367 protein-coding genes, 5 pseudogenes and 1 riboswitch (1 of these 373 cut by a window edge) are annotated in these 461,373 nt (G+C 72.7%); of the genes and pseudogenes, 190 read left to right on the top strand and 182 right to left on the bottom strand.

From position 1 onward, the window contains the following. From AB6L24_RS03410 to AB6L24_RS03380, 7 genes are all read left to right on the top strand, one after another. On the top strand, window positions 1-279 hold the end of the coding sequence (locus AB6L24_RS03410) for a prenyltransferase/squalene oxidase repeat-containing protein (protein WP_405657020.1). 2,421 nt of this gene lie to the left of the window's left edge; the window shows 279 of its 2,700 coding nt (coding positions 2,422-2,700); the start codon falls outside the window, past its left edge; its stop codon occupies window positions 277-279. Beyond that, window positions 276-1,232 carry a hypothetical protein gene (locus tag AB6L24_RS03405; protein ID WP_405651928.1) on the top strand — a complete coding sequence of 319 codons (957 nt, stop codon included), beginning with the start codon at window positions 276-278 and terminating at the stop codon, window positions 1,230-1,232. The genes AB6L24_RS03410 and AB6L24_RS03405 overlap by 4 nt, the downstream gene beginning before the upstream one ends. A 2-nt stretch (window positions 1,233-1,234) precedes the next feature. Continuing rightward, a complete protein-coding gene (locus tag AB6L24_RS03400; RefSeq protein WP_405651926.1) occupies window positions 1,235-2,434 on the top strand; it encodes an energy-coupling factor transporter transmembrane component T in 1,200 nt (399 codons plus the stop codon). Next, complete coding sequence (locus AB6L24_RS03395) at window positions 2,431-4,278, top strand: ABC transporter ATP-binding protein (RefSeq protein ID WP_405651924.1); 1,848 nt, start codon at window positions 2,431-2,433, stop codon at window positions 4,276-4,278. The genes AB6L24_RS03400 and AB6L24_RS03395 overlap by 4 nt, the downstream gene beginning before the upstream one ends. A 65-nt stretch (window positions 4,279-4,343) precedes the next feature. Then, window positions 4,344-5,129: an ECF transporter S component gene (locus tag AB6L24_RS03390; protein WP_405657018.1), complete on the top strand. Its 786-nt coding sequence runs from the start codon at window positions 4,344-4,346 to the stop codon at window positions 5,127-5,129. A gap of 15 nt (window positions 5,130-5,144) precedes the next feature. Beyond that, window positions 5,145-6,080: a cobalamin-binding protein gene (locus tag AB6L24_RS03385; protein WP_405651923.1), complete on the top strand. Its 936-nt coding sequence runs from the start codon at window positions 5,145-5,147 to the stop codon at window positions 6,078-6,080. A 190-nt stretch (window positions 6,081-6,270) separates the two neighbouring features. Beyond that, window positions 6,271-7,776, top strand: coding sequence for an FG-GAP-like repeat-containing protein (locus AB6L24_RS03380; protein ID WP_405651921.1), 1,506 nt, complete (start codon window positions 6,271-6,273; stop codon window positions 7,774-7,776). Window positions 7,777-7,862: 86 nt separating this feature from the next. On the opposite strand, the gene sph is transcribed toward AB6L24_RS03380, so the two are convergent. After that, window positions 7,863-8,840 (bottom strand): sphingomyelin phosphodiesterase, encoded by a 978-nt coding sequence (gene sph, locus AB6L24_RS03375; protein ID WP_405651919.1) that lies wholly within the window; start codon window positions 8,838-8,840, stop codon window positions 7,863-7,865. A gap of 172 nt (window positions 8,841-9,012) precedes the next feature. Then, complete coding sequence (locus AB6L24_RS03370; RefSeq protein ID WP_405651917.1) at window positions 9,013-9,639, bottom strand: sigma-70 family RNA polymerase sigma factor; 627 nt, start codon at window positions 9,637-9,639, stop codon at window positions 9,013-9,015. 78 nt (window positions 9,640-9,717) lie between these two features. Between AB6L24_RS03370 and AB6L24_RS03365 the strand changes: the two genes are divergently transcribed. Next, window positions 9,718-10,545 carry an alpha/beta fold hydrolase gene (locus AB6L24_RS03365; RefSeq protein WP_405657016.1) on the top strand — a complete coding sequence of 276 codons (828 nt, stop codon included), beginning with the start codon at window positions 9,718-9,720 and terminating at the stop codon, window positions 10,543-10,545. Window positions 10,546-10,566: 21 nt separating this feature from the next. Here AB6L24_RS03365 and AB6L24_RS03360 read toward each other — a convergent pair whose 3' ends face one another. Then, window positions 10,567-10,917 carry a hypothetical protein gene (locus AB6L24_RS03360; RefSeq protein WP_405651915.1) on the bottom strand — a complete coding sequence of 117 codons (351 nt, stop codon included), beginning with the start codon at window positions 10,915-10,917 and terminating at the stop codon, window positions 10,567-10,569. 349 nt (window positions 10,918-11,266) lie between these two features. On the opposite strand from AB6L24_RS03360, the gene AB6L24_RS03355 reads away from it, so the two are divergent. Beyond that, a complete protein-coding gene (locus AB6L24_RS03355; RefSeq protein WP_405651913.1) occupies window positions 11,267-12,163 on the top strand; it encodes an RNA polymerase sigma-70 factor in 897 nt (298 codons plus the stop codon). Next, on the top strand, window positions 12,151-12,615 hold the full coding sequence (locus AB6L24_RS03350) for an SRPBCC family protein (RefSeq protein ID WP_405651911.1): 465 nt from the start codon (window positions 12,151-12,153) through the stop codon (window positions 12,613-12,615). The genes AB6L24_RS03355 and AB6L24_RS03350 overlap by 13 nt, the downstream gene beginning before the upstream one ends. 86 nt (window positions 12,616-12,701) lie before the next feature. Here AB6L24_RS03350 and AB6L24_RS03345 read toward each other — a convergent pair whose 3' ends face one another. After that, on the bottom strand, window positions 12,702-13,541 hold the full coding sequence (locus AB6L24_RS03345) for an SDR family oxidoreductase (protein WP_405651909.1): 840 nt from the start codon (window positions 13,539-13,541) through the stop codon (window positions 12,702-12,704). 109 nt (window positions 13,542-13,650) lie between these two features. On the opposite strand from AB6L24_RS03345, the gene AB6L24_RS03340 reads away from it, so the two are divergent. Further along, window positions 13,651-14,037, top strand: coding sequence for a winged helix-turn-helix transcriptional regulator (locus AB6L24_RS03340; RefSeq protein ID WP_405651907.1), 387 nt, complete (start codon window positions 13,651-13,653; stop codon window positions 14,035-14,037). 51 nt (window positions 14,038-14,088) lie between these two features. Beyond that, window positions 14,089-14,565, top strand: coding sequence for a hypothetical protein (locus AB6L24_RS03335; RefSeq protein ID WP_405651905.1), 477 nt, complete (start codon window positions 14,089-14,091; stop codon window positions 14,563-14,565). Window positions 14,566-14,648: 83 nt separating this feature from the next. On the opposite strand, the gene AB6L24_RS03330 is transcribed toward AB6L24_RS03335, so the two are convergent. The 5 genes from AB6L24_RS03330 to AB6L24_RS03310 all read right to left on the bottom strand — a co-directional run bounded on the left by AB6L24_RS03330 (window position 14,649) and on the right by AB6L24_RS03310 (window position 20,907). Further along, a complete protein-coding gene (locus AB6L24_RS03330; protein ID WP_405651902.1) occupies window positions 14,649-14,972 on the bottom strand; it encodes a hypothetical protein in 324 nt (107 codons plus the stop codon). A 62-nt stretch (window positions 14,973-15,034) separates the two neighbouring features. After that, window positions 15,035-16,735 (bottom strand): thiol reductant ABC exporter subunit CydC, encoded by a 1,701-nt coding sequence (gene cydC, locus AB6L24_RS03325; RefSeq protein ID WP_405651900.1) that lies wholly within the window; start codon window positions 16,733-16,735, stop codon window positions 15,035-15,037. Further along, window positions 16,732-18,510 carry a thiol reductant ABC exporter subunit CydD gene (cydD, locus tag AB6L24_RS03320; RefSeq protein ID WP_405651898.1) on the bottom strand — a complete coding sequence of 593 codons (1,779 nt, stop codon included), beginning with the start codon at window positions 18,508-18,510 and terminating at the stop codon, window positions 16,732-16,734. Before cydD ends, cydC begins: the two co-directional genes overlap by 4 nt. Window positions 18,511-18,562: 52 nt before the next feature. Next, window positions 18,563-19,582 carry a cytochrome d ubiquinol oxidase subunit II gene (gene cydB / locus AB6L24_RS03315; RefSeq protein ID WP_405651896.1) on the bottom strand — a complete coding sequence of 340 codons (1,020 nt, stop codon included), beginning with the start codon at window positions 19,580-19,582 and terminating at the stop codon, window positions 18,563-18,565. Window positions 19,583-19,632: 50 nt separating this feature from the next. After that, window positions 19,633-20,907 (bottom strand): cytochrome ubiquinol oxidase subunit I, encoded by a 1,275-nt coding sequence (locus AB6L24_RS03310; RefSeq protein ID WP_405651893.1) that lies wholly within the window; start codon window positions 20,905-20,907, stop codon window positions 19,633-19,635. Between the two features lie 275 nt (window positions 20,908-21,182). Here AB6L24_RS03310 and AB6L24_RS03305 point away from each other — a divergent pair, with 275 nt between their 5' ends. From AB6L24_RS03305 to AB6L24_RS03295, 3 genes are all read left to right on the top strand, one after another. Continuing rightward, window positions 21,183-22,124: a LysR family transcriptional regulator gene (locus AB6L24_RS03305; protein WP_405651891.1), complete on the top strand. Its 942-nt coding sequence runs from the start codon at window positions 21,183-21,185 to the stop codon at window positions 22,122-22,124. Between the two features lie 343 nt (window positions 22,125-22,467). Then, the gene (locus AB6L24_RS03300) at window positions 22,468-22,791 is read left to right on the top strand and encodes a 2Fe-2S iron-sulfur cluster-binding protein (RefSeq protein ID WP_405651889.1); all 324 of its coding nucleotides are present in this window, start codon (window positions 22,468-22,470) and stop codon (window positions 22,789-22,791) included. Continuing rightward, complete coding sequence (locus tag AB6L24_RS03295) at window positions 22,791-24,074, top strand: NAD(P)/FAD-dependent oxidoreductase (RefSeq protein ID WP_405651887.1); 1,284 nt, start codon at window positions 22,791-22,793, stop codon at window positions 24,072-24,074. The genes AB6L24_RS03300 and AB6L24_RS03295 overlap by 1 nt, the downstream gene beginning before the upstream one ends. Window positions 24,075-24,124: 50 nt before the next feature. Here AB6L24_RS03295 and AB6L24_RS03290 read toward each other — a convergent pair whose 3' ends face one another. Then, window positions 24,125-24,994: a 3-hydroxybutyryl-CoA dehydrogenase gene (locus tag AB6L24_RS03290; RefSeq protein WP_405651885.1), complete on the bottom strand. Its 870-nt coding sequence runs from the start codon at window positions 24,992-24,994 to the stop codon at window positions 24,125-24,127. Further along, on the bottom strand, window positions 24,991-26,610 hold the full coding sequence (gene aceB / locus AB6L24_RS03285) for a malate synthase A (RefSeq protein ID WP_405651882.1): 1,620 nt from the start codon (window positions 26,608-26,610) through the stop codon (window positions 24,991-24,993). The genes AB6L24_RS03290 and aceB overlap by 4 nt, the downstream gene beginning before the upstream one ends. A 567-nt stretch (window positions 26,611-27,177) precedes the next feature. Here aceB and AB6L24_RS03280 point away from each other — a divergent pair. From AB6L24_RS03280 to AB6L24_RS03270, 3 genes and pseudogenes are all read left to right on the top strand, one after another. Further along, window positions 27,178-27,480 carry a CU044_2847 family protein gene (locus AB6L24_RS03280; RefSeq protein ID WP_405651880.1) on the top strand — a complete coding sequence of 101 codons (303 nt, stop codon included), beginning with the start codon at window positions 27,178-27,180 and terminating at the stop codon, window positions 27,478-27,480. Between the two features lie 4 nt (window positions 27,481-27,484). Beyond that, a pseudogene (locus tag AB6L24_RS03275) lies at window positions 27,485-28,024 on the top strand (trypsin-like peptidase domain-containing protein); the annotation flags it as partial. A 36-nt stretch (window positions 28,025-28,060) separates the two neighbouring features. Next, window positions 28,061-30,898: an ATP-binding protein gene (locus AB6L24_RS03270; protein ID WP_405657015.1), complete on the top strand. Its 2,838-nt coding sequence runs from the start codon at window positions 28,061-28,063 to the stop codon at window positions 30,896-30,898. 71 nt (window positions 30,899-30,969) lie between these two features. Here AB6L24_RS03270 and AB6L24_RS03265 read toward each other — a convergent pair whose 3' ends face one another. Beyond that, the gene (locus AB6L24_RS03265; RefSeq protein ID WP_405651877.1) at window positions 30,970-31,917 is read right to left on the bottom strand and encodes a methionyl-tRNA formyltransferase; all 948 of its coding nucleotides are present in this window, start codon (window positions 31,915-31,917) and stop codon (window positions 30,970-30,972) included. A gap of 239 nt (window positions 31,918-32,156) precedes the next feature. On the opposite strand from AB6L24_RS03265, the gene AB6L24_RS03260 reads away from it, so the two are divergent. From AB6L24_RS03260 to AB6L24_RS03230, 7 genes are all read left to right on the top strand, one after another. Further along, the gene (locus AB6L24_RS03260; protein WP_405651875.1) at window positions 32,157-33,212 is read left to right on the top strand and encodes a FecCD family ABC transporter permease; all 1,056 of its coding nucleotides are present in this window, start codon (window positions 32,157-32,159) and stop codon (window positions 33,210-33,212) included. A 34-nt stretch (window positions 33,213-33,246) separates the two neighbouring features. Then, entirely contained in the window at window positions 33,247-34,341 is a 1,095-nt protein-coding gene (locus AB6L24_RS03255) for a FecCD family ABC transporter permease (RefSeq protein WP_405651873.1), read from the top strand. Between the two features lie 43 nt (window positions 34,342-34,384). Then, a complete protein-coding gene (locus AB6L24_RS03250) occupies window positions 34,385-35,224 on the top strand; it encodes an ABC transporter ATP-binding protein (RefSeq protein ID WP_405651871.1) in 840 nt (279 codons plus the stop codon). Between the two features lie 113 nt (window positions 35,225-35,337). After that, window positions 35,338-36,399, top strand: coding sequence for an iron-siderophore ABC transporter substrate-binding protein (locus AB6L24_RS03245; protein ID WP_405651869.1), 1,062 nt, complete (start codon window positions 35,338-35,340; stop codon window positions 36,397-36,399). A gap of 2 nt (window positions 36,400-36,401) precedes the next feature. After that, on the top strand, window positions 36,402-38,189 hold the full coding sequence (locus AB6L24_RS03240) for an ABC transporter ATP-binding protein (RefSeq protein WP_405651867.1): 1,788 nt from the start codon (window positions 36,402-36,404) through the stop codon (window positions 38,187-38,189). An 80-nt stretch (window positions 38,190-38,269) separates the two neighbouring features. Beyond that, window positions 38,270-49,366: an amino acid adenylation domain-containing protein gene (locus tag AB6L24_RS03235; protein WP_405651864.1), complete on the top strand. Its 11,097-nt coding sequence runs from the start codon at window positions 38,270-38,272 to the stop codon at window positions 49,364-49,366. Further along, window positions 49,353-51,056: an ABC transporter ATP-binding protein gene (locus AB6L24_RS03230; protein WP_405651862.1), complete on the top strand. Its 1,704-nt coding sequence runs from the start codon at window positions 49,353-49,355 to the stop codon at window positions 51,054-51,056. The genes AB6L24_RS03235 and AB6L24_RS03230 overlap by 14 nt, the downstream gene beginning before the upstream one ends. 10 nt (window positions 51,057-51,066) lie before the next feature. Here AB6L24_RS03230 and AB6L24_RS03225 read toward each other — a convergent pair whose 3' ends face one another. The 3 genes from AB6L24_RS03225 to AB6L24_RS03215 form a co-directional block, all read right to left on the bottom strand. Then, complete coding sequence (locus AB6L24_RS03225; protein ID WP_405651860.1) at window positions 51,067-51,477, bottom strand: hypothetical protein; 411 nt, start codon at window positions 51,475-51,477, stop codon at window positions 51,067-51,069. 59 nt (window positions 51,478-51,536) lie between these two features. Next, entirely contained in the window at window positions 51,537-51,965 is a 429-nt protein-coding gene (locus tag AB6L24_RS03220) for a hypothetical protein (protein WP_405651857.1), read from the bottom strand. Window positions 51,966-52,450: 485 nt separating this feature from the next. Continuing rightward, complete coding sequence (locus AB6L24_RS03215) at window positions 52,451-53,542, bottom strand: alpha/beta hydrolase-fold protein (protein WP_405651855.1); 1,092 nt, start codon at window positions 53,540-53,542, stop codon at window positions 52,451-52,453. Between the two features lie 262 nt (window positions 53,543-53,804). Here AB6L24_RS03215 and AB6L24_RS03210 point away from each other — a divergent pair, with 262 nt between their 5' ends. The 3 genes from AB6L24_RS03210 to AB6L24_RS03200 are packed head-to-tail and all read left to right on the top strand — an operon-like array spanning window position 53,805 to window position 57,713. After that, complete coding sequence (locus AB6L24_RS03210; RefSeq protein WP_125262457.1) at window positions 53,805-54,665, top strand: ABC transporter ATP-binding protein; 861 nt, start codon at window positions 53,805-53,807, stop codon at window positions 54,663-54,665. Then, a complete protein-coding gene (locus tag AB6L24_RS03205; protein WP_405651852.1) occupies window positions 54,662-55,642 on the top strand; it encodes an iron-siderophore ABC transporter substrate-binding protein in 981 nt (326 codons plus the stop codon). Before AB6L24_RS03210 ends, AB6L24_RS03205 begins: the two co-directional genes overlap by 4 nt. Before the next feature lie 4 nt (window positions 55,643-55,646). Next, window positions 55,647-57,713 carry an iron ABC transporter permease gene (locus AB6L24_RS03200; protein ID WP_405651850.1) on the top strand — a complete coding sequence of 689 codons (2,067 nt, stop codon included), beginning with the start codon at window positions 55,647-55,649 and terminating at the stop codon, window positions 57,711-57,713. A gap of 22 nt (window positions 57,714-57,735) precedes the next feature. On the opposite strand, the gene AB6L24_RS03195 is transcribed toward AB6L24_RS03200, so the two are convergent. Next, window positions 57,736-58,425 carry a flavin reductase family protein gene (locus tag AB6L24_RS03195; protein WP_405651848.1) on the bottom strand — a complete coding sequence of 230 codons (690 nt, stop codon included), beginning with the start codon at window positions 58,423-58,425 and terminating at the stop codon, window positions 57,736-57,738. A gap of 66 nt (window positions 58,426-58,491) precedes the next feature. Here AB6L24_RS03195 and AB6L24_RS03190 point away from each other — a divergent pair, with 66 nt between their 5' ends. Beyond that, window positions 58,492-59,229, top strand: coding sequence for an ArsR/SmtB family transcription factor (locus tag AB6L24_RS03190; RefSeq protein WP_405651846.1), 738 nt, complete (start codon window positions 58,492-58,494; stop codon window positions 59,227-59,229). Window positions 59,230-59,681: 452 nt separating this feature from the next. On the opposite strand, the gene AB6L24_RS03185 is transcribed toward AB6L24_RS03190, so the two are convergent. Then, the gene (locus tag AB6L24_RS03185; protein WP_405657014.1) at window positions 59,682-61,649 is read right to left on the bottom strand and encodes an ATP-binding cassette domain-containing protein; all 1,968 of its coding nucleotides are present in this window, start codon (window positions 61,647-61,649) and stop codon (window positions 59,682-59,684) included. Between the two features lie 734 nt (window positions 61,650-62,383). Here AB6L24_RS03185 and AB6L24_RS03180 point away from each other — a divergent pair. Both AB6L24_RS03180 and AB6L24_RS03175 read left to right on the top strand, forming a co-directional pair. Next, entirely contained in the window at window positions 62,384-63,199 is an 816-nt protein-coding gene (locus AB6L24_RS03180; protein ID WP_405651843.1) for an alpha/beta fold hydrolase, read from the top strand. A 68-nt stretch (window positions 63,200-63,267) separates the two neighbouring features. Continuing rightward, on the top strand, window positions 63,268-63,906 hold the full coding sequence (locus tag AB6L24_RS03175; RefSeq protein WP_405651841.1) for a TOPRIM nucleotidyl transferase/hydrolase domain-containing protein: 639 nt from the start codon (window positions 63,268-63,270) through the stop codon (window positions 63,904-63,906). On the opposite strand, the gene AB6L24_RS03170 is transcribed toward AB6L24_RS03175, so the two are convergent. Further along, the gene (locus tag AB6L24_RS03170) at window positions 63,881-64,933 is read right to left on the bottom strand and encodes a LuxR C-terminal-related transcriptional regulator (RefSeq protein WP_405651839.1); all 1,053 of its coding nucleotides are present in this window, start codon (window positions 64,931-64,933) and stop codon (window positions 63,881-63,883) included. The two genes, AB6L24_RS03175 and AB6L24_RS03170, sit on opposite strands and share 26 nt — an antisense overlap. A gap of 179 nt (window positions 64,934-65,112) precedes the next feature. Here AB6L24_RS03170 and AB6L24_RS03165 point away from each other — a divergent pair, with 179 nt between their 5' ends. From AB6L24_RS03165 to AB6L24_RS03155, 3 genes are all read left to right on the top strand, one after another. After that, entirely contained in the window at window positions 65,113-65,634 is a 522-nt protein-coding gene (locus AB6L24_RS03165) for a cupin domain-containing protein (protein ID WP_405651837.1), read from the top strand. Continuing rightward, window positions 65,631-65,999 carry a nuclear transport factor 2 family protein gene (locus tag AB6L24_RS03160; RefSeq protein WP_405651835.1) on the top strand — a complete coding sequence of 123 codons (369 nt, stop codon included), beginning with the start codon at window positions 65,631-65,633 and terminating at the stop codon, window positions 65,997-65,999. The genes AB6L24_RS03165 and AB6L24_RS03160 overlap by 4 nt, the downstream gene beginning before the upstream one ends. 196 nt (window positions 66,000-66,195) lie before the next feature. Beyond that, window positions 66,196-66,381 (top strand): hypothetical protein, encoded by a 186-nt coding sequence (locus AB6L24_RS03155; RefSeq protein WP_405651833.1) that lies wholly within the window; start codon window positions 66,196-66,198, stop codon window positions 66,379-66,381. Between the two features lie 95 nt (window positions 66,382-66,476). Here AB6L24_RS03155 and AB6L24_RS03150 read toward each other — a convergent pair whose 3' ends face one another. Next, window positions 66,477-67,370, bottom strand: a complete 894-nt coding sequence (locus AB6L24_RS03150; protein ID WP_405651830.1) for a LysR family transcriptional regulator — start codon at window positions 67,368-67,370, stop codon at window positions 66,477-66,479. Window positions 67,371-67,522: 152 nt separating this feature from the next. On the opposite strand from AB6L24_RS03150, the gene AB6L24_RS03145 reads away from it, so the two are divergent. The 4 genes from AB6L24_RS03145 to AB6L24_RS03130 all read left to right on the top strand — a co-directional run bounded on the left by AB6L24_RS03145 (window position 67,523) and on the right by AB6L24_RS03130 (window position 70,254). Beyond that, window positions 67,523-67,900 (top strand): hypothetical protein, encoded by a 378-nt coding sequence (locus AB6L24_RS03145; RefSeq protein ID WP_405651827.1) that lies wholly within the window; start codon window positions 67,523-67,525, stop codon window positions 67,898-67,900. A gap of 116 nt (window positions 67,901-68,016) precedes the next feature. After that, window positions 68,017-68,901: an NAD(P)H-binding protein gene (locus AB6L24_RS03140; RefSeq protein ID WP_405651824.1), complete on the top strand. Its 885-nt coding sequence runs from the start codon at window positions 68,017-68,019 to the stop codon at window positions 68,899-68,901. A gap of 93 nt (window positions 68,902-68,994) precedes the next feature. After that, a complete protein-coding gene (locus AB6L24_RS03135; RefSeq protein WP_405651822.1) occupies window positions 68,995-69,429 on the top strand; it encodes a VOC family protein in 435 nt (144 codons plus the stop codon). 135 nt (window positions 69,430-69,564) lie between these two features. Then, a complete protein-coding gene (locus AB6L24_RS03130) occupies window positions 69,565-70,254 on the top strand; it encodes a phosphatase PAP2 family protein (RefSeq protein ID WP_405651819.1) in 690 nt (229 codons plus the stop codon). Between the two features lie 7 nt (window positions 70,255-70,261). Here the strand turns inward: AB6L24_RS03130 and AB6L24_RS03125 are convergent, their stop codons facing one another. From AB6L24_RS03125 to AB6L24_RS03020, 22 genes are all read right to left on the bottom strand, one after another. Continuing rightward, window positions 70,262-71,587: a glutamate-1-semialdehyde 2,1-aminomutase gene (locus tag AB6L24_RS03125; RefSeq protein ID WP_405651817.1), complete on the bottom strand. Its 1,326-nt coding sequence runs from the start codon at window positions 71,585-71,587 to the stop codon at window positions 70,262-70,264. 7 nt (window positions 71,588-71,594) lie between these two features. Then, complete coding sequence (locus tag AB6L24_RS03120) at window positions 71,595-72,146, bottom strand: dTDP-4-dehydrorhamnose 3,5-epimerase family protein (RefSeq protein WP_405651815.1); 552 nt, start codon at window positions 72,144-72,146, stop codon at window positions 71,595-71,597. Further along, on the bottom strand, window positions 72,143-73,381 hold the full coding sequence (locus AB6L24_RS03115; RefSeq protein ID WP_405651813.1) for a polysaccharide pyruvyl transferase family protein: 1,239 nt from the start codon (window positions 73,379-73,381) through the stop codon (window positions 72,143-72,145). Before AB6L24_RS03115 ends, AB6L24_RS03120 begins: the two co-directional genes overlap by 4 nt. Further along, window positions 73,378-74,325 carry a glycosyltransferase family 2 protein gene (locus AB6L24_RS03110; protein WP_380844225.1) on the bottom strand — a complete coding sequence of 316 codons (948 nt, stop codon included), beginning with the start codon at window positions 74,323-74,325 and terminating at the stop codon, window positions 73,378-73,380. Before AB6L24_RS03110 ends, AB6L24_RS03115 begins: the two co-directional genes overlap by 4 nt. Next, a complete protein-coding gene (locus tag AB6L24_RS03105) occupies window positions 74,322-75,605 on the bottom strand; it encodes a hypothetical protein (protein ID WP_405651810.1) in 1,284 nt (427 codons plus the stop codon). The genes AB6L24_RS03110 and AB6L24_RS03105 overlap by 4 nt, the downstream gene beginning before the upstream one ends. After that, window positions 75,602-76,876 carry a DUF4910 domain-containing protein gene (locus tag AB6L24_RS03100; RefSeq protein WP_405651807.1) on the bottom strand — a complete coding sequence of 425 codons (1,275 nt, stop codon included), beginning with the start codon at window positions 76,874-76,876 and terminating at the stop codon, window positions 75,602-75,604. The genes AB6L24_RS03105 and AB6L24_RS03100 overlap by 4 nt, the downstream gene beginning before the upstream one ends. Continuing rightward, window positions 76,873-77,898 carry an NAD-dependent epimerase/dehydratase family protein gene (locus AB6L24_RS03095; RefSeq protein WP_405651804.1) on the bottom strand — a complete coding sequence of 342 codons (1,026 nt, stop codon included), beginning with the start codon at window positions 77,896-77,898 and terminating at the stop codon, window positions 76,873-76,875. The genes AB6L24_RS03100 and AB6L24_RS03095 overlap by 4 nt, the downstream gene beginning before the upstream one ends. A gap of 3 nt (window positions 77,899-77,901) precedes the next feature. Next, window positions 77,902-78,552, bottom strand: a complete 651-nt coding sequence (locus AB6L24_RS03090; RefSeq protein WP_405651802.1) for a PIG-L deacetylase family protein — start codon at window positions 78,550-78,552, stop codon at window positions 77,902-77,904. After that, window positions 78,549-79,343, bottom strand: a complete 795-nt coding sequence (locus tag AB6L24_RS03085) for a glucose-1-phosphate cytidylyltransferase (protein WP_405651800.1) — start codon at window positions 79,341-79,343, stop codon at window positions 78,549-78,551. Before AB6L24_RS03085 ends, AB6L24_RS03090 begins: the two co-directional genes overlap by 4 nt. Further along, window positions 79,340-80,590, bottom strand: a complete 1,251-nt coding sequence (locus AB6L24_RS03080; RefSeq protein WP_405651798.1) for a methyltransferase domain-containing protein — start codon at window positions 80,588-80,590, stop codon at window positions 79,340-79,342. Before AB6L24_RS03080 ends, AB6L24_RS03085 begins: the two co-directional genes overlap by 4 nt. Next, on the bottom strand, window positions 80,591-81,868 hold the full coding sequence (locus tag AB6L24_RS03075; RefSeq protein WP_405651795.1) for a glycosyltransferase: 1,278 nt from the start codon (window positions 81,866-81,868) through the stop codon (window positions 80,591-80,593). Between the two features lie 17 nt (window positions 81,869-81,885). Continuing rightward, complete coding sequence (locus AB6L24_RS03070; protein ID WP_405657012.1) at window positions 81,886-83,181, bottom strand: O-antigen ligase domain-containing protein; 1,296 nt, start codon at window positions 83,179-83,181, stop codon at window positions 81,886-81,888. A gap of 1 nt (window position 83,182) precedes the next feature. Continuing rightward, a complete protein-coding gene (locus AB6L24_RS03065) occupies window positions 83,183-84,721 on the bottom strand; it encodes a right-handed parallel beta-helix repeat-containing protein (protein ID WP_405651793.1) in 1,539 nt (512 codons plus the stop codon). 7 nt (window positions 84,722-84,728) lie between these two features. Next, the gene (locus AB6L24_RS03060) at window positions 84,729-86,714 is read right to left on the bottom strand and encodes an alginate lyase family protein (RefSeq protein WP_405651791.1); all 1,986 of its coding nucleotides are present in this window, start codon (window positions 86,712-86,714) and stop codon (window positions 84,729-84,731) included. Beyond that, window positions 86,711-88,921 carry a bi-domain-containing oxidoreductase gene (locus tag AB6L24_RS03055; protein ID WP_405651788.1) on the bottom strand — a complete coding sequence of 737 codons (2,211 nt, stop codon included), beginning with the start codon at window positions 88,919-88,921 and terminating at the stop codon, window positions 86,711-86,713. The genes AB6L24_RS03060 and AB6L24_RS03055 overlap by 4 nt, the downstream gene beginning before the upstream one ends. A 27-nt stretch (window positions 88,922-88,948) precedes the next feature. Further along, window positions 88,949-90,877: an asparagine synthase (glutamine-hydrolyzing) gene (gene asnB, locus AB6L24_RS03050; protein WP_405651786.1), complete on the bottom strand. Its 1,929-nt coding sequence runs from the start codon at window positions 90,875-90,877 to the stop codon at window positions 88,949-88,951. A gap of 3 nt (window positions 90,878-90,880) precedes the next feature. Further along, on the bottom strand, window positions 90,881-92,443 hold the full coding sequence (locus tag AB6L24_RS03045) for a Wzz/FepE/Etk N-terminal domain-containing protein (RefSeq protein ID WP_405651784.1): 1,563 nt from the start codon (window positions 92,441-92,443) through the stop codon (window positions 90,881-90,883). Then, complete coding sequence (locus tag AB6L24_RS03040) at window positions 92,440-93,807, bottom strand: Wzz/FepE/Etk N-terminal domain-containing protein (RefSeq protein ID WP_405651782.1); 1,368 nt, start codon at window positions 93,805-93,807, stop codon at window positions 92,440-92,442. Before AB6L24_RS03040 ends, AB6L24_RS03045 begins: the two co-directional genes overlap by 4 nt. After that, window positions 93,804-95,069: a glycosyltransferase family 4 protein gene (locus tag AB6L24_RS03035; RefSeq protein WP_405651780.1), complete on the bottom strand. Its 1,266-nt coding sequence runs from the start codon at window positions 95,067-95,069 to the stop codon at window positions 93,804-93,806. Before AB6L24_RS03035 ends, AB6L24_RS03040 begins: the two co-directional genes overlap by 4 nt. Continuing rightward, window positions 95,059-96,375: a nucleotide sugar dehydrogenase gene (locus AB6L24_RS03030; RefSeq protein ID WP_405651778.1), complete on the bottom strand. Its 1,317-nt coding sequence runs from the start codon at window positions 96,373-96,375 to the stop codon at window positions 95,059-95,061. The genes AB6L24_RS03035 and AB6L24_RS03030 overlap by 11 nt, the downstream gene beginning before the upstream one ends. Window positions 96,376-96,448: 73 nt before the next feature. Continuing rightward, a complete protein-coding gene (locus AB6L24_RS03025; protein WP_405651776.1) occupies window positions 96,449-97,927 on the bottom strand; it encodes a sugar transferase in 1,479 nt (492 codons plus the stop codon). Between the two features lie 629 nt (window positions 97,928-98,556). Beyond that, complete coding sequence (locus tag AB6L24_RS03020; RefSeq protein ID WP_405651774.1) at window positions 98,557-100,035, bottom strand: FG-GAP-like repeat-containing protein; 1,479 nt, start codon at window positions 100,033-100,035, stop codon at window positions 98,557-98,559. Window positions 100,036-100,315: 280 nt separating this feature from the next. Between AB6L24_RS03020 and AB6L24_RS03015 the strand changes: the two genes are divergently transcribed. From AB6L24_RS03015 to AB6L24_RS02960, 12 genes are all read left to right on the top strand, one after another. After that, window positions 100,316-101,239 (top strand): endo-beta-N-acetylglucosaminidase H, encoded by a 924-nt coding sequence (locus AB6L24_RS03015; protein ID WP_405651772.1) that lies wholly within the window; start codon window positions 100,316-100,318, stop codon window positions 101,237-101,239. Window positions 101,240-101,520: 281 nt separating this feature from the next. Further along, window positions 101,521-101,937: a hypothetical protein gene (locus AB6L24_RS03010; RefSeq protein WP_405651770.1), complete on the top strand. Its 417-nt coding sequence runs from the start codon at window positions 101,521-101,523 to the stop codon at window positions 101,935-101,937. Beyond that, entirely contained in the window at window positions 101,873-103,180 is a 1,308-nt protein-coding gene (locus AB6L24_RS03005; RefSeq protein WP_405651768.1) for a DUF11 domain-containing protein, read from the top strand. The genes AB6L24_RS03010 and AB6L24_RS03005 overlap by 65 nt, the downstream gene beginning before the upstream one ends. Continuing rightward, the gene (locus AB6L24_RS03000; protein ID WP_405651766.1) at window positions 103,177-105,252 is read left to right on the top strand and encodes a hypothetical protein; all 2,076 of its coding nucleotides are present in this window, start codon (window positions 103,177-103,179) and stop codon (window positions 105,250-105,252) included. The genes AB6L24_RS03005 and AB6L24_RS03000 overlap by 4 nt, the downstream gene beginning before the upstream one ends. A gap of 87 nt (window positions 105,253-105,339) precedes the next feature. After that, window positions 105,340-107,460: an isopeptide-forming domain-containing fimbrial protein gene (locus AB6L24_RS02995; protein ID WP_405651764.1), complete on the top strand. Its 2,121-nt coding sequence runs from the start codon at window positions 105,340-105,342 to the stop codon at window positions 107,458-107,460. 201 nt (window positions 107,461-107,661) lie between these two features. Then, window positions 107,662-109,044 carry a tetratricopeptide repeat protein gene (locus AB6L24_RS02990; protein ID WP_405651762.1) on the top strand — a complete coding sequence of 461 codons (1,383 nt, stop codon included), beginning with the start codon at window positions 107,662-107,664 and terminating at the stop codon, window positions 109,042-109,044. A gap of 74 nt (window positions 109,045-109,118) precedes the next feature. Next, on the top strand, window positions 109,119-109,448 hold the full coding sequence (locus AB6L24_RS02985; protein ID WP_405651760.1) for a hypothetical protein: 330 nt from the start codon (window positions 109,119-109,121) through the stop codon (window positions 109,446-109,448). Between the two features lie 35 nt (window positions 109,449-109,483). Continuing rightward, window positions 109,484-109,948: an SRPBCC family protein gene (locus tag AB6L24_RS02980; protein WP_380844275.1), complete on the top strand. Its 465-nt coding sequence runs from the start codon at window positions 109,484-109,486 to the stop codon at window positions 109,946-109,948. A 155-nt stretch (window positions 109,949-110,103) separates the two neighbouring features. Continuing rightward, window positions 110,104-110,529, top strand: a complete 426-nt coding sequence (locus tag AB6L24_RS02975; protein WP_405651757.1) for a hypothetical protein — start codon at window positions 110,104-110,106, stop codon at window positions 110,527-110,529. A gap of 108 nt (window positions 110,530-110,637) precedes the next feature. Beyond that, window positions 110,638-111,366 (top strand): DUF3105 domain-containing protein, encoded by a 729-nt coding sequence (locus AB6L24_RS02970; RefSeq protein WP_405651754.1) that lies wholly within the window; start codon window positions 110,638-110,640, stop codon window positions 111,364-111,366. Between the two features lie 290 nt (window positions 111,367-111,656). Next, on the top strand, window positions 111,657-112,724 hold the full coding sequence (locus AB6L24_RS02965) for an alpha/beta hydrolase (RefSeq protein WP_405651752.1): 1,068 nt from the start codon (window positions 111,657-111,659) through the stop codon (window positions 112,722-112,724). A gap of 196 nt (window positions 112,725-112,920) precedes the next feature. Continuing rightward, window positions 112,921-114,174 carry an alpha/beta hydrolase family protein gene (locus AB6L24_RS02960; protein ID WP_405651749.1) on the top strand — a complete coding sequence of 418 codons (1,254 nt, stop codon included), beginning with the start codon at window positions 112,921-112,923 and terminating at the stop codon, window positions 114,172-114,174. Between the two features lie 23 nt (window positions 114,175-114,197). On the opposite strand, the gene AB6L24_RS02955 is transcribed toward AB6L24_RS02960, so the two are convergent. Both AB6L24_RS02955 and AB6L24_RS02950 read right to left on the bottom strand, forming a co-directional pair. After that, entirely contained in the window at window positions 114,198-115,418 is a 1,221-nt protein-coding gene (locus tag AB6L24_RS02955; RefSeq protein ID WP_405651746.1) for a metallophosphoesterase, read from the bottom strand. Between the two features lie 224 nt (window positions 115,419-115,642). Further along, window positions 115,643-116,542 (bottom strand): GNAT family N-acetyltransferase, encoded by a 900-nt coding sequence (locus AB6L24_RS02950; protein WP_405651744.1) that lies wholly within the window; start codon window positions 116,540-116,542, stop codon window positions 115,643-115,645. A gap of 286 nt (window positions 116,543-116,828) precedes the next feature. Between AB6L24_RS02950 and AB6L24_RS02945 the strand changes: the two genes are divergently transcribed. Continuing rightward, window positions 116,829-117,083, top strand: a complete 255-nt coding sequence (locus AB6L24_RS02945; protein WP_405651741.1) for a hypothetical protein — start codon at window positions 116,829-116,831, stop codon at window positions 117,081-117,083. A 49-nt stretch (window positions 117,084-117,132) separates the two neighbouring features. On the opposite strand, the gene AB6L24_RS02940 is transcribed toward AB6L24_RS02945, so the two are convergent. After that, complete coding sequence (locus tag AB6L24_RS02940) at window positions 117,133-118,062, bottom strand: NADP-dependent oxidoreductase (RefSeq protein WP_405651739.1); 930 nt, start codon at window positions 118,060-118,062, stop codon at window positions 117,133-117,135. 183 nt (window positions 118,063-118,245) lie between these two features. Here AB6L24_RS02940 and AB6L24_RS02935 point away from each other — a divergent pair, with 183 nt between their 5' ends. Together AB6L24_RS02935 and AB6L24_RS02930 are read left to right on the top strand one after the other, a co-directional pair. Continuing rightward, entirely contained in the window at window positions 118,246-118,698 is a 453-nt protein-coding gene (locus AB6L24_RS02935) for a winged helix-turn-helix transcriptional regulator (protein ID WP_405651737.1), read from the top strand. Window positions 118,699-118,852: 154 nt separating this feature from the next. After that, entirely contained in the window at window positions 118,853-119,926 is a 1,074-nt protein-coding gene (locus tag AB6L24_RS02930) for a hypothetical protein (RefSeq protein ID WP_405651734.1), read from the top strand. A 45-nt stretch (window positions 119,927-119,971) separates the two neighbouring features. Here the strand turns inward: AB6L24_RS02930 and AB6L24_RS02925 are convergent, their stop codons facing one another. From AB6L24_RS02925 to xylB, 7 genes and pseudogenes are all read right to left on the bottom strand, one after another. Further along, window positions 119,972-120,781: a class I SAM-dependent methyltransferase gene (locus AB6L24_RS02925; RefSeq protein ID WP_405651732.1), complete on the bottom strand. Its 810-nt coding sequence runs from the start codon at window positions 120,779-120,781 to the stop codon at window positions 119,972-119,974. Window positions 120,782-121,067: 286 nt separating this feature from the next. Further along, window positions 121,068-121,160, bottom strand: a pseudogene (locus AB6L24_RS02920) (aminoglycoside 6'-N-acetyltransferase); the annotation flags it as partial. A gap of 128 nt (window positions 121,161-121,288) precedes the next feature. Then, window positions 121,289-122,812, bottom strand: a complete 1,524-nt coding sequence (locus AB6L24_RS02915; RefSeq protein WP_405651730.1) for an aldehyde dehydrogenase family protein — start codon at window positions 122,810-122,812, stop codon at window positions 121,289-121,291. Between the two features lie 261 nt (window positions 122,813-123,073). Continuing rightward, window positions 123,074-124,354 (bottom strand): GAF domain-containing protein, encoded by a 1,281-nt coding sequence (locus AB6L24_RS02910; RefSeq protein WP_405651728.1) that lies wholly within the window; start codon window positions 124,352-124,354, stop codon window positions 123,074-123,076. Between the two features lie 222 nt (window positions 124,355-124,576). After that, window positions 124,577-125,221, bottom strand: a complete 645-nt coding sequence (locus AB6L24_RS02905; RefSeq protein ID WP_405651725.1) for an N-acetylmuramoyl-L-alanine amidase — start codon at window positions 125,219-125,221, stop codon at window positions 124,577-124,579. A gap of 814 nt (window positions 125,222-126,035) precedes the next feature. Beyond that, window positions 126,036-127,166, bottom strand: a complete 1,131-nt coding sequence (locus AB6L24_RS02900; RefSeq protein ID WP_405657010.1) for an ROK family protein — start codon at window positions 127,164-127,166, stop codon at window positions 126,036-126,038. Window positions 127,167-127,296: 130 nt separating this feature from the next. Next, window positions 127,297-128,742 carry a xylulokinase gene (gene xylB, locus AB6L24_RS02895; protein WP_405651722.1) on the bottom strand — a complete coding sequence of 482 codons (1,446 nt, stop codon included), beginning with the start codon at window positions 128,740-128,742 and terminating at the stop codon, window positions 127,297-127,299. Window positions 128,743-128,878: 136 nt separating this feature from the next. On the opposite strand from xylB, the gene xylA reads away from it, so the two are divergent. Beyond that, window positions 128,879-130,045, top strand: coding sequence for a xylose isomerase (xylA, locus tag AB6L24_RS02890; protein ID WP_405651719.1), 1,167 nt, complete (start codon window positions 128,879-128,881; stop codon window positions 130,043-130,045). Window positions 130,046-130,387: 342 nt separating this feature from the next. Then, window positions 130,388-130,648 (top strand): hypothetical protein, encoded by a 261-nt coding sequence (locus tag AB6L24_RS02885; RefSeq protein WP_405651717.1) that lies wholly within the window; start codon window positions 130,388-130,390, stop codon window positions 130,646-130,648. A 50-nt stretch (window positions 130,649-130,698) separates the two neighbouring features. Here AB6L24_RS02885 and AB6L24_RS02880 read toward each other — a convergent pair. From AB6L24_RS02880 to AB6L24_RS02870, 3 genes and pseudogenes are all read right to left on the bottom strand, one after another. Further along, window positions 130,699-132,062 (bottom strand): annotated as a pseudogene (locus tag AB6L24_RS02880) (esterase-like activity of phytase family protein). A gap of 354 nt (window positions 132,063-132,416) precedes the next feature. Next, on the bottom strand, window positions 132,417-133,781 hold the full coding sequence (locus tag AB6L24_RS02875) for an SWF or SNF family helicase (RefSeq protein WP_405651715.1): 1,365 nt from the start codon (window positions 133,779-133,781) through the stop codon (window positions 132,417-132,419). Next, a complete protein-coding gene (locus tag AB6L24_RS02870) occupies window positions 133,778-136,597 on the bottom strand; it encodes an SNF2-related protein (protein ID WP_405651712.1) in 2,820 nt (939 codons plus the stop codon). The genes AB6L24_RS02875 and AB6L24_RS02870 overlap by 4 nt, the downstream gene beginning before the upstream one ends. Before the next feature lie 308 nt (window positions 136,598-136,905). Between AB6L24_RS02870 and AB6L24_RS02865 the strand changes: the two genes are divergently transcribed. Together AB6L24_RS02865 and AB6L24_RS02860 are read left to right on the top strand one after the other, a co-directional pair. Then, window positions 136,906-137,970 (top strand): fatty acid desaturase family protein, encoded by a 1,065-nt coding sequence (locus AB6L24_RS02865; protein ID WP_405651709.1) that lies wholly within the window; start codon window positions 136,906-136,908, stop codon window positions 137,968-137,970. A 106-nt stretch (window positions 137,971-138,076) separates the two neighbouring features. Then, window positions 138,077-138,259: a hypothetical protein gene (locus AB6L24_RS02860; protein ID WP_030359293.1), complete on the top strand. Its 183-nt coding sequence runs from the start codon at window positions 138,077-138,079 to the stop codon at window positions 138,257-138,259. Window positions 138,260-138,326: 67 nt separating this feature from the next. On the opposite strand, the gene AB6L24_RS02855 is transcribed toward AB6L24_RS02860, so the two are convergent. Both AB6L24_RS02855 and AB6L24_RS02850 read right to left on the bottom strand, forming a co-directional pair. Beyond that, window positions 138,327-139,262: a hypothetical protein gene (locus AB6L24_RS02855; RefSeq protein ID WP_405651707.1), complete on the bottom strand. Its 936-nt coding sequence runs from the start codon at window positions 139,260-139,262 to the stop codon at window positions 138,327-138,329. Between the two features lie 477 nt (window positions 139,263-139,739). After that, complete coding sequence (locus tag AB6L24_RS02850; protein WP_405651705.1) at window positions 139,740-140,039, bottom strand: hypothetical protein; 300 nt, start codon at window positions 140,037-140,039, stop codon at window positions 139,740-139,742. 100 nt (window positions 140,040-140,139) lie between these two features. On the opposite strand from AB6L24_RS02850, the gene AB6L24_RS02845 reads away from it, so the two are divergent. Continuing rightward, entirely contained in the window at window positions 140,140-141,045 is a 906-nt protein-coding gene (locus AB6L24_RS02845) for an oxygenase MpaB family protein (RefSeq protein WP_405651703.1), read from the top strand. Between the two features lie 28 nt (window positions 141,046-141,073). On the opposite strand, the gene AB6L24_RS02840 is transcribed toward AB6L24_RS02845, so the two are convergent. Further along, complete coding sequence (locus AB6L24_RS02840; RefSeq protein ID WP_405651701.1) at window positions 141,074-141,595, bottom strand: PadR family transcriptional regulator; 522 nt, start codon at window positions 141,593-141,595, stop codon at window positions 141,074-141,076. Between the two features lie 123 nt (window positions 141,596-141,718). On the opposite strand from AB6L24_RS02840, the gene AB6L24_RS02835 reads away from it, so the two are divergent. Then, on the top strand, window positions 141,719-142,474 hold the full coding sequence (locus AB6L24_RS02835) for an alpha/beta fold hydrolase (RefSeq protein ID WP_405651699.1): 756 nt from the start codon (window positions 141,719-141,721) through the stop codon (window positions 142,472-142,474). Window positions 142,475-142,533: 59 nt separating this feature from the next. Here AB6L24_RS02835 and AB6L24_RS02830 read toward each other — a convergent pair whose 3' ends face one another. Next, window positions 142,534-143,133 carry a class I SAM-dependent methyltransferase gene (locus AB6L24_RS02830; protein WP_405651697.1) on the bottom strand — a complete coding sequence of 200 codons (600 nt, stop codon included), beginning with the start codon at window positions 143,131-143,133 and terminating at the stop codon, window positions 142,534-142,536. Window positions 143,134-143,286: 153 nt separating this feature from the next. Between AB6L24_RS02830 and AB6L24_RS02825 the strand changes: the two genes are divergently transcribed. From AB6L24_RS02825 to AB6L24_RS02805, 5 genes are all read left to right on the top strand, one after another. Further along, window positions 143,287-144,060: an MHYT domain-containing protein gene (locus AB6L24_RS02825; protein ID WP_405651694.1), complete on the top strand. Its 774-nt coding sequence runs from the start codon at window positions 143,287-143,289 to the stop codon at window positions 144,058-144,060. A 61-nt stretch (window positions 144,061-144,121) separates the two neighbouring features. Continuing rightward, a complete protein-coding gene (locus AB6L24_RS02820; protein WP_405651692.1) occupies window positions 144,122-146,701 on the top strand; it encodes a nitrate- and nitrite sensing domain-containing protein in 2,580 nt (859 codons plus the stop codon). Beyond that, window positions 146,698-147,132: a roadblock/LC7 domain-containing protein gene (locus AB6L24_RS02815; protein WP_405651690.1), complete on the top strand. Its 435-nt coding sequence runs from the start codon at window positions 146,698-146,700 to the stop codon at window positions 147,130-147,132. The genes AB6L24_RS02820 and AB6L24_RS02815 overlap by 4 nt, the downstream gene beginning before the upstream one ends. Window positions 147,133-147,150: 18 nt before the next feature. Continuing rightward, the gene (locus AB6L24_RS02810; protein WP_341948552.1) at window positions 147,151-147,573 is read left to right on the top strand and encodes a DUF742 domain-containing protein; all 423 of its coding nucleotides are present in this window, start codon (window positions 147,151-147,153) and stop codon (window positions 147,571-147,573) included. After that, window positions 147,554-148,204 (top strand): ATP/GTP-binding protein, encoded by a 651-nt coding sequence (locus tag AB6L24_RS02805; RefSeq protein WP_078619132.1) that lies wholly within the window; start codon window positions 147,554-147,556, stop codon window positions 148,202-148,204. Before AB6L24_RS02810 ends, AB6L24_RS02805 begins: the two co-directional genes overlap by 20 nt. A gap of 34 nt (window positions 148,205-148,238) precedes the next feature. Here AB6L24_RS02805 and AB6L24_RS02800 read toward each other — a convergent pair whose 3' ends face one another. Next, a complete protein-coding gene (locus AB6L24_RS02800; RefSeq protein WP_030359305.1) occupies window positions 148,239-148,667 on the bottom strand; it encodes a PPOX class F420-dependent oxidoreductase in 429 nt (142 codons plus the stop codon). A gap of 93 nt (window positions 148,668-148,760) precedes the next feature. On the opposite strand from AB6L24_RS02800, the gene AB6L24_RS02795 reads away from it, so the two are divergent. The 4 genes from AB6L24_RS02795 to AB6L24_RS02780 all read left to right on the top strand — a co-directional run bounded on the left by AB6L24_RS02795 (window position 148,761) and on the right by AB6L24_RS02780 (window position 153,163). After that, window positions 148,761-149,174, top strand: a complete 414-nt coding sequence (locus AB6L24_RS02795) for a roadblock/LC7 domain-containing protein (RefSeq protein ID WP_030359306.1) — start codon at window positions 148,761-148,763, stop codon at window positions 149,172-149,174. A gap of 346 nt (window positions 149,175-149,520) precedes the next feature. Then, on the top strand, window positions 149,521-150,405 hold the full coding sequence (locus tag AB6L24_RS02790) for a DUF6397 family protein (RefSeq protein ID WP_405651685.1): 885 nt from the start codon (window positions 149,521-149,523) through the stop codon (window positions 150,403-150,405). Between the two features lie 223 nt (window positions 150,406-150,628). Then, window positions 150,629-152,713 (top strand): hypothetical protein, encoded by a 2,085-nt coding sequence (locus AB6L24_RS02785; RefSeq protein WP_405651683.1) that lies wholly within the window; start codon window positions 150,629-150,631, stop codon window positions 152,711-152,713. A gap of 30 nt (window positions 152,714-152,743) precedes the next feature. Then, window positions 152,744-153,163, top strand: a complete 420-nt coding sequence (locus AB6L24_RS02780) for a hypothetical protein (RefSeq protein WP_405651681.1) — start codon at window positions 152,744-152,746, stop codon at window positions 153,161-153,163. Window positions 153,164-153,237: 74 nt separating this feature from the next. Here the strand turns inward: AB6L24_RS02780 and AB6L24_RS02775 are convergent, their stop codons facing one another. The 3 genes from AB6L24_RS02775 to AB6L24_RS02765 form a co-directional block, all read right to left on the bottom strand. Further along, a complete protein-coding gene (locus AB6L24_RS02775; protein ID WP_405651678.1) occupies window positions 153,238-153,771 on the bottom strand; it encodes a tetratricopeptide repeat protein in 534 nt (177 codons plus the stop codon). A gap of 131 nt (window positions 153,772-153,902) precedes the next feature. Then, window positions 153,903-154,805 carry an acyl-CoA thioesterase gene (locus tag AB6L24_RS02770; protein ID WP_405651676.1) on the bottom strand — a complete coding sequence of 301 codons (903 nt, stop codon included), beginning with the start codon at window positions 154,803-154,805 and terminating at the stop codon, window positions 153,903-153,905. A gap of 37 nt (window positions 154,806-154,842) precedes the next feature. Then, window positions 154,843-157,416, bottom strand: coding sequence for a DEAD/DEAH box helicase (locus AB6L24_RS02765; RefSeq protein ID WP_405651674.1), 2,574 nt, complete (start codon window positions 157,414-157,416; stop codon window positions 154,843-154,845). Between the two features lie 61 nt (window positions 157,417-157,477). Between AB6L24_RS02765 and AB6L24_RS02760 the strand changes: the two genes are divergently transcribed. Next, complete coding sequence (locus AB6L24_RS02760) at window positions 157,478-158,272, top strand: metal-dependent hydrolase (protein WP_405651672.1); 795 nt, start codon at window positions 157,478-157,480, stop codon at window positions 158,270-158,272. A gap of 23 nt (window positions 158,273-158,295) precedes the next feature. On the opposite strand, the gene AB6L24_RS02755 is transcribed toward AB6L24_RS02760, so the two are convergent. The 7 genes from AB6L24_RS02755 to AB6L24_RS02725 all read right to left on the bottom strand — a co-directional run bounded on the left by AB6L24_RS02755 (window position 158,296) and on the right by AB6L24_RS02725 (window position 167,463). Then, window positions 158,296-158,913 carry an FMN-binding negative transcriptional regulator gene (locus AB6L24_RS02755; protein WP_405651670.1) on the bottom strand — a complete coding sequence of 206 codons (618 nt, stop codon included), beginning with the start codon at window positions 158,911-158,913 and terminating at the stop codon, window positions 158,296-158,298. A gap of 3 nt (window positions 158,914-158,916) precedes the next feature. Further along, complete coding sequence (locus tag AB6L24_RS02750; RefSeq protein ID WP_405651668.1) at window positions 158,917-160,191, bottom strand: MFS transporter; 1,275 nt, start codon at window positions 160,189-160,191, stop codon at window positions 158,917-158,919. Window positions 160,192-160,242: 51 nt separating this feature from the next. Next, window positions 160,243-161,640 (bottom strand): C4-dicarboxylate transporter DctA, encoded by a 1,398-nt coding sequence (gene dctA / locus AB6L24_RS02745; RefSeq protein WP_405651666.1) that lies wholly within the window; start codon window positions 161,638-161,640, stop codon window positions 160,243-160,245. 57 nt (window positions 161,641-161,697) lie between these two features. Next, on the bottom strand, window positions 161,698-162,765 hold the full coding sequence (locus tag AB6L24_RS02740) for a tartrate dehydrogenase (RefSeq protein ID WP_405651664.1): 1,068 nt from the start codon (window positions 162,763-162,765) through the stop codon (window positions 161,698-161,700). A 72-nt stretch (window positions 162,766-162,837) separates the two neighbouring features. Continuing rightward, window positions 162,838-163,746 carry a LysR family transcriptional regulator gene (locus AB6L24_RS02735; protein WP_405651662.1) on the bottom strand — a complete coding sequence of 303 codons (909 nt, stop codon included), beginning with the start codon at window positions 163,744-163,746 and terminating at the stop codon, window positions 162,838-162,840. Window positions 163,747-163,801: 55 nt separating this feature from the next. Then, window positions 163,802-165,583: an ABC transporter ATP-binding protein gene (locus AB6L24_RS02730; RefSeq protein WP_405651660.1), complete on the bottom strand. Its 1,782-nt coding sequence runs from the start codon at window positions 165,581-165,583 to the stop codon at window positions 163,802-163,804. After that, window positions 165,580-167,463, bottom strand: coding sequence for an ABC transporter transmembrane domain-containing protein (locus tag AB6L24_RS02725; protein ID WP_405651658.1), 1,884 nt, complete (start codon window positions 167,461-167,463; stop codon window positions 165,580-165,582). Before AB6L24_RS02725 ends, AB6L24_RS02730 begins: the two co-directional genes overlap by 4 nt. Window positions 167,464-167,623: 160 nt before the next feature. Between AB6L24_RS02725 and AB6L24_RS02720 the strand changes: the two genes are divergently transcribed. Continuing rightward, window positions 167,624-168,358 (top strand): L,D-transpeptidase family protein, encoded by a 735-nt coding sequence (locus AB6L24_RS02720; RefSeq protein WP_405651656.1) that lies wholly within the window; start codon window positions 167,624-167,626, stop codon window positions 168,356-168,358. 34 nt (window positions 168,359-168,392) lie between these two features. Here the strand turns inward: AB6L24_RS02720 and AB6L24_RS02715 are convergent, their stop codons facing one another. The 4 genes from AB6L24_RS02715 to AB6L24_RS02700 form a co-directional block, all read right to left on the bottom strand. Beyond that, window positions 168,393-169,865 (bottom strand): Gfo/Idh/MocA family protein, encoded by a 1,473-nt coding sequence (locus AB6L24_RS02715; RefSeq protein ID WP_405651654.1) that lies wholly within the window; start codon window positions 169,863-169,865, stop codon window positions 168,393-168,395. 118 nt (window positions 169,866-169,983) lie between these two features. Continuing rightward, a complete protein-coding gene (locus AB6L24_RS02710; protein WP_405651652.1) occupies window positions 169,984-170,277 on the bottom strand; it encodes a hypothetical protein in 294 nt (97 codons plus the stop codon). Window positions 170,278-170,593: 316 nt separating this feature from the next. Continuing rightward, a complete protein-coding gene (locus AB6L24_RS02705; protein WP_405651650.1) occupies window positions 170,594-173,548 on the bottom strand; it encodes an FAD-binding and (Fe-S)-binding domain-containing protein in 2,955 nt (984 codons plus the stop codon). A gap of 82 nt (window positions 173,549-173,630) precedes the next feature. Continuing rightward, window positions 173,631-174,074: a MarR family winged helix-turn-helix transcriptional regulator gene (locus AB6L24_RS02700; RefSeq protein WP_030359323.1), complete on the bottom strand. Its 444-nt coding sequence runs from the start codon at window positions 174,072-174,074 to the stop codon at window positions 173,631-173,633. Window positions 174,075-174,245: 171 nt separating this feature from the next. On the opposite strand from AB6L24_RS02700, the gene AB6L24_RS02695 reads away from it, so the two are divergent. The 10 genes from AB6L24_RS02695 to AB6L24_RS02650 all read left to right on the top strand — a co-directional run bounded on the left by AB6L24_RS02695 (window position 174,246) and on the right by AB6L24_RS02650 (window position 185,662). Next, on the top strand, window positions 174,246-176,054 hold the full coding sequence (locus AB6L24_RS02695; RefSeq protein ID WP_405651648.1) for an ABC transporter ATP-binding protein: 1,809 nt from the start codon (window positions 174,246-174,248) through the stop codon (window positions 176,052-176,054). Between the two features lie 65 nt (window positions 176,055-176,119). After that, a complete protein-coding gene (gene mltG / locus AB6L24_RS02690) occupies window positions 176,120-176,956 on the top strand; it encodes an endolytic transglycosylase MltG (protein ID WP_380844363.1) in 837 nt (278 codons plus the stop codon). 195 nt (window positions 176,957-177,151) lie between these two features. Continuing rightward, a complete protein-coding gene (locus AB6L24_RS02685) occupies window positions 177,152-178,501 on the top strand; it encodes a S8 family peptidase (RefSeq protein ID WP_405651645.1) in 1,350 nt (449 codons plus the stop codon). Window positions 178,502-178,923: 422 nt separating this feature from the next. Then, window positions 178,924-179,829 carry a helix-turn-helix domain-containing protein gene (locus AB6L24_RS02680; protein WP_405651643.1) on the top strand — a complete coding sequence of 302 codons (906 nt, stop codon included), beginning with the start codon at window positions 178,924-178,926 and terminating at the stop codon, window positions 179,827-179,829. Then, window positions 179,813-180,673, top strand: coding sequence for a hypothetical protein (locus AB6L24_RS02675; RefSeq protein ID WP_405651640.1), 861 nt, complete (start codon window positions 179,813-179,815; stop codon window positions 180,671-180,673). Before AB6L24_RS02680 ends, AB6L24_RS02675 begins: the two co-directional genes overlap by 17 nt. Window positions 180,674-180,815: 142 nt before the next feature. After that, on the top strand, window positions 180,816-182,345 hold the full coding sequence (locus AB6L24_RS02670; protein WP_405651638.1) for an MFS transporter: 1,530 nt from the start codon (window positions 180,816-180,818) through the stop codon (window positions 182,343-182,345). 206 nt (window positions 182,346-182,551) lie between these two features. Next, entirely contained in the window at window positions 182,552-182,695 is a 144-nt protein-coding gene (locus tag AB6L24_RS02665; RefSeq protein WP_405651635.1) for a lasso RiPP family leader peptide-containing protein, read from the top strand. Window positions 182,696-182,825: 130 nt separating this feature from the next. Then, window positions 182,826-184,763 carry an asparagine synthase-related protein gene (locus AB6L24_RS02660; protein WP_405651632.1) on the top strand — a complete coding sequence of 646 codons (1,938 nt, stop codon included), beginning with the start codon at window positions 182,826-182,828 and terminating at the stop codon, window positions 184,761-184,763. A 201-nt stretch (window positions 184,764-184,964) separates the two neighbouring features. Then, entirely contained in the window at window positions 184,965-185,228 is a 264-nt protein-coding gene (locus tag AB6L24_RS02655; RefSeq protein WP_405651630.1) for a lasso peptide biosynthesis PqqD family chaperone, read from the top strand. Then, window positions 185,225-185,662 (top strand): lasso peptide biosynthesis B2 protein, encoded by a 438-nt coding sequence (locus AB6L24_RS02650; RefSeq protein WP_405651628.1) that lies wholly within the window; start codon window positions 185,225-185,227, stop codon window positions 185,660-185,662. The genes AB6L24_RS02655 and AB6L24_RS02650 overlap by 4 nt, the downstream gene beginning before the upstream one ends. A gap of 94 nt (window positions 185,663-185,756) precedes the next feature. On the opposite strand, the gene AB6L24_RS02645 is transcribed toward AB6L24_RS02650, so the two are convergent. The 6 genes from AB6L24_RS02645 to AB6L24_RS02620 all read right to left on the bottom strand — a co-directional run bounded on the left by AB6L24_RS02645 (window position 185,757) and on the right by AB6L24_RS02620 (window position 191,341). Next, window positions 185,757-186,854: an NAD(P)-binding domain-containing protein gene (locus AB6L24_RS02645; RefSeq protein WP_405651626.1), complete on the bottom strand. Its 1,098-nt coding sequence runs from the start codon at window positions 186,852-186,854 to the stop codon at window positions 185,757-185,759. Between the two features lie 53 nt (window positions 186,855-186,907). After that, window positions 186,908-188,116 carry an LLM class flavin-dependent oxidoreductase gene (locus AB6L24_RS02640; RefSeq protein ID WP_405651623.1) on the bottom strand — a complete coding sequence of 403 codons (1,209 nt, stop codon included), beginning with the start codon at window positions 188,114-188,116 and terminating at the stop codon, window positions 186,908-186,910. Between the two features lie 2 nt (window positions 188,117-188,118). Then, window positions 188,119-189,192 carry an ABC transporter substrate-binding protein gene (locus AB6L24_RS02635; protein ID WP_405651621.1) on the bottom strand — a complete coding sequence of 358 codons (1,074 nt, stop codon included), beginning with the start codon at window positions 189,190-189,192 and terminating at the stop codon, window positions 188,119-188,121. A gap of 103 nt (window positions 189,193-189,295) precedes the next feature. Beyond that, entirely contained in the window at window positions 189,296-190,201 is a 906-nt protein-coding gene (locus AB6L24_RS02630) for an ABC transporter ATP-binding protein (protein ID WP_405651618.1), read from the bottom strand. Next, window positions 190,174-191,076 (bottom strand): ABC transporter permease, encoded by a 903-nt coding sequence (locus AB6L24_RS02625; protein WP_405651616.1) that lies wholly within the window; start codon window positions 191,074-191,076, stop codon window positions 190,174-190,176. Before AB6L24_RS02625 ends, AB6L24_RS02630 begins: the two co-directional genes overlap by 28 nt. Window positions 191,077-191,257: 181 nt before the next feature. Continuing rightward, window positions 191,258-191,341: a putative leader peptide gene (locus tag AB6L24_RS02620; protein ID WP_319683543.1), complete on the bottom strand. Its 84-nt coding sequence runs from the start codon at window positions 191,339-191,341 to the stop codon at window positions 191,258-191,260. Window positions 191,342-191,473: 132 nt separating this feature from the next. On the opposite strand from AB6L24_RS02620, the gene AB6L24_RS02615 reads away from it, so the two are divergent. After that, window positions 191,474-191,896 carry a secondary thiamine-phosphate synthase enzyme YjbQ gene (locus AB6L24_RS02615; RefSeq protein ID WP_380844386.1) on the top strand — a complete coding sequence of 141 codons (423 nt, stop codon included), beginning with the start codon at window positions 191,474-191,476 and terminating at the stop codon, window positions 191,894-191,896. A 5-nt stretch (window positions 191,897-191,901) separates the two neighbouring features. Here AB6L24_RS02615 and AB6L24_RS02610 read toward each other — a convergent pair. Continuing rightward, a pseudogene (locus AB6L24_RS02610) lies at window positions 191,902-192,189 on the bottom strand (monooxygenase family protein); the annotation flags it as partial. A gap of 10 nt (window positions 192,190-192,199) precedes the next feature. Next, complete coding sequence (locus AB6L24_RS02605; RefSeq protein ID WP_405651613.1) at window positions 192,200-194,020, bottom strand: FAD/NAD(P)-binding protein; 1,821 nt, start codon at window positions 194,018-194,020, stop codon at window positions 192,200-192,202. Between the two features lie 201 nt (window positions 194,021-194,221). On the opposite strand from AB6L24_RS02605, the gene AB6L24_RS02600 reads away from it, so the two are divergent. Both AB6L24_RS02600 and AB6L24_RS02595 read left to right on the top strand, forming a co-directional pair. Next, on the top strand, window positions 194,222-194,887 hold the full coding sequence (locus AB6L24_RS02600; RefSeq protein ID WP_405651611.1) for an LmbU family transcriptional regulator: 666 nt from the start codon (window positions 194,222-194,224) through the stop codon (window positions 194,885-194,887). A 92-nt stretch (window positions 194,888-194,979) separates the two neighbouring features. Continuing rightward, window positions 194,980-196,206 (top strand): methyltransferase domain-containing protein, encoded by a 1,227-nt coding sequence (locus AB6L24_RS02595; protein WP_405651608.1) that lies wholly within the window; start codon window positions 194,980-194,982, stop codon window positions 196,204-196,206. A 57-nt stretch (window positions 196,207-196,263) separates the two neighbouring features. Here AB6L24_RS02595 and AB6L24_RS02590 read toward each other — a convergent pair whose 3' ends face one another. The 5 genes from AB6L24_RS02590 to rfbA form a co-directional block, all read right to left on the bottom strand. Next, a complete protein-coding gene (locus AB6L24_RS02590) occupies window positions 196,264-197,592 on the bottom strand; it encodes a beta-ketoacyl-[acyl-carrier-protein] synthase family protein (RefSeq protein ID WP_405651606.1) in 1,329 nt (442 codons plus the stop codon). Beyond that, on the bottom strand, window positions 197,589-198,935 hold the full coding sequence (locus AB6L24_RS02585; protein WP_405651603.1) for an activator-dependent family glycosyltransferase: 1,347 nt from the start codon (window positions 198,933-198,935) through the stop codon (window positions 197,589-197,591). The genes AB6L24_RS02590 and AB6L24_RS02585 overlap by 4 nt, the downstream gene beginning before the upstream one ends. After that, window positions 198,932-199,180, bottom strand: coding sequence for a hypothetical protein (locus tag AB6L24_RS02580; RefSeq protein WP_405651600.1), 249 nt, complete (start codon window positions 199,178-199,180; stop codon window positions 198,932-198,934). The genes AB6L24_RS02585 and AB6L24_RS02580 overlap by 4 nt, the downstream gene beginning before the upstream one ends. A gap of 70 nt (window positions 199,181-199,250) precedes the next feature. After that, window positions 199,251-200,261, bottom strand: coding sequence for a dTDP-glucose 4,6-dehydratase (gene rfbB, locus AB6L24_RS02575; RefSeq protein ID WP_405651598.1), 1,011 nt, complete (start codon window positions 200,259-200,261; stop codon window positions 199,251-199,253). A 31-nt stretch (window positions 200,262-200,292) separates the two neighbouring features. Next, window positions 200,293-201,165, bottom strand: a complete 873-nt coding sequence (rfbA, locus tag AB6L24_RS02570; protein ID WP_405651595.1) for a glucose-1-phosphate thymidylyltransferase RfbA — start codon at window positions 201,163-201,165, stop codon at window positions 200,293-200,295. An 86-nt stretch (window positions 201,166-201,251) separates the two neighbouring features. Here rfbA and AB6L24_RS02565 point away from each other — a divergent pair, with 86 nt between their 5' ends. Continuing rightward, window positions 201,252-202,538 (top strand): activator-dependent family glycosyltransferase, encoded by a 1,287-nt coding sequence (locus AB6L24_RS02565; RefSeq protein WP_405651593.1) that lies wholly within the window; start codon window positions 201,252-201,254, stop codon window positions 202,536-202,538. 490 nt (window positions 202,539-203,028) lie between these two features. Here the strand turns inward: AB6L24_RS02565 and AB6L24_RS02560 are convergent, their stop codons facing one another. Together AB6L24_RS02560 and AB6L24_RS02555 are read right to left on the bottom strand one after the other, a co-directional pair. Next, entirely contained in the window at window positions 203,029-205,893 is a 2,865-nt protein-coding gene (locus AB6L24_RS02560; protein WP_405651590.1) for a hypothetical protein, read from the bottom strand. A 221-nt stretch (window positions 205,894-206,114) separates the two neighbouring features. Continuing rightward, window positions 206,115-206,810: a GNAT family N-acetyltransferase gene (locus AB6L24_RS02555; protein ID WP_405651587.1), complete on the bottom strand. Its 696-nt coding sequence runs from the start codon at window positions 206,808-206,810 to the stop codon at window positions 206,115-206,117. 228 nt (window positions 206,811-207,038) lie between these two features. On the opposite strand from AB6L24_RS02555, the gene AB6L24_RS02550 reads away from it, so the two are divergent. Beyond that, window positions 207,039-207,818 carry a TylF/MycF family methyltransferase gene (locus AB6L24_RS02550; protein WP_240044781.1) on the top strand — a complete coding sequence of 260 codons (780 nt, stop codon included), beginning with the start codon at window positions 207,039-207,041 and terminating at the stop codon, window positions 207,816-207,818. 16 nt (window positions 207,819-207,834) lie between these two features. Here AB6L24_RS02550 and AB6L24_RS02545 read toward each other — a convergent pair whose 3' ends face one another. Genes AB6L24_RS02545 through AB6L24_RS02525 form a run of 5 tightly spaced genes read right to left on the bottom strand, consistent with a single transcriptional unit; the run spans window position 207,835 to window position 214,426 of the window. Then, on the bottom strand, window positions 207,835-209,589 hold the full coding sequence (locus AB6L24_RS02545) for a fatty acyl-AMP ligase (RefSeq protein ID WP_405651583.1): 1,755 nt from the start codon (window positions 209,587-209,589) through the stop codon (window positions 207,835-207,837). Then, window positions 209,586-211,472: an ABC transporter ATP-binding protein gene (locus AB6L24_RS02540; RefSeq protein WP_405651581.1), complete on the bottom strand. Its 1,887-nt coding sequence runs from the start codon at window positions 211,470-211,472 to the stop codon at window positions 209,586-209,588. Before AB6L24_RS02540 ends, AB6L24_RS02545 begins: the two co-directional genes overlap by 4 nt. After that, window positions 211,453-212,988 carry an aromatic amino acid lyase gene (locus tag AB6L24_RS02535; protein ID WP_405651578.1) on the bottom strand — a complete coding sequence of 512 codons (1,536 nt, stop codon included), beginning with the start codon at window positions 212,986-212,988 and terminating at the stop codon, window positions 211,453-211,455. Before AB6L24_RS02535 ends, AB6L24_RS02540 begins: the two co-directional genes overlap by 20 nt. After that, window positions 212,985-214,145 carry a hypothetical protein gene (locus AB6L24_RS02530; RefSeq protein ID WP_405651576.1) on the bottom strand — a complete coding sequence of 387 codons (1,161 nt, stop codon included), beginning with the start codon at window positions 214,143-214,145 and terminating at the stop codon, window positions 212,985-212,987. The genes AB6L24_RS02535 and AB6L24_RS02530 overlap by 4 nt, the downstream gene beginning before the upstream one ends. A 17-nt stretch (window positions 214,146-214,162) precedes the next feature. Then, window positions 214,163-214,426, bottom strand: a complete 264-nt coding sequence (locus AB6L24_RS02525; RefSeq protein ID WP_078618763.1) for an acyl carrier protein — start codon at window positions 214,424-214,426, stop codon at window positions 214,163-214,165. A 751-nt stretch (window positions 214,427-215,177) separates the two neighbouring features. Between AB6L24_RS02525 and AB6L24_RS02520 the strand changes: the two genes are divergently transcribed. From AB6L24_RS02520 to AB6L24_RS02500, 5 genes are all read left to right on the top strand, one after another. After that, a complete protein-coding gene (locus AB6L24_RS02520) occupies window positions 215,178-215,915 on the top strand; it encodes an LmbU family transcriptional regulator (protein WP_405651573.1) in 738 nt (245 codons plus the stop codon). Between the two features lie 40 nt (window positions 215,916-215,955). Further along, a complete protein-coding gene (locus tag AB6L24_RS02515; protein WP_405651570.1) occupies window positions 215,956-217,065 on the top strand; it encodes a DegT/DnrJ/EryC1/StrS family aminotransferase in 1,110 nt (369 codons plus the stop codon). 132 nt (window positions 217,066-217,197) lie between these two features. Next, a complete protein-coding gene (locus AB6L24_RS02510; RefSeq protein WP_405651567.1) occupies window positions 217,198-218,541 on the top strand; it encodes an NDP-hexose 2,3-dehydratase family protein in 1,344 nt (447 codons plus the stop codon). A gap of 53 nt (window positions 218,542-218,594) precedes the next feature. Beyond that, on the top strand, window positions 218,595-219,242 hold the full coding sequence (locus tag AB6L24_RS02505) for a dTDP-4-dehydrorhamnose 3,5-epimerase family protein (RefSeq protein WP_125262555.1): 648 nt from the start codon (window positions 218,595-218,597) through the stop codon (window positions 219,240-219,242). Beyond that, complete coding sequence (locus AB6L24_RS02500; RefSeq protein WP_405651564.1) at window positions 219,235-220,788, top strand: NAD-dependent epimerase/dehydratase family protein; 1,554 nt, start codon at window positions 219,235-219,237, stop codon at window positions 220,786-220,788. Before AB6L24_RS02505 ends, AB6L24_RS02500 begins: the two co-directional genes overlap by 8 nt. 129 nt (window positions 220,789-220,917) lie before the next feature. Here AB6L24_RS02500 and fabG read toward each other — a convergent pair whose 3' ends face one another. Then, window positions 220,918-221,622 carry a 3-oxoacyl-ACP reductase FabG gene (fabG, locus tag AB6L24_RS02495; protein WP_405651562.1) on the bottom strand — a complete coding sequence of 235 codons (705 nt, stop codon included), beginning with the start codon at window positions 221,620-221,622 and terminating at the stop codon, window positions 220,918-220,920. A gap of 50 nt (window positions 221,623-221,672) precedes the next feature. After that, on the bottom strand, window positions 221,673-222,470 hold the full coding sequence (locus AB6L24_RS02490) for a TetR/AcrR family transcriptional regulator (protein ID WP_405651559.1): 798 nt from the start codon (window positions 222,468-222,470) through the stop codon (window positions 221,673-221,675). A gap of 147 nt (window positions 222,471-222,617) precedes the next feature. On the opposite strand from AB6L24_RS02490, the gene AB6L24_RS02485 reads away from it, so the two are divergent. After that, window positions 222,618-224,312: an MFS transporter gene (locus AB6L24_RS02485; RefSeq protein ID WP_405651556.1), complete on the top strand. Its 1,695-nt coding sequence runs from the start codon at window positions 222,618-222,620 to the stop codon at window positions 224,310-224,312. Window positions 224,313-224,551: 239 nt separating this feature from the next. Beyond that, window positions 224,552-224,923 carry an STAS domain-containing protein gene (locus AB6L24_RS02480; RefSeq protein WP_405651553.1) on the top strand — a complete coding sequence of 124 codons (372 nt, stop codon included), beginning with the start codon at window positions 224,552-224,554 and terminating at the stop codon, window positions 224,921-224,923. Between the two features lie 65 nt (window positions 224,924-224,988). Here the strand turns inward: AB6L24_RS02480 and AB6L24_RS02475 are convergent, their stop codons facing one another. Continuing rightward, on the bottom strand, window positions 224,989-225,384 hold the full coding sequence (locus tag AB6L24_RS02475) for a DUF5997 family protein (protein WP_405651550.1): 396 nt from the start codon (window positions 225,382-225,384) through the stop codon (window positions 224,989-224,991). A 58-nt stretch (window positions 225,385-225,442) separates the two neighbouring features. Between AB6L24_RS02475 and AB6L24_RS02470 the strand changes: the two genes are divergently transcribed. Together AB6L24_RS02470 and AB6L24_RS02465 are read left to right on the top strand one after the other, a co-directional pair. Then, window positions 225,443-226,294, top strand: a complete 852-nt coding sequence (locus tag AB6L24_RS02470; protein WP_405651548.1) for a LysR substrate-binding domain-containing protein — start codon at window positions 225,443-225,445, stop codon at window positions 226,292-226,294. Window positions 226,295-226,465: 171 nt separating this feature from the next. After that, complete coding sequence (locus AB6L24_RS02465; RefSeq protein WP_405651545.1) at window positions 226,466-227,875, top strand: M20/M25/M40 family metallo-hydrolase; 1,410 nt, start codon at window positions 226,466-226,468, stop codon at window positions 227,873-227,875. Here the strand turns inward: AB6L24_RS02465 and AB6L24_RS02460 are convergent. After that, on the bottom strand, window positions 227,773-228,717 hold the full coding sequence (locus AB6L24_RS02460) for a helix-turn-helix transcriptional regulator (protein WP_405651542.1): 945 nt from the start codon (window positions 228,715-228,717) through the stop codon (window positions 227,773-227,775). The genes AB6L24_RS02465 and AB6L24_RS02460 overlap by 103 nt on opposite strands. Window positions 228,718-229,087: 370 nt before the next feature. Here AB6L24_RS02460 and AB6L24_RS02455 point away from each other — a divergent pair, with 370 nt between their 5' ends. Next, complete coding sequence (locus AB6L24_RS02455) at window positions 229,088-229,876, top strand: SDR family oxidoreductase (protein WP_405651540.1); 789 nt, start codon at window positions 229,088-229,090, stop codon at window positions 229,874-229,876. 59 nt (window positions 229,877-229,935) lie between these two features. Here the strand turns inward: AB6L24_RS02455 and AB6L24_RS02450 are convergent, their stop codons facing one another. Beyond that, window positions 229,936-231,192: an MFS transporter gene (locus tag AB6L24_RS02450; protein ID WP_405651538.1), complete on the bottom strand. Its 1,257-nt coding sequence runs from the start codon at window positions 231,190-231,192 to the stop codon at window positions 229,936-229,938. A 455-nt stretch (window positions 231,193-231,647) separates the two neighbouring features. On the opposite strand from AB6L24_RS02450, the gene AB6L24_RS02445 reads away from it, so the two are divergent. The 11 genes from AB6L24_RS02445 to AB6L24_RS02395 all read left to right on the top strand — a co-directional run bounded on the left by AB6L24_RS02445 (window position 231,648) and on the right by AB6L24_RS02395 (window position 248,972). Then, window positions 231,648-232,979, top strand: coding sequence for a condensation domain-containing protein (locus AB6L24_RS02445; RefSeq protein WP_405651536.1), 1,332 nt, complete (start codon window positions 231,648-231,650; stop codon window positions 232,977-232,979). Between the two features lie 262 nt (window positions 232,980-233,241). Continuing rightward, a complete protein-coding gene (locus AB6L24_RS02440) occupies window positions 233,242-234,195 on the top strand; it encodes a fatty acid desaturase family protein (RefSeq protein ID WP_405651534.1) in 954 nt (317 codons plus the stop codon). Between the two features lie 43 nt (window positions 234,196-234,238). Continuing rightward, entirely contained in the window at window positions 234,239-234,895 is a 657-nt protein-coding gene (locus AB6L24_RS02435; protein ID WP_405651531.1) for a GNAT family N-acetyltransferase, read from the top strand. Continuing rightward, window positions 234,867-236,621 carry an aspartate aminotransferase family protein gene (locus AB6L24_RS02430; RefSeq protein WP_405651528.1) on the top strand — a complete coding sequence of 585 codons (1,755 nt, stop codon included), beginning with the start codon at window positions 234,867-234,869 and terminating at the stop codon, window positions 236,619-236,621. The genes AB6L24_RS02435 and AB6L24_RS02430 overlap by 29 nt, the downstream gene beginning before the upstream one ends. Before the next feature lie 2 nt (window positions 236,622-236,623). After that, window positions 236,624-238,120 carry an AMP-binding protein gene (locus AB6L24_RS02425; RefSeq protein ID WP_405657009.1) on the top strand — a complete coding sequence of 499 codons (1,497 nt, stop codon included), beginning with the start codon at window positions 236,624-236,626 and terminating at the stop codon, window positions 238,118-238,120. Further along, window positions 238,120-239,169 (top strand): amidohydrolase family protein, encoded by a 1,050-nt coding sequence (locus AB6L24_RS02420; RefSeq protein WP_405651525.1) that lies wholly within the window; start codon window positions 238,120-238,122, stop codon window positions 239,167-239,169. Before AB6L24_RS02425 ends, AB6L24_RS02420 begins: the two co-directional genes overlap by 1 nt. Beyond that, window positions 239,166-239,414: a hypothetical protein gene (locus AB6L24_RS02415; RefSeq protein ID WP_405651523.1), complete on the top strand. Its 249-nt coding sequence runs from the start codon at window positions 239,166-239,168 to the stop codon at window positions 239,412-239,414. Before AB6L24_RS02420 ends, AB6L24_RS02415 begins: the two co-directional genes overlap by 4 nt. Then, window positions 239,411-240,349, top strand: coding sequence for an amidohydrolase family protein (locus tag AB6L24_RS02410; RefSeq protein WP_405651521.1), 939 nt, complete (start codon window positions 239,411-239,413; stop codon window positions 240,347-240,349). Before AB6L24_RS02415 ends, AB6L24_RS02410 begins: the two co-directional genes overlap by 4 nt. 175 nt (window positions 240,350-240,524) lie before the next feature. Next, a complete protein-coding gene (locus AB6L24_RS02405; RefSeq protein WP_405651518.1) occupies window positions 240,525-246,989 on the top strand; it encodes an amino acid adenylation domain-containing protein in 6,465 nt (2,154 codons plus the stop codon). Window positions 246,990-246,997: 8 nt separating this feature from the next. Further along, window positions 246,998-248,005, top strand: a complete 1,008-nt coding sequence (locus AB6L24_RS02400) for a thiamine pyrophosphate-dependent dehydrogenase E1 component subunit alpha (RefSeq protein ID WP_405651515.1) — start codon at window positions 246,998-247,000, stop codon at window positions 248,003-248,005. Next, window positions 247,998-248,972 (top strand): alpha-ketoacid dehydrogenase subunit beta, encoded by a 975-nt coding sequence (locus AB6L24_RS02395; protein ID WP_405651512.1) that lies wholly within the window; start codon window positions 247,998-248,000, stop codon window positions 248,970-248,972. The genes AB6L24_RS02400 and AB6L24_RS02395 overlap by 8 nt, the downstream gene beginning before the upstream one ends. Window positions 248,973-249,034: 62 nt before the next feature. Here the strand turns inward: AB6L24_RS02395 and AB6L24_RS02390 are convergent, their stop codons facing one another. Next, entirely contained in the window at window positions 249,035-249,619 is a 585-nt protein-coding gene (locus tag AB6L24_RS02390; RefSeq protein WP_087887035.1) for a TetR/AcrR family transcriptional regulator, read from the bottom strand. A gap of 392 nt (window positions 249,620-250,011) precedes the next feature. On the opposite strand from AB6L24_RS02390, the gene AB6L24_RS02385 reads away from it, so the two are divergent. From AB6L24_RS02385 to AB6L24_RS02370, 4 genes are read left to right on the top strand one after another with little or no spacing between them, the layout of a single operon-like run. After that, window positions 250,012-250,605, top strand: a complete 594-nt coding sequence (locus tag AB6L24_RS02385) for a (2Fe-2S)-binding protein (protein WP_405651510.1) — start codon at window positions 250,012-250,014, stop codon at window positions 250,603-250,605. Further along, window positions 250,602-251,603, top strand: coding sequence for an FAD binding domain-containing protein (locus tag AB6L24_RS02380; protein ID WP_405651508.1), 1,002 nt, complete (start codon window positions 250,602-250,604; stop codon window positions 251,601-251,603). The genes AB6L24_RS02385 and AB6L24_RS02380 overlap by 4 nt, the downstream gene beginning before the upstream one ends. Beyond that, window positions 251,600-253,747, top strand: coding sequence for a xanthine dehydrogenase family protein molybdopterin-binding subunit (locus AB6L24_RS02375; RefSeq protein ID WP_405651506.1), 2,148 nt, complete (start codon window positions 251,600-251,602; stop codon window positions 253,745-253,747). Before AB6L24_RS02380 ends, AB6L24_RS02375 begins: the two co-directional genes overlap by 4 nt. Next, window positions 253,740-254,864, top strand: a complete 1,125-nt coding sequence (locus tag AB6L24_RS02370) for an XdhC family protein (protein ID WP_405651503.1) — start codon at window positions 253,740-253,742, stop codon at window positions 254,862-254,864. The genes AB6L24_RS02375 and AB6L24_RS02370 overlap by 8 nt, the downstream gene beginning before the upstream one ends. 62 nt (window positions 254,865-254,926) lie before the next feature. Here the strand turns inward: AB6L24_RS02370 and AB6L24_RS02365 are convergent, their stop codons facing one another. Beyond that, window positions 254,927-257,464, bottom strand: a complete 2,538-nt coding sequence (locus AB6L24_RS02365; protein ID WP_405651500.1) for a polysaccharide lyase family 8 super-sandwich domain-containing protein — start codon at window positions 257,462-257,464, stop codon at window positions 254,927-254,929. Between the two features lie 197 nt (window positions 257,465-257,661). On the opposite strand from AB6L24_RS02365, the gene AB6L24_RS02360 reads away from it, so the two are divergent. After that, window positions 257,662-260,739, top strand: a complete 3,078-nt coding sequence (locus AB6L24_RS02360; protein ID WP_405651498.1) for a hypothetical protein — start codon at window positions 257,662-257,664, stop codon at window positions 260,737-260,739. Here the strand turns inward: AB6L24_RS02360 and AB6L24_RS02355 are convergent. From AB6L24_RS02355 to AB6L24_RS02290, 14 genes are all read right to left on the bottom strand, one after another. After that, on the bottom strand, window positions 260,734-261,732 hold the full coding sequence (locus AB6L24_RS02355; protein WP_405651495.1) for an ABC transporter substrate-binding protein: 999 nt from the start codon (window positions 261,730-261,732) through the stop codon (window positions 260,734-260,736). The genes AB6L24_RS02360 and AB6L24_RS02355 overlap by 6 nt on opposite strands. A gap of 42 nt (window positions 261,733-261,774) precedes the next feature. Continuing rightward, complete coding sequence (locus AB6L24_RS02350) at window positions 261,775-262,545, bottom strand: amino acid ABC transporter ATP-binding protein (protein ID WP_405651493.1); 771 nt, start codon at window positions 262,543-262,545, stop codon at window positions 261,775-261,777. After that, window positions 262,542-263,555 carry an amino acid ABC transporter permease gene (locus tag AB6L24_RS02345; RefSeq protein ID WP_405651491.1) on the bottom strand — a complete coding sequence of 338 codons (1,014 nt, stop codon included), beginning with the start codon at window positions 263,553-263,555 and terminating at the stop codon, window positions 262,542-262,544. Before AB6L24_RS02345 ends, AB6L24_RS02350 begins: the two co-directional genes overlap by 4 nt. After that, window positions 263,552-264,067 (bottom strand): GNAT family N-acetyltransferase, encoded by a 516-nt coding sequence (locus AB6L24_RS02340; RefSeq protein ID WP_405651489.1) that lies wholly within the window; start codon window positions 264,065-264,067, stop codon window positions 263,552-263,554. The genes AB6L24_RS02345 and AB6L24_RS02340 overlap by 4 nt, the downstream gene beginning before the upstream one ends. Further along, complete coding sequence (locus tag AB6L24_RS02335; protein ID WP_405651486.1) at window positions 264,064-265,215, bottom strand: LLM class flavin-dependent oxidoreductase; 1,152 nt, start codon at window positions 265,213-265,215, stop codon at window positions 264,064-264,066. The genes AB6L24_RS02340 and AB6L24_RS02335 overlap by 4 nt, the downstream gene beginning before the upstream one ends. 397 nt (window positions 265,216-265,612) lie before the next feature. Continuing rightward, complete coding sequence (gene kdpA / locus AB6L24_RS02330) at window positions 265,613-267,262, bottom strand: potassium-transporting ATPase subunit KdpA (RefSeq protein WP_405651483.1); 1,650 nt, start codon at window positions 267,260-267,262, stop codon at window positions 265,613-265,615. Window positions 267,263-267,264: 2 nt separating this feature from the next. Then, entirely contained in the window at window positions 267,265-268,158 is an 894-nt protein-coding gene (locus AB6L24_RS02325) for a potassium-transporting ATPase subunit C (protein ID WP_405651480.1), read from the bottom strand. A gap of 2 nt (window positions 268,159-268,160) precedes the next feature. Then, on the bottom strand, window positions 268,161-270,335 hold the full coding sequence (kdpB, locus tag AB6L24_RS02320; RefSeq protein WP_405651477.1) for a potassium-transporting ATPase subunit KdpB: 2,175 nt from the start codon (window positions 270,333-270,335) through the stop codon (window positions 268,161-268,163). Next, window positions 270,335-270,424 (bottom strand): K(+)-transporting ATPase subunit F, encoded by a 90-nt coding sequence (gene kdpF / locus AB6L24_RS02315; RefSeq protein WP_405651475.1) that lies wholly within the window; start codon window positions 270,422-270,424, stop codon window positions 270,335-270,337. Before kdpF ends, kdpB begins: the two co-directional genes overlap by 1 nt. A 94-nt stretch (window positions 270,425-270,518) precedes the next feature. After that, window positions 270,519-271,886 (bottom strand): diaminopimelate decarboxylase, encoded by a 1,368-nt coding sequence (lysA, locus tag AB6L24_RS02310; RefSeq protein WP_405651471.1) that lies wholly within the window; start codon window positions 271,884-271,886, stop codon window positions 270,519-270,521. A gap of 9 nt (window positions 271,887-271,895) precedes the next feature. After that, window positions 271,896-272,360, bottom strand: coding sequence for an SAV_915 family protein (locus AB6L24_RS02305; RefSeq protein WP_405651468.1), 465 nt, complete (start codon window positions 272,358-272,360; stop codon window positions 271,896-271,898). A gap of 444 nt (window positions 272,361-272,804) precedes the next feature. Next, window positions 272,805-273,368, bottom strand: coding sequence for a universal stress protein (locus AB6L24_RS02300; protein WP_405651465.1), 564 nt, complete (start codon window positions 273,366-273,368; stop codon window positions 272,805-272,807). A gap of 339 nt (window positions 273,369-273,707) precedes the next feature. After that, window positions 273,708-274,787 carry a chitinase gene (locus tag AB6L24_RS02295; protein WP_405651462.1) on the bottom strand — a complete coding sequence of 360 codons (1,080 nt, stop codon included), beginning with the start codon at window positions 274,785-274,787 and terminating at the stop codon, window positions 273,708-273,710. 75 nt (window positions 274,788-274,862) lie between these two features. Continuing rightward, on the bottom strand, window positions 274,863-275,795 hold the full coding sequence (locus AB6L24_RS02290) for an MBL fold metallo-hydrolase (RefSeq protein ID WP_405651459.1): 933 nt from the start codon (window positions 275,793-275,795) through the stop codon (window positions 274,863-274,865). Window positions 275,796-275,949: 154 nt separating this feature from the next. On the opposite strand from AB6L24_RS02290, the gene AB6L24_RS02285 reads away from it, so the two are divergent. The 11 genes from AB6L24_RS02285 to AB6L24_RS02235 all read left to right on the top strand — a co-directional run bounded on the left by AB6L24_RS02285 (window position 275,950) and on the right by AB6L24_RS02235 (window position 288,799). Next, window positions 275,950-276,213, top strand: a complete 264-nt coding sequence (locus tag AB6L24_RS02285) for a hypothetical protein (RefSeq protein ID WP_405651456.1) — start codon at window positions 275,950-275,952, stop codon at window positions 276,211-276,213. Beyond that, a complete protein-coding gene (locus tag AB6L24_RS02280) occupies window positions 276,200-277,702 on the top strand; it encodes an amidase (protein ID WP_405651453.1) in 1,503 nt (500 codons plus the stop codon). The genes AB6L24_RS02285 and AB6L24_RS02280 overlap by 14 nt, the downstream gene beginning before the upstream one ends. Window positions 277,703-277,717: 15 nt before the next feature. Next, window positions 277,718-278,290 (top strand): TetR/AcrR family transcriptional regulator, encoded by a 573-nt coding sequence (locus AB6L24_RS02275; protein WP_405651450.1) that lies wholly within the window; start codon window positions 277,718-277,720, stop codon window positions 278,288-278,290. A gap of 200 nt (window positions 278,291-278,490) precedes the next feature. Continuing rightward, window positions 278,491-279,555, top strand: coding sequence for a tRNA (adenosine(37)-N6)-threonylcarbamoyltransferase complex transferase subunit TsaD (gene tsaD, locus AB6L24_RS02270; RefSeq protein WP_405651447.1), 1,065 nt, complete (start codon window positions 278,491-278,493; stop codon window positions 279,553-279,555). Then, window positions 279,555-280,127 (top strand): GNAT family N-acetyltransferase, encoded by a 573-nt coding sequence (locus AB6L24_RS02265; protein WP_405651444.1) that lies wholly within the window; start codon window positions 279,555-279,557, stop codon window positions 280,125-280,127. Before tsaD ends, AB6L24_RS02265 begins: the two co-directional genes overlap by 1 nt. A gap of 35 nt (window positions 280,128-280,162) precedes the next feature. Continuing rightward, window positions 280,163-282,832 (top strand): alanine--tRNA ligase, encoded by a 2,670-nt coding sequence (gene alaS / locus AB6L24_RS02260; protein WP_405651441.1) that lies wholly within the window; start codon window positions 280,163-280,165, stop codon window positions 282,830-282,832. A 65-nt stretch (window positions 282,833-282,897) separates the two neighbouring features. Next, window positions 282,898-283,095, top strand: a riboswitch (cobalamin riboswitch). A gap of 212 nt (window positions 283,096-283,307) precedes the next feature. Continuing rightward, window positions 283,308-284,807: a CoA-acylating methylmalonate-semialdehyde dehydrogenase gene (locus AB6L24_RS02255; protein WP_405651438.1), complete on the top strand. Its 1,500-nt coding sequence runs from the start codon at window positions 283,308-283,310 to the stop codon at window positions 284,805-284,807. 5 nt (window positions 284,808-284,812) lie between these two features. Continuing rightward, window positions 284,813-285,961, top strand: a complete 1,149-nt coding sequence (locus AB6L24_RS02250; RefSeq protein WP_405651435.1) for an acyl-CoA dehydrogenase family protein — start codon at window positions 284,813-284,815, stop codon at window positions 285,959-285,961. After that, window positions 285,958-287,061, top strand: a complete 1,104-nt coding sequence (locus tag AB6L24_RS02245) for an enoyl-CoA hydratase/isomerase family protein (protein ID WP_405651432.1) — start codon at window positions 285,958-285,960, stop codon at window positions 287,059-287,061. Before AB6L24_RS02250 ends, AB6L24_RS02245 begins: the two co-directional genes overlap by 4 nt. After that, the gene (gene mmsB, locus AB6L24_RS02240) at window positions 287,058-287,987 is read left to right on the top strand and encodes a 3-hydroxyisobutyrate dehydrogenase (RefSeq protein WP_405651429.1); all 930 of its coding nucleotides are present in this window, start codon (window positions 287,058-287,060) and stop codon (window positions 287,985-287,987) included. Before AB6L24_RS02245 ends, mmsB (AB6L24_RS02240) begins: the two co-directional genes overlap by 4 nt. Beyond that, window positions 287,984-288,799 (top strand): enoyl-CoA hydratase, encoded by an 816-nt coding sequence (locus tag AB6L24_RS02235; protein WP_405651426.1) that lies wholly within the window; start codon window positions 287,984-287,986, stop codon window positions 288,797-288,799. Before mmsB (AB6L24_RS02240) ends, AB6L24_RS02235 begins: the two co-directional genes overlap by 4 nt. Window positions 288,800-288,863: 64 nt before the next feature. Here AB6L24_RS02235 and AB6L24_RS02230 read toward each other — a convergent pair whose 3' ends face one another. Then, a complete protein-coding gene (locus tag AB6L24_RS02230) occupies window positions 288,864-291,923 on the bottom strand; it encodes a protein kinase domain-containing protein (RefSeq protein WP_405651423.1) in 3,060 nt (1,019 codons plus the stop codon). 260 nt (window positions 291,924-292,183) lie between these two features. Here AB6L24_RS02230 and AB6L24_RS02225 point away from each other — a divergent pair, with 260 nt between their 5' ends. Both AB6L24_RS02225 and AB6L24_RS02220 read left to right on the top strand, forming a co-directional pair. Then, window positions 292,184-294,961 (top strand): discoidin domain-containing protein, encoded by a 2,778-nt coding sequence (locus AB6L24_RS02225; RefSeq protein WP_405651420.1) that lies wholly within the window; start codon window positions 292,184-292,186, stop codon window positions 294,959-294,961. A gap of 205 nt (window positions 294,962-295,166) precedes the next feature. Then, window positions 295,167-295,376: a hypothetical protein gene (locus AB6L24_RS02220; protein WP_405651417.1), complete on the top strand. Its 210-nt coding sequence runs from the start codon at window positions 295,167-295,169 to the stop codon at window positions 295,374-295,376. A gap of 33 nt (window positions 295,377-295,409) precedes the next feature. Here AB6L24_RS02220 and AB6L24_RS02215 read toward each other — a convergent pair whose 3' ends face one another. From AB6L24_RS02215 to AB6L24_RS02200, 4 genes are all read right to left on the bottom strand, one after another. Next, window positions 295,410-295,802 (bottom strand): hypothetical protein, encoded by a 393-nt coding sequence (locus tag AB6L24_RS02215; protein WP_405651415.1) that lies wholly within the window; start codon window positions 295,800-295,802, stop codon window positions 295,410-295,412. 89 nt (window positions 295,803-295,891) lie between these two features. Beyond that, window positions 295,892-296,140: a hypothetical protein gene (locus tag AB6L24_RS02210; RefSeq protein ID WP_405651412.1), complete on the bottom strand. Its 249-nt coding sequence runs from the start codon at window positions 296,138-296,140 to the stop codon at window positions 295,892-295,894. A 145-nt stretch (window positions 296,141-296,285) separates the two neighbouring features. Continuing rightward, entirely contained in the window at window positions 296,286-296,990 is a 705-nt protein-coding gene (locus AB6L24_RS02205; protein ID WP_405651409.1) for an HAD family hydrolase, read from the bottom strand. A gap of 39 nt (window positions 296,991-297,029) precedes the next feature. Beyond that, a complete protein-coding gene (locus tag AB6L24_RS02200; RefSeq protein WP_405657007.1) occupies window positions 297,030-297,509 on the bottom strand; it encodes an Lrp/AsnC family transcriptional regulator in 480 nt (159 codons plus the stop codon). Window positions 297,510-297,745: 236 nt separating this feature from the next. Between AB6L24_RS02200 and AB6L24_RS02195 the strand changes: the two genes are divergently transcribed. The 3 genes from AB6L24_RS02195 (at window position 297,746) to AB6L24_RS02185 (ending at window position 301,451) form a co-directional block, all read left to right on the top strand. Next, window positions 297,746-298,441 (top strand): L,D-transpeptidase family protein, encoded by a 696-nt coding sequence (locus tag AB6L24_RS02195; RefSeq protein WP_405651406.1) that lies wholly within the window; start codon window positions 297,746-297,748, stop codon window positions 298,439-298,441. Window positions 298,442-298,733: 292 nt separating this feature from the next. Further along, window positions 298,734-300,242 (top strand): FUSC family protein, encoded by a 1,509-nt coding sequence (locus AB6L24_RS02190; protein ID WP_405657006.1) that lies wholly within the window; start codon window positions 298,734-298,736, stop codon window positions 300,240-300,242. Between the two features lie 117 nt (window positions 300,243-300,359). Then, window positions 300,360-301,451: a lactonase family protein gene (locus AB6L24_RS02185; RefSeq protein ID WP_405651403.1), complete on the top strand. Its 1,092-nt coding sequence runs from the start codon at window positions 300,360-300,362 to the stop codon at window positions 301,449-301,451. A gap of 153 nt (window positions 301,452-301,604) precedes the next feature. Here AB6L24_RS02185 and AB6L24_RS02180 read toward each other — a convergent pair whose 3' ends face one another. The 9 genes from AB6L24_RS02180 to AB6L24_RS02140 all read right to left on the bottom strand — a co-directional run bounded on the left by AB6L24_RS02180 (window position 301,605) and on the right by AB6L24_RS02140 (window position 312,758). Next, entirely contained in the window at window positions 301,605-302,549 is a 945-nt protein-coding gene (locus AB6L24_RS02180; RefSeq protein WP_405651400.1) for a sirohydrochlorin chelatase, read from the bottom strand. A 301-nt stretch (window positions 302,550-302,850) separates the two neighbouring features. Continuing rightward, window positions 302,851-303,825 (bottom strand): N-acetylglucosamine kinase, encoded by a 975-nt coding sequence (locus tag AB6L24_RS02175; protein ID WP_405651397.1) that lies wholly within the window; start codon window positions 303,823-303,825, stop codon window positions 302,851-302,853. Continuing rightward, the gene (locus tag AB6L24_RS02170) at window positions 303,822-304,499 is read right to left on the bottom strand and encodes a uracil-DNA glycosylase (RefSeq protein WP_405651395.1); all 678 of its coding nucleotides are present in this window, start codon (window positions 304,497-304,499) and stop codon (window positions 303,822-303,824) included. The genes AB6L24_RS02175 and AB6L24_RS02170 overlap by 4 nt, the downstream gene beginning before the upstream one ends. A gap of 149 nt (window positions 304,500-304,648) precedes the next feature. Further along, entirely contained in the window at window positions 304,649-305,734 is a 1,086-nt protein-coding gene (locus tag AB6L24_RS02165) for a WD40/YVTN/BNR-like repeat-containing protein (RefSeq protein WP_405651392.1), read from the bottom strand. Between the two features lie 188 nt (window positions 305,735-305,922). After that, window positions 305,923-306,864 carry a homocysteine S-methyltransferase gene (gene mmuM, locus AB6L24_RS02160; RefSeq protein ID WP_405651389.1) on the bottom strand — a complete coding sequence of 314 codons (942 nt, stop codon included), beginning with the start codon at window positions 306,862-306,864 and terminating at the stop codon, window positions 305,923-305,925. Then, entirely contained in the window at window positions 306,861-309,020 is a 2,160-nt protein-coding gene (locus tag AB6L24_RS02155) for a dipeptide ABC transporter ATP-binding protein (RefSeq protein WP_405651386.1), read from the bottom strand. Before AB6L24_RS02155 ends, mmuM begins: the two co-directional genes overlap by 4 nt. A 14-nt stretch (window positions 309,021-309,034) precedes the next feature. After that, window positions 309,035-309,940, bottom strand: a complete 906-nt coding sequence (locus tag AB6L24_RS02150; RefSeq protein ID WP_405651382.1) for an ABC transporter permease — start codon at window positions 309,938-309,940, stop codon at window positions 309,035-309,037. Next, complete coding sequence (locus AB6L24_RS02145; protein ID WP_405651379.1) at window positions 309,937-310,887, bottom strand: ABC transporter permease; 951 nt, start codon at window positions 310,885-310,887, stop codon at window positions 309,937-309,939. The genes AB6L24_RS02150 and AB6L24_RS02145 overlap by 4 nt, the downstream gene beginning before the upstream one ends. Next, on the bottom strand, window positions 310,884-312,758 hold the full coding sequence (locus tag AB6L24_RS02140) for a peptide ABC transporter substrate-binding protein (protein WP_405651376.1): 1,875 nt from the start codon (window positions 312,756-312,758) through the stop codon (window positions 310,884-310,886). Before AB6L24_RS02140 ends, AB6L24_RS02145 begins: the two co-directional genes overlap by 4 nt. 225 nt (window positions 312,759-312,983) lie before the next feature. Here AB6L24_RS02140 and AB6L24_RS02135 point away from each other — a divergent pair, with 225 nt between their 5' ends. The 8 genes from AB6L24_RS02135 (at window position 312,984) to AB6L24_RS02100 (ending at window position 322,710) form a co-directional block, all read left to right on the top strand. Further along, window positions 312,984-314,240 carry an ROK family protein gene (locus AB6L24_RS02135; protein WP_405651374.1) on the top strand — a complete coding sequence of 419 codons (1,257 nt, stop codon included), beginning with the start codon at window positions 312,984-312,986 and terminating at the stop codon, window positions 314,238-314,240. Further along, window positions 314,237-315,847, top strand: a complete 1,611-nt coding sequence (locus AB6L24_RS02130) for a M81 family metallopeptidase (RefSeq protein WP_405651371.1) — start codon at window positions 314,237-314,239, stop codon at window positions 315,845-315,847. Before AB6L24_RS02135 ends, AB6L24_RS02130 begins: the two co-directional genes overlap by 4 nt. A 21-nt stretch (window positions 315,848-315,868) precedes the next feature. After that, on the top strand, window positions 315,869-316,687 hold the full coding sequence (locus tag AB6L24_RS02125; protein ID WP_405651368.1) for a transporter substrate-binding domain-containing protein: 819 nt from the start codon (window positions 315,869-315,871) through the stop codon (window positions 316,685-316,687). A gap of 61 nt (window positions 316,688-316,748) precedes the next feature. Further along, window positions 316,749-317,327: a hypothetical protein gene (locus tag AB6L24_RS02120; protein ID WP_405651365.1), complete on the top strand. Its 579-nt coding sequence runs from the start codon at window positions 316,749-316,751 to the stop codon at window positions 317,325-317,327. A gap of 124 nt (window positions 317,328-317,451) precedes the next feature. Continuing rightward, on the top strand, window positions 317,452-318,615 hold the full coding sequence (locus tag AB6L24_RS02115) for a serine hydrolase domain-containing protein (protein ID WP_405651362.1): 1,164 nt from the start codon (window positions 317,452-317,454) through the stop codon (window positions 318,613-318,615). A gap of 130 nt (window positions 318,616-318,745) precedes the next feature. After that, window positions 318,746-320,248 (top strand): hypothetical protein, encoded by a 1,503-nt coding sequence (locus AB6L24_RS02110; protein ID WP_405651359.1) that lies wholly within the window; start codon window positions 318,746-318,748, stop codon window positions 320,246-320,248. 55 nt (window positions 320,249-320,303) lie between these two features. After that, window positions 320,304-321,362, top strand: a complete 1,059-nt coding sequence (locus tag AB6L24_RS02105; protein ID WP_405651356.1) for a caspase family protein — start codon at window positions 320,304-320,306, stop codon at window positions 321,360-321,362. Then, a complete protein-coding gene (locus tag AB6L24_RS02100; RefSeq protein ID WP_405651353.1) occupies window positions 321,349-322,710 on the top strand; it encodes a hypothetical protein in 1,362 nt (453 codons plus the stop codon). The genes AB6L24_RS02105 and AB6L24_RS02100 overlap by 14 nt, the downstream gene beginning before the upstream one ends. Window positions 322,711-323,315: 605 nt before the next feature. On the opposite strand, the gene AB6L24_RS02095 is transcribed toward AB6L24_RS02100, so the two are convergent. The 4 genes from AB6L24_RS02095 to AB6L24_RS02080 form a co-directional block, all read right to left on the bottom strand. Beyond that, on the bottom strand, window positions 323,316-324,140 hold the full coding sequence (locus tag AB6L24_RS02095; protein ID WP_405651350.1) for a BTAD domain-containing putative transcriptional regulator: 825 nt from the start codon (window positions 324,138-324,140) through the stop codon (window positions 323,316-323,318). Between the two features lie 166 nt (window positions 324,141-324,306). Beyond that, window positions 324,307-327,150, bottom strand: a complete 2,844-nt coding sequence (locus tag AB6L24_RS02090; protein ID WP_405651347.1) for an AAA family ATPase — start codon at window positions 327,148-327,150, stop codon at window positions 324,307-324,309. Between the two features lie 180 nt (window positions 327,151-327,330). Then, on the bottom strand, window positions 327,331-327,561 hold the full coding sequence (locus AB6L24_RS02085; RefSeq protein WP_405651344.1) for a hypothetical protein: 231 nt from the start codon (window positions 327,559-327,561) through the stop codon (window positions 327,331-327,333). Window positions 327,562-327,889: 328 nt separating this feature from the next. Beyond that, entirely contained in the window at window positions 327,890-328,783 is an 894-nt protein-coding gene (locus AB6L24_RS02080; protein WP_405651341.1) for an aminoglycoside phosphotransferase family protein, read from the bottom strand. Window positions 328,784-329,066: 283 nt separating this feature from the next. Here AB6L24_RS02080 and AB6L24_RS02075 point away from each other — a divergent pair, with 283 nt between their 5' ends. Beyond that, complete coding sequence (locus tag AB6L24_RS02075; RefSeq protein ID WP_405651338.1) at window positions 329,067-332,285, top strand: amidohydrolase family protein; 3,219 nt, start codon at window positions 329,067-329,069, stop codon at window positions 332,283-332,285. A gap of 124 nt (window positions 332,286-332,409) precedes the next feature. On the opposite strand, the gene AB6L24_RS02070 is transcribed toward AB6L24_RS02075, so the two are convergent. Beyond that, window positions 332,410-333,492, bottom strand: coding sequence for an NADH:flavin oxidoreductase/NADH oxidase (locus AB6L24_RS02070; RefSeq protein ID WP_405651335.1), 1,083 nt, complete (start codon window positions 333,490-333,492; stop codon window positions 332,410-332,412). Window positions 333,493-333,692: 200 nt separating this feature from the next. Between AB6L24_RS02070 and AB6L24_RS02065 the strand changes: the two genes are divergently transcribed. Continuing rightward, entirely contained in the window at window positions 333,693-334,046 is a 354-nt protein-coding gene (locus AB6L24_RS02065; protein ID WP_405651332.1) for an ArsR/SmtB family transcription factor, read from the top strand. Between the two features lie 53 nt (window positions 334,047-334,099). Here the strand turns inward: AB6L24_RS02065 and AB6L24_RS02060 are convergent, their stop codons facing one another. After that, window positions 334,100-335,479 (bottom strand): FAD-dependent oxidoreductase, encoded by a 1,380-nt coding sequence (locus tag AB6L24_RS02060; protein ID WP_405651329.1) that lies wholly within the window; start codon window positions 335,477-335,479, stop codon window positions 334,100-334,102. A 657-nt stretch (window positions 335,480-336,136) separates the two neighbouring features. Here AB6L24_RS02060 and AB6L24_RS02055 point away from each other — a divergent pair. Then, the gene (locus tag AB6L24_RS02055; RefSeq protein WP_405651326.1) at window positions 336,137-336,796 is read left to right on the top strand and encodes a DUF6214 family protein; all 660 of its coding nucleotides are present in this window, start codon (window positions 336,137-336,139) and stop codon (window positions 336,794-336,796) included. Between the two features lie 58 nt (window positions 336,797-336,854). Here AB6L24_RS02055 and AB6L24_RS02050 read toward each other — a convergent pair whose 3' ends face one another. Beyond that, the gene (locus tag AB6L24_RS02050) at window positions 336,855-337,610 is read right to left on the bottom strand and encodes a DUF305 domain-containing protein (protein ID WP_405651323.1); all 756 of its coding nucleotides are present in this window, start codon (window positions 337,608-337,610) and stop codon (window positions 336,855-336,857) included. A gap of 157 nt (window positions 337,611-337,767) precedes the next feature. Between AB6L24_RS02050 and AB6L24_RS02045 the strand changes: the two genes are divergently transcribed. Then, window positions 337,768-339,279 carry an LVIVD repeat-containing protein gene (locus AB6L24_RS02045; protein WP_405651321.1) on the top strand — a complete coding sequence of 504 codons (1,512 nt, stop codon included), beginning with the start codon at window positions 337,768-337,770 and terminating at the stop codon, window positions 339,277-339,279. Window positions 339,280-339,616: 337 nt separating this feature from the next. Next, window positions 339,617-339,763, top strand: a complete 147-nt coding sequence (locus AB6L24_RS02040; protein WP_405651318.1) for a hypothetical protein — start codon at window positions 339,617-339,619, stop codon at window positions 339,761-339,763. 91 nt (window positions 339,764-339,854) lie between these two features. Here AB6L24_RS02040 and AB6L24_RS02035 read toward each other — a convergent pair whose 3' ends face one another. After that, a complete protein-coding gene (locus AB6L24_RS02035) occupies window positions 339,855-342,644 on the bottom strand; it encodes a hypothetical protein (protein WP_405651316.1) in 2,790 nt (929 codons plus the stop codon). 121 nt (window positions 342,645-342,765) lie between these two features. On the opposite strand from AB6L24_RS02035, the gene AB6L24_RS02030 reads away from it, so the two are divergent. From AB6L24_RS02030 to AB6L24_RS02020, 3 genes are read left to right on the top strand one after another with little or no spacing between them, the layout of a single operon-like run. Then, entirely contained in the window at window positions 342,766-344,955 is a 2,190-nt protein-coding gene (locus tag AB6L24_RS02030; RefSeq protein WP_405651314.1) for a sensor histidine kinase, read from the top strand. After that, on the top strand, window positions 344,952-345,629 hold the full coding sequence (locus AB6L24_RS02025; protein ID WP_405651312.1) for a response regulator: 678 nt from the start codon (window positions 344,952-344,954) through the stop codon (window positions 345,627-345,629). Before AB6L24_RS02030 ends, AB6L24_RS02025 begins: the two co-directional genes overlap by 4 nt. 57 nt (window positions 345,630-345,686) lie before the next feature. Next, on the top strand, window positions 345,687-346,337 hold the full coding sequence (locus AB6L24_RS02020; RefSeq protein ID WP_405651309.1) for a hypothetical protein: 651 nt from the start codon (window positions 345,687-345,689) through the stop codon (window positions 346,335-346,337). 10 nt (window positions 346,338-346,347) lie between these two features. Here AB6L24_RS02020 and AB6L24_RS02015 read toward each other — a convergent pair whose 3' ends face one another. Further along, window positions 346,348-347,913: an alkaline phosphatase D family protein gene (locus AB6L24_RS02015; protein WP_405651306.1), complete on the bottom strand. Its 1,566-nt coding sequence runs from the start codon at window positions 347,911-347,913 to the stop codon at window positions 346,348-346,350. Then, the gene (locus tag AB6L24_RS02010; protein WP_405651303.1) at window positions 347,910-348,488 is read right to left on the bottom strand and encodes a phosphoesterase; all 579 of its coding nucleotides are present in this window, start codon (window positions 348,486-348,488) and stop codon (window positions 347,910-347,912) included. The genes AB6L24_RS02015 and AB6L24_RS02010 overlap by 4 nt, the downstream gene beginning before the upstream one ends. Before the next feature lie 202 nt (window positions 348,489-348,690). Between AB6L24_RS02010 and AB6L24_RS02005 the strand changes: the two genes are divergently transcribed. The 4 genes from AB6L24_RS02005 (at window position 348,691) to AB6L24_RS01990 (ending at window position 353,104) form a co-directional block, all read left to right on the top strand. Next, the gene (locus AB6L24_RS02005; protein ID WP_405651300.1) at window positions 348,691-349,485 is read left to right on the top strand and encodes an SAM-dependent methyltransferase; all 795 of its coding nucleotides are present in this window, start codon (window positions 348,691-348,693) and stop codon (window positions 349,483-349,485) included. Between the two features lie 229 nt (window positions 349,486-349,714). Beyond that, complete coding sequence (locus AB6L24_RS02000; protein ID WP_405657004.1) at window positions 349,715-351,616, top strand: protein-arginine deiminase domain-containing protein; 1,902 nt, start codon at window positions 349,715-349,717, stop codon at window positions 351,614-351,616. A gap of 190 nt (window positions 351,617-351,806) precedes the next feature. Then, complete coding sequence (locus AB6L24_RS01995; protein ID WP_405651297.1) at window positions 351,807-352,454, top strand: ATP-dependent Clp protease proteolytic subunit; 648 nt, start codon at window positions 351,807-351,809, stop codon at window positions 352,452-352,454. A gap of 44 nt (window positions 352,455-352,498) precedes the next feature. Continuing rightward, entirely contained in the window at window positions 352,499-353,104 is a 606-nt protein-coding gene (locus AB6L24_RS01990; protein WP_030356926.1) for a ClpP family protease, read from the top strand. Here the strand turns inward: AB6L24_RS01990 and AB6L24_RS01985 are convergent. Together AB6L24_RS01985 and AB6L24_RS01980 are read right to left on the bottom strand one after the other, a co-directional pair. Next, window positions 353,076-353,798, bottom strand: a complete 723-nt coding sequence (locus AB6L24_RS01985; protein WP_405651294.1) for an NUDIX hydrolase — start codon at window positions 353,796-353,798, stop codon at window positions 353,076-353,078. The genes AB6L24_RS01990 and AB6L24_RS01985 overlap by 29 nt on opposite strands. An 82-nt stretch (window positions 353,799-353,880) precedes the next feature. After that, on the bottom strand, window positions 353,881-354,405 hold the full coding sequence (locus tag AB6L24_RS01980) for a helix-turn-helix domain-containing protein (protein WP_405657003.1): 525 nt from the start codon (window positions 354,403-354,405) through the stop codon (window positions 353,881-353,883). Between the two features lie 446 nt (window positions 354,406-354,851). On the opposite strand from AB6L24_RS01980, the gene AB6L24_RS01975 reads away from it, so the two are divergent. Both AB6L24_RS01975 and secD read left to right on the top strand, forming a co-directional pair. Next, window positions 354,852-355,283, top strand: coding sequence for a hypothetical protein (locus AB6L24_RS01975; protein WP_405651291.1), 432 nt, complete (start codon window positions 354,852-354,854; stop codon window positions 355,281-355,283). A gap of 252 nt (window positions 355,284-355,535) precedes the next feature. After that, window positions 355,536-357,899, top strand: coding sequence for a protein translocase subunit SecD (gene secD / locus AB6L24_RS01970; protein WP_405651288.1), 2,364 nt, complete (start codon window positions 355,536-355,538; stop codon window positions 357,897-357,899). Between the two features lie 148 nt (window positions 357,900-358,047). Here secD and AB6L24_RS01965 read toward each other — a convergent pair whose 3' ends face one another. Beyond that, window positions 358,048-358,935 carry an endonuclease/exonuclease/phosphatase family protein gene (locus AB6L24_RS01965; protein WP_405651285.1) on the bottom strand — a complete coding sequence of 296 codons (888 nt, stop codon included), beginning with the start codon at window positions 358,933-358,935 and terminating at the stop codon, window positions 358,048-358,050. Between the two features lie 229 nt (window positions 358,936-359,164). Here AB6L24_RS01965 and AB6L24_RS01960 point away from each other — a divergent pair, with 229 nt between their 5' ends. Continuing rightward, a complete protein-coding gene (locus AB6L24_RS01960; protein ID WP_405651282.1) occupies window positions 359,165-359,995 on the top strand; it encodes an ArsR/SmtB family transcription factor in 831 nt (276 codons plus the stop codon). Here AB6L24_RS01960 and AB6L24_RS01955 read toward each other — a convergent pair. Next, on the bottom strand, window positions 359,961-361,292 hold the full coding sequence (locus AB6L24_RS01955; RefSeq protein WP_405651279.1) for a M64 family metallopeptidase: 1,332 nt from the start codon (window positions 361,290-361,292) through the stop codon (window positions 359,961-359,963). The two genes, AB6L24_RS01960 and AB6L24_RS01955, sit on opposite strands and share 35 nt — an antisense overlap. Before the next feature lie 258 nt (window positions 361,293-361,550). On the opposite strand from AB6L24_RS01955, the gene AB6L24_RS01950 reads away from it, so the two are divergent. Further along, window positions 361,551-362,984: a tetratricopeptide repeat protein gene (locus AB6L24_RS01950; RefSeq protein WP_405651277.1), complete on the top strand. Its 1,434-nt coding sequence runs from the start codon at window positions 361,551-361,553 to the stop codon at window positions 362,982-362,984. A gap of 12 nt (window positions 362,985-362,996) precedes the next feature. Here AB6L24_RS01950 and AB6L24_RS01945 read toward each other — a convergent pair whose 3' ends face one another. The 3 genes from AB6L24_RS01945 to AB6L24_RS01935 all read right to left on the bottom strand — a co-directional run bounded on the left by AB6L24_RS01945 (window position 362,997) and on the right by AB6L24_RS01935 (window position 365,145). Continuing rightward, window positions 362,997-363,299, bottom strand: coding sequence for a hypothetical protein (locus AB6L24_RS01945; RefSeq protein WP_405651274.1), 303 nt, complete (start codon window positions 363,297-363,299; stop codon window positions 362,997-362,999). A 53-nt stretch (window positions 363,300-363,352) separates the two neighbouring features. Next, complete coding sequence (locus tag AB6L24_RS01940; protein WP_405651271.1) at window positions 363,353-364,153, bottom strand: SAM-dependent methyltransferase; 801 nt, start codon at window positions 364,151-364,153, stop codon at window positions 363,353-363,355. 143 nt (window positions 364,154-364,296) lie between these two features. After that, window positions 364,297-365,145, bottom strand: a complete 849-nt coding sequence (locus tag AB6L24_RS01935; RefSeq protein ID WP_405657002.1) for a GntR family transcriptional regulator — start codon at window positions 365,143-365,145, stop codon at window positions 364,297-364,299. A gap of 422 nt (window positions 365,146-365,567) precedes the next feature. On the opposite strand from AB6L24_RS01935, the pseudogene AB6L24_RS01930 reads away from it, so the two are divergent. Together AB6L24_RS01930 and AB6L24_RS01925 are read left to right on the top strand one after the other, a co-directional pair. Continuing rightward, window positions 365,568-366,368, top strand: a pseudogene (locus AB6L24_RS01930) (glycoside hydrolase family 16 protein); the annotation flags it as partial. 436 nt (window positions 366,369-366,804) lie between these two features. Further along, window positions 366,805-367,938, top strand: a complete 1,134-nt coding sequence (locus AB6L24_RS01925) for a cation diffusion facilitator family transporter (protein WP_405651268.1) — start codon at window positions 366,805-366,807, stop codon at window positions 367,936-367,938. On the opposite strand, the gene AB6L24_RS01920 is transcribed toward AB6L24_RS01925, so the two are convergent. Then, complete coding sequence (locus AB6L24_RS01920; RefSeq protein WP_405651265.1) at window positions 367,869-368,492, bottom strand: histidine phosphatase family protein; 624 nt, start codon at window positions 368,490-368,492, stop codon at window positions 367,869-367,871. The genes AB6L24_RS01925 and AB6L24_RS01920 overlap by 70 nt on opposite strands. A 43-nt stretch (window positions 368,493-368,535) precedes the next feature. Continuing rightward, window positions 368,536-369,192: a LysE family transporter gene (locus AB6L24_RS01915; protein WP_405651262.1), complete on the bottom strand. Its 657-nt coding sequence runs from the start codon at window positions 369,190-369,192 to the stop codon at window positions 368,536-368,538. 416 nt (window positions 369,193-369,608) lie between these two features. On the opposite strand from AB6L24_RS01915, the gene AB6L24_RS01910 reads away from it, so the two are divergent. The 7 genes from AB6L24_RS01910 to AB6L24_RS01880 all read left to right on the top strand — a co-directional run bounded on the left by AB6L24_RS01910 (window position 369,609) and on the right by AB6L24_RS01880 (window position 379,793). Beyond that, the gene (locus AB6L24_RS01910; RefSeq protein ID WP_405651259.1) at window positions 369,609-370,961 is read left to right on the top strand and encodes an ABC transporter substrate-binding protein; all 1,353 of its coding nucleotides are present in this window, start codon (window positions 369,609-369,611) and stop codon (window positions 370,959-370,961) included. Next, on the top strand, window positions 370,958-371,938 hold the full coding sequence (locus tag AB6L24_RS01905; protein ID WP_405651256.1) for a carbohydrate ABC transporter permease: 981 nt from the start codon (window positions 370,958-370,960) through the stop codon (window positions 371,936-371,938). The genes AB6L24_RS01910 and AB6L24_RS01905 overlap by 4 nt, the downstream gene beginning before the upstream one ends. Window positions 371,939-371,951: 13 nt before the next feature. Then, window positions 371,952-372,764: a carbohydrate ABC transporter permease gene (locus AB6L24_RS01900; RefSeq protein WP_405651253.1), complete on the top strand. Its 813-nt coding sequence runs from the start codon at window positions 371,952-371,954 to the stop codon at window positions 372,762-372,764. Window positions 372,765-372,813: 49 nt separating this feature from the next. Next, complete coding sequence (locus tag AB6L24_RS01895; protein ID WP_405651251.1) at window positions 372,814-375,996, top strand: alpha-mannosidase; 3,183 nt, start codon at window positions 372,814-372,816, stop codon at window positions 375,994-375,996. An 84-nt stretch (window positions 375,997-376,080) separates the two neighbouring features. Continuing rightward, the gene (locus tag AB6L24_RS01890; RefSeq protein WP_405651248.1) at window positions 376,081-377,823 is read left to right on the top strand and encodes a class I mannose-6-phosphate isomerase; all 1,743 of its coding nucleotides are present in this window, start codon (window positions 376,081-376,083) and stop codon (window positions 377,821-377,823) included. Beyond that, window positions 377,823-378,674, top strand: coding sequence for an ROK family protein (locus tag AB6L24_RS01885; RefSeq protein ID WP_405651246.1), 852 nt, complete (start codon window positions 377,823-377,825; stop codon window positions 378,672-378,674). The genes AB6L24_RS01890 and AB6L24_RS01885 overlap by 1 nt, the downstream gene beginning before the upstream one ends. Before the next feature lie 96 nt (window positions 378,675-378,770). Continuing rightward, window positions 378,771-379,793 carry a LacI family DNA-binding transcriptional regulator gene (locus AB6L24_RS01880; RefSeq protein ID WP_405651243.1) on the top strand — a complete coding sequence of 341 codons (1,023 nt, stop codon included), beginning with the start codon at window positions 378,771-378,773 and terminating at the stop codon, window positions 379,791-379,793. A gap of 19 nt (window positions 379,794-379,812) precedes the next feature. On the opposite strand, the gene AB6L24_RS01875 is transcribed toward AB6L24_RS01880, so the two are convergent. Both AB6L24_RS01875 and AB6L24_RS01870 read right to left on the bottom strand, forming a co-directional pair. Continuing rightward, window positions 379,813-380,505, bottom strand: coding sequence for a B3/4 domain-containing protein (locus AB6L24_RS01875; RefSeq protein ID WP_405651241.1), 693 nt, complete (start codon window positions 380,503-380,505; stop codon window positions 379,813-379,815). 85 nt (window positions 380,506-380,590) lie between these two features. Then, window positions 380,591-381,190 (bottom strand): LysE family translocator, encoded by a 600-nt coding sequence (locus AB6L24_RS01870; RefSeq protein ID WP_405651239.1) that lies wholly within the window; start codon window positions 381,188-381,190, stop codon window positions 380,591-380,593. A gap of 28 nt (window positions 381,191-381,218) precedes the next feature. Here AB6L24_RS01870 and AB6L24_RS01865 point away from each other — a divergent pair, with 28 nt between their 5' ends. Both AB6L24_RS01865 and AB6L24_RS01860 read left to right on the top strand, forming a co-directional pair. Further along, window positions 381,219-382,853, top strand: coding sequence for a PLP-dependent aminotransferase family protein (locus tag AB6L24_RS01865; RefSeq protein ID WP_405651236.1), 1,635 nt, complete (start codon window positions 381,219-381,221; stop codon window positions 382,851-382,853). A 141-nt stretch (window positions 382,854-382,994) separates the two neighbouring features. After that, entirely contained in the window at window positions 382,995-383,675 is a 681-nt protein-coding gene (locus tag AB6L24_RS01860; RefSeq protein WP_405651234.1) for a GntR family transcriptional regulator, read from the top strand. 2 nt (window positions 383,676-383,677) lie between these two features. Here the strand turns inward: AB6L24_RS01860 and AB6L24_RS01855 are convergent, their stop codons facing one another. Next, window positions 383,678-384,139 (bottom strand): MarR family winged helix-turn-helix transcriptional regulator, encoded by a 462-nt coding sequence (locus tag AB6L24_RS01855; protein ID WP_405651232.1) that lies wholly within the window; start codon window positions 384,137-384,139, stop codon window positions 383,678-383,680. Window positions 384,140-384,311: 172 nt separating this feature from the next. Between AB6L24_RS01855 and AB6L24_RS01850 the strand changes: the two genes are divergently transcribed. Then, window positions 384,312-385,058 (top strand): dienelactone hydrolase family protein, encoded by a 747-nt coding sequence (locus AB6L24_RS01850; RefSeq protein ID WP_405657000.1) that lies wholly within the window; start codon window positions 384,312-384,314, stop codon window positions 385,056-385,058. A gap of 38 nt (window positions 385,059-385,096) precedes the next feature. Here AB6L24_RS01850 and mmsB (AB6L24_RS01845) read toward each other — a convergent pair whose 3' ends face one another. The 6 genes from mmsB (AB6L24_RS01845) to AB6L24_RS01820 all read right to left on the bottom strand — a co-directional run bounded on the left by mmsB (AB6L24_RS01845) (window position 385,097) and on the right by AB6L24_RS01820 (window position 392,400). Next, window positions 385,097-386,326 (bottom strand): multiple monosaccharide ABC transporter permease, encoded by a 1,230-nt coding sequence (mmsB, locus tag AB6L24_RS01845; protein ID WP_405651229.1) that lies wholly within the window; start codon window positions 386,324-386,326, stop codon window positions 385,097-385,099. Window positions 386,327-386,334: 8 nt separating this feature from the next. Next, on the bottom strand, window positions 386,335-387,882 hold the full coding sequence (mmsA, locus tag AB6L24_RS01840) for a multiple monosaccharide ABC transporter ATP-binding protein (protein WP_405651227.1): 1,548 nt from the start codon (window positions 387,880-387,882) through the stop codon (window positions 386,335-386,337). A 53-nt stretch (window positions 387,883-387,935) separates the two neighbouring features. After that, on the bottom strand, window positions 387,936-389,039 hold the full coding sequence (gene chvE / locus AB6L24_RS01835; protein ID WP_405651224.1) for a multiple monosaccharide ABC transporter substrate-binding protein: 1,104 nt from the start codon (window positions 389,037-389,039) through the stop codon (window positions 387,936-387,938). 3 nt (window positions 389,040-389,042) lie between these two features. Beyond that, window positions 389,043-390,011, bottom strand: coding sequence for a hypothetical protein (locus AB6L24_RS01830; RefSeq protein ID WP_405651222.1), 969 nt, complete (start codon window positions 390,009-390,011; stop codon window positions 389,043-389,045). A gap of 152 nt (window positions 390,012-390,163) precedes the next feature. After that, window positions 390,164-391,156 (bottom strand): zinc-binding dehydrogenase, encoded by a 993-nt coding sequence (locus AB6L24_RS01825; RefSeq protein WP_405656998.1) that lies wholly within the window; start codon window positions 391,154-391,156, stop codon window positions 390,164-390,166. A gap of 89 nt (window positions 391,157-391,245) precedes the next feature. After that, window positions 391,246-392,400, bottom strand: coding sequence for a mandelate racemase/muconate lactonizing enzyme family protein (locus AB6L24_RS01820; protein WP_405651219.1), 1,155 nt, complete (start codon window positions 392,398-392,400; stop codon window positions 391,246-391,248). A 217-nt stretch (window positions 392,401-392,617) separates the two neighbouring features. Here AB6L24_RS01820 and AB6L24_RS01815 point away from each other — a divergent pair, with 217 nt between their 5' ends. Next, complete coding sequence (locus AB6L24_RS01815; RefSeq protein ID WP_405651216.1) at window positions 392,618-393,394, top strand: IclR family transcriptional regulator; 777 nt, start codon at window positions 392,618-392,620, stop codon at window positions 393,392-393,394. A 3-nt stretch (window positions 393,395-393,397) separates the two neighbouring features. Here the strand turns inward: AB6L24_RS01815 and AB6L24_RS01810 are convergent, their stop codons facing one another. Further along, on the bottom strand, window positions 393,398-393,829 hold the full coding sequence (locus tag AB6L24_RS01810) for a MarR family winged helix-turn-helix transcriptional regulator (protein ID WP_405651213.1): 432 nt from the start codon (window positions 393,827-393,829) through the stop codon (window positions 393,398-393,400). Window positions 393,830-393,943: 114 nt separating this feature from the next. Between AB6L24_RS01810 and AB6L24_RS01805 the strand changes: the two genes are divergently transcribed. Next, complete coding sequence (locus AB6L24_RS01805; RefSeq protein ID WP_405651210.1) at window positions 393,944-395,431, top strand: MFS transporter; 1,488 nt, start codon at window positions 393,944-393,946, stop codon at window positions 395,429-395,431. Between the two features lie 55 nt (window positions 395,432-395,486). Here AB6L24_RS01805 and AB6L24_RS01800 read toward each other — a convergent pair whose 3' ends face one another. Beyond that, window positions 395,487-396,374, bottom strand: coding sequence for an NAD(P)-dependent oxidoreductase (locus AB6L24_RS01800; RefSeq protein WP_405651208.1), 888 nt, complete (start codon window positions 396,372-396,374; stop codon window positions 395,487-395,489). 208 nt (window positions 396,375-396,582) lie between these two features. Here AB6L24_RS01800 and AB6L24_RS01795 point away from each other — a divergent pair, with 208 nt between their 5' ends. Beyond that, entirely contained in the window at window positions 396,583-397,143 is a 561-nt protein-coding gene (locus AB6L24_RS01795; RefSeq protein ID WP_405656997.1) for a TetR/AcrR family transcriptional regulator, read from the top strand. Between the two features lie 50 nt (window positions 397,144-397,193). On the opposite strand, the gene AB6L24_RS01790 is transcribed toward AB6L24_RS01795, so the two are convergent. Next, a complete protein-coding gene (locus AB6L24_RS01790; protein ID WP_405651206.1) occupies window positions 397,194-398,414 on the bottom strand; it encodes an MAB_1171c family putative transporter in 1,221 nt (406 codons plus the stop codon). Beyond that, the gene (locus tag AB6L24_RS01785; protein WP_405651204.1) at window positions 398,414-399,046 is read right to left on the bottom strand and encodes a hypothetical protein; all 633 of its coding nucleotides are present in this window, start codon (window positions 399,044-399,046) and stop codon (window positions 398,414-398,416) included. The genes AB6L24_RS01790 and AB6L24_RS01785 overlap by 1 nt, the downstream gene beginning before the upstream one ends. Window positions 399,047-399,496: 450 nt before the next feature. On the opposite strand from AB6L24_RS01785, the gene AB6L24_RS01780 reads away from it, so the two are divergent. The 4 genes from AB6L24_RS01780 to AB6L24_RS01765 all read left to right on the top strand — a co-directional run bounded on the left by AB6L24_RS01780 (window position 399,497) and on the right by AB6L24_RS01765 (window position 403,629). Next, window positions 399,497-400,180 (top strand): hypothetical protein, encoded by a 684-nt coding sequence (locus AB6L24_RS01780; RefSeq protein WP_405651202.1) that lies wholly within the window; start codon window positions 399,497-399,499, stop codon window positions 400,178-400,180. A gap of 683 nt (window positions 400,181-400,863) precedes the next feature. Further along, window positions 400,864-401,316, top strand: a complete 453-nt coding sequence (locus AB6L24_RS01775; protein ID WP_380849991.1) for an NUDIX domain-containing protein — start codon at window positions 400,864-400,866, stop codon at window positions 401,314-401,316. Between the two features lie 421 nt (window positions 401,317-401,737). Continuing rightward, the gene (locus AB6L24_RS01770; protein WP_405651200.1) at window positions 401,738-402,709 is read left to right on the top strand and encodes an AraC family transcriptional regulator; all 972 of its coding nucleotides are present in this window, start codon (window positions 401,738-401,740) and stop codon (window positions 402,707-402,709) included. Between the two features lie 38 nt (window positions 402,710-402,747). After that, window positions 402,748-403,629, top strand: coding sequence for a carbohydrate-binding protein (locus AB6L24_RS01765; protein ID WP_405651197.1), 882 nt, complete (start codon window positions 402,748-402,750; stop codon window positions 403,627-403,629). Between the two features lie 109 nt (window positions 403,630-403,738). Here AB6L24_RS01765 and AB6L24_RS01760 read toward each other — a convergent pair whose 3' ends face one another. After that, the gene (locus AB6L24_RS01760) at window positions 403,739-404,713 is read right to left on the bottom strand and encodes an MsnO8 family LLM class oxidoreductase (RefSeq protein ID WP_405651195.1); all 975 of its coding nucleotides are present in this window, start codon (window positions 404,711-404,713) and stop codon (window positions 403,739-403,741) included. A gap of 223 nt (window positions 404,714-404,936) precedes the next feature. On the opposite strand from AB6L24_RS01760, the gene AB6L24_RS01755 reads away from it, so the two are divergent. Further along, window positions 404,937-405,842: a glycoside hydrolase family 16 protein gene (locus AB6L24_RS01755; RefSeq protein ID WP_405651193.1), complete on the top strand. Its 906-nt coding sequence runs from the start codon at window positions 404,937-404,939 to the stop codon at window positions 405,840-405,842. A 67-nt stretch (window positions 405,843-405,909) separates the two neighbouring features. Here AB6L24_RS01755 and AB6L24_RS01750 read toward each other — a convergent pair whose 3' ends face one another. Beyond that, window positions 405,910-406,137, bottom strand: coding sequence for a hypothetical protein (locus AB6L24_RS01750; protein ID WP_405651191.1), 228 nt, complete (start codon window positions 406,135-406,137; stop codon window positions 405,910-405,912). 552 nt (window positions 406,138-406,689) lie between these two features. Further along, window positions 406,690-407,193: a luciferase family protein gene (locus AB6L24_RS01745; RefSeq protein WP_405656995.1), complete on the bottom strand. Its 504-nt coding sequence runs from the start codon at window positions 407,191-407,193 to the stop codon at window positions 406,690-406,692. Between the two features lie 320 nt (window positions 407,194-407,513). Between AB6L24_RS01745 and AB6L24_RS01740 the strand changes: the two genes are divergently transcribed. Beyond that, a complete protein-coding gene (locus AB6L24_RS01740; RefSeq protein WP_405651189.1) occupies window positions 407,514-408,977 on the top strand; it encodes a PepSY-associated TM helix domain-containing protein in 1,464 nt (487 codons plus the stop codon). 95 nt (window positions 408,978-409,072) lie between these two features. Here AB6L24_RS01740 and AB6L24_RS01735 read toward each other — a convergent pair whose 3' ends face one another. Both AB6L24_RS01735 and AB6L24_RS01730 read right to left on the bottom strand, forming a co-directional pair. Beyond that, window positions 409,073-409,819 (bottom strand): chitinase, encoded by a 747-nt coding sequence (locus AB6L24_RS01735; RefSeq protein WP_405651187.1) that lies wholly within the window; start codon window positions 409,817-409,819, stop codon window positions 409,073-409,075. Between the two features lie 266 nt (window positions 409,820-410,085). Continuing rightward, complete coding sequence (locus AB6L24_RS01730; RefSeq protein ID WP_405651185.1) at window positions 410,086-411,489, bottom strand: reprolysin-like metallopeptidase; 1,404 nt, start codon at window positions 411,487-411,489, stop codon at window positions 410,086-410,088. A gap of 393 nt (window positions 411,490-411,882) precedes the next feature. On the opposite strand from AB6L24_RS01730, the gene AB6L24_RS01725 reads away from it, so the two are divergent. Next, the gene (locus AB6L24_RS01725) at window positions 411,883-414,009 is read left to right on the top strand and encodes a hypothetical protein (protein WP_405651183.1); all 2,127 of its coding nucleotides are present in this window, start codon (window positions 411,883-411,885) and stop codon (window positions 414,007-414,009) included. Between the two features lie 120 nt (window positions 414,010-414,129). Here AB6L24_RS01725 and AB6L24_RS01720 read toward each other — a convergent pair whose 3' ends face one another. Next, window positions 414,130-414,891, bottom strand: coding sequence for a calcium-binding protein (locus AB6L24_RS01720; protein WP_405651181.1), 762 nt, complete (start codon window positions 414,889-414,891; stop codon window positions 414,130-414,132). Window positions 414,892-415,275: 384 nt separating this feature from the next. Between AB6L24_RS01720 and AB6L24_RS01715 the strand changes: the two genes are divergently transcribed. From AB6L24_RS01715 to AB6L24_RS01685, 7 genes are all read left to right on the top strand, one after another. Then, window positions 415,276-416,910 carry a PP2C family protein-serine/threonine phosphatase gene (locus AB6L24_RS01715; protein ID WP_405651179.1) on the top strand — a complete coding sequence of 545 codons (1,635 nt, stop codon included), beginning with the start codon at window positions 415,276-415,278 and terminating at the stop codon, window positions 416,908-416,910. Window positions 416,911-417,113: 203 nt separating this feature from the next. Next, the gene (locus tag AB6L24_RS01710; RefSeq protein ID WP_405651177.1) at window positions 417,114-417,584 is read left to right on the top strand and encodes a hypothetical protein; all 471 of its coding nucleotides are present in this window, start codon (window positions 417,114-417,116) and stop codon (window positions 417,582-417,584) included. 132 nt (window positions 417,585-417,716) lie between these two features. Continuing rightward, entirely contained in the window at window positions 417,717-418,067 is a 351-nt protein-coding gene (locus AB6L24_RS01705) for an STAS domain-containing protein (RefSeq protein ID WP_405651175.1), read from the top strand. Then, on the top strand, window positions 418,064-418,555 hold the full coding sequence (locus AB6L24_RS01700; protein ID WP_087888055.1) for an ATP-binding protein: 492 nt from the start codon (window positions 418,064-418,066) through the stop codon (window positions 418,553-418,555). The genes AB6L24_RS01705 and AB6L24_RS01700 overlap by 4 nt, the downstream gene beginning before the upstream one ends. A 109-nt stretch (window positions 418,556-418,664) precedes the next feature. After that, complete coding sequence (locus AB6L24_RS01695; RefSeq protein WP_405651173.1) at window positions 418,665-419,915, top strand: B12-binding domain-containing protein; 1,251 nt, start codon at window positions 418,665-418,667, stop codon at window positions 419,913-419,915. A gap of 247 nt (window positions 419,916-420,162) precedes the next feature. Then, a complete protein-coding gene (locus AB6L24_RS01690) occupies window positions 420,163-421,614 on the top strand; it encodes a hypothetical protein (protein WP_405651171.1) in 1,452 nt (483 codons plus the stop codon). Between the two features lie 133 nt (window positions 421,615-421,747). Then, a complete protein-coding gene (locus AB6L24_RS01685) occupies window positions 421,748-422,626 on the top strand; it encodes an RNA polymerase sigma factor SigF (RefSeq protein ID WP_405651169.1) in 879 nt (292 codons plus the stop codon). A gap of 191 nt (window positions 422,627-422,817) precedes the next feature. On the opposite strand, the gene AB6L24_RS01680 is transcribed toward AB6L24_RS01685, so the two are convergent. The 6 genes from AB6L24_RS01680 to AB6L24_RS01655 all read right to left on the bottom strand — a co-directional run bounded on the left by AB6L24_RS01680 (window position 422,818) and on the right by AB6L24_RS01655 (window position 433,781). Continuing rightward, the gene (locus tag AB6L24_RS01680; protein ID WP_405651166.1) at window positions 422,818-423,273 is read right to left on the bottom strand and encodes a VOC family protein; all 456 of its coding nucleotides are present in this window, start codon (window positions 423,271-423,273) and stop codon (window positions 422,818-422,820) included. Window positions 423,274-423,304: 31 nt separating this feature from the next. Next, window positions 423,305-423,718, bottom strand: a complete 414-nt coding sequence (locus AB6L24_RS01675; RefSeq protein WP_405651164.1) for an ATP-binding protein — start codon at window positions 423,716-423,718, stop codon at window positions 423,305-423,307. A 100-nt stretch (window positions 423,719-423,818) separates the two neighbouring features. Beyond that, on the bottom strand, window positions 423,819-424,664 hold the full coding sequence (locus AB6L24_RS01670) for a hypothetical protein (RefSeq protein WP_405651161.1): 846 nt from the start codon (window positions 424,662-424,664) through the stop codon (window positions 423,819-423,821). 10 nt (window positions 424,665-424,674) lie between these two features. Continuing rightward, complete coding sequence (locus AB6L24_RS01665) at window positions 424,675-428,808, bottom strand: hypothetical protein (protein WP_405651159.1); 4,134 nt, start codon at window positions 428,806-428,808, stop codon at window positions 424,675-424,677. Between the two features lie 2 nt (window positions 428,809-428,810). After that, window positions 428,811-432,566: a hypothetical protein gene (locus tag AB6L24_RS01660; RefSeq protein ID WP_405651156.1), complete on the bottom strand. Its 3,756-nt coding sequence runs from the start codon at window positions 432,564-432,566 to the stop codon at window positions 428,811-428,813. Between the two features lie 723 nt (window positions 432,567-433,289). Further along, window positions 433,290-433,781: a MarR family winged helix-turn-helix transcriptional regulator gene (locus AB6L24_RS01655; protein ID WP_405651154.1), complete on the bottom strand. Its 492-nt coding sequence runs from the start codon at window positions 433,779-433,781 to the stop codon at window positions 433,290-433,292. Between the two features lie 124 nt (window positions 433,782-433,905). Between AB6L24_RS01655 and gap the strand changes: the two genes are divergently transcribed. Further along, entirely contained in the window at window positions 433,906-434,910 is a 1,005-nt protein-coding gene (gene gap, locus AB6L24_RS01650) for a type I glyceraldehyde-3-phosphate dehydrogenase (protein ID WP_405651152.1), read from the top strand. A gap of 93 nt (window positions 434,911-435,003) precedes the next feature. On the opposite strand, the gene AB6L24_RS01645 is transcribed toward gap, so the two are convergent. Both AB6L24_RS01645 and AB6L24_RS01640 read right to left on the bottom strand, forming a co-directional pair. Continuing rightward, on the bottom strand, window positions 435,004-435,531 hold the full coding sequence (locus tag AB6L24_RS01645; RefSeq protein WP_405651149.1) for a hypothetical protein: 528 nt from the start codon (window positions 435,529-435,531) through the stop codon (window positions 435,004-435,006). A gap of 213 nt (window positions 435,532-435,744) precedes the next feature. After that, window positions 435,745-436,743 (bottom strand): CAP domain-containing protein, encoded by a 999-nt coding sequence (locus AB6L24_RS01640; RefSeq protein ID WP_405651147.1) that lies wholly within the window; start codon window positions 436,741-436,743, stop codon window positions 435,745-435,747. Between the two features lie 478 nt (window positions 436,744-437,221). Between AB6L24_RS01640 and AB6L24_RS01635 the strand changes: the two genes are divergently transcribed. Genes AB6L24_RS01635 through AB6L24_RS01625 form a run of 3 tightly spaced genes read left to right on the top strand, consistent with a single transcriptional unit; the run spans window position 437,222 to window position 439,978 of the window. Beyond that, window positions 437,222-438,631 carry a S41 family peptidase gene (locus AB6L24_RS01635; protein WP_405651145.1) on the top strand — a complete coding sequence of 470 codons (1,410 nt, stop codon included), beginning with the start codon at window positions 437,222-437,224 and terminating at the stop codon, window positions 438,629-438,631. 9 nt (window positions 438,632-438,640) lie between these two features. After that, on the top strand, window positions 438,641-439,417 hold the full coding sequence (locus tag AB6L24_RS01630; RefSeq protein ID WP_405651142.1) for a GNAT family N-acetyltransferase: 777 nt from the start codon (window positions 438,641-438,643) through the stop codon (window positions 439,415-439,417). A gap of 42 nt (window positions 439,418-439,459) precedes the next feature. Beyond that, a complete protein-coding gene (locus AB6L24_RS01625) occupies window positions 439,460-439,978 on the top strand; it encodes a GNAT family N-acetyltransferase (protein ID WP_405651140.1) in 519 nt (172 codons plus the stop codon). An 82-nt stretch (window positions 439,979-440,060) separates the two neighbouring features. On the opposite strand, the gene AB6L24_RS01620 is transcribed toward AB6L24_RS01625, so the two are convergent. Then, on the bottom strand, window positions 440,061-441,605 hold the full coding sequence (locus tag AB6L24_RS01620) for an MFS transporter (RefSeq protein WP_405651138.1): 1,545 nt from the start codon (window positions 441,603-441,605) through the stop codon (window positions 440,061-440,063). Here AB6L24_RS01620 and AB6L24_RS01615 point away from each other — a divergent pair. From AB6L24_RS01615 to AB6L24_RS01605, 3 genes are all read left to right on the top strand, one after another. Then, window positions 441,598-441,843: a hypothetical protein gene (locus AB6L24_RS01615; RefSeq protein WP_405651136.1), complete on the top strand. Its 246-nt coding sequence runs from the start codon at window positions 441,598-441,600 to the stop codon at window positions 441,841-441,843. The genes AB6L24_RS01620 and AB6L24_RS01615 overlap by 8 nt on opposite strands. A gap of 114 nt (window positions 441,844-441,957) precedes the next feature. After that, complete coding sequence (locus tag AB6L24_RS01610; protein ID WP_405651134.1) at window positions 441,958-445,353, top strand: AfsR/SARP family transcriptional regulator; 3,396 nt, start codon at window positions 441,958-441,960, stop codon at window positions 445,351-445,353. 106 nt (window positions 445,354-445,459) lie between these two features. Continuing rightward, window positions 445,460-445,999, top strand: a complete 540-nt coding sequence (locus tag AB6L24_RS01605) for a hypothetical protein (protein WP_405651132.1) — start codon at window positions 445,460-445,462, stop codon at window positions 445,997-445,999. A 54-nt stretch (window positions 446,000-446,053) separates the two neighbouring features. On the opposite strand, the gene AB6L24_RS01600 is transcribed toward AB6L24_RS01605, so the two are convergent. The 6 genes from AB6L24_RS01600 to AB6L24_RS01575 all read right to left on the bottom strand — a co-directional run bounded on the left by AB6L24_RS01600 (window position 446,054) and on the right by AB6L24_RS01575 (window position 453,944). Then, on the bottom strand, window positions 446,054-447,292 hold the full coding sequence (locus AB6L24_RS01600; RefSeq protein ID WP_405651129.1) for an MFS transporter: 1,239 nt from the start codon (window positions 447,290-447,292) through the stop codon (window positions 446,054-446,056). A gap of 8 nt (window positions 447,293-447,300) precedes the next feature. After that, window positions 447,301-447,864, bottom strand: a complete 564-nt coding sequence (locus AB6L24_RS01595; RefSeq protein ID WP_405651127.1) for a GNAT family N-acetyltransferase — start codon at window positions 447,862-447,864, stop codon at window positions 447,301-447,303. Continuing rightward, entirely contained in the window at window positions 447,861-449,075 is a 1,215-nt protein-coding gene (locus AB6L24_RS01590; protein WP_405651125.1) for a type III PLP-dependent enzyme, read from the bottom strand. The genes AB6L24_RS01595 and AB6L24_RS01590 overlap by 4 nt, the downstream gene beginning before the upstream one ends. A gap of 18 nt (window positions 449,076-449,093) precedes the next feature. Continuing rightward, the gene (locus AB6L24_RS01585; RefSeq protein ID WP_405651122.1) at window positions 449,094-450,404 is read right to left on the bottom strand and encodes a DUF6271 family protein; all 1,311 of its coding nucleotides are present in this window, start codon (window positions 450,402-450,404) and stop codon (window positions 449,094-449,096) included. A 20-nt stretch (window positions 450,405-450,424) separates the two neighbouring features. Beyond that, entirely contained in the window at window positions 450,425-451,450 is a 1,026-nt protein-coding gene (locus tag AB6L24_RS01580; RefSeq protein WP_405651120.1) for a phytanoyl-CoA dioxygenase family protein, read from the bottom strand. A gap of 982 nt (window positions 451,451-452,432) precedes the next feature. Further along, window positions 452,433-453,944 carry a glycoside hydrolase family 3 protein gene (locus AB6L24_RS01575; RefSeq protein WP_405651118.1) on the bottom strand — a complete coding sequence of 504 codons (1,512 nt, stop codon included), beginning with the start codon at window positions 453,942-453,944 and terminating at the stop codon, window positions 452,433-452,435. A 403-nt stretch (window positions 453,945-454,347) separates the two neighbouring features. Between AB6L24_RS01575 and AB6L24_RS01570 the strand changes: the two genes are divergently transcribed. The 3 genes from AB6L24_RS01570 to AB6L24_RS01560 all read left to right on the top strand — a co-directional run bounded on the left by AB6L24_RS01570 (window position 454,348) and on the right by AB6L24_RS01560 (window position 460,639). Continuing rightward, a complete protein-coding gene (locus AB6L24_RS01570; protein ID WP_405651116.1) occupies window positions 454,348-455,676 on the top strand; it encodes an aromatic ring-hydroxylating dioxygenase subunit alpha in 1,329 nt (442 codons plus the stop codon). A gap of 183 nt (window positions 455,677-455,859) precedes the next feature. Then, on the top strand, window positions 455,860-457,317 hold the full coding sequence (locus tag AB6L24_RS01565; RefSeq protein WP_405651113.1) for a hypothetical protein: 1,458 nt from the start codon (window positions 455,860-455,862) through the stop codon (window positions 457,315-457,317). A gap of 268 nt (window positions 457,318-457,585) precedes the next feature. Then, window positions 457,586-460,639 (top strand): family 16 glycoside hydrolase, encoded by a 3,054-nt coding sequence (locus tag AB6L24_RS01560; protein WP_405651111.1) that lies wholly within the window; start codon window positions 457,586-457,588, stop codon window positions 460,637-460,639. A gap of 126 nt (window positions 460,640-460,765) precedes the next feature. Here AB6L24_RS01560 and thpR read toward each other — a convergent pair whose 3' ends face one another. After that, the gene (thpR, locus tag AB6L24_RS01555; RefSeq protein WP_405651109.1) at window positions 460,766-461,362 is read right to left on the bottom strand and encodes an RNA 2',3'-cyclic phosphodiesterase; all 597 of its coding nucleotides are present in this window, start codon (window positions 461,360-461,362) and stop codon (window positions 460,766-460,768) included. Window positions 461,363-461,373 lie beyond the last annotated feature (11 nt).

Genomic DNA, 461,373 nt, shown 5'->3' with positions numbered 1-461,373 from the left:
GTACGCGACCTGGACGGGACCCGGCCGCAGCCGCCGGGCGCGTCGTCGGACGAACCCTCGGGGGCTCCCGGCGACGGCGGCACCGACGTCGACATCGTCACCCCCGGAGGCGGCCCAGGAGACGGCTCCGCCGCGGGGGACACCCCGACCGGACCGCTCGCCTCGACCGGCGCGCAGGTGACGGGCCTCGCCCTCGCCGCCGTCGTCCTGTGCCTCGCGGGCTGGCGCACCCTCGTCGTCGCCCGCCGCCGCGGCGGCCTCGCGGGAGGCAGCCGGTGATCCGCCGCTTCCTGCGCTCCGCCCTGAGCGCGGCGGGCGCCCTCGCCCTGGCCGCGGGCGTGCTCGCCGCCGGTACGGGCCAGGCCGCCGCCGCGCCCCGGCCCATCGGGCAGTGCACCACCCGGTCGGGTGCGGTGCTCGCCGTCGACTTCAGCGACTGGGGCGGGCCGATCCTGCGCTCCTGCGGCACCACGCCCACCACCGGCTACGAACTGCTCAACCAGGGCGGCTGGCGCACCACCGGCACCGGCCACGACGGCCCCGCGTTCATCTGCCGGATCGGCTACAGCGGTTACAAGGGCGGCAAGCAGTTCCCGACGCCCGCGCAGGACGACTGCGTCCTCACGCCGCCCGCCACCGCCTACTGGTCGTACTGGCACGCCGACCCCGGCGCGAACACCTGGGAGTACAGCCAGCTCGGCGCCATGCTCTACAAGCCCAAGCCGGGCAGCGTCGACCTGTGGATCTTCGGCGGCACCAACATCGAGGGCACCAAGGGCCGTCCGACGGTCAGCCCGAATCAGCTGCGTGCCCGCAACACCCGCCCCGTCGGCGGCAAGGCCCCCGCCCCGCACCAGACGAAGACCGCGAAGCCCCTGCCGCCCGGCGTCGACACCGGCCCCGCCCCCGAGCGACCCGTCACGGAGAAGCCCGCACCCGAGCCGAAGAAGGACGAGACGGGCAAGAAGGACGAGACGGACAAGAAGAAGGCGAAGCCGAAGCGCAAGGAGTCGCCGTCGCCCTCCGCCACCGAGAAGCCCTCGCCGTCGGCGGGTTCCCGCGGCGCGAAGGCCGCGCCCAGCCCCTCCGCCAAGGTCGTCGACGCCGCCCCGGCCGCCGACGCCGACCACGACGCGGGCTCGTACGTACCGGCCGCCCTCACCGGCGCCCTGGTCCTCCTTGTCGGCGGCGCGGGCGCGTACGCGGCCAAGCGCCGCCGCCGTACGGAGTAGGGGTGCGCCGCCGTCACCCCACCGCACGTCCGCCCGCGCTCGGTGTCCTGCCGGGCGCGGACGAGCGCCGGCTGCCGCGCACCCTGCACCCGCTGGCCTGGTGGGTGTGGGCGCTCGCGCTCGCCACCGCCGTGAGCCGCACCAACAACCCGCTGCTGCTGTTCCTCGTCCTCGCCGTGCTCGGCTACGTGATCGGCATGCGCCGCACCGAGGCGCCGTGGGCGCGCGGCTTCACGTACTACCTGTACCTGGCGCTCACCGTCGTCGCGATCCGCGTCCTGTTCCGTGCGGTCTTCGCCACCGGCATCACGCCCCACGACCACTTCCTGTTCTCCCTGCCGCACATCCCCACCCCCGACTGGTACGCGGGCATCCAACTCGGCGGCCCCGTCTCCCTCGAAGCCGTGCTTTCGGCCGCCATCGACGGGCTGCGGCTCGCCTGCATGCTGTGCTGCATCGGGGCCGCGAACACCCTCGCCAACCCCAAGCGGGCGCTGCGCGTCCTGCCCGGCGCGCTGTACGAACTCGGCGTCGCCGTCACCGTGTCGATCAGCGTCGCCCCGCAACTCGTGCAGAGCGTGCAGCGCGTGCACCGCGCCCGGCGCCTGCGCGCGGGCCGCACCAAGGGGCTGCGGGCCCTGCGGGGCGTCGTCGTGCCCGTCCTGGAGGACGCCCTGGAGCGTTCGCTGCGCCTGGCCGCGGCCATGGACTCGCGCGGCTACGGCAGGGCGGGCAGCGCCACGAAGGCGTCCCGGCGGCTGACCGGGGCGCTGATGCTGCTCGGCATGTGCGGCCTGTGCGCCGGTGCGTACGGACTGCTCGACGCCTCCACGCCCGCGTTCCTCGGGCTGCCCGCGCTCGCGGCCGGGGCGGTCCTGTGCGTGGCGGGGCTGCGGCTCGGCGGGCGGCGCGTCACCCGGACCGCGTACCGGCCCGACCCGTGGCGGTTCGAGGAGTGGGCCGTCGCCGCCTGCGGTGTCCTCTCCGCCGTGCTCCTGTTCGCGGGCGCGGGCTTCGACGCGGCCGAACTCAACCCGTCCCTCTACCCGTTGAGCTGGCCCACGCTGCCCCTGGTCCCGACGGTCGCGATCCTGCTCGCGGGCGCCGCCGGATTCCTCGCGCCCCCGCCGCTGCCCACCACCGCCCCGCAGGCCGCCCCGCGCGTCCCCGCCCGGCGACCCGAGAAAGCCACCGCCAAGTGATCAACTTCGACCACGTCGGCGTCCAGTACGACGACACCGTCGCACCCGTGCTGACCGACGTCGACCTCACCGTCGAGGAGGGCGAACTCTGCCTCGTCGTCGGCCACACCGGCGTCGGCAAGTCCACCCTCCTCGGCGCGGTCAACGGACTTGTCCCGCACTTCACCGGCGGCACCCTGTACGGGACGGTGACCGTGGACGGCCGCGACACCGCGGGACACCCGCCGCGGGAGCTCGCCGACGTCGTGGGCGTGGTGGGCCAGGACCCCCTCGACGGCTTCGTCACCGACACCGTGGAGGAGGAACTCGCCTACGCCATGGAGCAGTTGGCGGTCCCGCCCACCACCATGCGCAAGCGCGTCGAGGAGACCCTCGACCTGCTCGGCCTCGCCGACCTGCGCCACCGCGCGCTGCACGAACTGTCCGGCGGCCAGCAGCAGCGCGTCGCGATCGGCTCCGTCCTGACCGCCCACCCGCGCGTCCTGGTCCTCGACGAGCCCACCTCCGCCCTCGACCCGACCGCCGCCGAGGAGGTCCTCGCGGCGATCACCCGGCTCGTGCACGACCTCGGCGTCACCGTCCTGCTCGCCGAACACCGCCTGGAGCGGGTCGTGCAGTACGCCGACCGCGTCCTGCACCTGCCGGGCGACGGCCGGGTGGTCTCCGGGCCGCCCGCCGAGATCTTCCGTACGACCACGATCGCCCCGCCGGTGGTGGAGCTCGGCCGTCGCGCCGACTGGACGCCGCTGCCCCTGTCGGTCCGCGACGCGCGCCGCGCCGCCGCCCCGCTGCGCACCCGCCTCGCCGGGGCGCCCGTCCCCGCCGTCCGGCCCCCGGCGCCGGCGGCCGGATGGCCCCGGCTCCTCGACGCGCGGGGCGTCAGCGTCCGCTACCGGGGCCAGGCGCTGCCCGCCGTCCGTGAGGCCGACGTGGAGCTGCGCGGCGGCGAGACCACCGCCCTGATGGGCCGCAACGGCTCCGGCAAGTCGTCGTTGCTGTGGGCGCTCCAGGGGTCGGGGACGCGGACGGGCGGGACGGTGCGGGTGGTGCCGTTCGGGGCGGACCCCGGCAGGGAGAGGGGTTCCCGCGTCCCGGGCCCCGGCAGGGAGAGCGGCTCCCGCGACCCCGGACCCGGCAAGGAGGACGGCTCCCGTGACTCGGGCGCCGTCGCCGCCACCGAGGCCCGGCGCCTCGTCGGCCTCGTCCCGCAGACCCCGACGGACCTGCTCTACCTGGAGAGCGTGCGGCAGGAACTCGACCAGGCGGACGCCGAGTCGGCGGTCGCGGACGGCCCCGGCGCCCGCGCGATCCTGGACCGCCTCGCCCCCGGCATCGACGGCGCCACCCATCCCCGCGACCTGTCCGAGGGCCAGAAACTCGCCCTGGTCCTCGCGATCCAGCTGTCCGCCGCGCCCGGCGTGGTCCTCCTGGACGAGCCGACGCGCGGCCTCGACTACCGCGCCAAGGCGCAACTCACTGCGATCCTGGACGAGTTGGCGGCAGAAGGGCGGGCGGTCGTGGTGTCCACGCACGACGTGGAGTTCGTCGCGAGGACCGCCGACCGGGTCGTCGTGATGGCCGAGGGCGAGATCGTCGCCGACGGCCCGGCCGCCGAAGTCGTCGTGGCCTCACCGGTGTTCGCGCCGCAGGTGGCCAAGGTGCTCGCGCCGCTGCCGTATCTGACGGTGGAACAGGTGTCGGCGGCGCTGACGGTGGCCGAGGCAGCGGTGGACGGGGCGACGACGGACGAGGTGGCGACGGACGAGACGGCTACGGCCTCCGCGTCGCAGCACGCCCCGAAGGCCACCGCCCGCACGAAGGCCGAAGCGGGTGGCGACCGGTGAAGGGGCGCGCTCAGCCCCGCACCACCGCGATCCGGATCACCCCCCGCGCCGGAGTGGTCATCGCGATGGCCGCGTTCCTCGGCGTGGTCGCCTTCTTCTGGCCGTTCGTGGTCGCCCCCGGCACCTTCGGCTCGACGTACGCGCCCCTGCTCATCTTCGGCGTGCTGCTCGTCCTCGTCCTGTGCGTGGTGATCTCGGAGATCGCCGAGGGCGGCATCAACTCCAAGGCGCTCGCGATGCTCGGCGTGCTCTCCGCCGTGAACGCGGCGATCCGGCCCCTCGGCGCGGGCACGGCCGGGATCGAGACGGTCTTCTTCATCCTCGTGCTCGCCGGGCGCGTGTACGGTCCCGGCTTCGGCTTCACCCTCGGCTGCACCTCGCTGTTCGCCTCGGCGCTCATCACGGGCGGGGTCGGGCCGTGGATGCCGTACCAGATGTTCGGCTGCGCCTTCGTGGGCATGCTCGCGGGGCTGCTCCCACGGGCCGCCGGGCGTCTTGAGGTGCTGATGCTCGCGGTGTACGGATCGCTGTCCGGGTATCTCTTCGGGTTCCTCCTGAACCTGTCCTTCTGGCCCTTCTCCCTCGACCCGAACAGCTCCATCGCCTATCTCCCCGGGCTGCCCTTCACCGAGCAGTGGCAGCGCTACATCGCCTTCGACCTGGCGACGTCCCTGGGCTGGGACACCGGGCGGGCGGTGACGAACTTCGTGTGCGTGCTGCTCGCGGGACCCGCCGTGCTCACCGTCTTCCGGCGCGCCGCCCGCAAGGCCCGCTTCCAGGCGCCGGTGCGCTTCGCCCCGGCCCCGCGCCCGGCGGCGGACGGGGCGGACGGGACGCCCGGCGGCCCCTGAACGTACGGTCGGGGCATGCGCATCGTCTCCCTGCTCCCCGCGGCCACCGACATCGTCGCCGAACTCGGCCTGCTCGACGATCTCGTGGGCCGCACGCACGAGTGCGACTGGCCGCCCGCCCGGGTGGCCGCCGTGCCCGTGGTCACCGCGGCCGGGTTCTCCTCGGACGCGCTCGCCAGCCGGGAGATCTCCGCGGCCGTCGGCGGCGGCCCGCACAACGGCTCCTCGCTCTACACCCTCGACGTCGCGGCCCTGTCCCGGCTCGCCCCCGACGTGGTGCTCACCCAGGACCTGTGCGACGTGTGCGCGGTGTCGTACGAGAGCGTGCGCGACGCCGTCCGTGTCCTCGGCGGCCCCGACGTCTCCGCCGGCGAAGGGCCCCGGGTGCTCAGTCTGGAGCCGCGGCTCCTGGACGACGTCCTGGACTGCGTCGTGCGCGTGGGGGAGCTCCTGGGCGTCGGCGCGGTCGCGCGTGAACGCCGCGAGGAGCTGCGGCGGCGGCTCGCGGCGGTGCGGGCGCTGACACGCGGGCGCCCCCGGCCGCGTACCGTCGCCATCGAGTGGCTCGACCCGCTGTGGCCCGCGGGGCACTGGGTTCCCGAACAGATCGACTGCGCCGGAGGGGAACCGCTCCTCGCGGCTCCGGGCGAGCACACCCGGCCCATGGACTGGGCGGCCGTGCGCGCCGCCCGGCCGGACGTCGTGCTCGTCCTTCCCTGCGGGTTCAGCCCGGAGCGCACCCTGCGGGAACGCGCGCTCCTGGAGGCGCTGCCGGGCTGGGCGGAGCTGCCCGCCGTACGGGAGGGGCGCGTCTGGGTCCTGGACGGCCCGGCGTACTTCAACCGCCCTGGGCCGCGCGTCGTGCGGGGCGCGGAGGTGCTCGCCCACGTGCTGCACGGTGTGACGGCGGGGGAGCCGGTCACCGAGGAGGAAGCCCGGTTGCTGCGCTGAAGGCCGCCTTCCGGAGCGCGTGCGGGACGGCTGGGTCCTCAGGATCGGCGCACAACCATTGGCCACGGTTGCGGGTCAAGTGACATGAAGCAGCGGTGAATTCCGCCGGACATCCGCCCGAAGGGCAGTCGTCCGTCCGCCCGGACCTTCACCCAGCCGACCTCCGAGCGAAGGAACCACAGGAAGCCCTATGTCGCGAGCAAGCCGTCGTGTACGACTCACCGCACCTCTGATCGCCACGTTCCTGCTGACGGGCGGGTTCACCGCCTGGTCCCTCGGGCAGGGCCAGGCCGAGGCCGCCGCCCCCACCGCCAAGAAGGCCGCCGCCAAGGCCTCCGACGACTTCAACGGCGACGGATACGCCGATCTGGTGGTCGGCGCCCCCGGCGCCACCGTCTCCGGCAAGAAGAAGGCCGGGTACGTCGCGGTGACGTACGGCACCAAGAACGGCCTCGACCCGGCCCAGAAGAAGATCATCAGCCGCTCGACCAGCGGTGTCCCCGGCGCCGCCGCCACCAAGCAGGAGTTCGGCCGGTCCTTCACCAAGGGCGACCTCGACGGCGACGGCTTCAGCGACCTGGTCATCGGCTCCGGCGGCCAGGCCGGCAGCGCGGGCGCGGTGGTCCTGTGGGGCTCCAAGTCCGGCCTGACCGGCGGCACGAAGATCGCCACGTACGGGTTCCGCCCGCAGGCGGGTGACTTCGACGGCGACGGCAAGACCGACCTGGCCCTGTTCGCCGGAGTCGCCTACCACGGCGACGACCCGGTCGGCCAGAAGGCGAACCTGTGGAAGGGCCCGCTCACCCGCACCGGCACGCCCGCGGGCACCCTCGACTTCATGGAGAAGTCGCAGTGGTGGAGCTACGACGACGACGAGCGCCCGAGCCCCGCCTGCATCCAGAACCCCGACGTCTGCGTGGACGGCCCCCGCTCCGTCAAGGGCCCGGTCGTCCCCCAGGCCGTCGGCGACATCAACGGCGACGGCCGCGCCGACATCGCCGTGAACGACTACTACGGCGACGGCTCGTGGGGCAACCGCGTCCTCTACGGCAGCCCGAAGGGCTTCACCCGGGGCGACGCCGCCGGCTCGCGCGGCGCCCTCGCGGTCGGCGACATCAACGGCGACAAGTACGACGACGTGGTGTCCTCCGAGCTGTACGACGAGGAGAACAAGGTCACGGTCGCCTACGGCTCCGCGAACGGCCTGAAGGGCACCGTCCAGACGTTCGACCAGAACCTGCCCGGCGTGCCCGGCGCCGAGGAGGAGGGCGACCAGTTCGGCGACTCCCTCGCCGTGGGCGATGTCACCGGCGACGGCTACGCCGACGTCGCGGTCGGCGCCCCCGGCGAGGACGTGGGCAGCGTCACCGACGCGGGCTCGGTCGTCCTCGTGCGCGGCAGCGCCGCCGGTGTGACCGGCACCGGCGCGCAGGCCTTCCACCAGAACACGGCGGGCGTCCCCGGGGTCGCCGAGAAGAACGACCAGTTCGGCGCGGCCACCGCCCTCCTCGACGTCAACGGCGACGGCCGCAGCGACCTGGCCGCCTCCTCCGTCCACGAGAACGCCGACGCGGGTGCCCTGTGGTCCCTGCGCGGCACCTCCACGGGCCTGACCGTCACGAACGCCGTGGCCTTCGGCCCCAAGGACCTCGCGGCCCCGTCGGTCGCGGCGCTCTTCGGCAGCGACCTGCGCTGACCCGGCACCCCAGCGGCGGGGGGGGTTCCCCCCCCCCCCGCTGTGCGAACCCTCCCCGCCCCGCCGTCGTTCCTGTCCCGCTCCGCCTAGCGGCCGATCACCGGATAGTGGTCGGACAGGTTGTCGTACGTGTACTCCTTGCCCCAGCTCGACACCGTCCAGGGCGTGGTGGTCTCCTTCACCACGTCGTTGCTCCAGCCCGCGGGGCGGGCGTGGCCCTCGCGGTGCAGGACGTGGTCGAGGTCCTCGCGCGGGTCGTCCGGGTAGCGCTCGGAGGCGATCGAGTTGTCCTTCGTGTCGAAGGAGTACGGGTGGCCGGTGCGGGAGTCCGCGGGGGCGAGCCCGGCGTCGCCGAGCATCGAGGCGTACTCGTCGCTGTGCCGGTCCACGTTGAAGTCGCCCGCCACCAGGACCTGCTCGCCCGCCGGGATCTTCTTGGCGTCGAGGAAGGCGTCGAGCTCCTTGAACTGCGCGGCGCGGGTCTTGGCCGCCTGGCCCGCGGCGCACCCGGGGTCGGTGGACTGGGCGTGGGTGCCGACGACGTGGACCTTGGTGCCGTTCACGTCCAGGACGGTGTAGACGAAGCCCTTGTTGGAGAACCAGTCACCGCCGCACGCGTCCTTGTAGACGTACTGCTCCTTGCGCTGAATCGGCCACTTGCTGAGGACGGTCACCCCGCCGTCCTCGGGGGTCGTCGCGGAGTAGGAGCCGCCGGTGGCGTCCCAGCCGCTCTTGGACCGGCCCATCACCGGGGTCTGGTGCGGGTACTCGGCCTTGGCGTTCGCCTGGAGCGCGTCGGACGCGGAGTTGTCGAAGGCCTCCTGGAGGACGACGACGTCGTTGCCCCGGAAGAACCCGGCGGCCGGGATCGCCTTGGCGCGGTGGTCCTGGCCCCAGTTCGGGTACAGCGTCTTGCTGAACAGGAAGGCGTTGTACGTCAGCACCTTCAGCTGCGGGGTGTCCGCCGCCGACGCGGTGGGGGCGGTGGCCACCAGCGTCGCCGTCGCGGCCAGTGCCACGGCGGTGGCGCCGACCGTGTACGTACGCGGCGTGGAGTGGGGCATGAGGGTTCTCCCTGTGGGGGTGGGGGACCGGGCCGCGAGGGCGACACCGGCGCCGTCATCCAAGGCAGCGCCGGTTACGCCCAGGTGGCCTGCGTGTGTTGATCACTTGACGTGTCATCACAACTTGCACACCTGAGGTGTCCGGCCGCTCCGCAGGGGTCCTGCCCGTGCGTCAGGATTCGTGGCGCAGCACGTCGCGCTGGATCTGGCAGGCCAGGGCGCGGCGCACCGAGGCCGGCGTGGTGGTGGCGGCCGTGCGCACGGGGACGTCGAGGCCGCGGCTGATCCTGTCGTAGGCGTCCCGGAAGCCGCGGGGCAGCCCGGGGTCGCGCCGCCGCAGGTCCTCCTCGACGAGGCGGCGCAACTCGTCGACGTGCTGCGGCGTGAAGCGCTTCTTGCCCCGGGCGACGGCGTGGACGTGACGGGCGCAGTGGGCGGCACCCTCTGACGCCTCGACCGCCTCGACGATCTCCTCCGCGAGACCCCACAGGCGTCCTTCGAGCCAGGGAGCGTCGTGCTGGTCGAGGGAGAGGTCCGGCGGGGGCGGCGGCTCGTCCTGCTTGTACTTGGCCACCTGCTTGGACACCGCGGGCTGACTCATCTCGGTGAGCCGGGCGATCCTGTCCTGGGTCCAGCCCAGACGGACGAACACCTTGATCATCTCGGCGCGCAGCGCGCGCATCTCCTCGCCCGCGCGGATGACCTCGTTCACGGAGGCGAGCATCCGCTCGGCCTGCTCCTCGGTCAGGGCCCCGGCCGGTGCCCCGGGGATGTGCCGCTCACTCTCTTCGCCTGCCACAACCCGGTTATACACCCGCCGGGAAGGTGCGTCATAACCGGGTTGTACAACCTGGTTATGGCTGGCAGGATCCGGGCCATGCCCACCTTCTGCGCACCCGACGGAACCCGGCTCTCCTACCGCGAGACCGGCCACGGCACCCCACTCGTCTGCGTCCCCGGCGGCCCGGCCGACTCCGCCTACCTCGGTGACCTCGGCGGCCTGTCCGCGCACCGCAGGCTGATCGTCCTCGACCTGCGCGGCACCGGACGCTCCGAGCCGCCCGAGGACCCCGCCACCTACCGCTGCGACCGCCTCGTGGACGACGTCGAGGCCCTGCGCGCCCACCTCGCCCTGCCCGGCGTCGACCTCCTCGGCCACTCCGCCGGGGCGAACATCGTCACGCAGTACGCGGCCCGCCACCCCGCCCGCGTCCGCAGACTCGCCCTCGTCGCCCCCGGCTCCCGGGCCGTCGGCATTGCCGCCACCGGTAAGGAGCGCCGAGCGCTGGCGCACAGCCGGAAGGACGAGCCGTGGTTCCCGGCCGCGTACGCCGCCCTGGCAGCCATCACCCAGGGCGAGGGCGGCGACTGGGACGCCGTCGCGCCCTTCTTCTACGGCCACTGGGACGAGGCGACCGCCCGGCACCACGCGGACAGCCGGCCGGTCAACGACGAGGCGGCCGCCCGCTTCGGGGCCGACGGCGCCTTCACCCCGGAAGCCACCCGCGCGGCGCTCGCCACGCTCCCCGCACCCGTCCTGCTGCTCGCCGGTGCATTCGACCTGAACAGCCCGCCCGCGCCGACGGCGGAGTTCGCCGCGCTGTTCCCCGACGCCACCCTCGTCGTGCAGCCCGGGGCGGCGCACTTCCCCTGGCTGGACGACGCCGACCGGTTCGTGGCGGCCGTGGAGCGGTTCCTGGGCTGAGGGCCGGACGCCGTGGGCCGCTCAGGTCGCGGGTGCCGTCCCGCGGCAGTGCGCGGGGTCGTGCTCGCCGCCCCGCGACAGCCACGCGTGCAGGCAGCAGGCCGCGTTCAGCTCGGTCCAGCCGCGGCTGACCTCCTGGAACAGGGACGGCGCGAACGGCGGCTCCGGGCTGGGGCGCGCGGCGAGTCGGGCGCGCTGGGCGAGGGCGCGGGCGCAGCGCTGGGCGGCACGCTCGCGCCGGGCCCGCGCGGCCAGGAGTCCGGCCCCGTGCACGAGGCCGACGGCGGGGAGCCAGGCGTGGGACTGTGCGGCGTACACGGCGCTCACGGTGAACAGAGCGGCGCCCGCAGCCAAGGCGCGGTGGTCGGTCATCGGCGTCTCCTGTGCGGTGTGCGGTGTGCGGTGTGCGGTGTGCGGTGTGCGGGGTGGGGGGTGGGTGCGGGGTGTGGGGCGCCCGGGGCGTGCCCGGCTCCGCTGTCGCGGCCGGAGGACGAATATGCCGCGCCGCAATCCTTATGCCCCGGTCTGTCGTGTTGACGCGGTAACTCGTTGACATCGCACCTTGTCCCGGACGATTTCTCGTCACGGTCGTGCGCTGTGAAGCGAATCACATCGCCGACCTGTCACGGTTTTCCGGCGCGGGGTGTCTCGATGGGCGTCCGACGAGAGGAGCAGGGTGTGATGCGCAGGTGCCGACGCGTACGAGCGGTGGGGGTGGACCGTGGATGAGGACGCCTTCACCGAGCACCGGCCGCTGCTCTTCACCATCGCCTACGAGATGCTGGGCAGCGCCACCGACGCCGAGGACGTGCTGCAGGAGAGCTATCTGCGGTGGCGCGGGGTCGACCCGGCCGAGGTCGAGCACCCGCGCGCCTACCTGGTCCGCATCGTGACCCGGCAGTCCCTCAACCACCTGCGCGCGGCCAAGGCGCGGCGCGAGGAGTACGTCGGCTCCTGGCTGCCCGAGCCGATCAGGACCGCGCCCGGCGTGAGCGACGACGCGATCCTCGCCGAGTCGGTGTCGATGGCCATGATGCTCGTCCTGGAGACCCTGAACCCGACCGAGCGCGCCGTGTTCGTCCTGCACGACGTGTTCGGCTACACCCACGGCGAGGTCGCCGCCTCGATCGGCAAGACCGAGGTCACCGTCCGGCAGATCGCCCACCGCGCCCGCCGTCACGTGCACGCCCGGCGCCGCCGTTTCGAGCCCGACTCCGACGCGGGCCGGGAGATCGTCCAGCGGTTCCTGTTCGCGGCGTCGACCGGCGAAGTACAGGCTCTGATGGACCTGTTGGCGCCCGACGTCGTGCAGATCTCCGACGGCGGCGGGAAGGTCGTCGCCGCCCGCCACCCGATCGTCGGCAGCGCCGATGTCGCCCGGTTCGTCCTCGGCGTCATCCGCACCACCACCGAGGCGACCCAGGTCGAGTACGCCACGTACAACGGCATGCCCGCGGCGCGGTTCGTCACCGACGGGGAACTCGACTGGCTGGTCGCCTTCGAGATCCACGACGGCCGGATCGCCGGCCTGTACGGCATGCGCAACCCGGACAAGCTGCACCGTGCGGAGGCGGTGCTCCCGCTCGACAGAGGAGGCAACCAACCGTGGAAACCATGATCGTTGAACGCGTCGTCGCCGCACCGATCGAGGACGTCTTCGCCTGGCTCACCACCACGACCAACTACACGCGCTCCCCTCTGGTGGTGCGCTGCCGCCTGGCCAAGGCCGGCGAGTCCGCGCCGTACGGCGTCGGCGCGGTGCGCGACCACCTGTGGCTGATCGGCTGGTTCCGGGAGCGCATCACCCACTACGACCCGCCGTACGCCACCGAGTACGTCGTCGACCGCAGCCTGCCGCCGGCCCGGCACGAACTCGGCCGGATGACGTTCGAGGAGGTCGAGGGCGGCACCCTGGTGCGCTGGACCACCCGCGCGGAGATTCCCGTCCCGCTGATCGGCGGCTTCCTCACGCGCCGCGTCGCGCGCCCCGTCATCAGCCGCACGTTCGGCAACATCCTGGACACCGCCCACAGCGCGCTGGCCCGCCCGCGGGCCTCGGCTGCCGGGTGAGGGCCGGTCCGCGCGGAGCTCTGCCCCCGCGGGGCCGTCGGCACGGGTGGGGCGGCCGTCGGGAACCCCACCCGCACCGACCGGTGTCAGCGGAACGCGGCGACGTGACGGGCGACCCAGTCGGCGAACGGGCGCGGGTCGCGACCGAGTACCTGGCGCACGTCCGGGCTGACGCGCACCTCGGCCGGGCTCGGGGAGCCGAGGATGTCCAGGGTGTCGTCGGCGAGTTCGACCGGCATGCTGTGGGCCATGGCCGCCCTGGCCTCGTCGCGGGTGAGGTCGTGGAACCGCACGGGCGTGCCGAGGGCGGCGGCGATGGCCTCCGCCTGCCCGCGCGGCGTGATCGTCTCCGGGCCGGTCAGTTCGTACACGCCGCCGTGGTGCCGGTCGCCCAGCAGGCAGGCCGCGGCGACCTCGGCGATGTCCGCCGGGTCGATGACCGGTACCCCGACGTCGCCGAAGGGGGCAGCGACGACCTGCCGTTCGCGCACGGAGTCGGCCCACCACAGGGCGTTGGAGGCGAAGCCCCCCGGCCGCAGGATCGCCCACTCCGGGCCGGACTCCCGCAGGGTGTCCTCCACCCCGCGCAGCGCGATCCGCGTCGACCCGAACGGCCGGGTCGCCACGCCCAACGAGGACAGCAGGACGACCCGCCGGACCCCGCAGGACACGGCCTGGCCGATGACGTCGGCCGGGCTTGCCCCCGCCGCGTGCAAGTCGCCCGACAGCAGCAGGAACAGCGCCTTCGCCCCGGCGAGCGCGGGCTCCAGGCTCGAAGGATCGGCCAGGTCGGCCGTCACATGGCGGACGCCGTCCGGCACGGCCGCCGCGGTCCGCGACACGGCCGTCACCTGCTGCCCCGCCTCGGCCAGCGCCCGCGTCAACGGCCGGCCCACGTTTCCGGTGGCCCCGGTCACCACGATCATGAACAACTCCTCGCTCGAATCGATGCGTTCATCGATGTGTTCGGTGATCGCGACGCTAGGAGCCCGGACTAACTTCTGGTAAGGACATACCTCGGAGTAAGCTCCTCCCATGGCGGAAGGCGCGCAGCTCACCCAGACCGGTGCGGATCAGCGGTATGACGTGTTTCACACCGACTGCCCCGCACGCGACGTGGTCGACCACGTCACCAGCAGGTGGGGCGTGTGGGTCCTGATCGCCCTGCGGAACACCGATCTCCGGTTCTACGAGCTGCGCGAGAGCATCCGCGGCATCAGCGAGAAGATGCTCGCCCAGACCCTGCGCGCGCTCGTCCAGGACGGCCTGGTCTGGCGCGAGGTCGAGCCGACGACACCGCCTCAGGTCACGTACGGGCTCACGGAGTTCGGCCGGGAGGTCGGGGAGCCGCTGACGGAGCTGTTCGACCGGATCACACTGCGGATGGCGCCGCGCGGCGAGGAGCAGCGCCCCGCGCGGTGATCGGCCCGCCGAACTGACGTGGACTCAGCCGAAGATCGTCGCTATGGAACGATGACGGTCATGGCAGGTCAGGTCTGGGTGTCCCTCATATCGTTGGGTGGTGTCGTCCTCGGCGGCGTGTTGTCCTACCTCGTCCAGCACAGGACGCAGCAATCGGCGGACCGCGCCGAACAGCAACGGCAACGGCTCTCCCTCTCCGAGACCCGGCGTGCGGAACGGCTGGCGCTCCTGGAGCGGTTCGTCGAGGTCTCCGCAGAGGCGGAACGCTGCGCCTACACCCGGCCGGCCGAGTGGGAGGACACCGACGACTGGTACCTCACGACCCGCGACGTCATGTACAGACTGTGGGTCGCGGACCGCCTCCTCCGCATCCAGTTCCCCCAGCCCGTGCACGACACCGCACACGCACACTTCCTCGACCTCAACAGGACTGTGTGGCACGGCCTTCCCGACGGCGGGAGCGTGCGGGATTTCCTGGAGGGCAACCGGTCGGCGTTCCTGGACGCGGCCCGCGAGGTCATGGGGTAGCTCGCCCCAAGGCCTCTGACGGGACAACCCGTGCTCCTAGCAATGCTCCGCCACGAACCTTCCATGAACCCCGACCCGCCGAGTCAGGCTGAGCCGCCGAGAGCCTGTCGTGCTTCCGCCCACAGCCGCTCGAACTCCTCCGCGGAGATCTCGGCCGCCCGGGGTTGGTCCTGCCAGCCGTCCAGGGGGCCTTCGGCGAGAATGCCGTACTGCCGTTCGTAGTGGCCCATCGCCGCGGGTCCGGCGTGATCACGCAAGTGCAGCACCTCTGCCCGAGAGGCTGCTGCCACGGGTCGCGAGTCCTGCCCCCGGACCTCGACCTGACGCGTTGCCCAGCCCTCGTCATCGGCCTCGAAATGCAGCCACAGATCTTCGTCCTCGTAGTAGGTGCGGAACCAGGTCGTCATGCCGCCATCGTGACCCACGCCCTCGACCGAACGTACGGAGACCTCGGCTCCGACCCCGGCCCTCAGCCGGGCAGGACCCGGCCCCCGGCGAGGCTCACGATCTCGTCGGCCGACGTGAGGCACGAGCGGTCGTGGGTGACCAGGAGCGTGGTGCGGCCCCGGGTGGCGTCGAGGATGTCGGTGAGGACGGCGGTCGCTGTGTCCGGGTCGAGGCCCTCGGTGGGTTCGTCGAGGACGATGACGGGTGGGTCGGCGAGCAGGGCACGGGCCAGGAGCAGGCGGGTGCGCTGGCCGCCGGACATCGTGGCGCCGTCGCCGCCGACGAGCGTGTCCCAGCGGTCGGGCAGTGAGTCGATCCAGTCCAGGATGCGGGCCCTGCGCGCCGCGTCGAGGAGGTCGTCGTCCGTGGCGTCGGGGCGGGCCAATGTCAGGTTGGCGCGGATCGTGGTGTGGAAGACGTGGGCGTCCTGGGTCATGCCGGTGATCGCGGCGCGGACGTCGGCGCCCGCGCAGTCCCGCAGTTCGCGCCCGCCGACGCGGATGGACCCGGCTTCGTACGGGACGAACCGCATGAGCGCCGCGATCAGCGTCGACTTCCCCGACCCGCTGGCGCCGAGGAGCACGACACGGCGGCCGGGCGGCAGGCGCAGGCTCACCCCGTCCAGAGCGAGGGGACCGCCGGGGCGGTGGCGCACCCGCAGGCCGGTGATGTCCACGCCCAGCGGCTCGGCGGTGGGGAGCGGGGCCGGGGCCGGCGGGTCGACGACGGGCGGCGGTGTGTCGAGGAGGTCGGCGAGGCGGCGGGCGCAGGCCCGCACCCCGGCCAGGTGCCGGGCGGCCGTGGGCAGCGGCGTCAGGGCGTCGAAGGAGACCAGCGCCAGGACCGCGAGGACGGTGAGGTGCGTGGCGGGCAGCGCCCCGTCCGCGTGCGCGCGCACCGCGAGCCAGGTGACGCCGACCGTCGCCCCGCCCTGGAGCAGCAGCACCACGGCCGAGGCGAGCGACGCCGTGAGTGCCTGGCGGCGTTCCAGCGCCGCGATCCGCGCGGCGGCGCGCCGGGCCCGCCCGTCCGCACGGCCCCGCGCTCCGTACGCGGCGAGGTCCGCCGCGCCCTGCGTCAAGTCGAGTGCGAGCGCCGCGAGTTCGGCCCGCGCCTGCTTCTCCGCGCGGCCCGCGCGGCGGGACAGCGCGAGCACCAGCACGGGTACGACGACCCCCGCCACGGCGAGGAGCAGCCCCAGCAGGACACCCGTCTGCGGCAGCAGCGCCGTGGCGAGACCGGTGGCGGCCACCGCGACCGCTCCCGCGGCCACCGCCGGGAACAGCACCCGCAGCAGCAGGTCCTGGACGGCACCGACGTCGTCGACGAGCCGCGTCAGCAGGTCGCCGCCCCGAAAGGCCGGGGTGCCCGCGGGGGCGAGCGGCACCAGCGCCTCGTACACCCGGGTCCGGAAGCCCGCCACGGCCCGCAGCGCACCGTCGTGACCGAGCAGCCGGTCGGCGTAGCGCAGCGCACCGCGCCCCAGGGCGAGCGCCCGCACGGCGACGATCGCGAGGGTCACCGAGGCGAGCGGCGGCTGTTCGGCGGCCCGCGTGATGAGCCAGGCGGCGGTGGCCATCAGCGCGGCGGCGGCGAGCTCGCTCCCGGCGGCGGCGAGCGCGGCGGGGAGCAGTCTGCGCCAGTGCGGGCGGAGGTGGTGCAGGAGGCGGAGGGTGGGGTGGTGTTCGCGGGGTGGGGCGGCGGCCTCGGTGGGGGTGGTCATGAGGCCACCGGGCTTTCTGTGCACGGGAGTTGGGGGAGGGGTGCGGGTTCGGCGGTGCTGCCTGGTTCGGGTGCGGGTCGGGTGACGTGCGCGGGTGTGGGCATGGGCAGCGGCGCGGTCGTCGGGCCGAGCGTGCCCGCCCGCACCGTGACGATCCGGTCCGCGTGGGGCAGCAGGCTCGTGCGGTGGGCGACCACGAGCGCGGTGCGGCCGCGCATCAGGTCCACCGTGGCGCGCGTGACGGCGGCCTCGCTCTCCGGGTCCAGGTGGGCCGTCGGCTCGTCGAGGAGCAGGACGGGGGCGTCCTTGAGGAACGCGCGGGCCAGGGCGACGCGTTGGCGCTGTCCCGCGGAGAGCCCGGCGCCGTGCTCGCCGAGCACCGTGTCGTAGGAATCCGCCAGCTCCTCGATGAACACGTCGGCCAAGGCGGCGCGGGCCGCGGCGCGCACCTCCGCGTCGCTCGCGTCGGGCCGCCCGAGGCGGATGTTGTCCGCGACGGACGCCGCGAACAGGTGCGGGCGCTGCGGCACCCACGCCACCTGCGCGCGCCACGCGTCCCCGTCGAGGCCCTCGAGGTCGCGGCCGCCGACCTCGACCCGCCCCGCCGCGGGCGCCACGAAGCCGAGGAACAGCGCGAGCAGCGTGGACTTGCCCGCGCCGCTCGGGCCGACGAGCGCCACGTGCTCGCCGGGGCGGACGGAGAGACAGGCGTGCCGCAGGGCGGGCGCGGTGCGGCCCGGGTGGTGGACGGCGACGTCGTCGAGACGCAGGTGGGCCGTGCGGGCGTCGGGCGCGGGAGCCTGGTCGGTGCGGCCCGAGGGTACGTCGGCCTCGTCGTCGAGGACGGCGAAGACCCGTTCGGCGACCGCGATGCCCTCCGCGCTGTCGTGGAACGCCGCACCCAGGGCGCGCAGCGGCAGATACGCCTCGGGGGCGAGGAACAGGACGACCAGCGCCGTACGCAGGTCCAGTTCGCCGTGCAGCAGCCGCAGCCCGACCGGGACGGCGACCAGCGCCACGGAGAGGGTGGCGACCGTCTCCAGGACGAACGACGACAGGAACGCCACGCGCAGCGTCCTCAGCGTGGCCCGCCGGTGGGCGTCCGCCATCTCGCCCACCACCCGCGCCTGGTGCCGCTCCCGGCCGAACGCACGCAGCGTCGGAAGCCCGGCCACCACGTCCAGGAAGTGCCCGCCGAGCCGAGCGAGCAGCCGCCACTGCCGTGCGGTGCGCCGCGCGGTGTGCACGCCGACCAGGGCGCCGAACACGGGGATCAGCGGCAGTGTCACGACGACGATCAGCGCCGACGTCCAGTCGGTCCAGGCCAGCCAGCCGACCACCACGAGGGGCACCACGGCGGTGGCGGCCATCGTGGGCAGGTAGCCGACGACATACGGGTCCAGGGCGTCGAGTCCGCGGGTGAGCAGCGTGGCGGTCTCGCCGTGGCGCCCGGCCGCGAGCCGCAGGGGGCCGGTGTGCCGTAGTCGGCCGGTGATCCGGTCCCGCAGCGTGCGCTTCACGTCGGCGGCGGCACGCTGGGCGAGCAGCCCGCGGGCCCAGGCCAGGAGCGCGCGCAGGGTCATGACGGCGGCGAGCGCGACCAGCGGGCCGGTGCGGAACGCGCGGTCGGCGAACCCGTCGGCGAGGACCGTGGCGAGGAGGGCCGCCTGTGCGACGGCGAGCCCGGCGCCGAGGAGGGCCGTCGTCGTCCCGTACGTCATGTGGCGGCGCAGCAACGGGAGTTCGCGCAGCAGACGGCGCTCGACGGGTTTCATGCCGGGGCCCTCTCGTCCTTCATGCCGGGTTCCTCTCCTCGTGCTACGGGGCTCAGAAGTAGCTGGGGTGGCGATGACCGGTCCGGCCCCGGAAGGCCCACCAGCTCCAGGACTGGTACGCGAGGATCACCGGGACGATCAGGACGCCGAACGCGCTCAGGATCCTCAGCGTGGCGCCGTCGGTGACAGCCTGATCGACGGTCAGCCCCGCGCCCGCCGAACTGATCAGGACGTACGGATGGTGCCCGGCCCCCACGAGCAGCACGGGCAGCGCCGTCGCGCAGCACGTGGCCGCGAACGCCCGGACGTGATGACCGCCGGAGAGGGACCACCAGGCCCCCGCGAGCGCCGCCGCGAAGAGGGCGACGATGACGGCCGATGTCGCCTTGTTCGTCATCGAGGCACCGGCGCCGAAGAGCGTGAGCAGCAGGGGCAGCGCACCCACAAGACCGACGGCACGCAGGAGCGCGATTCCCAAGTGCCGAGCACGTGCCGCGAGTTCGGGCGCGGAGCGGAGTGCGACGAAGGCCGCCCCGTGCGCCGCGAAGAGCAGTGCCGTCGTCACGCCGCAGGCCAGCACGAACGGCGAGAACACGGCGCCGAACCCGATGTGGAAGCTCCCGTCGGCCCGCCGGGGCACCCCGTGCAGCAGCAGCCCCACGACGAGCCCCCAGCACACGGCGGGAACCGCGCCCCCGAACACGATCAGGGCGTCCCACCGGCGCCGCCCCCGGGCGCTGCGGGAGCGACGGCGCAGCTGGATGGCGGCGTTGCCGAGGACCAGGCCGACGAGGATCGCCACGATCAGCGGGTAGAGGCCGGGCAGAAGGGTGCCCTCCAGGTGCGGGAAGGCGCCGAACAGGACCCCGGCGAAGGCGACGAGCCAGACCTCGTTGCCGAGGAAGAACGGCGCGATGGCATCGAGGGCGGCGCTCCGGCCGACCTCTCGGCTCTCCTTCCTCCCGTCGAGGCCGGGACTCAGCATCTGTACGCCGTAGTCGTATCCGCCGAGGACGAAGTACCCGGCGAGCAGCAGGCCGAGGAGGGCCAGCCAGGCCGTCTCCAGACTCATCTCGCTCAACTTTCTCTGGAACAGGGGGAGGTATGGGACGTGAAGAGGGGTCAGATCACGGCTGCGCCCACGGGCTCGGCCTCGGTGGGGAGCGGTTCCGTGGCGCCGAGCTGCGTGGCGTCCGGGCCGCGAAGGGCGAAGCGCGTGATGAGGGTCCAGTTCGTCACGGCCAGCGCGACGAAGACCGCGATGAAGACGGAGCAGGACACGGCCAGCGAGACCGTGCTGACGTGGGAGAGCGCGTCCTCGACCGTCAACTCGCCGTACACCAGCCACGGTTGGCGGCCGACCTCGCGGACGACCCAGCCGCCGGCGGAGGCGATGAAGGGGAAAGGGACCGAGGCGACGAGCACCCACAGGCAGGGGCGCCAGTGCAGCAGCCGGTCCTTCCAGAGCAGGATGACGGCGAGGAAGGTGATCGTCGACACGGTGTTGCCGATGAGGGTCATGACGTCCATCGAGATCCGGACGGTGTCCTGCCAGGGCACGTAGTCGCCGGGCCCGTGCTCCTGGACGAGCCGCGCCTGCACCTCGGCGACACCGCTGTTCCTGAGGACCGCGTCCTTCATGGGTTGCGTCCGCTCGATGACGGGTCGCTGGAGTTCGCCGACGATGACGACGAAGAAGGAGGCGACCATGGCCACCCACAGGCCGAGCCGCAGGGAGCCGCGGAACAGCTCGGTCTCCTCGGTGCGCCGCAGGAAGTGCCAGGCGCTGACCCCGGCGACGAAGACACCGCCCGTCGTCAGCGCGCCGAGCGCGATGTGGCCGAGCGCGACCAGGGCGCTCGAGTTGGTGAGCAGCGCCCCGAAGTCGGTCAAGTAGGCGACGCCGTCGCGTACTTCGTAGCCGACGGGATGCTGCATGAAGCCGTTGGCGATCAGGATCCAGTACCCGGAGGCGTACGCCGTGAGGGCCACCAGCCAGATCAGAGTGACGTGCGTGCCCCGGCGCAGCCGCCCCCAGCCGAAGATCCACATGCCGAGGAAGGTGGACTCGGCGAAGAAGGCGATGAGGGTCTCCAGGGCCAGCGGGGCGCCGAAGACATTGCCTGCGAACTTGCTGAGGCCGCTCCAGCTGAGCCCGAACTGGAACTCCATGACGAGGCCGGTGACGATGCCGACCGCGTAGTTGATGACGTAGAGCTGACCCCAGAAGCGTGTCATGCGCTCCCGGACGGCTCTCTGGGCGGGATCACGGGTGAACGCGGCCCGGGTGTGCATGATCGCGACGAGGGGGACGAGCCCCATCGTGAGGATCACGAACAGCCAGTGGATGCCGGTCGTGGCCGCGAACTGGAGTCGGGCCAGCTCCGCAGCGCTCATGGTGCGACCTTCCTGGGGGACGGGTGGCCGGTGGGACGGCAGTGATGGGTGAGTTGCCTGACATCGGTGGGGTGGCTGACGTCGATGTAATGGCTGACATCGGTGGGATGGCGGACATCGGTGGGGCCGCCGCTTCGCGTGTGCGGATGCCGGGCGCCGTTGCCCGTCACCCGTGCGGTGACCCCCACGACCGACCGTAGGGAGAATCGCTTATGCGTTCCAAGACCGGTTTCGCCATGTGAAGATGACCTCAGAGGCATAAGTGAAGGTGGACCGTGGATCTTCTGCAGTTGCGCTACTTCCAGACCGTCGCCCGGTACGAGCACATCAGCCGCGCCGCCGACGAGCTGCACGTCGCCCAGCCCTCGCTGAGCCGCACCATCGCGCGCCTCGAAGCCGAACTGGGCTGCCCCCTCTTCGACCGGCAGGGCCGCCGCATCCGGCTCAACCAGTACGGCGCGATGTTCCTGCGCCACGTCGACCGCGCCCTCAGCGAGCTGGATGACGGCCGCAGGGCCCTGCGCGACGCCCGGGACACGGGGCTCGGCAGGGTCGGCGTCGCCTCCGAGACCCTGCTGACGATCACCCACGTCCTCGGCAGCTTCCGGGCCGCGCACCCCCGCGCCGACGTCCGGCTCTTCCAGGCGACCGCCCAGGAGATGGAACGCCGACTGCGCGCCGGAGAAGTCGACTTCTGCGTGGCCTCACAGCCGCTGACCGGCACGAACCTGGAGTCGGTCGAACTCGCCCGCGAGGAGGTGCTGCTCGCCGTCCCGCGCGGGCACTGGCTCGACGGACGGGAGAGCGTGACGATCCCCGAGATCGCCGACGAACCCTTCGTCACCACCCGCGTCGGCCACTGGCAACGCGCCCTCCTCGACCGCCTCTTCGGCTCCGAAGGGCTCGTGCCGACGCTGTCCTGCGAGGGCGACGAACCGGGCGCGAGCCAGGACATGATCAGCGCGGGCCTCGGCATCGGCCTCATCCCGGCGATCTCCCGCCAGGCAGGCACGGACTCGCACGTCCCGGTCGCCTGGGTGCACCTGGACGCGGCCGACTGCCACCGGGTACTGACCCTGGTCCGGAACCGCGACACCTACCTGTCCGAAGCCGCCCTGAAATTCCGTGAGTTCATCACCAGCAGGCCGTTCATGACCCACCGCCTGCCCGACCCGCGCCGCGGCCGCACGACGGGTCCGGTCCCGCGGCAGCCCTGAGGGCGGCGGCGCCGACGCGGCCCGCCCCTGTCGCCGGCACGGACAGGGTCCCGTCTTGGCCCGCCGCGCACTCCTCTGATACTGTCCAGCCCGCTGCCACAGCCCTGGCCCAGGACGTCGCGTGTCCCCACGGCCGGCGGGCGTCGGCGAGCCGACAGGGGTGACGCGTCCCCCACCGGCCACCGGCAGCACCATCCACCACCTCTCTCTTGTTGCCCCGCGCGCAACCCGCGTTCCTGCTCCGCGCACAGCCCTCTGCGCGCGCATCCCACTCACCCGTGACCCGGCACCCGTGCCGCCGCGTGCCCTCGCGCGCCGCCGGACGCCACCGAGGAGTTCCGCCATGCCAGAAATCACCTACGTCGCCGTCGACGGCACCGCGCGTTCCATCGACGTCCCCGTCGGCACGACCGTCATGCGCGGCGCCGTCTTCAACGACATCGACGGCATCGTCGCCCAGTGCGCGGGCAACGCGCAGTGCGCCACCTGCCACGTCTACGTGGACGACACCACCATCGACCGCCTCGACCCCGCCCGGCCCGACGAGGACGACCTGCTCGACTTCACCGCCAGCCCGCGCCGACCGAGCAGCCGCCTGAGCTGCCGGCTCACCGTGACCGCCGCCCTGGACGGCCTGATCGTCCACCTCCCCGAACGGCAGAAGTGATGGCGACCGACACCCGGCCCGCGTCCGTCGTCATCGTCGGCGCCGGACAAGGGGGCCACCAGACGGCCGCTTCCCTGCGCGAACACGGCTACCAGGGACGCGTCACCCTCATCAGCGCCGAGGACGTCCTCCCGTACGAGCGCCCACCCCTGTCCAAGGCCTACCTCAAGGCCGGACACGCCCAGGGCGACGAACAGCTGTGGCTGCGGCCCGCCACGTACTACGTACGCCAGTCGATCGACCTCGTCGGCGGCACCGTGACGGCCATCGACACGGGTGCCCGCACGGTCCGCCTCGCCGACGGATCGACGTACGACTACGGGCATCTCGTCCTGGCCACCGGGGCCCGCCCGCGCACCCTCGACGTGCCGGGCGCCGAACTGCGTGGCGTCCACACCCTGCGTACCGCGAAGGACGCCGCCGCGCTGCGGGCCTCTCTGGCCGCGGCCCAGTACGCGGTGGTGGTCGGAGCCGGGTTCCTGGGGCTCGAATGCGCCGCCGCCGCACGGGAGTCGGGCTGCGAGGTGACGGTCGTCGAAGCGCTCGACCGGCCGCTCGCCCGGGCCGTCTCGGCGCGGACCGCGGAGCACTTCACGCGCCTGCACCGCGGGGCGGGCACCCAACTCCTGTTCGGGCGGCGGGTCGTGGCGCTGCGCGGGGACCGGCACGGGAGCGTCGCGAGCGTCGAGCTCGCCGACGGCCGCCGTCTGCCGGCCGACCTGGTCCTGGTCGCCGCCGGTGTCACGCCGTGCGTGGAACTGGCCGCCGCGGCCCGGCTTCCGGTCGGCGACGGCATCACCGTCGACGCCCGCCTCCTCACCGCCGATCCGCACATCTCGGCCATCGGGGACTGCGCGGCGTTCCCGCAGGTGCGCTCCGGCAAGAGGCTGCGGCTCGAATCCGTGCAGAACGCCGTCGGGCACGCCCGGCTCGTCGCCGAGCGGCTGACCGGGGTGCCCCGCGCCCACTACGAGGAACTGCCCTGGTTCTGGAGCGACCAGTTCGACACGACCGTGCAGATCGCGGGACACGACGACGGACACGACACCGAGACGGTGCTCGGCGACGGCCCCGACACGTTCTCCGTGCTCCTCTTCCGCGCCGGGGACCTCCGGGCGGTCGAGTCCGTGAACCGCCCCGCCGACCACATGGCCGCGCGCCGACTCCTCGACCACGGCACCCAGTTGAGCCCGGGGGACGCGGCAGAGCCGGGGTTCACCCTCAAGGGTCACCTCGCCCGCCTTCGGGGAAGATCCGCGGCGGCGGACCGGGCGGTCCCGTAGTTGTCGGGCGGTCCGGGCCCCTCAGCCCGGACGGCCCGAACCCGGGCCCCTCAGCCCTGGTCGTAGGTGTGGAAGCCGCGGCCCGCCTTGCGGCCGAGCAGTCCGGCTTCCACCATGCGCTGGAGCAGCGGGGGAGGGGCGTACAAGGGCTCCTTGAACTCGTCGTACAGGGACTCCGCGATCGAGGCGACGGTGTCGAGGCCGATCAGGTCCGCTAGCTTGAGCGGGCCCATCGGGTGCGCGCACCCCAGCTCCATGCCCGCGTCCACGTCCGCGGGGGAGGCGAAGCCGGACTCCGCCATCCGGATCGCCGACAACAGGTAGGGGATCAGCAGGGCGTTGACGACGAAACCGGCCCGGTCCTGGGAGCGGATGGCCGTCTTGCCGAGCGTCCCGGTCGCGAACTCCTCGACCGCGCGCACCGTCTGCGCCGACGTGTGCAGGGACGTCACGACCTCCACCAGCGGAAGCACCGGGACGGGGTTGAAGAAGTGCAGGCCCACGACCCGGTCCGCGCGGCCGGTCGCCATGCCGAGGCGCATCACGGGGAGGGAGGAGGTGTTGCTGGCGAGGATCGCCCCGGGATCCTCGACGACCTTGTCCAGGACGGCGAACACCTCGGTCTTCGCGTCCGGGTTCTCCACGACGGCCTCGACGACCAACTGCCGGTCGGCCAGGTCCTCCAGGCTGCCGGTGAACACCATCCGGGCGAGCGCGTCCGCCGCGTCGGCCCGCTCCAGCTTGCCGCGGCGCACCGCCCGGTCGAACGACGACGTCACCCGGTCCCGCGCCGCCCGTGCCGCCGCCGCGTCGACCTCGCACACCACCGTGTCGAGCCCGGCCCGCGCGCACACCTCGGCGATGCCCGCCCCCATCTGCCCGCCGCCGACCACGCCGACGCGCCGGATCGGCCCGGTCATGACCGCGCTCCGGCGTCCTGGAGCGGCGCCCCGGCATGCCGGACGAGATGCCGTGAGTACGCCTCCGGCGTGAAGAACTGCGGCAACTCGGCCGACAGCGTGGTCCGTTCGAAGAGCGCGCGCACCGCGTCGAGGTCCGCCCACGGGTAGGCGGCGCCGAGCGCGTCGATCTCGTCGTCGAGCAGCCGCAGCACCGTCTCGCGGTCGAGCACCCGGTGCCGCAGCCACTGCCAGATCTGCACCCGCGCGATCTCCGCGGTCGCCGCGTCCTCCACCAGACCGTCCAGGACGACCGCCCCCTGCCCCCGCAGCCAGGCCGCGAAGTACCGCACGGCCACCGCGATGTTCGTGCGCACCCCGTCGGGCGTGGGCGGGCCGCCGACGCGGCGCGTGGACAGCAGGTCGGCCGCGGTCACCTCCACGTCGTCCCGGGTCCGGTCGAGCTGGTGCGGCCGGTCGCCGAGCACGCCGTCGAACGCCTCCCCGCACACCGTCACGAGAGCCGGGTGGGCGACCCAGGAGCCGTCGAAGCCGTCCTCCGCCTCCCGCTCCTTGTCCAGGCGGACGGTGGCGAGCGCGGCCTCGTCGGCGGCCCGGCCCCTGCCGGGCACCTGCGCGGACATGGCGCCGATCGCGTGGGCGCCGCGCCGGTGGCAGGTGCGCACGAGGAGGTCGGTGTACGCCCGCATGAAGGGCGCCGTCATCGTGACCTGCACGCGGTCGGGCAGCAGGAAGTCCGTGCGGTGCCCGAAGGTCTTGATCAGGCTGAACAGATAGTCCCAGCGCCCGGCGTTGAGGCCGGAGCTGTGCTCGCGCAGCTCATGGAGGATCTCCTCCATCTCCACGGCCGCGGTGACCGTCTCGATGAGCGCGGTGGCGCGCACGGTGCCCCGGGGGATGCCGAGCAGGCCCTGGGCGACGACGAAGATGTCGTTCCACAGCCGCGCCTCGTACCGGTTCTCCAGCTTGGGCAGGTAGAAGTACGGGCCGCGCCCGGCCTCGATCTGGCGCCGCGCGCAGTGGAAGAAGTACAGGCCGAAGTCCACGAGCGAGGCGGGCACCGGCTCGCCGTCGAACTCCAGGTGCTCCTCGACCAGATGCCAGCCGCGCGGACGGACCACGATCGTGGCGAGCCGGTCGTGCTCGCCGAGCCGGTGCTCCGTGCCGTCGGCGCTGGTGACGTCGATGCGGCGCTCGCTCGCGTCGAGCAGGGTGAGCTGGCCGCCGATGACGTTCTGCCAGGTGGGCGAGGTGGCGTCCTCGAAGTCGGCCATCCAGACCCGGGCCCCGGAGGTGAGCGCCTCGACCGCCGTGCGCCGGTCGGGCGGCCCTGTGATCTCCACCCGACGGTCGGTCAGGCCGGGGGCGGGCGGGGCCACACGCCAGGTCGGGTCGGCCCGCACGGGCGACGTGGCCACGGGGAAGCCGAGCGGGGAGCCCGACGCGAACCGCAGCGCCTGGCGCCTGCGCTCCTTGAGGAGTTCCTTGCGGCGGCCGCCGAACTCCGCGGCGAGACGGCCGACGAAGTCCAGGGCGGCGGGCGTGAGGATCTCGTCGTGCCGGTGCCCGGGCGGGGCGAGGACGTGGACGCGGTGTGTCAGGGCGCTGGTGGACATCGGGTCCTCCTGAGGGGAGAGGGGGAGGGGCGCGTGGAGGGAGCCCCGGCAGGGGCGCGGGGCCGTCTCGATGTGCCGCTCCGCCGAGGGGCGCGACCGGCCTCGCCGACCCGCCGGTCGACGACGCTCCCTCCGGCGGAACGTCGAGTCGTTCGTCTTCGCTGCGAATGCCCGGTGCCCTCGCGGAACGAGGTGGCATCGCGTGTCTTCCTACTGCGGCCCATGGACTGCCGTGCGGCGGAGATGACCACCACTGCCGAGGTCCGGCGGGCCGTATGGAGACTCTGGCACTGGCACTGAGTGCCATCAATGCTGGACGGCTGCCAATTGCTGCGAATCTTCGGCCGGTCGATTGCCAACCTTGCGAAGGCCGCGGCGCACGCCGGTTCCCGGACGGTGACCGGAGCGCGGACGTCCGCACGGGCCGGGCACGCGGAGGATGTTTGCCGGATCCCCCGAATATGCCTGCGGGGCCGCGCGTGGTCACCCAGGATGGAGGGCGTCGGCGGTCGTCGGTCGCGTGCGAAGTCCTGGGTGGAGGGATGTGCTGTGCCACAGCAGTTGACCATGAGGCTCGACGACGGCGGCGAGGGCGCCGCCGTGTTCGAGGTCGACGTCGACGCGGACGCCACGGACCTCGAACTCGCCGCGGGGGGCGGGGTGGTGGCCCGGGCCCGGGTCTCGCTCGAAGAGGCGCTCGACCAGGTCAAGCCGACGCTCGCGCGCGTCGCCGACACCCTGCGCGAACTCGGCCCGGACGCCGCGGAGCTGGAGTTCGGCCTGAAGATGGGCGGCGAGACCGGCGTGATCATCGCCAAGGGCACCGCCGAGGTGAACTTCACCGTCCGGCTGACGTGGAACCGCCCCTGACTTCATGGGAGCGCAACGCGAGGGATTCGTCGTCAAGATCCGTGCCGCGGCGACGGGGGCGCCCATCGGCGTCGGGTTCGTCGTCGGCGACAAGGAGATGGTGACGTGCGCCCATGTGGTCAATGTGGCGCTCGGGCGGGACAAGGCGTGCGCGGAGCGGCCCCCGGGCGACGCCCGGGTCCAGGTCGAGTTCGTGCTGCTCGGCGACGCGGAGGGCGGGCCCCTGCGGCACTGCCGGATCAGCTCCTGGGACCCGCCGCCGGGCGCGGGCCGCCCTGGCCGGGACGTCGCCGGACTCGCGCTGGTCGGCGGCGACACCCTGCCCGTGAGCGCGGGCGCGGCCCGGCTCATCGACGCCCGCACGGGCCTGCTCGGCGACGCCCGGGTGAAGGCCTTCGGCTACCCCGGGAACCCGCCCCGCAAGGCGAACGGCGCCTGGAGCACCTGCGTGCTGCGGGGCGCGGTCGGCGGCGGGCTCATCCAGCTCGACACGGCCAGCGAGTCCGCGCTGCGGACCCAGCCCGGGTACAGCGGCTCGCCCGTCATCGTCTCCGACCGGTGGGGCGACGCCGTCGTCGGCATGCTCGCGGTGGCGAGCCGCGACGGCGCGGCGCCCGACGCCTACGCCGTGCCCCTGGCGGAGGTCTCCGCCGCCTGGCCCGACGCCCTCGGCCGCAGTGTGCTGCCCCCGTGTCCCTACCGAGGGCTGCAGGCGTTCAGCGCCGAGGACGCGCTGGCCGGCGTGTTCGTCGGCCGGGAACGCGAGGTCGAACGGCTCCGGCTCATGGTGAAGGCTCAGCCCCTGGTGATGGTCACGGGGCCGTCGGGCGTGGGCAAGTCGTCCCTGGTGGCGGCGGGCCTCCAACCCGAACTGGCCTCGGCGGGCTGGGCGATCGCCTCGTTCCGCCCGGGCATGTCCCCCTTCGACGCCGTGGCCCGCGCCCTGCTCGAGCTGGAGCACCCGCAGCGCGCCCACAGCCTCGAAGAGCTGGAACACCGCACCCGCGCCCTGCGGGAGGAGGGCTTCTGGGCGGTCGCCGCGCGGTTACGGGTGCTCACCGGCCGCCGTCTCGCGCTGATCGCCGACCAGTTCGAGGAGGTCCTGAGCGGCAGCGCCGACCGCGCCGAACAACTGGAGTTCCTCCAGCGGCTGCTGCCTCCCGCCGACGTCGCCCAGGACCCCGACGTCCGGCTCGTCGCGACCCTGCGCGCGGACTTCCTGCCCGACCTGCTCGAACTCCCGGACATCGGACCCCGCCTCCAGGACCGGCAGCTGAACGTGTCCCCGCTGGACGAGGCTGCCCTCATCCGCGTCATCGTCGAACCGGCCGAGGTCGCGGGCGTCACCTTCACCCCCGGCCTCGCCGAGGCCATCGCCGCCGAGGCGAGCAGGGCCGCGGGCAGTCTGCCGCTCCTGGAGTTCACGCTGACCGAGCTGTGGTCGCTCCAGCACGACCGGCGGCTCAGCTTCGACAGCTATCAGGGACTCGGCGGGGTCTCCGGAGCCCTCAACCAGCACGCGGAGAAGGTCTACCGCCTCCTCGCCCAGGAACTGGGCGAGCCCCGCATCCGCCGCGTCCTGCTGTCCATGGTCCGCGCCCGCGGCGGAGCCACCAGCGCCGTCCGCGTCACCGCCCACCGCACCCACCTCGCCAAGGACTGGTACATCGCGCAGCTCCTCGCCGACCCCGAGCAGCGCCTCGTGGTCCTCGGCACCGGCGGCCCCGACACCGCGGAGATCGCGCACGAGGCCCTGATCCGGGAGTGGGCGAGGCTCGCCACCTGGGTGGAGGAGGACGCCGACTTCCAGCAGTGGCTCGCCGTGGTCGAGGAGCGCGCCATGGAAGCCGACCTGCTGTCCGCGGCCCGCCTCTCGGAGGCGGACCGGTGGCTGGGGGAACGCGCCGCGGACATTCCCGAGGCGGTCGTCGGCCTCATCGAGCGCAGCCGCGAGGAGATCACGGCGCAGCAGCGCACGGAGCAGATGCTGAGCGCCTCGCAGGAGCTGACCGCGCAACTCCAGCAGCGCTCCGCCGAGTTGGAGGCCTCACAGGCCGCGCTCCGGGCCTCCAACACCGAACTGGAGCACAAGGCGGCGCTGCTCGCGCAGCAGAACCGCGCAATCGAGTTGCAGAACAGGGAGATCGAGGACGCCCGGCAGGTCCTGGAGGAGCGCGCCGAGCAGCTCGCCCTCTCCATGCGCTACAAGTCCGAGTTCCTGGGCAACATGTCGTACGAGCTGCGTACGCCGCTCAACTCCCTGCTGATGCTAGCCAAGTTGCTCGCGGACAACGCGGAGCGCAATCTCACGCCACAGCAGGTGCAGTTCGCCGAGACCATTCACGGTGCGGGCTCGGACCTGCTCCAGCTCATCACCGACATCCTCGACCTGTCGAAGGTCGAGGCGGGCAGGATGGAGGTCAGCCCGGCACGCCTCGCCCTCGTCCAGCTCGCGGACTACGTGGAGGCTGTCTTCAGGCCCCTGACCGCGGAGCAAGGACTCGACTTCTCCGTACGGATCTCGCCGGAGCTGCCCGCGACGCTGCACACGGACGAACAGCGCCTCCTCCAGGTGCTGCGCAACCTGCTCTCCAACGCCGTGAAGTTCACCGACTCCGGAGCAGTCGAACTGGCCATTCGGCTCGGCGACGACGTGCCCTTCGCCATCCGGGAGCTCCTGCTCGAAGCCGGGTCGCTGCGGGACGCCGACGCCGACGTGATCGCGTTCTCCGTGACCGACACCGGCATCGGCATCGCTCCCGAGAACATGCAGGTGATCTTCGAGGCCTTCAAGCAGGCCGACGGCACGACCAGCCGCAAATACGGCGGCACGGGCCTCGGCCTGTCGATCAGCCGGGAGATCGCACTGCTGCTCGGCGGCGAGATCCACGCAGTGAGCGAACCGGGGCGCGGCTCCACCTTCACGCTCTATCTTCCGTTGCACCCCAGCGATCTGCCGCCGCACGGTCACACTCGGCTCCCGCTGGCGCCCAAGGCTCCCGCTGCCACGGTGCCCGAGTTCCACGGCGAGAAGGTGCTGATCGTCGACGACGACATCCGGAACGTCTTCGCGCTCACGGTGAGCCTGGAACAGCACGGCCTCTCGGTGTTCTACGCCGAGGACGGCAAGGACTGCGTCGACGTCCTCAGGAGGCACCCCGATGTCTCGCTCATCCTCATGGAGATCATGATCCCGGTCATGGACGGCTACGCGACCATGGCCGTGATCCGCGACATGCCGCAGCACGCGCGGCTGCCCATCATCGCGCTCACCGCCAAGGCGATGAAGGGCGACCGGGCGAAGGCCATCGCGGCGGGCGCGTCGGACTACGTGACCAAGCCGGTCGACGTCGAGCACCTGTTGACCCTGATGGGGCGCTGGGTGAGCCGAAGGGGCCGCGGCGGCCAAGGGAGCTGACCGCCGGCGGGCCGTCGTGGCCGGTGGGCATCGTGCGACTGCCGCACCCACCGGCCACGACGGCCGACACCTCACGGACGCGTGGTCAGATACCCGCCCATCGACGTGAAGTAGTCCGTCGCCGCCAGCTCGCGGCCGTCCTCGGTGCGCACGCGCGTGATGGCCAGGCCGTGGTTGCGGCCGGTGCGGGCGTCGGCTCCGGCGACGATCGCCACGCCCTCGCCCTCGCGGTAGAAGATGCGGCCGGGCGTGCCGCCGTACTTGCCCTCGGAGACGACCGCCGCGAGGATCTCCAGGCGCTTGCCCTTGTGGAAGGTGTACGCGCTCGGGTACGGCTCGGACTGGGCGCGGACCAGACGCTCGAGGTCCGCCGCGGGCCAGGTCCAGTCGATCCGGCTGTCCTCGAGGGAGCGCTTGTGGAAGAAGCTCGCCCGGGAGCGGTCCTGCGGGGTGAACTCCGTCTGTCCGGAGGCGATCAGGTCCAGGGCGCCGACGGTGACCGGGGCGATGAGGTCGACCGTCTTGTGGAAGAGGTCGGTGGCGGTGTCCGTCGGGCCGACCGGGACGGCCTCCTGGCGGACGACGTCACCGGCGTCGAGCTCGTCGTTCATCATGTGCGCGGTGACGCCCACCTCGGACTCGCCGTTGATGAGCGCCCAGATCAGCGGGGAGAACCCGGCGTACTTCGGCAGCAGCGAGTCGTGGATGTTCAGCGTGCCGTGGCGGGGCAGGCCGAAGATGCGCGGCGGGATCCAGGTGCGCCAGTTGTTGGCGACGATGATGTCCGGGGCGGCCTCCTCCAGGCGCGCGAACAGCTCCTCGTCGTCGGGGCGGTTGCGCAGGAGGACGGGGATGCCGTGCGCCTCGGCGAGGTCGGCGACCGAGTCGCTCCAGATCTTCTCGTACGCGTGCTCGCTCTTGGGATGCGTCACCACGAGGACCACGTCGTGCTCGGAATCGAGAAGGGCCTGGAGCGTACGGTGCCCCCAGGTCTGATAGCCGAACATGACGACCCGCATGGGGTTCCTCCTCAGGACAGGGATTGACCTGCGCCAGTAAAGCAAGGCTTACCTTAGTTTTCAATGTGCGCTCGCATAACCCCCGTTGACGGGATGCCCGTACCGAGAGATCCGATTTGTCCTGTCGACACATGCGTGCGTTCAGCTTAGGCTCACCTAAACTCCATGACGCGCCGTTCGTCCGCGTGCCCGCAGGGTGCCTGCGTCCCTGGATGATCAGAGGGATAACGTACTTCGACATGAGCACGACTGCAGTTGAGCGCCCCGCGGCCGGGGTGGTGGACGCCCGTCGACGGCGGGCCGTGGGTCTGGGCATCCTGGCGCTGCTCCTCGTGGTCATGGCGGCCGTGTCCCTGGCCGTCGGCGCACGCGCGTTGACGCCCGCCGAGGTGTGGCACGGACTGTTCGCGGGACCGGAGTCCGACCGGCGGCTCAACGAGATCCGCCTCATCGTGGAGACCGTGCGGGTGCCCCGGACGACCCTCGCGATCGTCGCGGGCATCGCCCTCGGTGTCGGCGGTGCGCTCATCCAGGGATACACACGCAACCCCATCGCCGACACCGGCCTGTTGGGCGTGAACGCCGGTGCCTCGTTCGCCGTGGTCACGGTGATCGCCGTGTTCGGGCTCTCCAGCCCGTACCAGTACGTCTGGTTCGGCTTCCTCGGCGCGGCCGTCGCCGGTGTCGTCGTCTTCGGTCTCTCCAGCATCGGCCGGGGAGCGGGCAACCCCTTGACGCTCGCCCTCGCCGGGCAGGGCATCACGGTGTTCCTCGCGGCCATGACCACGGCGGTCGCCCTGTCGGACCGCGAGTCCCTGAACGCCCTGCGGTTCTGGAACGCGGGCTCCGTGGCCGGAGTCGACTTCGACGTGATCTGGCCGATCACCGTGTTCGTCGGCGCCGGCCTGGTCCTCGCGCTGATGACGCTGCCCGCCCTCAACCTGCTCAACCTCGGCGACGACGTGGCGCGCGGCCTCGGCGTGAACATCGCCCTGAGCCGCACCGTCGGCATCACCGCCATCACGCTGCTGGCGGGCGCGGCGACGACGGCGTGCGGCCCCATCGCGTTCCTCGGCCTGATGGTGGCCCACCTGGCCCGGTATCTGACCGGGCCCGACTACCGCTGGCTGGTGCCCTACGCCGGTCTGCTCGGCGCCGTCGTCCTGCTGTTCTGCGACATCGTGGGGCGTCTGGTGGTGCGGCCTGGCGAGCTGGAGGCGGGGGTCGTGGTCGCGCTGCTCGGTGCCCCCTTCTTCGCCGTCCTGGTGTGGCGCGGAAAGTTCAAGAGCGCATGAACCGGACAAGGGCACGCGGAGAGTTCGTAAGCGGATGAACGGGACGGGGCGCAGCGCGCACATGCGGGGGAGCGGGACGGAAGTGAAGGCAACGGTGACACCGGGCGTGCGGCTCGGCGGTGTGTCGTTCGTGTGGCGGCCGTGGGTCGCCCTCGTCACGCTGGTCCTGGCGGCGGGGACCTTCCTGCTGTTCTGCCTCTCCATCGGCATCGGGGACTTCCCCATCGGCCTGTCCCAGGTCATCGCCACCCTCTTCGGCCGGGGCGAGCAGGTCGACGAGTTCGTGATCATGGACCTGCGGATGCCGCGCGCCCTCGCCGGGCTCGTCGTCGGCATCGCGCTCGGCGTGTCCGGCGCGCTCACCCAGTCCATCGCCCGCAACCCGCTGGCCAGCCCCGACATCCTGGGGATCACCCAGGGCGCCAGCGCCGTCGCGGTGTTCCTGATCACGGTCTCGGGCGGCGCGGCCGCGGCGGTCGTCAGCTCCGTGGGCCTGTCCGCCGCGGCGCTCGCGGGCGGACTCGGCACCGGACTGCTCGTGTACTTCCTGGCGTGGCGCCGGGGCATCGACGGCTTCCGGCTCATCCTCATCGGCATCTCGGCGAGCGCCATGATGGAGGCGATCACCACCTGGCTGCTCGTCAAGGCCGACATCAAGGACGTGGCCCGCGCCCAGGTGTGGCTGGTCGGTTCGCTGGACAACCGGTCGTGGGACGAGGTCTGGATCGCCCTCTGGGGCACGCTCGCCCTCCTGGTCGTCGTGTCGTGCGTCGCCTTCCAGTTCAAGCCCCTGCACTTCGGCGACGACGTGGCCGCCGGCCTCGGCGTGCGCTTCGGGGTGGTGCGCGCGGTCCTGCTCCTGTGTGCGGTGCTCCTTGCCGCCGTGGCGGTGAGCGCCGCGGGGCCCGTGCCGTTCGTCGCGCTGGTCGCGCCGCAGGTGGCGATGCGTCTGGCGCGCTGCCCCACGCCGCCGTTGGTGGCCTCCGGGATGGTGGGGGCGCTGCTCCTCATCGGCTCGGACCTGGTGGCGCGCACCGCCCTGCCGATCACGGTCCCCGTGGGTGTGGTCACCGCTGTGATCGGGGGCCCTTTCCTCGTCTATCTGCTGGTGCGGGCGAACCTGAAATAACTGGTACAAAGGTGAGGCAAACCTAAATAAATGAGGGGGGCTTGTGGTCGCTCAGTACATCACCGAGATCGAGTCAGGGGTCGATGACGCCTCGCGGCTCGCGGCGAAAGGCGTCAGTGTCGGATACGGCGCGCGGACCGTCATCGACGATCTCGACGTGGCGATACCGCCAGGAGTGATCACCACCATCATCGGCCCCAACGGCTGCGGGAAGTCGACCCTCCTGCGCACGCTGTCGCGCCTGTTGAAGCCGACCAAGGGGTCGGTCGTGCTCGACGGCGACGACATCGCCAAGCTCAGGACCAAGGACGTGGCGAAGAAGCTCGGGCTGCTGCCGCAGGCGCCGGTCGCGCCGGAGGGCCTCACGGTGTCCGACCTGGTCGCCAGGGGTCGCCATCCGCACCAGAGCTGGCTGCGCCAGTGGTCCTCGGACGACGCCGCCGTGGTGGAGCGCGCCCTCGCCATGACCGGCGTCGCCGACCTGGCCGACCGGCCCGTCGACTCCCTCTCCGGCGGCCAGCGCCAGCGCGTCTGGATCTCCATGACCCTGGCCCAGGGCACCGACCTGCTGCTCCTCGACGAGCCGACGACGTATCTGGACCTGGCGCACGCCGTCGACGTCCTCGACCTCGTGGACGATCTGCACGAGTCGGGCTGCGCGGTGGTGATGGTGCTGCACGACCTGAATCTGGCGACGCGCTACAGCGACAACCTCATCGTGATGCGCGAGGGGGCGATTCTGGCGCAGGGGCATCCGCGTGACGTGATAACCGCGGAATTGCTGGAGGAGGCATTCGGGCTGCGCGCCAAGGTGATTGACGACCCGGTGGGGGATCGGCCGCTGATCGTGCCCATCGGTCGTACGCATGTATCACTGGACTGAAGTCTTAACGTGGCAAGTTGAAGGTTAGGCTAGGCTAACCTCACTTTGGCAGGATAAAGTTTGGCTGCCCTAAGGCAGGGGCGCACGGTCAGCGCGAAAGCAAGGGATCTCGGATGCATCTCCATGGAACGACGCTCAAGAGGCGGTCCTGGCGGCGAGTGGCGGCGATGGTGTCCGCCGCGACGCTCGGTGTCGGCCTCCTCGCGGGATGCGGTTCGGACAAGAAGGACGACGGGGACAGCAGCGGCGACAAGAACGCCCCGGCCGCCGCCGGCAAGTTCCCCGTCACCGTGGAGCACGCGTTCGGGTCCACCGAGGTGAAGAAGGCCCCCAAGCGGGTCGTCACCGTCGGATACACCGACGACCAGGCCGTCCTCGCGTTCGGCGTCAAGCCGGTCGGCATGACCGACCAGTACCCGAACCCGGCGGGCAAGTCCCCCGACATCAACACCCAGTGGCCGTGGGTGAAGGACGAGTGGGGCGACACCAAGCCCGAGGTCATCATGAAGAACGGCGACTCGGGGCCGAACTACGAGAAGATCGCCGCGCTCCGCCCGGACCTGATCATCGCGGTGTACTCCGAGGTCGACAAGGCCGCCTACGACAAGCTCTCCAAGATCGCCCCGACGGTGGGCCGCACCAAGGGCGAGAAGGAACTCTTCAGCGCCCCGTGGCAGGACAACGCGGTGCACATCGGCAAGGCCCTCGGCCAGGAGGCCAAGGGCAAGAAGCTGGTCGAGGGCATCCAGGCCAAGCTCGACAAGGCCAAGAAGGACCACCCGAAGCTGGCGAGCAAGACCGCCGTCGTGCTGTCCTGGTACAAGAAGTCCCTCGCGCCGTTCACCTCCACCGACGTCCGCGGCCGTCTGGTGACGGGCATCGGCTACAAGTACCAGACCGAGATCGACAAGGTCGCCGACGGCAACTTCTCCACCCAGCTCTCCCCGGAGCGCACCGACCTGGTCGACGTCGACCACATCTTCGTCATCAACGACAAGGCCGACACCGCCGCGCTGAAGAAGTTCAAGCTCTTCGCCAACCTGAACGCGGTGAAGAAGGGCAACGTGTCCTACCTGCTCGACAGCGAGGGCCCGGCCGTCGGCGCGGCCATGTCCCAGGGCACCCTGCTGTCCCTGCCCTACGCCATCGACGAACTCGTCGAGTCGGTCGACTAGGTGTGAGCACCACCGACACGAGGGTCGCCCCGGCGACCCTGCGCACGGCGAGCGGACGCGAGGCCACCCGATGGGTCACGGCACACTGCCGTGAGGTGCCCTGGCTGACGGCCGCCACCGTGCTCACCACAGTGGCCGGGGCGGCGCTCCAGGTGCTGCCCGTGCTCCTCCTCGGCCGCGTGGTCGACGGGGTGGTCGAGGGCGAGTCGCGCTCGATGCTCCTCAGGATCGGGGTGCTGATGGTGGCTGCCGCGCTGCTCGGCGCGGTGGCCACCGCGGTCTCGACCTATCTCATCGGACGCCTCGGCGCGGATCTGCTCGCGCGGCTCCGCGAAGGCGCCGTCCGCGCGGTCCTCGGGATGCCGAGCGCACGGATCGAGCAGGTCGGCCGCGGGGACGTGCTGTCCCGGGTCGGCGACGACGTGGCCGTCCTGTCCAAGGGCATCCGCATGGCCATCCCCACGGTCTTCTCCGCGGGCGTCCTCGTCTTCATCGCCACGGTCGGCATGTTCGGGCTCGACTGGCGGCTCGGCCTCGCGGGCGCCGGTGCGCTGCCCGCGTACGCCCTGGCCCTGCGCTGGTACCTGCCCCGGTCCGCCCCGCTCTACCGCAAGCAGCGGGTGGCCCAGGCCGACCGCGCGCAGGCGCTGATCAGCGGTCTCAACGGCATCGACACCGTCCGGGCGTACCGCCTGGAGGACACCTTCCGCGAGAAGGTCACCAGCGAGTCGTGGCGCGTGCGCGAGTACGGCATCGAGGTGTTCCGGTTCTTCGGCCGCTTCGTCGGCCGCGAGAACCGCGCCGAGTTCATCGGTCTCGTCCTCATCATCGTGGTGGGGTACGCCCTGCTGGAGGCCGACGCCGCGAGCCTCGGCCAGGTGTCGGCGGCCCCGCTGATGTTCCACCGGCTCTTCACCCCGCTGGGCGCCATCATGTTCACCTTCGACGAGGCACAGAAGTCGGGCGCGAGCCTGACCCGCCTCGTCGGGGTCCTCGGGGAGGAGGCGGAGGAGCGGCTCGTGGGCGACACGGCCGTCCCCTCGGCAGAGGCCCTGTCGTACCCGGTGACCGTGGCCGGTCTCACCTTCACCTATCCCGACACCGAGGAACCGGTCCTCAGGGACGTCGACCTGTCGATCCCGGCAGGCGGTTCGCTGGCCCTGGTGGGCGCGACGGGCGCGGGCAAGTCGACGCTCGCCGCGCTGATCGCGGGCATCGGGACCCCGCAGTCCGGCTCGGTGCGGATCGGGTCGACCGACCTGGCCGGTCTGGACGAGGCCGGGGCGCGGGCCCTGGTGAGCATCCTGACGCAGGAGACGCATGTGTTCTCCGGCCCGCTCGCCGACGACCTGCGCCTGGCCGCACCGGAGGCGACCGACACCGAGCTGATGGACGCGCTGCGCACGGTCGGCGCCGACCACTGGGTCGAGGGGCTGCCCGAAGGCCTGGACACCATGGTCGGCGAGGGCGGCGAGCGCCTGGACGTCACCAAGGTCGCCCATATCGCCCTGGCCCGGCTCGTCCTCGGCCGCACGCCCGTCGTGGTGCTCGACGAGTCGACCGCGGAGGCCGGCAGCGAGGGCGCCGCCGACCTCGAGCGGGCCGTGCTCGCCGCGTGCGCGGGCCGGACCACGTTGTTCGTGGCGCACCGGCTGACCCAGGCGATGGCGGCCGACCGCATCGCCGTGCTCGACGCCGGGCGCGTCGTGGAGCAGGGCACGCACGACGAGTTGGTGGCGCTCGGCGGCCGGTACGCACGACTCTGGCGGGCCTGGCGCGAAGGCAGTTAGGTAAACCTTGGTAAGGCCGGGCTCGCTTTCGGCCCTTGGAAAGAAATGCTGAGTCTCCGATGAACGCTGGGTCTTCGACGATGGAATCGCGCGCGCGTCTCGTACGCCTCTCCTCCGCCCGCCTGGCCGACGCGCGCCGGCGCACGGGCGACTACTCCGACAGGACCATCGCCGAAGCCTGCGCCCTCGCCCTGTCGTACTGGGCGACGGGCCGGAGCCCCGACGGCATCGACCTCGCCCCCGGCACCCTCTTCGCCGACGTCCTCGGCTGGATCGACAACGGCGGGGTGGGGCCGGGCGGCTGGCGGGTCGCCGAAGACAGCGTGGACGGCACGGATGGCGCGGACGGCACGGACGGCACGGACGGCACGGATGGCGCGGGCGGCATGGACGGCACGGATGGCGCGGGTGGTGCGGATCGCTGGACCATCGCCGTCCCGGAAGGCGTCGACCTGGCCGACGCGCAGCTCGCGCTCGACGACCTGGCCGACTTCCCCGACCGGCCCCTCGGCACCGTCGGCCCCTCCGGCGTCGCCGCCCGGCTCGCGACCCTGGCCGAGTGGAACGACACCCACGCCGACCGGGTCCGCCCCTCCATCGTGGAGATGTTCCGCGAGCAGGCCCTGACCCGGCCCGACGCCGTCGCCGTCGTCGACGAGCACCGCTCCCTGACGTACCGTCAAGCAGCCGAACTCTCCAGCCAGTTGGCCCACCACCTCATCGAGCGCGGCCTCACCGCCGAACAGGTCGTCGGCATCTCCCTCGGCCGTTCCGCCGAGATGGTCATCGGGCTCCTCGGCGTCCTCCAGGCGGGCTGCGCGTTCGTCCCGCTCGACCCGCAGTGGCCCGCCGCGCGCCGGGCCGTCGTCATCGACGACGCCCGCGTCGTCCTCCAGCTGAACGGCTCCGGCGAGCACGACGCGAGCGAACCGGACGCCGCGGCCGTCGACCTCGACCACTGGCGGTACGACGCCCACCCCACCGACGGCACCGGCATCACCGTCCACGGCGACGCCCTCGCGTATGTGATCTTCACGTCCGGCTCGACCGGACGGCCCAAGGGCGCGATGATCCGCCACGAGGCCATCAGCGAGCGCCTGCTGTGGCAGGTCGGCGAGATCCTCGGCTTCGGCCACGACGACGCGTCGCTGTTCAAGGCGCCGCTGTCCTTCGACATCTCCATCAACGAGATCTTCCTGCCGCTGGTGTGCGGCGGCCGCCTCGTGGTCCTGCGGCCCGGTGGCGAACGCGACCCGCACCATCTCCTGGGCGTGATCGCCGAGCAGCGCGTCACCTTCACCTATCTGGTGTCGTCCATGCTGGACGTCCTCCTCGAGATGGCGGGGGACTCCGGCCGCCTCGACAGCCTGCGCCACGTCTGGTGCGGCGGCGAGGTGCTCACCCCGGAGCTGTACGAACGCTTCCGCACCCGCCTCGACATCCCCATGTACCACGGCTACGGCCCCGCCGAGACGACCATCGGCGTCTCCCACGTCATCTACCGGGGCGAGGCCGAGCGCCTGTCGACCTCCATCGGCAAGGCCAACCCCAACACCCAGCTGTACGTCCTCGACGACGAGCTGCGCCCGGTCCCGGTCGGGGTCGGCGGCGAACTGTACGTCGGCGGCTTCCTGCTGGGCCGCGGGTATGTGAACGCGCCGGGCCTGACGGCGTCCCGGTTCGTGGCGAATCCTTTCGCCGGGGACGGCTCCCGCCTCTACCGCACCGGTGACCTCGCCCGCTTCGCCCCCGACGGGTCCCTGGACTTCCTCGGCCGCGCCGACAACCAGATCAAGATCCGCGGCATGCGCCTGGAGATCGAGGACGTCGAGGCCGGCCTCGCCGAGCACCCCGCCGTGCGGCACAGCTGCGTCGTCGCGAAGAAGAACACGGCGGGCGGCACCTACCTCGTCGGCTACGTCATCCCGGCCGCCGGCAGCGAGGACCTGCGGGCCGACGACGTCAAGGTGTGGGCCGCCGAGCACATGGTCGAGTACATGGTGCCCGCCCACCTCGTCGTGATGACCGAGTTCCCCCTCACCGCGAACGGCAAGCTCGACCGGAACGCGCTGCCGGAGCCCACCGTCAACGCGGGCACGGTCGTCGCGCCCACCACCGACAACGAACGCGCGGTGTGCACGGCCGTCGCGACCCTCCTCCAGCTCGACGAGGTCGGCGTCGACCAGGACTTCTTCCAGCTCGGCGGCGACAGCATCCTCGCGATCTCGCTCCTGAGCGCGCTGCGCGACGCGGGCCTGTACGTCACGGCGCGGCAGATCTTCACGCACAGCGTCGTGGGCGCCCTCGCCGCGGTGGCGAGCCGCGAGGACGTCACGGCCGTGGACCACGGCGACACGGCGACCGGCACCGTCGTGGGCTCGCCCATCGTGCAGTGGCTCGGCGAGACCACGGACGCGATCGACGGTTTCGTGCAGTCCGTCGTCCTGAACACTCCCGCGGAGCTGACCGCCGACGCGCTCGACGCGGCCCTCACGGCCCTGGTCCGCCACCACCCCATGCTGCGCGCCGAGTTGATACGCGGTGACCGCTGGAGCTTCGACATCCCGGACGCCGATCAGGCGTCCGTCACCTGGCAGGAGAGCGACCTGCCGCTGGACGAGTGCGTCGCGCTCGCCACCGCCGGGCTCGACCCCGACCGCGGTGTGATGCTGCGTGCCGTGTGGCGCCGCGCCGAGCGGCAGCTCGTCGTGGTCGTCCACCACGTCGTGATCGACGGTGTGTCCTGGCGGGTCCTGATGGAGGACCTGGCCACGGCGTGGCGTCAGATCGGCGCGGGCGATCCGGTCGAACTGCCGCCGGTGGGCACGTCGTTCCGGCGCTGGACGCAGCTCCTCGCGGGCGCCGACTTCGACGCGGCCCTGGCGTACTTCCAGCGGCCGCTGCCGGGACCGGACCAGCCGGTGGCCAGGCGCGCGCTGTCCGAGGCCGACACCGTCGAACGGGAGCGGATCCGCACCGTCACCGTCGGCCCCGAGGTCACGGCCGCGCTCCTCGGCGAGATACCCGCGAAGTTCCACGCGGGCGTCAACGACGTCCTCCTCACCGGGCTCGCCGTCGCCCTCGCCCGCTGGCGCCGCGACCTCGGGCAGGACCAGAGCCACGCCCACATCGAGCTGGAGGGCCACGGCCGCGAGGGCCGGTTCGTGGCGGGCGCCGCGGGCTTCGAGCCCGACCTTTCGCGCACGGTCGGCTGGTTCACCACCCTGTTCCCCGTGACCGTCGACCCCGGCACGGCGCCGGACCTGACCGCACCGGCGTACCTGGCCGCCGCCCTCAAGGCCGTCAAGGACGACCTGGCCCGGGTGCCGGGCAACGGCGTCCCCTACGGCGCCCTGCGGTACCTCACCGGCACCGCCTTCGACGCCCCCGCGCCGCAGGTGCTCTTCAACTACCTCGGCCGCTTCGACGCCGGCGCGTCCGGGGACTGGCAACTGGCGGGCACCACCGGACAGTTGGGCGAGAAGCGCGACCCGAGGATGCGGCTGCCGCGCGCCCTGGAGTTCAACGCCATCGCCGAACCCGCGGCGAACGGCGCGTACGAACTGGTCACCACCGTCTCCTGGCCCGAAGGCCTGTTCACCGACGACGACATCACGACCATCGGGGACTACTTCCGGGTGGCCCTCGCCGGCCTCGCCGCGCTCGACGAGGGCGGCCACTCGCCCAGCGACTTCCCCCTGGTGCCGCTCACGCAGGCCGACGTCGACGCCCTCGAAGGACCCGCGCTGCGGGACATCCTGCCGCTGACGCCGCTGCAGGAGGGGCTGTACTTCCACTCCGTCTTCGACGACGACTCCGCGGGCGCCTACGTCGAGCAGCAACTCCTCACCCTGGAGGGCGAGGTGGACGAGGCCCGGCTCGCGGCGGCGGCCACCCGGCTGCTCACGCTCTACCCGAACCTGGCCGCGCGCTTCGTGGCCCTCGCCGACGGCCGCGTGGTCTCCGTCCTCGACGGCGGGGCCGAGGCGCCCTTCACCACCCTCGACCGCCCCGGCATCACCGACGACGAGCTGCGCGACCTCGCCGAGCGGGACCGCCGCGCGGGGTTCGACCTGGCCACCGGCCCCCTGATGCGCTACACGCTCGTCCGCGCGGGCGCGGGCCGCACCGTTCTGGTGCAGACCGTGCACCACATCATCGCCGACGGCTGGTCCGTGCCGCCGATGCTGCGCTCCCTGCTCGCCGAGTACCACGCCCCGGGCACCGTGTACCCGCGCGGCGGCTTCCCCGACTACGTCAGCTGGCTCGCCGGGCGCGACGACGACGAGAGCGACCGGGTCTGGCGCGGCGAGCTGGCCGAGCTGCCCGGCGCGTCGCTGGTCGCCGAGGGGCACACCCCGTCCGACCGGTTCGCCGACACCGCCGTGGCGCCGGAGGGCGACCTCGACGCCGCCGTCCGCTCCGCCGGGGTGCCGCTGAGCGTCGCCGTGCACAGCGCCTGGGCGCTGACCCTCGGCGGCATCCTGCACACCGAGGACGTCGTGTTCGGCTCCACCGTGTCCGGACGCGACGCCGACGTGCCCGGCATCGAGGACATGGTCGGCCTGTTCATCAACACCATCCCTGTGCGCGCCCGTTGGGCAGCCACGACCACGTCCCGCGACCTGCTCGCCTCGGTGCGGGAACACCAGAGCGCGGTCCTGCCGCACCAGCACGTCTCGCTGGCGCGGATCGGCCGCCAGGTGGGCTCGGGATCCCTCTTCGACACCCTGGTGGTGTTCGACGTCGCGACCGACGTGGCCGCGCTGCGCGGCCCCGACGACACTCTCGTCATCGCCGACATCGTCAACGAGGGCGCCCCGCACTACCCGCTGACGCTGGTCGTGGAGCGCGCCCTCGACGGCCGCCCCCGCTTCAACCTGATCTACGACGGCGAGCTGCTGCGCGAGTCCAGCGCCCAGGACGTCCTGCGCACCTTCACCCGCACCCTCACCGGCCTGCTCACCCGGCCCGACGCCCCGGTCGACGACCTCGCCCCCGAGGCCGACCGGCGGCCCGCGCCCCTCACCCCGACGACCCTCGCCGGGCTCTTCGACGCCGCAGCGCGCCGTGCCCCGGCCGCCACCGCCGTCACCCAGTGCGGCCTCGACGGCGACACCCGGTCCCTGACGTACGGTGAACTGGCCGACGCGAAGGACACGTTGGCCGCGACCCTGCGCGCGGCCGGTGTCGGACCGGGGCAGCGCGTCGCCGTCGCCGTCCCGCGCTCCGCCGAGCAGGTCGTGGCCCTGGTCGCGGTCGTCACCGCGGGCGGCGCCTACGTACCGCTGGACCTGGCCTACCCCGACGACCGCCTCGCGTACATCCTCACCGACGCGGCCCCGCAGGTCGTCCTCGTGGACCGGGAGCAGCGGGACCGCTTCACCGGGCTGCTGGAGCGGGCAGGCGTGCCGGCCCGGGTGCTCGTGCAGGGAGACGCGCCGGTGCCGGAGGGCGGCCTGCCGCAGGACACGACCGGACCCGCGGCCGCGGTCGACTGGCACGACCCGGCGTACGTGATCTACACCTCCGGGTCGACCGGCAGGCCCAAGGGTGTCGTCGTCCCGCACTCCAGCGTGGTGACGCTGCTCGCGAACACCCGGCCCGCCATGGGCTTCGGGCCCGACGACGTCTGGGTCCAGTTCCACTCCTTCTCCTTCGACTTCGCGGTCTGGGAGCTGTGGGGCGCCCTCGCGCACGGCAGTGAACTGCTGCTTCCCGACTACGCGTTGACCCGTTCCCCGGTCGACTTCCACCGGCTGGTCCGGGAGCGCGGCGTGACCGTCCTGAACCAGACCCCGTCGGCCTTCTACCAGTTCATCGAGGCCGACCGGCACGCCGGGGAGCCCGTCACGGCGCTGCGCCGGATCATCTTCGGCGGCGAGGCCCTCGACCTCGGGCGGCTGCGCGGCTGGGTCGAGCGGCACGGCACCGGCGCCCCCGAGCTGGTCAACATGTACGGCATCACCGAGACGACCGTCCACGTCACCCACCGGGTCCTGGCCGACGACGACTTCGGCCCCGGCGACGACGTCTCCCCGATCGGCGGCCCCATCCCGGGCCTGGTCACCTATCTGCTCGACGACCGGCTCCGCCCGGTGCCGCCGGGCCGCGAGGGCGCCATCTACGTCGCCGGGGACCAGGTGTCCCTCGGCTACCTGGGCCGCCCCGCCCTCACCGCGGGCCGCTTCGTCGCCGACCCGTTCGCGGGCGACGGCTCCCGCATGTACCACACCGGCGACCTCGCCCGCCGCACCCTGGACGGCGAGCTCCAGTTCACCGGGCGCGCCGACGACCAGGTCCAACTCAAGGGATTCCGCATCGAGTTGGGCGAGGTGGAGGGGGCCGTCCGGCAGTTGGACGGGGTGGTGGACGTGGCCGTCACGGTGGCGGACAGCGGGGACCACCTGGTGGCGCACGTGGTGGGCCGGGTGCCGGACGACTTCGCCGCCCGCCTGTCCACCAAGCTCCCGGTCCACATGGTCCCGAGCCGAGTCCTGACGACCGAGGCCCTGCCCTTGACGGTCAACGGCAAGCTGGACCGCAGAGCACTGGCCGAGCGTGCCGGTGAGCCCAGTAGGGGCGCGGGGAACTGCGCGACCAGCCGCGACGCACTCGCAGCCGCGAACGCAGCCGCCGTGGCACGTCCTGCGGCACCCGCGGGCGACGCGGTGCTCACCGCGTTGGTCGACGTCTTCGCCGACGCGCTGCCCGGCGCCGACGTCGACGCCGACACGGACTTCTTCCGCGCCGGAGGCGACAGCATCGTCGCCATCACGGTGATCAACCGTGCCAGGGCCCGGGGTCTGTCCATCGCCCCGAAGGACATGTTCCTCTTCAAGACTCCGCGCGGACTCGCGGAGCACCTGGCCACGCTCACCCCGCGGGCCGCGCAGGCCACCGTACCGGCCGCCCGCCGCGAGGACGGCCCCCTCACACCCACCCCGATCATCCTGCGCCAGCGCGAACTGGGCGGCTCGCTCGCCCGGTTCGCGCAGGCCAGGACGCTGACGGCGCCCGAAGGCACCGGCTTCGCCGACGCCGAGCGCGCCGCGCGGGCGGTCGTCGCCGCGCACCCGGCGCTCCGCCTGGCGCTGCGCGTGGAGCACGGCGTGTGGGCCCTGCGCACCGAACCCGGCCGCGAGGTCACCGTCGTACGGGCGCGGGGCACGGATCCGACGGCCGTGGCGAACGAGGCCGCCGGACGGCTCGACCCCGAGTCCGGGAACGTCGTCGCGTTCGCGTGGCTGGAGGCGAGCCGCACCCTGGTCGTCACCGTGCACCACCTCGCCGTCGACGCCGTGTCCTGGCTCGTCCTCCTCGACGACCTGACCACGGCCATGGGCGGCGCGGACCTGGCGCCGCCGACCACGTCGTACGCCGAGTACGCCGAGGCGCTGGCGCTCCGCTCGGGGCGGACGACCGACGGCCTCGGGCACTGGGCCAGCACCCTGGAGGCCCCCGCGCTGCTCCCCGCCGTCACGGGCCCGCGCGAGACCACCGTCGTGCTCCCGGCCCACCTCACCGACCGCGTCACCCGCACCGCCCCCGCCGCACTCGGCATCGGCCTCACGGAACTGCTGTGCGGCGCCCTGCGCACCGCCCTGACGCACATCCAGGAGACGCCGACCGACCTCGCGGTCGAGCTGGAGCGGCACGGCCGGGTCCCGGTCGAGGAGCACCACGACTACACGCGCACGGTCGGCTGGTTCACCGCCATCGCGCCCGTGCGGCTTAGCGCGCACACCGATCCCGTCGCGGCGGCCCGCGAGGTCGCCGAGCGCCAGCCGGACGAGCACGCCCACGTCGCGTACGGGCAGCTCGCGTACCTCAACCCGCAGACGGCCCCGCTGCTCACCGCCCGCCCACAGGTGCTCTTCAACTACCTCGGCCGGGGCAGCGAGTCCCAGGCGCTGCACCTCACCGGCGGCGACCACGGCAGCCCGTACGCCGTCGAGGTCAACGCGTGGATCGACGCGGACACGGGCAGGCTGCACACGGCGTTCACGCTCGCCGACGGCATCCCCGACGCGATCACCGAGCACTGGCACAGCGCGCTCGAGCACCTCGCGGACGCCGCCGGGACGGCCGAGCGCACCGCGCCGGTCACGCCGCTCCAGCGGGGCCTGTTCTTCCAGGCCCAGATGGCGGGCCAGGCCGGGCACTACGTGGCGCAGAGCTGGTTCACGTTCGACCGGCGCCTGGACGTCGACGCGCTCGCCGGAGCGATGTCGTACGTGATGTGGCGGCACCCCGTCGTCGGCGCGGGCTTCGCCACCGACGACGACGGCAATCCGGTCCAGGTCCTCAAGGCGGCGGGCCGCCGCGTCGACGTGCGCACGGTCGAACTGACCACGGACGCCGAGGTCGAGGAGCTGCGCACCCGGGACCGCGACACGGGCTTCGACCCCGGCGAGCCACCGCTGATCCGCCTCACCGTGGTGCGCCTGCCCGACGGCCGCGACGGACTGCTCTTCAGCTACCACCTGCTCCTGTGGGACGGCTGGTCCCGCGAGATCGTGCTGCGCGACCTGTTCGACGCGTACGAGGCCAACCTCGCGGGCGAACCGCACGACCCGGTCCCGGCCACCCCGAGCTTCGAGGACTACGCCCGCGCGCTCGCCGCCAAGGATCCGGCCGTGTCGGAGCGCTTCTGGGCCGACCACCTGGCGGCGCTCCCCGGCCCGACGCTGCTCGCGGGACCGAAGCCCACCGTGTCGGACGAGCTGCCGACCGCGCTCGTCCACACGCTGTCCGCCGAACAGTCGGACCTGCTCCGGGACGCGGCCAAGGCGCACGGCGTCACCCTGAACTCGGTGCTCACCGGCGCGTTCGGCCTGCTGCTCGGCGCGCACACCGGCCGCGGCGACGCCGTGTTCGGCGTGACCGTCTCCGGCCGCGACGGCGACGGCCTCGCCGACATCGTCGGCGTGCTCCTGAACACCGTGCCGATGTGGACGCGGGCCCGGCCCGAGGCCACGGCCCGCGCGTACCTGGAGTCCGTGCAGACGGCCCGCGTCGAGGCCATGGAGCACGAGCACCTCGGGCTCGGCGAGATCCAGCGGGCCAGCGGCCACGACACCCTCTTCGACAACCTGTTCGTGCTCCAGAACTTCCTGGACATGGACGCCTTCGCCGAGATGAACGCCCGGCACGGCATCACGTCCGTGCAGGCCGACGACTCCACCCACTACCCCTTCACCTGGGTCGTCACCCCCGGCGACCGGCTCACGGTCAAGCTGGAGCACCGCGACGGCGACACCGAGAACGCCCGCCGTCTCCTCGACGACTACGTCCGCGTCCTGGAGGACCTGGCCCGGTCCACCGGCCCGGTCGGCGCGCTGCCCGGCCTCGGCAGGCAGCCCGAGCCGGACGCGCGCACGGACGTCGGCACCGACACCGTCGTCGACCGCTTCGACCGGGCGGCCGACCGCGACCCGCAGCGGGTGGCGCTCGTCGCCCACGGCGCGACCATGACCTTCGCCGAACTGCGGGACCGCAGCCGCGCCGTGGCGGGTGTGCTCGCCGGGCGGGGCATCGGCCCGGAGCGGAACGTCGGCCTCGCGATCCCGCGGTCCCTCGACTCGATCGTGGCGCTCTTCGCCGTCCTGCGCGTCGGCGCCGCCTACGTACCCCTGGAGCTCGACCACCCGGACGAGCGGATCGCCGCGATCGTCGAGGACGCGCGCCCGGACGTCGTCCTCACCGTCAGCGCGGTGTCGCCCCGCCTCACCGGGGACGTGCTCGGCCCCGACGACCTGATCGAGCTGGACCTGCCGCTGCCCGCGGCCGAGCCGTTCGTGACGTTCACGCCGGACGACCCGGACCGCCTGCGCCACCCCGCGTACACGATCTACACCTCCGGGTCGACCGGGAAGCCCAAGGGCGTGGTCACCGAGTACGCCGGGCTCACCAACATGCTGATCAACCACCAGCGCCGGATCTTCGAACCGGTGCTCGCGGAGCACGACCACCGGGTCTTCCGGATCGCGCACACCGTGTCGTTCGCCTTCGACATGTCGTGGGAGGAGCTCTTGTGGCTCGCCGACGGCCACGAGGTGCACATCTGCGACGAGGAGCTGCGCCGTGACGCGCCCGGCCTGGTCGCGTACTGCCTGGAGCACGGCATCGACGTCATCAACGTGACGCCGACGTACGCCCAGCAGCTCGCGGCCGAGGGCCTCCTCGACCACCCGGACCGGCGCCCGGCGCTCGTGCTCCTCGGCGGTGAGGCCGTCACGCCGACCCTGTGGCAGCGGCTCGCCGACACCGAGGGCACGGTCGGCTACAACCTGTACGGACCCACCGAGTACACGATCAACACCCTCGGCGTCGGCACCTTCGAGTGCCAGGACCCGGTGGTGGGCGTCGCCATCGACAACACCGACGTGTACGTCCTCGACCCGTGGCTGCGGCCGCTGCCGGACGGCGTCCCCGGCGAGCTGTACGTGGCGGGCATCGGCATCGCCCGCGGCTACCTCGGACAGTCCGCCCAGACCGCCCACCGGTTCGTGGCGTGCCCGTTCGGCGAGCCCGGCGCGCGCATGTACCGCACCGGGGACCTCGTGGTCCGGCGGCCCGACGGGAACCTGATGTACCTGGGCCGCACCGACCAGCAGGTCAAGATCCGCGGACACCGGGTCGAACTGGGCGAGGTCGAGGCCGCGTTCGCCGCCCACGCGGCGGTGCGGTTCGTCGCCGCCGTCGCCCAGCCCGACCCGCAGGTCGACGGGGCGTACCGGCTCGCCGCCTACCTCGTCCTCGACGGCGCCGACCTGGCCGCGGTCGCCGCCGACGTGGGCACGGCCCTGCCGGACTTCCTGCGCCCCACGCACTACGCCCAGGTCGACAGCATCCCGCTGACGGTCAACGGGAAGGCTGACACCAAGGCGCTGCCGGAGGCGAAGCCCCTCGGCGCGCTGACCACGGCGGGGGAGCGCGGTCCGCAGACGGAGACCGAGACCGTGGTGTGCGAGTTCTTCGCCGAGGCCCTGGACCTGGATGATGACGAGGTGAGCGCCGTGAGCGACTTCGTGTCCCTCGGAGGGCACTCCATGCTGGCGGTACGCCTGATCGGGCTGCTCCGCCGCGAGTACGGTCCAGTGGTCACCATCCGTGACCTGTTCACCCTGCGAACCCCGGAAGCGATTGCCCGCCACCTCGATGACAACTCCTGACACGCAGCGGCCCCGACCGGGGTCCGACATCCTGCGCACCGCACTGCGGCGCAACCTCGGTGCCATGGCCGGGGGCACCCTCCTCATGGGCCTCTACCAGGCGGGGGAGACGGCCTTCCCCATCGCCCTCGGCCTGATCGTCGAGCACACCCTGCGGGAGGACCGGAGCCTCGGCTCCCTCGCCGTCTCCATCGGCGCCCTCGCCGTGATCATCACGACGGTGTCCCTTTCGTGGCGGTTCGGGATGCGCATCCTGCAGAAGGCCAACACGACCGAGGCGCACCGCTGGCGGGTGCGGGTCGCCGCCTGCGGCCTCCAGCCGGTGGCCAGGGACGTCGACCTGAAGTCCGGCGAGGTCCTGACCATCGCCACCGAGGACGCCGACCAGACCGCCGACATCGTCGAAGTCGTGCCGATGCTGATCAGCTCGCTGGTCGCCATCGTCGTCGCGGCCGTCGCCCTCGGCCTCGCCGACTTCCGGCTCGGCCTGCTCGTGATCGTCGGCACCGTCGGGATCCTGTCGGTCCTGAGCGTGATGTCCAGGCGGATCGGGTCGAGCACCCGCGAGCAGCAGGCGCGGGTGGCACGGGCGGGCGCGAAGGTCGCCGACCTCATCACCGGTCTGCGCCCGCTGCACGGCTTCGGCGGCAACCACGCGGCGTTCGGCTCCTACCGCAAGGTCAGCACGGAGGCCAAGCACCAGGCGATCACCGTCGCCAAGGTCAACGGCGTCTACGCGGGCACGGCCCTCGCCCTCAACGCGGTCCTCGCCGCCGCCGTGACCCTCACGGCCGGCTGGCTGGCGTTCACCGGGCAGATCAACATCGGCGAACTCGTCATGGCCGTGGGCCTCGCGCAGTTCATCATGGAGCCGCTGAAGCTGTTCTCGGAGATGCCCAAGTACGTGATGATCGCGCGGGCGTCGGCCGAGCGGATGGCGCTGGTCCTCAACGCGCCGCCGGTGACGACCCCGGGCCCGGGCCAGCCGGCCGCGGGCGGCGACCTGGAGGTGGACTGCGTCCGGCACGGGCCGCTGCGCAAGCTCAAGTTCCAGGTGCCCGCCGGTGAGTTCGTGGCGATCACCGCCTACCAGCCGCGCGCGGCGGCCGACCTCGCGTCGATCCTCGCCGTGAACGTCCCGCCGCACGCGTACGAGGGCGTGGTCCGGGTCAGCGGGCAGGAGCTCGCCGACCTGTCGGTCGAGTCGGTCCGCTCCCACATGCTGGTGAACCCCTACGACGGGGAGATCTTCGCGGGCACCCTGCGCTCGAACATCGACCCGTCGGGCACCAGCCGCACGGTCCCCGAGGCCGTCGAGGCGTCCATGCTGACCGACGTCGTCGCCCTGCACCGCGACGGCCTCGACTACGCCGTCCGCGACCGCGGCGCGAACCTCTCGGGCGGCCAGCGCCAACGCCTGTCCCTGGCCCGCGCCCTCGCCGCCGACACCGACGTCCTCGTCCTGCACGACCCGACGACGGCCGTCGACGCGGTCACCGAACAGCTCATCGCCCGCAACGTCGCGAAGCTGCGCCGGGGCCGCACCACGCTCGTGATCACCAGCAGCCCGGCCCTCCTGGACGCGGCCGACCGCGTCCTGGTCCTGGACGACGGCGTCATCACAGCGGAGGACACGCACCGGAATCTGCTGGCGAACGACGAGGCGTACTGCGCGGCCGTGGCGCGGTGAACCGCCGGCCTCAGTGCCAGTCGCCGACCACCCTGGTGTTGTCGACGCCCGACAGGAAGTAGAAGTAGTACTCCCCACCGCTCAGGTGGTAGGTGGCGGTCGCCTTGCCGCCGCAGGGGATGCGGACGACGTTCCCGACGGGCCGGTCACGGCCCCATGTGACGTGGTAGAGCTGCCCGGCGGTGATGTCGCTCGCGCAGTAGGCGGACAGCGTGACCTTCTGCCCGTCGCCCTGGGGGCGATGCGTCTTCGGTGAGTGGCCGTAGGAGTTGAACCGGACCTCGAAGTCGACGGAGGCGGCGGCGGGGTGCGGAGCGGCGGCGGGCACGGGCACGTGCTGCCGGGCCGCACCCGCCTGGGCCGGGGCTCCGGTGAGGCCCACGGCGAGGAGCGCCGCGGCGGTGGCGAGGAGCGTGCGCATGGGGAGGTCTCCGATTTCTCTCGGGGGAGTACGGGGAGCGCGAAGGCTCGGGGGCGGGGTCAGGCGCCGTCGGCGACGATGTGCGTGTTGTCGACGCCGGAGATGAAGTGGAAGTAGTAGAAGCCGCCCCGCAACTGGTAGTTGAGGGTCTTGGGGGCCCGGTTGCAGGGAACGGAGAAGGCGCGGCCGACCGCGGGGTCGACGCCGGTCGCCGAGTGGTAGAGCTGCCCGACCAGGGCGTCGCTGTCGCAGTCCGCCTTGAGGGTGTAGCGGTGGACTCCGAACTGGATGCTCAGGGTCGGTGAGTCGGCCCGCCCGTTGAACCACATGTCGAAGAGGACGCTCTTGGCCTGGTGGCGCGGTGCCCGGTCCGACAGGGGAGGCGTCGAGGCCGACGGGGAGGTGAGGGCGGAGGCGGCGGCCGACGGGGCGGCGGGGCCGGTCACCAGCGCGGCCAGCGCGGCGACGACTGCGGCGCATCGATGCATGTGCGTGATGCCTTCCTGATGGGGGCGACGGGGCCCGACGAGAGTCCACGGGAGCCGTATCGGCGCCCCGCTCGCATCTCGTACGTGAGTTCGCCCAGGCGATCCTGCGGCTCTCGGGCGGAACAGCCGGGCAGGCGAAGCGGTCGTGCGGGGAAGGCAGGCGCAGGTTCACTCCAACGGCTCTTCGTCGGTTCCCCCGCATCGGCGAAGACGTCTGCGCCTGCCTCCGGTTCACCCCGTCCGGCCGTGCTGCCGACGAGGTGTGACCAGAGTCTGCGGCGGCCGCCCGACGCTCACAACCGCATCCCGGACGCTTCCCAGAAGTCGGGATCCCAAGGGCCCTGACCTGCAGGGACGCAGATGTCCCGGGACGACGGCGCCGCCGTGGGCACCGGAGTACGCCCTGACCCGCTGCCCGGCCGACCTCCCGAGCGCATGCCGAAGGAGCCCCTGGGCGCGCGCCCAGGGGCTCCTTCGGCCAGGCTCTAGGCCAGCGCCCAGGCCACGTCCCTGAGCAGCGCCTGCCGCCAGCCCGCGCGGTCGTGGTCCGACGCCGAGCGCGAGACCCGTACGGTCGCACCGGCCTGCTCGGTCAGGGTCTCGACCAGTGCGCAGTGGGGCAGCATCCGCGCCTCGTGTTCGCCCACGTCGAAGGCGACCCGCAGCCCGGACAGGTCGGGGCCCTCCGCGAGCCGCGCGGCGATGGCGCCCCCGAGCGGTCCGCCCAGGGGGTCCGCCTGGCCCATCGCCTCGGGCGTCCACCAGAACGACGACGACTGGACGGCGATCCGGGACACCAGGTCCGGGAATGCGAGGGCCGCGTACATCGCGCTCAGCCCGCCGAGGCTCTGCCCGGCGACCACGAGCCGGTCCGGGTCGGCCGGTACGCCGGACTCCGCGACCAGCGGCAGGAGTTCGTGCCGGACCGCCTCCCACAGCTCGGGGCGGCACGTGAACTCGGCCTCCCTGTCCTTGGCCGGGAGGAAGACCAGGGAGACGGGCGGCAGCTCGCCGGCGGCGACGGCGGCGTCGAACGCGGTCATCGCCGGGTGCAGATACAGCCAGTCGTCCCCGTCGAGCAGCAGGACCACGGGACCGCCGCCGCCCGCGGCGTGCACGCGGACGGTGCGCCGCCCGCCGAGGCGTTCGCTCGCCCAGCGGATCCGGGTGCGCGGGACGGGCAGGACGTCGTCGGCGCCGACGGCGGGCCAGTGCGGCTGGTCCGGGGCGTCCGGGGTGGCCGCGATGGACCGGTCGCCGCCCGCGCCGACCGGGTTGAAGGGGTCGGCGTACGCGTCGTCGCCCGCGCGGAACCGGTAGGTCACCCGCAGCCGCGCGGGCATCCGCACCCGGGCGTACCAGCAGTCCGTGTCGTCCCAGCGGCGCAGCGGAACGGGCTCGGACCAGCTCTCGAAGTCGATGCTCGCCGCGGATCCGCGCCACAGGAACAGGGTGTCCCAGCCGCCGTCGTCGGCGGGTATCGAGGCGGGTGCCCCGGCCGCCGCCCAGAACGCGTCGGTGCCGGGTGCACCGGAAAGGCCGAACTCGGCGAAGGCCGGGGACACTTCGGCACGCATGCAGGTCTCCTTGCGAGAGGGAAGCGGGAGCTGGACTCGCTCCGATTAGGTGAGCCTAACTTCATGGTGACCGTCGCCTCCAGCCCCGATCCGGCTGCCGGAACCGGCCCTCAGGGGTGGCTGGTGGCGCCCGGGCCCGGGGTGCGGCACTTGAGAGAGGGGGAGGGATCCGGCGCCTCGCGAGAGTCTGGCCGGAATTCACCTTGCGGCCGGAACGGGACCCTCGCTTCACCCATCGATAAGGTTAGGCTAACCTTCGGGCGTGCATGTTGGTGAAGAGACCGCAGAGGCCACGCGCCCCCAGGGTCATGAACTGCTCGCCACGGGCGTCACCGTGGCGTACGAGGGCGTCGATGTCGTACACGACGCCTCGATGACGCTGCGCCCGGGCGAAGTGACCGTCCTGGTGGGCCCGAACGGCAGCGGGAAGTCGACGCTGCTGCGGACGCTCGCCCGGCTGCAGCGCGCCCGGACCGCCCGCATCGTCATCGACGGCGACACCGACGGCCTAGCCCTCGGCCCCCGTGACTTCTCGCGCCACGTCGCCCTGCTCACCCAGGGGCGCCCCACACCCAGCGGGCTGACCGTCCGGGACGTCGTCGAGTTCGGCCGCTACCCGTACCGGGGCCGCTGGGGCAAGGCCGACCCGGGCGGCCGGGCCGCCGTGGACCGCGCGCTCGCCCTGACCGGCGTCGCGGACCTCGCCGAACGCGGCGCCGAGCACCTGTCCGGAGGGCAGCTCCAGCGCGTCTGGCTCGCGGGCTGCCTCGCCCAGGAGACCGGCGTCCTGCTGCTCGACGAGCCCACCAACCACCTCGACCTCCGCTACCAGGTCGAACTCCTCGACCTCATGCGGGACCTGGCGGACGACCACGGCATCGCCGTCGGCGCCGTCCTGCACGACCTCGACCAGGCCGCCGCCGTCGCCGACCGCGTCGTCCTGCTCGACGCGGGGCGGGTCATCGCCGACGGCGACCCCGAAGACGTACTGACGCCGCAGCGGCTGACCGACACCTACGGCATCCGTATCGACGTCGAGACCGACCCGCTCACCGGTCGCCTGCGCACCCGCGCCATCGGCCGCCACCACTCGCGAAGCGAAAGGCTCAGCACCACCTCATGAAGCGCCTCCTGATCACCGCGGCGGCCGCCACCGCCGCGGCCCTCACCCTGTCCGCCTGCGGCACCACCGAGTCCGCCGACGACGAAGCGAAGAAGGGCGCCGAGTCCTTCACGCTCACCGACGACACCGGCGCGAAGGTGAAGCTGAACGGCCCCGCCAAGAAGGTCGTCGGCACCGAGTGGAACGTCGTCGAGAGCCTGATATCCCTCGGCGTCGAGCCGACCGGCGTGTCCGACGTCAAGGGCTACAAGACCTGGGACAGCGCCGTTCCGCTGAAGAACGACCCCAAGGACATCGGCACCCGCGGCGAGCCCAGCATGGACACCATCGCGTCCCTGAAGCCCGACCTCATCCTCGCCACCACCGACCTGCCGGCCGCCGCGGTGAAGCAGATGCGCAAGGTCGCCCCGGTCCTGACGGTCAAGGCCAGCGACGCCGCCGACCCGATCGGCCAGATGAACAAGAACCTCGACCTCATCGCCAAGGCCACCGGCACCACCGAGCAGGCCACGAAGCTGAAGAAGGACTTCGAGGCGAAGCTCGCCGCGGGCAAGAAGAAGCTCGCCGCCGCCGGTCACGGCGGTGCGAAGTACGCCTTCGCCGACGGCTACGTCACCGGCAACCAGACCTCGATCCGGCCGTACACCGGCGGCTCGCTCATCGGCGCCGTCAACGAGAAGCTCGGCCTGAAGAACGACTGGAAGGTCAAGGGCGACAAGGTCTACGGCCTCGGCACCACCGACGTCGAGGGCCTCACCAAGCTCGACGAGGACGTGCGGTTCGCCTACATCGGCAACGACGGCGACAAGGGCAGCAACCCGTTCGCCGGCGCCCTGAAGAAGGACAAGGTCTGGACGTCGCTGCCGTTCGTCAAGAAGGGCAACGTGCACCGTCTGCCCGACGGCATCTGGATGTTCGGCGGCCCCGGGTCGATGAACAAGTACGTCGACTCCGTCGTCGACACCCTGAAGAAGTAACGCCATGGCCGTCACCGCGACCACCCCCGCCACCCGTCCGTCGACAGTCGCGTCACGTACGGGCGCGGCCGCGGTGACGGCCGCACTGGTCCTCCTCGTCGCCGCGCTCGCGGTCGTGGACATCACGCAGGGCACCGCCTCGGTCGGCGCCCCCGAGATCTGGAAGGCCCTCACCGGCCGGGCCGAGGCGGGCGACTCGTCCGTCGTCATCGCCTCCCGGCTGCCGCGCATGACCGCGGGCCTCCTCGTCGGCACCGTCCTCGGCATGGCGGGCGCCGCCCTGCAGGCGGTCAGCCGCAACGTCCTCGCCTCGCCCGACACCCTCGCCGTCAACGCGGGCTCCTACCTCGCCCTCGGCCTCGCCGCCGCCACCGGCGTCTCGCTGCCGCTGCTCGCCTCCTCCGGCGTCGCGTTCGTCGGCGGCCTCGTGGCGGCCGCCGTCGTCCTCAGCCTCTCCGGCCTCGGCGCGGGCACCGTCCGCCTCGTCCTCGCCGGCAGCGCCCTCACCTTCGGCCTCACCGCCGTCGCCGAGGGCCTCCTGCTGCTGCGCCCCCGGCAGACCGAGGGCCTCTACAAGTGGAACCAGGGGAGCATCGCGCAGAACGGCTTCGACGGCGTGCTCCAGATGGCACCCATCGCCGCCGTCGGCCTCGTCGGCCTCGTGCTGCTCGCCCGCCGGGTCGACGCCCTCGCCCTCGGCGACGACGCCGCGCGCGGCGTCGGCGTCCCCGTCCGCTCCACCCGCGTCACCGCCGTCGTGCTCGCCGCGCTCCTGTCCACGGCCGCCGTCACCCTCGCCGGACCGATCGGCTTCGTCGGCCTGTGCGCCCCCGCCCTGGTCCGCCCGCTGGCCCGCAGGTTCCGCGCCTTCACCAAGGCGCGGGCGCGGCTGCCGTTCGCGGGCCTCACCGGCGCGGCCCTGGTGCTCGGCTCCGACGTGCTGCTGCGGGCCGTCGTGCCCTCCGACACCGCGGTCGCCGTACCGACCGGCGTCGTCACCAGCCTCGTCGGCGCCGTGTTCCTGGTCGTCATGGCCGCGCGGACCCGGGACACCGCCGGAGCCCTGCCGACCGAGCGGCTGCGCATCCGGAGCCGGGCCACCTTCGTCGTCACCACCGCCGTCCTCGTGCTCGCCCTCGTCGGCGTGACGATCGCCGGCGTGCTCATCGGCGACAGCAAGCTGCTCCTGGGCGACGTGCTCAACTGGACCCAGGGCCGCTCGGGCCAGGCCATCACCTTCGTCCTCGACACCCGCGTCCCCCGCGTCACCGCCGCCCTCCTCGCGGGCGCGGCCCTCGCCCTCGCCGGGACCCTGATCCAGGCCGTGACCCGCAACCCCCTCGCCGAGCCGAGCGTCCTCGGCGTCACGAACGGCGCCGCCGTCGGCGCCGTCCTGCTCGTGACGACGGTCCCCGTGGTCGGGTCGTGGGGCATCGCCGCCGGCGCCTTCGCGGGCGCCGCGGTCAGCGCGGTCCTCGTCTTCGGCCTCGCGGCGCGCGGCGGGTTCCAGCAGAACCGGCTCGTCCTCGTCGGATTCGGCGTCGCCACCGGGTCGACGGCCATCATCAACCTGCTCATCATCCTCACCGACCCGTTCAACGCCACGAAGGCCCTCACCTGGCTCTCCGGCTCGACCTACGGGCGGACGTTCCCCGACGTCGTGCCGCTCGCGATCGTCCTCGCCGTGGGCCTCGTCATCGCGGTCGCGCGCCGCACCGAACTCGACCTCGTCTCCCTCGACGAGGACACCCCGCGGCTGCTCGGCCTCAACCTGAGCCGGGGCCGTCTCGGCTTCCTCGTCCTCAGCGTCCTGCTCAGCGCCACCGCCGTGGCCGCCGCGGGCACGATCGGCTTCGTCGGCCTCGTCGCCCCGCACGCCGCCCGCGCCCTCGTCGGCCGCCAGCACGTGCGGGTGATCCCGGTCTCGGTGCTCCTCGGCGCCGTCCTCGTCTGCACGGCCGACCTGGTGGGCCGCACGGTGATCGCACCGGCACAGCTCGGTGCCGGGCTCATGACCGCGATGCTCGGTACGCCGTACTTCCTCTACCTGCTGGTACGCACCCGCAAGTAGGGCCGTGCGGTCCGCGGGGGCTTCAGACGGAGTGCCCGGCGCGATCGCGGGGGGTGCGGGTGCGGTAGGAGTGGCCGAGTTCCGGGCCGAGACCGAAGTAGTGGCGGAAGTTGTAGATCAGCGGGGTCCAGGCGGCGGGGTCGACGTGGTCGGTGCCGGGGACGACGACGCGGGCGTCCGCGTGCACCCTGCGCACGGCGGCCTCGACGATGACGAACTCTCCGGTCGCGTCCGGCCGCACCCGTGCGGCGCGTGCCTCCAGCTGAAGGGGGCACTCGGCGACGCGCGGCGGTCGTACCAGCTGGGAGGGCTCACCGGTCAGCCCGGCCGCGCCGAACTTGTCGGGCTCGAAACGGCAGCCCTCGGCCTTGGTCGGAGGCACCGGATCACGGCCGGTCAGGGGCGCGAGCCGCTCCACCGCGGGCCACTGGTCGGCCGTCGGCAGATTGATGACCATGTCGGGCCGGCTCGCGAGGTTGTGCGCGGTCTGCCCGTCGCGGCCGAGGCCGAGGACCACCGTCTGCCCGAGCGCCCACGCGGAGGAGAGGGGCGCGAGGTTGAACGAGCCGTCCCCGTTCTCCGTCGACAGGAGCACGACCGGCGTCCCGAAGTACAGGATGGTCGGCTCGATCGTGAGGTGGGGGACGGCCGCGGCGGGCGTGGGGCCCAGGGGAGCCGTGGTGGGCGTGGTGCTCAGAGGTGCTGTGTCCATGCACGGCACGCTAGGAGCCGGACGCTTCGGCGGCGGCCGAAGTGTCGCGGGGTGAGAATCACCGGTATGGACACACGGCGCACCCGCGGCAGCGGTCCCGACCTGGCCGCCGTCGCGACACTCCTCGCCGACGGCACCCGGGCGGCCTTCTGCCTGGCCCTGCTCGACGGACGGGCCTGGACGGCGACGGAACTCGCCCGGCACGCGGGCGTGGCCCCCTCGACCGCGACCGAGCACCTGCACGCCCTCGTCCGCGGCAACCTCCTGGCCGAGGAGCGCCAGGGCCGCCACCGCTATGTACGCCTGGCCGGTCCCCAGGTCGCCGAGCTGATCGAGGGCCTCGGCGCGCTGGCCCCCGGCGGCGGACCGGCGCCGCGCACCCTGTCGGCGGCCGGTCGCCGCCAGGCGCTCGCCCACGCCCGCACCTGCTACGACCACCTCGCGGGGACCGTCGGCGTCGCGATCACCGACGCGATGACCGAGCGCCGCCTCCTGGACCTGGACCACGGGCTCGCGCTCACGCCCGCGGGCGCCGACTGGCTCGCGGACCTCGGCATCACCGTCCCGTCCGGCACGCGTCGGCCGTCGGTGCGGTCCTGCCTCGACTGGACGGAACGCCGACCGCACCTGGCCGGGGCGGTCGGGGCGGCGCTGTGCCGGCATGCGCTGGACACGGGCTGGGTGACTCGGGTCGGCACCACCCGTGCCCTGGTGGTCACGGGATCCGGACGGGAGTCGCTTCAGCGACATCTCGGCTTGGCCGACGAGACGCTCGTGGGCTCGGGAGGGGCTGCGGCGGCCTGAGGGGGGTGATGGGCTGCCTGGGCGGTGGGTGGGGATGGGGCGGCCGTGACCCGGTGTGCGGTGAGGGGCGTGGCCGGGCGGGTGGGGTGACCGTGACCGGGAGGGGCCGGTGTGCTGGCCTGGCGTGTGGCGGTGGTCGTGGCCGGGCGGGTGGGGTGACCGTGGCCGGGAGGGGCCGGTGTGCTGGCCTGGCGTGTGGCGGTGGTTGTGACCGGGCGGACGAGGTGCCCCTGACCGGGAGGGGCCGGTGCCCGTGACCCGGCGTCCGGCGGTGGCCGCGACCGGGAGGGCGGGATGACCGTGACCGGGAGTGCGACCGTCCCCCCGACCGGGCCCGCCACGATGACCGCGACCGCGCCCCGGTCCGCCTGGCCGGACCACGCCCGGCCGGACCACGCCCGGCCGGGGCACCCCCTCGGGCACCCCGGCCGAGCCCGGCGTCGGGCGGCAGGTCAGGAGTTCTCCGTGACCGGCGGCGTGCCCGGTCGCGGGACCCCCGAGCGCGGCTGCGGAGCGTACTGGGCCGCCTGGGTCCGGAACATGGCCGCGTAGCGTCCGTCCGCCGCCATCAGTTCGGTGTGGCTGCCGGACTCCGCGAGGCGGCCTCGGTGCAGGACGTGGATGGTGTCGGCGTGCCGGACGCCGGACATGCGGTGGGTGACGAGGACGACGGCGCGCCGGGGTCCGGCGAGGCGGCGGATGCGGTCGAAGGCCTCGATCTCCGCCTCCGGGTCGAGCGCGGAGGTCGGCTCGTCGACGATGAGGAGGCCGTCGGCCGGGGAGGTCGCGGTGCGCCAGTGGGCGCGGGCCAGGCCCACCTTCTGCCACTCGCCGCCGCTGATCTCGGAGGCCCCGCGGAACATCCGGGCGAGCAGGGTCCGGGTGCCGTGCGGGAGCCCCGCGACGACCGGTGCCGCCGCCGCGTAGTCGAGCGACGCGCCCAACTGCTCGGTGGAGGGGGCCCGGTGGGGGCGGCCGAGGCGGACGTTCATCGCGGCGGTGACCGGCCACCGCTGGAAGTCCTGGGTGAGCAGCGTGACGCGCTCGAACACGTCGAAGCGGTCCAGCTCGCCGAGCGGCAGGCCGCCCCACCGCACGCAGCCGTGCTGCGGCAGCAACAGACCCGCGAGGACCTTCATCAGGGTGGACTTGCCGGACCCGTTCTCGCCGACCACCGCGACCACCGAACCCATCGGCACGCGCAGCGTCACCCCGTCGAGCGCGGGCTCGTCCCGGTCGGGATAGCGGTAGCCGACGTCCTCCATGGTCACCGCCTCGACGGACGCGGGCACGCACCGGCCGCCCCCGGGGATGGCGTGCCGGGCGGCCTCCTCCAGGAACCGTTCGTGGTCGCGCACGTACAGGCTCTCCTCGTGCAGCTGGTTCACGTTCATCACGAGCGAGCCGAGGCTCGCCGAGCCCGAGCGCACCGCGATCACCGCCGTTCCGGCCACCGCGAGCTCCATGTGCCCGGCCACGATCAGCCAGAGCATCACCGCGTACGTACTGGCCATGGCCAGACCCGAAAGGGCGGCCGCCACCAGCTCCGTGAGCGCCTTGCCGTCGGCGAGTCGGCGCTGCTCGGTCTCGGCGCTCTCGGCCATGCCCCGGTAGCGGTCGAGCAGGAAGGGTCCGACGCGGTGCAGACGCACCTCCTGCGCGGCCGTGCGCTCGGTGAGGAGATTGCCCAACAGCCTGCTGGCGCGCAGGTGTTCCACCCACGTCATCACCGACGCGTACCGCTCCTGCGCCACCCGCATCGCGCCCCACCCGCGCGGAGCCGCGATCAGCAACAGCAGCGGAAGCAGCGCCGGGTGGAGCACCGCGAGCACACCGGCCGTCGCGATCAGGCTGATCGTGCCGTTCAGCGCGGCGACGCAGGCGCCGATCATGCGCCGGGCCGACGAAGCCCCCTGCTGGGCCACGTCGATGAGCCGCCGGAACTCCGGGTCCTCGATCGCCTCCAACTCCACCTGCGTGGCGGCCTCCAGGTACTCCGTGGTCGCCACCCGCTCCACCAGCGGCTCCAGGCGCCCGGCCCGCGACGTCGACCAGCCCGCGAAGACGGCCCTCGCCACCGCGACCGCGGCGACCACGGCGAGGGCGGGCAGCGCGGCGCGCAGCCGGTCCACCGGATCGCCCGCCCCGAGCAGCGCGTGCATCACGGCGTTCACGGCGAGCAGGCTGCCCGCGGCGGCGACGCCCTGCCCGAACTCGCTGATCCCCACGCCGAGGAGCGAGGACCTGTCGGCCCGCCACGCCCGCCGCAGCGTGGCCCGCACCAGGCGGGGCAGCGCGCGGATCGCGGTGACCATCGTCAGGTCGAACCGCGCCCGCTCGTGCTCGGACCAGCCCATGTCGTACCGCAGCGGCCCGCCGAACAACTCCTCCTCGGCCCGGGACACCACCGGATCGGCCATGCGTACGCGTCCGAAGAACCGCTTCACGCCGCACCACCCCGCTCGGGCGCCGGGGCGGTGAACTCCTCGTCGAGGGCCGTGTTCATGCCCACCACCTCGGTTGCGGTCGTGCCGCGCGGACGGCGCCGCGGGAGCCGTCAACCTGATGCGCGGGGCGCGTCTCGTGGGGCCGGGGATTGTCGAACACGCAAGGGCAGGCGGCAGGTGTGGGAAGGGTATGCACGAGCTCTCCTCGGGAGCGGGGGCTTGGAAGTGTCCGGAGAACGTGCCTGATCAGCCGTGCGTCACGCCGGTGGACGGACGAATCGTCGCCAGAATGTTCGAGGGGGCGGCGATGGGCGTGCGCCGCCTCGGGGAGCGCGGAATCGAACCACTCGTGCGTGGCCGTTCACTCGTCAGGGGTATTGCCCGCCCTGCCGGGGTGTCGAGCGCGCGGGCACGCGCAGCTGTGCCCCCGGGGGTGCACCAAGAGGCACGTCTCGCGCGCCGGACCCGTGATAGTTGTTGTGCTCTCCGGCGGGGCGGATCGAGGGCAAGTCGACGTCTCCCGGGGCGAATTCGGACGGCATCGCATGAGGGCCGTTCCGCCTCGACACCCCGCCTGACCGGGAATCATCTCGTAGGAGGACATGGTGAGCCGCCGGAAGACAGGGGCAGCTCTCGCGCTGGGGCTCTGCTGCGCCGTGGCCAGTGCGGGGTTGGTCGGCTGCGGCGATTCGAAGGGGGACGCGAAGGTGACGGCGTCGGCCTCGGGACCCACGTCGCATTCCGGGAAGGACCGGCTCACCGGAATCAAGAAGATCACCGCCGACGGCCATCTGGTGAATGTCTCCTGCTCCGGAAGCCCGGTGGAGAACCGGCCCGTCGTCGTCCTGCTGCACGGCGGGGGCGACGACCTCACGAAAATGTCCGACCTGCAGCGAAGGATCGCCGAGAAGGGCCGGGTCTGTGCCTACGACCGGCTCGGCGCGGGCGACAGCGAGCGCCCCGACGGCCGCCAGGACTTCGACGGCGTCGGCAGGACGCTGACCGCCGTCCTCGACGAGGTCGCCGGGGACGAGCCCGTCGTCCTGGCCGGGCATTCCATGGGCGGGCTGCTCGCGGCCCGGTACGCCCCCGACCACCCGGACCGGGTCCGGGGCCTGGTCCTGCTCGACGCCACCTCACCCACCGCCGTCGCCGACCTCAAGAAGCGGATCCCCGCCTCCGCCACCGGCCCCGCGGCCGACGTGCGCGCCCAGACCCTCGCGATCTACGCGGGGAAGAACCCCGAACAGCTCGTCTTCACCGATCAGGACGTCCGCTCCGCCGGTGCCATCCCCGTACGGCTGCTCCAGCACGGCAAGCGCTACCTCACGAGCGTGCCCACGTACGGGCCGGGCCTCGAGGAGGACTGGACGAAGGGGCAGAAGGAGTGGCAGGCGGTGTCCAGGAACAGCGAACGGAGCACCGCGCGGGGCAGCGGGCACTACATCTACGTCGACGAGCCGCAGGTCGCCGTCGAGGCGATCGAGCGCGTCGCCGCGCGGGCCGCGGAGCAGGACGACTGACGTGCCGGTGCCGCGGCGTGCGCGGAAAATCCTTACCCTCGTGGCCGGAAACAGCGCAGACTCCTCCCATGGCTGACATGGGGTCCTTCCAGGAAGCGGTCACCGCGTGGGCGGCCGGTGGTCCCGGCGACCCCGCGCGGGAGCTGGCCGAGCGCCTCGCCGTCCGGACGGTCGTCCTGCTCGAAGGGCCGAGCGACGCCGAAGCGGTCGGCGCGCTGGCCTCGCGGCGCGGCCGGGACCTGGCGGCCGAGGGGGTCTGCGTCCTGTCGATGGGCGGTGCGATGAGCATCGGGCGCTTCGCCGGTCTGCTCGGGCCACCCGGCCTGGGCCTGCGCCTCACCGGGCTGTGCGACGAGGCCGAGCGCGGTTACTACGTACGTGGCCTGGAGCGGGCCGACGCGGCGCAGGAAGAGATCTTCGTCTGCGCGGCGGACCTGGAGGACGAGCTGATCCGCGCCCTCGGCGTGCCGCGGGTCGAGGAGCTGGTCGAGGCGGAGGGCGACCTGCGCGCCCTGCAGACCTTCCAGCGCCAGCCCGCACAGCAGGGACGCACCCCGCACCAGCAGGTGCGGCGCTTCCTCGGCACGAAGAAGGGCCGCAAGATCCGCTACGGCCGCGTCCTCGTCGAGGCCCTCGAACCGGACCGCGTCCCCGCCCCGCTGGACGCTCTCCTCGCCGGCCTCAGGCCTCCGGGCGCCCCGGTGTGAACACCCGCGTGACCAGCTCCCGACGGCTGCGCACCCCGGTCTTGGCGAAGATCGACTTCAGATGACCCTGGACGGTGTGCGGCGAGATGAACAGGCGCGTGGCGATCTCGCCCGTCCCGCAGCCCTGCAGGACCAGGCCGATCAGCTCGCGCTCGCGCGGGGTGAGGCCGTACGCGGCGGACAGCAGCGACGTGACGGACGGGGCCGTGGCGGACTGCAGGATGACGGCGATCCTGCCCGGTCCGCCGCCGGACGCCGGTGAGGCGTGCAGCTCGACCCAGCCGCCCGACTCGCCCCGGACCCGGACACTCGCGTCGGCGGCGGCACCGCGGGCGTGCTCGGCGACCATCAGGAGCGCGTACGGCAGCGGTTCGTCGCCGGGCGAGCCGCGAAAGCCCAGCTCGCCGAGCCAGTGCCGGGCCGGTCCTGTCGCCGACTCGACCCGCCGGTCCGCGTCGAACAGGAGGAGCCCGGGCCACAGCCCCGCCCCGGCGCCGCAGCTCCTGCCCCGCACCACCGCGCCCCGGAAGCCGCCGCCGAGCACCGCGGCCAGGTCGTGGGCGAAGTCCTGCTCGTCCTCGGTGAAGTCGGCCGGAGTCTCGCGGAAGAACGCGAAGTTGCCCCAGCAGGTGCCGTCCACGACGCAGGACGCGCGCAGTTCGCCGCTGACGCTGTGGGGGCGCAGGAGTTCGCGGTAGCGCAGGCTCCGCTCCGGGTGGCCGCCGGTGGCCGTGCTGAGGACGCCGCTGTGGCGGTCGGCCCGCGCGAGCGCGACGAACGAGTTGAAGTCGTCGGGCAGATACGCGAGGGCCGCGACCTCGGCGTCCGGGGCCTTCGGCATGTTCTCCAGATGGAAACCCGTCTCGATGAGGGTCGCCGGATCCATGGTGTGCCAGCAGGCCGCGTCGTGCGGCAGCGCCGTCGCGAGCAGCGCGGACGCCTCGTCGAGGAACGCCGGCAGATCGAGGTGCGCGCCGGTGAGCCGTGCCACCCGCTCGTAGGCACGCGCCCGGGTGCTGTGGTTCACATCACTCATCGTGGCACAGACGGGCCCTAGGCAGAACACCAGAAAAGTGGCATAGGCAGCGGACCCCCACGCCTCTAGCGTCGTGAGCAGGAAGTTCTCGGGGGAGAGCAGTTCTCGGGGATTCGGGGATACGGAGAGCAGTTCTCGGGGGAGACGGGGGCACGCAATGAGGAGGCGCGATGACCGCGATCAGTGAAGTGGCGACGGGGGTCCGCCACGTCCGCTCCGGAGAAGGCCGGTCGCTGTGGGTGGTGGGGGACACCTACACCATCAAGGCGGGCGGCGACTCGACGAACGGCGCGTTCGCGCTGCTCGAGGCGTCGGTCCCGCCCGGCGGCGGGCCGCCCCCGCATGTGCACGGCCGGGAGGACGAGGCCTTCTACCTGCTCGACGGCGAGCTGGAGGTCCTCGCCGGGCGGACGACGACGCGGGCGCGCGTGGGCGACTTCCTCTATCTGCCCCGGGGCATCGTGCACGGCTTCACCAACCCGGGCGTGACCCCGGCGCGCATGCTCATCCTCACCGCGCCCGCCGGGTTCGAGCGCTTCTTCGCCGAGGCGGGCGTACCCGCGCGGCCCGGCGAGCAGGCGCCCCCGCTCGACCCGTCCGACTTCGGCCGCCTCGCCGAGCTCACCCGGGCCTACGGCGCGCACATCGAGGGCCCCGCCGACGGTCCTCCCACCGCACAGGAGACGACATGACCACCACCGCCCCCACACCCGAAGCCCTCTTCGCGAAGATCGACGGGAAGGATCTGCACGGCGTCACCGCCCTGCTCGCCGAGGACGCCACGATGTCCTTCGGCAACGGCGAACCCCTCGTCGGACGTGCGGCCATCCTCGCCGCCAACACCGCGTTCATGGAGACCATCGCCGCACTGCGACACCGCATCGTCGACTCCTGGGTCATCGACGACACGACCATAGCCGTCACCGAAGTGACGTACACCCGCCTGGACACGAGGGAAGTGACGCTGCCCGCGGTGACGATCTGGCGCGTCCGCGAGGACGGGCTGATCGTGGAGTTCCGCGTGGTGCTGGACCTGGCGCCGGTGTACGCGCCCTGAGGGCGGCGGCCGGGCGGTCCTGTCGTAAAGGATTCTCGACGAGCTGGTCAACTCCCCCGTGAACGGCCGCGATCCGGGCAACCTCTTGCGGTGCGACTACGTGGGGGTGGGCGGCATGCGACAGGACGACGTGGAGCGGGGCGCGCGATGCGGGGCGGCCGACGCGAAGGACTTGACTCCGTGTGAAGGGTCTCTCGTGGCGGTGACCGTGCTCACCGCCGACGGCAGGGAGATGACCGGCTGTGTGGCGCACAGCGCGCGGCAGCTCGCCAGCCTGCCCCAGGCCAGGCTGCATCCGCTGTGCTGCCTGTCGCCGTGGGCCGTGGGGGTCTACGCGGCGGCGGCGACGCTGCCGCCGTTCGCGTGGGAGGTCGGGCGCTGAGGGTGGCGCGGCAGGGCATCATCGCGGGGCGCTGACGGCGGTGGCCCGGTAGGGCGTCACCCGGGGGAGGGGGCTGACGGCGGCCTGGCCGGAGTTCACCCGGACGCTCCCCGCACCGCCGCCGCCACGTGCTCGCGGAACCAACGGTGCCCCGGATCCGCCGAGTTGCGGGGGTGCCAGGCCATCCCGAGGTCAACGGGGTCCAGGTCGAGAGGGATGGGGAAGGTCCGCAGCCCGAGGGCGGAGGTCGGGTCGGGGAGCCAGCCGTCCAGGGTGAGAGTGACGAGGTCGGTGGCCCGGGCGAGGAGCATGGCGCTCGTGTGGCTGGGGACGACGACCGCGATGCGGCGGCGCAGGCCGCGTTCCGCCAGGGCGTGGTCGATGGGGCCGAGGCGCTTGCCGTGCCGGGAGATGCCGATGTGGTCGGCGGCGGCGAAACGACGGGCGTCGATCCGCTTCCGGAACAGGGGATGGCCGCTGCGGGCGACCCCCACCAGCGGCCGCCGGACGAGGCTCTGGGTGCGGATCTCCGGGTCCAGGTGCCCGAGGACGCCGAGCTCGACGTCCAGCGTGCCCTCCCGCAGCGCGGGGTCGCCCTCCAGCGCCTCGGGCAGGAAGACCACGTCCACGTCCGGCGCCCGGTCGCGGACCCGCTCGGTCAGGGGGCCGGCGAGTTGCGCCAGGAGCAGGTCGGTGGCCTGCACGGTGAAGGTGCGCTGCAGATGGACGGCCTCGAACCCGGCCCCCGGCCGCAGCACGTTGTCGCAGCCCCGCAGCAACGCGCCGACCTCGTCGCGGAGTTCGACGGCCCGGGGCGTGGGGACCAGGCCCTGCCCCGCCCGGACCAGGAGCGGATCGCCGACGGCGCGACGGAGCCGGGCCAGGGCGCGGCTGGTGGCAGCGGGGGAGGTGCCGAGCCGCTCGGCGGCGCGCGTCACGCTGTTCTCCTGGAGCAGGGCGTCCAGGACGCGCAGCAGATTGAGATCCATGGATCGCTCCTGAGCTGCATCTTTGCGTACGAGTCAATAATTGAATGCTGATTCTTGCATTGCAGGGCAGCCCGTGCCCTCGGGAGGGTGGACGCAGGCCCACGAGAGCGCGGGCCGCCCCCCTCGCAAGCGCGTTGTGCAAGGAGTCAGTCATGCAGGTGTCCTCACGGGCCGGTCGCGAGGGCGACGTCCTGGCCGTGGTCTGCCAGAGCGGGCCGTCGGTGTCGTTCTTCGACGCCGCGTCCGACCGGTGCCTCGGCTCGGTCGAAACCCTCGCCCAGTCGCACGAGTTGTGCTTCGACCCGCAGCGGCGACTGCTGTGGTGCACGATGACGTACCGCTCGGGCTTCTACTACGCGAACACCGGCCGTCGCACAGAGCTGACCGTCATCGACCCCGACACCCGCCGTGTCGTCGAGGTCGTCGAGATCGTCGACCTGGAGACCCTGCGGCCCCTGACGCGGCTGCGGCACCGGGCGTTCGGCGACGCGGGGGCGCACGGTCTGGCGTACATCCCGCGTCGGGCGTGAGGCACAGCCCGCGCCCGTCCGCGCCCCACCTGGCGCACCCGCCCCACCCTGGACGGCGTCCGGAGCCGTGCCCCGCACCCACACACCGTCACCCAAGAACCCGGAAAGGCCCCACCATGATCGTCATCACCGCCCCCACCAGCACCATCGGCCGTCAGCTCGTCGACGACCTGCTCGACCGCGGGGCGCCGCTGCGCCTCGTCGCCCGCGACCCCTCGCGGCTCGCCCCCGAGGTGCGTGCACGCGTCGAGGTGATCGAGGGCTCGCACGGCGACGCCGACGTCGTCGACCGGGCGTGCGCGGGCGCCGACGCGGTCTTCTGGCTCGCTCCGGACGACGGGGGCGCGCCCAGCGCCGAGACCGTCTACGTCGACTTCACCCGCCCCGCCGCCGAGGCGTTCGCCCGCCACGGCGTGCGGCGGGTGGTGGCGATCACCGCGCTCGGCCGCGGCACGCCGCAGGTCGACCACGCGGGCCTGGTCACGTCGTCGCTCGCGATGTGCGACCTGATCGCCGCATCGGGCGTCGCCCTCCGGGCCGTGGCCTGCCCGTCGTTCATGCACAACCTGCTGCACCACGTCGGCTCGATCAACGAGCAGGACGCGTTCTTCATGATGATCGACCCGGATCTGAAGGCTCCCACCGTCGCCACTGGCGACATCGCCGCGACCGCCGCGAAGCTGCTGCTCGACGACACCTGGCGCGGCTCCGGCCAGGTCGCCGTCCTCGGCCCCGAGGACCTGTCGCCCACCGACATGGCGCGGATCGTCTCCGAGGTGATCGGCAGGGAGATCCACTACCGGCAGGTCCCCGGCCCGGCCTTCAAGGCGCGCATGACCGGCTTCGGCATGACCGACGCGATGGCGCAGGGCATGGTGGACATGTTCGAGGCCAAGAACCGCGGCCTCGACAACGCCGAGCCGCGCACCACGGAATCCACCACCCCGACCACGTTCCGGCAGTGGTGCGAGGAGGTGCTCAAGCCCGCCCTGTCCAACTGAACGACCGCGCCCGGGCATTGGCGTACCAGGACGTCGCCGGTCGCGACGGACACCGGCAGCGGGTCACCGTGGCCCCCTTGCTATGGTGCGCCGATGTCAACGATCAGGAAGCTCCAAGTGACCTTCGACTGCGCCGAACCCGAGCGCGTCGCCCGCTTCTGGTGCGAGGTGCTCGGGTACGTCGCGCCGCCGCCTCCAGAGGGGTTCGCCACGTGGGACGCGTACAACCAGTCCCTGCCTGCTGAGAAGCGGGACTCCTGGTTCACCTGCAGCGATCCCTCGGGCGTCGGCCCGCGCCTGTACTTCCAGCGCGTCCCCGAGGGCAAGGTCGCCAAGAACCGGGTGCACGTCGATGTGCGGGCGGGCATCGGGCTCGTGGGGGAGGAGCGCCTGGCCACCCTGGAGGCGGAGTGCGCGCGCCTGGTCGCGCTCGGGGCGGTGCGCGTGCGTCTGCTGGCCGCCGATGAGGAGAACGAGTCGTGCATCGTGATGCAGGATGTCGAGGGCAACGAGTTCTGCCTCGACTGAACGCCCTTCGAACGTAAGATTGTTCGGACGGGCCGGGCAGTCTCCAAGAGCGCCTGAAGCAGAGGGACGCAGACGGACTCAGAGGGACGCCGAGGGACGCCGAGGGACGCCGAGGGAAGAGGAAGGCGCTGATCGATGACTGCCCACCGGTCGGGACCCGCGGTGCTGCCCCCGTCTCTGCGTCCGTGGCTCGGTCCGGTCGCGGTCCTGGCCGCGCTGGTGGTCGTCACGATCGGCGTCCTGTACGCCGGGCACGGCGCGTCCGGCGCGGTCGACAGATGGATCATCGATCCCACGGCGGACAGCGTCCGGTCGCCGTGGCGGAACGTCGGCCTGGCCATCGACTTCTGGGGGGAGCCCGCCGGGGCGGCGCTCCTCGTCGTGGCCGCCGTGACGGGCGGTCTGCTCCTTCGCCACCCGCGCGCGGCGGTGCTCGTCGTGGTCGGCCCCGGCCTGACCGTGGCGACCACGACGCTGCTCAAGCACCTGGTGGGACGCACCATCCACGGCGCCGACAACCTGTCCTACCCGAGCGGGCACACCGGCTTCCTCACCGCGCTCGCCCTCGCTCTCGCGCTGCTCGCGACCGGCCTGCGGGGCCTCGGCGGGACGACCGGCACGCTCCTCGTGCTGGGCGCGGCGCTGGGCGCGGGCGCCGCCATGGGCTGGGCGCAGGTCGCCCTGGTGGCGCACTACCCGACCGACGTCCTCGGCGGGTGGTGCACCGCGCTGGTGGTGGTACCCGCGACCGCGTGGCTGGTCGACCGGACGGCCGACCGACTGGAGGGCCGGCCGGCCGACGCGGATCAGCGGGCGCGCAGCTGACGCCCCCTCACGCCAGGCGGCGGAACACCGGCTTCACCGGCCGTCCGCCCACCCAGGGGGTGGGGTCCCCGGCGTCGAGCGCCTTGCGGTACACCGCACACGCCTGGGCCACCACGTCGACGGTGTGGTCGATGTCGGCGTCGTCGAGCGCGCTGCTCACCACGAACGACGGGGCGAGGACCCCGCCCGCGAGGAGCCGGCGCAGGAACAGCGTGCGGTACTCCTGCGACGGCCGCCGTTGCGCGTCGAGGGTGGCGAAGACCAGGTTGCTGGCCCGGCCCCGGACGACGACGTGGTCGGCGACGCCCATGGCGGCCGCGGCGTCACGGACACCGGCGGCCAGCCGCTCGCCGAGGGCGTGCAGGCGCGCGGTGACGCCCTCCTCGACGTAGACGGTCTGCACGGCCATCGCCGCGGCAAGGGAGTGCGTCTCCGCGCCGTGCGTGGTGGACAGCAGGAACACCCGCTCGTCGGCGTGACGCAGGCCGCCCCGCTCCATCAGCTCGCGGCGCCCGGCGAGCGCGGAGACGGCGAACCCGTTGCCCAGCGCCTTGCCGAACGTGGAGAGGTCGGGCACGACGCCGTACAGGCCCTGCGCGCCCGCCTCGGACCAGCGGAAGCCGGTGATCATCTCGTCGAAGACCAGGACGCAGCCGTGCCGGTCGGCCAACTCGCGCAGTCCGGCGAGATATCCGGGCGGAGGCTCCGTGTGCGAGGCCGGTTCGAGGATGAGGCAGGCCACCTCGCCCTCGTACCGGGTCAGGAGCTCCTCCGTGGCGGCCAGGTCCCCGTACGGGAACGTCACGGTCAGCTCGTTGGTCTGTGCCGGAATGCCCGCGGACATCGGCGTCGTACCGATGAACCAGTCGTCGACGGAGAAGAACGGCTGGTCGCCGCAGAGGGCGACCCGCGGGCGCCCGGTGACGGCGCGCGCGAGGCGCACCGCCGCGGTGGTGGCGTCGGAGCCGTTCTTCGCGAACTTCACCATCTCGGCGGTCGGCACGGTGGCCAGGAAGCGCTCCGCGGCCTCGACCTCCACGAGGGAGGGCCGCACGAAGTTGCTGCCGCGGTCGAGCTCGCGCCGCACCGCTTCGAGCACACGGGGGTGGGCGTGGCCGAGGCTGACGGACCGCAGTCCCGAGCCGTACTCGATGTAGCGGTTGCCGTCGACGTCCCACACGTGGGCGCCCTGACCGTGGCTGATGACCGGGGCCAGGCCCTCGGGGTACTGGTCGTCGCCCTTGGCGTACGTGTGCGCGCCTCCGGGAACCAGGGCGTGCAGCCGCTCGTTCGCCTGCCGCGACCGGGGCAGTCGGAACTCTTCGGTGTCCAAGCGGACTTCACCCTTCCATTCGCTTCAGGACCTCGGCGAGGCTCGGTGCCTCGCGGTCCCGCTGGGATGTCGATGTGACCGGCAGCGGCCAGGGGACGGCCAGCTCCGGGTCGTCGAACGCGATCGTCACGTCCTCCGTGGGATCGTGCGGCCGGTCGATCCGGTACGACGTGTCGGCGGTCTCGGTCAGCGCCTGGAAGCCGTGCGCGCACCCCGCAGGGATGTACAGGGACACCTGGGTGTCGCCGGACAGCTCGAAGGTGGCCACGTTGCGGTACGTCGGTGAGTCCGGCCGCAGGTCCACGACGACGTCGAAGACCTTCCCGTACGAGCACCGCACGAGCTTGGCCTCGCCCTCGCCGGAGCGCAGGTGCAGGCCGCGCAGCACGCCCCGGACCGAGCGGGACAGGCTGTCCTGGAGGAAGGCGTCGGGGTCCAGGCCCACGGAGCGCACGACGTCGGCGTCGAAGGTGCGGCAGAAGAAGCCGCGCTCGTCGGCGTACGGCGTCGGCTCGAAGAGGTACGCGCCGGTGATCGACGGGACTTCGGTCGCTTTCATGGTGTCTCCCGCAGTGCGTGGGCGTGGGCGGCCGCCGGGAACAGGGCCGCGGCCAGGGCGGTGAACTGGTGCTCCAGGCGCTCGGCGGCGGCCTCGTTGCGCTCGGCGAGGGTCCGCCGCAGCTCCGCCGATCGCCGCTCCAGGTCCCGGAACTGCTCCAGGAGCCGGTCGGCGTCGACCTCGCGGGCCGGGTGGCAGTACGCGCCGAGCCCCCGCTCCGCCATGAGCGTGTCGCTCTTGGCCGCGTAGCTGAGCGCGAGCGTCGGCACGCCGACCTTCAGCGCGCAGATCAGGTTGTGGTAGCGGGTCGCCACCACGGCGTCGGCGGCCGCCATCTCCTTCATGAGGTCGGCGAGCGAGGCCGCCTTGGCCGCGGTGACCAGCGGCGAGTCCACCGCGTCGAGGATCGCGGCGACCACCGCTCCGTCGCACTCGTCGCCGGTGACGAGACGGACCGGCCTGCCGTCCTCGACCAGCGCACGGACGAAGCGCGTCTTCCCGTCGAGGTAGCGCCGGTGGATCTCCTCGGCCCGGGCGCGGTCGTCGTTGCCGCCGTGGAAGTCCATGACGCCGACGCACACCGGGCCGCCGCCGGACGCACCCGAAGGCGCGCTCACCGATGGTGTCGGCAGGGCGAACGCGAGGTCCGGGTAGACCTCGTCGCGCGCGGTGTCCACGCCCATCTCCCGCATCGCGTCGCGGGACGGGGCGTCCCGGTACGACCGGTACGCGGCGAGCCGTGCCGACCAGCGCACCAGGGCCCGGGTCGGCCGGTCGCCGATCGCGGCGGCGCCGACACCGACCAGCGCGACCCGCGTGCGGAGCAGCCGCCCGGACGCGCAGAGCAGGAACAGCGCGTACGGGAAGCCCCAGGGCCGCAGCGGCAGCGTGGCCTCCAGGACGCCCATGCCCGGCACGATCACCACGTCGTGCCGGCGCACCCAGGCGGCGGTGCGGAAGACGTCGACGAGCTTGCCGATGCCCTTCCCCGCGATCGACCCGGCCCGGGAGGCGGTCCGGTACTCCCCGCGGTACCAGTGCAGCCGCGTCGCGGGGATCCCGTACCGGGCCGCGACGACCTCGGGCCCGCCGCACAGCGCGTCCACGACGGCCTCCGGGTGGTCGGCGCGGAGGTGGCCGAGGACGGCTTCGAGCGACCCGTCGTTGCCGAGGTTGCCGGAGCCGAGCAGGCCGAACACCCCGACGCGCACGGGGGTTCCGGGAACCTGTCTCACGCCTTCCGCCCCTCGCGTCCCGCGACGACGGCGTCGACGGAGACCGTGAGCCGGGCCGGGTCGACCGGCGCCCGGTCCTCGACCCGCTCGCCCGCGCCCGGCCTTGCCCTGCTGGTCGCCCACGCGGCCAGATGGCGGTAGCAGGCGCGCCGGTCGGCCGAGGACAGCGGCGCCCGCCTGATCGCCGAGACGAAGCCCCACACGTACTCGGCGAGCAGCCGGGGCGTCGGGTGCAGCGGGCCTGCCCTGCGCGGGTCCAGGTTGACGCACCGGGAGCGCTTGGAGGGGTTCGCCCGCTCGGCGCGGGTGGGGTGGTCGCGGCGGAAGTACATCAGCTCCGGCACCTGGTGGAACGCTCCGTGCAGGCCGATCTCGGCGACGAACGTGCGGTCCGCGTGGTGGTAGCTGTCGTGCGGCTTCACCCGGCGCAGGACGTCGGCCCGCATCACGCCGTAGAAGTCGTCGCCGCCGGGCTCGAACAGCATGCTGCGGAAGCGCACCGGCGCGCGCGGCGAGTCGGTGGCGAGCGTGTACGCGTAGGGGACCTTCACCCGCCCCTCCTCGTCGATGACCGCCTGGTCGGCGTGCGCGAGGATCACGTCGGGACGCTCGTCGAGCGCCTGCACACAGCGGCGCAGCAGGTCCCGGGCGTACAGGTCGTCGTGCGACGCCCACTTGAACAGCTCGCCGCGGCACTGCGTGAACACGTAGTTGTGGTTGGGCGCGGCGCCGATGTTCCGGGTCAGGCGCAGATAGCGGATGCGCGCGTCCTTCTCGGCGTACCGGCGGCAGATGTCCTGGGTCCCGTCGGTCGAGGCGTTGTCGGAGATGACCAGCTCGAAGTCCTCGTAGGTCTGGCCGAGCAGGGCGTCGAGCGCCTCGGCGAGGTACTCCTCGCCGTTGTACACGGGCAGGCCGATGCTCAGCCGGGGTTGGGCGGTCATGAAGTCCTCACTTCGGGGATGGGATTGCGGTGGTGCTCGCGCAGGGCGGAGCGCAGCTGCAGCCACCAGACGGCGGAGCTGCAGAGGGTCGCCGCGGCGACGCCCCAGGCCGAGCCGACCGCGCCGCCCGCGGCCGCCCCGCCGAGCCCGCCGCCGACGTAGGCGGCGGAGGCGAACAGTTGGGCGCGCAGACTGCGCCGGGCGGCGGCGAGCGCGCGCAGGCCTGCGGCGGCGCCGATGCCGAGGCCGGAGCCCGCGACCCCGAGCACGGCGGGCACGATGAGGTCGGACGCGGAGCCCCAGACGTCGCCGAGCGCGAGTTCCCCCGCCCGGTCCGGCACCAGGAGCAGCGCCACGCCCCAGAGCAGCGCGGCGGCGGCGAGGCCGCCGGACAGCAGGAGGCAGAACCTGGCCAGGCGGTGCGGGGCCTGCCGCAGCACCCGTGCCGCTTCGGGGACCGTGACGAGCGAGAGCCCCATCAGCAGGGCCAGGAACGGCCCGAGCAGCAGCTCGGCGCCCCTGACCACGCCCACCGCGCCGACCCCGACGATCGCGCCGAGCCCGTACGCCCGCAGCTGGGACGCACCGCTGACGCCGACGTTCTCGACCAGGTAGCGGGAGCCGAGGTCGCGCTGCTCGCGCAGCCACGCGCGCGCCCTGTCCGGCCGCGGCCGGATGCCGGACTGGAAGCAGCCGTACCCGGCGGCCACCGCGGCCGCCGCGCCCCAGGCGAGGACGAAGGCCTGCACGCTGCCGACGCGCGCGGCAAGGAGCAGGGCCGGGACCAGCGCGAGGGCACCCAGGAGGTCGTTGACGCAGGCCTTCTTCCCGGTGCCCGCGGCGAAGAACGAGTACCGCCAGGCGTCCTGCAGGAGCAGCCCCGGCAGCACCACGCCGAGGGCGGCGAACGCGGGCCCCACCCGGCCGCCGATGCCGAGGCCGACCACCAGGCACACCAGGCCGATGCCGCCGCCGACGCAGAGCGCGGTACCGGACGACCGGGCCGCCGCCGCCCGCCAGGACGCGTCCGGCACGCCGCTGAAGCGCACCACCAGCGGGTCGGTGGCGAGCCCTCGGGAGACGCTGAGCACCACGCCGTAGGTGACCCAGGCCAGGCTGAACACACCGAACGCGGTCAGCCCGAGCGAGCGGGCCACATAGATCCCCACCGCGAAGTTGGTCATGCTGCAGACCGCCTGGTCGGCCAGGCCCCAGGAGAGGCGGCCCGCCATGGCCCGCCCCGCGGTCCGCTTCTCCTTCTCGGTGGTCATCGGTGTCATGCCTTGATCAGTCCGGCGGTGCCGAGGGCGTCGGCCGCGACGACGACGGTGTCGAACGGCAGGCCCGCCCGCTCCGCGACGTCGAGCAGACTGTGCTCGCCGTCGGAGAGGCTGAGCACCCACAGCATGGCCATCTGCGCCTGCTGCGCGTCGCTGCGCCCGCCGAGGGACTCGTACAACCCCCGCCGCCCCAGCTGCGGTTCGCCGTAGGGGCTGAGGTTGACGTACCGCCGGTTGCGGTCCAGGACGGCGAACGCCTCGCGGCAGACGGCGAGGGTGTCCGCCATCGCCTCCGGGGAGACGAAGTCCGGGTTGTCCCCCGAGGTGTGGTACTCGGGGTAGCCCGCGTACGGGGTCCTGCTGAGCGAGCCCACGCCGAGGTTGAACCCGGGGGAGCAGTACTGCCGCTCGTCGTAGCCGTACGGAGTGAACTCCGTGACCCGGTGCGGGCGTTCGGAGGCGGTGAGGACATGCCTGAGGACCCGGTCGATCTCTGCGTCGCCGCGCCTGCTCCGCTTGTACGTCAGCTGCCCCGAGTCGCCCGCGCAGGCCAGCACGAGCCCGTGCTTGACCTGGTCGATCCGCTCCTGGTTGCGGGCCAGCCAGGTGATCGCCCCGATGGTGCCGGGAGCGTAGACGAACCGGTAGGTGTAGTACGGCGTCTCCTCCGCGAGTGCCCGGGCCAGGAACGTCGCCACCGCGATGCCGGCCAGGTTGTCGTTGGCCAGCGACGGGTGGCAGACGTGGCAGGAGACGATCACCTCGTCCGGGACCTGCCCGGGGACCACGTGCTCGGCGTAGGTGAGGTGGCCGTCCGCGAGCGTGGAGTCGACGCAGACCTCGTAGTCGCCGTCGGGCAGCGCGTCCAGGGTGTCCTGGGCCAGGCAGAAGCCCCACTGGGGCTTGTAGTAGCTGGTGCGGTACGGCACCAGGGCCGGCTGGTCCGGCAGGGTGTGCAGGTGTGCGCGCAGCTCGGACAGCGGCATCGTGCGCGCCACCGGCACGCTGTAGCCGAGCACGTGCAGGCTGGACGCCTGGAAGTCGACGACCCGGTTGCCGTCGCCGTCGGCGATGTACGCGTCGCGGATGTTCCACTCCTGCGGCACGGTCCAGTCGAGGACCTGCGTCCCGGTCGGCACCTCGTGCACCTGGAGCGGCACGTACTCGCCGACGATGTCCAGGGTGGCGCGCACACCGTCGCCGGTGATGCTCCGGCACAGCGGATAGAGCCGCTCCACCAGAGCGTGCATCTGCGCGCCCGCCGACGTCATCGGCTCCACCGCAGGGTGTCGTCGACGGCGCCCGCCTCCGATGCCGCGCGCAGCACGGCGAGACGCGTGAAGCGCTGCTCGAAGTCCTCCCGGGTCAGCCCGAACTTCTGGTAGGCCTCGGCGAGTTCGAGCGCGCCCCGCTTCACCGTCCACTCGCAGTCGAAGCCGGGGATCGCGTCCCGGAACCGGGAGAAGTCCACGCGGTAGGACCGCGGGTCGGCGCCGGTCTCCCCGGTGATCACCACCTTCGAGCCGGACACCGCCTCGGCGACCTGCTCGGCGATCTCGGCGACCGTGACGTTGTTGACCTCGCTGCCGATGTTGAACGCCCGGTCGTGCACCGCCTCGCGGGGCGCGCCGAGCGCCGCCGTGAAGGCCCGGGCGATGTCGACGGCGTGCACGAGCGGGCGCCACGGGGTGCCGTCGGACATCACCAGGACCTCGCCGGAAAGGAGCGCGTGGCCCACCAGGTTGTTCAGGACGATGTCGGCGCGCAGCCGGGGCGAGTAGCCGAAGGCGGTGGCGTTGCGCATGTACACCGGGCTGAAGTCGCCGTCGGCCAGCGCGTGCAGGTCGTCCTCGACGCGCACCTTGGACTCCGCGTACGGCGTCACCGGGCGCAGCGGCGCGTCCTCGGCGACCAGCTCGTCGCCGCCCGCGGCGCCGTAGACCGAGCAGGTGGACGCGTACAGGAAGCGCCGCACCCCGGCCTCGCGGGCGAGGCGGGCGAGGCGGACGGACGCGTGGTGGTTGATGTCGTAGGTGAGCTCCGGGGCGAGGGAGCCCAGCGGGTCGTTGGACAGCGCGGCCAGGTGGATCACGGCGTCCACCCCGGCCACGTGCTCGGCCGTGACGTCGCGCAGGTCCACCCCGGGGCCCGGCGGGTCCGCGGGGGCCGGGCCGAGGACGCAGTCGGCGAACAGGCCGGAGTCGAGGCCGACGACCTCGTGTCCGGCGGCCTTCAGGACCGGGGCCATGACGGTGCCCAGGTAGCCCTGGTGTCCGGTGAGCAGTACGCGCAAGTCTCAGTCCCCCAGATCGAGCGTGAGTTTGGTGACGGCGAACGCCTCGGCGTAGCGCGCGTGGCATTCGATGCCGCGGATCCGGGCGAGGCCGAGGAAGGCCTCCCGGTCGTACCAGGGCCGGTGCCGCTGCGAGGGGTAGTGCTCCTGCAGCAGCCGGACCTTCTGTTCGGCGACCTCCGGCGACAGCGGCTGGTACGCCGAGGGGCGGCCGAGGTCGCCGTCCCACTTGACGATCTCGTAGCCGAGGACCAGGTGGTCGCGGAACGCGGTGGTCATCAGCTTCGCCAGGCCGCGGTGGTCCTGGTGGGCGTCGTCGGTGCGCGGCGCGAGCACCAGGTCGGGCTCGGTCCGCGTGCGCAGTTCCTCGACCGCGGACTTGGCCTCCTCCCAGTGCGCGGGCATCCGGCCGTCCGGCAACTTCAGGACGGTCAGGTGCAGTTCGGCGTCCGGGCAGAAGGCGGCGAGCGCGGCCCGCTCCTCCTGCTCCCGCTCGCTGCCGCCGCCGGAGAGCACCAGCGCGTCGACGCGCAGACCGGGGCGCGCCAGGCACATCGCGAGGAGCGTGCCGCCCGCGCCGATGGCGATGTCGTCGCAGTGCGCGCCCACGGCAACGATCCGGTCCAGGCGGCGCCCGGCCCCGAGCCTGATCACGCGCTCACCCCCACGCCGTCCCGCTCCCACACGGCCCACGGGCGGTCGCCCCGGGCGTAGGCGCCGTCGAGCGCGGCGCGCTCCTTCACGGTGTCGGTCGGCTTCCAGAAGCCGCGGTGCTGGTGCGCCACCAGGCGGCCCTGCTTGGCCAGTCGGGCGCAGCCGTCGGCGACCAGGTCCCCGTTCTCCGGGATGTGGTCGAAGACCTCCTGGCGGAGCACGAAGTAGCCGCCGTTCTCCCACAGCGGCATGTCGCTCACCGCCGTGATGCCCCCCACCAGGCCGTCCTCGCCCAGCTCCACGCAGTGGAACGACGACTGCGGCGGCACCACCATCATCGACGCCCCCGCGTCACGCCGGGAGAACCGGTCGATCATCTCCGGCAGCGGGGCGTCGGTCAGCACGTCGGCGTAGTTGGCGAGGAACATCTCGTCGCCGTCCAGGTGGTGCCGCACCCGGCGCAGACGTTCCCCGATGGGCGACTCGATGCCGGTCTGCGCGAACGTGATCGTCCAGTCGGCTATGTCGGTGGAGAGCAGCTCGGTTCTGCCGCCGCGCAGCACGAAGTCGTTGGACGTCGTCTCCTCGTAGTGCAGGAAGAAGTCCTTGATGTGGTGCGCCCCGTACCCGAGGCACAGGATGAACTCCTTGTGCCCGAAGTGCGCGTAGTAGCGCATGACGTGCCAGATCAGCGGCCGCGGGCCGACCATCGCCATCGGCTTGGGCACGTCGTCCGCGGCACCGCTGCGCATCCGCATCCCGTAACCGCCGCAGAACAGGACGACCTTCATGCTGTTACCTCTTTCGCGGGCACCTCGACGATGCTCAGTTCCGGGATGGGGAAGACGAGGCGGCCGCCCCAGTCGTGCACGAAGGACAGCTGCTCGACGAGTTCGTCCCGCAGGTTCCACGGCAGGACGAGGACGTAGTCGGGCTTGTCGGCGGCGATCTGCTCGGGCGGCAGGATCGGGACGCGGGTGCCGGGGGTGAACCTGCCGTGCTTGTAGGGGTTGCGGTCGACCGTGTACGCGAGCAGGTCGGGCCGGACGCCGCAGTGGTTGAGCAGGGTGTTGCCCTTGCCGGGGGCGCCGTAGCCGACGACCGTCTCGCCGCGCTCGGCCGCCTCGATGAGGAACTTCAGGAGGTCCCTGCGCACCTTGGCGACGCGCGCGGAGAACTCCGTGTACCCGGACAACTCCTGGAGCCCGGCGGCCTTCTCCCGCGCGAGGACGTCCGCCACCCGCGGGGACGGCTCACCGGCCGCCTCGGCGGGCCGGGCCCACAGCCGGATGGAGCCGCCGTGCGTCGGCAGCAACTCGACGTCCACGAGGGTCAGTCCACCGCTCGCGAGGGCCCGGATCGCGGACGCGACCGTGTAGTACTGGAAGTGCTCGTGGTAGATCGTGTCGTACTGGTTCTCCTCGATCAGGGTCAGCAGGTGCTGCACCTCGATGGAGACCCAGCCGTCGTCGGCGACCAGGGCGCGCAGGCCCTGCGTGAACCCGACCACGTCGGGGATGTGCGCGTACACGTTGTTGGCCACGACCAGGTCCGCCGGGCCGTGCTCGGCGCGGACGGCCTTGCCGGTGTCCGGGCTCAGGAACTCCGTGAGCGTGGGCACGCCCTTCTCCCGCGCCGAGGCACCGACGTTCACCGACGGCTCGATGCCGAGGCAGCGGATGTCCCGGTCCACCACGTGCTTCAGGAGATACCCGTCGTTGCTCGCCACCTCGACCACGAAGGAGTCGGGCCCGAGCCCCACCCGCGCCGCCGCGTCGGTGACGTACCTGCGCGCGTGCTCCACCCAGGACGTCGAGAAGGACGAGAAGTACGCGTACTCCTTGAACGTCTCCTCCGGAGTGATCAGCGGCGGGATCTGCGCGAGCCAGCACTCGGTGCAGACCCGCAGGTGCAGCGGGTACGCCGGTTCGGGCCTGTCCAGCTGGTCCGCGGCGAGAAAGCTCTCGCACGGCGGCGTCGCCCCCAGGTCGACGACGCTCGCCAGCGCCTGTGAGCCGCAGAGTCGGCATCCTGTCATCTACTTCCCCCCACTTTCTCTGCCCGCGCGGGTGCCCCGCGGCGAGTCAGCGTTTCCGTTCCTTGCCGGCGGCGTGCCGTGCCCGCCGCCGTACCGCCCCGCGATCGCGGTGCGGTACCCCTCCTCCAGGCGCTCCAGACCGACGGCCGGGCTGAAGTTCCGTTCGTAACGGCGCCGGGCCGCCCGCCCCATCTCCCGGTTGAGGTCCCGCCCCGCCGTGATCCGGCGGATGTGGGACGCGAGCGAGGAGGCGTCGCCGGGCTCGTGGAGCAGCCCGGTCACCCCGTCCTCGACGAGCTCGACGAAGGCACCGTGACCGGCGGCGACGGCCGGGACCCCCGCCGCCATCGCCTCCGCCACGACCAGGCCGAACGTCTCCATCGCCATCGAAGGCGCCACCACGGCGACCGACCGCGCGACGGTCTCCCGGCACTCCTCGGGAGAGCGCAGGCCGAGATAGCGCACGTCGTCGCGCCCCTTCGCCCAGTCGGCCACCTGCCGCTCCAGCGGCCCCGCACCGGCGAGCACGAGCGGCACGCCCACTCCGCCGGACGCGGCGATCTCGTCCCACGCGGTCATGAGCAGCCCCACGCCCTTGGCCTCCGCGAGGCGGCCGAGGAAGAGCACATGCTCTCCGGGGCCTTCCCGGCGCGCGCCCGGGTCGGGCACGAAGTTGTGCTTCACCGCGAGCCGTTCGGCCGGCATGCCGGACCGCACCAGGACGTCGCGCTGAGCCGCGGAGATGCAGAAGAACCGCTCCACTCCCGACCACCACCGCCGCCGGTTCACCGCGAGGCTCACCGCGAGCGGCACCGTCGCGAGCCGCGAGTCGCGGTAGCAGCCGTGCCGGACGGCGGGCAGCGACACCTTCGAGCCGACGCACTCGGTGCACGCCCTGCCGTCCCGGTGCAGGGTGCCGGGCGGGCAGACCTGCGTGTAGTTGTGCAGGGTCGCGACGACGGGCACACCGGCGTCGGCGCAGGCCGCGATGACCGCGGGGGACAGGAGCGGGAAGACGTTGTGGACGTGCACCACGTCCGGCCGGTCGGCGCGCAGCCTGGCGGCGAGCTGCGAGCGCACCGCCGGGTTCCACGGCACGAGGAGCGGCACCGCGACCTTGCCGAGCAGGGACCGGGCGGCGATGTCGTCGCTGCGCCGCTCGAACACGTCGACCCGGTGGCCGGCCGCGCGCAGCAGTCCCGCCTCCTCGTCGACGACCCTGTTCTCCCCGCTCGGCTGCGCCGAGGAGTATCGGTTGTGCACTACCAGTACGCGCATGTCAGGCATGCTCAAGGTCACCTCCTGGCCCATCGCGGGACACGTCGTCGGGGGACTGCGGTCGTGGAGAGCGGCGTGGCCGCGGTTGCGGGCATGGCGAGCAGCGAGGCGGCCAGGCCCAGGTGCAGCAAGTAGGGCGAGGCGTCGCCGAGTCCCGCTTCGGTGTACGAGGAGATGGCGCAGTAGCTGATCAGGAAGATCGCGCAGGCCCTCGGCACCGACGGCGGCCGCAGCAGCGCGACGCCGCCGAGGACGGCGATGAGCGTCGCCACGATGGCGATGCCGATCAGGCCCTGCTCGTGGTAGACGGCCAGCCAGCTGTTGTCGATGGGAAGCCCGCCGAACGACTTGTCGCTCAGGCCCACGCCGAACACCTTCTCCCCGGTCGTCCGGGGCTCCGCGAGGAGGGCGTCCCAGACCTTGGCGCGGCCGGTGAGGTTGGACAGGTTCTCCTGGCTCTGGCCGCGCAGGTACCAGGACTGCAGCGCGGAGCTGAACGCCACCGCCGCCACCGTGGCGATCAGCACCGTCCAGGCGAAGAAGCGGCGGGCGGCGGAGCTGGTCAGGACGAGCGAACTGATCGCGAGGACAAGGCCGATGAGCAGACCGAGCGTGGCTGTGCGGGTATGGGTCAGGGCGAGCAGCACGACGGACGGGACGATGATCACCACCGCGCTCGCCCTGTCGGCCGCGCGGCCGAGCAGGAGCAGCACGGTGAGCCCGATGATCACCGCCGCGTACTGTCCGATCTGCGGCGGCGTGAGCGGCCACAGCGCGCCGACAAGACGCCCCCCGTAGTACTCGGGCATCGCCGTGCCCGGCGCGACGACCAGGCCCGCGGCCACCGTCACGAGCACCGCGAAGTACATCCGGATGTGGTACCGGACGAACGTCAGGTCACCGTTCCACCAGCGGCTGAGCAGCCACAGCGTGCCGACGAAGAGCGCGAACCTGGCGCAGCGGAACAGCGCCCCGTATCCGACCTCCAGGTTCGCGCTGGAGATCACGCTCGGCACGAGCAGCAGGGTGAGCAGGAACACGAAGGCGCTCGGCCGCACGCGCAGCCGCAGGTTGAGCGCGAGCGCCAGCGTGAACGCGGCGACCAGCGCCCCCATCGTGGCCATCTGGATGAGGGATCGGGGCAGCGTGACGACGGTCTTCGCCCCGGCGGAGCCGAGCGTGTTGAGGGCGAGGAGCGCCCAGACGATCCCGACGGCCTTCGGCGTGCCCGCGGGGCGCGCCTCGACGCCGGGCTGAGTGCCCGTCATGTCCGGTGCTCCGGACGGTCCTTGGCGCAGCAGGTTGCCGTCCATCTCAACCACCGGCCCGGGGGTCGAAGGTGCTGCCCTCGTCCTGGCGGTACGGCCTGGCCTGCCACTGCCCGGAGTCGAGCGTCCCGTCCGTGTTGGCCGCGACAAAGCTCCACGGCCCGCGGTAGACGTTGTCGTGCCAGCGGTTGCGCTGCTTGTGGGTGATCGCATCCGCCACCCGCTTGCCCTTGTACGGCGACCACTCGGGGTAGGTGCCGTAGTTCGCGAGGACCGCCATGCGACCGCACTCCGCCGCGCACTTGACGACGGACTTCTTCAGGACGAAGCGGTTGTCGTGGATGTCCACGCGCTGCGTCTTCCAGCGGCAGTCGGAGTACAGCGGCGCTCTGCCGATCGCGGGCTGCTCACAGCGGTCGAGGTCCTTCACCAGCAGCGTGCAGTAGCCGGTCGAGGTGTTGGCCGGGCTGTTGCAGAACCGGTCGGAGTTCTCCCAGAGGGTGATCCCGGACCAGTTGTTCTCCAGGAGGTTCCGGTAGATCTCGATCTTGTTCGTGCGGGCCCGGATCCGCGGCTCGCCGCCGGACTCGGAGACATAGATGGTCGCGTACGGGAAGTTGTCGCCGCGGTCGGCGTACTTGCGGCCCTCGACCCAGTTGTTGCGCCGGATCGTGTTGTTCCGGATGACCGCGTTGTAGCTGGTCTCGTACATCAGCGCGGCGCCGTCGTTGGCTTCGAGGACGTTGTTCTCGATGCGGAAGTCATTGTTGTTGTTGTCCGCCCACAACCCCGCTCCGCGGTTGTCGTGCACCCAGTTGCCGCGGATGTCGGCGCCGTCGACGGCCCAGAACTTGATGCCTCCGGTGCAGCCGCAACCCGGCTTCCGCTTCTCCCAGTTGTCGGTGTTGTTGCCCACGACCTCGTTGCGCTCGACCACCAGGCCCTTGATGGAGTCGCCGGTCTTGTACGCGTTCATTCCGTACTGCCCGTTGGCGCGCAGACAGCTGTCCCTGACCTTCTGGCGGGCGCCGGCCATCAGGCCGGCGCCGGAGTTGTACTGGATCTTCGCGTGCTCGATCACCCAGCCGTCGGCCATGTCGTGGTTGACCACGCCCTCGTTGTTCGGCGCGACGAAACGCTGCACGGTCAGATGGCGGATGGTGACGTCGCGAGCGCTGCCGCTGAACGCGTACTGGTTGATCTTCCGGCCGTCGAGCACCGCGCCCGGCGCGCCGAGGTAGCGGTTCCCCTTCTTGGTGACGACCTGGGCGTAGCGGTCGGGGTCGAGCCGGTGCTTGCCGGGGCGCAGCCAGAACGTGGTGTTCGGGGGGTTGCTCCTGGTCTTGGCGGCCAGGTCGCCGACCACCGCCGGGTCGACCGTCACCGCGCCCGCGGGAGCCTTCTCGGGCCCGGCCGCGGGCTCGGTGCACACCCGGGCCACGGCCGTCGGGTGCGCCCCGGACGTGGAGGGCCTGCCGGTCGGCTTCTCCGGGGCGTCCGGCGAACTCGTACAGCCGGTCGCCGCGAACAGGACAAGGGCCAGGGGTGCCGCACCCGCCGCCCAGTGCCGCCACTTCGTCACCACGCGCCCCCTAGCCGCAGAACCTGAGCACGGTGGCGAACTCCGCCGACGACGCCGTGCCGTCGGTGAAGCCGGTGCCGACCAGCGTCGTGGCGGGTTCCTTGCGGCCGAAACCGGGGGAGTACCAGCCGAGCGGCGGATCGCTCTCGCCGCGGTGCGCCCGCCAGTTCAGCTGCCCCGGCAGGTCGAGCACCGCGGAGCGCACCTCGCCGTCCCTGGTCCAGGTGAGCACCGCCCAGTTCCCCACCAGGTCCACGGCGATCGCCGGACCGAGGTGGAACGCCAGGCGCACGTCCCGGCGCGGACCGAGCGCGCCGAGGACCTCGTCGACCACCCGCAGCTCCTTGGCCGCGGCGACCAGCTCCACCCGGCGGCGGTGCACGGAGCGCTGGTAGCCGTCGTGCTCGGCGGACCACAGGGCCGTGCCGCCCGCGGAGACGTCGGCCGTGTCCGCGACCAGGACACGGCTGCGGGCGTGCCGGGTCCACAGGAACGGGCCGCCGGAGACGGACTGGTCACTCCCGTCCAGCTCCAGGGTGTTGTGCCCGAGAGTCGAGCGGAAGTACCGCCGCCACGCGGGCTGTCCGTGGTAGCAGTACGTCCCCGGGTCGGCGAGCACGTCGACCCCGTCGTGGCGGACCTCCAGGGACAGCGCGTCCGCGTGGCCGTGCGCGGCGATGGAAAGGAACCCGTGCGGGCCGCCGTCGCAGCGGCACCAGATGTCCTCGGGACCGCGCAGGATGGTCAGCCCCGCGTCGGCGAAGTGGCCCGGCCGGCGGTCCGGGCGGGTCACGGTCGGCGTGGTGCCTTTCTTCCCGTACGGCCGGAGGAGCGCGGCGAGCAGCGGGGTGCGCACATCGGTGCCGGTGACCGCGGGCCACCAGTCGAGCCGCCCGAACACGGCCTCGCCGGTCGCGAGGAGCGAGCCCCAGCGGTCGGTGCCCCCGCCGTCCACGACCAGGCCGTGCCCGTCGTCGGCGTCGCCCTGGCGCGGCGGCTGCAGCCGGTTGTCCACGACGGCCGCGAGCGCGTCGGTCATCCGCAGCAGCACGAGCCGGACGGACGAGGGCACCGGCACACCGGCGGCGTCCGCCTCGGCCACCGCGGCCAGGCCGAGTTCGAGGACGAGCCCGTGGTACTCGGTGGCCAGCTCCCGGTTGAGGCCGGAGGGGAAGGTGTTGCCGCGCAGATGCCGTTCGAGCGACCGCAGCGCGTCGTCCCGCCAGCGCTCCGAGGTGGGGAACCACCCGAACGCGCAGGCCGCGGCGAACTGCCCGGCGGCCTCGGCGACGACGTGGTTGTTCGCCGAGGATCCCCGGCTGGGGAACGCGGCGAGCCAGCGCTGGTGGTGCCAGATCTGGTGGTGCGCCACCGGGTTGCCCTCGAACAGGTCGGCCGCGCCCGGCCAGCCGTCGAGCAGCCGGCGGACCCACACCCACGAGAGCAGCCGGATGCCCAGCTCGATGCCGCTGATCCAGTGCACGCCCCGCAGCGGCGGGTTGGCCGCCCACCACGAGCGCAGGTGCTCGGCCACGCGCTCGGCGTACCGCTCGTCCCCGGTGACCGCGTAGGCGGCCGCGAGCACGGTGAGGTACTGATGCCGGGACAGCTCCCAGATCTGCTTGATGTCCCCGACCGCGTCCTCGTTGCGGTACGGCACGTCGAAGGCGTAGCCCCACGGCGCCCTGCGCCCGGTCTTCGGGTCGCTCCACCAGTCCGGGGAGACCAGGTCGTCGCGGACCACGCCGAAGTACTCGACGTGCCCGGCGAGCAGCCGGTCGGCCTCGGCGACGAGGCGCTTCGCGGCGTCCGGGGGCACCGCGGCGATCGTCCCCGCGGGCAGCACCGCGGTGAACCGGGCGCCGGTCACGCTCGGGCAGAGGGGCCGCGCGGTGCGCCACCGCCGCCTGCGCACCACGTCGCTCACCCGGCCGCCGATCTCCTGCGGCCCCATCCTGGATAAGCGCCGCAGGTACCAGCCCGCACTCATGCTCATCGCGGCCCCGCCAACGTCACCGGCGCACCGCCGGCCAGGCCCGTCTGGACGGCGAGGGTGGCCGCCGTGGTGGCGACGAGGGACTCCAGCGGCACCGGCATCGGCCCGCCGGTGCGCACGGCCTTGACGAACGCGGCCAGTTCGGCGTTCTGGCCCTTGTCCCTGGCCTTGGGAAGGCGCGAGCTGACCCACTTCTTCGGGCCGTGGACGGAGGCGCGGACGAAGTCGTCCAGCTTCAGGACCTTGCCGTCCGCGACGAGGTCGAGGGTCTCCTTGGGGAAGCTGGGCGCGCCGGTGGTGACGTAGCTGATGGTGGCGGTGGACCCGTCCGGGTACCGCAGCACGATCTGCAGGTCCTCGTTGCCGGACGGGGCGACCGCGTACACCGAGACCGGGTCGGCCCCGAGCAGCCAGCTCGCCGTGTCGATGAAGTGCCCGCCCTCGCCCGCGAACCGCGAGCCCTCGCTGCCCTGCTGGAGGTACCAGCTGCCGTGCTGGAGACGGCCCGCGTTCACGAGGTAGCGCAGGCTCGCCGGACCGGTGCGGGCCCCGAACCGCGCCTTGGCCTCGCGCAGCAGCGGCGAGAACCGCCGGTTGAAGCCCACTTGGAGGCGGTCGTTGCCGCACTCCTCCACCGTCGCGAGCACACCGGCAAGCTCGTCCTCGGTGAGGGCCAGGGGCTTCTCCACGAACACGGCCTTGCCCGCGAGGAGCGCCTTGCGGGTCAGGTCGGCGTGCGAGCTGTGCCGGGTGACCACGAACACCGCGTCGATGGACTTGTCGCCGAGCACGGCGTCGAGATCGGTGGTCGCCTCGGCGAAGCCGAACTTCCGCTTGGCGTTGGCCGCGGACAGCGCCGTCGTGGTGACGACGGTCGACAGCGTGACGCCGTCGCGCTCCGCGAGGTGCGGAAGGAGCATGGACGTCGCGTAGTTCCCGGCGCCGACGAACGCGAGGCGCACCGGACCCGCGGCGGACCGGGCGGGCAGGGTGACCCCGCCGTTGCTCCGCACGTGCACCGCGGGCACCGTGACCGTGGGCGCGGCCGCCTCCGGGGTCTGGCCCGCCGCGGCCCGGTCGGTGCCGCCGGGGTAGCGGAACAGCACGGCCACGGCCTTGAGTTCGCCGTCCTTCAGGCGCTGGTACGTCTCGACGGCGTCGTCGAAGTCGGCGATGTGCGAGACCAGCGGCTCCACGTCGACCCGGTCGCGGGCGACGAGGTCGAGGAAGCACGCCAGATTGCGGCGCTCGGTCCAGCGCACATAGCCGATCGGGTAGTCGCGGCCCTCCAGCTCGTACTCCGGGTCGTAGCGCCCGGGGCCGTAGCTGCGCGAGAACCGGACGTCGAGTTCCTTCTCGTAGTACGCGTTCCACGGCAGGTCGAGGCGGCACTTGCCGATGTCGACGACCCGGCCGCGGTCGCGGCACAGCTTGGCGGCCAGCTCGACGGGCTCGTTGCTGCCGCCGCCCGCGGCCAGGTACACCTGGTCCACGCCGTGACCGCCGGTGAGTTCGGCGACGGACGCCTCCACGGCCGCGGACGCGGGGTCGCCGCAGGCCGCGGCGCCCAGGCGCTCGGCGAGTGCGCAGCGCGCCGGGTCGGGGTCGACGCCGACGACCCGGACGCCCGAGGCGGTGAGGAGCTGCACGACCAGCTGGCCGATCAGGCCGAGCCCGATGACGAGGGCCACGTCGCCGAGTTGGGGCTCGCCGCGGCGGACGCCCTGCATCGCGATCGAGCCGACCGTGCCGAAGGCCGCGTGCTGGGGCGCGAGGCCGTCCGGCACCGGGGCGTAGAGGTTCTTCGGCACCCAGTTCAGCTCGGCGTGCAGCGCGTGCTCGTTGCCCGCGCAGGCCACCAGGTCACCGACGGCGACATCGTCGACGCCGTCGCCGACCTGCTCGACCACCCCGCACAGCGAGTAGCCGAGCGGCGTGTAGGAGTCCAGCTTGCCCATCACCTTGCGGTACGTGGCGGGCAGCCCGTTGGTGGCCACGCTCTGCATGACCTTGGCGACCTGGTCGGGCCGGGAGCGGGCCTTGCCCAGCATCGACATGCCGGCCTCGGACACCTTCATGAGCTCGGTCCCGGTGGATATCAGCGAGTAGGCGCTGCGCACCAGCACACCGCCCGGCTTGCACCCCGGCACCGGCACGTCGAGCACCGCGAGCTCGCCGCTCTTGTAGTTCTGCACAACCTGTTTCACCGGAGCTCCTATTTTTCTTCCACGTCGTCAGGCCGCTTGGCTCTGGCCGGAGCCAGAGACAGCGCCGCGGTACCAGTACTCGAGGGTCAGCACGTGCCACAGATGTTTGGAGAAGTCCCGCTGCCCGGCGGCGTCCTCGGCGACCATGCGCGCCAGGGCGTCGCGGCGCAGGAGGCCGGAGCTGACGAGCACGCCGTCATGGATCACCTCGCGCACCAGCGGCGCGAGATCCCGGCTCATCCAGGCCCGCAGCGGGGCGCTGAACAGGCCCTTGGGCCGGTACACGATCTCCCGGGGCAGGATCGAGGTGGCCGCCTCCTTGAGGACGGCCTTGCCCTGCCGCCCGACGATCTTCTGGTCGCCGGGCACCGCGAACGCCGCCTTGACCACCTCGACGTCCACGTACGGCACCCGCACCTCGGTGGAGGCGGCCATGCTGGAGCGGTCCGTGTAGGTGAGGTTCAGGCCCGGCAGGAACATCCGGGCGTCGCCCAGACACATGCGGTTCACGAAGTCGTCGAGGTTGTTGTCCTCATAGACGTCCGCATGCTCGGTCAGCACGTCCTGGACCGTGCCCGCCAGGTCGGGATCGACCAGGGCGAGCAGCTCCTCCTGGTCGTACATGGTGTAGCTGCGCCGGAACGCGGTCTCCTCCGGCAGGTCGGCGAAGGACAGGAACCGCTTCGCGAACCGCACCGACCGGTACCCCCGGCGGGCCGAGGCGACCGGAAGCCGGTCCACGACCCCGGACACCCCGCGCCGCAGCGGCCGCGGCACCCGCTGGTAGCGCAGCGCGAGCACGTTCGCCAGGTGCTTGCGGTACCCGGCGAACAGCTCGTCCGCGCCCATCCCCGAGAGCATCACCTTGACCCCGGCCTCCCGGGCGGCCGAGCAGATCAGGAACGTGTTGATCGCCGCGGGGTCGCCGATGGGCTCGTCCAGGTGGTACGTCATCTGCGGCAGCAGGTCGAGCACGTTCGGGGCGATCTCGATCTCGTGCAGGTCGACGCCGAACTGCTCGGCCACCTTCCGGGCGTAGCGCAGGTCGTCCGGCATCGCCTCGAACTTGGCGTCCTCGGCGCGGAACCCGATGGTGTACGCGGAGATCCCGGGCTGGTGGCGGGCCGCCAGGGCGGTCAGATAGCTGGAGTCCAGGCCGCCGGAGAGGAACGTCGCCACGGGCACGTCGGACAGCAGGTGCTGCCGCGTCGACTCCTCGACGATGGCCGCCAGGTCCGGCTTCTCACCGCTGCGCGCCCGCTCCCTGCCCTCGGCGGCGACATCCTTGAGGTGCCAGTACCGGCCGCGCTCCACCTGACCGTCCGCCCGGCACCTCAGCCAGCTCCCCGGCGGCAGCTTCTCCGCCTCACGGAACGCACACCGGGAGTCCGGCACCCAGTAGTAGAGGAGCGAGGCCACCAGCGCCCCGTGGTCCACCTCCAGGGACCCGCCGGTCACCGCGGCGAGCGCCTTCAGCTCGGAGGCGAACACCAGACCCCCGCCCCGCCGGAGCAGGAACAGCGGCTTGATGCCGAGCTGGTCGCGGGCGAGCACCAGCTCCCCGGTGCGCTCGTCGAAGATCCCGAACGCGAACATCCCGCGCAGCCGGGGCAGACAGTCCGTGCCCCAGCGCCGCCACGCCTCCAGGACCACCTCGGTGTCGGAGGTCCCCCGGAAGCGCACCCCGGCCGCCGCCAACTCGGCCCGCAGCTCGGGTGCGTTGTACAGCTCGCCGTTGTACGTCAGGGCGAGGCCGCCCGAGACCATCGGCTGGGCGCCGGTCTCGGACAGGTCGATGATGGCGAGGCGGCGGTGCCCGAGGTGCACCTCGCCGTCACCGGCGCGGTGGCTGTACCGGCCCGCGCCGTCCGGACCGCGGTGGGCGAGGGTCTCGGTCAGCCGGTCGGCCACGGCCTTGCCGTCCGGCCATCGGTAAGTGCCTGCGATGCCACACATGTGCTACCGCGCCTCCTGGTCGCTGTTCGCTGTTCGCGCGGCCGGTACCGGCGGTCGCTCCGTCCGTAGCGGACCGTCCCCCACGGCCTGAACGGCGTGGGCGCCACCCCCGCCGTTCGGCCGGGTCATCCGCTTGAAAGGGCCGCGCAGCGCGGTGTGCAGCCCGTCCCACAGGGTGCCGTCGGTCCGGTCCCGCGGATCGGGGTCGATCAGCACCACACCGATCACCGGGATGTCCAGGTCGGCGAGTTGCCGCGCCACGGTGTGCAGCCACGCGGCGCTGCCGTGCCCGGCCCGCACGACGAGCACGGCCTTGCCGCCCAGGAACCGGAGGTCGGTCCAGGCCGTGCCGGGTGCGACCGAGCCGACGCCGAGCCGCCGCGTCTGCTGCGGCACGGACGCGGCGTCCTCGCCGGCGACGACGTCCGGGTCTCCCGGCTCCTGACGGCGGCCCGCGAGCTGTGCCCCGGGCAGACCGTCGACGATGACGACCGGCCCCTCGGCCGCCAGCGCCCTGGCGACATCCAGGGCGATGACGCTCGTGGTGCGCGCACAGCCGAGCTCCAGGAGCGACACCGGCTCCGCGGAGCCGCGCACGGTGCGGGCCAGGGACGTGGTGAGTCTCGACCGCGCGGCCCGGGTCCGGCGCAGCTGCCACAGCCGGGCCGAACGGCGCGGCAGCCGGGGCAGTTCCGCGATGACCGAGGCACCCAGGTTCGCCGCGATCTGACGGCGCAGCACGGGACGGTCCGCGACCACCGTGCCGACCGCGGCCACCGCGAGGCCGAGGACGAGCCCGAGGACGAGCCCGATCCCGGCACTGGTGACGGCGGCCTTGGGCAGGGAGTGCGGCACCGCGCGCGGCGCGTCCACGATCTGCGTCCCCGCGACGAGCCGGGGCGTGCCGACGCGGGCCTCCTCGGCGCGCTGGGCGAAGTCGGCGATCCGCGAGTTCAGTTCGGCCCTGCGGGCGAAGAGCGACTCGATGCTGGCCGACTCCTTCGAGTCGCTCTCCGGGTCCCGGTCCCCGATCGCCTCGTTGACCTCGGTCAGCTCGTCCCGCATCCGCTCACGTTGGTCGAGCAGCGCCTTGGCCTCGGCCTTCGCGGTCTCCCGCATCCGCCGCACATGGTCGGCGACGAACGCGTCGGCCAGCGCCTTGGCCCGGGCCACCGCCTTCTCCTCGGTGTCGGCCGTCACGTCGATCCGCATCAGGTTGTTGGTGATGCCGGTGCCCCGGTAGTCCTGCAGGAAGTCCTCGGGCTTCTCCGGGGAGTTGAGGGCCTGGAGGGCCTTGCTCGCGATCCGGGTGGTCTTGAGCAGCTCCACGTCGGTGCGGATCAGGGTGCCGGTGTCGTTCGGCTGGTCCTCCTGATGCGCGACGAGGACCTTGGTCGCCGCGGTCGGCGGCGGCGGTCGCAGGACGGCGAACGCCGCGCCGAGCACGAACCCGAGCAGCGCGAGGGAGCACCAGAGGCGACGGCGCCTGCGCACCGCCACCACCAGCGCCTGCAGGTCGAGGAGCGGAGTGGAGGCCGACGACTCCGACGTGGTGGTCGTGGTCATCCGGAGCCTCCCGTCGCCTGACCGCGCGCCGCGAGCGCCGGGGCGGCGCTCGGTGCGGGACGGCCCGCGGAGCGCGCCGGACGGTCCTGGACCGCACCGGCGACGACGACGCCGACGACCTCGTGCCTGCCGTCCGCACACGCCTCGGCGATGCCGCCGAGTTCGCCCGCGGTCCAGCTGCCCGCGCTGAGCACGACCAGGGCACCGGACTCGGTGTCGCGGTCCGGCACCGTCGGCCGCTCCACGGAGACGTCCACCACGCGCAGCATCGGGTCGCCCTTGGCCTCGGCGACGAGCTGATCGGCGGCCCGGCGGGCGATCGCGTCGCCGTCAGGCACGACCACGAGCAGCCGCCGGGGTGCCAGGACCTTCTCGCGGAGGCGGGCGCACACCCGCCGGTATCTGATCCGTCTGCCGGCCTCGTCGCCGGACCGTCGGGGCGCCGGCAGGTCCCACTGCGTGTCGAGGCCGAGCACCTGGCGGATCCGGCCCCGGGGGCCACCGCTCCCGGGCCGCCGCGCGGTCCGGTCTCCCGGCACGTCGACGGCACCGAGGACGGTGGATCTCAGCGCCGACGCGATCTCCGTCTCACCGCGCAGCCGACGGTTGCCCCGCGCGGCGGCGAGATGGCCGATGACCGCGACCAGGAAGAACAGCAGGGCCCCCGCGACGACGAACTGCGTTCTCGTCGGCGGCGCCTCGCTGGTCGGCCGGGCCGCCGGGCCCATGACGACCATGCCGGCCTTGTCGGTCGCCCGGTCGGACTCGTCCAGTTTCTTCATGGCTTCCTGCAGCGCGGTGCGCAGCTTCTCCAGTTCGGTGCGGGCCTGCACGCTCTCCACGGTCTGCCCCGGATCGGCAGCGTCGGCCAGGTCGCTGATGCGGCGGTTGGTCTCGGTCACCTTCTGCCGCAGGGCCTCGGGCCCCGTGGCCGTGCCGGATTCGTCGTCGTCGCCCGCGATCCGCGCGGCGAAGCCCACGAACTGCTCCGCCATCTCGTCGGAGAGCTGTTGCGCGCGCTGCGGGCTCTCGGCCGTACCCGAGATCTTGATGATGTTGCCGTCGGAGGCCTTGGCGCTCACCTGCCCCCGCAGCTCGCCGCCGCTGACGCCCTGCCAGCGGAGCGTGGCGGCCGCGCGGTCGACCACGGCCGAACTCGTCGCGATCTCCGCCTGGGTCAGCAGCTCGCGCTCCTCCCACTGCCCGGGCAGCAGGACCGACGCCGAAGCGGTGTACTTCGGCGGGAACAGCAGCGAGACGCCGAAGCCGAAGAGCGCGCCTGTCACGGCGACGATGACGAGGAGCCGCCACCGCCGACGGAAGATCCGCCCGATCGTCACCAGGCGTATTGCTTCGTCACTCAACTGCGCTGCCTCTTCCCTGTGCTGATCGGGGAGCGGGCCGACACCGCGGCGCGGTCACGGCAGGCAGCGGCGTAGGCGGCGAGCAGCGACACTTGCGAGTTGCGCCAGGACAGCTCCCCGTTGATCCGTTCCTGGCCGATCTTGCCCATATGGGCGCGCCGCTCCGGATCGTCGAGGAGCCGCGCGACGAGCTCGGCGAACCGGGCCTCGTCGTTGGCGGGCGCGTACACGGCGGCCTCCCCGGCGGAGACGCGCGCCTCCCGGAGGTCGAACGAGACGATCGGGCGGCCCATCGCCATGTACTCGAGGACCTTGTTCATCGTCGACACGTCGTTGAGCGGATTGTGCGGGTCGGGGGAGAGGCACACGTCCGCCGTGGACAGATAGCGCACCAGATCGGCGTCCGGGATGCGCCCGGTGAACTGCACCTGGTCGTCGAGCCCGAGCTGCCGCGACAGCTCCACCATCGAGTCGAAGGCGTCGCCGGAACCGACGAACACCGCGTGCCAGTCGGTCCGCCCGACCTCGTCGCGCAGCTTCGCGAGGGCCCGCAGGGCGTAGTCGACGCCGTCCTGCGGTCCCATCACGCCCAGATAGCACAGCAGATGGGGCTTGCCGCGCTTCAACTCCGGCTCGGGCGGCACCGGTTGGAACCGCTCGACGGCGGGAGCGCTGCGCACCACGAACACGTCCTCGGGTCTCTTGCCGCCCCGGCTCACCGCGACGTCCCGGTAGCTCTCGTTCGTGGCGATCACGATGTCCGCGGCCCGGTAGGTCAGCCGCTCCAGGGCGCACACCGCGCGGTAGAGCAGGTCCTTGCCGCGGTCGAACCGGGACAGGTACAGCTCGGGCACCAGGTCGTGCTGGTCGAAGACGAACCGCGCGCCGCGCCGCGTCAGCCACCGCGCGGGCAGGAACAACAGGTCCGGCGGATTGCAGGCGTGCACCACGTGCACCGGACCGACTTTGCGGGCCAGCCGGTACGTGTGCCACAGCGCCGAGCCGTACTCCCGGAGATACCCGGCCGGGCCCCCCGTGGCCGCGCGCAACGGGTAGCGGTGGATCCGCACCCCGTCGATCACCGCCTCCGGCTCCGTGTCCCGCTTCTCGCCCCGCGGGCAGATGACGTGCACCGTCCAGCCCGCGTCGCGCAGTGTCGTGCACTCCTGCCACACCCGCCGGTCGAAGGGCACCGACAGGTTCTCCACCAAGATCAGCGCGCGCCGGCTTCGCCGGTCGCGGCGTGTTGCGTCACCAAGCAAGGCCCACGTACCCAGGTTCGGCCCGGCGCGCGTCGGCGTCGGGAAGGTGGATGAGGTCGACGATCACCGGCTCCGCGCCGTGCGGCAGCGCCGCGAGGACGGCCGGATCCCTGGTCCCGACGAGGCACACGTCGGCGTGTGCGAGGACCTCGTCGACGGAGTCCGCGAGCAGCTGCCCGAGGTGCGGGAGCCGGGTCTCGATGTACTCGCGGTTCGCGCCGAGGAGCCGCGAGAGGCTCACGTTGGCGTCGTAGATCCGCAGGTCGTACCCCTTGCCGAAGAGACGTTCCGCCAGCTCGACGAGCGGGCTCTCGCGGAGGTCGTCGGTGCCGGGCTTGAACGAGAGACCGAACAGGCCGACCCGGCGCTTGCCGGTGCGCTCGACGAGGTCCACCGCGCGCTGCAGATGGTCGGCGTTGGACGGCAGCACATGGGCGAGGATGGGCACCGAGACGTCGGCCCGCTGCGCCGCGTGCACCAGGCTGCGCAGGTCCTTGGGCAGGCAGGAGCCGCCGAAGGCGAAGCCGGGCCGCAGATAGGCGGGGCTGATGTTCAGCTTGCGGTCGGCCAGGAAGACGTCCATCACCTGGTGCGAGTCCACGCCGAGCGCCTGGCACACCGCGCCCAGCTCGTTCGCGAAGCCGATCTTGAGGCCGTGGAACGCGTTGTCCGCGTACTTGATCGCCTCCGCCGCCGGGACCGGCACCCGGAACACCTCGCCGGGCAGCCCCTCGTACAGCTTCGCCACCACATCGCCGCTGGCCGCGTCGAGTTCGCCGATGACGGTCTTCGGCGGGTCGAAGAAGTCCCGCACGCTCGTGCCCTCGCGCAGGAACTCCGGGTTCACCGCGACCCCGATGTCCACCCCCGCCGTGCCGCCGAGGAACTTCTCCAGGATCGGCACGAGCAGGTTCAGGCAGGTGCCCGGGAGCATGGTGGAGCGGAACACGACGGTGTGCCGCCCGCCCCGCTCGGCCACCGCGGCACCGATCTGCTCGGTGACCCGCTCCAAGTAGGTGGTGCACAGGCTGCCGTTGGGCTCCGACGGCGTGCCCACACAGACGAGGGAAACGTCACTGCCCATGACCGCCTCGCGGACGTCGGTGGTGGCGCGCAGCTTCCCGGCCCCCACGACCTCGGCGACGAGCTCGCCGATCCGCTCCTCGACGACGGGCGCCTTGCCGTCGTTCACCATGTCGACCTTCACCGGGTTCACATCGACGCCGATGACGTCGTGACCCAGACTGGCCAGGCACGCGGCCGACACACAGCCCACGTAGCCGAGCCCTAAGACACTGACTCTCATAACCCGTTCCTCCCCCCAGGCACGCCCTTCCGGCCTGCCTTCCGTTCGCCGGTCGGACGACGCCCCCCGGGTATCAATAGGCCCCCTGCCCCTGGAGCACCGCACGCAGCGTCTTCCACAAGATCACTGTGTCCAGGGCGAGCGACCAGTCCTCCACGTACCGCAGATCGAGCCGCACGGCCTCCTCCCACGGCAGGTCGCTGCGTCCGCTGATCTGCCACAGGCCGGTGAGGCCGGGCTTGACCAGCAGGCGCCGCCGGATGTCCGGGCCGTACGCCGCGGACTCCTCCGGCAGCGGGGGCCGCGGACCGACGAGCGACATCGATCCGGTGAGTACGTTGAAAAGCTGCGGGAGTTCGTCGATCGAGTACCGCCGGAGCACCGCTCCCACCCGGGTCACCCGCGGATCCCGGCGGAGCTTGAACAACAGGCCCGCGCCCTCGTTGAGTTCGGCGAGCGCGGCCCGCGCCCCGTCGGCCCCGGTGACCATCGTGCGGAACTTGTAGATGGTGAACTCGCGGCCGTCCTTGCCGACCCGGCGCTGGCGGTAGAACGCCCCGCCCCGGCTGTCCGCGAGGACGAGCAGTCCGACGAACATCATCAGCGGCGCGAACAGGACCAGCAGGATCACCGCGCTCATCCGGTCGACGACCGCCTTGACCGCCCGCCTGCCCCCGGTGAAGGTCGGCATGCTGACCCGCAGGAGCGGGATGCCGAGCACCGCGTCGACGTGCAGCCGGGGTCCGGCCACCTCCATCAGGACGGGGGCCACGACCATGTCGGCGTCGCTGCCCTCCAGGTTCCAGGCGAGGCGCTGCAGCCGGTCCGGTGACCAGTGCGGGTCCGGGGTGACCGCGACGACGCGGTAGCCGTCGCGGCGGACATGGCCCGCGACGTCCGACAGTTCGCCGACGACCGGCACCCCGTCCAGATGGTCACCGTCGAGCCCGTGACCGTCGGTCGTGCACACCGCCTCCACACGCCAGCCGAGGTGCGGGAACTTGCGGGCCCGGGTGATCAGATCGCGCACGGTGGCCGGGCTCCCGGCGGCGAGCACCGGTCTCAGGCACCGCCCCTCCTTGCGCTGTTTGTGCAGCCACAGGCGCAGCACATAGCGCGCGGTCATGGTGACGAGCGCGATCGCGGGGATCGCGACGAAGATCCAGAGTTTGATGTTGCGCGAGGTGAGGGCGATCCCGCCGAGGGCCAGTACGACGGCCGCCGTGAACAGGGACCGTCCGAGCCGGCGGAACTCCTCGGCTCCCTGGCCGAGTACGGCCGGGGCCCACGAGCGGCTCACACCGAGCGACCCGAGGATCAGCAACTCGGTGCCGAAGGCGAGAAACGCCCAGTTCTCATGCCAGTTGGCCGCGTCCCGGACCCCGAAGAAGCCCCCGATCGCCGCCACCACGAAGGCGGTGGCCACCGTGTCGCTGGTGATCACGGCACGGCGGTACCGCTGCTCCCAATCACTCGCGGGCTGGCTGCTTGCCCCGTTCGTCAGACGCCCGCGCGTCGACGGAAACGGGTTGACTAATTCCCCCTGCTGCACAGAACCCCCCCAGGTTGCGCCAGTGGCTCGACGTGTTGCCTGCTCCCCTGTTCATCCCCCCGGGAGGTCTCGCCCCCGGCGCCGCGCTGTTCCTCGCCGCAAGAGGCCCCCGCCTCCTGCGCATGACAAATCCGGCTGCCTCAGCGCTACGTGAACAACTCACCCCGGCGGCAGGGGAGTTGGGGCCCCTGCCGCACTTCCGAGACGTGCCGGGCCCGTCGAAACCCCGGGTGCTCCCCGCACCCGGGCCCCCCTGTCGGGCCCCGATGTCTGACCGCCCCCGGCCTGGCACCGGGGACGCTACTGCTGGCTGTGCATGGCGCCGGATCCATAGATCATTAACGGTCGCTTCGTCTCCGAACAGCTGAAGCACGGTCAATTTAGACCATGGGGGTCAGGTTGTAGAGGGGGTGTGTGCAATTCGTGCCCAAGCTTTGAGAAGGGATTCACCAATCGGTGGCCCCGCAGGGGTGCCCGCACGACAAGGCCATGCCGCTTGACCTGCGACGATGGACTTCGATCTACGTCCGGGCACCGACCACTTCAAGCCGTTCCGATGCACGCAACTTGACCGATCTCAGGGCCTCTTGAGGCCCATTTCGAGTGGTTCCGACCTCCGTGGGGACGGTTCAGCGGCTGTGCAGCGGCTTGCCGTACTTCTGGGCCGTGGCGAGGTGGGGGAGGCCGAGCGTCCGGGGGGAGAAGGCCAGGGAGCCGCCGGCCGAGCCCTTGGGCAGGAGCCACGCGGCGCCCAGGGAGGCGTTCTCGCCGGGGGATCCGACCGTGACGTCCGGTGTGCGGTCGGCGTCGTGGTCGCCCGTGGCGACCGCCGCGCCGAAGGCGTCGCCCGCCTCGGCGACACCCGGGACACCCGCCGTGTCCTGGTTCCAGGCGACGGACGCGGCAGTGCCCCTGGCGTCGAGCAGACCCCGGGCGCCGCCCCGGAGCAGCCAGGCCGCGCCCGCCCTCGCCTTGCTTCCGACGGCCTCGCCGGGAGCACCCGCGATCAGGTCGTCGCGGCCGTCGCGGTTCACGTCGCCGACGGCGAGGGCGGCGCCGAAGCGGTCGCCGTTCTCGGCCAATCCCGGGACGCCCGCGGTGTCCTGATTGAGCGTCTGGGCGCGGGTGCCGAACGATCCGCTCGCGGGGCTTCCGTAGTGGACGTGGACGCCGCCGCCCTTGGCGAGCCGCTCGGGGCCGCACGGGTCGTCGATGTTCTCGTCGGCGATCTCACGGCACTCGCCGAGCGCCAGGTCGTCGTGGCCGTCGCCGTCGAAGTCGCCTGCGGCCAGGGCGGTCACACCGGCGTTGTCCGTGTTCCAGAAGTTGGCCATCTCGGTCCGGTCGGCGTCCCACTTCCACAGGCGCACGTGGGACTGCGTGCTGGGGACGCCCGCCGTCCAGTACGCCACGGCCAGGTCCGCGGTGCCGTCGCTGTCGAAGTCGCCGGTGGCGAGGACGGGGGCGCGACCGCCCATGGGGGCGGCGACGACGGTGGTGACCATGCTGTCCTCGCCCACGATGACCCGGGCGACGACCTTGTCCGTGCCGCCGACCACGATCGTCTTGTTGCCGCCGCCGGTCAGGTCGGCCGCCACGACCGACGTGCCGTACGCGGCCGACGGCGCGGGCCCGGTCAGGACCGTCGACCCCGGTCCGGGCCCGCTCGTCGAGCCGCCCACGACGGTGACCATGCCCGCGTCCGTACCGCGGTCGGTGACGTCCTCGCCGGGGGCGCCCGCGAGCAGTTCGGCGATGCCGTCGCCGTTGAGGTCCGTCAGGGTCACGGACGCGCCGAAGCGGTCGCCCGCCTCCGGCGTGCCGGGAACCTCGGGCGTCGCCTGCGTGACCCGGATACTTCCGTGGGCACCGACGCCCCTCGGGCCGCCCCAGACGACGTTCACGTACCCGGCCTTCGCCCGGTCGCCGACGGTCCCGTCCGGGACGCCGACGGCGAGGTCCGCGAAGCCGTCGCCGTTGAAGTCGCTCGTGGTGGCGCGGGGTGCGGCAGCGGCTGTGCCGGAGGGGAGCACGACCCCGGCGGTGGCTGCGGCGGCTGCGATGGCGAACGTCAGGATGCGGCGGCTGTGCGGCACGGAGGCCCCCACTCGGTCGACGGGATGCGGCTGTGCCTGGTCTGACCGTCGTGGGGCGGAGCTGGTTGTACGGAGTTCACCGGAGGTTGGTGCCGGGTTCGCGCAAGGGGATGGGCGGCAGCCGGAACTCCCTTGCGTGGGCGCGGCTGGTGCGACACGACGTGCGTGGGAGTCGTGAAGAGATTGCGTTCGATTCTTGGGATTCGGTCACAGGAGCGGAAAACTCGGAGCGCTCACTCGGCGCTTTCGAACAGGTCGGGCGCCGACCCATGCGATGGGAGACCGATCAACGATGTTCACACTGGTACGGAGCAGGGCGCGGACGGCCGCGCTCGCGCTCTCGGCAGTCGCGGCCCTCGCCTTCGGCGCGACCACCTCGACCGGCGCGGCGGCGGCCCCCGCTCCGGCTCCCGCGAAACAGGGGCCGACCTCGGTGGCGTACGTCGAGGTGAACGACAACAGCATGCTGAACGTCGGCAAGTACACCCTCGCCAAGGGCGGCGGCAACGTCTTCGACGTGGCCGTGATCTTCGCGGCGAACATCAACTACGACACGACCAAGAAGTCGGCCTACCTGCACTTCAACGAGAACGTCCAGCGCGTCCTCGACAACGCCGCGACGCAGATACGGCCGTTGCAGCAGAAGGGCATCAAGGTCGTCCTGTCGGTGCTCGGCAACCACCAGGGCGCGGGCTTCGCCAACTTCCCGAACCAGCAAGCGGCTTCGGCGTTCGCGAAGCAGCTGTCGGACACCGTGACCAAGTACGGCCTCGACGGCATCGACTTCGACGACGAGTACGCCGAGTACGGCAACAACGGCACGGGGCAGCCCAACGCCAGCTCGTTCGTGCACCTGGTGACGGCGCTGCGCGCGAACATGCCGAACAAGATCATCAGCCTCTACAACATCGGCCCGGCCGCCTCGCGTCTCTCCTATGGCGGCGTCAACATCTCGTCCAAGTTCGACTACGCCTGGAACCCGTACTACGGCACCTGGCAGGTCCCCGGCATCGCCCTGCCCAAGTCGAAGCTCTCGCCGGCGGCCGTGGAGATCGGCCGGACCTCGCAGAGCACGGCCGCGAACCTCGCCCGCCGCACCGTCAGCGAGGGGTACGGCGTCTATCTGACGTACAACCTCAACGGCGCCGACCGCAGCGCCGACGTCTCCGCGTTCACCAGGGAGCTGTACGGCAGTGACGCCGTCTACACGCCGTAGGGCGACCGCACGCTCCGGCGTGCGCCGCGCCCTGCGGGTACACCGCGTCCCTTAGGGGAACGACCGCGCAAGCCGCGCCCTCGACAACGATGTCGGGGGCGCGGTGCGGTCCGGATCCCGACGGGCGGAACGCCGCGGTGGCGCTCGCGCTGGGCTGTTCGGTGCCCCCTTCTCACTCGTTCGCGCCTCATGATCATCTCAAATCGGCAGAAGTCGGATAAACAGATCATGAGTTTTGGCCGGACCGGATTCGGACCGGCCCGGAACGGTGCCGCTTCGGCGTGCCCGATGCGAAGGGGTCCCTCGATGCGACACAAGCTCAGGCGGCGTGCGGCCGCACGCCGTTGGCCGCGCGGCGCGGTGGCCCTCGCAGCCGGTGCCGCGGCTCTGGTCGCGCCGCCCGCGGCGGCGGTCACGGCGGCTGCCCTCGCAGCCCGGCCGGCCCCGGCTCCGTCGCCGTCGTCATCGCCGTCATCGCCGTCGGCGCCGTCGTCAACGAGCCCGGCACCCGCCCCGGCCGCGGGGCCGGTGTCCGGCTCGGCCGTCGCCGAGGTGTCGCCGTCGCCCTCGGGGCCGGCGTCCGGCTCCCCGGCGCCGACGGCATCGGCCTCGGGAACGCCCTCGGGCACGCCGGTGCCCTCGGCCTCGGCGCCCCGCGCGGGCACGCCGCAGCGGGGGCCGCAGAGGCTGCCCCGTGATGCCGCGTCGGCCCGGCCGACGGCGGTCCCGACGGGGACCTCTTCAGCCCGGGAGGTCGCGGACCCTTCGGCCACCCCGCCGAGCCGACGGCTCACGGCCCCGACGACCACCCCGTCACCCCGGCCGACCACACCTCCCTCGGCCACCCCGCCCGCCACCCCCGCCCAGCCGAGCCCACCCCCGCCCGCCCCGCGCGACAAGGCGGAGCCCAGGCGCACCGCCCCACCGGCGTCCGCCTCGTCGTCGCCGTCCCCGGAGGCCCGGGGGCACCGCGGCCGTCCGACGGCCGCCGCCAGGGCCGACCTGGAGGTCCGGACGCGCCCCGGGGCGGGACCGGCACGGCGCGCCGCGGTCCCGGCGAGGGCGCCGGACGGCGCGTACGACTACCGCATCACCGCCGTCAACCACGGCCCCTCGCAGGCCGTCGGCGTCACGGTCAAGGACCGGTTGCCGGACTCCCTCGTCTTCGTGTCGTCCGCGGACGGCTGCACCGCGAGCGGACGGACCGTCACCTGCGGCCCGCTGCCCCGGCTCGCCGTCGGCGCGTCCCACACCTGGGTCGTGACCGTACGCCTCGCCGACGACTACGAGGGCGACGGCCGCGACATCGTGAACCTCGCCTCGGTGTCCTCGCAGACCCGCGACCCCGACGCGAGCAACAACACGGCGTCCGTGACCGGCCTGCCCGTCCCGCCGGACTGGGGCCGCGCCGACCTCGCGCTGAGCAAGACCGCCGAACTGCCCGGCGGCCGCTCCTGGGTCAGGCCCGGCGAGACCTTCACGTACCGGATCACCGTGCGCAACCACGGTCCCGGCACGGCGCGCGGACTGCGGGTGACCGACCCGCTGCCCGCGGGCCTGCGCTTCGTCGGCTCCCCGGACGGCTGCGCCCCGGACGACGGCGGACGCCTCGTCGTCTGCGCGGGGCCCGACCGGCTCGCGCCGGGCGCTTCGGTCTCGTACGCGCTCACCGTCCGGGTGGCGACCGCGCAGACCCGTCACCTCGGCAGGATCGAGAACGTCGCCACGGTGACCTCCACGACGAAGGACCCGGACCCGAGCGACAACCAGAACCCGCCGCACACGGTGTACGTCAGGACCGGCGACCACGGCGAACTGCCGGACACCGGCGGTGACGTGCCCGCCTGGCTGGGCTGGGTCGCGGGCGCCGCGGTGACCTGCGGCGGCCTCCTGGTGATCGCGGCCAGGCGCCGCGGGGCGGGAGAGGGGCCGCGGCGATGACGGCATCCCGGCACCCGGCCGGCCCACGGCGGCTCGCCGCCCTGCTGCTCGCGCTCGGCGCCCTGCTCTGCGGACTCCTCGCACCGGCGGCCTCGGCCGCGGAGGTGTCCTTCCCGGTCCACGAGAGCTTCGACAACGGCAACGACCTGGGCACCGCCACGGGCAGCGCCAGCTACCAGGACGGCTGGCTGCGCCTGACGCCGGCCACGGCGACCAGGGCCGGTTCGTGGCAGATGAAGGACTCGTTCTCCACCAGCCTCGGCATCGTCGCGGAGTTCACGTACGCCACCTACGGCGGCAGTACCTTCGACGGCAAGCGGGGCGACGGACTGGCGTTCTTCCTCGCCGACGGCTCGGCGTCGATCGGGACCGGCGCGACCGGCGGCGCCCTCGGGTACGCCTGCGCAGGTATCGCGACGCGCTGCACCAGCAGCGGCGTGCCCGGCGCGTTCCTCGGCGTCGGCATCGACGAGTTCGGCAACTTCTCGGCCAACTCGACCGGCGCGAGCGGACCCGGCACCCAGGCCAACAGGATCGTGCTGCGCGGCGGGGGCAACGGCACCACCGGCTACCGCTTCGGCACCTCCGCCGGGGGCCCCGGCGGCACCGTCGAGACGGGCAGCCGCACCAACTTCCGCACCGTGCGTGTCACCGTGCAGCCCAGCGGCGGCAAGCTCCTCGTGTCGGTCTGGTCCGACTCCGGACCCGGCACCACCTCCACCAAGGTCATCAGCGACTTCGACGTGTCGACGGTGAGCGGCCAGCCGTCGCTGCCGTCCACCCTGCGCGTCGGCTTCGCCGCGGGCACCGGCGGCGCCACGAACAACCACGAGATCGGCGACCTCAAGATCAACGTCCCGGCGGACCTGTCGGTCACCAAGTCCGGCAAGCCCGCCACCGTGGCGGCCGGGACCGGACCGGTCACGTACACGGTCACCGTCGCGAACAGCAACGCCAACGCCGTGTCCGGAGCCGCCGTGAAGGACGCGGCGCCCGGACTCACCGGCGTCACCTGGACCTGCTCGGCGAGCTCGGGCAGCGCGTGCGGCAGGGCGTCCGGGACCGGGCCCCTCGACACCACCGCCGACCTCGCGCGCGACGGCACCGTGACCTACACCGTCACCGGCACCGCCCCGCCCCAGCCGACGACCCTCACCAACACGGCGACGGTCATCGAGCCCGGCAACCGCACCGACACCGACCCCGCCGACAACTCCGCCACGGCCTCCACCACCGTGACCGCGCGGGCCGACGCCTCCGTGACCAAGGCCGGGGTCGGGCAGGGCCCGGTGCGGCCGGGCGAGGAGTTCGACTACCGGATCACGGTGCGCGACAACGGGCCGTCCGACACCGCCAACGTGCGCGTCACCGACACCCTGCCGACCGGCCTGACGTTCGTGTCCTCCGGCGACGGCTGTACGGCCTCCGGGCAGGCCGTCACCTGCCCCGCCGCGGGCAGGCTGGCCGCGAGCGCCTCGGTGTCCTGGACGTTCCGCGTCAAACTGCACCCTGCGTACCAGGGCGACGGCTCCGACCTCGGCAACGTCGCGAAGGTGACGCACGACGTCACCGACCCCGACCTCGCCAACAACACCAGCACCGCCGCCCAGCCCCCGGGCGGGGTGCGGGCGCCCGCGGCCGACCTGGTGACCGTCAAGCGCACGACGACCAACGGGCAGGTGGCGCCCGGCGAGGAGTTCTTCTACCGGGTGACGGTCACCAACAGGGGCCCGTCCGTCGCGCGCGCCGTACGGGTCACGGACCCCCTGCCGACCTCGCTCACCTATGTGTCGTCCGCCGACGCCTGCACCCTGTCGGGCCGCACGGTCACCTGCGGACCGGTCGCGACCATGACGCCGGGGTCCACCACGTCGTGGACGTTCCGGGTGCGGCTGGACGCGGACTACAGCGGCGACGGCACGGACGTCCTCAACGTCGCGACGGCCGACGCCGACACCGCCGACCCCGACACCGGCAACAACAGCGGCAGCGCCACCGTGCCGGGCGGCCGGGTCAAGCCGCCGACGGCCGACCTCGAGTTCGGCAAGAAGGCCGAGAACACCCCCTCCTGACGGGTCCCGCCGCGCCGGCGGGACACCTTCCTTCGCACGTCCGTACAGCGGTGTACGCGACCGGAGCACGAACGGAACCGATGTGAGATGAGTACGACACGACATCGCCGACGCGTCCTGGTGGGCGCCGCGGTCGCCGTGCTGGTCTGCGCGCTGCCGCAGTGGTCGGGCCAGGACCAGGCCCGGGCGGCGGCCCTCTCCGGCTCCGCGCCGCGGGTGAGCACGCAGCTGAGCCGCGCCCTGCCCGCGGCGGACCGGGCGGACACACCGCCCGGCGGACTGATCACGTACACCCTGACAGCGAAGAACAACGGGCCTTCCGTGGCCCGGAACGTGACGGCGTCGGACACGCTCCCCGAGGGCATGTCGTTCGTGTCGTCCGCCGACGGCTGCTCGGCGAGCGGCCGCACGGTGACCTGCGGTCCCGAGCCGCAGCTCGGCGTGGGCCAGACCAAGAAGTGGACGTTCCTCGCCCGGCTGAGCCCCTCCTACCAGGGCAACGGCTCGGACCTCGGCAACAGCGCGGAGGGCACGTCGGACGCCACCGACCCCGACCCGGACAACAACAAGCCGGACCCGGTCACGCCGCCCGGACCCTTCACGCCCGAGTCGGACATCTCGACCGTGAAGACGGCACTCGGCACCGGGCCGATCGTGCCCGGCGAGGAGTACGAGTACGAGATCGAGGCCTTCAACGCCGGTCTCTCGGACGCCCGCAACGTGAGCGCCGTCGACACGCTGCCCGACGGCATCTCGTTCGTGTCGTCGGCCGACCCCTGCACGGCGTCCGGGCAGCGGGTCGCGTGCGGCCCGCACGCGAAGCTCACCCCCGGCGCCTCCGTGAAGTGGACGTTCAAGGTCAAGCTGAGCGCCGCCTACCGGAGTGACGGCTCCGACCTGCGCAACACCGCGACGTCGACGTCCGACTCCAAGGACCCCGACCCCACCAACAACACCAGCACGGCGGTGCTCCCGCCGGGCGGCGTCACCGAGCCCCGGGCCGACCTCTGGGCGGGCAAGGAGCCCACGACCACCACGCCCATCGCGCCGGGCGAGACCTTCGAGTACGCCGTGACCGTCACCAACGACGGGCCGTCGCGGGCGCTGAACGCGAAGGCGACCGACACCCTGCCCGCGCGCCTCGCCTTCGTGGGCTCGGCGGACGGCTGCACCGCCTCCGGCCAGGACGTCACCTGCGGGCCGCAGGCCGTCCTCGAACCGGGCGCGTCGAAGACGTGGAAGTTCACCGTCCGGCTCGACTCGGAGTACACCGGCGACGGCAGCGACATCCGCAACACCGCGACCGTCTCCTCGGACACGACGGACCCCGTCCCCGCCAACAACACCAGCGCGGCGGCCGGCCTCCCGGGCAGCAAGGTCAACAAGCCCACGGCCGACCTGGCCGTGACCAAGACCGCCGTCGGCGACCGGGCGCCGCGCCCCGGCGAGACCTTCGACTACAGGATCACCATCACCAACAAGGGCCCGTCGGCCGACGCCTACAACGTCAAGCTCACCGACGACCTGCCCGTGGGCCTGTCGTACGTCTCCTCGTCGCCCGCGGGCTGCACGGTCTCCGGACAGGCCGTGAACTGCCGGCGCACCACCCCGCTCAAGGTCGGCGAGACGGCCGAGTACACCCTGACGGTGAAGGTCGACCCCGCCTACCAGGGCGACGGCAGCGACATCAAGAACACCGCCCATGTCACCGCCGACAACATCGACCCGAGCAGCGACAACGACACCGACACCGCGGGACCGCCCGACGGCACGATCGCGGCGCCCGCCGCCGACCTCGCGATCGTGAAGAAGCCCACCACGGACAAGCCCGTCGCCCCCGGCCAGACCTTCGACTACACGGTCACGGTCACCAACAAGGGCCCCTCCCAGGCCGAACAGGTCCAGGTGTCCGACGTCCTGCCCACGGCGCTGAGCTTCGTCTCCTCCGACGACCCGTGCACCGCGGGCCGCACGGTCACCTGCGGGCCGCTCGCGACCCTGGCGCCCGGCGCCTCGGTCAGCTGGGTGTTCAAGGTGAAGCTCGCCGCCACCTACACCGGTGACGGGGACGACCTCGACAACACGGCCACGGTGTCGTCGGCGACCAAGGACCCGGTCACCGGCAACAACTCCAGCACCACGGGCCCGCCCGGAGGCAAGGTCACCAAGCCGGAGGCCGACCTGGAGGTGAGCAAGCAGATTCCCTGACGTCCTTTGGACGCCATCGAGCGAACGGCGCCTGACCGGTGAAATCCCCGGTCAGGCGCCTTCTTCATGGGCCTCTGGAAGAAGCCGGGGTTGTCCTGGTCCCGCCGTGGTGTCCGTCCTGCCGCGGACGGGCAGAGATCACTGCGGCACGAGGCGACCCGTCGGGAGGACACAGTGGTCACGGACCGGCACGCACACACGATGACCCACACCGACACCGACGCCGCGCGGCACTACGAGGCGGCGCTCGACCACCTGCTCCACTTCCGCGAGGAGGTCGTGCCGGAGGCCGGCGCGGTACTCGACGCATCGCCCCGCTCCGCCATGGGGCACGTCCTCGGCGCGTACCTCGGTCTCCTCGGCACGGAGGAGCAGGACGCGGCACAGGCGGCCACGGCCTTCGAGGCGTACCGCGCGGACGTGCACGCGGCCGAGCTCACCCCGCGCGAGCGCATGCACGTCGAGGCCGCGTCGCTCTGGCTCGACGGCGACCTGCACGCGGCGGGCCGCGTCCTCGCCGAACTCGTCGTCGCGCACCCGAAGGACGCCCTCGCCCTCGCCGTCGGCCACCAGATCGACTTCTTCACCGGCAACGCCGTGCTGCTGCGCGACCGCGTCGGCGGCGCGCTGTCCGCCTGGGACACCGACGACCCGCACTACGGCCTGCTCCAGGGCATGTACGCGTTCGGCCTCGAGGAGGCCGGGCACTACACGCAGGCCGAGGGCGTGGGCCTGGAGGCCGTCGAACGCGATCCACGCGACGTCTGGGGCATCCACGCCGTCGTGCACGCCTACGAGATGCAGGGGCGGTACGAGGACGGCATCCGCTACCTCGACGCCCGCTCCGCCGACTGGTCGACCGGCAACTACCTCAACGTGCACAACTGGTGGCACTACGCCCTGTACGTCATGGAGACGGGTGACACCGACAAGGTCCTCGAGGTGTACGACGCCGCCGTGCACCACGAGGGTTCGGGCGGGGCCGCGATGGAGCTCCTGGACGCCGCGTCCCTGCTCTGGCGGCTCCATCTCGCGGGCACCGACACCGGCGACCGCTGGCCCGCGCTCGCCGACGCCTGGGCGCGGCGCGGCGACGGCGCGTACTACGCCTTCAACGACGTCCACGCCGTCATGGCCCACGTCGGTGCGGGCCGCATCGCGGATGCCGAACAGCTCATCCGGGACCGGGAGGGCTGGCTGCGGGACGCGGGCTCCGGCCGCCCGGGGCTCTCGAACGCTGCGATGACCGCCGAGATCGGGCTTCCGGTGTGCCGGGCCCTCGTGGCCTACGGACAGGGGCGCCACGCCGACGCGGTCGACCTCCTGCTGCCGCTGCGGCACCGCCTCCACACCTTCGGCGGCAGCCACGCGCAGCGGGACGCCGTGCAGAAGACCCTGGTCGAGTCGGCCCTGCACGCCGGACGCCACGACCTCGCCCGCACGCTCCTCAGCGCGCGCGTCAACCTGCGCCCCCGGTGCCCCTACGACCAGGACGCGTGGGCCCGCCTCGCCAAGGCCGCCAAAGCCGTCAAGGCCCCTCGCGCCACGGCTTGGCACGGCCGGGATCCGCGGCCGCCTGTGTGAGATCGCCGCTCGGGGGCACCCGGAGTGACGGAGATCGAAAGACGGCGTGGCCGAGACCGAAGGAGTACGGATCCATGACCCGGCGGACGCACCACTTGAAGAGCCCGGCCGCCCCCGAACGGCTGCGCAAGCACGCCGAGGAGACCAAGCAGGGGCTCGGCAGGACGGTCGACGCGCTGGCGGCCGCGACGACCGACGTGAAGGCCAAGGCCGCCCACACCACGGACCAGGCCAAGGCGATGGCCAGTCAGGCCGGAGACAAGCTCCAGGAGCAGACGCCCGAACTCCTGCGGCAGAAGGCGGGCCAGGGAGCCGAGGCGGCGCGCAACAACCGCGGGCTGCTGCTGGCCACCGCGGTCGGAGTCACCGCCCTGTGGCTGGTGTTCCGGCGCAAGGAGAAGTGAGAGGCCCGCACCCGCGGGCCGGAGGAGGCACGCTGATGAGCACGGTCACGGAGACGGTGGACGTCGAGGTTCCCGCGTCCACCGCCTACAACCAGTGGACGCAGTTCGAGGAGTTCCCCCACTTCATGGAGGGCGTGGAGGAAGTCGTCCAGCTCGACGACCGGCGCAACCACTGGACCACCAAGGTCGCCGGTGCGCGCAGGGAGTTCGACACCGAGATCATCGACCAGCTCCCGGACGAACGCATCGCCTGGCGGACGACCAGCGGCGACATCAAGCAGATGGGCATGGTCCGGTTCCAGGCCCTGGACGCGTCCCGCACCCGCGTGGAACTCGTGATGGAGGTCGAGAACGAGGGCCTCGCGGAGAAGGCCGCCGAGGTCACCGGCGTCATCGACCGGCGGATCAAGGGCGACATGCAGCGGTTCAAGCACTACATCGAACACCGCGCGCAGGAATCGGGGGCATGGCGCGGCCGGATCAGGCCCGAGGACGTCTGACATCTGAAAGCCGTCATCAGGCACCGACACCCCGAGGGCCGCGCGGAGACACCCTCCGCGCGGCCCTCCGCCGTGGCCCGCGGACCGGCGCGTGACGGCCCCGGCGGCCGAGCCGACGTACCGGCGACGACGAAGGGGACGTACTATCTGCGGCCATGACCCTGGGCGCACGGAACGCACGGCACGGCACGGCGCGGGCCGTCCGCCGCGGTGCCGTGCTCGCCTGCGCCCTGGCCTCGGTCCTGGCCGTCCTCTGTGTGTGCTTCGGGTCCCTGACGCACCATGAGGACGGCGGCGGCCGCGCCGCCCCGGCGGCGCCCGTCCCCGGCGTCGCGAGCCCCGCCGTCGTACCCGAACGAGAGACGGGACCGGCCCTCGGCCACGACTGCCCGCCCAGCGAGCGCTGCGCAGCCGTCACCCACCACGCCGCGCTCACGCTGCCCGCGCCCGAGCCCCCGGCCCCCGTCACCGACGAGCACGCCGGGCAGCCCCGGCACGCCCCGACCGCACGGCCCGCGCCGCGCGGACCCACACGTCGGCAGGCCCCCGACCTCCACGTCCTTCAGGTGCAGCGGACCTGAGGGCGGCCCACGCGCGCCCCGCCACGGGCGCGCGCGTACCGCTGCCTTCCCTCCCTCACCCGCGACCACCGCTGTGCCCGGCACAGCGGGGACAAGGACCCGCACGCCATGAGCACTTCGAAGTCCCCCAGATCCACCGCCAAGTCCTCGGCGTCCACGCGCCCATCGGCGAAGTCGCCCTCCAAGAGGGGCAAGAGCGCCGCGACCGCCGCCGAGCGCAAGGCCCGCATCCAGGAGCTGCGCCGCGCCGAGCGGGCCCGCGAGCGACGCAACCGCATCCTCACCGTCGCGGCGAGCGTCGCCGTGGTCGTGGGGCTCGTGGGCTTCGGCACGTACGCACTGGTGTCGTACGACGACCAGCAGGAGAAGCAGGACGCCGCGGCGGCGGCCCCGGTCAAGGGCGAGAAGACCTGGGACGCCGAGAAGCTCGGCCGCAACCATGTGGACAAGGAGGTCGACTACCCGATGACTCCCGCGGTCGGCGGCGATCACGCGCAGGCCTGGGTCAACTGCCAGGGCAACGTGTACGACAAGCCGGTCGGCAAGGAGAACGCCGTGCACTCCCTCGAACACGGCGCCGTCTGGATCACGTACAACGACAAGGCCGCCGCCGGTGACATCGAGCGGCTCGGCGACAAGGTCAGCGGGACGCCCTACACGCTGATGAGCCCCGTCGCGGAACAGCGCGGCGCCATCACGCTCACCGCGTGGGGACGCCAACTGTCCGTCACCGAGGCGTCCGACCCGCGGGTGGACCAGTTCCTGGACAAGTACGTCCAGGGTCCGCAGACACCCGAGCCCGGGGCGGCGTGCACCGGGGGAGTCGGGGCGGCCTGAGCGGACGCTTGGGTGGTGCGACGAGCCGGTGACCGGCGCTTCGCACCACCCGGGCCCGCCGGGTTCAGACCGCCGCCCGCGCCGCGGTCTGCTCCTCCGTCAGCAGCAGTCCCGCGAAGACCGCGAAGGCCGCGAAGACCGCGGCTGCCGACTGCTCCCACGGGAGTAGCGCCCGACTCCCGGCGACGGATGTCACCCCGCGCTGCCGTGCCCGGCGTCGAGGGCATGGACGGGGTGCCCGGCCTTCCCGCCCCGTCTCACCCACCCGCCCCCACCGACTGGTCACGATCATGCGCAAGAAGCCTCATCTCAGGTCCCTCCTGTCCCTGTTGCCCCTCGTCGTCCTTCTCCTGCCCGGCCCGGCCGGTGCCGCAGCCCCGGCCGCCGGGGAGCACGCGCCCACGAGCGCGCGGACGGCCGCACCCGACGGTGCCCGCGTGATCGCGGACCGGCGCCTCGGCCTGCGCCTGCGCGATCTCACCGTCTCCTCGCCCGCGCTGGGACGCGACGCGAAGGTCCGGCTGCTCACCCCGGACGGCTGGGAACAGCGCCGGCCCCAGGACCGCTGGCCCGTGCTGTACCTCCTGGTCGGCGGCGACGGCAACCACAAGGCGTGGACGGAGGACTACGCCTCCCGCGTCCAGGAGCTGCCCGCGCTGCGCGATGTCCTGGTCGTGATGCCGGAGATGCCGCCCTTCGGCTTCGACACCGATTGGTTCCACCGCGGCGAGGGCGGCCCGCCCGCCGTCGAGACCTTCCGCCTGGACGCGGTGCGCCCCCTTCTGGAGCGGGGCCACGGCGCCGGAACGCGTCGTGTGGCCGCGGGCGAGTCGCAGGGCGGATTCGGCGCCCTGTCGTACGCGGCGCGTCACCCCGGACTGTTCCGCGCGGTCGCGAGCTACAGCGGCTTCGTGCAACCCTCGCGGGATCCGCACGCGATCAGGGCCGCGATGACGTACCTGGGGCTCGACTGGCGCGCCCTGTGGGGCGATCCGGTCATCGACCGCGCCAACTGGCGGGCGCACGACCCCTACGACCTCGCCGAACGCCTCCGAGGAGTCCCCGTCCACCTCTCCGCCGGCGACGGCACCGCGGGCCCCCTCGACCCGCCCGGTGGGGAGCCCGACCCGGTGATCCCCGGCCTGGAGGACCCCGCGGACCCGTTCCCCGAGGACGCCGTCTCCCCGACCGAGTCACTCATGGCCCGTCAGTCCCGCGCGCTCGCCGACCGCCTGCACACCGTCGGCGTCCCGGTGACCACCCACTTCTACACGGGCACACACTCCCCGCCTTACTGGGCAAGGGAGTTCCACAGGTCCCTGCCGACGCTGCTGCGCGCGCTGGCACCGGCGTCCTGACCCCCGGACGTCGGCACCGGGCGGCAGGAGCCGGTGTCACCCCTGGCTGTCGCCGTACAGGTGCATCACAGGTCGCCAGTTGTCACCCCTGGGCCGACGCCGCGCGCGGTGTCGGCCTCGTAGCGTGCAAGGCCTGTGAACGTCACGGCGCGCCGTTCCGCGTGCCGGACCGAACCACCGACAGAAAGCGACCCACATGAAGGCAAGGCATGGTGTGCCCCTGGCCGGTGCGGCAACCGTCGTGGCCCTGCTCGTCTCCGCCGGGGGTGTCTCCGCCGGGAGTTCCGCCGGGGGTGCCCCCGCGCGTGGCAGCACCACCGTCGCATACGCGGACACCGCCACGCCCACGCCCACGCCACCGGACCGGCCCGCACCGGCCCTGCCCGAGCCTTCGGGCGACAGGCCGGTGGGCCGGACGACCCTGCACCTGAAGGATGAGGACCGGGCCGACCCCTGGGTGCCCGAGGTGCGCCGCGAGCTGATGGTGTCCGTCTGGTACCCGGCGAGGAAGCCCTCGGGCACGCCCGCGCCGTACATGACCGCGGAGGAGTCCCAGCAGTACGTCACAGCCAACCGGATACCGGTCCCGCCGACCGCGTTGAGCGAGGTGGGCACGCACGCGACGGTCGGCGCCGAGCCGGTCCCCGCGCCCGGCGGGCTCCCGCTGGTCGTGCTCTCTCCCGGCTTCGGCATGCCGCGCGCCACGCTGACCGGGCTCGCCGAGGAACTCGCCGCGCGCGGCTACGTCGTCGCCGCCGTCGGGCACAACTACGAAGCCGAGGGCATCTCCTTCCCCGACGGACGCACCACGTCCTGTGTGGCGTGCGCGGACAGGAACTTCCCCAAGGTCGGCGCCGTCCGCGCGGAAGACGTCACCTTCGTCCTCGACAAGCTGACAGGCAGGGCCGCGCCGAACGCCACCGGCCGAAACCCGTCCGAGCCCCGGCCCTGGGCCCTGCCCTGGAAGGGCGGCCCCCGGATCGACACCCGCCGCGTCGCCATGGTCGGCCACTCCGCCGGAGGCTTCAGCACGATCCCCGCGATCCTGCGCGACACCCGGATCAGGGCCGCCGTCAACATGGACGGCAACTACCACTTCCCCAACGACACCCCCGTCGACCGCCCGCTGCTGATGCTGGGCAGGCCCAGTCACGTACCCGGCGGGAAGGACGGCACCTGGGACGAGACCTGGACCGAACTGACCGGGTGGAAGCGCTGGCTGACGGTCGACGGCATCGAGCACAACTCCTTGACCGACCTGGCACCCCTGGCCGAGCAGTACGACATCCCCCTGCAGAACCTCGACGGCGACCGCGCCGACGCGATCGTGCGCGCCTACGTCACCGCGTTCCTCGACACGCACCTGCGGGGGCGGGAGAGGCCGCTCCTCGACGGTCCTTCGGCGCGGTACCCCGAGGTGCGCTTCCACGCCCCTCGGGGCCTCCGCTGACGGAACCGGCGGCCCGGCCCGCGCTACGGCGAGGTGGGACCTTGGGGGGAGCGGAGTACGAGCAGGGTGATCTCGCTGGGCGCGAAGACGCGGAAGGGCGGGCCCCAGAAGCCGGTGCCGCGGCTGGTGTACAGGAGGGTGCGGGTGCCGTGGCGGCTGAGGCCCGCCAGTGCGGGCTGGTCGATGCGGACCAGGTGGTGGAAGGGCCAGATCTGGCCGCCGTGGGTGTGGCCGGAGAGCTGGAGGTCGACGCCGCCGGCCGCCGCCCGGTCGATGAACTTGGGCTGGTGGGCCAGGAGCAGGACGGGGTGGTCGGGGTCGGCGCCGTGCAGGGCTCCTGCGAGGTGGGCGCGGTGGCCGGGCAGGCCGGAGGACTCGGCCGTGACGTCGTCCACGCCGGCGACCACGAGGGTGTCGCCGTCGCGTTCGAGCAGCAGGTGGCGGTTGCGCAGCGGCTCCCAGCCCAGCTCGTCCATCAGGTCGACCCAGCCCTGGGCCTGGCTGTAGTACTCGTGGTTGCCGGTGACGTAGACCCGGGCCCGGGTGGCCCGCACGGTGCCGAGCGGCGCGGCCTGGGCGCGGCGGCGTGCGGCCGTGCCGTCCGCGATGTCCCCGGTGTGGCAGACCAGGTCGGCCTCCAGGGTGTTGACCGTCTCGCAGACCCGCGCCGACCAGCGGGCACGGTCGAGCGGGCCGTAGTGGGTGTCGGTGATGAGGACGACGCGCGTACCGTCCAACCCGGCTCCCAGCCGCGGAAGCTCTACGTCGAGGCGGCGCACCCGCGGCACCCGGCGAGCCTCGGCGTACCCCCAGGCGAGCAGCACGGCGGCGGTGCCGAGGGCCGCCCAGGTGACGGCCCTGGCACGGTCCTGGCCGTCGCCGACACCGGTCACGGCCAGGGTGAGCCGCAGCAGGGCGCCGAGGAGAACGGACCAGGTGAACAGGGTCCAGATGGCGCCGAGCAGGGTGTCCCCGATGATCGCCGCCCAGTCCTGCTGGCGGCGGCCGTGGCCGCGCACCATCGCGAGCGGCATGCCGATCAGGCCGAGGGCGAACAGCGCGGTGCCGGCCAGCGTGACGGGGAGCGGCCAGTGCTGGCCGGTGTGCAACAGCATCCAGCAGGGCACGGTCCACAGCAGGACGGGAGCGATCAGGGGGAGGTGGCGCATCAGGCGGTGCAGTCGGCTCGGCCGGGTCTCGTGCTCCGCACTGTCGGCGGTTCGGGTCTCGCTGGTGCCGGTCACGCTTCCCCTCCTTGTCGAGCAGCCAGGCTGCCGTCGACCGCACTGTATCCGGCCGCCTTCCCTCCGGTCGGTCGAGGTGGCAGGTGAGGACGACGGCGTGATCATGCCGGTCTCGCGGCGACGGGCCGCTGTGAACGGCGGTGCGGCGTCCTCGCCGACGAGGGGTCCGGCCCTGCTCTCGGACCGGACCCCTCACCGCGCGCTATTCCTCGCTGGGCCGCTTGCTAGGCCGCTCGACCCGTCGGGTGGAAGTTGATGCGTTCCCTGACGACAGGGAAGCCGGCCTTGGCGAAGTGCGCGGCCATGGGGAAGTTGCCCCGGTCCGTCGCCCCGCTGATGAACTCCGCGCCGTGCTCGACGAGGAGGTGCGCGCACTCCACCAGGAGGTCGTAGGCGTAGCCGTGACCGCGCTGTTCCGGTACGACTCCGATGAAGCCGACGGTCGGTCCTGAGGGGTTGTGGGCCGGGATGTGGATGCCGGCCAGGTCGCCCTCGGGCGTGTACGCGGTCTGCCACCACTCCCGTGGGGAGGGGCACCAGTGGAAGAAGTCGAGTTCCTGCTGGGCGGCCTGGTCGGGGCCACCCTCCTCGATGGCTTTGAGCGCGTGGGCGTCCAGGGTGACGGAGTGGATGCGGCGCAACGCGTCGAAGAACACGGTGTCGTCGGGTTCGGCGCTGAAGCGCAGGCGTCCGGGCCGCTGGGGCAGACCTCGCTCCGGGGTCCAGCGGTACAGGAAGCGTTCCACCAGAAGTTCGTACCCCGCGGCTCGTGCTGCGGCGAAGCGCGCCCCGGCGGCGGCGCGCAGGTCGGGCTTGTCCCGCCAGTCGCCGGGCAGGTTGATCTCGAGTTCGACCTGCCAGGGAGCGGAGCGCAGGAGTTCGGCCCCTGCCTCCTCCTCGCCCTCGGCCACGTCGAACCAGTTGACGTTGACGGGCTCCGAGTCGTCGGGGCCGCCCCACCACGCGCCGCGTGCGACGACTTCGCCGTCGCGCAGGGCGACGCGCTTCCAGTCGGGGCGGAATTGGGTACGCCGATGGGCTTCTCGGGCGTCCAGGGGGTCGGGGAGCGCGTCGAAGAGATGAGCGTCGCGCGAGGAGAGCGCGTGGATGACCGGATCGGTCATGGATTCCTCCGGGATGCGTGCTGCTGGGAGCGCTCCCGGTCAGGACTCACGAACCACGCCGGGACAGCGGAAAGAGGGAGCGCTGGAAAGGTGTGAACCGCACGGCACTCGCCTCCTTCCATCCATCTCAGGGCGTGGAGCCACACAGTAAGTGATCTGCCGGGGGCGCGTCCACGGCTTTTCCTCGGCGCGGGCGGGCACGGTTGCCTCCCGGTTCCTCTCTCACCTCAAAGTGCCTTCTTGTGAGGTGGGCAAGGGGCACTTTACGGACGGCGAGGTGCAATTGGTGGGCATCGGTGACTTCCTCCTGTTCGCGGGCCCTCCGGAGGAGCGCGCGAAGAACATGCACGGCTCCGCGACGGTCGTCGTAGCCGATCTGGATGATCTGACAGCGACCCTGCTTGCGGCCGGAGCCGTGATCACCGAGGCTGCCACGTTCGCACCCACAGGCCACTATCTGTACGCACGTCATGTCGGAGGGCCGGAAGTGGAATACGTGGAATGGAAGCCGGACCTGGTCCGACGCGTTGTTCCCCAGTGACCGGGTGTGCCTGGCGGGCACTTACGCCCCGGTGGCGGTACGCCCGGGATCAGAGGGTGAGGACGAGCTTGCCCCGGAGGTGACCGCCGTCGAGCAACCGGTGCGCGTCGGCGACGCGTTCGAACGGGAACGTCTCCTGTACGTGGACCCGGAGCCTGCCCTGCTCGACGAGGTCGACGAGACCCCGCAGGGCGACCGGATCGGGGTCGACCGCGATCCCGCTGAAACGCATGCCGGCCGCCTCGTACTTGGCGATGAGCCGCGCGTCCTCATCGGCGACCGCCGTCACCAGGTGACCGCCCGGGCGGAGCACTTCGAGGGACTGCTCGACGGTGTCACCGCCGATCGTGTCGAGCACGACGTCGACGTCCCGGACCGCCCTGGTGAAGTCGACCGCGGTGTAGTCGATGACCTCGTCGGCGCCGAAGCTTTCGACGAACGCCCGCTTGCTCCTACTGGCAGTCGTGATCACGTACGCGCCGAGGGCTTTCGCGATCTGGATCGCGACGTGGCCGACGCCGCCACCACCGGCATGGACCAGGACCCTGTCACCCTGGCTCACGCCTCCGAGGTCGACGAGGCCCTGCCATGCCGTCAGCCCCACGATCGGCAGCGCCGCCGCCTCGACGTGCGACAGCGACGCGGGCTTGCGCGCCAGGTGCAACGCCGGCGCGGACACGGTCTCGGCGTACGCGCGCGCCGCCCGCGGGAACAACGGCATCCCGAACACCTCGTCTCCGGGCCTGAACCGCCACGTCAGCGCCCCCTCCTCGACCACACCGCTGATGTCCCAGCCGAGGACGAACGGCGGCCGCCCGAGCAGCGGGAACTCACCGGCGCGCAGGCGCGCCTCCAGCGGGTTGAGCCCGATCGCCTTGACGCGGACGAGCACCTCCGTCGGGAGGGGCCGGGGATCGGGCGCGTCCACGATGGTGAGCACTTCGGGACCGCCGAGGGACTGCTGCGTGATGACTCGCATGACTCTCCTGGTTCGGAAAGAGGTCGGGAAGAAGTCAGGAAGAAGGGGGAGAAGAGGAGGGAAGAAGGGGGCGGAAAGAGGGGGGAGGAAGGGGGCGGAAGGAGGGGGGGAAGAAGGGGGGGGAAGAAGGGGGGAAATCCAGGCTAGGTTTCCGACAGGAACCGGCAGGTACCTTAGGAACCCATGAGCCGTACTGGTCCCGATGACCTCTTTCTCGCTGACTGTCCGGCGCGTCTGGCGGTCGAGCTGATCGCCGACAAGTGGACGGTGGTCGTGCTGGCAGGCCTCAGCGAAGGCCCCGTCCGCCACGGCAAGCTGATCGAACTGATCGGCGGCATCTCCCGCAAGGTGCTCACCCAGACGCTCCGACGGCTCGAGGCACACGGACTGATCCGCCGCCATGCCTACGCCGAGGTGCCACCCCGCGTCGAGTACGAACTCACCCCGCTCGGCACGACGTTGATCGAGCCCATCCGCGTCCTGGCCGAATGGGCGAGGGTGAACGGCGACGCAGTGCTCGACGCACTCGACACATTCGACGTGCTCGACACCGGCCCAGAGCCGGTCGAGCGTGGCGCCGCGGCCGGGCCGATCCCGAGGAGTCGCGGGTGGCGTTCGGGTCCCGATCCCCTATGACCGAAACGACACCTCTCACATGTCATGTGCCTCATTGACCCCTCAGCGCCGTCGCGGTTGCATGCTGGGGGACCTCCGGTAGGGGACCGGGGGCACGACCTTTCCGAGTGGGGGAAAAATGAGGGGAAACACCGACCGGAGAACCACCAGACGCGTGTGGGGTGCGTCAGGCGCGGCGGTCGTGGTGTGCGCGGTCACCGCGGTGCTGCCCGGAGCCGCCGCCTCGGCCGAGCCCGCGGGTGACGCGCGAGACAGCGGAGCCGGTGTGGAGAGGATCAGTGTCGCGGCCGACGGCACGCAGTCCGACGGCGATTCCACCGGTGGCGCGATCACGACCGACGGACGCCGCATCGCCTTCACGTCGTCGGCGAAGAACTTCACGCCCGGCAACGCCGCGGGAAGCGACCGGGTGTATCTGCGTGACGAGCCGTCGGGGCAGCTCAAGCAGGTGGGCAGCTACCCGATCGGCTCCCCGGTGATCAGCGGTGACGGGGAGTACTCCGCGTACTGGGTGCTGCTGTTCAGGGACACCAAGGTCAAGCTGGCCCAATGGACCGCGGGCAGTTCGATCGGCCTCAACTGCGATGCTCTCAACTGCAGTCAGCCGTCGCTGAGTGGGGACGGCCGCTATGTCGCCAATGTGGCCACCATCGGTCGGCCGTCGTCCAGTCAGCGCATCGACGTATGGGACTGGCAGGCCAACACCAAGCAGGAACTGGCCTGGTTCGACCACACCGCGCCGTCCCGCCCGTCCATCAGCGGTGACGGCCGCTTCGTCGCCTACCAGGACGGCAAGGCCAAGGACGTCTTCGTGTGGGACCGGGACCACGGCTCCACCTCCGACCCGATCGAGGGCCCGGCCAAGGAAGCGACGATCGTGCAGATCAGCGAGGACGGCAGCAAGGTCGTCTACCTCTCCGGCTCCGACACCTACGTCCACGACGTGAGCTCGGGCACCGCCCAACGAGTCCCGGACGTCAAGGGCCTGGCCATCGACCCCACCGGCAACCATCTGCTGTACGCCCCGAACGACACGACCGGACCGTCGCTCGTCCTGCGCGACCTGGGCGCGGGCACCGACGAGGTCGTCTCGAACCAGCCCGCCTCGGCCGGGGTCGACGCGGTCAGCACGGGTGGACACGACGTGGTCTTCGCGTCCAAGGCCGACGACATCGTGCCCGGTGACACCAACGGCAAGTCGGACGTGTTCGTCCGCCGCTTCGCCTGATCGCTCCTGCTGCCGCGCGCTGCGGATGCCGCACCGCTCCCGTACTCATGCGGGAGCGGTGCGGAAGACGTACGCCGTCATCGGGGCGGTGACCGGCCCCGGGCCCAGTCGGGACGTCATCTCGTCGATGACGGTGGCCAGGACAGCCGGTCCGCCGCCGCGTTCCTCCACGGCCGCGCGCACCGGCGTCCCGGTGAGGTATCCGGTGGCGAGGTCGGCGGTCGAGGCGGCCCGGCCCTGAAGCGTCAGCTCCTGCTCCTCCTCGACGGCGAACCCGGCGGCCGTCAGATCAGCGGTCACGACAGCGGGGTCGGCGTAGCCGTGCGGAACCGTCGGGAAGAACCGGGGCGGGTCGGCCGGAAAGGCCCGCTCCAGACTCGCCTGCAACGCGACTTCGGAACCGTGCGTACTGAGTGGGCCCCAGGTGTTGAACAAGAACTGGCCGCCCGGGCCCAGCACCCGCTGGACCTCGCTGAAGGCCGCGACCCGGTCGGGAAAGAACATCACGCCGAACTGGCAGACCACCAGGTCGAAGCCTCCGCCCGGGAAGGGCAGCCGCTGCGCGGGGGCCGTCCGCCACACCGCGCCCGGGACCCGGGACGCCCCGAAGGCGACCATGGCCTCGTTGAGGTCGGTGGCCGTGACTTTGGCCGACGGTGCCGCCGCGAGCAGACGTGACGTCAACACACCCGTACCCGCGGCCAGTTCAAGAATCCGCCGAGGTCGCAGTACCGCCGCTCTCGCGGCCAGGTCCTCGGCGAAGGGCCGGAAGACCACCGGCACCAGATACTGCTCGTAGGCAGCCGACATGGACTCGGACCACCGCTGATCGGCATTGATTCCCGTCACCCTCATGACGGTAGCGCCGCACCCGGAAACCGCTGCCCCGCCGCGCGCCCCGAAGCGGACCTGGGGCCCAGAGCGCCGACGAGAGGCACGCGACGAACCGGAGCCGGGCGTCGGGTGGAGACGCCCGACTGCCCGGGCCCTCCTGACAGCTCCCGGCAGGCCGCACACGAACGATGGGCGGACCACGTCCACGGATGGGCCCAGGCGGGCCGCCGCCGCACCGGCCCCCGCACGGGTCCGGCCGACTACGCCGCGACGAACCTGGACACCTGGTTCGCCGGGATCAACACACCGCGACTTCCGGCTCCCGGACGATCGCGTCGAGCACCCCACCGTCGTCGTGTGTCGCAGACCGCAGTACGACCTTGTCCCCACGCAGTTCCATGCCCTTCATGATCCCTGTGGGCGGCGGCCTCTCGGAAACGGGGCGGGAACAGGGGCGGGAACAGGGGTGGGCCGAGCGAAAGGCGCCTGACGGGCAAGAGCCCAGGTCAGGCGCCTTCTCTCATGCCTCTAGAAGAAGCCGAGCTTCTTCGGCGAGTACGACACCAGAAGGTTCTTCGTCTGCTGGTAGTGCTCCAGCATCATCTTGTGCGTCTCACGGCCGATCCCGGACTGCTTGTAGCCGCCGAACGCCGCGTGCGCCGGGTACGCGTGGTAGCAGTTCGTCCACACGCGGCCCGCTTGGATCGAACGGCCCGCGCGGTACGCGGTGTTCATGTCCCGCGTCCACACCCCGGCACCCAGGCCGTACAGCGTGTCGTTGGCGATCTTGATGGCGTCGTCGAAGTCGTTGAACGACGCGACCGACACGACGGGGCCGAAGATCTCCTCTTGGAAGACCCGCATCCGGTTGTCGCCCTCGAAGATCGTGGGCTGCACGTACCAGCCACCCGCCAACTCGCCGTCGTACTCGACGCGCTGACCACCCGCCAGGACTTTCGCACCCTCCTGCTGGCCGATGTCCAGATACGAGAGGATCTTCTCCAGCTGGTCGTTGGAGGCCTGTGCGCCGATCATCGTGTCCGTGTCCAGCGGGTGCCCCGGCTTGATCGCCTCGGTCCGGGCGATCGCCGCCTCCAGGAACTCGCTGTAGTGGCCGCGCTGGATCAGCGCCCGCGACGGACACGTACAGACCTCGCCCTGGTTGAGCGCGAACATGGTGAAGCCTTCGAGCGCCTTGTCGCGGAAGTCGTCGTCGGCGGCCCACACGTCGTCGAAGAAGATGTTCGGGCTCTTGCCGCCGAGCTCCAGCGTCACCGGCTTGATGTTCTCCGAGGCGTACTGCATGATCAGCCGCCCCGTCGTCGTCTCCCCGGTGAACGCGACCTTCGCGACGCGCGGACTCGACGCGAGCGGCTTGCCCGCCTCCACGCCGAAGCCGTTGACGACGTTGACCACCCCGGGCGGCAGCAGATCGCTGACCAGGCTCAGCCAGACATGGATCGACGCCGGTGTCTGCTCGGCGGGCTTCAGGACGACCGTGTTGCCCGCGGCGAGCGCGGGCGCCAGCTTCCACGTCGCCATCAGGATCGGGAAGTTCCACGGGATGATCTGCGCGACCACACCCAGCGGCTCGTGGAAGTGGTACGCGATGGTGTCGTCGTCGAGCTCGCTGAGCGAACCCTCCTGCGCGCGGATCACCCCCGCGAAGTAGCGGAAGTGGTCGATGGCCAGGGGAATGTCGGCGGCCAGCGTCTCCCGCACCGGCTTGCCGTTCTCCCAGCTCTCCGCCACCGCGAGCGTTTCGAGCCCGGCCTCCATGCGGTCGGCGATCTGCCTGAGGACGGCCGCCCGCTCACCCACCGACGTACGCCCCCACGCCGGCGCCGCCGCGTGCGCCGCGTCCAGGGCGCGCTCCACGTCCTCGGCCGTGCCCCGCGCGATCTCGGTGAACGGCTGCCCGTTCACCGGGCTCGGGTTCTCGAAGTACTGCCCCCGCGCCGGCGCCACATACTCCCCGCCGATGAAGTGGTCGTACCGGGCCTCATAGGCGACGACTGCGCCCTCCGTACCGGGCGCTGCGTAACGGGCCATCTTGACTGCCTCCCCGGACACGCCGCCCGCCATTGGGCAGCTCTCCGCCGGAGGTTAGGGAGGCGGAGGTTGCAAGTAGGTTGCGCGCCGCGGCCACGGCCACGGCGACGGCCATGGCTATGGACAGGTCCACGGCTACAGCCACGGCTACGGTTTCGGACAGGTCCACGGATACGGCCACGATGGGACCGGGGCCGATGCCTCGCCTCGGTGGGGCCCGAAGGAGGCGCCGTTGCCCGTGAGCCCCGCGCGACGGCGCTACTACGGGCGTCGGCCGGTGCTGTCCACCGCATCGGCCGTCAACTCACCCTCGAGGGACCGCAACCGCGCCACCACCGGCGCCGTCGGCCGTACCGCCGCCAAGGCCCGCCACATCTCCGCGTCGTCCTCGCCCCACGGCGCGTGCACCCAGTCCGACAGCAGGTCCGGGTCACCCCGCGCGATCAGCGCCGCCCGCACCTGGTCGGCCAGCCGCCGCCGCAACCGCGCCACGGCCGGCGCCTGCGACCCCGGCAGGAGTGGCCCCGCGTACCCCGACACCGCCGCCGTCACCGCCCCGCACCCGAGGCGTCGCTCCACGACATCCACATCCGACGTGACCCGCACCGCCAGGCGGTACGGCCGCGACCGCAGCATCTCGGGCCCGACCACCTGCCGCAGCCGCGCCAACTCCGCCCTCAACGTCACCGGCGTCACCGACTCGTCCTCGTACAACGCGCACAGCAACTCATCTCCCGTCAGCCCTTCCGGGTGCCGGGCGAGCAGCACCACGATCTCGCTGTGCCGCCGGCTCAACCGCACCTTGCGACCGTTCGCGACGAGCAGCGCCTCGTCGCGCCCGAGCGCCGTCAGCTCCCACGCGCCGTCCGCCTCCACCGGCGGTGACAGGAGGGCCAGTTGGGACTCCGCCGCTCGCGCCACCGCCTGCACGAAGGCGAGGCTGTGCGGATGCGCGAGCCCGTCGCCGCCGGTGATGTCGACGGCCCCGAGCAGTCGGCCGGAACGTGGGTCGTGCACGGGGGCGGCCGCGCATGTCCAGGGCTGCACCCTGCGCACGAAGTGCTCCGTCGCGAACACCTGCACCGGCCTGTCCACGGCAACCGCCGTTCCCGGCGCGTTCGTGCCCATCGCCGACTCCGCCCACCGCGCACCCGGGACGAAGTTCATCCGCCTGGCCCGCGTCCGGGTGGCGGGGTGCCCCTCGACCCACAGCAGCCTGCCGTGCGCGTCACACACCGCCAGCAGATGCTCCCCGTCCTTGGCGAAGCCGCCCATCAACTCGCGGAACACCGGCATCACCCGCGACAGCGGATGCTCCGCCCGATACGCCCCCAGGTCCCCGGCCGTCAGCTCGACCGACGCCCCGGTGTCCTCCGGGCTGACCCGCGCCCGCACCGAGCGGCGCCACGACTCGGCCACCACGGCCCGCACGGGTCGGGTGACGGTGCCCGCCGCCGTGAACCGCTCATGCGCGCTCCGCATCGTCCGGACCCGCTCGGCGGGGTCGGTGCCGAACTCCAGAGCTACCCATGGATCGGTCAACTCGGTCCTCCCGGGGCGGCGATGCGGTGCTGTCATCGTCACCCCGGGAACTCGAGCCGACAAGCATCCGCGCACTCACGTCGGCTGGTCCTCGACCTTCTGCGGTCCGCCCTCGACTGGTCCTCGGGTGGCCCTGGGCGGCTCCGGGCCGGCTCTTGGGGGCACTGGGTCGGCCCGAGCTGCCGGTGACTGCTTCGCCGTCGGGGGCTGCCGATGCTGAGGTCAGGCGAAGTTCACCATGCGGATGTAGCGCGACCAGTCCCAGTGGCGGCCGGGGTCGGTGTGATCCGCCCCCGGCACCTCGACATGGCCGATGATGTGCTCTCGGTCCTTGGGGATGCCGTACTTCTTGCAGATCGCCGCGGTCAGGGCCGCGGACTGCTCGTACATCTCGTCGGTGAAGTACTGCGGTTTGTCCACCCACCCTTCGTGCTCGATGCCGATGCTGCGTGTGTTGTAGCTCCAGTTGCCCGCGTGCCAGCCGACGTTGCGCTCGCGGACGCACTGGGCGATGTGCCCGTCCGCCGAGCGGACGACGTAGTGCGCGGAGACCTTCTTCGCCGGGTTCTTGAAGATGGCGAGTGTGTCGGCGTAGGTCTCCTGGGTGACGTGAATGATCACGTACTCGACCGGATAGGTGGTGGGACGGTTGGCGGCGGTGTAGTTGGAGGTGCTGGCCGGCACCGACTCGGCCAGGGGGTAGTCGACCGCCCGCGCCTGCGCGTCGGCCGGACGTGCCGTCAGGAGCGCTGTGGGGAGGGCGGCGAGAGCGGCTCCTTGGAGGATCCGGCGCCTGCCGGGGCGCGGTATGGGCGCGGTTGTTTCGGTCTGTGGTGTGTCCTTCGCTTGGTGTTCTGCTCGATCCATGGCTGTTCTGCCTCTCGGTGGGGGGAGCAGCTGGACGGCACGGTTCCTCGGTGAGGGGACGGATCGGGGCTGTCATGGCGAGGGCGGTGCAGGGCGGCAAAGGGCTGTGCGGAGCTGTGGTGGGGGCACCGGGGGAGGGTGCAGGAGAGAGGGCGGGTGCCCGACGCCTGCACAGTGTGGGTGGCTAATTCGTGGGAGTCCAGGGAGCGGTAGGCGCAATTCTCGCAGTCGCCTCGGCTCCCCGCGGTGAGTTGCGTGTAGGTCCTGAGTTGTTCCTCCGCATCCTTTCCTCAGTCGTTGACGTGAGCCGTCCGCGAGGCGTTCACGTGTGCTGTCTGCGCTCGTTCGCGCGAGCTGTCTACCTGAAATCATTTGCGCTCTGGCGGGTTTGTCCGTGCCCGTGCAGCCACGCTCCCGTCCCGTCGTCGGTGCGGTGGCGACCTCACGCGAAATACGTTACGGGCCAGGTCTGTTGAGGTGGAAGGGCCTGAGCGGCATCTGTGCACGGGGCGGCGAGTGTGGATAACTCGACCACTCGTGTGGGGGACAAGGGCGGAAACTTTGGGGCGCAGGGGCGGAATCACTCATTCATTCGCCCTGTCCGCAGTGGGCCGGACGGTCATCGATCAGGCAGGCTGAAGTCGCTGACCCGGTCCCGTCATTGGGCTAAACCGGTGACATTCCCGCAAACCCGAAAGGGAATTCCTGGCTACGGACGGCTGGGCCGTGCGCAAAGAATGCTGGGCGAGCCGTCCGTATGTCCAAGACGGTCGGGTGAGCCTCCCGCACGCCTCAAACAGCCGGGCGAGCCGCCCTAGGCCACCCCCACCGGATCATCGAGCACAGCCCGTACCACCGCATGAGCCGCCCCCAGCAGCGGCCCGTCCGACCCGACGCCGGAGACCACGACCTCGCAGCCGGGACCCGCGATGCGGCGCCCCAACTCGCCCTCCAAGGAAGGGAGAAGCCACGGTGCCAGCCGGGACAGCGCGCCGCCGAGCACCACCGCCCGTGGGTCGAGGAGATTCACCGCACCGGTGAGTGCGACCCCCAGCGCGGTTCCGGCATCCCGAAGCGCCGCCCTGGCTTGCGCGTCACCCGCGAGGGCCCGCTCGGCCAGCAGCCCCACCCGGTCGGCCCTCGGCGCAAGACCCGCCGCCCGCAGCACCGCCTCCTCGCCCGCGTACTGCTCCAGACAGCCACGGCCACCGCACGCGCACTGCGGCCCCTCCGGCCAGACGGGAACATGCCCCAGCTCGCCCGCGAAGCCCCGGCTTCCCCGCAGCAACCGTCCGTCGACCACCAGCGCCGCGCCGATGCCGATCTCGGCCGACACATGCAGAAAGTCCGCCGGCGCCGCACCGCCGAGCCACAGTTCCGCCAGGGCGCCGAAGTTCGCCTCGTTGTCCACGGTCAGGGGCAGTTCCAAGGGGAGCAGGGCGCCGAGGTCGGCGTCGTGCCAGTCGAGGTTGGGGGCGCGGACGACGGTGTGCGTGTCGCGCGCGACCAGACCGGGGACGGCGACCGCGACGCCTGCCGGACGCAGCCCTTCCAGTTCGGCCTCACCGGCCACGTCCCGGATGAGGGCGGCGAGGTCGGCGAGCACGGGCCGGGGTGCGCGACCCCGGTTGCCGACGCGCCGCACGGCACGCGCGCGTACCTCACCGCGCAGGTCGACCGCGCACACCGCAAGGTGGTCGACACCGATCTCCGTCCCGATGCCGGCCGGTCCCCGTGCACTGACCGCGAGCGCGGAGCCGGGTCGGCCCACCCGGCCCGGACGCTCGGGGCCCAGTTCCTCCAGGAGCCCCGCACGGATCAACTCGTCCACCAACGTGGACACGGCGGCGCGGGTCAGGCCGATCCGGGACGCCACAGCGGCGCGCGACAGTGTGCCCTGTGCGGCGACCGCGTGCATCACCCGGGAGAGGTTGCGGCGACGCATGCCCTGCTGAGTGTCGGCGAGGCGCTCACGGGTGCCGCGAGCGGGCCGTTCCTGCCGTGCGGTGAGTGTCCGCTCCCGCGTCGCACCCGCCTCCGCCTCACCTCGGCCGTCCTCCACCCGCTCCGTACCGTCACGCCCCATGATCCCCATCCAGCAAGGGTGCCGCATCGGAGAGGAAGGACGAGATCCTGGAGAGCGTCGACTCGTCCCGTTCGACAGCCTCCAGGACAGGCCCCCGGGCGGTGCCCCAGCGCCGTGCGACCGCGGCCGGGTCTTCCCCGGAGAGGAGCCCGGCGGCCTGTGCGGCGGCACCCAGGGCGACGAGTTCGCGGGCTCCGGGGATCTGGACGGGCCTTCCGGAGAGGCGTCGCACGGTCTCCTGCCAGGCAGTGCCGCGCGCGCCGCCGCCGATCAGCAACAGCGGCTCGGAGCGGTCGGCCTCCGCGTCCAGTACGGCGTCCAGCGCTCCCAGGAGAGCGTGGACCGCGCCGTCGTACGCCGCCTGGAGCACCTGCCCCGGCGTCGTGTCGTGGCGCAGGCCGTGCAGCATCCCTGAGGCGCGCGGCAGGTCGGGCGTGCGCTCGCCGTCCAGGTAGGGGAGGACGGTCACGGCTCCGCCGGGCTGTACGGCTTCCCGGTCGAGGCTGAGGAGTGCGGCCACCTGGTCGATGGCCAGGGTGCAGTTGAGCGTGCAGGCCAGCGGCAGCCACGCACCGCGCGCGTCGGCGAAACCGGCGACCGTTCCGGTCGGATCCGTGGGGCGGCGTTCGGAGACGGCGTACACCGTTCCGGACGTGCCGAGGCTCAGGACCGGGGTGCCCGGCCGCAATCCCAGGCCGAGCGCGGCGGCCGCGTTGTCGCCGGTGCCGGGAGCCACCAGTGTGCCCTTGGAGAATGGCAGTTCATCGCTGTCGCGCACCGTCCCGGCGACCTCTCCGGAGTGCACGACACGCGGCAGGAGCGCCGGATCGAGGTCCACCAGGCGCAGGATCTCCTCGTCGTACGACTCGGTCGCCGACGCCCACCATCCCGTACCGGAGACATCGCCGCGGTCGGTCGTCCCGGATCCCGTCAGGCGCTGCGTCAGGTAGTCGTGGGGGAGGCGCACCGCGGCCGTGGCGCGGACCGAAGCGGGCTCGTGCTCGGCGAGCCAGGCCCACTTGGTCACCGTGAACGAGGGTCCGGGGACGCTTCCGACGCGGTCCGCCCACGCCTTTGCGCCGCCGAACCGCTCCACCAGCGCTCGGGCCTGCGGCGCGGACCGCACGTCGTTCCACAGCAGCGCCGGCCGCACGGGCCTGCCCCGGGCGTCGAGTGTGACGAGCCCGTGCTGTTGGCCGCCGACCGACACCGCGGCGGCCTCACGCGCGGCGGCGCCGCACTGGCGCAGGGCCTCGCAGAGGGCGTCCCACCACTGCTCGGGATCGCTCTCCCGGAGAGCCCCGGAACTGACTGTGTGGGGAGCCTGGCCGCTCGCCACGACCTCCCCGGTTCCCGCGTCGACGACGAGGGCCTTCGTGGACTGCGTGGAGCTGTCCACACCGACGACGAGGGGGCCTGATGGCGCTGATGACATCGGCGACTCCGTTCTGGCGGCTCTCCCGGGCGTGCGCACGGGAACGTGCTTCCTTCGACCTTCCCAGCGGTGCGTGAGGATACTAATTTGTAAATCGCCATGACGAAATGGTCGAGGAGCCCGCGAGGAGTCGCACATGAGCTATCAGCCCACCCCTGAGGACAAGTTCAGCTTCGGCCTGTGGACCGTCGGCTGGCAGGGCCGTGACCCCTTCGGGGACGCCACCCGCGCGCCACTTGATCCCGCCGACTCCGTACGGCATCTGGCCGAACTGGGTGCCTACGGAGTCACCTTCCACGACGACGACCTCATCCCGTTCGGGTCGACGGATGCCGAGCGCGCCGGGCACGTCAAGCGCTTCAGGGAGGCCCTGGACGCGACCGGCCTGGTCGTGCCGATGGCGACCACCAACCTGTTCACGCACCCGGTGTTCAAGGACGGCGCGTTCACCGCCAACGACCGCGACGTACGCCGCTACGCGCTGCGCAAGACGATCCGCAACATCGATCTGGCGGCCGAGCTCGGCGCCCGCACCTACGTCGCCTGGGGCGGCAGGGAAGGCGCGGAGTCCGGCGCCGCCAAGGACGTGCGCGACGCCCTCGACCGCATGAAGGAGGCCTTCGACCTGCTGGGCGCCTATGTGACCGAGCAGGAGTACGACCTGCGCTTCGCCATCGAACCCAAGCCGAACGAGCCGCGCGGCGACATCCTGCTCCCCACCGTCGGACACGCCCTCGCCTTCATCGAGCGCCTGGAGCGGCCCGAACTGTACGGCGTGAACCCCGAAGTGGGCCACGAGCAGATGGCGGGCCTGAACTTCCCGCACGGCATCGCCCAGGCCCTGTGGGCGGGCAAGCTCTTCCACATCGACCTGAACGGCCAGAACGGCATCAAGTACGACCAGGACCTGCGGTTCGGAGCGGGGGATCTGCGCAGCGCCTTCTGGCTGGTCGACCTCCTGGAAAGGGGCGGTTACGAGGGGCCGCGCCACTTCGACTTCAAGCCGCCGCGTACGGAGGACGCCGCCGGAGTGTGGTCATCGGCTGCCGGGTGCATGCGGAACTACCTGATCCTGCGCGACCGTACGGCGGCCTTCCGGGCCGACCCCGAGGTGACCGAGGCGCTGAGCCAGGCGCGCCTGCCCGAGCTGGCGCGCCCCACCGCGGAGGACGGGCTCGCGGGCCTGCTCGCTGACCGCGGTGCGTACGAGGCCTTCGACGTGGAGGCGGCCGCCGCGCGCGGGATGGCCTTCGAACGGCTCGACCAGCTGGCCATGGACCACCTGCTGGGCGTACGAAGCTGATTCCGGTTCGGCCCGGGCGGTGTCGCCCGAAGCCCAGCGGGATCTGTGCCGGAATCATCCGGTCCGTGGGGCGGGCGTGTAGCAACCTCCACGCGGGGGTCGCTTCTTGACCGGTTCAGGACGACTCTTGGTGGTATGAGCATGCCGCCGGTACCGCCGCAGCCTCCTCCGCCGCCGGGTGACGTACCCCCTCCGGGGAGTGGCGACTTCGGGCCGCCTCCCGGAGGGTACGGCCCTCCACCGGGCGGATACGGTCCGCCTCCCGGAGACGACGGTCTGCCGTCACAGCCACCGCCGGGCAGGCCGCCCGGGCGGCGCAACGGGCTGTTCGTCCTGCTCGCCGTGATCGTCGCCGTGGCAGTCGTCGTCGTGGTGGTGCTCCTGGCCACCGGAGGCGACGACTCCTCGGACAAGAAGAGCCCTTCCGAGGAGACCAAGAGCCGCGAGCCCAGGCCCACGCCGTCGCTGAGCATCCCCTCGGAGGTCCCCTCAGAACTCCCGAGCGAACTGCCCAGCGACATCAGGACCCGACTGCCCAGCGACCTCCCCACGCTGCCCACGGGGCTGCCGAGCGACCTCGAATCGCTGATCCCGACGGGCTGAGGCGGCCTGTGCCCCGTGCGGGTCACAGGCCCCTCTGCGTCCTGTGCGGGTCACAGCCCCCTGGGGAGCCGCACGTACGTCACGCTGGTCTCGATGCCGCTGTCCACCAGCCGGCCGTGCTTGTCGAAAGCCTCCGGCCCGTCGGTCATCCCGAAGTCGTTGTCGTTGATCAGTGCCAGCGTGCGGTTGCCCACACGGGCCACGCCCTCGATCTTCCCGGGTACGCCGTCGACGGTTCCCAGGTCGACCACCAGGCGCTTGCGCAGGACCGGCACGCCCGCGGCGGCCGGGTCCTCCAACTGCTCCAAGGACGGGCGGGTCGCCGCGTCGTCCCAGCGTGCGCCGAGAATGTCGGCGCGCCGGTCAAGGCGTACGACCTGAAGCCGGGCCGCCTTGTCGGTGCGCTCCTCGACGAGCAGCCGGTCACGGCCGACGGCGACCACGGAGGAGATCTTGAGCTCGGAGGTGTCGTCCTCGCCCGGGTCCACGACACCGACCGGGTCGAACCGGTACGCGTACTCGGCGGTGACCGACTGCTTCCGCGGCGAGAACCGCAGCAGCCGTGCCGTCCGCGAGCCGTCACCCGCTTCCCCGTCCGGAAGGGACAACGGGCTCTGCACCGCGAGCACCAGCTCACCGTTCGGCAGGAGAGCGAGCCCTTCGAAGCCGCGGTTGATCTTCCGGTGCAGCAGCACGGCGGGCAGCGACTCCGACACCGGATAGCCCGCGCCGCGCAGCTTCAGCCCCTTAGGGACGTGCCGCTTGATGACCTTCCCGCGCGCGGAGACGTGGACCAGCGACGGACCGTACTCGTCGACCAGCCAGAAGGAACCGTCCTCGGCCCGGACGATGCCCTCGGTGTCCAGCCCGTTCGGGTCGTACGAGAGCGGCTTCTGGGCGTTGTACGTGTAGGGGGCCTCGTCGCGGCCCTCCTGGTTGGGCAGACCGGTGACGGGCTTCCCGGAGGGGGTGGTGATCGGCAGCGCGTCGATCACCTTCACGGAGCGCCCGGACACCCGGACCTTCACGATCGCCGGGTTGAAACCGGGCACGGGGAACGTGCGGCGCTTCTTGCCGTCGACCTTGATCTGGCCGTTGGGGCCACGGTCGGTGACTGTCCAGAACTCGCCCTTGCGGCCCGCCGGGTAGATGTCGCTTCCGATGCCTCCGAGGTCCACATCCCGGTCGTCGCGCACGGTGCCGGGGAGCAGGCGGTTGCTGAAGGGGCCCAGAGGGATGTCGCCGAGTGTCGCGGTGGCGGTGACGTGAGCTCCCTTGTCCTTGCTTCGGCCGTCGTGCCCGTCGGCGCGCCCACCGCTGTTCCGGTGACCACCACGGCGGTGAGCAGGGCGAGCGGCACGCCGAAGACTACGGAGCGGTGGACACGACGCTGGTCGGCGGCGCGCGAGGGCATCAGGCCTCCTGGGGCACGATTTCGGTGACGGCGCCACCCTTCGCCGCCGTCACGAACGCCAGGGGGCACGCGGGTGAACGGCGCATGGCGACGCGCCGACGGCGCCTCCCGCGAGGGGCAGGAGGCGCCGTCATCACCGGGGCGATCAGCAGTGGCGGGGGCACAACGCCCTGTCATCTCCCCTTCGGCTTGGCCCGCACGACTGAACCGGCGTGATCCACGGTCCTGGATGTCATGACCGCACTCAATCGCTGACCAGGGTGAGTGCGTGCGCCGGTGTTCCCGGCGCACGTGTCACCACCGCCGTCACGCCGGTGGCCGCTGACTGTGTTTCAGCCACAGCCGCCGCGCCGGTCACTCACTCGCGGTGACGGCGGCCAGCGCGGTAGCCGGGTCGTGCGCCGCCGGACCCGCGGGCACCCAACGGCCGCGCTCCTTGCGGTAGGGCCACCAGCGGCCGTCGCGCCCGTGGCGCAGTTGCGCGTCGGCACCGGTCACCGTCCAGCGGTTGCGGGCCGCGCGCAGGGTGGGACGCTCGCCCTCGTCCCAGGCCGCGTCCAGGGAGGCACGCGCGCGTGCCAACGCGTCCGCCTCCAACGCCCACTCGTCCTCAAGGACGACCAGCGCGGCACGCCCGCCGTACTCCCAGGCGCGTACCGCTCGGGCCAGACCGTCCCGGTCGCGGCCCGAGGCCGCGGCGAGCCGGTCCACGATCGCGGGCTCGGGAGAGGCGGCGGCGAGCCGGACGGCGTCCTCCTCGAGCGTCAGACCCGGCTCGGCGGGCTGCTCCTCGTGCCCAGGGGCGAGTGCCTCGGCCAGCAGTCGGTGCGCCTCGGCCGCCGCGCGGGTCGCCAGGAACTCCAACGCGGGCACGTCCACGCCGGGCGCGGGCTCCACCTCCGTGTCCAACGAAGGCGGCAGGCCGGGTTCTGCGGGCAGCACGGGCGGTTCGGGCAGCGGAGGCAGCACCGCGCCGTCCGCGTACGCCTCAGCGGCGTCCACGCCCTCCTGAGCGGCCTCCGGGGCCTCCTCCTGCGGGGAGTCCGGCACGGACTGCTGCGCGACGCTGCGGACCTGCAGTTCGTCGAGGAGCTCCCGTTCCCCGCGCCCCCGCATCAGGAGCAGCACGAACGGATCCTGGTCGAGCAGGCGGGCCACCTGGTAGCACAGCGCTGCCGTGTGCCCGCAGTGGTCCCACGCGTCGCAGTCGCACTCCGGCTCCAGATCGCCGATGCCGGGGAGCAGTTCGACGCCGGCGGCCGCGGCGTCCTCGACCAGGTGCGGCGGCATCTCCCGGTCCAGGAGCGCGGCGATGTGCCCGGCCCGCTCGACGGCCATGCCGAGGAAGCGGTCCCACTCGTCGTCGCTCAGCTCCTGGAGCAGCACATCGGAGCGGTGCGGCGTGCGGTCCTTGTCCTGCACGACCGCGGTGATGCGGCCGGGGCGCACGGAGACCGCGCCCACATGACCGGCGCGCGCGAGCCGGCGCCCCGCCTTGAGCTGCTGGAGGTCCAGCGCCGTGTCCTCCAACGCCTTCAGCCACGCCTGGCCCCACCAGGTCTCCGCGAAGCCCCGCCCGTGAGCCGGAGGCAGCGCCGCGAAGGTCCGCTCGTTGTGCTGCCCGGCTGTTTCGCCGTGTCCGGTCAATGCGTCGCCCCCGTCGTCGATCCTGCTGTCCTCGTGTGCCTCGTCATACGTCTCGTCGTACGCGTCACTCATCGCGTCGTCCCCCCGCGCAGCGCGACCAGGTCGGCCAGCTCGGCGTCGCTCAGCTCGGTGAGCGACGCCTCTCCGGAGCCGAGGACGGCGTCGGCGAGTTCGCGCTTGCGCAACAGCATCTCGGCGATGCGGTCCTCGATGGTGCCCTCCGCGATCAGCCGGTGCACCTGCACGGGCTGCGTCTGGCCGATGCGGTACGCGCGGTCGGTCGCCTGGGCCTCGACCGCGGGGTTCCACCACCGGTCGTAGTGCACGACGTGCTCGGCCCGCGTGAGGTTCAGGCCGGTACCCGCCGCCTTCAAGGAGAGCAGGAAGACCGGGACTTCACCGTCCTGGAAGCGCCGGACCATCGCCTCGCGCTCGGCCACCGGAGTGCCGCCGTGCAGGAACTGCGAGGGAATGCCGCGGGACGACAGGTGCTGCTCGATGAGGCGCGCCATCTGCACGTACTGCGTGAAGACGAGCACGCTCGCGTCCTCGGAGAGGATGGTGTCGAGAAGTTCGTCCAGGAGCTCCAGCTTTCCGGAGCGTCCGGTGATGCGCGGCTTGTTCTCCTTGAGGTACTGCGCGGGGTGGTTGCAGATCTGCTTCAGTCCCGTCAGGAGCTTGACGATGAGGCCGCGCCGGGCGAAGCCGTCGGCTCCGGAGATCTCGGCCAGCGTCTCGCGGACCACTGCTTCGTAGAGGCCCGTCTGTTCGGCGCTCAGGGAGACCGCGCGGTCGGTCTCCGTCTTCGGGGGCAGCTCGGGGGCGATGCCCGGATCCGACTTGCGGCGCCGCAGCAGGAAGGGGCGCACCAGCTGGGAGAGCCGTTCGGCCGCGGCCGGGTCGGAACCGCTCTCGACGGCCTGCGCGTAGCGGGTGCGGAAGGTGCCGAGCTTGCCGAGCAGCCCCGGAGTCGTCCAGTCGAGGATCGCCCACAGCTCGGAGAGGTTGTTCTCCACAGGTGTGCCGGTGAGCGCCACGCGCGCGCGGGCGCTGATGGCGCGCAGCTGCTTGGCTGTCGCCGAGTACGGGTTCTTGACGTGCTGCGCCTCGTCGGCGACGACCATGCCCCAGCCGACCGCGTCGAGGCGGTTCGCGTCGAGCCGCATCGTTCCGTAGGTGGTCAGGACGAACTCGCCGTCCGTCAGGTCGTCGAGTCCGCGCTGCGCTCCGTGGAAGCGGCGTACGGCCGTGCCGGGCGCGAACTTCTCGATCTCCCGCTGCCAGTTGCCCATGAGGGAGGTGGGGCACACGACCAGCGTGGGTCCCGCGGTCGCCTCGTCGGTCTGCCGGTGCAGGTGCAGCGAGATCAGGGTGATGGTCTTGCCGAGGCCCATGTCGTCGGCGAGGCACCCGCCGAGCCCCAAGGACGTCATCCTGGCCAGCCAGTTGAGTCCCCGGAGCTGATAGTCGCGCAGGTCCGCGGCGAGCGCCGCGGGCTGTCCGACGGGCTCCATGCCCTCCGGGTCCGAGAGCCGCTCACGCAGGGTCGCGAGCCAGCCCGTGGGCTCGACGTCGACGCGGCGGCCGTCCACCTCGGTGGTGCCCGTCAGGGCGGCGCTCAGGGCGTCGATGGGGGTGACCTTGCGGTCCTGCTGCGCGCGGGCGCGCTGAGCCTCGTGGGGGTCGATGAGCACCCACTGGTCCCGCAGGCGCACCACCGGGCGGTTGGCCTCCGCGAGCCGGTCGAGCTCCGCGCGGCTCAGCTCCTGGTCGCCCAGCGCGAAACGCCAGTTGAAGGCGAGGAGGGCATCGGCCGAGAGGTACGACGGGGTGTCCGACCCGAGCTTGTCGGGCCCCTTCCCGCCCTCGTGCTCGGCGTCCTCGGGGCCGATGTACGCGCGGGCGGTGAGGCTGCGCGCCAGTTCCCTCGGCCAGTGCACGTCCACTCCGGCCGCCGCGAGCATGCGGGCTCCCGGGCCAAGGAGTTCGGTGACGTCCTCGTCCGCGAGCTCGACCGCGTCCGGCACGGGTGCCGAGAGCAGCGGTCCGAGCGGTGCCCACGCGCGCGTGGCGCGGCGCAGGGCCAGCAGGGCGTCCATCCGGGCGCGCGGCCCGAACGCGCCCGCCGTGGCGCCGGAACCGGCCCACACCTCGGCGGCGTCCGCGACGAGCGAGGGGTCGCTGACGCTGTGGATCTGCAGGACGGCCCGGAACGGCAGCCGGGTCTCGACGGAGGTGTCGGACAGCAGACCGGGCACCTCGACGCGCAGCGAGATCCGCACACCGGCGTCGTGGCCTGCCGCGACGTCCAAGGCCCAGGCGCGCTGCGCGGGCAGGCGCTGGGGTTCCGGTGCGGCGAACGCGGGTCGGCCGGCCGCCGCGGCGGCCGCGGGGGAGCGCGGCAGCGTATCGGTCACGGCGTCCAGGAACTGGCGCAGCAGCCGCTCCGGTGCGGGCAGGCGCGGCGGCACTGCGGCGTCGAGGGGGACGGCGTGGGCGGCCGGTGGCATCGACGCCGCGAGGTCACGCAGCCGCCGCAGGTCGTCCGCGGTGAGCGGGCCCGTACGCCAGGCGTCGTGATCACTGTCGGTGAGGCCGGGCAACAGTAGGCCGCGGGCGGCCAGTTGCAGCGCGAGGACGGCCGCGGTGCCCCAGAAGGCGGCGGTGGGATGCGTGCCGGACGCGGCCCGTGCGCGGGTGAGGACGGGCAGGGCGGCGTCGACCGGCAACAGTGCCGCGGGTACGACGTCGAGGTGGATGCCGTCGTCGCCGGGTACGGCGACCGTCAGCTCGCCGACTTCACCGACCGCCGGGGCGGGCGGGGTGCGGCCGTCGGCGTGCCAGAACGCGACCTGGCCGGTGCGCCCGGGGTCAGCGGGAACGAACACGACAGAGCAGCGGGACAGTTCTGCGATCTCGGAGAGGGGGACAGCGGAGTGCTTGTGCACAGCTATGGCGCATTCCTCAAACTTGACTAATGTGACGGGAGCGGCCGATGGTACCTCGCAAACCGCATCCTGGGGCACTTCTTGTGCTGTGATGCATGCCACTTCTTCCGGAGGGGTGTATCCAGCACCCCTTTGCGGGGGCGCTTGCCCCCGGTAGAACACGGGGGGTGGCGTCATGGTCGCCGAAGGTCACTGATCCGTACGTTTCCTGAGGTCAGAGCATCCTCACGGAGACCGGAGACCTCGTCATGGCCCAGGCTGCCGCAGCCGTCGCGGAACGCCCCGGTGAGATCAGCGCACGGCAACGTTCCGGGAGCGACTTCGCCCCACTCCTGCGGGCCGTCAAAACACAAGGGCTCCTCGACCGGCGCACCGGTTGGTATGCGCGCGGCATAGCCGCGAACGCAGTGGCCTTGGCGGCCGTCGGCGCGGGACTGTTCGCCATCGGCCACACCTGGTGGGTGCTGCTCCTCGCCCCGGTGCTCTCCGTCCTGTGCACGCGCACCGCCTTCATCGGGCACGACGCCGGGCACTCCCAGATCACCGACAACCGCGCGGTGGCGCGCCTGATCGGCCTGATCCACGGCAACCTGCTCCTCGGGATGAGCGTGAGCTGGTGGAACGACAAGCACAACCGTCACCATGCCAACCCCAACCACACCGAGAAGGACCCGGACGTCGCCGCCGACATCCTGGTGTTCACGGCATGGCAGGCCAGGCCCCGGGCCGGATTCCGGCGCTGGCTCACGCGCCATCAGGCCTGGCTGTTCTTCCCCCTGACGCTCCTCCAGGGCATCGCCATGAAGGTCTACGGATTCCGTGACCTGCGCCGCCAGAGCCGCCGTGAGCGAGCCGTCGAAGGCCCCCTTCTGGTCGTCCATCTCGTGGGATACGTGACGCTCCTGCTGACGGCCATGCCCCTGGGGCACGCGCTCGCCTTCGCCGCCCTTCACCAGGCTCTCTTCGGCCTGCACCTGGGGATGGCCTTCGCCCCGAACCACAAGGGCATGGAAATGCCCGACCCGGACGGCGAGCGGTGGGGCCACCTCAAGCGCCAGGTCCTCACCTCACGGAACATCCGCGGCGGCGCGCTCACCGACTGGTTCCTCGGCGGGCTGAACTACCAGATCGAGCACCACCTCTTCCCGAGCATGCCCCGGCCGCATCTGCGCCTCGCCCAGCCCCTTGTCCGTGCGCACTGTCATGCTGTGGGTATGTCTTACGCGGAGACCGGGCTCGTCGACTCCTACCGGCAGGTGCTTCGCCACATGCACGAGGTGGGCGAGCCGCTGAGGGCACTCAGGGTCGAGTAGGGGACGCACGTCAGGGATCGGTCAGGGTCGCGACCTGGAACTGGGTGCGGTCCGATCCCGTTTCTCAAGACAGAGAGCGGCACCTGCCGCGAAGGAGGCGACGGACATGTCGAAGAAGGCGAAGATCGCCGCAGGAGGCGTGGCGGCCGGGCTGATCCTGCTCATCTGGCTGCCCTGGTGGCTCGCGTTCCTGATCGTGGTCGGCGTCCCGGCCGCGGCCTATCTGACCCTGGATTCCGGGCAGCGGCGCAGGCTGCGCCGCGTCACCCGCAAGGAGCTCGGCCGCTGAGCCGCCACGGCACAGCAGCGCGTCCCGTGCGGCCGGCCACGGCATGAGGCGGTGCCGAACGCCTGAGTCAGGAGGGGCGCACCGCCATCTTGTCGAGCGCTTCGAGCAGCCCCGGAAGCTCCGGCCCGCGCCCGACCGGCAGCACCTCGCCCGGCTCCTCGTCGAGCAGTACGAAAGCGATGTCGTCGGTCCTCGCGACCATGGACCAGCCGGGACCGTCGGCGCGCAGCGTGCGTGCCTCACCGGAGGCGAAGGACGACCGCACCCGCCCCAGTGGCGGCGGCGTCTCCACGTACGCACGCGCCTCGGCGAGGACCCGTCGCACACCGGTCAAGGGCGCTGAGGCCGAGCCCTCGGGGCTGCCCCCTCCGGCGGGGTGCGCCCCATTCGCGTTCCCGCCCGGGTCTCCGTCCACGGAGGGCTCGGCCTTCGCAGCGCTTCCGCCCGCCCCGGTGTCGTCCCCAGCGCCGCCGCCCTCAGCGCTGCCGTCCGTGGCGAAGTTCGCGTCATCGATCTGCTCGCGCCACGCGGCCCACTGGAGGGCTATCTCGTCGGCGCCCAGACGGCGCTGGGCCGGCCCCCAGGCGTCCGACTGCGGCGGGGCGAGCGGCAGCTGGTCGGGCTGTTCGGGGTCCGGCTCGGGGTCGTGCGGCGCGGGCACGCCGGGGGCCGCGACGGCCACCGCGAGCGGCCAGCCGGGCAGCGCCGCGACCACGGTGCGTTCGCCGGGCGACAGGTCGTACTCCATGCCGCAGTCCCAGGAAGCGATCGCGACGGCGACGAGCGACACGTCGTCGGTGACGACGGTCCAACGCGCACCGGCGCTGTCCTGCCCGAGCACCAGGCCGTACCCGGCAGCCAACGGCGGCAGCCCGAGCGCGGCACAGGCTTCGGGATAGTCGTCACCGAGCACGCTCGGGAACTTCGCGGGCGTCAGCAAGACCGCCGTCAGTACGTACAGCGCGTCGTCATCGGCGGCGACAGCGTCGTCCGTGGCGGCCATGCTGCCTCCCCATCACTGGCCTCTGCTTGCTCCGTCGGCGCACCTTAACCATTGGCTCAACACGTCGTCGAGGGTCGATGACCAGGAAATTCGCTCGTACGGCGACGGAGTGGCCACCTAGGCTGCCTGTCATGCCCAGCGCCAGATCGCACTTCGTCTGTCTGCCGTGCCGCGCGTCCTTCAAGAAGCCGTCGGACTTCGCACGGGTGCGCCACGACGTCTGCCCGCAGTGCGGTCGCCAACTGCTCGACGCGGGCACCGCCCTCGCGGTGCCCAAGCGCAGGGACACCGCCGCGTGGCGCGCCCTCGCCGCCCTCCTGGCCGCCGGTGTGCGCTTCCGGCCGGACTGCTGCGGCTGTGGGCCCGGCCATCGGCCCCGTACGCCCAGAGAAGTCCGTGAACGCCTGCTGCACGCCGCAGACTCGGGAGTTCCCATCAGCGCGGCGCTCGTGTGCCCGGACCCGACGCACACCGACGTCAGGCGGCAGGCAGGCCGAGGAGCGTACGCGCCACGGCGCGCGGCGACTCGTCGCGCTCCCGCGCGAGGGCGATGACGGCGCGGCAGGCGAGTTCGTTCACCCCGAAGGACAGGGCCTCCGGAGACACCCATCCCGCGGCCTCGTCGACGCCCTCCTGGTCGTCCTCGGCGCACGCCGCCACATAGACGGCGGCCGCCTCGAAGAGGTTGTGCGGGCGCTGCTTCTCGGCGACCGCGGCGGGCGCAGCCGGTTCCGTCGCCCCGCCCCGCTGCCAGCGCTTGCGGATCTTGTCGAACATTCCGACCGCCTTCCCCCAAGTGGATCACACCGTGGAGCACGTGAACTACAGATCCCCAACGTAGAGTTGGAGTCCCGGCTGTAGATAGGGGGACCGTGCGGTGAAGCGCTACGAACGGCTCCGGCACATCCGGCGCCTGGACCCGGAGAAGGACTTCCTGACGATCTACCGGCTCTCCGCGACGTACGAGTTCCCCTGGGACTTCACCCGCGCCCTCGAGCTCGCGCTCTACCGCACCTACGCCGTCCCGAGCATCGGCCGCCTCCTCGCACGGACCGCGGAGCTGACGGACCGTACGCAGAAGCGGTACGACGACACGGCGCTGCTGCTCGACGCGGTCGTCGAGCACGGCTTCGACAGCGACGTCGGCCGCACGGCCATGCGGCGCATCAACCAGATGCACGGCAGCTACGACATCGCCAACGACGACATGCGGTACGTGCTCTGCACCTTCGTGGTGACGCCCAAGAGGTGGATCGACACCTACGGATGGCGCAGGTTCTCCCAGCACGAGGCCGCCGCGTCCGCCGTGTACTACCGCACGCTCGGGCGGCATCTGGGCATCCAGGACGTCCCCGGCTCCTACGAGGAGTTCGCCGCGTGCCTCGACGCCTACGAAGAGGCCCATTTCGCCTGGGACGAGGACGCGCGAACGGTCTCCGACGCGACCATCGACCTGATGGCCTCCTGGTACCCCCGCCCCCTCGCTCCCCTCCTGCGCGCGGCCACCGTCGCCCTGCTCGACGACACCCTGGTGAGTGCCTTCCGCTACGACCGGCCCCATCCCGTCACCAGGACGCTCGTCCGCGGCGCGGTCCGGCTGCGCGGTCGCGCGGTACGCCTGCTCCCGCCGCGCACGGCCCCGCACTACGCCCGGCAGAACCGCGAGATCAAGGGATACCCGTACGGCTACCGGGTGGACGAGCTCGGTACGCGTCCCGTGCCCGGGGTGCGCGGCTGCCCGGTGCACCACGCGGATCCGTCGGCGCCGCCGCGTCCCGAGTGACCACGGCCCGGCCTCCCGCCCGCCGGTCTCAGCCGAGTGACACCAAGGTCTTGCGGAGCCAGGCGAGTTCCGCGCGGCTCGTGGCCCGGGCGATGGTGAGGATGCCCTGCCGGAACGGATCGTCGAGCTCTTCGGCGCGCAGCGGGCGGTCGCCTTCGTAGAAGAAACTTGCCGGCTCCTGCAGGAAATCCAGACGGCGCCGCAGCACTCCGGCCTGGGCGTCGGCGTCGTCGAGGTGGCGCAGGAACGCCAGCAGCGTGAACCAGCGGTTCTCGTCCGTGATGTCCGCCCGCGCGGGCTCCGTGAGGCGGCGGCGCAGCTCGCGCCTGCCGGCGTCGGTGAGGCTCAGGACGTGGCGCGGCGCGGCGACGGCGCCGGGCTGGGTCTCACGGGCCAGCAGGCCTGTCTTCTCCAGGCGCTTGATGGCCGGGTAGAGCGTGCTCTCCGCGACCGGACGCACGTGCCCGGTGAGGGCCGTGATGCGCTTGCGCAGCTCGTAGCCGTGCAGCGAGTGGTCGTAGAGGAATCCGAGGATGGCGAGCTCCAGCATGCCCGCATTCTGCCGCACTCACGGTGTACATCGATCCCATAATACATCGGTGCCGATGTATAGTCTCCGGAGAGTCGAGGCAATGGGATGTCAAGGCGGCGAGGCAGGGGGATGGACGTGGCCATGCGTGACGCGCGGTTCGACGTGCGGGGAAGCCGGATCCGGTGGACGGAGTCCGAAGGCGTCGGACCGGCGCGTGTGTACGTCCACGGCCTCGGCGCGGCCTCGGCCGCCTACCACGCGCACATCGCCGCACGCCCCGAACTGGCCGGGCGCAGATCGCTGTTCCTGGACCTGCCGGGCCACGGCCTCAGCGACCGCCCCGCCGACTTCGGCTACAGCCTGGAGGACCACGCGGATGCGGTGGCGGCCGCACTGGACGGGGCCGGGGCGCCCGGGGCGGAGCTCGTCGCGCACAGCATGGGCGGCTCCGTCGCCATCGTGCTCGCGCATCGGCGGCCGGACCTCGTGTCACGCCTGGTCCTCACAGAGGCGAACCTCGATCCGGCTCCTGCGGAGACGGCGGGCAGCAGCCGAATCGCTGCCTACGAAGAGGAGCAGTTCGTGAGGGAGGGGCATGCCCGTGTGCTCGAGCAGGCGGGGCCCGTGTGGGCTGCGACCATGCGGCTAGCCGACCCGCGGGCACTGCACCGCAGCGCGACCGGGCTCGTCCGGGGCACCGACCCCACCATGCGCGTGATGCTGATGGGCCTCTCCGTAGAGCGCGTGTTTCTGCAAGGCGCGCTCAGCGGTGAACTCGTGGGTCATGACGAACTGGTGGCGTCCGGGGTGCGGGTCGTCACGGTTCCGGGCGCCGGGCACAACGTCATGCTGGACAACGCGACGGCTTTCGCCGCGGCGGTCGCCGGCCGGGTCTGACCTGCTGACGCTGCGGGATCGGGTGGCGCCTGACGCTGCGCCAGACGTCACCGGCGTCGTCAGCTCTCCCGCACGGCCAAGGCGAGGAACCGGGTGTCCTCGTCGACGTACGACTGCATGCGCCAGCCCGAACCGGACAGGAGCGGCCGGAGGTTGGGCTCCGCGCGGAGGTCGTCCGGAGTGATCTGCCGTCCCTGGCGGGCGGCGAGCGCGGCCCGGCCGATGGGGTGGAACAGGGCGAGCAGCCCGCCGGGGCGCACCACACGAGCCAGCTCCCGCAGGTTCACGGCCGGCTCGGGCAGATGAGAGATCAGACCCGCGCCGAACACGGCGTCCAGGGAATGCGTGCGCACCGGCAGTCGCGCCACGTCGGCGAGGAGCAGCAGCCCGTGGGTGTCCCTGCCCGCCCGCACGGCGGCTTCGAGCATCGCCGGGGTGAGATCCGCCCCGAGGACGGCGCCCGCGGGCCCCACGGCGTCCCTGAGGGCGGGCAGGGCGCGCCCGGTGCCGCAGCCCGCGTCCAGGACGCGGTCGCCCGGCCGCAGCCCGAGCTCGGCCACCGCCGCGCGGTACGCCGGACCGTCGTCCGGGAAGCGGCTGTCCCAGTCGGCGGCGCGTGCGGTGAAGAACTCCTGGACGTGCGTGTGGTCGTCGGTCATGTGGCTCATGATCCCGCACGCGCAGGTGTTCGTGGGTGGCGCGATCGTTCAGGGACAGCAGGTGTCGCATCACGCCAGCATTCGAAACTTCGGGGGCAGCTTTCGAACTGCGCCCCCGTCGTGCGCCCCTGACGGGTCTAGCGTCCATGGGCCATGGGACACTTGGACCACGCCACGTTCGGTTGGCTGACCCCCGTACTGTCGTACGCGATGGCCTGCGTCGGTGCGGCGCTCGGACTGCAGTGCACCGTGCGAGCCCTGGGCGCCACGGGGCGTTCGCGCCGCAACTGGCTCATCACCGCCGCCTCCGCGATCGGCACCGGCATCTGGACGATGCACTTCGTCGCGATGCTCGGATTCGGTGTCAGCGGCACAGAGATCCGCTACGACGTGCCGCTCACGCTGCTGAGCCTGCTCGTCGCGATGGTCGTCGTCGGAGCGGGCGTCTTCGCCGTCGGCTACGGCCGCGACCGCGGACGCGCCCTCGCGCTGGGAGGGCTCACCACCGGCCTGGGGGTCGCGAGCATGCACTACCTGGGCATGGCCGCGCTGCGGCTGCACGGTGACGTGCGGTACGACCCGATGCTGGTCACGCTGTCCGTCGTGATCGCCGTGGTCGCGGCGACGGCCGCGCTGTGGGCCGCCGTCAACATCACGTCACCCCTCGCGGTGGCCGGAGCGTCGCTCGTCATGGGCGGGGCGGTGAGCAGCATGCACTACACCGGAATGCTGGCCGTTGGTGTCCGGGTCACGCCCTCGGGCGCGGAGCTGCCCGGGGCGACGACGATGCAGTTCATCTTTCCGCTCGCCGTCGGACTCGGCTCCTACCTGTTCCTGACCTCGGCGTTCGTCGCATTGTCCCCGAGCGCCGGGGAGCGGGCGGCCACTGTGTCGGCCCAGCGACCCGTCGAGAGCGCCACTCCGTAGCGCACGCGGACCGGCCACGGCCGGGAGGCACACGTCGCGCACCCTGCCGAGCGAGGAGGCCATGGAGACACCCCGGACCACCCCCGAAACCGGCTCGCCGCCCCCGAGTGCGGCACAGGCCCGAGGCCGCCGTGCCCACGCGGGCCCGCCCGCGGACGAGAACCGTGCCCCGGCGGAACCCCGTCCGGACGGGGCTCCGATCACCTCGCCGCCTGCGGCACGGTGGCGACTGCGCCCGCGTACCGTCCGGGCCAAAGTCGTATGCCTCCTCATGGTGCCGGTCGTCTCCCTCCTCGCCCTGTGGGCCTTCGCGACGGTCAGCACCGCCCAGGACGTCGCGGGCCTGCGGCGGACACAGCAGGTGGACTCCGCCGTACGAGCGCCCGTCGTCGCGGCCGTCACCGCGCTCCAAGCCGAACGCGCCGACGCCGTGCGGTACGCGACCAAACCCGCCGCCGACCGGGCCGCGGCCCTCGAGCGGCAAGCCGCGCGCACCGACCGGGCCGTGGCGGCGTTGCGCCTGGGCAAGGGCAACACCGTGGCTGACGGAGCGGGCCTTCCCGCGCCGGTGACGGACCGGCTCGCGGCGTTCGTCACGGGTGCCGAGGGGCTGCGTACAGTGCGCACGTCCGTACTCGACCGTCGCACCGGATGGGACGACGCCTACGGGCAGTACACCAAGGCCCTCACCTCCGCCTTCAGGGTCAACGGCGCGCTCTCCGCCGTCCAGAGCGGCGAATCGGGCTCCCACGCGCGCGTACTGCTCGAATTCTCACGGGCGGGCGAGATGCTGGCCCGTGAGGACGTGCTGCTGGCGAGCGCCCGGCTCGCGGGCACCTTCGACGGCGAGCGACTGCGCAGGTTCACCGGCGCCGCCGACACCCGGCAGACACTCGTCGAGACGGCAGCGAGCGATCTGCGTGGCCCCGAACGCGCCGCGTGGCAGCGTCTCTCGGCAGGAGCCGCGTACGCCGACGTGACAGCCGTCGAGGACAAGGTGCTCCTCGCCGAGCCCGGCGAGCAGGCCCTCGCGGCGGCCCCGGCCGGCACCTGGGACACCGCCCACGCGACCGTGCTGGACGAGCAGCGCGCCATCGCCGACCGCGCGGCACGGGACGCCGCCGACCGCGCCGACCCCCTGGCCCGAGGCGTGTTCACCGCGGCCGGGGCCGCGGTGTTCCTCGGACTCGTCGCCGTTGTGGCCTCCCTGGTCATCTCCGTACGCATCGGCCGCGGCCTCGTCGTCGAACTCGTCGGGCTCCGCAACCGCGCCCTGGAGATCGCCCGCCGCCAACTGCCGCACGCCATACGCAAGCTCAGGGCGGGCGACGACATCGACATCCACGTAGAGGCGCCGCAAGGGCCCCCGGCCGAGGACGAGACGGGCCAAGTCGCCGAAGCGCTCGGCACGGTGCACCGCGCCGCCCTGCGCGCCGCCGTCGAGCGTGCCGAACTCGCGAGCGGCATCTCCGGAGTCTTCGTCAACCTCGCCCGCCGCAGCCAGGTCCTCGTCCACCGGCAGCTCAGCCTGCTCGACACCATGGAACGCCGGGCGGACGACCCGAACGAACTGAGCGACCTGTTCCGCCTCGATCACCTGACCACCCGCATGCGACGGCACGCGGAGAGCCTGATCATCCTCTCCGGAGCCGCGCCCGGCCGAGCCTGGCGCATGCCGGTGCCGCTCACGAACGTCGTCCGCGCCGCTCTCTCCGAAGTCGAGGACTACGCGCGCGTGGAGGTACGCCAGCTGCCCGCCGCCGACGTCGTGGGCGCTGCCGTCGCCGACCTCACCCACCTCCTCGCCGAACTCGTCGAGAACGCGGCCCAGTTCTCACCGCCTCACACCAAAGTGCGGGTCAGCGGCGAACCCGTGGGCAACGGATACGCCCTGGAGATCGAGGACCGGGGCCTTGGCATGGGCACGGAGGTCCTGGTCGAGGCCAACCGCCGCGTCACGCAGTCCGAGGCGCTGGACCTGTTCGACAGCGACCAACTGGGCCTCTTCGTAGTGAGCAGGCTCGCCGCGCGGCACGGCGTCAAAGTGCATCTGCGGGCCTCGCCGTACGGCGGCACCACAGCCGTGGTCCTGCTGCCCACCGCACTCCTGCACAGCGGAACCGCCGAGCCTCCCGCAGGGCGTACGACGGACCGCCACGAGCGTGAAGAGCCGCGTGGGGCCGAGGCCGCCGAGTACGCGCGCGTGGGCGGCGTGGCGTCCCACAGCGCCCATCTGGCCGCTGCGGCCGGACGTCCCGCCCTCGGCCCGCCGTCGGAACCCGTTCGGCCCGCGCCGCCGCCCCCTGGCGTCACCGCACTCCATCTGCGCAAGCAACCGGAAGGCGCGTCGTCGGGGACGCCGAACACCGCTGCCGCGGACGCCTCGGACGAACTCCCGCGCCGGGTGCGCCAGGCGAGCCTCGCCCCGCAACTGCGCCACGGACCGCCTACCGCCGCCCCCGGGGCCGCCGACGCCCGGCCCGACCACCCGCGTAGTCCCGAGCATGTACGGGACCGCATCGCCGCCTACCGGGACGGCTGGGCCCGCGGCGGGGGACGGCTGCCCGGCGTCATCGGAGCCGTGCCGGACCCGGATGTGGCCCACAGAAGCACTGACCGCAGCGAAGGAGAGCCCTCATGATCCGGGATTCGAGCCTCACCGCCGGACGGTCCGGTGAACTGGACTGGCTCCTCGACGACCTGGTGCTGCGCGTCGGCGAGGTGCGACACGCCGTGGTCCTGTCCAACGACGGGCTCGCGGTCGGCGCCTCCACGGCGCTCACGCGTGAGGACGCCGAGCATCTGGCCGCTGTCGCCTCCGGGTTCCACAGCCTCGCCAAGGGCGCGGGCCGGCACTTCGGAGCCGGGGGCGTGCGCCAGACGATGGTCGAGATGGATGACGCGTTCCTGTTCGTGGCCGCCGCGGGAGACGGGTCGTGCCTCGCCGTGCTCAGCACGATCACGGCGGACATCGGCCTGGTCGCGTACGAGATGGCCCGCATGGTCAAGCGCGTCGGGGAGCACCTGGACACCCCGGCGCGCTTCTCCGGCCGCGAGCCGGGCTCCGGGTGACCGAGGCGGGCGGCAGTCATGACCGACGACAGGAGCGGTGCCGAGCACCGGCACGGGAGCCAGTGGTTCGACGTCGAGGCCGGGCCCCTGGTCCGTCCGTACGCCATGACCGGGGGACGCACCCGGCCGGGTCCCAGCGGTGTGCGCTTCGACCTGATCGCGCTCGTCACCCTCACCGAATCCGGAACGACCGCGACCGGGCCGGGCGGCGACGCGGCACTGGGCCCGGAGCACCGGGCGCTCATCGGACTGTGCCGCGCCGAGACCCAGTCCGTCGCGGAGCTCGCCGCCGGTGCCGACCTGCCCGTGGGCGTGGTCAGGGTCCTGCTCGGCGACCTCGTGGAGGGCGGCCACGTCGTCGTGCACCGGCCCGTGGCGCCCGCCCAGCTACCTGACGAGAAGATCCTGCGAGAGGTGATCGATGGGCTCCGAGCGCTCTGACGCCATGAGCGGCGACACCACGGTGACCGGTGAGACCGCCGGTCCCGAAGGAACCGCCGAGAGCACCGCCATGGCGTTGAAGATCCTGGTCGCCGGAGGCTTCGGCGTGGGCAAGACCACCTTGGTCGGCGCAGTCAGCGAGATCCGGCCCCTGCGTACCGAGGAACTCCTCAGCGAGGCGGGCCAGTCGGTCGACGACACCGAGGGCGTCGACCGCAAGGTCACGACGACCGTCGCGATGGACTTCGGCCGTATCACCATCAGAGCCGGCCTTTCGCTGTATCTCTTCGGGACTCCGGGGCAGGACCGTTTCTGGTTCCTGTGGGACGAGCTGTCACAGGGAGCCCTCGGGGCCGTCGTCCTCGCGGACACCCGCCGCCTCGAGGACTGCTTCCCTGCCGTGGACTACTTCGAGCACCGCCAGATTCCGTTCGTCGTGGCGGTCAACTGCTTCTCGGACGCCCGGACGTACGGCGCACACGACGTCTCACGAGCCCTGGACCTCGACCGTGGGACTCCAGTGGTGCTGTGCGACGCACGTGACCGCGATTCAGGAAAGGAGGTGTTGATTCGACTGGTCGAGTACGCCGGGCGGAGGCATACCGCCCGGCTGCTCGACTCCATCGGATGAGATGTCGGCCGGGTGAGATGCCGGCGGAGCGCGGTCAGTCGGCGACCGCGTCCTGCGCCAGCACCTTGTCGATCCTGACCCGGACGAGCAGTTCGCCGGGAACGCCGTTGCGCCTGCCGAACTCCTCGGCCCGGTCCTCGCCCATGTACCGGCCGCCGAGACGGGTCGCCCAGTGCCGTACCTGCTCGATGTCCTCGATCAGCTCGGCGTGGCCCTGCAGGACGACGAAGCCGAACGGAGGCCGGTCGTCGTCCACGCACAGTGCCACGCGCCCGTCGCGCGCCAGATTGCGCCCCTTGACGGTGTCCTTTCCGGTGTTGAACACCAGGTCGTCCCCGTCGAGGAGGAACCAGATCGGCGCGATGTGCGGGCTGCCGTTCGCGCGAACGGTCGACAGCTTGGCGGTGCGGGTGCCGTGCGAGACGAAGGCCCGCCATTGTTCATCGGTCATCTTCTGTGCCATGTCCCCATCATGCTTGCCGGGACGCCGGAGGTGGGGAAGGCTGGCAGGTCAGATCCTCCAGCCAGGGGGAGCGACGCAGGGGGAGAAGGGATCATGGCGCAGAACACGGGGCTCGGCTGGCTGCTCGACGACTTGACCAAACGTGTGGAGCACGTACGGCACGCACTGGTGCTGTCCAACGACGGCCTGGTGACCGGGGCGAGCTCGGATCTCGAGCGTGAGGACGCCGAGCATCTGGCGGCGGTGTCGTCCGGTCTGCACAGCTTGGCGAAGGGATCCGGCCGTCATTTCCACGCGGGCAACGTACGTCAGACAATGATCGAGTTCGACGACGCCGTCCTGTTCGTGACGGCGGCGGGCGACGGCAGTTGCCTGTGCGTGCTCAGCTCCGCGCAGGCCGACATCGGCCAAGTGGCGTACGAGATGACACTGCTGGTGAACCGCGTCGGCGAACACCTCGGCGTGGGCGCCCGGCATCCGGACAGGACTCCCGTCGTAGACCTCTGACCTGCGGGAACGGTCACGCAGGCAGAGTTATCCACAGGCCGAGCGGGAAAGGGGCCGGTCGGGCTACGGTTTTTCCACGAGCAATGACCACGCACGGGGGAGAACCGCCATGAATGGCGACACGCAGACTATGGCCCAGCTTGTGGCCGCAGTTGGACCGGGGCCCGCATTCAGGCCTGTCGGCGCGGCCGGTCGCATCACACCGGCCACGGCGCCGGCCAGGCCCAGCCCTTCCGGTCCCTCAAGTCACCCGCCGACCTCACGGGCCGGGACAGCGCCCACGGTCGCGCGCAGCAGCGCCGCACGAGAACTGGGTCTGAAACGCGGCGAGTTCGACCTGGCGGTGATGCTGGGCCGCATCCGCACCGTCGCGGATCCGGCCGGAGGACGCCGCCGGGTGCGGCGGGAGGAGATCGACCGCGTCCGCGCGACGCCGGGATTCCCGGAGTCCCTGCGGGACCGTGTCAAAACCGTGGGAACGGCGGACGGCGCGGCCCTCATGGACATCACACCGGCGCGGTTCACACGCCTCGCCCGCGCGGGGGTACTGACGCCGGTGAAGTGGTACGTGAATCGCTACCGCGCGGTCGTCTGGCTCTATCTCGAGGAAGAGCTACGCCAGTTCACCGCTTCCGCGGACAGCACGGCGCTGCTCACCGGGCGCGCGCCGGAAGGCCTGCGCACCAGATTGGAAGAAGGCACCGACCTGCGGGCGCGCAACTGGCGGAGCAGGCACGCCGGGTTCCTGCTCCGCCAGTCGGAGGACCCGTGGGAGCGCGCCGCCGCCGGTGCCTCCCTGCTCGACCCGGCGCACCTCGCGGAGGTCGTCAGGGACCCCTACGAACGCGCCTACCTCAACCGGCTCAAGCCCGAACCACTGACGCAAGCGGCCCCCGAATCACCCACGTCACGCATCGTCGAGCGCATCGTGACCGCCGACGACCCGAACGAGATCAGCTGGCTCCGGGCCAACGTGATCCTCACCCTCGAGGAGGCCAGGCGCCTGCGCCCCGCACCCCGGCCGGGCCGCCCACCCGTCTCCGCCTCACCCCGCCCCCACCCCGCGCTCGACCCGGTGCCGTGGCCGACCGCACACGTCGCCGGGGCGGCTCCCGGCCAGTGGGCGCACAAGACACTGCCGCCCGAGGGCCGCATGCCGGAGCCGGAGGGGGACGGGCGACGCGAGGAGCCGAGAGGACTCTTCAAGTGGCTGCGGCGCAGGCGGACCTAGCGGCCTTGTCTGTCCGTGCAAAGTGGTCGACTTCCTACGGAAAGAGCAAGAAAGCGATCGCTAACCCACTAAGTCGTGTCATAGGGTTTACTGGAATAACGGCCTGTTGTACTGCTGTCCCAGGGGTTGATACGGGGGGACGGGGCGGCAGTTGGGTGCGAGCGTCCAAGCAAGGGACATCAGCGGGCAGTTAGTTGTCGGTGACAACAACAACGTCAACGTCGTGAACCACATCGTGGTGCACGACAACGGATCATCTGTGGCACCGAGCGCCGAGGGTCCGCCACGTGTCCAGCGCCGCCCGTGGCCGGCGGACTGGGTTCGGCCTCCGAAGGCGCCCGTGCTGCTCGGGCGTGACGAGGAACTCGCCCGCATCAACGACCGGCTCGCCGAGGGATACGCAGTCCGGGTGTACGGCCCGCCGGGCAGTGGCAGGACGGCCTTGCTGAGCCGCGTCGCCGCGGACCGAGGACCGGACGGCTTGGTGATCTTCATCCAGGCCGCCGACTCGGACGCCGAGGACATTCTCCAGCAGATCTTCCAGTCCTGTTACGACACGGAGGACTACAAACCGGGCTCGGCACGGCTGAAGCGGCTCATGGCGCCCATAGAGGCACTGGTTGTCGTCGATGACTTCACGGACCCTGATCCCGACGGGCTGGCCGCACTGCGGGACGCACTCCCGGGCTGTGACGTGCTGGTCTCCTCCACTGAGCACGGCCCGCCGGAAACGGGATCGGATACCCGCAGCTGCCAGCTCGGCGGACTGTCGCCGAGCGCGTCGCTCGCCCTGCTCGAACGGGAACTGGGCAGGCCCCTCAGCGACGCGGAGGCACGCGAGGCAGCCCGCTTCGCCGCCGAGGTGCACGGACATCCGAGGGCCCTGATCGCCTCGGCAGCTCTGTTGGAAACGGGAGGCAGCACCGATGTGGCCTTCATCGCGGACGAGGCCGTGGTGGCCTCGGGGCTCGCCGGAAGGATCGGCCAGGGAGCGGCGCAGCTGCTCGGTGCCCTGTGTGCCTTCCAGCCCCTCCCCGTGCCCGCGGCCCTTCTCGGAGCGGTTGGCGCGGGCGCCCCTGCGCCGGGGGCCTTGGCGGAACTTCAGCAGGTGCGCCTCGTCACCCGCGAGGGCGGTGGCTACCGAGCCCGGGGGCGACTCGCCGTCCTGACCGCCGAAAGGTCCAGCACCCTGCGGGACGCGGCTGCCGCCACCACCGCACTCGCCACCTGGATCGGTCAACGTCCTGGCCGGCGCGAGGTCGCTGCCGGATCGGGGTTGCTCCGGCGCGCTCTCGCCGAGGCCGCACGACAGGGAGATGACACGGCCGTACGGGACTTGGCGAAGGCTGCCGCGCCCGTACTGGCCCGCAGCCTGTGCTGGGGTGCTTGGAAAGATGTGCTGGCGCTCGGCGGAGCAGCCGCTGCCAGGCTCGATGCCACCGAGGACGTCGAGTACTTCGCACGGGAGGAGGATGTACGGCGCAAGGCGCTTGGCCTGGTGGGTGTGGCCGCATCGCTGGCATCGGCGGCCGGCGGCGTGGCTGCAGGTCAGGGCATCAGTGGTACGGACCGGCCGTCGGCGGAGGGCGTGCAGGACGGCGGGGCCGGCCAGTCGGCAGGTGCCGGTGGAGGGCTGAGCGGTCCGCTGGCGGCTGGGCTCGGGGTACTGGTTCTGGGAGCCGGGGGTCTGCTGGCGGGACTGCTCGCGTCGGGTGGTGACAGCGCACCTGCTGCGGGCCCCTCGGCCGATCCCCGTTCCGCTTCCGGCGTCACCACCACACCCAAGCGCTCCGGTACGTTCAAGCCTTCGCGCCCGGAAGCGGGCAGGTCCTCGGAGAAGCCGCGACAGCGGAAAAGCACGTGGCGCGACAGTTCCCGACCGTCCGACAAGGATCGGCCGGACAAGTCGTCCCGCCCCGTCTCCTCGACATCCGAGAGTGAACGACCGTCCAGTTGCCGCCTGATGGGAGTCAGCTCGACGCATTTCCAGCCCATGCCGGTGGGGAGCGAGGACAGCCGCACACTCTTGTACGACGGCTACGACTGTGACAGCGACGAAAGCGTCACGTTCTCCGTCACACCGGAAACTCAGCCGCCCTCCTTCACCCTGGAGCATCGAGGGTGTTCACCCACCGGTGACCGAGAGTTCCGCTGCACCATGATCGTTACCTTTCGCCCCCAGTCCCCGGGCTCCTACACGGCACGACTGGACGTGGCCCACGACGGCGACTCGATCGGCATGAACATTCCCGGCACCGCCTTCACGCAAGAGTCGCCGTCGGACGCAACAGTGAATCCCACTGGCTGACCGGCTTCCGTACGACACCAAGGAGACATCATGACCGACAAGCCGACCGAGGCCCGTTTCCTTCGAGCCCGTGACATCTCAGGTCAAGCAGTGATCGGGGACGGCAACCATGTCGTCGCCGGAAACGGCGACGCCAAGCCCACGGCCACCGTGACCGAGGCCCAACTGGCCACTCTGCGCGACGCCTTCGCCTCCGTGCGGGCGGAGATTCCCACCGAGGGCCCGGCCACCGACCGCGCGGCGGAGCTTCTGGACGAGCTCGAGGAGGCCGTTACCACTCCCCAGACGAACCTGACGACGATGGCGTACGTCCGGCGTTGGTTCGCCACCAACCTGCCCGCTCTGGCGGGCAGCGTGGCCGCACTGCTGGCCCACCCGGTCGTGGCGCAGTTGGCCGAGGCGGCGGGTGGCGGACTGGCGGCCGGATACCACGACCTGGTCAACGGCTGAGGGCAGAACACGGTCGAGCACGGCTCCAACCGCCTCCAGCAGCGGCGCGGCACGGCCACCCGCGACGAGACCGGCTAGACCGTAGCGTCGAGATCCTTGGCGTAGTGCTCGATGGCGGGGCCGTACACGGCGATGTCCTGGTCCCGGCTCGTCGACGCGAGCAGCTGCAGCAGGATGCCCATCGCGTCGTGGGCCTTGCCCGTGTTGTACAGCGCCATGGCCAGGAAGGTCTTGAGGGCTCCGTCGTCGGGGAACTCCTCGGACGCGTGGCTGAGGGCGGCGACGGCCTCCTCGTACCGACCGAGGACCCGGTAGGTACTGCCGAGGCCCAGGAGCGCGCCGCGGCGGTCGCTCTCCGACAGGCCGGGGCGCTGGATCGCGCGCAGGTAGTACGGCAGGGCCTCGGCTTCGAGGCCGAGGGTGTCGTGCACCCAGGCGGTCTGGTACGCCACTTCGGAGTCGTCCGGGAAGCGCTCGCTGAGGGGGACCAGGAGAGCGCGCGCTTCCTCCCGGTGGCCGGACTCGCGGAGCCGTACGGCCTCGGCGAGTACCTCGTTGCGGCCGGTGTCGGCTTCCGGACCGGCGTTCGTGCTCCTGCGGGTGCTCATCGTCTCGCTCTCGTCCGTTGTGTGGCGGTCGGTCGTGTCGGTCGGCTCGGGCGCCGGTTGGCTGTGCTGGGTGCTGGGTGCTGGGTGCTGGGTGCTGGGTGCTGGGTGCTGGGTGCGCGGGCTGCTGTGGCTCAGGTGTTCGGAGTGGGCGTGCCCATGGGGCGGGGAGTGTGCGGACGGAAGAGGCCCTCCTGGACGACCGAGACGAGGAGCCGGCCCTCGATGTCGTAGATACGGCCCCGGGCGAGGCCGCGGCCGCCCGTGGCGATCGGGGACTCCTGGTCGTACAGGAACCACTCGTCGGCGCGGAAGGGCCGGTGGAACCACATGGCGTGGTCGAGCGAGGCCATGTCGAAGCCGCGCGGGCCCCACAGCGGCTCCACCGGGATGCGGACGGCGTCGAGCAGGGTCATGTCGCTGGCGTACGTGAGCGCGCAGGTGTGCACCAGCGGGTCGTCGCCGAGCGGGCCGACGGCGCGCATCCACACCGCGCTGCGCGGTTCGGCGTCCTTGATCTCCTCGGCGGTCCAGCGCAGCCGGTCCACGTAGCGGATGTCGAAGGGCTGCCGCCGGGCCATCCGCTCCAACTGTTCGGGGAGCGCGCCCAGATGTTCCTTGATCTCCTCGACGACCGTCGGCAGTGACTCCGGGGCCGGCGCCTCGATGCGGGGCGGCAGTTGGTGTTCGAAGGCGCCCTGTTCGGGCTGATGGAAGGAGGCGGTGAGATTGAAGATCGTACGACCCTGCTGGATGGCGGTGACGCGGCGCGTGGTGAACGAGCGACCGTCGCGCACCCGCTCCACCTGGTACACGATGGGCACGCCCGGGCGGCCGGGACGCAGGAAGTACGCGTGCAGCGAGTGCACCGGCCGGTCGCCCTCTGTGGTGCGGCCGGCCGCGACCAGCGCTTGCCCGGCGACCTGCCCGCCGAAGACGCGCTGGAGGGACTCCTGCGGGCTGCGACCGCGGAAGATGTTGACCTCGATCTGTTCCAGGTCGAGCAGATCGACCAGGCGGTCGGCGGGATTGTTCATGACGGCTCTTCGACTCCTGTCCGGGGGCTGGGGGCGCTCAGAGCTGGCCGACGTCCGTGACGCGGACGACGGCGCGGCCCTCCTCGTCGGAGGCCGCGAGGTCGACCTCCGCGCTGATGCCCCAGTCATGGTCGCCGTTCGGGTCGGCGAACGTCTGGCGGACGCGCCACAGACCGTGCTCCGGATCCTCCTCGATGCGCAGCAGCTTGGGGCCGCGCGCGTCGGGGCCGGTGCCGAGGTCCTCGTACTCGTCCCAGTACTTGTCCATGGCGGCGCCCCAGGCGTCCGCGTCCCAGCCGGACTCGGCGTCCAGCTCGCCCAGCTCCTCCACGTGGTCGAGGGCGGCGAGTTCGACGCGGCGGAACAGCGCGTTGCGGACCAGGACGCGGAAGGCGCGGGCGTTGGCCGTGACCGGCTTGACCTGGTCGGCCTTCTCCTGGGCCTCCTCGGCCGTCATCACCTCGGGGTTGGCGAGCTGCTCCCACTCGTCCAGGAGGCTGGAGTCGACCTGGCGGACCATCTCGCCGAGCCAGGCGATCAGATCCTCCAGGTCCTCGGACTTCAGATCGTCCGGGATGGTGTGCTCAAGGGCCTTGTACGCGCTGGCCAGGTAGCGCAGGACGATGCCCTCGGTGCGGGCGAGTTCGTAGAACGAGGTGAACTCGGTGAAGGACAGCGCCCGCTCGTACATGTCCCGGATCACGGACTTCGGCGACAGCGGGTGGTCGCCGACCCACGGGTGACTGGTGCGGTACGTGTTGTAGGCGTGGAAGAGGACCTCCTCCAGCGGCTTCGGGTACGTGATGTCCTGAAGGCGCTCCATCCGGTCCTCGTACTCGACGCCGTCGGCCTTCATCAGCGCGACGGCCTCACCGCGCGCCTTGTTCTGCTGGGCGGCGAGGATCTGGCGCGGGTCGTCGAGGGTGGACTCCACGACGGAGACCATGTCGAGGGCGTACGAGGGCGACTCGGGGTCGAGGAGTTCGAACGCGGCAAGGGCGAACGTCGACAGCGGCTGGTTGAGCGCGAAGTCCTGCTGGAGGTCGACCGTCAGGCGCACGATGCGGCCGGTGGCGTCCGGCTCGTCGAGCTTCTCGACGACACCGCCGTCCAGCAGGGAACGGTAGATGGCGATGGCGCGGCGGATGTGGCGCAACTGCTGCTTGCGCGGCTCGTGATTGTCCTCCAGGAGGTGCCGCATCGCCTCGAAGGCGTTGCCGGGCCGCGCGATCACCGAGAGCAGCATGGTGTGGGTGACGCGGAAGCGCGAGGTGAGAGGCTCGGGCTCGGAGGCGATGAGCTTCTCGAAGGTGTTCTCGGTCCAGCCCACGAAACCCTCGGGAGCCTTCTTGCGCACCACCTTGCGGCGCTTCTTCGCGTCGTCGCCGGCCTTGGCGAGCGCCTTCTCGTTCTCGATGACGTGCTCGGGGGCCTGCGCGACGACGAAGCCCGCCGTGTCGAAGCCCGCCCGCCCGGCGCGGCCGGCGATCTGGTGGAACTCCCGCGCGCGCAGGGTGCGCACGCGATTGCCGTCGTACTTGGTGAGAGCGGTGAACAGCACCGTGCGGATGGGCACGTTCACGCCGACACCGAGGGTGTCCGTGCCGCAGATGACCTTGAGGAGGCCCGCCTGGGCGAGCTTCTCGACGAGGCGGCGGTACTTCGGCAGCATGCCCGCGTGGTGCACGCCGATCCCGTGCCGCACATAGCGCGAGAGGTTGCGGCCGAACTTCGTGGTGAAGCGGAAGTTGCCGATCAACTCGGCGATCTGGTCCTTCTCGGCCCGCGTGCACATGTTGATGCTCATCAGCGACTGCGCCCGCTCCACGGCCTGCGCCTGCGTGAAGTGCACGATGTAGACCGGTGCCTGCTTGGTCTCCAGGAGCTCGGTGAGCGTTTCGGTGATGGGGGTGAGGCGGTACTCGTACGAGAGGGGGACGGGGCGGGTCGCGGAGCGGACCACCGACGTGGGGCGACCGGTGCGACGGGTGAGGTCCTTCTCGAACATCGAGACGTCGCCGAGCGTCGCCGACATCAGGACGAACTGCGCCTGCGGCAGTTCGAGCAGCGGGATCTGCCAGGCCCAGCCGCGATCCGGTTCCGCATAGAAGTGGAACTCGTCCATCACGACCTGGCCGATGTCGGCGTTCTTGCCGTCGCGCAGCGCGATGGAGGCGAGGACCTCGGCGGTGCAGCAGATCACCGGGGCGTCGGCGTTCACGGAGGCGTCGCCGGTCAGCATGCCGACGTTCTCGGTGCCGAACAGCTTGCACAGGTCGAAGAACTTCTCCGACACCAGCGCCTTGATCGGAGCGGTGTAGAAAGTGACCTTGTCCTGGGCGAGCGCGGTGAAGTGCGCACCGGCCGCGACCAGGCTCTTGCCGGATCCTGTCGGTGTCGACAAGATCACATTCGCCCCGGAGACCACCTCGATCAGCGCCTCCTCCTGGGCCGGATAGAGAGTGATCCCCTGGTCCTCGGCCCACGACGAGAAGGCTTCGAAGAGGGCATCGGGGTCGGCATCCGGCGGCAGCTGATCGATAAGGGTCACACCCCCATCTTGCCTCCCTTCCCGCCCGATCAGGGAACCGGACGGTCGCACGAAGATCACGAACGCTACGCTGTGTCGCCAACAGGCCGTCAGGACAACAGGAATGGGGCGGGGAACAGCGATGATGGGTCCGGCACACTCACTGTCGGGGGCGGCGGCCTGGCTGGGCGTCGGCGCCGCCGCGGCCGCCGCGGGGCACTCGATGCCCTGGCCGGTGCTCGTCGTGGGAGCCCTGATCTGCGCCGGGGCCGCGCTCGCGCCCGACCTCGACCACAAGTCGGCGACGATCTCGCGCGCCTTCGGGCCGGTCTCGCGCGGCCTGTGCGGGATCGTCGACAAGCTCTCCTACGCCGTCTACCGGTCGACCCGCAAGCCGGGCGATCCGCGCCGCTCCGGCGGCCACCGGACGCTCACGCACACCTGGGTCTGGGCGGTGCTGATCGGCGCGGGTTCGTCGGTGCTCGCGGTGACGGGCGGGCGCTGGGCGGTGCTCGCGCTCCTCTTCGTGCACATGGTGCTCGCCATCGAAGGCCTGCTGTGGCGGGCCGCGCGCGGGTCGAGCAGCGATGTCCTGGTGTGGCTCCTCGCCGCGGCCAGCGCCTGGATCATGGCGGGGGTCCTGGACAAGCCCGGCAATGGTTCGGACTGGCTGTTCACGGCGCCGGGCCAGGAGTATCTGTGGCTGGGCCTGCCGGTCGTGCTCGGTGCGCTGGTGCACGACATCGGGGACGCGCTGACCGTCTCCGGCTGCCCGATCCTGTGGCCCATCCCGATCGGCCGCAGGCGCTGGTACCCGATCGGGCCGCCGCGGATGATGCGGTTCCGCGCCGGGAGCTGGATCGAGCTGAAGGTGCTGATGCCGGTGTTCATGCTGCTCGGGGGAGTGGGCGGCGCGGTCGCGCTGAACTTCGTCTGAGGCGCGGGCGGGGATCCGGTCGGTCACTCACCGTGGCGGGGGTGCAACAGGTGGTCCCGTGCGGCGCGGTCCCGTGGCCCGTCGCGTGCCAGCAGGCGCCGGGCGACCTCGGAGCGGTGCGGTTCGTCCACGTTGCCCCCGAACTTGAACTTGCCGGTGACCTCGCCGATGGTCAGCCGCAGGGCACGGATCTCCCGGAGGCGGTGCTCGTGGACGGTCGGATCCGCGATCCCGCTCTCCGGCTCCAGCTCCTGGAGCTGCTTCCGCAGCACGGCGAGCTTCTCCTCCGGGGTCTCAAGCACCTCGGCCGTGCATCGCAGTTGCACAGCCGCGTAGTACACCGTGGGGATTCCCCGCGCGGGATCCTCGTCGTCGATCGCCTTCCAGGCGCCGGGAATGTACGTCCAGTCGCCGACGACGCTCAGCAGGACGGCGGGATTCTCGCGAACGGCCCGGAACACGGGATTTCCGGACGCGAGATGCAGCAGCACCGTCTCGCTGTCGGCGAGGAGGTACTGCGTGGGTACCGCGACGGGGAAATCGCGGTTGCGTCCGGTGGCGATGAGCTGTCCGAATCCGTGGCCGCGCACGAATTCCAGCGACTTCTCGCGACTGCCGCGATCATGGGGTCGTATCAGCATGGGTTACGCACGCACCTCATCGGGTGCGCCGTTGGGTTCCGCGGCTGCGGCTTTCTGTTGAGTTCGGGTTCGGGTGCCCCAGCGTTCCAGTGGGGGGCCGAAGGCGCCCGCGACGGCGAAGAACGCGCCGAGGAGCAGCCAGCCGGCCGTGCCGAGGCCGAGTACGACGGTGGTGAGGATGGCGGGGGCGAGCGCCTGGCCCGCGCTGAAGCCGAGCCCGAGAAGCCCTTGGTACTGACCCTGGGCATGGTCCGGCGCCAGGCCGAAACCGAGGGCGAAGCCGCCCGAGGACTCCCAGATCTCCCCGAGACTGTGCACGAAGACCGCCGTGACCGCGAGCGCGACGGCCGCCCACACCGGGGCGTACGCGGTCAGGGCCATCATCGGACAGCTGAGCAGGAAGAGCAGTCCTGCCGTGCGGAACGCCCTGCCGCCGTCGCGGGGGGTTTCGATGCGGGATCCGATCCTGGTCTGCAGGAGGACGCAGACCGCGGAATTGAACGCGGAGACCGCCGCCACGGTCCAGCGGGGTGCGTCGGTGTGCTCGGATATCCAGATCGGCAGGATCAGGGACACCACCGTGTATTGGAGTCCCATCGCCCCGTAGAGCGCTGTGAAGGTCACGAAAGGGCGGTCGGTGAGAGCGATCCAGCGGCGCTCCATCGGCGGTGCTGCCAATGCCTTGTAGCGGGGGAGCAGGAAGAGAAGGAGGGCACACAGGGCGAAGCTGGCCGCGTTGCCGAGAACCAGCACGAAGTAGGCGGCACGCGTGTTGACCGTCACCGCGAATCCGGCACCCACGGTCCCCATGACGACGCCCAGATTGACGTACGTGCGGAGCTTCGCCCGGAAAAGCGCCGGGCGGTCGGTGCCGACCCGGACGACCAGGGCTCCCCAGGCCGCGCCGCCGACGGCTGCGGCGAGCTGGTCGACGGTGGCGACGACCGCGAGCCCGGCCCAGCTCTCGACGAGCACGAGGGCGGACATGGCCACTGCCTGCACCAGCAGGGCGAGCATCATGATCGTGCGAGGCCCGCGTCGATCGGCCAGGTGACCTCCCGGTACGCCCGCGAGGAGGCCGATGAGGCCCGCGACGGTGAGGGCGGCACCCACCTGCACTGCCGGCAGACCCACGATCAGCGTGAAGTACAGCGCCGACACCGCGTTGAAGAGCCCATTGCCGACGCGGTTCACGAAGCTGGCCAGGATCAGCACCCGCTCCGACCTGTTGTTCCCCGCGATCCGGGCCATGCGGCCGGACGATCTCCCCTTGATCATGAACGCAGGCTAACAACGGTCGTGCACGCCGTCACTGGTGCGAAGTCGACCTCAGGTCTTGGCCAGTGCGGGTGTGGATCCTGTGTCGTGCTCTGGCGGCGAGGTGGCCTCCGGTTCCGGTTCCGCGGGTGGTTCGGGGGTCCCGGTGCGCAGGACCCGGTTGACGCGCGCGGTGTCGAGGGCGCCTTCCCACCGGGCCACGAGAAGGGTGGCGACGCTGTTGCCCGCCAGGTTGGTCAGGGCGCGGCACTCGGACATGAACTTGTCGATGCCGAAGATCAGCATGATGCCGGCCGCGGGCACGGTGCCGACGCTGGAGAGCGTGGCGGCCAGGGCGATGAACCCGGCGCCGGTGACACCGCCGGAGCCCTTGGAGGTGAGGATCATGACGGCCAGCAAGCCGAGCTGCTGCCCGAGGGACAGCGGGGTGTCCGTGGCCTGGGCGATGTAGACGGCCGCCAGGGAGAGGTAGATGGAGCTGCCGTCGAGGTTGAAGGAGTAGCCGGTCGGCACCGTCAGGCCGACGATGTCACGGCGTACGCCGAGGCCCGTGAGCTTGGTCATCAGGCGGGGCAGCACGCTCTCCGAGGACGACGTGCCGAGGACGATGAGGAACTCCTCGCGGAGGTAGCGCAGCAGCCGGAAGATGCTGATCCGAAGGAGGGCCAGGGCGCCGCCGAGGACCACGACGACGAAGAAGAGCGAGGTGCCGTAGAACAGGCCGATGAGGCGGCCGAGGCTGGTCAGGGTCGAGATGCCGTACTTGCCGATGGTGAACGCCATCGCCCCGAAGGCGCCGACGGGCGCCGCCAGCATGACGTAGTGCAGGATCTTGAACACGATGGTGCTCAGCCGGTTGATGCCCTCGACGATCGGGGCTCCGGTCGGCCCCACGGCCTTCAGCGCGACGCCGAAGAGGACCGAGAAGAAGATGACCTGGAGGATGTTGCCCTCGGCGAAGGCGCCCACGGCGCTGGACGGCACCACGTCGGTCAGGAAGTGCCACCAGCTCTGGCCCTCGCCGTCCTTGACGTACTGGGCGGCGTCCCCGGCGAGGCGCAGTTCGCCGGGATCGGCGTGGACGCCCGCGCCGGGCTGGAACACGTTCACGGCGAGCAGGCCGAGAGCCAGCGCCACCAGCGTGCCCGCCTGGAAGCAGGCCAGGGACTTGAGCCCGACCCTGCCGACACGCCGCAGGCTGTCGACACCGCCGATTCCGCCGACGATGGTGAGGAAGACGATCGGCGCGATGAGCATCTTGATGGCCGACACGAACGTGGTGCCCACCGGCTCCAGGCCCACCCCGACCCGCGGCCAGAGCCAGCCGGTCAGGATGCCGCAGACGATCGCGGTCAGGACCCAGAAGTAGAGCTGCCGGTACCAGGGTTTGGGCGGCGGGCGATCAGGGGCGGGCACAGGGGTGGGGCCGGGGGACGGGGGCGCTGCCATGGTGGTTCTCCTCGTCTCTCCTCGTCGAGGAACGTGGAACACGGAACGGTCGGACCGTCAGAGCAGGTCGAGGAGTTTGTCGGTGAACTCGGAGGTCGTCGCGTCGCCACCGAGGTCGGGCGTGCGGACATCCGTTTTGGCAAGCACCGCGGCGATGGCGTCCGTGATGTCCCTGGCCGCGTCGGCGTGCCCGAGGTGGTCGAGCATCATGGCGGCCGACCAGATCGCGCCGAGCGGATTGGCGATGCCCTGGCCCGCGATGTCGGGTGCGGAGCCGTGGACCGGCTCGAACATCGAGGGGAAGTCGCGCCCGGGGTTGAGGTTGGCGGCCGGGGCGATGCCGATGGACCCCGCGACGGCGGCGGCGAGATCACTGAGGATGTCGCCGAACAGGTTCGAGGCGACGACCACGTCGAAGCGGGCCGGGTCGAGGACGAACTTCGCGGCCAGCGCGTCGATGTGCTCCTGGTCCCAGGCGACCCCCGGGTGGACGGCGGCCCGCTCGGCGACCAGCTCGTCCCAGAACGGCAGGGTGTGCACGATGCCGTTGGACTTGGTGGCCGAGGTGAGCGTGGCACCGCGCCGTGCGGCCAGGTCGAAGGCGAAATCGAGGACCCGGGTCACCCCGGCACGCGTGAAGACCGCTTCCTGGACGGCCAGCTCCTCGGGCGTCCCCCGGTTCAGACGGCCGCCGATCTCGCTGTACTCGCCCTCCACGTTCTCGCGTACGACGACGAACTCCACACCCCCGTCCACGCCCCCGGGGGCGGCAGCGCGCAACGGGCTGTCGACCCCCTCGAAGACGCGGATCGGCCGCAGATTGACGTACTGGCGAAAGCCGCGCCTGATCGGGATCAGCAGCCCCCACAGGGAGACATGGTCGGGCACGCCCGGGTAGCCCACGGCGCCGAGCAGGATCGCGTCCTTGTCGCGGAGCTGATCGAGACCGTCGGCGGGCATCATCGCGCCCTCGCGGAGGTACCGCTCGCAGGACCAGTCGTACGTGGTGTAACGGAAGCCGATGCCGTGACGGGCGCCGACGGCGTCCAGGACCTGCTGGGCGGGCGGCAGGACTTCGGCGCCGATGCCGTCGCCGGGGATGAGTGCGATGTGATGGCGGGTCATGCGCCGATTGCAGCAATCAGGCCGGAGGACGGTCCAAGTCGCTCTGCCGATCTGGCTTATAAGGCCGACTTATCAGCTGCTCACCTGCGGGTTTCGCTGCTTCTCGACGGCTTCCAGCGCGTACGACACGAAGGTCCGGGCCGCCGGGGACAGCCCCGTGCGGCGGCTGACCAGGGCGATCCGCAGCGTCGTCCGCGGCTCGATGTCCATGACCAGCGCCCCGGCCCGCTCGGCCAGGGCACGCCAGGACTCGGTGACCACGGCGAGCCCGACTCCGGCGAGGACCAGCGGGAGGATCGCCACCCGGTGCTCGGTCTCCGCCGCGACGGTGATGTCGATGCCGCGCTCGCGCAGGCCGTCGACGTACGCGCGCATGCCCGTGCCCCGCTGCCCGACGATGAGCCGCTGCCCGGCAAGCTCCTCGCACGCGATCGCCCGGCCGGCGGGAAACGGCCCGCCCGGCGGGGTGACCAGGACGAAGCGCTGCTCCCCGGCCGCGTGGGACACCACCTCCTTGTCGGGGAGCGGCTCCGACGTGGCGAGGAGGCCCAGCTCGGCGGCGCCCGTGCGCACCATGTCGACGACGTCGCGGGAGGTGAAGGCGGCCCGGACGTTCACCGACACACCGGGGTAGGGGCCGCTGAACGCGCGGACCATCGTGGTCAGCGGCTCGACCGCCTGGGAGGGCATGGCGGCGATGTCGAGGCGACCCTCGCGCAGCTCGTGGACGGCCGCGACGCTGGCGCGGGCCGTCTCCAGGCCGCGCACGGCGGCACGGGCCGGTTCGATCAGCGCCGTCCCGGCCTCGGTGAGGACCGCGCGGCGGCCGATCCGGTGGAACAGGCTGCCGCCGAGGTCCCGTTCCAGAGCCTGCACGGCCTGGGAGAGCGCGGGCTGGGAGAGGTACAGGGCGTTCGCCGCCCGGTTGAACCCTCCGTGATCGACGATCGCGAGGAAGTACTCCAGCTGCCGGATGTCCATGACCGCCATCCTGCCCGGGGCACGCCGTACCTCCGGCGCGCCCCGGTACCCCGTCTCACCCGTGCCACGACCTCCACAGCGCCGCGTACGCCCCGTCCGCCCGCACCAGGTCGTCGTGGCTGCCGAGTTCGCTGATGCGGCCGTTCTCGACCACCGCGATGACGTCCGCGTCGTGGGCCGTGTGCAGACGGTGGGCGATGGCCACGACCGTGCGGCCGTCGAGGACGCGGGCCAGGGAGCGCTCCAGGTGGCGGGCCGCCCGCGGGTCGAGGAGCGAGGTCGCCTCGTCCAGGACCAGCGTGTGCGGGTCGGCGAGCACCAGGCGGGCCAGCGCGATCTGCTGCGCCTGCGCGGGGGTCAGCCCGGAGCCGCCCGAGCCGACCTCCGTGTCGAGCCCGTCGTCCAGGCCCCGCGCCCAGTCGCCCGCGTCGACGGCGGCAAGGGCCACCCACAGCTCGGCGTCCGTCGCACCGGTCCGTGCAAGGAGCAGGTTGTCCCGCAGCGAGCCCACGAAGACGTGGTGCTCCTGGTTGACGAGCGCCACATGCGCGCGGACGTCCTCGGCGGGCATCCGCGTCAGCTCGGCGCCGCCGAGCGTGACCCGGCCGGTCCGCGGACCGTAGATCCCGGCGAGCAGCCGGCCGAGCGTCGACTTGCCCGCGCCGGAAGGGCCGACGAGCGCCACCCGCGAACCGGGCTCGACCGCGAGGGACACCTCACGGAGCACGTCCACGCCCGCGCGGTAGCCGAAGTGCACGTCGTCCGCGTGGACGGCGCGCCCCTCCGGCCGCACGGAGGGGTCCCCCGCGTCCGGCTCGATGTCGCGCACGCCCACGAGCCGGGCAAGCGACACGTGCGCGACCTGCATCTCGTCGTACCACCGCAGAATGAGGTTCAGCGGGTCGACGAGCATCTGCGCGATCAGCGCGCCCGTCGTGAGCTGACCCACGCCGATCCAGCCCTGGAGCACGAAGACGCCGCCGATCATGAGGACCGAGCAGAGCACGATGACGTGCGTGGCGCTGATGACGGGGAAGAGGACCGACCGCAGATAGAGGGTGTAGCGCTCCCATGCGGTCCACTCCTTGATGCGCTGCTCCGACTGCTCGACGCGGCGCGCCCCGAGCCGGTGCGCCTCCACGGTCCGGCCCGCGTCGACGGTCTCGGCGAGCGCGGCGGCGACCGCCGCGTACCCGGCGGCCTCCGAACGGTACGCGGACGGCGCCCGGTTGAAGTACCAGCGGCAGCCGACGACCAGCAGCGGCACGGCCAGGAGCAGCGCGGGCGCGAGCGGCGGCGCGGTGACGGCGAGGCCGCCGACGAGGAGGCCCGCCCAGACCACGCCGATGGCGAGCTGGGGCACGGCCTCCCGCATGGCGTTGGCGAGCCGGTCGATGTCCGTGGTGATCCGGGACAGCAGGTCGCCGGTGCCCGCGCGCTCCAGGACGCCCGGCGGCAGCCCGACGGACCGGACCAGGAAGTCCTCACGCAGGTCCGCCAGCATGCGCTCGCCGAGCATCGCCCCGCGCAGCCGCACCTGGTGCACGAAGAACGCCTGCACCAGGAGTGCGACGGCGAACAGGCCGATGGTGCGCTCCAGATGGAGCTCGCGGGCGTTGTCGGAGACGCTCTCCACGAGGTCGCCGAGGAGGTAGGGGCCCACCATGGAGGCCGTCACGCCGATCGTGTTCACGGCGATGAGCGTCAGGAAGGCACGCCGGTGGCGCCGGAACAGCTCGCGTACGTAGGCCCGTACGGTGGCGGGCGCCCCGATGGGCAGCGTCTCCGCGGTGGTCGGGGCGGCCGGGTCGTACTCCGGCGGCGCCAGGCCGATCATGCGGGCTCCTCGATGTCGATGCCGATGGGGAGGTCGATGCCTGTTCCGGTGGCGGCGACGCGGTCGCCCCCGGCCGCCTCGTCGTCCGTCTCGCGGGTCACCACCGCCCGGTAGCGGGGCTCGCCGACGATCAGTTCGCGGTGCTCGCCGACCGCGGCGACCTCGCCGTCGTGCAGGAACACGACGCGGTCGGCCCGGTCCAGGAGCAACGGCGACGAGGTGAGGACGACGGTCGTGCGGCCGGACCGCAGGTCGCGCAGGCCGTCCGCGATCCGGGCCTCGGTGTGCGAGTCGACGGCGGACGTCGGCTCGTCGAGCACCAGCGCCTCCGGGTCGGTGACCAGCGACCGGGCGAGCGCGAGGCGCTGGCGCTGGCCGCCGGACAGGGAACGTCCGCGCTCGGTGAGGCGGGCGTCCATCGGATCGTCGGCGACCGAGCCCTGGACGAGGGCGTCGAGCACGTCGTCGCACTGCGCGGCGGCGAGGGCCTGCTTGGGGCTCACGGCTCCGGACGACGGTACGTCGAGGAGCGCGCGGAGCGTTCCGGACAGCAGCACGGGGTCCTTGTCCTGGACGAGGACGGCGGTGCGCGCGGTGTCCAGGGACAGGTCGTCCAGCGGCACGTCGCCGAGCCGTACGGACGGCAGGTCCGCCGCTTCCTCGAACGCCGGGTGCCCGCCGAGCCGTTCCGCGAGCCGCCCGGCCGCGTCCGGGTCGCCGCAGACCACGGCGGTGAGGCGGCCTGCCGGGGCGAGGAGGCCGGTGGCGGGGTCGTGCAGGTCGCCGGAGGGCACGGCGTCGTCGTAGGACACGGTGTTGTCGTCGGTGACCTGCCCGGAGGGCGCGGAGTGCGAGCCGTCAGCCGGCGCACCCTTCGCCTCCGTCGTCCGCTCCAGCGCGAGCACCCGCGCCGCCCGCTTCGCCGACGGCCGCGAGAAGGAGTACGCCATCGCGATCTCCTCGAAGTGCCGCAGCGGATAGTTGAGCAGCATCACCGCGCTGTACACGGTGACCAGTTCGCCGACCGTGATGCGGCCCTCGCGGGCGAGATGGATGCCGTGCCAGAGCAGCACGACGAGGAGCAGCCCGGGCAGCAGGACCTGGATCGCCGAGATCACCGCCCACATGCGCGCGCTGCGCACCGCCGCCGTCCGCACCTCCTGCGAGGCACGGCGGTAGCGCTCGAGGAACAGCTCCTCGCCGCCGATGCCGCGCAGCACCCGCAGGCCCGCGACCGTGTCCGACGCCAGCTCGGTGGCGTGCCCGGCCTTCTCCCGCTGGACGTCCGCGCGCCGCGTCGCGCGGGGCAGCAGGGGCAGGACGGCGAGCGCGAGGACCGGGATGCCGACGGCGACGACGACGCCGAGCGAGGGCTGGTAGACGAGCAGGCCCACGCAGACCGCGACCACGGTGAGCGCCGCCGCCGCGAACCGCGACAGCGCCTCCACGAACCAGCCGATCTTCTCGACGTCGCCGGTGGACACGGCCACGACCTCGCCCGCGGCGACGCGCCGGGTGAGCGCGGCACCGAGCACCGCGGTGCGGCGCGCGAGCAACTGCTGGGTGCGGGCGGCCGCCGTGATCCAGTTGGTGACGGCGGTGCGGTGCAGCATGGTGTCGCCGGCCGCGACGGCGATCCCGGCGAGCAGGATCACGGCGCCCGCGACGGCGAGCCGGGTGCCGGAGCGGTCGACGACGGCCTGCACCGCGATCCCCACGGTGTAGGGCAGGGCGGCGATGCCGAAGAAGTGCAGCAGGCCCCAGCCGAGCGACTTGAGCTGACCGCCGAGTTGGTTGCGGCCGAGCCAGAGCAGGAAGCGAGGACCGGAGCGGGTATCGGGTTCGCCCGGATCTGCATACGGAAGATCGCGAATGTGCATGATGTCCCAGCGCGCGGAGGTAACAAACCGTGAAAGGTTCGCCTCGTACGGTGGTGCGAAGCAAACGATTTTCCGTGACCGGGCAAAGAGTCGGCCATTCCCCGGCACCGCGCGCGGTCCCTGTCCGGGTACGGAAGCGCCCGGTGCGACGATGGAGCGCATGCGAATAGCCGGTGTGGTGCGAGTCGCGGCCGCGGCAGTGGTCAGCTCCGTCCTTCTGACGTCCTGCGGCGGATCGGGCGACGACGACGGGGACGCGGGGGACGGCGGCGGCGCCCGGAAGGCGGGCCGTGCGGACGCCCGCTCCGCCGAGAACCTCAAGCGCATCCCGGACGTGGGCGACCGCCTCCAGTCACGCATCCCGAAGAACTCCCGCCAGGTCGTGGCGGTCTACGGAGCGGGCAGGAACTCGGCGGACGCGACGGTCGTTCTCTATACGAAGTCCGCCACCTGGAAGAAGACCCGCAGCTGGCCCGCCCACAACGGCAAGAAGGGCTGGACGCCGAACCACCGCGAGAACGACAAGCGCAGCCCCGTCGGCGTGTTCACGCTCAGCGACGCGGGCGGCGTTCTCGCCGACCCCGGCGCCCGGCTCCCGTACACCGAGTCGGCCGCCTTCCAGGCCCCGCACTACTGGCCCAAGACCCACTGGCACGACTTCGACCACGTCATCGCCATCGACTACAACCGCGTCAAGGGCACGCCGCCCAACGACCCGACGCGCCCCCAAGGGCAGTCCAAGGGCGGCAGCATCTGGCTGCACATGGACCACGGCAGCGGCACGTCCGGGTGCGTGAGCCTGTCGAAGTCCGGCATGCGGTATCTGCTGCGCACGCTCGACCCGAAGCAGCACCCGGTCGTCGTGATGGGGGACAAGGCGGCCCTCAAGTCCTGAGGGCCGCCCCGGCGCGCTCGGGAACCCTGAGTGATCAGGACTCCTTCGGCTTCTCCGAGTCCATCCCCGGACGCGCCTTCTTCCACAGGCCCCGGGTGAAGTCCGGGATCGCCTGCGGAGCGCCCTTCGCCTTGATCGAGGCGTGGCTCAGCGGCACCGGAGCCGTCCACGTCGCCGCGTCGTACACGTCGAAGTCGGGCAGCAGACCGAGCCGCATGCACTGCATCAGACGGAAGATCATGATGTAGTCCATGCCGCCGTGGCCGCCGGGCGGATTGGCGTGTTCCTTCCACAGCCAGTGGTCGAACTCGGCGGCGTACTTGCCGAAGTCGCCCCACTCGTCGTTCGTGTGGTCGGGCTCGATGTAGATGCGCTCCGGGTAGTCCTCGAAGACGCCCCTGGTGCCGCCGAGGCTGTTGATGCGGCTGTAGGGATGGGGCGTGGAGACGTCGTGCTCCAGGCGGATCACGCGGCCCTTGGCGGTCTGCACGAGGCTGATCGTGCGATCGCTCTCGATGTACGTCTCCTTCCAGCTCGGGTCGCCGGGCGGCATGTGCTCCTTGCGGTACTCGGCGAGGCCGAGCGAGGGCGTGCCGAAGCTGGATATGTGCGTGACGCGGTCGCCGCGGTTGACGTCCATGTAGTTGGCGACGGGGCCGAAGCCGTGGTTCGGGTAGAGGTCGCCGCGCAGCCGCGTGTGCCACAGGCGGCGCCACGGGCCCTCGTAGTACTTCGGGTCGAACATCAGGCCGCGCAGGTCGTGGTTGTAGGCACCCGCGCCGTGCAGCAGGTCGCCGAACTTGCCCGCGTGCGCCATCCGCAGGACCCGCATCTCGTTCTTGCCGTAGCAGCAGTTCTCCAGCTGCATGCAGTGCCTGCGGGTGCGCTCGGACAGGTCGACCAGCGCCCACAGTTCGTCGAGGCGCATCGCGACCGGACACTCCACGCCGACGTGCTTGCCGTTCAGCATCGCCGACTTGGCCATCGCGAAGTGCGTGTCCCAGGGCGTCGCCACGTACACGAAGTCGAGGTCACCGCGCTCGCAGAGCTTCTCGTAGGCGTGGTCTCCATTGGTGTACGTCGCCGGGGCGGGCTGGCCCGCGGTCACCACCTTCTTCGCCGCCGCGGCCGTCTTGTCCTTGACCGGGTCGCACAGGGCGACGACGCGGACCCCGGGCAGGGCCAGGAACAGGTCGATCATGCTGCCGCCGCGGTTGCCGAGGCCGATGATGCCGACGCGGACCGTGGAGCGGGGCTCGAACGGCACGCCGATCATCGTCTTGCCCTTGCGGGCGGGGGCTGCGGCGGGGGACTGGGCCGTCCCCGCGGCGGCGCCCGCGGGGGCCTCGGCGGGGGCGTCCGCGTGGGCGGTGCCGGACGCGAAGGCACCAAGGCCCAGGCCTGCTCCGGCGATGCCCGCCGTGCGGAGGACCGTGCGCCTGGAGTGACCGCCAGTGGACTCGTCGGTGGACTCTTCGGGTGCCGGTGTCGCGTTCTCGTCGTGCATCGGACCTCCGTCATCGCGGTGCCTACCTATGGGCGGAAGACACCTTGATGGCGGGGCGGTCGAGGCGCAAGAGACCGAAGTGGCCAGGGGGTTGGACTTTTCGACGAGTCCGGTCCGGTCAGCGGGTGACGACGTTGTACGCCGGGATGATCTGCGGCTCGCCGTCGGCGTGGCCCAGGTCGGCGAGGATCGGCTGGAGGATCTTCCCGAAGCTCTCGAACGCCTCCTCGGACTCCCACACGTCGACGACCCGCCAGCCGCCGTCGACAGGACCGGCCGCGTGGGCGATCAGGCCGGGTGCGGGAATGTCGGCGACCGACGTGAACTCGCCGCCGTCGGTGAGGCGGCTGACGCAGGCGTCGTAGAGCTCCTGTCCGACGCCCGGGATGTCGATGGTGACGATGATGGCCATGTGGTCCCCCCACGGTTCGCTCACTGCGTGCGGCGATCGCTCCGGACGGTGCGACGCCCTTCATGCGTACCCGACCGGTGCCCACGCGTCGACGCCTCGCGGGGGCCGGGCAGGGGGAGGTGAGGTGCGCCGGGGCGTCCCGCGCCCCTGGTGAGCCCACTGCCACTTGACGTGCGCCGCACGGCGCCGTCGCCGGGACGGCGACCAGAAGCACTCACCGGAGCCACGACCGGAAGTGCTTACCGGAGCTGCGACCTGAAGCGGTCACGGGAGCTACGACCGGAAGCGCTCACCAGAGGCAGCGGCGCGAGCGGTGTCACTCCGGGGCCGTCGGCCGCGTCGCCCGCTCCAGCTCCTGCAGCACCGAGCCGTACTCCCGGCCCGTCGCGTGCTGCATGCCCACCTCGCAGAGGCGGTTCGCCGAGAGATGGGCGTCGAAGTGACGCGATGTCACCTCGGCGGCCTCGCGGTGCGTGGCGGATTCGGTGAGTTCCTTGTGGAGCATGCCCCGGTCGCCCGCGAACGCGCAGCAGCCCGCGTCGTCCGGGACCACGACCTCGTCGGCGCAGGCCTCGGCGACGGCGGTCAGCTGGGGCTCGTCGCCCAAGTGGCGCATGGAGCAGGTGGGGTGGAGGACGGCGGAGGCCGTGGTGCGGTGGATCGTGAGATGCGGGAGGAGGTCGTCGGCGGCCCACACGACGGAGTCGACGACCGTCAGCTCCTTGTGCAGCCGGCGGTTGTCGGGCGTGAGGTACGGAACGACCTCGTGCGCGATGCCGAGCGTGCACGAGGAGGCGTCCACGACCAGGGGCAGCGCGCCGCCCGCCGTCCAGCCCCAGGCCGCCTCGACGATACGGTTGGCCATCACGGCGTTCCCCGTCTCGTACCCCTTGGAGTGCCAGATCGTCGCGCAGCACGTCCCGGTGACGTCGTCCGGGATCCACACCGGCTTGCCCGCGCGGGCCGAGACCGCGACGACGGCCTGGGCGAGGGGGATCTCGCCGGGGCTGGCGAAGATGCGGTTCACGCACGCCGGGTAGTAGACGGCGGCCGCGCCCACGCGCGCGGTGCGCGGGAGCCGGGCGGGGGCGGCCCCGGGGATCTCCGGCAGCCATTCGGGGACGAGGTCGGGGCGGACGGCCCTGCGGGCGGACCGGGTGACGGCGGTCAGGAGCCGGTCGCCGCGGCCGCCGCCGAGCCGGGTGCCGATCCGGTCGGCGGCGGCCACCGCGAGCCGGGCGGACGTCTCGACCACATGGAAGTTCCGTGCGGCCAGCGCGGCCGCCCGCTCCTCGCGCGGGGAGTGCCGGGTGTGCCGGAAGTCCTTCATCAGGGCGCCCGTGTCGATGCCGACCGGGCAGGCCAGCTTGCACGTGGAGTCGCCCGCGCAGGTGTCCACGGCGTCGTAGCCGTACGCCTCCACCAGGCCGTCCTCGACCGGTGAGCCCGGCTCCTGGCGCAGCATCTCGCGGCGCAGCACGATGCGTTGGCGGGGCGTGGTCGTCAGGTCCTCGCTGGGGCAGGTCGGTTCGCAGAAGCCGCACTCGATGCACGGGTCCGCGAGCAGCTCGATCTTCGGGATCGTCTTCAGGCCTCGGAGGTGGGCCCGCGGATCGCGGTCGAGGACGACGCGGGGCGCGAGCACGCCGTCCGGGTCGATGACGCGCTTCGTGCGCCACATCAGCTCCGTCGCCCTCGGACCCCATTCGAGCTCAAGGAACGGCGCGATGTTGCGGCCCGTGGCGTGCTCGGCCTTCAGCGAGCCGTCGAACCGCTCGACGGTGAGGCGGCAGAACTCGTCCATGAACGCGGCGTAGCGCTCCACGTCGGCGGGCTCGCCCGCGTCGAAGGCGAGCAGGAAGTGCAGGTTGCCGTGCGCGGCGTGCCCGGCGACGGCCGCGTCGAAGCCGTGCCGGGTCTGGAGTTCGAGCAGACTCTGGCAGGCTTCCGCGAGGCGCGAAGGAGGGACGGCGAAGTCCTCGGTGATCAGCGTCGTGCCCGCGGGGCGGGAGCCGCCGACTGCTGTCACGAACGCCTTGCGGGCCTTCCAGTAGCCCGCGATCGTCTTGGCGTCACGGGTGAAGCCGTTCGTCACGGACGCCACCGGCGCCACGAGGGTGAGGTCGTCGAGGACCCGTGCGGCCGCCTCCTCGTACGCCTCCTGCCGGGCCTCGTCCGGTGCGCGGAACTCCACCAGGAGCGCGGCGGTGTCCTTCGGCAGCCGGGCCCAGTCGGCCGGGACTCCCTGGACGCTGACCGACGCGCGCAGGGTGTTGCCGTCCATCAGCTCCACGGCCAGGGCGCCCGCCTCGTTGAAGCGGGGCACGGCGGCAGCGGCGGCGGGCAGGGACGGGAAGAAGAGCAGCGCGGTCGACACGCGCCGGTCCAGGGGCAGCGTGTCGAAGACGACTTCGGAGATGAAGCCGAAGGTGCCCTCGGAGCCGACCATCAGGCCGCGCAGGATCTCCACGGGCGTGCTGCCGTCGAGGAACGCGTCCAGGCGGTAGCCGTTCGTGTTCTTGATCTCGTACTTCGCGCGGACGCGGGCCGTGAGCTCCGGGTCCGCCTCGATCTCGCGCTTGATCTCCAGGAGGCCCGCGCACAGGGCGGGCTCGGCGTGCGCGAGCCGGTCGTCGGCGTCCGGCTCGGCGGTGTCGACGACCGTGCCCGAGGGCAGCACGAACGTCAGGGACGCCACTGTGCGGTACGAGTTGCGGGTGGTGCCCGCCGTCATCCCGGAGGCGTTGTTCGCGACGACGCCGCCGACGGTGCAGGCGATGGCGCTGGCCGGGTCCGGGCCGAGCACCCGCCCGTGCCGGGCGAGGGTGGCGTTGGCGCGCGCGACGGTCGTGCCGGGGCCGATCCGCGCGCGTGATCCGTCCCCGACGACCTCGACGCCCACCCAGTGCCTGCGTACGTCGACGAGGATGTCCTCGCCCTGCGCCTGGCCGTTGAGGGAGGTCCCTGCGGCGCGGAAGACGACCTCGCGGCCCCGGCCGTGCGCGTAGGACAGGACCGCCGAGACGTCGTCGATGTCCTCGGCGACGACCACGACCTGCGGCACGAAGCGGTAGGGGCTCGCGTCGGACGCGTACCGGACCAGGTCGGACACCTTCGTGAGGACCTTCTCGGCGCCGAGGATCGCGGCGAGGTCGGCGCGCAGCGGCTCGGGGGTGCCGCCCGCCCGGCTCTCCGGGACCCGGTCGGGGGACGGCGCGCGGCCGTCGGGGGCGGGGCGCAGTGCGTCGGGGTCGGGCTCCAGCAGGGGCATGGCCTCTCCTCGGCAGATCGGCGGATCGGGATCGGCGGATCGGCTGCGGTTCCTCGCGGCCTCGCCGCGGTCCCCGGCGGGGTCAGCAGCGGTGCCGCTCCGGCACGTCGAACAGGGCGTCGAGCAGGCCGCCCAGCTGCTCGCGCTGGGCGGCGTCCAACGGAGCCAGGATGTCCTCCGCGGCGGCCCGGCGCGCGCCGCGGAGGCGTCCGAGGGCCTTGAGCCCGCCGTCGGTCAGCTCGATGCGGATGACGCGGCGGTTCGTGGGGTCGGGGACGCGGCGCACCATGTCGGACGCCTCCAGGCCGTCGACCAGGCTGGTCACGGCGCGCGGCACGACTTCCAGGCGCTCTGCGAGGTCGGCCATGCGGGGCGGCTGTTCGTAGTGCGCGAGGGTGCGCAGGAGGCGGGACTGCGCCGGTGTGACGCCGATGGGCTCCAGGTGGCGCTTCTGGATGCGGTGCAGCCGACGGGTGAGCCGCAGCAACTGCTCGGCCAGCAGTCCGTCGGGGTCCGGGGTGCTCATGGGCGGATGTCCGGGGTGCTCATGCCAGGAATATTATCAGGACCTGTTTCATTGTGAGCATAGGTAACAATGAGCTACGCTCTCATGGTCATCGTCGGTGCGCTGTCGACGTCGGCGCGGATGCGCCGCCGCCCCCGCGCGCCGCCCTCAAGCACCCTCCCGTAGGAGCCCATGCGTCACGACGATCCCCTGTGGAAACCCCCGACCGATGATTCCGGCGCCGCGGAAGAACCGCGCCAGCTGCGCCGGATCCTGCGTCTCTTCCGTCCCTACCGCGCCCGCCTCGCGGTCGTCGGCCTGCTGGTCGCCGCCGCTTCGCTGGTGTCCGTCGCCACCCCCTTCCTCCTGAAGGAGATCCTCGACACCGCGATTCCCGAGGGCCGCACGGGCCTGCTGAGCCTGCTGGCGCTCGGCATGATCCTCAGCGCGGTCGTCACCAGCGTCTTCGGGGTCCTGCAGACCCTGATCTCCACGACCGTCGGCCAGCAGGTCATGCACGACCTGCGCACCGCCGTGTACGGCCGCCTCCAGCGCATGTCGCTCGCCTTCTTCACCCGCACCCGCACGGGTGAGGTCCAGTCCCGCATCGCCAACGACATCGGCGGCATGCAGGCGACGGTCACGTCCACGGCGACGTCCCTGGTGTCGAACCTGACGAGTGTCATCGCGACCGTCGTCGCCATGCTCGCCCTGGACTGGCGCCTGACAGTCGTCTCCCTCCTGCTGCTCCCGGTGTTCGTCTGGATCAGCCGCCGGGTCGGCCGCGAGCGCAAGAAGATAGCGACCGAACGGCAGAAGCAGATGGCCGTCATGGCCGCCACGGTCACCGAGTCGCTGTCCGTCAGCGGCATCCTGCTCGGCCGCACCATGGGCCGCGCCGACTCGCTGACCCGCTCCTTCGAGGAGGAGTCCCGGCAGCTCGTCGACCTCGAGGTCCGCTCGAACATGGCCGGACGCTGGCGGATGGCCGTGATCACGATCGTGATGGCCGCCATGCCCGCCGTCATCTACTGGAGCGCGGGCCTCGCCTTCCAGTTCGGCGGCCCCACCGTCTCGATCGGCACCCTCGTCGCCTTCGTCTCGCTCCAGCAGGGCCTGTTCCGGCCGGCCGTGAGCCTGCTGTCGACCGGTGTGCAGATCCAGACGTCCCTGGCCCTGTTCCAGCGCATCTTCGAGTACCTGGACCTGCCCATCGACATCACCGAGCGCGACGACGCGATCCGCCTGGAGACGGTCAAGGGCGAGGTCCGGTTCGAGGACGTCTCGTTCCGCTACGACGGCCAGGGCGCCGCGCTCCTCGACGGCATCGACCTCGCGATCCCCGCGGGCGGCAGCCTCGCGGTCGTGGGGCCGACGGGATCGGGCAAGTCCACGCTGAGCCACCTGGTGCCCCGGCTGTACGACGTGACCGGCGGGCGCGTCACGCTCGACGGCGTCGACGTGCGCGACCTGGACTTCGACACGCTCGCCCGCGCGATCGGCGTCGTCTCCCAGGAGGCGTATCTCTTTCACGCCTCGGTCGCGGAGAACCTGCGCTTCGCCAAGCCGGACGCCACCGACGAGGAGCTGCACGACGCCGCGCGGGCCGCCCAGATCCACGACCACATCGCCTCCCTGCCCGACGGGTACGACACCGTCGTCGGGGAGCGCGGCCACCGCTTCTCCGGCGGCGAGAAGCAGCGCCTTGCCATCGCCCGCACCATCCTGCGCGACCCGCCCGTCCTCATCCTCGACGAGGCGACCAGCGCGCTCGACACCCGCACCGAGCACGCCGTGCAGCAGGCCATCGACGCCCTGTCCGCCAACCGGACGACGCTGACGATCGCCCACCGCCTGTCGACCGTCCGCGACGCCGACCAGATCGTGGTCCTCGACTCCGGCCGCATGGCCGAGCGCGGCACCCACGACGAGCTGCTCGACCGGGGCGGCCGGTATGCCGCGCTGGTGCGCAGGGACGCCCGACTGGAGCCGGTGACGTGAGGCAGTGGGGCGAGCTGCGCTCAAAAATGCAGCAAATATGAGGAATGTCGGGTTAGCGTGCCCGCATGCACAACACGACCCCCCGACGGGGCCTGAAGCGGGGCGCGATCCGGCTGACACGCCGGGGCCGGATCGCACTGATCGCCATCGGTACCGCGGCGGCGGCCACCGCCGTGGCGGTGCCGCTCCTGCTGCCCGAGGAAGAACCCCGGCCCAAGACGCTCACCATCCCCGAGGGCTGGCGCTCCGTCCAGGTGTACGAGGCCGTCGACAAGGCCCTTGACGTGCCGGCCGGCACGACGAAGCAGGCCGTGTCGAAGACCGACCTCAAGCTCCCGGGCGACGCGGGCGGCAACCCCGAGGGCTACCTCTTCCCCGCGACGTATCCCCTCAGCTCCCAGTCGACGCCCGCCTCCGTCCTGTCGTACATGGTCAACACCGCGAACAAGAAGTTCAGCGGCGGCCATGTCACCGCCGGGGCCGACCGGAACGCGGTGAACGTCTACCAGACCGTCACCATCGCGAGCATGGTCGAGGCCGAGGCGGACAACCCGGCGGACATGGGCAAGGTCGCCCGCGTCATCTACAACCGCCTCGACCGGGGCATGCCGCTCCAGATGGACTCCACCATCAACTACGCCCTGAACCGCTCCACCCTCAAGACCACCAGCCGCGACACGAAGATCGGCAGCCCCTACAACACCTACGCCCGCATGGGCCTGCCGCCCACCCCCATCGCCAACCCCGGCGAGGCCGCCATGCGTGCCGCGACCAGCCCGACGCAGGGGGACTGGCTGTACTTCGTGACGGTGAAGCCCGGCGACACGCGGTTCACCGCGAACTACGAGGAGCAGCAGCGGAACGTGGCGGAGTTCAACCGGAACAGACAGCCGGCCGCCTGAGCAACGGGCTTGTGCCGTCCGGAGCTTGTGCCGCCGTAAGGCGGCGCGAGACGCTGGCGTGCGCTCCGCGCCGTACCGCAGGCACCCTCTGCGCCCCGCCGAACCACAGGCACCGTACGCCCGGCGCGCGACACGCAATGCACCGCACATGATCCGACCCATCCATGGTCCATGAAAGGTTCAGGTGCACCGCAGATGAGAACGTCCATACGTCGTCCGAGAGGGTCATTGCGCCGTCGCCCGGCAGCGCTGGTGCTGCCCGGTGTGCTGCTCGCCGCGGGTCTTCAGCTCGGCGCCGGTCCCGCCGCGCAGGCCGGGTCCGACGCCCGGGCCACGCCCGCCGCCGAGGCGGGGAGCGCCGAGCGCGCGGCCCCCGAAGGGAAGTTACGGCTGGCCGGTGCCGGTGAGACCGCCGTGCCGGACAGCTGGATCGTCGTCCTGAGACAGCCCACGGGCGCCGCGCCCGCCTCCGCCGATGTGCCGGCCGTGGCCCGCGACCTCGTCGGACGCGCCGAGGGGGCGCGCGTCGGGCACGTGTACCGGGCCGCGCTGCACGGCTTCTCCGCGCGGATGAGCCACGCGCAGGCGGCCCGCACGGCCGCCGACGCCCGCGTCGCCTACGTCCGTCAGGACACCCGCGTGCGGATCGCCGGGGCACCGGCGCAGAAGGCACCGGCACATCGCGTGGCCACCGACCACACGCAGCCCGACGCCCCCTGGGGCCTCGACCGCATCGACCAGCGGAAGCTGCCGCTCTCCACGACGTACACGTACCGGACCACCGCGCCGGACGTCAGCGTGTACGTGATCGACACCGGACTGCGCACCACGCACACGGAGTTCGGCGGCCGGGCCTCGGTCGGGATCGACACCGTGAACGACGGGCAGAACGGCAACGACTGCCACGGCCACGGCACACACGTCGGCGGCGTCGCCGCGGGCGCCACCTACGGGGTGGCCAAACAGGCCAAGCTCGTGGCGGTGCGCGTCCTCAACTGCCAAGGCTCCGGGACGACTTCGGGAGTGGTCGCGGGCGTCGAGTGGGTGACGGCCAAGGCGGCGAGGCCCGCCGTCGCGAACATGAGCCTGGGCGGCGGGACGAGCGACGTCCTGGACCGCGCGGTGCGCAACTCCATCCGCTCCGGCGTGACCTACGCCGTCTCGGCGGGCAGCGCCGGACAGCCGGGCGGCGCCTGCTCCACCTCGCCCGCGCGGGTCCCCGAGGCGATCACCGTCGCCGGCAGCGACCGCTCCGACCGCGTGATGTCCTCCTCCAACACCGGCAAGTGCGTGTCCCTGTTCGCCCCCGGTGCGCAGATCTCCTCGGCCTGGAAGGACAGCGATACCGCCACGGCCACCCTCAGCGGTACGTCGATGGCGACGGCGCACGCCACCGGGGCCGCCGCGCTGCACCTCGGTTTCCGGCCCGGTGACACCGCGGCGCAGGTGAAGCAGGGCCTGGTCGACAACGCCACCACCGGAGTGCTCCAGGGCCCGACGCCGGTCGTGCCCGACAAGCTCCTCTACACCCTCTACCTGCCCTGACCGACCCCTTCCCGGGCCGGTCTCGCGTCCCGGCGGGTACGGCGGCGCTCCTCGGCGCCGCCGCGCTCGGCAGGCTCCCGCGAGCGGTTGCCGAGGGCCGGTCGGAGGGCTCGCGCTGCTGACATCTGGTCAGTAACTGACCTGGCCCTGCATCGATTTGAGTCAGCATGCGTCACTGATTGTTCCCCGATCGACAGTTTCAGTCGCCGAAGCCGCGCGAAGGTTCCATGCTGGGCTCCCGGTTCCTGGCACGAGGGCGTCCGAGGGCGTCCGAGGGGTCGGCTCCGGGCTCGGACACATCTCGAACGCATATCTCGAACGCATATGAGGAGCCTGATGTACAGGCGAGACAGGAAAGACCCAGGCGGCGGGCACGACGAGCTGGGCCCACCACCGGTCGGCCGGGGTGAGGAGGGCGCCGAGTGACCGGCAAGGCCATGTCGCCCGAGGGCGCCCCGCGCAGCAAACGGGGCCGCAAGCTCGGGCCGATCACGGCCGGGACGGGTCGCGCGCACCGCGCCTGGCTGGAGCCGCTGCGCGGGTCCTACCAGGCCAGCGGCCTGACCATCGGCCAGTTGGAACGCGAGACGGGCTGGTCCCGGTCGAAGATATCCGAGCTGCTGCGCGCCGCGGGCCGCTACCCGCGCTGGGAGTTCACGCGCAGCCTGCTCACCGCGCTGCACTGGCCCGCCTCCTCGATGGCGGACATGCGCGCGCTCTGGGCCCTGGCCGCCCGCGAGGCCAACAAGCGAACCATCTGGATCAACAGCTGCCTGCAGGGGGACGGCCTGTCCGCCGACGACCGCCTTCCCGTGCACTTCTCCGCGTTCCAGGACCTCTACCGCGACGCCTACACCGGCTACGCGCACACGTTCCTGCGCCGCCGCGCCGAGGCGCGCCGGGCGGTGGGCGACGTCTTCATCCTGCTGCTCTTCCTCTGGGACGAGGCGCTCGCCAGCGACAACCCGGAGCGGTTCGCCTGGCAGATCCTGCGCCAGACCGTCATGGAGCGCACCCCGCATCCCGACAACAGCCCCGCGCTCGTGGAAGCGGCCTTCGACACCCTCGCCCTGCGTACGGCCGCCGACCCCGTCGCGCAGATCGAGGAGTCGATGTTCCTCTTCGACGGGCTGCGCAGGCTGCCGGCCGGGCAGCTCGACGTGATGGTGCTGCTGCATCTGCGCGGTCTGGACGAGACCGCTGTCGCCGCCGTCCTCGGCGTGCCGCTCGCGGCGGTGCGCTCCACCGCCCGGCACGCCCGGCGCCACCTCGACGGCCGCCTGCGCACCGCCACCCAGGAGGGACACCCCGGTGACCGTAGCGATTGACGAACTGCTGGCCCGCGCCCGGCTCCTCGACGACACCGACACCCCCTACGACCACGTGCGCGCCGTCGGCCCCGGCGCCGCCCCCGCCCACGGCCGGCTCGCGGCCACCGGCACCGGCCTGTGCGCCGCCGCCGGGCTCCCGCCGGGGTCGGTGCACGCCGTCACGCCGCCGGCGGGCCGGGGCAGGAAGGACGGCGTGGCCCGGGCCGCGGCGCGGGATCTGCAGAGCCTGTGCGAGGCCGCCGTGACCACCGCGGCGGTGACCTCGCTGAGCGACTTCCTCACCCAGAAGCTGCCCAAGCCGCCGGGCGCCCGGGTCCTCGGCTGCATCCTGCAGCTGAGCGGCGAGGAGGACTCGGCCCGCTTCTGGTGGCAGTACGCCGCGGGCGCGGGCGACAGCGCCGCCACGTACTGCCTCTATCTGCATCACCTCTCGCTCGGAGAGCGAGGTGAGGCGGCGTGGTGGCAGCAGCAGACGCCGAGTGCCGCCCTTCCGGCGCGGGCCGCGGACGAACCGGGCGGCTGCCCGGAACCGGGCTTTCCGCTCAACCATCCGCCCGTACGGACGGACCCGAGCGTGCCGACGACGCTGCGGGTCCTGAGCAGGCTGAAGGTCTCCGAACGCGCGGGTCCCGGGGGCAGGCCCGCGGTCGTGGGCGCGGTCATGGACTATGTGGCGACCGCCGTCAGCTATGTCGACCCGGACGTCGAACTCCCGCTGCCCGACGCCGACTTCACCGATCACATCCGCGTCCTGACGACGGGTCCCACCGGCGTCCCCCGCGCGACGGCGAGGCGCCGCCCGCTCGCCGTACGGCGGCGGACGCACTCGGAGAGCGGGTGACCCGGACGGAGAAAAGGCGCATGGATTGCATATGGGTCATACTTGGACGGAATTTCCCTGACAGGTAGGTACTCGGAGTGCCTCCGGCCCGGTGCGCGGAGGGCGCGCGGGGCCGGAAGGCCGCGAAGGGATGAGAGGTCCCGTGGCCCGTGACCTGGACTCCCCGGGCGCCGCCGCGGACAGCCGTCCGACGCCGGGCCGCGGCCGCTGGGCCGCGCTCGCCGTGCTGTGCGCCAGCCTGCTGCTCGTGGCGATGGACGCCACCATCCTCAATGTGGCGCTGCCGTCGCTGATCGACGACATGCGGCCCACCGCCGTCGAGCAGCTGTGGATCATCGATATCTACGGCCTGGTCCTCGGCGGCCTCCTCGTCACCTCCGGCGCGGTCAGCGACCGGCTCGGCCGCAAGCGCCTGTTCCTCACCGGCTTCGTGCTCTTCGGCCTCGCCTCGGTCGTGGCCGCGACCGCCGCGGACCCGTGGCAGCTCATCGCCGGACGCGTCCTGCTCGGCATCGGCGGCGCGATGGTCATGCCGTCGACGCTCTCGCTGATCCGCAACGTCTTCACCGACCCGCGCGAGCGCGCCCTCGCCATCGGCATCTGGGCGGCCGTCGCGGGCGCGGGGGCCGCCGTGGGCCCGCTGGTCGGCGGCCTGCTCGTGGAGAGTTCCGGCTGGTCGGCGGCGTTCTGGGTGAATGTCCCCGTGGTCGTGGTGACCGTGGTCGCCGGAGTGCGGCTGCTGCCCGAGTTCCGCAGCGGCGTGAAGGGCCCGCTGGACTGGCCGGGCGCCGGGCTCTCCGTCGTCGGCGTGATCGCGCTCGCGTGGGGCATCAAGCACGTTGCCAAGGGCAGCCTCGCCGTCGGCGACCTCGCGATCCTGGCCCTCGGCATCGTGCTCCTCGTGGTGTTCGCCCGCAGACAGCTCACGCTCGACGACCCGCTGCTCGACGTCCGGCTCTTCACCAACCGCGCGTTCACCGCGGCCGCCCTCGCCACGTTCCTCGCGATGCTCGCCATCGGCGCGGCGCTCTTCCTGATGTCGCTCTGGCTCCAGTACGTCCACGGATACTCGCCGTTCGGCGCGGGCCTGCGGACGCTGCCCGCCGCCGGGGCGATGCTCGCCGGTTCGCTGCTCTCGCCCCTGCTGATGGAGCGGTTCGGGGTGCGCGCCGTGATGGCCCTGGGGCTCGGCGGGCTGATCGCCGGGTTCCTGCTGCTCGCCCTGTCGGCGGAGCCCACCCCGTACGGCGTCGTGGCGGTCGTGTTCGTCGCGCTCGGCCTCGGCGACGGGCTCGCCATCACGGCGGCCGCGTCCGTCCTGGTGTCCACGGTGCCCGCGGCGCGGGCCGGGCAGGCCGGTGCCGTGTCGGAGACCTCGTACGAACTCGGCATCGGCCTCGGCGTCGCCCTGCTCGGCTCCATCCATGGCTCCGTGTACGCCGCCCACATGGACGGCCGGACGGCGCAGGCACGGGAGTCCGTCGGTGGGGCCGTGGAGGCCGCGGACCGCCTGGGCGGTGCGGCGGGGGAGCGGCTCATGGACGCGGCGCGGGCGGCGTTCGAATCCGCGCTGACGACGACGGCGTACGTCAGTGCCGGGATCGTGACCGTCGTCGCGCTGCTCGTCGTGTGGCTGGTGCCGCGAGGGCTGCGGGCGAGCGGCGGCCACTGAATCCCGGATTCCGCGCGGGAGTCGGGGACCGGCCCGTGGCGGCCCTGTGTGATCTCGTTGCGTCTGTGGCGCAAGTGGCGGTGTAGACGCGTGAGTTGGGGGGTAGTCCGCTTTCCGGCAAGGAGTTCGAATACTTGCCGCGCGTCACCCGGGGCCCTCGGACCGAGGGCTCCTTCATCTGTCAGGGCATCTCACAGGAGGAATCCATGGAAGACCAGACGGGTATCGACCAGCGCGACCAGGCCGTCAGCTACGAGCCGCCGGCTCTCATCGCCGTCGGCGACTTCTCCGAGGACACGCTGGGCTTCGGCTCGCGCTACACCGACGTCCTCGGCGAGCAGGGCTGGTGACGATTCGTTGCGGAGCCTGACACCAGACCTGTGTGGTGCGGGCCCCCTTCCTAGGGCGGGCCTCGTGCGCGAGGCGGGCCCCTTTGAGATCGATGGTTCATGAGCTCGATGAGAACTGAGGCCGTGTGACATGAGTGCCGGTTTCGTCGTCCTTCCGGACACGCCGGGTACGCCACCGCTCGATGACGCGTACCCCTTCGCGGCGCCCCGGCTCATACCCCATCCGTCAGGCCGTCTGTGGCTGGTGGGGAGCTGGGAGCCGGACGAGGTCCGACACGTGACGGTGGGGCCGGTACGGGTGGTGGTGATCGGGCGTTGTCCGGTCACCGCCACCCACCTCGAGCAGCTGTGCCGACGGGTGCGCACGCTGGCCGATGTCGACGCCCTGGCACGGGAGTTGCCGGGCAGCTTCCACCTGGTGGCCGCAGCCGGGAACGCCGTCCGCGTGCAGGGGAGCGTCTCCGGGCTGCGGCAGGTGTTCCACGCGCGCCTCGACGGCGGGATCCCGGTCGCCGCCGACCGGGCCGACGCGCTCGCGGCGCTCACCGGCGCCGGGATCGACGAGCGCACCCTCGCCCTGCGCGTCGTCTGCGGCGGCCTGCTGCCACCCCCGCTCTCCGACCGCAGCGCGTGGACCGGCGTGTCCACGGTGCCTGCCGACCACTGCCTCCTCCTCGAACCCGACCGCGCCCGCGAACGCCGCTGGTGGTCGCCGCCCGCCCCCGAACTCGGCCTGGCGGAAGGCGCTTCGGCGGTGCGGGAGGCGTTGGTCGCGGCGGTGGAGGGGCTGGGTGGGGCGGGGAGCACCGGTGGGGGTGCGGCCGGGGTGGCCTCGGCTTCGTACGACGGGAGCGGTTCGAGCGCCGAGGGTGGTCTGGGCGTCGACGGCGGCCTCGGCACCGCAGACCGGCTGAGCACCGAGAGCGGCCTCAGCGCCGACATGTCCGGCGGCATGGACTCCACCTCCCTCGCCTTCCTCGCCGCGCGGCACACCCCCGACCTGCTCACCTTCCGCTGGGCCGAGGCCGAGGCGGGCAACGACGACGCCCGCTTCGCCGCCCTTGCCGCGGCCGAACTGCCCGGCGCGCGCCACCTCGTGGTGCCCCAGAGCGAACTGCCGTCGATCTTCACCGATCCGGCCGCGCTCGCCGACACCGAACGGCCGTACCTCTACACCCGCAGCCAGGCCCGCATGCGGCACACCGCCGCCGTCCTCGCCGCGCACGGATCCCGGCGGCACGTGGCCGGGCACGGCGCCGACGAGCTCTTCGGCCGCATGCCCGGCTATCTGCACCGCCTCGCGCGCCGCCACCCCCTCACCCTGCTCCGGCACCTGCGCGGCAGCCGGGCGCTCGGCCGCTGGCCCCTGTGGGGCTGTCTGACCCAGCTCGCCCGCGCCGAGAGCGTCGCCCAGTGGTGGCGCGCCCAGGCCGACGACCTCACCGCCCCGCCGCCACCCGCCCGACTGCCGTCCATCGGCTGGGGCCTCGCACCGCTGCGCGCGCCCGCCTGGACCACGGACGCCGCGGTCGACACTGCCCGTGCCGCCCTGCGCGCGACCGCCGAGGACGCGCGCCCCCTCGCCGACGACCGGGGCCCGCACCAGAACCTGGCCGCCCTGCGCATCACCTCGCCCGCCTACCGCCAGGTGTCCCGCCTGTTCGCCGCCGAGGGCGTCCGCCTCGAACAGCCCTTCCTCGACGACCGGGTCGTCGAGGCGGTCCTTTCCGTCCGGCCGCACGAACGCACCACGCCGTGGCAGTACAAGCCGCTGCTCGCCCGGTCCATGCGCGGGCTCGTGCCGGACGCGGTCCTGGACCGGACGACGAAGGGCGACTTCGGCGCGGACCTGCGCGCCGGCCGGCAGGCCAACCTCACCGCGATCATCGACGTGTTCTCGTCCCACTCCGTCCTCGCCGACCTCGGGCTCATCGATCCCGGCGCGGTGCGGGCCTACCTCCTCGCCCCGCAGGCCGACTCCTCCCGCGACATCGCCGTGGAGCAGCTCCTCGGCTGCGAGTCCTGGGCCCGCGCCGCCCGCCGACCGCTCCCGCTCGGGAGCCCGTGACGGCCGCGACCGGGGTTCCCCGCCCCCTGGCCGCGAGGCGCGCGACCGCGAGGCGTCGGCCCTTCCGACTGTGAGGCGCCGCCCCTCTCGGCCGCGTGGCACCGACGCCCCTGACCGCTGCGAGGCCCCGACCCCGCTGACCGCCACGAGGCCCCGAAACCCCGACCTGCACACCCCGACGACCGCGACCGGGAGACCCCGATGACCCTGACCCTCCACCCCGACGTCTCCCTGGCCGAGACCGACGACGGCGCCGTCCTGCTCCACCAGCGCACGGGCCGCTACTGGCAGCTCAACCCCACCGGCGTCCTGGTCCTCAGGAACCTGCTCGACGGCCGCACCCACGACCAGGCCGCCGAGGAGCTGACCACCCGCCATCGCGCCGCCCCCGACGCCGCGCACCGCGACGTGTCCCGCCTCGTCGACGCGCTGCGCGAGGCCCGCCTCGTGGTGGAGTCGCGATGAGCGCCCCCGTCGCCCTCTCCGCCAGGGACCGGCTTCCGCTGCACCGCAGGCTCATGCCGCTGCTCGCCGTCGCGGTGGCCCGGATGCTCGCGGGCACCCGCCCGGCCCGGGTGCGGGCGGTCCTGGAGTTCCTGCGGCGCGGGGCCCGGCCCGCCACCGCCGAGCAGGCCCGCGCGGCGCGCCGCGACGTCGTGTCCGTGAGCCTGCGCTGCGCGGGCCAGGCCTGTCTTCAGCGGTCCATCGCGACGGCCCTGCTGTGCCGCAGCCGGGGGGTGTGGCCCACGTGGTGCACGGGGGTGCGGACCAGCCCGTTCCAGGCGCACGCGTGGGTGGAGGTCGCGGGGGAGCCGGTGGGGGAGCCGCATCCGGCGGGGCACTACCGGACGCTCCTGGCGGTACCGCCGGTCGAGTCGGCGCGGGTCGAGGGCGCCTGACGGCACGTCCGACGGCGCGGGCAGGCGGACAGCGAGGGCGCCTGACGGTACGCCGACGTCAGGTCGGCGGACGGCCGGGGCGCCCGACGCCACATCACACCACCGCAGGCTCCCCCTCCAGCAGCCGCACGATCTCCCGCACCGCCGCCCGCCCCGCCCGGTTGGCGCCGATCGTGCTGGCCGAGGGGCCGTACCCGACCAGGTGCACCCGCGGGTCGGCCGCCGCGCGCGTGCCGTCCATGCGGATGCCGCCGCCCGGCTCGCGCAGCCGCAGCGGCGCCAGGTGCTCGATCGCCGCGCGGAAGCCGGTCGCCCACAGGATGACGTCGGCCTCGACGTGCCGTCCGTCGTCCCACTCGACGCCGGTCGGGGTGATCCGGTCGAACATCGGCAGGCGGTCCAGGACGCCGTCCTCGCGTGCCTTGCGCACCGCGTCGTTCACGGGCAGCCCGGTGACCGACACCACGCTCAGCGGCGGCAGGCCCTGCCGCACCCGCTCCTCGACCATCGCGACGGCGGACCGGCCCCGGTCCTCGTCGAAGGGTCCCTCGGCGAAGACGGGCGGCCGCCGTGTCACCCACCAGGTCTCGGCCGCGTACGGCGCGATCTCCATCAGGTGCTGGGTCCCGGACGCGCCACCGCCCACGACGATCACCCGCTGGCCGCGGAAGGCCTCCGGGCCCGGGTAGATCGCCGTGTGCAGCTGTCGGCCCCGGAAGGTGTCCTGCCCGGGATAGCGCGGCCAGAAGGGCCGGTCCCAGGTGCCGGTCGCATTGATCAGGGCCCTGGCCGACCAGACGCCCGCCGAGGTCTCGACGAGCAGGCGCCCGTCCGTGCCCTCGCTGACGCGGTGGACGTCGACGGGACGCCGTACGCGCAGGTCGAACCGCTGCTCGTAGCGGTCGAAGTACTCCCCGATCACCTCCGACGAGGGCCGTTCGGGGTCCGCGCCCGTCAGCTCCATGCCCGGCAGGGCGTGCATGCCGTGCACCTTGCCGTACGTCAGCGACGGCCACCGGAACTGCCACGCGCCGCCCGGCCGGGGCGCGTGGTCCAGGACGACGAAGTCCCGCTCCGGCTCGAACCCCCTGCGCCGCAGGTGATAGGCGCTGGACAGACCAGCCTGACCAGCGCCGATCACCACGACCTCCACGTCGGTGACGCCCGCGTCTCGTACCCCGATGTCGTTCACGCTTCTACTAACTACGGCAGGAGCCGAGATCTTCCCCGCCTGCGAAGGCGCGTTCAGCGACCCCCGGCCACCAGGAGCGGCGCGCCGCCCGGAGCGGACGCGGGCCGCCCGTTCGCCGCCGGGACGCCGGTCAGCGGCGAGGCCGGGATGCGGGGGAGCAGCCCGCGCGCCGCGAGGTCGGGGAGCACGCCCTCGCCGAACCAGTAGGCCTCCTCCAGATGCGGATAGCCGGAGAGCACGAAGTGCTCGATGCCGAGCGCGTGATACTCCTCGATCCGGTCGGCCACCTCGGCGTGGCTGCCCACGAGCGCGGTGCCCGCGCCGCCGCGCACCAGACCGACGCCCGCCCACAGGTTGGGCGAGATCTCCAGGTCGTCGCGGGAGCCGCCGTGCAGCGCGAGCATGCGCTGCTGGCCGACCGACTCGCTGCGGCCGAGCGCCTCCTGGGCGGCGGCGACCGTGTCCGGGTCGAGGTCGTCGAGGAGGCGTGCCGCGGTGGCCCAGGCCTCCGCGGAGGAGTCCCGCGAGATGGTGTGAAGACGGATCCCGAAGCGCACGGTGCGCCCCTCGGCCTCGGCGAGCCCCCGGATCCAGTCGATCTTCTTCTTCACCTGCTCGGGCGGCTCGCCCCAGGTGAGGTACACATCGCTGTGCCGGGCGGCGACGGGGCCCGCGGCCGCCGACGAACCGCCGAAGAAGATCTCCGGCAGCGGGTCCGGCGGCAGCGCCGTGAGCCCGCCCTTCACGTGGAAGTGCTCGCCCTCGAAGTCGTAGGGCCGCCCGCTCCACACGCCGCGGACCACCGAGAGGAACTCGTCGGTGCGGGCGTAGCGGCGGTCGTGGTCCAAGTGGTCGCCGAAGCGCCGCTGTTCGGTGGAGTCCCCGCCGGTCACGACGTTCAGGAGCAGCCTGCCGCGGGTGATGCGCTGGTACGTCGCCGCCATCTGCGCCGCGAGGACCGGTGAGATCACCCCGGGCCGGAACGCCACCAGGAACTTCAGGCGCTCGGTGTGCTGGGCGAGCGCCACGGTGGTGAGCCAGGCGTCCTCGCACCAGGTGCCGGTCGGCGTGAGCACGGCCTCGAAGCCCAACTGCTCGGCGGCCTTGGCGATCTGGGCCAGATACTCGATGTCGGGCGCGCGCACGCCGCTGACCGGGGTGACGCGGGAGCGGGTGATGCCGCCGTCGGTGTAGGCGTGCCGGTCGACGAGGGTGCGGCCGTCGCCGCCCGTCGGCAGGAACCAGTGGAGGTGCACGGTCATGCTCAGGACTCCTTGTACGTACGGGGCGCGGTGGTGGAGGGCGGCAGCGAGCCGTTGAAGCGGGTGTCCGTGAAGTCGCCGAAGTCGACGCGGCGCGGGATCAGTTCGAGCGCGGCGAAGGCGTCGACGATCTGCTGCTCGGAGTCGACGACGTTCTTGTCGACGGCGACGAACACGCGGGTGCCGTTGGTGCGCTTGACGGCGTCGAGCGCCACCTCGTACGGAAGCCCGGTGTCCTTCGCCCAGACCTTCGCCCACGCCTCGGGGTGTTTGAAGACCCAGTCCTGGGCCTTGCGCAGCCGCTTCAGATAGTCGGCGATGGCCGCGGACTTCTTCTTGTCCTTCAGCGCGCCGGGCGCGGCCACCTGGAAGCCGAGCCCGTTGACGACGCCCTCGCCGTCGGTGAGCACCCGGGCCTTGCCGCCGCGCAGCACCTGCGAGGTGTACGGGTCCCACACCGCCCACGCGTCCACCTTCCCGGCGCTGAACGCCGCGAGCGCGTCGGCGGGCTGCAGATACTTGACGGAGACGTCCTTGAGCGTGAGCCCCGCCTTCTTGAGGGAGGCGAGCAGCTGATAGTGCGCCGACGAACCCTGCGCCACGGCCACCGACTTGCCCTTGAGATCGGCGGTCTCGCGCAGCTCGGAGTCCTTGGGCACGGCGATCACCTCGCCGTGCGCGGTGCCGTGCGTCGCCGCGATCACGGAGATCTTCGAGCCCGCGCCCGCGGCGAACACCGGCGGGGTGTTGCCGACCGCGCCGACGTCGACGGCCTTGGCGTTCACGGCCTCCAGAAGCGGCGGACCGGACGTGAACGTCGACCACTTGATCTTGTACGGGAGGTCGTCGAGCTCCCCGGCGGCGCGCAGCACGGCCTCCGAACCGCCCTTCTGGTCACCGACGTTGAGGGTGAGCGAACCCTTTCCGTCGGTGTTGCCGCCGCCGAGGCCCCCGCTGGAGGTGTGGGCGGAGGAGGCACCGGCGCAGGCGCTGAGCGTCAGGGCCAGGGGGAGCAGCAGGAGAGGGGCGAGATGTCGGGGTCGGCGTGCGCGCGGGGAGTGCGGCGGGCGTGGCATGGGCGGGGGTCCGTTCTGGGAGGTCGTGGGAGTGGGAGTGGGAGCGGGAGTGGGTGGGCGGGGACGGTGGGGCGGGTGGTGTCGGAGGGTGGGGACGTGGCGGCTAGGGGGTGGTCGCGGTGGCGGGGGCCGGGGTCGCGGCCGAGGGTGTGGTCGGGGAGTCGGCGGTGCTCGGGGTCTCGACGCCGAGGCGTTCCAGGAGGCCCGTGCGCAGTGCGGCGAAGCGGGGGTCGGCGATGTCGCGCGGGCGCGGCAGGTCGATCCGCTGCTCGTGCGCGATCACGCCCTCGTCCATGACCAGGACGCGGTCGGCGAGCAGCACCGCCTCCTCCACGTCGTGCGTCACGAGCAGGACGGCGCAGCCGCGCCGCTGCCACAGCTCGTCGACCAGGCGCTGCGCCTTGACCCGCGTCAGCGCGTCGAGCGCGCCGAACGGCTCGTCGAGGAGCAGCAGATCCGGCTCGCGCACCAGCGCGCGGGCCAGCGAGGCGCGCTGGGCCTCGCCGCCGGACAGCGTCTTGGGCCAGGCGTGCGACCGGTGGCCGAGCCCCACCTCCGCCAACGCCCGTTCCGCCACGGCCCGTTCGGGCTTGCCGGGAAGGCCGAGGAGGACGTTGCGCCACACCCGCTTCCAGGGCATGAGGCGCGGCGCCTGGAACGCGACGGCCTTGCGGCGCGGCACGAGCACGGTGCCCTCGATGTCACGGTCGAGGCCCGCGAGGATCCGCAGGAGAGTGGACTTGCCGCAGCCGCTGCGGCCGAGCAGGGCCACGAACTCCCCCGCACGCACGTCGAGTTGGAGTCGGTCGATGACGGCGCGGTCGTCGAAGGCGCGGGTGAGGCCGTCCACGCGGACGACGGTGGCGGGAGCGGGCGGGGTGCCGTCGGCGCCCCGGGCGGCGATGTCGGCGGGGCGGGAGGTGTCGGCGGGGCGGGAGGTGTCGGTCCGGTACGGGGCGTCGGCCCGGTGGGAGGGGCCGGTCACCGGCCGGTGAACGTCGGTCGCCATTGCAGCAGCAGCCTTTCGAGAGTGCGGACCACGAAGTCGGCGAGCAGGCCGAGGAAGGCGTACACGATCAGGCAGACGACGATGACGTCGGTCCGCAGGAAGTCCCGTGCCTGGACCATCAGGAAGCCGATGCCGGAGTCGGCGTTGATCTGTTCGGCGAAGACGAGGGCGAGCCAGGCGATGCCGAGGGAGTAGCGCAGGCCCGTCATGGCGCCGGGCAGGGCGCCGGGGAGGATCACATGCCGTACGAGCCCCCACCGGGAGAGCCCCAACGACTCACCGGCCTCGATCAGTTGGGAGTCGACGCCGCGGATCCCGGCGTACACGTTGAGGTACAGCGGGAACGAGACGCCGAGCGTGATGATGGCGATCTTGGGGGTCTCGCCGATGCCGAACCAGATGATGAACAGCGGGATGAGCCCGACGAACGGCACCGTTCGCAGCATCTGCACGCTGGCGTCGACCAGGTCCTCGCCGATGCGGAAGAGCCCGGAGAGGAGCGCGAGGCCCGTGCCCACGAGGGTGCCGAGGAGCAGTCCGACCGCGACGCGCTGGAGCGACACGCTCATGGCGGAGGTCAGCGAGCCGTCCTCGATCAGGTCCCCGGCGACCCGGGCGATGGTGCCGGGGGAGGCGAGCACGTCCTCGCTCAACACGCCGGTAGAGCTGAGGAGTTGCCAGAGGGCGAGCAGCAGGACGGGGCCGGTGGTGCGGCGGATCCAGCGGGGGACGCGGGTGCGGCGGGAGGAGGCGGGGACGAGCGCGACGAGATCGGGCGGGGCCGCGGCGGGCTCGACCTCGACAGGCCCTTTCTCAGGTTTTCCTGAAATATCCGGTGTGGAAGTGGGCGTGGGCGGGGCATGACTGATGCTCATGGCGCTCCAGGGCAGGGGGAGTTCAGCGCGAGGGAGGGCTCCGGCGCGGGTGGGGGGAGCGGGTCCGTGCGGTCGCGGGGGAGCGTCCCTCAGGGCCGGGCGGGCTCAGAGGGGACGGCCGAGGCCGGGCAGGACCGAAGGAGGAGCGGCGGGAAAGCCGGAGGGCGAAGAAAAGAAGGCGTCAGTGGCCGCGACGACACGCGGCGGAGGCCACTCGCAGCAGGTCGATGTGACCGCGCGAAGTGAGCAGAACTGAACGCGACATGCGGCAGAACGTAGCGATCCGCTCCGTGAACGGTCAACGACGTCTCGCGGAGTGGACGTCTCGTATCACTGACTGGAAGAACGCCGGGTGCGCGGAGTCGCCGGAAACCCCAATTGGTGCAGGATGGGAGGCATGTCCGATGCCTTCACCACCCGCATCCTGAACGTCACGACCGGCTCGGCGGAGACGGTCGTCGACCTCACCCACGACTGCGAGAGCTTCCTGCGCGAGGCGGCCCGCGGCCGCGACGGCCTGCTCAATGTGTTCGTCCCGCACGCCACGGCCGGCATCGCGGTCCTGGAGACCGGCGCGGGCAGCGACACCGACCTCATCGCCGCGCTGCACACGCTCCTCCCGGCCGACGACCGCTGGCAGCACCGCCACGGCAGCCCCGGCCACGGCCGCGACCACGTCCTGCCCGCCCTCGTCGCCCCGCACGCGACGCTGCCCGTGATCGGCGGGGCCCTGGAGCTCGGGACGTGGCAGTCGGTGTGCCTGGTCGACACGAACAAGGACAACCCGGACCGCCAGGTGCGGCTGAGCTTCCTGGGCTGACCGGCCGCGGTGGCGTACGCGTACAGCTTCTCCTCGGACTCCCAGTACTGCACCACGTAGTAGGTGCGCGGTGACGCCGTCAGCAGGACCCGGCCGAGCAGGTCGCGGTCCGGGGCGGCGGCGAGCTCGCGCAGCATCGCGTAGAAGACCGGCACCCACTGGTGCACCGCCCAGAAGTGGTTGACGCGCATGCCGATCAGCAGGACCACCGTGTCGCCCTCGGCGGCCGCGGTGAGCGCCGAGGGCAGGGAGCCGTGGGGGTAGCCGCTGCGTACGGCGGACTTGTCCGTCATGGCAGCTGTGCTACGACAGGGCGCCGGCGGGCCGGTCCGCCGCCCGCCGCAGGACGGCGCGGGCGATCTCGTCGTTGCGGCGGAAGAACCCGGCGTCGGTGCCCGCGTGCGGGAACTGCTCCGGCCCCGCGACGTACCAGGAGCCGTGGGCGTGACCGGCCGCGTCGAGCGGATGGCCGTCGCGGACCCGCAGGGCGCCGGTCGGGCGGGGGCTGCCCGTCGCGTCCGGCGCGGTCTCCTCGCTGATCTGGCCCGCCGCGAGGAGACGGCGCAGCAGCGGGTCGGCGGTGCGGGCGAGGTCGGGCTCGGGCAGATGGGCGTCCAGGAGGATGCTGGCCGTGTACGTGGCCCGGACGTGCGGGCTCGCGGCCCGGAAGAGGGCGGCGTCCTCGTCGGCGGTCACGGTCGTGCCGGGTCCGGTGAAGGTGACGACGCCCGCCTCGCTCAGCGCGATCAGCTGCTCCATCCGCAGGGGCGGCGGACCGCTGCTGAGGAAGGCGCCGACGGCGAACCGGCGCAGCGCCACCGCGGCGGCCGCGGGCGGGAGTTCCCCCGCGTTGTACAGGTCCCCGAGGACACCACCGACCGCGCCGAGCGCCCGGATCACCGCCACGTGCGCGCTGTGCCGGGGCTCCCGCCGTCGGCGCACGCTGTCGCGCAGATGCGCGCGGACGCGGCGCTGGAGTGCGAGCGGGTCGGGGGAGCGGTGCCCGGCGAGCGGGGCCGTGAGCCGTTCGGGGTCGAAGTGGTCGTCGGGGTCCGGGACGGCGGCGCGGACGAGCTTGGCGGCACGGTCGTCGTCGCCCGCGAAGCGCTCGTACTGCGCGGCGAACGACGTCCAGTCCATGCGGGTGCGGCCCGGGTGGGCAGTGAACAGCTCGTGGTAGTACGCCCAGGACAGCTCCTGGAGCGCCGGTGCCCACAGGTCGCGGTCGAAGTCGAAACCCGGGCGGCGCAGCCGGGCGCGGCACAGCTCCGGGGTGAGGTGACGCGGCGGCGGACAGGGCGAGTTGAGGGTGTACGCGGGCTTGGGGTAGGGCGGGACCCCGCGACGGGAACCCGCGTACAGCACGGGCTCGCGGCCGGAGGGGAGATAGCGGAGGCGGCCGTCGGGGCGCGAGCGCGTGAAGCGGCCGCCACGGCCCTCGGTGAGCAGCAGCAGGCAGTCGACGAAGACGAGACCGAGGCCGCGCACGACGACCGGGGCGCCGGTGGGTATCCGGTCGAGCCCGTCCTCGTCGGCGCGCCCGGGGCCGATGCGGGTGAGGCCACGGGGGGTGTCGGTGACGACGTCCGTGTGGCCCTGGGCGAGGACGAGTTGGGCCGCGGGCACCGCCCCGCGGCCGTTGTCCAGGACGACGCACTGGCGGTCCGTACCGACGTGGCGGACGTCGACGGCGGTCGCGCGGTGCAGGTGCAGCCGCAGGTTCGGGGCCATGTGGGTGCGTACACCATGGAAGAACTCCTGCAAATAGCGCCCTTGCGCGGGACGCGACGCGTAATGGCCGTCGTGCAGCGGGCCGCGGCCGGTCTCCGCCAGCCACCTGCCCGTCGTCGGCCCGGGGTGCGCGGGCCCGGCGCACCGCACCGAGCTGCCCGGGAACATCGTCACCTGCTCGGCGGCCGAGTTCATCCACAGGAGTTCGCTCTGCGAGGTCCGCCAGGTGCGGCCGGAACCGGGCGGAAAGGGGTCGACCAGATGGATCGCGAATTCCCGGTCGCCAAGGATTTCCGGAGCGTTGGCCGCGATGCGTTCCAGTATCGACGTTCCGCGCGGGCCCGCGCCGATGACGCACACGGCCGCTGAAGGATCACCGCGGTCCTGCTTCATGGTCCTCTTTCCGGCACGGTGCACGAGACGGTGGGGCGGAACGGAACGGGCGGGGTGTCGGGACGGGCGGTCGCGGCGGTGTTCAGGGCCGCGGCCGAGAACGGCGCACTCCCCTTGTGCGGGGCCGGACCGCTCATTACTGTTTCTTTACTGACCGCTCGAATCGCTTCATGATGAGCCGTCACCGGGGGAGACAGTGCCATGCCGAATCTACGACATCCCACACCGAACATCAGCGGCCCGCAGGAGAAGTTGACCGTGGACGACCGGGCGCGCACGCGACGGTCCTCGCTCTCCTTGCCCGATTATCTGCCACTGGAACACTGGAAAACCATCGGAGAGCAGATATTTGCCATTGTCGATTCATCCGCGTGGTGGTTGGGAGACTGGCTGGTATTCGGCCAGCAGACGTATCCCCGCCGATATCGCGATGCGATCGAGCAGACATCCCTTGACTACCAGACGTTGCGCAACTACGCCTGGATCGCGCGTAAGTTCCCGCCGTCCCGCCGGCGGGACGGACTGAGCCTGCAGCACCACGCCGAGGTCGCGGCGCTGCCGGCACCGGCACAGGACCACTGGCTGAGCCTGGCGGAGGCGCACGGCTGGTCCCGCAACGAGCTGCGCCGCCATCTGCGGGCCGCGCGCACCGAGCCGCAGGACGCGGGGGCGACGGAGGACGTGCAGGTGACCGCGTCCGCCGAGCAGTGCGACCGCTGGGAGAAAGCCGCTCAGCACATGGAGAGCGACCTCAACGACTGGATGATCCGAAAGGTCGACGAGGCCGCGGCCACCGCGCTCGGCCCGGAAATCGCGGACGACGCGGCCCGTTCCCCTCACCCCGACTCGTCCGTAGCCTCTGAGTAATTCCCCGATCCGGTGGCCGCGATATCCGCGGTCGCCGCATCGCGGCGTCCCGTCGCGGCCGGGGAGCAATCCGCTCACGGAGGAGAGGCAATATGCCGGAGTCTGCCGCGTGCCGCGTCTGCGGCGGTGAGGTCGTCGCCTTCATGGACTTCGGGGAACAGCCGATATCGGACTGCTTCCTGCCGCCGGAATCGACGGAGCCCGAACACTTCTACCGGCTGGTCGTCGGAGCCTGTGAATCGTGCACGATGGTGCAGCTTCTCCATGAAGTGCCGCGCGAGCGCATGTTCCACGATCATTACCCTTACCATTCCTCCGGATCCGCCCGAATGCGGGAACACTTCCGGGGCGTCGCCGAGCGTTTCGTCGGCACCGAACTGACCGGCGACGACGCGTTCATCGTCGAACTCGGCTGCAACGACGGGGTCATGCTCGCGACGGTCGCCGAGGCCGGCATCCGGCATCTGGGCGTGGAGCCCTCCGGCTCCGTCGCCGACGTCACCGCCGCCCGCGGCATCCGGGTGCGCAAGGACTTCTTCGAGGAGGAGAGCGCCCGCGCCATCCGCGCCGACGACGGCCAGGCCGCGGTCATCTACGCCGCCAACACCCTCTGCCACATCCCGTACATGGGCTCGGTCCTTCGCGGAGTGCGCGAACTCCTCGCGCCCGACGGCGTGTTCGTCTTCGAGGACCCCTACTTCGCCGACATCGTGCGGCAGACGTCCTTCGACCAGATGTACGACGAGCACTTCTACTACTTCACCGCCCGGTCGGTGGCGGAGATGGCGCGCCGCCACGGCCTCGACCTCGTGGACGTGGAGCGCCTGACCGTGCACGGCGGCGAGGTGCGCTACACGCTGGCCCGCGCGGGCGCGCGCGAGCGCACGGCGGCCGTCGGCGAGCTGCTCGCCGAGGAGGAGGCGGCGGAGCTGACCGCGCGCCACACCCTGGAGGGCTTCCGCGACCGGGTCCTGAAGGCCCGCGACGACCTCGTCTCGCTCCTGCGCGAGCTGCGCTCCCAGGGCAAGGACGTCGTCGGCTACGGAGCCACCGCCAAGAGCGCCACGGTCCTCAACTACTGCGGCATCGGCCCGGAGTTGATCGCGTACGTCACCGACACCACGCCCGCCAAACAGGGCAGGCTGACCCCCGGATCCCACATCCCCGTGGTGCCCCACCAGCGCTTCGCCGACGACCGCCCGCCGTACGCGGTGCTGTTCGCGTGGAATCACGCGGAGGAGATCATGGCGAAGGAGCAGGAGTTCCGGGACGCGGGCGGACAGTGGATCCGGTACGTGCCCGGGGTGCGGGTGGGCTGAAGGCCGGGCTACGGGGGGCGGGCCGCGGCGGGGTGCCGCACGGCCCACTCGGCCCCGTCAGCCCCGCCAGCGCCGCAGGACGAGCACGGCGTTGTGGCCGCCGAAGCCGAAGGAGTGGCTGACGCCGACCGCCACGTCGTGCTCCTGGGCCTGGTGCGCGACGAAGTTCATCACCGGGTCCTCGGGGGAGTCGCAGTTGAGGGTGGGCGGCACGACGCCCGTACGGATGGCCTCCGTGACGACCGCGGCTTCCACGGCGCCGCCCGCAGCGAGCATGTGGCCCGTCATGCTCTTGGTCGAGCTGACGGGGACGCGGTGCGCGTGGTCGCCGTACACCCGGCGGATCGCGGTCAGCTCGGTGGTGTCGTTGAGCCGGGTGCCGGTGCCGTGGGCGTTGACGTAGCCGACGTCGGCGGGTGTGGCGCGGGCGGACTCCAGGGCGGTGCGCATCGCGCGTTCGGCCTGGGCGCCGTCGGGGGAGGGCGCCGTCAGGTGGTGGGCGTCCGTGGTGGACGCGTAGCCCGCCAGCTCGGCGTGGACCTCGGCGCCGCGACGCCGGGCGTGCGCGGCGCTCTCCAGGACCAGGGCGCCGGCGCCCGCGCCCATCACGAAGCCGTCCCTGTCCCTGTCGAAGGGGCGGCTCGCGGTCGTCGGGTCGCCCGTCCTGCGGGAGAGCACCCGGGCCCGCGCCGCGGCCGCGAGCTCGAGCCGGTCGAAGGCGTCCATCCCGCCGGCCACGACGACGTCGGCGCGGCCCTCGCGGATCCAGCGGGCCGCCTCGCCGACGCACACCGTGCCGGTGGCGCAGGCGGCGACCATCTCGGCGGACGGGCCGCGGGCACCGAGCTCCAGGCACACCTCGGCGGCCGAGCTGATGCCCATCGTGGGGAACACCTGCGGGCTGACCGCGGCGTAGCCCTCGTCGCGCATGGCCATGGCGTTGCGCGAGGCGACACGCGTGGAGCCGATGATGGACCCGACGGCCACCCCGACCCGCGGCGCGAGCCCCTCGTCGACCTCGATCCCCGCCTCCTGGAGCGCCATGCGGGCCGCCGCGACGACCACCTGGATGGTCCAGTCGGTGCGCCGGACGACGTGCCGCGGCAGATGGTGCTCGGGCTCGAAGCCGGGGACTTCGCCGCCGATGCGGACCGGCAGGTCGCCCACCTCGAACCCGGTGATGTCGCGGATGCCGCTCTTCCCGGCGACGAGCGCGGCCCAGGTGTCGGGCCAGTTCGGGGCGAGCGGGGAGACGACGCCGCGGCCGGTGACGACGACGCGGTCGGGCGCGGGGTGCGTTTCCGGGCCGGAGCTGGAGCTGGAGCTGGAGCCGGAGCCGGGGCAGGGTGCGGGGGTGCGGGGTTCGTGTCCTGGTGCGCTCGTCATGCCGTCGTCTGCCTTCCTGTGTTCGTCGCCTGCGGGTGGGGTGCGGCTGCCAGGGGTGGGCGTCGGTGCCGTTCGGCGAGGCGGAGCAGTTCGGGGACGGCCTCGGCGGGGCTCGGCATGGCCCTCATGTCGGCGCGCAGCCGCTGGGCGCCTTCGGTGAACGAGGGGTCGGTGAGGAGCCGCTGGACTTCGTGGGCGACGCGTTCGCCGGTCGCTTCGGCCACTTGGAGGTCGATTCCGGCGCCGTAGGAGCTGACGCCGCGGGCGAGCCAGATCGCGTCGAGCTGTTCGGCGACGGCGAGTTGGGGGACGGCGTGGAGCGAGGTCGTGCCGATCGTGCCGAACCCACCGTGATGCACCATCACCGCACACGTAGGAGCCAGCGCCGCCAACGGCACGAACTCCTCCACCCGCACCCGGTCCCCCACCACCGCACCCAACTGCTCCCGGATCCCCTCCGCACCCGGCAACGCCGCCACCACCTCCACATCCAACGCAGCAAGCGCCTTCAAGATCTCCACCACCGACACCGCATACCCGGCAAGCCGCTCCACCGCACTCAACCCCAGCGTGAACCCCACCCGAGGCCGCACCGGCACCTCCCACAACCACCGCGGCACCACCGACACCCCGTTGTAGGTCCCGTAGCGGACGGGGACGTAGTCGATGGCCGTGTCGAACCGGAAGGGGGCCGGAAGCAGGTCGGCGGTGAACTGACCCGTCGTCAACTCCTCGTCGAACTCCACTCCGTACCGCCCCGCGAGGGCCCCGAGCCACTCGCCCAGCGGATCCCCGCCCGTGCCTCCGGCCGCCGCTTCCTCCGCCGCGAGGCGGACGAACTGCTCCCGCACCCGCCCGAAGAAATCCACCCCCCACGTCAACCGCCCATGCGCCGCACCACACACCCGCGCCGCCACCCCACCCGCGAACGTCCCCGGCTCCCACACCACCAACTCCGGCTCCCACCACCGGCACAACCCCACCAACTCATCCACCAACGGATCGTTCACCAACCGGAACCACCACGGCACCACATCCCCATAACCCGCCCGCAAATACTCCAACGACAACAACCCACCCGGCACATCCGCCACATCGAACGGCGGCAGGTCGCTGCCCCCGAAGCGGCTTCTGAACTCCGGCCGCAGCGCGAGGAGTCGCCCCATGCCGTGGTCGCGGCCGACGGGCACCGCCGTCAGACCGGCCCGGGTGATCTCCGGCACCAGCTCCGGCTGACTCGCCACCCGCACCTCATGACCGGCCGCCGCGAAAGCCCGGGCCAGCGGCACCTGGATGAACAGGTGGGTCTTTTCCGCGTAGAGGACGAACAGGACCCGGGTCACGCCGCATCGTTCTCCTGGCCGGCGGCCGCGACGAACTCGGCGAAGGCGTCGAAGTCGCCGCCGCTGAATCCGTGCAGTTCCTCCAGGATGACGATGTTGAACTTGTCCTCCAGATACAGCACGAGCTGCACCATCGTGAAAGAGTCGATGTCGTACATCTCGGCGCCGTCCCCGGCGCCGTCCTCGCGTGCGTAGTACTGATCCATGAAGGTCTGGATCTCTTTCCTGACGCCTGCCCCGTCCATCTCCGTGAGCCTTTCTGTGTCGTGGATCGCGTGCTGTTGTCCGTCGCTGTCTTTTGTGCCGTCGCAGCGGTCAGTGGGGTTCCGCCATGGCGGCCAGGGGAAGCTCACCGGGTCGTTTCAGCGGCTCCCACCAGTTCCGGTTGTCCGCGTACCAGCGCACCGTGTCGAGAAGTCCCTCGCGGAACGCCACGAGCGGGCGGTGGCCGAGTTCTTCACGGATCTTCCGGCAGTCGATCGAATAGCGCCGGTCGTGTCCTTTCCTGTCCTCGGTGAAACGCACCTGGGACCAGTCGGCGTCGAGGAACTCCAGGAGCAGTTTGGTCAGTTCGGCATTGGAGATCTCCGTGCCGCCGCCGATGTTGTACGTCTCTCCCGGGCGCCCCGCACCGGCGATGAGGGCGAGACCCCGGCAGTGGTCGTCCACGTGAATCCACTCGCGCACCTGGGAGCCGTCGCCGTACAGCGGGACCGTCAGGCCGTCCAGGAGGCGGGTGACGAACAGCGGGATGAGCTTTTCGGGGAATTGGTAGGGCCCGTACGTGTTGGAGGCCCGGGCGGTGCAGACGGGGAGCCCGTACGTCCGGTGGAAGGACCGGGCGAGCAGCTCCGCCGACGCCTTCGACGCCGAATAGGGGGAGTTGGGGCGCAGCGGGAAGTCCTCGGTCCAGGAGGCCGTCTCCGTCTCGCCGTACACCTCGTCGGTGGAGACCAGGACGAACCGGTCGACCTCCGTGCGCAGCGCGGCGCGAAGCAGTTCGTAGCTGCCGACGATATTGCTGGCGACGAACGCGTCGCCGTCGAGCAGCGACCGGTCGACGTGCGACTCCGCCGCGAAGTGCACCACCGTCCGGACCCCCGCGATAGCGCTCGCCACGGCTTTCCGGTCGCAGATGTCGGCCTGGACGAAACGCAGCCGCGGGTCGTCCAGGGCGCCCGCGAGATTGCTCTGGTTCCCGGCGTAGGTCAGCTTGTCGAGGACCACGACCTCGGCGTCCTCGAAGCCCGCGTACGCCCCCGCGAGCATGCGCCGCACGAAGTTCGAGCCGATGAACCCGGCACCGCCGGTCACCAGGACACGCATGTCCACCTCCTCCTCACGCCCCGCGCCGCGCTCACGCGAGGGCCTCCGCGACCTCGCGGACGTACCGTCCGTAGCCCGAATCGCCCATGGCCAGGCCCAGTTCGTGGCACTGCCCGGCGTCGATGAAGCCCATCCGCAGCGCGATCTCCTCCAGACACGCCACCCGCACGCCCTGGCGGTCCATCAGGACCTGGACGTACTGGCTGGCGTCGAGCAGGGAACGGAACGTGCCCGCGTCGAGCCACGTGAAGCCGCGGCCCAACTGCACGAGCCGGGCGGCGTGGGCGTCGAGGTAGAGCTTGTTGACATCCGTGATCTCCAGTTCGCCGCGGTGCGAAGGGCGCAGTCCGCGCGCCATCTCCACCACGTCGCTGTCGTAGAAGTAGAGCCCCGTGATGGCGTTCTTGGACGCCGGGCGGGCCGGCTTCTCCTCGATGCCGATCAGGTTTCCGTGCGCGTCGGTCTCGGCGACCGCATAGCGCTCGGGATCCGCCACCGGATAGCCGAAGAGCGTGCAGCCGTCCGACTTCTCCCGGGCCTCGCGCAGCAAGTCCTGGAATCCCGCCCCATGGAACAGGTTGTCGCCGAGTATAAGCGCGGAACGGTCGTTGCCGACATGGTCGGCGCCGATGATGTAGGCATCCGCGATACCGCGCGGCTCGGGCTGCTGCGCGTACGTGAGATTCATTCCGAGATGCGTGCCGTCACCGAGCAGATGACGCATCGAAGGCATGGATTCCGGGGCCGCGATGATCAGGACGTCCCGGATTCCGGCCAGCATCAGGACCGAAAGCGGGTAGAAGATCATTGGCTTGTCGTAGATCGGCAGGAGTTGCTTCGACGTGCCTGCCGTAATCGGCATGAGACGGCTGCCCGTGCCTCCCGCGAGAACTATCCCTTTCACCTTTCCTCCCGTTGGGTCATGCTGTGCATCGGTTCCTGTCGGCCGCCATGAACACCCGCGGCGAAACTACGTGACATTCGGGGGACATGAGCATGCGGATTCTCTTCACCGCCTATGCCGTGCGCACGCATTTCTTCAGCATGGTGTCCTTGGCGCACGCCCTGGACACCGCCGGTCATGAGGTGCGGGTGGCGAGTCAGCCGGAGCTGGTGCCGGAGATCACCCGGGCCGGTCTGACGGCCGTGCCCGTCGGCCGCGACCACCAGCTCTGGCGGGTCCTGAAGGTCCGGCACGGCGACGAACGCTGGTCGGCACTCCCGCCGTTCGATGTGGCGGATGTGCCGGGTGGGTTGTTGTCGTTGGAGTATGTGCGGGCGGGTTATGGGGATGTGGTGCCGTGGTGGTTCCGGTTGGTGAACGATCCGTTGGTGGATGAGTTGGTGGGGTTGTGCCGGTGGTGGGAGCCGGAGTTGGTGGTGTGGGAGCCGGGGACGTTCGCGGGTGGGGTGGCGGCGCGGGTGTGTGGTGCGGCGCATGGGCGGTTGACGTGGGGGGTGGATTTCTTCGGGCGGGTGCGGGAGCAGTTCGTCCGCCTCGCGGGCGAGGCGGGGGAGCCGGTGGGCGCCGTGGGGGATCCGCTCGGCGCCTGGCTGAGCGATCTCGGCGGGCGCTACGGAGTGGAGTTCGACGAGGAGTTGACGACGGGTCAGTTCACCGTGGACCAGCTGCCCGAGGCGTTCCGCCTGGAGACCACCGGCATCGGATATCTGCCGATGCGGTTCGGTGTCTACAACGGGGTGTCGGTGGTGCCGCGGTGGTTGTGGGAGGTGCCGGTGCGGCCTCGGGTGGGGTTCACGCTGGGGTTGAGTGCGGTGGAGCGGCTTGCCGGGTATGCGGTGTCGGTGGTGGAGATCTTGAAGGCGCTTGCTGCGTTGGATGTGGAGGTGGTGGCGGCGTTGCCGGGTGCGGAGGGGATCCGGGAGCAGTTGGGTGCGGTGGTGGGGGACCGGGTGCGGGTGGAGGAGTTCGTGCCGTTGGCGGCGCTGGCTCCTACGTGTGCGGTGATGGTGCATCACGGTGGGTTCGGCACGATCGGCACGACCTCGCTCCACGCCGTCCCCCAACTCGCCGTCGCCGAGGAGATCGACGCCCCGATCCTCGCCAGGGGCCTGGCCGCGTACGGCGCCGGAGTCGACCTCCCCGTGGCGGAGGCGACCGGCGAACGCGTCGCCCACGAAGTGCGGCGGCTGCTCACGGAATCCTCCTTCACCGAAGGGGCGCGGCGGCTGCGCGCCGACATGAGGGCCATGCCGAGCGCCGCCGACGTCGTCCCCGAACTGGTCCGGATCGCCGAACGGCACCGGGGCCGCTGAGCGCCGGACGCGCGGGACGACGCCAGGGCCCCGCGTGCGGACGGACAGAGACGCCGCGAAGAGAGTGAGAAGAGAGTGAGTGGGGGGTCCCTGGGCTCAGGGACCCCCCACCGCCGGCTCAGTCGGCCCGGCTGGCGGCCGCGGTGGACTGCCGCTGCGGCCCTCTCGCTCTCATCGCGTCGTCAGCGGGTCAGCAGTTCACGCTGCCCGTGCTGCCGAGCAGCTCGTCGTCGAGGGTCGACGTCTCCAGCTCCTGAAGCTCCAGAACGTTCATGCGGTGTCACCTCCTCCTAAGCGCTCGCTGCGGTACCGGCGGCGGTCGGCCGCCGAAGTCAGTGGTGCGGCGCGGTCGGCGGCCGCACTGGACCGCCGCTGCGGTGGTTCCGGGTTCCTCGTGCTGTGACAGCGGGTCAGCAGCCCACGCTGCCGGTGCTGCCGAGCAGCTCGTCGTCGAGGGTCGACGTCTCCAGCTCCTGAAGCTCCAGAACGTTCATGCGGTGTCACCTCCAACCGGCCGATCGCAGGGAATCCGGCGGCGGTCGTCCGCCGGGAGTCCGTGGTCCGCCCCGGCCGCCGCCCGCCCGGCGCGGCCCAGGAACGGCAGCGGCGGAGGCCCGCCGTCCGTGACGTACGACAGGGCCGCGAGGACGCCCGCGTTGCCCGTCGCCAGGTCCATGGAGAGACGCAGGCCGCTGTGGCCGGGGAACGCCACCTCGCCGCGGTGGGCGAGGGCGTGCCAGTGGAGGCTGCCCAGGTGCTCGGCCACCGGGTCCACGCCGGCCTCCGCGTCCTTGGCCTCGGCGCCCTCGGAGGCGGTGGCCGGCAGGTGCCGCCGCAGCGTGTGCGCCGCCGCGAGGAGCCCGGCCCGCCCGTTGAACAGCTGGCTCTCGACCGTGAGCGGTGAGCGCGCGGCGAGCGCGAGGGCGGGCAGCGCCTCGGCGACGCGCGGGTCGTCCGTGTGGTCGGTGAGCAGGTCGGCGACGAGGCCGATGCCGACCGACCCGGTCTCCAGGTACGGCAGGGAGCGGAAGCCGCCGTCGACGTGCAGCACGCCTTCCTCGCGCGGGACGCACAGGTCCAGGTCCCGGTGCACGGCCCGCACCGCGTGCCGCAGGTACGCGTCCTCGCCGGTGGCCTCGTACATCCGCAGCAGGAACAGGCCGACCCCGGACCAGCCGCGCAGCAGCCCGCCGTGGGTGCCGGGCTCGCCCCGGGCGCGGTCGATTCCGTGCGGGCGGCCGTCGTCCAGCGCGTCGACGGCGCGCGCGGCCAGCTCCCGGGCCTCCTTGAGCCAGGCGTGCCCCGGCTCGGCCCCGGCGAAGTGCAGCAGGTTGAGGCCGACGCCCGCGAGGCCGCCGTACAGGCTGACGTCGGTCATCTCCTCGACGCCGGGGCGGGCACGGTCGACGAGCTCCCGGGCGGCGGCGTGGTGGCCGAGGTGGTCCAGGACGTGGGCGACGCCGTGCGCGCCGTCGTGGAAGCCGGGCCGGACGTGGTCGGCGCGTGCCGCCCGCAGCAGCCAGTCCTCGTACGCGGTGCCGCGCTCGCCGCCCGCCACGGACAGGGCCCACAGGACGCCCGCGGCGCCGTGCGCGAAGCCGCCGGGGGCCTCGTTGAACTGCCGGGGGTCGCCGGGGAAGAGCCGGTCGTCGCGGTCCGGGGTCGCGGACGCGTGCAGGGCGCGGGCCAGGGAGGCGCGGACGGCCGCCCAGTCGACGGGCGAGGTGTCGAGGCGTACGCCGGCGACGGCACCGACCGGTGGCGGGGCGCCGGGGCGTGCGGTCCGTCCGGGGGTGGCCCCTGCCTGTTCGGCGGGCTGCGCGGCCTGTGCGTCGGGTGCCTCGGCCAGGTCCGCCGCGATCGTCGCGGCGAAGTCGTCCGGCAGACCGAAGCGCCGTGCCGCCGCGGCCGCGAGGTGCGCGCCCCTGTCCGGGCAGATGCCGAGCGACGTCACGAGCGGCAGGTACAGCCACAGCCGCAGCACCGCGAGGGCGTGTTCGTCGACCGCGGCGCCGGTCTTGCGGCGGGCGGCGAAGCCGGGGTACCCGAGCGTCGGGCGGGTGTTCTCGGAGGTGGGGAGGGCCATCTCGAAGTCGACGAGGCGGACCTTCGGTGCCGGGTCGGGCGGTGCCGTGCTTCCGCCGGATGCCGCTCGATCGCCTGGCTCGGCGTGCTCCCCGGGGCCGAATGCCTCCTCCGTGGGACCGAACGCGTCCTCTTCGGGGCCGAACGCGTCCTCCGCGACCAGCACGTTCCCGGGGTGCAGATCCCCGAAGACGATCCCCTCGGCGTGCACGCGCCGGACCAGCGCGGCCACCTCGGCGTGCAGGGCCTCCGCGCGCCGGGCATAGGCGCGCAGGCCGTCGGGTGTGCACGCGTTCCAGTTGATCAGGGGGTGGTGGCGCACCATCCAGCGCTGCAGCGGGATGCCGTCCAAGTGCTCCATGGCGAGCATGGAGTGGCCGCCGAAGTCGAACAGCTCGTACGCACGCGGCACGCCGGGGACGTCGGCGAGCCGGTCGAGGACGCGCTTCTCGTGCGCCAGCCGCGCCGTGGCGTCGAGGCCCGCGCCGTCCCTGCCGGTGTGCGGCCGGGCCTCCTTGAGGACCACGGGGCTGCCGTCGTCCCGGCGCGTCGCGGCGTACACGCCCCCGGCGTTGGAGAAGTGCAGCGCCTCCTTGACCCGGTAGCCGAACTCGCCGCTCGCCGCCGTGCGTCGCTCGATGTGCGGGCGCAGGGCGTCCGGGACCGGCACGCCCTCGGGCAGCGCGAACGCGGGCCGCCTGCGGTCGGGCACGAGGCGGCCGTCGGTGCCGGTGAGGGCGAGCACGTGCGCGCCGTCGTCCGTCCAGCACCAGCGTTCGCGGAAGGCGCCGTAGCGGAAGTGCACGGGGCCCTCGCCCCAGCGGCAGTCGGTGAGGATGTACGGCCCTTCGCTGCCCGTGAGGCGTGCGTCAAGATCGCGTGCGCAGTCCGCGAACTCCGCCTCGTCGCGCGGGTAGACGGCGATGAACTTGCCGCCGGCCGGGCGGGGCGCGTACTTGGAGTTCATGGCGTCGAGCAGGGCCCTGCCGCGCAGGTGCTTGAAGGGCACGCGGGCCCGCAGACAGTGGTCGGCGACGATGTCGAGGACCTGCTCGGCGTTGTCGTGGGTCGCGGAGACATGGATCTTCCAGCCCTGGTCCGGGGTGTGCGGCTCGTCGGGCCGGTACATGTCCCAGACGCGGGCGGCCCGGTGCCGCCAGCCGTCGGGCAGCGGGGCGAATCGCGACGGCACCAGGTGCTCCTCGGCGGCGGCCCGCGCCGGGGTCTCGAAGAACACCGGGTCCACCAGGGTGTAGATCGACCAGTCCACGGACACGAGGCACCTCCAGCGGAATTCCTGGAACGGATCGGCCGTGCTGTCGACGGCCGTCGTGGTGATCGCCTCGTGGAGGTTTCGATCGGTGGTCGGTGACCGGTGCTTCCTTCGGTGGGAAGCATCCGGTACGTGGTGAGGAGCCGGTCCAGGAGAGTGCGGGGAATCGGGTCCGGGGAATCGGGTGCGGAGGAGAAGTCGGCGGGTGCGCTGCGCGCCTATCGCGTGAAGGGCGTCAGCGCGGTGGCGGGGCCCCGTCCGAGATATTCCGAGAGCGTCCGGCGGGCGGCCGCTTTTGCTTCGCTCGCCGTGCCGAACCAGGCGTCCTGGCCGGGCTTCTGCTCCCATTCCCCTCTGACGAACAACGCTTCGTATTCATGGCGGAGCATGGACCACATGGCCACGTCGTGATATTCGCCCTTGAAGAACTTGCGTTCCCTGAGGACTCCTTCGAGGACGAAGAACCGGGTGCGCATCACCATCTGGAGCATCGGTTCGTTGAACAGGCCCACCCAGAACTGGAGCCGGTGCGCGCCCAGGTCCTCGAAGAGGTGCTCCACGACGAGGCCGAAGCCCTCGGCGCCGTAGCCCCGCGACCACAGGTCGCTGCTGCCGATGGCGCCGCTGATCTCGAAGGTCGTGTCCCGTTCGCCGCCGACGCGGTGGAACTTCACCATGCCCACGCGCTCCCCGTCCAGGGACCGCATCGTGCAGAAGCGCGAGCCCGACGCGGCGTCGGCGCGCAGCGTGTCCACCGTGACCCGCTCCGACACGTCGCCGGTGAGGGCGGCGACATCTCCGTCGGGGCTGAGCCATTTCGCGAATTGGCCGTAGTCGTCGGCGGTCGCATATCCGAGCTCGACGCGGCGTCCGACTCGAATGGCCTCGCTGGTCTTCGGCGTCTCGATGGTCATGAACTCCTGCTTTCCCAGTGAGTGCGGCCATCGTTGCCCGGGGCCGGTCCCGCGTCAACCATTCACGCGGATTCCGCTTCATCCCCCGCGGTGCAGGCGCAGTTCATCTGTGGCTGCTCTGTATTCCGTCTCGCCGGCGGGACACACTGGTGCCACACTTCTGTGGATTCTCGGCCCGGGAGCGACAAGCCGGAAGTGACATGTCGGCAGCGACAAGGGGGAACGCCTGTGCTCACACATTCCCGCGATCTGTATCTGGACCTGATGAAGAAGGTCGTCACCAACACCATCTATCAGGACAACGCGCACGGCTGGGTGCGGAACAAGGATTTCGACGCCGGCCTTCCGAGCATCGAATACGACGACGAACTCCGCGCCGGCGGCCGGGACATCCCGCGCGTCGCGCACACGATGATCGGCGGCAAACGCCTCGACAACGTGCACGCGTGCGTCGAGCAGGTCCTCTCCGACGACATCCCCGGCGACCTCATCGAGACGGGGGTCTGGCGGGGCGGCGCCACGATCTTCATGCGCGCGGTGCTCAAGGCGTACGACATCAAGGACCGCACGGTGTGGGTCGCCGACTCCTTCGAGGGCATCCCGAAGGGCGACCCGGTGCGGTACCCGGGCGACGACCTGGCGCCGCTGTACCGCTTCAACGACGTCTTCGGCGTCTCGCAGGCCATCGTGGAGGAGAACTTCCGCCGCTACGGACTCCTCGACGACCAAGTGCGGTTCCTGCCCGGCTACTTCCGCGACACGCTGCCCGACGCCCCGGTGGAGAGCCTGGCCGTGCTCCGCATGGACGGCGACCTGTTCGAGTCCACGATGGACGCGCTGGTGCACCTCTACCCCAAGCTGTCCGTCGGCGGCTATGTGATCGTCGACGACTACCGCGCCCTGCCCCCGTGCCGGGTCGCCGTCTACCAGTACCGCAGGGAGCACGGCATCACCGACCCCATCGAGGAGATCGACGGGGTCGGTGTGTTCTGGCGACGTACGCGGTGACCAGAGGACGTCGGGGTCAGGTCGCGTAGGCCCCCGCCGCGTACCGCTGACGGCACAGGCCCCGCTGGATCTTGCCGCTGGTGGTGCGCGGCAGCGTCCCCCTGCGGACCACCACCGTGGCGTGGACCGCGAGCCCGTGCTGGCGGCTCACCGTCTGCCGGATGCGTTCCGTGAGGGCGTCGCGGTCGGGCTCGGGCAGCGCCGTCATCGCCGCGTCGGCCTCCATCAGGACGATGAGCCGCTCCGTCGGGTCGCCCTCGACGCCGATCGCCGTCGCCGCCACCGGCGCCACCGACTCGACGGTCGCCTCGATGTCCTCCGGGTAGTGGTTGCGGCCGCGCACGATGATGACGTCGTCCATCCGGCCGACCACATAGAGCCCGCCGTCGTGTGCGAAGCCCCAGTCGCCCGTCCGCAGCCACCCGTCGGCGTACACGCGCGCCGTCCGCTCCGGCGCCCGCCAGTACCCGTCGGTGCGATTGGGGCCGGCCACCCAGATCTCGCCGACCCGGCCCGTGGTCTCCCCGCCGGTCGCCGGGTCCGCGATCCGCACCCGCACCCCGGGCACCGGCGTGCCGTTGCTCACCAGCTGCACCGCGTCCGGCCCGTCCGGCACCGGCCGCACCTCGCCCGCCGTGAGGGCCGCCCGGTCGAAGTGGGCGCCGACCGCCCCGGTCCCGTTGGGCGTCATCGTCACGGACAGCGTGGCCTCCGCGAGGCCGTAGCACGGCACCGGCGACCGGGGGTCGAGGCCCGCGTCGGCGAACGCCGCCACGAACGCCGCCACCGACCGCGCGTGCACCGGCTCACCGCCGATGGCGAGCGCCCGCAGACCGCTGAGGTCCAGCGACGCCACCTCCTCGGCGGTGACGCGCCGCACGCAGTGGGTCAGGCCGAAGTTGGGCGTGACCGTCCAGTCGGCGCGGTAGTCCGACAGGGCGCGCAGCCAGCGGTAGGGGCGGTGCAGGAAGCCCATCGGGCTGAGGTGCACCATGTGCATCCCGGCGCTGAGAGGGCTCGCGATGGCGCAGACGAGCCCCATGTCGTGGAACAGCGGCACCCAGGACACGGCCGTCGTCGCCGGCATGAAGCGCGAACGCATCTGGTACGCCGCCGCCGACAGGTTCGCGTGCGTGACCCGTACCCCCGCGGGCGCCCCCGTGGAACCCGACGTGTACTGCAGGTACGCCACGTCGTCGGGAGCCGCGGGCGGGCGCCGCCACTTCGACGCCCGGTGCGCGGGCACCTCGTCGACGTGCAGCACGGGCCCCTGCTGCCACCCCGTGCTGCTGAGCGCGTTGCGCACCGCCGGGCGTACCTGCGACGTCGTCAGGACACAGCCCGGCGTGCTGTCCCGCAGCACCGAACGCAGCCGCGTCTGGCTGCGGAACAGCTCCGGCGCGTACAGGGGCACGGCGATCACCCCCGCGTACAGACAGGCGAGGAAGGCGACCACGTAGTGCTCGTCGTGCGGGCACAGGACCGCGACGCGGGCCCGGGGCGGACACGCCGCCTGGAGCTCGGCCGCGACCGCCCGGGCCCGCTCGTCGAGTTCGCGGTACGTCAGCGTGACGACGGTGTCCGTGCGCCGGGCCCCGCCCCGCACCCGGCGGTCGCCGAGCACGGTCACGGCGGGCGCGTCGCCGCGCTCGGCCGCCAGCCGGCCCACCGTGTCGGCCAGATACTCCAGGCCGACCGGCTCCGGCCCGAGCGTCGACAGCGCAAAGCCCGTGGTCGGCGTGTGCGCGGTGCGGGGTGCCTCGGTGCTCATGGGCGCTCTCCCAGGGTGTCGCCGATACGGGCTGCGGACGCTTCGAGCTCGCTGACGGGCAGCAGCATCTGCGTCGCGGCGAGCTCGCGGTACAGCGCGTCCTCGCTCAGCAGCTCCTCGTGGGTGCCGACGGCCCGGATGCGGCCGCCGTCCATCACGACGATCCGGTCGGCCATGCTCACGGTGGACAGGCGGTGCGCGACCACCACGACCGTGGTCTCGGCCGTGATGCCGGTGATGACCTCCCGCAGGGCGTTCTCGTTGCGGGCGTCGAGCTGCGAGGTGACCTCGTCGAGCAGCAGCAGTCGCGGCCGGCGCAGCAGCGCGCGGGCCACGGCGACCCGCTGGCGCTCACCGCCGGACAGCTTGGTGCCGCGATGGCCGACCTCGGTGTCGAGGCCGTGCGGCAGCCGCGCGACGAGCTCGCCGAGGCGGGCCTGGTCGACGACGCGGCGCAGCTCGTCCTCCTCGACGTACGGCATCCCGATGCACAGGTTGTCGCGGATCGTCCCGGCGAGGACGGGCGCGTCCTGCTCGACGTAGCCGATGGCGGCGCGCAGCTCGCCGAGGTCGAGTTCGTGGACGTCGCGGCCGTCCAGGCGCACGGTGCCGCTCTGCGGCTCGTAGAACCGCTCGATCAGCGAGAACACGGTGGACTTGCCCGCGCCCGAGGGACCCACGAACGCGGTCATCCCGGCCGCGGGGATCTCGAAGCTGATGCCGTGGTGCACCACGGGCCCGTCGCCGGGATAGCGGAAGACGACGTCGTGGAACGACAGCGACGCGGGCGCGGGCGCGCGGTCGGAGGGTGCCGGGGCCGGGCGCGGCGCGCTCTCCGGCTCGGTGCGCAGCCGCAGCAGCTCGCTGACGCGGGACATCGCCGCGGCCACCACGTTGAACCGGATCATCGCGGTGACCAGCGCGCCCAGCGGCGGCACCAGGTAGAAGAGATAGAGCAGGAACGCGATCAGGCTGCCGAGGCTCATCGCGCCGGACGCCACCCGGGCACCGCCGACGCCGAGGACGGCGAGGAACGCCACCTGGATCGTCACGGTGATGAACGCGCCGACGAGCGAGTCGAGCCGGGCCACCTTCAGGCTGTGCCGCCAGGCCCGGCGCGCGCCGCGCTCGGCGATCTCGGCCTCGCTGTTCTCCGCGCCGGACGCCTTGATGGTGCGGAAGGTGCCGAGCGCCCGCTCCAGGGCCGTGCTCAGCTCGGCCACGCCCTCCTGGGCGCGGCGCGCGGCGCTCTCCAGCTGCGGCAGGCCGGTGGCGACGAGGATGCCGCCGAGCAGCACCACGGCAAGGGTGGTGAGCAGCAGCACCCAGTCCATGACGCCCATCAGGACGAGGATCGCGACGAGCATCACCGAGCCGTTGACGGTCTCCACGATCGCGGTCGTGACGGCGCTGCGCATCAGCGTGGTGTCGGCCGTGGCCCGCGACATCAGGTCGCCCGGCGCGATCTTGTCCGTCTCGGAGACCCGCAGCCACAGCACCCGCCGGATCACCTCGCGGCGGGTGCTGAGGACGACGGACTCGGAGACCCGCATCAGGATGAACGTGCCGATCGCGCCGACCACCGCCGACACCAGCACGAGAGCCGTCAGCGCGATGAGCGCGGCCATGACGGGGGAGCGCGACTCCAGGTTCTCCACCACGGACTTGGCGATCACGGGCTGGATCAGGCCGGAGAAGCCGCCGAGCAGCGAAAGGCCGCCGCCGAGCAGGATGAGCCTGCGCTGGGGCCGCAGATAGCGGAGCATGTCCCGCCACGCGTCGGGGCGCAGAATGGCCGGACGGCCGGACTCCGCGGGCTCCGCGGGCTCCCGCTCGTCCGGCGGGTCGGTCTCGCGCGCGGTGTCAGGCGCCGTACCCAGCATCTGCGCTCTCCTCCTCGCGTTCGATGAGCTCCGTCGCGAGGCGCGCGAGGACGTCGCGGGCACCGCGCACCTCGGGCGCGAGCGGCCGGTCGGCCGCCAACGCGGGCGAGACACGGGCGAGTTCGGCCCAGACGCCGGGGGAGTCGTCGCTCTTCCCGGTCAGCGCCGCGTACTGCGTCACCGCGACGGCGAGCGAGCCCACGACCAGCCACGCCTGCTCGATGGCGTCGCTCACGGCGTTCGCGCCGTTGAGGGCCATCGGCACATGGTCCTGGTTGAGGCCGTTGCTGGGCAACGCCGTCAGGCCCGCGGGATAGACGAGCTGGCGGATGCGGGCGACGAAGGAGGTCGCGCTGAGCTGCACCCCGGCGAGACCGCTGCCGCGACCGGGCACCGGGGTGAGCATGGGAGGCTTGCCGCCGTTGGTCTCCGGCAGGCACAGCAGGGCCAGTTGGCGCTCGGCGAGGAACGCGATCTGCTGCAGGCACAGGCCGATCTGGTCGGACGCGAGGCCCACCGGCATCGCGTGGAAGTTGCCCGCGTGCAGGAACTCGCCCTCGTAGTAGACCGGGTTGTCCGTACAGCCCACCGCCTCGCGGACCAGGATGTCCTCGAGCACGGACAGCTGGTCGACGACCGCCCCGATCACCTGCGGCGCGCAGCGCAGGCTGTACGGCTCCTGCAGCGGCCGCGCCGGATCGCGGCGGTGGTCCGGCGGCAGGTCCTCCCTGATCCACCGGGCGGCGACCAACTGCCCCGCCTGGCCCCGCGCGTGACCGACTCCGGGGTGGTACGCCTGCGGGCTCGCGCCGAGCAGCGTCACCGCACGCGCGGTGAGCGCCGCGACCGCGCGGGACAGGCGCAGCACCTCCCGGTGGTTGAGCAGGGTGACGGCGAGGCTCACGCTGGTGCCGTTGACGAACGACAGGGCCTGCCGGGCCCGCCAGGTCACCGGGCGTGCGCCGAGCGCGGCCAGGGCCTGTGCCGACGGCCGCACCCGCCATTCCCCCGAGCCGTCGCGCAGCCACGCCTCGCCCTCCCCCGCAAGGGCGAGCGCCGCGTGCGCGAGGGGCTGCAGGTCACCGCTCGCGCTGACCGTGCCGTCGCGCGGGATCACCGGAGTGAAGCCCTGGTTCCACAACTCGGCGACCCGGTCCCAGAATTCGGGCGACACCGCCGAGTGGCCGAGCCGCATGCTGTTGAGCCGGATCCACAGCACCAGGCGACAGACCTCCGGGGACAGCGGCTGCCCCTGCCCGCTGCCGAGGTGCGCGATGAGCCCGCTGCCCTGGTCGGTGTCGGACGCGGCGGCCGCGTACTCGACCAGCGGGCCGAAGCCCCGCGTGACCCCGTACACCTGCTCCTGGTCGGCGAGGGCCCGGGCGAGCCGGTCGACGCCGGCCCGCATGCGCTCGGCCTCCAGCGGGCTGCACGGGCGCACCCGGGCGTCGGGGCGGGCCTGGCGCACGATGTCCGCCAGGCGTTCCTTGGGCGACTCGGCTACGTCTGTGATCATGTCGCGGCTCCTGCGTCAGCGGGGCGGGTGGGGTGGATCCGGCGCGGCAGGCCGGTCGGGGAGCGGTCGATGCGGTCGACGATGTGCACGTGGCGGGGCTGGACGGTGAGGTCGTGGCCCGCGATGAGCGCGCGCACCCGGGCCCGGTCGAGACGACGGCCGGGCGGCGGTACGACGTACAGCTCCAGGTGCTCGCCGCTGAGTTCGTCGGCGACGGGCAGGCAGGCCAGGTCCGCGCAGTCGACGACCGCGCGCAGCGCACGCTCGACGGCGCGGAGGTCCACCCGGCGCCCGTTGATCTTCACGAGGCCGCCGCGCCGGCCACTGAAGCGGAACCGGCGTGCTCCACAGGGCCGTACGAGGTCGTCGGTCTGCCAGGTGGGGAGCGGGGCGAGGCCGGGGCGGGCGGCGAGACGGGGGCTGCGGACCGTCAGGGGGACGTCCGCGTCGGCGTCCGGGGCGCCGACGCCGTCGTCGCCTTCGTCGGGGTCGTGGGCGCCGGGGACGAACTCCACGTCGTCGAACAGGTCCCAGGGCGGGTCGTCGGGACCCCACTCCCGCCAGGCGATGCCGCCCGTCTCCGTGGACCCGAACACCTCCCGCACCGACACCCGCCCGGGACCCGCCTCCTGGACGAAGTCCTGCGCGGCCGAAGGCAGCATCGCGGTGCTGTGGAGCACGGCGACGCGCTCGCGGGCCTCGATCCACGCGCGCTTGCGGCGCAGCGCGGAGAACGACCAGGGCACCGCGACGACCGCCCACCGGCCCACAGGGGACGGGGGCAGCGCGCCGAAGAAGTGCGGGCGGTACCAGACGGGGAGGCGCAGTCTGGCCGGGACGAGCAGGGTCGCGAGTGCCCCGTACACATGCCGGGGCGGCGCGAACGACAGGACGGCCTCCGGGCGTTCGGGCCCGAGGAGCGCGGCCAGCATGCCCGCCTCCTCCCACAGCTGGTCGCGGGTGCGCCGCCAGCACTCGCTGGGTCCGGTCGTGCCGGACGTGTGGAAGTCCAGGGTCGGGGGCAGTGTCCGGCGCACCAGATCCCCGGCGTCCTCGTCGAGCAGGTCCCAACGGACCAGCCAGGGGCGCTCGTTGACGCCGGGAGCGGCGGGGCCCGCGGCCAGGAGTTCGTGCGGGGTCAGCTCGGGATGGCTCACCAGGTCACCTCGTGTCGTCACTGACTGTGTTCAACCCGTTCCCGCACCAGGTCGACGAGATCCTGCACGGTGGTGATCGTGGCCAGCTCCTCGTCGGGTATCTCATCACCCGCCTGCCGCTGGAGCGTGAAAGCGATCTCCACCATGGAGAGGGAATCGATCCCGAGATCGTCCACCAAGGACTTACCGGGCTCCACCTCTTCGGCCGGAATTCCGGCTACTTCTTCCACCGCTTCGGCGACGAATCGAAGTGCGGCGCTCTGGTTCATGAGTGCGTCCATGGCTATCTCCTATTTCATCGATGCGGGAACGGTCAATCCACTCCTGTCCCGATCCCATTGGAAAATGTCGGGAAACGGCTCGTCGTGCCCGGTCAGAAGTGTCGTGGAAGAAATGGCGACGGGTTGTTGTCCACTTGTGGTCCAGGGGCGTGCGCCGGTAAGAACACGGAAGTTGTGGGGTCATGACGGCGGCATCACCACGCGTCCGCGCCGTGCCTCCCGCCGACCGTCCCGCCGGCGGGACGCCGTGCCGCGTCCCGGACCGACCCTGCCCACCGCCGCCGGGAACCGGCCCCGACGCCGGTCCCGCGCATCCGGAACGGCCTGCCCGCGCGGTCCTGCCGCCTCCGGGCCGACCACCCGCGTTGCGAAAAGCGCAGGCGCGCCCGGACCCGCCGCATGACACGGCGACGCGCCGAAACCGCGGGAATCAGACCGTGCCGGAAGGCGATCAACCGCATGCTCCGGTCCGGGATCGCCGTCGGCCCATCCGGAACAACCGGCCATTCATTCCCCTGGACACCGCGCCGTGACCTGCCGCAGACTGCCGGAGTCTCGGGACGACTCGGGGCAGGTGAGAGTACAGCACGCTCACACGGAGGATGTCTTGCCAAGCAAGAGGCACGGGGGAATACCTCCCGGCGTGAGGCCGCTACCGCACTCGATTCCTACAGCGATTCCCAACCAGATTTCCCATCAGATTCCCAGAACCATTGCGGGAGGGCTGCCCAGAGACCACAATCCATCGAACGTGCAGGACCGTAAATTCGGATCGCAGTTGCATGTGAACGCGTCCGTGGTGGCCCGGCGCACCTCGCTCGACCTGCCGGCCGACCTCCCGCTGGACCGCTGGCGCAGCCTCGGCACGCACATCGCCGTCATCGCGGAATCGTCCAGCTGGTGGCTCGGGGACTGGCTCATCTACGGCCAGGCCCACTACCCGGACCGCTACAAGATCGCCCTCGCCGACACGTCCCTGAGCTACCAGACGCTGCGCAACTACGCCTGGGTCGCGGGCCGGTTCGGCGTGGCACGACGGCGCGGCCGGCTCAGCTTCCAGCACCACGCCGAGGTGGCGGGTCTTCAGGAGCGGGCCCAGGACCACTGGCTGGAACAGGCCGAACGGCACGGCTGGTCCCGCAACGAACTGCGCCGCCACATCAGGGAGAGCCTGCGCGCACCCGAAAGCAGACCGCCGGTGGAGTCGGCGACGCGGCCGGGGCAGAGCGAGAAGCAGGCAGCCATCCGCTTCAAGATCACGACAGAGCGGCGCATCCGCTGGCAGAAGGCCGCGGCCAACCAGGGCCAGGCGCTCGCCGAGTGGATCGTCGCCGTACTCGACCGCTGCGCGCCCGCGACGGTGCGCCCCGCCGACGGCGCCACCGCCGACCTCCCGCACCACCCGGTCCTCGCCGGGCGCGCGCTGGAGGAGTGCGGCGCCGCCCACGCGCGGTGCGGGCCACTGGAGCCCGCGGCGCCGCAGCCGTAGCGCGACCAGCCGACCCCGAGCGAACCGAGGACCAGTGACCATGGGCATCAAGGTCTGGAACTACCTTGCGGAGTACGAGGCCGAGCGCGCCGACATCCTCGACGCCGTCGACACCGTCTTCCGCTCCGGGCAGCTGATCCTCGGTCAGCGCGTCGGGGACTTCGAGCGGGCGTTCGCGGACTACCACGGAGTACCGCACTGCGCCGGTGTCGACAACGGCACCAACGCTCTCGTCCTCGGGCTGCGCGCGCTCGGGGTCGGCCGCGGCGACGAGGTGATCACCGTCGCCAACACGGCGGCACCCACCGTCGTCGCGATCGACGCCGTGGGCGCGACGCCCGTGTTCGTCGACGTGCACCCCGAGACGTATCTGATGGACGTGGACCGCGTACCGGACCTCATCACCGAGCGCACCAAGTGCCTCCTTCCGGTGCACCTCTACGGCCAGTGCGTCGACTTGGCGGCGCTGACCGAGCACGCGGCCGCGTACGGGCTCGCCGTCCTGGAGGACTGCGCGCAGGCGCACGGCGCCCGGCGGCACGGCAAGCTCGCGGGAACGACCGGGGACGCCGCCGCGTTCTCCTTCTACCCGACCAAGGTTCTCGGCGCGTACGGCGACGCCGGGGCCGTCATCACCTCCTCGCCCGCCGTGGACGCGGCGCTGCGCAGGCTGCGTTACTACGGCATGGAGGACCGCTACTTCGTCGAGGCCACCCCCGGCCACAACAGCCGCCTGGACGAGGTGCACGCCGAGATCCTGCGCCGCAAGCTGACCCGGCTCGACGACTACCTGGCCGCGCGCCGCGCGATCGCCGCCCGCTACGCCGAAGGCCTGGCCGGCACGGACCTCGTGCTGCCCGCCCTGGCCGACGGCAACGACCACGTGTACTACCTGTACGTCGTCCGCCACCCCCAGCGCGAGCGGATCATCGCCGAGCTGGCCGCGCGGGACATCACGCTCAACGTCAGCTACCGCTGGCCCGTCCACATGATGAAGGGCTTCGCCCACCTCGGCCATCGCCGGGGCGACCTGCCCGTCACCGAGCGGGCCGCCGACGAGATCTTCTCGCTGCCCATGTACCCGTCGCTGACCAAGGCCGAGCAGGACCTGGTCGTGGAGGCGCTGCGGGACGTGCTCGCCGCGCTCTAGCCGGCGCTCCGGTCGGCCTCTCCGGCCGCTTCTCCGGTCGGGCAACGGGCCCTGGACCAACGGTGTTCCGTGGGAGGTGCCGTCATCGTCACGTCACGTCGAGCCGCTTCGGTCGCGGCGGCTTCGGAGAGGGTGGCCAGGGCCGCCGCGAGGCCGGACCCGGCCGCCACGACCGCGGACCCGGCCGTCGCGGTCGCGGACCTGGACGCCGGGTTCGCCGCCTGGTGGGCCGAACGCCGCAGCGCGGCCCGACTGTCCGTCGCCCCCGTCCCCTTCCGCGAACTGCCGCAGTGGTCGTTCACGCGGGACGGCGACCTCGTGCACGACAGCGGCCGCTTCTTCACGGTCTCCGGGATGCGCGTGCGCGGCCCCGAGGGCTCGGGCCGCGACCAGCCGGTGATCGTACAGCCGGAGATCGGCGTGCTCGGCCTGCTGGTCAAGCACCTGGACGGCGAACCGCACGTGCTGCTCCAGGCCAAGGCGGAGCCGGGCAACATCGACGGCATCCAGCTCTCGCCCACCGTCCAGGCGACCCGCAGCAACTACACCCGGGTGCACCGGGGCGGCGCGACCCGCCACCTGGAGCACTTCACCGGACCCGGGCGCGGCCGTGTCCTCGTCGACTCCCTCCAGTCCGAACAGGGCGCGTGGTTCTGGCGCAAGCACAACCGGAACATGGTCGTGGAGCCGGTCGGGGAGGTCGCCGAGCACCCCGACTTCCGCTGGATCGCACTGCGTACGGTGCGGCTGCTGCTGCGCGTGGACCATCTGGTGAACATGGACACACGTTCCGTACTGGGGTGTCTGCCCCCAGGACCCGTGCTCAGCGAGCCCGTGCCCCGCGTGTCCGCGCTCACCAGCTGGCTCATCGACGCCAAGCAGCACTGCCCCTGGTACGCCGGGCCGGTCCCGCTCGCGGACGTCGGCGGCTGGACGCGTACGGAGACGGAGATCGCCGACGTCCGCGCGCGGTCGTTCCGCATCATCGCGGTCCGGGTGGAGGCGGGCACCCGCGAGGTACGGCAGTGGGCCCAGCCGCTGCTCGCGCCCCGCCGCCCGGGCCTCGCGGTGTTCCTGTGCCGCACCAGCGAGGGCGTGCGGCGGGTCCTGGTCCGGGCGCGGACCGAGCCGGGCCTCGGCGACCTCGTCGAGCTGGGCCCCACCGTCCAGTGGTCCGACGACACCGGGCCCGCCGTGCCGGAGGAGGCGGGGCCGTTCGACGGCTCGGCGCTGAGCGGCGATCCGGCGTGCGTACGGTTCGACGCGGAGCTGTCCGAGGAGGGCGGCCGCTTCCACCGGGCGGCGACGCGCTACCGGATCGTCGATGCGGACCCGTCGCTCCCGTCCGACGACGCCGAACTCCCGGACGACTACCGCTGGCTGACGCCTCATCAACTCCACGCGCTGGTCGCGCGCGGCCACCACGTCAACGTCCAGGCACGCAGCCTCCTCGCCTGCCTGGCGTCCCTCCCGTGAACCACCCTGTGCCCCCGCGGAACCTCGCGAACCCCGTCGAAAGGAAAGGTGCCGTGCGGACAAGCGAGTTGGGCGTACGCGGCGCGTACGCGTTCACTCCCACCGTCTTCCCCGACGAACGCGGCCTGTTCGTCGCTCCCTACCAGCGGCCCGCGTACACCCACGCCGTCGGCGGCCCGCTGTTCCCCGTGGCGCAGACCGGGCACAGCCGGTCCCGGCGCGGGGTCGTCCGCGGCGTCCACTACACCCGCACCCCGCCCGGCATGGCCACGTACGTGCACTGCGCCCGCGGCAGCGCGCTCGACCTGGTCGTCGACCTGCGTGTCGGCTCACCCACCTTCGGCCGCTGGGACTGCCTGGTCCTGGACGCGGAGACGTTCCGCGCCGTGCACCTGCCGGTCGGCGTGGGCCACGCCTTCCAGGCCCTGGAGGACGACACGGTGATGGAGTACCTGCTCTCCGGCGGTTACGCGGCCGACGACGAGAAGGCGGTCTCGGTGACCGACCCCGCCCTCGCCCTGCCCCTCCGCGAGGACCTGCCCCGCCTCCTGTCCCCTCGCGACCAGACCGCCCCCACCCTCGCGGCGGCCCGACGAGCGGGCCTGCTGCCGGAGTACGACACCTGCCTGCGCCTCGACGCCCGCCTGCGGGAGGCGGCGCTCGCGGGGGCGGGGGCGCGTGAGGGGGAGCGCCATGGGTGAGGGGGCCGGCGGGGGCGCCCTGGGCGGTGGCGGGGGTGCCACTGGCCGCACCGGAGGCTTCGGCGGGAGCAGTGCTTCCGGCGGTACGAGCAGTGGGCTCGGCAGCGCTGGTGGGACCGGTGCGTCCGGTGGGGGCGGCGTCGGCGGGGCCGTCGCGAAGGGGACTGGCGGGTTGCACGGTGAGACGGCCACTGGTGGGTCCGGCGGGATCGGCACTGGTGGGTCCGGCGGCGCCGGCACCGGCAGGTCCGTCGCTATTGGCGCTGCCGGGTGGTCCGGTGAGACCGCCACTGGCAGGTCCGGTGACGCCGGCACTGGCGGGTCTGGCGACACCAGCACCGGCAGGCCCGCCGGGACCGGCTCCGGCAGCTCTGCCGGGACCGGCACTCGAGGCTCTGCCGGGACCGGCACCGGAACCGGCAGCTCCGCCGATACCGGCACCTCCTGGGGCCCCCTCCGCGACCGCCCGTCCGGCGGCGCGGCCCCGCCCCGCGTCGCCGTCCTCGGCGCCTCCGGCTTCCTCGGTTCCGCCGTCGCCGCGATGCTCGCGCGGCGGCACCTGCGCCTGCGCCTGGTGGCCCGGCGCCCCAGCGCGGTCCCGGCCGGTGCGGTGGCGGATGTCGAGGTGTGCGAAGCCGACCTCACGGACGCCGCGAGCCTGGCCGCCGCCGTCGGCGATGTCGACGCGATCGTCCACCTGGTGTGCCACCGGTCCGGCGCGCGTGCCTGGCGCACCGACGACGACCCGCTGGGGGAGTGGGTGAACGTCGGCATGGTGCACGCGCTCGTCGACATCCTGCGCGCGGCCCCGGGAACGCGACGACCGGCGTGCGTCTTCGCCGGGTCGGCGAGCCAGGTGGGGCTGACCGCGCGGGACCGCGTCGACGGCACCGAGGAGGACCACCCGGCCAGCGGCTACGACCGCCACAAGTCCCTGGCCGAACGCGCGCTCCTCGACGCCACCCGCGAGGGCGTGCTGCGCGCGGTGTCCCTGAGACTGCCGACGGTCTACGGCGAGAGCCGCACGCCGACCGCCGCCGACGGTGGCGTGGTGACGGCCATGGCCCGGCGCGCCCTGGCAGGCGAGCCCCTGACGGTGTGGCGGGACGGCACGATCGGCCGGGACCTGCTGCACGTGGACGACGCGGCCCGCGCCCTCGTGACCGGCCTGGACCGCGTCGGCGAACTCGCCGGACGGCACTGGGTGGTGGGCACCGGCCGCATGACCACGCTCGGCGACCTCTTCCGCACGGTCGCCCGACTCACCGCCGACGCCACCGGTCGCCCCCCGGTCCCGGTCGTCACGGTCGAGCCCCCGGACCACGCGACCCCCGTCGACTTCCACAGCTTCACGGTCGACGCGACCGCCTTCCACGAGGCGACCGGCTGGGCACCTCGGGTGCCGCTCCAGGTGGGGTTGTCCCGAACGGTGTCCGCGTTGGCGCGGGACGGGGGAGCGGGGGAGGCGTGGGGAGTGGGCTGGCCGAGCGAGGTGGGAGAGGCGGAGAGGCTGGGCGGGTCGGACGCGGCGGGCAGGTCGGGCTAGCGGCTGGTCCGGCGAGAGGGATGGGGGCGGGCCGCACGGGCAGGTCGGTCCGGGCAGGCGGTCAGGCCGGACAAGCCCCCGGGCCGGAGCGGAGTCACGTACCGCACAACGCCCCCGACGCCCGGTCCCTCAGTGCCCCATCCCCAAGCCCCCGTCCACCGGCACCACGGCCCCCGTGATGTACCCGGCGTCCGGCCCCGCGAGGAACGCCACCACCGACGCCACCTCGTCCACCGTGCCGACGCGGCCCAGCGGTACGCCCTCCGTCATGGCGGTGAGTCGGGCCTCGGGCAGGGACGCCGTCATGTCGGTGTCGATGAGGCCGGCCGCGACGACGTTCACCGTGATGTTCCGGGGCGCCAGCTCCCGGGCGAGGGAGCGGCCGAAGCCGATGAGGCCCGCCTTGGAGGCGGCGTAGTTGGTCTGGCCCGCCGTGCCGAGCAGGGCGGAGACCGAGGAGATCAGGACGACGCGGCCCCGGCGCGCCCTCATCATGGGGCGGACGGCGCGCTTGGCGACGCGGTAGGCCCCGCCCAGGTTCGTGTCGAGCACGGCGGCGAAGTCGTCCTCGGCCATCACCGCGAGCAGCCGGTCACGGGTGATGCCCGCGTTCGCGACGAGGACCTCCACCGCGCCCTGCTCCGCCTCGACCTCCTTGAACGCGCGGTCCACCTGCTCCGGGTCCGTGACGTCGCACCGCACCCCGAACAGCCCCTCGGGCGGCGGGCCCGAGCGGAACGTGACCGCCACCCGGTCGCCGCCCGCGGCCAGACGGCGGGCGACCGCGAGCCCGATCCCCCGGTTGCCTCCCGTGACCAGAACCGAACGTGCCATCGCTTCCTCCCCCGTATCGCGCGGACTCGCCCTGTCGCACCCGCCGCGGCCTATGCCGAGCGGCGGAGCACCAACTGCTCGATCCCGTCCAGGAGCCGCTCGAGGCCGAACTCGAACGGAGCTCCGGAGTACGGCGTGCCACCCGCCGCCAGCGCCCGGCTCAGAGCCGGATAGTCGTCGAAGTCCACGAGCCGCCCGAGGACCTGGTCGCGTTCCCGCGTGTCCTCGGACTCGGACGCGGACTCGGCTGCGGCCCCGGTGGCGGTGCCGTACGCGGCGGCCGGTCCGGCGCCGGGCACAGGGCGATCGGCCCCCGGCCCCCGCAGCCGCCCGAGGCCCCGCACATACGCGTCCACCGTCTCGATCGCCGACAGCTTCTCCGGCTCGCTGAGCCCCGTGCAGTCGAAGATCCGCAGCGCCGAGTCGAGCCAGCGCAGCATGTTCGGGCCCGGCACCTGCTCGGCCGCGCCCAGCTCGAGGACCCAGGGGTGGCGGCGGATCTCCCGCCAGTCGTCGTGCGCGAGAGCCGTGAGCTTGGCGCGCCAGTCGCCGGGCCACTCGTGCGGCAGGGTCCGGCCGATCGCCACGGCGTCGAGCATCAGGGCCTCCAGCTCGGCCCGCCCCGGAACGTACGTGTACAGCGAGGCGACGCCGACGCCGAGGCGCGCGGCGACACGGCGCAGCGACATGGCGGCGGGGCCCTCCCGCTCGGCCACCTCGATCGCGGCCTCGACGATCCGGTCCAGGGTCAGCCCGCGCGCCGGTCCGCGGGAGCCACGCGTGTCGCGCCCCCAGAGCAGCGCGAGCGCGCGCTCCAGCGGGGTCGATGCGGTCAGCGGATCCGTCACCGTGCGGCACCCTCCGGCTCGTACACCGCCACGAGCGGCGCACCTTTTGCGATCACCACGAAACTCAGTATACCGTTCGGAGTTAACCGAACAGTGCTCGGAGATGCGGCGGAGTCAGTCGCGTCGGTCGGAGGTTGGGGCGGACACATGATCGGAGACATTCCCGCGGCGGCCACGAAGAGCCCGCGGGCGCCCCGGCGGCGCGAGGAGCGGACGCTGCACGCCGCCGCGTTCACCAACGGCCCGAACGAGCTCTTCGACTTCATCCTGCCCCTCTGGGCGGGCGCGGCCCTCGGCCTCAGCGCCACCGAGGTCGGCATCCTGATGGCCGTCGAGATGGCCCTCTCCGTGATCGCCCGGCCGATCGCCGGCGTGCTGTCCGACCTCTTCGAGCGCCGGTACGTCGCCGCGACGGGCGCGGTCCTGTACGCGGCCTCCGCCGCCGGTTACGCCCTCGCGCAGAACGCGGCCGCCGCCTACGCCGCCGCGGCGGTCGGCGGAGTGGGCGGCGCCCTGCTGTGGGTCGCCGTCCGCGCCATCATCAGCGAACGCCTGGCGGAGGACTCCGCGGTCTTCCCCCGGCTCCTCGCCTCCCAGGAGACCGGCTCCTGGGTGGCCTTCGTCGCGGGCATGGTGCTGATCGGCGAGATCGGCTTCGACGGGGTCTTCTGGGCCTGCGCGGGGGCCTGTCTGCTCGCCGCCGCGCTGCTGCTCTCCGCGCCCCGCAGGCAGGATCCGGCGGCCGTGCGGGGCGGGGGAGCGGGCGGTGCCCCGGGGGCGGCCGAGCCACAGGGCGCGGTGGCCCCGGAGGGTGCGAAGGGCGCGGCGGGCTCGGCCATCGCCGGGCTCGGTGCCGTCGGGCGCAGGCTCCGCCCCATGCTGCTCGCGGTGGTCGTGACGATGACGGCCGAGGCGGCGATCTCGCTGCTGCTCCTGATGCACCTCCAGCGCGAGTTCGACCTGGAGGTGATCCAGGTCGCGTACGTCTTCCTGCCGGGCGCCATCGCCATGAGCGTCGCCGCCGAGCGCCTGCACGGCTACGTGGTCCGCTTCGGCCGCACCCGCATCCTGATGTGCGCGTCGTTCGCCAGCGCCGCCTTCGCGGCCGGACTGGCCTGGGCGCCGAACCCCGTCGTCATCGCCGCGCTGTGGATCCTCAGCGGGCTCGCCTGGGCCGCGGTCATCCCCATCCAGCAGGCCGTCATCGCGGAGGCGTCGGGCGAGCACACGGGCCGGGGCATGGGCGTGTACGAGTCCGCCAACCTGCTCGGCGCGCTGATCGGCGCCCTCACGGCGGGCATGCTGTACGACGGCGCCGACTGGACCGTCGCCTGCCTCAGCGCGGCCGCCCTGATCCTGGTCGGAGCCGTCGTCGTGCCCCGCGCGGTACGGAGCCTCGGCGTCGCCGACGTACCCCCGCCGCCGCCCGCGCCGGAAGCCGAAGCCGAGCGCGCACCCGAGCCCGCGCCGCGCGCGAAGAGCTCCCTCGCCAAGGACTCCGCCGAGAAGAGCACCGCCGAGAAGAGCACCGCCGCGAAGCGTGCGCCCGCGAAGGAGGAGCCGTCGAGGACCCGGGAGCAGCTGCTGCGGGAACTGGGGCGGCACGCCGTCGTGTTCACCGTCGTGCAGGTGCTCCTGATGCTCGTGGGGCTCTCGTGGCTGCGCGATCTGGTCACCCAGGACACCCTCGACGTGCTGCTCCACGGCGGCGGTCAGGAGTCGGGCTTCGCCCGGGTCGTCGAGGACGGCGGCAAGATCTGGGTGTTCGTCATGGTCGGGCACGCGCTGTGGGCCGGTGCGAAATGCCTGGCCATGGCGGTGGGCCGGGGCGGACGCGACTGACCGCGCGGCTCTCGGGCCCGCGCCGCCGGTGCCGGGCGCGGGCATCGGCACGTGTCAGCGGTAATCGGCCAACTCTTGTTTAATGCAGGGCAGTTGCATTATTCTCCGCCCGTCGGGTATGCCAAGGGCAAGAACGTGCCACCCCTGTCCCCGGTGGCGACAGCTCATCGCTCAGACCCCGCCGGTGGATCGCGAAGACTCACCCCGGAGCCGCACTCACGGTGCCATGAGGGGGAACGATGCTCGAGGACCACGCCGAGTTCGGCCTCCGTGCCGAGGTCCGGCAGGAGCGGCTGGTCGTCGTGTTCTGGGGCGAGCTGGACATCCTCGCGGACGAGGTTCTCGCCGCCCCGCTCACGCGACTGGCACGGGAGAACCACCGTGACCTGGTCCTTGACCTGCGGGCGGTGTCGTTCCTCGACTGCGGGGGGCTGACGCTGCTGTGCCGCGCTCGGGACGGGGCACAGCGGCGTCAGGCGGGGGTCGTCCTTGTCGTCGACAACCCGTTCTTCCGTAAGATCCTCCGGCTGGCGGGCCTCGCGGACACGTTCGAGATCGCCGGGGATCTGGAGAGCGCGCTCACCGCGGGCGCGGAGGGTTCACCGGTGTGACGCCGGGTCCGATTCCCGCGGCCCGGCCCCGGCCTCCCCGCCCGCGGACCGGCTGAGCCCGAGGCTCAGCCCTGGCCGTTCTCGGCGTTCTCGCGCTGCTTCTCCTTCAGGCGCGCCGCTTCCTTGCGGACGTCGGCCTGCGTGCCGCGCTCCCGGCGCAGCCAGTCGGGGTTCTCCGTCTTCAGGGCGTCGATCTGCTCCGTGGTGAGCGCTTCGGTGACGCCGCCGCGGGCGAGGCCCGAGATGGAGACGCCGAGCTTCGCCGCGACCACAGGACGCGGGTGCGGGCCGGTGCGGCGGAGGTCCTGCAGCCACTGGGGCGGGTCGGCCTGCAGTGCGTTGAGCTCGGCCCGCGAGATCACGCCCTCCTGGAACTCGGCGGGGGTGGCCTCGAGGTACACACCCAGCTTCTTCGCCGCGGTCGCGGGCTTCATCGTCTGGGTGCTCTGGTGCGACGTCATGGTCACCAGGGTATCGAGCGCCTGAGCGACCTCTGACCACGCCGGGTAGCCTGGCGGGGTGACAGGCTCGGAAGTGACCCCTTCGTTCCGGCTCGCCTATGTCCCGGGGGTGACACCCACAAAGTGGGTGCGTGTCTGGAACGAGCGGCTGCCCGACGTCCCCTTGACCCTCGTGCCCGTGGCGCCCGCCGCCGCCGACGCGACGCTGCGGGACGGCGCCGCCGACGCCGGTCTGGTGCGGCTGCCCGTCGACCGGACGGTCCTCAGCGCCATCCCCCTCTACACGGAGACGACCGTGGTCGTCGTCCCCAAGGACCACGTCGTGACGGCCGCCGACGAGGTGGACGCCGACGACCTGGCCGACGAGATCGTGCTGCACCCCGAGGACGACACCCTCGACTGGGAGAGCCTGCCCGGCCGCCCCGCGCTGGAGCGCCCCGCCACCACGGCCGACGCGATCGAACTGGTCGCGGCGGGCATCGGCGTGCTCCTCGTACCGCAGTCGCTGGCCCGTCTGCACCACCGCAAGGACCTCACCTACCGGCCGGTCACCGACGCGCCCCAGTCCAGCGTCGTCCTGTCGTGGCCGGAGGACGCCACCACCGACCTGGTGGAGGAGTTCATCGGCATCATCCGCGGCCGGACCGTCAACAGCACCCGTGGCCGCCGGGCCCCGGCCGCGCAGGCGAAGGCCCAGAGCGCGGAGAAGGACGGCGCGCGCCGCAAGAGCGGGACGGGCAAGGCCGGGGGCAAGCAGGGATCCGGTACGTCGACGGCGGGCAAGGGTACGGCGCGCAAGGCGTCGGCGGGCAAGCCCGCCGGGGGCAAGGCCACCGCGGGCAAGAACCCGCGGCGCGGCACCGGCGGCTCCCAGGGCGCGAAGCGCGGGAAGCCCCGCCGCCGCTCGTAGCGGTCGCCCTCCGGGGCTGCGTGGCGTCCGGCCCCGGACCACCCACGGAGCCGTACCGCACCCGCTTACTCGCCAGAGCCGCACCCCTGTACTCGCCATAGTCGTCCCGGACCGCCCCACCCGTCCCCACGCCCCCTTGCGGCGCTTTGTGGTGTCCATGACTATGGCCGCATGGCGGAGCAGAGCGGCACGTCCCGGCGCAGTGTTCTCGCGGTGGCCGCGGCCGCCACCACGGCCGGCGCCGTCGGCCTTCAGGCGGGCCCCGCGGCGGCGCGCGACGGCGACGGACAGAGCCGTACCGCGCAGGAGCCGTCGCGTGAACTCAGGGCGCTGCTGCGGGAGATCGACCACCGGCGCATCGAGGCAACCGTGCGGCGGCTCGCCGCGTTCGGCACCCGGCACACGCTCTCCGCGCAGGACGACCCCGAGCGCGGCATCGGTGCGGCACGGGACTGGATCCTCGCCGAGATGCGGCGCCACGCGGGCGCGGCGGGCGGCCGGATGCGCGTGGAGCTCCAGTCGTACGTCCAGGAGCCGGGCCCCCGCATCCCGGAGCCGACGCGCATCACCAACGTCGTGGCCACGCTGCGCGGTTCGGCGTCCCCGGACCGGCTCTACGTCGTGTCGGGGCACTACGACTCGCGGGCGAGCGACGTCATGGACTTCACCAGCGACGCGCCCGGCGCCGACGACGACGCCTCCGGGGTCGCGGTGGTCATGGAGCTGGCACGGGTCATGGCGCGCCGCAAGCTGGGCGCGACCGTCGTGTTCGCGGCCGTCGCGGGCGAGGAGCAGGGCCTGTTCGGCGCGGCGCACATGGCGGAGCAGTACAAGCTCCGGAAGGCCGACGTGCAGGGGATGTTCACCAACGACATCGTCGGCAGCCCCACCGCCGACGACGGCACCCGCGACCCGCGCACGATCCGCCTCTTCGCGGAGGGCGTGCCCTCGTCCGAGACCCCCGAGGAGGCCGCCGTGCGGCGCTCGGTGGGCGGCGAGAACGACTCGCCCTCGCGCCAACTCGCCCGCTTCGTGCGGGACGTCGCCGGCAACGACGCGACCGGCATGAAGGTCCGCGTCGTCCACCGCCGCGACCGCTATCTGCGCGGCGGCGACCACATCCCCTTCCTCGAACGCGCCTACCCCGCGGCCCGGTTCACCGAGCCCGCCGAGGACTACGCCCACCAGCACCAGGACGTCCGCGTGGAGGACGGCAAGCAGTACGGGGACCTGCCGGAGTTCTGCGACTTCCCCTACATCGCGCGCGTCGCCCGCGTGAACGCCGCCGCCCTGTGGAGCCTCGCCCAGGCCCCCGGCACCCCGCGCGGCGCGAAGATCCTCACCGCCGCGCTCACCAACGACACCGAACTCGTGTGGGAGCGGGGCCCGGAGAAGGACCTCGCGGGGTACGAGGTCGTCTGGCGGGAGACGACCGCGTCCGACTGGACCCATGTGATCGACGTCGGCGACGCCACCCGTCACACGGTCGACCTGTCCAAGGACAACGTCTTCTTCGGCGTCCGCGCGGTCAGCCGCTCCGGCCTGCGCAGCCCCGTGGCGTTCCCCTCGCCGCAGCGCTGATCCCCGCCGCGCGGACAGAGCAGGGCGAGCGCGGCGCGGGACGGCGTGCCGTCGTCGGCCGCGTACGTGACCAGGGCCTGGTCGGGCGCGTCGGGCAGGCGCAGCGTCTCGCGGCGCAGGGTCAGCTCACCGGCCACCGGGTGGCGCAGTCGCTCCACGCCGTGGGAGTGCTCGCGCACCAGCTGCTCGGCCCACAGCGCGCTGAACGCGTCGCTGCGCACGGAGAGTTCGCCGAGCAGGTCGCAGAGGCGGTCGTCGCACGGGTGGCGGCCCAGGTCCATGCGCAGGGCGGCGACGGTGTCGCGGGCGGTCTCCTGCCACGCCTCCTGGCCCGGGTAGAGGCTCCGCACGCCCGGGTCGAGGAAGTGCAGCCACGCCACGTTGCGCCGCTCGGCGGGCAGCGCGTCGAAGTCGGTGAAGAGCGCCCGGGCCGGGCCGTTGGAGCCGAGGATGTCCAGGCGCCGGCCGACGACGTACGCGGGCACGCCGTCGAGTGCGCCGAGCAGTACCTTGACGCCCGCCCTGAGCGGCTGCGGGGCGGGCGGTGTGGACGCGGGGTGGCGCAGGGCGCGGGTGAGGTGGCCCAGGTGCGCGCGCTCGGCGTCGTCGAGCCGCAGGGCCCGGGCGACGGCGTCGAGGACGGCGTCGGAGACGTTGTGGGTCCTGCCCTGTTCGAGCCGTACGTAGTAGTCGACGCTGACCCCGGCGAGCTCCGCCAGCTCCTCACGGCGCAGGCCCGGCACCCGTCGCCGCCCGCCGAACGGCCGCGCTCCGGCGTCTTCCGGCCGCAGCCGGGCGCGGCGGGAGCGGAGGAAGGCGGCGAGTTCGGTGCGGAAGTCCATGGATCGATTGTCCGGCACGGGGTGGCTCCGCCCGGAGCCAGGGGGCTTGCGCTGATGTGGTGCTGCCTGGCCAGGGCTGGTTCGGCCGGGCCGGACCGGTGCTGCCCGGCCACCCTGTTCCACCGCGTCGGCCCCGTGCCGCCGACGCGAAGGTGGTTCTGGCAGACCCAGGGTCGAGCGGGGCCCTGGGTAGGCGCGCGGATCTCCCGCAGAGTCGTTCCCGTGGCCGCACGACGCGGCCACCAGGGCACCGCGGTGACGCGGTCCCGCAACCGGCCCGGCACACCCGTGCCCCGCCCCGACAACGGCTCGACGCCCCCGTGCGCGTATCCGCACCGGGCGCCCCGCCCCCGTACACCCGGAGACCACCATGACCGTCACCACCGCCCAGGCCACGTCCCTCGCCCGCCCCCTCACCGGCCGGGTGGCCGTCGTGACCGGTGCCTCCAGCGGCATCGGCGAGGCCACCGCGCAGGTGCTCGCCGCCCAGGGCGCGCGGGTCGCCCTGCTGGCGCGGCGCGGCGAGCGGCTCGCCGCACACGTGGCACGGATCGAGGAGGCGGGCGGCAGCGCGCTCGCCCTCCCGACGGATGTGACCGACCCGGCGTCCCTGGCGGCGGCCGCCGCCGGCGTACGCTCCCGGCTCGGCCGCGTCGACCTCCTCGTCAACAACGCCGGCCTCGCCCTGCCCGACCAGCTCGACGGGTCCACGGGGAACTGGCAGCGCATGATCGACGTGAACGTCACCGGGGCCTTCGCCGTCGTCGAGGCGTTCGTCCCCGACCTGCTCGCCGCCGCGGCCGAACGGGGCCACGCCGACCTCGTCAACATCTCCTCCGCCGCCGCCCAGAGCGTCCTGCCGGGCTTCGCCGGATACGCCGCCGGCAAGGCCGCGTTCAGCCACCTCTCGCGGAACCTGCGCACCCGCCTGAACCCCGCCGACGTACGCGTCACGAACATCGAACCCGGCACCGTCGACACCGAACTCCGCGACCACATCGACGACCCCGCGATCAGCGCCGCCGTCCAGGAGGCCGTCGGGTCCATCGAGGGCATCCCCTCCGGGACCGACGTCGCCGAGCTCATCGCCTTCGCCGTCGGCCGCCCCCGCCACGTGAACCTGCCGCACCTGTCCGTGCTGCCGACGCGCGAGGTCTAGGGCCTCTCCGGTGGGTCGGCGCGGGGCCCGGACCTCGCCGGCTCGGGACCCGCGCCGGTTCAGCGCTCGGAGTAGACGTCCTCGTCCGCCTGGGCCGTCCGCGGGGCGGCCGACCACGCCTTCGTGCGGCCCAGGGACAGGAACTGTTCCTCCAGGAGCAGGGCCAGGGCGGCCACCGTCATCAGGCCGCCCACCAGGAACGTGCCGCGCACGCCGATGACCGGCAGGAGCAGGCCGCCGGCCAGGGCGCCCGCGGCCACGCCGGTGTTGAACGCGGCGCCGTTCGCCGCGATGGCGGTCTCCGTGCGGCCGGGCGCGAAGTGCATGACCTGGCTCTGGGTGGCCATGAAGACCGGCCCGAGGGAGGCGCCGAGGAGCACCATCATGATCACGGCGACGGCCTTCGAGCCGCCCGCCGCGTACAGGCCGAGGAGCCCCACCGCCTGCGTGGTCACCGGGATGGCGAGCGTGGCGCGGGGGAAGCGGTCCAGGAGGCGGCCGTAGACCGTGACGGACACGATGCCGGTGACACCGAGGACGAGCAGCAGCGTGCTGACCCTGGACTCGGTGAACCCGCTCTCGTCCACGAGGAACTTGGAGATGTACGTGTAGCCCGCGAAGACGCCCGTGACCGTCAGGCCGGTCACGGCGAGGACGACGGCGAAGCGGCGGGTGTCGGGGGCGACGCCGCGCACCGCGTGGCTCTCCTCAGGGGGCGTGGACGGCAGGGCCGTGAGGATGAGGACGAGCGGCGGGATGGCGAGCGCGCCGACCACTAGGAACGGCACCTGCCAACTGGTGTGCTGGCCGAGCCAGGTGCCGCCGGGCACCCCGAGGACGAGGGCCGCCGAACCGCCCACCGACAGCGCGCCGATGACCCGGCCGCGCACGTGCGGCGGGAAGAGCCCGACCGCGACCGGCCCCATCACCGCCCAGAACAGCGCCTGCGCCACCGCCGTCACCAGCCGGCAGACCAGCAGCACCCAGTACGAGGAGACCACCGCCGCGACCACGCTCGCCAGGAAGAGCCCGGCGAGCAGCAGGCACAGCACCAGGCGGCGCGGCACGGACCGGGTGAGCTGCGCGATCGGCACGGAGACGACGGCGACGGTCAGGCCGTACCCCGACACCAGGAGTCCGACGGCGGCCAGCGAGACGTCCATGTCGTCCGACATCAGCTTCAGGACGCCGATGGGCAGGTTCTCGGTCGTGTTGAAGGCGAACGCGCCCAGCATGAGCGCGGCCACCACGGCCACGCCGCGTCGGTTCCCGGCCCAGCCGGTGCCGGGTGGGGTAGCTGTTCGGTCCGTCGCCATCCATCCTCCACGTTCACGGTGCGTACACGAGCGTTCGAAAGTGCTGGTTCTTGCTTCAACGGGCTGTAGGCAAAGGGAGTTTCCGGCGGGCGCCCCGAAGATCGTGGAGGCAGCCGCAGTCCTGCGTAAACCCTGGTCGTCAAGGTGTGGCTGATATGCGTCGAGTTGGCCGAGTCCAATAGTCGTCGCTTTGCGTGATTACGGCTTCGGTAACAGAGCCGGTGGCCATTGCATTCAGTGACATTGGCACATGCCTCCTGATTGGGTATGGACGTTCGATCAAGTGACGGGTAGGCTACCGTTCGTTGTCCTGGGCCCCCACCAATCCCCCCACCACTTCCCGGACTTCGAAACTGTTCCCCACGAATGGGTACGCGCGACCGATACATGGTGTCCGTGACGTCTGTGCGATGTGGCGTCGATTTAAGCAAGTGTCCTCTTGAGGAGGGTGAACGTTGCTTAATCGCGAGAGAACAGAACTACCGCTCCTTGCTACGCAGTTGCGCACATGGATGGCTCAAGCAGAAGATCTCGCCAACCCTGTCTACTGTATTTGCGACTATCTCGACATCCGTGGGCGCATTGCCCCGGAACTGATGGTGCTGGCACATGAACAGGTCGAGCGCGAGGCCGAGGCATTGCGTCTCGTGATTGTCCCCGCAGGCGAAGCGGAAGGCGGATACCGCCAATACCTGAGAGCCGATCCCGCCCCGCTCGACGTCATCGACGTGAGCACCGGGTCCGACCCGGAAGCGGCGGCCAGGGAATGGATGGAAAAGGACGCCCAGGGGCCGGTCGACCCACAGCTGCTGTGCCGCGCGGCGCTCCTGAAAATCGCCGATGACCATTTCGTCCTGTACCGGCGCGTACATCACGCGGTCGTCGACGGATACAGCCTCGCGCTCATCTTCAATCGCACCGCCGCGGTCTACACGGCACTCGCGGGCGGGCTCCCCGCCGACGAGGGAGCGTTCCCCGCGTTCACGCGCCTCACGGACACCGAGGCCGGCTACCGCGAGAGCAAGAGCTTCGCCCGCGACCGCGCCCACTGGCTGGACAGGACGGCCGACCGCCCCGCGCCGGTCAGCCTCTCCGGCCGCAGCGGCCCGCTGGCCGTCGGCCGCCGCCGCACCGCCGAACTCACCCCGGACCGGGTCGGCCGCCTCGAAGCCGCCGCCGACAGACTCGGCGTGACCTGGTCGGACCTCGCCGTCAGCACCATCGCCGCGTACCTGGCCCTCGCCACCGGCGCCCCTGAACTCCAGCTCGGACTGCCCACCGGCGGACGCCTGAGCCCCCAGGTGCGCAACGTCCCCGGCATGACGATGAACATCCTGCCGCTGCGCCTCGACGCCGACGCGGCCCTGCCCCTGCGCGAGTTCGCCCGGCGCGTGTCGCGGGAGGTGCGGCAGGTCCTGCTGCACTCCCGCTACCCCACCGCGGAGATCTCCCGGGAAGCCGTCGCACAGGGCGGCGGGGCACGGCTGTGGGGGCCGATGGTCAATGTCATGAAATTCGACTACAGACTGGATTTCGCGGGAGCCACCGCGTCGATGCGCACCATGTCGATTCCCCTCACGATCGACATGACCGTGTACTTCTTCCAGACCGCGGCCGACGGAACGACGGACGTCATTCTCGACGTCCACCCCGAACTCTTCAGTCCGCGGGAAACGGACACGCACATGGACGGAATTCTGGCCCTGCTCGACGCGATCGAGAAGGCCGATCCGCATACCCCCGTGCGCGACCTGACCACCGCACCGGTGCCCGAGGCAGCCGGCTGATCGCCGCACCCTGAACGGAGCGGCACCCCCAGCGGTATCCACCGAGCGACATTCGGCCCGTCCGGATGCCGTCGCGATGCCGCGCCGTACCGCGCCCGGAAACACGGGCGGCCCCCTTCGGGCAGCGCACGTCCAGCACGCCCCGTAATCGAACTGGCCCCGTCCGGTCGCCGCACGACGGTCAGTCGCGCCGTCATGCCGGAAACCGCGCGCGGGGACGCACAGCCACCGGGAAAGCTACTGGGAAATCGAGGGAACAACGATGGATCTGACAGCGGGTGACGCCGTCGACCCGGCCATGCGGAATCCCCAGGAGGCCACCGAACTCAGAGCGTCCCTGAAACACCTGCGCACCGAGCCCCGGGGCTGGGTGTTCTCCCTCAAATTCGCCCTCTGCGTGGCACTGACCGTCCTCGGCGTGGTGATCGTGCTGCAGCCGGTCCTCTGGTGCCGCGTCGTCGGAGTCGTCCTCATCGGCTGCATGCTCGCGCACGCCGCGGAACTCCAGCACGAGACGCTGCACAATCTCGCGTACCGAAGTCGCAGGGCGAACACGGTCACCGGAATCATCCTCGGACTTCCGATGCTGATCTCGTTCGCCGCGTACAAGGCGGCGCACATGCGCCACCACCGCGATCTCGGCACACCGGAGAACCGCGAGTTCTTCGACTACGGCGATCAGTACGGGTCCAGGGAACGCTCCAGGTTCGGCACCTTCGTCGACTGGACCGTGCGTTTCACGATGGTCCACCACTACGCGCTGTTCGTGGTGAATCTCGGGCGGTCCCTGCTCGGCCGGGAATTCGAGGGCGAGAGCGTCCGCGTCTCACGCAGGATACGCCGGGACCACTTCCTCGCCCTCGGCGCGCTCCTGGCATTCACGGGCCTTTCCCTGGCACTGGGTTCGGCGGTCGTGCTGTGGGTATGGCTGATCCCGCTGGTGCTTGTGGCGGGGCCCGTGCACGCCTTCATCGAACTGCCCGAGCACTTCGGCTGCGAGGTCCTGAACCGCGACCCGTTCGCCAATACGAGGACGATCCGCTCCAATCGCATCCTGACGTGGTTCACGAACGGCAACAACTACCACGTCGAGCACCATCTGATGCCGAATCTCCCGCTGGAGCGACTTCCCGATCTGCACGGTGAGGTGAAGGACCGCATTCGCTACTTCAACCGCGGCTACATCGAGTACTTCGGAAAGCTGCTCCGCAAGTGAGCCACCGGGTGAGCCAACGCAACACGGGTGAGAGGAGCAGTGGATGAACGTGACCTTCAAAGTGGCGCGCACCGAGGCCGACATGGCCGACGTGCTGCGGCTCCGTGACGCCGTCTACGTCGGGGACCAGGGCCGACTCGCCGACGCGGCCGACACCGCCGCGACCTTCGACCGGTTCGACGCCCACGCCGAATACATCCTGGGATACGTCGAGGGCCGGGCCGCGGGCACCGTCAAGGTCGTGCCGGACTCCGCCGCCGGACTGCCGTGCGACGACACGGTGGACATCTCGGCGCTGCGCGTCGGCAACAGGCTCGTGGAATTCGGGCACTTGATGACGCTGCCGTCGATGCGCCACCGTGAGATCGGCATGGCGCTCATGCGCGAAGCCGTGATCCACAGCGCCAGGAAGCACGACATGACGCACATCCTCGGCGACTTCTTCGTGGACGACTCCGAAGGGCTGCGGGGCTTCTACAAGGAAATCGGCTTCTTCGCCCTGCACGAACCCTATGAGGACACCCGGTTCAAGGGCTCCCCGCTCAGCCTCGTCGCGGCGCTCGACGTCACCGAGGCGGTCAGCAGGGCCCGCACACCCGAAGGGCGGAAGAGCCGACTGCTCCAGTACTTCTTCGGCGACTACGACAGCTATGTGAGCGAGGAGGTGACGGATGCGGACACGGCGCCAGCGGCTGGCTGAGTCCAAAGCCGCCCACAACCACCCGGCCTACGCGAAAATGGCGTTCGTCATGGGCTGCGGAGTCCAGGGAAAAGGGACGGGAAGCCGCGTTCTGGACGACGACGAGGGAACGCCCTATCTCGCCCTCTTCGACCAGTACGGCAACCAGTCCTTCGGCTACTCCCACCCGCGCGTCGTCGCCGCCGTGCGCGACCAGCTCGACACCGGCGTCCTGAACAGCACGAAGATCATGTTCGAGGAGGTGCAGATCCGGCTCTCCGAGCGCCTCGCGGAGGCCACCGGACAGCTCCTGCCCTACTCGTACCTGGCCAACGGCGGCGGCGAGACCATCGACAACGCCCTCAAGCTGGCCCGCGCCGCGACCGGCCGCCCCGGCGTCATCAGCGCCCGCGGCTGCTTCCACGGCAAGACCTTCGCCACGCTCAGCGCCTCCGACCGCCCCGAACACCGGGAACTGCTCGGCCCGTTCATGCCGCACTTCCGCCAGGTCGGCTTCGGTGACCTGGACGAGCTGGCCGCCGCGCTCGACGACACCGTCGCCGCCGTCCTCCTGGAGCCCGTCCAGGCCGAGGCCGGAGTGATCGTGCCGCCGCCCGGCTACCTCCAGGAGGTGCGCAGGCTCTGCACGGAGGCCGGGGCGCTGCTCGTCCTGGACGAGATGCAGACGGCGTTCGGCCGCTGCGGCACGTTCTTCGCGTACGAGCAGTTCGGTGTCACCCCGGACCTGGTGTGCGTGGGCAAGGCGTTCGGCGGCGGCCTCCTTCCGCTGTCGGCCGTGCTCGGCACCAAGGAGGTGTGGGAGGTCCTGCGGGTCCTGCCCTCGACCTTCGGGTCCAGCCTGGGCGGCAACCCGCTGTCGTGCCGTGTCGGCCTGGAGTCCATCGCCATCGCCTCCGAAGAGGCGTTCCTCACCGGCGTCAAGGAACGGGCCCGCACCATCGACGAGCGCCTGAGCGCCGCCGCCGAGCGCCATCCCGGCATCGTCACCGAACACCGCGGCCTCGGCATGATGCACGGCCTGGAGTTCACCGACGGCGCGACGGCGGGACTCGTCCTCGGCCGGCTCCTCGAAGAGGGCGTGACGTCCACGTACTCCCTCTACCACCCGAACGTCCTGCGGGTGCAGCCGCCCATGGTGATCTCCGAGGACGACCTCGACCACGGCCTGTCCGTGCTCGAAGGGATCCTGGCGGAGGCCGACGCCCACCGCACCGGCACCCCGGCCGACGGCCCCCAGGCGGCCGAACTGTCCCCGGTCACACGGACCGTACGGCTGCCGCACCCGCCCGGGCGCGTCCTGGACCTCCTGCACGCCCGCCCCCGCCTGCTCGACCCGTTCGCCGCCGACACCGGCCTCAGGGCGGGCGAGGGCCCGGTCGCGGAGTTCGCCGGACGCCTCGGGGACGACACCGTGGTCTGGGCGGACCGCACCCGGCTCCGCGCCGACGGCGTGCAGTCGAGCGCCGAGCCGGACTGGCTGTGGCGCACCCTCGAACGCCGGGTGACCGTCACGGACGACGACGGCGGCAGCCGACTCGACGTCCACGTCGCCTGGGACACCGACAGCGGAGCGTACGAGGACATGCTCGGCGGCCGGATCGGCTTCCTGGCGGGCACGAGGCTGGACGAGCTGATCACCGTGCTGGCAGCGGAACTCGACGCACAGGCGCACACACCCGGCGAGGCGCAACCGACCACCCCAGGAAGGAAGTCGGCCGACACGTGAGCATGAACCTCGCGGGCCTCTTGGACCGCTCCACCCACCACACGACCGCCCGCGTCGTCGACATCGACATCTCCGGCAAGCGGCGCGAGCTGACCCAGAGCGAGCTGACCGCGCTCGCCCGCACCCGGGCCGACCAGCTCACGGCGGCCGGCGTGCGCCCCGGCCACGTGATCGGGATCCGCGCGGGCAACAGCATCGACTGGCTCGCCTGGGACCTGGCCGCCCTCGCCACCGGCGCGCGGCTCAAGGCGTTCGGCGACACCACCGAGATCGACGACCCGCGCGCGTTCATCGCCGAGCACCGCCTCGCCCTGCTCATCGCGGACGAGCCCGTGCCCGCCGACACGCCCGCCGTCGTCCGCCCCGGCGGCGCCCCCGCACCGGGCGCCGCGGCCCCCGACGCCGTGGTGATCGACGTCGACGACATCCACAGCCTGGTCTACTCCTCGGGCACCTCCGGGCGGCTCAAGGGCGTGGAGATCAGCGCCAAGGGCACCGAGTACGTCATCAACCGCTTCATCGACGCCTTCGGCATGACCGGGCGCGACCGGCACCTGATCTTCCTGCCGCTGGCCAACAACCAGCAGCGCCTGTCGGTCTACCTCTGCCTGTGGCTGGGCGCCGACCTCGTGCTCGCGCCCTACCAGCGGGTCTTCCAGGCCGTCCGCAAGGAGGGCCCGACCTTCCTGATCGGTCCTCCGGTCTTCTACGACACCGCGCTCCAGCTCTACACGAAGTCCGGCGGCGACGCCTCGCTCGGCGACTTCCTGGGCGGCCGCATCCGCTTCATGATCACCGGCATGGCGCCGATCCGGCGCGAGACCCTGGACGGGTACTGGAGCCGCGACGTGCCGCTCCTTGAGGCCTACGGCCTGACCGAGACCGGCATGGTCGCCTGGAACACCCCCGACCGCCACCGCGTCGGCACCGTCGGGCAGTTGATGGACCCCGAGTCCGTGACGTTCCTCGACGACGGCGAGGTGATCATCACGCGGGACGCGCCGCTCGGGCGCGGCTACTTCGACACCGACGGCGACCCGTCCGCCGAGGGCATCTTCCGGCCCGACGGCTCCATTCTCACCGGCGACTACGGCCGCCTGGACGAGGACGGGTTCCTCACCCTGATCGGGCGCAAGAAGGACGTCATCGTGCTCGGCAGCGGGCGCAAGGTGCACCCCGCCGAGATCGAGTCGGCCTTCGCGGACGTCGAGGGCGTCGCCGAGATCGTCGTCGTACCGACACCGCAGTCAGGCCGGCTCGGCGCCCTCGTCACCCCGTCGGGCCCCGCCGACACCGCGCTGCGCGGGCACATCCAGAAGCGGATCGAAGAGGTCAACGCGGGCCTCGACGCCCACGAGCGGGTGATGTCCCTGGTCTTCTCGGACACGCCGCTGCGGGCCGACCCGACCTTCATGACGGCCAACATGAAGCTCAGCCGGGCGCGCGCGGCCGAGCACTTCGCTGAGCGCCTCGCGGGCGGGGCCGGGGCGGGGGCCTGATGGCGCCGCCGACGGCGGACGGCCCCGGGCCGGGCCCCGGCGGCCCCGCCGGGCACCGGATCGTCGACGCGCAGGTCCAGCTCGGCAGCCAACTCGCCATCCCGCGGGCGTTCCTGGAGTACCAGGCGGCCAACGCACACCACCGCATGACCGCGTACGGCCACAAGGTGCGGCCCGAGCGGATGCTGGACCGGGTCCTCTCGGTGCACCAGGACGACGACGCGGACCGGCTCGTCGCCGAGTTGGACGAGGCCGGCGTCGACGAGGCGTTCCTCGTGGTCCCCGACTACTCGCACGTGGCCCGGTGCGCCCTGAACCAGGCCGAGCTCGCCGGTCATCTGGACCGGGTGAACCGGCGTCATCCGGGGCGGTTCCGGGTCTTCTGGGGCGTCGACCCGCGCGGCGGCAAGGACGGCGTCGACCTGTTCGATCGGTGCGTCGGCGACTACGGCTTCGCCGGGCTCAAGCTGTACCCGCTGTGCGGCTACTCGCCGAGCGACCGCCGTCTGTACCCGTACTTCGAGCTGTGCGAGGAGCGCGGCCTGCCCGTGCTCAGCCACACCGGTCCCGGCTGGGGCCAGCTCGACTTCGAGTACGGGATGCCGCTGCTGGTCGACGAGGCCGCTCGGGACTTCCCCCGGGTGAACTTCATCCTGGGGCACGGCGGGGTCACGCACATCGACGAGTCGACCTATCTCTGCGCCCACCGGCCCAATGTGCACCTGGACATCAGCCAGTTCCACTCCGTCCTCGCGGCGGACGGCTGGCAGGCCCATCTGAACCGGCTGTTCCGCCTCGGCATCAGCCACAAGATCCTCTTCGGCACCTGCTGGCCGTCGTACCGGCTCTCCGAGTCGCTGCCCGGCCTGGTCGCCGCCTTCGCCAAGGGACAGCCCGCGGTGGCGGGGATCAAGGAGGCCGACCGAAGAATGATCATGGGTGGGAACAGCCTGCGCCTGGTCGGGGGCGCGCGGACCGGCACCAAGGCCGCCCTCGGCGGCGCGAGCACCACGACGGACACCATCACGGACCGGGGAGGCCTGGCATGAGCGCGGACGCGGCGGAGCTGGAGAAACTGCTGGTCGAGTGGGTGGAGCGGTGGATCGAGGGGGAGTCCGACATGGCGATCGGCGCCAGGACCAACCTCAGCCACACCGGTCTGCTCGACTCCATGGCCATCGTCGGCCTCATCTCGTACCTGGAGGAACAGGCGGACACCGAGTTCGACTTCGCCACCTACGACCCGATGAAGGGCGTCAGCATCCAGGGCCTCATCAAGCACTGCGTCGGATGACCGGGGTCTTCGACGGCCACTGCCACGTGGCGTCGAGCCGCTTCATCCCGCGGGCCTTCGTCGAGGACGTGGCGAGCAACGTCCAGTGCAGGCTCGGTTCGATGGGCGTCGCCCCGAAGCCCGGGCGCGTCGCCGACGGGCTCTCCGCGCAGCACGAGGACCACCTCGCCGACGGGCTCGTCGCGGAGATGGACGCGGCCGGGGTCGAGCGCGCCGTGCTGCTCGTGCCCGACTTCGGCCTGCGGATGGCGGGGACGGCCGAGCCCGAGGAGGCGGCGCGGCTGCACCACGAGATCCGGCTGCGCCACCCGGGCCGCTTCTGGGTCTACATCGGCGTGGACCCCCGGCGCGGGCCGGAAGGCGTGGCCGCCTTCGAGGCCATGGTCGACGCCTACGGCCTCGACGGGGTGAAGCTGTACCCGCCGTGCGGCTACTCGCCGTCGGACCCGGGCCTGTACCCGTACTACGAGATCTGCGCGGCCCGGGCCCTGCCGGTGTTCGTGCACACCGGGCCCACCGCCCGCAGCCTCGACTACGGACCGGCGCACCCGATGCGGATCGACCGGGCGGCCAGGGACTTCCCGACCGTCCCGTTCGTCCTCGGCCACGGCGGCCTCACCCACGTCGAGACCTGCGCCTACCTCGCGGCGTACCGGCCCAACGTGTACGTGGACACCGGCGGGTTCGCGAGCGGCCCGAGCCTGCCGCACTGGCCCGGGCACCTCAACGAGCTGTTCCGGCTCGGCGTCAACCACAAGATCATCTTCGGCACGGACTGGCCGCTCGGCCGTCTGAACGGCGGTCTGAAGGGGCTGATCAGCGAGGTCGTCGACGGCCCGACCGTGTTCGCCGGGGTGTCGAGGACGGACCGGAACCTGCTGCTGCGCGAGAACCTGCTGCGCGTCCTGGCGCCGGGGAGCCGTCCGGCGGGCTGAGGCGCCGGGGCATCGGCGGCCGGGCGGGGTGCGGGCCGGGCGGCCCCGGCGAGCGGGTCGGGTGCGGACCCGACGGCACCGGCGAGCGGGCGAGGCCCGCGGCACACACACGGCACGAGCACGGTCACGAACGGCACAACGCGACAGCGTCGGCGAGCGACCAAGGGGCTTGGCAATGGCAATCACCGGATCGGACAGTGCGTACACCGGCGCGGACCGTGCCCTCACCGGATCGGACCGCGCCCTCGCCGAGGCGGACCGCGCCCTCACCGACCACCGCGGGACGCGCCCAGGACCACCCCCGGGCACCCCCGCGCCGGGCCCGGCCGCCCTCACGGACCTGTTCGAGGCGCGGGTGATCCGCCACCCCGACCGCGTCGCCCTCACCCTGGGCGGCGACCACCTCGACTACGCCACCCTGAACGCCCGCGCCAACCGCCTCGCCCACGCCCTGCTCGCCCGCGGCGCCGGACCCGAACGCCTCGTCGCGCTCGCCCTGCCGCGCTCGGTGGACGCCGTCGTCGCGATCCTCGCCGTCCTGAAGTCGGGCGCCGGCTATCTCCCGCTCGACCTGGACCACCCGCCGGATCGCGTCGAGAGGACCCTGGCCGACGCCCGCCCCGTGCTGCTTCTCAGCCAGGACCCGGTGGACGTCCGCGCCGAGATCCCCCGGCTCGTGCTCTCGGCGCGCGGCACCGTCGAGGAACTCGCCGTACGGCCCGACACCGACCCCACCGACGCCGACCGCCTCGGGCCCCTCACGCCCGCGACCACCGCGTACGTGATCTACACCTCCGGGTCCACCGGGCGCCCCAAAGGCGTGGTCGTCTCGCACGACAACGTCGTGCGCCTGTTCACCGGGACGGCCGCCGAGCTCCGGTTCGACGAGCACGACGTGTGGAGCCTGTTCCACTCCTACGCCTTCGACGTGTCCGTGTGGGAGATCTGGGGCGCCCTGCTGCACGGCGGCCGCCTCGTGGTGGTGCCGTACGAGACGAGCCGGGCGCCGGAACGCTTCCGCGCGCTGCTCGCCGCCGAGCGGGTCACCGTCCTCAGCCAGACACCGTCCGCCTTCTACCCGCTGCTGGAGGCCGACCGCGAGGGCGCCGCGCACGGCGGCGAACTCGCCCTGCGCCTGGTGGTGTTCGCGGGCGAGGCCCTCGACTTCGGCAAGCTCGCGCCCTGGTACGCCCGCCACCGCGACGACGCCCCCGTCCTCGTGAACATGTACGGCATCACCGAGACGACCGTCCACACCACCCTCACCCGTCTCACCGCCGCCGACGCCGCCCCGCACGCCCCGAGCCGCGTCGGCACCGGCATCCGCGACCTGTCCCTGTACGTCCTCGACGAGACCCTGCGGCCGTGCGCGCCGGGCGTGGCGGGGGAGTTGTACGTCGCCGGGCCCGGCGTCACCCGCGGCTATCTGGGCCGCCCGGGCCTGACGGCGGGGCGCTTCCTCGCCGACCCGTTCGGCCCGCCCGGCGGCCGGATGTACCGCAGCGGGGACGTGGTGCGGAGCGACGAGCACGGCGTCCTGGAGTTCGTCGGCCGCGCCGACCAGCAGATCAAGATCAGGGGCTTCCGGATCGAACCCGGCGAGATCGAGGCCGCGCTCGGCGCGCACCCCGCCGCCCGGCAGGCCGCCGTCGTCGCCCGCGAGGACCGTCCTGGCGACCGGCGTCTGGTCGCCTATGTCGTACCGGAGTTCCGCCAGGAGCCCGACGCGGCCACGGCCGACGGCACCGCGGCCCGGCAAGTGGGCGACTGGGAGAAGGTGTTCGACGCCCAGTACGCCGGGGCCGGGACGGGAACCGGGACCGGAGCCGCGCGTCCCGCGTTCGGCGAGAACTTCGCCAGCTGGTTCGACAGCTACACCGACCGACGGCCCGTCGCGCCGGACCACATGCGCGAGTGGCGCGACACCACCGTCCGCCGCATCCGGGAACTGCGCCCGCGCCGCGTCCTGGAGATCGGCGTCGGCACCGGCCTGCTGCTTTCCCGGCTCGCCCCGGACTGCGAGGAGTACGTCGGCACGGACGTGTCGGCGCGCGCGATCGACGAGCTGACCCGCGAGGTCGCCGCCCGCCCCGGGCTCTGCGACCGGGTACGGCTGCGGCACCAGGCCGCGCACGACGTCAGCGGCCTGCCCCGGGGCCACTTCGACGTCGTCGTCATCAACTCCGTGCTCCAGTACTTCCCCAGCGCGGGCTACCTCCTCGACGTCCTCGCCAAGGCCCTGGAGCGCACCGCCCCCGGCGGCGCCGTCTTCGTCGGTGACGTCCGCGACCTGCGGGCCCTGCGCTCCTTCGGCACCGCCGCGCACCTGCGCCGTGCCGCCCCCGACGCCGAGCGCGCCGGCGTGCGGCACGCCGTCGAGCGGGCCCTGGTGCGCGAGGAGGAACTGCTGCTCGCACCCGACTTCTTCCACGCCTTCGCGGCCCGCGAGGACGCGGTCGGCGCGGTGGACATCCAGGTGCGCCGCGGCACCCGGCACAACGAGATGACCCGGTACCGCTACGACGCCGTCCTGCACCGGACGCCCGCGGCGACGGCACCCGGCGGCGGGACCCGGCTCGGCTTCGGCGACGACGTGCCGGACACCGACGCGCTCCGCGCGCACCTCGAACGGCACGCCCCCGAGCGGCTGCGCGTCCTCGGCGTCCCCAACCGCCGCACCGCCCGGGAGACCGCAGCGGCCCGCGCCTTCGACAACGGCGCCGCCGTCGCCGACGCCCACCGCCTCCTCGCCCAGGAGCCCCACGGCGTCGACCCCGAGGAGCTGTACCTGCTCGGGGAGCGCCTGGGCTACCGCGTCGCGGTCGCTCCGGCGGCGACGGCGGTGGACGCGGTGGACGCGGTGTTCGTGCGGCGCGGGGACAGCGGCGACGCCGTCCTGGAGGCGTACGAGCCCGACGGCACCCCCGGCGACCCGCTCGCGTACGCCACCAGCCCGGTGGCCGCACGCCGTGGCGGCCAGCTCACCGCCGCCCTGCGCGAGCACCTGCGGGAGCGGCTGCCCGACTACATGCTGCCGTCGGCCCTCGTGCTCCTCGAACGGCTGCCGCTGACCGTCAACGGCAAGCTGGACCGCGCGGCGCTGCCCGCACCCGTCGTCGAGGCACAGTCGGCGCGGGCCGCGCGCACCGAGCGTGAGGAGGTGCTGTGCGCTCTGTTCGCGGAGATCCTCGGCGTCGAGGGCATCGGCATCGACGACGACTTCTTCGCGCTCGGCGGGCATTCGCTGCTCGCCACCCGGCTGGCCGCCCGGGTACGGACCCGGCTCGGCGCGGAGCTGACGATCCGCGCCCTCTTCGAGCACCCCACGGTCGCCGGACTCGCCGCGCACCTGGACGCACTCGGGGCATCCGGAACCTCCGACACCGCCGGTGCCCCCGAGGCCCGCCCCGCCCTGCGCCCGGCCGAGCGCCCCAACCCGCTCCCGCTGTCCTTCGCCCAGCGCCGCCTGTGGTTCCTGCACCGCCTCGAAGGCATGAGCCGCGCCTACAACGTCCCCTGGACCCTGCGGTTCAGCGGCGACCTGGACGTCCCCGCGCTGCGCGCCGCCGTCGCCGACCTCGTGGCCCGCCACGAGTCCCTGCGCACCGTCTTCCCCGAGCACGACGGCGAGCCTCGCCAGCACATCCTGTCGCCGGAGCGCGCCCGGCCGCCGCTGCCGGTGACCCGCACGACCGAGGCGGAGCTGCCGGGCGCCCTGGCCACGGCGAGCGGCCACCACTTCGACCTGGCGGCCGACATCCCCGTGCGCACCCATCTCTTCCAGGTCGGCGCGCGCGAGCACGTGCTGCTGCTCCTGGTGCACCACATCGCCTGCGACGGCTGGTCGTTCGCGCCGCTGACGGAGGATCTGACGGCGGCGTACGAGACGCGCCGCGCGGCGTCCGCCGAGGGACACGGCCACGACGGTCCGGCCCTCGCCCCCGTCGTCCAGTACGCCGACTACGGCCTCTGGCAGCGCGACCTCCTCGGCGACCCCGACGACCCGGCCAGCCCTCTGGCCCACCAACTCGCCTACTGGCGAAGCCAGCTCGCCGACCTGCCCGAGCAGGTCGACCTGCCCTTCGCCCGGCCACGCCCCGCCGCTCCCGGCTACGGCGGCGAGACCCTCTCCGTGGCCTGGGACGCCGAGCTGCACCGGCGGCTGTCCGCGCTCGCCCAGGAGACCGGGACCAGCCTGTTCATGGTGCTCCAGGCCGGGCTCGCGGCGCTGCTCACCCGGCTCGGCGCCGGGACCGACATCCCCATCGGCTCCCCGATCGCGGGCCGCACCGACCAGGGCCTGGACCGCTCCGTCGGCTTCTTCGTCAACACCCTCGTCATCCGCAACGACACCTCGGGCAACCCCGCCTTCCGCGACCTGCTCCACCGCGTACGGGACGTGTCCCTGAGCGCGTACGAGCACCAGGACGTGCCCTTCGAGTACCTGGTCGACGACCTCAATCCGCCCCGCGCCATCGGCAGGCACCCGCTGTTCCAGGTGTCCCTGGTGGTGCAGAACGCCCCGGCGCCGCGCCTCGACGTCCCCGGCCTGGAGATCGCCACCGACCTCCTGCACCCGGGCTCGGCCCGCTTCGACCTCCTCCTCAACATCGAGGAACGCTTCACCGAGGACGGCAGGCCCGCCGGTCTCACCGGGTTCTTCGAGTACAGCACCGACCTGTTCGACCCCGGGAGCGTGGACGCCGTCGCGACCCGCCTCGCCCGGCTCCTGAGCGCGGCCGCCGACGACCCGCACCTGCCGATCGGCCGCCTCGACGTGCTCAGCGCCAAGGAGCGGCGGCTCCTCCTGGAGGAGTGGAACGACACCGCGCGGCCCGTCCCGCCGCTCACGGCGGTCGACCTCTTCGAGCAGCAGGTGACGCGCACCCCGGACGCCCCGGCCGTCGTCTGTGGCCAAGAGCGGCTCACGTACGCGGAGTTGAACACGCGCGCCAACCGGCTCGCGCACCGGCTCATCGCCGAGGGCACCGGGCCCGAGCAGATCGTGGCCCTCGCCCTGCCCCGCTCCGCAGAGCTGATCGTCGCCCTCGTCGCCGTCCTGAAGACCGGCGCCGCCTATCTGCCGGTCGACCCGCGCCACCCCGCCGACCGCATCGCCTTCATGCTCCAGGACGCCGCTCCCGCCTGCGTCGTCACCGCACACGACGTGGGCTGCGCGCTGCCCGCGGACGTGCCCCGCGTGCACGTGGACACGGACACCGACGCGCCCGCCACGGACCCGCGCGACAGCGACCGTACCGGCCCCCTCACCCCCGCCAACGGCGCCTACGTCCTCTACACCTCCGGGTCCACCGGCCGCCCCAAGGGAGTGCTCGTCCCGCACGCCAACGTCGTGGACCTGGTGCTGTGGGGCCGAGAGGCCCTGGGCACCGAACGTCTCGCCCACGCCCTGGCCGCCACGCCGCTGACCTTCGACGTCTCCGTCTTCGAGATCTTCGGACCGCTGCTCTCCGGCGGTGTCATCGAGGTCGTCGCCGACGTCCTCTCGCTCGGCGAGCGCGCGGGCGGGCGGTGGCGCGGCACCCTCGTCTGTGCCGTCCCCTCGGCCCTCGAAGAGCTCCTGAGCCACCACGACGTGGATCTGGGCGCGGACGTGGTGGCCCTCGGCGGCGAGGCCCTGCCCGCGCACACCCTGGCGGAGATCCGGACCGCCGTGCCGGGCGCGCGGATCGTCAACGTCTACGGCCCGACCGAGGCCACCGTCTACACCACCGCGTGGTTCTCCGACGCCGACCCGGCCGACCCCGCCGCCTCCGCCGCCTTCTCCGCCCCGGCCGACCCGGAGGCACCGCCCATCGGCCGCCCCGTCCGCAACACCCGCGCCTACGTCCTCGACGCGCACCTCCAGCTCGTACCGACCGGCGTGACGGGCGAGCTGTACGTCGCCGGGGCCGGGCTCGCCCGCGGCTATCTGCACCGGCCCGGGCTCACCGCCGAGCGGTTCGTGCCCGACCCCTTCGGGGGGCCGGGGGAGCGGATGTACCGCACCGGCGACCTCGCCCGGCGCCGCGCCGACGGGAACCTGGAGTACCTGGGGCGCGCCGACCACCAGGTGAAGATCCGCGGCTTCCGGATCGAGCCGGGCGAGGTCGAGTCGGCCCTGGTGGCCCACCCCGGCATCGCGCGGGCCGCAGTCGTCGTGCGCGAGGACCGGCCGGGGGACCGGCGCCTGGTCGCGTACTGCGTGCCGGACGGGGCCGGGCAAGGCGTCCCGGACGGCGCCGAGTTGCGGGACCGGCTCGCGCGGACCCTGCCCGCGTACATGGTGCCCTCCGTCTTCGTGCCGCTGCCGCGGCTGCCGCTCAGCCCCAACGGGAAGCTGGACCGGCGTGCGCTGCCCGCCCCGGACGAGGGGGCCGGTCGGCCCGCAGGGCGGGGGCCGCGTACCGCGAACGAGTCGGCGCTGTGCGCGCTGTTCGCCGATGCCCTCGGCGTGCCGGACGTCGGTGTCGACGACAGCTTCTTCGACCTCGGCGGGCATTCCCTGCTCGCCGTGAAGCTCGTGTCCCGCATCCGCGCCGCGCTGGACACGCCCCTCGGGATCCGCGCGGTCTTCGAGGCACCCACCGTCGCCGCGCTCGCCCTCAGGGTGAGCCACCACGGAGTTGAAGGGAAGTGAGTGACAGCATGCCGAAACCCTCGGCGGACACCGGCGGGCCCCGTCCGGGCGCGGTGGCGCTCTACCGCACGATGCGACTGATCCGCCGCTTCGAGGAGCGCTGCATCGAGCTGGTGAAGGCGGGCGAGATCGTCGGCGGCATCCACCCCTCCATCGGCCAGGAGGCCGTGGCCGCCGGGGTGTGCGCTGCCCTGCGCCCCGACGACGTCATCACCAGCACCCACCGCGGCCACGGCCACGTCCTGGCCAAGGGTGCCGACCTGAACCGCATGACGGCCGAGCTGATGGGCCGTACGACGGGCCTGAACAAGGGGCGCGGCGGCTCCATGCACGCCGCCGACGTCGGCCTCGGCATCCTCGGTGCGAACGGCATCGTCGGCGCGGGCGCCCCGATCGCGACGGGTGCCGCGTGGGCGGCGGCACGCGCGGGCGCCGACCGGGTCGCCGTGAGCTTCTTCGGCGACGGAGCGGTCAGCCAGGGCGTCGTCCTGGAGTCCCTGAACCTGGCGTCGCTGTGGCGGCTCCCGGTCCTCTTCGTGTGCGAGAACAACGGCTACTCCTCGACGGCCACCGTGGCGGACATGGTCGCGGGCACGATCGTGGGACGCGCCGTCGCCTTCGGGATTCCGGCCGAGTCGGTCGACGGCATGGACGCCGAGGCCGTGGCCGCCGCCGCACGGAAGCACGCCGAGCGGGCCAGGGCGGGCGGGGGACCGGCGTTCCTGGAGTGCGCCACCTACCGGTTCGACGCCCACCACACCTGGGAGCACCGGTCGTTCGTGCGCTACCGCACCCCGGAGCAGGTCGACGAGGGGCGCCGCCGCGACCCCGTGCGGATCCAGGGCGAGCGGATCCCCGACGCCGAGCGCGCCCGCGTCGACGACGAGGTGGAGGCCGCCCTCGAAGAGGCGGTGCGCTTCGCGCTCGACAGCCCGAAGCCCGACCCGGCCGGCGCACTCGACCATCTGTACGCGACGGGCCTCAGGCCCCGGGCGGGAGTGAGCACCCATGCCTAAGCTCGGCTATCTGACCGCGCTCACCCGGGCCCTCGGCGACGAGCTGGAGCGGGACCCCGACGTCTGCGTGTTCGGCGAGGACATCCGGGTGGGCGTCGCCAACGTGACCAAGGGTCTGGTGCAGCGCTTCGGCCCGGAGCGGATCGTCGACACCCCGCTGTCGGAGCAGGCGTTCACCAGCTTCGCCACCGGCGCGGCCCTGTCCGGGCACCGCCCCGTCATCGAGTTCCAGATCCCGTCACTGATGTTCCTGGTCTTCGAGCAGATCGCCAACCAGGCGCACAAGTTCTCGCTCATGACGGGCGGTCAGGTGAAGGTGCCGGTCACCTACCTGGTGCCCGGCTCCGGCTCCCGCACCGGCTGGGCGGGCCAGCACTCCGACCAGCCGTACAGCCTGTTCGCGCACGTCGGCCTGAAGACCGTGGTGCCGTCGGGCCCCGCCGACGCCTACGGCCTGATGGTGTCGGCGATCCGTGACGACGACCCGGTCGTGGTGCTCACCCCGGCGGCCTCGTCGATGACCTTCGAGAGCGTGCGCCTCGCCGATCTCGCGCCCCTGCCGCTCGGCGTGGGACATGTGGTGCGGCCCGGGGCGGACGTCACGGTGGTGGCGGTCGGCCAGTTCGTGGGGCAGGCCGTGGAGGTGGCGGAGGAACTGGCCGACGAGGTGTCGGTGGAGGTGTTCGACCCGCGCACGGTGTACCCATTCGACTGGCAGGGCCTGGCCGCGTCCGTACGGCGCACGGGCCGCCTCGTCGTCATCGACGACTCCAACCGCTTCTGCGGGCTCGGCGCCGAGATCGTCGCCGTGGCCGCCGAGGAGATGCGCCTGCTCGCACCGCCGCGCCGGATCACCCGGCCCGACGGCGCCGTGCTGCCGTTCGCCCTGGAGCTGGACCGCGCGGCCCAGCCGCACCGCGACCAGCTGGTGACGGCCGTTCAGCAGGTGTGCAAGGAGGGGCGCTAGCGGCGGGGAGAGGGAGGCCGGTGGCCTGAGGGGTGGGCCGGGCGCAGGTCGGCGGGGAGCCGCTAGCGTTCCCCGCCCGGCGCGCCCGCCCGCAGGCCGTCCATGACGAGGTCGAGCAGGCGCCCGGCCCGCGGCTGCCACTCCTGGTGCGGGTCGATCTGCCACAGCCCGGCGATGGCGAGCAGGAAGTCGTCGGGGGTGACGCCCGAACGGATCGTGCCCGCCTCCTCGTTGGCGTCGAGCAGGAGCGTGATGGCCGACGTCAGCGGGCCGTGCGCCACGCTGATCAGGGTGCCGTGGCTGGTGGTCGCCACCCGCATCGCGTCGGCGAGGCCCACCTTGGTCATCGCGTACCGGGCGAGGTGGTCCATCCATTCCCGCAGCGCGCACTCCGGCGTCCTGGTCTCCAGGAGGCGGGCGGCCGCGTCGGCCACCTGCCGTACCTCGTTCCGGTAGACCTCGAGGACGAGTGCCTCGCGGCTCGGGAAATGGCGGTAGAACGTCCCCTGTCCGACGCCGGCCTTCTTGGCGATCGCGCTCAGCGGGGCGTCGCCGGACCGCGTCAGCTCCTCGAGCGCGACAGCCAGGATGCGCTCGCGGTTGCGCTGCGCGTCCGAGCGCAGGGGTGTCTCGCGCTTCTCCCGCACTCGTCGTCCTCCAGTCGGTCGGGGGGCGCGCGTCCCGCGCCGGGCCAGGAACGGCCTTGCTAAGCGGACAGGTGTCCGCTAAATTTCCCGGGGTAACGGACAGCTGTCCGTTTGAGTCCACTCCACCATAGCGTCAGGTGTGGCCGGATGCAGACGGCCGGTGACACCTGCCCCCGTCAGCGCTCGGAATCCGCACCCAGGACGCCTGCCCCGAAGACCTGAGGAGACGCCGCAGCACGCGGCGCCCACCCCTCCGTCCCGGCCCGGCCGCCTCCCCACACCCACGTCAGTTTCCGGACACCGCTCGCCCCCCGAAGCTCCCCTTCCCGCGCCGGCCCAGCACCCCGGCGTCCCTCGCGCACCGCACCAGCACTCGCGAAAGAAGGCCGACCATGGCTCCACCGACGCCCGGCGCCACCACGACGTCCAGCGGCATCACCCTGAACGTCAACGGCGAGAAGCACACCCTTCCCGTCGACCACCGCACCACTCTGCTCGACGCGCTGCGCGAGCGCCTCGACCTGACCGGCACCAAGAAGGGCTGCGACCAGGGCCAGTGCGGTGCCTGCACGGTCCTCGTCGACGGTCGCCGCAGCCTGTCCTGTCTGCAGCTCGCGGTCGCCGCCGACGGCCGCGAGATCACCACCATCGAGGGCGTCGCCGACGGCGACCGGCTGCACCCGGTCCAGCAGGCCTTCCTCGACCTCGACGGCTACCAGTGCGGCTACTGCACACCGGGCCAGATCTGCTCCGCCATCGCGGTCATCGAGGAGCACGCGGCGGGCTGGCCGAGCGCCGCCACCGCCGACGTCGGGGCCGAGACGGCGCCGCCGCTCGACCCGGACGAGATCCGCGAACGCATGAGCGGCAACCTCTGCCGCTGCGGCGCCTACGTGTCCATCGTGCGGGCGGTCGCCCGCGCCGCCGAGGAGATGCGGTCCGCAGGCGAGACGCGGACCGCGGCGGTCAAGGAGGCGGCGGCATGAGGGAGTTCGGATACGAGCGCGCCCACGACGTCGCCGGAGCGGTCGCCCTGCTCGGCGCCGACCCCGAGGCCCGCTACCTGGGCGGCGGCACCAACCTCGTCGACCTGATGAAGTCCGGCGTCGAACGCCCCGCGCTCCTCGTCGACGTGCGCGAACTGCCCCTCGACACCGTCAAGGTGACGGCCGACGGCGGCCTGCGCGTCGGCGCGACCGTCACCAACAGCGACCTCGCCGCCCACCCCGAGGTCCGCCGCCGCTACCCCGCGCTCACCCAGGCCGTCCTCGCGGGCGCCTCCGGGCAGCTGCGCAACATGGCCACCGTCGGCGGGAACCTGCTCCAGCGCACCCGCTGCGGCTACTTCACCGACACGGCCAGGCCCTGCAACAAGCGCGTGCCCGGCAGCGGTTGCTCCGCCCACGACGGCGAGCACCACAACCACGCGATCCTCGGCGCCTCCGCACACTGTGTCGCCACCCACCCCTCCGACATGGCGGTGGCACTCGCGGCCTTCGACGCGGTCATCGCGTACGAGACCGCCGACGGACCCGGCGAGACACCCCTCGCGGACTTCTACCTGCCCGTCGGCGACACCCCGCACCGCGAGACCGCGCTGCCGCCCGGCGCCCTGATCACCGGCATCACCCTGCCGCCCGCCCCTGTCGCCGCCCACTCGCGCTACCGCAAGGTCCGCGAGCGCGCCTCGTACGCCTTCGCCATCGGCTCGATCGCCGCCGCGCTCGACGTCCAGGACGGCGTCGTACGCGACGTGCGGCTCGCCTACGGGGCGGTCGCGTCGCGGCCGTGGCGCGCGCGGGCGGCCGAGGCGGCCCTCACCGGCGGACCGGCCACCGCCACCGCCTTCGCGGCCGCCGCGGACGCCGAACTGGCCGCGGCCGAGCCCCTGTCCGACAACGGCTACAAGGTGCCGCTCCTGCGCAACCTGACCGTGGCCCTGCTGAGCGAGCTGACCGAAGCGACCGAGGGGGCCGCCCGATGACCACCGCCACCGGAACGACCCGGGGCAAGGGCGCCGTCGGCGCCGCGCGCACCCGCATCGAGGGCCTCGCCAAGGTCACCGGAGAGGCCCGCTACTCGGGCGAGGTGCCCTACGCCGAACTCGCCCACGGCTGGATCGTCGTGTCCACCGTCGCCCGCGGCCGCGTCCGCTCCGTCGGCGACGAGGCCGTCCTGCGGATGCCCGGCGTGCTCGCCGTCCTGCACCACGGCAACGCGCCCCGGCTCCAGGAGAACTTCGTCGGACAGTTCGGGCCCGACCCGGTCGCGGAGATCCTCCAGCGCGACCGGGTGCCGCACATCGGCTGGCCGGTGGCGTTCGTCGTCGCCGAGACCTCCGAACAGGCCAGGGAGGCCGCCGAGGCCCTGGTGGTCGAGTACGACACCGAGCCGCACGACGTCGACTTCCACGCCGACCACCCCGCGCGCTACACGCCGGAGGCCAGCGCCATGGGCCCCGCGGTCACCGAGAAGGGCGACCTGGACGCCGAACTCGCGGCGTCCGCCGTGCTCGTGGACGAGCGCTACAGCACGCCCGAGCAGCACCACAACGCCATGGAGCCGCACGCGGCGATGGCCCGCTGGGACAACGGCCGCCTGGAGATCGTCGACTCCAGCCAGGGCACGTTCGCGACGGCGGGCGAGATCGCCGCGCTGTTCCAGCTCGACCCGGCGTCGGTGCGGGTGCGCTCCGAGCACATCGGCGGCGGCTTCGGCTCCAAGGCCATGGCCCGCGCCCACAACGTGCTCGCCGTGATGGCGACCACCGTCATCGGCCGCCCCGTGCGCGTTGTCATGACCCGCCGTCAGATGTTCTCCCTCATCGGCTACCGCAGCCCCACCACCCAGCGGGTCAGGCTCGGCGCCGACGCCGACGGGCGGCTGCGCGCCTTCGACCACGACGGGGTGTCGCTCACCTCGACCCTGACCGAGTTCGTCGAGGCGAGCAGCGCGTTCGGCCGTGCCCTGTACGACGCCGACGCGCACCGCACCGCCAATCACGTCGTGCCGCTCGACGTGCCCACGCCGACGTTCATGCGCGCGCCGGGCGAGGCCCCCGGATCGTTCGCCCTGGAGTCCGCGTTCGACGAGCTGGCCGAGAAGTGCGGCCTGGACCCGATCGAGCTGCGTGCCCGCAACGAACCCACCGTCGGGCCCGTCACCGGGCTGCCCTTCGAGGACAACGACCTGCTCGCCTGCTTCCGCGAGGGCGCCCGCCGCTTCGGCTGGGCCGACCGCGACCCGCGCCCCGGCGTACGCCGCGAAGGCCGCTGGCTCATCGGCACGGGCACGGCGGGAGCCACCTTCCCGGCCGGCGCCGCCCCGTCGACCGCCGCGGTCACCGCCGAGGCCGACGACACCTTCACCGTGCGGATCAACGCGGCCGACGTCGGCACCGGCGCCCGCACCGCGCTCACCCAGGTGGCGGCCGACGCCCTGGACGTGCCGGTCGAGCGGGTCCGGGTGCGGATCGGTGACAGCGACCTCGGCCAGGCCTGGCTGTCCGGCGGCTCCATGGGGACGCGTTCGTGGTCCTGGGCCGTCATGGCCGCCATCACCGAGCTGCGTGAACGCCTCGCGCTCGGCGCGGACATCCCGCCGGAGGGCATCACGGTCCGCTCCGACACCACCGACGCCATCGGCGCGCAGGCCCAGCTCGAACGGCACTCCTACGGCGCCCAGTTCGCCGAGGTCGCCGTCGACGTCGGCACCGGCGAGGTGCGGGTGCGCCGCATGCTCGGCATCTTCGCCGCCGGACGCATCGTCAACCCCCTCACCGCCCGCAGCCAGCTGGTCGGCGGCATGATCTGGGGTCTGTCCATGGCGCTGCACGAGGAGGCCGTCAGGGACCGCGCTTCGGGCGGCCTCGCCAACGGCGACCTCGCGGGCTACCACTTCGCCGCCAACGCCGACGTGCCCGTCGTCGCGGCGGACTGGATCGGCGAACCCGCCCCCGGCGACCCGGTCGGCATCAAGGGCATCGGCGAGATCGGCATCGTCGGCGGCGCCGCGGCGATCGCCAACGCGGTCTGGCACGCCACCGGAGTCCGCCACCGCGCGCTGCCCATCCGCCCCGACCGCGTGCTGAGCGCGGGCACCGGGCCCGAGGGGCGGACCGGTGCTTGACATCGCCGACGAGCTGCGCCGGTGGGTCGCGGAGGGCCGCGAGTTCGCCGTGGCCACCGTCGTGGCCGTCGGCGGCAGCGCGCCGCGGCCGCCCGGCGCCGCCCTCGCCGTCGACCGCGAGGGCACCGTCATCGGCTCGGTGTCCGGCGGCTGCGTCGAAGGCGCTGTCTACGACCTGTGCGCCCAGGCACTCGACGACGGCCACAGCGTCCTCGAACGCTTCGGATACAGCGACGACGACGCCTTCGCCGTCGGCCTGACCTGCGGCGGCGTCATCGACATCCTCATCACCCCGGTCGGCGCCGACGCCCCGGACCGCCCCGTCCACGCGGCCGCCCTCGCGGCGGCCGCCGACGGGGAGACCGCGGCGCTCGTCCGGGTCGCCCGCGGCCCGGACGACCTGCGGGGCCGCGCGCTCCTCGTACGGGCCGACGGCATGTACGAGGGCGGGCTCGGCGGGGACCTGCGCCTGGACCGCACCGCGGCCGCCGAGGCGCGGGCGCTGCTCGACGCGGGCCGGACCGGGACCGTGGAGGTGTCCGAGGACGGCGCGCACTGTCCCGGCGGGCTCACCCTGCTCGTCGAGTCGAGCGTGCCGCCGCCGCGCATGATCGTGTTCGGGGCGGTGGACTTCGCGGCGGCGCTGGTGCGGGCGGGCAAGTTCCTCGGCTACCACGTGACGCTGTGCGACGCCCGGCCCGTCTTCGCCACGGCCGGGCGCTTCCCCGAGGCCGACGAGATCGTCGTCGACTGGCCGCACCGGTATCTGGAGCGCACCGACACCGACGCCCGCACCGTGCTGTGCGTGCTCACGCACGATGCGAAGTTCGACGTGCCGGTCCTGGTGGACGCCCTGCGGATGCCGGTCGCCTTCGTCGGCGCGATGGGCTCGCGCCGCACCCACGAGGACCGCAACGCCCGGCTGCGCGAGGCCGGGGTCACCGAGGACGAGCTGGCCCGGCTGCACTCGCCCATCGGGCTCGACCTCGGCGCGCGCACGCCGGAGGAGACGGCGCTGTCCATCGCGGCGGAGATCGTCGCCAAGCGGCGGGGCGGGACGGGGGTGCCGCTGCGCGGGGCGCACACACCGATCCACCACGACGCGCTGGCGGCGTGAGGCCGCCTTCGGGGTCGACCGCTGTGGGCAGTCGTCCAGTGGTGCCGTGGGTGAGCCACACGTCAACGCGGCCCGCGCAACGTCACCGTGAAGCTCCGCCCGTACGCGTGGCGCGTGGCGACGTCGATCCGGGTGCCCCCGGCCACCGCCCGCACCCGCACCCCCTCGTCCGCCGTCACCGGCCGCAGCCGTCGCCCCCGCAGCAGCACGCTGACCGTGTCCCGGACCGTCGTCGGGTCGGACACGGCGACGGACGTGAGGGCGGAGCCCGGCGGGCGGCGGACGAGCAAGGACGACGGGCCCTCGACGCGCAGGGCCCCGACCTCGTGGCGGCCCGAGGCGAAGGTGTTGAGGGCCGTGAGGCCCAGGCCGCGGTGGGACACAGCCTGCGCGCGGGGGGAGTTGGCGAGGACGCGCAGGGGCCCCTTCGCGTACGACCGCAGCCGGGCCTCGTCCGCGTGCGGCACCAGCGCGTAGGCCAGGCGGATCGTACGTGCCCCGGCCGCCTGGTCCACCGACACGCAAAGGACCTGGCGGGTCACCGCCGTGTCCGGGTTCGCGGTGCGCACGACGCGGCGGCTGCGCGTCACCCGGTCCAGGGCGACCCGCACCGGCGGCGCGTCGAGGAAGAGATAGCCGACGGCGCTGCCCTGCGTGGCGTTGGCGTACCGCAGCCAGCGCAGCTCCGCCGTGCCGGGCCCCGACCAGGGCCGCCCGTCATCGCGCACCCCCGTGACCGACACCGCGTCGTCCGGCGCCGCGATGCGCGCGTCGACGGCCGTCGTCACCGCGCGCCCCGCCGGATCCCCGACCCCTGCCGCGAGGACGACGATCTCGTCGTCGAACAGGAACCACGACTTGGTGGCGGCCGCGTTGCGGTGCACCACGAAGTCGTCCGGCAGCAACTCCCGGTCCTGGAAGGCGACATCGCTGGACTGCACCATCCCGGCCGCGCCGTACGCCCCGAGGACCGCGCCGCCGGAGTGCGCGTGGGTGCCGCGCGGGAAGTACACGTAGGTGTTCTGCGACTCCGACGAGGAGGTGAAGTTCAGTGGGTGCCCGGGGTTGTCGTAGTAGGGCTTGCCGTACAACTCCGGTACTGTGCGCCGCTGTTCGACCGGGGCGGTGACGCCCGCGAGGGCGTACGGCGACACCGTGGTGAAGTAGTCGACGCCGTACGCCCGGGTCTGGTCCTGACCGGACAGATAGAGGTAGTGCGCGCCCTCGCCCTGGAACCAGGGCATCAGGTTCTCGCCGTTCATGTACTCGTACTTGCTGATCCGCGCCGAGCTGCGGGACAGCGCGAAGGCGTAGCCCGGTCTGCGGTGCACGGTCTTGTCCATCGCGTTGAAGGCGACGCTGCGCGCGGCCGGATTGAGGTCGGCCGCGGGGACGGAGGCGTCGGCGAGGATGTCGGCGTACCGCACGACGCTGACCGGTGAGACGAAGCGGGCGGGGTCGAGCGTGGCGCGGGAGGTCTCGCGGATGTGCTTCACATAGCCCTTCAGGGCCCTGGCCACGGTGCCCTCGGCGAGCGAGGACAGGTCGACGGCGGCCTCGACGACGACGGCGACGTCCGTGTAGCCGGAGTCGGTCCGCGACACCGCGCGCCCCTTGACGATCTCCATCATCCAGCCCTCGAAGATCAGCGGCGCGAACCCGTTCCGCACCCACCCGTGCACCACCGGCACCAGCTCCTCGCCGTGCGCGAAGCCCGTGCCGTCCAGGATCTTCAGGGTCTGCACGACCCGCGTGAGGAGCCCCTTGCCGTAGGAGCCGGTGTACGCCACGGAGGCGTGCTGGATGAAGGAGCCGTCGGCGTAATAACCGTCCGTCACACCGTGGTTGAGGTGGTACGGGTCGATGGTGGCGAACACCGTCAACTGGTCGGTGAGGGCCTTGCGGATGCGGGCGGTGTCGTCGAGCAGCGCCCCTTGCAGGACGCGGTTGGTGGTGATGTCCGCGAGGTTCGCGCCGGTGTGGAAGCGCGAGTCGAGGTTCACGTCGCCGTCCTTGCCGTTGCGCAGATAGGCGTCCATGGAGGCGACATAGGTGCGCACGAGGTCCGGGCGCTGGGCGAGCACCTCGTCGTACAGCAGGACCAGGGTCTTGCTGACCTGCTGGGAGATGCCGATCTCCCAGTGGAACCAGTTGCCGTAATAGCCCTTCGACTGATCGCCGTAGTACCGCTCGTGGAGCCACACCAGGCCGTCGAGCACCCGCCGCCGCGCGGCCGCGTCCCCGTACAGGCCGCCGCCGTGGACACGGGTCGCGAGGGCGATCTCGTACAGCCACCGGTAGGCGGTGTGGAGGTTCGCGTCGTCCGTGCCGAGGGCCAGACCGGCGAACAGCTCGCCCGCGCCCGCGTCGTCCATCGCCTTCAGGTTCGTCCGCGCCGCCCTGCCGACGGCGGCGATCTTCGCGGCGGTCTCGGGCCGAGCGTTGGACTCCGGCGTCCCGGCGAACACCGCGGCGGTGTTCGCGCGCAGCCGTGCCACCCCTGCGGCAGCGGCGGCCGCGCTCACCGGGCCCGCCGGGACCACGGCGAGCAGCCCCGCCGCCGACAGCGCGGAGAGCAGACGTCTGCGGGTGATGTCCATCAGGCTTCCTCCGCCCGTGAGGTGGCGCTCCGGCGGGCGGAGTCAAGCAGAAGCCCCGACCCGCAACAAGAGGGCTCGCTCGGTCGATCGGCCCTGCTGGGCGGAGTCCACCGATGCGCCGCGAACCGGGCACCTGGGTGCTCCATCCGTGTCAGGCTGATCCCGATGACTGGGGATCGCACGCTCGGGGGGATTTGTTGACGCCGCGCAGGTTGCTGTCGTTCGGGGACGCACTGAAGCTCCTGGGCGGTGATCCGCCCGCTGTGGCGGCGCTCGACCGCGCCCTCGGCGGCGCGCTGAATCTGGCCACCGGCGGGCTGAGCGGCGGCGTGCTCGGCATGTTCGACGCCCGGGGGCGGGTCCTCGGCCTGGGGCGCGACGCGTGGCGCGGGCTCGGAGAGCGCCTCGGGCGCACGGACGGCCGGGTGGAGCGCACCGCCGTCCTGGAGGCGGCCCACACCGTGATCGTCGTCCTCGCCTTCTTCGACGCCCTGGAGAAGGCGGAACTGCCCTTCTCCCTGGACGAGGTGGCGCTGACCGGCCGCGAGCAACTGCTGGTGGCCGGCGGCGGGCTGCCCTCGGGCGAGGGCTTCACGCAGGACGCGGCCCAGGTCGACGCGCCACGTCCCGCGCCGCACCTGCCCTACGAGAACCACATCGGCGAACTCCACGCCTGGTACGAGCACTTGGCGATGCGGACGCTGGACTTCCTGCGGGGGCTCGCCGTGTGGGAGCGGCTGGACGACACCGCCGGTGACGCGGCCGCCGACACCGTGCGCTCCGTGGTGCCGGGCCTCGCCCTCCAGGAGTACGAGGCGCTGTACGCGCGGCTCGTCCTCGAAGCGCCGGAGTTCGCCTTCTGGTCGGGCCGGATGGAGCACCAGGCCACGCGCGCGGAACTGCGCAGGGCGCTCGCCGGTCTGGAGCGGGTCCTGGCCGCGAGCGCCGCACTGCGCGAGCGCCCCGTGGACGTCGCAGGGGCCCTCTCCCGTGCACACCAGTCCGCGCTGGAGCAGCGGATCCTCGACGCCCAGGAGGCCCCCGAGGGAATCCTCGTGCCGACCCTGGCCCAGGCCTACCTCGACCCCGACTTCCGGGTGCGGGCCGTGGACGGGCAGGGCAGCCCGGCGGACGAGGAGTGGTGGGCGCGCGCCCCGGTCCGGCGGGACCTCACCGAGTACCTGGCCGGAGCCCTGACATCGGAGGGCCTGACGGCCGCCCCGCTCCTGGTGCTCGGCCAGCCGGGCGCCGGCAAGTCCGTGCTGATGCGGATCCTCGCGGCCCGGCTGCCTGCGGCGGGATTCCTTCCGGTGCGGGTCGCGCTGCGGGACGTCCGCGCGGACGACGAGGTCCAGGACCAGATCGAGCAGGCCATCCGCGAGGCCACCGGGGAGCGGGCCACCTGGCCCGACCTGGTGCGCTCGGCGGGCACGGCCGTCCCGGTCGTGCTGCTCGACGGCTTCGACGAACTCCTGCAGACCACCGGGGTGCACCAGAACGACTTCCTGGTGCGCGTCGCCCGCTTCCAGGAGCGGGAGGCGGAGCAGGGGCGTCCGGTCCTGGCCGTGGTCACCAGCAGGACCGCGGTCGCCGACCGGGCGCGCTATCCCCCGGGCACGGTCGCGCTGCGCCTGGAACCCTTCCAGGAGGAGCACATCAGGCTCTGGATCGAGCAGTGGAACCTCACCAACGCCATGAACTTCCAGGCCATGGGCCTGCCACCGCTCACCTGGGCCGCCGTCGCACCGCACCGCGCCCTCGCCGGGCAGCCGCTGCTCCTCACCATGCTCGCCCTCTACCAGGCCGCGGGCAACGACCTGCGGGGCGAGGACGACCGTCCCCTGGACGAGGCCGACCTCTACGAGGCGCTGCTCGGCTCCTTCGCCCGCCGGGAGGTCTGGAAGGACAGCCGGGTCTCCGACCGCGAGGTGGAGCAGCGGGTCGAGGAGGAGCTGGAACGGCTCTCGCTGGTCGCCTTCGCGATTCTCAACCGGCGGCGCCAATGGGTGTCGACGGCCGAGCTGGACGAGGACCTGGCGGCGCTCATCGGACGGCCGTCGACACGGCACTCCGGGCTCCGCGCGCCGCTCGGGCAGGCCGAAGCCGCCTTCGGGCGCTTCTTCTTCGTGCAGCGCGCGCAGTCGATCAGGGACGGCCGGACCCTGTCCACGTACGAGTTCCTGCACGCGACGTTCGGGGAGTACCTGGCGGTCCGCCTCGCCGTGCGGCTCGTGTCCGGGCTCCTGGACCACCGCCCGGTCCTGTCGACGGGCCGCGAGCCGCTCAACGACGACTTGATGTTCGCCCTGCTCTCCTTCGCGCCGCTCTTCTCCCGGCAGATGCTCCGCTTCGCCCGCGCCCGCGTCGAGCGTCTCCCGGCGGCGGAGCGTGCCGCCCTCGGACAACTCGTCATACGGGCCATGGGGGAGCGGGAGCTGCGCGCCGAGCAGCCGTACGCGACGTATCTCCCGCGACGTATCCGCGTCGCATCGCGGCACGGGATCTACAGCGCGAATCTGGTGGTGCTCGCCCTGCTCCTGACCGACGGCGCGACGGCCGGCGAGCTGTTTCCTTCAGGGGGCGACGTGGGCAGCGCGTGGCACCGGCACGCGCTGCTGTGGCGGTCCTCCCTCAACGAGGCGGAGTGGACCGACCTCGCGATCTCGCTGCGTGTGCGGCGGACCCGGCAGGGGCACGAGCGGGATCTCGAAGTGGCCGTCCAACGCGGAGAGTTGGCGGCCCCGGAGCCCGTGGACGCCTACTGGCTCTACCGGGCCCCCTGGGAGGAGGGACACACAGTCTGGCACCGCACGTACTGGAACGAGATCTGGCACAAGATGGATGTCTCGGCCGGGACGAACGACGGTGTCGCGCTCCAGGCACTGCGGCCGTTGTTCGAGTCCCTTGGGCCGTTGGTGACCACGTTCAGCGGTGGCGGGACGGGACCCGCGACCTCTACCGTGCACGACCTGTTGCGATTGTGGCTGAGAGGCCCGGAGCTGGCCGCCGAGGAGATCGTGGAGCTGTACCGCAGGATCGGTGCGGCCGTGCCGGTCCTCAGCTTGCCGTCGGCGGCCGCCCAGCGTCTCACGCTCGTCCTGAGAGCGCTGATCGACCGGGACCTGCCCCGGCTCGATCCGGAGCAGTCCGTGGAACTCTTCAGGGGGCTGGCGGTCGATTGTTCCGGAGTGATGGCGTCCCTGATCGTTGATCACCTCAGGATTCATCACCGTGACCTGTACAACAGGTTGAACCACAGCCACGACGACTCATGAGCTCTTCGGCAGCCCCCGCGGATTCACCTCCGAAGCGGGCACGGCCTCGTCCGAAAGGCCCCAGCGCCTGAGCACCTGCCCGTAGGTCCCCTCCTCGATGAGGTGTTCCAGCGCCTCGTGGAGAGCCTTCACCAGGCCGTTGTCCTTCTTCGTGGTCGCGGCGATCTTGCCCTGGAGCCCGTCGCCCGCGCCGGAGAAGCTGCCGATGACCTCGGTCTTGCCGGTGCTGAGGGCGTGGTGGGCGGCGACGGGGTTGGGGCCGAGGTAGGCGTCGATGCGACCGGAGCCGAGCGCCAGGTAGTAGTCGCTGGTGTTCTGGAAGTACTTGATGTCGGTGGCCTCGCGGCCCGCCTTCACGTTCTGCTTGCTCCAGTCGACCAGCAGCTTCTCCTGGTTGGTGCCGGAGGAGACCCCGATGACGCGGCCCGCCACGTCCTTGGCCCCCTTGACCTTCCAGCCGCGCCCCTTCTTCGCCTCGAAGGAGATGGTGTCGAGGCGGTAGGTCGCGAAGTCGTACTTCTCCTTGCGCTCCTCCGTGACGGTGATGTTGCTGAAGCCGACGTCGTACTTCCCGCTGTCCAGGCCGACGAAGATGTTCGCCCAGTCCACGGCGTGCGCGCGCACCCGCAGGCCGAGCACGTCGGCGACGAGGTGGGCGATGTCCGTCTCCACGCCGATGACGGTCTTGTCATCGGTGGCGTAGAACGTCAGCGGCGGCACCGAGCCCGCCGACGCCACCACTTCGAGGGTGCCCCGGTCCCGGATCCGCCGCGGCACGAGCCGGGCGATGGCGTCGATCTTCTTGGCTCTGACGCGTTTCTGGTCCGGGCTCAGATTGACCTTCGCACCCTTGGCGCCGGGCGCGGCCCGGCCCGCGTTCTCCGTGCCCTCGTCGTCGGGCGTGCCGCAGGCGGCGGTGGTGAGGGCGAGGGCGGATGCGAGGGCGAAGGTGAGGGTGGAGCGGCGGGTGAGGGGGGTGGTGCGGGTGGGCACGGGGGACTCCTCGGGGAGGGCAGGGGAGGGGGAACGGGGCCCTTACAGGACCTTGGACAGGAACGCCTGGGTGCGTTCGTGCCGCGGGTGGTCCAGGACGTCGCCGGGCGGGCCCTGTTCGACGATCACTCCGTCGTCCATGAAGACCACCGTGTCGGCGACCTCGCGGGCGAACCCGATCTCGTGCGTGACGACGATCATCGTGGTGCCGGCCCGGGCGACGTCCTTGATGACGTCCAGGACCTCCCCGACCAGCTCCGGATCGAGGGCGGACGTCGGCTCGTCGAAGAGCAGGACCCGGGGTTCGAGGGCGAGCGCGCGGGCGATGGCGACCCGCTGCTGCTGGCCCCCGGACAGCTGCCGCGGAAAGGCGTCCGCCTTGTCCGCGAGCCCCACCCGGGCGAGCAGCGCCTCGGCCCGCTCCTTGGCCTCGGCGCGCGGCCTGCGCAGCGCGGAGACGGGGGCCTCGGTGATGTTCTCCAGGACCGTGAGGTGCGGGAACAGATTGAAGTTCTGGAAGACGAAGCCGATGCGGGTGCGCTGGCGCAGGACCTCCCGCTCCTTCAGCTCGTACAGCTTGTCGCCGCGCCGCCGGTAGCCGACCAGCTCCCCGTCGATGCTGACCGAGCCGCGGTTCAGCTTCTCCAGGTGGTTGATGGCGCGCAGGAGCGTGGACTTGCCGGAGCCGGACGGGCCGATGACCACGGTGACCTCACCGGCGCGCACCTTCAGGTCGATGCCGCGCAGCACCTCGTGGGTGCCGAAGTTCTTGTGGACGCCGCGGATGTCGACCATCACGGGGCTCGTGCTCATCGGTTCTCCCGGTGGGGCTTGAGGGACGTGAGGGTCCCGCGTTGCTTGAGGTTCGTGAGGGTGTGGGCGAACGCGCGGGCGCGCTGCAGGGGCGTGGGCGGGGGAGTGCGGTCGGCGCCGCGCGCGAAGCGCCGCTCCACGTAGTACTGGACGACGGAGAGCAGCGTGGTGAGGACGACGTACCAGGCGGTGGCGACCATGAGCAGCGGCACCACCCGGCCGTTGCGGCCGTAGATCACCTGCACCTGGTAGAACAGCTCGCCGATCGCCATCACCGAGACGATCGAGGTCCCCTTGAACAGCGAGACGATCTCGTTGGCGGCGTTCGGCAGGACCGAGCGCATCGCCTGCGGCAGCACGATCCGGCGCAACTGCCGCAGGCGGGGGATGCCGAGCGCGGCGGCCGCCTCCAACTGGCCCGGCTCCACGGCGAGGAAACCCCCGCGCAGGATCTCGGCGGCGTACGCGGCCTGATGCAGCGCGAGGCCGATGACGGCGGCGGACATGGCCCCGACGAGATGCATGGTGCCGAAGCTCCACACGACCGGGCCGAAGGGGATGCCGATCCCCAACTCCTCGTACAGATAGGCGAGGTTGAACCAGAACAGCAGCTGCACGATGAGCGGGATGGAGCGGAACGCCCACACGTACAGCCAGGCGACGCCCGAGAGGAGCGGGCTCCGGGAGAGCCGCATCAGGGCGATGACCAGGCCGAGGGCGAAGCCGAGCGCCGTGCCGTACACCGTCAGTTGCAGCGTCACCCAGACGGCCCGCAGCACGCTGTCGGCCAGCAGATAGCGGAAGAAGACGTCCCACTCCCACGCGGGGTTGGTGACCAGACCGTGGGCGAACTGCGCGAGCAGGACGAGGACGGCGATGCCGGTGGCCCAGCGCCAGTAGTGGCGGGCGGGAACGACGACGGGGTCGGCCTCGACGGCGGTGGTCGGCGGCGCCGGCGGGGCCGTGGCGAGCGGGGGTGCCCCGGCGCCCGGCTGGACCCCGGCACTCATGGCCGCTCCCCGGCGGAGTCCAGCTGCTTCTCGAACGGCAGCGGCCCGATGGACTCCGGATCGGCCCCGGTGTCGAAGAGGGGCGTGTACCCGGTGGCCAGATACAGCTCGCGGGCCTCGGGCTGGCGTGGCCCGGTGGTGAGGTAGGCGCGCCGGTAGCCGCGGGCCGAGGCCTCGCGTTCCAGCTCCGCCACGACCCGCCGCGCGAGCCCGCGCCTGCGGTGCGCGGAGTGCGTCCAGATGCGCTTGAACTCGGCGGTGCCCGGGGCCTCGTGGCGTCGGAAGGCACCCCCGGCCACCGCCTCGCCGCCGGCCACGAGCAGCAGGAGCGCGCCGTGCGGCGGCGCGAACTCCCCGGCCGGATAACGCAGCAGCTCGGCGTGCGCGTCCTTGCCGTAGCGGGCGGCGTACTCGTCGCCCAGCTCGCGCAGCATCGGCCGCACCAACGGATCGCCCACGGCGGCGCGCACCACCGTGAGGCCCGGGTGGGCGGGCCCGGCGACCGACGTCATCCGGCCACCGCCAGACCGCTGAGCGTGCGCTCCAGCGTCTGCGGTCCGCGCTCGGCCCGCTCCCGGTCGCGCTTGGCGACCTCCTCGCGGACGATCGGGATGACGTACCGGCCGAAGTCGATGGCGTCGTCGAGCAGGTCGTAGCCGCGGGCGGACAGGATGTCCACGCCCAGGTCGTAGTAGTCGAGCAGAGCCTGTGCGACGGTCTCCGGGGTGCCGACCAGGGCGTTGGAGTTGCCCGCGCCGCCGGTGGCCGCGGCGGTCGGCGTCCACAGGGCGCGGTCGAAGCGCTCGCCCTGCTCGGCGATGGCGATGAGGCGCTGGGAGCCGGTGTTCTCGGGGGATTCGGCGGAGTGGCGGCGCGTGAGGGAGGGCCCGCCCGCGCGCTGCTCGCGGATCGCGCCGACCGTGCGGTGCGCCTTCTCCCAGGCCAGCTCCTCCGTCGGCGCGATGATGGGCCGGAAGGCGACCTGGATCCGCGGCAGGTCCGCGCGCCCGGCCGCGCGGGCGGCCCGTCGGACCTCCTCGATCTGCTCCGCGGTCTGCGCCAGCGGCTCGCCCCACAGGCAGTAGATGTCCGCCTCGGCGCCGCCCGCCGCGTACGCAGCGGGAGACGAGCCGCCGAACGAGACGCCGGGGTGCGGCTCCTGAACGGGAAAGACATCGCTGACGAAGTCCTGGAACCGGTAGTGCTCGCCCTCGTGGTCGAAGGCCTCCCGCCGCGTCCAGACCTTCTTCACGATCTCGATGTACTCGCGGGTGCGGGCGTAGCGCTCGTCCTTGGTGAGCGTGTCACCCTCGCGACGCTGCTCGTGGTCGCTGCCGCCGGTGATGAAGTGGACGGTGAGCCGCCCGTCGCTGATCTGGTCGAGCGTCGCGAACGTCCGCGCGGCGTACGTCGGGTACGACACGTTGGGCCGGTGCGCGAGCAGGATCTGCAGCGAGTCGACCTTCGCCGCCAGATACCCGGCGGCGGCCGCGGGGATCGGCGAGCCGGATCCGTACGCGAACAGGACCCGGTCCCAGCCGTGGTCCTCGTGCGCCCGGGCGAGCCGCAGGGTGTACTCCTTGTCGAAGGAGACGCCGGAGCGCGGCGTTGTCTCCGAGCCGTCGTTGGTCGCGGCGATGCCGAGGAACTCCACGGGCATGACAGGGCCTTTCGTACGCGGATGAGCGGCCGCGGCCGTGTGGGGGCACGACCGGGCACGGTGCGGTGACGCGGGAGCGCGGGAGAGGAGAGAGAAAGAAGGGTGGGCCGCTCAGACGGCCGACTGCCGGGTCAGAAAGAAGGACACGCGGCCGACCACACCCGACAGAAGTCGATGTGGCCGCGTGAGACCAGCGGCAGTGAGGGGAACATGCGAACAGTTGAGCACCGGACTTTCGACCCCGTCAACGACGCGGAGGCGCCACCGGGGCGCTGCCACACGGTGTTCACACGGCCGTAGCAGCCGCGGACCGAGGGCGTGAAGAACCCGGCGCCGGGCACACAGAAGTGCCGCCGCACCCGGAGGGACGACGGCACAGCCGCGCACGCTCAGTGGGCTACATCAACCCATCGGCCACCGCCCCCAACGACAACGCCGGCAGGAAGTTCAGCAGGGCCAGGACGATGGACGCCGCCGTCGCCAGGACCACGAAGTTGGGGCCCTGGGCGCGGAGGGTGCCTACTGTGACGACGCCGGGTTGTTGCTTCGCGAGGCGGCCTGCGAGGGCGAGGACGCAGGCCATCGGGAGGTAGCGGCCCGCCGACATCGCGACCACCATCAGGAGGTTGTGGAAGTCGGTGGCGCCGTTGAAGCCGGCCATCGAGCTGCCGTTGCTGTTGGTGTTGCTGGTGTAGGCGTAGATCAGCTCGGTGAGTCCGTGGGCGCCCGGATTGCCCATGGAGGACTGGCCGTTGCCGGTGGCGAGGGCGAAGCCCGTGCAGCTGAGGATCACCGTCGGCGGGATCAGGGCGTACACCACGACCCAGCGCATCTCGGCGAAGCCGATGCGCTTGCGCAGGTACTCGGGGGTGCGGCCCACCATCAGACCGCCGATGAAGACGGCGACGAGGACCACGACGATCAGGCCGTACAGACCGCTGCCCGTGCCGCCCGGCGCGATCTCGCCGAGCATCATCGCGGAGAGCAGCACGCCGCCGCCGAGGCTGGAGAAACTGTCGTACGCGGAGTTCGCCGCGCCGTCCGCGGAGCCCGTGGCCGCCACGCCGAACAGCGTGGAGCCGGGGATGCCGATGCGGGTCTCCGTGCCCTCGTGCTGGCCGCCGACCGCCTCGGTGACGGTGCCGGTGTGCGCGCTCTGGGCGATCGAGCCCGCCGCGAGCAGCAGGCCGAAGAGGATGCCGACGACCGTCAGGAGCGTCCAGCTCTGCTTGAGGCCGCCGATCATCCGGCCGAACATGCGGATGCAGGCCGTCGGGATGACGAGCATCAGGACGATCTCGAACGCGTTCGTCCACGCCGTCGGGTTCTCGAAGGGGTGCGCGCTGGAGGCGTTGAAGACGCCGCCGCCGTCGCCGGAGAACAGCTTCACCGGCTCCCACGACGCGACCGGGCCGTCCAGCAGCGTCTGCTTGGCGCCCGCGACCGTGTCCACGGTGTGCCCGCCGCCGAGACTCTGGATCACGCCGCCCGCCATCAGGACGAGGCCGCCGACCACCGCGATCGGGACGAGGACGCGGAAGATCGTGCGCAGCAGGTCGACCCAGAAGTTGCCGAGGTCGTCGGTGGAGCGGCGGGTGAGGCCGCGGATCAGGACGAGGGCCACGCAGATGCCGACCGCCGCCGACGCGAACGCCTGCACGCCGAGGCCCGCCATCACGGCGAGGTGCCCCGTCGTGGACTCACCGGCGTAGTTCTGCCAGCTGGTGTTGGTGGTGAAGGACACCGCCGTGTGCAGCGCGAGGCGCCACGGCATGCCCTCGTGCCCCGTCGACCAGGGCAGCTTGTCCTGGAGGGAGAACAGCGCGAACAGTGCCGCGATGCTCATGAACGTGAAGGCGAGCAGGGCGGTCAGGTAGTTCCGCCAGTCCTGCTCCTTGTCGGGGGCGATGCCGCAGACGCGATACACCGCCCTCTCGACCCGTCCGTGCCCGCCCCCGTCGAGGACGCGGGCCATGTAGTCACCGAGGGGCACGTGCAGGCCCACGACCACGGCGAGGACGAGCGATGCCTGGATCCAGGCCGCCATGGTCAGGCTCCCTGCTGCGAAGAGGAGGACGACTTCACGGGGTACGCGCGGTCGAGGGCGATGTTGAGCTTCACGACGTTCACGCCCGGCTCGCCGAGCACACCGAGCGAACGCCCGGTCGTGTGCTCGGAGATCAGCTCGCGCACCGCGTCGGTGTCGGCGCCGCGCTCACGGGCCACGCGCGGCGCCTGGAGCTTCGCGTACGCGGGGCTGATGTGCGGGTCGAGACCGCTGGCGCTCGCGGTGACCGCGTCCGCCGGGACCTTCGGGTCGGCGGGGGCGTCGCCGCGCACCGGAACCGTCAGCGCGCGGCCGTAGTCGGCGCCGGACGTGGCGCACTCGACGTCGACGCCCTTGTACGTGGACCGGAACGGCTTCGCCGGGCAGGCCTGGTTGAGGCTGACGACCCGCGTGACGCGGCCGGTGGTGCCGTCCTCGCGGAAGACGCCGAGGACCGCGCCGACCCCGTCGGGCGTGCAGAACGGCCGTGCGCCGTCCACGCCCTCCAGCTCGCCGACGGCCTTGCTGCGCCCGCACACCAGCGTCAGGAGGCTCGGCTTGTCCTCGGCGTCCACGACGGACTCGGGGCCCTGGTTGCCCGCGCCGGACGCGGCGCCGTCGTAGCCCGTACCGGCGTTGGAGGGACGGGACTGGAAGTACCTCGTGAGGGGTTCGCCCTTGGCGTCGGTGAAGGACTGGCCGATCAGCGAGCTGCCCGCGCCCTTGCCGTCGGCGCCGGTGACCCTGGAGCCCTCGGCCCGGCCCGTGAGGCCGGGCACCTGCGCGGCGGCCGTCAGGACCAGCGGGTAGGCGAGGCCCACGAGCAGGGTCAGGACGAGCACGACGCGCACGGCGACGGTGTTCCGGGCGAGCCAGGGCGGCAGGTGCTTGTTCATGGTCAGACCCCTGGGACGAACTGGACGAGGGCGAAGTCGATGAACTTGATGGCCAGGAACGGCGCGACGACGCCACCGAGGCCGTAGATCCACAGATTGCGGGTCAGCAGGGCCGACGCCGACGAGGGCCGGTAGCGGACGCCGCGCAGCGCGAGCGGGATCAGCGCCACGATGACCAGCGCGTTGAACACGACCGCGGACAGGATCGCGGACAGCGGCGAGTGCAGGTCCATGACGTCGAGGCGGCCGAGTCCCGGATACACCACGGCGAACATCGCGGGCAGGATCGCGAAGTACTTCGCGATGTCGTTGGCGATGGAGAACGTCGTCAACGCGCCCCGGGTGATGAGGAGTTGCTTCCCGATCTCGACGATCTCGATGATCTTCGTGGGGTCGGAGTCGAGGTCGACCATGTTGCCGGCCTCCTTGGCGGCCGACGTACCGGTGTTCATCGCCACACCGACGTCCGCCTGCGCGAGGGCCGGGGCGTCGTTCGTGCCGTCGCCCGTCATCGCGATGAGCTTGCCGCCCGCCTGCTCCTTCTTGATGAGGGCGAGCTTGTCCTCCGGCGTGGCCTCCGCGAGGAAGTCGTCGACGCCCGCCTCGTCGGCGATGGCCTTGGCGGTCACCGGGTTGTCACCCGTGATCATCACCGTGCGGATGCCCATGGTGCGCAGCTCGTCGAAGCGTTCGCGAAGCCCCGGCTTCACGACGTCCTTCAGGTGCACCGCACCGAGCACCGTCGCGGTCCCGTCGGCCGTCAGCTCCGCCACCGCCAGCGGCGTGCCGCCGGACGCGGACACCTGGTCCACCGCTCCGTCGAGCGCGTCCGGGACCGCGCCGCCCTGCTCGCGCACCCACGCCGCCACCGCCGACGCCGCGCCCTTGCGCAGCCGCCGCCCCGACGGCAGGTCGATGCCGGACATCCGAGTGGTGGCGGAGAACGGCACCCACTCGGCGCCCGTCGCGTCCCGGGTCTCCTCGACCACCGCGTGGTACTCGGTGTTGGCGAACTCCACGATCGAGCGGCCCTCGGGCGTCTCGTCGGCGAGGCTGGACAGCAGCGCCGCCGCCGCGAGCCGGTCCGCGGGCACCGACCCCACCGGCAGGAAGGCGCTCGCGCGACGGTTGCCGTAGGTGATGGTGCCGGTCTTGTCGAGGAGCAGCGTGTTCACGTCGCCCGCGGCCTCGACGGCACGGCCGGACACGGCGAGCACGTTGCGCTGCACGAGGCGGTCCATGCCCGCGATGCCGATGGCGGAGAGCAGCGCGCCGATCGTCGTCGGGATCAGACAGACAAGCAGGGACACGAGGACGATGCCGGTGACGCCGTCGGCGGTGAGCGCCGCGGTGTCGTGCGACGCGCCCATGGCCTCCTTGGAGAAGATCGCCATCGGCTGGAGCGTCACGACCGCGACCAGGAAGACGAACGTCAGCATCACCAGGAGCAGGTTGAGGGCCAGCTCGTTGGGCGTCTTCTGCCGCCCCGCGCCCTCCACCAGGGAGATCATCCGGTCCAGGAAGCTCTGCCCGGGCTCCTGGGTGACGCGCACCACGAGCCGGTCGGAGAGCACCCGGGTGCCGCCCGTGACCGCGCTGCGGTCACCGCCGGACTCGCGGATCACCGGCGCGGACTCACCCGTGATGGCGGACTCGTCGACGCTCGCCGCGCCTTCGATGACATCGCCGTCACCGGGGACCAGCTCGCCCGCGGGCACGGCCACGATGTCGCCGCGACGGAGCTCACCGGCACCGACCTCCTCCTCGACGTAGCCGCCCGGCGCGGCGCCGGGCTCCCAGCCCACGAGGCGGCGCGCCGTGGTCTGCTGCCGGGTGCGGCGCAGCGAGTCGGCCTGCGCCTTGCCGCGGCTCTCGGCGACCGCCTCGGCCAGGTTGGCGAAGAGGACCGTCAGCCACAGCCAGACGGTGATCAGCCAGCCGAAGCCCGAGGGGTCGAGGATCGCGATGCCCGTGGTGAGCGCGGCGCCGACCTCGGTCACGAACATGACCGGGTTGCGCAGCAGGGCAACCGGGTTGAGCTTCCGCAGCGCCTGCGGGAGGGCCCGCCACAGCTGCGTCGGATCGAGCATTCCGGCGCCGATCCGGCGCGGTCGCCCGGGCTCTTCGGGCGGTACGGACGCCGCGGGCGCGGGCCGTACCTGTACGCGGGCTGTCATCAGAAACGCTCCGGCTCGATGAGGGCCGACACGAGGTGGGCGAGCAGTGCGACGGCCACGATCAGGCCGACGACGGTTTCCACGGACATCACGAGAGACCTTGTCTGGTGCGGACAGTGGGGGCCCTCCGCCGGACCGGTCCGGCGGAGGGCGTGGTGTGCGGAGGGAGCGCGGGACGGCGGGCTAGAGGCCGACGTCCCTGCGGCTCATGTCGTCCAGGGACTCGCGGCGCACCAGCGTGCGCGCGATCCCGTTCACCACGGCGACCACCGGGGGACGGCCGACGAGGTTGTAGCCGGAGGCCATCGACAGGTGGTACGCCCCGGCGGCGGGCACGGCGATCAGGTCACCCGGCCGTACGTCCCCGGCCAGCGGCACATCGTCCGCGAGGACGTCACCGGCCTCGCAGTGCCGGCCGACCACCGTGACGAGGTCGGGCGGCGCCACCGAGTGTCTGCCGATCAGACGGGGCGCGTACCGCACCCCGTACAGCGCGGGCCGCGGGTTGTCGCTCATGCCGCCGTCGACGGCCACGAAGGTGCGGGTGCCGGTGCGCTTCACCGCGAGCACTCGGTAGACGACGACTCCGGCGGGGCCCACCACCGCGCGTCCGGGCTCCAGCGTGAGCCGGGGCACGGTCAGGTCGGCGCGGTGGCAGCCCTCCTCCAGCTCGGCGCGCACCCGGCCGGCGAGCACCGGCACGTCGAGGGTGTCCTCGCCGGGGCGGTAGGCGATGCCGTGCCCGCCGCCGATGTTCAGCTGGGGGAGCTGGACGCCGTGCTGGTCGCGGATGCGGGCGAGCAGGCCGGTCAGGCGGCGGACCGCGGCGAGGTAGGGCTTGACGGTGGTGATCTGCGAGCCGATGTGGCAGTGCAGGCCGACGAGTTCGAGGCGGGGCTGGGCAAGGACGCGGGCGACGGCGTGCTGCGCGGAGCCGTCGGTGATGGACAGGCCGAACTTCTGGTCCTCGGTGCCGGTCCGCACCTTGGTGTGCCCGCCCGCGGCGATGCCCGGCACCACCCGGACCATGACCCGCTGGCGGGAGCCCGCGGGCACGATCGCGGCCAGGCGCGCGATCTCCGAGGTGCTGTCGACCACGATCCGGCCGACACCGAGGCGCACGGCGGTCTCCAGGTCCTCCGGGCTCTTGGCGTTGCCGTGCATCACGATCTTCTCGGGCGGGAACCCGGCGGCGGCGGCGAGCGCCAGCTCACCGGCCGAGCACACGTCGAGCCCCAGGCCCTCCTCCTGCACCCAGCGCACCATGGCGCGGCACAGGAACGCCTTCGCGGCGTAGACGATGTCGGCCTCGGGGAACGCGGTCCGGTAGCTGCGGCAGCGCTCACGGACCTCCGTCTCGTCGAGTACGTAGACGGGGGTGCCGAAGCGGTCGGCGGCCTCCGTCAGCGAGACCCCGCCGACGAGGACGTCGGCGTCGGCGGCGGGGGTCGCCGAGCGGGGCCACACGGAGAGGCCGTCGCGGTCGGCGGTGGTACCGGCGGCGGAGGTGTCCGGCCCGACGGCCGGGGTGGAAGCCACGGAAACAGTCATGACGCCTCCTCAGCCGTTCAGCGGGTTCAGGGCGGGCACGCCGGACAGCGCGGACAGTGCGGGGGGCGCGGACGGCGCGGAGGCGGTGGGGCCGCTCTGCCGTGCGGCGGTCCGCGGCCGGGCGGCACCCGCGTGGCGCGGGTCCCGGTCGCACCGCGGGTCCCGGGCGGTGCCGGTGGCCGCGGGAGCGGAGAGCTGGGGGTCGACGGTGACCGTGGTGACGCCCAGCGGCACGGCGAGGGCGCGCAGCGCGGGCTCGGCGAGCCGGATCCAGGGGTGCCCCGCGCCGAGGGTGGCGGCGAGCCGGGCCTCGGAGGTGAAGCCGACGGCGGTGCGTTCCCCCAGGGGGGTGCGGAAGAACCGGGCCGCACAGCCCGTGGTGCCCGACCGGACCGGTACGCAGAGAACGTGCCGGAGTCCGGCCGGTCCGGGTTCGGAAGGCTCCGGGTCCTCGGTGGGCTCGAGTGGAGACATGGTCGTGCTCCTCGCAGGTGGTGATGTGCGCCGACCGGCCGGGCGGCCGTTCGTGCTGCCGGTGACGCTATGCCCGCTGGTCGGGGGCCCGGCCACCGCGCATACGGGGGCTTGACGCCGAGGGGGGCGGCCGTAACGCGATGCTGACGGGGTGGGGGTGCGGGTGGGGGTCTCGCCGGGGGTGGGAAGGCCGGGTGGGGTGTCGCGCCGCGGAAGCCCAGCCGTGCCCGGTGACGTCGGCCCCGGCCGGAGAGACCGGCCGTTCCTGGCGAGGGCAGCCCGTCCGGAGTGGTCAGGCGTGCCCGGAGAGGCCAGCCCCACGGGGGAGGGCAGTCCCGTCCGGAGAGGCCAGTCGTGCCCGGCGAGGGCAGCCCACCGGGGGAGGGCCGCCTTGCCCGGGAAGCCGGGCCCACGCGGCCCCGAAGCCGCGCCCCGCTCTCCGCCTCAGGCCCGCCCCTCCGTCAGATCGCTCGCGAGCAGCGTCCGACGGCGCCCGAGGCGGCGGTGCACGGCCGCGAGTTCGCTCTGCAGCGGCGAGGGCGGCACGGCGAGCACCGGGCAGCAGGCGTGCGCGACGCAGTACCGCACCACGTTCGGGAACAGCACATGACGCACACCGCCGCGCCGCCCCGCGCCGATGACCAGTACGTCCCCGGGCCGGTCGGCGCTCTCCACCAGGGCGGGCCCGGGTGTGCCGCGTACGACGAAACCCTCCCAGGGGACGCCGGGCCCCTCGGCGCCGAAGGCGTCGTCGACGGCGCCGAGCAGCCGCTCCGCCGCCGCGCGCCGCAGCGCCTCCTCCGGCGGCGGGAACGCTGCCTTCCGGTGCGCGAGCTCACCGCCGGGCGGTACCCAGGCGAGCACGGCCACGAGCACCGCGCCGGTGCGCCGCGCCTCGTCGGCGCCGCGGTGCAGCGCGGTGAGGCTGCCCAGCGACCCGCTCACGCCGACGACGACCCGCCGCTCTCCCGGCAGCCGCCCGCCCGTCTGCCCCTCGCCACCAGCCATCGCCGACCACCTCGCGTACATCCCGTGGTCTGCCCCACGGACTCCGAGCCACCAGGACACGCCCCGCCGCGCCCGCGCACGGCCCGCGTTGGCGGGGGCCTGACGCGCGGCGGCGCAGTCATGACGCGTCCTTGACGCGGAGGGCGGGGGGCACGTGATGCGCGGGAGCCGCGTGGGGCGCCCGCAGCCCGCAGCCCGCGCACGCAGCACCTGGCACGGACGGACCCAAGCGCACCGCCGCGCGCCCGCACACGCGACCGGCGGCCGGGAGCCCCGCCCCGACCGCCGGTCGACCTGCCGATCACACGCGACCCGCCGGTCCCGCTCGACCGGCGACCCTCAACGCCCTTGCAGCGCCTTCACGTTGTCCCCGAAGGTCCACCCCTTCGACCCGTCCCAGTTGATCGACCAGGTCATCAGGCCCTTGAGGGCGCCGTTGTAGTTCCGCCAGGCCTGGCTCACCAGGCCGGGCGACATGTGGCCGCCGCCCGCGCCCGGCTGGGCGGGCAGCCCCGGCACCTGCTTGTCGTAGGGGACCTTGATGGTCGTGCCCTGGATGACCAGGCCCTTGTTCAGGCAGTCCGTCTGCGCGACGAAGCCCTGGACGGTGCCCGCGGAGTAGGAGTCGCCGGAGCAGCCGTACATGCTGCCGTTGTAGTACTGCATGTTGAGCCACCACAGGCGGCCGTTGTCCGCGTACTTCTTGACGATCGGCAGGTACGCGCCCCAGATGGACCCGTACACCACGCTGCCGCCGGTGACGTAGGCCGTCTCCGGGGCCATCGTCAGGCCGAAGTTGGACGGCATCTGGGCGAGGACGCCGTCGATGATGCGGATGAGGTTGGACTGGGACGGCGACAGCTGGTTGATGTTGCCGCTGCCGACCAGGCCCGTCTCGATGTCGATGTCGATCCCGTCGAAGTTGTACTTCTTCAGGATCGGCACGATCGTCTCGACGAAGCGGTCCGCGACCTTGCTGGAGCTGAGGTCGATCCCGGCCGTCGCGCCGCCGATGGACATCAGGATCGTGGCGCCGTTGGCCTTGGCCTGGCACATCTCGGCGGGCGTCGCCACCTTCACGGTGGCGTCCATGCCGTCCTCCCACAGCACGGTGCCGTCGGAACGGATCACCGGGAACGCGGCGTTGATGACGTTGTAGCCGTGGGAGCCGATGCGGGAGTCGGTGATCGGGGTCCAGCCGAACGGCGGGTGCACGCCGTTCGACGCGCCGTCCCAGTTCTCCCAGTACCCCTGGAGCACCTTGCCCGCGGGTTTGGACTTCACCGCGCAGGTGTCCGCCTGCGGTGCGCTGGGCGCGCGGGGTGCGCTGGGCGCGTCCGGCGCCGCGGCGGCCGGCAGCTGCGCCGCGAAGGCCAGCGCGATGGCCGCTCCCAACAGACGTACCGACCGACCGATCATGGCGTGCTCCCTCGGGGAGGCCTTGCTGCGGATGGGACGTGATGCGGCAGACGGTAAGTAGGTATAGACCTTTCGTCAATAGGTCTGGGCCAATGCGGAGTTGAAGCGGAAGGACGAGTTCGGGGCGGTCGTGCCGTCCTGGGTGGCGACCCGCCCCGCCGTCGGCGCGGCGAAGTGGCTGCCGAGCAGCAGGGTGTCGGTGTCCGCCACCGAGGCGAGCAGCGCGCGCCGGGTGCGTTCGGCGAGGGCGGGGTCGATGTCCACGCAGGAGCCGATGTCGGGCCGGGCCAGCTGGACGGGGTGGTGGACGGCGTCGCCGGTGATGAGCGCGGTGCGGTCGTCGCCGCGCAGTTCGACGGCGACCTGGCCCGGGGTGTGTCCGGGGGCGGGCAGGAGGCGCAGGCCCGGGGCGACTTCGACCGGCCCTGTCGAGATGTCGACCAGGTCGAGCAGGCCCGCGTCCCGGATCGGGTGGACGGAGTCGCGGAACATCTGGCGCCGGGGCGCCTCCATGTCCGCGGCGGCCCAGTGGTCCCACTCCGTACGGGTGGTGAGGTAGCGGGCGTTGGGGAAGGTCGGCACCCAACTCCCGCCCTCCAGGCGGGTGTTCCAGCCGACGTGGTCGGCGTGCAGATGGGTGAGGACGACCAGGTCGACGGATTCGGGCGCGAACCCGGCGCGGGTCAGGCGGTCCAAGTAGTCGGTGTCGAGGTCGTGCCAGGCCGGGTTGGCGCGCTCCTTGCCGTTGCCGATGCCCGTGTCGACGAGGACGCGGCGGCCGCCGAGGGTGATCGCGAAGCTGTGGCTGCTGAGGCGGAGCGTGCCCGCGTCGTCGGCGAAGTCCGGGCGCAGCCACGGGGTGTCGGCGACGACGTCCGGGGTGGCGGCGGGCAGCAGCCAGGGGCCCGTCCCGGGCGGGAGTGCCACCTCGTCGACGCGGTGGGCGGTGATGCCGCCGAGGTTCCAGGTGGCGGGGGTCGACGGGGACGGCGGGGGCAGCGGGGGCATGGCGGGCCTTCCGGGCGGGCGGTGAATCGCTAAAAGCAATCCCTTTGCGTTAAGTGACGTTAGGCGCTACGGTCCACTAACGCAAGCAGTTAGCTTTTACGGCGCCGTGCCTCTGCGGCGCCCGGAAGGGCCCGCCCCGCACCCGGAGGAACCCATGCCCCCCGAAGCCCTCGCCCCCGAGGCCCCCTCACCCGAGGCCCCCGAGCCCGCAGGCCTCACCCCCCAGGAAGCCGCCTCATGGGCCCGCCGCGCCGGACTCCCCCTGGAGAGCGAGCGCCTGGACGCCGTGACGGCCACCGCGAACCACATCCAGGCCGTCGTCGCCACCCTGCGCGAACTGGACTTCGGCGACGTGCCGCCCGCCTCCGCCTACGTCGCGGAACTGATGGACCCGGAGGTGTCCGATGCGACCGTTTGAGCTGACCCTCGCCGACGCGGCGGCGGCCATCCGCGCGAAGGAACTGTCCCCCGTCGAGCTCACCGAGTCCGTCCTGGGGCGCGCCCGGGCCGTCGAGGGCCGGCTGAACGCCTTCGTGGGCTTGCGGGCGGACGAGGCGAGGCGTGCGGCCGCGACGGCGGAGGCAGAGATCGCCGCGGGGCGACACCGGGGCCCGCTGCACGGCGTCCCGCTGGGACTCAAGGACCTCATCGACGTCAAGGGGCAGCCCACGACGGCGAGTTCGGCCGTGCGGGGCGGCCACATCGCCGCCGAGGACAGCACCGTCGCCGCCCGTCTCGCGGACGCGGGCGCCGTCCTGCTCGGCAAGACCCACACCCACGAGTTCGCCTACGGCCTGACGACCCCGCAGACCCGCAACGCCTGGGACGCGGGCCGGGTCGCGGGCGGATCGAGCGGCGGCTCCGCCGTCGCCGTCGCGTCCGGCGCGGCCACCTTCGCCATCGGCACCGACACCGGCGGCTCGATCCGGGTCCCCGCCGCGCTCAACGGCGTCGTGGGACTCAAGCCGACGTACGGCCTGGTGCCCCGGCACGGCGTGACCTCGCTGTCGTGGTCCCTCGACCACGTCGGCCCCGTCACCCGCACCGTCGACGACGCCGCCCTCGTCCTCGCCGCCCTGACCGGCCACGACCCGCGCGACCCGGTGAGCGTCCCGGCGCCCCGCGAGCCGCATCCCCCGTACGGCGAGGGCGACTTGACCGGACTGCGCGTGGGCGTCCCGCGCACCTACTACTTCGACCGCGTCGCCCCCGACGTCGAGTCCGCCGTGCGCGACGCCGTCGACCGGCTGCGCGACCTCGGGGCCGAACTCGTCGACGTGGACATCCCCATGACCCGCTACGTCCAGGCGGTCCAGTGGGGCCTGATGGTCCCCGAGGCCACCGCGTACCACGAGGAGACGCTCCGCGCGACGCCCGAGCTGTACGCCCCGGACGTGCGCGTCCTCCTCGAGGCGGGCGAACTCCTGCTCGCCGGGGACTACTTGCGGGCCCAGCGCGCCCGCACCCTGATGCGGCGGGCCTGGGCGCGGCTCCTCGCCGAGGTCGACGTCGTCGTCGCGCCCTCCGTGCCGCTGACCGCCGCACCCGTGGGACAGCGGTCCGTGCAGTGGGCCGACGGTTCCGTGGAGAGCGTGTCCGACAGCTACGTACGGCTGTCCGCGCCCGCGAACATCACCGGCGTCCCCGCGCTGACCGTGCCCGTCGGACAGGGCGAGGGCGGCCTGCCCGTCGGCATGCAGGTGATCGGCCGGCCGCTGGGGGAGGGGACGGTGCTGCGGGTCGGGCGCGCGTACGAGGCGACGCGGGCGGACGCGGGGCGGCTCTCGCCGGACGGGGGTGTCGGCACGGCGGATAGGGCTGTCGTCGCGGTGGGCGGGAGCGCTCGCGGGGCGGCGCCGAAGCCCGGGGACCCCGCTCCGCCCACCACCGTAGAAGCTAGAAATTAGCGTTAAGGTGACGCCATGAGCCCCAAGCCCATGGCCCGCCCCGGCGGCCGCAGCGCCCGCGTGCAGGCGTCCGTGCACGCTGCCGTCCGCGATCTCGAGGCCGAGCGGGGCCGCGAGGCGCTGACCGTGCCGCTGGTCGCCGCGCGGGCCGGGGTCACCCCGTCGACGATCTACCGCCGCTGGGGCGACCTCCAGGAACTCCTGTCGGACGTGGCCGTCGAGCGGCTGCGCCCCGACACGGAACCCGCCGACCACGGCGCCCTGCGCGCCGACCTCGCGGCCTGGGCCGAGCAGTTCCTCGACGAGATGTCGTCCACCGCCGGCCGCGCCTACATCCGGGACGCCCTCCTGGGCGACCCGGACGGCGGCAACGCGGGCCAGTGCTCCGCCTACGCCGCCGCCCAGGTCGACCTCGTCCTCGATCGCGCCCGCGCGCGCGGCGAGGACGGGATCCCGCCGCGCGAGACGGTCATGGACCACGTCGTCGCGCCGGTCATGTACCGCATCCTGTTCCGGCCCGAAGGCCTGTCGACGGCCTACGCGCGCCACCTGGTGGAAACGGCCCTCGACCGACTCGCCCGGGACTGAGGGGTCGGACCGCCCGGATCCTTATTGCACATGTGTTGCAACTACTATTCAAGGGCAGTAGGTGCCGATGAGTGGCGGGCGCGAGCCTGAGGGAAGGCGGGTCGAGGGCGGATGCGAGACGGAAGACGAGTGCGGTCGGCGGCGGGGGAGCCGGTGCCGGCGGCGCCTGGGTCCGGGACGACGTCGGCGGGAGACCCCTCATGACCGCCTCCCCGATCGTGCTCGGCATCGAGTCCTCCTGCGACGAGACCGGCGCGGGACTCGTCCGCGACGGGCGCCTGCTCGGGCACGCGATCGCGTCGAGCATGGACGAGCACGCCCGCTACGGCGGCGTCGTCCCCGAGATCGCCGCCCGCGCCCACGTGCACGCGCTGACCCCGGTCGTCCGCCGCGCCCTGGACACGGCGGGCCTCAGCCTCGGCGACATCGGCGCGGTCGCCGTGACGACGGGCCCCGGCCTCTCCGGCGCCCTCCAGGTCGGCCTCGCCGGGGCGAAGTCCCTCGCCTACGCCCTGGACGTACCGCTGTACGGAGTGCACCACCTCGCCGGGCACGTCGCCGCCGACACCCTGGAGCACGGCCCGCTGCCCGACCCCTGCGTCATCCTGATCGTCTCCGGCGGCCACACCTCGCTCCTGCTCGTCCGGGACCTGGCCCGCGACCCGATCGTCCACCTCGGCGACACCCTGGACGACGCGGCGGGCGAGTGCTTCGACAAGGTCGCCCGCGTCTTCGGGCTGCCCTACCCGGGCGGGCCCGCCGTCGACCGGGCGGCACGCGAAGGATCGGCGCGGGCCGTCACCTTCCCGCGCCCCTTGACAGGACCCGGCGACGACCCGTACGCCTTCTCCTTCTCCGGCCTGAAGACCGCCGCCGCGCGCTGGGCCGAAGGCCACGCGGACGGCGAACTGCCGGTCGCCGACGGGGCCGCCGCGCTCCAGGAGGCCATCGCCGACGTCCTCACCCGCAAGGCCGTCGCCGCCTGCGCCGCGCACGGCGTGGACACCCTCGTCGTGGTCGGCGGTGTCGCCGCCAACTCCCGCGTGCGGGCCCTCGCCGAGGAGCGCTGCCGGGCGGCCGGGATCACCCTGCGCGTCCCGCCGCTCGGCCTGTGCACCGACAACGGCGCGATGATCGCCGCCGTCGGGGACCTGCTGGTGCGCGCGGGCGCCGAGCCCGCGCCCCTGGACGTGTCCATCGACCCCTCGGCGCCCCTGGAGTACGCGGCGCTGCACCCCGTCACCACCTTTGAGAGGGCTGCCTGATGCCTGCCTCCGTCCACCGCCTGCCGGGCCCCGAGCTGCTCTCCCACCGCGAGGGTGTCCGCGCGGTCTACGACGCCGCGTTCGCCGGGCCGCCCTGGCACTCGCAGCCCGCCGACGGGGACGTGTATCTGGACCGCCTCGCGGGCGACGTGCACAGGGCCGGGTTCTCGGGCGCCGTGGCGCTCGACGGCGACCAGGTGCTCGGGTTCGCCACCTCCTGGACGTCCGCCACGCCCCTGCCCGGAAACCGCGCCTACCCCCGCGTCACCGCCGCCCTCGGCGCCGTACGCACCGGTGCGTGGCTGTGCGGCGGCCTGGAGGTCGACGAGCTCGCCGTCCTTCCCGGCGCGCACGGCCTCGGCCTCGGCCGTACGCTCCTCGAAGCGGTCACCCGGGACGCGCCCGACGGCCGGAGCTGGCTGCTGACCTCTGTGCAGGCCGACGCCACCGTCCGCTTCTACGAGCGGCTCGGCTGGCGCCAGGTCACCCACCCCGCGCCCGACGGGTACGGCACGGCCGTCTTCCTCGGCCCGCACCACCCCGCGCGGACCACCGCCGACATGCCCCTGTAGCCCCCGCAACCCCTCAAGACCGCCCGGAGCACCCCTTGCGCACCGCCGACATCCGCACCCGCTTCCTGGACTTCTTCGCCGAACGCGGCCACACGGTCGTCCCCAGCGCCCCGCTGCCGACGCCCGACCCGACGCTGCTCTTCGTCAACGCGGGCATGGTGCCGTTCAAGCCGTACCTGACCGGCGAGGCCGAGCCGCCCTGGCCGCGGGCGACCAGCGTGCAGAAGTGCGTGCGCACCCTCGACATCGAGGAGGTCGGCAAGACCACGCGGCACGGCTCCTTCTTCCAGATGAACGGCAACTTCTCCTTCGGGGACTACTTCAAGGAAGAGGCCATCACCTTCGCCTGGGACCTGAGCACCCGCTCCGTCGCCGACGGCGGCTACGGCCTGGACCCGGCGAAGATCTGGGTGACCGTGCACCACTCCGACGACGAGTCGCGCGGGCTGTGGCGGCGCGTCGCCGACCTGCCCGACGAGCGGATCGTGGCGCGCGGCGACGAGGACAACTTCTGGTCCATGGGCGTCCCCGGACCGTGCGGCCCCTGCTCGGAGCTGTACTACGACCGTGGCCCCGCGCTCGGCCGCGCGGGTGGTCCGGCCGTCGACGAGGACCGGTACATGGAGTTCTGGAACCTCGTCTTCATGCAGTACGAACGCGGCGAGGGCACCGGCAAGTCCGGCTACCCGATCCTCGGCGAGCTGCCGCGCCGCAACATCGACACCGGCATGGGCCTGGAGCGCATGGCCACCTTGCTCCAGGCCGAAGGGGGCGCCACGAACCTCTACGAGATCGACGAGACCCGGCCCGTCCTCGACCGCGCCGCCGACCTCGCGGGCGTCCGCTACGGCGCCGACCCGGTGGCCGACGTGCGCCTGCGCGTCGTCGCCGACCACGTCCGTACCGCCCTCATGCTCCTCACCGACGGCACCGCCCCCGGCAACGAGGGCCGCGGCTACGTACTGCGCCGCATCCTGCGCCGCGCGGTCCGCTCCATGCGCCAACTCGGCTACGAGGACCCGGCGTTGACGCAGCTCCTCGCCGTCGCCCGGGACTGCATGGCGCCGAGCCATCCGGATGTGAGCGAGGCGTACGACCGCGTCGCCGACCAGGCCGCGGGCGAGGAGGACGCCTTCCGCGCCACCCTCAAGCAGGGCACGACCGTCCTGGACACGGCCGTCACCAAGGTCAAGGCGGAGGGTGCGCGCCAACTGCCGGGCGCCCAGGCCTTCCTGCTGCACGACACGTACGGCTTCCCCATCGACCTCACCCTGGAGATGGCCGCCGAGCAGGGCGTGGAGGTCGACCGCGAGGGCTTCACGGCGCTCATGCGCGAGCAGCGCGAGCGGGCCCGCGCGGACGCCCGCGCCCGCAAGTCCGGCGGCGCGGTGGACACATCGGCCCTGCGCGCCGTCCTCACCGAGCACGGCCCGACCGACTGGCGCGCCTGGGACACCCTGACCACCGAGTCACGCGTCCTCGCCCTCCTCGGCCCCGCGGGCCCCGTGCCCGTGGCCCGCGACGGCGAGATCGTCACCGCCGTCCTGGACCGCACGCCGTTCTACGCCGAGTCCGGTGGCCAGGACAGCGACGCGGGCCGGCTCTCCGGCGCCTCGGTGGAGGCCGACGTGCTCGACGTGCAGCGACCGCTGCCCGGACTCGTCGCACACCAGGTCCGCGTCACCGCGGGCGAACTGGCCGTCGGCGACCCCGTGCACGCCGCCGTCGACCCCGAGTGGCGCCTCGGCGCCCGCCAGGCCCACTCCGGCACCCACGTCCTGCACGCCGCCCTGCGCGAGGTCCTCGGCCCCACCGCCCTGCAGTCCGGGTCCTACAACCGCCCCGGCCATCTGCGCCTGGACTTCCCCTGGCGCGGCGGGCTCTCCACCACCGTCCGCAGCGAGGTCGAGGAGGCCGCCAACCGCGCGCTCCGCCGCGACCTGCCCGTCGGCGTGCGCTGGATGACGCTGCCCGAGGCCAAGGAGCTCGGCGCGCTCGCCCTGTTCGACGAGACGTACGGCGAGCAGGTACGGGTCGTCGAGATCGGCGGCGCCTGGTCGCGCGAGCTGTGCGGCGGCACGCACGTCGAGCACGCCGCGCAGGTCGGCGTCGTCGCGCTGACCGCCGAGTCGTCCGTCGGCGCGGGCATGCGGCGCCTGGAGGCCGCCGTCGGCATCGAGGGCTTCGCTCATCTGGCGCGCGAGCGCGACCTCGTCGCCCGCATCGCCGAGCAGGTGCAGGCGCCCCGCGCCGAACTGCCCGAGCGCATCGCCGGACTCCTCGACCGGCTCAAGGCCGCCGACCGCGAGAACCAGCGGCTGCGGCAGGCGGCCCTCGCCGTCCGCGCGGGCGAACTGGCGGACCGGGCGGTCGACGTGGCCGGCACGGGCGTCGTCACCGCCACCGTGGACGGCGACGCCGGGGCCGCCCGCACCCTCGCCCTGGACGTGCGCGGGCGGCTGCCCGGCGAGCGCCCGGGCGTGGCCGCCGTGGCCCTCACCGCTGACAAGCCCGTACTCGTCGTCGCCGTGAACAAGGCCGGGCGCGCGGCGGGACTGTCCGCGTCCGCGCTGGTCAAGCGGCTGCTCGGCGGGCGGGGCGGGGGCTCGGACGAGGTGGCGCAGGGCGGCGGGGCGAGCGCGGCGGACCTCACGTCCGCGCTGGCGGGCCTTGCCGGTGTCGTACGCGCCGAACTGGGGGCGTGACACCCCACTAGGAGCTGGACAGGGGGTTCCCACGGCAAGTGGGAACCCGTCCGCTGTGGACTTACTAGGACGTCCAAGTATATGTTCGTGACGAAGCCCGCGGTGCAGGGAAGCCGGTGTGAATCCGGCGCGGTCCCGCCACTGTGACCGGGGAGTGCGTTCTCGCGTGACACAACGCCACTGACGGAGAAGTCCGTTGGGAAGGCGGGAGAACGGGCGCTGATCCGGGAGTCAGGATACCGGCCGTGGGGTGTTCCGTGTTGTCCACGAGGATGGAGCAGACACGCATGGCCCCGGTGCGCACCCACGACCCAGGTGATCCGGCGATGCGAGCGACAACCCCCGCTGTCTGACGGCCCCCTGGCCGTTCGCGTCCCTCTGTCCGACCGTCACCCCGGCATGCCCGCGCACGCCGCCGACGGCCGGTCGGGCGCGCCCGTCCCCGGATCCACACCTGACGAAAGAGCAGGCTCCCATGGTCCGTGAACTGACCCACTTCATCGGCGGCAAGCACATCCCGGGAACATCGGGCGCGCACGCCGACGTGTACGACCCGAACACCGGCGAGATACAGGCCAGCGTCCCGCTCGCGAACCGCGCGGAGACCGAGGCCGCCATCGCCGACGCGGCCGAGGCGCAGCGCGAGTGGGGCGAGTGGAACCCGCAGCGCCGCGCCCGCGTCCTGATGCGGTTCCTGCGGATCGTCGAGGGCGAACGCGAGTCGCTGGCCCGGTTGTTGTCGGCCGAGCACGGCAAGACCGTCGCCGACGCGCACGGCGACCTCCAGCGCGGCCTCGAGGTCGTGGAGTTCGCCGCGGGCATCCCGCACCTGCTCAAGGGCGAGTTCACCGACAACGCGGGGACCGGCATCGACGTGCACTCGCTGCGCCGCCCCATCGGCGTCGTCGCGGGCATCACGCCGTTCAACTTCCCCGCGATGATCCCTCTGTGGAAGGCCGCGCCCGCCATCGCCTGCGGCAACTCCTTCATCCTCAAGCCGTCCGAGCGCGACCCGTCCGTCCCGCTGCGCCTCGCCGAGCTCTTCCTGGAGGCGGGCCTGCCGCCGGGCGTCCTGAACGTCGTCAACGGCGGCAAGGAAACCGTCGACACCCTCCTGGAGGACCCGCGCGTCGAGGCCCTCGGCTTCGTCGGCTCCACGCCGATCGCCGCGCACATCTACGCCACCGCCGCCGCCCACGGCAAGCGCGCCCAGTGCTTCGGCGGCGCCAAGAACCACATGATCGTGATGCCGGACGCGGACCTCGACCAGGCCGTGGACGCCCTGATCGGCGCCGGATACGGCTCCGCGGGCGAGCGCTGCATGGCGATCTCCGTGGCCGTGCCGGTCGGCGAGTCCACCGCCGACGCCCTGGTGGCCCGCCTCAAGGACCGCATCGGCGCGCTGCGCATCGGCCGCTCCGACGACCCCGAGGCCGACTTCGGCCCGCTCGTCAGCCGCGACGCCCTCGACCGCGTCCGCTCCTACGTCGACCTCGGCGTCGAGGAGGGCGCCGAACTCGTGGTCGACGGCCGGGACTTCACCCTCCCCGGCCACGAGGACGGCTTCTTCGCGGGCGCCTCGCTCTTCGACCGGGTCACCCCGGACATGCGGATCTACCAGGAGGAGATCTTCGGCCCGGTCCTGTCCGTGGTCCGCGCCGCCGACTACGAAGAGGCGCTGCGGCTGCCCAGCGAGCACCCCTACGGCAACGGCGTCGCGCTCTTCACCCGCGACGGCGACACCGCACGCGACTTCACCCGCCGCGTCGACACCGGCATGGTCGGCGTCAACGTCCCCATCCCGGTCCCCGTCGCGTACCACACCTTCGGCGGCTGGAAGCGCTCCGGCTTCGGCGACCTCAACCAGCACGGGCCGGACTCCATCCGCTTCTACACCCGCACCAAGACCGTCACCTCGCGCTGGCCCTCCGGGGCCAAGGAAGGCGCGAGCTTCACCATCCCGACGATGCGGTGACCGCCATGACCAGTTCCCTGCTCACCGAGGACCAGCTCGCCATCGTCGAGACCACCCTCGACTTCGCCCAGGAACACCTCGCCCCGCACGCCCTCGCCTGGGACCAGGAGAAGCACTTCCCGGTGGAGGTGCTGCGCAAGGCCGCCGACCTCGGCCTCGGCGGGATGTACGTCGCCGAGGACGCGGGCGGCTCCGGGCTCACCCGCGCCGACGGCGTCCTCGTCTTCGAGGCACTCGCCTCCGGCTGCCCGTCCATCGCGGGCTACCTCTCCATCCACAACATGGTCGCGTGGATGATCGACCGGTACGGCGACGAGGCCCAGCGCGCCCGCTGGCTCGGGTCGCTCACGTCCATGGACTGGCTCGGCAGCTACTGCCTCACCGAGCCCGGCGCGGGCTCCGACGCCGCCGCCCTCAGCACCCGCGCCGAGCGCGACGGCGACGCCTACGTCCTGACCGGCGTCAAGCAGTTCATCTCCGGCGCCGGCGCCTCGCACGTGTACATCGTGATGGCCCGCACCGGCGACAGCGGTCCCGGCGGGGTCTCCGCGTTCGTCGTCGAGCGCGACGACCCCGGCCTGTCCTTCGGCCCGAACGAGCGGAAGATGGGCTGGAACGCCCAGCCCACCCGGCAGGTGATCCTGGACGGGGTGCGGCTGTCCGCCGACCGGCTGCTGGGCGGCGAGGGCAACGGCTTCCGCATCGCCATGAACGGCCTCAACGGCGGCCGCCTCGGCATCGCCGCCTGCTCCCTCGGCGGCGCCCGCAGCGCCCTCGACCGCAGCCTCGGCCACCTCGCCGACCGCGAGGCGTTCGGGGCCAGGCTCCTGGACGCGCAGGCGCTCCAGTTCAAGCTCGCCGACATGGCGACCGAGCTGACCGCGGCCCGCGCCCTGGTCCGCCAGGCCGCCCAGGCCCTGGATGCGGGCGACCCGCAGGCGCCCCAACTGTGCGCCATGGCCAAGCAGTTCGCCACCGACACCGGCCACTCGGTCGCCGACCGCGCGCTGCAACTGCACGGCGGCTACGGCTACCTGACCGAGTACGGCATCGAGAAGCTCGTGCGCGACCTGCGCGTCCACCGCATCCTGGAAGGAACCAACGAGATCATGCGCCTGATCGTCGCCCGCGGCCTGACGGGGGCGCTGCGATGACCGCCGCAGCCGCGGGAAGGACCGCCGTCCCGGAGACCGACGACGCCGTGCTGCTGCGCACCGAGGGCCGCGCCGCGTACATCGTCCTCAACCGGCCCCGGGCCCTGAACGCCCTCACCCACGCCATGGTCCGCCGCATCGACCAGGCCCTCGCCGCCTGGGAGCACGACCCGGCCGTCGAGACAGTCGTGCTCACCGGTGCGGGGGAGCGCGGCCTGTGCGCGGGCGGCGACATCCGCGCCATCTACGACGACGCCCGCACCGGCGGCAGCGCCTCCGCGGACTTCTGGCGCGACGAGTACCACCTCAACGCCCGCATCGCGCGCTACCCGAAGCCGTACGTCGCCGTGATGGACGGCATCGTCATGGGCGGCGGCGTCGGCGTCTCCGCGCACGGCGGCGTACGCGTTGTCACCGAGCGCTCCCGGATCGCCATGCCCGAGACGGGCATCGGCTTCGTCCCCGACGTCGGCGGCACCTATCTGCTCGGCCTCGCGCCCGGCGAACTCGGCACCCATCTGGCCCTGACAGGGCAGCAGTTGGGCGCCCGCGACGCGCTCCTGTGCGGGCTCGCCGACCACTTCGTCCCCTCCGACCGGCTGCCGCGCCTCGTCGCGGACCTCGCGTCCGATCCGGTGCGCGAGGTCCTCGCCCGGTACGTCGCCGAGGCACCGTCCGGCGTCCTCGGTGAGCAGCGCGCGTGGATCGACGCCTGCTACCCGGCGCACGGCGTCGAGGAGATCGTCGACCGGCTGCAGAGCCACGGCGCGCAGGCCGCCAAGGAGGCCGCCGAGACCCTGCACACCAAGTCGCCGACCGCCCTGAAGGTCACGCTCTCCTCGCTGCGTCGGGCCCGGCAGCTCGGCCCCCTCGAGCGCGTCCTGGAGCAGGAGTACCGGGTGTCGTGCGCGGCCCTCGCCTCCGCCGACCTCGTGGAGGGCATCCGCGCCCAGGTCGTCGACAAGGACCGCGACCCCCGCTGGTCCCCGGCCACCCTCGCCGACGTCACCGACGACGACGTGGCCCGCTACTTCGCCCCGCTCGGCGCGCGCGGACTCGCCCTCGCCGCCGACCGCTCTCCGCAGGAGGTGCCCTGGTGAGCCCCGTCATCGCCTTCGTCGGCCTCGGCCACATGGGCGGCCCGATGGCCGCCAACCTCGTCAAGGCCGGACACCGGGTCGTCGGCCACGACCTGGTCCCGGACGCCGTGGACGCCGCCGTCGCCGCGGGCGTCGAGGCCGCCCCCTCGGCCGTGGCAGCCGCCGCCGACGCGGACGTCGTGGTCACCATGCTGCCCGCGGGCCGCCACGTCCTCGCCCTCTACCAGGACGAGGGACTGCTGGCCGCCGCCCGGCCCGGCACCCTCTTCGTCGACTGCTCCACCATCGACGTCGCCGACGCGCGCGCCGCCCACGAAGCGGCCGTGGCGGCCGGACACCTCGCCGTGGACGCCCCCGTCTCCGGCGGCGTCATGGGCGCCGATGCGGGCACGCTCACCTTCATGGTCGGCGGTGACGAGGCCGCGTTCGCGCGGGCCGAGCCGCTGCTCGCCGCGATGGGCAAGAAGGCCGTGCACTGCGGCGCGGCGGGCGCCGGACAGGCCGCGAAGATCTGCAACAACATGATCCTCGGGGTCTCCATGATCGCCGTCAGCGAGGCCTTCGTCCTCGGCGAGAGCCTCGGCCTCTCCCACCAGGCGCTGTACGACGTGGCGTCCACCGCGTCCGGCCAGTGCTGGGCGCTGAGCGTCAACTGCCCCGTGCCGGGACCGGTCCCGGGCTCGCCCGCCAACCGCGACTACCGCCCGGGCTTCGCCGCGCCCCTGATGGCCAAGGACCTCGGCCTCGCCGCGAACGCCGTGCGCGCGGGCGGCGTCGACGCCGAACTGGGCCTGCGCGCCGCCGAGCTGTACGCCGCCTTCGCCGAGGGCGGGGGAGCGGCGGAGGACTTCTCCGGGATCGTCCGGGCCATCAGAGAGCGCTCCGGACAGCAACTCGCCGACGACCAGAGGAACCAGCGATCATGACCGACCCCACGGCCACCACCGACTCCACGGCCACCACGGACTCGTACGAGACGATCCTCGTGGAGCGCAAGGGCCGGGTGGCCCTGCTCACCCTGAACCGCCCGAAGGCCCTCAACGCCCTGAACCTCCAGGTGATGCGGGAGGTCGTCGCCGCGGCCGAGGCTCTCGACCGGGACCCGGAGGTGGGCTGCATCGTCCTCACCGGCTCCGCGAAGGCGTTCGCCGCGGGCGCCGACATCAAGGAGATGAGCCCGCAGAACTACCTGGACATGTACCTGAGCGACTGGTTCACGGCCTGGGACCGGCTCGGCCAGGTGCGCACCCCGACGCTCGCCGCCGTCTCCGGCTACGCCCTCGGCGGCGGCTGCGAGCTGGCGATGCTCTGCGACATCCTGCTCGCCGCCGACACGGCCGTCTTCGGCCAGCCGGAGATCAAGCTGGGCGTCATCCCCGGCATCGGCGGCTCGCAGCGCCTGACCCGCGCCGTCGGCAAGGCCAAGGCCATGGAGCTGTGTCTGACCGGCCGCACCATGGACGCCGAGGAGGCCGAGCGCGCCGGACTCGTGTCCCGGGTCGTCCCCGCCGACGATCTGCTCGGCGAGGCGCTGAGCGTCGCCGAGACGGTGGCGGGCATGTCCCTGCCGGTCGCCATGATGGCCAAGGAGTCGGTCAACCGCTCCTTCGAGACGACCCTCACCGAAGGCGTCCGCTTCGAACGGCGCCTGTTCCACGCGGTGTTCGCGACGGCGGACCAGAAGGAGGGCATGACCGCCTTCACGGAGAAGCGCAAGCCGCACTTCACCCATCGGTAGCAGGTGGCAGGCGGACGGAGCGGCTCCCCCGTCGGGGCGCCGCTCCGTCCGTGGCCGCCGCCGCTCAGCGCACGTACGCGTTGAGCGGCGACACGCCGTCGAGGTCGACCTGGAGCCCGTGCAACGCCTTGGAGTACAGGTACGTGCGCGTCGGTACGTACACGGGCACGGCCGCGGCCTGCTCCATGACCCGGCGGTCGACCGTCGACCACAGCTCGCCCGCGTCCTTGAGGGACTGCGCCGAACCGGCCGCGTCGATCGCCGAGTCGACGGCGGCGTTCTTGAGGCGCGAGTAGTTCGACGAGGTGGGGTAGGTGTACTTGCCGTCGAAGTACGCCGGCAGGGTCGCGGAGCCGACGGGAAGACCGGTGCCCACGGGGAGCCGGAACAGGTCGTACTTCCCCATGCCCGCGTTCCTGTAGTAGTCCGTCGTGTCGTCCTTCTGCAGTTGGACGCGGAAACCGGCCCGGTCGAGAGCGGCCTTGACGACCTCGGCCCGCTCGGCGTCCGTCGCGTCCGTGTGGCCGAGGGTGAGCTTGAAGCCGCTCTCGTCCGCCTCCTTGAGGAGCGCGCGGGCCTTGGCCGGGTCGCCGTTCTCCCCGGCCCCGTACATGTCGAAGGGGCGGGCGCCGCGGACCCCGGGCGGCAGCAGGTTGTGATGGACCGTGCCGTCCTCGCCGCTGGCCGCGAGGACGTCCCCCGCGGGCAGCGCCGTGGCGATGGCCTTGCGGACCTTGAGGTTCTTCACCTGGCGGGTGTTGATCTGGTACGCGTGGATGAACGGCGACGGCGCGGACAGGCGCCCCGCGCCGCCGGGCGCCTTGCCGAGCCCGTCCTTGCCGAGGGAACCGGTGAACGACATCACCGCCTCGCCCGAACCGGCGCTCACCGTGCGGGACTTGACGTCCTCGACGGAGAGCCCGCCCTCGATGCGGAACGAGTCCGGGTAGGCGGTCCGCAACGGGTCGCTGTCCGCCTTCCACCGGGCGTTGCGGGACAGGGTGATGTCCTTCGCGCCGGCGAAGCTGCTCACCTGGTACGGGCCGGTGGACGGGACCGTCGGTGAGCCCGTCGAGGTGTCCTTCACCCGGTCGGGCACCGGAGCGCCGCTGGGTCCCGCGAGCGCGACGTTGAAGTCCGGCCGCGCGCTCTCCAGATGGAAGACGACCGTGCGCTCGTCGGGCGTCTCGATGGTGCCGGGCGGCAGGGTGCGGTCGCCGCCGGTGCCGTCCGCCCCCTTGGGGCCGAGCAGCCAGTCGCGCAGGGTCCGGTCGCCGATGGCGAACGACGGGTCGAGCGTGCGCTCGACGGCGTTCTCGAAGTCCTTGGCCACGACCGGAGTGCCGTCGTTGTACGTCAGTCCGGGCTTGAGCGTGAACGTCCACGTCCGGCCGCCCGACGAGGCGCGGCCGCCGTCGGTGGCCAGGTCGCCGACGAGCTTGACCCTGCCGTCGGGCAGCGTCTTGAGGCCGGTCAGGCTGCGGTGGACCAGGCGGGACACGAGCCGGTCGGTGCTCGACCACATCTTGCCGGGGTCGACGGTGGTGAGGTCGGAGGGCTCCAGGACGGTGATCCTGCCGCCCTTGCGGGCCTCCGCGACGGCCGGCGCCGGGCCCTCGGAGTCGTCCGCCGTGCCCAGGACCAGCGTCTCGGTCTTGGCCCGCTCGGCCACCGTGCTGCCCTTGGGCCCAGGCTTCGGGCGGTCCGACGTGCCCCCGGACGTCCCCTTCCCCGAGTCGCCCTTGGTGCCGCCGAACGGGTCGGTGACGGTGAGCGTCACGACGAGCGCGGCGACGGCCACGGCCGCGCCGCCCGGGACCCACCAGTTGCGCCACCACGGCCGCCGCCCGGCGGGCACCTGGCCCTGGTGGGCGAGCGGGGCGGGCCACAGCGGGGGCGGGGCGGTCGGTCTGGGCGGGGGGAGGGGATAGGAGGTGGGGACGGACTGGGGCCCTGAGTCCATCGGGTGCCCGGACTGCGCGAGGGGCGCGTGGGCCGACGGTGGCGCCGCGAAGGGGGTGGGGGTGGGGGTGGCGGGCGCGGGGTGGGCGGGTGTCGACGCCGGGGGCGTCGGGGTGCCGGGATGCGGTGTGCCCGGTGTTCCTGGCGTGGCGGCGGGGCTCGGCGTGCCCGGTGTGGCTGCGGCGGCATGCGGTGTGCCCGGCGTGGCTGAGGCGGGATGCGGTGTGCCCGGTGTGGCTGAGGCGGGATGCGGCGTGCCCGTGGCGGGAGCGCCCGGAGCCGATGCGGCCGGTGCGCCCTTCGTCAGGCCGACGGACGCCTCCTTCGCCCGTGCCTCCAGCTCGCTGCGCGTCCCCTCGGCGTCCGGCCGGTCGGTGGGCGCCTTCGCCAGCATCCGGCCCACCAGGTCGTCCCAGGCGGGCGAGAGGCCCGGGCGCCGCAGGGAGGGCCGGTCCGGGGTCTCGTACACGTGACAGTGCATCAGCGCGGCCGCCGACGGGGCGTCGAACGGCGGGGCGCCGGTGAGCATTTCGTGCACCATGCAGCCCAGCGAGTACACATCGGTGCGCCCGTCGGTCTCGCCGTGCGCGAACCGCTCCGGGGCCATGTAGTGCAGCGTGCCGATGGGCGAGTCGGAGGTGCGGGTGAGATAGCCGCCGGCCCCCGTCGCCGCGTCCAGGAACTTGGCGATGCCGAAGTCGAGGACCTTCACGGTGCCCTCGTCGGTGACCATCACGTTGGCGGGCTTGATGTCCCGGTGCACGATGCCCGCCCGGTGCGCCACCGCGAGCGCCCGGCACACCTGCGCCGCGATGTCCGCGACCCGCTGCGGCGAGAGCCCCTTGCCATTCCTGAGCAGTTCGGTCACCGTACGGCCGTTCAGGAGCGGCATCACCAGATACGGGATGTCGCCCTCCGAACCGTGGTCGAAGACCGGCACGATGTACGTGCTGTCCAGCGCCGCCGCGGCCCGCGCCTCCCGCACGAACAGCGCCAGCATGCGCTCGCGGTCCGGCGCCGACGTGTCCTGCGGCAGGCCGAGCAGCTTGACGGCCACCTCCCGGTCGAGCCGGGCGTCCCGGGCCCGCCAGACCGCCCCCATGCCGCCCGCGCCTATTCGTTCCGTGAGCGTGTACCGCCCGTCAAGGACTGCGCCGCGCATCCCCTGCTCCACCCCACCCACCCCGTAGAAACACGCCCGCTGCGGGCGGCAAGGTCAATTTACCCGTGCCGTGGAGAAGTTGGAGAGGTGTTGTGCCGCGGGCCCCGCCGTCGACGGCGATCCGCGCGGCAGATCTGCTGCGCGTGGCGTGTTTCCCACACTCCGTGTTCAGGACTTGATGCGTTGTGCCGAAGTTATTGACGTGACTCGTTCATGAAATTTATGGTCCGTGGACCCTCACCTCACCATGACGGAGAACAATGACGTACTCCCTGGTATCGCGGCCGAACGCCGCCAGACTGTCCGCGGCGCTGCTCGCCGGAGTGCTCGTCGCAGCGGTCCCGCCGACGGCCCCCTCCCGCGCCGAGGCCACCTCCGCCACCACCACCGACTGCCGCCAGGGCGACGGCTGGACGCTCGACTCCACCCGCGTCGACCCCAAGGACAACCACCACGCCTTCGTCGGCAACGGCTACCTGGGACAGCGCGTGCCGCCCAACGGCGCGGGCTACACGGACACGGACGCCAAGACGGGCTGGCCCCTGTTCACGCCGCGCTACGACGGCTCCTTCGTGTCCGGCCTGTACGCGCACAACCAGCGGACCGCCGGGAACCGCCAGGCCGTCGCCGCGCTCCCCACCTGGACCCCGCTCACCGTCACCACCGGCGGCAAGGGCTCCGACACCTTCAACTCTTCGACGACGCCCGGCCGCATCTCCGCCTACCGGCAGAGCCTCAGCATGCACTGCGGCCTCGTCACCACCACCCTCACCTGGACGGCGGCGGACGGCCGCCGCACCGACCTCAGCTACGAGGTGCTCGCCGACCGCGCCAACCCGCACGTGGGCGCCGTCCGGATGAAGATGCGCCCGCACTGGAGCGGCGAGGCGACCGTCACCGACGTCATCGACGGCCGCGGCGCGCGCCGCGTGCAGCAGACCGGCGGCGGCGACCGCACCGGCGGCGAGCGGCACGGGGGTTCCGGGCCGACCATGGACGTCGCCTTCCGCACCGACGGCACCAAGGTCAAGGGCGCCGTCGCCTCCACGCTGCGCACCGGTCACGGCGTGCACGACGCCCGGGAGCGCCGGGCGGGCCGCGCGGCGAAGCTGACGAACCGGCAGTCCCTCACCCTGCCCGTCCGCAGCGGACAGTCCTACGAACTCACCAAGTTCGTGGGCGTCGACACCGCGCTGACCTCGCGTGCCCCGCGCCAGGACGCCACCGCCGCCTCGCGGCGCGCCGCCGAGCGCGGCTGGGACGCCCTGCTGCGCTCCCACACCGCCGCCTGGGCACGCCTGTGGCGCAGCGACATCGAGGTGGCCGGGCGGCAGCGCGAACTGCAGACGTGGGTGCGCTCCGCGCAGTACGGACTCCTGTCGAGCACGCGCGAGGGCGCGGCCAACAGCATCGCCCCCGCGGGCCTCACCAGCGACAACTACGCGGGGCTCGTCTTCTGGGACGCCGAGACGTGGATGTACCCGGGGCTCCTCGCCACCCGCCCCGACCTCGCCAAGTCCGTCGTCGACTACCGCTACCGCACCCGCGCCGGAGCCCGCGACAACGCCCGCAAGCTCGGCTACGACGGCCTCTTCTACCCCTGGAACAGCGGCAGTTCGGGCAACCTGGCCAAGGAGTGCCACAGCGTGGACCCGCCGCACTGCCGCACCCAGATCCACCTCCAGTCCGACATCTCCCTGGCGACCTGGCAGTACTACCTGGCCACCAAGGACACACAGTGGCTGAAGACGCGCGGCTGGCCCGTCCTGAAGGGCATCGCCGAGTTCTGGGCGGGCCGGGTCCACCGCAACGCCGACGGCAGCTACTCCATCAAGGACACCGCGGGACCCGACGAGTACAGCAACGGCGTCGACGACGCGGTGTTCACCAACGCGGGCGCCGCCACCGCCCTGCGCCACGCGGCCCGCGCGGCCAAGCTCCTCGGCGAGCAGGCTCCCGCGCAGTGGACGTCGATCGCCGACCGGATCCGCATCCCGTACGACAAGGAGCGCAAGGTCTTCGAGCAGTACGACGGCTACAAGGGCAGCAAGATCAAGCAGGCCGACACGGTGCTCCTGATGTACCCGCTGGAGTGGCCCATGGCCGACGGCGCGGCGGCCGCCACGCTCGACTACTACGCGCAGCGCACCGACCCGGACGGCCCGGCCATGACGGACTCGGTGCACGCCATCGACGCCGCCGGGATCGGCGAGCCGGGCTGTTCCACGTACACCTATCTGGAGCGCTCCATCAAGCCGTTCGTGCGCGGCCCGTTCGCGCAGTTCTCGGAGGCACGCGGCGACAAGGCGGGTGCGGAGGACCCGCTGGCGGGCTCGCCCGCGCACGACTTCCTCACCGGCAAGGGCGGCTTCCTGCAGATCTTCACCAACGGCCTGACCGGCATGCGGATGCGGGAGGACCGGCTGCGCCTGGACCCGATGCTGCCCCCGCAGCTCGCCGAGGGCGTCACCCTGCGCGGACTGACCTGGCAGGGCCGCACGTACGACGTCGAACTCGGCGCCCACCACACCACGGTGCGGCTCACCTCCGGCGCGCCGATGACCCTCGACACGCCGCAGGGCAAGCAGGTCGTCAGCGAGGACGCCCCCGTCGTCCTCAAGACCCGCCGCCCCGACCTCACGCCCACGGGCAACGCGGCCCGCTGCACGCCCGCCAAGGCGTCGTCGGAGGAGCCCGGCATGTACGCGGGCGCCGCGGTCGACGGCAACACGGCCACCGCCTGGGTCCCGGCCGAGAAGACCGGCGCCCTGACCGCCGACCTCGGCGAGCCGGTGCGCGTCGCGAAGGTCACGCCGACGTGGACCGCCGTCAAGCCCGCGTCGTACGACATCGAGGTCTCCCTCGACGGCCACCACTGGCACGCCGTGCGGGACGGGTCGGGCGCCGGGGCCGCCGGGGCCGCCGAGGCCGCCGAGGAAACGGACAAGGCGCGGCTCGCGCGCTATGTGCGGGTGACGGTGCGTGGTGCCGCGCAGGTCAAGGAGCACCCGGGCATCACGGAACTAACGGTGAAGTAGCGGGATGCGGGTGAGGGGCGTGGGAGGGCGCACAGCGCCGTCCCACGCCCCTTTTTCTGTCCGCGCGTCGTGACCGGCCTCGTACGAGGGACATCCCGCATACCCGCCCACCGGCACGGGCAGCCATCTCGCCGCCCGGGAAGGACCGGGCGGACCCTTGAGCCAGTCTCAAGGGCACGACTCCCCTAGAGAACAAGGTGGTTCCATGCGCCGTCCCGTCGTCCTCGTGATCGGAGCGCTCGCCGCGATGACCTCGCTCACCGCACCGGCCGCCGCGGTCACCGCCGCCCCGGCGGCGGCACACGCGGCAGCGAACCCGCTGCCGCCCCTGGCCGCCGCCGAGTCCCTGGTCACAGAGGGCGTCACCGTCGAGGGCCCGCTCATCAACAATCTGGGGCTGCCACACCTCCTGTGACGGCGGGCGCGAACCGGTCCGGCCCGCGGCGGCCTAACGGTTCGCGAGGCACAGATGTACGTCCTTCTCCTGGTCTCCGAAGGCCGCGCCCTCGCCGCTCACGGTGAACGCGGAGGCCAGGAAGGCCTGCAGCTGATCCACCGCGAGATAGCCGCCCTGGACGTCGGCGGACACCGGGCGCGTCAGCGTTCCCGCGGCGCCCTCCGGGACCGCGAGGCCGGCGCCCGCGATGTCGAAGGTCTCCGTCCAGACCGTCGCCCCGCTGCCGGCGCCCGGGGGCGGGCCGGCCGTGGCGCCGGGCCCGTCCGCCGGGGACGTCTGCGGGAAGGCGGTCCGCAGGACGTCGAAGACAGCTGCCGCGTCCTGCGCGGAGCAGTCACTGAGTTCCACCGTGACCTGTGCCGAGGACGGACCCGTTGCGTTCACTGCCCATCATCCCTTTCTCCGTTGCCCGCGCGCGTCCGTGCGGTCGTCGTCCTGCTTCAGTGCGCGCGCGTCCACGGCGGCTCCCCGCCCTAGTCGGCGGGCTCGTCCGGCACCGGCCGGTCCGGGCCGGGGCCGTGTGCGTGCGGGGCGCCGCGCCTGCCTGTACCCGCCTCGTCGGTGTCGGGTACGTCGTCGTGCGTGTCGGGTGCGTTGCCGGTGCGGGCCGCGTCGTCATCCGGGTCCCAGGGGTCCTCCTGGTCCGAGGCCTGCTGGTCGGGCAGGTCCCGCGGCACCGGGGGGCCGTCCTCGCCGACCGACGGGGGCTTCTGCTCGCTCACGGTCGTGCCTCCGTTCCTTCTGGGCTGCGTTCGCAGGTACCCGTGGTGCTCGTGACCACACCTCGTACTGACCACCGTGTACCGGCTCCGGCGATCCGGCCACACGGCGGCTCCGCCGACCGGGCGTGCCCGGAGCCGACAGGCGTCAGGCGGGCGAAGGACCCCGTGTGCCCGCCGCAAGCCAGTCCAGCGCGGCCCGCGCCGTGAACTCCTCCTGGCCGCCGCGCACCAGCAGGTCCGCCGACGCGAACGCCGGGTCGTCCGCCTGCGCCGCGACGTACGGGATCGCGACGCACCGCATGCCCGCGGCCCGCGCGGCGAGCGCGCCCGGAGCGGCGTCCTCCAGGACCACGCAGTCGGCGGGCTCCGCGCCGAGGAGCGCGGCGGCCGCGAGGAACACATCGGGAGCGGGCTTGCCGTGGTCGACCTCGTCCGCCGAGATGAGCGTCTTCAGGTGGGCGTCCAGGCCGGTGCCCGCGAGGATCGCCTCGATGGCGGCGCGCGACGACCCCGACGCCACCGCCATCGGCACCCCGGCGTCGGAGAGCCGCTCCACGAACTCCCGCATCTGCGGATACACGCGGGTGGAGGCGCGGGCCAGCTCCAGATAGCGGTGGTTCTTCTCCGCGAGCAGGTCGGCGAGGGGCGCGGTCAGGCCGTACCGCTCCCGCCAGTCGGCGAGGGTCTCGCGGGTGGAGATGCCGACGTACCTCTCGTGGTCGGCCCAGGTGAAGCCGGGGACGCCGTGGGCGGCGAGAAGCTGACGGCCCGCTTGGAAATAGTTCGGCTCGCTGTCCACGAGGGTGCCGTCGAGATCGAAGATGACCGAGGTGTGGTTCAAGGCGCTCATGCACCCCAGGATGCCAACGGTCCCCGCACGCCCACCCGGCTACTTCTCCGCGGCCGCCCGGCCCACCGACTCCACCAGCGGAAGCAGCCGGTGCGGCACACGCTCGCGCAGCGCCATCTCCGTACGCGTACGCACCACGCCCGGCAGCTGGATCAGACGCTGGACGACATCCTCCAGGTGGCCGTTGTCGCGCGCCACCACCCGGGTCAGCAGATCGCCGCCGCCCGTCATCGAGAACGCCTCGATGATCTCGGGGATGGCCGCGAGCGCGTCCCCGACCTCGTCGAGGCGCCCCTGGGTGACCTCGATGTGCACGAAGGCGAGCACCGGATGGCCGAGCGCGGCGGGGGAGAGCTTCGGCCCGGTGCCGGTGATGACGCCCTCGCGTTCGAGCCGGTCCAGGCGGGCCTGGAGGGTGCCGCGCGCGACGCCGAGGACGCGCGCGTACTCCCGCACGCTCGTGCGCGGCTGCTCCAGGAGGAGCCGCAGGATGCGGGTGTCGAGTTCGTCGACGGCCATGGTGCGGGCCTCCCGGGTGCGCGAGTCGATCACCGCGACCGTACCAATGGCACGGAGGTTCCCGCGCGCCGCCGGCCGTTGGACCGGACGGACTGCCGGTGCGCGCCCCCGCCGCGCTGTTACGCACCTGTTTCACTTCCCCCTGCAACGAGTCGGCCCCCTCCACGGTCTAGCTGTCGTAAAACGCGCAACGCACACGTATGGCGCGTACGAAGACGAACGAGGAGTGGACCGCAGTGGGGGACATACACAGACGAGCCGTCGTCGCCCTGGGGATCACCGCGCTGGTGGCCCCGCTCACGGTGGCTCTGGGGAGCACCACCGCACAGGCCGCGACGTGCTCGACGCAGGCCGGGCCGTACCAGAAGCAGGTCGAGAAGTTCCTGGGCCGCCCGGTGGACGGCAGGCAGTCGAGCGCCGACTGCAAGGCCATCAAGGCCTTCCAGACCAAGCACGGCATCAGCCCCAACGCCGGTTACGCGGGCTCCGTGACCTGGGGCGTCATGAGCCTGATGAACAAGCAGAAGGCCGCGGGCAACAACCCGAACAAGGCGGGCAAGTGCCCGGTGAACAAGGGCCGCATCGCCTGCGTCGACCTGACCCGGCAGCTCAGCTGGATCCAGGACGGCAAGACCCTCAAGTACGGGCCGGTGCCGGTGCGCACGGGACGCAACGGCCACGAGACCCGCACCGGCCTGAAGAAGGTCTACTGGCGGGACATCGACCACATTTCGAGCATTTACCACGTGCCGATGCCCTACAGCCAGTTCTTCGACGGCGGCCAGGCCTTCCACTCGGTCGGCATCAGCGTCTGGTCCCCGCCCGGCTCGCACGGCTGCGTGAACATGACCAAGAAGGACGCCACCAAGTACTGGAACATGCTGCGCAAGGGCGACGACGTCTTCGTCTACGGCCGCAAGCCCGGCACCTGAGAGCACCGCGGCGCGTGAGCCCGCAGGCGGCGTCGGTGTGGCCCGTTGGCCCGCCGACGCACCGCCCTGCGGGCCTCCGGCTGGGCCAATGGCCCAGTCCTGAGTGTCCCGGTTGAGCCACCGGGCTCCCGAATGGTGAGATGGATCCGTCGATGGCGCTGCGGGATTCCGCGGCGCCTTATTCATGTCATTCATGTCGCGCGCGATTCCCGTCCTGCGGATCGCGAGCCGCGCCGGGTCCGCCGTGGCCGCGCGCCGCGACCGCCGGGACCGTCGAGGGGTGGGCAAAGCTGTGCTGAGGTCGATGTTCGTGGCACCGGATCCGGGGCGGCTGAGGCTGCGCTTCGCGACCCGGGCCGTCCTCGGCATCTCCCTGGCGGTCACCCTCTGCGCACTCGTCGGGCACACGCTCGTCGCGGCCATCATCGCCGGTCTCGCCGCGCTGCTCGCGCTGTTCACCGTCACCGACACGACGGTGCGCGGCCAGGCCGTCACCACCGCGCTGCTGCCCGCCGTGGGCTTCCCCGTCCTCGCCCTCGCCGCGCTCCTGCACGACCACCCCGTGCTGCGCGACCTCGCGTTCCTGGCCGTCATGGGCGCCGGGGTGTACGCGCGCCGATGGGGGCCGCGCGGCCACTCGCTCGGCGTCTTCGCGTTCATGACCTTCTTCGCGGCCCAGTTCCTGCACACGGAGCTGCCGCAACTGCCCTCCCTGTACGAGGCCATCGGCATCGCCCTGCTCGCCTCGTCCACCGTCCGCTTCGGCCTGTGGTGCTACGAGCGACGGCTGCCGCCCGCCACGGTGCCGGCCCTCGCCGTGCGCCGGGGCCTCGCGCGCGCCACCACCCGCCAGGCCGTCCAGGTCACCCTCGGCGGCGGCGTCGCCCTCGTCATCGGGCACGCGCTGTCCGGGGACCGCTGGTACTGGGCCATCGGCGCCACCTGGTGGATCTTCGTGAACACGGTGTCGCGCGGCGAGACGCTGGTCCGCGGCTTCCGCCGGGTGCTCGGCACGCTGATCGGCATCGCCGTGGGCGTCGTCGTCGTGCTGCCGCTGCACGGCGCCCTCGTGCCGACCGCCGTGATCGTCGCCGTCTGCGTCTTCGGGATCTTCTACACGGCCGCCGTCTCGTACACCTGGATGATGCTGGCCGTGACCGTGATGGCGGGCGGCCTCTACGGCCTGCTCGGCGTCCTCGACCCGGGGCTGCTCGCCCTGCGCCTCCTGGAGACCGGGGCCGGCGCGCTCGGCGCGGTGCTCGCCGTCCTGCTCGTCCTGCCGGTCACCACCCACGCCACGACCAACGCCTGGATCGAGCGCGCCGTCCGCACCGTGCACGCCTGCACCCGGGAGGCCGCGGCCCGCCTGTCCGGCTCCACCACGGCCGACCCGGCCCCGCACATCGCCGACCTCGAAGTGATCCTCGGCCGGGTGCGGCTCTCGCTCGCCCCGCTGGTGCACCCCCTCAGCCCGCTGCGCGCCCGGCGCGTCCGCGCACGTCAGGTCATCGCGCTCCTGGATGAGTGCGCCGACCAGGTCCGCAGTCTCACGGCCATCGCCACCGACCCGGTGGCCTCCTGCGACGACCGGCTCGCCGCCGCCTGCGCGCGGGTCGAGGCCGCCGTCGAGGCGCTGATCGCCTCGGAGGAGGCGCTCACGGCCCCCGCCGCCCCCGCCGCCGTCAAGCACGCCGGGGCCCTCGAACCGGCCCTCGCGCATCTGCACGGCCTGGAGCGGGCACTGCTCGAACTCGCGACGCCGGTACGCAGCTCGCCGCGTACGCCGCTGATCGGGGCGTGAGGGCCTTAGGGCTGAGGGCCTGAGGGTCTGGGGGCTGAGTGCCTCGGCGGCGGGGTCTGCCCACCGCGCCGCTCCAAGTACCCCCCACTGGTCCAGACCAGCTGCTAGCGTCGCCCCATGGGTGCCGCCCCGACGCGGGGCCCAGGGGCGAGCCGAGAGGGGCAGGCAGTGGGTGGCGGGCAGGCGCGGCGGGCGTACATCGGATCCTTCACGCAGGGGGGAGGGCCGGGCATCGTCACCGCGACGGTGGACGCCGCCACCGGCGCGCCGACCGTGCTCGGCGTGACGGACGCCGTGCCCGACCCCTCGTACCTGGCACTGTCCCCTGACGGCGCCACGCTCTACGCCGTGAGCGAGACCCCCGACGGCGCCGTCGCCGCCTTCCGCACGGCCGGGGACGCCGTCCGGCCGATCGGCGGGCCCGTGCCCGTGCGGGGCGCGGGCCCCACTCACCTCGCCGTCCACGACGGACACGTGCACACCGCCAACTACGGCTCCGGCAGCGTCACCAGCGTGCCCGTCGCCGCCGACGGAAGCCTCGCCCCCGCCCCGGCGGGCGTCCTGGAGCACAAGGGATCCGGGCCCGACCCCGCCCGCCAGGAGGGCCCGCACGCCCATCAGGTCCTGCCCGACCCCGGCGGCCGCTGGCTGCTGAGCGTCGACCTCGGCACCGACTCCGTGCGGGTCTGCGAGCCGGGCCCGACCGGCCTCACCGTGCGCCACGAGGTCGCGCTGCGCCCCGGCACCGGGCCGCGCCACCTCGCCTTCCACCCCGGCGGCCGCGTCGCCTACGTCCTGAACGAACTCACGCCGACCCTCACCGTGTGCTCCTGGAACCCCGCCGACGGCACTCTCGACCCGCTCGCCGAGACCCCCGTGCTGCCCGCCGGGCCCGACGGCGACGCCTACCCCTCCGAGGTCGTCGTCGCGCCCGACGGCCGCTTCCTGTGGACCGCGACCCGGGGCGTGGACGTCATCTCCGTGTTCGCGCTCGACGCCGAGGGCACCGGCGCCCGTCTGACGGCCTCCGTGGCCTGCGGTGGCGCCTGGCCCCGTGACCTGGCCATCGACCCCTCAGGGCGCTTTCTGTACGCCGCCAACGAGCACTCCGGAGACGTCACCTGGTTCACCCTGGACGCCGAGACGGGTCTGCCGAGCCGCGCCGGTGCGATCGACGTGCCCGCGGCGAGCTGCGTGGTCTTCGGCTGAGCCCTCGTCCTCGGCTGAGCCGCCGTCTTCGGCCGAGTCGCCGTGACCACCGGTGGTCACGGCACTCGTCGTACGCGAAGGGGCCCGCCCCCGAACTCGGGGGCGGGCCCATCGACGTCGTGTCGTGCGGGTGGTGCGGTCGCGTGCCGCGTGTCAGTGCACCGGCGCGCCCGACGGCTGCTGCGGGGTGATGCCCAGCGCCGTCGTGTACTTGGACAGGGCCAGCTTGCCGATCGCCGGGTACGCGCCGAGCGGCTCGGCGACGGCGCATCCCGCCTCCTTGGCGGCCGCGTCCAGGAGGCTCGCGTCCACCTCCGGGCCGATCAGGTACGGGGCGAGGGCCAGCTGGGCCGAGCCGGAGCCGCGCAGCTGCTCCGTGATCGCCGCGACCGAGCCCTCCTCGTCCAGGGCGGCGGCCATCACCGGCACCGCGAGGCGCGCCGCGAGCAGCATGCCGGTGATCCCGGCGGCCTGCACGGCCTCCTCGCCGCCGACCGTGGCGAGGACGATGCCGTCCGCCGCGGTCGCGACCGTGAAGAGCCGGGCCCGGTCGGCGCGGGCCAGGCCCGCCTCGGAGAGCCGCACGTGCAGGCCCTCGGCGAGCAGCGGGTGCGGGCCGAGGACGTCGGTCAGCTCGGCGGCGGCGCGGCTGTCCATGACGGCCTGGCGGACGCGGCGCATCAGCGCGTTGTCGGGGCCCGCGAGCAGGGGCACCACGACGGCGACGGGACCTTCGGGGCGGCGGGCGTCCTCGACGCCGGCGGCCAGCGCCTGCTCGTAGCGGGCGGTGCGCTCGGCGGCGGTGTGCGCGAGCACGGCCTGCAGCGTGGGGAACTCGGCCGACGGGCCGGCGTCGGCGTCCGTCCCGTCGACGTAACCGATCCTGGCGTCGAGACCGGGCAGCTCGGAGCGCGCGATCGAGACGACTTCCTCGGCGATGCCGCGGGTGGCGGCGCTGGGGACGCCCGGCACGGCGAGGACGAGCGCGGGCGCGCCCTGGGGAGCCGCGACGGGCTCCGGGCGGCGGTGCCGGCCCGGCTGACGGGGGCGCGGCATTCGTACGGGCAGGCCGGATGCGGGCCCAGTGGGGGAGCTCATGGCGCCGCATGCTACTGGCTTTGGGGGTTTCCCTGTTCGGGGAGGGTGCGGCTCAGTGGTATTAGTCCGCTTTGTCGGGTGAGTTGGGGAGCGTGGGGCGCCGGGAGGGTTTGGGGACCGTGTGCAGAGTGCGGGGATCGCGTGGAGAGAACGTCCCAGACGCTGTGCGGCCCGTCGAACAGCGGTGTGCCGGTGGGCGTGTGCCGTCCCGGACGCGTGACTGCGCGACGTACGCGCCGCGTTACGGCGCGTACGAACGCGTGCGGGACGGCGGCGATGTCACTCCGCGACGTACGAGGTGTCACTCCGCGACGTACAACAGGTGCGGGTCGCGGGGGAGCTTGAGGGTGTCCGCCGCGAGGTCGACCGCTATCCGGACGGCGCCGTCGAGGGGGTCCCCCGCGGCGGCGACCCGGCGGGCGTGCGGGAGACGCTCCGTCAGTTGCGCCTCCAGTGGGCCGAGGAGCACGTCGCCGAGCTTCAGCAGGCCGCCGGTCAGGGCGACTTCGCAGGACCCGTCCGGCGGACAGGCCGCGGCCGCCGTGTCCGCGATGTGCCCGGCCGCCTCCCGCAGCACCCGCACCGCCACCGGATCGCCGTCCGCCGCGCACCGCCCCACCTCGGGCGCGAACGCGGCGAGTACCGCGGGCCGGTCCTGGCGCGGGTACAGCTGCCCCGGAAGGCCCGACAGCGGAGTGCCGAACATCTCCTCCGCGCGGGCGCGCAGTGCGGCCGACCCGCCCCGGCGCCCGTCGAAGGCCCGCATCGCCGCCTCGAGCCCGGCCCGGCCGATCCACGCGCCGCTGCCGCAGTCGCCGAGCAGATGCCCCCAGCCGTCGGTCCGCCGCCACTGAGCGAGGTCCGTGCCGAGGCCGATCAGGCCGGTGCCCGCGGCGACGACGGCCCCGGGCCGCTGGCCGAGCGCGCCCGCGTACGCGGTGACGGCGTCGGCGGCGAGGGCCACCCGCCGCACCCCGAACAACTCCGTGAGCGCCGACGGCAGCCGGTCCCGCAGGTCGTCGCCGAGCGTCGCCATCCCGGCGGCGCCGACAGCGACGGCGACGAGCCGCCCGCCGCCCGCGTCGGCCAGCAACTGCCGCACCATGGGCTCCAGTTGCTCCCGCAGATGCGTGGCGTCGATCCCGCGCGGCCCGGTCCGCACCGGCTCCGCGGAACGCACCGGGGCAGGCGCGCGCAGCCCGTCCGGGACGCCCAGGACGGCCCGCAGCCCCGAGCCGCCGGAGTCGACGCCGAGCACGACCGGGAGCCCGGTCACGGCAGCCGCCAGTCCACCGGCTGCGCGCCCTGCCGCTCCAGGAGGTCGTTGGCGCGGCTGAACGGCCGCGAACCGAAGAAGCCGCGGTCCGCCGACATCGGCGAGGGGTGCGAGGACTCCACCGACGGCAACTGGCCGAGCAGCGGCCGCAGATTGCGGGCGTCCCGGCCCCACAGGATCGACACCAGCGGACGGCCGCGCGCCGCGAGCGCCCGGATCGCCTGCTCGGTGACCTCCTCCCAGCCCTTGCCGCGGTGCGCGGCGGGCTTGCGCGGGGCCGTCGTCAGCGCCCTGTTGAGCAGCAGCACGCCCTGCTGCGTCCAGGGCGTCAGGTCGCCGTTGGACGGCTGGGGCAGGCCCAGGTCGCCGTGCAGTTCGCGGTAGATGTTGATGAGGCTGCCGGGCAGCGGTCTGACGTCGGGCGCCACCGAGAAGGACAGGCCCACCGCGTGCCCGGGCGTGGGGTAGGGATCCTGGCCGACGATCAGGACGCGCACCTCGTCGAACGGCTGCTGGAAGGCGCGCAGCACATTCGGTCCCGAGGGGAGGTACGTGCGTCCCGCGGCGATCTCCGCGCGCAGGAAGTCCCCCATGGAGGCGATCTGTTCGGCCACCGGCTCCAGGGCCTTGGCCCAGCCGGCTTCGACGATTTCATGCAAGGGTCGTGGTGCCACGGAGCGTCACTCTACTGCCGTACACGCGGCGGCGATCAACCGATGGCCGAAGCTCGCGGAGCAGCCGACCGTCACCCCGGGGGCGGGGCCCGCCGCAGCCCGGTCGGCGGAGGCCACCGCGGCTCGACCGGCGTGGGCTGCGGCCCGGGTCACCCGACGACCGCCGCGCGGACGCACAGCACGTCCGGCAGGTGCGAGGCCAGCTCCTGCCAGGAGTCCCCGTCGTCCGCGGACGCGTACACCTCGCCGTTGCGGTTGCCGAAGTACATTCCCGCCGGGTCGGCGCCGTCGGTGCACATGGCGTCCCGCAGCACCACGCCGAAGTGGTCGCCCTGCGGCAGGCCCGCGCTGAGCGGCTCCCAGCTCTTGCCCGCGTCCGCCGTGCGGTAGACACGACAGCGCCGGTCGGCCGGGACCCGGTCCGCGTCCGCGGTGATCGGGAAGACGTACGCCGTGTCGCCGCGGTGCGGGTGGGCGACCGCCGCGAAGCCGAAGTCGGAGGGCAGGCCCTCGCCGATGTCCGTCCAGTGGACGCCGCCGTCGTCGCTGCGGTACACCCCCCAGTGGTTCTGCAGATACAGCCGGTCCGGGTCGGCGGCGTCCTTGGTGACCTTGTGCACGCACTGGCCGAACTCCGGGTTCGGGTCGGGCAGGAACACCGCCGACACCCCGGAGTTGGACGGCTGCCAGCTCGCGCCGCCGTCCTCGGTGCGGAACACGCCCGCCGTGGACACCGCGACGGTCACGGCGGCCGGGTCACGGGCGTCGGTGAGGATCGTGTGCAGCCCCTCGCCGCCGCCTCCTGGCTGCCACTGCGAGCGGGACGGATGCTCCCACAGGGGCCTGACCAGCTCGAAGGACTCGCCCCTGTCCTCGGAGCGGTAGAGCGCGGCCGGTTCCGTGCCCGCGTACACCACGTCCGGCTCGGCCGCCGCCGGGTGCAGCTGCCACACCCGCTCCAGGGAGGCCCCGGTGTCCTTGGGGAACTTGACGGCGGCCTTCTTCGGCTCGGTCCACGTGCGCCCGAGGTCGTCGGAGTGGAACACCGAAGGCCCCCAGTGGGCGCTGTCGCCGCCGACGAGCAGGCGTGGGTTCGGTGTGCGGGTGTCGATCGCGATCGAGTAGATCGCCTGGGCGTTGAAGTAGGGAGCCTCGTCGAACTGCCATGTGCCGTGCGTGCGGCGCCCGACGAACAGGCCCTTGCGCGTACCAACGGTGAGCAGGACGTCAGCCATGACTGACACCTTTCGGACGGCGTTGTCTCAGGTACCGCTCAGTCTGCACCCCACCACTGACAATGACGCCTCGGCGCGTTTCTCCGCAGGTCAGGGTGTGGGTCGGGACGGCGGCGCGGGTGCGGGACGGGCTGCGGGACGGCTGTGCGAACGATCGTTCGCGGGCTGCCCGCGCGAGCACCGCGCCCTCAGCCGCGGACCTCCTCCGCCACCTTCGCGATCGCCTCCGGACCCACCCGGCAGCAGCCCCCGACGAGCCGCGCCCCCGCGTCGCGCCAGGCGCTCGCCTGCCGGGGCGCGAAGCGGGTCGGGCCCTGCCAGGTGCGGCTCGCCGCGTCCCAGGACTCGCCCGAGTTCGGATAGACCACGACCGGCTTGCCCGTCACGCGGGCGGCCAGCGGGACGGCGGCGTCCGCGTCGCGCGGGTCGCAGCAGTTGACGCCCACCGCGATGACCTCGTCGGCGTCCGCCGCGAGCGCGAAGGCCTCGGCGAGGGGCTGCCCGGCGCGGGTGCGGTCGCCGGTGACGGTGAACGACAGCCACGCGGGCACACCCAGGCCCCGTGCCGCGCGCAGCAGGGCACGGGCCTCGTCGAGGTCGGGGACGGTCTCCAGGGCGAGGACGTCGGGCGCCGCGTCGGAGAGCACCTCCAGGCGGGGGCGGTGGAAGCGCTCCAGGTCGGCGACGCTCAGGCCGTAGCGGCCGCGGTACTCCGAGCCGTCGGCGAGCATCGCGCCGTACGGACCCGCGGACGCCGCCACCCACAGGGGGCGCTCCGCCGCCGTGAGCGCCGCCGCCTCACGCGCGAGGGTGACGCTCAGGCGCAGCAGCTCGGCGGTGCTGACCGCGTCGATGCCGTGCCGTGCGAAGCCCTCGAACGTGGCCTGGTAGCTCGCCGTGGTCACGACGTCGGCGCCCGCCTCGTAGTACGCCCGGTGCGCCGACCGCACCGCGTCGGGCCGCTCCGCGAGCAGCCGCGCCGACCACAGGTCGTCGGACAGGTCGTGGCCCGCGGCCTCCAACTGGTTGGACAGGCCGCCGTCGAGAACCAGCGGCCCCCGTGCCAGTGCCGCGGCCAGGGCGGAGCCGCCGTTGCCGGGGTCCGCCCGCGTACTCGCCACCTCGTTCATACCGCCGACGCTAGCCGAGGCGCGGCCAGGGGGAAGTGGCACGCGACCTGATGCCCCGCCCCGTTCGGTGTGCTGACCGGTGGTTCCGTGCTCGCGCAGACCTCCTCGGCGAACGGACAGCGGGTGCGGAAGCGGCAGCCGGACGGGGGCTTCGCCGCGGACGGCGTCTCGCCGCGCAGCGGCTCGCGGTCCCCGCCGGACGCGGCGGCCGGGTCGGGCACGTTCACCGTGTCGAGGAGGCCGCGCGTGTAGGGGTGCAGGGGGTGGGCGTACACCTGCTCGGCCGGGCCCGACTCCACGAGTTTGCCGAGGTACATCACGCCCACGGTGTCGGCGAGGTGGCGGATCACGGCCAGGTCGTGGGAGATGAACAGATACGTCAGGCCGCGCTCGCGCTGGAGCTCCCGCATGAGGTTGAGGATCTGCGCCTGCACCGACACGTCGAGCGCCGACACCGGCTCGTCCGCCACGACCAGGTCCGGCGAGAGCGTCAATGCCCGGGCCAGGCCGAGGCGTTGGCGCTGGCCGCCGGAGAACTCGTGCGGGTAGCGGTGCACGGCCCCGCGTGGCAGGCCCACGGCGTCGAGGAGTTCGGCCGTCAGGCGCTCCTGGTCGGTACGGGTGCCGACGCCCTGGATGACCAGCGGCTCGCGCAGGATCTCCCCGACCCGCATCCGCGGGTCCATCGCCGCCGTCGAGTCCTGGAACATCAGCTGGATGCGGCGCCGGTGCGCGCGGCGCTCCGCGCGGGAGAGCCCGGACAGGTCGCGGCCGTCGAAGCGGACCGTGCCCCCCGTCGGCTCCTCCAGGCCCGCCACGATCCGGCCCAGCGTCGTCTTGCCGCACCCGGACTCGCCGACCAGGCCGTACGTCTCGCCCCTGCGGACGCTCAGCGAGACCCCGCCGACCGCGCTCACCGTGCCCCGGCGCCGCGCGAAGGGCCCGCCGGTGAGCGGGAACTCCTTGACCAGCGCGTCGAGTTCGAGCAGGACGTCACCGGGTTCGGTGGCCGCGGCGGGCGGTGGCGTCACGACCTGCTCGGCGGGCGCGTCGCCGTACGGCACGGGGTGGAAGCAGGCGAAGCGGTGGCCCGCCCCGGTCGCCTTCACGGTCTCCGGATCCGGACGCGGCTCAGCCGCCGTACCCGCAAGAGCCTTCTCGACCAGGGCGGATCCCAGCTCCTGCGCCGCCGCCACGTCCTGCTCAAGTTCGGGCTCCCGCTCCCGGCACTCCTCCGTGGCGAACGAGCAGCGCGGTGCGAACCGGCACCCCGTCGGCCGCACCGTGAGGCTCGGCGGAAGGCCGGGAATGGTGTGCAGCTCGGTGCCCCGGTCCGCCGCCCGCTCCGGGAGCGCAGCGAACAGGGCCTCCGTGTAGCGGTGGCGGGGGCGTGCGAACAGGCCGCGCACGTCGGACTGTTCGGCGACCTTGCCCGCGTACATCACCGCGACGCGGTCGACGCGGTTGGCGATGACGCCCAGGTCGTGCGTGACGAGGATCATCGCCATGCCGAGGGTCTGGCGCAGGTTGTCGACGAGTTCCAGGATCTGGTGCTGCGTCGTGACGTCGAGCGCCGTCGTCGGCTCGTCGGCGATGAGGAGCTTCGGCTCGCACACCAGGGCCATGGCGATGGCGACGCGCTGGCGCATGCCGCCCGACAGCTGGTGCGGGTAGGACTTCATCCGCTCGGCGGGCTGCGGCATGCCGACGAGCCGCAGCATCTCCTCGGCGCGCGCCCAGGCCTCCTTCCTGCCGATGCCCGCCCGGTGCAGGAGCAGCGGCTCGGCCACCTGCGCGCCGATCGTCATCGTGGGGTTCAGCGAGGTCAGCGGGTCCTGGAAGACCATGCCGACGGTGTTCCCGCGGACGTCCTGCAGGGTCGGCGCGGACGCCGCCGCCAGGTCCTGCCCGTCGAAGAGGATCCGGCCGCCGGTGACGGCGCCGCCGGGCGGCAGGAGCCCGAGGACGCTCAGGGCGGTCATGGTCTTGCCGCAGCCCGACTCGCCCACGATGCCGAGGGCCTCGCCCGGCGCGAGCTCCAGGCTGACGCCGTCGAGGGCGTGCACGGTGCGGTCGCGCGAGGCGATGTCGACGCGCAGGTCGTCGATGCGGAGCAGGGGCGCGGGCGCGCCGCCCGGCTCTTCCATGTCATCCATGTCAGCGAGTTCCTTTACTTGCGCAGCCGTACTTCGAACGCGTCCCGCAGCCCGTCGCCGATGAAGTTGAACGCGGCGACGACCAGCACGATCGCGATGCCCGGCGGGAAGATCAGCCACCAGTAGCCGTTCTGCGTGTACGTGATGCCGGCCGACAGCATCGAGCCCCAGTCGGCCGACGGCGGCGGGATGGAGAGTCCGAGGAACGCCAGGTAGCTGACGTAGAGGATGGCGTCGGCGATCTGGAAGGTGCAGTTGACGATGACGGTGCCGATCGCGTTCGGCACGATGTGCTTGAAGACGGCCCGCGCGCCCCCGCCGCCCATCATCCGCATCGCCTGGACGTACTCGCGGTTGCGCAGCGAGAGGGCCTCGCCCCGCACGAGCCGTGCCGGGGACAGCCAGGCGACGGCCGCGATGATGAGGACGAGGACGCCCTTGCTCGGCGTGATGATCGCGGCGACCACGACGAGCAGGAACATCGCGGGGATCGCGAGCGCCGCGTCCGTGATCCGCATCATGGCGGCGTCCACCCAGCCGCCGAAGTAGCCGGAGACGGCGCCGTACACGGTCCCGAAGAGGGTGGCGAGCAGTCCCGCCGCGAGGCCGATCTCGAGGGACGTCTGCCCCGCGACCATGAGGCGGCCGACCATGTCGTAGCCGAGGTCGGTCGTGCCGAGGAGGTGGCCTTCGGAGCCGGGGGAGAGGTTGGCCCGGGACAGGTCGGTGTGGGTCTGCTCGGTGTCGTACAGGAGCGGGCCGAGGTAGCTGAAGGCGAGGAGCAGGGCGAGCAGGACCACGCCGGTCAGGGCGAGTTTGTTGCCGGTGAAGACCTGGAGGGTGCGGCGGGCCAGCGAGGGGGTGGCCTGCGCGGCCTCCTCGTGCCCGGGCGCGGTGCGCGGGGCCGTCGTGGTGGTCATGCCACGCTCCGTATCCGGGGGTCGAGGACGGCGTAGAGGATGTCCGTGAGGAGCGAGCCGAGGACGGTGGCGATGCCGACGACGAGCGTCACGCCGAGGAGCACGGGGAAGTCCGAGCCCTGGGCCGCGTTCCAGAACAGCAGCCCCATGCCCGGGTAGTTGAACATCGACTCGACGACGAGGGCGCCGCTGAACAGCGTCGGCAGGTACAGGCCGAGCAGCGTCGCGAGCGGGATGAGCGCGTTGCGCAGGACGTGCCGGACCAGGATGCGACGGCTCGACTGGCCCTTGGCCATGGCGGTGCGGACGTACTCCTCGGTGAGGTTGTCCAGGACCGCCGAGCGCATGTAGCGGCTGAACATCGCCACGATGCCGAACGCCATCGTCACCACCGGAAGCACCAGGCCCGTGAAGTCGCCGAGGAGTTCGCCGACCGACTCGCCCTGCGGCGCCTCCGCCGGGAAGACCGGGAAGACCTGCGCGAACAGGATGATCATGATGAGGCCGAGGAAGAACACCGGCGTCGCGTACAGCAGGAACGCGAGCCCGGTGAGCGCGTAGTCCGAGGCCTTGCCGCGCCGGACCGCCTGCAGCAGACCGAGCGGCACCGCGATGACGACGGCCAGCGCGGTCGAGAGGACCGTCAGGAGCAGCGTCTTCGGCAGCCGCTGCTTGAGCAGCTCGAAGACCGGCGAGTTGAGTTTGTACGAGTCCCCGAGGTCGCCGGTGAACAGCCGCTTCAGGTACATGAAGTACTGCGTCGGCAGCGAACGGTCGTACCCCTGCTGGTGGTTGAACTGGTCGATCTGCTGCGGGGTGCCCTTGGGGCCGAGGATCGCGCGCGCGGGGCCGCCGGGCAGCATGTGCAGGAGCACGAAGACGATGATCGACACCAGGAAGAGGACGACGAGCGCCTGCAGGAAGCGCTTGACCAGAAAGCCGGTCACTGCGCGGCTCCCTTCTTCTCGGAGTCGGTCTTCTCGGAGCCGCCCTGGTCCTTCTTGACGTAGTACCAGTCCTGCGGCGCGAACGTGACCGTCGGGTTCTGCTCGATGCCCCGCAGGTCGTTGCGGATCACCGACACCTGGTAGGCCGGGTTGGGCATCCACATCACCGGCAGTCGGTCGGCCAGGTACTCGCCGTACTCGTGCACGGCCTTCATGTCGGGGGAGTACTGCACGGCGCGGATGATGCGGTCGGCCTTCTTGTCGCTGTAGTTGCCGAAGTTCGCCGAGGCGCCGGTGGAGAACAGCTGCTCGCCGCTCGGGTTGAGCGGGTAGTACCAGCTGCCCGCGGTGCCGAAGAAGGACATGTCCCAGTCGCAGCCGGGGTCCTTCGCCGTGCACGGGACGGAGTTGCCGAGCACCGAGTTCAGCGGCTGCTGGCGGACCGTCAGATCGATGCCGGCCTTGGAGAGCGAGGACTTGAGCTCCTGCATCATGTTCGTGGTCTCCGTGGAACCCGACTGGGAGAGCAGCGTCAGCTCCAGGGGGTCGTTCTCCTCGATGCCCGCGCCGCACTCGTCGGCGCCGGTGCCGGGGCGCTCGCAGCGTGCGGTGCCGCCGTCGACGCGCCAGCCGTGCGACGTGAGCAGGGACTTGGCCTTCGCCACGGAGAACGGATAGCGGTCGCGCTCCATCGCCTTCGACAGGTACTGGCTCTTCGGCGTGACCGGCACCGGGCCGAGCGTCGGCGTCGCGCTGCCCTGCCAGATGACGTCGCTCATCGCCTTCTGGTCGACGAGGTGCTGCATGGCGCGCCGGATGTAGAGCTGGCGCATCAGCGGACCGGCGTGGGTGGAGTTGAAGTTGTAGACGATGTACGTCGCCGCCCAGCCCTCCCACGGATCGACCCGGTAGCCCTTGTCCTCGAACTTCCCCTTCTGCGCGAGCACCGACGGCGGGATGTAGCCGTAGTCGACGCCGCCCGAACGCAGCACGTTGTACTCGGAGTCGGCGGTGGTGAAGGGTTTGAAGACGACCTTGTCCAGGTGCGGGCGCTGGGACCTCGGCCCGGTGAACTTCTCGTTCGGCACGATGGTGACCTGGCCGCTGTCGCGCCAGCCCGCGAGTTTCCAGGGCCCGTTGACGGTCTTCCACAGCGGGTCGGAGCCGTACGACCCGAGGCTCTTGGCGTGCCGGGTGAGCCGGGCGAAGACGGCCTTGGCTCCTTTCTTCGTCCGGTCGAAGTCGCCGACGGGCCCGCCGTCGGTCTGTGCGCCCCAGGCGTGCTGGGGCAGCACCCGCATCAGCGTCAGCTGGTTGGCGGTGAACCAGTCCGGGTTGTACGCCCGGGTCAGGCGCAGCCGCACCGTGTGGTCGTCGAGCGTCTCGAACCGCTTGACGTTGTCGGGCATCGTGCCGACCGAGTAGCTGCCCCAGTTCGCCTTGTTGGCCTTGAGCAGGTTGAACCAGAACTCCAGGTCCCGGGCCGTGACCGGCTTGCCGTCGGACCACCGCACGCCCTTGCGCAGCGGCACGGTCACCGTCCTGTTGCCGTCGGAGTACGTCGGCTTCAGGCCCAGCGTGCTCGGCCCGTGCGTCGTCAGACCGCCCTTGTCCTTGTCGAGGACGGCGTCGTACACGGGCATGAAGAGCAGGAACTGGATGCCCGCGTTGTACGAGGCGCCATAGCCCGGCGGGCCGATCGGGAAGATCCAGTTGGGCGTCGCGTTGGGCGGCAGGGCCATGGTCGCGGTGCCGCCCTCGACCGGGACGCCGCCGGTCGGACCCATGTCGACGCGGCCGCCCTCACGGGTGCACCCCGAGAGGACCGCGAGCACGAGGCCCGCGGCCGCGGCTGCCTTGAGTGAGCGCATGGTGGTGGGCCTCCAGGAACTGCCGGGACCGATCCGTACACGTGAGCGGTAGGGAGGCCCGAACGCTAGGCCTGCGAGGAAAAGCAAGTCAAGAGCTTCGTTCGGTAAAGAAGGCGAAAGTTCGGGAGTTGGGGTGCCTTTCTGGGAAGGTCTGGTCAACTTCATTCGTCGCGACCTAGTGTTCGGCTGGTACTCGAAGCAACTCGTCGAACGAACGGGGTCGGTATGGCCAGCAACGCACACGGCGAACCCGGATCGGCGCAGCACATCGTGCGGCTGGTCTCGTCGGGCGCGGCCGCCTCCAGGGCCGACCTGGTGCGGGAGCTGGGACTCGCGCCGTCCACCGTGTCGCTGCGCGTCCAGGAACTCGTCACCGCCGGAGTGCTCACCGAGTCCGGCGAGGGCGCCTCGCGCGGCGGGCGCCGCCCCCGGCTCCTGCGGGTGCGCGCCCAGGGCGGCATCGCGCTCGCCGCCGACCTCGGCAGCCACCACGCCCGGCTCGGCGCGGTCGACCTCGACGGCACCGTCCGCGACACCGCCGACCTGCCGCACGACATCACCGTGGGACCCGAGTCGGCCGTGGACTGGCTGTGCGAGCGCGTCACCGAACTCGCCGCACGGGAACGCGCGGCGGGCCGCACCGTCCGCGCCCTCGGCGTCGCCTTCCCCGGCCCCGTCCGCCCCGGCGAGGGCCGCGTCCTCAGCCCGTCCCGCATGCCCGGCTGGCACCGCTACCCGCTGCGCGAGGTCCTCGCCGACCGCGTCGGCCTGCCCGTGACCGTCGAGAACGACGCCACGATGATGGCTGTCGGCGAGCACGCCGCGGCCCGCCCCGACCTCGACCACATGGTCGTCGTCAAGGCGGGCCGGGGCATCGGCAGCGGTGTCATCGCCTCCGGCCGCCCGCACGACGGCGCGAACGGCGCGGCCGGGGACATCAGCCATGTCCGCGTCGAGGAGGCCGGCGACCGGCCGTGCAGCTGCGGGAACATCGGCTGCCTGGAGACCGTCGCGAGCGGCGCCGCCCTGATCCGCGAACTCGCCCGCCAAGGCGTGGAGGTGGCGACCACGGGCGAGCTGCTCCGGCTCGTCGCGGACGGCGACCCGCTGGCGACCACCCTGGTGCGCACCGCGGGCCGCCACATCGGCGCGGTGCTCTCCGTCGTCGTGAACTTCTTCAACCCGCAGGCCGTGGCGCTCGGCGGCGTACTCGCCACCGCCGAGCCGCTGGTCGCCGCCGTCCGGGGCGTGCTGTACGAACGCTGCCTGCCCGTGTGCACCTCCGACCTGGAGATCACCACCACGGTGACGGGTCCGGACGCGGGCCTGCTCGGCGCGGGCCTCACCGCCCTGCGCCGCCACCTGCGGACGGGCCCCGCGGACACCGCGGCCGGGGCCCCCGCCACGGACCAGGAACCGTCCGGCACCTCCACCCAGGAGCCCCCCGCCCCCGCCGACCAGGAAGAGAGCGCACCCGCATGACCACCACCCCGGCCGCCCCGGCCGTCACCCACCGCCGCCTGCGCGTCGGCATCGGCGGCATCGGCATCGAGTCCTCCACGTTCTGCCCGCACCGCTCCACCGCCGACGACTTCCGCCAGACCCGCGGCCAGGAACTCCTCGACCGCTACACCTGGGCCCAGGCGGACTCCGACCTCGCGGACCTCGTCGAGTGGGTGCCGCTACTGCACGCGACCGCGCTCCCGGGCGGCCCCGTGGAGGCCGAGTCGTATCTGACCCTCAAGGACGAACTGGTCACCCGCATCCGCGAGGCGGGCCCCCTCGACGGGCTCGTCTACGACATCCACGGCGCCATGAGCGTCGTCGGCCTCACCGACGCCGAGGCCGACCTGACCGAAGCCGTCCGCGCGGCCCTGGACTCCGTCGGCACCCCCGGCGGCACCGGCCGCCCCATGATCTCCACCGCCATGGACCTGCACGGCAACGTCTCCCACCGGTTCGCCGCCCCCGTCGACCTGCTCACCGCGCACCGCCTCGCCCCGCACGAGGACGCCTGGGAGACCCGCGAGCGCGCCGCCCGCAACCTGGTGCGCTGTCTGCGCGAGGGCAGCCGCCCGCACCGCGCCTGGGTGCAGGTCCCCGTCCTCCTTCCGGGCGAGAAGACCAGCACCCGCCTGGAGCCCGCCAAGTCCCTGTACGCCTCGCTCGCCGACATCGAGCGGCTGCCCGGCATCCTCGACGCCGCGCTGTGGGTCGGCTACGCCTGGGCGGACGAACCGCGCTGCCAGGCCGCCATCGTCGTCACCGGCGACGACGCCGAACGCGCCGCCGCCGAGGCCGCACAGCTGGCCCGGCGCTACTGGGACGCCCGGCGCGACTTCGTCTTCGTCGGCCCGACCGGCAGCGCCGAGGAGTGCGTCGGGCAGGCCGTGGCCTCGACGAAGCGGCCGTTCCTCATCAGCGACTCCGGCGACAACCCGACGGCGGGCGGCGCGGGCGACCTCGCGTACATGCTCGGCAAGCTCCTGGAGAACGACGCGATCCGCTCCGGCGAGGTCACCGCCGTGCACCCGGGCATCACCGACCCGGTCGCCGTCGCCCGCTGCTTCGAGGCGGGCGTGGGCGCGGAGGTGTCGCTCTCCGTCGGCGGCAAGGTCGACGCCGACCACGGCGGACCGTACGAACTCACCGGCACCGTCGAGGCGTTGCAGCGCGCCACCGACCAGAAGGACCGGGCCGAGGGCGGCGCCTACGACCGGGGCGTGGACATGGCGGCGGTGCGGGTCGGCGGACTCACCCTGATCCTGGTCGAGCGCCGCAAGCCCTTCCACACGCTCGCCGACTTCACGGGCCCGGCCGAGGGCGGCCTCGGCATCGACCCGCGCACGTACGACCTGGTCGTCGTGAAGATCGGCTATCTGGAGCCGGAGCTGTACGACATGGCGGCCGACTGGCTGCTCGCGCTCACCCCGGGCGGCGTCGACCAGGACCTTCAGCGGCTCGGTCACCACCGCGTGGAGCGGCCGATGTACCCCTTCGACGACAGCGGGGCCGGCACGTACGAAGATGGCGCGGGCCCCGACCTGACGGCGGCCCTGCTGCCGCCGCTCACCCCGCACCGCTCCTGACGCCCGAGAGGAACCGCCCCCATGAAGCGTGCCGCCACCCTGTCCGCCCTCGTCTGCCTGCTCGCCGTCACCGCCGCCGCCCCCGCGGCACCCGAGGCGGGCCGCGGTCATCACCCCGCTCCCGGCAAGGGCACCCTCCTCGACTCCGTGCCGAAGAAGGGCGTCCTCAAGGTGTGCACGACCGGCGACTACCGCCCCTTCACGCACCGCGAGGCCGGCGGCGCGTACAGCGGCATCGACATCAAGATGGCCCAGGACCTCGCCGAGTCCCTCGACGCCAAGCCCAAGTTCGTCGCCACGACCTGGAAGGAGATCGCGGACGACGTCGCGGACGGGCGCTGCGACATCGCCGTCGGCGGCGTCTCCATCACACTGCCGCGCGCCCGCAAGGTCGCCTTCAGCGAACCGACCCGTGAGGACGGCAAGACACCGATCGTGCGCTGCGCCGACACGGCCCGCTTCGGGGACGGCGCGCTGGCCGACATCGACAAGCCCGGCACCAAGGTCGTCGTCAACCCGGGCGGCACCAACGAGGAGTTCGCCCGCGCGCACATCAAGCGGGCCACCCTCGTCGTGCACCCGGACAACTCCACGATCTTCAAGGAGATCATCGACGGCCGCGCGGACGTGATGATGACCGACGCCAGCGAGACCCGCTACCAGGCGAAGATCCACCCCGAGCTGTGCTCGCTCCACCCCGACAAGCCCTTCACGTTCTCCGAGAAGGCCTACGCCGTGCCGCGCGCGGACACGCAGTTCCGGGAGTACGTCGACCAGTTCGTGCACCTCGCGACGCACGACGGGACCTACGCGGCGTACGAGGCGGAGTGGATGAAGTGAGGGCGGGCGTGAGCGCGCGCGGTTGATACGATCCCGGCTGCTACTCCGGGTGGGGGAACGGGTGTTGACAGGAGAGGGGCGGCCCGACGACGGGGCCGCCGGGCAGGGCGGCGACGGCTCGGCCGACGGCGGCGGGCCGTCCGGCGAGCGGATGCGGCACCTGGCCGAGGAGGTCAGGCAGATCGCGGCCGAGGCGCGCATCGGCGCACGGCGGGCACAGCGGCGCGGCAAGCTGTGGGGTGCCACTTACCTCTGCCTCGGGTTCCCGGCCGCGGTGCTCGCAGGCATCTCCGGCGCCGCGGGGCTCGCCTCGCCCGGGGCGCGGGTGCCCGCGGCGATCCTGGCGCTGCTCTCCGCGGGCTTCTCGGCCGGGTCGACGTTCCTGCGCGCCGACGCGCGGCAGATGGCGAACCTGCGGCGCAGGTACGCCTGGCAGAACCTGGAGACCCGGGCCCGCCTGATCCTCGCGCACGAGGCGTACGAGGGCGTGGAGCAGCTGCACACCGCGCTGGTGGCGCTCCTGGAGATGCGGGCGGCGATCCCGTCCAGCGCCCTGGTCCTCGCCGAGGCCGTGCCGCCGCCGCTCCGGGTGCCCGCCGCGCCCACGCCGCCGGGGCCGGCCGTTCCCCCGGCGGCCTGACACTGTCGGTGGGCCCGTAAATCGCTGGAGATGCATGGTGGGGGCACGTACCGTGTGCCGGTCATCGCTCGCCGGGGGTCTGCGCCGCCGTGCGGGCCCCGCGTCACCAGAAAGCAGTGGGACAGTGGAACACAACGGGTGGGCCGACGAACGGTTCGGGGCGGTCGCGGACGTCTTCGCGGCGAACTTCGCCGAGTTCGACGAACTCGGGGCGGCCGTCACGGTGTTCGTCGACGGCCGCGAGGTCGTCAACCTGTGGGGCGGCGTCGCCGACGAGCGGACCGGCCTGGCCTGGCGGCAGGACACCGTCGTGCCCGTCTTCTCCTGCGCCAAGGGCATCGTCAGCGTCTGCGCCCACCTGCTCGCACAGCAGGGGTGCCTCGACCTGGACGCCCCGGTGGCCACGTACTGGCCGGAGTTCGCCCGCGGCGGCAAGGAGTCGATCACCCCGCGGATGGTGCTCGGCCACCGCGCCGGACTCCCCGTCCTCGACGCATCCCCGGATTTCGCCGAGATCGCCGCGTGGGCACCGGTGGTGCGCGCCATCGAGGAGCAGGAGCCGCTGTGGGCGCCCGGTGAGACGTACGAGTACCACGCCCACGTCTTCGGCTTCCTCCTCGGCGAGGTCATCCGCCGCGTCACCGGCCTCACCCCCGGCGCCTACTTCCGCGAGGCCGTCGCCGACGACCTGGGCCTGCGCACCTGGATCGGCCTGCCGGAGCGCGAACTCGGCTCCCTGGCACGGCTCGTCGAGGCGCCGGGCAGGCCCCCGATGCCGGGCCCCGAATCGATCCTCACCCGCATGGTCACGATGAACGGCGCCTTCGTCTTCCCCGGCGTCGACGACCCGCACGGCTGGAACGACCCGGCGCTCCTCGGCGCGGAGATCCCCGGCGCGGGCGCGGTCTCCTCGGCGCACGGCCTGGCCGCGCTGTACGCCGCCGCCGCGACCGGCGTCGAAGGATCCGAACGCCTGCTGAGCCGCGGGACCGTCACCGACGCCGTGCGCGAGCAGTCCGGCGGCACCTCGTGGCTCGGCCTCGACATGGGGGTCCGCTGGGGCTCGGGCTTCCTCCTCGACGCCCCCGCGTTCCGCCCCACCCTGGGGCCGCGCAGCTTCGCCAACGACGGCTCCGGCGGCCAGTTCGCCTTCGGCGACGACGAGTTCGGGGTCGGCTTCGCCTACGTGGCCAACAAGATGATCGGGCACGGCGACGCGCGCGCCAACCGCCTCGTCGCGGCCGTACGGGAGTGCCTGGGGGAGGCCCGGACGCCCGCCTTGGGGTAATCCCCGGGCCCGCCCCCGATGCCGCCGGGCACGGGGCGGCTCTACGGTGGCTGCGCCAGGAGCGGCAGGAGTCGGGGGACTTCCGCGACGGGGGGCTCCTGGCGAGCGGCTATCGGCCGGAGGTCCGGACATGCATCCTTCCCGCAGGCGCTGCGTACACAGCGGGACGAGCGGACGGCTCGCCACGACGAGCACCGACGACATCGACGCGCTCGTGGCGAGCCTCAAGGACCGGCCGCGCGTGGTCCTGCACTTCCACGGCGGGCTCGTCGACGACGCGCTCGGGTTCGCCACCGCCGAGCGGCTCACACCGGTGTACGAGGCGGCGGGCGCCGAGCCCGTGTTCTTCGTCTGGAGCAGCGGCCTCCTGGAGATCCTCCAGGGCAACCTGCCGCAGATCCTCGGCGAGGGCGTCTTCCAGACGCTCCTGAACCGAGTGACCCGCTACGCCGCCGGAGCCGTCTTCCAGGGCCCGGGACGGCGCGCCGCGGGCGCGCTCGCCGCCCCGCCCGCACGGGCCGTGGCCGCCGAACTCGCCCTGCTGCGCACCGGCCAGGAACCCTACGCCCGCCTGACCCCGCCCGCCGCCGTGCCGCCGCTCAGTGAGGCCGAACGCGTCCTCATCACCGCCGAACTGTCGACGGACACCGAACTCGCCGACCGCAACCGGGACATCGTGGGCTCGGTCCTGCGGCCGGCACCCACGACGACCGCCGCGCGCGACATCAACGGGGGGCGCGCGGCGGTCGCCACACTCATGTCACCGGAGACGGTGGCCGAGCTCGCCGCGGACACCGCCGACGGCGGCAACCGGCGCGCCCTGGTCACCTCCGCGCTCCTCGTGCGCAAGACGGTGCGCGTCATCGCCGCCGTCGTGGGCCGCTTCCGGCTGCGCACCGACCACGGCCTGTACCCGACCGTCGTCGAGGAGATCCTGCGGGAGTTCTACGTCGCCAACGTGGGCGCCGCCGTCTGGGACGCCATGAAGCGGCAGACGGCCGACACGTTCGCGGAGTCCGAAGAGACCCGCGCGGGCCGCTACTTCCTGGACCGCTTCAGCCAGCTCCTCGCCTCCGGCAGCCGCCCCAAGGTCACCGTCGTCGGCCACAGCGCGGGCGCCGTCTTCATCGGCAACCTGCTCACCGACCTCGCCCGCAGGCGCGCCGCCGCCGACGACCCGCTGCCCGCCGACTTCCGCGTCCGCGACGTCGTCCTCCTCGCGCCCGCCTGCACCGTCACCCAGCTCGCGCCGGCCGTGCGGCTGCGCCGCGAACTCTTCGACCGGCTGCGGATGTTCACGATGACCGACCCGGCCGAGCGCGCCGACCACCTGGTGCCGCTCCTCTACCCGAGGTCGCTCCTGTACTTCATCTCCGGCGTCCTGGAGCGCGGCCCAGCCCGGCAGTCGGCCGTCGCCCCCATCGCCGGCATGCAGCGCTGGTACACCGCCGACGGCGCCTTCGGCGGGCAGGACTCCGAGGACCTGCGGGCGTACCTCGCGGCGGACCCGCGGCGCACCGTGTGGTCGCCCGTGGCGGGGGAGCCGGGCCTCAGCTCCAGCGCCCGCACGCACGGCGCGTTCGACGACGACCCCGAGGTCCTCGACAGCCTCGCGCGGATGCTCGCCGACTGACGGGGGCGCCCGCGTCCGCACGGGTGCACACACGGGTTCACAAGGGGGAAGCCCGATGAACGACCTGCACTACGCCGTGATCGTCGGCATCAACCGCTACCCGGCGATCACCGACCTGAGCGGCGCGCGCGGCGACGCGGCCCGGTTCAGGGACTGGCTCGTGGACTCGGCCGGAGGCGACGTACCCGAAGGGAACGTCGCGCTCGTCACGGCCACCGAACGCGACGAGCGCGAGGCCGACGTGATGAGCGCCGTCCCGACCCGGGAGAACGTCAACCGCGCCCTGTACCGGACCCACTGCGCGGTCCGCGCCGCCGTCGCGGACGGCGGCGACTGGGCCGACACCCGGCTCTACGTGTTCCTCGCCGGGCACGGCATCGCCCCGTTCGGCGGCGACGCCGCGCTGCTCATGGCCAACGCGGCGATCGACCTCCTCGGCAACCACATCGCCGTACGCCCGTATCTGTCGTGGTACGAATCGGCGTCGCCGTTCCACGAGATCGTCTTCTTCGCCGACTGCTGCCGCACCCGCTTCGGCGGCGTCACCGCGTTCGGCCCTCCCTTCACGGACACCACCGAGGCCCCCGACAAGGTCGAGTGCTTCGTCGGCTACGGCTCGGCCCTCGGCGATCCCGCCTACGAACAGCTCTCGCCCGACCCCGACCAGTCGCGCGGGCACTTCACCAGCGCCCTCCTGGAGGGCCTGCGCGGGGCGGGCGGCGGCACTGTCACCGCCGAGGGCGAGGTGACGTCGGACAGCCTCGCGCGCTACGTACGCCGCCACGTCCTCGACCGCACGGCCGGGGAACTCGTCCCGCAGGAGGCCCGGTTCCTGCGGGAGACCAGCACCCCGATCGTCTTCGCCAGAGGGCTCGGCGGGGTCGGTTCGTACCCCGTGACGCTGCGCTTCCCGCCGGGCTTCAGGGGCGGCGTCGAGCTGCGCGGACGGGGCTTCGACGAGCCGCGCAGGCTCGACATCGACGGGGCGGACCACGTGGCGTCCCTGGTGCCGGGGCTCTACAAAGTCGTCGCGGACAGCCTGACCGCGCCGGAGTTCACGGACGGCGGGTTCTTCGAGGTAGTGACCGGGGGTGGCAGCGTTGTCCAGTTCTGAGAAGCCGCGTGCGGCAGGCGCCGAAGGGCGCCCGGAGGTGCCGTTCGTCGTCATCCCCGACACCCCGTCGGTGCTCGTCACCGTGACCGACGAGGCCATGACCGAGGTCGCCCACGGCATGGGCACCATCGAGACGACCGTCGCCCCCGGCATCTACCGCATCGAGCAGCGCTTCGCGGGCGCCGTGGCCGGCCGGCTCGTCGAGGTCGGCACCACCGCCTTCACCGCCCGCCTCCCGCTGCCCCGCATCCCCGCCCCGGCCCCCGTCGAACGCACCGTCACCACGCGGGCCGCCCACCGCGACGCCACCCTGCGCTGGAGCACGGAAGCCACGCACCGGCGGGGCCGGCCCAGCCTGATGGTGCTGCTGCGCAACCTGCGCCCCGGCTGGCGCCTCGACCCCCGCGCCCTGGAGATCACCGACGGGAGCGGCACGGCCGTGGACGGCGGCGAGGCGGGCTGGCGGGCCGACCCGCCGCAGGGCTGGGCCGCCTGGAGCGGCGGCCTCGCGCCCGGGGGCTACCGGCTGCGGCTGCGCGAACCGGGCGGCGAGGGCCTGCCCCTCGCCCAGGCCTTGTGGGTGTCGGAGGGCTGGACGACCCTCGTCTTCGTCGGCAACGGACCCTACGGGCCGCAGCCGCAGTACGCCACGGTGGAGATGGTCCCGCTCGGCACCGGCTGGCGTCCGGCCGACGAGGCCCTGAACCTCGCCCGCGAGGCCGCCCTCTCCGGGCTGCGCCAGGGCATCGACCTGACGTCGGACCGGCAGCTGTTCCCGATGCTGGAGTCGGGGCACGTCGACCCGTTCCTCGGCATCCTCGGCGCGCACGCGATGCTCCTCGACCGGGCGCCCGACCTGCGCCGCCTGGACGAGGTCGTCCGGCGCCTCGCCCCGCACGTCCCCGGACACCCCGACCTCGCCGCGCTCAGCACCCTGTTCGACGGGGCCGCCCCACGGGTCTCGTCGCCGCCGATGCTGGCCGCGTCCTGCCAGCTCCTCATCCGGGCCGACGGCGCCGACCCCGGAGTGATCAAGGACGGTTCGACGGCGGAGAGCGTCGCCGAGCACCTGGTCGGGCGCGGGGTCTGGACGACGTGGCTGGAGGAGGACCGGCGGCCCCGTGCCGCGGCGCGCGGCGGCCTCGGAACGCCCGCCGCCGGGCCCGCGGCGGCCGACCCGGTGGGCCGTGTCCAGGCGTACGTGCGCGAGATCGCGGCCCTCGCCCACAAGCCGGTCGAGGAGGTCCTGCGGGACGTCCCGCGCGACGAGCTGTGCCGCAGGACGGGGCTGCCGCACCGGCCGGTGGAGCGGGCGATCGAGCGGCTGCGGGAGTCGGGGGAGGGCTGAGCGGGGGCCGGGTCGAGTCGGGGGAGGGCGGAGCAGGGCGGGGGGACCGGCAGCGGTATCGGGTCGGGCAGCGGGACCGGCTTCGGGGCCGGGGGAGGAGCGGAGGGGCCGGGCGGCTCGGGGGAGCTCGGCCCTTTCGGTGTGGGGTGCGCTGGGCCGGTCCGGCGTGGGTGTGCCCCGGACCGTCCGGTATGGGTGTGCCCGGCCCGTCCGGCAGGGGCGCGCTCGGTGCGTCCGGCATGGGCACGGGGGCAAGCCCGTAGGCGGGTGGGGAAGTCCGGGGGCGGGTGGTCCGGAGCGCCCGGACGCGGGTCGGCAGGGAAGGCGCGACGGTCGGTGGGCCGGGAGCGCGCGCGGGGCAGAGGCTTGGTGTCCCACGGCCGGTCGCGGCCTCCCGCGGAACGTGGGCACCCCGTCCAGGGCATGAGCGACCACCCAGGTGGTGGCCGTGACGGCCGGCGCGTCGCTCAACCAGGGGAGATCCCCCTTCTCCCCGCATCCTGGACGGGGCACGCCCCATCGTGACGGCCGGGGCGTCACCGCGGCGTCACGTCATCCGTGGGTGCGGTGTCCGCCGCCCGCACGAGGCCGTGACCCCGCGCCCCTCAGACCAGGGCGTGCCGGAGCATCGACGAGAACTGGCCCGAGGGCTCCACGCCGAGCTCCCTCAGGAGCAGTTCGCGGAACGTCTCGTACTGCCGCACAGCCTCCGTGAGGTTGTGCTCCGCGAGGTGCACGGAGACGACCGCGCGGTGGGCGCTCTCGCGCAGCGGGTCGACGCGGGTGCTCTCCAGGGCGGCCTCGAGCGCCGGGGCGTACAGGCGCCGGGCGACGAGCCGCGCCGACAGCGCCTCCAGGGCGTGCAGCCGCAGCTGATGCAGCCGCTCGCGCTCGAAGGCCACCCAGTCCTGCTGCCAGCCGGGCAGCAACTCGCGCCCGCACAGCAGCACTTGGTAGGCCGACCGCATCCGCTCCCGCGCCGCCGACAGGGTGTCCCCGGACAGCACGTGGTGCGCCGCCTGGGTGAGGTCCTGGATGTCGACGCGCACCCGGTGGCTGAGCGAGAGGGCGCCGTCGTGGGTGTCGGTGAGCGCCGAACCCGCCCCGTTGAGCCGCCACACGGCGGTGCGCAGGCTGGCGCGGGCCCGCGCCTCGGTGACGTCGGGCCACAGCGTGCCCGCGAGCGCCGAGCGCGTCGCCGCCCCGCACAGCGCGAGGCGCGCGAGCACCTGACGGCCGCTCGCGGGCACGTCGATCGGCTCGGCGGCACGGGCGTCGAGACAGCCCGGGTCGTCCGGACACACGGCGGTGCAGTCCGGGTTCCCGCAGGCGGGTTCCGGCGCCTCCCGGGTGAGGAGGAACCCCCCGAGCAGCCGCAGCCGCAGCGCCGGCCGCTCGTCCCGCGCTCCCGCGTACCTGATGGAAACCATCGGGCCACCTCCAGTGGGCTCCCGCGTCCGCCCTGCCCTACCGGCTCGACCGTACGAGCGGGGCGCGGCGTGCGCCTCCGGGACCGTGCCGGGGATTACCCCGGTTCCCTCCGGCCCGCCGACTCGGCGCCCTCGGACTCGGCGCTCCCGGACTCAGCCTCCCGACTCAGCCCGCGGACGGCGACGACGCCTGCGGCCCGAGCCGCCGCACGAGGCCGATCCGCGAGGTGATCCCGAGCTTCGCGTAGGTGTGGCCCAGGTGGTACTCGATGGTCTTGACGCTCAGGGCGAGCGCCGTGGCGATCTGACGGTTCGTGAGGCCCTGCGCGGCGAGGCGTGCCACGGCAAGCTCCTGCGGGGTGAGCGTCCCGTCCAGGGCGTCGGCTGCGGCGTCCCGCTCCTGTCCGTCCGCCGGCAGGTCGGGCGCCGCACGGCCGCAGGCGTTCAACTCCCTGAGGCACAGCGCCCGGTAGGGCCCCGCGCCCAGCGCCGTCATGGTCGTGTACGCGGCCTGCAACTGCGCGATGGCCAGGGACCGGCGGCCGATCCTGCGCAGGAACGACCCGTGGTCCAGCTCCACCCGTGCCCGCCCGAACGGCACCGGTACCTGCGCCGCGTGGTCCTGCGCCCGCGCGAACGCCGCCTGCGCACGCTTGGGGTCGCGGCGGGCGGCGGCCAGATTGCCCCGTGCCCGGGCCGCCGCGGCGAGCGACGCGTGCCGGCCGCGGGCCCGCGCCCGGTCCTCGAACGCACCGAGCACCGCCTCCGCCTCGTCCAGCTCACCGAGCTGCACCAGCGCGTCGCCGAGCAGCGGCTGCCAGTCGACCACCCCCGGCTCGTTCACACCGTCCTGCTCGGCGAACCGAAGCAGCGGCCGCAGCGCGTCCACGACCTCCTGCGGCTCGCCGCGCGCGTCCGCGAAGTGCCCCCGCGCGCACACCGCGTACGCGTACGCGACCGGCGTCTCGGCGCCGCCCGGCACGTCGAGGGCGGTCCGCAGATGGTCCGACGCGCGCTCCCACGCGCCGCGCGCGGCCAGGATCTGCGCGGAGACGCCGTGCGTGACGGGCTTCAGCCACGACTGGTCGGTGTCGTCGGCGATCGACGCGGACGACTCGGCGTGGATCAGCGCCTCGTCCCACGCGCCGAGCCGGTGCAGGGTCTGGGCGAGCGCGGACGCCGAGAGCAGCCGCAACGGCACGGTCGTCGTACGGCAGTTGGCGACGGCGCCGAGCAGATCCTGGCGTGCCCCCGGCAGATCGTCCGACCACAGCCTCAACTGCCCGCGTGCGAGCAGGAGATCGATGCTCTTCAGCGGCACGATCATGGGGTCGGGCAGATCCGCCGCGAGCGCGATGCCCTCCTTGGCGCGGCCGCTGAGGCCCAGGGCGATCAGGTGGTTGAAGCGCAGCATGCGGCTCGGCCCCTGCGCGGTGGACAGGCGCTGCGCCCGCTCGGCCCACTGCGCGGCCACCGCGGCGCGCCCGCACATCACGGCCGCGTAGCTCAACTGCTCGGCGGCGCGGGCCGCGAGGGACGGGTCCCGCTCGCGGTCGCACTGCTCCCAGGCGTCCGCGAGCAGCGTCCGGGCCGCCTCCGTGCGCCCCTGTACGCGCGCCACATAGCCGCGTACGTAGCCGCGCAGCGCCGGGTCGGCCCCGTCGGGCACGCCGTTGGCCAGCTCGGCGGCCTCCTGCACCCGGCCGTCGAGCAGCAGCGCCTCGACGGCCTCGACGGTGAGGCGGTCCCGCTCGCGGGGGCTCGTCGCGACGCGTGCGGCGTGCCGCAAGTGTGTGCCCGCGACGGCCCATTGGCCGGTGGCGGCCTCACGGCGCGCGCAGGTCGCGAGGGCGTCGGCGAGCTGCTCGTCGGGTCCGGTCGAGGCGAGGACGCGGTGACGCAGCCTGGTGTACTCGTCGTCGACCAGCTCCGCCGCCCTGGTGTGCAGGGCGGCGCGCTGGGCGGGCCCGATGTCCTGGTAGACGGCCGCGTGCACCAGCGGGTGCGGGAAGGCGACCTCGGGGGCCACTCCTGCGGGGGTCTCGCGCAACAGACCTGTCTTGACGGCCCGTTCGAGCGCGGGCAGCGGCTGAGCTACCCGTGCGAGCCGGGCGGCGGTACGCAGCCGGCAGGAGAGCCCGAGCACGCTCACCGCCTGCACCAGGCGCTGGGTGGCGGCCCCGCAGTCGGCGAGGTTGGCGAGCACCAGCATGGCGTACGACCGGGGCGCGGGCAGCGGCGTCGCCACGTCGAGCAGGACCTCGGGCGGCACCTGGCCGAGCAGCGCGCGGGCGTGCAGCGGGTTGCCGTGCGTGTGGGAGTGCAGCCGCCGCGACGCCGAGTGCGGGAGGCGCGCGGAGCCCAGGCGCACGCTGAGCGCGGCCAGCTCGCCGGGGCTGAGGCCCGGGAGGGCGAGGCGGCGGGTGGGGGTGTCGGTGAGCAGGCGGCGCAGTCCTTCGGGCAGTGCGGGCACCTGCGGGTCGCGGAGCGCGACGATCGCGAGGACCCGGTCGTGGCGCAGCCGCCGCAGCGCGAAGGTGAGCGCGTTCAGGGACTCGGGGTCCGCCCAGTGCGCGTCGTCCACGACCAGGACCACGGGTCCCTTGCCCTGCACCTCGCTCAGCAGGTCGAGGAGCCCGAACCCGGCCGCGAGCGGCGGCAGGTTGGCGTGCAGGGACTGCGGTACGCGGACGAGTCCGGCCAGGGTCTCCGGCACCGGCAGCGGGCTCTGGCCGACGAGCTGGGCGAGCACGCCGCACGGCAGCGCGCTCTCGTTCTCCTCACCGCTCGCGTGCAGCACACACGTGCCGTGCACCGAGTCGAGGAACCGGCGCACCAGCGCCGTCTTGCCGATGCCGCCGGGCCCTTCGAGCAGCACGAGCCGCGGCGAGCCCGCGCAGACGTCGGCGAAGTCCTGCTGGAGCGCGGCCAGTTCGCGGGTGCGGCCGCAGAACGCGTCGCCGGGCGGCGGGGCGTGGAAGAGGTCGTGCGCTGTGTCCTCGGTCGTCATCACCGCCCCCGCGCATCGGCACCGGCCGCGGGTGACCCCGAATGAGACAGTGACCCGTGCCGGGCGCATGGCCAGGACACCACGATGGTGGGCGACCGGTGTTCCGCACAAGGCGAATTCCGACTTCTGTGGACGAGGACCGGCCAGCCGCGGCCGTCCGGTGCGCTCGTACGGCGCCCCTTACAGCGCGGTCAGCCCGCCACCCGGCGGTTCCTGGCGCGGCGTGGTCCACCCGGCGTCCGGCGACTCGTGCTGCGGTCCCTCCCGGCCCGCGCCCTCCGGCAGCGGCGGTTCGAGCAGAGCGAGGAGTTCGAGCCAGCCGTGGAAGGGCCGCGGACTCTCGCAGCTCTCGGCGGCGACACTCCCGCAGACGCCGTCGTGCTCGCGGTACACCTCGATGACATAGCGCACAACGCCTCCCGGGGAGCGGCCCAGGGCGTGAGCCGTGACGCATGGCGACGCCGCCCAGAGTAGAAGCGGCCCGGCGGGCGTCGCTTCGGTGTGGCACCTAGGGAAATCCCTAGGGTGGCGCGGGAGGTGTGGCTGGGGACGCGGGGGACGCGTGGTGCGCGCGGCGCGCGTGGCATCCTCCCGCTTCCGCGTGCGGACGGTGTGCTGGACACGCGGCGCCGATCAGTTCCCTAGGGCGTGCCCCGTACGGACGGGACCTTGAGCCGCAGACGCGCACGAGGCCGATGGAGGATGCCATGGGCCCGGGGCCTGGGCCCCGGGCCCGGCCTCAGCCCGCCCAGGCGCGGTCCAACTGCGCGCGCAGCAGGGGCAGAGGGCTGTCGTCCCGTCCTTCGACGCGGTCGGCGAGCCGGATCGCGGTGTCGTAGCGGGCCAGGAGCAGCCCGCGCCGGAACACCTCCGGGGTCAGTCCGGCCGCGACGGTCACGCGCTCGGTCGCTGCGGCGCCGATGGACAGGGCGAGGCCGGCCACGTCCTCGGCCGGATCGCCCACGACCGCGTCCGCCCAGTCGAGCACGCCGCTGACGCGACCCGCGGAACTCACCAGCAGATGCTCGCCCTTGAGGTCGTTGTGGAGGAGGACGGCGGTGAGCGGGGCGGGGGGCTCCGTGGCACCGGGCTCGTGCGGCGGCACGCGCGCGGCGGGCGCCTCGCCGTGCGCGGTGAGGCGGACCAAGGCCTCGTCGGCGGAGCGCCGCAGCTCGTCCAGGGCGCGCGGCTCGCGTACGGGCAGACCGAGCGCCGACACTCTGCCCGGCGGCAGGGCGCGCAGGCCCCGCAGCATCCCGGCCAGATCGCGCTCGCCCTCCGGCCCCACGGACCGCCGCTCCGCGGATTCCCCCGGCAGCCGCGAGTCGACGGTGCAGGCGAGCCCCGGCGTCCAGTCCCCGGCGGCGACGCTCACCGGCACGCCGACCGGCACGTACGGCTGGATCGCCGCCCGGAGCGCGACCTCACGCCGCTGCCGCACGGCCGCCTCCCCGTCCAGCGTGAGCCGCAGGACGTACCGCTCACCGACCCACCAGGTGGAGTGCTCGCCGCCCTCGTCGACGGGCTCCACCCGGAGGTCGCTCTCCTGGGGGAGCAGCGCGCCGACGAGGGCGCGCACGGCGGACGGCGAGGGTGGGGCCACGGGCGGCAGCGGGGTGGGGCAGGCGCACATGGCGCCGATCATGGCAGTCGGCGGAGGGGGGCTCCAGCGCATATTTGCCCGGGGAGCCCGGGGAGCCCGGGGAGCCCAGGGAGCCCGGGGGCACGGGAGTTCGGGACGCCGGGGAGCCAGGGACCCGCGGAGCCCGTGAGACTGGGCCGCCGGAGTCATCGAGGCCGCCGAGTCCACCGCCTGCGTCCGCGCCCGTGCCCCCTGCTCGCCACCCCGGTGACACCCGTGACCCCCCGCGCAGGCGGTGTTGCCCGGCGCAGCCAGGTGCGCGAGTGTTCCTCGCATGGATCGCGACAGGAACCACACCCCCCTCCTTCCTCCTCGTTCCTTTCAACTGTCACGCCGTCAACTGCTCGTCGCCGCGGGCGTGGCCGGGGCCGCCGGTGCCGTCGGGGTGGCGGGCGCAGGGCCCGCCACGGCGCGGGAGTCCGCCGGTGTGCCGCTGTCGTTCACGCGGGCCACCAACGGCTCGGCGACGCTCTCGCCCACCGGGGACCGGATCGTCGCCGAGGTGCAGCACGTCCTGTGGTCACAGGCGCGCGGCGGGGGCAAGGCGGAGCAGCTCACCCCGCCGGGCCTGGAACCCAACCGGCCGGTGTACGCGCCGGACGGCGAACTCATCGCGTTCTGCGCCTTCCAGGGCGGCGGCTTCCACATCTGGACCATGCGCCCCGACGGCTCCGAGGTCGAGCAGCGCACCGAGGGCCCCTGGGACGACCGCGGCCCCGCCTGGTCGCCCGACGGGACCCGGCTCGCCTTCGCCTCCGAGCGCGGCGGCGACCCGGTCGCGGGCAGCCCGTACCGCATCCACGTCCTCGATCTGCGCAGCGGCGAGCTGTCCCGGGTCACCGGGGTGCCCGGGCAGCAAGGACCGCTGCAGGACGGCCCCTGGGAGGACTTCGACCCCGCCTGGTCGCCCGACGGGAAGCGGATCCTGTTCGTCCGGGCGAAGGGGGTCACCACGGCCACCGGCCTCGCCCTGGAGGCACGGACCGTCGCCGCCGTCCCGGCGAACGGCGAAGGCCCGGTCGTCGTGGAGCACACCGAGACCGAGGCCGCCCAGGTCATGACGCCCGCCCCGAGCCCGGACGGCCGCCGCCTCGCCTATCTGCGCACCACCCCGGCGCCCGCCGCCTCCTGCGCCCTCGTCGTCGACGGCAAGCGCGTCGACGTCACCGGCGACATCGCGCCCGTGCCGCCGCGCTGGGCGAAGGACGGCAAGCTGCTCCTGACCGTCGACGGCCGCTTCACCCTCGTACGCCCCGAGGAACCGGGCGCGGCGGAGGCGATCGCGTTCGACGGAGAGCTGCGTGTGGACCGGCCGCGCTACCGGGTCAAGGAGTACGACCTCGGGCTCGCGGACGAGCGGGTGCGGCCCGTGCGGGGCGTCCATCTGCCCGCGCTCTCGCCGGACGGCCAGAAGGTGGCCTTCGCGGCCCTCAATTCGCTGTGGCTCGCGGACGCGAAGGGCGGCAAGGCGCCGAAACGGCTGCGGCGCGCGGAGCCCACGCGCTATCTCCTCGGGCCGACGTGGGCGCGCGACGGGCGCTCCCTGGTGTACGCCGACGACCGCGACGGACTCCTCGGCGTCTACCGGCGGGACCTCGCAACCGGCAAGGAGACCGCCCTGGCCACGGGCGGCCGTGTGCACCCGGCCCTCTCGCCCGACGGCAAGCGGCTCGCCTGCCTCGACATGACCGGAAGACTCGTCGTGCGCGACCTGGACACGGGCACCGAGCGCGTCCTCGCCGACCCGCTCGGCGGCGGCGGAATCCCCGGACGGCCGAGCTGGTCACCGGACGGCCGCCTGCTCGCCCTGTGCGACCGCAACCGCCTGAACCTCCGCTTCCGCGAGGGCTACAACCTCATCCGGGTCGTCGACGCCACCACCGGCGACGCCCGGCTGCACGCGGTGGCGCCCCACACGTCCGTCGCCGACCGGTACGACTCCGGGCCCGTCTGGTCCCCGGACGGACGCTGGATGGCGGTGATCGTCGAGTCCGCGCTGTGCGTGCTGCCCGTCGCCCCCGACGGCAGCCCACGAGGCGAGCTGCGCACCCTCACCACCGAACCCGCCGACCACCCCACCTGGGCGGGCGACTCGAAGACGCTCCTGTACCTGTCGGGCGCCAAGCTGCGCCTCATCGGCGTCGACGGCGGCCACGCCCGTACCGTGCGCGTCCCGCTCGACCAGCGCAGACCCGCGCCCGCCGACACCGTCGTGCACGCCGGACGGCTGTGGGACGGCACCGGCGACACGGTCCGGGAGGACGTCGACGTCGTCGTACGCGGCGGACGCGTCGCCGCCGTCGAACCGCACCGCGCCTCCCGCGGCGGCACCCTCCGACGCGTCGACGCCTCGGACCGCACCGTCCTGCCGGGCCTGTGGGACACCCACACCCACCCCTGGCAGAGCACCTACGGCGGCCGCCAGACCGCAGGACAGCTCACCTACGGGATCACCACGGCCGTCTCCCTCGGCGGCTTCGCCCACGAACAGGCGCGCCTGCGCGAAGCGGTCGCCACCGGACAGCTCGCCGGGCCCCGCCTGCTGACCACCGGTGAACTCCTCGACGGCGGGCGCGTCGCGTACAGCATGGGCCGTGCCCACCGCACCCGCGCCGGCCTGCGCCGCTCGCTTGAACGGGCCGCGCAGCTCGACTGGGACTTCGTCAAGACCTATGTGCGGGCGCCGAGCTGGGTGATGGAGGAGGCCGCGCGCTTCGCGCACGAACGCCTGGGCGTGCGCTCGGGCAGCCACTTCCTGTCGCCCGGCATCCAGTCGGGACAGGACCTGACGACCCATCTGCAGGCCACGCAGCGCGCCGAGTTCGGGCACGCCACCACGGCGTCGGGGCGCGCCTACGACGACGTCACGGAGATCTACAGCGCACGGGGAGCCCGGTTCGCGATGATCGCGACGCCGTTCACCTCGGCACCGCTCCTGGGCGCCGACCCCGGCCTCGCCGACGACCCCCGGGTCACCGCCGTGATGGCGCCGTGGGACGCGGCGGCGGTCGTCAAGGGCGCGGGCACCCCGCCGACGGCCGCCCAGCTGGCCACGCTGCGCCGGGAGACCGACATCTACCGGCGCATCCTCACCGCCGGCGGCCTCGTCGCCCTCGGCACCGACCAGCCCCTCGTCCCGATCGGCCTGTCCCTGCACCTGGGCCTGCGCGCCCTGCACCGCGGCGGCCTCTCCCCGGTCGAGGCGCTGCGCACCGTGACGGTGCTGCCCGCGCGGCTCTTCGGCGTCGCGGACGACCTCGGGACCGTCGAGGCGGGCAAGGTCGCCGACCTGACGGTCGTGGACGGCGACCCGTTCGCGGACTTCACGTCCCTGGTGCGGACCGTGGCGGTGCTGCGCGGCGGGGTTCCGTACGAGACCGACGACCTGGTGGCCGCCTTCCCGAAGGCGACCCGGCACGCCCACGAAGGCCCCGACTGGCTGAAGGTGGGACGCCTGATGCGGCGGGACGGCTGCTGCGATCCCGGGGTGTGAGCCTCAGGTGGTGAGCCGGGACCACGAACGACGCCCGGCGCGGGGTGAGTTCCACCGCGCGCCGGGCGTCGTTCGTGTACGGCCGCCCCACACGGGGCGACAGCTCGGACGGACCTCAGGTACGTCAGACGGACCGCAGGTACTGCTGCGGCACCCGCACCTCGGCGCCCAGCTCACGCGCCGCCTGCCGCGCCCACGACGGGCTGCGCAGCAGCTCGCGGCCGAGCAGGACCGCGTCCGCCTCGCCGTTGGCGACGATCTTCTCGGCCTGCTCGACACCGGTGATCAGGCCGACCGCGGCGACCGGAAGCCCCGTCTCCGCGCGGACCCGGGCCGCGAACGGCACCTGGTAGCCGGGCCCGACCGGGATCTTGACGCCCGCGGCGTTGCCGCCGGTGGACACGTCGAGCAGATCCACGCCGTGTTCCTTCAGGAGCGCGGCGAAGCGCACGGTGTCGTCCGCCGTCCAGCCGCCCTCGTCCAGCCAGTCGGTCGCGGAGATGCGGAAGAACAGCGGCTTGTCCTCGGGCCACACGGAGCGGATGGCGTCCACGACCTCCAGGGCGAAGCGGGCCCGGTTCTGAAACGACCCGCCGTAGGCGTCGGTGCGCCGGTTGGAGTGCGGCGACAGGAACTCACCGATCAGATAGCCGTGCGCGCCGTGCACCTCGGCGACCTCGAACCCGGCGTCCAGGGCGCGCCGCGCGGCGTCCGCGAACTGCCGTGCCACGTCGTGGATCTGATCGACGGTCAGCTCCGTCGGTACGGTGTGCCGCTCGTCGTACGCCACCGGGCTCGGCCCCACCGGCTGCCAGCCCTCCGCGGAACCGGGCGCGAGCGGCGCGCCGCCCAGCCACGGCCGGTCGGTGGACGCCTTGCGGCCCGCGTGCGCCAGCTGGATGCCGGGGACGGTGCCGTGCTCCTTGAGGAAGCCGGTGATGCGGCGGAACGCCTCGACCTGCGTGTCGTTCCAGATGCCGAGGTCGGCCGGGGAGATCCGGCCCTCGGGGCTCACGCCGGTCGCCTCGACGAGGATCAGGCCGGTGCCGCCGGTGGCGCGCGCCGCGTAGTGCGTGAAGTGCCAGTCGGTCGGCACGCCCGCATCCGGGCCCGCCGCCACCGCGGAGTACTGACACATCGGCGCCATCCACACGCGGTTCGGGATGGTCAGCGATCGCAGGGTGCAGGGCTCGAACAGCGCGCTCACGGCGGCCTCCAGTAGTGACGGCGGCGGTACGGAAGGGGGCGCCCGCGGCCTGGGCCGTCGGGGGGTGCGCCTCCTGCTCGTACGATAGTCATCGTAGTACGGCATCTGTCAAACTACGATGAGTCTCGTACAACTCGTACACTGGAGGCGTCCGCACCGCACACGGGCGCACCCGGCCGCCCAGGGAGAGTGGAGCCGCCATGACGACCGCCGCACCGAGCGCCCGCGCGCTCGCCCACCCGGCGCGCGAGGAGATCCGTCTCGAAGGCGTGCTGCACGCGCTGTCGGATCCCTTGCGCATGCTCATCGCGCGGGAGCTGGCCGCCGGCGCGGACGCGGGCCTGACGTGCTCGCACTTCGACCTGCCCGTCACCAAGTCCACGTACACGCACCACTTCCGGGTGCTGCGCGAGGCAGGTGTCATCCAGCAGAACTACCGGGGCACGGCGAAGCTGAACGCGCTGCGCAGGGACGATCTGGACGCGCTGTTCCCCGGGCTCCTCGACAGCGTGCTCGCCGCGGCGGCCCGGCAGGCGGAGCGCCTCGGCGGCTGACCTCCCGGGTGGCGGGTCCCGGCGCCCGGCCGGGCGCCGAGGTGCGCGTCGGCTCAGTCCGCCCCGCCGGGCGGTGTGCCGCGCGCCGCCGAGAGCAGCCCCGGCCAGTCCGGGATCTTCACCGAGCCGCGCCCGAGCGAACGCCCCAGCTCCGCCTCCGCCCGCTCGATCGCCAGCCACCCGGGCCACTCGACCGGCTCGGCACCCGCGGCACGCAGCTCCATTGCCGGGTCGCACGGCACGGTCCGCGCAAGGAGGGCCGGGGCGTCGTCGAGCAGGGACAGCGCCGTCTCCTTGGCGCAGGGACGGTTGGTGCCGATGACGCCCGTGGGGCCGCGCTTGATCCAGCCCGCCACGTACTCGCCGGGGGAGACCGCCCCGTCGCGCAGGACCCGCCCCGCCGCGTGCGGCACCGTGCCGGTCCCCTCGTCGAACGGCAGCCCCGCCAGCGGCACGCCCCGATAGCCGACGGACCGCAGCACGAGCTGGCCCGCGATGTCCTCGTACGTCCCCGACCCCGTCACCCCGCCGCGCCCGTCCGGCAGCGTCCGCTCGAACCGCACCCCGCCGACCCGGCCGTCCGCGTCGAGCACGGCCACCGGCCGCAGGAAGAACCGCAGCCGGATCCGCCGCGCGGCCGGCTGCCCGGGCCGCCCGGCCGCCCAGCCGCGCATCACCTCGACGTTGCGCCGGTTCGCCGCGGGCAGACCCGACGGATCCGCGTACGCCGGGTCGAGCGCCAACTCCGCCGCATCCACGACGACTTCGGTGTCCGGGAGCGAGCCGAGCTCCCGCAGCTCCTTCGTGGTGAACCGCGCCTGCGAAGGGCCGCGCCGCCCCACCATGTGCACCTCGCGCACCGGACTGTCGGCGAGGACGCCGAGCGCCTCCTGCGGAATGTCGGTCGGCATCAGCTCGGCGGCGCCGCGCGCCAGCATCCGCGCGACGTCCACCGCCACGTTCCCGACGCCGATGACCACGGCCGACTCGACCCCGCGCACGAAGCGGTCGGGCGGCCCCGCGCCGTTGACCGTCACATCCGGGTGGGCGCTGTACCAGGACACGAACTCGGTGGCCGAGCAGCTGCCGGGCAGGTCCTCGCCGGGCACGCCCAGGTGCCGGTCGGTGGCCGCGCCCACGCAGTAGACCACCGCGTGGTACATGCCGAGCAGCCGCGCCGAAGACAGCGCGCGGGGCCCGATCTCGACGCCCCCGAAGAACCGCACCCGCTCGTGCTCCAGGACCGTACGCAGGTTGTTCTGGAGGGACTTGATCTTCTCGTGGTCCGGTGCGACGCCGTAGCGCACCAGACCGTACGGGCACGGCAACCGGTCGAGCACATCGACCCGCACGTCCGGCACGCGGTCCTGCTGCACCAGACTCTGCGCGGTGTAGACCCCGCTCGGACCCGATCCCACGACGGCGACCTGCACGGTGGCGCTCCTTCCGCGAGGGTGTCTCCGGGACGCCTTGCGGCCGGCTGCTGCCCGCCTGGCATCAGCATCGCACCCCTGTGCGTCCAGGGGGAGATGTGCCGCGACGCGCGGAGGCGGGCGTGGCGGCGCCCGCGTGCCCTGTGCCGCTGTCAGGGTGCCGCGCCCGGCGCCCTCGCGCGCGCCGTTCATGGCGGAATGTGACAGTACGGCTACCGTGCGACTGTGCAGAAAGGTTCATATCGCAACGAGGATGATCATTTCCGATCGGGTGGCGGGGCGGGGGAGCTGCGGAGGGTGGGGCCCACAGGTCTTACGTGGCTTACGGGGCCTACAGGTCTTGCTGGTCCTGCGGGGGCGACCGGCGTCGCCGGTTGGGCCGGGGCCGGGTGGCCGGCGGAGGAGGGCCTGGTCGAGGTGTCGTCGTGGGCGGGAGCGGATGTGGGCGCCGGTGAGGGGTCTGCCGGCGGGGGCGAATGGGTGGATGCGGGGGCGGGTGTGCGGGAGGGGTGGGGGGTTCCGTCGGCGGGGGGTCCGGGAGGTCCGGGGGGTCCGGATGACTGGGCGGAGCTTGGGGTGGACGGCCCCAGTTGGCCGACGGGGTGGGCGAGGGACGGGGACGAGGGGTGGCTCGGGGCGGGGGCAGTCGAGGGCGGGATGGACATCGGTCAACCGGCGGGCCCGGGAGGGGAGTTCGACCCGCCCGTGGGCCAGGGCCACGAGTTCGGCGAGGCGAGTGCGGGTCCCCTCGCGGGCATGGGGGAGGGAGCGCCGCTGGACGGCGGGCTGCCGTCGCTCTTCCACGTGCACCTTGCCTTCGGCGGTGACGGCGGAGCGGGGAGGGAGGGCGGCGGCATCGGCGATCGCAGCGCCGAGGGCGGGTGCTGCCCCGGCGCGCCCCGGGGCGCCGACGTCCTCGCGGTCGTCTCGGACGGCCGGATCGCCATCGAGGAAGTGCGCGCCAGGCCCCCGCTTCCCCTGGACGACCTCGCGGCGCTCGCCGCGCGGATCGAGGGCCCCCTCAACGACGCCTTCCGCGGCCTGGCCGACCGGCACGGAGCCGCCGACGCGCCCTGCCGGAACGGCGGCGGCCCCGCCCAGGAACCGCCCGGCGCGCGCCGGGGCCGCAGGTCCGCGCGACGCGGCAGCGCGGTGCGGAACGTGGCGGCGGAGGCCTACCGCGGGGCCCTCGAGGACGGCGAGGACCCGGTGCTCGCCGTGATGCGGGCGACGGGGCACAGCCGCCGCAAGTCGCTGCGGCTCATCGCGGGGGCGCGGGAGGCGGGGCTCCTGGTGTCGCGCCACCACCGCCGCTAGCGTCCGTGCCCCGGGGGAGGCGCCCCCGGGCATCCGGTCGTGCGCGCCGGTGCGCCCCTCACCCCATCCCGCGCATCCGGTTGATCTCACTCGTCTGCTGTGCCACCACGTCGTTGGCCATCTCCTCGACGAGCAGGTTGTTGCCCTGGGAGAGCGCGTCGGTTGCCATCGTCACGGCGCCGGTGTGGTGGGTGATCATCAGCTTCAGGAAGAGCTGGTCGAAGGCCTCGCCCTTGGCGGCGCGCAACTGCTTGAGCTGGGCCGCGGTCGCCATGCCCGGCATGCCCGCGTGGTCGCCGTGACCGTCATGTCCGGGCTTCGGGGACTTCGCTCCCGGCTTGCCCTTCTTCGCGTGGGCCTTCAACCACCGCTCCATGGCACCGATTTCCGGCTTCTGGGCGGCGGTGATGCGGTCGGCGAGACGCTTCACCTTGGTGGACTTCGCCCGCTTGGGAACGAGTCGGGTCATTTCCAGGGCCTGGCTGTGGTGCGGGATCATCTTCTCGACGTACTCGAAGTCGGCGGAGTTCGGGCTGTCGTCGTCGGTTCTCTTCTTCGCGGCGTCCTCGGCGGAGAGCGTCGCCGCCGTCTCACCCGGCTTGCCGGGCGCGATGACCGAAGGCCCGGTCGAGGACGGGGACTTGGCCTTGCTCTTGGAGTCGGATTCCGAGCCGGAGTCGCAGGCACCGAGCACGAGGACGGCGGCCGTGAGCAGTCCGGTCGCGGCCAGGGCACGCCTGAGGGGCGCGGCGTTCGCGACGGACGTACGGGCGGCGGACGTACGACGGTGGGGCACGGCGACCTCCTGTGGCACGCGGGGCGGTTGGGTACGTCCTAGCACGCCGATGAGCATGGGTGATCAGAAATGTTCATTACGACTGCGTTGCCATCTGTTGATTTGTACATGAGGAGCACGATACTGCGGGTGTCCGTGAACCGTTCGCCCCCGAACGGGCACAAGGGAGGACGCAGTGACCCTGTTGAACGAACCCAGAACGCGCCGCAGACGCCTGGGAGTTGTCGCGGCCGCGGCCGGGCTGCTGGCCGCGCTGCTGACCGCGGCGCCCGCCGGGGCGACCCCGGACCCGGGTGACACCCCCAAGGCCCCCAAGAAGGTGTCGAAGAGCGACGCCGAGGACACCAGGAAGGCGATATCCGACGGCAAGATCCCGGCGCCGGACGAGATCGTCCACTCCGACAACATCGAGCACCTGACGAACATCCCCAAGGACGCGCTGCCCGGGACCAACTCGGACCTCGCCTTCCAGGGCAAGTACGCCTTCGCGGGCAACTACGACGGCTTCCGCATCTTCGACATCAGCAACCCGAAGAAGCCGAAGACGGTCGCGCAGGTCCTCTGTCCCGGTTCGCAGAACGACGTGTCGGTCTCCGGCGACCTGCTGTTCCTGTCGACGGACTCCTCACGCAGTGACAGCTCCTGCTCCAGCACGACGCAGCCCGCCACGGAGAAGTCGTCCTGGGAGGGCATGAAGGTCTTCGACATCAGCGACAAGCAGAACCCGCGCTACGTCGCCGCCGTCGAGACCGCCTGCGGCTCGCACACCCACACGCTGGTCCCCGAGCGCCGCAACGTCTACGTGTACGTCTCCTCGTACGCGCCGAGCGCGTCGTTCCCCGACTGCCAGCCGCCGCACGACGGCATCTCCGTCATCAAGGTGCCGCGCAAGGCCCCGCACAAGGCCGAACTGGTCGGCTTCCCCGTGCTGTTCCCGGGCGAGGGCCCGGACGGCGGCGGCAACCCGGGCGGGCCCACCAACCCGGGCGTCTCCAAGACCACCGGCTGCCACGACATCACGGTCCTGCCCTCCAAGGACCTGGCGGCGGGCGCCTGCATGGGTGACGGCATCCTGTTCTCCATCAAGGATCCCGAACGCCCGAAGGTGATCGACCGCGTCCAGGACAACGTGAACTTCGCGTTCTGGCACTCGGCGACCTTCAACCAGCGCGCCGACAAGGTCGTGTTCACCGACGAGCTGGGCGGTGGCGGCGGCGCCACCTGCAACGCCGAGATCGGTCCGAACCGCGGCGCCGACGGCATCTACGAGATCAAGGGCTGGGGCGACAAGCGCAAGCTCGTCTTCAAGAGCTACTTCAAGATCCCGCGCCACCAGGCCGACACCGAGAACTGCGTCGCCCACAACGGCTCCCTGATCCCCGTCAAGGGCAAGGACCTCATGGTCCAGGCCTGGTACCAGGGCGGCATCTCCGTCTGGGACTTCACCAACTCGACCAAGCCCAAGGAGATCGCCTACTTCGAACGCGGTCCCCTCTCCGCCGACCAACTCGTCGGCGGCGGCTCCTGGTCGGCGTACTACTACAACGGCCACATCTACTCGAACGACATGGTCAAGGGCTTCGACGTACTGAAGCTCAACGACAAGCGCACCAAGCCCGCGGAGCGGGTCCGGATGCACGAGCTGAACGTGCAGACGCAGCCGGACTACTTCGGCTGGAACGACTGACCCTCTCGGGAGCTCAGCCGATCGGGGCCGTCCGGCACGAGCCGGACGGCCCCTCTGCGGATCCCCTGACTCACTGTCGTGCTGCTGGCGGGAGTTGGTGCCGCTGCCCATGGCCTTCTGCTTGGCGCCGTCCTGGCCCGCCGTGCCGTCCTTGTCCGTGGACGTGGTCAGCCACATGTCGCCGTTCGGGTCGACCTCGACGGTGCGCAGCCGGTAGACCCGCTCACCCCTGGTCGTGGTCACGAACACGTGGTCATTGGCGATCGTGATGCCGCTGGTGCCCACGCAGTTCGGCCAGCCGTAGGTGCCGCGCTTCTGGATCAGGTTGACCTCGTCCATGGTGTCGGCCGGGCCCTGCGGGGTGACGGTGGCCGTCTTCCAGGTGGTCCAGGCGCCGGTGCCGGGGAAGGAGAGGTTGTCGGTGGCCTGGGTGCCGTTGACCGTGACGTCGAGCGGCCGGTCGGCGGACGTGCCGTCGGCGTAGCGGAAGCCGAGCTTCGTGGCGCCCGGCCGCTCCGAGGGGCCGGTGCGCACGCAGTCAGCAGCGCGCGCCCGGCCCCCGCCGAGCCCGACCCTCAGCCCCGCACCCGCACCGTCACCGACCGCGCCACCGGAGCATGCGCGTGGTTGAACGCGCGGATCAGGAACGTGTGCCGCCCCGCCCGCAGCCGAGCCGTCGCCGTCAGCCCTCCGCTGTCCGCGTCGAAGCGGTGCGCGATGCGCTCGCCGTCGACCTCCACGCTGACCCGCTCCGCGTCGACGCCCGACACCGCGTCCGCGACGCGCGCCGTGAGCCGCACGGACGGGCCGGTGACCGCGGCGCCGTCCTTCGGCGTGACCTTGTCGATCACCGGGGCGAGGGCGGGCTGCCTGCCAGGCCGCTGGTGCGGCCGGTCCCGGCGGCGCTGGACGCGGGCCACGGACGGCGGCACGGCCGCACCGCCCAGGTCCGCATCGAAGACGAGAGGCAGATCGACACCGGGACGCACCTTCGCACCCGCCGCGACCGTGAAGTCCACGCCGACCCGTCCCCCGGCGGGCACCCGCACCCGCTCCTGACGTGGCGTCACCGACCAGCCGCCGAAGGCCCGTCCGGACACCGTCACGGTCTGGGCTGCGGTGTTGAAGTTGTAGACGTCGACCGTCATACGTGTGGACGCGCCGAGCCGGTAGCCCAGCGGCGGCTCCGCGTCCCCGTCCTCCTTGTTGGGCGCGGCGTTCGCGGCCGCGTACCGCTGGCTGAGGACGATGTGCTCCGCGGCGGACAGCGGCCGGGTCCGGGTGCGGTCGTCACCCGCCGGGGGCCTCGGGCGGCGGGGAGGGGGTGCGTCGGTCACCAGGTAGAGGGGGTCGCGGGACGCGGCGACACGGACCGTGCCGTGAGGCGACCGGGCCGGGGCGCCGCGGGCGGCGCCCATGATGTCGTACACCCGCGTCGCACCGTTCGGCACGGGCACGTCCACGTCCCGGGGCCTCGGCGCGCACACCACCGTGACCGTGCGCCCGGCCCCGTCCCCGAACACGAACCCGGCCGCGTGCGGCAGCAACTCCTCGAGCAGACCGACGTAGTTGGCCTCCCCGAGAAGCCCCGTCAGGGCCGCGTACGCGCTGAACGCGGGCAGCGGCTGGAAGTCGCGGCTGAGCAGCGCGAACGACACGCCCTCGTCGGTGCACGGCGGCCCGCAGAACCAGAACTGCCGGTCCGTGCCCGCCGCCAGGCTCTCCACGGTCGACAGGACGAGATAGCGGGCCTGGGTGCGCTGCGTCGCGTACGCCAGGTCCGTGCCGGGCTCGGCCGGCAGGAACGCGCCGGACTCCGTCATCCACAGCGGCGTCGTCGCCCCGAACTGCTCCCGCAGCTCCTCCTGGTCCTCCGCCGACGAAGGGAAGTCCGGGTCGGTGTCGTCCGGCGCCGGATAGCCGTGGAAGCTCCACACGTCCGCGTACCGCACCACGTCGTTGTGCAGCATCAGCTCCTGGAACACACCCCCGACCGCGATGCCCGGCAGGACCACCGGCGGCGCGTCCGGCTGGTCCGTCATGCCCAGCGCCGCCGCCTTCACGAACGCGGCGTGCTGGTCGCCCGTGCTCGCGGTGTCGTCCACGTCCGGCTCGTTGGACAGCTGGAGCGCGTCGGACACGACCCGCTTGCCGCGGCCCGCCAGGTGCGCGCCGTAGCGGTAGGCGTGCCGCAGGTCGGCGGGCAGCGGCGTGGACGTCGGCGTCAACGCCCAGCCCGGCGGCGGCGAGACGACCTCCAGGACCTTCAGGCCGCGCTTCTGGAACGCCTCGACGACCGCCTCGTGCAGGCCGCTGTCGAACGGCCCGTCCGGCTCGCGCTGCGCGGCCGGCCAGACGCTGCCGTCGCGCACGTACCGCACGCCCATCGACTCCATGGCCGTCGCGAGGGCGGGCAGGAGGGGAGGCGGGACCAGGGCGTGCGTGAAGACGTTCACGCCGAAGCGGTTCGCCGGGCCGCGCGGTGCGCGCCGCGCGGGCAGGCGCGCGAAACAGCCGGTGACGGTGTCCTCGGGGGCCGTCGTCAGCGCCGCGACGGCACGGTAGTTGCCGGGCGGCAGCGCGGGGAGCGCGGCGTGGGCCGTCCCGGAGCCGGGCGGGACCGGGGCGCTTCCGGACGCCACCTGACGGGAGTAGTAGTCGAGGACGCGGTAGGTCACGGTCAGCGCGCGCGGCGCCGCGCCGTTCAGGCCGAAGCGGAGCTCCGCAGGGGCGTCCCCGCGACAGTGGCCGAGGTTGTTCGCCGGTCCCCGCAGCCGCACGGACCGCAGCGCGACCGGGACGGGCGTCAGCGTGAACTCGTCGAGCAGGAAACGGTATCCGTTGTAGTCGTCGAGGACCGTGGGCCCGTCGACCGTGAACGTGACGGTGTTGACGCCGCGCCGCAGCTCCACGTCGCCGAGCGTGAGACGCGACAGGTCGCCCCACGCCTTCGGGGACTCGTACCAGTAGGGCTGCGAGCGCGCCACCGCCCACGACGCCCCGCCGTTCACGGCGAGCCGGAAGTACGAGCCGGTCTCCTCGGTGTGCGGCTGCTCCACCGGGACCGTCGCGACGGCCTCGATCCGGTACGGCCCCGCGGTCGGGACGTCCACGGTGTACGTGGCGTACCAGCCGCGCGGCGGTGGCGGGGGCTCGGCCGTGGCCAGGGCGAGGAGCGCGCCGCCCGCCGCCCTCGGGTCGCGGGCCGTGGGGATGCTGGAGCGGGTCGGGGACTCGCCCCGCACGGTGATCACAGGGACGCCCCGGTCGCGGCCGGGCGCCGTCCTCGCCGCTGCGGCCGTCGCGGTCAGGGCGAGCCCCGCGGCGAGACCTCCGGCGACGGCTGTACGTCGGTCGATGCTCATGCCTCAAGCACACCGTGGCGCGGGCGCGCGGACGTCCTGCCTGGGCAGGGAGTGGGCCCCGGCCGACCGGCCCAGGTCGTCTCCACCCATGGGTGGAGAAAGGCGCCGGTAGGGTCGGAGTGTGGGACGGGGAGCGGTACGCGGATGGCCGGGGGCCGCCGACGCGGCGGTGCCCGCCGTGCTGCTCACGGGGCACGTGCTGACGCTCGTGCTCGCGGGGGTCCTGACCGGGCCCGACGGCGCTGCCGGTGCGGCGGTCGCGCAGGTGCTCGTCGGTGTCCTCGCCCTGGCGTCGGCCGCGGTCGCGCTGGTGTGGCGTCGGGTGGCGCCGCTGCCGGTCTTCGGTGTGGCGCTCGTCGCCGACGGGGCGGCGGAGGCGCTGTTGCCGCAGGCGGCGCTGACGCCCGCGCTGCCCGGCGCGCTGTGGGTCGCCCTGTTCTCCCTGGCCGCGCACGGCACCGCGCGGCGCGCGCTCGGAGCCGCCGCCCTCGCCACCGCCGTGCTCCCCCTGCACGGGATCCCCGTGCCCGGCATCGGCGACGGAGCGGAAGCCGACACCGGAGCGGACACAGGAAGCGACACCGGAGCCGACGCGGGACTCGACACCGGATTCGGCGCGGGACTCGACACCCCGGGCCCCCTGCTCGACAGCCTCGTCGCGGGCGCCCTGCTGCACCTCCTGATCGTGCTGTGCGGCACCCTCCGCAGGCACCGCACCACCCGCCGCACGCAGGTCCTCACCCGCCTCGCCGCCGTGGAGCGCGAACGCCGTGCGGCGGCGCACGCCGAACGCGAACGCCTCGCCCGCGACCTCCACGACGCCGCCGGACACCACCTCACCGCCGTCGCCGTCCAGAGCGCCGCCGCCCTCCACCTCGCCGGCACCCGCCCCGAACTGGCCGCCGAAGCCCTGACCTCGGCCGCCGCCACCGGCCGTGACGTCCTCGCCTCGCTGGGCCGGATCGTCGCGGTCGTGGGCGACGGCACGGACGAGTCCGGCGCGCCCCACGAGTCCGTCCCCGACCTGTGCGCGGGCCTGGAACGGCTCGGCCTCCCCGTCGCCCGCACCACCGAGGGCCGCCCCCGCCCGCTGCCCGGCGACATCTCCGTGGCCGCGTACCGCGTCGTCCAGGAGTCCCTGACGAACGCGATGCGGTACGCGGCCGGGGCGCCCGTCGCGGTGTGCCTGCGGTACGGCGCCGCGGAGTTGACGGTCACCGTGGTCAACGAGAGGCCGACGGCCGGGCTGACGGCGGACGGCGGGGCGCTGTCGGGCACGGGGCGGGGACTCGCGGGGATGCGGGAGCGGGTCCTCGGGGTGGGTGGAGCGCTGAGCGCCGGGCCAACAGGAAGCGGTGGATGGGGAGTCGAGGCGACCTTGCCGGTCCCTGGCGCCCGGCCCCGGGTGCGGACCGTGGTCATGGACGCGGTGCTGTACGTCCTCTGCGCCGCGCTGCCGCTCCTGCTGTCCCGCGTCGGTCCCGACCCGCTTCTTGCCGGCCTGACCCGGCCCGAACTGGCCGTCCTTGCCGGTCTGTTGAGCGTGCACGCCGCCCCGCTGTTCCTGCGGCGGCGGGCACCGGTCACGGCCCTCGCAGCCATGCTGACGACGACCCTCGGCTGGTCCGCGGCGGCCGCCTTCGGGCCGCTCGACTCCGACTGGCTGGGGCCGCTCGCCCTGGCGTGGACGGCGGAACTGGCCGCCCTGCACGCGGTCGCCGCGTACGGTCCCGCCCGCGTGACCTGGCCCGCACCCGTCGCCGTCGGCGTGGTCGGCGGTGTCGCGGTCGGGCTCGCGGTGGCAGGCGACCCGGGGGAGTCGGCGGGCCCCGGCGCGGTCGCGCTGCTCGCCGCCCTCGGCCTCGGCGCGGTGCCCTGGCTGCTGCCCGTCTGGGCGCTCGGCCTGCTCACCCGGGCCCGCCGTGGCGAGGGCGGCCCCTGGGAGCGGCGGGTGCTCGACGGGGTCGCGGCGCGGGTCGGTGAGGCGGTGGCGGGGGAGCGGAGGCGGGTCGCCGCGGGCCTGCACGCCGCGGTCGTGGGGCACACCGTGGCGCTGGTGCGGCACGCGGAAACGGGTCTCGGCGGGGCCGTGGCCGTGCGGACGGCGCTGACCGAGGTCACGGGCGGGGCGCGCGCGGCGCTCGCGGGGCTGCGGGAGCTTCTGGACGCACTTGACGGACCGGACGGTCCGGACGGACCGGACGCTCCGGCTCCCACCGGGCCCGCGCCTGCGTCCGTGCCGATGCCCGCGTCAGTGCCTGACCCCATGCCGACCATCCACACCCCCGCCACGAAGGAGCCGGCCACATGACCGTCCGAGTGCTCGTCGTGGACGACCAGTCCGTGGTCCGCGCCGGATTCGCGGCCGTCATCGACGCCGAACCCGACCTGACCGTGGTCGGCCAGGCTGCGGACGGCGGCGAGGCGCTGGAACTCGCCCGCGTCAGCCGCCCGGACGTGGTCCTGATGGACATCCGCATGCCGGGCATGGACGGCCTGACCGCGACCCGCCTGCTGACCTCGGCTGAGCCGCCCACGCGGGTCCTGGTGCTCACCACGTTCCGCCGCGACGAGTACGTCTTCACCGCGCTGCGCGGCGGCGCGTCCGGCTTCCTCCTGAAGGACTGCGAACCCCAGGAACTCGTCGACGCCATCCGCACGGTCGCCGCCGGCGAGGCGCTCCTCGCCCCTGAGGTCACCCGCCGCCTCATCGACGCCTTCGCCACGGGCACCGTCGGCCCGAGGGCCCGCCCCGACGGCCGCCTCGACGTCCTCACCGGGCGCGAGCGCGACGTCCTGCGGGAAGTGGCCCGCGGCCTCAACAACCCCGAGATCGCGGCGGCCCTCGGCATCGGCCGCTCCACCGTCAAGACGCACATGAACGCCCTGCTGGCCAAGCTGTCGCTGCGGGACCGCGCGCAAGCGATCATCTTCGCGTACGAAGTGGGCCTCGCCGGTCCCCGGGACCCCAACAGCCCCTCCTGACCCGGATGAGAGCATGTGGGACCGCCGCATCCATGGGGAAACGGGGAGAGGGGCAACGTGGCGCAGCAGCTCATGTCGTACCGGGTGGACTACACCAGGAACGCACCGCAGATCGTGAACTGGCGGCCGCCCCAGAAGGCGCGCGACGGCGGCGAACTGGCTTGGCTGCGCCGTGACCACGAGCTCGACCACGGTCGCGGTGTCGACGCGTCCGTACGTACCTTCCATGTCGGCGTGGACGAGCCGGCGCCCATGGCTCGCGTCCGGACCGAGCAGCGCCCGGGCGCACGGCAGGCCGTCTATCTGGTCGACGACGGGTACGGCGCCCCGCTGGGCAGGATCACCTACCGGCGTCCTCCGTTCGCCCGTACGCAGTGGATCGTCGAGCCCGCGGTGGGCCCCACCGTGCGGGGCCACAAGGGCCGCCTCTTCTGGTGGGCGGTGTGGTGGCCACTGGGGCTGATGCTGAGCCGGGTGTCCTTGATCATGGCCCTGTTCGCCGAGGGCGACGGCGGGTTCGGCCCGCCGAGCCGGGTGATCTGGCGCGACGAGGCGGGCCGCGCCCACCTCGTCTTCCGAGGCATCGCCGACGACTACCAGGTCCTGGAGGAGGGCTGGGACCCCCGCCTGGTGAGCGCGCTCGTCGGCCTGCACCAGTCCTTCGACCCCTCGGACGGCGCGCCGTCCGAGGGGTGGTACGGCCGGTGAGCCCGCCGCGCTAGTCCCTGCGGTACTGCGCGGGCGAGTTCTTCGTGCCCTCGTCCTCGTACGACCCGGCCTTGCCCCGGTCCACGTGGAACGTCGTCAGCGTGCTGACGGGCGAGCGCGGATCACGGCGGTCGCCGATGACCCGCATGTGGGCGCTGAACCGCTCCGGCGTGACCTCGTACACGTCGTAGCCGTACCGATTGCCCTCGAAGTACTTCAGATGCGGGTTGGCCTTGCCCATCAGGGGGCCGTTGGCCGCGTTCCACTCCGCCGAGTACGCGCCGGACGTCACCGAGTGCGCGGTGAACTCCGTGCCCACCAGCGGGGACTCGGGCTCGTCGAAGTCCGTGCGGACGTCGTCGACGAACGCCGAGTGCCAGTCGCCGGTGATGACGACCAGGTCCTCCAGGCCGCTCTTGTGCACGTGCCCGAGGACCTCCTTGCGCTCGGCGAGGAAGCCGTCCCACTGGTCGGTGAACATGTACGAGCCGCCGGGCCGCCCCCGGAGCTGGCTCAGCATGATCGAGTTCGCCCACACGTGCCAGGCGTCGGGCGCGCGGTCCACGGTCTTCTTCAGCCACGCCTTCTGCTCGGCGCCGAGGATCGTGCCGTCGGACAGGTTCTGCGCCGAGCGGTACGAGCGCAGGTCGAGGACGGCGAGTTCGAGCAGGTCGCCCCAGCGGCGCACGCGGTGGATCTCCGGGTCGGGCAGCGCGGAGCCGCCGAAGGAGTCGCGGTGCGGCATGTGCTCGAACCACGCCTGGTACGCGGCCGCGCGGCGCCGCATGAACGGCGCGCCGCCCCCGGTGCCGCTGTAGTCGTTGACCACCTCGTGGTCGTCCCAGGTCAGGAACCACGGGTGGGCCGCGTGCGCCTCCCGCAGCGATTTGTCGCCCTTGTAGAGAGCGTGCCGTTTGCGGTAGTCGCCGAGGGTGAGGATCTCCGGGCCGTCGTGGTCGCGTACGTGTTTCTCGGGTACGCCGCCGACCTGGCCGTGCTCGTAGATGTAGTCGCCGAGGTGGACGACGAAGTCGACCTTCTCGCGGGCGATCCCGCGGTGCGCGGCGTAGAAGCCGTCGTGGAACGCCTGACAGTTCGCGGCCGCGAAGGTCACCTGGGAGACACGGCCGCGCGGCGCCGTCTTCGTACGCCCGACGCGGCTGGTCCTGCCGAGCGCCTTGAACGCATACCAGTAGTGGCGCCCCGGCGCGAGCCCGCCGACCGGCACGTGCACGCTGTGGCCGAGCGTCGCCGACGCGGGCGCGGTGCCACGGGCCACGACGCGGCGCAGCCCCGGGTCCTTGGCGACGACCCAGTCGACCTCGACGACCTCGGGCAGTTTCTGCTCCGCGGCGAGGGGTTCGGGCGCGAGTCTGGTCCACAGGACCACCGAATGGGGCTGCGGATCACCGGAGGCCACGCCGAGCGTGAACGGCGCGCGGTCGTACTCGGCGCCCAGGCTCTCGGCCGCCTCGCGGGCCTGCGCCGGGGTCAGACCCGGGGCGAGCGGCCAGGCGAGGCTGAGCGCGCCGGCGGCCGCGGCGGACTTCAGCAGGTCACGGCGGTTGACGGTCATCGGCGGTCTCCGGCGGGCTCGAGGGTGAGGGAAACGGCGTCCGCGTAGCCGTCGTTGGACGTGCCGCCGCCACTGCGGGTGAAGACGAGCAGGACCCGCGCGGAGCGGGCGGTGGGCGGCACCGCCGCCTCGGCCGTGCGCTCCAGGAGCCCCGTGCGGCCCTCGCGCTCGGCCGAGCCGACCGGGCCGAGGACGCTGAGGGCGACCGGGGTGCCCTTGGCGTCGCGGAACTCCACGGACAGGCGCGCGCCGTCCTCCTGCGTCGCGTAGCCGCCGAGCCACGCCGTCACGGTGTAGCGCACCTTGCCCGCGTCGACGGCGCGCCGCCCCGTCGGGCCGCTCCGGGGCAGGGAGACGTCCTGGACCAGCGTGGTCCGCGGGCTGTTCCCGCCTGCGAAGAAACGGCTGCCGCGCCGGGCGGGCCCGGGGTCCGTCGGCGTCGGGTAGCCCCCGCCGAGGCTGTAGGCGATGAGCGCCGGGGCTCCCTGGGCGACCTTCCAGCCGCGGACCGTCGGGACGGGGTCGGCCGTGCCGCCCGCCCCGCTCTCCGCGTCGCCGTTGACGACGAGATTCACGCGCGCCTCCTGTTGATCGGTGAGTTGAGCGCGGTCAGCCCACCAGTCCCGTGTGAACCAGGAGAAGCGTTTCGGCGAATTCTGTTACCGGCCCGGCGCCGACGCCGGGGTCCCCTCCGTTCCCGTTCCGTTCCCGTGACGCCGCGACCACAGCGGGCTAGGTTGAGTGGCCGCAGGAGCCGACCGACCAGGGGGAGTCGCCGTGACGTACGACGTGTCGCTCATCAACAGCAACGTGCCGCACTCGGCGCGCATCTGGAACTACTGGCTGGGCGGCAAGGACTGCTACGAGGTCGACCGTCACGTCGGCGACGAGATCCGGGCGGCCAACCCGGAGATCACCGAGATCGCCCGCGCCCAGCGCGCCTTCCTCGCCCGCGCCGTGACGTACCTCGTCGCCGAGGCCGGGATCCGGCAGTTCCTCGACGTCGGCACCGGCCTTCCCACCGCCGACAACACCCATGAGGTCGCCCAGCGGACCGCCCCCGAGTCCCGGATCGTCTACGTCGACCACGACCCGATCGTCCTCGCCCACGCCGCGGCCCTGCTCACCAGCGCCCCCGAAGGCGCGACCGACTACATCCAGGCCGACCTGCGCGACCCCGCCACCATCCTGGAACGCGCCGCCGCCACCCTCGACTTCACCCAGCCGATCGCGCTGATGCTGCTCGGCATCACCGCCCACCTCACCGACGACTCCGCGTACGAGGTCGTGGCCCGCCTCACCGACGCCCTGCCGTCCGGCAGCCACCTCGTCCTGTGCGACGACACCGAGGTGATCCGGCCCGAGCAGATGCGCCGGATGATCGAGCAGTGGAACGAGGCGGGCGACAACCCGCGGGTCAACCGCAGCCCCGAGGAACTCGCCCGGTTCTTCGACGGCCTCGATCTCGTCGAGCCCGGCCTGGTCTCCGTGTCCCGGTGGCGTCCGGCGCCCAGCGGATCCGAGCCGCCCGCGGAGGTCGACGACTTCGGCGGCGTCGCCCGCAAGCCCTGACCCGGGCACCGGCGGAGCCCCGAGCATCGTCGCGGACTCCCGCACCGCCGGAGCCCCGGGCACCGCCGGACGGCAATTTTCATCTCTTCCTCCCGCGCATCAACCTCTCGCGCCCGAGATGACTCTTCCTTGGCAACGGCCCTCGCCTTGACCAACTGACCAGAGGGCCAGAACAAGGAGGGGAACTGTGCGCACGCACAGATGGAGAAACGCCGCCCTTGCCACCGGCATGGCCGGAGTGCTCGCCGCCACCGGAGCGACCGCCATGGCCGAGACGGGCAGCGCCCCGGCCACGCCCCAGGTACCCGACCTGCGCGCCGACGTGAACCGCGACGGCAGCGTCGACGTCGAGGGCACCACCGACTCGGCCGGTGAGAACACCTGGACGGCGACCCGGGGCGCCGTCGTCCTGCCGAACGTCGACGACGACGCCAAGCGCTGTCCCGTCAAGGACGCGCAGGGCCGGCCCCTGACGGACGCCAAGCTGGCCCGCTGCAACGACGCGTCGGACACCAAGGTCAACGGCACGCGCGACGCCGCCGACCTGGCCCGGCTGAAGACCGTGCCGCTGCCCAAGACCCCGGCCGGCAGCCACGGCACCGCCAAGACGGTCGGCGCCGGTGCCAAGAAGTCCCGCCTCTTCATCAAGCGCGACGGCCGCTGGACCCTGCTGCGGCCCACCGACAAGCTCACCACCAAGGAGCTGCGCACCGGTGTCGAGCTGGGCGTCGAGGCGACCGACGTCGTACGCGACGCGGCGAAGTGGAACGGCGACGTGAAGGTCCGCTTCACCGTCACCGGCGGCGGCACGTCCCGCTCCGACGACGTCGTGCTGCGCACCGCCCCCGTCCTCACCCACCACCACCTGCAGCGCACCCAGGAAGTCCTCGTCACCGAGGTGCAGGGCCAGGGCCCCTACAGCCGCGCCCAGCAGAAGTTCGTCAAGGACCTCGCCAAGAAGGTGAAGGACGCCGGGGTCAGCAAGCCCATGACGAAGTTCACCAAGTACGCCGACCCGTGGGCGCAGGACTTCGTCGAGCCGGCCTACGCGAGCGTGCCGGGCCCGGGCGGCAAGCAGCACACCATGCGCGTCCTCATCCGCTCCGCGCAGCCCGACCGGGACGCCGGACGTGAGCTGTTCGAGAAGATGCGCGGACCGGACGTCGGCGTCGTGCAGGTCAACGGGGTGCGCGAGAGCGAGGAGTGGACGCTCAACTCCATGGGCAACCTGGAGACCATTCCGCCGTACACCCTGAACGGCAAGAGCTACCCCGCCGGACGCATCATCCAGGGCTACCGCGCCGACTCCGGCTCCAAGCCCGCCAAGGCGATGCGCACGTTCCTGAAGTCGCAGGGCGTGCAGGCGCCGCTGCTGCTCGACACGTCCTGGCTGACGGTCGGCCACGTGGACGAGTTCGTGCAGTTCCTGCCCGCGGACACCCCGCGCGGCTGGCGCATAGGCGTCGCCGACCCGGCCCTGGGTGTGGAGCTGCTCGCCAAGGCCAAGCGGGAAGGCCACGGCGCCAAGAAGATGTTCTCCGTGCCGAGTTCCCCCGACGTCCCGGCGCCCAAGGAGACCATCGACAAGGTCCTCGCCTCGTCGAAGTTCCACGCCGACAACAAGCTGGCGGCCGAGCGCATCAAGGCGAACCTCGACATCCTCAAGCGCGAGACCGGCATCACCGACGACGAGATCGTCAAGGTGCCCGGCCTGTTCACGCGCGACGGGGACGAGAGCAGCGCCCTCAGCGACAGCCGCAAGCTGCGCCGCATGGGCCCCGACCGGCTGCAGAAGTTCAACCAGCTGCGCGGCGCCGACGAGCAGCGGCAGGACAACGGCGGCGCCTCCGCACGCCAGGCCGCGCCCACCCGCACGCACAGCGCGTACGTGCCGGGCGCCGTCAACGGCGTCCTGCTGAGCCCGACGAGCTACCTGGCGCCCCAGCAGTGGGGTCCCGTCATCGGCGGCCGCGACATCTTCACCGACGCCGTGACCTCCGTGTACGCCAAGGCGGGCTTCAAGACGACGTACATCGACGACTGGTACACGTACCACCTCGGCATGGGCGAGGTGCACTGCGGCACCAACACGCTGCGCGACGCCACCGCGCCGTGGTGGCCCAAGGCGTAGGGCCGTTCTCCGCGGGACCGGCGCGCCACCACGGGCGCCGGTCCCGCCTCCGCGTCCAAAGGATCCGTAGCACGGGCGCCGGTCCCGCCTCTGCCGTCGGCGAATCTGCCGACGGCCGAGAAAGCGGCCGGTCCTCCTCTTCGCGATCCACAGTGGTCCCACCGACCGCACCACGACGAGGAGGCCCGAGATGACACCGCCGCGCACCGACTGGCCGACGCACCCGCGCGCCGAGGACGGGGACACCCCCGCCAACCGCTTCGACGACCAGCTGGCCGCCCAACTGCTCGGCCAGCGCATCGTGTTCCTCGGCACCCAGGTCGACGAGGTGTCCGCGAACCGCGTCTGCGCCCAGCTCCTGCTGCTGTCCGCCGAGGACCCGCGCACCGACATCAGCCTGTACATCAACAGCCCCGGCGGCGGCGTGCACGCCGGGCTCGCCATCTACGACACGATGCAGCTGATCCCCAACGACGTGTCCACCCTCGCCATGGGTTTCGCCGCCAGCATGGGCCAGTTCCTGCTCACCGTCGGCACCCCCGGCAAGCGGCACGCGCTGCCGAACGCGCGCATCATGATGCACCAGCCCTCGGCAGGCGTCGGCGGGACCACCGCCGACATCGCGATCCAGGCGGAGAACCTGGAGTTCACCAAGCGGACCATGGAGCGGATCACCGCGGAGCACACCGGGCAGTCCCCGGAGACCATCGCCCGCGACGGCGACCGCGACCGCTGGTTCACGGCCGAACAGGCCAAGGAGTACGGCATGGTCGACCACGTCGTGACGTCGCTCGCCGACGTCCGCCCGGCGGCCTCGAAGCGACGGATGGGGCTGTAGCGATGAACCACGCCACGCGGCACGGGGGCCTGCCCCCGATGACCATGAGCCAGTACACGATCCCGACCGTCGTCGAACGCACCCCGCAGGGCGAGCGCGCGTACGACGTCTACAGCCGGCTCCTGTCCGAGCGCATCATCTTCCTCGGCACCGAGATCGACGACGGCGTCGCCAACGTCGTCATCGCCCAGCTCCTCCACCTGGAGTCGGCCGCGCCGGAGCACGAGATCGCGCTCTACATCAACTCGCCCGGCGGCTCCGTCACCTCGCTCATGGCGATCTACGACACCATGACGTTCGTCGGCGCGCCGATCTCGACGTTCTGCGTCGGCCAGGCCGCCTCCACCGCGGCCGTGCTGCTCGCGGGCGGCGACCCCGGGCGGCGGTTCGTCCTGGAGCACGCCCGGGTGCTGCTCGGCCAGCCCGCGAGCGGCGGCCAGCAGGGCACCGTGTCGGACCTGAGCCTGCACGCCAAGGAGATGGTCCGGATCCGCGCCCAGGTGGAGGAGGTCCTCGCCCGGCACACCCACCACGACGTGGCGACGCTGCGCGCGGACACCGACCGGGACAAGGTGTTCACCGCCCACGAGGCGGTCGCCTACGGCCTCGCCGACGAGGTCGTCAGCCGCCGCCGGGCGGTGGCTGCCTGAGCGGTGCGCCCGCCGCGTACCGGCCGACGACCGGCTCCAGACAGTCGGCGAGGCCGGTGTGCGGCCCGGCGAGATCCGCCACCTCGGCCCGGGAGCCGACGAGCGCGATCCGGTCCAGCTCCGGCTCGCGGCCCCGGGCCGTCTCGGCGGCGACCAGCGCCGCGAAGCGCTCGCGCAGCACCGCCGCCGGGCGGGGCGGCGCGAGGAACAGGACACCGACGCCGCCGTGCGCCCCGCGCGTCACGAGCCACAGCCGGAGCGCTTCGGGCGCCGACTCGACGCTCGTCTCCTCGGCCAGCTCCCGGGAGGCGTGCCGGCGCAGCGCGGCCAGGTCGAGGACCTGGCCGTCGCCGGGCGGTTCCATGGATCCGCCCGGCAGCAGCCAGCGGCCGGGCGCGGACGTCCAGCGCGCCATCCTGCCCACGAGCAGGCGGCCGTCGCCGGTCGGCTGCACGACGTCGGTGAAGAGCGCGGGCAGGTGCGCGGTGGCACCGGGGACCCGCCGCAGCGCGTAGCGCCGGTACGTGGTCCTCGCCCAGGTGAGGACCACGCCGTGCGGCCCCTCCCGGGTCAGCCCCGCGCACGCCGCCACCGGCCCGTCGAAGAGGCTCGGGTTGGCCCGGACCGCCTCGTCCCAGACGCGGTCCATGGCGAGCCGCTCCCACGGCGGCGGCTCGGGCGCGGGTGTCTCCACGAGACGGAGACGGTGTACGTCCAGGAGCTCGACGCCGGGCGGGGGAGGCGTCGGGCCGACCGGCACCGCGGGCACCCCTTGCCTAGGCGGCGAGCTGGAGCCGGGCCTGGTGCGAGCCCTGGTTCGTGGTGCCGTGGGGCGCCGCGAGCGGGGTGGTGACGATGGACACCGCGCGCTGCTGGGGTGCCGCGGCCGGGCGCTGGGCGGCCGTCGCGGCCCGCTGGTCCCGGGAGCGCGGGCGGCGGGCGGCGACGAGCAGTTCGCCGTGGGCCAGCGCGAGGAGGTCGGCGAGGTCGAGGCCCAGCGCGGCGGCCGCCGCGGCGAGCACTTCGGAGGACGCCTCCTTGCGGCCGCGCTCCACCTCGGAGAGGTACGGCACCGAGATCCGGGCCGCGTCGGCGACGTCCTTCAGGGTGCGCTCCTGGGCGCGGCGTTCGCGGCGCAGGACGTTTCCGACGAGGTGGCGCCACAGGGGCTCTTTGGGGGCGGGGCCGGGGGCGGTGGGTGCGGCGGCGGGTGCGGGCGCGGCGGCCGGGGCGGTGGCTCCCGGCGCGGTGGCCTCGGCGTCCCGGGCCTGGCGCGTGGGGCGCGCGGGCCGCAGGGGGATGACGCGGGCGGCGGCCCGGCCCGCCCGGTGCGGAGGGCTCGTCGGATTCGTCGGGTTCGTCGCGTGGCTGCTCACGGCTTCAGGCTAGGAGCGGTGTTCCCGCCGTGGTCGGCGTTCTGCCGATGGCGTAGCGCGTTCTGCCGAGGGCGAAGTCCGGTGCGGGCTCGGGGTGTGGCCGAGCCGGACAGGGGGACGTGTCCGGCCGCCGTACTCCGGAGCGCGCAGCCGGGAACCTAATCAATTGCCCCGCGCGTTGAAGCGGTTGGCGCCCCGCGCGCCCACCGCACACCGACCTCGCACCGACTCGACGTAACGACCGCTCAGCTACCGACCGCTCCCGGACGACCAGCTCACCCACGAACCACCTGTCCGCACACCACCTGTCCGCACACCGACCGCCGCCGACCAGACGCCGCCCCGGCACCGACTCGACCAGGAGGCCCCGCGTGCCGTATCGCACCCGGTCGGCCAGGCTGGCCGCGTCGCTCCTCTCGGCCGTCGTCGCCGTCCTTGCGTTCGCCGTGCCGTCCCGCGCCGCGAGCGCGGCCACGGGGCCCGCCGTCCAGGCCTGGACGGCCGCGGCCCAGTCGAGCGGTCCGCACTCCACCAACTCCCCGGGCCAGCAACGCCCCAGGGCGCACGGCCCGTACGCCTCGTCCGGCCAGGACACCCCGCGCGCCGTCCACGCGACCGTCGCGCACCTCCACCAGGCCCACGTCCCGCACCCGCCGTACTTCGGCGCCACCGGTGCCACCGCCGACCGCGCGCCGCTGCGGGCCCTCGGCGGACCGGACGCACGGCCGGGCACCTCCACACCGTCCCCGCGGTTCGCGGACGCCGCGCCCGAGCCGCGCGGACCCCCGGCCCGACAGAGCTGACGACACCTCACCGGACGCCGCCCGACAGGCCGGACCCGCCGGGGCACGAGCCTGCCCCGCGCCCGGACCGGTCCCCGGGGCCGTCCCCCTTCGTCATGCCCTCCTCGCGAACCTCACGGGCCCGTGGATCCCACGCACCCGTGAACGACGCGAGCTCATGGACCTCACGGACCCATGGACCGCCCGGACCGACCGGCCTCACCGCCGCCTGGCCCCGGCCCCCACGGGTCCCCGTGGATGTGGAGAACTCCCATGCCCCGCGCACCCATGTGGCGGGCGATCGTCGCGCTCGTCGCCGTCGCCGCCTCGCTGTACCTCGCCCTCACCCAGTCACCACGCCTCGGCCTCGACCTCAGAGGCGGCACGCAGATCGTCCTGCAGACCAAGGACTCACCCACCGTCGAAGCCGACGCCGACTCCACCCGCAGGGCCCTGGAGGTCCTGCGGCAGCGCGTGGACGCACTCGGCGTGTCCGAGCCGAGCCTCGCGCAGGCCGGGGACCGGCGGATCGTCGTCGAACTTCCGGGGGTGCGCGACCCACGCGAGGCCTCCGAGGTGATCGGCCGCACCGCGCAGCTGACTGTGCACCCGGTGACCGGCGAGACCGACCGGAAGGGATCCGGCAGGACCGCCGCCGACGGCTCCCGCACCCTGCCCGACCCCGACCGGCCCGGCGGCCACCTCGTGCTCGGCCCGACCGCGCTCACCGGCGAGGGCGTCAAGAACGCCGAGGCGGTCTTCGACCAGCAGTCCATGAACGGCTGGCAGGTCACGCTCGACTTCCGCGGCAAGGCGGGCGGCGACTGGGCGCGCGTCACCGGCGAGGCCGCGTGCGCGCCGCAGGGCGCGCCCGAACGGCGCGTCGCCATCGTCCTCGACGGGAAGGTCATCTCGGCCCCCGGCGTGAACGCGGACGTCCGCTGCGGGGCCGGCATCACCGGCGGCAGCACCCAGATCACCGGCGGGTTCGACGAGGACGAGGCCAAGGACCTGGCCGCGCTCGTCAAGGGCGGCGCCCTGCCGGTGCCCGTCGACGTCGTCGAACAGCGCACCGTCGGCCCCACGCTCGGCGCCGAGGCCATCGCCGCGAGCACCCAGGCCGCGCTCATCGGCCTCGCCCTGACCGCCCTGTTCATCACCTTCGTCTACCGGCTCCTCGGCGCGCTCGCCACCGTGGCGCTCGCCCTGTACGGACTCATGTCGTACGCGGCCCTGCTCGCGATCGGCGCCACGCTGACGCTGCCGGGGCTCGCCGGGTTCGTGCTGGCGATCGGCATGGCGGTCGACGCCAACGTGCTGGTCTTCGAACGCGCCAGGGAGGAGTACCTCGGCGCCCGCGCCACCAACCCGGACGCCCGCGACCGGGGCGCGGGGGCCAGAAGCCTCCCCAAGGCCCTGCACACCGGTTTCACCAAGGCCTGGAGCGCCGTCATCGACTCCAACGTGACGACGCTGCTCGCCGCGGGGCTGCTGTTCACCTTCGCCACCGGCCCGGTGAAGGGCTTCGGCGTGACGCTGTCCATCGGTGTCCTGGTGTCGATGGTGTCGGCGTTCGTCGTCACGCGGGTGCTCGCCGAGACCGCCGTGCGCCGCGGCTTCGTGCGGCGCCGCCCGCACCTCACCGGCCTCGCCACCACGGGCCGGCTGCGCACCCTCCTCGCACGCCGCGAGCCGCAGATCGTGCGCCACCGGCGCCGCTGGCTCGGCGCGAGCTCCCTGCTCGTCGTCGTGGCCGTCGCGGGCATCGCGCTGCGCGGCCTCGACCTGGGCGTCGAGTTCACCGGCGGGCGCCTCGTCGAGTACAGCACCAGCAAGCAGGTCGACGCCGACACCGCCCGCAAGGCCGTCGCCGACGCCGGGTTCCCGCGCGCGGTCGTGCAGGAGTCCGGCTCGGACGACATCACCGTACGCACCGGCGACCTCAGCGACGCCGAACAGGAGAAGATCAAGGAGGCCCTGGCCGAGAAGGGCGGCGGGCAGGCCACCGTCGAACGTGACGAGCGCATCGGCCCGAGCCTCGGCGACGAGCTGCGCCAGAAGGCGCTCATCGCGCTCGGCATCGCCGTGGCCGCCCAACTCATCTATCTCACCGTCCGGTTCCGCTGGACGTTCGCGTCGGCTGCCGTCGCCGCGATGGTCCACGACGTGCTGCTGGTGGTCGGCCTGTTCGCCTGGCTCGGCAAGACCGTCGACAGCGTCTTCCTCGCGGCCGTGCTCACCGTGATCGGCTACTCCGTCAACGACACGGTGGTCGTCTTCGACCGCATCCGCGAGGCCCGCCGCCGCGACCCCCGCGCCGACCTGGCCGGAACAGCCAACACCGCCGTGATCCGCACCCTCCCGCGCACGGTCAACACCGGCATGGGCGCCCTGTTCGTCCTGGCCGCCCTCGCCGTCCTCGGCGGCGACTCCCTCGCCGACTTCTCGGTGGCCCTCATCGCCGGCGTCATCGTGGGCGTGGCGTCGACGGTCTCCGTGGCGGTTCCGGTGGCGGTGTCCCTGGAGCGCCGCAACCCGGCCGCACCGCGAGGGCGGTCGACACCGCACAAGCAGGACCGACCCGCCAGCCCGCTGGAGGCCCGACGCCGACAGCGCGGAACGGGCGCGGTGGTCTGATCCCTCGACGGAAAGCCGTGGCCCGGGCCCTCTGCCCGAGCCACGGCTCCGTCCTCGACCGCCGGACCGGCGTCTTCCCCCGGCCCGTCCGGCGACGAGGTGCCCGGCGCCGCCCTCCCCCCGGCAGGGCGGCACCGGCGAGCGGTGGTCAGACGTCCGAACAGGGGGCCTGCGGGCCCGCGGCGGTCGTGACGTCGCTGATGACGATCCGGTGGTCCCGGTTCACCGTTCCCAGCATGCAGTTCCGGGAGTTGATGCCTCGGTGGAGGATGTAGTCGAACTTCCTGGGCACGTTGACATAGGTCGACTTGCACCGGGCGTCCGGGCGACCGCCGTTCCATCGGCAGAACGGATCCACGTCACGGAACGCGGCATCCCAGATCGGTTTCATCTCGGGGTAGGACGGCTGGGCGTTCAAGTCACCGCCGGCCAGCACCCGCCCGTGCCCGCGAGCGGCACCCAGCAGTTCCCTGATCTGCGCGGCCCTCAGATCGCGCGCGCCCCCGTCGCTGAGGTGCGTGTTGAAAACCTGGACCCGTTGGCCTGCAAGGCGGGTGGAGAACGTCTGGTAGGCACGGGCCTCGCTCCACTCGCCCTGGGCGTACTCCTTGTGGCGATAGCCCTGGAACGGGGTGCCCTTGGCGTACAGCACAGAGAGGCCAAGCGGACTCCATCCGTCGCAGCCGAAGTTGATGATGCCCGGTCCGTGCTTGAAGCTGTACTCCATTTCGTCCTGCTTGAGCAGCTTCACAGCCTTCTGTACTTCCGTCCTGCACGACTCCTGCAGGACGACCACGCGCGGCTTGAAGCGCTTGATGTGTTGGGCGAGGTTCTCGGGTGTGCCGTTCTGCTGGCCGTTGGAGTTCCACGACATGATCCTGTTCGGCACCACGCGCGTCGACGCTTCGCCGACGCCGCCGGAATCCGTCCGCGTGGAACCGGCCTGCGCGGGCGTGACGGCTCCCGAGGTCGCCAGCAAGGCGATCAGTCCGGCGTTCGCGGCGAGGACAGCCCTGCCGCGGCTTGTTCTGGTCATGGGTCCCCCTGTCGTAGGTCTGTCCTGGGTCTGCGTCCACTGTCCGCCGCGGTCCTGCAACGAACCTTGGGCAAACGTTGAAGCGGCAGCTGGGAGCCGGTGCGAGGTTCCGGTCGTGGAACGAAGGCAGGGGCACCGCGGTGACACGCACCGGACTCGGTGGGAGGGACGGGAGAGTCGACTTGTTTCGGGCTGGTCCGAAACGACCGGCGGTGGAAAGACTCTCGCGGTGACCTTGCGGATCCACTTCACGGCGGAGGACCTCACCCGCACGCGCATGGCCTCCGGAGTCCGTCCGCTCCTCGAGCTGTCGATCGGTATCCGGCTGCTGCAGGAGACGACGCATCCGGTGCGCTTCACCGCCTGGCGGCATCTGGCCGACGCCGTGGAGTACGCGCACCAGGAGTTCATCGCTCCCTACTGGCCCCGGATCGAGCAACTGCACGGCGCTGACCGGGCCCTGCGGGTGCAGCAGGTGGCTGACCACGGAGTGGAGCGTCTGCTGAGCGACCTCAACCCGCGCTACCTCACATGGGCGCCGCCCGTCCTGCACATGACCACGGCCTCAGGCCGGGACGGCGACATCACCCTCGGTGGCCGTGGCCTGCTCCTGATCCCGACGGTCTTCGGAGCCCACTACCCCGCCTTCGACTGCCCGGACGGCGGGCAGCCCTGGATCACCTTCCCGATCCGGGACGGCTTCCGCTCCGCTCTGGCCCCCGGCGCGCTCACCGCAGGCGCACTGACCGAGGTACCGACGTCGTTGCGCGCCCTGCTCGGGCGCACCCGCGCCACCGTGCTCTGCGTCATGGCCGAGTACTCCGGCCGCACCATCGGTCAGCTGGCGGCGCACGCCCGCATCTCCCCGGCCGGCGCCGGCGAACACGCGAGCGTCCTGCGCAACGCCGGCCTGGCCGCCCTCACCCGTGAGGGCAAGCGGGCGCTGCACACCTTGAGCCCCGCGGACGCGTGCCGCCCCGGTGGCGCAGCGGCGGCACGCGTCGGTCAGCGGTGCACGCCGTGCCTCAGCGCGCCACCCGCCACGTCACCGACCCCTTGAGGAGCTTGCGCAGCTCCGGGGCGCGGACCGCGCGGGTCGGGTCCGTGGCTCGCACGGTGACCTTGTGGGCGCGGCCGTCGGCGGGGACGCCCAGGGCCTTCGGCGTGATGGAGCGGGCGTCGACGCCCTTCTTGACGGAGCGTCCGTCGACGGACCAGCGCAGGCGCACGCCCTCGGCGGCGAGGACCTTGACGCGCTGGCCGCGCCGGACCTCCTTGTCCGTGGGCGTGACCGCGGAGACGGTCGAGCCGTGCCGGTGGAAGCCCGCGATCATGGCCTCGCGTCCGGGTGAGTTGAACTCCCGGCCGAGGGTGCGCATGATCGAGTTGTCCGTCGGACGGTACAGGCCGCGCGGGTAGTAGCCGCCGCCCTCGTACGCGCCGACGGTGCCGCCGTCGGGCGACGACTGGCCGATCCAGCGGTACCACTTCTTCTTCTGCGCGGTGAGCTGGGCGGCGGTCAGCTTGCTGATGTTGGACTCCCACGGCTCGGCGCCCGTGTACGTGCCGTACTCCTCGTACACGTACTCGTCCGCGAGCTTGCCCAGCGAGTGCCCCGTCTCGTGCACGACGACCTGCGAGGACTGCTCGTTGTCGGAGGAGGCGGTGGCGATGCCGTCGTAGCCGGACGGCGAGGTGATGTCGTTGTAGCCCGCGCCGCCGTACTTGGTGGAGTTCGACAGCACGATCACCAGGTCGGGGTCGGCTGCCTTGCTCGCGTACGCCTCCACTTTGTTGGTGTCGACGCACAGCAGCCGCTCGATGCCGTCGCAGTAGAAGGCCGAGCCGAGGGCGGTGTCCTTGCGGACGTTGCTCGTCGGGTCGCCCGAGACGCCCGACTGCCGCGAGTGGGCGTCCACCGCCCACACGTTGAAGAGGTTCTTGTACGAGGCGTACGGCTCGACGGCCGAGACCTCCGCCCACTTCGTGCGCACGTCGGCGTGGAAGTCCTCCTGCTGGGAGGCGGTGTAGCCGTCGCCGACGAAGACGACGTCGGCCTTGGAGCCGACCGGGCCGTTCTGCACGATCGGGACGACGGTGCCGTCGTCCGCGGCGGCCTTGCGCTCCTTGGCGGTGAGCGGGTCGGGGGCGGGCACCTCGGTGTGCCGGGGGTGGCCGGCCGGGCCGGTGAAGTACTCCACGTGCTGGGTGGATTCGGCGCCGCTCCGGGCGGAGGGCGCATCGGGTTCCGCGGTCGCGCCCGCGGTCGCGGCGAGGGTCGCCGCCAGGGCGATCCCGGCGGCCGTGGCTATCTTGAGCGGCGTACGTCTGGCTATGCCGGACTTGCGTCTGCGCATGGTGGGGGTCCTTCCGAAGTCCGCCGTGTAAGTGGCGAGTTAAAGCCGTTTAAGGCGTCGCTCAACGTAGGGGCTTCGGGGGCGTCAGGCAATGGTGAGGCGCAAGATGTCTATGAGACAGGTCAGTTCACGCCAGGGGAGGAGAGGCCGGGAGCGTCGGGAGCGGTGTCCCGCGCGACCGGAACGCCCGCTCAGCGGACAGCGGTTCCTGGTGGCCGTACCCTTGACAGATACCTGAATTCCCTCCGGCATCTATGCATGACCGCCGTCATCGACTTAGCTCAGGACCTGACCTATGGAAGGGGAGAGGTGGCGGAGAACAGTCCCGAGGCCGCCCGGTCCGACGAAGCCGTCGAAATCGGCCGCCGCGTGCTGAGGCTGCGTACCGAACAAGGCCTCACACAGCGCCAGGTGGCCGAACCCGCCTACACGGCCGCGTACGTCTCCACGCTGGAGTCGGGCAAGGTGCGCCCCTCGGAGGCCGCCCTGCGGCACCTCGCCGGACGGCTCGGCGTCGGCTACGAAGAGCTGGTCACGGGCCGCCCCGCCCGCCTGGCCACGGACCTGCGGCTGCGCCTGACCGACGCCCGGCGCGCCCTCGCCACCGGCGCCCCCGAGGACGCGGCGGCGCTGTTCCGCGCCCTGCACGAGGAGGCCGTGGCGCACGGCCTGGCCGAGGAGCAGGCCGCGGCCCTGCAAGGACTCGGCGACTGCCTGCTCGAATCCGGCGAACTCACCGACGCCCGCGACTGCTTCGCCGCCGCCGAGCGCCTCCTCGCCGACCAGCCGCTGCCCGTGCGCGTCCCCGCCATCCGCGGCCGCGCCACCGCCCACCTCCTGACCGGCGAACTGCGCTACTCCTGCTACCTGCTGGAAACCACCCTCGACGAACTCAACGCCTCAGGCCTGCACGACCCCGACGCCCTGCTGCTCCTCTACACGGCGTCCATCGCGCCCTACATGGACATGGGCGCGCACGCCCGCGCCGCGCACGCCGCCGAGCTCGCCCTCGCGCTCGCCCCGAGCGTCAGCGATCCGGCCCTGGTGGCCCATATGCACCGCGGCGTCGCCCGCACCCTCATCGCCGAGGGCCGCACCGCGGAGGCCGACGCGTCCCTCGCCAAGGCCCAGGAGCTCTACCGACACCTGCACATCCGCACCGAACTCGCCCACTGCCACTGGATGCGCGGCTACGTCCACGCCCAGGACGGCGACCTGGACGGCGCCGAGAGCGAGCTGCGCACCGCCCGCGACATGCTCGCGTCCAAGCGCGCCGCCCTGTTCACCGTGCAGGTCGAGGTCGAACTCGCGGACGTGCTGCGGCGGCGCGGCAAGGCCGGCGAGGCGGAGGCGCTGCTGCGGCCCCTGCTCACCTCCGGCGAGGACGGGGGAGCCCTCGGCGCCGAGCGCGGCGCCGTGCACGCGGGCGGCGCCCACCGGCTGCTCGGCCTGATCGCCGAGGAGCGCGGCGACACCGACAGCGCTGAGGAGCACTACTGCGCCGCCCTCTCGCTCCTGGAACGCTCCAGCGCGGCGGGCGACCTGGCCGACCTGTGCCGCCTCCTGGGAGACCTGCTGCGCCGCACCGGCCGCGTCGAGGCCGCCCTCGACGCCTACCGCACCGGCCTCGGCCACCGTGCGGCCCCCGGCACCACGACCCTCGGCCCGGCCCCGGCGACGCCCCCGATGTGACGCCCGGCCGCCTCAGCCGCCCTGCTCGCGATGCTCCCGGGTTTTCTGATACTCCCGGTCGTCCACCGGCGCGTCCGGGAGCTGCGCCTCCAGGGATTCCCGATAGCGAACGCAGCCGCGCAGGAAACGCGGCCACGGCGGGACCGCCACCGCGGGCTCGACCCGCTCCGGCAGCAGGTCCCACAGCTGCGGGTGGTGCCAGCACAGATCGTGCCCGGAGCTGTCGCGATGCCTGCGGACGGCCGCCCGTAGGCTCCGCACCTCGGCTTCCAGCTCGTCGCGGGTGAGCTCGCGCAGGTCCTCGTCCAGGTCCATGGCCGCACCCTAGGGCGCGGTACGCCCGCCGTACACGACCCGCACCGCGGACATCACCCGCGCGGTGCCCCGGGCACGCGGGCCACACCCACGTAGAAGCCGCTCGGCTCGCGCTGCGGCGCGGGCCCGTCCTTGAACCACTCGGTGGCGGTCACCAGGCCGGGCTCGACGAGGTCCAGGCCGTCGAAGAAGCGCTCGACCTCGGCGCGCTCGCGCATGCGCAGCGGCACCTGGCCCTCCTTGTAGGCGGTCGAGACGGACTCCTTGAGCTGCGGGTGCTCGTCCGCGGTGCCGTGCGAGAACATCAGGTGGCTGCCGGGCGGCAGGGCGTCGATGAGCGTGCGCGTGAGTCCGTACGGATCCTCGGCGTCCATGATGAAGTGCATCAGCGCGATCAGGGAGAGCGCGACGGGCCTGTCGAAGTCCAGGAAGCCGCGGGCGTGTTCGAGGATCGCGCCCGGCTCGCGGACGTCGGCCTGGATGTAGGTGGTGGCGCCCTCGGGCGTGCTGACAAGGAGGGCCTCGGCGTGCCGCAGCACGATCGGGTCGTTGTCGGCGTACGCGACGCGGGCGGCGGGCGTGATCGCCTGCACGATCTGGTGCAGGTTCGGCTCCGTCGGGATGCCGGTGCCGATGTCCAGGAACTGGTCGACGCCCTGTCCTGCCAGCCAGGCCGCGGCGCGCCGCATGAAGGCACGGTTGCGCCGCGCGTTCTCCCGGGCCTGCGGCGGCAGCTTCTGCGCCAGCTCCTGGTCGACCAGGTAGTTGTCCTTGCCCCCGAGCAGCCAGTCGTAGACCCGCGCCGGATGCGGCTTGCTGGTGTCGATCACGTGGGGTTCGGATGCTGCCGTCATACGTGACTCCAGTGCGGGTGGGGCCGTCGGGGGCCGCGGCGCGGATGATCAGGATAATGCCGGCGCGCGGGCAGTGGTGTGACGGGAGTTCGGGTGCCGAACGGGCGCGTGAGCGAGGGGGCGGGGCGGCGGCGATGCCGGGGTCACGGCTGTTCGGGCGTGTCCTGTACGGCGCCCAGGGTCGAGGCGGCCAGGGCGTCGCCCTCGGTGAAGTCGCCGGGCGGGATGCCGGGGTGGTGGCCGCCGGGCGCGGTGTCGGGCGGGGCCGTCGGGTCGAGGGTCAGGCGCGAGACGATGCGGTAGCGGTCGCCCCGGTAGAGGGAGTGGACGTACTCCACCGGCTGGTCGGCCGCGTCCGTGGTGAGACGTTCGAACAGCAGGGCCGGGGACAGCTCGGGCACGTCCAGGAGGCGTGCCTCGGAGCGGGTGACGACGGTCGGCTCGATCGTCTGCGTCGCCTCGTGCACCCGTACGCCGTGCCGCTCGCGCAGGTGCGCGTACAGGTCGCCGGACTCCAGCTCGCGCGCGGTGAGGCCCGGCACCAGATCCGCCTTGAGGTGCAGGTGCTCGACGGCCATCGGCGTGCCGTCGACGAGCCGAAGGCGCGCCACGTACACGATCCGCCCGGCCGGCGACATCCGCAGCCTGCGGCCCACGCGGGCGCCGGCCGGGACGGTGGTGAACTCCAGGAGGCGGCTCGACCAGGCGCCCGCCGCCTGCGGCACCGACAGTGTCGCGCGGCCCGAGACCAGCTCCTGGGTGATCTTCTCCGGCGCGACGAACATGCCCCGGCCGTGCTCCCGGACGAGCAGGCCCGCCGCGACGAGCTCGTCGACCGCGGCCCGCAGCGTCGGCCGGGACACGCCGAGGCGGGCGCACAGGGTGCGCTCGGAGGGGATGCCGTCGCCGGCCTGCCGGGACTCGATGAGTTCCAGGACGAAGTCGCGCACACGCTCCCGCTTGAGCACCGTCCCCGGTGCGTCGGTCTCCATGACGTCCTCCGTCACCTCGCTGGTCAGGTGAAGTGTAGCCATGAGATCGGTGTGCGGAACCTGTCAACTCGGTAGAGGGGTCGGTGAGTTGGGGCCGAAGCGGGCTCGCGCGTCCAGGGTTGACGGGTCCCTGGTGCCGTGCCACCTTCGTTCACCGGCAAGAGGTCAGCTGACCAGTTGCCCAACTGGTCAGTTCGAGGGTCGTCGGACCGGCACGCCGACCCGACCGGTTTCCCCCCACCTGTTCCGGAGAGGAACGCCCCGCCATGACCAAGCACTTGACGCCCGCCCCTGCCCGGCGCCCACGTCGCCGTGCCGCCGCCCTGGCCTGCGCGCTCGGCTGCGCCGCCCTCGCCGTCCTGCCCGCCGCCGCGTCCGCCGCCGACGCTCCGCGGGCCGACTCGAGCACCGCGGCCGACGCGGTCCTGTTCGACGACTTCTCCTACACCGCCCACGACGACCCGCGTGTGTCCGCGCACGGCTGGAGCGTCCGCGCCGACTCCGGCGGCCCCGGGGTGCCCGGCGCCTCCTGGGTGCCGCGGAACATCACGTTCTCGTCAGCCGGCGGCGGCACCGTCATGGACCTGGAGACGAGGACCGCGGGCACCGCCGCGAGCACCGAGCAGACCGAGATCCTCACCCGCTCGGCCAAGTTCAGGAACGGCACCTACGCGGCCCGCGTGAAGTTCAGCGACGCCCCCGCGTCCGGCCCCGACGGCGACCGCGTCGTGCAGACGTTCTTCACCATCAACGACCTCAAGGCCCCGATGGCGGACGACTACTCCGAGTACGACTTCGAGTACCTGCCCAACGGCGGCTGGGGCGAGCCCGGCAACATCCTCTACACGACGTCCTGGGAGACCTACGATCCGGACCCCTGGCAGGCCGTCAACCAGCACACCGAGCGCCGCGAGAGCTTCGCGGGCTGGCACGACCTGGTCCTCACCATCGACGACCGCGCCATCACGTACTACGTCGACGGTCGGCACTTCGCCACCCACGACGCCGCGTACCTCCCCGAGCGCCCCATGTCGATCAACTTCAACCAGTGGCTGATCGACCTCGCGGGCCAGCCCGGTACCCAGCCCCGCTCCTACCACCAGCAGGTCGACTACGTCCTCCACGTCAAGGACCAGGTCCTCACCCCGGCCGAGGCCGCCCAGCGGGTCGCGGCGTACCGGGCCTCGGGCACGGCGTTCGCGGACACGGTGCCGACGCCGTAGCGCGCACGCGCTCCGCCCGGCGCGCACCGGGCGGCCCCGCCCACGAGTACCGGGCGGGGCCGCCCAGCCCTCGTGTCACCTCCGCCAGAACAGGTGGTGCGTCATGCCGCTCGGGCTGGTCACGACCTCCGTCGTGCGGCGAGGCGCCGCACACCACTACGTCGAACGGGGCGTGGCCGGATCGACAGCCGCGCACAACTTTTTCCTAGGCGCCTCGGGAGCAGACCCTCCCGAAGGCCCCGGAAGGTGAAATGGACTGACGGCAAACGACGTTAATCAGCCGTTGTCGTGACGGTGAATTCCGCCGATTCACAGAGCCCTCGACGCCTCTATTTCCGGCATTGAAAACGGTCACCGATGCAGCCTTTGCGGACTTCGCCGATCTGCGCTTGACTGCCGTGCGTCGGACGCCGAGACCAGCTGGGGGGACCTTCCTGTGGGGCACGCTCACACGCACCACGACGGGCACGATCACCAGGCAGGAGGCCATGGCGGGCACAGCCACGGCGTCTCCGCCGACGCCGACAGGCGCTGGCTCTCACTGGCGCTTGTATTGATTGGCGTTTTCATTTCGGTGGAGACGGCGATCGCTTTCATATCCGGCTCGCTCGCGCTTCTGTCCGACGCCGTCCACATGCTCACGGACGCTTTCTCCATCATCCTCGCCCTGGTCGCGATGCGGCTGGCCGCGCGGCCCGCGAAGGGCACGTACACATTCGGGCTCAAGCGCGTCGAGATACTCTCCGCGCAGGCCAACGGCCTCACCCTGCTGCTCGCCGCGGTGTGGCTCGCGTACGAGGCCGTCGTGCGGCTCCTGCACCCGCCGGAGGTCACCGGCTGGATGGTCCTCGCCACCGCGCTCACCGGCGTCGCCGTGAACCTCGCGGCGACCTGGTGCCTGTCCAAGGCCAACCGGTCCTCGCTGAACGTCGAGGGCGCGTACCAGCACATCCTCAACGACCTGTTCGCGTTCATCGGGACCGCCATCGCCGGTGTCGTCGTCATGACCACCGGCTTCGCCCGCGCCGACACCATCGCCACGCTGTTCGTCGTCGTCCTCATGGTCAAGGCGGGCTGCGGGCTGCTGCGCGACTCCGGCCGCATCCTGCTCGAAGCGGCTCCCGCCGGCCTGGACCCCGACGCCATCGGCGACCGGCTCGCCGCCGCGCCCGCGGTGGCGGAGGTCCACGACCTGCACATCTGGACCATCACCTCCGGCGAACCCGCCCTGTCCGCCCACGTCCTCGTCCACCCGGGCGGCGACTGCCACGCCGTGCGCCGCGACCTCGACCAGGTCCTCGCCGAGACGTACGGCCTCACCCACACCACGCTCCAGATCGACCACGAGGACGACGCCCCGCACCCCGCCGCCGCGTCGCCGTCCCCGGCGACCGTCGGCGCACCGACGCCGCACCGACGCCGCACTGCGCCAACGGCCACGGCCCCACGCACCGGCGCGAACCGCACGCCCACTGAGGGGACGAGGGGAGCCCGGCCTGCTCAGACGTGCAGTTCGGGCGGCAGGCCGGTCCAGCGGAGCTCGGGCGGCAGATGCCCGGTGTCGTTGTAGAGGAGCAGGGACGCCGGGCGGCCGGGCGCGTAACGGATCACGGTGAGGCCCGCGTTGGTGTGGTTCAGGCCGAGCCAGCGCCACGCGGGCGCGTCGAGCGCGGCGCGCACCAGCCAGCCGATGAGGAAGTTGTGGGTGACCACCAGCTCGTGGCGGGGTGTGTCGCCCTCGACGGGGCCGGTGAACCGGTCGAGGGCCGCCTGCGCGAGGGCGGGGCCTCCTTCCCGCTCGTCCGCGGGGAAGGCGGCGAGCCGGTCGAGCACGGCGGCCGCCGATTCCTGCGGCAACTCGTCCCGGGCCGGCACGTGCGGGACGTAGTCCCCGGCGGCGTCGGACAACGTGACCGGGACGTCCGGGAGTTGGGCGTGGACGAGGCCCGCCGTCTGCGTGGCGCGCGGCAAGGGGCCGTGGGTGATCTCTGCCAGCGGGGTGTCGCGCAGGCGCTCGCCGAGGAGGACGGCCTGGCGGCGGCCGCGGTCGGTGAGTTCGGACTCGTCCGGGGACGCCTCGCCGTGTCGGGCGAGAGAGAGGTAGCGCGCGGCGGTCGCGGTCATCGAGGTGCTCCAGGGCGGTGGACGAAGGCGGCTTCGGCGGGGGTCACGGGGCCGAGACCAGCAGGTGGACGGCCAGGGCGACGATAAGGGAGCTGGACGCCAGCGCCGTGCCGAGGCGGCCGCGGCGCCCCGTGAGGGCGCGGCCGACCAGTGCGCCGCCCCCGGCGAGCAGCAGTTGCCAGCTCGCGGACGCGGCGAACGCGGCGAGGGTGAACACGGCCTGGCCCAGGCGGTCAGGCGTCGCGTCGGTCTGGCTGCCGACGACGAGCGCGGCGAAGTAGATCACGGTCATGGGGTTGAGCAGCGTGAGCGCGAGGAGGCTCGTGTACGCCCGGGCGGGTGTCACCGGCTTCTCGTCGCTCCGCCCGGCCGTGTGCGGCCGGCGGTACGCGGCGAGGGCCTGCGCGGCCGAGCGCAGCGCCAGGGCGATGAGGACGCCCGCGGACACCCAGCGCAGCGGGCCGATGAGCGGGAGGACGACGGGAGCAGCGGCGGCGCCCGCGACCGTGGCGACCAGCGCGTACACGCCGTCGGCCGTGGCCACCCCGAGCGCCGCGCAGGCGCCGGTCCGCAGCGAGGTGCGCGCGGTCAGCGCCATCAGGTGGGCCGCGACCGCGCCCACCGGGACGGCGATGCCGTACCCGGCGAGGAGGCCCGCGACCAGATGCCCGGTCACCGTCGGGGCGGTGTCGGTCCCCACGGTCGGCCGGACTGCTGCTGCCGCGCCACCGGACGACCGGTGGAGGCGGACGGCAGCGGGGCGGCGGTGGGCGTGCTCAGGGGCACGCGCGGGATGAACGGCATGGGGCGATCGTGTGGCGCGGATCGCTGTGCGGGCAACCGAATTTGTGCGGCCGCCACGGTCGCGTGCGGGGCGGCCGGAGCCCCCGGCACCCAGTGGGGGGGCGGCGGTGTGTCCGACGGCACCCAGTGGGTGTGTCGGCGGCGTTTCCGACGGCACCCGACGCGCCTCGCTCCGGCGCACCTGGCGCGATCCCGCCCGCTTTGCCCGCGCTCCCTTGACATCCGCCCGCGCCGCCACGACGCTCCATCTCGCTCGTGTTAACGCTAACACCGGGCCGGGACACACCCGGGAAAGCACCTGGGGGGCCACCCATGTCAGGCCGCACGCCCAGCACGCCCAGCACAGCGAGTTCACCTGGTACGCCGAGCACGTGCGCCACGCCCACTGTCACCCGCCGCACCCTCCTCACCGCGACCGCCGCGTCCGCCGCCGCGATCGGCCCTCTCGCCACCGCCTGCGGCACCGCCTCTGGCCAGCCCGCGGGGAAGGTCGCCGTGTTCGGGGACAGCGCGGCCTGGTCGGCGCCGATGGCCGCGGCGGGGGCCGCCATGAAGTCGGTCGCGGGGCTGCGGCTCGTCCCGGAGGTGAACCCCTCGCTTGAGGCGTTCGAGCAGGTGGTGAAGTCCTCGCTGCGGACGAGGAAGACCCCGGACCTGCTCAAGTACTGGTCCGGCTACCGGCTCCAGGACCTGGCCCGCACCGGCGGCATCGCCGACCTGACCGACCAGTGGGACACCGCTGTCGGCCGGGGCTGGGCCGACCGGTCCCTGCGGGCGGCGTTCACCCACCGCGGCCGGGTGTACGGGCTGCCGATGAACCTCGCGTACTGGGTGTTCTTCTACAACCCCGAGGTGTTCGCCGAGCACGGCCTGAAACCCCCGGCGACCTGGGCCGACTTCCTCGCCGCCGCCGACCGCCTGAAGAGGAACGAGGTCACCCCGCTGCACGGCACGGCCGACGGACGCTGGCCCTCGTTCATCTGGTTCCAGGAGATCCTCAGCCGCCAGGACCCCCAGTTCTACGACGACTTGATGAACGGCCGCGCGAAGTACACCGACCCTCGCGCCGAGCGTGCGCTGCGCACCCTTGCCGGATTCTTCGACAAGGACTGGTTCACGCCGATGGACATGAACCACGTCGACGCCTCCGCGGCCGTCGTGCACGGCAAGGTCGGCATGCTGCCGTGCGGCACCTGGCTCGGCTCGATGCTGACCGCCGGGGGCGGCAGGCCCGGCAAGAACTACGCGGCGTTCGTGCTGCCCATGGCGGAGCCCTCGGCCCGGCCCGCCGTCATCTTCGAGTCCAGCGCCCTGGTCGCCACCGTCAAGGGCCCCGACCGCACCGAGGCCCTGAAGGCCACCAGGAACTGGCTGCACCCCGCCGTCCTCAAGGCGTTCTCGCACGCCCTCCAGGACGGCTGCCCCAATCCGCGGGTGCCCGCCGCCAACCCCGTCATCGCCTCGCTGGCCAAGAAGGTGCGCGGCGAACGGCTGCGGCTGCTCAACCGGTTCTGGGAGCAGGGCCCGCCCGAGCTGGTCGAGGCGACCGTCGACGACCTCGCGGGCTTCCTCCTGAACCCGTCCTCGTACCGGAAGGTGCTGCGCACCATGCAGGAGCGCGCCGACGAGGCCTGGAAGGTGTGGCGGGAGGCGGCGCGGACATGACCGACACCACCACGCCCGCGCCCGCCGCGGCGACGGCGGCCAAGGCGCACCGCGCCCGCCGCCGGATCCCCACCCGCACGCCCCACCAGGCCGTCCGCGCCGGTGCCCGTCGCGGCGGACCCCTGGCCGCGCTGCCGTGGGCGCTGCCCGCCTTCGCCTTCGTCGGCGTCCTGCTGGTGTACCCGTTCCTCCGCAGCGTGTACGGCAGCTTCTTCGAGGACAACGGGTTCACGAGCAGCTACACCGGCATCGACAACTACACCCGGCTCGCCGACGACCCCGTCTTCGGGCGGTCGCTGCTCAACACCCTGATGTGGGTGGCGGGGACGCTGCTCCTGCCGGTGCTCCTCGGCCTGCTGATCGCGGTCGTCACGCACCGGAGCCGGTTCGGGGGCGTCGCGCGGCTCGTCATCGTGCTGCCGTTCGCGATCTCGGCCGCCGCGACGGCCGTGCTGTGGAACTTCATGCTGACGTCCGACGGCGCCGTCAACCAGTTCCTGCGCGGGGTCGGCCTCGACTCCTGGGCGCATGCCTGGCTCCTGGAGTGGCCGCAGAACACGCTCGCCCTGATCGTCGCGTCCACCTGGCAGGCGACCGGCATCAACGTCGTGCTCTTCGCCATCGGCCTGCGCGCCATTCCCCGGGACACCGTCGAGGCCGCCCGGCTGGACGGGGCGAGCGGCTGGCGGATGTTCCGGTACATCACGCTTCCGCAGCTGAGGGCGGTGACCGTCGTGGTCGTGGGCATGGCCGTGGTGAACAGCCTGAAGGCGTTCGACATGATCTGGATCCTCACCAAGGGCGGCCCCTCGCGGTCCTCGGAGACCCTCGCCCTGACCATGTACCGCGAGGCCTTCCGCCTCTTCCACGTGGGCTACGGCTCGGCGATCGCCCTGGTCCTCTCCGTGATCGTCGTCGCCTCGTCCTGGGCGTACCTGCGCCGCCAGATGCCCGACACCGGCTGGGCGAAGGCCTGAGGAGGGGGCGGCCGTGGGACGCGTCGTACGTCATCTCTTCGTCACCGGCTGCGTGGTGCTGTGGCTGGTCCCGCTGTACCTGCTCGTCGTCAACGCGCTGACGCCGTCCGCCGCGTACGAGGGCAGGCCCGACTGGACCTTCCAGGGGTTCGACTTCGTCGACAACGTCCGGACCGCCTGGACCGAGGCGGGCATCGGGGACAGCTTCCAGGCCTCGCTCCTGTACTCCGTCGTGTGCGGTCTTCTCGCCGTGCTCGTCGCCGCGATGGCGGCCTTCGCCGTCGTCGTCCTGCCCATCCCCAGGCCCGCGTTCTGGTTCTGGCTGATCTACTCCGGGACGCTGTTCCCGCTCCAGATCTTCCTCGCGCCGCTCTTCGGCCTGTACGCCGACGCCAACCTGTACGACACCAGGCTCGGCCTGATGCTCGTCTACGTCGCCTGGGCGATCCCCTTCGCCTTCTTCCTGATCCGCAATCAGATGACCACGATGCCACCGGAGTTGACGGAGGCCGCGCTGATCGACGGGGCGTCCTTCGGGCGGATCTTCTGGCAGATCCATGTGCCGCTGATGCGGGCGGGGCTCGGCGCCGCCTTCATCTTCCAGTTCACCGCCGTCTGGAACGACCTGCTGCTCGGCATCACCCTCAGCCGCAGCGCCGACGTTCAGCCCGTCATGGCCGCCCTCACCACCCTCAACAACGCCTACTCCTCCGCGGGCCCGCCCGTGATCCTCGCGGGCGCGCTGATCGTGTCCGCGCCCACCCTGCTGCTCTTCCTGGTGTTCCGCGGCCTGTTCCTGCGCGGCATCACCGCCTCCGCCCGCTGACCCACGACCACCCGGCACCACACCGCCGACCGCCCCGGGAGAGATCCGTATGACGACACGGGCCCTGGTCCGCGCCACCGACTGGGACAACGACCGCATCCGCGCGAGCCTGCGCGCCTCAGTGGTCAGCGCCGAGGGAGCGCTGGACGGCCGCGTGCTGAGGCTCACCGAGGAGCCCCTGATGAGGCGCGCCGACGACGGCACGCTGCTGCAGTCGCTGCGCGTCGAACCCGTCAACGGGGCGCCCGTGCCACGTGAGTTGGAGGTGCGCACGGAGTCGGGCACCGCGCTGCGCGCCGAGCGCGTCCCCGGGCCCGGCCGCGCCGTGCGGCTGCTCCTGCCCGCCGTCACCGCGCCCACCCGCGTCACCGTCGCCCTGCCCGGCGGCGCCGAGGGCATCGGCGTACCCCTGACACCGCAGCGCCAGTGGACGATCCACCTAGTGCACCACTCGCACCTCGACATCGGGTACACCGACCCGCAGGGACTCGTCCTGAACGAGCACCTGTCGTTCCTCGACTCCTGCCTGGAGCTGACGCGGGCCACCGACGACTGGCCCGCCGAGTCACGGTTCCGTTGGTGCGTCGAGTCGCTGTGGTCCTTCAAGCAGTGGGCGCGGTCCCGTCCCGCCGAGCAGGTCGACGAGCTGATACGCCGGGTGGGGGAGGGGCGCATCGAGCTGACGGCACTGCCGTTCAACCTGCACACCGAGACCTGCTCCACGGACGAGCTGCACGAACTCCTGCGCCTGGCCCACGACATCCGCGACCGCTACGGCGTGCGCTTCACCTCCGCGATGCAGACCGACGTGCCCGGCGCGGTGGTGGGCCTCGTCGACGCCCTCGCCGGGGCGGGCGTCAGCTATCTGTCCGTCGCCCACAACTGGGCGGGCCGCTCGGTGCCGCACCTGGTCGGCGGCGAGAAGCTGCCCCGCCTCTTCCGGTGGCGCGCGCCCAGCGGCAACAGCGTCCTGGTGTGGATGACCGACACCCCGCACGGACTCGCCTACATGGAAGGCCCGCTCCTCGGCTTCGACACCGCCTACGCGGACGTCGACGACCTGCTGCCCGCCTATCTGACGTCCCTGGCGAGCCACCCCTACCCCTACCGTGGCGGCGTCTTCGGCTGGGCCATGGACCAGGAGGACATCAAACGCGAGCCCTACCCCTGGGACGTCCTGCACCTGCGCGTCCAGGGCAAGTTCGGCGACAACGCGCCGCCGCGCCGCGTCATCGCCGACACCGTGCGGCGGTGGAACGAGACCTGGGCCCACCCGCGCCTGCGGCTCTCCCGCAACGAGGACTTCTTCCTGGACGCCGAGGCCAGGCTCGGCGACGAGATCGCCACCTTCGAGGGCGACTGGACCGACTGGTGGGTCGACGGGGTGGGCGCGGGGGCACAGCCCCTGTCCCTGGCCCGCACCGCCCAGTCCGTGGTCGCCGACGCCCAGACCATCGGCGCGTTCGCGTCCCTCCTCGACGCCACGGGGGCCGAGGACGACACGCGGGACGCCGCCGGGGTCTACGAAGCGGTGTCGCTCTTCGACGAGCACACCTGGGGCGCCGGCGACCCGTGGACCCACGGCGACGAGGGCGGACACAGCGGCGAGCAGCAGTGGCACTGGAAGTACGGGCAGGCGCTGCGCGCCCACGACGACGGCACGTCGCTCCTGCACCGGGCGAGCGCCCGGCTCGGCCAGCGGCTCGCCGCCGCGCCGGGCGCCCTCGCCACGTACCACGTCGTCAACACCTGCTCCTGGCCGCGGACCGACGTCGTACGGATCTTCCTGCCGGAGAGCAGCGTGCCGTCGGCCCAGGCTGTGGCCGTTCGGGACGGCCGCAGCGGCCGGCGGCTCGCGCACGAGGAGCGGGCGCAGACCAACGACGACCACCGGGACGCCGGGCGGTTCCTCGTGGTGCGGATCGACGAGGTGCCGCCCGCCGGCTCCGTACGCGTCGACATCACCGCCGCCGGCACCGACGCGTACGGAGCCGGCGGGACCACCGCAGTCACGGCGGCCACCGGCTGGAACCCCACCGGCACCGCCGAACGCGAGAACCCCGCCGACACGGCCGCACAGGCACTCGCCCACCCCGACCCGACGCTCCTGGAGAACGAACACCTCGCCGTCCGCGTCGACCTCGCGCACGCCTGTGTCGCCTCGGTCATCGACAAGTCGACCGGCCGCGAACTCGTCCGCACCGACCCCGTCGTCGGCTTCAACGGCTACTTCCACGACAGCTACACCACCGCCGGGGGCTTCAACCACAACTCCAGCCGCACCACCGCGTCCGACCGCCTGGAACACCTCGGCACCCGGGCGGTCGCCCCGCCCGCCGCGCTGATCGCCCGGCACTCCACGGCGACCGCCGAGATCCTCACCTACGAGACCCGCCCGGCGGGCGCCAACCGGCTGCGCACCACGCTGACCCTGCCGCGAGGTGTGCCGCGGCTCGACATCGAGAACCGCCTCGACAAGGACCGCACCCTGGACAAGGAGAGCGCCTACTTCGCGTTCCCCTTCGCCTTCGACGACCCCGTCGTCCGCATGGAGGCGTCCGGCGGCGTCACCGGCACCGGCCTTCCGGTGGTGCCGGGATCCGCGCGCCACATGCGGGCCGTGCGCCGCTGGGTGACCCTCGCCGACGACGGGTGCGCGGTCGCCTGGTCCTCGCAGGACGCGCCGCTCGTCCAGTTCGGCAACGTCGCGCTGCCGTACGCGCCGTTCCCGAGGACGATGGGCCACGACGAGCCCGCCACCGTCTTCTCCTGGATCCACAACAACCTGTGGGACACCAACTTCCCGAGCCGGCAGGGCTTCGAGTTCACGTTCCGCTACAGCCTCGCGTGCGCGCCCACCGCCGACGGGCTCGGGCCGCGCACGGCCGCCGCGTTCAGCCGCCCGCTGCGTGCGGTCCGGGCGCGGGGCCCGGTCGCCTCCGGTGCGGCGACGCACGCCTTCGTCGAGGTGGACGACCCGCGGGTGCGTCTCGTGGGCGTGACGGTGCCGCGGCCCGGTGAGCTGCTGCTGCGTCTGCAGTCGTTCGCGCACGAGGCGGTGGACTGCCGCGTCCTGACCCGCTTCCCGGTGGCCGCCGCGTACCGGGCGGACTTCCTCGGCACGAAGGGCGCCGCACTCGACCCCGTGGACCGTGCGGACGGCGCGGGCGCCGTGACGACGCTCGCCGTCCCGCCCCTCGCCACGGCTGCCCTGCTCCTCGTACGTCCCTGAACCCCCCCGAAGTACCCCCAGCCCCCGAACCACCGCGCGCCCCCGCACGAAGCACCGCGGGAACGACCGCACGAAGGAGAACGCGTGTACCGGCTCGACCCGCGTTACGGCCCGGCACCGGGGGCCGTGATGGCCGCCGGATGGCGCGCCGTGGCCGCACACCTGCCCGAGGGCCCGTCGACGGTCGCCGTCGACGGGCCGCCGTCCGTCGACTTCCACCGGCTCGTCGCCCGCCTCACCGCCGAACTCGCCGCCACCGGCGTGCGTGTGGCCACCCTCGACGTGACCGCGCACCACGCCCCGCCCGACGAGGTGCGCCGCCGCACCGACGACGGCACCGGCGACCCCTACTTCGGCGCCCTCGCCGACAACCCCCTGACCGACCTCTTCGACGCCCTGCCGTGGCCGGAGCCGCCCACCGAAGGACTGTTGCTCGTGCACGGCCCCGGCGCCGCCCTCGTCCCGCACGACCGGCTCTGGTACGCGGACGTGCCCAAGCGGCACGCCGAGGCCGCCGTCGCCGCGGGCCACGGTCACCACCTCGGGCTCCCCGGCGAACCGGCCGACCTCAGACGCCTCTTCTACATCGACTGGCCCATGCTCGACCGCCACCGCGACGCCCTCGCCCGGCGCGTCGACGCCTGGCTCGACACCCAGGACCCGGAGCACCCCGTGTACCTCGACGGGCCCGGCCTGCGCGCGACGCTCCGTGACCTGGCCCGGCGCCCCGTGCGCACCCGCCCGTACTTCAACTCGACGCCGTGGGGCGGACACTGGGCCCAGCGCGTCCTCGGCTTCGACCCCGGCGCCCGCAACACCGCCCTCGGCTACGAACTCATCGCGCCCGAGGCGGGCGTCCTCGTCGGCACCGGCCCCGCTCTCCAGGCCGAGATCCCCTTCCAGCTCCTGTGCGTCCTGCACCCCCACCCAATGCTTGGACCCGACGTGCACGCCCGCTTCGGCACCTCCTTCCCGATCCGCTTCGACTACCTGGACACCGTCGACGGCGGGAACCTGTCCGTGCACTGCCACCCCCGCGAGCGGTACATGCGCGAACGGTTCGGCTGGCCCTACACCCAGCACGAGACGTACTACGTGACCCGCGGCGGCCCCGGCGGCCGCGTCTTCCTCGGGCTGCGCGAGGACGCCGACGTCGAGCTGTTCCGCAAGGAGATCGAGGAGGCCGCCCACGACGGCGTGCCGATGGACCCCGAGGACCACATCCTGAGCTTCCCCGCCGAACAGGGACGCCTCTTCATGATCCCCGCGGGCACCCCGCACGCCAGTGGCGCGGGGAACGTCGTCCTGGAGATCAGCGCCACCCCCTACCTCTACAGCCTGCGCTTCTACGACTGGCTGCGCCCCGACGCCGACGGCAACCCCCGCCAACTCCCCTACGAGCACGGCCTCGCGAACCTCGACACCGACCGCCGCGGCGATTCCGTCGCCCGCGACCTCGTCCAGGAACCCCGCAGGCTGCGCTCCGGCGACGGCTGGTACGAGGACGTCATCGGCGCGCTCCCGGAGATGTTCTACGAAGTGCGGCGCTACGCCCTGGACGCGGGCGCCGTCGCCGACGACGACACCGCGGGCCGCTTCCACGTCCTGAACGTCGTGGCGGGCGAGGGCGTGGAGATCCGGACGGCGGCGGGCGACGTGCACCCGCTCGCGTACGCGGAGACGCTCACCGTGCCCGCGGCCGTCGGCGCGTACTGGATCGCGGTGCGCGGCGGGGCGGCGCAGGTGGTGAAGGCGCTGGTGCGGCCCCTTGCGGCGGCCGCGCACGCGGGCCGCCCGGGCCTGTCGCGCCGGGACGCGGGCCGCTGATGCGGGCCGTCCTGGAGATCGGCGGCACCCATGTCACCGCGGCCCTCGTCGACCCCGGGCGGGCGCGCGTGCTGCGTCGGGCGCACCGCGACCTCGACCCGCGCGGCACCGCCGAACACGTCCTCGGCGCGGTGGTGCGCTGCGCCACCCAGGTCGACGCGCCCGCCGCCGCGCTGTGGGGCGTCGCCGTGCCCGGCCCCTTCGACTACGACAAGGGCATCGCGCGCTTCGAGGGCGTGGGCAAGTTCGACGACCTGTACGGCGTCGACGTGGGGTCGGTGCTGCTCGACGGCGTGTGGCCGCGCCCCCGCGGCGCCGTGTTCCTCAACGACGCCCACGCCTTCGCCCTCGGCGAGTGGTCGGCCGGGGCGGCGCGCGGGCACCGGCGCTGCGTGGGCGTCACCCTCGGCACGGGCGTGGGTTCGGCGTTCCTCGTGGACGGGCGGGTGGTCCACGAGGGCCCGGGGGTGCCGCCGCTCGGCCGCATCGACCTGGTGACCGCGCACGGGCGGCCCCTGGAGGAGTCGGTGTCGCGCCGGGCCCTCCTCGCCCGCTACGGCGACCGCCGCGCGGAGTTGCACGACATCGCCCTGCGGGCCCGCGCGGGCGAGGCGCGCGCGGGCCGCGTCCTGCACGAGGCCCTCACCACGCTCGGCACCGTACTCGCCCCGTACGTAAGGGACTTCGGGGCCACGGCAGTCGTGGTGGGCGGGGGCCTCGCCCGGTCCTGGGACCTCGTCGGGCCCGCGCTGCGCGGCGCGTTGGGGGACACGCCGGTCACCGTCGGCGCGGGCGCGCTGGGTGCGGACGCGGGACTCGTGGGGGCCGGGGTGTACGCGAAGACGGGGTGAGGGCGAGGCCGCGGGGGTACGGAAGGACCGAGCCGTCGCAGCGTGCGAGGAGCGCGCCGCCGGGGGCCCGGCAGGAACGAGAGGAACGCGAGCCCCATGCCCGCACCACGAGACCCCGGGGCCGGGCAGCCCCCCACCCTCCGCGACGTCGCCGAGCGCGCCGGGGTCAGCGCGATGACGGCGTCCCGGGTGCTGCGCGACGACCCGCGCGTGCTGCCCGCGACCCGCGACCGCGTCCGCGCGGCGGCGGCCGCCCTCGGCTACCGGCCCAACGAGGTGGCCCGCAGCCTCCGCCTCGGCCGCGGCACGGGCCTGGTCGGCCTGGTCGTCACCAACCTCGCCAACCCCTTCTACTCGCGCCTCGCCCTCGGCGTCGACTCCGTCGTCGCGGCCGACGGCCTGAAGACGGTCATCGGCAACACAGGACAGGACCTGGACGCCGAACGGGACCTGGTGGCCGACCTGGTGGCCCGGCGCGTCGACGGCATCATCGCCGTGCCCGCGGGCTCCGACCAGCGCCACCTCGCCGCGGCGGCGGCCGAGGGCGTCCCCGTGGTCCTCGCCAGCCGCCCGCCCGAGGGCTTCGACGCCGACTGCGTCCTCGTCGACGACTTCGGCGGCGCCCGCGCGGCGACCGCCCGCCTGCTGGCCCGCGGCCACCGGCGCGTGGGCTTCCTCGGCTCACCTCCCGCCGTGTACACGGGCACCGAGCGGCTGCGCGGCTACCACGCCGCCCTCGCGGACGCCGGCCTGCCCGCCCGCCCCGGCCTCGTCCGCCAGGGCCAGACCGAACCGGCCGAGGCGGAGCGCGCCGCCGCCGAACTCCTCGCCCTGCCCGAGCCGCCGACCGCGCTGTTCTGCTCCAACAACCGCAACACCATAGGAGCCTTCCGGGCCCTGCGGGCCACCGGCGCGGACACCGCCCTCGCGGGTTTCGACGACTTCGAACTCGCCGACGCGCTGGGTCTGCCGCTCACCCTCGTCACGTACGACAGCGACGAGCTGGGGTGCGCGGCGGGGCGCCTCCTCATGGAGCGGATACGGGAGCGGAAGGGCGGGGGAGCGGGCACGTACCGGCGCTTGGTGCTGCCCACCGGCCTGGTCCAGTACGGGAGTTGAGGGCGTGGGAGGCCGGGCCTCAGAAGGTGAAGCGCGGCGCCGAGCGGGTCAGCACCGCCGACGTGGTCTCGACGCCCCAGACCGCGCGCAGCTCCGCCGTGAGGGCGTCCATCAGCTTCGCCACGTCCGCCGGGGCCGACTCGTGCAGCGCCTCCACGACGATCAGGACGTCCGACGTGGTGTCACGGACCGCCGAGTAGCCGCTCTGCCGGTTGGTCCAGCGCCTGGCGTGGGCCCGCCGGGCACCGTCGGCGAAGATCACCTCACCGGGGTCGGGGTGCTCCTCCGCACCGCCGAACGTCTCGTAGACCTCGTCGCCGTCGGCGTACCGGACTTCGAGGTCACCGGAGACGAGGGGGACGTCGAAGACGCCGACCGGGATGCCGTACGCGAGGGACGCGGCGTTGCAGAGGTCGATCAGGGGGTGGATGCGGGGCAGGGAGCCCTCCTTGCGGAAGCGGCGCAGGAGGGACTCGGACGCGCAGCGGTACTGCGTCGGCTTGAGGCCCATCGCGGCGAAGGCGCGCCGCCAGGCCTGCACCTCGGGCAGGCCGCTCTCCTGGGTGCCGGCGAGCCGCTCGGCCGCCGCCGCGCCGAGCGCGGCGACGGGACGGTCGACCGACACGTCGGCGGTGATGCCCCGGGTGAGGATCACCCCGGGGACCAGCTGGGGGAAGTCCTGCCAGAGGTCGCTCGCATGCTGGAAGTGCACGGTGTTTCCGTTCGGGAGGGGGCGAGATGGGGTGAGGGGGAGGTGGGACAGGGGGGGGCGGGGGAGGTGGGGCGACGGGGGCGTGTCAGAGGAAGGCGAGCTTGAGGCCGAGTGCCGCGAACGCGGTCGCGAAGACGCGCCGCACCCACGCCATGACCCGGGGCCGCCCGATCACGTGGTCGCGCACCGCCGCGGCGAACACCCCGTACAGGGCGAACACCACGAGCGTCACCAGCATGAAGACGGCGCTGAGTTCGGCCATGCGCAGCAAGGTATGGGGCTCGTCCTTGTCGACGAACTGCGGCAGGAAGGCGACGAAGAACATGGTCACCTTGGGGTTGAGCAGATTGAGCAGGACGGCCGAGACGATGACGTCGCCGACCGAGCGCGGCGCGTCGTCCCGCTCCGCCGCCAGGTCGCTCGTGTCGCGCAGGGTCTTCCACGCCATGAAGAGCAGATACGCCACACCCAGGTACTTGAGCGTCTGGAACGCCAGGGTGCTGGTGTGCAGCACCGCGGCGACACCCGTGAGCGCCGCCAGCATGTGCGGCACGATCCCGACGGTGCACGCCACCGCCGCGACGAGACCGGCCCGGGTGCCCCGGGAGAGACCGGCCGCGATGGTGAACAGCACGCCGGTGCCGGGTGTCACGGTCAGGACGATCGTGGTGAGCAGGAACTCCATGGCTTGACTCTGCCGTCACAATGGATCCATGAACAGGTCCAATGGATCTCCCTCCGACAGGTCCATAACGGGGTCCGGCGCGACCGTGGCCGCCTCCGACTTCCTGCAGCTGAACCCGGCCGACGCACCCCGGGGCGGGATGTCGGACTGGCTGGCCCGGCAGATCCGGCGGGCCGTGGCCGAGGGCCTGCTGCCGCCCGGGAGCAGGCTGCCCGCCACCCGCGTCCTCGCCGACGAGCTGGGCGTCTCGCGGGGCGTGGTGACCGAGGCGTACCGGCGGCTCACGGAGGACGGGCACGTCGAGGGGCGGGGGCGGGCCGGGACCGTGGTCCTGGCGGCGCCGCTGGTGCGCCCGCCGGAGGACGACCCTGTGGAGCGTGAGCACGGGGGGCGCGGCCAGGCGGGGCGTGGCCCGGTGGGGCGCCGGGCGGTGGGGCGGCGGGCGGAGGAGCGTGGGACGGGGAAGCGCCCGACGGGGGAGTGGCGGGCCGCTGCGCTCCGGGCGGAGGAAGGTGACGGCACGTCGGAGGAGCGCGCTCTGTTCGGCGACCCCCTCGACACCGGCGTCTTCGACGCGCTGCGCGCCGCGCCCGCCCGCGTCGACCTCTCGCCGGGCCTGCCGGACCTCGCCGCGTTCCCCCGCGCGGCCTGGCTGCGCGCCGAGCGTGCGGTGCTCGCCGGACTCGTGCCGGCCGACTTCGGCTACGGCGACCCGCGCGGCACCCCGGCGCTGCGCCGCGCCGTCGCCCGCTGGCTCGCCCTGAACCGGGGAATCGCCGCCGACCCGGACGAGGTCCTGATCGTCGCGGGCACCGCCCAGGCGCTCGGCCTGCTCGCCCTGGTCCTCAAGGACGAGGGCGTCACGCGCGTCGCCCTGGAGGACCCCAGCTCTCTGGGCATCCGGCAGCACCTGCGCAACTCCGGGCTCGCGTCGCCGCCCGTGCCCGTGGACGAGCAGGGCGTCCGCGTCGACGCGCTGCGCGCCACCGGGGCCCGCGTCGCGCTGCTCACCCCCGCCCACCAGTTCCCGACCGGCGTCGTCCTCGACGGCGTCCGGCGCCGTGAACTCGCGGACTGGGCCCGGGACGGCGGCCTGATCATCGAGGACGACTACGACGCCGAGCACCGCTACGACCGCCCGCCCGTGCCCGCGCTGCGCTCCACCCTCGCCGACCACGTCGCGTACGCGGGCAGCGTCTCCAAGCTCCTCGCGCCCGCCCTGCGCGTGGGCTGGCTGCTCGCACCGCGCCGCTACCGGGACGCCCTCGTCGACGCCAAGCGCTTCGCCGACCTCGGCAACGCGGCCCTGCCCCAACTGGTCCTCGCCCACCTCATGGAGTCCGGTGAACTGGAGCGCCACCTGCGGTTCCTGCGCCGACGTCACCGCGGCCGGCGGGACGCCATGATCGCGGCTCTCGCGGACCGGCTGCCCGCAGCCGTCGTGCACGGCGCCGCCGCGGGCCTGCACCTGACGGTCACCCTGGAGCCCGGCTGCGACGACGTCGCCCTCGCCGCGACCGCCCTGGAGCACGGCGTCAAGGTGCAGCCCCTGTCCTGGCACGCGCAGCGCCCGGGGCGCCCGGGCCTGGTCCTCGGCTACGCGGCGAGCACACCGTCGGACATTCGGGAGGGAGTCTCGGTCCTCGAGGGCCTGCTCCGGTGAGCGCGACGACCTCTCTTTCGCGGGAGGCATTGACGAACCGTCACCCCGCTTCTACCTTCGACGCGTCCAGTCGTACGTCATATATGAGACGCCGTACGTGAGAGCCGATGAGACGCCGTGCGTGAAAGCCGGGAGGCCGGTATGACCTCCGTCCGAGAGGCAGGTACGACCACCGTGCCCGTCCCGATCCCCTCCCGCACCCAGTTCGTGCAGGAGGCGATCAAACACCGCATCCTCACCGGGCAGTTGACGCCGGGGCAGCCCCTGGTGGAGACCGAGCTCGCCGAGTCGTTCGGGGTGTCCAAGACGCCGGTGCGCGAGGCGCTCAAGACGCTGGCCGGGACCGGGCTCGTCGTGATGAACCAGTACAAGGGCGTCACGGTGCGCACGGTGGACGCGGACATGGCCCGTGAGGTCTACGACGTACGGCTGCTCCTCGAACCGGAGGCGCTGCGGCGCACGGTGCGTGCCGGGGCGTCCCTGGACGCCGCGGGCGAGGCGCTGGCCCGCGCCGACGCGGCCGCCGACACCGCCGAACGCTCCCTGGCCAACCGGGAGTTCCACCGCGCCCTGTATCTGCCGTGCGGCAACCCGCTGCTCGGGCGGATGCTCGACGAGGTCCGAGACCAGGCCGCGCTGGTGTCGGCCGTCGCCTGGGCCGCGGCGCCGTCCTGGCGGCGGGAGGCCACCGAGCACCGCGAGATCCTCCGGCTCGCCCTGGCGGGCGACGGCGAGGGCGCGGCGAGCGCCCTGCACGCGCACATCGCGTCGTTCGTGGAGCGGGCCTTCCCCCGGGACGGGGCGGACGACGGGCGGCGGTGACGTCAGGCCGCCCGGGTGTGGTGGTCGAGGAGGCGGGTGAGCAGTTGTGTGAACTGCTCGCGTTCGGCCGGGCTCAGAGGTGCGAGCAGTTCGTCGTGGAGGGCGTCCAGGACCTGGTCCAGGCGGCGCAGTCGGCGGCGGCCCCGGTCGGAGATGGTGATGAGGTTGCGGCGCCGGTCGTCGGGGTCGGGCGTCCGCTCGACGAGGTCGCGCCCGGCCAGCTCATTGAGGACGCCGACCATGTCACTGCGGTAGATGCCGGTGCGTCGGCTCAGGGTCGCCTGGCTGCCGGGGCCGAGATCCTGGAGTGAGGCGAGCACGGCGTAGTGCCACTTGCGGGCGTCGGCCCGGGCCGCGAGGCCTTCGTTGATCAGCCGGTCCGACCGCACGGTCAGCTGCGACAGGAGTCGGCTGGTCCGGCGGCGCAGCCGGTCGGGTGTCCTGAGCCCGCCGTCGTCGGGCATGCCGACGGCTTGAGCCCGGGCCCGGGCTGGAGGTTGAGCTGCGGCTCGGCCTTCGGCTGCGGTCATGACGCCTCTCCATTGCGTTAGTCCGACTAACGATATACGTTCACTCGCGCCGCCATCGTTAGTGCGACTAACGCTGGTCGGCGCATCCGAGGAAGGAAGATCCGCCATTCCCACCAAGACGCTCCAGATACCCACCCCTGACGGCCCGGCCGACGCGTTCGCCGCGTTCCCCGACGACGGCGAGCGGCACCCGGGGGTGCTGGTGTACTCGGATGCCTTCGGGCTGCGGCCCGTCCTGAAGGAGATGGCCCGCGAGCTGGCGGGCCACGGCTACTACGTGCTCGTCCCGAACCTCCACCACCGTCACGGCCCGGCCCCGGTCGTCGAACTCCCCGACCACATCGACGAAGACGCTCGGCCCGCGGTCATCGCCCGGCTCATGCCCCTGCTGGAAGCGCACACCGCCGAGCGGGCCGCGCGCGACGCCGACGCGTACCTCACCTTCCTCACCGCACAGCCCGAGGTCGGCGCCGGACCCGTCGCCGTGACCGGCTACTGCATCGGCACCCTCTTCGCGCTGCGCACCGCCGCGGCCCACCCCGACCGCGTGGCCGCCGTCGCCGGATTCCACCCCGGCCACGTCGTCACGGACACGCCCGACAGCCCGCACCGCCTCGTCCCCGGGCTCACCGCCGAGGTCCACCTGGGCCTGGCCGACGACCTGCCGCCCGAAGCCGTCAGGGAGCTCGGCGAGTCCCTGGAGGCCGCGGGCGCCCGCCACACTTCCGAGGTCTACCCCGGCACCGTCCACGGCTTCACCATGGCCGACACCGACGCTTTCGACCCCGACGGACTGCGGCGCCACTGGGACCGGCTGCTGCCCCTCCTCGACCGCACGCTGCGGGGGCAGTAGGCGACGCGGGGAGCACGGCCGCAAGGCCCCGACCGGACCTAGCGGCCGATCTTCCGCTTGTTCCAGACGTCGAACCCGACCGCCGCGAGCAGCACGAGCCCCTTGATCACCTGCTGGTAGTCCGTGCCGATGCCGACCAGCGACATGCCGTTGTTGAGGACGCCGAGGACCAGGCCGCCGATGACGGCGCCCATCACGGTGCCGACGCCGCCGCTCATCGAGGCGCCGCCGATGAACGCCGCCGCGATCGCCTCCAGTTCGAAGTTCAGGCCCGCCTGCGGGGTGCCCGCGTTGAGCCGGGCCGCGTACACACAGCCCGCGAGTGCCGCGAGGACGCCCATGTTCACGAACACCAGGAAGGTGACGCGCTGGTCCTTGACGCCGGACAGCTTGGCCGCGGCCTTGTTGCCGCCGAGCGCGTACACATGGCGGCCGACGACCGCGTTGCGCATCACGTAGCCGAGCAGGATGAGCAGGCCGCACATGATGAGCATGACGACCGGCACGCCGTGGAAGCTGGCGAGCGTCAGGGTGAAGGCGGTGACGGCGGCCGTCAGGGCCACGCACTTGGCCACCCACAGGCTCGTCGGCAGCGGATCGAGGTCGTACGCAGACTGCCGCTTGCGGTCGCGCCACTCGCGCAGGAGCAGCAGGACGACCGCGGCGAGACCCAGCACGAGCGTGGGGTTGTGGTACTGCGTGTAGGGGCCCATCTCCGGGATGAAGCCCTTGGCGATGTTCTGGAAGCCGTCGGGGAACGGCGCGATCGACTGGCCCTCCAGGACGATCTGGGTGAGCCCCCGGAACGCCAGCATCCCGGCGAGGGTGACGATGAACGACGGGATGCCGAGGTAGGCGATGAAGAAGCCCTGCCACGCACCGGCGACGGCCCCGATGACCAGGCACAGGACCAGCGCGAGCACCCACGGCATGTCGTGCTTGACCATCATCACCGCCGCCATGGCGCCGACGAAGGCGACCAACGAGCCGACGGACAGGTCGATGTGGCCCGCGATGATGACGATCATCATGCCGATGGCCAGGATGAGGATGTAGCCGTTCTGCTGGATCAGATTGGAGACGTTGTTGGGGAGCAGCAGCGTGCCGTCCGTCCAGATCTGGAAGAGGACGACGATGAAGGCGAGCGCGACGAGCATGCCGTACTGCCGCATGTTCGCGCGGGCGCTCTCCAGGAGCAGCTCACGAGCCGAACGCGCCGGGGACGTGGCCGCCGTGGAGTCCTGGGGCGGGGTGGTCGTGGTGGTCATGGCGGGCCTCAGCCTCTGTCCTTGGTCATATGGCGCATCAGCACTTCCTGGGTGGCCTCGCCGCGCGGGACCTCGCCGGTCAGGCGGCCCTCGGCCATGGTGTAGATCCGGTCGCACATGCCGAGCAGCTCGGGCAGCTCGGAGGAGATGAGCAGCACGGCCTTGCCGCGGGCGGCGAGCTGGTCGACGACGGTGTAGATCTCGTACTTCGCGCCGACGTCGATGCCGCGCGTCGGCTCGTCGAGGATCAGCACCTTGGGGTCGGCGTGGATCCACTTGCTCAGGACGACCTTCTGCTGGTTGCCGCCCGACAGCCGGCCCACCTGCTCGAAGACGGTGGGCGCCTTGATGTTCATGGTGGCGCGGTAGCGCTCGGCGACGGCCCGCTCGTGGTGCTCGTCGACGAAGCCGCGTCCGCCGGGGCCCGGTGGGCGCATACCGGGCAGCGAGGCCAGGGAGACGTTGCGGTTGATGCTGTCGATGAGGTTCAGGCCGTAGCGCCCCCGGTCCTCGGTGACGTACGCGATCCCGGCCGCCACCGCGCGCGGCACGGTCCTCGTCACCGCCTCGCGCCCGTCGACGGCGACACTGCCCGAGACGTAGATCCCGTACGAGCGCCCGAAGACGGACATGGCCAGCTCGGTGCGGCCCGCGCCCATCAGGCCCGCGATGCCGACGATCTCGCCGTGCCGCACCGTCAGCGACACGTCGTCGACGACCTTGCGCTGATGGTCGACCGGATGGCGCACCGTCCAGCCGCGCACCTCCAGGGCGATGTCGCGATGCCCCTCGAAGGGCGTGCGGTCGGGGAAGCGGTGGTCGAGGTCGCGGCCGACCATGCCGCGGATGATGCGGTCCTCGGAGAGCCGGGGCTCGGCGGCGGGGGAGTCGCGGACGGTGAGGGTCTCGATGGTCCTGCCGTCGCGAAGGACGGTCACCGCGTCCGCGATGCGGCGGATCTCGCCCAGCTTGTGGGAGATGACGATGCAGGCGATGCCCTGCCCGCGCAGCTCCAGGACGAGGTCGAGGAGCTGTGCGCTGTCCTCGTCGTTGAGCGCGGCCGTCGGCTCGTCGAGGATGAGCAGCCTCACCTCCTTGGCCAGGGCCTTGGCGATCTCGACCAGTTGCTGCTTGCCGACGCCCAGGTCGGCGACGGGCGTCTGCGGCCTGTCGCGCAGGCCCACGCGCCGCAGGAGGCGGGCCGCCTCGCGCAGGGTGGCGTCCCAGTCGATCAGGCCGCGTGCCGTGGTCCGTTCGTTGCCGAGGAAGAGGTTCTCGGCGATCGACAGATACGGCACCAGGGCCAGTTCCTGGTGGATGATGACGATCCCGTGCCGCTCGGCGGCCCGGATGTCCTTCAGGGCCACCGGCTCGCCCTCGAAGCGGACCTCGCCGTCGTAACTGCCGTGCGGGTGCACACCGCTGAGGACTTTCATGAGCGTCGACTTGCCCGCGCCGTTCTCACCGCAGATCGCGTGGATCTCCCCGCGACGCACGGTCAGGTTCACGTCGGAGAGCGCGGTGACACCGGGGAACGTCTTCGTGATGGCGCGCATCTGAAGGACGGGACCGTCCGCTTCGGTGCCCACGCGTCCGTCGGCCGTCCCGCTCACCGCAGCTGTCCCGCCGTGAAGTACCCCTCGCGCACCAGCAGACCGGTGTTCTTCCGGTCGACGCTGACGGGCTTGAGGAGGAAGGCGGGCACGGTCTTCTCGCCGTTGTCGTAGTCCGTGGTGTTGTTGACCCTCGGCTTCCTGCCATGGAGGACCGCGTCGCCCATCCGCACGGCCTGCGCGGCGAGCTTGCGGGTGTCCTTGAAGACGGTCTGGGTCTGCTCGCCGCGGATGATGGACTTCACCGACGCCAGCTCCGCGTCCTGCCCGGTGACGACCGGCAGGTCCTTGCCGGAGTAGCCCGCGCTCTTGAGGGCGGAGATGACACCGATGGAGATGCCGTCGTACGGGGAGAGGACCGCGTCGACCGTGCGGTCGCCGTAGTTCTTGCTGATCAGGTCGTCCATGCGCTTCTGCGCGGTGCCGCCGTCCCAGCGCAGCGTGGTGGCCTGGCTCATCCGCTTCTGCCCGCTGCGGACGACGAGTTGCCCGCTGTCGAGATACGGCTTCAGGACCTTCATGGCGCCGTTCCAGAAGTACTTGGTGTTGTTGTCGTCCGGGGAGCCGGCGAACAGCTCGACGTCGAACTCCTCGCCCGCGCCCTTCTCCGGCGCACCGAGGCCGAGGCGGTCGACGATGTACCGCCCCTGCAGCTCGCCGACGCGCTCGTTGTCGAACGAGGCGTAGTAGTCGACGTGCGCGGTGCCGAGGATGAGCCGGTCGTACGAGATCACGCGGATGCCCGCGTCGTGGGCCCGCGCCAGCACGTCGGTGAGCGCCGAGCCGTCGATCGCGGCGACCACGAGGAGCCGGTGCCCCTTGGTGATCATGTTCTCGAGCTGGGCGACCTGGTTCTCGACCTTGTCGTCGCCGTACTGCAGGTCGGTCTCGTACCCGGCCTTCTTGAACTGCTCGGCCATGTTCCTGCCGTCGGCGATCCAGCGCTCCGAGGCCTTGGTGGGCATGGCGAGGCCGATGGTGCCGCCCTTGCCGTCGTCGGGCCGGTAGCGGCTGCCGCCCCGGGCCTCCTGGCCGCAGGCGGTGAGGCAGACGGCGAGCAGCACGGCGCTCGCGGAGGTGAGGAGGGTGCGGGTGCGCACGGGTCAGCTCCCTTCGGGGACGGGGAAGCGGCTCAGCTCGCCGGGCAGCCGGGAGCCGAGCGGCGACATCCCGTCGGCCGCGCCGTGCCGGGCCAGCAGGTCGAGGACGAGCCGGCCCCGCCGGACCCGCTCGCGGGCGGTGGCGAGGGTGTGCTCGCGCAGCTGGGCCCCGTAGGGGTAGACGCCGGACGACTTGCTGAGCCCGAACTTGAGGTAGAGCGGGGCGCCGCGCCGGATCAGCTCGGCCGTCTCGTACATGCGGACATAGCCGCCGAGGTCGTCGGGCGCCTCGATGTACAGGTCCATCGGAGCCCGGCTGATCCGCCGGATCTCGGTGAGGTGGTCCGCGGTCAGGTCGGAGGGCACATTGAGGGAGTCGGCGCCCAGGCGCTCGTACACGGCGTACGAGGCGGGGTTGACCGGCCCCGTGAGCGCGGACAGCTTCAGCGTGGTGTCGGCGGGCAACTGGCCCGCGACCCGCAGCCGGTGCAGCGTCCACAGCACGCCCTCGTCGGCGACCAGCAGACAGCGCACCCCCAGCTCGGCGGCGCGCAGCGCGTCCTCGACGCACCCGGCGAGCGCGTCGTGGCCGCGGGCGCGGAGCCCGGCGCCGCCGGAGTCGGTGCGGGTGGAGCCGCCGATGTCCCAGGTGCCGCGCGGTCCGGTGAACAGGCACAGCTCGATGTCCCGCTCGGCGCACGCGCCGACCATCTCGGTGATCTCGTCGTCGGTGAGCATCCACACGCCGCTGCCCTGGCTGACGCGGTGCACGGGCACGTCGTGCCGCGCGCTCTCCTTGAGCACGGCGGCCAGCGCCTCCGGGCCCTCGACGGACGGGACTTCGGTACGCCACGTGCCGCCGTCGGGGAAGGCGTGCGGCGAGGCGTCGGCCGGGTCGCTGCGGGGGGCGGGGTGGCCGATGCGGGCGAGGGCGTGGGCGCCGGGGCGCCGGGGGCTGAGGTGGGCGGTCATGGAGCTCCTCCATGTGGTTCGATATTTCGGACACTGGTCGGATGTGCGGGCGGAGAAAAAGCCCGTCCGGCGATTGAGGACGAGCCCGCAGGGCGATCAGGGCGCGCGGCCCCGACGGCGCGGGTTAGGTTCCGTGAGCCGATCGCCACCACCTAGGGACGCAGAAGCACCTTCCCCACCGTCGGATCGCCGGACCCGACCAGCGCGACGGCCGCGGCGAAGCGCTCCAGCGGGAACTCGTGCGTGATGAGCGGCGCCGGGTCGAGCAGCCCGAGCCCGAACGCGCGGACCGCGTCCGACCAGGCCGCCGACGGCGCCCCGAAGACCGACCGCAGCTCCAGCTGGCTCAGCGACAGATGCACCGGGTCGATCCCCGCCGCACCCGGGGCGAACATCCCCGTGAGCACGACCCGGCCGCCCCGGCGCGCGAGCAGGCAAGAGGAGGCCGCGGTGGACGGCGCCCCCGCGGTCTCCACCACCAGGTCGAAGCGGCCGTGGAGCGCGGCCGCCTCGTCCGGCACGAGGGACGCGCTCGCGCCGAACGCGCGGGCCTGCTCCCCGCGCCCGGACCGCGGATCGACGACGATCAGCTCGGCGGGGCTCGACGCGGCGAGCAACTGCACCGCGAGCAGCCCCAGCGTGCCCGCGCCGACCACCGCGACGCGCTCCCCGGGCCGCGGCCGTCCGGCCCGCACCGCCGCGGCGATCACGGCGGCCGGTTCGAGCAGCGCCGCGGCCCGCAGGTCGGCGTCGTCCGCCAGTGGGTGCAACAGCCGTGCGGGGACGGTGAGATGGTCGGCGAACGCGCCCGGTTCGGTGAACCCGGTCTCGGCGTACCCGTCGGCGCACAGGCTGGTCTCGCCGCTCCGGCAGCGCTCGCACACCCCGCACGCCCGGAACCCCTCGGCGACGGCCTTGCGGCCCACGAGCCCCGCGGCCACACCCGCGCCGACCGCCTCGACCGTCCCGGCCCACTCGTGGCCCGGGACGACGGGATAGCGGACGTACGCGGCGTCCCGGTGGCCGTCGTACACCTCCCGGTCGCTCCCGCAGATTCCGGCGGCGGCGACCCGGATCAGGACCTCGCCGGGGCCGGGCACGGGCACCTCGCCGCGGGCCAGGCGGTGCGCGCCCGGCCGCGTCACGACGACGGAACGGCTGGGGCCCGCCGGGGGAGTGCCGGGGGTGGCGTCGGGCGCGGCGGCCTCGGCGTGCCCCGCTGTGCGCGGGCCGCTCACTTCGGCGACCTCTGCTCCCAGCCCTCGGCCCACAGGTCGAACCGGGCCCGCTGCTGCGGGAACGCGGCGGCCGCGTCCGGGTCGAACTCCACCCCGAGGCCGGGCGCGTGGGAGATCTCGAAGCAGCCCGTCTCCGGGTCGACCTCGGGCGCGCCCCGCACCACCTTCTTGATCTCCGCGTCGGCGAAGTCGTTGAAGTGCTCAAGGACCTTGAAGTTCGGGGTGCAGGCGGCGAGTTGGAGCGACGCGGCGGTGAGCACGGAACCGCCGACATTGTGCGGGGCCACCAGCACGTAGTGCGTCTCGGCGGTCGCGGCGAGCTTGCGGGTCTCCAGGATGCCGCCGATGTGGCCGAGGTCGGGCTGGATGATGTCGGCGGCCTGGGACTCGAACAGCTCGCGGAACTCGGTCCGGTCGTGGATCCGTTCACCCGTGGCGATCGGCAGCTCCACCTTGTCCGCGACCTTCTTCAGGGCCTTGAGGTTCTCCGGGGGCACCGGTTCCTCCAGCCAGGCGGGCCGGTAGGGCGCGAGCTCCCGGGCCAGGCGCACCGCGGTGGCCGGGCTGAACCGGCCGTGCATCTCCAGCATCAGCTCGACGTCCGGGCCGATCGCGTCCCGCACGGCCTCGATCAGGGACACCGCGTAGGCGCTCCGCTCGTGGTCGAGCTCGAAGTGCCCGGTCCCGAACGGGTCGATCTTCAGGGCGCGGTAGCCGCGCGCCACCACCTCCGCCGCCGCCTTGTGGTACGCCTCCGGGGTGCGCTCGGTGGTGTACCATCCGTTCGCGTACGCCGTGACCCGGTCGGTGACCTTGCCGCCGAGCAGCTGCCACACCGGGACGCCGAGCGCCTTGCCCTTGATGTCCCAGCAGGCCGTCTCGACGACGGCGATGCCGGACATCACGATCTCGCCGGCCCGCCCGTAGTCGCCGTACTTCATGCGGCGCACGAGGTCCTCGACCGCGAACGGGTCGGAACCGGCGATGTGGTTCGCCTCCGCCTCACGCAGATAGCCGACGAGCGCGTCGGTGCGGCCGAGCATGCGGGTCTCGCCGACCCCGGTGAGACCTTCGTCCGTGCGGACGACCACATAGGTCAGATTGCGCCAGGGCGTCCCGACGACATGAGTGCTGATTCCCGTGATGCGCACGGCAGTTGACCCCTGCTCTCCATCGAGTCTGTTCGAGATTTCGTCACTCGTTCGAAATGGTGGCGCGACCGTATTCAGGCCACGCGGAGGGTGTCAATGGGTCGCGCGCCGCTCGATTCCGCCGGATCATTGCCCGGTGAACTGAGGTGTGGTTAGCCTGTGTTCGTGATACCGGTCAGTGGCCGGAGTTTCGAACAACAAGGGGTGGGTGAGGGGCATGGGACGACTCGTTCCCGCGGTGACCAGGGCGCTGGACGTGCTCGAACTGTTCCTGGAGGGCGACGGGACGCTCTCGGCGCCGGACATCACCCGCAAGCTCCGACTGCCGCGCACGACCGTGCACGAGCTGGTCACCACGCTCGCGGCCCGCTCCTACCTGGTGTCCCTGCCGGACCAGCCGGGCCGCTACCGCCTCGGCGTGCGCGCCTATCAGCTCGGCAGCCGGTACGCGGAGCAGCTCGACCTCGCGGCCGAGGGCCAGCAGGTCGCCCGGGAGGTCGCCGAGACCTGCGACGAGACGGTGCACGTCGCGATCCTGGAGGACCTGGACGTCATCTACATCGCCAAGGTCGACTCCACCCACGCCGTCCGCATGGTCTCCGCGGCCGGCCGCAGGCTCCCCGCGCACTGCACCTCCGTCGGGAAGATGCTGCTCGCCTCGCTGCCGCCCGAGGAGCTCGCGCTGCGCATGGAGGAGGAGGGCGAACTCGTCGCGATGACCCACCAGAGCATCACCGACCCCGACGCGCTGCACGCCGCCCTCGCCGACATCCGCGCGCGAGGCATCGCCACCGAACACCGCGAGTCCAACCCGGACGTCAGCTGTGTCGCCGCCCCCGTCCACGACAGCACGGGCCGCGTCGTCGCCGCCCTCTCCATCTCGGTCCCCATGATCCGCTGGACCGAGACCCGCGAACCGGAACTCGCCGCCCTGGCCGCGAAGGGCGCGGCCGACCTGTCGTCCCGGCTGGGGCACCGGGACGGGGGGCGCTGAGCCTCAGCCCTGTTTGGCCGTGAAGACGCGGCCCAGCAGGGCGTGCAGTGTCGCCCGGTCCTCGTCGTCCAGTGCGTCGAGGCCCGCTGTCGTCGTGTGCATGTTGGCGCGGATCGTGTCGATGGTCTGCTCGCCCTCGGGAGTGAGGACGACGTTCTTGACGCGGCGGTCGCCGGGGCTCGGCTCGCGGCGGACCAGGGAGCGCTTCTCGAGGCGGTCCACGATGCCCGTCATGTTGGAGGCGTCGCAGGCCAGCGTCTCGGCGAGCACGCGCATCGCGGCGGGGCCGCGGCGCAGCACGGTGAGCGTCTTGGCCTGGCTCGCCGTGAGGTGCTCACGGGCGGCCGCGGCCGTGAAATCGCCGTAGTAGGCGCCTAGCGACACCGAGAGCAGCTCCATGAGCTGGCCCGTGCCGACGCGCGGGTGTCCTGGCATGTGATCCACCTTACGCCCAGAAACTTGACCATCTCAAATATTGACGTCTACCGTAAAGGCATTACTTGAAGTTCTCAAGCTTCTAGGTTCTTAAGTAGTTGGGAAAGAGTTTCCGTGTCTCACGCACAGCACACGGCCCCCGCACGGGCTTCCGGGCAGACCGCGGTCGTCCTGGTGCTCGGGCTCGCCGCCATGGTCGTCTCGATGATGCAGACGCTGGTCGTCCCGATCCTCGGGATCATCCAGAGCGAGCTGGACGCCACCACCGCCAACGTCAGCTGGGTGACCACGGCCACGCTCCTGTCCGCCGCAGTCTTCACGCCCCTCCTCGGCCGCTTCGGCGACATGCACGGCAAGAAGCCGACCCTGGTCGGCGTGCTGCTCGTGATGATCGCGGGCTCCGTGCTCGCCGCCACCACGACCTCGCTGACCTGGCTCATCGTCGGCCGCGTGATGCAGGGCGCGGCGACCGCGATCTTCCCGCTCGCCCTGTCCGTGCTGCGTGAGGAGATCAAGCCGGAGAAGCTCCACGGCGCGATGGCCCTGGTCAGCGGCACGCTCGCGTTCGGCAGCGGCCTCGCCCTCGTCGGCGCGGGGCTGCTCACACAGGGCTCCGACCCCGACTACCACCGGGTCTTCTGGCTCGCGGTCGTCCTCGCCGTGGTGGCCCTCGTCGGCGTGCTGTTCGTCGTCCCCGCCTCGCGCTCCAAGACGGGCGGCCGCACCGACTGGCTCGGCGCGCTCACCCTCGCCGCCCTCCTGGTCCTGCTGCTCCTGCCGATCTCGCAGGGCCACGAGTGGGGCTGGACGTCCGGCCGCGTGCTCGGCAGCTTCGCCGCCGCCGTCGTGATGGCGGGCGTGTGGGTCCTCACCGAGAAGAAGGTGAAGGAGCCGATGGTGGACATGGAGACGTTCACGCACCGCCCCGTCCTCTTCACCAACCTGGCGGGCCTGCTGCTCGGCTTCGCGATGTTCGCCCAGTTCATCGGCGTCTCGTCCCTGGTGCAGATGCCCGAGCAGCTGGCCGGCTACGGCTTCGGCGCCTCCGTCCTCGACGCCTCGGTCGTCTACCTCCTGCCGACCACCCTCGTCTCGCTGGTGGGCGCCCAGTTCGGCGGCGTCCTGGTCCGCCGGATCGGGGCCCGCGTCACGCTGGCCATCGGCGCCGCCTTCGGCGTGATCGGCTTCGCCTGGCTGACCCTGGCGCACGGCACCACCGCCTCGGTGATCGGCGCGGGCATGGTCGTCGGCCTGGCGATCAGCTTCGGGTACGCCGCCATGCCGGCGCTCATCGTCGCCAGCGTCCCGGCCCACCAGACCGGCATCGCCAACGGCATCAACTCCATCTCCCGCTCGGTCGGCAGTGCCATCGCGAGTGCCACGATCACCTCGCTGCTCGCGTCGAAGACCATCAAGCTCCCCGCTGGGATGCCCGCGCTGCCGGAGGAGAGCCAGTTCACGCTGAGCTTCGCCATCGCCGGAGCGGCCTTCGTCCTGGTCGCGGCCGTCTCCCTGCTCGGGCTCAAGGCGGCACACGCGCCGCGCACTCCTGTGCTGCGGAAGATGGCGGAGTCGGAGACTCCCGAGCGCGCCGGGGTCTGAACCCCCCGCGCCAGTTGCTCGTTCGTGGCGGCCGGGCCCCGCGCGGGCGCCCCCGCTACCCGGCCGCGCCGAGCGCCTCCGTGCGGGCCTCGATCGCCCGCAGCACCGCGATCATGTCCTCGCCGCCGTGCCCGAGGGCCACCGTGTCGGTGAACAGCGAGTGGCAGACGTCGAGCAGCGGCGAGGCCACGCCGGAGGACCGCGCCGCGTCCGCGACAAGGCGGTTGTTCATGAGGACGTCCAGTGCCGCGGCCTGCACGCCGAAGTCCCGCGCGAGCAGCTTGGGCGCCTTCATCCGCGAGACGCCGCTCGCCATCGGCCCGGCGTCGAGCACGTCGAGGAACAGCTTCGTGTCCAGGCCCTGGCGCTCCGCGAAGTGGAACGACTCCGAGAGCCCCGTGACCGTGGTGATCAGGAACAGGTTCACCGCAAGCTTCATCAGGAGCGCACCCGGCACCTGACCGCACAGGAACGTCTCCCGGCACATCGGCGCGACGAACGGCCGCACCTCGGCCACGTCCCGTTCCGCGCCCGCCAGCATCGCCACGAGGAGCCCCGCCTCCGCGGGCTCGCGCGACCCCGACACGGGCGCCTCCACATACCGCCCGCCCGCGGCCCGCACCTCGGTGCCGAGCGCGCGCGAGTACTCCGGCGAGGTCGTCCCCATGTGCACGACCGTGTGCCCCGCGACCCGGGCGCCGAACGCGGGCGTGTCCCGGCCGAGCGTCGCGTCGATCGCGGCGCTGTTGGCCAGCATCAGGATGACGACGGGGGCCTTCGCGAACACCTCGTCCACGTCCACCGCCACCCGCGCCCCGGCCGCGCGCAGCGGCGCGCACCGGGCGGCGGTGCGGTTCCAGACGATCAGCTCCGCCCCGGACCGCGCCACTTGGAGCGCCATGGGCTGCCCCATGACACCGAGACCAATGAACCCCACGTCCATCCCGAACTCCCGTCCCCGAACGTCGAGGCCGTGCGGCCGAGGTCATCGGCCAGGCCGTCTATGACGGCTGTCATAGTAGCGGGGGAAGTACGGTGCGGCACAGAAGAGTTCGTGCGGCGAGCGGATCACGACGTACGAGGTGACGCGGCGAGGTGGAGGCGACAGCGTGACGGCAGGTGAGGCGTCCGGGCGGGGGCCGCGTGAGCGCATGGTGTTCAGCGCGGCCCAGCTGCTGCGCCGGGGAGGCGTCGGCGCCACCGGCATGCGGGACGTGGTGGAGCACGCGCGGGCGCCGCGCGGCTCGCTCCAGCACTACTTCCCCGGCGGCAAGGAACAACTGGTCAACGAGGCCGTGGAGTGGGCGGGCCGGTACGCGGCGCGGCGCGTCGCGCGGTTCGTGGCGGCGCTGCCCGAGCCGACGCCGAGCGGGCTGTTCGCCGCGATGGTGCGCCAGTGGACGGACGAGCTCGCGACGGCCGGCGAGACATCGGGCTGCCCCGTCGCCGCGGCCGTCGTGGACCGCGCCGACGCGTCCGAGTCCACCCGGAAGGCCGCCGCGGCAGCCTTCGCCACCTGGACCGGCCCGGTCGCCGCGGCGCTCGCCGACATGGGCGTGCCGCCCGCCCGCGCCGAAGCAGTCGCCACGCTCATGATCAGCGCGGTCGAGGGCGCCCTCCTGATCGCCCGCGCCGAAGGGGACGTACGCGCTCTGACGACGGTGGCACGGGAACTCGGCCCGCTCCTGGACGGGGCGGTCGTCCGGGACTGACCCGCCCCGCCGCACCCGCGCCGAACCCCCAGGTCCGCCGCGCCCCCGCGCTACCCCCGCACCTCCGAAGCCGCCGCCATCCGCCGCGCGTGCACCAGCGCCTCGAGCACCACCGGATGGTCCAGGTGGCGCGCGACAAGCACCAGATGGTCGCGTTCCGCGGCGGCGGGCACGTCCTCCCCGGGCAGCGCCGCGAGGAGCATGTCGATGTCGGCGGGAGGCAGTCCGCGGCCGCGCGCCTCGGCGGCGTACAGGAGCGTCGCCGCCGCCTGCGCCGCCACGACGTCGAAGCCGACGAACCCGCGCCGCACCAGCTGGTCCACGGCCCGGGCGGGCGCACTGCTCATCCAGGGGCTGAGGCTGCGGGCGCCGTCGCGGATCTCGACGAGCCTGCGGGACAGGGCGATCCGGGTGTCCCAGCCGCCCCAGAGGAGGCCGGGGGCGAGGACGAGCTGCGGGTCGGCGCGCACGACGGTCTGCCACAGCGGGCGCAGGGCCTGGTAGTCGCGCCGCTCCCGCCTGCGCGCGGTGACCGAGAGACGGACCAGGCTGTAGTTGGCGACGAGGCCGCTGACGGCCGTGGTCAGCCACGCGGCCTCGGCGAAGCCCTCGAGGCGCAGGCCGCCCGCCGCGCCGGCCAACGCCGTCAGGACGCACAGGACATGGAGCATGTCGAGGGCGACGGCCAGCGCGAACTCAAGGACGCACCGCCGCAGTTCGGGAGTGAGCCGGGTGCCGGCGGAGGCCAGCAGCGCGCGGCAGCGCCGCACGGTGCTCGTGACGACGGCGGTCAGCATGGCGAAGTACACGAGGTGGAACGCCACGGCGTCAGGGCTGTGCACGTAGTCCGGGGCGAAGAGCAGGGGACGTGCCTCGCCGCTCGGGTCGGCCCGGGCGTAGAGCACCGCCATGGCGACGACCGTGGCCGCGTAGAACGGGGCCCAGGCGAGGACCGTGCGCCGGGGCGCGCCGCCCGTCCGGCACTCGGGATGCCACAGCACCGCCATCAGATGGGCGTGGCCGACGCACAGCAGCCCCAAGGTGTTCACGAGCAGGGCGGACAGATGAGGCGCGCCGAACGCGGTGTCGACGGCGCGGTACACGGCGGGCGTGGCGAGCAGGAAGATGACGCTCGCGAGGAACAGGGACGAGGCGGAGAGCTTGACCAGGGCCGCCGGTTCGCGCCGGGCGGCCAGTGCCTTGCCGGTGGCCAGGCACAGGGCGATGGCGGCGGCGGTCAGACCGACCGCCGTCAGGGTCGCGTGCCACATCACAGACCGGAGCGCCGGTTGGCGAAAGAGGCGAGCGGCGCGGTGTGGCCGCCCTCGTCATCGAGGGACAGCATCAGCATGCCGACGGTGGCGAACACCTCCGCCGACCACTCCTCGTCCTCCTCGTAGCCGGTGCGCAGCTGCACGGGCCGGGTCAGCACCTCCCGCACCACGTCGGCGGGCAGCGAGGGCATCTGCTCGGCGACGACGTGCGGCTCGATGAGGTCGCAGGCCGTGACGGCGTGCGGATCGACGTCCGCGGGGCTGGAGCTGAGCAGGTGGTACAGCTCGTGCAACAGGACGTGCAGGCCCTGGCGTTCGCTGGTGTTGGCGGTGATGACGATGGTGTCCTCGGCCTCCCCCTGCACGCAGAACCCGCTGATGTGCGGGGGCAGGGGCAGCTTCTGGACGGTGATGGCCCGGCCGCGATCGAGGGCCACGGTGTCGAGGAGCGTCTGCAGCCCCTGGCCGGGCCGCAGACCGAGGTCGTCGTGGATGATGCGGATGGCCCGCCGCCGCGCCCTCGCCCAGGCGCGGCGCTTGCGCACGGCGGAGCGGACGCGGTGCGAGACGTCGGCGACGCGCGCCCGGCCGGTGTGACGCCACGCGGCGGGTGCGCCGACGGTCGGCACGGGTCAGCTCTCCCGGCTCGGTCCGGTGGCGGGCCGGGCGCGCCCGACGCCCGGTGGCGGCACGGCTCTTCGCGCCGGTCGAGCCCGTCGCGCCGACGCCGCTCTTCGTTCCGGTTCCGCGAGACACGGGACCTGTGCCCGTGCGCTGGCGCCCTTCATAGGCCGTTCACGCTCCCCGTTCCCTACGTGACGGGCCTGTGCCCGCTGACCTGCGCAGGGACAGTATCAGGCTGGTGGCGTAACGGTTCGGCGGCACCGTGTGTCAGCCAACGGACCGCGAGGGTCCGGAATATGGACCGCGGCGCTGGTCGTGCGGCGATTCCCGGCACAGGGCGAACACTGTACGGTCAGGGCGCGTGTCAACAATTGAAGACGACGCTGGCCGGGGACGGTTGAGGCGGATACTCTCAGGGCGCCCCAACGAGTTCCGTGGCCCATGGAGACCTTCAGGTGAACGCAGCCGACCACCAACCGGCGCCCGGACACGAGATCGCCCGTCTCCTCGCCGACGTGGACGCCTACGCCCTGCGTCTTGGCACCTCGCGCGGCCGCCTGCTGGACGTCGTGCTCATCTCCCGCGCGACCGGCATCGAGCCGGAGCGGGTGCGGGCCCTGCTCGCCGGCGAACTCCCCGAGGAGGAGCCCCGCGAGAAGAACGCGCGGGAGGGCTTCCGCAAGGCGCTGTTCCAGCAGCGCCTGCGTTTCCTGCAGCGGACCCGGCTCAAGGACACCCCCGCGGGCAAGGAGCCCTACGGCCTCAGGGAGATCTCGCGGGCGACGGGCATCTCGGCGCAGCACGTGTCGAACCTGCTCAACGGCGAACGCGGCGCGAACCACGACCACGCGGCGCGCCTGGAGCTCTTCTTCCGGGCGCCGGAGGGCTTCTGCTCCCGCACCGAGGGCGCCGCGCTGATCGCGTACCTGCGCCGGATGGTCAACGAGGACCTGCCGAAACTCGCCACGCGCGCGGTCCTGCAGGAGCTCGGCGCGCGCTCGGTGGCCCTGCGCAGCACGGCGGACAGCGCCCAGATCGACACGCTGCGGGACCTGCTCCCGGCCCTGGACGAACTGGTCAAGGTGATTCAGGGACGCACGCCGGGCGGGGGCCCGGAGGGCGGCGGCGGGCGTCCGTAGCGCGGGTGCGCTACGCGCGTTGTGGTGCATCGGGAACACCGACGTGGTGCGCTCGCGGCTTCATTCGAGGAGCACGCCCATGACATGCGTCGTTCTCAATCGTTGACACCGCCTGTGATAGTGCATCAGGATCTGTCTCACGCCAGGGCCGGGGGCAGGCCGGCTCTGACGGGGAAGGAAGCCTGCCCGGATGTTCCATTCGTCCGCATGACCTGATTTCGGGGTTCCCGCGTGGGGGCGGGGGAAGCCCGACGACGAGTCATCGGTCCTGCTCATGCCCCGATCGGCCTTCGTGCCGCGTCGCCGTACGCTGGGTGCCCGCCCAACTGCGCCGTCGTTCTCGGGGACTGGTCGGCCCCTGCGAATGGAACGAGCGTTTCGTCAGGTGATGCCAGGACCGTCGCGGCCCGTACCGGGGTCGCGGTGGGGCGGGGAGGAGCGATCAAAAGGTGACGACACCAATCGGCACCCCGAGCTCCTTGGTGGTGCGGCCCAAGGAAAGACAGCGGTCACGGTCCCGAACGGGACCAGCGGAGCCCCTGCCCGGGGGAGCCCGCCGCTGCAGGGAGCGAGCGACGCCCGTCCTCGCTCCCGCTGGGCGGGGGTGGGGCCCCTGCTCGCCGAGCCACCTGATCCTGATGAGCCGTGCTCACGCCATGACGGGGCTAATTCAGGAAGATGCCATGGATGCTACTGCTACGTCCCTAGCCGCTTCGGCAGGGGCCATCATCGCCGATGAGCATGGCGATGTACTGATGGTGAACCCGATGTACACGGCCTACTGGAACCTTCCCGGTGGCCATGTCGAAGCGGGGGAGAGCCCGAGTGCCGCCTGCGCCCGGGAAGTCCGTGCGGAGCTCGGCCTGGACGTCGAGATGGGGGACCTGCTCGTGGTCGCCTGGGTCGACTCCGACGGCTTGATGCCTCGCGTGTACTACATCTTCGACGCCGGAGAGGTCACCGCCGAGCAACGGCGTGCCATCACGCTGCGGGAGGACGGCGCGGGGCAGTACCGCTTCGCGTCCCCGGAGCGGATCGACGCGTCGCTGATTCCGCCGTTCGTCAAGCCCATGTGGGAAGCGGCGCTCACCGCCCGCAAGGACAAGCGCCTTGTGTGCATCGAAGTGGAGGTGTGACAGCGTGACCGCTCACGCCAGGTGAGCGGGGAGCGGGGGAGAGGACGACAGACGAACGAACGAGAAGCACGGGAGAGATCCGAGCCGACCGGTCCCTGTCCCGATGCCTCACCCTCGCGCAGGACCAGGAGCCGCCGCCCCGCCCGGGCGGCGGCTCCGCGCATGTCCCGGCAACGCAATACCGTTCAGCGCGTTCTTAACGCTTTCCTGTCGACAGGACGCGCCACCTCGCCCTCCGACCCGGCGCGCCTCCCTCCCGGGGCCCCCAACTTGGCCTGAGAACCGGTGGGTACGCGCCCCCGGCCGTGTCATCGTGGACCATCGAATGGTATGGACCTGACAAGTCTGCCCGGGTCGCGCGCCGCCACGGCGAGCGGCGCGCGCGGGTGTCGGCGTCCGGATCGATGAGGGGAGCGCACAGATGCGCGGGTCGACGGTCTTGCCCGGTACGAGTCAGGAGAACGGCAGCGACCCCGGCGCGGGCGGCCTGCCGATCCACCGCCTCGAGGTGCCGATGCCCAACACGCTGCCCTTCGCCATCGGCACCTTCGACACCATCGGTCCGATGTCCCGGGCCTCCTTCCCGCACCGGCACACCTTCCACGAGATCGTGCTCGTCACCGGCGGCACCGGCAGTCACGTCGTCGACCTGACCCGCTTCACCCTCCGCCCGCCCCACCTGTGCTTCATCGCGCCCGGGCAGGTGCACTACTGGGACGGCGTCCGGGGCCTGGAGGGCTGTGTCGTCGTGTTCACCGACGACTTCCTCCTGGAGCACCCCGCCGACCGCGCCCTGCTGCGCCGCCTCGGCCGCCGCCCCTGGCTCGAGCTGCCCGAGCGGGACGCGGACTGGGCCGCGCGCCTCGTCGCCGAGATGGACCACGAGTACCGCACCGGGGCCGAGGGCTTCGGCGGCGTCCTGCGCGCCCTCCTGCACATCCTCGTGGTGCGCGCAGGACGCCTCCCCGCCACCGGCCGCCCGCACCCGCACGGCGCCCCGGCCCCGGACGCCGCCCGCCCCGCCCCCGCGGCGGCCCAGTTCGTCGCCCTGGTGAGCACGGCCCGGGCGCTGCCCTGGTCCGTGCGCGACTGCGCCGGACACCTCGGCGTCTCGGTGAGCCACCTCAACGAGGCGGTGAAGGCCGCCATGGGCCGCACCCCGGGCGAACTGCTCCGCCAGGCCCGGGTGCACGAGGCGAAACGCCTGCTCGCCTGCACCGACCTGACGGTACGTCAGGTCGCGGACCGGGTGGGGTTCGGCGACCCCGCGTACTTCTGCCGCTTCTTCCGCCGCGAGACCGGCGCCACTCCCGGCGACTTCCGCCGCGGCGGTGGCGATATTCACCACGACCACCGCATTGCGTCCATCGCCCCGCCCGGGCCCGCCGCATAGCTTCTTAGCCGATCCCCACCCCCCACCCAGGAGGAGCGATGGACGGCGACACGCCCACCAACGGGCACGACATCAGCGGCGCCCCGACCGGCGAGCCCACGGACCCGCCCACGCCCGCACCGCGCCCGGGCCCCAGCCGCAAGACGGTGCTCCGCGCCGCCCTGGCCGCGGGTGTCGCCGCGCCGGTGGCGATGATGGGCGTCCCCGCGCTCGCCCGCACCAGCGCGGGCACCGGCAAGGCCCCCGAGGTCACCCCGTCCTGCGACGACGGCGACGACCCGACACCACCCCAGACGGAGGGCCCCTACTTCAAACCCAACTCGCCCCGGCGCACCTCGCTCATCGAGCCCGGCACCCAGGGCACCCGGCTCACCGTCACCGGCTATGTGTTCGGCCTGGCCTGCCTGCCGATCCCGCAGGTGCTCCTCGACTTCTGGCAGGCCGACGCCCGCGGCGCCTACGACAACGTGGGCTTCCGGATGCGCGGCCACCAGTTCACCGACGCCCGCGGCGCGTTCACACTCACCACGATCTTCCCCGGCCTCTACCCCGGCCGCACCCGCCATCTGCACGTGAAGCTGCAGGCGCCGGGACGCCCGGTCCTCACCACCCAGCTGTACTTCCCGAACGAGCCGCGCAACAACACCGACCCCATCTTCGACGCCCGGCTGCTCATGAACGTACGGGACGTCGGCAACACCAAGGAGGCCGACTTCGACTTCGTCCTGCGGGTGCCCCAGACCCCCGGGCCCACCGACCCCCCGACCCAGCCCCCGGGCGGCACCTGGGCCATCGGCACCGGCTACAAGGCCGGTGACCGCGTCACCCACGACGGCCGCGCCTACGTCTGCCTCCAGGGCCACACGGCCCAGCGCGGCTGGGAACCGCCGTCGGCGCCGTCGCTGTGGCGCGCGGTCTGACCCACCCGCGCGGCCGCGCCTGCGCCGCGGTGCGCTTCTGAGACGTACGAGGTGGGACGTACGAGCGGACGCGGCGCCCCGGGTGCATCCGGGTCGCCGCGTCCGTGCGTCAGCCGCGGCGCACGAGGTCGCGCACGAGGGCGAAGGACCGGTGGCGGTCGGGGGTGCTGTGGACCGGGGTGACGGTCATCAGCTCGTCGGCGCCCGTGGCCTCGACGATGCGGGTGAGCGCGGCCTCGACCGAGTCGCGGGTGCCGCGGGCCTGCTGGGCGACGAACGCCCCGAGCGCCTGCTCCTCCTCGGCGGTGAACCGGTGGGCGGCCGCGGCGGCGGGCGTGGGGAACGGCCGGTCGGGGTGGCCCTGGAGGATCGCCGCCTTGATGATGTCCATGGGCCTCGCCAGCTCCGCGGCGCGCTCCTCGGTGTCGGCGCACACCGTCTCGACGCACACCAGGACGCGCGGGGCGTCGCTCCAGCGCGAGGGCCGGAAGGCGTCCCGGTAGCGCTTCAGGGCCGCGAGGGTGTTGTCGGGCCGGATGTGGTGCGCGAACGCGATCGGCAGGCCCAGCGAGGCAGCGACTTCGGCGCCCGCGTCGCTGGACGCGAGGAGCCAGGGCTCGGGCAGTTCGCCGATGCCGACGTCGAGCAGGTGGTCCAGGGTCGCCGCCACGTCGCGGCGGTACTCGTCGTCGGTCGCGGGGTCGGCGCCGCGGCGCAGCGCCCGGGCTGTGGGCTCGTGGAAGGTGCCGGGACCGCGGCCGATGCCGAGGTCGATGCGGTCGGGGTGCAGGGTAGCGAGCGTGGCGAACTGCTCCGCGACGGTGATCGGGGCGTGGTTCGGGGCGAGGACGCCGCCGGAGCCGAGCCGGAGGCCGGTCGTGGTGGCGGCGGTGTGGGCGGCGAGGAGCGCCGGCGGGAAGGCGCCGATGGCGAGTGAGTGGTGGTGTTCGGCGAACCACAGCCGGTGGTAGCCGAGGCGGCTCAACTCCTGCGCGCTGCGCTGGCAGTTGGCCAGCGCGTCGGCAGGGGTGGTGCCGGCTTCGACGATGGACACCTCTAGGGCGGAGAGCGGAAGATCGATCACCCCGCCAGGATAGGACGGGCGCCGGGCGGGCCTCCGGGGGCCGCCGTGCACGCCTCGTGCGTCCGGCCGCGCGGACTCTCTCGGGGCGACGTCCGGAACCCACCACCGCACGCCCCCGCCGACGCCCGCCGCGCTCTGGCCATTTCCCTCCCGCACCGCGAGGATGCGTTGCCCCCGGGCCGCCGCACCGCGCCAGGGGCCGGACGGGAGGAAGGGCACCGCGATGGGCACACACGCAGCGCCGCGCACCCGCAGACCCACACTGGTCGCCGCCGTGGCCGCCACGCTCCTCGCGGCCCTGCTCGGCATCCCGCGCGCGGACGGGGCGCCGCGCTCGGCCGACCTCTGTCGCACCACGGGCACCGCACTGCCGCGCGGCGACTGCGGCCCGTTCTGGCAGGTCCTCGCGGAGGACTTCGACGGCGACCGGGTGCCGCTCGGCTCGTTCAGCGACTGCGACCACCACGTCGACACCTCCGCCGCGTACTGCGGCGGCCTGCGCGGCTCGTACCGCGACAACTGGTGGGCGTACCCGACGGGTTGGCGCGACACCGCCAACGACCGGGACCGTTCCGTCGTCGGCGTCTACCACCCCGAGGACACGGTGAGCGTGGGCCCTGCGCAGAACGGCGACGGGCGCATGCGCATCCGGATGTGGCGGCCCGACGACGGCGGGCCCGTGCACGCGGCGGCCGTCGTACCGCGTGCCGTGATGCAGATGAAGTACGGCAAGTACAGCGCGCGCATCAAGGTCACCAAGCTGGCGCCCGGCTACAAGTCGGCGTGGCTGCACTACGGCGGCGGCTGCGAGATGGACCACCCCGAGGGAGAGTGGACGGGCTCCCTGAGCGCTTTCCACCACCCGTGCGGCGGTGGCGAGCAGGGCTCGTTCCAGGGCGCCGACGACTGGACCGAGTGGCACACCGTGTCGACGGAGTGGACGCCGGGCCACGTCCGCTTCTTCGTGGACGGCCGTCAGGTGGGCCACGACACCCGGAATGTGCCGGACCGCCCGCTGTCCTGGGTGCTGCAGAACGAGAGCGCGCTGGAGGGGCCGACGGCGGCGCCGGGCAGCAGCGCGCAGCTCGAGGTCACCTGGGTCGCCGCGTACGCGTACGGCTGGAAGTGAGGCGGGTCCGTCCGCGCCGCGCCGTCCCGGGGGTGTCGGGCGCGGCGCGGACGGGTGCGGGGGCCGGTCAGTCCCAGCGGTAGCCGTCGCCGAAGTTCAGGGTGTGCTCGAGCACGTCCTCCATCGGGTCGTCGATCTGGCCGGTGTTGACCAGCCCGATGACGGGGCCGTTGTGGGAGCCGCTGTGGTGGGTCTCGTCGGCGTGTGCCGCGCCCGTCGACAGGGCGAACGGCACGGCACACACCGCAGCCACCAGTACCCCGCGTGCGGTCTTGCGCGTCCAACTGCTCTTCACTGCGTGCTCCTTGATCCCTCGCCCTGCCGGGTCCGCGCACCGCCCGGCGGGGGCGGGCCGACACCCGGGAGAACAGCCGTTCCGGCCGTCTCGCGGTGCTCAACATCGGACCCGGCCACGAGGTCACCGAAGATCATACGAACGTGTCGGTACGACCGGTGCGCCGCGACCGGACGGTCCGGCGGATGGGCCGACACATTGGTGTGGTGACGTGTTGATGCGGTGAGAGGACCGCTGAGCTGGGGTGTTCGGCAGGGATGGCGTGAAGTCGATGCTCCGTCCGTGCAGGCGGGGAGCGTGCGGGGCCGCCGGAGCGGGAGGGATTCCCAAACGGCGCGTTGTGGGGGCGCGGGGGAGGGCTGTCCGGGCGAGGCGGGCGTGCTCGGGGCGGGCTCGCGCGCTGTGGTGCTTGTGGGGTCCGGGGCCCGGACATGAGTGTGCGCCCGGGCGGGACGGACCGCCGGGCGCGGTGGACGGCCTGATGTCGGCTCGGCGCGGGTGGCCCGACGACACGGCGGGTTCCGCGCCGTCGTCGACTGCCCGTGCGGGGCCTCAGTGGCCGTGCGGGATGAGCCGGCCCACCGCCTTCCACGTCGCGAGGATGCCGCGACGTTCGACGTCGGGCGGTCCGGCCGGGGCGGGGACCTTGGCCGCCGGCTGCCGGAACGCGAGCGGTTCCCAGTCGCAGGGAGGGGCGGGGGAGTGGGCGAACGCGCCGCCCCGGCCCGCGCGGTCCGCCGCGGCGAGGTCGTCGTCGTGCGCCTTGAGCCCGACGCTGACGAACGTGAGGAGGAGCGCGACGTCGATGTCGCAGTCGAGGAGCACGGTGATCCACGACGCCCCGGGGCGCACCCGGATCGCGGAGCTGTGGGCCAGCTGCGGGCGCAGCCGGTCGACGGCCGCACGGGTCAGACACACGTCGGCCGCCCCGTCGGAGTGGAAGTGGACGATGTCGTAGCCCGTCGGTCCCGGCGCCCCCACGATCCCGAAGGAACGTCCGACAGCGCACCGAGGAGAGCCACTTACGAGGTTCGGCCACGACTCCAGCTCGGTCATGGCGCGTTGTGCCGCGGTCATAGGTGCCATCGTCGCGCGGATTTCACCCTGCCAACTACCCCTGTTCACGCATCGCTTGATGAGGAACGCGGTTCTCGGCCACCCCATCTCAAATGAAGATCGCGAGGTCACACCACCGCGCGGCCCGGAGCGCCGCCGCGCGAGGGCGCCGTGGCCGAGCGCGCGCGGACGCCCCCGACGCGTGACGCACGTTACAGAGACTCCCGGGAACTCCCTCACCCGCCCGCTCGACCCTTGGACCGGCCAGGTCACCACCCGACCGGGCCCGCACCACCGTCCGGCACCCAGGAGAGCACGTCATGCCCGCCGCACCCACCGCCCCCGCCCCCGTCGACGGGCCACCGACCCCACCACCGGACCCATCGCCGCGCCGCTCGGCGCTGGCCCCGCTCCGGCCGCTCGCCCTGCGCCTGCACTTCTACGCCGGCGTGCTCATCGCGCCGTTCCTGCTGGTGGCCGCGGTGACGGGGCTGCTCTACGCCGGTTCGTACACGGCCGAGAAGATCGTGTACGCCGATGAGCTGACCGTGCCCGTCGGCGACCGGAAGCTGCCGGTGGCGCGGCAGGTCGCCGCGGCCCGCGAGGCCCACCCGCGGGGCGAGGTCAGCGCGGTCCGGCCGGCGGCCGGGGACGGGGAGACCACCCGGGTTCTGCTGTCGGGCGTCCCCGGCGTGGACCCCGAGCGCACCCTCGCCGTGTTCGTGAACCCCTACACCGCTGAGGTGCGCGGCGCGCTGGAGCAGTACGGCTCCAGCGGCGCGCTGCCGCTGCGCACCTGGGTCTCCGAGCTCCACCGCGATCTGCACCTGGGCGAGACGGGCCGCCTCTACAGCGAGATCGCCGCGAGCTGGCTGTGGGTGCTCGCCGGTGGCGGCCTGGTGCTGTGGTTCGGGCGGCGCCGGGCCCTGCGCAAGGTGCGGGGCTCGGCGGGCCGCCGCCGCACGCTGACGCTGCACGGAACGGTGGGCGTGTGGACGGCCGCCGGGCTGATCTTCCTGTCGGCGACGGGGCTCACATGGTCGGCGTACGCGGGGCAGAGCATCGGTGACCTGCGCGAGGCTCTCGGGCAGACGACGCCGACGGTGTCGACGAGCCTGGCGTCCACAGGGGAGTCCGGGGGCGCGGGGGAGCATGCCGAGCACGGCGGGAACGCGTCCGGTGGCGCGGGCGGTGCGGGCGAGCCGGGTACGTCGGACGGCGCGAAGGACGTCGGGCTCGACACCGTGCTCGCGGCTGCCCGTGACCGGGGGATCTCCGGTCCGGTGGAGGTCGTGCCGCCGGCCGACGCCTCGTCCGCGTACGTCGTCAAGGAGATCCAGCGCGGACTGCCCGGAAAGCAGGACTCGGCCGCGGTCGATCCGGCCACCGGGAAGGTCCTCGACGTACTCAGGTTCGACGACTACCCGGTGCTCGCCAAGCTGACGCGGTGGGGGATCGACGCGCACAGCGGCACCCTGTTCGGTCTGGCCAACCAGGTGCTCCTCGGCGCCGTCGCCCTCGGTCTTGTCCTGCTGATCGTGTGGGGCTACCGCATGTGGTGGCAGCGCGGACGGGGCAGCGCCTTCGGCCGCCCGCTGCCGCGCGGCGCCTGGCAGCACGTCCCGGCGTACGTCCTGGTGCCGTTGATGGCCGCGGTCGCGGTGCTCGGCTACTTCGTGCCGCTGCTCGGCATTCCGCTGGTGGCGTTCCTGGCCGTGGACATCGTGCTGGGGGAGATCGCGTACCGGCGCGGGAAGCGCAGTTACGGACCCGCCGACGCCTGAACCCCGGTGGCGGCCCCGGTGGCGCGGAGGCGCTGGAGAACGTGAAGCGTCGGCGGCCGACAGGGGCCGCCGACGCTTCGGCGTTCGGGCGGGGCTCAGCAGCTCAGGTTGCCGCCGGGGCCGACGCCGAGGACCTGCGTGAAGGCCTTGTACTTGTCGATGCGGCTCTGCACCTGCCCCGGGTTGCCGCCGTTGCACTCCAGGCTGCCGTTGATGGAGCGGATGGTCTCGCCGAATCCGGCGCCGTTGACCATCGCGTTGTGCGGGGTCATGGTGCCGGGGCCGTTCTGGGTGTTCCAGTACCAGAGGCCCGTCTTCCAGGCGACGGCCGCGTCGTTCTGGACCAGGTCGGGGTTGTGCAGCAGATCGATGCCGAGCGCGTCGCCCGCGGCCTTGTAGTTGAAGTTCCAGCTCAGCTGGATGGGGCCGCGGCCGTAGTACTTGTCGTTGCCCGCAGGGCAGCCGTAGGGCTGGGTCTTGTCGCAGTAGTGCGGGTAGTTCGCCTGGTTCTGCTCCACGATGTGGACCAGACCGCCCGTCTCGTGGCTGACGTTGGTGAGGAAGGCGGCGGCCTCCTGCTTGCGGACGGTGTCGCTGCCGGTGTTCGTGAACCCGGGGTACGCGCTGAGCGCCGCCGTGAGGCCGTTGTACGTGTAGAACGGATTCCGGCTCGGGAACATCTGGTTGAACTGGGACTCGCTGACGATGAACGCCGCGGCCGCCTTGTCGGACGAGGACGTGTCGGCCCTGTCCGTCTTGTCGGCCGACGCCGGCGACGCGAACGTCATCAGCGCGGCGACGGACACGGTGGCGGTCAGTAGTCCGAGTATGCGAGATCGCATGGCTCACTCCATGGGGGGACGCCGAAGAACGGCGGTGTGAAGTGCGGATGTGGGGTTCGGTCCGCGTGCCGGAGCGCGGGCCGCCGCAGGCCGGACGGTGGGTGTGGGCAGCCAAGTGCCCGCCGGACAACGGGATTCCGCTTCGTTGGACTAGACCATACCGATAGACGTGTCCGCGTCAAGGGTGTGAACGATGTGCACAGGGGGACGCGTTGACGTCGGCGGCCGCGGCGGCCCCACCTGACGGTGCGGGCGTGCCGGTCGGTTCAGCGCCGCGTGAAGACGGCGCTGAGGGTGTAGGGACGGTCCATGGTCATCGTCACGTGCTCGTCGGTGATGTCGTGGCGCCGGCCGTCGACGATCCAGGCGCTGACGCGGTAGCCGGGCGCGGGCCTGGCGGTGACGGCGACGGTGGTGCCGGGAGCGTAGGGGCCGTGGACGGCGGGGCGGATCGTGCCGTTCGGGCTGGATTCGAGGGTGAGGCGGTGCCGGGTGCGATTGACCTTCAGGGTCCGGTAGTCGGCGACGATGGGGGCTGTCAGCCGGGCCAGGGCGGCGTTGTTGTTGTTCGCGTCCCCGAGGGGCTGGCCGTCGACGGTGTTCTCGGTGTTGGAGTACTGGTTGACCGGGCTGCACGGGCGGCCGCAGTTCTCGGCGTACGCCATCACGGTGTGGTAGTCGCGGCGCGGAGTGATCCAGCCGGTGCCGTAGGGGGCGTTGAGCAGGTGCTGGTACCCGCCGGGGAGCTGCTTGTCGAGCGTCGTCCGGTCGTGGAACAGCGCGAGGTTGTGGCCCAGTTCGTGCCCGAGGTTGTACCAGTCGACGAGGGACTGGACGTCGACGACGGAGTAGGCCAGCTCGCTGTCCATTCGGCCCTGGGTGGGCAGGCTGCCCTGTCCGGAGGAGCCGTTGGGGACGTCGTTGACGACGGTGACGAGGTCGACGCCCAATTGCTCGCGGTAGCGGTGCGCCGTCGCGCCGAGGACGGGGTCCTGGGCCCTGGAGAGTCTGTTGTGCATGACGGCGGCCGTCTGGTCGCCCCAGTACTGGGTGTTGTAGCTGCCGACGATGTCGATGCTGGCCGCGACGTTGCTGTCCGCAAGGGCCTGGTTCATGTAGGACTCGGCAAGCCGGAGCCGGGCCAGCATGGCCTGCTCGCTGCCGAGGCGGCGTACGGCGGGCGGGGTGTATCCGGCGAGGACATCGATGACGACGGGGTCGGCGGGGTCGGCGGGCGCGCGGTTCCTGAGGGAGTCGTGCAGCTTCCGCGCGGCGTCCTTGCCGAGGACGGCGTTGTCGGGCTTGGGGCGGCGGCGCGCGTCCGGATCCTCCTCCGTGATCCGCACCCGCGGCTGCTTCCCGGGCAGGGTGGTGAGGTGGTAGGCGTACGTCTCCAGGTCGATCAGCGCGTCGACGGCGGGCGGTACGTTCTTCTTGACGGGCGCGCACACGTGACTCGCGGAGATCACCGCCTGGTCCTCCGGTGCCCCCTTCACATGTCCGGTCCAGGTCACGGTGTCCCCGTCGACCTCGCGGCCGTCCTGGACGACGGTGACGCGGACGTCGGGAAAGAGCTCGAGCGTGTGCTCCTTGGCCTGGCTGAAGCCCCCGGAACCACACAGCCACTGGTAGTCGGCGACATCGAGGTCGACGGTGCGCTCCCGCAGCACGTCCTTCTCGTTCGCGGACGGTCCAGGGTCCGCCGACAGGGTTACGGCACCGGCATCGGCCGGCACAAGGGACAGAGCGGTGGCACAGGCCAAGGCCGGCCAGACGGTGGCGCGAAGGCGCGGACGTTGCGTCGAGAACATGGCGCAGCCGTTCCACTGCGCGTGTGCGGGGCAAGCGGACGTGGTGCGCAGATCACCCGAGCGCGCTGGGTCGGGCACTCACATGGCCGTTGGTCCGGGGGAGGGAGGTGGGAACACGTGCACCGCGGCCGGGGCCGTGGGAGCGCCCCCCGGCTCGCACCATGAGCCGTCGGCGGTGACGGCATTCCTCACTCCAATGGCGGCGAACGCATTGACCACGGAGGTCCAGCCGTCGACAGCCGGGCCAGATGGGTGATCTCCCTCTGCACAGGCCTTACTTGGTGTATCGAATACGGCATGGCGAGCGTTGATGAAGTGCGTGAGGACCTGTTGCGGTTGTTCGACCGCTGCGAGGACTGGCTGAACGGGCTGCGGGAGATACCGGGTCTCGCGATCAGCGATGTGGAGATCGACGAACAGGTGCACGATCTCCGCGGTCAGCGGAACCGTGCCCTGTCGTCGCTGCTCAATGTGGGGCTGCTCGGCCGGCAGTCGTCCGGCAAGAGCTTTCTGATCAGCGGCCTGCAGAAAGGGCTGCGGTATGAGCGGTTCGAGCGGCCGGACGGGGGCTACACCAAGCAGTACATCGGCATCCTGCCGTCCTCCCCGACCCCGACCACGGCGTGCCCGTCCACGGTGCGGCCGGTCCATGCGGACAGCGGTGTGCACGCGTCGGGGCGGGGACTGCTGCGCGTCAGGTTCGTGGGACGTCCCGAGGAGGAATGGGTCGAGATCGGGACTGACCTGGCCCCGAGTGTCGTCGCGGCCTACGGTGCCGCCGACGGTGACCGGGCCGACCGTCTCCCCGCGCACTATCAGCTGGAAGTCGAGCAGATCGAGCTGCTCATCGAGAACGCGCTGCTGCCCGCCAAATTCTTCGATCTGCCCGGTGCGGAGTCCCCGAACCCCGCGCACGAGCAGATCATGCGCAACGCCTGGGCCGAGGCCGACTGCTTCATCTACGTGACCCAGGGAACCGCGACCCTCACCGCGGGCGAGTTGGGGCTCATGACCGATCTGTACAACCACCACCTGCAGAGCGGCAAGCCGGTGCTGTGGGTGCTGACCGGCATCGACCGCGCCGATCAGCTCGGCAACGACAACCGTGAGGGTTGGCGGTCGGCGCGGGACACCAACAACGCCTATCTGAGCGAGCGCTTCTCGGTGGCGGGCGGGACGGGAGCTGCGTTCATCGGGGAGGGGTTCCTGCCGGTGTCACCGGCGTGGGAAGCCCAGGCGGACCTGGACGAGGCCGAGGGCGATGTGCGGGCGGCCCAGCGGAACCGCAGCGAGAGCCGGATGGCGGCTCTGCGTGACCGTCTCACCGAGCTGATCGAGAACGGCACGGGTCAGTACCACCTGGGGAAGATCGCGGCTGAGACGTTCCGACTGGTCCGCACCCGGCACCGCTCGGTCGCTGATGTGCTCGCCACCCATCAGGTGTCGGTGGAACAGCTGACGGCGGAGCGGGACAACCTGCGGCGCCGGCTGGATGACACGGAACGGTCCGCGGAGAGCATCCGCTCGGAGCTGGAGAGCGAGCTGAACCGTCAGGTCCGAGCCGTCGGGCAGCAGTTCGACGAACTGAAAGCGGTCTTCCGTCGGGAACTGGACACCGTGATCGACTCCGGAAACCTCGGCGCGGAACACCTCGCCGAGATCAAGGTGCGCCAGACACGGCTGTTCAACGAATGGATGACGGCGGAGCAGGGCCCGGCCACGGTCTGGGCGCGGCACGTCGAAGCGCTCGATGCCCGTGCCCGTGTCCTGTTGCGCGGCGCACTGCGTGGTGAGGAGCATGCCACGCGCCTCGTTCCGGAGGCTCCCATCGAGCCCGGCGAGCTGTTCACCTCCCTGGACGAGCGCCGGAGATACGACGTCTACGCCGCGGTTCAGACCGGCGCGGCCGCGGTCAGCATCCTCAGCGCCCTGGGCAGTGCGGGGACCGCCGCGCTGATGACCAGTCTGTCGCTCTCGGCCATCACCGGCGGGGTGGCGCTCGCGGGAGTGGCTGCCGTGGTGGTCACCAAGGGATTGAAGGCCCGCAAGTCCGTACTCGACCAGGCCCGGGACCAGCGCAAGAACCAGCTCGACCAGGAGGCACAGAAGGCCGGTACGGACTTCGCCGCACTGGCCTTGCAGCAGGGGCAACTCCTCGCTGACGCCGTCGCCGACCATGTCGCGGAACACCGGCAGCGGCTACGGGACGCGCTGCAGCAGATCGAGGACCGCATCGAGGATCCCGACATCACGTCCAGCCTCGACCTGGTCGCCCGGCTCGAGCCGGTGGACCGGACGGGCCGCGCCATCCTCGACGACCTGATGGACCTGTCCGCCTCGGCGACCAGCGTCGCGGCGGCTGACTCGAACCGGGAGTGAGCTGGCCCGGATCGCGCGCTGACGCGTGGAGAGGTGTGCCGGGAACGCGATCGCCGGGCTCGCGTGGATCCACGCGAGCCCGGCGAAAGACCGAGCGTGCTTACTGCCGAACGATCAGATTCAGCGCACGTCGACGGCGTCGCCGGTGGCCTTCACCGAGGACGTCGTCGTGTTGCCGGCGAAGGTCCAGCGGTAGCTGCCGTCGACGGAGGCCTTGACCGTGGTCTTCAGGTTGCCCTTGTTGTCGGTCTTCACGGTCTTCACCGCGGTGTAGGCCGTGGTGCCCTTCTTCTTGAACTCCAGCTTCGCGGACTGGCCGGTGTAGCCCGCGTACTTGCCGGTCTCCCAGTTGGCGCGGGTCAGGGCGCCCGTGATGGTGAGCGTCTTGCCCTTCTTGATCGGCTCCGGCGAGGCGTTCGCCGTGAGCTTGGCCTGGCGCTGCACCTTGAAGGAACCGGCCTTCTCGGCCGAGATGGTGTCGATGTCGTTCGCCGTCACCAGGGCGTCGACGTACCACGTGCCGGCCGGGCTGTTGTTGAAGAAGTCCGTGTCCGGGTCGAGCGTGAACTTCGCCGTGCAGGTCGACGTCGTCGTGCTGTCCGCCACGCACTTCGGGCTGCCCTGCGGCAGGGCAACGCTGGAGCCGCCGCCGAACAGCGTGATGTCGGCGCTCTCGATGCCCGAGTCGTCCGACGCGGTCACGGAGACGGTGAAGGTCTTGCCGGCGGTGGTGCCGAGCACGATCGGGCTGCCGCCGTTCACGACGACCTTGTCGACGGTGACGTCGCCGGACGGCGCGGCCACGGCGCCGGGCGCGGCGAAGCCGACGGCGGCCACAGCCAGAGCCGAGCCGAGCACGGCGACGCGAGTGCGGTGTCGCATGGATCCCCCCACGGGATGATGCCGGGTCAGAAGTGGTGCCCGGCGAGAGATGTGAACGCGATGACAATACGGTCTTCACGGCATCTCCATCATTGTGTTGATCGCCACGCGTGTCGCGTGCAACCTTTCGACCCGTGGATGGTCAAAACTCGAAGGAATTTTCGGACTGTCGCCTGAAGTGATCATTCCGCCTGCGCGGTGACCGGTGAGTGTGCCGGAGCCCGCACGTGAGGATTGTGCGGAGCGCTCATCTGGAGGATCGTCGGCGTCTGTGACCGTGCGACGACGAGGAAGGGGTGCGGTCGTTCAAGGAACGAGGGGGGATCGACGGGGTGACGAGAGGGTGAGGGGAACGCGTGCCCACGAGGCACGGCGTTCCGGTACGTGAGGCGAGACACCAGGACCCCGACCGAGCAGCCCGCCGCGCTGGCGGTGAGCGCCGCCCTGCAGTCCGCGCCGTGGCCCCTCCTCCTCGCCGCGGCCGACGGACGCGTCCGATGGGTCAACTCCGCGGCGACCGCCCTGCTCCCCGGCGTCGGCGCAGGCACCTCCCTCGCGCGGCACGCCCCGTCCTGGCTCGCCGACGCGCACGCACGCCGCGACCGTGAGGCCGCCGGCGCGGTCGCCGGACGTGCCCTGCGGGCCGAGGCCGCCGCGGCGGACGGCGCCGAGGGCGTCCTGTGGTGGCTGCGCGACGACCCCGAGACGTACTCCGCGCCGCCCTGCGCTCCGCACCCCGGGAGCGAGCGCGCCCGCTTCCTCGCCGACGTTTCCGACGAACTCTTCACCCGCCCCGACCCCCAGGAGTGCAGGGGGAGTACGGCCCTGCTCGCCGCGCGGCACCTCGCCGACGCGGCCGTGGTCGTCGGCGCGGGCCGGGGTGCGCGCCCGCCCGTGGCCGCCGCCCGGCGCGCGGGCGGGGTCACCCACGGGCGGCTCGCCGGTGACCCCGCCGACGTACCGGGTCTCGCGGAAGCGCTGCAGGGGTTTCCGCCGGTGCCCGCACGCTGGCTGGACCCGGCCGCTGTGCCGCCGTGGCTGCTGGCCGACGCCTTCGAGAAGTGGGGCACCGCGGCGCCGGGCGCGCTCATGGTGACGCCGCTCCCGGGGCGCGGTGCGCCTCTCGGCGCGCTGGTCCTGCTGCGCCGGGCCGGGGCGGAGCCCTTCACCGAGGACGACGAGGCCCTCGCCCGCCTCTTCGCGGCGCGCGCCGCGGCCGCCCTGAACGCCGCGACGCTGCACGCCGAGCAGACGGCTGTCGTCGAACTGCTCGCCGAGGACACGCCGCGGCCCGGCCCGCGCCGCGTCGACGGCGTCGAGTACGCGGTCGGGCATCGTCCCGCGGACGGTGAACTCGGCGTCGGCGGCGACTTCGTCGACATCAGCACCGCGGCCGAGGCGGGCGGCGAGACCCACGTCGTCCTCGGCGACGTGTGCGGCAAGGGCCTGGAGGCCGCCGCCCTGACCGGGAGGATCCGCACCACGCTGCGCGCCCTGCACCTGCTCGAACCGGACCACCAGCGGCTGTTGCGCGCCCTGAACGCCGCCCTGCTCGGCGCGGACCACAGCCGCTTCGCGACCCTCGTGCTCGCCTCGGTCCGCCGCCGCGGCAGCGCCGTCACCCTCCGGCTGACCAGCGCCGGGCATCCGCCGCCGCTCATCGTGCGGCGCACCGGGGACGTCCTCGCCGCCCCGACCCACGGCACCCTCATCGGCGCCCTGCCCGAGGTGTTCACGCGGACGTACGAGACGACGCTGCGCCCCGGAGAGTCCTGCCTGCTGTACTCGGACGGCGTCACCGAGGCCAAGGGCGGCCCGCTCGGGGCCGACCGGTTCGGCGAGGAACGGCTGCGGGCGGCGCTCGCGGAGTGCGCCGGGCATCCGCCGGAGGCGGTCGCCGAGCGGGTGCAGATGCTCGTCGCCGACTGGCTCGGCGGGCGCCGCCACGACGACATCGGCCTGGTGGTCATCGCCGTACCGCGTCGCCGTACCCGCCTGGCCGCCGACCCTGCTCGGTGAGGCGCGCCGAACTCCTGGACCCTGTGCGGCCTGTGGCACCGCTGTGACAGGAGGAGTGGCTTCCGCCACAGCTTGCCGGGGGTGGGCCTGGTGGGGTGGGGCCATGCCCACCGCCGCCCCGCTCCCTTCGCTGCCCCCAGAGGACCGGGGAGCGGCAGCCTCGTTGCCTCGGGCGATGCCTCCTCAAGAGAGGCGGTGAGCCCGTGCTGGTCGGCTTCGGTGTCCCCGCCCTCTGCGCGGTCGGCGCACTCGTCGCCGCCGCGGGCGTCGCCGCGATGGCGCTCCCCGGGCGGCCCCAGCCCTGGCCGGTGCACCTGCTGCGCCGTGCCGCGGCGATGGCGGCCTGCGCGGCCGCGGCGGTCTACTCCCTTGGCTTCTTCGCCGTGCTGACGGCCGACGTGGCGGTCGGCGACGGCGCGAACTCGGTGCCGGGTCCGGTCTGTCAGGACGGCTTCGACGAGGACACGGTCCGCGGCCTCTCCCACGGCCGCGCCTCCTACCTGCCCCTGGGCTACGACTGTGTCCGCGACGACGGCACCGCGTACTCCAGCAGTCCCGACCACGTGTGGATGAACTGGGCGACGCTCTCCCTCGCGCTGTGCGCCGTGGTGCTCGCCGTGGGCGCGGGCCGCGTGGCGCAGGCCCGGGCCCGGCGGGCCGAAGTGACGGCATAGGACCCCCGCGACGTGCTGAAACGTTGCGGCGCGCCAAACGGAAGAGGCCCTACCGTCAGACATGAATTCGACGGGTCCCCCATGGGGTGATGGCCCGGGTGGGACCGCGCCCGGCGGGTCGAAACTGTCGGAATGCAGTGGACGCATGATGATGCGGCGACCCAGTGCTCGGTCGAGATGCACGCCGACGACAGACGTGGGGTGCGGGTGGTGGCGGTGATCGGAGAGATGGACGTCGAGTACGAGCCGGACATCGAACTCGCCCTGGAGGCGACCCCTTTGACGGTCCGTCTGGTCCTGGACCTGACCCGGCTCGAGTTCGCGGACTCCACGCTCCTGAACATCCTGATCCGCACCCACCGCCGACGCGGCCTGCGGATCCTCGGCCCGATACCCGCGCAGCTGCGCGAACTGCTGCGGGTGACGGGCACCCTCGGGTACTTCCCCGTGTGCGACTCCATCGAGGAGGCGTGCGCGCCATGACCCACTCCCCGGACGTGACCGCGCGCGACGCGGCCCGCGGTGTCACGGCGCCGTGCCCGCTGTGCGACCGGGCGACGGTTCAGGGGGCATGGCGCCCCACGGCCGGAGACCGTCCCGCGCTCCTCGCGGTCGACGCCGAGGACTGCGGCATCGGCGGGGCACGCAGAGCCGCCCGCGCCTACGCCGCCGTGCGCTGCCCCGCCGTCGACGCCGCCGACGTGGCGCTCGTCGTGTCGGAGCTGTGCACCAACTCCTTCAGACACGCGACGGGTTGGTGGCGGCTGCGCCTGCACGGGCACCGCGACGGCCTGATCGCCGACATCGACGACGCCAGCGAGCAGCCGCCCGTGCCGCGCCTCCCCGACACCCACGACGGCACCGGCGGCATGGGCATGCTGCTCGCCGCCACGCTGACGACGACGCTCGACGTGTACGTGTACTCCGGCGGGAAGACCGTACGCGTCACCTGGAAGGCGCCCCGCGACTGACGCCTCGGCCCGGGCCCCGTACCCGTCCCGCTCCCGGCGCCCCTCCCGATCCACGCCCGGATCCCGCCCCGCCCCCGAGAACCGCCCGGCCACCCCGTTGGAGATCCCGATGACACCCACGGCCACCGCCCCGGAGGAACGGGCCGCCCCCTGGGCCGCCGCACTCTGGCACGCGGTCATGGCGGGCGACGAGCCCACCGCCGCCGACACCGCCCTGGCGGCACTCGAGGACGGCCTCGACGCCGAATGCGTCCTCCTGGACGTGATCGGCGCGGTGCAGCGGCGCGTGGGCGAGGAGTGGGCCGCCAACAACCTGACCGTCGCCGGGGAGCACGCCGCCACCGCCATCAACGAACGCGCCATCGCGGCACTTTCGCGGGCGACCCGCGAGGCCCCGGCCCCGTACCGGCTCGGCGACACCCCCGCCCCGTACCGGCTCGGCGAGACACCCGCCCGGCACCGCGACGACACCCCGCCCGGCACGTGGGCACCCCCCGGCGCTCACACGCCCTCCAGCCCTCACGCGCCCTCAGGGACCTGGGCCCCCACCGAACCCTCGGCCCCCTCCGACACCCCCGCGCGAGCCCGCATCACCGTCGCCTGCGTGGACGGCGAGTGGCATGCCCTGCCCGCCCGGCTCCTCGCCGAGGTCCTCAGCCTGCGTGGCTGGCGCGTCGACTTCCTGGGCGCGCAGGTTCCCACCGCGCACCTCATCGCCCATCTGCACCGCACGCGCGCCGACGCGGTGGCCCTGTCCGGCTCCCTCGCGACCCGGCTGCCCACCGCCCACGCGGCCATATCCGCCTGCCGGGCCGCCGGAGTGCCGGTGCTCGCGGGCGGCGCCGCCTTCGGGCCCGGCGGGCGCCACGCCGAACTGCTCGGCGCCGACCTCTGGGCCGGGGACGCCCGCACCGCCGCCGCGCGGCTCGCCGAGGGCCCGCCGGTCCGGCCGCCCGGCGCCCCGTCGGCCGACGAACCGCTGAAGCACCTCCTCGACCAGGAGTACACGCTGATCAGCCGCTCGGCACCCCAACTGGTGCGCGCGACCCTCAACGGCCTGCGCTCCCGCTTCCCCGCCCTCCTCGACTACACCGAAGCCCAGTACCAGCACACCGCCGACGACGTCGCCCAGATCGTCGCCTTCCTCGCCGCCGCCCTGTACGTCGACGACTCCGGCCTCTTCGCCGGCTTCGGGCGCTGGACCGCGGCCGTCCTCGCCGCACGCCACGTACCGGTGGAGTCCCTCCTGCACGCGCTCGACGTCCTCAGGGCCGAGGCCCGCGACTTCCCGCGTGCCACCGCGATGATCCTCGAAGCGCACGAGGCGGTGCGGACCTCGGCGGACGGGGCGGGGGAGTGACGACGGCGTGCGGCACCCGTCGGCCGCCGTGCGCGGTCGGCGGTGCGCGGCCGTTCGACCGCTCGGCCGTGCGCCTCGGCACCCGGCATCCGGTGCCGGGCATCCGCCCCCGGCTCCCGGCGCATATGCGGCCGTCCGCCGCGCTCCTGCCCCACGCCCCTAGCCACGGCGCCCCCGGACCGAGCATGCTGCGTGCACGGCACCCGCCACCGGCTCGACGGAGACCACCACCGGCTCGGGGGAACGCATGAGCAGTTCCGCGCACGACCCGGACACCACCAGGACCCGCTGGGCGATCGCGTTCGACGCGGACGGGGGCGAGGCGGACGGCGGGCAGTGCGCGCGGGTCGCGGACGCCGCGCGCGCCGCGGGCGTCCGCGACCTGGTGCTCCTCGCGCACACCGCCCACAACGACGCCGAGACGACCGCCGACGTCGACGCCCGCTTCCACGCCCTGTTCACCGACGGGACGGCGGACGGCGGCCCGGGCCTCGTGAGCGTGCACTGGCCCGGCATGCGGTTCGGGCCGGAGCCGGGGCTCACCGACGCCACCGAGGCCGCGCTCCGCCGCACCTTCCCCGGCCAGGACCAACTCATCGCGGACCTGCGCTCCCTCGTGGACGAACGGCCGCGCCAGTTCAGCGCCGTCGACGACGTGGGCATGCTGCTGCGGCGCCTCGTCGAGGAGCCCCTGCACGCCCCCGCCGCGGCCTACGCCACCGACATGGGTGACGAACTGCTGCCCCAGTCCGACCCGGCGATGCTGTTCGACAGCACCTCGCACGTCTGCGAAGGCTTCGCCCGCGCCTTGGAGCAGGCCCAGGAGGAGGCCGAACGCGCCGAGCAGCGCCCCGAGCGGATCGAGCAGCCGGGACGGGGCCCGGAGGCGCCCACGGTGTCGAAGCACGGGACGCTGACGGAGGCCGAGACCGCGGGCCCCCGCCCCGCCGACGCCCCCACCGACTGGCTCGCCCGTCCCGATCCGCTCACCCCCAGCGCCCGCCCGTTCGGCTCCGCGGAGTCCGAGCGCGCCCTGGACCGGCTGTGGGACGGGGCGCACCAACTGCTGTGCCAGGTCGTCTCGTACGCCGTCAGGCGGCGCGCCGGAATGATCGGCGAGGGCGGGCTCGCCCCCGCCCTCGGACAGCTCGCCGAGGCGCTGCCGGACACACGGATCCATCTCGTCGGCCACGGCGCCGGGGCCCGGCTCGTCGCGTACGCCGCCCGGGGGCTCAAGGAGGCGACGGGCGGGCCCGCTTCCGTGACGCTGCTTCAGGCCGCCCTGTCCCACTTCGCCTTCGCCGCGCACCTGCCGCAGCAGATGCGCGGCGGGGGTGCGCTCGCCGGGGTGGCACAGAGTGTCGCGGGGCCGGTGGTGTGTGCGTACTCGCACCACGACCGGGAGCTGGGGCTGCTGTTCCCGCTGGCCTCCCGCATGATCGGCGAGTCGCCGTCCCTGGTGGGCGCCGACCGGCTGTGGGGCGCGCTCGGCTACGACGGGGTGCAGGGAGTCGACGGCTGCCCCACCCTCACCCTCGCCGACGCGCTCGCCGAGGACGCGCTGCCCAGCTCGGGATACGTCAGCGTCGACGCGTCGGCCGTCGTCCGCGGCGGAGTGCCGCCGCAGGGCGCGCACTTCGACGTGTTCCACCCCGAACTCGCCCGCCTGGTCCTGGCCGCGGGCCGGATCGAGAGGTGACGCACAGGTGGGCGCGCGACCCAATTCCGGATCGTGAGGTGTGGGACCGGGAGCAAGGGGCAGACGCGTCTTGAGTCCCCGGTTCGTGACACGGGGTGCCGTCGAGAGAAGGGTGGATCGTGTGGCTGCCGCGATGGGTGCATGCAGGCCGACAGTGTCCGGGATCCGGTCGACGAGGGCCGAGGCCTGCGTGGAGGGAGAGCTGCCGCTGATCGAAGCACCGTCGACCGTGGAGCCGCACAACGCACGTGTGCTGTCCCGGCAGTTCTTCGACCGCCTCGCTGTCCTCGAAGAGGGCACGCACGACCACCAGTACGTGCGCAACACTCTGATCGAGATGAACCTCTCGCTCGTGCGTTACGCCGCCTCGCGCTACCGGGGCCGCGGCGACGAGATGGAGGACATCGTCCAGGTCGGCACGATCGGCCTGATCAAGGCCATCGACCGGTTCGACCTGTCGCGCGAGGTGGAGTTCGCCACCTTCGCCGTGCCCTACATCGTCGGTGAGATAAAGCGCTTCTTCCGCGACACCAGCTGGGCCGTGCACGTGCCGCGCCGACTCCAGGAAGCGCGCATCGAACTGGTCAAGGCCACCGAGGAGCTGGCGACCCGGCTCGACCGGGACCCGACCACCGCCGAGCTGGCCGAGCTGATGTCCCTGTCCGAGGAAGAGGTCATCGAGGCCCGCAAGGCCTCCAACGGCTACACCTCCACGTCCCTGAACGCCGCGCTGCTCATGGGCGGCGGCAACGACGACGGGGAGGCGGCCCTGGCCGACTTCATCGGCGAGGAGGACGCCGCGTACGAACTCGTCGAGGACTTCAACAGCCTCGCCCCCCTCATCGGCGAACTCTCCGACCGCGACCGGGAGATCATCCACATGCGGTTCGTGGAGGAACTCACCCAGGGCGAGATCGGCGAACGCCTCGGCGTCTCCCAGATGCAGGTGTCCCGCCTCCTCAAGCGCATCATCGGCCGCCTGCGGGCGGGCCTGATGCCCGCCGGAGTCTGACCCGGAGACCACCGGCGCGACCCAAAACGCGACCCAAAAGGATAGATCCCGCTCATCCGGGAAACCCGGCCCATGGTGAGTCCACCGACCGGGCTGCTCCCGGGAGAGTTCGGAGGTGAGCTCCCTGCCTCTGCCCCCGCAGTCCGAAGCGGGGGCAGAGGGATGTCCGCCGCCGGGCACCGGCGCCCGGCTCACCCCCGAGAACCTTCGTCGATGGCCTGCATCGGGTCACCGCCCGGGTTCCACTTGGCCAGGAACGCCGCCTGGCGGCCGAGGTCGACGAGTTCGACACGGGCGCCGATGCTGTCCACGCGGTGGTAGGCGAACGGGCGGCCGTGCGGGCAGCCGGAGAAGTCCGTCGGCAGGCCCTGGTCCCGCAGGCGTCGCGAGCCTTGCTCGACGTCGCTGGACCAGAAGCCGATGTGGTCGAACCTGGCTCCCGCCGAGGCGTCCCACGGGCTGCCCGCGGGGCCTTCGATCAGCTCGATGAACGGCGGCCCGCCCGTGGTGAAGACGATCCGGAAGTCCCACTCCCCGATCCGGTCCGATGCGGGGGCGCTCCATTCGACCCCGGCCGCCAGTTGGAAGTCGCGCATCGCCCGTTCGATGTCCGGGACCGCGAAGCACACGTGGTAGAAGGCTGTCATCCGACCATGATCGGGTATGGCGGTGCGGCGCTCACCGCTCCCCGGCGTGCGGCTGCGGCACCGTCGCCCAGACGTTCTTGCCCCCGGGGCGCCACTCCACCCGCACGCCCTCGGTGAGGCCGCGGACCAGATGGAGGCCGAAGCCGCCGGGGCGGCCCGGGTCCAGGGGGAGGGTGCGGGGTGGTCGGGTGCCGGCGTCGCGGACCGAGACGGTGAGGCCCCGGGCGTGGTGGCTGAGGCGGAGGCCGGTCACCCCGCGTGCGTGCCGCAGGGCGTTGGTCACCAGCTCGGACACCACGACGAGCACGGCGTCCCGGTGTCTCTCGTCGTCGTAACCGGCGGCTGCCATGAAGTCCTGTGCCATCGCACGGGCCTGGGCCGCCGACGTCGGCGCGTCCCGCCCCCACTCCCGGCACACCCGCTGCTCCCCTGGGGAGTGCACCACGGCGACCTCCCGTCGTTCTGCGGCTCCTGGACACCGTTCGCTTGCCCGGTTCCGGCGCCCGTACGCGGGTGTCACCCAAGTGGACGACGTGAGTCCGGAGCTAGCCGCAGTCCGACCGGGGAGTCGGCCGCGGTGTGCTCCCCGAGTCCGCCTCCTGCGACGTGAGGACCTGGACCCGCAGGAAGCACTCGACCTGCTTCACGGTGTGGAAGACGACCATGTCGTCCGGCCCCGACGGGCTCTGCTTGCCGCCGGCGACGAACAGCCCGACGAGCAGCGCGCCGTGCACCGGACGGCCGTCGATCACCGTGTCGATCGGGACGAACACCGGCGCTCCCGAGTCGCCGAAGTCCGAGATGTTCTGGCCGCCCTTCACCCCGCGGGCCAGCCCTCTGGTGCAGCGCCTCGGCGGATCCTTCTCGCACTCCACGCCGTCGCTCAGGTGCCGGACCGTGATGTCGCAGACCAGCTTGGTGACGTTCCCGCTGACGCACACGGTGGAGCCCTGGGCGGGCGCGTCGACCTTGCCGAGCACCCGGCGGGCGACCGGTGAACCGGCCGGGCCGCCGTCCGTCCAGAGCGTGGGGGCGTACGTCTGCGGGCTGTCCGGCGTGCCGGTGATCAGCCCGAGGTCCGCCTTCTCCTCGAAGGCGGCCTGCGAGAACGAGCCGTACGTGTACTGCCCGGACGTCACCTTCACGCCGGTCAGGGCGTTCGAGCAGTGCCCTGCCGTCGCCATGGCGCGCTTGCCGTCGTCCCAGCGGCGCACGGTGAACCCCGACGTGCAGCCGAAGTCGCCCTGGCTGCGGTGGACGACGAGGTCGGCGCCGCCCCGGTGCGGCTGCGGGTCGTTGGCCCGGCTCGCGGGCGCGCCCGAGGTGGGCGTCGACCACACCAGAGCCGTCATCAGCGCGGCCGCGCAGGCCGTGATCGCCTGTCTGCGCATCCCGGTCCTCCTACAGTTCGAAGTCGAGCCGGCCGAGGAGGCCGACGGTCATCCCGAAGCAGTCGGCGTGCACGAGGCGGCGGGCCGCCGCCACGGGTTGGCCGTTCACGGTGACGGTGTCCGTGGCGGTGTCCTTGTCGGTGCGGTACAGCTCGTACTCCTGCACGAGCAGCCGGTAGAGGGTCAGCAACTGTCCGCTGGGCGCGGGAACACCGCCGCTCCACACGAAGCCGCCCGCGTCGGCCTGGCAGACGAGGTCCACCGGTGCGGCCGCCTGCTTCCAGTCCATGTCGTCCTCGCCGAGGCTCGCCCTGCTCTGCAGGGTCACCACGACGCGCCGGCTCGCCGCCGCCGCGACGGCCCCGGTGCCGCTGATCTCGCCGAGTTCGTTGAACGTGGCCGGACCCGTCAGCTTGATGTCCAGGCGGTCGTCCTCCCGGTGACCGGTGAGGGTGCGCGGCGGCAGGACCTGCGCGAACTCCGCGACCTCGACCTTCGACAGGTGCAGCGGATCCACCGAGTACGGCTGGTAGCGGGCCAGGGCCAGGCGCAGATAGGGGAAGTACGCCGTGGCCCCGGCGCCCGCGCCGAAGTCCACATCGATGTCGACGTACCAGAGCTTTCGCTCCTGGTGGTACTTCGGCGTGAAGGCCACCGCGTCGACGAGGACCGGCGCGGAGTCCGGCGACTCGGCGAGACGCAGTCCGGTGGGCCGGCGCTCCGCGTTCGGGAAGTGCGCCGCCGACGGTTTCGGCAGCGGCGGGGTGCCGGACCACACGGGGTCGACGCCCCAGCGGGTGGCGAGGTGGTCCCCCAGGTCGGTGCCCGGGTCGAGCACCACGGCGAGCATCTCGTCGTCGCCCGAGGAGAACCAGGGCCGGTTCAGATAGACCCGCAGCCCGGCGGTCGTACGCCGCTGGGTGACCGTCAGGCGCTGGTGGTCGACGGTCCGCCCCCGGCGGAAGGTCGGCACGACGTACGCCACGACCGGCGGCTCGGGCCTGCGGGAACTGGGCACCGGCAGCGGGGCGTTCGTCGCGCCGACACGGATGACCTTGTCCCGGTCCTGCGTGATGCTGGGGTGGAAGTACTCGCGGAAGCGGGTCACGGCGGTCGGTGTGTAGCGGACGTTGCGGTGCCGGGTGTCGCCGAACTCGTGGGTGCGGTCGACCTGTTCCACGTCGTCGGCGTACTCCAGGGTGATGTCCTCCAGGTGCGTGTGGCCGTCGATGCGGGTGGGCGCGGGCTGGGTGACGTCGTCAAGCCACTCGCTCCAGTGTGCGTCCAGCTCGACGTGGCCGCTGCTCTCGGCGTGGCTGGTCAGCTCGCCCGTCAGCCGGGCGGCCGTCTGCTCGGCTTGCCGGGCGGACCCGAGCTCGCTCAGCTTCGGCGGGTGCACGGGCTTCTCCACGGCGTGCACCAGGGTCAGTTCGACCCACGGCGTGAGCATCCAGTTCTCGCCGTCGGCGCTGGCCCGCGTCACGAAGTCCTTGTCCCGCTCCGGCAGCTCCGTCCAGAACTGCGAGCCGGTCAGCAGGTTCCACTGCCGCAGCAGCGGCAGCTTCGCCGCGTCCACGTAACAGCTCAGGCGGACCGTGGCGATCTCGGCCTTGGGCAGGAACACCTCCAGGACCCGCTCGATCAGGCCGTCGCGCCAGCGCGGCTCGCGGTCGCCCTCCAGGATCCGCAGCTTGAACGGCTTCGCCTGCGGCCACGGCCCGGGGAAGGGGATCTTGCGGTTCTCCCGGTCGCCCGGCAGGCCCCGCAGCATGACGCCCTCGGCGAGGACGTCCGGGAGGTACGGCAGGATCAGCTGATCGGAGTCGTGCACCACGAACTCGCCCTGCTCCAGACCCGCGCCGCGCCGCTCCAGGGGCAGCGGCGTGACGGGCAGCGGATCGTGCACGTCGTGCTTGGCGATGTGGATGCTGTCCTCGCGCAGCAGGTCGTGCTCCCGATACGGCCACTCGGGGTCGCGCACCACCGTGTCCAGGAAGGACCCGGCCTCGCGCGAGGCCACGGTGAAGTACTCCTCGCGCAGCCGCTCGGGCTTGCCCGCGCCGAACGCGGCGTCGAACACGCCGTGCTCCTCGGCCATCTGCAGGGCGGTCTTGGGCGGCGCCAGATGACGTTCGGCGATGGCCTTGTACCGCCGGTCGAGGCCGTCGACGTCGGATTCGCGCTCGTGGTCGGGGACGTCCGAGCGCCACAGGACGTACTCGTCGGTGGAGACCTCCCGGCCGTCGTCGGTGACCGTGCTGCGGATGACGAGCCGTTCGGTGGACTCGCCCTCGTTGAACGGGAGGAGCGGGATCACCACCGGCTGCGGCACCGGCTCCCAGCGGCCGTACGTGATGGCCTGAGACTGCGCCGTGTCCGGCGTGCCGGCCGTGTGCTCCAGGCTGTTGCCCGCCAGGTCGACGACCCGGGCCCGCATCCGGTACGTCCGGCCGTAGCGCAGCGCGGGCAGGGAGCCCGGCTCCGCGGTGAACTTGGTGTCGAGGGGCACGTCCGGGGAGACCGGCGGATCGGGCTCCTCCGGGGTGTCGCCCAGACCGATGGTGCGGCCGGGACGGGGCGCAGCGAGGCTCCAGCCGTGCCAGCCGAACACGGCCTGGTGGCCGTAGAGCTGACGGTTGTCGGCCCCGTCCTTGGTGACCACGCTGGCCCGAACGGTGCCCTCGTCGGGGCGCACCTGGATCTCGACGGGCGGCTGCCCGGGCCTGCGGATCGTGTAGCGGCCCCGGCGCCGCAGCAGCGACCGCCACTGCGTCACCAGGCCGGTGGCCGGGTCGACGGCGCCGATGTCCACCCGGTAGCCGCGCACCAGGTTCTCGGCGGTCAGGTCGGCGTCCGCGGCCGTGGTGCGGCGGCGGACGTCGGCACCGATCAGGCCGGCCAGCTGCCGGTCCCGGTCGGTGTGCAGGAGCGTGATGCCGGAGCCGCGGGCGGCGGGGGTGCCGGTGCCCGTCACCTGCTGGGCGACCGAGCCGATGCCGCCGGGCAGGTCGCCGGTGTGCAGGTCGTCGATGGAGCGGGCGTAGTCGACGTGCTTGAGGGCCGCGCCGTCCACGTCCAGCTCGGTCAGGTGCCAGGACTCGGGGTCGCCGAGGTTGAGGACCCGGCCGGTGAGCGCCCCCGGGGTCTCCTCGGCGGCCTCGAAGACGCTGCCGCGAGTGAACCGGATCCTCGTCCAGGGGCGCCTGCCCGGGGCGTTGAGCTGGGCGTCGCCGGTGACGCTGTCGTCGAACGCCACCCGGACCTTCGCCCCGTCGGCCACCGCCGAGGGCATCGTGAAGCGCAGGTCGACGACGAGGCCGAATCTGCGCTGCAGCTCCGGGTAGTCCCCGATGAGGCCGCACGCCTCGTGGAAGTCCACCCGGTGCTTGGGCAACTCGGCGAGCGCGGCGGGTTCCTTGCCGCGCTCGTAGAACCGGGCGGCCTCGGCGAGGGGCAGCATCCGCTGCCTCTCCTCGGCGGTGTAGTACGGGCTCGTGCGGTCCATGAAGCGAGGCTCGTGCTCGGGCGCGGCGGCCCGCGGCCCGTCACCGTGCGGATCGAGCGCTTCCGCCACGGCCTCGAACCCGGTCTTCACGTTCCTGCCGAGGTCGAGGACCTGCTGCGAGATGATGTCCGCCATCCGGTACTTCGAAGGAAGCTCCCAGCCGCGGTGGTCCGTCGGCGGCTCCTCGCACAGCATCCGCTCCTCACGGGCCCAGTGCGCCCCCAGCCTGCTCCGGGTGGTGTGCACGGCGACCGCCTCGTACACCCCGGTCACCTCGTCGTGCACGAGCTTGCCCGGGTACGAGCGCAGGGTGCGCCGTTCGGCCGCGGCGAACGCGGCGGGACTCTCGGGGCGCCGGACGAAGGTGTCGCGCGTGAACAGGGCCTGCCACAGCGTGGCGTCGGCCGCGGGGTAGCGGCCGGTGGGCTGCCACTGCTTGACGGTCGTGCCCTGCGGGGTGTCGAACTCCAGCCACAGGGCGGGCAGCAGCCGGGCCAGCTTGTCCGGCCAGTTCACGAAGTACGCCGAACCGGCGAGCGTGTCGATCCCGGTGAGGCTGGGGCTGACGAGGACCGACACCCGCACCGCGTCGCCCTCCACCACGCCGTCCGGGAGCACCGTCCATCGGATGCTGTCCATGGTCACGCCACCTCCGCGAAGGCCGTGCAGTAGTCGAAGACGGGGTCGACGCGCGTTCCGGTCACCGGGTCCACGTAGGGGGACATCAGGTCGGTGAACGTCGGCGGGGCGATGCCCGGGGCGGCCGTGCCGCCGGCGAGCGCGAACGCCGCTCCGCTCCCGGCGAACCGCTTCTCGCAGCGGATCGTCACCGACGTCTCGAAGAAGCCGATCTCGATGCTGATGGTCAGGCTGGCCCGGCCGACCGCGTAGCCGTCCTCGTAGCCCAGCTCCAGATAGAGCTCGATGGACGCCGAGACGATGCCGAGGACGTCGACCTCGCCGCGTGCCCGGAGGTAGCCGACGAGCTTGACCTTGTTGCGGGCCGAGCCGGGGCCCCCGGTCAGTTCGAGCCGGAAGTAGATCCCGGCCATCACCGACAGGCTGCCGCTGGCCACACCGAAGTTCATGGACACGGCGGCCCCGAACTCCAGGGCCGCGTCCAGGACGGCGATCTCCTTCGGGCTGAGCACGATCCCGAAGTAGCCGCCGCCGCCCAGCATCGACACGGTCAGCCGGAACGGTGCCTCGCGGCGGCAGAAGGAGAACCCGGCCTGCAGCGGTGTGTTGCCGATGAAGGGCACCGAGAGCGCGGCGTTCAGGGAGATGTTCTCCAGGCTGAAGACACCGACGGCGGCGTTCGGCAGCTGCATGGAGAAGTGCGCGTGGATGCCCGAGCCGTCGACGGTGATCGCCGGCGGGTCGCTGAAGCCGTCCAGCGGGATGATGTTCCGCAGGGTCTGGACGAACGCCAGGTTCCCCACGAAGTCGATGCCGCCGAACTTCACCTCGACGTCGGGCTTCTGCCCGGCCCGCATGCCGAACCGGATCCGGTCGAACTTGAGCACGATCGCGTCGAAGCCGGGGACCATGCGCAGCTGGAACTTGTCCAGCGTGCAGGACACGTCCGCGGCCTGGGGCACGTCCGGGCGCAGCGAGCCGCGCAGGTCGGCGACCAGCGTCAGCTTGCCGAAGGGCCAGAACACGGCGTGTTCGGGGTCGGTGGGCGTCGGCTTGTTCGGCGACCAGGGCTTGATGTCGGGCTGCCACTCGAGCTTGGAGTTGACGACGTCCGGCAACTTGGCGCCGAGCGCGGCGAGTTCGATCGCCTTCTTCAGGGCGAGCGCCTGGCCGACGGCGCTGTCCCAGGTCGCGGCCTGTTCGGCGATGCGGGTGAGCAGCTGCCGTACGCCGGTGTCCACGGCGGCGGGCAGGGCGACGCGCAGCGCGGTGAGCGCTTCGGAGAACGCGTTGAAGGCGTTCTCCACCTCGCTGATGGGGATCGGGTCGGGGTCCTGCTCCAGATGGCCGGTGATGTACTCGACGAGGGTCTCCGCGAACAGCGCCGCGGCGTCCGTCACACGGATCACCTGGTCGGCGATCTCCGGGAACTGCTCCTCGACCGAGGCGAGCAGGTCCCGCAGCCCGCGCAGGTCGTTGAGGAATCCCGTGACGGCGTTGACCGTCGCCGTGAAGAAGTTCGGCGCCCTGAGGTTGTCCAGGCCGATCTCGCTCATGATCTCGGTGAGCGGGAACATCCCGAACAGCTTCGCCTCGGACAGCTTCGCGAAGAAGTCCTTCGGATTGAACCGGCCCTGGGCGAGGTTGGCCCACTTGTCGATGCCGGGGCCCGCGTCCGCCTCGGGTCCTGGCGGAGGGGTGGGGGTCGCGGCGACCGGCCCGGTGACCCGGGAGAGCCCCGCCACCGGGAAGTTGGGCTGGGCGAGCGCACCCGCCGTCTGGCCGCCGTTGCGGAACGTCAGGTCGACGGGCTCGGCCAGCTCGATGAACAGCTGCGCCTTGTTCGCGTCGGTGAAGGCGTGGCTGACGTACGGCTCGGGATAGAACACCGACTGCGTTTGGTCGCCGCCGGGGCCGGTGGTGAACTGGCTGAGCGCGGGGACGACGGCCCGCGCCCAGCGCACCGTCGGCAGGAACCGGGGGTGGTCGGTGGGGTCGAGGGCGAGGATCGACGGGGTGGTGACGGCGCCCCAGACGAACTGGCCGGTGGGCAGTGTCGTGTCGTCGGGCTTGTGGCTCGGCGCGTACGCCACGGACTGGCCGCGCACGTCCGCGACGACGCGCCGCACGTCGGCGTCCGCCAGGTCCAGTGGCTCGGGCCGTCGCGTGTCGTCGATCAGCCCGTGATAGTGCTGGATGATCTTCTCGACGTCGGCGGTGTTCTCGTGCACCCGCTTGCCCACGAACGCCATGGGCGTGGCGAATTCGAGGACGCGGCCGTCGACGTCGACCATGCTCACCTGGAACCGGAACGGGTCTTCCGTCAAGGTCACCGGAAAGAAGGCGAACTTGTCGTTGGGGTCGCCGCCGGGCGTGGACAGGTCCGGGATCGGCTTCGGCGGCAGCAGGTCCGGCGTGACCAGGGTGAGCAGCCGCACGCTGGTGAAGGGGAAGAGCCTGCGCAGCCGCTTCTGGTCGTCGTTGTCCGCCGTCGAGCCGTAGGCCCGCACCGGCTCGCGGACCATGATGAAGAACCGCTGGTTGAGATAGGCCGCGTGGTCGGGGCGGGCGTGGTCGAACTTCCGCTCCGTGACCTTGACGAGGTCGGCGAGGTGACCGAAGGGGAAGAGCCGCCCCCGGTACATGACGCGCACGTAGTGGTCGCGGCCCATGGAGGCGCGGTGCCGCCACTGCGTGACACCGAAGTTCGTGGGCGGCCGTTCCCACACGCCGAGGGAGTCCAGCCAGCCGCCGAGAGACGACAGGATGAGGTTGTCGACCTTCACCGGCGCGGGCGTGAAGCCGCCCGGCAGGTTGGTGTTGGAGCTGAGATGCACCACGGAGGAGCGGTCCGTGCTGGTCAGCGGCATCGTGAACTCGCTCGGGCGGTCCAGCGGGCGCGGGTCGGCGGGGTTGAAGCCGGGGTCGCGCGTCCACACCGCACGGGCGTCGCCCGCCGGCATCCGGGTGTGCCACAGCTCGATGCGGCCGTCGGCGTCGGGCAGTTCGGTGGTGTGCGTCCAGGTCGCCGTCTGGGGCGGGGACAGGAGCAGCCGGTAGGGGAGTTCGATGCCGGTACGGGGGTCGGCGGGGTCGGCCAGGGGGTTCTCGGGGCCGGGGCCGAGGGCGGCTGCTCCGGTGGACGGCACGGAGGGCTCCGCCGGGGCGGGCGCGCTGCGGAGGCCCGCGGCGACGGGACCGTGGGGGCCGTGACGCGAGGAGAGTTCCGCCATGGTCCGGGCCAGCCGCAGCGCTTGGAAGACGTCGTCGGGCCGACTGGTCACGGCCTGGCGCAGTCCCGCGGCGACGGCGGGTTCCCGGGCCGCGTCCACGACCCGCAGGGGCAGCGTGCGCATGGCGGTGAGCAGCCCGGATTCGGTGTACGGGATGACGTCCTGGGCGCCGACGGCGAAGACGAGGACGCTGCGGCCGCCGATGCGGGAGGCGACGGGCGGCGGTTTGTGCGGCTCGCTGCCGCCGCGGCTTTCGGGTGCGCTGGGTGCGTCGGGTGGGGCCGGGGCGGTCGGCGGCTCCGGTTCCGGGATGCCCTCGCTCACCTCGAAGAAGGCCTGTTCGGCGACGTGCTGGGGGCCGAACGTGACGACGAGGTAGCCCGGTTGGGCGGGGTCCTTGCGGATCAGGCGGCGGGGCCCGACGAGGGGGCGGTCCAGGCGGAGCCCCTGGAAGAGGAAGTGAAGGTCGAGCAGGTCGGTGGCGCGCAGGAGCCGGAAGGGCTGGGGTGACGGTGGCACGGACATGCGATTCCCCCGTGGGACATTGGACGTGGGACGTCGGCAGGACCGAGGCCCACTCGAACCGTGTGTCGGGTCAAAGCGTGTGACGGGCGTGGTCGGGGAGCTGTCTCAGGGCGTCGGCGAAAAGGTCGACCGCCGTGCTCGGGGAGACGCTCGGTGAGGCGTGAGGGCGCGGAGCCGCGTGGGCCGGAGCGGGCACGCGGGTGCGCGGAGACGACGTGGAATACGTGGAATACGTGGAGTACGTGAAAGACGAGGCAAGCGTGGTGGGCGCGGTGGACGCGGCCGGGTGGGAGGCCGCCGGAGCGGACGTGAGGTGGGGCGAGTCCCGTGCGGGGGGACCGGCCCCGTGACGGGTGGTTCCCTTTTCTGCAACACGCTTTCTATCGCACGCGCCCGGCTGTCGTCTCCGCCGGTTTCGGCCGACTCGTACGGCCCGGAAGGCGTACGACCGGGGGCGTCACGCACGTGGCGACCCGCACCGCGGACCCGGGGACCGGGGTGCCGGACAGGGCGCGCGCACTATGGAAGGACCGCGCCCCGCCGCGTTCGGCAACCGCTTGCCACATGCCTGCCCCCTCCCCGTGGCTCGTCGTTTCCAGGCTCCCTGACACCACGGGGCACATGTCTACAGCCGACCCCGCGTGTCACCCCATCGGGTGAACTTGCGGAATGGCTTGGTTCCGACGGTGCGGGGGCGGATCGCCGCCGGGCGTGCCGGACGGATCACCGCCGGGCGCGCCCGAGTTCGGCGAGGCGGGTCAGCGCGGGCAGCGCCTCGGTGAGGGACTGCCGCTGCTCCGGGGTCAACTGGGCGATCAGGGGCGCCAGATGACGGGTCCGGTCCTCGTGGCGGGACCGGCCGATGCGGCGTCCGGCCTCGGTGATGTGGACGAGGACGGCGCGGCCGTCGCTCGGGTCGGGGCGGCGCTCCACCAGGCCGTCCCGTTCGAGGCGGGTGACGAGCTGGGTGATGCCGGGCTGGCTGACCTGCTCGGTGCGGGCCAGGTCGCTCAGGCGCAGCGGGCCGCCCCCGAAGGCGAGGGTGTCGAGGACCGACAGGGTGGTGAACGACAGCTTCTCCAGGACCGGCAGGCGGATGTAGAAGCGGTTGAAGTTCTCGACCGCGGCGGCGAAGGCCTCCACGTCCAGGCCGCCGTCGGTGCCGTCCGGCTCGCTGTTGCCCGGGGTCCCGCTGTTCTTCATGGTGTCGTCCACTCCAAAAATATATCGCACACTTAATTAAGTTGCTTATGATGTTCTCGTCGGCGCCCCACGACCTCGTCGAACCTTGGCACGAGGGGTGCCGCACGCCTCGTAGCCGCGTGAAAGGGACAGCCCCATGACTGTGCGCATAGGCATCAACGGCTTCGGCCGGATCGGCCGCAATGTCTTCCGGGCGGCGGCCGCCCGCGGAGCGGATCTGGAGATCGTCGCCCTGAACGACCTGGGTGACGTGGCCACCATGGCCCATCTGCTCGCGTACGACTCCGTCCTCGGCCGCTACCCCGGCGAGGTCACCTCCGGGCCCGAGGGCATCCGGGTCGGCGACACGACCGTGCGGGTCCTGGCCGAGCGCGACCCCGCCGACCTGCCCTGGGGGAAGCTCGGCGCGGACGTGGTCATCGAGTCCACCGGCGTGTTCACCGCGGCGGCGAAGGCGCGGGCGCACGTCGACGGCGGCGCGAAGAAGGTCATCATCGCTGCCCCGGCCGACGGCGAGGACGCGACGATCGTGCTCGGTGTGAACGAGGACACGTACGACCCGGAGCGCCACACCGTCATCTCGAACGCCTCCTGCACCACCAACTGCCTCGCCCTCCTCGCCAAGGTGCTGCACGACAGCGTCGGCATCGAAGCCGGAATGATGACCACCGTCCACGCCTACACCCAGGACCAGAACCTCCAGGACGGCCCGCACGAGGACCCGCGCCGGGCCCGTGCCGCGGCCCTCAACATCGTCCCCACCTCCAGCGGCGCGGCCAAGGCCATCGGCCTGGTGCTGCCCGAACTCCAGGGCCGCCTCGACGCGTTCTCGCTGCGGGTGCCCGTCCCCACCGGCTCGGTCACCGACCTGACCGTCACGACCACGCGCGCCACCACGGTCGAGGAGATCAACGCGGCGTATGCCGAGGCCGCCGCGGGCCCGCTCAAGGGACTGCTCGCCGCCTCCGACGCCCCGCTCGTCAGCACCGACATCGCGGGTGACCCGGCCTCCTGCGTCTTCGACGCCGGCCTCACGCGCGTCCTCGGCCCGCAGGTGAAGGTGGTCGGCTGGTACGACAACGAGTGGGGGTACGCGAACCGGCTCGTCGACCTGGCGCTGCTCGTGGGCAACGGGCTCTGACCGCACGGGATTCCGTGCCGCGCGAGCGCGCGTCGGGTGGGGCTCCGGCCCGCCGCTGGGGGCAGCGGACCGGAGCGGTCCATCGGGGGCGGTTCAGTTCCAGGGGTTGGCCGGCTGGTCGTTGATCGCCGTCCAGAAGCGGGTGCCCGCGGGCACCTCGCCCTTGGCCCAGAAGCTCCAGCCGCCGGAGCTCTCCAGGTTCGGTCCGTACCGGCCGTCGTGGAACTCGGCCATCCGCCAGCCCGGGCCGAAGGTGTTCGCGCAGACGTTGTCGGCGACGGTACGGCTGGTCAGACGGGTGCCGCGGATCGGGTTGCTCGCGGCGACGGTGCCGCGTGCCCAACCGGCGTAGAAACCGGGGGTGATGCCCGCGGGCGCGGCGCTGTTGTCGATCTTCAGACACAGCACCGGAAGTGCCGTGGTGATGTCCGTGTCACCGGTGTACGCGTTGCTGAGCGGGCCGCCGCCCACCTGGACCGTGCCGCTGGGACCGTCGGCCAGGAGCGTCCAGGTCATCGCCTTTCCGTTGTTGTCCGGCGCGGCCGCGGCGGGGCTCGCCGCTCCGGCGGCCACCATCAGGGCGGCGGCGCCGAGGGACAGAGCCAACTTGATCGGGCGCAAGGCTTCTCCTCACGGATGTCACACGAGTTACGTGCCAGGACGGTCACGGATTCTTCACGTCCTTCAGATTTTCTCCAAGGGTGAGAATGCGACATCCCTCGTGTCCGGAACCGGGGCACAACGGGCCGGCGGGCGGTGACCACCATGTGCCGAAGCCTGGAGGTCACCGCCCGCCGATCGAGCCCCGGTGGTCACACCGGAGGGGTCATCTGCTCACCGCGCGCCGAAGTTCTGCGTCCACCACGGTCCGCCGGAGCCCTTCACGACGCCCACCCCCAGCTCCTTGAACGAGCAGTTGAGGATGTTGGCGCGGTGGCCCGAGCTGTTCATCCAGGAGGTCATGACCGACTTGGCGGTCTGCTGACCGCGGGCGATGTTCTCGCCGTAGGTGCTCCACCGGTAGCCCGCCGCGGTGATGCGCTTGCCCGGGTCGGTGCCGTCGGGGGAGGTGTGCGAGAAGTAGTTGCGGGCCTTCATGTCGGCGGAGTGCCGCTGCGCGGCCGTGGCGAGCTTGCTGTTGCTGGTGAGCGGGCGGCAACCGGCCTTCTGGCGTTCGGCGTTGACCAGGTTGAGTACCTGCTGGGCGGTCGAGCCCGAGGCCGAACCCGAGGGGGCCTTGGGTGTCGTCGGTGCCGGGGCCGGGCGGCTCGTCTTCGGGGGCGCCGGGGGCTTCGGCTTCTCGGGCTTCGCCGTCGGGGTCTTCGCGGGCTTCTTCGAGGGCTTCGCGGACTTGGACTTCTTCGGCTCCGCGGGCTTCGACGGGGACGCGGACTTGGACTTCTTCGCCTTCGGCGTCGCGGACGGCGGCTCGCTCGACGGCGTGGGCCCGTCCGTGTCCGTGTCCATGGCGGCCGCGGCCGCGGTCTTCTCGGGGGTGTCGGAGCCGTCCGAGCCCCACTGCATGACGGCGGTCAGCGTCGCGATCGCCGCGATGCCCGCGCCCGCCGCGATGGCCTGCCGACGGCGCCGCGTGGTGCGCCGCTGCCGCAGCTCGGCACGGGAACCCGGGGCGCCGGACGCGGCCGGGGATATCGAGGTGACGTCGTCGGCGAGGTGCGCGTCGGCGCCGTGCGGCGCGGCGTACGCCTGGCCCGGGCCGGTTCCGGGGCCGTACGCGTACGGGTCGGGGTGCTGGGGATAGGGGCCGCCGGGCGCGGCGGGGTCGGCGGGGTGCGGGTGGGACAGCGGGTCTGACGGATCTTGTGGATTCATGGTGTGGGGGAACGCCTCGGTGTGGTCGGAAGGGGACTGGCAGGGGGAACGAGCGGGTCGGCGTGGCCCGGGGCCGGGGCGCCGGGGTGCGTGCGCGGGAGGAGGTCGGTCGGGGCGGTCAGGTGGATGGTGCCCGCCGTCGGCGGCGGTACGAGTGCGGGGCCGGTCGGGACCCGCTCCGTGGGAGCGAGGAGCGCGCCGTGCCGCGTGTGCGCGGCGCACGCGCGGGTGGGGTGCGCGAGGCGCTCCCGCCGCGGCGCCGACGGCCTGCTCGGGCTCTGCCGGTCGTGCTGCACGACGCTCCCCTCTCCTGGTTCCCGTGGTTCCTGTGTGGCCGCGCTGATGGGGAGATCCTGCGGGCTGGGGCGGCATAACAGAAAGCGAAGAGATTGCTTTGAGAGCCGGGTCACGTTTCTCGGCTGTGAAGGCCGGGACATGCTCTCGAAAGAGGCGAAACGCCGAAACGGGAGGAATGCATATGCGAAGGGTGACGACGGCTGCGATGGCGGCCCTGACTCTCACCGTGGGGTCGGGCTTCACCGCGGGGGCGGCGACAGCTGTCACACCAGCGAACGCCGCACCGGCGGCAGTCGGGACGGAATCGCCGAAATCCGGAATATGGCGTGTGGATGGTTATGGGGCGGTGTGGTCGATTCGTGACGGCGTGCTCCAGGAGTACGAGACCACGGCCGTGAGCTGTCTCAAGGGCGACGTCGCGAAGCGGACGGGCCCCGGGCGCTACGTCGACGAGAGCGGCGTCGGCCTGACCCTGCGCTCGGCGCCGGGACGGGACCGCGCGATCCTGCACATGGACGGCACCACGGGCCACCAGGAGCTGCGGCGCGTCGGGAAGCTCCCCGCCACCTGCACGGGACCGGCACCGGAGGGCCCCGTGGCGACCTTCGACGTCTTCTGGCAGTCGTACGAGGAGAACTACCCGTTCTTCGCCGCCAAGGGCATCGACTGGCACGCGATGCGCGACCGGTACCGCCCCAAGGTGCACGCCGACACCACCCCCGAGGAACTGTTCGCGATCTTCTCCGAGATGCTCGACCCGCTCGAGGACATGCACGCCGGGGTGGGGTACGGCGACCGGTACTTCAACCGGGGCCGGTCCGGCACGGTGCCGCCCAGCGAGGAACTGGACGCCCGGGTCAAGAAGTTCGTCCTCGCGCGCGACCTGAAGGACGCCGAGCACGTCCAGGACTTCGCCAAGGGCCGCATCACCTACGCCGACCTGCCGGGCGGCCAGGGCTATCTGCGGATCTCCGGATTCAGCGGGTACGCGGGCGACGGCGCCCCCTACACCGAGCAGCTCGCCGAGCTGGACCGGGCGCTGGACGCCGTCTTCACCGAGGGCCGCACACAGAGGCTGCGCGGCCTGATCATCGACCTGCGGATCAACGGCGGCGGCTCGGACGCGCTGGGCGTGCATCTCGCCGGACGCCTCACCGACACCGGCTACGTCGCGTACTCCAAGCGCGCCCGCAACGACCCCGCCGACCCCACGCGTCACACCCGCCCGCAGCCCGTCCGCGTCACGCCGGCCGCCGCGCCCCGCTACACCGGACCCGTCGCCGTCCTCACCGGCGGGTCGACGGTGAGCGCGGGCGAGACGTTCACGCAGGCCCTGATCGACCGGCCCGGCAAGGCCGTACGGATCGGCCGGCCCACCCAGGGCGTGTTCTCGGACGTCCTGCCGCGCAGGCTGCCCATCAGTGGCATGGGGACGTGGCTGCCGAACGAGGAGTTCCTGACCAGGTCGGGCACCACCTTCGACGGCCCCGGCATCCCCCCGCACCTGACCGAACCGGTCTTCACGGAGGAGGAGTTCGAGAAGAACAGGGACTCGGCCTTCGACAAGGCCCTGAAGATCCTGCGGAGTTAGCCTGAGCGGATGTGGAGCAAGGGCGGGGCGAAGGGCGGCGTGCCGATCAGGGACGAGGCACGGCTGCTCGCCCTGGAGGTCGACGCGATCCACGGGCTCGTAGCGGAATCGGGGGAACCGCCCGCCGTGCGGGACGCGACCGTCCTCGCCGTCTGGGCCTGGTCGCCGCGGGCCCGGCTGCTGGCGCTGGGGCCCGGCGTCGCGCGCCCCGTCCGCGCGCGGAGCGCGCCCGGTGCCGACGCGGATGACGAGCCGTACGCCCCGGACCGGCCACCCCGCACCCTGGAGCGCCTGGCCGCCGACCTCGGAGGCCGGGCGGCGTCCGTCGAGGGCGGCCCGTCCTGGACCTTCCCCGCGCGACTCGCCCCCGCCCCCGGCCCGCTGCCCGTCCTGGTCTCCACCGCCGAGGGCCGGGCGGCCGCACGGGACCTGGTCCGCCCCGACAACTGGCAGCCGGGCGAGTGGACCGAGCTGATCGGCGGCGACCTGGGGGAGTGGGCCATGGCCGTGCGGGACCGGGAACCCGTGTCGATCTGCCACACCCCCGCGGCCAACGACCACGCCGCCGAAGCGGGCATCTGGACCCGCCCCGACCACCGGGGCCGCGGCCTCGCCCGCGCCTGCGTCACCGCCTGGTCGGAGCGCGTACGCCCCACCAAGGACGTCCTCTTCTACAGCACGACCAGCACGAACCACGCCTCCCAGGAGGTCGCCCGCGGCTTGGGCCTCACCCCGCTGGGCTCGATCTGGACCGTGCGCCCCGGAGTCACCCACCCGGCCCCGTAATCCTGTTGAGCCCCGGGCTCACGCACCCGTACGTTCGGCAGTGTGACGACATCCGCGACTCCCCGCGACAGGGTCCCCGACCTCCCCACGGAGCTGCCGGACCTGGTGCTGAGGGAACTGACCGCCGAGGACGCCGACGCGTACTACGCGCTCCTGGACCGCAACCGGCAGCACCTGAGCCGCCTCGGCGACTACCAGGAGGAGAGCCGCGCCACCCCGGCCTGGGTCCGCGCGCACCTGGCCGACGACCCCGCCCCCGATCTGCGCTACGGCATCCGCCTCGGCGACGCACTGATCGGCCGCGTCGACCTCATCGCCGTCGACCCGCCGAACTACGGCACCGGCTACTGGATCGACGAGGCCCACCAGGGCACGGGCCGCGCCACGGCGGCGTGCGCGGCGCTGTACGCACACGCGGCGCGCGAACTCGCGGCGACGGACATCTACGCCGGGGTGACGCACGGGAACGACCGGAGCGTGGCGCTGCTCGGGCGCCTGGGCTTCGAGCGAGTGGCGGAGTTCGCGGGCTACACGCGATTCCATCTCGGTCTCCAGAAGTGACGCGGTAGGCGGCAAACGGGGTGGGGTGGTGGACAGCGGAGTAAGCGCCGTCCACCACCCCACCCCGTTTGCCGGGCCCCTGTCAGTGCCCCTCGCCCACGGGAACGCGCGCCTCCGAGGCACCGTCGGACGTCCCGGCCGCCTCTTCCTCGGCCCCCTCCCCGAAGCCGGTCCGCACCTGCCGCAGCAGCACCATCGCCGCCACCGCCAGCACCGCCACGATGGCGCCCGCGACCCCGGCGGCGACGTTCAGGCCGCCGGTGAAGGCCTCCCGCGCGGGTTCGAGGAGTTGCTCGCCGAGCGGTCCGGGGAGTTCGTCGGCCACGGCGTCCGCGTTGGCGAGCGTGTCGCGGGCCGCGTGCGCTGCGTCGTCCGGGAGTTCACGGGGAAGGGTGTCGGTGGTCTCGTCGCGGTAGACGGCCGTGACCACGCTGCCGAGACCGGCGATGCCGAGGGCGATGCCGAACTCCATGCCCGTCTCCGACATCGCCGCCGCCGAACCCGCCTTCTCCGGCGGGGCCGAGCCGACCACCAGGTCCGTGCCGAGGACCATCATGGGGCTGATGCCGGTGTAGACGAGGACGAAGCCGGTCACCAGGAGGGGCAGCCCGCCGCCGCTGCCCACCTGCGTGATCAGGGCGTAGCCGACCACCGAGACGAGCAGGGCGCCCCCGACGACGTATCCGGGACGGATCCGCCGGGCCAGCGCCGGAGTCAGCGACGAGGCGACGATGAGCGCGACCGCGGCGGGCAGCAGCCACAGACCGGCCTCGAGCGGCGAGAGCCCCTCGACCAGCTGCAGGTACTGGGTGATGAAGAGGTAGAGCCCGCCCATCACGCCCAGGCCGAGGAGCAGCACGAGCAGCGCGGCGCTGAACGCCCGGTTCCGGAACAGCCGCAGGTCGAGCAGCGGGTCGGTCAGACGGCGCTGGCGGAGCACGAAGAGCACGCCGAAGACCGCGCCGGTCAGCAGCGTCGCGACCGCGAGGGCGTCGACGCCGTGCTCGGCGAGCCGCTTGACGCCGTAGATGCCGGGCAGCACCGTCACCAGGGACAGCACCACGCTGGCCGCGTCGACGCGCCCCGCCGCCGTATCCCGGTACTCCGGGAGCAGGAGCGGCGCCGCCACGAGCAGCACGACCATGACGGGGACGCCGAGCAGGAACACCGAACCCCACCAGAACCACTCCAGGAGCAGGCCCCCGAGGACCGGGCCGACGGCGATGCCCACGGAGAAGCAGGTGACCCACACGCCGATGGCCACCCCGCGCTGCCGGGGGTCCTTGAACATGTTGCTGATCAGCGCGAGCGTGGACGGCATCAGGGTGGCGCCCGTGAGACCGAGCAGCGCGCGGGCGACGATCAGCATCTCCGGGCTGGTGGACCGCGCCGCGAGGACCGAGGCGAGGCCGAAGCCCAGGGCCCCGGCCATCAGGAGCCTGCGGCGGCCGATCCGGTCGCCCAGCGTGCCCATCGTGACCAGAAAACCGGCGATCATGAAGCCGTAGATGTCGACCGTCCACAGCAACTGGGTGCTGCTCGGCCCCAGGTCGGCGCTGATGTCGGGCACGGCCAGGTTCAGGACGGTCGCGTCGAGCGCCAGCAGGACCGTGGGCAGCGTGAGCACGAAGAGGCCGAGCCACTCCCTCGGCCCCGCTCTGCGCTCCGCCTCCGGTGGGGCATCGGAGGTCGTACGTGGCGTGGGTGGCGCGGGCGTCGCGGTGCTCGTGGCCGTCGTGACGGCCGCAGAGGCGGACTCCCTTGCGCCGTCCGTTGCGTCAGCCGTCCTCGCCGTCTTCGGTGTGTTCGACGCGGTCATCGTGAGCCTTTCGCAGGGGGTGGAGGGTGCTCGCTCCCGGGCTTGATCGCCGGGGCGGATGCCAGCTTCCGGCAGGGCACTCACGAACCGCTCTCCATGCGCTCACCGTGCTCTCACGCCCGCCATCCCGCTGGTCACAGCCCTGAGTTACCGTGACGTCATGCGATTCGGGGTGCTCGGACCACTGGCCGTGTGGACGGCGGACGGCGACCCGGTCGCCGTGCCAGGACCCAAGACCCGCGCCCTGCTGGCCGCGCTGCTCGCGCACGACGGGCGGCCCGTGTCCGCGGACCGGCTGATCGACGACCTGTGGGGCGAGGACGACCTGCCCGGCAAGCCCGCGGCGGCCCTGCAGACCAAGGTGTGGCAGCTGCGGCGCGCCTTCGACGACGCCGAGCCAGGCGGCCGTGACCTCCTGACCCGTCAGGAGAGCGGCTATGTGCTGCGCGCGGAACGGGACAGCGTCGACGCGGGCAGGTTCGGCGCGCTGACGGCCCGCGCGCGAGCCGCCGACGACCCGGCCGTCCGCGCGGGGCTCCTGGCGGACGCCCTCGGACTCTGGCGCGGTACGGCGTACGCGGGCTACGAGGACATGCCGTGCGCGCGGCCGGTCGTGGCCCGCCTGGAGGAGGCCCGGCTCACGGCGGTGGAGGAGTACGCGCAGGCGCGCGTCGCACTCGGCGCGTACGGCGACGTGGCCGGGGAACTGGGCGCGCTCGTCGCGGAGCACCCGCTGCGGGAGCGGCTGCGCGCGGTGCAGATGCGCGCGCTCCACGGCGCGGGCAGACCGGGCGACGCGCTGGCCTCGTACCGGGAGCTGAGGGTGCGGCTCGCGGACGAGCTGGGGCTCGACCCCGGCCCCGAGCTGGTCGGCCTGCAGCAGGCGATCCTGGAGCAGGACCCGGCGCTCGGTGGGCCGGTGGTGCCCGCACCGCCCCTCACTCCCGCACCGTCTCCCGCTCCCGCACCGTCTCCCGCTCCCGCACCGCCTCGCACTCCCGCACCGCCTCCTACTCCTGGCCCGCCTCCCGCCGCCGGCCCGCGCCCCCGCCCCGACCTGCCGGTGCCCCTCACCGAACTCATCGGCCGCCAGGACGCGTTGACCGAGGTGACGTCCCTGCTCGGCTCGGTGCGGCAGCTGACGCTGACCGGGGCGGGCGGGGTGGGCAAGACCCGGCTCGCGCTCGCCGTGGCGGCGCAGGCGGCGGACGACTTCCCCGACGGCGTCCGGCTCGTCGAGCTCGCGCCCCGAGGGCGTACGGAACCGGCGGACGCCCCGCACGCCGTCGCGGAGGCGGTGATGGCCGCGCTCGGCATCCGCGAGGAGACCGCATCCGAGACCGCCGCCCCGGGCAGCCCCGCCGCACCGGCCGACCGGCTCGCCGAAGCGCTCGGCGACCAGCGGCTGCTGCTGGTCCTCGACAACTGCGAGCACGTGGTCGACGCCGTCGCCGACCTGGCATCCGCGCTGCTGCGCCGCGCCGCCGGCCTGCGGATCCTCGCCACCAGCCAGGAACCCCTCGGCATCCCCGGCGAGACGATCTGGGCCGTGCCGCCGCTCGACGTGCCCGACCCCGCACGGGACCCGGACGCCGCGGACGTGGCACGCGCAGGTGCCGTGCGGCTCTTCGTCGCCCGGGCCACCGCCGCCGCCCCCGGCTTCCGCCTCGACGCGGACAACGCCCACGACGTCGCGACGGTCTGCCGCCGGCTCGACGGCATCCCGCTGGCCCTCGAACTGGCCGCCACGCGCGTACGGGCCCTCGGCGTAAGGGAGTTGGTCGCACGGCTCGACGACCGGTTCCGGCTGCTCGGCACCGGCCACCGGGGCACCCCGCCCCGACAGCAGACCCTGCGCGCGATGATCGACTGGAGCTGGGAGCTCCTGACCGCGCCCGAACAGACCGTGCTCCGCAGGCTCGCCGCGCACACCGACGGCTGCACGCTGGCGGCGGCCGAGGAGGTGTGCGCGGACGAAGGCCTGCTCCCCGAGGACGTGTTCGACCTGCTCGCCCGTCTCGTGGACCGCTCCCTGGTCGTCGCGGCCGACAGCGGCGACGGGCTGCGCTACCGGCTCCTGGAATCCGTCGCGCACTACGGCGCGGCCCGCTTGGAGGAGGCGGGCGAGGCCGGACACGTACGCCGACGGCACCGCGACCACTACCTCGCGCTCGCCGAACGCGCCGCGCCCCATCTGCGCGGCCACGACCAGCGGCGCCGACTGCGGCTCCTGGACGCGGAAGCCGCCAACTTCCGCCGCGCACTGGACGAGGCCGTGCGCGACGGCGCCGAACAGCACGCCCTGCGTCTGGTGAACGCGCTAGCCTGGTACTGGTTCCTGAGGGGGCGCCTCAGGGAGGCCGTCAGATCCCTCGACGCCGCGCTGGGCACGTCACGGCGGCACGCGGGAACCGCCACGACCCCGGAGTCCGTCGCCTCCGCCCGGGCCCGGGCGCGGGCCTGGCAGGCCGGGTTCGCGGTCCTCGTCGGGGACGGCACCGACCGCGCGGAGTGGAACGGGGGCGCCGTCGAACTCTCCAAGGACATCGCGGACCGGCGCGAGGGCGCCCGCGCCCAGTGGTTCCTCGGCCTCGCCCTGTTCGGCGTGGGCGACCAGGCCGCCAGTGAGGAACTGATCCGCCTCGCCCTCGACGGATTCCGCGCCCTCGACGACCGGTGGGGCCTCGCCGCGGCCCTCTGCGTCCGCGCCAACCAGGCCCATGTCCGCGGCGACCTCGGCACCCTCCAGAGCGCCGGGCGGCAGAGCGCGGCCCTCTTCGCCGAACTCGGCGACAGCTGGGGGCAGTTGCTCACCGTCGAACCCCTCGCCGGGCTCGCCCAGATGACCGGCGACTACCCGCGGGCCGCACGGCTGCACGAAGAGGGGCTGCGCATCGCCGAGGACCTCGGCCTGTGGCCCGAGGCCGCCGACCAGCTCTGCGGCCTCGGCAGCACCGCCACCCTCACCGGGGACCACGACGCGGCACGCGCCTTCCACGAACGCGCCATGCGGATCGCCGCCGAGCACAGCTTCAAGCCGGGCGTCATCCGCGCCGAGACCGGCCTCGCCCTCGGCGCCCGCCGCGCGGGCCGCCTCGACGCCGCCGAGACCCAGCTCCGCCACGTCCTCCGGTGGCTCACGCGGATGTCCTACGAACCCGGCATCGCACTCGTCCTCGCCGAACTCGGCTTCATCGCCGAACAGCGCGGCGACGCGGCGGCGTCCCTGCGGCTCCACCTGGAGGGCTGGGCCGCGGCCCGCAACACCGGCGACGCACGTGCCCTGGCCTTCGCCCTGGAAGGCCTGGCCGGGGCCCACGCCGCCGACGGCCGCCCGGAGTGCGCCGCCGTCCTCCTCGGCGCGGCCCACACGGCCCGGGAGTCGGTCGGCATGCCGCTGCCGCCCGCGGAACGTGGGGACGTCGACCGGATCACTGCGGTGGTACGTGCGTCCCTCGACGAGGAGGCGTACGGGGCGGCGCACCGACGCGGGGCCGCCATGACGCCCGAGGAGGCGGTGGCCGCTTGCCGGTCGGAGGCGTGGGCCGTGGCCTGAGCGGGGCTTGGACCATGTCACCCAAGGGGATGAATGGGCGCCACATGCGGGTGACGGCGGCTTCCGCTCCGGTGACAGCGCCGCAGGTCCGGTCGATGCTCGCGTCATGAGCATCCACTACAGGCGTCCGCGCCGTACGACCTTCCACCGGGTGGCCCGACTCGCAGCCGTGACCGCGCTGCTCGCCTGGCCCACCACCGCCTTCGCGGCCCCCGGCGACGCGCTGTCCGCGGCGGAGAACTGCGTCGTCAACGGCCGGCCTCAATCCGGCCCGGAGATCTACGGAACGACCGGCGACGACAACATCCGGTGCGACCGCCTGGTCTCCGGGGACGTCATCTTCGGCCACGACGGCAACGACACGATCCGGGTCACGTTCAACCACGCCGGCGTCATGAACGGCGGCAACGGGGACGACACCATCAGGTTGGAGGAGGCGAGCATCGGCCTGATCCAGGGCGGCGCGGGCAACGACGACGTCATCGTCTCCGTCAACGACGAGATCGACGGCGCCAAGGGCAGGATCCACGGCAATCCCGGTGACGACGAGATCCAGGTCCTCCTGAACGAGGGCGAAGTCGACGGGGGCGAAGGCAACGACATCTGCCGCGTCAACGAGGGCATCGTCCTCAACTGCAACCCGTAGCGGCCCCTTCGCTCGCGGTGGGCCACCCCGTCCCCGAGGCAGCCCACCGCCTCCTCACGCCTTCGCCTCCACCTCCGCTCCCCGCGCCGCAGCCGCCGGCCACCCGATCCGCGCCGCGCACACCGACACCAGCGACGCCGAGACCGCCACCGCCGCCATGCCCCAGACCAGACTCGTGCCGTGGGCGAGGAAGCCGATGAGCGGCGGACCGGCGAGCAGGCCGGTCGTGCCCATCGCGGCGACCAGGGCCAGCGCCTCCGAGCCCTGCCGGGCCGCGGCCACGTACACGCACGGCGTGACGGCCGCGATGCCGAGGCCCATGCAGGCGAAGCCGATCAGGGCCGGTACGACACCACCGGCGAGAAGGGCGAACGCGAGGCCCGCGGCGGCCAGGAGGCTGCCCACGCGCACGACGCGGCCGTCGCCGAAGCGGGTGCGCCAGCCGTCGGCGAAGAGCCGGGCGAGGACCATCATCACGGAGACCACGGCGATGCCGAGCGGTGCGAGGCGCGCCGACGCGTCGGCGACCTCCTTCATGTAGAGCGCCGACCAGTCGTTCATGGCGCCCTCCGCCACGGTGCCGCACACCATGGCGCCGCCCATCCACAGCGTCACGCGGGCGGGTAGGCTCCAACGGCGCCGGGCCTTCTTCCCCGGCGCGTCGGTGTCCTGTCCGGCGGCCCCGTCGGTGGCCGACTCCGCGGCCGCGTCGGCGGGCTTCTCGTCCGGGAGCAGCGCCGGTTGGGAGAACAGCGTCAACAGCAGGACCAGCACGGTGGCGACACCGAAGTGCAGCGCCACCGACGAACTGAGCGCGCTCATGCCGGAGGCGAGCAGCGCGGCCCCCAGCGAACCGGCGCTGAACGTCGCGTGCAGCTGCGACATGGCGGTCCGGTCGTGCCGGGCCTCCAGCGCGGCGCCCTGCGCGTTCATGGCGACGTTCAGACAGCCGACGCCCACGCCGTCGGCGCACATGACGACGAGGGCGACCGGGTAGTTGGGCGCGGCGGCGAGGGCGAGCAGGAGCACGCCGAGGAACAGGGCCGACACCAGCGCGAGGCGCCGCGAGCCCCAGCGCCGGGTGAGCGCGGCGACCAGCGGGAAGGACGCCGCGGCGCCCACACCGCAGGCCATCAGGAGCAGTCCCAACTCGGCCTCGGACAGGTCGAGCCGGGACTTGAGCGCGGGCAGCCTGGCCGCCCACGTGGCGTACTGGAAGCCCAGGACGCAGAACAGCGCCGCGATGGCCAGTTGTGCGCGCCGGAACTCATCGCGAACGAACGATCTTTGCATCAGCGTCTTCAGCCTCTTCGTCCTTCCGGCACCGCCGCGGACATGTAGACCGCGTCCGTGCCGTAACTGCCCGGGAGCGGGATCTCCCGATGGGCCCGGTACCCCTGCGCCGACCAGAAGGTCTCGCTCCCCGCGACGGCGACCAGGGAGATCTGCTCGTACGTCTGCGACCGCGCGGTCGTCGCCAGGTGCCGCAGGAGCCGCCGGGCGAGCCCGCGCCCCCGGAAGTCCTCGGCGACGACGAGGTCGTGCAGGTGCAGATTGTCGGAGGGGAAGGCGGGGGGAACGGGGGCTTGGGGGGAGTCGGGGTCGGCGCCGGGCGCGGGCTCCTCGGCCCGCGCCAGGTCCGGTGACTCGAACGGCGGATACGGCAGCGCGAGCAGATACCCGGCGGGCCCTTCCGGGCCGTCGAGCACGAAGCAGGTGCTCGGCGAGGCCCGCGCCCGTGACTCCAGCGCGGCCCGGCCCTCCGAGAGCCCGAGCGGCGTGTACACCTCGGCCTCCAGCGCCGCGATGCCGTCCCAGTCGCCGTCGGCGATGTGCCGAAGCCGGATGCGTACGTCGTGGGTCATCGCGTGCGCCCTCCCGCCGAGGAGACGAGGGGCGCGGCGTCGCCCTCGCCGCGTATCCACGTGTAGGGCAGCGGGCCGAAGCCGTTGAAGCCCTGCGTGGTGTAGCTCGCCGCGTACGCGCCGGAGGACAGGATCCACACCGGGTCGCCCGACGCGACGCTCCGCGGCACGTGCACGAGGCTGCCCTCGTGGCTGTACGCGTCGTCGCTGTCGCAGGTGGGGCCCGCGACGACCGCCGGGACGTAGTCGCTGCCCTGGTACTCGGGGAACACCAGCGTGTACTGGAGCGCGTCCATCTCGTACAGGCCGTTGAACTTTCCGCAGCTGAGGTACAGCCAGTGCTGGCGCTCCCCGCTGACCTGCTCGCGCGCGGACAGGCGCGACACATGGGCGCGGACGGCGCCGTGGTCGGCGACGAGATAGCGGCCCGGCTCGATGACGAAGTCCAGCGGCGTCCCGGTGACGGCCCTGAGCCGCTGCATGCCCTCCCTGATCACGGCGAAGATCTTGTCCAGGGGCGGGTCGAGGGGCCTGCCGAAGCGGTCCCGGTAGCCGAGGGCGGGCAGGCCGCCGCCCAGGTTGATGTGGTCGAGACGGATGCCGCGCCGCTCCAGGGCCGCGAGCACGTCGGCCATGCGGTCGAACGCGGCGCGCCACGCCTCGGCCGTCATCTGCTGGGAGCCGACGTGCACGGACAGGCCCGACGGCGTCAGGCCCGAGGCCCGCGCCGTCGAGAGCACCCGCAGGGCGTCGGCGGGGGAGCAGCCGAACTTGTGGCTGAGACCCCACAGGGCGCCCTCGCCGTCGGTGGCGAGACGGCAGAACACGCGCGAACCCGGGGCGAGCGCCGCGAGCGCGCGGACGTCCTCCACGCTGTCCGTCGCGAAGTCCCTGATGCCGAGGTCGTACGCCGCGGCGATGTGGCGGTCGGACTTGATGGTGTTGCCGTAGTGGATCCGGTCCGCCGGCGTGCCGGTGGCGAGGGCCTGCGCGATCTCGTGCGGGCTCGCCGCGTCGAACCCGGCGCCCCTCCCCGCGAGGCAGGACAGCACCTCGTCGACCGGACAGGCCTTCATCGCGAACCGGACGGCGACGCCCGGCAGTTCGTGCACGAGAGAGTCGTGCCGGTCGGCGATGCCGGGCAGGTCGTAGACGATCTGGTCCTCCGTGGCGGCCGCCAGGGCCGCCCGCAGGTTGGTCGTTTCGTACATGGTGGATGCCCTGTTCCGCTACGCGTGCCGTCGGCCGATGCGCGTGGTCCGGCTCGCCCGGACCAGCGCCGCCCAGCCCTCGATGAGCAGCGCGAAGTCCTCCATGTCCTGCCGCGCCTCGTCCAGCAGCCGCCCGCGCCGGGGCACGAGGGTGTCGGCGAACGCGGCGTACTTGCCGCCGAGCTTCCGGTAGGAACGATCGAGGGCGTCGAGCCGCGCCACGTTCTCCGCCGTGTCCAACCGGGTGCTCTCCCGGACGAGTTCGGCGATCCGCGGCACGCGCACCTCGTGGTGCTCGTCGAGCAGCTCCGGCCCGGCCGCCGTCATCGCGGCGTAGACGTGGTTGAGGTACAGCATCGACAGGAAGAACTTCACGAACCGGTTCTGGTACGCGACGAAGCCGGACTCGGTCCTGCGCTCGCCCGTGTAGAAGTTCACGATGTTGCGGTTGTGCACGACCCCGGGCAGCGTGGCGTCGTACACCAGATGCAGCAGGAAGTAGTCGCTGCCGATGGTGTCGGTCGCCGGGGGCAGCGGGACCCGCTCGTGCACTCCGTGGAAGCTGACGTTGCACATGTCGACGCGCATGGGGTCGACGAGGGTCAGTTCGGCGCGGTCGCCCGTGAACGGGTCGTGGCCCGCGCCCCGGAAGGACTCGTCGACCAGTTCCCGTTTCTGTTCCGCGGACCACTCCTGCGGCGCCCACAGGCTGACGACGTCGTGGTAGACCTCGTGGTCGAGGTCGCGCATCTCACTGATGTCCACGGACAGTTCACCGATGAACGACGAGCCCACGAGCACCACGGGCTTGTCGGCGTGCTCCGGGGCGAGGTCGCTCCCGGTGACGCCGCCTGCCGCGTCGGCCGCGCGCTTGCCGAGGGACATCAGCTCGTGGTGGACGGGGTAGACGGGCTCGCCGTTGAGTACCTGGTAGTCGCTGTCGGAGTCCCTGCGGTGCACCGACGCGCAGCCGAGCGCGGCCGCGAGCAGGAACGCCCGGTTGGTGCAGGCGCCGTACGACACGGCGTCGGGCAGCATCAGGTCGAGCAGCAGGTCCTGCTTCACGGCGCCCGCGCCGTCGATCACCTCCCGCAGGAAGGCGCGCTGCTCGTCCTCGCCGAGGTGATGGACCACGATCCCCGCGGCGGCGGGCGCCGTCCGGGCGGCGCGGGCGTGCTCGGCGAAGGTCGCGGGCCCGGAGGAGTCCAGGATCAGTACGTGCACCTCGACGTCGAAGGTGCGGGCCGCGTACTCCGCCTCCTGGAGCAGGGCCACGATCATGGCGGTGCACGCCCTGTTGGTGGGCAGGGTCAGGCAGATCTTGCGCATGGCGGTTCTCCGCTTCACCACTAGGCGTTGTCGGCGTGCCAGGAACTGAGGCCGAGGAGTTTCTCGCCGAGTTCGGTGAGTTCGGCGGTGCCGTAGCGCTGCGACTCGTGCTTCGTGGAGTCGCCGACGAGCGTCGCGTTCCAGTCCGGCGTGGACAGGTTCCGCCAGGACTCGACGCGCGACTTGCGCAGCGTGTGGCTCTCCTCGAGCGCCGGCATCATGGAGAGGTACTGCACGGAGCGGACACCGTTGTCAGAGGTGTTGGGGGCGACCCCGTGCGCCAGCATGCCGTTCCAGATCAGCAGGTCGCCCGCCTTCAACTCGGGCCGCACAACGGGGAATTCGGCGCGGTCGGTGTTGGGGCGGATCGGGTCGCGGTCCGCGGGCTGGTCGAGCTTCCACCGGTCGAACTGCCGGAACAGCTCCGGTGAGCACTGGAATCCGCCCAGTTCCGGCTGGGTGTCGTGGAGCGCGATGATGCCCTGCACCCGCTGCGGAAGGACCCCGCGCGTGGAGTCGACGTCCCAGTGCAGCTCGATGTCGAAGCCCTCGTCGGTGGGCGCGATCAGCGCGCGGTCACGGTTCTTCACGTTCGGCGGGTTGAGGTTGAGCCGGTCGAGGGTCACCCACAGCTCTTCGCAGTCCCACACGTCGACGAACGCGTCGTAGACCCGCTGCGTCTGGCGGCTGTCCCAGATCAGCTGGTGGTGGTACGCCTCCACGAAGCCGTAGATGTAGAGGTCCCGCTCCAGGTCGGTGCTGAACTCCCGCTCCTCGTACCAGGTGTCGGGCCGGGACCGGTCGAGCCCCTGGAACTCCCAGGTGAAGTCGAGCAGACGGCCCGCGGCCTCGGCGGATATCGCCTCCGGGACCACCACGTAGCCGTAGGTCTGCCAGGAGGTGAACTGCTCCTCGGTGAGGACGCGCAGCGGGTGCGTCTTCTTGATCTCGTTCAGCGGGAACTGCGCCAGGTACGTCTCGCCGTCCGAGCTGAAGTACGGGCGGTCCGACGCGGCTCGGTGCAGGAATTCGTACGGGGTGGACATGCGGGGTCCTCCAGGGCTGCTGGGACGCGGTGAAGGGGCACTTGTGGGCACGGCGAAAGGGCAGGAGGGGCCGCGGTCCGGCGGTGTCGCGCATGGGGGGAGGCCTCGCGGGAGGCGGCGACGAGAACGGCCGAGGCGCCGCCGTCGTCGCGGTCCGGGAGCGACACTGCCCGCCGGAGCGGCGAAGGGACCGGGGCGGCACGCGGCGCGACGGACACGGGTGTCCGGTCGCGGGGCGTCGCGGAACGACGTACCCGGGTCGGTCCGGGGTCGGAGTGCGTGCGGGTTCGTTTCCCGCCGGCCGCATGGGGCGCGGTGTGCGGGGGTGGGCGAGAGGGGTGACGGACGGTCGGTGCGGCTGCCGTGGCGTGGGGGTGGTCGGTCCGGGGCCACGGTGGTGGCATGGCGTGCGGATCGCGGCGGCGGATCGCGGGCCGAAGGGTGCTCGGCCGTGGTCCGCCCGGCCGCGCCCTCGGCGAGGTGCGTCCGGGGCGGGCGGCGTGGTGGGAGGAGGGGCAGCGGCGTGGCAGGGCTGCGGGGCACTGTCGTGCCGGTGGCGCGCGGGCGCCGTGGTGCTCGGTGTCGACAGAGCCGGTGGTGCTACCTCCTCGTACTCGACGCCGCTCCCGGGGCAAGAGGCCCGCGGTGGGCGCGCGATGCCGGTCGCCCCGCTGCGCGGTGGGGGCTCGCTCCGGACTCCTGGGTCCGGCGCACACCCTCCCCGGAGTGGACTAGACCAGCTTCGGTTTCCACCAAAGATGGACTAGACCAAGGGCGAAGTCAACCCCCGCCCGAACCGGGTGTGTTGCCGCGTCGATGGCCAGGCGCGCCGCCCGGAAGTGTGCCCTCAAGGGCTGCCCACAAGGGCTTTTCGGGCAGGGCGGGAAGGCGTTTCGGGTGCCCTTTCGGGCGGCTGCGGGGGCGGCCGTGTCGGCGAGTGCGGGGCGGCTCGGGGCGGCCCACCGCCGGGCCGCCCCGGCGCTCAGGAGGCGCCGGCGAGCACCTCGGCGACGGCGATGCCGGAGACCCGCGTGGCGCCGTACGTCGTCACGTGGACCGCGCCGACCTGTTCGCCCGCGGGAACCCCCATCTCCACCACCAGGGCGTCCGGGCGGCGGCGCACCAGGCCCTGGAGCGCCTGGGACATCCACGGGTGCCGGGCCGCGTCACGGACGACGACGATCAGGTCCCGGCCGTTCGCGGGGGCCAGGGCGAGACGGTCGAGGAGGTCGTCCTGGCCGGTCAGTTCGGACTCCGAGATCCGCACGGACGTCGTGCCGGGACGCAGCGCGCGCAGCGGCTCGCCGACGCCCCACGGGGTGGCGCCGTCGACGGCGAGGCTCATGGTGGGGGAGAGCTCGACGACGTGCGGGTCGGCCGCGAGCGGGAGCTCGGCGCCGTTGCCGCTGCGATGCACCCGGACGGCGCGGCGGGCCGCGACCAGGCCGATGTCGGAGGCGTCCGCGTCGGGGTCCGCCTGCCGGGCGAGGGCGGCCGACCAGGTGGCGAACTCGCCCACGCGCGCGGCCGCTTCGGTCAGGCGCTCCTCGGGCAGCGTGCCGTCGAGCACCGCGCGCACCAGGGCGTCGGCGAGGTCGACGGTGGTGGACTCCTCGGCACTCTCGCCGCCGACACACACCGCGTCCACGCCCGCGGCGACGGCCCGGACGGTGGCGCCCGTGATGCCGTACGGGCCGGTCACGGCGCCCATCTCGATGCCGTCGGTGACGACGAGACCGGTGAAGCCGAGCTTCTCGCGCAGCAGGCCGTTGATGATCGGGCCGCTGAGCGTGGCGGGCATCTCGTCGTCGTGGGCCGGGACCAGCATGTGCGCGGTCATGACGGCGCGCACGCCCGCGTCCATCGCGGCGGCGAACGGCGGCAGGGCGGTCCGGGCGATCTCGTCGGCGTCGGCCGTGAACCGCGGCAGGCCGTGGTGGGAGTCGACGTCGGTGTCGCCGTGGCCGGGGAAGTGCTTGGCGCAGGCGGCGACGCCGACGGACTGCAGGCCGCGGATCCAGGCGGCGGTCTGCCGGGCCACCACGTCCGTGCTGGCCCCGAAGGAGCGGACGCCGATGACCGGGTTCATCGCGTTGGAGTTCACGTCGGCGCTGGGCGCGAAGTCCAACGACACGCCGATCGCCCGCAGTTGGCGGCCGATGTCGCGGGCGACCTGCTCGGTGAGCTCGGGGTCGTCGATGGCGCCGAGCGCGAGGTTGCCCGGCCAGGACGCGCCGGTGCGGGCGCCGATGCGGGTGACGTCGCCGGCCTCCTCGTCGATTGCGACGATCAGATCCGGGTTCTCGGCGCGCAGGGCCGCGGTGAGGGCGGCGACCTGCTCGGGGCTCTCGATGTTGCGGCCGAAGAGCACGACGGACGCGAGCCCGTCGGCGATCCGGCGGCGCACCCAGTCCGGGGCGGTGGTGCCCGCGAAGCCCGGTTGGAGCACGGAGTTGGCCAGCCGGGTCAGGCGCGGGTGGCTGTCGCTTGCCATGAGGGACCTCCGGAGGAGCGGGGTGCGGGATCGGCGGATCGGTCGACCGCGGCGAAAGCGGTGCGAACGAGGTGGATATTGGCCTATACCAATCAACCACGTCAAGGAGTCGTTCCATGCCGGTGTGTGCTCAAATGTGCTGCACAGGCAGGGGGTTCGGGGTGATCGCGGAGCGCGGCCGTCCGGTGTTGACCCCCGTCTCCCGCGCCTCAGGCGTCAGTCATTGGCCTAGACCTTTAGGTGAGGGGTGAGTTTACGTCGATTGCCTGTCTCCCGTGCATCGGACATCCGGATTGCCCGGGTCAGCCGAAGGATGTACCCGAAGGTCGTTCAGGCTGTCGATCCCGCTCCGTCGGCCGCGGCGGAGCATGAAAGGAGATCCCGGACTGAAGGCGGTGCCACGATGCTGCACGACGGACTCACCTCCCCGCGCGACGGAGTCTCCTCCTCGCACACTTCCTCGCACACCTCCCCGCACGACTCTCCGCACACCTCCCCGTACGACGGACGTCCCTCCCCGCATCACGGATCCCCGCACGGCGCGCTCCCCGCCCTGCTCGGTGAACTGGCCCGGCTCGCCGAGCTGCCCCTGGAGCGCGGCGAGACCTTGCCCGCCCGGGCGTACACCAGCGAGGACTTCCACGAGTGGGAGAAGGACCGCATCTTCGGCAGTGACTGGATCTGCGTCGGCCATGTCTCACAGGTCGCCGCGCCCGGTGACTATCTGCGCACGGACGACCTCGGCCGGCCCCTGGTCGTCACCCGCGACGAGAACGGCGACCTGCACGCCCTGTCGAGGGTGTGCCGTCACCGCTTCATGGACGTCCTGCCGCCCGAGACGACCCCGGACCAGGGCTCGCTCAAACGCCTCACGTGTCCGTACCACACCTGGACGTACCGCCTGAACGGCGAGTTCGCGGGACAGCTCGCGGGCGCGCCCCTGATGAACAAGGTCGAGTTCGACCGCGCCGCCTGCCGCCTTCCCCAGTACCGCCTGGAGGTCTGGCACGGCCTGTTGATGGTCAGCGCGGACCCGGACGCGGCCCCGCTCGCCCCGCAGCTGAGCGCGCTCGAAGCCACGGTGGCGCCCTACCGGATCGAGGACCTGGTCGTCGGCTTCACGGCCCGCTGGGACGGCGTCCCCGCGAACTGGAAGGTTGCGTTCGAGAACGGTTCGGAGAACTACCACCACATGGGTTCGCACGCCGACACCCTGGAGCGGATCCTCCCCGGCAAGGACACCGTCGTCGACGAGTGCGAGGGGCGCGGGTTCAGCATGTACACCCCGTTCGCCCCCGACATGGAGATCCCGCAGGGACCGGACGGCATGGACCTGGTCGGCACCCTCATTCCCGGGCTCGGCATGCGCCAGCTCTCCGGCATGACGGTCGCGGGCGTCTTCCCGAACATGGCGATGGCCCTGATGCCCGACAGCGTGGCGTTCGCGCGCTGGATCCCGAGGGGCCCGGGCGCCCATGACGCGGTCTTCACCGTCCTGGTCCCCGCGGAGGCCAAGCAGCGGCCCGGCTACGACGCCTATGTGGAGGCGTCCCGGCAGCAGTTCGAGGTGATCCAGGCGGAGGACGTGGTGGCGGTGCGCGGGGTGCAGCGCGGCCTCGCCACCGACCCGGCGCCGTCGGGGGGTCGCTTCTCGCATCTGGAGCGTCCGCTGTGGCAGTTCCAGCGGTATCTGGCGGAGCGCATGGCGGGAGTGGGGGCCGGGACGTCCTGAGCGGGAGGTGAGGTCTCGGGCGGACGGCCGCGGAGATCAATATGAACGCAATCCCCGAGCCCTCGTACGCCACTTCACCGGTGCCTAGCATCGAGCCCTCCGCGCGAGGGCCGCGCCTGGAGGCCCGGGGAAGGACGACTCATGGGCAACTGGCTGACCGCACGACGACCACGCCGTGCACGCATGTCCCACCGGCGGGGGCACGCCGCCGCCCTCGCCGGTGGCATCGCCGTGGTCCTCACGGCGGGCCTCGCGGGACCCGCACCCGCCACCGCGGCCGACCCCACTTTTCCCCGCCCCGCGGCCGACCCCACAGGTCCCCGCCCCACGGACTGCCCGGAGAGCGTGGGCGCGAAGGCCGCCTGCTACACCGGCCGGGACGGCAACGGCGCGTACTACACCATCGCCGTCCCCCGGAACTGGAACGGCTCACTGGTCCTGCACGCCCACGGCGGCCCCGACCTCGGCTCCCGGTCCGACCCGCAGCGCAGCGTGGACGACCTCGACCGCTGGTCGGTGATGGTGGCCGAGGGGTACGCCTGGGCGGGCTCCTCCTACCGCCGGGGCGGCTACGGCACGCGCATGGCGGCCGCGGACACCGAGAACCTGCGCAAGCTGTTCGTGCGCGAGTTCCAGAAGCCGCGGAAGACCTACCTGCACGGCCAGTCCTGGGGAGGTGACGTCGCCGCCAAGGCCGTCGAGACCTACGGCTCGCGCGGCGGACGGCCCTACGACGGCGCGCTGCTCACCAACGGCGTCCTCGGCGGCGGCTCGCGCGGCTACGACTACCGCGTGGACCTGCGCGTCGTCTACCAGTACTACTGTCAGAACCACCCCCGGCCGTCCGAACCCCCGTACCCGCTGTGGAGCGGCCTGCCGAAGGACTCCACGATGACCGGCGCCGACCTGGAGGCCCGGCTCCAGGAGTGCACCGGTCTGGGTTCGGCGCCCGCCGACCGCACGGCCCGACAGGAGCGCAACCTCGACGACATCCTCGCCGTCACCCGGATCCCGGAACGCTCCCTGGAATCCCATCTGAAGTTCGCGACCTTCACCTTCCGCGACATCGTCGACAAGCGGCTCGGCGGCCGCAACCCCTTCAGCAACAAGGGCGTGCGCTACACCGGCTCGCACGACGACAAGGCCCTCAACGCCGGGGTGCGGCGGTTCTCGGCCGACCCCGCCGCGGCCCGCGACCTGTCGTACGACAGCGACCTCACGGGCAAGGTCGCGATCCCCGTGCTGACGCTGCACGCGATCGACGACCCGACGGCCTTCGTCGAGCACGAGGCGGCCTACCGCGCCTCGCTGCGCGGAGCGGGCCGGGACCGGCATCTGGTGCAGACGTTCACACGGGAGGGCGAGCACAGCGGGCTGAGCGCGGCCGAGTACGCCAACTCCCTTGCCGCGCTGGACACCTGGGTGCGCGAGGGCAGGAAGCCCACCCCGGCGTCCGTGGCCGCGTCCTGCCCGGCCTTCGACGCGACGTACGGCACGGGCTGCTTCTACGACCCCCGCTTCGTGCCGGGGGAGTACGCGTCACGGGTGCGGGCCCGCCCCGGCGGTCACTCCTGGCCCGCGATGACGGCGGCGCAGGAGCGGAGTTGGGGGCGGATCCCGGGCGTGGGCATCGCTCCCTGACCGCAGGGCCGGTGACCTCTGCGTGCCCGGTGGGGCGGGGGAGGCCGTGCCCCGCCCCACCGGTTCCACGGGCCGCGCTTTGTCCTCCCGCGAGAAAAAGTTGTGTTCCTTGTCGCGCAAGGGGTTCCGGGTTCGATGAAAGCTGACTAGCGTCCCGCCCCAAGTCACCCGCACGCGCCCGGAGCCCCGGTGGCGCCGGATGCCCCACCCCGCGCGCAGGTGGCCGGAACGCCAGGTCCCTTCGCCTCATCACCTGCCGGGAGCAGCAATGAGCGCACGGTCGTACCGAAGATTCCGTACTCGCTTGAGCTTATTGGCCGTCGGATCCCTCTTCGCCGGACTCACCGGGGCCACGGGAGTCACCGGAGCCGCCTGGGCGGCCCCCGCGCAGGCCCCGGCCGCCCCCGCCGCCGACGACGATCCGAGCCCCTTCGTCGAACTCCCGCCCCAGGAGCCAGGGGTCACCCAGCGCGTCTACGACATGCAGCAGCCCCTGAACAAGCTGTGTGAGCTCAAGCCCGGCCAGACCCCGAACGTCGACGAGCTGAAGCCGGTCGTCGACTGGAAGGAGGCCGCGGACTTCGGCGGCCTCGCCGACAACTTCGTCTCGCACACCATCGCCAACCTGAACGTCCCGCAGGACGGCACCTACACCTTCCGTCTCACCAGCGACGACGGCTCCCGGCTGCTGATCGACAACAAGCGGGTCATCGACCACGACGGCCAGCACGGTCCGAGCCCCAAGGACGGCACGGTCGAGCTGACGGCCGGGTACCACGCCCTGCTCATCGAGCACTTCGAGGCGGGCGGCGAACAGCAGGTCACGCTCTCCTGGAAGCCGCCGGGCGCCGGTGACCTCACGGTCGTGCCGAACTCGGTCCTGAGCACCGACAAGGGTGTCGTGCGCGTCACGGCGCCGGGCCGCAAGGAGTGCGCGGGCTCCACGGAGACGCCGGGCGACGGCCTGCCGCTGAACGGCGTCCACCCCGACTACCGGCTCACCGACCTCAGGCCGAAGGGCTTCGAGCCGCAGGTCTCCGCGATGGACTGGCTGCCCGACGGCCGCCTCGCCGTGGCCACGTGGGGCGGCACCGACAACACCAAGGGCGAGGTCTACCTCCTCGACAACGTCACCGGCAGCACCGGCCCCGAGAAGGTGACCACCAAGAAGGTCGCCGAGGGCCTGAAGGAGCCGATGGGCCTCAAGTACGTCGACGGCTCCCTCTACGTCTCCCAGAAACACGAGCTGACCCGGCTGAAGGACGACGACGGCGACGACGTCACGGACGCCTACGAGACCGTCGCCACCTGGCCGTTCGGCAAGAACTTCCACGAGTTCGCCTTCGGCCTGCTCTATCGGGACGGCTTCTTCTATCTGAACCTGTCCGTCGCCATCAACCTCGGCGGCGCCACCACCGACCCGCAGCCCGCGAAGAACCGGGGCACCACCATCAAGGTCAACCGCGCGACCGGCGAGGTCTCCTACGTCGCGGGCGGCCTGCGCACCCCCAACGGCATCGGCTGGGGACCCGACGGCGACCTGTTCGCCACCGACAACCAGGGCGGCTGGCTGCCGTCGTCGAAGCTCCTGCACGTCAAGCAGGGCCGTTTCTTCAACCATCACACCAACCCCGACGGGCCGTTCGACGACAAGCCCGTCACACGGCCCGTGCTGTGGCTGCCGCAGAACGAGATCGGTAACTCGCCGAGCAATCCGATCCTCCTGAAGGAGGGCACCTTCGCGGGCCAGTTGCTCTTCGGCGACGTCACCTACGGCGGCGTGCAGCGGGCGTCCCTGGAGAAGGTCGGCGGCGAGTACCAGGGCGCGGTCTTCCGCTTCACCCAGGGCCTGGAGGCCGGGGTCAACCGGATCAGCACGGGCCCCGACGGCGCGCTGTACGCGGGTGGTCTGGGCGCCGGCGGCAACTGGGGCCAGCCGGGCAAGCTCAAGCACGGCCTGCAGAAGCTGACGCCCCAGGGCGACGACGCCTTCGACATCAAGGCCATGCGCGCCACCCGGACCGGATTCGAGATGGAGTACACCAAGCCGGTGTCCCAGGCGACGGCCGAGAAACTCGCCGCCCGCTACCAGGTCGCGCAGTGGCGCTACGTTCCGACCGCTGCCTACGGCGGCCCCAAGGTGGACGAGGAGACCCTGCCGGTGCGCGCGGCGACGCTGTCGTCCGACCGCAAGAAGGTCACCCTGGAGATCCCGGGCCTGAAGTCCGACCGGGTCGTCCATGTGCGCTCGCCCCGCCCCTTCACCGCCGAGGGCGGCAAGGGCCTGTGGTCCACCGAGGCGTGGTACACCCTGAACCGCATCCCCGGCGTGAAGCCTGCCCCGCAAACCCTGTACGAGGCGGAGGAGGCCCGGCTCGACGGCGGCGCCAGGACGAACAACAACCACGGCGCGTACTCCGGCAGCGGCTTCGTCGACGGCTACGGCACCAAGGGCGCCGCCACCACCTTCGACGTCCGGGCGAAGAAGGCGGGCACCTATGACGTCGGCCTGCGCTACGCCAACGGCCCGTATCCGGAGGCGGGGACGAAGACCTTGAGCGTCCACGTCAACGGCGAGAAGGTGCGGCAGGTGAAGCTGCACTCCACCGGCACCTGGGACAAGTGGTCCACGCGGACCGAGCGCCTGAAGCTGCGGGCGGGCGCCAACACCATCTCGTACCGCCATGACGAGGGCGACACCGGGCATCTGAACCTCGATCTCCTGTCCGTCCACCCGCAGGGCGCCAGGACCACCCTCTTCGACGGCGCCGACCGCTCGCCCTGGCAGCACACCGACGGCCGCACCCCGCAGTGGCCGCTCGTCGGGGACCGCGCGATGGAGGTCTGCTGCGGGGACATCCGCACCAAGCAGGCGTTCCAGGACTTCAAGCTGCACGTCGAGTTCTGGCTGCCGAAGCTGCCGCCGGACGTGACCGGCCAGGACCGCGCGAACAGCGGCGTCTACCTCCAGGAGCGCTACGAGATCCAGATCCTCGACTCCCACGGCGACGACTCCCCGGCCGACGACGAGGCCGGCGCGATCTACAAGAAGAAGGCACCTGACACCAACGCGGCGAAGCCACCGGAGAGTTGGCAGACGTACGACATCACCTTCCGTGCCGCCCGCTTCGACGACAGCGGCAAGAAGACGGAGGACGCGCGCGTCACCCTGGTGTGGAACGGCGTGAAGGTCCACGACAACGTGGCGATCGACGGACCGACGGGAGCGGGGGATCCCGAGGGCCCGACGGCGGGCGCCATCCGGCTGCAGGACCACGCGAACGCGGTGCGGTACCGGAACATCTCGGTACAGCCGCTGTAGGCCTCGCGGTCGAGGCGAGCCCGGTGGCGGGATCGGTCGTGGCGGCCGATCGCGCCACCGGGTTCGTCGCGTCCCACGACTGGACACGGCGGCCGAGTCGGCCCACGCCCGGCATCCGCCGACGGGCTAACCGGCGTGGCGGTCCTCGCCGTCGAAGCTCCAGGCGTCGACGTCCCGGTAGCGGATGGGGCCGGGACCGCGCCCGAAGTTGCTGGCGACCAGGTGGAGGCGCTCGGTCTGCCAGGGGCGGCCGGTGAAGCCGCTCAGCCCGGCGGCGGCCTCGACCGCGCACGACGGCGTGTCGCGGCGGGCCCGGGCCAGCGTCAGATGGGGCCGCAGCGGCCGCTCCGCGAAGTGGATGCCGCACTCCTTGACCACGGCACGCACGTCGGCGGCGAGCAGCCGCAGCTCGTCGAGGTCGCCCCCGATGCCGCTCCACAGCACCCGCTCGTCGAAGTGCCCGCCCCCGCGCAGCGCCAGGGTGAGCGGGCGGCGGGCCGCCGCGAGGTCCGCAAGGGGCGGCCGCAGCACCGGAATCGCCGCGGGCGGGACCTCGCCGAGGAACGCCAGGGTGATGTGCCAGTCCTCGATGCGGTTCCAGCGCATCCGCGGGTGCGCGCGGTAGGCGGGGCCGAGCTCCCTGGCCAGTTCCTGCTTCGCGTCGTCGGGCGGGGAGAGCGCGATGAACACACGCACGGTCTCGGGTCGAATCTCTTCGTTCACAGGGAGTTCGT

It is taken from the genome of Streptomyces sp. RK9 (assembly GCF_045070545.1).
GTDB classification, from domain to species: domain Bacteria; phylum Actinomycetota; class Actinomycetes; order Streptomycetales; family Streptomycetaceae; genus Streptomyces; species Streptomyces alboflavus.
The sequence above is the reverse complement of the archived record's forward strand: the minus strand, read 5'-3'. Positions and strand labels throughout refer to the sequence as shown.

What these genes read in the sequence shown, in the direction of transcription:
- AB6L24_RS03390 (WP_405657018.1), top strand. Translation starts at nt 4,344, where the DNA reads ATGGCCGCGTTCCTCGGCGTGGTCGCCTTCTTCTGGCCGTTCGTGGTC.
- AB6L24_RS03385 (WP_405651923.1), top strand. Translation starts at nt 5,145, where the DNA reads ATGCGCATCGTCTCCCTGCTCCCCGCGGCCACCGACATCGTCGCCGAA.
- AB6L24_RS03380 (WP_405651921.1), top strand. Translation starts at nt 6,271, where the DNA reads ATGTCGCGAGCAAGCCGTCGTGTACGACTCACCGCACCTCTGATCGCC.
- sph (WP_405651919.1), bottom strand. Translation starts at nt 8,840, where the DNA reads ATGCCCCACTCCACGCCGCGTACGTACACGGTCGGCGCCACCGCCGTG.
- AB6L24_RS03365 (WP_405657016.1), top strand. Translation starts at nt 9,718, where the DNA reads ATGCCCACCTTCTGCGCACCCGACGGAACCCGGCTCTCCTACCGCGAG.
- AB6L24_RS03360 (WP_405651915.1), bottom strand. Translation starts at nt 10,917, where the DNA reads ATGACCGACCACCGCGCCTTGGCTGCGGGCGCCGCTCTGTTCACCGTG.
- AB6L24_RS03345 (WP_405651909.1), bottom strand. Translation starts at nt 13,541, where the DNA reads ATGATCGTGGTGACCGGGGCCACCGGAAACGTGGGCCGGCCGTTGACG.
- AB6L24_RS03340 (WP_405651907.1), top strand. Translation starts at nt 13,651, where the DNA reads ATGGCGGAAGGCGCGCAGCTCACCCAGACCGGTGCGGATCAGCGGTAT.
- AB6L24_RS03335 (WP_405651905.1), top strand. Translation starts at nt 14,089, where the DNA reads ATGACGGTCATGGCAGGTCAGGTCTGGGTGTCCCTCATATCGTTGGGT.
- AB6L24_RS03330 (WP_405651902.1), bottom strand. Translation starts at nt 14,972, where the DNA reads ATGACGACCTGGTTCCGCACCTACTACGAGGACGAAGATCTGTGGCTG.
- cydC (WP_405651900.1), bottom strand. Translation starts at nt 16,735, where the DNA reads ATGACCACCCCCACCGAGGCCGCCGCCCCACCCCGCGAACACCACCCC.
- cydD (WP_405651898.1), bottom strand. Translation starts at nt 18,510, where the DNA reads ATGAAACCCGTCGAGCGCCGTCTGCTGCGCGAACTCCCGTTGCTGCGC.
- cydB (WP_405651896.1), bottom strand. Translation starts at nt 19,582, where the DNA reads ATGAGTCTGGAGACGGCCTGGCTGGCCCTCCTCGGCCTGCTGCTCGCC.
- AB6L24_RS03310 (WP_405651893.1), bottom strand. Translation starts at nt 20,907, where the DNA reads ATGAGCGCTGCGGAGCTGGCCCGACTCCAGTTCGCGGCCACGACCGGC.
- AB6L24_RS03300 (WP_405651889.1), top strand. Translation starts at nt 22,468, where the DNA reads ATGCCAGAAATCACCTACGTCGCCGTCGACGGCACCGCGCGTTCCATC.
- AB6L24_RS03295 (WP_405651887.1), top strand. Translation starts at nt 22,791, where the DNA reads ATGGCGACCGACACCCGGCCCGCGTCCGTCGTCATCGTCGGCGCCGGA.
- AB6L24_RS03290 (WP_405651885.1), bottom strand. Translation starts at nt 24,994, where the DNA reads ATGACCGGGCCGATCCGGCGCGTCGGCGTGGTCGGCGGCGGGCAGATG.
- aceB (WP_405651882.1), bottom strand. Translation starts at nt 26,610, where the DNA reads ATGTCCACCAGCGCCCTGACACACCGCGTCCACGTCCTCGCCCCGCCC.
- AB6L24_RS03280 (WP_405651880.1), top strand. Translation starts at nt 27,178, where the DNA reads ATGAGGCTCGACGACGGCGGCGAGGGCGCCGCCGTGTTCGAGGTCGAC.
- AB6L24_RS03270 (WP_405657015.1), top strand. Translation starts at nt 28,061, where the DNA reads ATGCTCGCGGTGGCGAGCCGCGACGGCGCGGCGCCCGACGCCTACGCC.
- AB6L24_RS03265 (WP_405651877.1), bottom strand. Translation starts at nt 31,917, where the DNA reads ATGCGGGTCGTCATGTTCGGCTATCAGACCTGGGGGCACCGTACGCTC.
- AB6L24_RS03260 (WP_405651875.1), top strand. Translation starts at nt 32,157, where the DNA reads ATGAGCACGACTGCAGTTGAGCGCCCCGCGGCCGGGGTGGTGGACGCC.
- AB6L24_RS03255 (WP_405651873.1), top strand. Translation starts at nt 33,247, where the DNA reads ATGAACGGGACGGGGCGCAGCGCGCACATGCGGGGGAGCGGGACGGAA.
- AB6L24_RS03245 (WP_405651869.1), top strand. Translation starts at nt 35,338, where the DNA reads ATGCATCTCCATGGAACGACGCTCAAGAGGCGGTCCTGGCGGCGAGTG.
- AB6L24_RS03235 (WP_405651864.1), top strand. Translation starts at nt 38,270, where the DNA reads ATGGAATCGCGCGCGCGTCTCGTACGCCTCTCCTCCGCCCGCCTGGCC.
- AB6L24_RS03230 (WP_405651862.1), top strand. Translation starts at nt 49,353, where the DNA reads ATGACAACTCCTGACACGCAGCGGCCCCGACCGGGGTCCGACATCCTG.
- AB6L24_RS03225 (WP_405651860.1), bottom strand. Translation starts at nt 51,477, where the DNA reads ATGCGCACGCTCCTCGCCACCGCCGCGGCGCTCCTCGCCGTGGGCCTC.
- AB6L24_RS03220 (WP_405651857.1), bottom strand. Translation starts at nt 51,965, where the DNA reads ATGCATCGATGCGCCGCAGTCGTCGCCGCGCTGGCCGCGCTGGTGACC.
- AB6L24_RS03215 (WP_405651855.1), bottom strand. Translation starts at nt 53,542, where the DNA reads ATGCGTGCCGAAGTGTCCCCGGCCTTCGCCGAGTTCGGCCTTTCCGGT.
- AB6L24_RS03205 (WP_405651852.1), top strand. Translation starts at nt 54,662, where the DNA reads ATGAAGCGCCTCCTGATCACCGCGGCGGCCGCCACCGCCGCGGCCCTC.
- AB6L24_RS03200 (WP_405651850.1), top strand. Translation starts at nt 55,647, where the DNA reads ATGGCCGTCACCGCGACCACCCCCGCCACCCGTCCGTCGACAGTCGCG.
- AB6L24_RS03195 (WP_405651848.1), bottom strand. Translation starts at nt 58,425, where the DNA reads ATGGACACAGCACCTCTGAGCACCACGCCCACCACGGCTCCCCTGGGC.
- AB6L24_RS03190 (WP_405651846.1), top strand. Translation starts at nt 58,492, where the DNA reads ATGGACACACGGCGCACCCGCGGCAGCGGTCCCGACCTGGCCGCCGTC.
- AB6L24_RS03185 (WP_405657014.1), bottom strand. Translation starts at nt 61,649, where the DNA reads ATGGCCGATCCGGTGGTGTCCCGGGCCGAGGAGGAGTTGTTCGGCGGG.
- AB6L24_RS03175 (WP_405651841.1), top strand. Translation starts at nt 63,268, where the DNA reads ATGGCTGACATGGGGTCCTTCCAGGAAGCGGTCACCGCGTGGGCGGCC.
- AB6L24_RS03165 (WP_405651837.1), top strand. Translation starts at nt 65,113, where the DNA reads ATGACCGCGATCAGTGAAGTGGCGACGGGGGTCCGCCACGTCCGCTCC.
- AB6L24_RS03160 (WP_405651835.1), top strand. Translation starts at nt 65,631, where the DNA reads ATGACCACCACCGCCCCCACACCCGAAGCCCTCTTCGCGAAGATCGAC.
- AB6L24_RS03150 (WP_405651830.1), bottom strand. Translation starts at nt 67,370, where the DNA reads ATGGATCTCAATCTGCTGCGCGTCCTGGACGCCCTGCTCCAGGAGAAC.
- AB6L24_RS03145 (WP_405651827.1), top strand. Translation starts at nt 67,523, where the DNA reads ATGCAGGTGTCCTCACGGGCCGGTCGCGAGGGCGACGTCCTGGCCGTG.
- AB6L24_RS03140 (WP_405651824.1), top strand. Translation starts at nt 68,017, where the DNA reads ATGATCGTCATCACCGCCCCCACCAGCACCATCGGCCGTCAGCTCGTC.
- AB6L24_RS03135 (WP_405651822.1), top strand. Translation starts at nt 68,995, where the DNA reads ATGTCAACGATCAGGAAGCTCCAAGTGACCTTCGACTGCGCCGAACCC.
- AB6L24_RS03130 (WP_405651819.1), top strand. Translation starts at nt 69,565, where the DNA reads ATGACTGCCCACCGGTCGGGACCCGCGGTGCTGCCCCCGTCTCTGCGT.
- AB6L24_RS03120 (WP_405651815.1), bottom strand. Translation starts at nt 72,146, where the DNA reads ATGAAAGCGACCGAAGTCCCGTCGATCACCGGCGCGTACCTCTTCGAG.
- AB6L24_RS03110 (WP_380844225.1), bottom strand. Translation starts at nt 74,325, where the DNA reads ATGACCGCCCAACCCCGGCTGAGCATCGGCCTGCCCGTGTACAACGGC.
- AB6L24_RS03105 (WP_405651810.1), bottom strand. Translation starts at nt 75,605, where the DNA reads ATGACACCGATGACCACCGAGAAGGAGAAGCGGACCGCGGGGCGGGCC.
- AB6L24_RS03100 (WP_405651807.1), bottom strand. Translation starts at nt 76,876, where the DNA reads ATGACGTCGGCGGGCGCGCAGATGCACGCTCTGGTGGAGCGGCTCTAT.
- AB6L24_RS03085 (WP_405651800.1), bottom strand. Translation starts at nt 79,343, where the DNA reads ATGAAGGTCGTCCTGTTCTGCGGCGGTTACGGGATGCGGATGCGCAGC.
- AB6L24_RS03080 (WP_405651798.1), bottom strand. Translation starts at nt 80,590, where the DNA reads ATGACAGGATGCCGACTCTGCGGCTCACAGGCGCTGGCGAGCGTCGTC.
- AB6L24_RS03075 (WP_405651795.1), bottom strand. Translation starts at nt 81,868, where the DNA reads ATGCGCGTACTGGTAGTGCACAACCGATACTCCTCGGCGCAGCCGAGC.
- AB6L24_RS03070 (WP_405657012.1), bottom strand. Translation starts at nt 83,181, where the DNA reads ATGGACGGCAACCTGCTGCGCCAAGGACCGTCCGGAGCACCGGACATG.
- AB6L24_RS03060 (WP_405651791.1), bottom strand. Translation starts at nt 86,714, where the DNA reads ATGAGCATGAGTGCGGGCTGGTACCTGCGGCGCTTATCCAGGATGGGG.
- asnB (WP_405651786.1), bottom strand. Translation starts at nt 90,877, where the DNA reads ATGTGTGGCATCGCAGGCACTTACCGATGGCCGGACGGCAAGGCCGTG.
- AB6L24_RS03045 (WP_405651784.1), bottom strand. Translation starts at nt 92,443, where the DNA reads ATGACCACGACCACCACGTCGGAGTCGTCGGCCTCCACTCCGCTCCTC.
- AB6L24_RS03030 (WP_405651778.1), bottom strand. Translation starts at nt 96,375, where the DNA reads ATGAGAGTCAGTGTCTTAGGGCTCGGCTACGTGGGCTGTGTGTCGGCC.
- AB6L24_RS03015 (WP_405651772.1), top strand. Translation starts at nt 100,316, where the DNA reads ATGTTCACACTGGTACGGAGCAGGGCGCGGACGGCCGCGCTCGCGCTC.
- AB6L24_RS03000 (WP_405651766.1), top strand. Translation starts at nt 103,177, where the DNA reads ATGACGGCATCCCGGCACCCGGCCGGCCCACGGCGGCTCGCCGCCCTG.
- AB6L24_RS02995 (WP_405651764.1), top strand. Translation starts at nt 105,340, where the DNA reads ATGAGTACGACACGACATCGCCGACGCGTCCTGGTGGGCGCCGCGGTC.
- AB6L24_RS02990 (WP_405651762.1), top strand. Translation starts at nt 107,662, where the DNA reads ATGACCCACACCGACACCGACGCCGCGCGGCACTACGAGGCGGCGCTC.
- AB6L24_RS02985 (WP_405651760.1), top strand. Translation starts at nt 109,119, where the DNA reads ATGACCCGGCGGACGCACCACTTGAAGAGCCCGGCCGCCCCCGAACGG.
- AB6L24_RS02980 (WP_380844275.1), top strand. Translation starts at nt 109,484, where the DNA reads ATGAGCACGGTCACGGAGACGGTGGACGTCGAGGTTCCCGCGTCCACC.
- AB6L24_RS02975 (WP_405651757.1), top strand. Translation starts at nt 110,104, where the DNA reads ATGACCCTGGGCGCACGGAACGCACGGCACGGCACGGCGCGGGCCGTC.
- AB6L24_RS02970 (WP_405651754.1), top strand. Translation starts at nt 110,638, where the DNA reads ATGAGCACTTCGAAGTCCCCCAGATCCACCGCCAAGTCCTCGGCGTCC.
- AB6L24_RS02965 (WP_405651752.1), top strand. Translation starts at nt 111,657, where the DNA reads ATGCGCAAGAAGCCTCATCTCAGGTCCCTCCTGTCCCTGTTGCCCCTC.
- AB6L24_RS02960 (WP_405651749.1), top strand. Translation starts at nt 112,921, where the DNA reads ATGAAGGCAAGGCATGGTGTGCCCCTGGCCGGTGCGGCAACCGTCGTG.
- AB6L24_RS02950 (WP_405651744.1), bottom strand. Translation starts at nt 116,542, where the DNA reads ATGACCGATCCGGTCATCCACGCGCTCTCCTCGCGCGACGCTCATCTC.
- AB6L24_RS02940 (WP_405651739.1), bottom strand. Translation starts at nt 118,062, where the DNA reads ATGCGAGTCATCACGCAGCAGTCCCTCGGCGGTCCCGAAGTGCTCACC.
- AB6L24_RS02935 (WP_405651737.1), top strand. Translation starts at nt 118,246, where the DNA reads ATGAGCCGTACTGGTCCCGATGACCTCTTTCTCGCTGACTGTCCGGCG.
- AB6L24_RS02925 (WP_405651732.1), bottom strand. Translation starts at nt 120,781, where the DNA reads ATGAGGGTGACGGGAATCAATGCCGATCAGCGGTGGTCCGAGTCCATG.
- AB6L24_RS02915 (WP_405651730.1), bottom strand. Translation starts at nt 122,812, where the DNA reads ATGGCCCGTTACGCAGCGCCCGGTACGGAGGGCGCAGTCGTCGCCTAT.
- AB6L24_RS02905 (WP_405651725.1), bottom strand. Translation starts at nt 125,221, where the DNA reads ATGGATCGAGCAGAACACCAAGCGAAGGACACACCACAGACCGAAACA.
- AB6L24_RS02900 (WP_405657010.1), bottom strand. Translation starts at nt 127,166, where the DNA reads ATGCGTCGCCGCAACCTCTCCCGGGTGATGCACGCGGTCGCCGCACAG.
- xylB (WP_405651722.1), bottom strand. Translation starts at nt 128,742, where the DNA reads ATGTCATCAGCGCCATCAGGCCCCCTCGTCGTCGGTGTGGACAGCTCC.
- xylA (WP_405651719.1), top strand. Translation starts at nt 128,879, where the DNA reads ATGAGCTATCAGCCCACCCCTGAGGACAAGTTCAGCTTCGGCCTGTGG.
- AB6L24_RS02875 (WP_405651715.1), bottom strand. Translation starts at nt 133,781, where the DNA reads ATGAGTGACGCGTACGACGAGACGTATGACGAGGCACACGAGGACAGC.
- AB6L24_RS02865 (WP_405651709.1), top strand. Translation starts at nt 136,906, where the DNA reads ATGGCCCAGGCTGCCGCAGCCGTCGCGGAACGCCCCGGTGAGATCAGC.
- AB6L24_RS02860 (WP_030359293.1), top strand. Translation starts at nt 138,077, where the DNA reads ATGTCGAAGAAGGCGAAGATCGCCGCAGGAGGCGTGGCGGCCGGGCTG.
- AB6L24_RS02855 (WP_405651707.1), bottom strand. Translation starts at nt 139,262, where the DNA reads ATGGCCGCCACGGACGACGCTGTCGCCGCCGATGACGACGCGCTGTAC.
- AB6L24_RS02850 (WP_405651705.1), bottom strand. Translation starts at nt 140,039, where the DNA reads ATGTTCGACAAGATCCGCAAGCGCTGGCAGCGGGGCGGGGCGACGGAA.
- AB6L24_RS02840 (WP_405651701.1), bottom strand. Translation starts at nt 141,595, where the DNA reads ATGCTGGAGCTCGCCATCCTCGGATTCCTCTACGACCACTCGCTGCAC.
- AB6L24_RS02835 (WP_405651699.1), top strand. Translation starts at nt 141,719, where the DNA reads ATGCGTGACGCGCGGTTCGACGTGCGGGGAAGCCGGATCCGGTGGACG.
- AB6L24_RS02830 (WP_405651697.1), bottom strand. Translation starts at nt 143,133, where the DNA reads ATGACCGACGACCACACGCACGTCCAGGAGTTCTTCACCGCACGCGCC.
- AB6L24_RS02825 (WP_405651694.1), top strand. Translation starts at nt 143,287, where the DNA reads ATGGGACACTTGGACCACGCCACGTTCGGTTGGCTGACCCCCGTACTG.
- AB6L24_RS02820 (WP_405651692.1), top strand. Translation starts at nt 144,122, where the DNA reads ATGGAGACACCCCGGACCACCCCCGAAACCGGCTCGCCGCCCCCGAGT.
- AB6L24_RS02815 (WP_405651690.1), top strand. Translation starts at nt 146,698, where the DNA reads ATGATCCGGGATTCGAGCCTCACCGCCGGACGGTCCGGTGAACTGGAC.
- AB6L24_RS02810 (WP_341948552.1), top strand. Translation starts at nt 147,151, where the DNA reads ATGACCGACGACAGGAGCGGTGCCGAGCACCGGCACGGGAGCCAGTGG.
- AB6L24_RS02805 (WP_078619132.1), top strand. Translation starts at nt 147,554, where the DNA reads ATGGGCTCCGAGCGCTCTGACGCCATGAGCGGCGACACCACGGTGACC.
- AB6L24_RS02800 (WP_030359305.1), bottom strand. Translation starts at nt 148,667, where the DNA reads ATGGCACAGAAGATGACCGATGAACAATGGCGGGCCTTCGTCTCGCAC.
- AB6L24_RS02795 (WP_030359306.1), top strand. Translation starts at nt 148,761, where the DNA reads ATGGCGCAGAACACGGGGCTCGGCTGGCTGCTCGACGACTTGACCAAA.
- AB6L24_RS02790 (WP_405651685.1), top strand. Translation starts at nt 149,521, where the DNA reads ATGCTGGGCCGCATCCGCACCGTCGCGGATCCGGCCGGAGGACGCCGC.
- AB6L24_RS02780 (WP_405651681.1), top strand. Translation starts at nt 152,744, where the DNA reads ATGACCGACAAGCCGACCGAGGCCCGTTTCCTTCGAGCCCGTGACATC.
- AB6L24_RS02775 (WP_405651678.1), bottom strand. Translation starts at nt 153,771, where the DNA reads ATGAGCACCCGCAGGAGCACGAACGCCGGTCCGGAAGCCGACACCGGC.
- AB6L24_RS02770 (WP_405651676.1), bottom strand. Translation starts at nt 154,805, where the DNA reads ATGAACAATCCCGCCGACCGCCTGGTCGATCTGCTCGACCTGGAACAG.
- AB6L24_RS02760 (WP_405651672.1), top strand. Translation starts at nt 157,478, where the DNA reads ATGATGGGTCCGGCACACTCACTGTCGGGGGCGGCGGCCTGGCTGGGC.
- AB6L24_RS02755 (WP_405651670.1), bottom strand. Translation starts at nt 158,913, where the DNA reads ATGCTGATACGACCCCATGATCGCGGCAGTCGCGAGAAGTCGCTGGAA.
- AB6L24_RS02750 (WP_405651668.1), bottom strand. Translation starts at nt 160,191, where the DNA reads ATGATCAAGGGGAGATCGTCCGGCCGCATGGCCCGGATCGCGGGGAAC.
- dctA (WP_405651666.1), bottom strand. Translation starts at nt 161,640, where the DNA reads ATGGCAGCGCCCCCGTCCCCCGGCCCCACCCCTGTGCCCGCCCCTGAT.
- AB6L24_RS02740 (WP_405651664.1), bottom strand. Translation starts at nt 162,765, where the DNA reads ATGACCCGCCATCACATCGCACTCATCCCCGGCGACGGCATCGGCGCC.
- AB6L24_RS02735 (WP_405651662.1), bottom strand. Translation starts at nt 163,746, where the DNA reads ATGGACATCCGGCAGCTGGAGTACTTCCTCGCGATCGTCGATCACGGA.
- AB6L24_RS02730 (WP_405651660.1), bottom strand. Translation starts at nt 165,583, where the DNA reads ATGATCGGCCTGGCGCCGCCGGAGTACGACCCGGCCGCCCCGACCACC.
- AB6L24_RS02725 (WP_405651658.1), bottom strand. Translation starts at nt 167,463, where the DNA reads ATGCACATTCGCGATCTTCCGTATGCAGATCCGGGCGAACCCGATACC.
- AB6L24_RS02720 (WP_405651656.1), top strand. Translation starts at nt 167,624, where the DNA reads ATGCGAATAGCCGGTGTGGTGCGAGTCGCGGCCGCGGCAGTGGTCAGC.
- AB6L24_RS02715 (WP_405651654.1), bottom strand. Translation starts at nt 169,865, where the DNA reads ATGCACGACGAGAACGCGACACCGGCACCCGAAGAGTCCACCGACGAG.
- AB6L24_RS02710 (WP_405651652.1), bottom strand. Translation starts at nt 170,277, where the DNA reads ATGGCCATCATCGTCACCATCGACATCCCGGGCGTCGGACAGGAGCTC.
- AB6L24_RS02705 (WP_405651650.1), bottom strand. Translation starts at nt 173,548, where the DNA reads ATGCCCCTGCTGGAGCCCGACCCCGACGCACTGCGCCCCGCCCCCGAC.
- AB6L24_RS02700 (WP_030359323.1), bottom strand. Translation starts at nt 174,074, where the DNA reads ATGAGCACCCCGGACCCCGACGGACTGCTGGCCGAGCAGTTGCTGCGG.
- AB6L24_RS02695 (WP_405651648.1), top strand. Translation starts at nt 174,246, where the DNA reads ATGCGTCACGACGATCCCCTGTGGAAACCCCCGACCGATGATTCCGGC.
- mltG (WP_380844363.1), top strand. Translation starts at nt 176,120, where the DNA reads ATGCACAACACGACCCCCCGACGGGGCCTGAAGCGGGGCGCGATCCGG.
- AB6L24_RS02685 (WP_405651645.1), top strand. Translation starts at nt 177,152, where the DNA reads ATGAGAACGTCCATACGTCGTCCGAGAGGGTCATTGCGCCGTCGCCCG.
- AB6L24_RS02665 (WP_405651635.1), top strand. Translation starts at nt 182,552, where the DNA reads ATGGAAGACCAGACGGGTATCGACCAGCGCGACCAGGCCGTCAGCTAC.
- AB6L24_RS02660 (WP_405651632.1), top strand. Translation starts at nt 182,826, where the DNA reads ATGAGTGCCGGTTTCGTCGTCCTTCCGGACACGCCGGGTACGCCACCG.
- AB6L24_RS02655 (WP_405651630.1), top strand. Translation starts at nt 184,965, where the DNA reads ATGACCCTGACCCTCCACCCCGACGTCTCCCTGGCCGAGACCGACGAC.
- AB6L24_RS02650 (WP_405651628.1), top strand. Translation starts at nt 185,225, where the DNA reads ATGAGCGCCCCCGTCGCCCTCTCCGCCAGGGACCGGCTTCCGCTGCAC.
- AB6L24_RS02640 (WP_405651623.1), bottom strand. Translation starts at nt 188,116, where the DNA reads ATGACCGTGCACCTCCACTGGTTCCTGCCGACGGGCGGCGACGGCCGC.
- AB6L24_RS02635 (WP_405651621.1), bottom strand. Translation starts at nt 189,192, where the DNA reads ATGCCACGCCCGCCGCACTCCCCGCGCGCACGCCGACCCCGACATCTC.
- AB6L24_RS02630 (WP_405651618.1), bottom strand. Translation starts at nt 190,201, where the DNA reads ATGGCGACCGACGTTCACCGGCCGGTGACCGGCCCCTCCCACCGGGCC.
- AB6L24_RS02625 (WP_405651616.1), bottom strand. Translation starts at nt 191,076, where the DNA reads ATGAGCATCAGTCATGCCCCGCCCACGCCCACTTCCACACCGGATATT.
- AB6L24_RS02620 (WP_319683543.1), bottom strand. Translation starts at nt 191,341, where the DNA reads ATGTCGCGTTCAGTTCTGCTCACTTCGCGCGGTCACATCGACCTGCTG.
- AB6L24_RS02615 (WP_380844386.1), top strand. Translation starts at nt 191,474, where the DNA reads ATGTCCGATGCCTTCACCACCCGCATCCTGAACGTCACGACCGGCTCG.
- AB6L24_RS02605 (WP_405651613.1), bottom strand. Translation starts at nt 194,020, where the DNA reads ATGAAGCAGGACCGCGGTGATCCTTCAGCGGCCGTGTGCGTCATCGGC.
- AB6L24_RS02600 (WP_405651611.1), top strand. Translation starts at nt 194,222, where the DNA reads ATGCCGAATCTACGACATCCCACACCGAACATCAGCGGCCCGCAGGAG.
- AB6L24_RS02595 (WP_405651608.1), top strand. Translation starts at nt 194,980, where the DNA reads ATGCCGGAGTCTGCCGCGTGCCGCGTCTGCGGCGGTGAGGTCGTCGCC.
- AB6L24_RS02590 (WP_405651606.1), bottom strand. Translation starts at nt 197,592, where the DNA reads ATGACGAGCGCACCAGGACACGAACCCCGCACCCCCGCACCCTGCCCC.
- AB6L24_RS02580 (WP_405651600.1), bottom strand. Translation starts at nt 199,180, where the DNA reads ATGGACGGGGCAGGCGTCAGGAAAGAGATCCAGACCTTCATGGATCAG.
- rfbB (WP_405651598.1), bottom strand. Translation starts at nt 200,261, where the DNA reads ATGCGTGTCCTGGTGACCGGCGGTGCCGGGTTCATCGGCTCGAACTTC.
- AB6L24_RS02565 (WP_405651593.1), top strand. Translation starts at nt 201,252, where the DNA reads ATGAGCATGCGGATTCTCTTCACCGCCTATGCCGTGCGCACGCATTTC.
- AB6L24_RS02555 (WP_405651587.1), bottom strand. Translation starts at nt 206,810, where the DNA reads ATGACCATCGAGACGCCGAAGACCAGCGAGGCCATTCGAGTCGGACGC.
- AB6L24_RS02545 (WP_405651583.1), bottom strand. Translation starts at nt 209,589, where the DNA reads ATGAGCACCGAGGCACCCCGCACCGCGCACACGCCGACCACGGGCTTT.
- AB6L24_RS02540 (WP_405651581.1), bottom strand. Translation starts at nt 211,472, where the DNA reads ATGCTGGGTACGGCGCCTGACACCGCGCGCGAGACCGACCCGCCGGAC.
- AB6L24_RS02535 (WP_405651578.1), bottom strand. Translation starts at nt 212,988, where the DNA reads ATGATCACAGACGTAGCCGAGTCGCCCAAGGAACGCCTGGCGGACATC.
- AB6L24_RS02525 (WP_078618763.1), bottom strand. Translation starts at nt 214,426, where the DNA reads ATGGACGCACTCATGAACCAGAGCGCCGCACTTCGATTCGTCGCCGAA.
- AB6L24_RS02515 (WP_405651570.1), top strand. Translation starts at nt 215,956, where the DNA reads ATGGGCATCAAGGTCTGGAACTACCTTGCGGAGTACGAGGCCGAGCGC.
- AB6L24_RS02500 (WP_405651564.1), top strand. Translation starts at nt 219,235, where the DNA reads ATGGGTGAGGGGGCCGGCGGGGGCGCCCTGGGCGGTGGCGGGGGTGCC.
- fabG (WP_405651562.1), bottom strand. Translation starts at nt 221,622, where the DNA reads ATGGCACGTTCGGTTCTGGTCACGGGAGGCAACCGGGGGATCGGGCTC.
- AB6L24_RS02485 (WP_405651556.1), top strand. Translation starts at nt 222,618, where the DNA reads ATGATCGGAGACATTCCCGCGGCGGCCACGAAGAGCCCGCGGGCGCCC.
- AB6L24_RS02480 (WP_405651553.1), top strand. Translation starts at nt 224,552, where the DNA reads ATGCTCGAGGACCACGCCGAGTTCGGCCTCCGTGCCGAGGTCCGGCAG.
- AB6L24_RS02475 (WP_405651550.1), bottom strand. Translation starts at nt 225,384, where the DNA reads ATGACGTCGCACCAGAGCACCCAGACGATGAAGCCCGCGACCGCGGCG.
- AB6L24_RS02465 (WP_405651545.1), top strand. Translation starts at nt 226,466, where the DNA reads ATGGCGGAGCAGAGCGGCACGTCCCGGCGCAGTGTTCTCGCGGTGGCC.
- AB6L24_RS02460 (WP_405651542.1), bottom strand. Translation starts at nt 228,717, where the DNA reads ATGGACTTCCGCACCGAACTCGCCGCCTTCCTCCGCTCCCGCCGCGCC.
- AB6L24_RS02455 (WP_405651540.1), top strand. Translation starts at nt 229,088, where the DNA reads ATGACCGTCACCACCGCCCAGGCCACGTCCCTCGCCCGCCCCCTCACC.
- AB6L24_RS02450 (WP_405651538.1), bottom strand. Translation starts at nt 231,192, where the DNA reads ATGGCGACGGACCGAACAGCTACCCCACCCGGCACCGGCTGGGCCGGG.
- AB6L24_RS02440 (WP_405651534.1), top strand. Translation starts at nt 233,242, where the DNA reads ATGGATCTGACAGCGGGTGACGCCGTCGACCCGGCCATGCGGAATCCC.
- AB6L24_RS02435 (WP_405651531.1), top strand. Translation starts at nt 234,239, where the DNA reads ATGAACGTGACCTTCAAAGTGGCGCGCACCGAGGCCGACATGGCCGAC.
- AB6L24_RS02430 (WP_405651528.1), top strand. Translation starts at nt 234,867, where the DNA reads ATGCGGACACGGCGCCAGCGGCTGGCTGAGTCCAAAGCCGCCCACAAC.
- AB6L24_RS02425 (WP_405657009.1), top strand. Translation starts at nt 236,624, where the DNA reads ATGAACCTCGCGGGCCTCTTGGACCGCTCCACCCACCACACGACCGCC.
- AB6L24_RS02420 (WP_405651525.1), top strand. Translation starts at nt 238,120, where the DNA reads ATGGCGCCGCCGACGGCGGACGGCCCCGGGCCGGGCCCCGGCGGCCCC.
- AB6L24_RS02415 (WP_405651523.1), top strand. Translation starts at nt 239,166, where the DNA reads ATGAGCGCGGACGCGGCGGAGCTGGAGAAACTGCTGGTCGAGTGGGTG.
- AB6L24_RS02410 (WP_405651521.1), top strand. Translation starts at nt 239,411, where the DNA reads ATGACCGGGGTCTTCGACGGCCACTGCCACGTGGCGTCGAGCCGCTTC.
- AB6L24_RS02405 (WP_405651518.1), top strand. Translation starts at nt 240,525, where the DNA reads ATGGCAATCACCGGATCGGACAGTGCGTACACCGGCGCGGACCGTGCC.
- AB6L24_RS02400 (WP_405651515.1), top strand. Translation starts at nt 246,998, where the DNA reads ATGCCGAAACCCTCGGCGGACACCGGCGGGCCCCGTCCGGGCGCGGTG.
- AB6L24_RS02395 (WP_405651512.1), top strand. Translation starts at nt 247,998, where the DNA reads ATGCCTAAGCTCGGCTATCTGACCGCGCTCACCCGGGCCCTCGGCGAC.
- AB6L24_RS02385 (WP_405651510.1), top strand. Translation starts at nt 250,012, where the DNA reads ATGGCTCCACCGACGCCCGGCGCCACCACGACGTCCAGCGGCATCACC.
- AB6L24_RS02380 (WP_405651508.1), top strand. Translation starts at nt 250,602, where the DNA reads ATGAGGGAGTTCGGATACGAGCGCGCCCACGACGTCGCCGGAGCGGTC.
- AB6L24_RS02375 (WP_405651506.1), top strand. Translation starts at nt 251,600, where the DNA reads ATGACCACCGCCACCGGAACGACCCGGGGCAAGGGCGCCGTCGGCGCC.
- AB6L24_RS02365 (WP_405651500.1), bottom strand. Translation starts at nt 257,464, where the DNA reads ATGGACATCACCCGCAGACGTCTGCTCTCCGCGCTGTCGGCGGCGGGG.
- AB6L24_RS02350 (WP_405651493.1), bottom strand. Translation starts at nt 262,545, where the DNA reads ATGAGCACGAGCCCCGTGATGGTCGACATCCGCGGCGTCCACAAGAAC.
- AB6L24_RS02345 (WP_405651491.1), bottom strand. Translation starts at nt 263,555, where the DNA reads ATGAGTGCCGGGGTCCAGCCGGGCGCCGGGGCACCCCCGCTCGCCACG.
- AB6L24_RS02340 (WP_405651489.1), bottom strand. Translation starts at nt 264,067, where the DNA reads ATGACGTCGGTCGCCGGGCCCGCCCACCCGGGCCTCACGGTGGTGCGC.
- AB6L24_RS02335 (WP_405651486.1), bottom strand. Translation starts at nt 265,215, where the DNA reads ATGCCCGTGGAGTTCCTCGGCATCGCCGCGACCAACGACGGCTCGGAG.
- kdpA (WP_405651483.1), bottom strand. Translation starts at nt 267,262, where the DNA reads ATGGCGGCCTGGATCCAGGCATCGCTCGTCCTCGCCGTGGTCGTGGGC.
- AB6L24_RS02325 (WP_405651480.1), bottom strand. Translation starts at nt 268,158, where the DNA reads ATGAACAAGCACCTGCCGCCCTGGCTCGCCCGGAACACCGTCGCCGTG.
- kdpB (WP_405651477.1), bottom strand. Translation starts at nt 270,335, where the DNA reads ATGACAGCCCGCGTACAGGTACGGCCCGCGCCCGCGGCGTCCGTACCG.
- kdpF (WP_405651475.1), bottom strand. Translation starts at nt 270,424, where the DNA reads ATGTCCGTGGAAACCGTCGTCGGCCTGATCGTGGCCGTCGCACTGCTC.
- lysA (WP_405651471.1), bottom strand. Translation starts at nt 271,886, where the DNA reads ATGACTGTTTCCGTGGCTTCCACCCCGGCCGTCGGGCCGGACACCTCC.
- AB6L24_RS02305 (WP_405651468.1), bottom strand. Translation starts at nt 272,360, where the DNA reads ATGTCTCCACTCGAGCCCACCGAGGACCCGGAGCCTTCCGAACCCGGA.
- AB6L24_RS02300 (WP_405651465.1), bottom strand. Translation starts at nt 273,368, where the DNA reads ATGGCTGGTGGCGAGGGGCAGACGGGCGGGCGGCTGCCGGGAGAGCGG.
- AB6L24_RS02295 (WP_405651462.1), bottom strand. Translation starts at nt 274,787, where the DNA reads ATGATCGGTCGGTCGGTACGTCTGTTGGGAGCGGCCATCGCGCTGGCC.
- AB6L24_RS02290 (WP_405651459.1), bottom strand. Translation starts at nt 275,795, where the DNA reads ATGCCCCCGCTGCCCCCGCCGTCCCCGTCGACCCCCGCCACCTGGAAC.
- AB6L24_RS02285 (WP_405651456.1), top strand. Translation starts at nt 275,950, where the DNA reads ATGCCCCCCGAAGCCCTCGCCCCCGAGGCCCCCTCACCCGAGGCCCCC.
- AB6L24_RS02280 (WP_405651453.1), top strand. Translation starts at nt 276,200, where the DNA reads ATGCGACCGTTTGAGCTGACCCTCGCCGACGCGGCGGCGGCCATCCGC.
- AB6L24_RS02275 (WP_405651450.1), top strand. Translation starts at nt 277,718, where the DNA reads ATGAGCCCCAAGCCCATGGCCCGCCCCGGCGGCCGCAGCGCCCGCGTG.
- tsaD (WP_405651447.1), top strand. Translation starts at nt 278,491, where the DNA reads ATGACCGCCTCCCCGATCGTGCTCGGCATCGAGTCCTCCTGCGACGAG.
- AB6L24_RS02265 (WP_405651444.1), top strand. Translation starts at nt 279,555, where the DNA reads ATGCCTGCCTCCGTCCACCGCCTGCCGGGCCCCGAGCTGCTCTCCCAC.
- AB6L24_RS02255 (WP_405651438.1), top strand. Translation starts at nt 283,308, where the DNA reads ATGGTCCGTGAACTGACCCACTTCATCGGCGGCAAGCACATCCCGGGA.
- AB6L24_RS02250 (WP_405651435.1), top strand. Translation starts at nt 284,813, where the DNA reads ATGACCAGTTCCCTGCTCACCGAGGACCAGCTCGCCATCGTCGAGACC.
- AB6L24_RS02245 (WP_405651432.1), top strand. Translation starts at nt 285,958, where the DNA reads ATGACCGCCGCAGCCGCGGGAAGGACCGCCGTCCCGGAGACCGACGAC.
- AB6L24_RS02235 (WP_405651426.1), top strand. Translation starts at nt 287,984, where the DNA reads ATGACCGACCCCACGGCCACCACCGACTCCACGGCCACCACGGACTCG.
- AB6L24_RS02230 (WP_405651423.1), bottom strand. Translation starts at nt 291,923, where the DNA reads ATGCGCGGCGCAGTCCTTGACGGGCGGTACACGCTCACGGAACGAATA.
- AB6L24_RS02225 (WP_405651420.1), top strand. Translation starts at nt 292,184, where the DNA reads ATGACGTACTCCCTGGTATCGCGGCCGAACGCCGCCAGACTGTCCGCG.
- AB6L24_RS02220 (WP_405651417.1), top strand. Translation starts at nt 295,167, where the DNA reads ATGCGCCGTCCCGTCGTCCTCGTGATCGGAGCGCTCGCCGCGATGACC.
- AB6L24_RS02205 (WP_405651409.1), bottom strand. Translation starts at nt 296,990, where the DNA reads ATGAGCGCCTTGAACCACACCTCGGTCATCTTCGATCTCGACGGCACC.
- AB6L24_RS02200 (WP_405657007.1), bottom strand. Translation starts at nt 297,509, where the DNA reads ATGGCCGTCGACGAACTCGACACCCGCATCCTGCGGCTCCTCCTGGAG.
- AB6L24_RS02185 (WP_405651403.1), top strand. Translation starts at nt 300,360, where the DNA reads ATGGGTGCCGCCCCGACGCGGGGCCCAGGGGCGAGCCGAGAGGGGCAG.
- AB6L24_RS02180 (WP_405651400.1), bottom strand. Translation starts at nt 302,549, where the DNA reads ATGAGCTCCCCCACTGGGCCCGCATCCGGCCTGCCCGTACGAATGCCG.
- AB6L24_RS02165 (WP_405651392.1), bottom strand. Translation starts at nt 305,734, where the DNA reads ATGGCTGACGTCCTGCTCACCGTTGGTACGCGCAAGGGCCTGTTCGTC.
- mmuM (WP_405651389.1), bottom strand. Translation starts at nt 306,864, where the DNA reads ATGAACGAGGTGGCGAGTACGCGGGCGGACCCCGGCAACGGCGGCTCC.
- AB6L24_RS02155 (WP_405651386.1), bottom strand. Translation starts at nt 309,020, where the DNA reads ATGGATGACATGGAAGAGCCGGGCGGCGCGCCCGCGCCCCTGCTCCGC.
- AB6L24_RS02150 (WP_405651382.1), bottom strand. Translation starts at nt 309,940, where the DNA reads ATGACCACCACGACGGCCCCGCGCACCGCGCCCGGGCACGAGGAGGCC.
- AB6L24_RS02140 (WP_405651376.1), bottom strand. Translation starts at nt 312,758, where the DNA reads ATGCGCTCACTCAAGGCAGCCGCGGCCGCGGGCCTCGTGCTCGCGGTC.
- AB6L24_RS02135 (WP_405651374.1), top strand. Translation starts at nt 312,984, where the DNA reads ATGGCCAGCAACGCACACGGCGAACCCGGATCGGCGCAGCACATCGTG.
- AB6L24_RS02130 (WP_405651371.1), top strand. Translation starts at nt 314,237, where the DNA reads ATGACCACCACCCCGGCCGCCCCGGCCGTCACCCACCGCCGCCTGCGC.
- AB6L24_RS02125 (WP_405651368.1), top strand. Translation starts at nt 315,869, where the DNA reads ATGAAGCGTGCCGCCACCCTGTCCGCCCTCGTCTGCCTGCTCGCCGTC.
- AB6L24_RS02110 (WP_405651359.1), top strand. Translation starts at nt 318,746, where the DNA reads ATGCATCCTTCCCGCAGGCGCTGCGTACACAGCGGGACGAGCGGACGG.
- AB6L24_RS02105 (WP_405651356.1), top strand. Translation starts at nt 320,304, where the DNA reads ATGAACGACCTGCACTACGCCGTGATCGTCGGCATCAACCGCTACCCG.
- AB6L24_RS02095 (WP_405651350.1), bottom strand. Translation starts at nt 324,140, where the DNA reads ATGGTTTCCATCAGGTACGCGGGAGCGCGGGACGAGCGGCCGGCGCTG.
- AB6L24_RS02090 (WP_405651347.1), bottom strand. Translation starts at nt 327,150, where the DNA reads ATGACGACCGAGGACACAGCGCACGACCTCTTCCACGCCCCGCCGCCC.
- AB6L24_RS02080 (WP_405651341.1), bottom strand. Translation starts at nt 328,783, where the DNA reads ATGTGCGCCTGCCCCACCCCGCTGCCGCCCGTGGCCCCACCCTCGCCG.
- AB6L24_RS02075 (WP_405651338.1), top strand. Translation starts at nt 329,067, where the DNA reads ATGGATCGCGACAGGAACCACACCCCCCTCCTTCCTCCTCGTTCCTTT.
- AB6L24_RS02065 (WP_405651332.1), top strand. Translation starts at nt 333,693, where the DNA reads ATGACGACCGCCGCACCGAGCGCCCGCGCGCTCGCCCACCCGGCGCGC.
- AB6L24_RS02055 (WP_405651326.1), top strand. Translation starts at nt 336,137, where the DNA reads ATGGACATCGGTCAACCGGCGGGCCCGGGAGGGGAGTTCGACCCGCCC.
- AB6L24_RS02040 (WP_405651318.1), top strand. Translation starts at nt 339,617, where the DNA reads ATGGTGTCGGCCGGGCCCTGCGGGGTGACGGTGGCCGTCTTCCAGGTG.
- AB6L24_RS02035 (WP_405651316.1), bottom strand. Translation starts at nt 342,644, where the DNA reads ATGAGCATCGACCGACGTACAGCCGTCGCCGGAGGTCTCGCCGCGGGG.
- AB6L24_RS02025 (WP_405651312.1), top strand. Translation starts at nt 344,952, where the DNA reads ATGACCGTCCGAGTGCTCGTCGTGGACGACCAGTCCGTGGTCCGCGCC.
- AB6L24_RS02015 (WP_405651306.1), bottom strand. Translation starts at nt 347,913, where the DNA reads ATGACCGTCAACCGCCGTGACCTGCTGAAGTCCGCCGCGGCCGCCGGC.
- AB6L24_RS02000 (WP_405657004.1), top strand. Translation starts at nt 349,715, where the DNA reads ATGGCCGGAGTGCTCGCCGCCACCGGAGCGACCGCCATGGCCGAGACG.
- AB6L24_RS01995 (WP_405651297.1), top strand. Translation starts at nt 351,807, where the DNA reads ATGACACCGCCGCGCACCGACTGGCCGACGCACCCGCGCGCCGAGGAC.
- AB6L24_RS01990 (WP_030356926.1), top strand. Translation starts at nt 352,499, where the DNA reads ATGAGCCAGTACACGATCCCGACCGTCGTCGAACGCACCCCGCAGGGC.
- secD (WP_405651288.1), top strand. Translation starts at nt 355,536, where the DNA reads ATGCCCCGCGCACCCATGTGGCGGGCGATCGTCGCGCTCGTCGCCGTC.
- AB6L24_RS01965 (WP_405651285.1), bottom strand. Translation starts at nt 358,935, where the DNA reads ATGACCAGAACAAGCCGCGGCAGGGCTGTCCTCGCCGCGAACGCCGGA.
- AB6L24_RS01955 (WP_405651279.1), bottom strand. Translation starts at nt 361,292, where the DNA reads ATGCGCAGACGCAAGTCCGGCATAGCCAGACGTACGCCGCTCAAGATA.
- AB6L24_RS01950 (WP_405651277.1), top strand. Translation starts at nt 361,551, where the DNA reads ATGACCGCCGTCATCGACTTAGCTCAGGACCTGACCTATGGAAGGGGA.
- AB6L24_RS01945 (WP_405651274.1), bottom strand. Translation starts at nt 363,299, where the DNA reads ATGGACCTGGACGAGGACCTGCGCGAGCTCACCCGCGACGAGCTGGAA.
- AB6L24_RS01940 (WP_405651271.1), bottom strand. Translation starts at nt 364,153, where the DNA reads ATGACGGCAGCATCCGAACCCCACGTGATCGACACCAGCAAGCCGCAT.
- AB6L24_RS01935 (WP_405657002.1), bottom strand. Translation starts at nt 365,145, where the DNA reads ATGGAGACCGACGCACCGGGGACGGTGCTCAAGCGGGAGCGTGTGCGC.
- AB6L24_RS01920 (WP_405651265.1), bottom strand. Translation starts at nt 368,492, where the DNA reads ATGACCGCGACCGCCGCGCGCTACCTCTCTCTCGCCCGACACGGCGAG.
- AB6L24_RS01910 (WP_405651259.1), top strand. Translation starts at nt 369,609, where the DNA reads ATGTCAGGCCGCACGCCCAGCACGCCCAGCACAGCGAGTTCACCTGGT.
- AB6L24_RS01905 (WP_405651256.1), top strand. Translation starts at nt 370,958, where the DNA reads ATGACCGACACCACCACGCCCGCGCCCGCCGCGGCGACGGCGGCCAAG.
- AB6L24_RS01895 (WP_405651251.1), top strand. Translation starts at nt 372,814, where the DNA reads ATGACGACACGGGCCCTGGTCCGCGCCACCGACTGGGACAACGACCGC.
- AB6L24_RS01885 (WP_405651246.1), top strand. Translation starts at nt 377,823, where the DNA reads ATGCGGGCCGTCCTGGAGATCGGCGGCACCCATGTCACCGCGGCCCTC.
- AB6L24_RS01880 (WP_405651243.1), top strand. Translation starts at nt 378,771, where the DNA reads ATGCCCGCACCACGAGACCCCGGGGCCGGGCAGCCCCCCACCCTCCGC.
- AB6L24_RS01870 (WP_405651239.1), bottom strand. Translation starts at nt 381,190, where the DNA reads ATGGAGTTCCTGCTCACCACGATCGTCCTGACCGTGACACCCGGCACC.
- AB6L24_RS01865 (WP_405651236.1), top strand. Translation starts at nt 381,219, where the DNA reads ATGAACAGGTCCAATGGATCTCCCTCCGACAGGTCCATAACGGGGTCC.
- AB6L24_RS01860 (WP_405651234.1), top strand. Translation starts at nt 382,995, where the DNA reads ATGACCTCCGTCCGAGAGGCAGGTACGACCACCGTGCCCGTCCCGATC.
- AB6L24_RS01855 (WP_405651232.1), bottom strand. Translation starts at nt 384,139, where the DNA reads ATGCCCGACGACGGCGGGCTCAGGACACCCGACCGGCTGCGCCGCCGG.
- mmsB (WP_405651229.1), bottom strand. Translation starts at nt 386,326, where the DNA reads ATGACCACCACGACCACCCCGCCCCAGGACTCCACGGCGGCCACGTCC.
- mmsA (WP_405651227.1), bottom strand. Translation starts at nt 387,882, where the DNA reads ATGCGCGCCATCACGAAGACGTTCCCCGGTGTCACCGCGCTCTCCGAC.
- AB6L24_RS01830 (WP_405651222.1), bottom strand. Translation starts at nt 390,011, where the DNA reads ATGACCGCCCACCTCAGCCCCCGGCGCCCCGGCGCCCACGCCCTCGCC.
- AB6L24_RS01815 (WP_405651216.1), top strand. Translation starts at nt 392,618, where the DNA reads ATGGGACGACTCGTTCCCGCGGTGACCAGGGCGCTGGACGTGCTCGAA.
- AB6L24_RS01810 (WP_405651213.1), bottom strand. Translation starts at nt 393,829, where the DNA reads ATGCCAGGACACCCGCGCGTCGGCACGGGCCAGCTCATGGAGCTGCTC.
- AB6L24_RS01800 (WP_405651208.1), bottom strand. Translation starts at nt 396,374, where the DNA reads ATGGACGTGGGGTTCATTGGTCTCGGTGTCATGGGGCAGCCCATGGCG.
- AB6L24_RS01795 (WP_405656997.1), top strand. Translation starts at nt 396,583, where the DNA reads ATGGTGTTCAGCGCGGCCCAGCTGCTGCGCCGGGGAGGCGTCGGCGCC.
- AB6L24_RS01790 (WP_405651206.1), bottom strand. Translation starts at nt 398,414, where the DNA reads ATGTGGCACGCGACCCTGACGGCGGTCGGTCTGACCGCCGCCGCCATC.
- AB6L24_RS01775 (WP_380849991.1), top strand. Translation starts at nt 400,864, where the DNA reads ATGGATGCTACTGCTACGTCCCTAGCCGCTTCGGCAGGGGCCATCATC.
- AB6L24_RS01770 (WP_405651200.1), top strand. Translation starts at nt 401,738, where the DNA reads ATGCGCGGGTCGACGGTCTTGCCCGGTACGAGTCAGGAGAACGGCAGC.
- AB6L24_RS01765 (WP_405651197.1), top strand. Translation starts at nt 402,748, where the DNA reads ATGGACGGCGACACGCCCACCAACGGGCACGACATCAGCGGCGCCCCG.
- AB6L24_RS01755 (WP_405651193.1), top strand. Translation starts at nt 404,937, where the DNA reads ATGGGCACACACGCAGCGCCGCGCACCCGCAGACCCACACTGGTCGCC.
- AB6L24_RS01745 (WP_405656995.1), bottom strand. Translation starts at nt 407,193, where the DNA reads ATGACCGAGCTGGAGTCGTGGCCGAACCTCGTAAGTGGCTCTCCTCGG.
- AB6L24_RS01740 (WP_405651189.1), top strand. Translation starts at nt 407,514, where the DNA reads ATGCCCGCCGCACCCACCGCCCCCGCCCCCGTCGACGGGCCACCGACC.
- AB6L24_RS01735 (WP_405651187.1), bottom strand. Translation starts at nt 409,819, where the DNA reads ATGCGATCTCGCATACTCGGACTACTGACCGCCACCGTGTCCGTCGCC.
- AB6L24_RS01720 (WP_405651181.1), bottom strand. Translation starts at nt 414,891, where the DNA reads ATGCGACACCGCACTCGCGTCGCCGTGCTCGGCTCGGCTCTGGCTGTG.
- AB6L24_RS01705 (WP_405651175.1), top strand. Translation starts at nt 417,717, where the DNA reads ATGCAGTGGACGCATGATGATGCGGCGACCCAGTGCTCGGTCGAGATG.
- AB6L24_RS01700 (WP_087888055.1), top strand. Translation starts at nt 418,064, where the DNA reads ATGACCCACTCCCCGGACGTGACCGCGCGCGACGCGGCCCGCGGTGTC.
- AB6L24_RS01695 (WP_405651173.1), top strand. Translation starts at nt 418,665, where the DNA reads ATGACACCCACGGCCACCGCCCCGGAGGAACGGGCCGCCCCCTGGGCC.
- AB6L24_RS01690 (WP_405651171.1), top strand. Translation starts at nt 420,163, where the DNA reads ATGAGCAGTTCCGCGCACGACCCGGACACCACCAGGACCCGCTGGGCG.
- AB6L24_RS01685 (WP_405651169.1), top strand. Translation starts at nt 421,748, where the DNA reads ATGGGTGCATGCAGGCCGACAGTGTCCGGGATCCGGTCGACGAGGGCC.
- AB6L24_RS01680 (WP_405651166.1), bottom strand. Translation starts at nt 423,273, where the DNA reads ATGACAGCCTTCTACCACGTGTGCTTCGCGGTCCCGGACATCGAACGG.
- AB6L24_RS01670 (WP_405651161.1), bottom strand. Translation starts at nt 424,664, where the DNA reads ATGCGCAGACAGGCGATCACGGCCTGCGCGGCCGCGCTGATGACGGCT.
- AB6L24_RS01665 (WP_405651159.1), bottom strand. Translation starts at nt 428,808, where the DNA reads ATGGACAGCATCCGATGGACGGTGCTCCCGGACGGCGTGGTGGAGGGC.
- AB6L24_RS01660 (WP_405651156.1), bottom strand. Translation starts at nt 432,566, where the DNA reads ATGTCCGTGCCACCGTCACCCCAGCCCTTCCGGCTCCTGCGCGCCACC.
- gap (WP_405651152.1), top strand. Translation starts at nt 433,906, where the DNA reads ATGACTGTGCGCATAGGCATCAACGGCTTCGGCCGGATCGGCCGCAAT.
- AB6L24_RS01640 (WP_405651147.1), bottom strand. Translation starts at nt 436,743, where the DNA reads ATGAATCCACAAGATCCGTCAGACCCGCTGTCCCACCCGCACCCCGCC.
- AB6L24_RS01635 (WP_405651145.1), top strand. Translation starts at nt 437,222, where the DNA reads ATGCGAAGGGTGACGACGGCTGCGATGGCGGCCCTGACTCTCACCGTG.
- AB6L24_RS01630 (WP_405651142.1), top strand. Translation starts at nt 438,641, where the DNA reads ATGTGGAGCAAGGGCGGGGCGAAGGGCGGCGTGCCGATCAGGGACGAG.
- AB6L24_RS01610 (WP_405651134.1), top strand. Translation starts at nt 441,958, where the DNA reads ATGCGATTCGGGGTGCTCGGACCACTGGCCGTGTGGACGGCGGACGGC.
- AB6L24_RS01605 (WP_405651132.1), top strand. Translation starts at nt 445,460, where the DNA reads ATGAGCATCCACTACAGGCGTCCGCGCCGTACGACCTTCCACCGGGTG.
- AB6L24_RS01600 (WP_405651129.1), bottom strand. Translation starts at nt 447,292, where the DNA reads ATGCAAAGATCGTTCGTTCGCGATGAGTTCCGGCGCGCACAACTGGCC.
- AB6L24_RS01595 (WP_405651127.1), bottom strand. Translation starts at nt 447,864, where the DNA reads ATGACCCACGACGTACGCATCCGGCTTCGGCACATCGCCGACGGCGAC.
- AB6L24_RS01590 (WP_405651125.1), bottom strand. Translation starts at nt 449,075, where the DNA reads ATGTACGAAACGACCAACCTGCGGGCGGCCCTGGCGGCCGCCACGGAG.
- AB6L24_RS01585 (WP_405651122.1), bottom strand. Translation starts at nt 450,404, where the DNA reads ATGCGCAAGATCTGCCTGACCCTGCCCACCAACAGGGCGTGCACCGCC.
- AB6L24_RS01580 (WP_405651120.1), bottom strand. Translation starts at nt 451,450, where the DNA reads ATGTCCACCCCGTACGAATTCCTGCACCGAGCCGCGTCGGACCGCCCG.
- AB6L24_RS01575 (WP_405651118.1), bottom strand. Translation starts at nt 453,944, where the DNA reads ATGGCAAGCGACAGCCACCCGCGCCTGACCCGGCTGGCCAACTCCGTG.
- AB6L24_RS01570 (WP_405651116.1), top strand. Translation starts at nt 454,348, where the DNA reads ATGCTGCACGACGGACTCACCTCCCCGCGCGACGGAGTCTCCTCCTCG.
- AB6L24_RS01565 (WP_405651113.1), top strand. Translation starts at nt 455,860, where the DNA reads ATGTCCCACCGGCGGGGGCACGCCGCCGCCCTCGCCGGTGGCATCGCC.
- AB6L24_RS01560 (WP_405651111.1), top strand. Translation starts at nt 457,586, where the DNA reads ATGAGCGCACGGTCGTACCGAAGATTCCGTACTCGCTTGAGCTTATTG.